Consider the following 461,373-nt stretch of genomic DNA (forward strand, 5'->3'; position numbering starts at 1 on the left):
GGCCACCTGTTCTAGACCTGCCCCGGACTCGACCGAAACCGTGGCGACCCTAAACCTGATTGTAGGAATGCTCGACAGCGTTATTCCACCCTGCGTAAAGGCGTTCACGCTCCTCCGCGCCCATCTGGGGGCTCCACACCTTCTTTTCCGACAGCAACGAAGCGATCTCCTCGGTGCTGTGGAAGAACCCTGAACCCAATCCGGCGGCGAACGCCGCGCCGAGCGCGGTGGTTTCCACATCACCCGGCCGGATGATGTCAATCCCCAGGATGTCAGCCTGCAGCTGCATCAGGAGTTCATTTTCCACCATGGCCCCATCAACCCGGAGCGCATCAAGGGTGCTTCCCGCATCCTTTGCCATGGCATCTACCACCTCGCGGGTCTGATACGCATTGGCCTCCAGAACCGCCCGCGCAATATGGTAGCGGTTGGCAAATCGCGTCAATCCGGTGATCACGCCCCGGGCATCGGGGCGCCATCTGGGAGCAAAAAGACCCGAGAACGCCGGGACCACATACACGCCGCCATTGTCGGGAACCTCCCTCGCCATGTCCTCGATCGCCGGTGCGCTGGGGATCAGGCCGAGTGAATCCCTCAGCCACTGCACCAGTGAGCCGCCCATGGATACGGAGCCCTCCAGGGCGAACACCGGCTCCCGCCCCTGCTGCTGATATGCCACGGTGCTCAGCAGTCCGTGCTCGGAGAAGCGGAGCTCCTCACCTGTATTCATGAGCAGGAACAGTCCGGTGCCATAGGTGTTCTTGATGTCCCCCTCGTGAAAACCACCCTGGCCGAAGAGCGCCGCCTGCTGATCACCGAGGACGCCCCGGATCGGCACGTCGGCGAGAGTGCCCCGGTGGCGGACCGAACGGAAGTCGCCTATGGAAGGTCGGATCTGCGGCAGCATCGACATCGGGATTCCGAGCGCATCGCACAGCTCGGGATCCCATTCCTGGGTCCTGAGATCCATCAGCAGGGTGCGACTGGCGTTGGTGACGTCGGTGACGTGGAGTGCCGGATCGCCGTCGTCGCCAAGCACACCTCCGGTGAGGTTCCACAGCAACCAGGTGTCCACGGTGCCGAAGTAGAGTTCGCCCCTCTCGGCGCGCTCGCGCGCCCCCTCGACGTTGTCCAGGATCCACTTGATTTTCGGCCCCGCCGGGTAGGAGTTGATAAGCAGTCCGGTGCGCCCCAACCATTTCTGTTGGCCCTCCTCTCCGGCGAGCTCCTGGCAGATGTCCGCGGTACGGGTGTCCTGCCAGACGATGGCGTTGTACACCGGCTCCCCGGTGGCCCGATCCCAGACAATGGTGGTTTCACGCTGATTGGTCACACCAACCGATGCGATGGCATAGGCGGTGATGTCGATGGCGACCATCGCCTGGCTGACCACAGATCGAACATTGTCCCAGATTTCATTCGGATCATGCTCCACCCAGCCCTGGGCGGGAAAGATCTGACGGTGCTCCTTCGAGGCCGAGGACACCACGTCACCTTCCGCATTCATGATGATGCACCTGGTCGAGGTCGTTCCCTGATCAATGGCCGCGATGTAGGAGTTTGCCTTCGTCGTTGTCATGGCCCTTATCTTTACATGCTGCGGGGCAAAATTCACCGCAGTTGCAGCAAACCCGCCGATGGCCGCCCATGCCACGATGGCGCCGCATTGCGGAACCCGAAGGATTTCACTTGATGGATTTGTCCCCTTCCCATGGGGTTCACTCTTTGCCGGTACCTTCTGACAGGCGCCCCGCGGGCTTCGCGGTCAAGGTCGCACCCGGATCGTCCGGCACGTACCTGCCGGTGTCCCTTCACCGCCAACACTCAGGAGTATGTCCATGGCTTCAATCAGTTTCGATAGCGTCCAGTGCTACTACCCCGGATCGGATCGTCCTGCGGTCTCGAACCTCAGTCTCGACATCCGGGATGGGGAATTCCTCGTCCTCGTCGGCCCCTCCGGCTGCGGCAAGTCCACCACCCTGCGTATGCTCGCCGGCCTTGAGGAGGTCTCCGAGGGGACCATCAGCATCGCGGGCCGCGACGTCACCGGGGTGTCGCCCAAGGACCGCGACATCGCCATGGTTTTTCAGAACTACGCGCTCTACCCCCATATGACGGTCGCCGAGAACATGGAGTTCGGCCTCAAGATCGCCGGCGTATCAAAGAAGGAGCGGCGACAGAAGGCGGAGCAGGCGGCGTCGCTGCTGGGTCTTCATGAGCTTCTTGATCGCAAGCCCAAGGAGCTGTCCGGCGGCCAGCGCCAGCGCGTCGCAATGGGTCGCGCGGTGGTCCGCGAACCCAAGGCATTCCTGATGGATGAGCCACTTTCCAATCTTGACGCCCGCCTCCGTGTTCAGATGCGCACGGAAGTCTCCCGCCTGACCAAGCAGCTCGGGATCACCACGGTCTACGTCACCCATGACCAGACCGAGGCGATGACCATGGGCGATCGTGTTGCGGTACTCAAGGACGGTGAGCTCCAGCAGGTCGCCACTCCTTCCGAGCTCTACGACAATCCGGCGAACACTTTCGTCGCCGGATTCATCGGATCACCATCAATGAGCCTTTTCGACGCCCCAGTCTACGGGGACGGCCTCTCCATAGGGCGCAGCACCGTGACGCTGCCCCGGGGGCTGCAGGATTCCACCGAACGCGGCCGGCTGCTGGTGGGAATTCGACCCGAGGACATGCAGCTGAGCACCTCCCGCGAAAACACCTGCGTTGAGCTCACCGTCACCGCCGTCGAGGTCCTGGGCTCCGAGGCCTATATCTACGGCACCACCAGAATCTCCCCGAATGCGGACCCGTCCAATTTGACGGTTCGCACCGATGGGCGCCGGCACCCGCAGGTGGGCGACGTCGTCGGAGTGTCCATCAATGAGGAACACCTCCACCTCTTCGACCCCGCCACCGGCAACCGCCTCAACAACAGCGTCGAGTTCGCGATGAACTGATCACCCCGGACTGGAAAAGCGCGTGATAGGCACAGTTTGTTCACGCCGAATCGACTCCACCCCGGCTACCCCCGAAATCAGGGATGAAGGTGAACAGCAGGCAAACCACGGTGAACACAAAGCCCGGAACACGGAGCGAAGGTTAATAATACCAATCCCCTTCCTGTCGCCCCTCAAACCGCAAATGAACAATCAGTAACATACATCGCGGTTTATATTCAGCACCTATATGGTGATTCAGGGCCCCAGACTTATGCTGCCTGACCTGCATTTATCGTGCACAGGTACCCATTTTGCAGCTATCTGGCGCCCTCCTTCCGCGACTGTATCTGACGTCGCGGCATCAATCTTGACCATGAAAAGAGTTTCCTTCATATGTCCATTACCGCACCTCCCGGGGATCTCGTTTCCCCGCTCCGGGAAGCGACGTCACAACCCGGGACCCGGGCACGAAAACGCGGCAAATACACCTGGAAAGAAACTCTTACCTTCTTTCTCTTCATTTTCCCGAATCTCTCCGTGATCCTGGTCTTTTCCTATTGGCCCACCCTCTACAACGCCTTCTTCAGTCTCGTCGAGTGGGATTTCGTCCAACCCACAATGACATGGGTGGGGCTGAAAAATTACACCGATCTGTTCTCGAGCGCCCAGTTCCCCAAGATCATCACCAACACCCTCGTGTTCACCGCAATAACGGTGGTGGGCACGCTCATCGGAGGCCTGGGCATCGGTCTTCTCCTGTCGAAAAGGCTCAGATTCAGCGGCCTCGCCCGCACCCTCACCTTCGCCCCGCACATGATTCCGGGCGCGGTGGTCGGAATCCTGTGGCTGTTCATGTTCGATCCCAACTACGGTCTCAGCCGCTGGCTGTTCGGACTCTTCGGTGAAAACTCACCGCAGTGGACCTCGACATCGGCCTGGTCGCTGTGGGCCATCATCATCGCCTACTCATGGCAACAGATCGGTTTCGTGGCAATCATCTACTACACCGCGATCCTCGACCTTCCCAAGGACCTCTTCGAGGCGGCGGCCGTCGACGGCGCCGAGGGATGGAAGCTGTTTACCAACATGACGATTCCCCTGCTGCGCCCTGTCACCTTCTTTCTGCTCATCACCGGCATTATTTCCAGCGCACAGGCTTTCGACATCATAGCGACCCTGACCGAGGGCGGCCCGGGCATCTCGTCCACGACACTGACCTGGTCCATCTATGAGGAGGCCTTCCACAACTTCGACATCGGGGCATCGGCCGCGCAGTCGATGGTGCTCTTCGTCTTCCTCATGATCGTTACCGCCGTACAAATGCGCTATGTCAAAAGGAGCGTTGACTGATCATGACTCTGAGCACCACCACACCCACGGACCCGACGGCTGATTCCCCCACGGCACCTGATCGCGGCGAAGGCACCCCGCTCCCGGAAATCCCCAGCGGGCGAGGAACGGTCACCACGATTGTCACCAGGGTTGTTCTCTACGGTCTGCTCCTGCTGACCATGCTCGCCTTCTTCATCCCCCTGTACTGGATGTTCAGTTCAGCGGTGAAACCGGAATCAGAGATCTATTCCTGGCCGATCTCCTGGATACCCAGCTCCATCTCGTGGCAGGGGTTCGTCGACGCCTGGACGACGGCACCCTTCGGTCGATTCTTCGTCAACTCAATTATCACGAGCACCGTGGGTACCGTCCTTGAAGTAACCTTCGCCATCTTCTGCGCCTATGCATTCGCCTTCATCCGGGCACCCTTCAAGACCCCCCTGTTCATCCTGCTTCTCGGCTCGATGATGCTCCCCGGTCACGTGACACTGCTGGTCAACTACATCACCATCGCGAACCTGGGTTGGCTCAACACCTACCAGGGGCTGATCCTGCCGGGTGTCGGCACCGCCTTCGCCATGTTTCTGCTTCACCAGCAGATGCAACAGGTGCCACAGGCGCTGATCGATTCCGCCCGGATCGACGGCGCCGGCCATCTCCGCCAACTGTTCTCCATCGTGCTTCCGATGAGCGCGCCCATGGTGATCACCGCATCCCTGATCGTGTTCATGGGCAAGTGGAACAGCTATGTCTGGCCGCTCATCGTGACCAGCACCGTGGAGATGCGCACCCTGCCCATCGGTCTGAAGTTCCTGCAGAGCCAGGAAGGCTACACCAACTGGGGGTCGGTCATGGCAGGTGCCGTGATCGTATCCGCCCCGATGCTCATCGTGTTCTTCCTTGCCCAGAAGCGCATCATCGGCGGCATCAGCGCCGGCGCGCTCAAGGGCTGAGAACCGCCCCCCAAACCCCAAGTCATCACCTCCAAGAAGGAATGTGGAAACACCAATGAACGATCCCAGAAATCTCATCCTCAGCCGTCGCTCAGTTCTTGCCGCCATGGGTATCGGTGCGGCGGGCCTCAGCCTGAGCAGCTGCGTCGGAGTGTCCACCGGCAGCGACACAGGCTCCGATTCTGCCGAGGAAACCACTCTACGCACCGACTTCCATCAGGCCCCGGTCGAGGTTCCCGCCGAGTACCGCGACCGCACGGTGATTCTGTTCTGGGCACCCTTCACGGGCGTCAACTTCGAGGCCCTGACAAAGCTCTTCGATGACTTCAACAAGTCCCAGACCGACATCTACGCCGCGGCCCAGTCCCAGGGCAGTTACAACGACCTCTACCAGAAGTTCACCGCAGCCCTGCAGGCGAGGGAGGTTCCCGATATCGTCTGTTTCCCCGAGCACCGGTGGCTCCAGTACTGGCAGTCCGACGCCCTCGTTCCGCTGGACAGGTACTTCGACGACTCCTGGTCACTCGACGTCTACATGCAGAACTACGTGAAGGAGGGCATGGCCGGCGACAAGACATATGTGGTTCCCTTCGCCCGCTCCACTCCGCTGTTCTACTACAATAAGGACCGTTTCCTCGAGGCCGGCCTCCCGGAGGAGGGCCCCAGGACCTGGTACGAGTACGCCGAGATGGCACCGGAACTCCTGCGGCTGGATGCAGGGGGCAATCCGCTGAAGGCCTTCGCGTTCAGCGGTGATGACCAGTGGTACGGCCAGTCACACATCTGGGCCTGGGGCGGCAACTTCTCCCGTGACACCACCGTCACGGTCGATGAGGGCCCGATGGCGGAATGGCTTGATTGGAAGCGCAAGTTCATCCACACCGACGGATTCGGGTACATGGCCAAGTCCGGATTCACCGATTTCACCACCGGAATCTCCGCCGCCTGCCACGGTTCCACGGCCTCCCTGGCCGGGGCGAAGAAGACCGCCGAGTTCCGGATCGGCACCGCGTTCATGCTCGGCAAGGATTCCGCCGGCCCCAAGGTTCCCACGGGAGGTTCGGGCCTTTCCATCGTCAAGGCCGAATCCCAGGAGCGCCAGGACGCCTGCGCGGAACTCTTCCGCTTTCTCGCACAGCCGGAGAAGTCAGCCCAGTGGCATCAGGACACCGGCTACCTGCCCATCGTGAACGCCGCCCGCGACACCGACATTGTGAAGAGGATCGTGGCGGAGGACCCGAACTACAAGACCGCCCTGAATCAGGTGGTTAATGCCCAGACCGCGGACACCATCACCTGGTGGGAGGCACCCGTGGAAAAGATCGATGAGACCATGGCCTCCGTGTACGGCGACAACGCCGATCCCGCCACCCAGATACCCGCACTGCAGTCGGCCCTCGAAGAGAGCATGAACCGCTACGCTGACACCATCAGGAAGGTCCAGTAATGAACAATCAGCGTCTTCTTCTGATCTCCGTCGATGCGATGGAGGATGTCGATGTCGCATACGCGCGCACCCTCCCCTCCTTCGCACGCCTGATTGATGGCGCCGCCCGCGCCCAGATCCGATCGATCTTCCCCACCCTGACCTACCCGATCCACTCCGCACAGGTGACGGGATGCCCTCCGGCCCAGAGCGGAGTGTTTAACAATGTGCTGATGCAGCCGGGCATCGACCATCCGGACTGGTTCTGGGACTACTCCTGCCTGAAGGTACCCACCTTCCTCGACGCGGCCCACGCCGAAGGCCGGAGCATTGCGGTTGTCCAGTGGCCCGTCACGGCGAGGGCCCCCTTCGAGGTGGTTGTCCCCGAGATCGGAAATGTCGAGGCCACCGGAGGCCTCGTGGAGACAATGCGCGCGGTGACCTCTCCACGTGGCTTCGAGCTCTTCGAGCGACATCGGGATCTCATCATCACCGAGCCCAAAACCAACCACGGCCCCTTCGCTGCCGCCGTGGGCGCCGATGTGCTCCGCGAGGATCAACCGGATGTGATGCTCATTCATCTGGTTGAGCTGGATTCAGCCCGGCATCTGCACGGCCCCAACGGTCCCCATGTCAATGAGGCCCTGGACATCATCGACGAACGGCTCGGTGTCCTCCTCAAAGGCCTCGATGACTCGGGCAACGCCGATGAAACCAATATCATCATGGTGTCCGACCATGGCCAGCTGGAAACGGTGCAGCACACCAATCTCAACATCCTGTTCCGTGACCGTGGGTTTCTCGAAACCGATGCCGAGAACAACCTCTTGAGCTGGGACGTCTATCTCCACAGCTCGGGGCTGTCCGGACAGATCTTCCTGCGTGAAGGCATCGGTGAGCAGCGCCGCCGCGAGATCGAGGAGCTGCTCGAGGACATCGTCGCGGAGCCCCGGTACCGGATACGCGAGATCCTCACCGCCACGGAGGCCCGGGAGGTCTACGGACTTGACGGGCCCTTCACCTGGGTCGTGGAATCCGAACCAGGCGTCATCGTGGGAGGCGCACTCGACCGCCGCGTCGTGGTGCGACGCGAGGATCCGGACTTCCGTGGCTACCTGGGCAACCACGGGCACCATCCGACGCAGGGGGACCAGCCGGTCTTCTTTGCAACCGGACCGGCGTTCATTCCCGATTGCGACGCCGGCCGCCGGGAGATCCTCGATGAGGCCCCGACCTTCGCAAAGGTGCTCGGCGTTTCGCTGCCCACCGCCCGTGGCAGGTCAATCGATGAGCTGCTGATCCCCGGCCTGCGCTAGGGGATCCTGCTCAGAACCACCATTCGAGCACGTCGGCCACCCCGGCATCGTTGTTGCTCGCGGTCACGAAATCCGCCACGCCCTTCACCTCGGGGCGGGCGTTTCCCATGGCCACCCCGCGACCCGCCCACTGCAGCATCTCTATGTCATTGGGCATGTCGCCGAAGCAGATGACGTCCGTCTGCGCCACACCGTGCATCTCGGCGAGCAGAGACACCCCGAGCGCCTTGGTTACTCCTGGCGCCGCCACCTCCAGCAGCCCGCCCGACATGGAGAAGGTGACGTGGGCCATGTTCTCCGGGATGACCGGCCGGATGATGTCGAACATCTGCTTCGATTCAAGGACATCGCTGCGCAGCAGCAGCTTCGTCGCCGGCTGTGCCAGGACCCCGGCCTCCTCGACGACACCGTGCTCCGCGGTGTCCCAGGCATGCACATATTCAGGGGTGACCAGGAAAAGCTCATCGATGCGATCATAGGCCGAGGCACCGGCGCGTTCCACCGCCACGCTGATGCCTCCGTGCGGGGCCATCGCCTCGCGCGCGGCACCGACGATCCACCCCATATCCGCGGCGCTCAGGGTATGCGCTGCGATGATCCGGTCCGAAGCGGAATCATAGAGCACCGCACCATTGGCGCAGACGCACACCGGGCGCACCGACAACTGGTCGAGCACCGTGAAGATCCACCGCGCCGGCCGCCCGGTGGCCAGCGCCATGGCAACGCCGTGCGCATCGAGCCGGGCGATGACCTCGCGCAACCGCCGCGGAACACGTTCCGAGGAGTTGATCAGGGTTCCATCGACGTCGCTGGCCACGAGCCGCGGAGCCGAGCCGGGAACGTGCATGAATTTCAACTACTTTCTGCGTTTGGCTTTCTTTGCTTGTCGACGCTCACGTTCCGCGATCTCCAGCAGTCCGGCGCGCTCCAGGTCCGGTGCGCCGCCGCCCAGCGAAGCTGGGCGCCACGGCTCACCTCCGGCGAAGGGACCGAACTCCCTTTCGTATTCGCTGCGGACGGCGTCGAGAAGCGTCACCATTGCCTCGTGCAGCCGCGCGGTAGCCGCCTCAGGCTCACCCGTCGGATCGACCGGCTTCCCGACCGAGATGATGATCGGGGTCCTGGACCGGCCGAGATTCCTCTCGATATCCTTGGTGATGATGCGCTGCCCACCCCAGATGATCAGTGGGATCAGCGGCACCTCCGCTGCCGCGGCGATGCGCACCGCCCCAGTTTTCAGGCCCTTGATCTCGAAGCTGCGGGAGACGGTGGCCTCGGGGAAGATGCCCACCAGCTGCCCGTTCCGCAGCCTGTTGATGGCATCGTCGAGTGACCCGGCACCGTGGGCGCGGTCGACGCTGGCGTGGTGCATCCCGCGCATCAGGGCCCCGACCACCGGGGTGTCGAAGATCTCCTTCTTCGCCATGAATCGCACCAGGCGTTTGCCACGCAGCAGGGCCGGCACCCCGCCGAGGATGAAATCATAGTAGCCGGTGTGGTTGATTGCGAGAAGTGCTCCGCCCTCGGCCGGAATGTTCTCGGCACCGTGGATGTAGATTCGCAGCCCCTGTGCCTTCAGGACGCCGCGGATCGCATTGATGATGATCCGGTTGTAGAGCAGTTCCTTCGACTCGGTGGGATGCGGCGGCACCTTCGATGTGCTCTCATCGACCCAGAATCCGAATCGCCTGGTCATATTCTCCATGACGGCCTACTTCACGGGCTCGAGGACATCCCTGCCCACGAATGGGCGCAGCGCCTCGGGGACGAGGACGCTGCCGTCGGCCTGCTGGTTGTTCTCCAGAATGGCGACCAGCCAGCGGGTGGTGGCCAGCGTGCCGTTGAGGGTCGCCGCGATCTGGGGCCTGCCGTTGCCATCGCGGTAGCGGGTCTGCAAACGCCGAGCCTGGAAGGTGGTGCAATTCGAGGTCGAGGTCAGCTCGCGGTAGGTCTGCTGGGTGGGCACCCATGCCTCGGTGTCGAATTTGCGGGCCGCGGACGCACCGAGGTCTCCACCTGCGACGTCGATGATGCGGTAGGGGACCTCGACGGCCGCGAGCATGTCACGCTCCATCCCGAGCAGCTGCCGGTGCTGCTCCTCCGCCTCCTCCGGCCTGCAGTAGACGAACATCTCCACCTTGTCGAACTGATGGACACGCAGAATTCCGCGGGTGTCCTTGCCATAGGAGCCGGCCTCACGACGGAAGCAGGAGGACCAGCCCGCGTACTTCACCGGGCCGGCCGAGAGGTCGATGATCTCGTCCTTGTGATAACCGGCCAGCGCCACCTCGGAGGTCCCCACCAGATACATGTCATCGCGCTCGAGATAGTAGATCTCCTCGGAGTGATCACCCAGGAATCCCGTGCCCGCCATGATCTCCGGACGCACGAGCACCGGTGGGATCATCATGGTGAAACCCGCCGCGGTGGCCTTCTGCGCCGCCAGCTGAAGCATTCCAAGCTGCAGCAGCGCGCCGTAACCGGTGAGATAGTAGAAGCGGGCGCCGGAGACCTTCGTGCCACGCTTCATGTCGATCAGGCCGAGCGATTCACCGAGCTCCAGGTGATCCCTTGGCTCGAAATCGAAGATGCGGGGTTCCCCGACCGTCTCCAGGACCACGAAATCCTCTTCACCACCGGCGGGCGCGCCGGTGACCACGTTGGGCAGCTTCATCTGCAGGTCGTGCACCGCCGCCTCCGCTGATTCCTGCGCCGCCTCCGCCTCCCTGACCCTGGCCTTGAGATCATTGGAGCCCTCAAGCAGTGCGGGACGCTCCTCCGGGGAAGCCTGACCGATCTTCTTGCCAAAGGCCTTCTGCTCTGCGCGCAGGTCATCGGCCACCTTGATGGCGTCGCGGCGGGATTCGTCGGCACTGATTAGTTCGTCCACCAGGCCCGGGTCCTCGCCACGCGTGATCTGGGAGGAGCGAACGACGTCGGGATTGTCACGGAGGAATTTCAGATCAATCATGAACTTCAATCTACCGTGGACACGGCACCCCCGGATACTTGAGGCCAAAAGCGGTTTCATCCACGTGGTTATGACCAGATAGACTAGAGTTAAAAACATGTCTGATGCCGAGCGCGCACCCGAGGATGTCCCAGCCGGATCCGCTGCCCTCCCACACCGGATACTCAACGACGGGCCGAAGCCGAAGCATCAACAGCTCCGCGAAATACTCGAGGAGGTGTGCACCACCGTCTTGCAACCCGGGGACATGCTGCCCGGCGAGCGGGTGCTTGAGGAGAAGTACGGTGTCAGCCGCATCACGGTCCGGCGCGCCATCGGGGACCTGGTGGCATCGGGCCGGCTGAAACGGGCCCGGGGAAAGGGCACATTCGTTGCCCACGCCCCGCTGGTCTCCCGGCTCCACCTGGCCTCCTTCTCCGCGGAGATGGCCGCCCAGAACCTGAGCGCCTCGAGCAGGATCCTGTCCTCATCCAGGGGACCCGCCCCCGATGAGATCGCCGACTTCTTCGGCACCGACCGAGGCAACCAGCACATCACCCTTCGTCGGCTCCGGCTGGGCAACGGCCGCCCCTACGCCATCGACAACGGCTGGTACAACGCCAATGTGGCACCGGATCTGCTGGAAAATGATGTCTACAACTCCGTCTACGCGATCCTCGACCGCGTGTACCACGTCCCGGTCACCGAAGCCGAACAAACAGTCACCGCGGTCGCCGCCGATGAGGAATCGGCACAACTGCTCGATGTCCCACCCGGCGCCCCCCTGCTGCGGATTCTTCGCCAGTCCATTTCCGTGGACAAACCGGTTGAATGGTGCGTGTCGCTGTACCGCACCGACCGCTACTCCCTGAAAACCCTTGTTTCCCGCTCGGAGGATCTTTAGCCGCGCACCCTCTGCGTGGCATGATGGTGACAATCATGAGTACAGGCACAGAGAACCCCAACACCGGGCACCCCCGTGGCGCCCGTTCCGCCTTCGCGGTGAGAACAATGCTTGTTGCCGCCCTGGCCGGCACCGCCGCCGTCGGCGCCTACTCCTATTCGATCAATCAGAATTCACCGGAGGGCCGGGTCGCACAGCCCGTCACCCAGGCGTCCTCCCCCACGACCACCCAGGTGGCATCCTTCACCACCGCCGATGTCGGAGCCTGCGCAACCTGGGACGTCAATGACGACGGTCAGGTCTCCGGATTCGATCAGGTCAGCTGCGACCAGGAGCACCGCTTCGAAATCTCCGCGCGCGAGGATCTCGCCGCGTACCCCAGCTCCGAGTTCGGCCCCTCCGCCGCCCCTCCGAACCTGACCAGGCAGGCGCAGCTGCGCGAGGAACTCTGCCAGGCCCCCACCCTCGCCTACCTGGACGGGCGTTTCGACCCTGCCGGCCGCTACACCATAGCCCCGATCCTGCCCTCCGCCGAAGCCTGGGCCGCCGGCGACCGAACCATGCTGTGCGGACTGCAGGCCACCGATTCCAACGGAACCCCGCAATTGACGGTCGGACCGATCTCCGCCAACGATCAGTCACGGGTGTTCGCAATCGGGGCCTGCATCCGGGTGGAATCCTCAGCGGAGTTCCGCGAGGTCGACTGCGCCGGGGACCATCACCTTGAGGCGGTATCCACCGTCAACCTGGCCGTCCCCTTTCCCAACGGCGTGCCGAGCACCGAGGAGCAGAACAGCTTCCTCGGTAACACTTGCACCCAGGCGGCCATTGACTACCTGGGCGGCGAGGAGAACCTCTACCAGTCCACCCTGCAGACCTTCTGGCCCACCCTCACCGCCAACTCCTGGGTCGGAGGCTCGAACAGCGTCAACTGCTATCTGATGTCACCATCCACCGGAGGCAATGCAACCTTCAACAGTCTGCAGGGCTCCGCACGGGGCGCCTTCACCATCAACGGCACACCACCGCCCCCGCAACCGGAGCGTGAGCCTCTACGCAGCAGCGCGGGAGCGACTCCGTGATCGAGGTGAGCGAGGAACGCTTCGAGGAACTTGTGGATCAGGCGCTGGACACGATTCCCGAGGCTTTTCTCCGGCACATGCGCAATGTGGTGATCCTCATCGATGACTACAACGAGGAGTCCCGCAACATCCTCGGCCTCTACCACGGGGTGGCGCTGCCGGAACGTACCTTCGACCACGGCGGCCTCCCCGACACCATCACCTTCTACAAGGGTGCCCTGCAGGATTACTGCCATTCCGAGGAACAGCTCGTCGAGCAGGTGCGGATCACGGTGATGCACGAGGTGGGACACTACTTCGGGCTCAGCGAGGAGGATCTGCACCGGCTGGGCTACGGATAGCTCAATGTGCTCCACGTGTGACGGCGATGAGCCTCACTCGACTGGACACATCAAAGGTACGCATCAACCCAGACATCGTCTTTTTCACCGACACCTCCGACACACCAAGGCAACCAGCGATCTGGCGATTACTCTTACCCTGATGCAACAACCCGAGCACAGACCGTTCACGATCACTTAACTCCACCGACAACGTGCTCAACGGCGACACCAAATACTGACGCAAATTTGATGCAGCCACCGGGGAAATAACCGTACCCCCAGCCGCAACGGCAACAACTGCATCAATAATCTCCCTGCGCCGGGCACTTTTTAACACAAACCCCCACGCACCGGCATGCAGCATCCGCAGCATCGCCTGATCCTCATTAAACGACGTCACCGCAATCACCCTGGCCAAGGCCCCACGAGCCGACAACTCCTCAGTCAGCCCGACGCCATCCATGATCGGCATCCGAACATCGCACAGCACCACCTCCGCTTCATTCGACAGTAGGAAATCCCGTGCCTGCAGGCCATTGTCAGCAACGCCAACTACTGAAATGTCCTCGGAGGCAGCGAGAGCAGCAGACAACGAGTCACGGAAAAACACCTCGTCATCGACCACCAACACCCGAATGGGAGAGCCCTGCCTTTGTGCCATCAGGACCAACTAAGGGCGGCACACCGGCAAGTTCGGAAACGTATCACACAGCCAGCTCTGAGTAGCAACAAGCGGCACAAGCTCAAGCAGGAGAAGCATTTCTAGACTTCCTTCACAGTAGTTTTCACTGGCACCATCAAAGTGACCTGCCAGGTAGTTGACGTAGATGACATTGACGCAGCCCCACCCACATCCCTTAATCTCGCCCGGATATTGCCCAAGCCCATCCCAAAGCCACCAATCGTGTTGGGCGAACTAGACACTGCCATCCGCTGGTTTGAGACACCAACATCGATCCATCCATCACGATCGACCACGTCGATTATCACCGTTGAGCGTTGCGGTGCATGCTTAATGATATTGGCGGTGACCTCATTGAACACCAAAGCGAAGGCGGTTTCCACAGCAGTATCTATCCGCATTCCCGGATCAATGCCGTCACACTCAACGTCAAAGCCTGCGGTGTCAAGAAGATACGCCGACGAAGCGATCGTTTCCCCGATCGATGCCGTATGCCACACACCGATCGACGAGGTGGACGAGAAATCCGTCTCCGCAAGCTGTGCCATGAGTTCATGAAGATCCCGGATCGACGCACGCCCAGCGGTCGCTATCATGCGCGCAGACTGCCGGGTGACTACCGGATCCTCCGGGTCCTCCTCGAGGCTATCGGCCTGGATAGTGATCATCGTCAGCGACCGGGCAAGACTGTCATGGAGATATCGCGACAACCCCACCCGAAGAGCCTCCTGGACTTGTCGCTGAGCCCGTTCTCGACGCACGGATTGAGCTGTCATCTGGAGGCGAAAATAACCGATACCTGCTGCAATACCCAGGAGAGCAAGTTCGAAGACTATGCCTGGGATATCAGAAACTGCTGGGCCAGTGGACAATGCGATTCCATAGGCGATAATCATCCACTGCAGGGAAATGATCGATCCAAGAACCGCTCTACCCGCAGCGATCGCATACTGAACCGCCACGTAGACAATCAACCCCGACAGCAGAAGATGCTCGCCCAAGCTAGTTGTCACCAGCACACCGACGACACACAGTGGGATTACAGCCCATCCACCCCTAACCAGCAACAACGGAATAATGCACGCAGTGAAAAACTCAATGAGGATACCCCACGGCATGGCTGCAGGCGACAACAACGACAAAGCAATGATCACGACAGCGAGAAACGATTCAGCGCGAGCATGGGCTGTGGCGCGAAGAAGTAGTTGGCCTATCGGTTGTCGATCCACCACCACTCCTAAAACATCCCACTGACAGACACCCGTGCGGTGCCTGACAAGCAATAACTCTATTGCCCACTGATCAACTCCCCTAGCGCCTTTTCCCCAGCGCACCGTTTCCCCAGGAAAAGGCCGAAATGTATACCTTTGGTACCCCCTGGGTTCGGGTGAAAAGCCACGAAAATACCGCCTCCAACGACTTCTCAAGGGTTTCTGCGGTTATGTTCAGGGCGTCCACATTGTCATCTCAGAATGGAAGGGATTTGGACGTGAAACTACGACGACGAGCCACCGGTATCCTCACCGCAGCGTTGATGATCGCAGGAATCACCGCGCCTGTAGCCAGTGCACAGGCGGAGCGGGTAATCACCCCAGAGCAGCACGACGCTTATGTCCAGGAGTTCCAACAAGACCCCGTAAGGCCACCGGTTGTTGACGGGGTCGGCGGATACACCGACGACGAGGTCGCAGAAATCCAGGAAGCCATCCGTCAGGCGGAGAACTCCGGGCCACCCAAGGATGAGCTGGTTCCAGGGGAAATGTGGTCAGACAAGGTTGACCTACCAGCACGTGTGGATAAGGCAACAGCAGACGAGTCTGAGATTAAGCTCTCGCAGGAACGCTCTCGCCCGCAGGCCCGTGGTCTGGCTGCGGCAGCGCAATGCCAGAGTTTCTGGCTCTCGCCCTACCAGGTATGTGGGGCTATTCTCGAGCGCTACAACCAACTGGGTGGGGCCACAAGCTGGCTATTGGCACCGATTGAAAACCAGACCTTGAACCCTGACGGGCAGGGGTATCGTCAGCGGTTCATGAACGGGTTCATCTACTACCACCCCACGACCGGTGCGCATGCTGTGACCAACCGCAACGCGCAGGTCTGGGAACGAAACGGATGGGAATCCGGGTGGATGGGCTACCCCACCGGCGGAGAAGTACCTGTCACAGGATCCACTCCCATTGAAGGTGAAGCTAACGGATGGGTGCAAACCTTCCAGGGCGGACGCATCTACCGATCCCAGATAACCAATGGATTCCAGGTCGCTAGTATCAATGGCTTGATCTTGGACAAATGGCTTGAAGAAGGCGGGCCTAGTGGTGCTCTTGGCTTTCCCATCGCAGATGAAGCAGGCACTCCAGATAGTCTCGGTCGTTTCAGTGTCTTTCAATGGGGCTCTTTGTATTGGTCGCCCACTTCAGGCGCGCATGCAGTTTACGGACCGGTCTTGGAGAAATGGGCAGAAAACGGATATGAGAATGGCTCTTACGGGTACCCTATTTCAGACATTACAGGCGAGATTACTGGCGAAGAGCATCAGGAGTTTCAAGGCGGTCGGATCTCGTCAGGTCCCGAGATCACTGGAGTCGCGTACACCGCTGACGGTAAGGAGGTGGGCGAAAACTATGATGATATGTGGGAGTGTGTTGGGGGCTACGATACCGGCCGCCTTACGTTCTTCCATAAAACAGGGCAGAATCTATACTGCAAAGACTTTCGTCACATTTTTGCGAGACACATGCCCAACAACTTAACCATCGGCGTCTGGAGGGATTTTCAGGTTTGCGTTGCGGCGACTCTCGCTTCCTCAGAAAGGTGGGAGCCGAATGAGATTGGGACCTATGGAAGGACTCGCTATAATACCTACACAAAAACGAGAAGCTGGGTTGTAGTTTGGAACAATTCCAATAACGTCCGGACTGCGTATACCAGTGGTGAAGGCGGGAGGGAATGGTCGAAGTGTCGGTACCTCGTAAGACCTTAGAATTGAATCCTGATTATGGATCTCCGTGGGGTCTGTGGTCTAGTTCCCCTGTCATCCCGGCACATCACGGCGCTTTCCTCACACCCGATAGCTTTCTCTTAAGCACATCACTAAAAGAACGGCTGAACAATTGGCTTGATTCGTGGAGAAAGAACTTCGTCAATGCTGGTGAAGGCGAGATGACCACATGGCGATCTGGATTCGACCAGTTCGTTTGGGCGAGAGAAGGAGATGCCATTTCAGATCTAATAGAAAAGGAAGCACCTGACTTTAAAGTTGTCAGAGGTTATCTATCCTACTTGGAGCCGAATTAGAGGGGTCTGCTGGACGGATAGGTGACATCGGATCTGGCTTGACCGAATGGTGGGCATGGAAGGTTGTTGCTGTGTCTAAGCCCTACCTACCGGCGAGGAAAACTGCAGGATCGGATAGAACTGCTAGGTCGAGCTTTTAATGGAAGGGTCGTGACGATGCATTGTGAATCAGAGCAGTCAAACCCTCAACACCTGCAGATTATCTACACAGGCACGCCCGAACGGATTGTTGGAGTTCTTCCATGTACCTACGCCACTTCTCGGATGATCAAGAAACTCGGGCGAAGGTTGTCCATGACTGTGGAGGGAGTTCGGGTCTTTCCAGAAACCGATAGGAACAAGGTGCGATCCGAACAACCGAGTGACCTCTATTTTTTCATCTTTCCGGGTGAAGAACCCACAAGCCCGGGCATCACCATCGCCGAGGAATACTTCCGATGTCTGGGAGCCTTCCCCAGCGCCAGGGCGGCTGATTCTTTCGTCCGCAGCTATGCGGCATGGATTCCCACATTCATCCGTGCTCTCCGCGTCGGATGGCTGGCACCCGAACTCTAGCAGTGTCATTCTCGCAGAACCTGACTGCTGATCCGTCCGGGGTTATCGGCCGTTCACCCTTCCAACCACGGCAACGGCGCGTCGGTCCAGCGCACCACGGTCCACCGGCCGAAACTGCGTCCGCCCGGTTCCAGCACCACGAAGCGCCCATTACCCAGGTAGGTGTTGAAGGCGAAATTCGGATCCACACCGGAGGCGTGGGTGGCCACGATACGGATCGCGGCGCTGTGGCTGACAATCGCCACATCGCGGTCATCGTCGAGATCGTGGCTGTCCATGATCTGCTCCAGCGTGGGCTGGTAGCGATCCAGCACGTCGCGGTAGGTCTCACCGCCGGGCAGCGCGGCGCGTGGGTCACCGTGGAGGCAGCCGTTCAGGGTGGTGGAATAGTCCTGGTGCGCCTGGTCGTCGCCACGCATCTCGTAGTCGCCCGCATCGATCTCATGGATACCGGCCACCACGTCGAGGGGCACGGTGCCCGGCTCCAATGATCTGGCTTTCTCGAAGGTGGCGGCCGCCAGCACCGCGGTCTGCTGCGCACGCAGCACGATCGAGCTGTACATGTGCGCCAGCCGCTCACCGGAGTAGTCGGCCAGTTCCGCGCCGACCCCCAATGCCTGCCGACGCCCGACCTCGGTCAGTTCCGCCCCCGGCGGGCGGGTGTCCAGCAGGTGCCGCACGTTGTTGTGCGTCTGTCCGTGCCGGATGAGAATGATTCTGCCTGCCATGATCTAGTTTCTTACCTCTCCCTCAACAGCGGCACGGACCCAGTCGTCCGCTTCCCTCAATCTGGCCAGGTCCGCGGACAGCGCGTCCTCGCGACTATCGGCCAGCGCAGCCGGCCAGGATCCCAGGAACACCAGATCGTGGGCCTGGAGGTACAACGCACGCAGGGCCTCCGCGACGGGGATGTCGGTGATGTGACCGACGACGTCAACATGGAAACGGTAGGTGCCGAAGGTTTTCCGGGTCGGTCGCGATTCAATGCGCGCCATGTCCACGCCGCGGATCGCGAACTCGTTGAGCGCCCGCATGAGGCTGCCCGGCTCATTCGGCAGGGCGAAGACCACCGAGGTGCGGTCAGTCCCGGTGCGCGGGGGCACAGCCTGAGGGCGGCGTACGGCAACGAAGCGGGTACGGGCGCCGCGGACGTCGGCGACGTCGTCGGCAAGCGGAGTCAGGCCGAACAGCACCGCGGCACGCCCGGGTGCTGCGGCGGCATCCACCTTTCCCTCCGCAACCATCTGGGCGGCGGCGGCGTTGGAGCTCGCGGCCACGAACCGGGCCTGGGGCGCGTGCTGCGCCATCCAGTGCTTGATCTGCTGGTGTGCCACCGGGTGTGTGGCCAGCGTGCGCACCTGATCCAGCGCGACACCGTCTGAGGCCATGATGGTGAAGACCACCTCAAGTTCCTCCTCGGCGAAGATGTTCACGGCCGAGCCCTGGTCGAGGGCGTCGAAGGTGGGCGTCACCGGGCCGTCAACGAAATTCTCGATCGCCACGACGGCAGCTTCGGCGTCCCCGGCGCGAACGGCATCGACGGCCTGTTGCGGGGTGGACACCGGCAATTGGATCACCTCACCGGAGCCGAACACCCCGCGGGCGGCCAGTTTCAGCAATGCCGCCTCGGTGAAGGTTCCCGCAGGACCGAGATAGGACACGGTGATGGGCTCATGTGGCGTGACACTCATGGTTTCACAGCTTAACCGGCAAACGCTATCGTGGAACCTCATGTCACACCCTGGCGTCGCAGCGCTCGCCGAAACTGTCGCGGGCCTCACCCCGGAGGAGCACGGTTTCGCCTGGTTCGATCCCGCCCGTGTCGTCGGTCATGGCCACGGTGACCTGGGCGGGATGATCATCCCCGCCAAGGATCTCCATGATGTGGCGGGCATGCCGACCTCGCACGGATCGTCATCGCGCACGTACACCGCCACCCACACCGACCCCTTCCTGCAGTCATTGATCGACCGAGGGGCGATCATCGCGGGCAAGACCCAGACCAGCGAGCTGGGGATGACCGCCTACTGCGAACCCGTAGGCATGCCCGCTCCCGACAATCCACGCCTTCCCGGCCACACCCCGGGTGGTTCCTCAGGGGGTGCGGCCGTCGCAGTTGCACGCGGGCTTGTCGACGCCGCCCACGCCAGCGACGGTGGCGGCTCCATCCGCGTCCCCGCCGCGGCCTGCGGACTCGTCGGGCTGAAACCGGCGCACGATTCCCGCGGCGGCACACCGGTTGCGCAGGGGTTCCTCACCCGCGACCTGGCCACGCAGGCGCGGCTGCACCGCATCCCACCGACGATCCGGCCATTGCGCATCGGGGTGCTGCTGGAGCCGCTCCACGCCAACGTGCCTGTCGACGCCCGCACCACCGCAACGATCGAGACCGCAGCCGGCCGCCTGGAACCCGCCGGCCACCGGCTGAGCACGCTCACCCGCCCCTACGGGACCTGGGCCTTCGAGGCCTTCACCGAGGTCCTCGCCGCCCGCTCCCGCATCATCGAGGGGCCCGCGAGCCCGATCGTCACCTGGCTCCGCGAACTCGGCCTCTCCATTTCCACACCCGAACTGCGACAGGCGGTGCGGGCCTTCGACTCGGTTGGCGATATCGTCCTGGGGGCCTGGGACGTCGACGTGGTCATCAGCCCCACCCTCGCATTCCCGCCCCCACCCCTGGGCCACTTCTCCACGCTGGGCCCGGAGGCCGATTTCCCCGCACCACCCCGCTGGACCCCCCGGGCCAGCCCGTTCCACATGCTCGCCGGCCCCCCACCGACCCCGCCCCCCGGCATCCCCCCCCGCGCCCTCCCCCCCGCCCCCCCCCCCGCCCTGATCGGCATCCCGGGCCTGGCTCTCTACGTCAGCGCCATCCATCTCGGATTGTCCAAGCAGGTCATCCCCACCACCCTGGACAGTCCCTGGTGGGAGATCCCCGTCCTTCTCATCTACTCCGCGGCCAATGCCTTCGGCGAGGAGATCGTGGTGGTGATGTGGCTGATGACCCGCCTCCGCGGGCTGGGATGGACTGTCCCCGCCACCATTGCCGCCTCGGCGATCCTGCGCGGGTCCTACCACCTCTACCAGGGTGTCTCCGCCGGATTCGGCAACATAGTCATGGGTGTGGTCTTCGCATGGTTCTACCACCGCACCGGAAAGGTGTGGCCTCTCGTGATCGCGCACTTTCTTATCGACGCCGTGGCCTTCGTCGGTTATTCGGCCCTCGGCGGTGACCTGAGCTGGCTTGGGCTCTAGGGGAGAGAGGCTACTGTATAAACATGGATCAACGTGGACACGGGGACTACGCCCGCGACAGTCACGGCCGACCGATCGTCGACCGTTACGGTCGGCCGGTGCGTGCGCGTCGACAGCAGCCGCGTCAGCAGCCACCCCGGCATGAGCAGCCGCGTCAGCAGCCACCCCGGCATGAGCAGCCACGTCAGCAGCCACCCCGGCAGGTTCCTCCACCCATCAATGAGACCCGGATCTACAATCCGCCGGCAGGGCACCAGGCGGGTCACCACACACGACCCCCGGCGCAGCACCCCGCGCACCAACCAAGCCAGATCGGCCGGGTGCCAGCTGCCCAACCGGGTGTCAGGCGCCAACCAGCACCCCGTCCGCACCGTCGCCCCGGTGGCTGCCTGCGATGGCTCGGCCTGATCCTGGCGGCGGTGCTGGTCCTCTCCCTTGCCGGCGCTCTTTGGGCTGATTCCCGGCTGAACCGGGTCGATGCGACACCCGCAACCCGGGTGTCCAACACCGCGGGCACCAACTGGCTGCTCGTGGGATCGGATTCCCGGGAGGGCCTGAGCCAGGAGGACATCGACCGCCTCGGCACCGGTGGGGATATCGGACTCGGACGCACCGATACCATCATGGTCCTGCATATTCCGCGTTCCGGTGAGCCCACCCTGCTGTCGATCCCACGGGATTCCTACATCAATATCCCCGGTTATGGAATGGACAAGGCCAATGCGGCTTTCACGGTCGGCGGGCCGCAGCTGCTCACCCAGACGGTTGAGGAGGCGACCGGCCTGCGCATCGATCACTACGCCGAGATTGGAATGGGTGGACTGGCAAACATGGTCGATGCGGTCGGCGGGGTGCAGCTGTGCCCAGCCGAGCCTATCGACGACCCCCTGGCCAACCTCAACGTACAGGCGGGCTGCCAGGAGTTCGACGGGGCCACCGCACTGGGTTATGTGCGCACCCGCGCCACCGCCATGGGCGATCTGGACAGGGTGGTCAGGCAGCGGGAGTTCTTCGCCGCCCTCCTCGGCACCGTGACCTCGCCGGCCACCCTGCTCAATCCCTTCCGGATGTTCCCACTGCTAGGCGACGCGGTGGGCACCTTCACGGTGGGTAACGGTGACCATATCTGGCATCTCGCCCGCCTGGCGCTGGCGATGCGCGGCGGTATGATCACCGAAACGATCCCCATCGCCGGGTTCGCCGACTATGACGTGGGCAGCGTCGTGCTCTGGGATGACGCCGCCTCCGAACAGCTCTTCACCTCACTGCGATAGCGGTGGTGTCCGCGGGCGATGAGGAGGGAGGGTTCAGCTGATCCTGTCCTCTTCGGTTTCCGCGACCTGCGATCGATGGAGATGGGCATTCTTCTCACGCCGCCGCTGAATCCGCTCGACGTCGAGCTCGGGCACGAACCTGGCGAACACGACCCCGAGTGCGAACACGATCGGTGCGGACACTGCGAGGCACAGCGCCACCACGGAGTCCCCGCCGACCAGATCGGTGAGGTTGGTGCCGAGGAAGAAGGCGACGATTCCCAGGCCGATCACGGACAGCAACGGTGCGACGAACTTCTTCCAGCGGCTTTCCGCCAGCTCCGGTCGCTTATGGAAGTAGACGATCACGGCGATGCTCACCAGCAGCATGAGCAGCACGATGCAGAAGGTTGCCAGACCGGAGAGCCAGGTGAAGATGTGCACGACCGGGTCCATCCCGATGATGCCGGCCACGACGGTGATCAGAGCCACCGTCGCGGTCTGCACGAAGGAGGACAGGTGCGGGGAATTGTAGGTCTGGTGAACCCAGCGGAGCTGCCGCGGCAGGCCGCGTTTGATGGAGATGGCGTGCTGGTAGCGGGTGAGCACGTTATGGAAGGAAAGCACGCAGGCGAAGAGACTGGTCAGCAGGAGGACCTGGACCACAACTCCGGACCACATGCCGAGGTAGTTGACGGCGGTGGTCGCCACCATTCCCTCCGGGTCCGCCACTGCCTCGGCGACGACGTTGTCCGCTCCCCATGCCTCCACGATCGCCCATCCGGAGATCGTGTAGAAGACCCCGATGACGCCCACAGCGATGTAGGTGGCCCTGGGGATCGTTCGATCGGGGTCCTTCGCTTCGCCGCGGAAGACCGTCGTGGCCTCGAATCCGATGAACCCTGCCATGGCGAGCATGAGGCCGACCCCCGGGGACCCGGAGAACACGTGCTCGGGGGTAAAGGAAGCGACACCGAGCCCATCGGAACCACCGCGGTAGATCACGGCGGCGACGATGAGCAGCGTGATCGCGATCTCCCCGATGAGAACGAGTCCGAGAGCCTTCGAGCTCAGCTCGATGTTGCGGTAGCCGAGCAAACCGACGACCGCGATCACCGCCAGCGAACACACCCACCAGGGGATCGGGAGGCCGACCGCGCTGAACAGCAGGGCCAGCTGCGCCCCCAGGAACCCGTACACCGCCATCTGGATGGCGGTGTAGGTCAAAAGCGCGAGGTAGGCGGTGCCCATGCCGATCCTGCGACCGAAGGTCGCCTCGACGTAGGAGTAGAAGGCCCCCGGTTCCGGAATGTGCCGTGACATGGTGGTCAGACCGACGGAGAAGAGGATGAGAATGACGGCGCTGATGGCGTACATCGTCGGATAACCGGCACCGTTGCCGGTGGCTATCCCGATGGGCAGCGCCCCGCCGATGACCGTCAGTGGGGCCGCGGCGGCGATGACCATGAAAACAATGGAGGTGACGGAGAGGGTTCCGCCCTTGATTTCTGTTCCGGTGACCGGGACAGCTGTTTTGGTCGTGGACATGGAGGGTCCTTTCACGAGCGGGGGTTTTAGGATGTGGCCGGTGTGATGTGGTGGGTGACGGTGAAGGAGTCCGGCCGCGCACGCGCCCGGCCGGTCAGCGCGAGTTCCGCGGCCATCCGGCCGTACGCCGGGGCGAACTTCATCCCACGGCCGCTCATACCAGCGACGACCGTGATGGAGGTGCCGGGGAGAACATCGATGATGGGGCTCGAATCGGGGGTGAACCCGTCATGGTGCATGGTTACGCGGACGGGCGAGGCGATGATGCCGGTGACCATCTTCCCGGCCTGTTCCGCGAAGAGCTCCAGTTCCTCCCGCGTAAGGTCGGCGGGAATCTCATCGGGGGTGTCCACCGTGTGGCCGTGGACGCCCGGGCTGATCTTCACGCTGTATCCGTCGAGCGTGGGTGCGCCGTATACGTGGAATCCGGTGTCACCTGTGACGATATCCCTGAGGAACACGGGCAGGTGTTCCGGTGTGAATGCCTCGATGTCGAGAGGAAGGTACCAGGTCAGGGGTATCGGGGTGACGGCTATGTGCTCGCGCAGTTCAGGGATGAGCTGCCCGGTCCAGGAGCCGGTGGCCACGATCACGGAGCGCGCCTCGACGATGCCCGCGGAGCTGTTGATAACCACGGTGTCGCCGATCTGCTCGATGGATGTGACATCGGTGTTGTCCCAGAGCACGGCGCCCGCGTCAATCGCGAGCTGCTGCGCGGTGGCCACCGCGAGCTCGGGCCGGAGACCACCGCCGGCGGGATCGAGGATGCCGATGTCATCGTCATCGACGTCGAACGGCGGGAATTGGGCGCGGAGCCGGCCCGCGTCCAGGATCTCGTGATCAAGGTCGAATGCGGCGATCACCTCGCGGACGGCGAGGATATCGGGCAGGTCCGCCGGCCCGACGTTGAGCGCACCGATCGGGAGGAAGACGTCCCTGCCACTTCGCCGCGAGAGCTCATTCCACAGCTCCCGCGCCTCCATGGCGAGGGGTACGTACTGCCCTCCCTCTTTGAGCGCCACCCTGAACAGCCGCGATTCCCCCGAGTAGGACCCCTTGGTGTGGATGCGGCCGTGCTTCTCGATGCCGAGGATCGAGGTTCCCTCCGCCGCCTGCTCGGTGAGCTGCCACAGCGCCATGGCTCCCATGGATCCCGCGCCGATGACGGCAATGTCGACCTGTGTGCCGTGTTCGGTCATGGCCATCCCCCCTAAACCAGTTCCGGGGCGTCCCAGACATTGAATGTCTGTCCGACCCCCTGCGCCAGCGCCCTGCGATACAGTGCGGTGGCCCAGGCCACGTCCTCCACCGGCATGCCCCCGACGGAGAAGATGACGGTGTCCTCCTCGCTGCGCCGTCCCTGACTCTTGTCCAGGATCACATCGGCGAGATCGATCACGGCGCCGTCCCCGAGCAGGCCGGCCCGCTCGAGCTCCAGGAACTTCGTGCCGATGATGCCCACCGTCTCATATGCCCCGGGGGAGAACTCCTCCAGCCAGCATTCGTAGAGGCCGCGGTTGTCCACCACCAGCCTCGGCGCGCCCGATGTGAGGTACCCGTCCGGCATGTTGGTGCATGCGGGCAGGGAGACGAATGCGCCTGGTGAGAGCCAGGCGGGGTCGATGAGAGGGTAGTTGGCGGCACCGGAGGGGGCGGTGGTGGCGTAGACGACGACATCGGCGCCGCGCACCGCCTGCTCGACGGTGTCCGCGACGACGATTCTGGTGATCTGCGGAAGCGTCTTTCTGACCCAGGCGATGAAACTGTCGAGTCCGGCGACGCTGCGGCCCTTTACCTGGACCGTATCGATGTCAGGCAGCACCGCGACGAGCGCCTCGAGTGCGGTCTTGCCCATGACACCGGGGCCGACGATGCCCGCGATGGTGGATTCGGGACGAGCCAGGTGCCTGGCACCGACCCCGGTGACCGCACCGGTGCGGTAGGCGGACAGGAGGTTGGCGCTCATGATGGCCAGGGGTGCGCCGGTGTCCGCGTCGTTGAGCACGAAGGTGTGGATCGACCGCGGCAACCCCGCCTCGCGGTTGGCGATGTTGGAGCCGTACCACTTGACCCCGGCCGTGTGGAAGCCACCGCCGAGGTAGGCCGGCATCGCCATGAAGCGGCGGTCTGTGGTGTTCTCGGGCATTCGTGGATGGGGCGATTCATCGGGGAACATCACCATGGCACCGTGGGAATTGTTGCCCGCTCCCGCCATCCGGTAGTCGCCGACAGCGAGGAGTTTGAACATCTCCTCCATCGTGTCCACGCACGCCGGCATGTCCCTGACCCCGACCCTGACCATGTCCGGTTCGCTGAGAAGGAGGGTGTCTATGCGTGTCGACGCCGACGCCTGCGCACCCCCCGCCTCTGCCGGGCGGGCGATCACTTCAGTCATTTCTGTCCATCTCCTCAGGTTGTTCTCTCCTGCCGATGAGAAAATGATGATCCGAATCAATTTCTATCGGTTAATAGGTAGAGTAGGCCCGTATGGAAATGGCGGTCAACCCGCACCCCGGTGATAACTATCACTTAATAGAAAGGGGGTGTCGGGGTCAGCCGGGCACCTCCTCGGAGAGTCCGAGATGCTCCCGCAGGGTGGTGCCCGCGTACTCGCGGGGGTAGATTCCGCGGTCCTGCAGCTCGGGCACCAGCAGGTTGACGATCTCATCCAGCCCCACCGGGGTGAGATAGGGGCTGATGTTGAAGCCCGCGACGATTCCGGTCTCCGCGTATCGCTGCAGCGAATCGGCGATCGAGGAGGGTGTGCCCACGAAACCGTTGGTGTCATTGCCGCGGTTGGTGTGGTTGATCACAAACTCCCTGATGCTCCAGCCGCGGTCGCGGGCCTGCCCCCGCCAGGCGTCGATAAGCTTTCGTGTGTTGTTGGCCTGGAAACCGCTGCCCCTGGTGACATCGGCATCCGTGATCACCGGGTCAACATCGGGAAGCGGTCCGTCGGGATCGAAGTCCTGCAGTTCGCGTCCCCAGAACTGCTCCAGGTACGCCACCGCGGTCTGCGGGGTGATCTGGGCCCGCCTGACCTCGTACCACTTGTCCTGTGCTTCCTTCTCACTGTCGGCCACCACAAAAGTCGACCCGGGGAAGGGGCGCACCGACCCGGGCGCGCGCCCCGCCCTGAGCGCGCGCTGTTCGATATCGGCCGCGAAGGCGGTCGCATCGCCGAACTCGGGGTGCGCGGAGAAAATGATGTCGGCGTGCCTGACCGCAAAATCACGACCGGACGGCGAGTCGCCGGCCTGGAAGAGCACCGGGCGCCCGCCCGGAACCAGCGGCAGCGTACGGCGGACATCGAGATCATAGAAGTCATCCCTGTAGCGCAGCCCGGGCTCCCCGCGCTCACCCGCCCGCCAGATCTCCTTGACTGCGGTGACGAAGGAATCCGCGTGCCGGTACCTGTCCTCGTAGCTGACATAGCCCCCGCGGCGGAAGTTCTCCCCCGTCCACGCATTGTGGGTGGTGACGATGTTCCAGGCGTTGCGGCCCTGACTGAGATGGTTGAGACTGGCAAGACGGTAGGCCAGGTCCGCCGGATCGTTGTAGGTGGTGCTCTGCGTGGCCACCAACCCGAGCCGGGTGGTCACCGCTGCCAGCGCCGCCTCCGCAGTCTGGGCGTCGGGCCTCCCGACGACGTCAAGATCATGCAGCCGCCCCAGATGCTCGCGCAGCCGCAGCCCCTCCCCGAGGAAGAACGCCGCGAACTTGCCCCGCTCCGCTGTCTGCGCGAAGCGGCGGAAGGATTCGAAATCGATCTGGTCGCCACTTTCCGGCCAGTGCCAGATGGTGGTGAAGTTGACTCCGTGGAAGAAGATGCCGAACTGGATCTCACCGCTGATCGTGGAGGTCATCGGACCAGCACCCCCTCGTCGGAGAAGATGTTGCGTGCAGCGCCGAGACCGAAGACCTCGCGCAGGGTCGCCCCGGCTGCCGGCGGTGTGAGAACGCCGCGGGCGATGAGCTCCGGCAGCACCACATGGACCAGTTCATCAAGGTCCTCGTTCAGGCTCGCGGGAATCAGCCGCACGCCGTCAGCCACCTGTGCCAGCTCGGTGATCCTGTCCACAAGTTCCGGGGCGGAGCCGGCGAAACGGGCTTTTCCCGTGGCCCAGGGAACAACGGCATCCAGGCGCGCGAGGCGATCCGGAGCGGCCTCGCCGCGGGAATCAACGACAACCTCAAGGTCCGCGATCACCCGGGCCCCGTCGACGGCGGCACGCGCCCGGTCGATCACCGCGGCCTCCGCCGCCACCAGCACCGCGTCCACCCGCGCGCCGGAGGTGGCGTCGGGTGCGGCGTCGAGGTCGGCGATGATCGGGACCTGCCCCTGTGGCGGCCGCGGCGTGATCGCCGGCCCCCTGACCGAGAAGGAGGCACCGACGAAATCCACGGGGTGCAGCTTGTCGCGGTCGATGTAGCGGCCACTGGGAAGATCACGGATGACGGCGTCAACCTCCCAGGAATCCTGCAGGAGGCGGACAACCTCGACGACATCATCGATCTCCCGGCCCAGCTGCTCCTCCGAGAGCTCCACCCGCCCGTACTGCGCGGCGGCCGCGGCGGAGTTCTCAGCGGAGACCAGCCAGCCACCGCGCCCCCGGGTGGCGTAGTCGACGCTGATCAGCTGGGTGGCGATGTGAAAGGGCTCGAGATAGGTCGCGGGGATCTGCGCGATCAGCCCCAGCCGCGAGGTGGAGGGACCGACGAAGGCGCCGAGCTGCACCGAATCGAGACGCGGAGCCGCACCGGGCAGGTGCGACCCCGCGAAGGTGGCGTAGCTGAAGCCCGCGGATTCAATCCGGGAGATGATGCGTTGGATTCGGGCGGCATCAAGCGCGCCGCCCGATCCCGCATCCTCTCCCCCGGCGTCACCGGGATGACTGCCGAGTCCGTCGATGTGGATCCCCAGCGTGAATGGTTGGCTCATTGTTGTTTTCTCCCTGCCTGCACTACAGACCGTGTTGTCTATTGGCTGCTTCCATAGAAACGGATGCGGCACGGGGGAGCCAAGCATTCAAGTTGGGGAGAAAGAAACCGGCTGCGCCGAGCTACCTGATGGTGACCTGGCGGGACTTGATGTTCTCCAGCTGCCTGCGCTCCTCGGGCGTCAACTGGGCGTCGTTGGCCAGCTCGGCGGCGATCGCGGCGTTGAGTGCAAGGATCGCGTCGGCGTAGTCGGTGTGCGGGCGCTCCGGATCGAGATCCCACACCGGCACGGTGATTCCGTGGGTGCGGAAGACCCCGGCGAACCTGGTGTCCGCGCCCAGGTGCAGCTCCCCGCGCGCGGCGATCCGGGCCAGGGCGAGCAGCAGCGCGTTCTCCTCCTCGGTGCGCACCCAGCGGATGTGGGCCTTTCCTCCGGGATTGACCCACCAGATCGCACCAGGCACGTCGACCTCGACGGGGTGGGAGGGCAGGATGGATTCATTCGCGGCCTGCATGTGCTGTGCCACCTGGGGCGACTGGGTGTCCCCCTCGGCCAGCCACCAGTTGAAGTCCTGGTGCGGTGTGATGGTGAGGGTCGCGGAGGCGTCGATAAGCTCGGTCAGTTCCGGCTGAGTCCCGTCGGCCTTCGCGGTGGTCAGGGAGGTGCCCGCGGCGGCGGCGCGGATCCAGTTGAGCGCGAACGCGAGGTCCCGGCCCGGGGTGTTGGAGCGGTTCGCCTGCTGCAGTGCCACGAATGCCTCACTGCCGTGCTCCTCATCGCGGACGAGCGCGGCGACGGCGCCGGGCAGGACGGTGCACACGGTGACGGTGCGGTCGCTGCCCCTGATGTCCAGCGGCGCGGTCGCGGAGGGAATGAACTCCTGCAGGGCCACGAGGTCGGCCTCCATGGCCAGGCCCTCGAAGGGCCGCGGCTCCCGATCCAGCGCCTCCCGCTCAGCGGCACGGGCCGCGAGTTTCGCCTGACGGCGGCTCATGCCCTCGGGCAGCTGCTCACTCTTTTTATTCTTCTTTGCCATGCGCATTAGCGTACATGGCGGGTGCGACACCGGTGTCCAACACTTGCGCCACTTCATCGGGGACGTTGGTGGCCAGCATGTCCACCCCATGGTCCTGCGCCCACAGCACGTCCCTGGGCTTATCGACGGTGAAGAGGTACGTGGGAAGGTTCTTCCGACCGATCAGGGAGGGATTGAGCCTGGCACGCTCAATTGACAGCCCGAGGCCCGTCGGATCACCCAGACGCCGGTCGGTGGGGTTGATCCAGCGTTCCCAGGCGCGGCGCAGGTGGATACGGTCGATGGAGGGCGCGAGCCTGGACATCCAGTGAATGGCGGGCAGCGAGAAGGAGATGACATGGATCCGGGGATCCTCACTTAGCCCCCGGTAGCGCAGCACCCGCACGATCTGCTCCTCGAGCATGATCGAGTAGCGCATGGGATGCTTGGACTCGATGTAGAGGTGCTTGTCGGGATAATCCTCCATGATGTCCAGAAGGTCGTCGAGGGTCAGGACCCGCTCCGGCGCCTGCCTGGTCCCGAAGTTGAAGGTGCGCAGGGTGGTCAGATCCATCGCGGAGACCCGGCCCCGACCGTCGGAGACCCTGCTGATCACCGGATCGTGGATGTTTACCAGTTCCCCACACCTGCTCAGGCGCAGATCCGTCTCGATCCCATGGATGGGTAGTTCAAGTGCGTGGACAAAAGCCGATTCCGTGAGCTCCGGGTACTGCGAGGACAGTCCCCGGTGCGCAATGATCTTCATTCTCGATAATCTCCTACGCTGCTGCGGTGCTACTGTGCGGGGGCGAACATCCCCGTCCCAGTATTCCCCCGACACGGAGTTCTCGCAGCGCGAACGTACTCAGCCGACCTCCTCGCGCAGCACACGGACAAAGGCGCGCAGCTCCGGATCGCCCTCGAGGGCGTCGAGCACCTCGTGGAGCGCCGCTTCGCTGGTGGGGCGGGCGAGGTCGAGAAGCGCGCTCCCCTCCCCGGTGATCTCGGTGTAGATTCCGCGCCTGTCGGTGGCACAGATGAACCGTGAGAGCAGCCCCCGACCCTCCAGCCGGGACACCAGGCGGGTGGTGGCGCTCTGGCTCAGCCCCACCGCATGGGCGACCTCCTTCATCTGGAGGTGCCCGCCGATCCCGTTGTGCTGCCTGGACAGGACCTCCAGCAGGGAGTATTCCCTGACACTGAGGCCGTGAAGTGGTTGAAGGGACCGCTCGATGTGCGTGTCTATCCGGTCGTGGAGCACCTGGAGTGCGCACCAGCGCTGCGCCATTCCGGTGCGTCCGTCGACCACGCGCGCATCCTGGGCCATCCGACACCCCTTTCCGTACCGCTCATGCTATCAGCAGGCACAGGCGGCGAGGAGTACGTACACTTTAAGTTGCACATGAAAGTAACCGTCGTACGCAAGTATGCTGCGACCGCGGACCAGAAGGGCACAACAGATGGATTCATTGCAGAATCAGCGCGTACTCATCGTGGGTGGCGCCCGCGACATCGGCCTGGCGGTGGCCGGTGCCGTTGCGGACGCCGGCGGCACCGCCGTCATCGGGGCGCGCGGCGCCGCGAAGGCGGAATCTGCCGCCGCGTCGATCCCCGGCGCCGAACACGTCCTGATCGACATCACCGATGAGGGGTCCGTCACCGCGGCTCTCGATGCGGCCGCACCCCTCGACCACATCGTGATCACGACCTCGGCCCACCATAACGTCCCCGTGACCGAGCTCGAGCACGACGCCACCGTCACCGCATTCGAGACGAAGGTGATCGGACCTCTGCTGCTGGCCAAGCACGCCGCGGGCCGACTGCCCGCGCACGGCTCGATTCTGTTGTTCTCCGGCCAGGCGGCATGGAAGCCCTCTCCGGGATACTCGATCATGGGCATCACCAACGGCGCGGTTTCCTTCGCCGCCAAGCATCTGGCGGTGGAGCTCGCGCCCGTGCGGGTCAACGCCATCTCCCCCGGTGTCATCGATTCCGGAAGCTGGGACTCCATGGGTGCTGCGGACAAGGAGGCATTCCTGTCCAGCTCCGCCGAGGGGACCCTGGTCAAGCGGGTCGGACGCAACCGCGACATCACCGACGCGGTGCTCTGGCTGCTCACCGCGGGATTTGTGACAGGGGAAACCATTCACGTCGAGGGAGGGGCACCACTGGCATGACAACCAACACCTATGCGGTAGAGGGCAGGACCGTCATCATCACCGGAGCCGGATCGGGCATGGGGCGGGAGATCGCCCGCGGGTTTCTGGACAACGGTGCGAGGGTCGTCGCCGCCGGGCGACGCCTCGAACCACTGGAGGAGACCATCTCCGGTGCGGCCCCGGAACGCGCGGTGGCCATCACCGCCGATGTGTCCGACCGCGGTAGCGTCGACAGGCTCGTTGCGGAGACGGTGGGGCACTTCGGCGGGATCGACGTGATCGTGAGCAACGCCGCCATCTACATCGGCGGCGAACTCGCCGACCTGCCCGAGGATCAATGGCGGTCGGAGTTCGCCGTCAACGTCGACGGCCTCTACCACCTGGTCGCCGCGGCCTCGGATCACCTCGTTGCCTCAAAGGGCAGCGTGACAGCGATCTCCTCGGTGTCCGGGCTCGCCGGGGACTGGGGGCAGGCGGCCTATAACGCCAGCAAGCACGCGGTCAATGGGCTAATCCGCTCGCTGGCCCTGGACTACGGTGACCGCGGCGTGCGTTTCAACGCCGTCGCCCCTGCGTTCACCGCCACGGACATGACCTCCGGCATATGGAAGGATGAGGACAACCTCGGCCCCTTCCTCAACCGCATCGCCCTCGGCAGGGTCGGGCGCCCCGGGGATGTGGTCGGACCCGTGCTCTTCCTCTCCACCGATGACGCGTCCTACATCACCGGCAGCATCCTCACCGTCGACGGTGGTACCAGCGCCTCGACCGGACAGCCGCACGCATGACGGGCACACCGGCGACGGATGGTGACAACCCGGTGGTCCTGGTTGCGGGCTCCGGGGGAGTGATCGGCGGAAACGTGATCAGGCACTTCACCTCCCGTGGCGTGACCACCCGCGGGATCAGCAGGCGACCACCGGAGGGCTCGCCGGGCTGGACTCATCTGGGAACCGATCTGCTCGATGCCGATGCCACCGCCGCGGCGCTGACCGGCGCGGCGGACACCTCCCGCCTCGTCTTTGCCGCCTACATCGAGCAGGAGGAGCCACGGGCGCAGATCGCCACCAATGTAGCACTGCTCAACAACACCCTCGACGCCCTCGCCGCGGCCGGTGCGCCACTCGAGCACGTCACCCTCTACCAGGGGATGAAGTATTACGGCGCCCACCTGGGCCGGTTTGCCACCCCGGCCAGGGAGGACGATCCCCGGCTGATCGTGCCCAACTTCTACTATGACCAGGAGGATCTACTGCGCGCCCGCGCGGACAGGGACGGTTTCGCCTTCACCATCCTCCGCCCCGAGGGCGTGATGGGGTACGCGCGCGGGACGCCGATGAATCTGCTCATGGTGCTCGCTGCCTATGTCACCATCACCCGTGAGCTGGGCATTCCGCTGCGTTTCCCCGGAAGCGGGCACACCTACGACCGGGTGCTCTACCAGGTATCGGATGCCGCACTGCTTGCCGACGCCACCGACTGGGCGGGTGGCACCGCCACCGCCCATGGTGAGGCCTTCAACCTCACCAACGGCGATGTCTTCCGCTGGCGGCAGCTGTTCGAGGCGATCGCCGGGCACTACGGCATCCCGACGGGGGAGCCGCAGGGTTTCCGACTCAGCGAGCACATGCCCGCCTACGCCGGGGTGTGGGAGGGAATCGTCGACAGGCACGGTCTGCGGCGCACCCCCTGGGACACGCTGGTGGACTGGAACTTCGGCGACGCGATACTCAACGCGCCCGGTGACAACGTCTCCTCCACCATCAAGGTGCGCAGGGCCGGATTCACCGGCTGCCACGACAGCATCCCGCGGATCATCGAGCTTCTCGACGACCTCGCCGACCGCCGGATCATTCCGGGCAGGTAGGCGGCGGACCGTCTACTCCCAGCTGCGGACCTTCCGCAGCATCATGCGACTCTTGCGCTGCGAGGCACCGAGCTTCTTGCTCATCTTGCGCAACACCTTGATGGCGTCGTTGATGTGCGGGCCCTTGTTGAGCATCACGCACTCGGCCCGCAGCGCCATGGCTGCGTCGGTGATCTCGGCGCGCGAGGGCAGACCGTTCTTGGCCATGTTCTCCAGGACCTGGGTGGCCAGGATGGTCGGGATGTGGGCGGCCTCGCCCAGCGCCATGATCAGCTGCGGCACCTCCGCCATGCGCTCGAAACCGAGCTCCACCGCCAGGTCCCCGCGGGCGATCATGATGCCGAAATTCTCATGCTGCATACCGGTGAGCAGGATCTGCGCGAGGTTCTCAAAGCCCGGGATGGTCTCGATCTTGAGCACCAGGCCCAGGCGCCGGATGGCCTCCTCATCACCGGTCTCCGCGGCGATATCGCGAAGTGCCTGCAGAACAAACTCAACATCCTCGGTGTTGCGGATGAAGGAGATCGCCGCGATGTCGGCATGGGCGGCGACGAAGCGCAGGTGCTGCAGATCCTCCTCGTTCAGGCTCGGCAGCGGCAGGTTCGAATCCGGGAGGTTGATCCCCTTGTAGGCGCCGAGGTTGACTCCCTGCGGACGCGCCCTGGTGACCTCCAGCTCCAGCTCCGTTCCCCCCTCGGTTTCACGTTTGTCAATGCACACCGCGGCAATCGAGCCGTCATCGAAGAGCACCCTGTGCCCCACCTTCACCGCGTCCACGGCCTGCGGCAGGGTGCAGCTGAGCCGTGGAATCCTGCCCGCGCCCGCCGCGGGATCGTACTCGATCTCCTCGGAGGTGAGAAAGAGTCGGTCGCCGACCCGGAGTTTGACGCGCTGCACCACCGGCGGGATGCCATGGACGCGGGTGCGCTCATAGTCATGTTCAAGGAGCGTGCCGTTGGCGATGTAGGCGTTGCGCTCCCCCTGTGCGAGCACCGCCCCCGCGAAGGTGCGGACCACGGTGAACACCCGCTTTGACCCGCGGTTGTCGTGCAGGGTGATCACGCTGTCCGCCTTCAGCGCTTCGAACCACTCCCGTTTGACCTGGATGGCGAGCGCGGGTCGGCCAGGCAGATTCCCCGGAACCGGCTCGGGGCTTCCCCCCTCGGCGGGAACAGGGGTGATCCACAGCTTGGAGGGTGTGAGCACCTTGCCCGTTTCCATCCTGGTCACCCGTGCGCGGCCGACCTCGGGCCCCGGCGCGATGGCACCGGTACGCACCTTCGGACCGGCAAGGTCCATGGAGACCCGGATTTCCCTTCCCATCTCCCCGGCGACGGTGCGGACATTGTCGATCATCGCCTTCCACACGGTTTCATCGTCGTGCGCACAGTTGATGCGGGCGAGATCCATGCCGCTTTCGGCGAAGCCGCGGACCATTCCGATGTCGTGGGCCGCCTCCGAGGGCAGGGTGACCATGATGCAGGAGGGGGTGTCGGGGACGGGTGCGCCGAGCAGGACCTCCGAGTGCTCATCCAGAATCTCGTCGGCGTCGGAGAAGGCATCGACGACCTCCTTGGTGGTGTAGATCGGACCCTCGCCGAGATAGGCGCCCAGCACATTGCGGGCGGATTTGAGGCGTGCCTTCACACTGGGTTCGGTGGTGCTCAGCCGGGTGGATCCGATGGCGGCCAGGCGGCTCTGCAGACCGCTGAGATCCCGGCTCCTCAGGTGGGCGTAGTGCACGAGATTGATGGCACCGACGTAGTGGGTCGGAGCAACCCTGTCCACCTCGTCCTTATGCTCCTTGGTGACCTCGGCGAGTTCGGTCAGCAGCCGGTCGACGTGGTCCTTGAGCTCAATCAGGTGATCCCTGTCGAACGTGCCCATTACTTCTCCTTGTTTTCACCCCAACACGAGTCTTTTCTGCTCCTCATTGTGCACCGGAATCAGCGAACCGGCACCTCGAAGATTCTTCGGGGTGCCGGTGTGTCCGGTTATCGGATTCTAGGAGGCGGGGAAGATCTTGTCCTGGATCTCCCGCAGGGTGTCCGCGGAGTGCCTGAAGCGCTCCATCTCATGGTCGGTGATCTCCAGCTCGACGACGCGGCGGATGCCACCGCGGTTGATGATCGCCGGGGTACCGATGTAGATGTCATCCTCGCCGTACTCACCGTGCAGCAGGGCGGAGACCGGAAGTGCGACATCCTGGTTCTGCAGGATCGCACGGGTGATCTTGGCCAGGCCCATGCCGATGCCGTAGGAGGTCGATCCCTTGGCGTCGATGATGTGGTAGGCGGCGTCGCGGGTGTCCTCGAAGATCTTCTCCAGGCGTCCCTCCAGCTCGGGGTCCTTCTCCAGCATCTTTCGCATGGACACGCCAGCGATGGTGGTAGAGGAGAGGACGGGGAGCTCGGTGTCGCCGTGCTCGCCGATGATGTAGGCGTGGATCGAGCTGGGCGAAACCTCGTAGAGCTCGCCGAGCATGTAGCGGAAGCGTGCGGAATCGAGAATGGTGCCGGATCCGATGACGCGGTGCCAGTCGAGTCCGGAGATCTTCCACACCGCGTAGGTGAGGATGTCCACCGGGTTGGAGGCGACGAGGAAGATGCCGTCGAAGCCGCTCTTCATCACCTGACCGACGATGGATTCCATGATGTGGACGTTCTTGTCCACCAGCTGCAGGCGGGACTCGCCCGGCTTCTGGGCGGCACCGGCGCAGATGACCACGATCGCGGCATCCGCGCAATCCTCATAGGTTCCCTTGGTGACCCGGGTCCTGGACTGTGCCCAGACGACGCCGTGGTTCAGGTCCATGACATTGCCCTCGAGCTTCTTCTCATCGATATCGATGATCGCGAGGTGATCGCAGGTGCCCTGGTTGACGAGTGCGTAGGCGTACGCCACTCCGACGTCACCCGCACCGATGAGCACAATCTTGTTTCCGACGGTCTCTTTCATCTTGCCCTCCTCCTCAACCCGGGCGGGCCTAGAACGTCAAGGGGATGCCCAGGAGCGTGAATTTGTTTGAACAGTTTTAATTATGCCTGCTTTTGGAGGGAATAGCTGCCCGATCAAACATTTTGGATGAACATCACAGCTTCGCACTCCGCTCGATCCTGCACAACGCCACGGGTTCTGCCACTATTGCGGATTATGGCGTTGAACTTCAGCGTAGTTCCGTTTAGCGCACTCCGCCTCCCCGGGGGGAGGCGGTTGTGGGCGTCGATAAGCAGGTCCTCCCTCCGGGGCGCGGTCGCCGCACTCGACGCCACCGCGGAACTGCTACCTGCGGTGCGCATGGTGCGCCGCCGACACCTGCCCGGAAACATGTCCGCAGGTCTGCTCGGCGCCGAGATGGCCACCTGGTGGGCAATCTCACCATCCCTGCTGCCCCGCCCCTGGTGGGTGACCGCGGCCGATACCGCGGTGTGCCAGGCGCTCGGACACGCGACGGCCACCGCAGTTCACCAGCTGTTAAGGCGGGCCGTGGCCACCGGGCCGGTTCCCGGATTCGCCCTGGCGCACGGCCTGCTCGCCGGCATCACCGTGGTCTGCATCGCGGTGAACGCCCGTCGCCAGAACCAGCAGGCGGCGCTGATGGGGATGCACAACCGCGGTGCCGTCGAGATGGCCGGCGGCATCGCCGCGGGCACTCTCGGCTACGGCGCCCTGCTGCTGCTCGGTGAGCTGTCACAGGCCGGCACCGATCGCATCAGGGACCTGTGCATGCGACTGCTCCCGCCGTGGGTGAGGTGGCTGAGCTGGCCCATCGCCATCGGGATGATCACAGGGTGTGTGCTCATCCTCGGGGACCGCGTGGTACTGCGGCGCATGCTCGGAAACGCCGCCCGCAACGCCGCCCGGCTCAACCAGATGGTCTTTCCCGGCACCACCCAGCCGCGGGAACCCGAGAGATCGGGCAGCCCCTGGTCACTCGAACGCTGGGGGGCCGTCGGGGCGCAGGGCCGCGCGGTGTTATCCGGTGGCCCCAGACGCGCCGACATCGCCAGGGTCACCGGGCTCAGCGACGCACGCGTCCACGAGCCGATCCGGATCTTCGTGGGCAAGGTACCCGGACGCAGCCTTGAGGAACAGATCCGGCTGATCATCGCCGAGGTACACCGCACCGGCGCCCTGCGCCGCGACACCATCGTGATCACCACATCGACCGGGACGGGGTGGATCACCGACTGGTCCACCGCAGCCGTCGAGTTCCTGACCGGCGGCAACTGCGCGACCATCTCCCTGCAGTACTCCTATCTACCCAGTGCTCTGAGTTGGTACCGCGACAACGACGCCCCCATCTCCGCCGCCAGAGAGTTAATCGACGCACTCAACACCGAAATCGCCCGACGCTGCGCCGATGATACGGCGCGTCCGCGGCTCTACCTCTCCGGCGAATCCCTCGGCGCCTACGGCACCGCGGGAGCCTACGGCGAGGTCGGCGAACTGCTCAACCACGGGGACGGCGTCCTGCTTTCCGGCACCCCCAGGTTCAGCTCGGAGATGCGTGCCCTGGTCAGGGGCAGGGACACAGGCAGTCCGGAGCGCCTGCCGCTGATCGACGGCGGCCGGCGTATCCGCTTCGTCGCACACCCCGGGCATCTGGACTGTGACTACCGCGGGCGACCCTATGAAAAGCACTGGCAGCGGCCGCGCATGATCATCGCGGCCCACGCCTCCGACCCCGTGGTCTGGTGGGACACCGAGCTGTTCTACCGTTGCCCTGACTGGCTGCGTGAGCCGGGGAGCAGGGGTGTTGCGGCACCGGATGCGCAGCGGCTCGACGTCTTCCCGCGCCTGCGCTGGATACCCTTTGTCACCGGCTGGCAGATAGCCCTCGATCTGCTTGTCTCCGTCGATGTCCCCGGTGGCCACGGACACAACTACCACGGGGAGTTCTTCGACTACTGGGCCGCCCTCCTCGGCCGACGTGAGGGTGTACCCGCGGTACTGACCCCCGGGCTGCGGACCCGCGGCGAGCAGTGGATCCGGGAGAACTCGGTGAAAAGGTAGCCGCTAGAGTCGTAGGGCATGAAGTCACGGGCGATTCTCTTCGATCTCGACGGCACCCTCATCGACCACGATTCCGCGGCACGCGCCGCGGTTCTCAGCTGGTCGGAGGAGATCGGTGTGGAGGCCGATGTCGAACGCTGGATCGAGCTGGACAAATGGGGCTTCGCCCGCTTCGAACGCGGTGAGACCACCATCCCCGGCCAGCGGCGTGATCGGATCCGGGCCTACACCGGGCAAAAGCTTGACGACGCCGCCTGCGACCGGATCTTTTCCGGCTACCTCCGGGCCTACGAGGCCAACTGGCGCGCCTTCGGCGACGCCCACCGCGCGCTGAAGCGCGCGGTGATAACGGGCCGTCCTGTGGGCATCCTCACCAACGGCGCCGAGGAGCTGCAGCGCAGGAAACTGCTGCGCACCGGACTCGACCTGCCCGGAGTCACGCTGCTGGCGGCCACCACGCTCGACTCCGCCAAGCCACGCCCGGAGATGTATGAACGCGCACTGGCGACCCTGGACGCGACCACCGCCACGATCATCGGCGATGACTGGTCCAATGACGTGGCCACCCCCCGTTCGCTGGGATGGACCGCCTGGTACCTCGACCGCAGCGGACATGATGACCGTGCGGATGTCATCTCCCTCGATGAGCTGGACTTCCTCCGGACCCCCGACGGGCAATGACCACCTTGGCCTAGGCTGGGATGTTATGAAAATTGGAGTAATTCTCGGCAGTATCCGCACCGGCAGGTTCGGAAAGGGGGTGGCCGATTGGATCATGGACCAGGTGGCACTCCGCGAGGATGAGGGTGTGCACTTCGAGCTCATCGACCTCAAGGAGTTCAACGTTCCCCTGCTCGATGTGGAAACCGTCCCCGGCGCCGCAAACAAGCACTACGCGGATAAAAACGTCACCGCATGGTCACACGCAATCGATTCCTGCGATGCCTTCGTTCTCATCACCGCGGAGTACAACCACGGCGTTCCCGGCGCCCTCAAGAATGCCTACGATGTGCTGGGCGGTGAGTGGCGGGGCAAGCCGGTGGGTTTCGTCTCCTACGGTGCCGCCCAGGGCATCCGCGCCGTCGAGCAATGGCGCCAGATCGTAGCCAATTTCAATCAGTTCGATGTACGCGCGCAGCTGAGCTTCTCCACCTTCACCGACGTCCGTGACGGCCGATTCAACCCCAATGAGCGCAGCTCCGCCGAGCTGGACAATCTGCTCGCTGCCCTGATCAGCGCGGCGAAGCGATAGGCGGGTGACACCCTGACCTGTGCCGGGCCGGGGCCCGTCTTTCCGGGCCGCAGGGGACGCGGTCCCGGGTACGGCGCGCCCCGGGACCGCGTTGCCCGGGAAACCCCCAAATGCGGCTCTCCTTCTCCCTGACGAGATCCAGGGTGAACATGGTTCCGATGATCGCCTTTCGAACACTCTCCGTCGCCGCAGAATCGAAAAGGAGCACATAGGTGCCGTGCCCCGGAAGGCCCCGCCGTGCGCCGACCCATGGTGAGGGTCGACTCGAAACCCGGAGAGCGTCCCTCCAGCTCGCTCAGCCCTCCACCCCGCAGGGGATTCCCGTTGAATGCTGGGGGCAGTAACCCTCGGGGTTCTTGTCCAGGTACTGCTGGTGATAGTCCTCGGCGAGGTAATAATCCGAGGGTTCGATCACGGAGACCTCGGTGGTGATCTCCCCGAAACCGTGCCTCCGCAGCGTCTCCCCATAGGAGGCGACGATGCCGCGAACAATGTCGGCGTCCTCCTCGGTCTCCGTATAGAAGGCGGAGCGGTACTGGGTTCCCACGTCATTGCCCTGGCGATAGCCCTGGGTGGGGTCGTGCGCCTCGAGACCGGCGGCGACGAGCTGTCCGAGGCTGACCCTCTCCGGGTCGTAGACCACCTCCACGATCTCGGTGTGACCGGTGCGTCCCGAACAGACCTCACGGTAGGTCGGGTTGGGGGTGTATCCGCCGGCGTAGCCGACCGAGGTGCTTTCCACCCCGTCGATCTGCCAGTACATCTGCTCCACTCCCCAGAAGCAGCCCAGGCCGATCCACACTCTTTTCTGCCCCTGCCTCCAGGGCCCGGTTATCGGTGTTCCCAGGACGGTGTGGGGCTGCGGATTCTCCAGGACGGGGTGGCTTCCGCCCTTGAGTGCGTTCCCGGGTGAGACCATCTCCGGCTGCGGTGTGAAAAACCATGCCATCGTCTCGGATCCTTCCTTGAGCGATTGTCCAACATTGTCACCCTGCACAACCAGCTGGTGGCGTGCGATATTCCGATGGCCGACCCGGGGCCCGGTCCGCCGACCATTCTTAGGCGGTGGATAAAAGTCGTTGCCAAATCAACAAAGGCGCCTATCATGGAGAACCGTGGCACCTGATGACGGTTCGCCGAAATCTGTATATGCTCGGTGCCGAACCCAACGAAAGGACATCACATGGCTGTTTATGAACTTCCGGAACTCGATTACGCATACGACGCTCTCGAGCCCTACATCTCCGCTGAGATCATGGAGCTGCACCACTCCAAGCACCACGCAACCTACGTTGCCGGCGCAAACGCCGCCCTGGAGGCACTGGAGAAGGCACGCGAGGAGGGCACCAACCCGGATCAGATCCGCGCACTGTCCAAGAACCTCGCCTTCAACCTGGGTGGACACACCAACCACTCCATCTTCTGGAAGAACCTCTCCCCCAATGGTGGCGGCGAGCCCACCGGTGAGCTGGCCGAGGCCATCAACCGCGACTTCGGCTCCTTTGAGAAGTTCAAGGATCACTTCTCGTCTGCGGCACTCGGACTGCAGGGCTCCGGCTGGGCCGTCCTGGGATACGACCACATCGCCGGCCGCCTCGTGGTCGAGCAGCTGACCGACCAGCAGGGCAACATCTCGATCAACCTGACCCCGCTGCTGCTTCTCGACCTCTGGGAGCACGCCTTCTACCTGCAGTACAAGAACGTCAAGGCTGATTACGTCAAGGCAGTCTGGAACGTCTTTAACTGGGACGACGTGGCACAGCGTTTCGCCGCCGCCTCCAAGTAGGGCACCCGGTCACAGTTCCGCCCCGTTTCACCGGGGCGGTTTTTCATGCGCTATGGTATTCATTTTCTGGATTATAATCTGCCATTTCTAACATTTTACTAATCACAGTCGCGGGCGCATGATTGTTCCATGGACGTTTATGAAGGCATTCAGCGCGGATCGACCGCATACCGCCGGGCCGTTGTCGCCATGCTCGCGGCCGGCCTGGCCACGTTCAACGCGCTCTACTGCACCCAGGCCATGCTCCCGACACTGACCACGGAACTGGGGATCACCCCGACCCAGTCGGCGCTGACCATATCCGCCACCACCGGCATGCTGGCGGTGTGCATCGTCCCGGCATCCATCCTCTCCGAACGCTTCGGACGCGGGCGGGTGCTCATCATCTCCGCACTGGCCACCGTCATAGTCGGCATGCTCCTCCCCTTCGCCCCGGGTATCGAGGCACTGATCGCCCTCCGCGCCCTGCAGGGCGCGCTGATCGCGGGGGTTCCCGCCGTCGCCATGACCTGGCTCAGTGAGGAGATCCGCCCCCGCGATCTCGGCCGCGCCATGGGCATCTACATCGCCGGCAACGCCGTCGGCGGGTTGACCGGCCGCATCATCCCCGCCGGACTGCTGGAGATCACCGACTGGCGCGGCGCCCTGTTGGGCACCTCCCTGTCCGCCCTCACCTTCGCCGTGGTCATGGCCGTCACGCTGCCCGCACAGAAACGCTTCACACCCAAGCAGATCCGCATCCGCCGGGAGTTCGCCGCGATGGGCGCACACTGGCGGAATCCGCGCCTGGCTCTGCTGTTCATCACCGCGTTCCTGATCATGGGCACATTCGTCTCGCTCTACAACTACCTCGGGTTCCGGATGATCGACACCTTCGGCCTGAGCGAGGCCCTTGTGGGAGCCGTGTTCATCATGTACCTCTCCGGTTCCTGGAGCTCCGCGCGGGTCAGCGTCCTGCGCGAACACATCGGCACCGGCCGCACCATGGTGACCATGGCGGTGATCATGATCATCGGGGCGCTGCTGATCGCCACCGACAGCCTCACCCTGACGATCCTCGGCCTCTTCGCGGTCACCGCGGCGTTCTTCGCGCTGCACTCGACTGCCTCGGGCTGGATCGGGATCATCGCCACCGGGGACCGCGCGGAGGCGTCGAGCATGTACCTGTTCTGCTACTATGTCGGCTCGTCGTTGCTCGGCTGGGTCTCCGGCTTCGTCTTCAGCCACGCCCCCTGGACCCTGTTCATCGGCTGGCTGCTGCTGCTCCTGCTGGTCACCCTGGCCATCTCCGTGGCGCTGGCCCGGCTGGACAGGGGCAGGCGCACCATCGGCAGCACCACATCGCCACCCAGCCACAGCGCCGCCCGGGGCTGAGAAAACCCCGCTCAAAAGGTTTTCCATGGTCTGTTCCGCGGTTACTATCCTGGCTACTGTTGAACCATGAGTCGCAGCGGCCCGCCCCGCCGGGCACCGGCACGAACGCCTCCTTCTCGTCCCTTCCATATCGCGCACCGCGCCCGCCTTCGACCCTTCCCTCTGATCGTCTACGCCGTGGCCTGGCCGCTGCCGGTGGTGGCGTGGGCCGGGGCGTCGATAAGCATGGTGGCGTGGCCCGGACTTCGCCGCGGTCTCCGCCACCAGCGCCCCCGTGTGGCTGCTAGGCAGCCTTATCCACATGATCCTGATCACCTCCGCTGCTCATCGAAGCGCTGAGCTTCCTGCTGCCCACCACGATCGGTGGTGGCACGCACCGGAAAGGAACTCGAGATCACCCTGGTTCAACGTCGATGACACGGTCCACGATCTCGCCTTCGCCAACGGCGCCCGGACCGGCCGCGTGACGCCGGGCGGGGAGACCACCGTCACCGTCGGCATCATCGATGCGCCTATGGAAGGATGGTGCACCATCGCAGTTCAGCGCGCGCAGGGAATGGGCCCGCGTGTCCTTCCTCAGCCCGCACCCGCCTAGCCGAGGACCGGCGCGGAGGCCGCACCACGGCGCAGCCAGTACCTCACCGCCGCGGTGGCGCGGCAGTCATCACCGTTGTAACTGAGCAGCTGCCCACGGGCGGCCTCCGCCTCCGCTGCCTGCGAGGTCGAGGCGATCAGATAGGCGTGGAGGGAATCCTCGCCCGCGAAATCCTTCTCCGCCCAGTGGAAACCGGAGGCCGGCGCCAGTTGCTTAAGTCCCAGCCCGCCGGGGCCGATGAGCTGGGTGCGGGCCACCTTGAACATGTCGATCCACTGATCCGAGGCGATGAAGGCGCGCACCTGCTGCTCGTCCGGGACGCCGGGCACCATCCCGTGGAAGCGCCGCGCGCTGGAGAGCAGCCAGTGGTTCTCGCCACTGCTGGCGTAGCAAAAGGCCCCGAATGTCTGGCCGTGCCGCCTGGCGGCATCTCTGCGCGCCATCAGCCACGCCCAGAAATCCGCGAAGTTCTGCGCCTCCGCCCGGCCACCGAGGCCCTCCCAGATGACGAACGGCAGGTAGTCCCCGCCGTCGTAGGTTCCCCACAGGTAGGCGCCGAGGTCGAGGTAGGCCTCGACATCGATGTCGATCTCGACGTCGAAACGCGGCGCGGTGGTGCGCTCCTGACGGCGCAGCACCGGAATGCCGGCGCGCCAGGCGGTGGCGATGCGGGAGATTTCGCCGAGCGAGGCGTCAATGAGCTGCTGCGTGGTGGTGATACCGCGCCGCCGGTAGGCATCCGCACGGTCCCCGGAGAGAAAGAGGCTGATGTCATCGACGGCGCGCAGCTCCGGCTCGCATACGACCCAGAAACGGCAGCTCGCGCACTCCTTGACGCGGCGCGGCGCGGCCGGCGGCGGGCTCGCCAGCGCCCGCTCAGCCGCGGCCGCGTACCGCGACACATCGACCAGGTACGCCCGGTTTCGGTCCTGCCCGATCACCGCACCGACCTGCGTATCGACGCCCACCTCCGCCAACCCGCGCACCGCGAGGCAGAGGCGGTACCCGTCGACGGTGTGATGCCGCAGCGCGGCGGCGACCTGCAGGGGCTCACCGATTCCCAGCCGTGAGGTGGCAATCGCCAGCATTTGCGCATGCGGGTCTGGTCTGGCCACGCGGTGGTTGCTCACCATCACCGGAAGGTAGTCGCCGTCGGCGCCACGGACGAGTACATCGACGGTGACCACCCAGTCCGCGCCACCGAAGACCGCGTTGGTGATCAGGTCCGCACCGGATGCGATGGCCTCCAGGGTCTCAAACTCCGCCAGTTCGGCCTGCGGATCAAGATCGATGCGCAGGAAGTTACCACGCTTGCGCCCCGATGTCGCAGATGACGGCAGCAGCCGGAACACCTCCGCCAGCCCCGCCTCCCTGCGCACCCTGCGCTGAAGGGACGTCTCCAGCGGGGGGATCTCCGGGAACCGGCGCCGCTGGAGACAGCGGTAGCGGCAGCCGACGAGGTCACTCGCCTCCAGCCGTTCATCCCGCCTCTTGCACACGGACATGAGCTTATTGCACATTCGTGGGTAAAGTTGAATCGAAAGTCGTGATCCGCACCGACAGATTGAGAAAGTGACGAGCACATGGGTATCTTCGAAGCCATCCGTTCCGCCCGGGCGAAGACCAAGGCAGAGATCAGGGCCGCCGAGGCAAAGGCGAAGGCCGATTCCAAGGCCCGAGCGAAGCTGGACCTCAGGCGGGAGAAGCTGCTGGCACAGCAGGAGCGCAACCTCCTCAAGGCCGAGCAGAAGGGGCTGAAGGCCAAGAACAAGCATGAGCTCAAGCTCGCGAAGAACGTCCTGGAGCAGCGCAAACAGGGACGGGTCAACGCGGCGAGGTTAAGGCGCTGGAGCGGGGCGGCGCGTCTGCTGATTCCGCTGCTGCTCCCCCTCGTCTACCAGCTGACCACGCAGGCCCGCGACCAGCTGTTAAAGAACCGCGCCCGGAAGGTAGGCGTCACCACCGAACAGCTCAGCGAGTTCGCCGGCTACGGCGCACCGCTGAAGGCCCGCATCGCGGGCGTGCGGGACAGCGCGAACAGCTCCGGGCTGCCCCGCGGCTTCCTCCTCGACGTGGAGGAGCGTCTCAACGAACTCGATGCGGCCGTGGACAACGCCGAGTACATGTCCCCCCAGCAGCGCACCCGTGCACACCAGACCATCTCCCGCGACCTGAACCAGGTCTCCGATCAGATCCAGGACCGTCTGCTGGATGCGAAATAGATCCGCGGTTGCTGATTCCGGCTAGAGCACACCCTGTTCCCTGGCCGCAGCCACCGCAGAGGTCCGCGAGCGGACCCCGAGCTTGTCATAGATGTGCACCAGGTGGGATTTCACCGTCGCCTCGGACAGGAAGAGGATACGCCCGATCTCCCGGTTCGATGAGCCACCGGCAACCAGTTTCAACACCTCGAGCTCACGGGGGGTCAGTGAGGTTTTCGGGGTGCGCACCCTGGTCATAAGCCGGTTGGCCACCATCGGTGAGAGCGTGGAATCGCCCTCCGCCGCCGAGCGCACGGCGGCCAGCAGTTCATTTGGAGGCGCATCCTTGAGCAGATAACCAAGGGCACCAGCCTCGATGGCACCGAGGATGTCCGCGTCGGTGTCGTAGTTGGTCACCACGAGCACCTTCGGCGGATCATCGATGCTTCTTTTGATCGTGGCGGTGGCATCGGCACCGGTGGACACCTGAGTGCCCTGGACACCGGGGCCGAAGCGCAGGTCCATGAGAATCACATCGATACCACCCCCCAGGGCGGCCTCAACGGCGGCTTCGGCGGTGGAGACCTCCCCGACAACCTCGATGTCATCTGCACTTTCCAGCACGGCGCGGAGACCGAGTCTGACAATCTCATGGTCATCGGCGAGTAGCACGCGAATCATTGTGTGAAAAGGTCCTTCCCAATGGGCGCGTGCGCCTGTCCCTGGCTGCGGCGGCGCGTGCACCCGTCAAGAGTTTGTTTGGCAGATGAGTCGGCCCTTAGTTTAGCGCCTGTTCACCCTCAACCTTGAATTCAACGGGCAGCGCCACGGATACGGCGGTGCCCTGCCCGTGCGCCGACTCGACGACGACCTCCCCGTTGAGTTCGGCCGCGCGCTGCCGGAGGGCATCGAGCCCGATGTGACCCAGGCTGGCGGGACGCTGACGCACGTGCTCCGGATCAAACCCCACCCCGTCATCGACGACATCGAGCCGGACCTGGTTCTCATCGTAGGTCAGCGTGACGTGGCAGTTCTTCGCCTCCGAGTGCTTGGCGACGTTCCCGATCGCACCCTGGGCTATCCGGAGCAGGGTGGCCTCGGTCTTCATCGGAAGTTGCCTCTCATCGCCGTCGACGCTGATGAAGAAGTTGATCCCGAGCAGTGGCTGGGTGACCCTGCCCAGCGCAGCCTCGAGTGAGGTCTTGGCCAGCGCCGCCGGCTGCAGCGCCGCGATCATCGCCCGCGCCTCGCCCAGATTGTCGGAGGCGGTTGAGCGCGCGAGACGGATCTTGTGCAGCGCCGCGTCGGTTCCGGCACCGCCGTCACCGCCCGCAACCAGCTCCTGCTCCGCGACGTGGAGCAGCATCTGGATGCTGGACAGACCCTGGGCGACCGTGTCGTGGATCTCATGGGCGATGCGCTGCCGTTCGGCCGCGATACCCGCGCTCCTCTCTGTGGCGGCCAGCTGGGAGCGGGTCTCGATCAGCTGATCGATCAGCTCCTGCTTCTCGTGGTTGACCCGCCACAGGGTGCGGAATGCGTAGTCGATGGCGATGGTGACCAGCGCGGCCACCGAAGGTCCCATCACCCCGCCGACCGTCAGGCCCACCGGATACTGGCTGACGATTGCCACGGCGGTGGCTCCGACCACCGCCACGATTCCCCGAATGTCCGGCATCACCCGGAGATAGAGGAAGAAGAGGGGAAAGACGATGTAGACGGCGATCGGCACGATCGGGAGCATGATCACCCACACCAGGGTGAGCAGGAACAGCCATGCCAGCTGCCTGCCGTGGCTGACTGTGGCGCCGGTGGAGGAGCCGTAGAAGTACAGTGCGCCCCACACGAATAGCAGCACGCAGGACAGGGCGAAGATGGGTAGGGTCAGCCGCGCGGAGGCGCCGAGTCCGACCACCAGTAGCACCGCGGTGAGGATGTGGATACTGTTGCGGAAGCTGGTTGCCCCCGGCTGGGTGTCCTGGCCCGCGGGCATCTCCACATCAGGCTCGTTGGCGGGCGTGTCACGCCCACCTTCTACACTTGACTGCATGAGTCGTACAATACCCAGCCTCGCGTGGAAAACCAGCACGCTGGCGGTATCGTCCCTGCTGCTGCTCGGTGGCTGCTCGGATAAGCCCGATGCGGGGGACACCGGGGACACCGGGGACACTGTGGCCACCGTGGATACGGTGGAGCAGGCGCCGCCGGCGGTGGACGGCGGTGCGGGCGTCGACAAGCTCCCCCAGGTAGCCAGGGACTCCTGGGTCGAATGCCCCTACCTGGATACCGAGTGGGTGGCCGACACCAACGGCCAGCGCGTCACCGCCGTGGGCGTGGACGGCACCTTCGACATCCCCGCGTGCGTGTTCTGGTCCTACCCGCAGGAGCCACAGCTCAGCGTCATCGTGCGCACCACGGGAAGCTTCAACGAGGCGATGGACGTGGTGGACTGGGCCGCACCCGTCGACTCTACGGAACTTGCGGACAAACCCGAGGGGTGGACCGGCGGACGCCGCGGCGGGGCTGGCACACAGGGTGCGGTCTACGCGGTGGCCAGGGACAACAACGCAGTGGTGGTCTTTACCAATCAGGAACAGTCCCTCAAGGCGCAGCTGGTCGCCGAGGAGGTGATCGCTCGGCTCGGACTCTAGCCCGCGGGAACCGCTAGAAGGCCACGTCGTTGTAGGGCATCAGGGTGGACACCCAGGGAAAGACGACTTCCATAAGCAGAAGGAAGACGGCAACCAGCAGAGCCACCACGATAAGTGCCTTCACCGGCGCCGGACCCGGCAGGTAGTACCACAACAGTGAAAACATCTAGCTCTCCTCCAGGACTGCGGGGCGGGTGTTCCCGCTCTTTTGAATGCTCTCCACCTGCATCGCATGGATGATCATGCGTTCGGCGTTGGAGAACTGCGGATGACAGGTGGTCAGGGTGAGCAACGGTTCCATATCCGGAGTGGCTGCGGTGTCCGCCTGATCGGGAATCGGATGGATGACCTCGATGTGATCGGGTGTGGTGATCTGGCGCCCGGGTACCCGGGAGTAGTCTCCCCCGGCCATACGCTGCACCTGTGCCTCGCTGAAGCAGGGTGCAGCCTCCGCGCGCCTGCCCGCGGCGTCCCCCGCCATCGGCATGACACGGTAGACGTCCCAGCTGGTGGAGGTTTCCACGACGATGGCGTCGCAGGTGTTGAGTTCATCGAGATCATTGAACGGCGCGCCCTTGCCCACCCGGTGCCCCGCGACCGCGAAATTACCCGGTTCACCGGGCATCTGGGAATCCACGTACCGTCCGGGACCGGCGAGGAGATCCTCGTCCTGGGTACCCTCGATGATTGCGAAGTGAAAATCGGATCCGAATGCGGGGATGTACATCCGGGCGAAGGCCTCGCCGAGGTCGGGGGTCAGATGGCCACGGGGATTGATCCGCTGCTCATCCCAACTCTGATCGAGTTTCTCGGCCGCGGCCTCCTGCCTCCGCCCGGACTCCAGATTCGTCCAGTAGGCCTCATAGAAGGCGAAGGACAGGATCAGGGCACCGATGATGACCAGAACCTCACCAAGAACCTGCGATGCCCGGACCCGCGGCCGTTCCCGGCTTTTGGCCGTGGCTGCACCAGCTTTGGCCGTGGCTGCACCGCCGGGTCGGGGATGCGCCCCGCCATTGGCCCGCCCCGACTCCCCAATTTTCGACACCAGCTCCAACTCCGATCAACTATGTACCCTGAGGCGTGGCCACGTACCATGAGCGAGTGAGAATCGGAAGATGCGTCTGCCGAAAGCAGGATACGTAGTCGCTGCGCCGCCGTGGCCGTCGCCGCCCCGTTGATTGTAGACCCCGCAGCTGTGCGCGCAGGCACGGCTTATGGAAGGACGTTGCTCAAGTTGCTGGAATTTCTGATCTACCCGGTGTCCGGTGTGATGAAACTGTGGCATCTCCTGCTCCATAACGGCTTCGGAATCGCCGATGACCTGGCCTGGTTTTACTCACTTTTCGGATTGGTGATCACCGTCCGGGCGATCATCGCGCCGTTCAGCTGGAAGATGTACAAATCCGGGCGTCTGGCGGCGCGGATCCGGCCGCTGCGGGCCGCGATCGAGGAGGAGTACGAGGGCCGCTTCGATGAGGATTCCGTCCGGGAGATGCAGCAGAAGAACAAGGATCTCAACCAGGAGTACGGCATCAATCCGCTGGCCGGCTGTATTCCTATGCTCATCCAACTGCCCACGATCATCGGTCTGTACCAGGTGCTGCTGAGAATGGCACGACCCGAGGGCGGCCTGGAGAACCCGGCTCTGCACCCCATCGGTTTCCTCACTGCCGATGAGGTCCGGTCCTTCCTCAACGGTCGCATCGACAACGTGCCGCTGCCCGCCTACGTCTCCATGTTGCCGGAGCAGCTGGATTTCCTCTCGACCACCCGCTCGGAGGTCCTCGACTTCGTTCTACCATTCCTCATCCTCGCCGCGATCTTCACCGCCGCGAACATGGCGCTGTCGATCTTCAGGAATCTGCAGACCAACGACTGGAACTCCCCCGTCTCCATCGGAATGCTCAAATTCGTCATCGCGATCAGCGTGCTGGCGCCGGTCTTCCCGCTGCTGCTGGGTCTGACCGGCCCGTTCCCCACGGCGATTGCACTGTACTGGTTCGCCAACAACCTGTGGACCACGGCACAGACCTTCGTCATGCATTTTCTTCTCGAGCACAGGTACCCGCTCGACGAGAACTTCAGGCGGTACAACGCCGAGCGACGCGCCGAGTACCGCAGACGTCAGTCGGAGAAACGCCTGCTCAAGCGCAGCAGGCGGAGAAACCGCGGCAGGATGATCCTGGCACCGCACCGCATCCCCCAGCTCCATGCCGAGAATGTGGAGCTGACACGGGCGTACAAGGAGGACAGGGCGGTCGCCAGGGCCGAGAGGAAGGAACTGGCCGCCAAGCGTTCGGAGTCGCGCCGCAGGATCAATCAGGAGAAGATCGAAGGCTCACTCGCGCGCCGCAGGGCGCGCAAGGAGAAAAAACAGCGTAACGACGCCGCCGCCGGCACCCCGGAGGACCCCGACCTAGATTGAGTAGTCGGCCGGAGGCGCCGACAGAAGCTGTTTGGCCAGATCGCGGGCGGTTTCCAGGGGTCCGACATCCTGAAGCAGCCTGGAGCCTGCGAGCCCGCCGTCGAGGAACACGAGCAACTGGTTGGCCTGGGTCGTTCCCGGGTAGCCGTTCTTCTCGGTGAGTAGATCTGTCAGGGTCTGGTGACACCAGCGTCGGTGTTCCATAACCGCCGCGACGATCCCCTTCTCGCTGTCCGATTCCGGCCTCGGGTACTCATTGGCAGCGCTCTGGAAATGCGAACCCCTGAACCCCTTCTTCGGTTCCTCCTCGAGACACTGGTCGAAGAAGGCGAGGATCTTGTCCTCCGGATCGGCATGGGGATCGGCACGGACATGCCAGGCCTCCCGCCAGTTCTGGTCGAGCGCCTCGAGATAGGCGATCACCAGTGCGTCCTTGGAACCGAACAGGGAGTAGAGGCTGGCCTTGGCCACATCCGCCTCGCGGAGGATGCGGTCGATTCCGATGACGCGGATGCCCTCGGCGGTGAACAGGTTGGTGGCGCTGTCGAGAAGACGCTGCCTGGGACTGGGTCGATTCCTTCGGCGGGTTCCCGCACCCGCACCCGCTCCCGTCCTGCTCTTGCTTGACACGCTGGCTGCCACGTTCGGCCACGTCCTTTCGGATTCCTGTTGGGTCTGAGTCTAATATAGACAAACCGGTTCGTTCAGATTTAATTTACCGTGACTTTCCCCCATTTTGCCAACCCGTTATCCGGGCATGAAAAAACGGCCCCGGGTTATGGAACCCGTGGGCCGTGGGTAGCTAGTGTCGGGCCCGGCTACTTCCTGACCAACCTGATCAGGGAGAGCAGGATCACCGCGCCGAGGAGGCAGGTGAGGAAGCTGAAAATCCATCCACCTCCGGCCACATCGACTCCGAAGAGGCCGAGCAGCCAACCTCCGATGAGGCCGCCGACAACACCGACAACGATATTGAGGAGGATGCCCTGCTGGGCATCGGTCCCCTTGATCTTGGAGGCGATCCAGCCTGCAAGTCCGCCGATGATTATCCAGGCAACAAAACTGAGTCCGAGAGTCATGTCATGATCTCCTTCGCTATGACTTCATGTCCCACGCAGAATTTCCTCTGCCGGGTATGAACCCCAAGGTAGGCGCTGAGCCGTCCGCATGGGGTCGCGGAAGGGGGAAAATCATGGATTGTTACCTAAAGGTACTCCAATAGTAACTCCGAGCTTATTATTTGACGATGGATCGCTCCGGGAGTGCGAAACCGGCCCGGTGTTCGCAGCGGAAACCGGGCCGGCTCGGAGAGTCCTACTTGTGGTGCGGACGGACCACCATCATCGGGCACGGTGCGGACTGCAGCAGTGCACGGGAGGTCGATCCGAGGAGCATACCCTTGAAACCGCCGCGTCCATGGGAACCGACGACCAGGAGCTGTGCGCCCTCGGCGGCGTCGGCGAGCGCCCGGACCGGACGGTCACGGGTGATGACCTTCTTCACGGGCACCCCGGGATGCTCGGCGATGAAGGGGGCGAGGTTCTCCTCCAGCAGCGCCGTCTGCTCGCGCTCCACCTCGTCCCACTGCTGCTGGGCTGCGGACAATCCGGCCAGGGACGCCTGGACCTGCATGTCCATCCAGGTGTGGACGGCGATCAGTTCACTGCCGCGTGCCTCCGCCTCGACGAAGGCGTACTCGGTGGCCTGCTTGGAGACATCCGAGCCATCGACACCGACGACCACGGGGCCGTACTTGGTGTTCTCGTTGACCGCGCTGTCCTCGCGGACGACGACCACGGGGCAGTTGGCGTGGCTGACCACTGCGGCGGAGACCGAACCCATCACCATTCCGGAGAGGCCACCGAGACCACGCGAACCCATGACTATCATCGTGACATCGTTGCTGAGCTCCAGGAGCATGTCGATGGGACTGCCCTCAGCGATGGTGTAGCCGATCTTGATGTCCGGGGCGACCTCGTGGGCCACCTTCCGTGCCTCCTCGATCTTTTCCTGGGCCTCGGACTGGAGGTCGTCGAAAAGCTCCTGCGGGGGTACCATCCCTTCCGCGTAGAGGAACTGCGGCATGGTGTAGCTGGACGCCAGCCGCAGCGGGATCCCGCGCTTGTTGGCTGTGTTCGCGGCCCATCGAACGGCCTGCTTCGATGCCTCCGACCCGTCAACCGCAACGACAACAATGTTCTCAGTGGCCATGACTTTGCCGACCTTTCTTCGCAACGAACCGCAGCTCACGCTCCTGTGCGGTTCTCTAACTCTGACACCCCAAGTATAACGCGCATATCCGGTCCCAGTGTCTGGTTACTACCGGTAACGGGGGTGAAAGGGCAGTGACAAAGTTCGCAGCGTGGCGTTCACCCGCTAGGGGCTATGCACCGATGGGGATCCGGACCGGATCAGTCCGTATTGTGGTACCGGATGGCCAACCCTGGTTTCAGCCCTGGATCACGGGGGCGTCGGCATTCGCCGGGTAGATCAGGTCGAAGATCACCCTGGCCCATTGCGCGATGATCTGCCCGACGCCGGTTGAGAAGAATTCGATGATGGGATTAATGATTGCGTTGAAATCCATGAACAACAGAATAGTACAAAAATCCAGGGCCATGGCGCCGCTGCCGATTCGTGACGGCCTGAACCCCTCCAGGGTGAAACTCCCCGTTGAGGAACCCCCCATGAAGGCGATTGACTTCGTACGTTTCCTCATCGACAGGCAGCGCCACCGCGCCCCCGGCGACGATGAGCGCGCCCTCCACCAGCGCTTCGCCGACGGCGAGGTGGTCAATCTCAGGGGTCAGGCCTACGCGCCCGATGATCTGGTGACCCCCGGTGCCGACATCTGGTTCTACCGGATCCCCGCCGCGGAGACACCGGTCCCCTATGAGATCAGGATCATCCACCGGGATGATGATCTACTGGTCATCGACAAACCCCCCTATCTCGCCACCATGCCGCGGGGACGCCACATCACCGAAACCGCATTGGTGAAGATGCGCAAGCTCACCGGCAATCATGACCTCACCCCGGCGCACCGCCTGGATCGACTGACCTCCGGGGTCCTGGTGATGGTTGCCCGGCCGGAGCTGCGCGGGGCCTATCAGACGCTGTTCGCCAGGCGGGAGGCGATGAAGACCTATGAGGCCATCGCGGACTACTCGGAGCAGCTCGCCGCATGCCCGGAGCCGCTCATCTGGGAGTCCCGGATCGAAAAGACACGCGGCGAGGTCCAGGCCTACGTGGTAGACGGTTCCGCCAACGCGCGGACGAGGGTTGTGTCGATCGCGCCGGTAAGCGATGCGGAACAACGGCAGCTCGAGGCCCTCCACGGACCGCTGCCCCCACAGGGTCGCTACGTGCTCGCGCCGGAGACGGGAAAGACCCACCAGCTGCGCATCCACATGAGGGACGCGGGCGTGCCGATTCTGGGTGATCCTCTCTATCCGATCCTGCACTCCGTCGACGACGAGGACATGGCTATTCCCATGCACCTGATCGCCCGCACCCTGACCTTCAGGGATCCGGTGAGTGGCCTGGACCGCCGCTTCCTCTCTACACGGGGCATGGGAATGATGTAAACGGCGTGCCCCCTGAAAGGATCATTCGGAGGCACGCCGTTCGGGCCATAAAAGGCCCGGGGTAAAAAAAGTGTGTGGTCCCTGTGTGGTGACCCTCCCGACCAACAAGCCACGGGGGAATCACCAACACACAGGGACCACACACTACTTCTGCTTTAACAATCTTTTTAAGTTTTAGGTCGGCGGTAACCTACTCTCCCACACCCTCCCGAGTGCAGTACCATCAGCGTAACCAGGCTTAGCTTCCGGGTTCGGAAAGGGACCGGGCGTTTCCCTGCTACTATCACCACCGACACAACCACAACGGCAACCACACACCACCACACAACATGGTAGGCGATCGTGTGTCATGCCAGACACTGCATAGTGGACGCAAACACAACAATTCTTAAGTAAACACGCTTAATGCACACAAACCAACAGTTGTTTAAAATCGGATAATTAGTACCAGTCACCTCCACACCTCACAGTGCTACCAGATCTGGCCTATCAACCCCGTCATCTCCAGGGAACCTCAAAAGAAACCTCATCTCAAAACAGGCTTCCCGCTTAGATGCTTTCAGCGGTTATCCCTCCCGTACGTAGCCAACCAGCCCTGCTCCTGGCGGAACAACTGGCACACCAGAGGTACGTCCGTCCCGGTCCTCTCGTACTAGGGACAGCCTTCTTCAAGTTTCAACGCGCGCGGCGGATAGAGACCGAACTGTCTCACGACGTTCTAAACCCAGCTCGCGTGCCGCTTTAATGGGCGAACAGCCCAACCCTTGGGACCTACTCCAGCCCCAGGATGCGACGAGCCGACATCGAGGTGCCAAACCATCCCGTCGATATGGACTCTTGGGGAAGATCAGCCTGTTATCCCCGGGGTACCTTTTATCCGTTGAGCGACACCACAACCACAAGTAGGTGCCGGATCACTAGTCCCGTCTTTCGACCCTGCTCGAGCTGTCACTCTCACAGTCAAGCTCCCTTGTGCACTTACACTCACCACCTGATTACCAACCAAGCTGAGGAAACCTTTGGGCGCCTCCGTTACATTTTGGGAGGCAACCGCCCCAGTTAAACTACCCACCAGGCACTGTCCCCAACCCAGATCATGGGCCAAGGTTAAGGTATCCAATCCGATCAGAGTGGTATTTCACCAACGACTCACACACAACTAGCGTCACATGATCAACGTCTCCCACCTATCCTACACAAACCGAATCAAACACCAATACCAAGCTATAGTGAAGGTCCCGGGGTCTTTTCGTCCTGCCGCGCGTAACGAGCATCTTTACTCGTACTGCAATTTCACCGGGCCTGTGGTTGAGACAGCAGGGAAGTCGTTACGCCATTCGTGCAGGTCGGAACTTACCCGACAAGGAATTTCGCTACCTTAGGATGGTTATAGTTACCACCGCCGTTTACTGGGGCTTAAATTCTCAGCTTCGCCACCAACGTGACTAACCGGTCCTCTTAACCTTCCAGCACCGGGCAGGCGTCAGTCCGTATACATCAACTTAAACGTCTTCGCACGGACCTGTGTTTTTAGTAAACAGTCGCTTCCCTCTATTCTCTGCGACCACAATCAGCTCCCACCGCACGGTGTTCACCAACCATGGCCCCCCTTCTCCCGAAGTTACGGGGGCATTTTGCCGAGTTCCTTAACCACAGTTCACCCGAACGCCTTAGTATTCTCTACCTGACTACCTGTGTCGGTTTAGGGTACGGGCCAAACATGGACATCGCTAGAGGCTTTTCTCGACAGTACAGGATCACCAACATCACCCACACAGGGCTACGCATCACGCCTCAGACACATGACAGGCGGATTTGACCTACCCATCGTCCCACACGCTTACACCACAATCCAATAAGTGGCCTGGCTACCTCACTGCGTCACCCCATCACTTAGCTACTACCAGATCAGGTCCCACGCACACCACACCACCACATGCATCAAAGACACACACAACAGCGGGCATAGATGGTTAGTATCACTGATTCACCATGGGCGCCCACATTCGGGTACGGGAATATCAACCCGTTATCCATCGACTACGCCTGTCGGCCTCGCCTTAGGCCCCGACTCACCCTGGGAAGATTAACTTGACCCAGGAACCCTTAGTCATCCGGCGGATGAGTTTCCCACTCATCATTCGTTACTCATGCCTGCATTCTCACTCGCGCACACTCCACAACACCGTCACCAGGCTGCTTCACCGCGTACACGACGCTCCCCTACCCAACACACCCACAAGGATGCATTGCCGCGGCTTCGGCGGTGTACTTAAGCCCCACTACATTGTCGGCGCACAATCACTCGACCAGTGAGCTATTACGCACTCTTTCAAGGATGGCTGCTTCTAAGCCAACCTCCTGGCTGTTTTCGCGACTGCACATCCTTTTCCACTTAGCACACCCTTAGGGGCCTTAGCCGGCGATCTGGGCTGTTTCCCTCTCGACTACGAAGCTTATCCCCCGCAGTCTCACTGCCATGCTCTCACTTACCGGCATTCGGAGTTTGGCTGATGTCGCTAAGATTTTAGTCCCGCTAAACCATCCAGTAGCTCTACCTCCGGCAAGAAACACACAACGCTGCACCTAAATGCATTTCGGGGAGAACCAGCTATCACGGAGTTTGATTGGCCTTTCACCCCTACCCACAACTCATCCCCTCAGTTTTCAACCTAAGTGGGTTCGCGCCTCCACGACGTCTTACCATCGCTTCACACTGGCCATGGGTAGATCACCCCGCTTCGGGTCCAAGACATGCCACTAACACACCCTCGTTAGGATTCGGTTTCCCTACGGCTACCCAACACTGGTTAACCTCGCGACATGCCGCTGACTCGCAGGCTCATTCTTCAAAAGGCACGCCATCACACCACAAAGGATGCTCTGACAGTTTGTAAGCACACGGTTTCAGGTACTATTTCACTCCCCTCCCGGGGTACTTTTCACCATTCCCTCACGGTACTAATCCGCTATCGGTCATATCAAGTATTCAGGCTTACCGAGTGGTCCCGGCAGATTCACAGCAGATTTCACGAGCCCGCTGCTACTCGGGTACTAACACAACACCACCATGGTCATCTTCGCGTACAGGACTCTCACCTTCTACGGCAGGCGTTTCCACACCACTTCCACTAACAACCACAACCGATGCCACCGGCCGGCAGACCGGACACGCACTAGCCCCACAACCACCCACATGCAACCCCTGCCGGGTATCACACACATGGGTTTTAGCCATCATCCACGTTCGCTCGCCACTACTAACGGAATCACAATTGTTTTCTTCTCCTACGGGTACTGAGATGTTTCACTTCCCCGTGTTCACCCCCACACCGGCTATATATTCACCGGCAGGTGACCACACATCACTGCGGCCGGGTTTCCCCATTCGGACATCCTCGGATCAACGCTCAGTTGGCAACTCCCCGAGGCATAACGCAGCCTCTCACGTCCTTCATCGGCTCGACATGCCAAGGCATCCACCGTGTGCCCTTAAAAACAAACAACACCACACCACACCACCCACCAACCCGCCACAAGGACGAACCGGCAAAAGGCACGATGCGCGTTCGGATACACAAAACTTACAAAAAAATAAAGATGCTCGCGTCCACTATACAGTTCTCACACAACACAACACCAACACCACCACACCCACCCCACAACAAGGGAACAAGCGCAACAGACATCGATGCCCACAGGAAACAACACAACACACATGTCATCCCAGACACCCAACAGCATGCCACCTACCAACATTTCTCTTCCGCCACCACACAGATGATCATCTCCACCCGATTAATAACACGCCGATGGCAACCACATCCGGGTTCCAACACCGACACCGCACCCACACCACCAACCGGTGGCACCACGGGCACAGCACAAAAATAAAGCTCCTTAGAAAGGAGGTGATCCAGCCGCACCTTCCGGTACGGCTACCTTGTTACGACTTCGTCCCAATCGCCGATCCCACCTTCGACAGCTCCCCCCACAAGGGTTGGGCCACTGGCTTCGGGTGTTACCAACTTTCATGACGTGACGGGCGGTGTGTACAAGGCCCGGGAACGTATTCACCGCAGCGTTGCTGATCTGCGATTACTAGCGACTCCGACTTCATGGGGTCGAGTTGCAGACCCCAATCCGAACTGAGGCCGGCTTTAAGAGATTAGCTCCACCTCACGGTGTGGCAACTCGCTGTACCGACCATTGTAGCATGTGTGAAGCCCTGGGCATAAGGGGCATGATGATTTGACGTCATCCCCACCTTCCTCCGAGTTAACCCCGGCAGTCTCTCATGAGTGCCCACCATCACGTGATGGCAACATAAGACAAGGGTTGCGCTCGTTGCGGGACTTAACCCAACATCTCACGACACGAGCTGACGACAACCATGCACCACCTGTACACCAACCACAAGGGAAGGACTATCTCTAGCCCGATCTGGTGTATGTCAAGCCCAGGTAAGGTTCTTCGCGTTGCATCGAATTAATCCACATGCTCCGCCGCTTGTGCGGGCCCCCGTCAATTCCTTTGAGTTTTAGCCTTGCGGCCGTACTCCCCAGGCGGGGCGCTTAATGCGTTAGCTGCGGCACAGAAGTCGTGGAAGACCCCTACACCTAGCGCCCACCGTTTACGGCATGGACTACCAGGGTATCTAATCCTGTTCGCTACCCATGCTTTCGCTCCTCAGCGTCAGTTACTGCCCAGAGACCTGCCTTCGCCATTGGTGTTCCTCCTGATATCTGCGCATTTCACCGCTACACCAGGAATTCCAGTCTCCCCTACAGCACTCAAGTTATGCCCGTATCGCCTGCACGCCCGGAGTTAAGCCCCGGGATTTCACAGACGACGCGACAAACCACCTACGAGCTCTTTACGCCCAGTAATTCCGGACAACGCTCGCACCCTACGTATTACCGCGGCTGCTGGCACGTAGTTAGCCGGTGCTTCTTCTCCAGGTACCGTCACAAAAGCTTCGTCCCTGGCGAAAGGAGTTTACAACCCGAAGGCCGTCATCCCCCACGCGGCGTCGCTGCATCAGGCTTGCGCCCATTGTGCAATATTCCCCACTGCTGCCTCCCGTAGGAGTCTGGGCCGTATCTCAGTCCCAATGTGGCCGTACACCCTCTCAGGCCGGCTACCCGTCGACGCCTTGGTAGGCCATTACCCCACCAACAAGCTGATAGGCCGCAGGCTCATCCCACACCGAAAAATCTTTCCACCACACCCCAACAGTGCGGTCCTATCCGGTATTAGACCCAGTTTCCCAGGCTTATCCCGAAGTGCGGGGCAGATCACCCACGTGTTACTCACCCGTTCGCCACTAATCCACCCTGCAAGCAGGGCATCATCGTTCGACTTGCATGTGTTAAGCACGCCGCCAGCGTTCGTCCTGAGCCAGGATCAAACTCTCCACAAAATGAAAAAATATCACGGCCGTGAAAAGCCCGATAACCCAGCCAACAACAAAACCAACACCCACAACCACCCACACAAACGCAGATGACCATAAATGCCGACTGGCTGTCAACCAAAAATAAATGATCAAAAAACAACCACCACAACCCACCCAGACGGGGCAAAAAAAGGGCCATGATGAAAACATCGCCATCAATCATGCACAAACAATTCCCACCACCAACCACCCACACCACACGGCACGGACAACCAGCAACAGGCAACAATTTACAGTGCAGGGACATTCATGCAACCCCCACACCCGGCATGACCACCCGGCACCCACCACAACAGCAGGCACCAAAAGCGACAAAAGAAAAAAATAAATGGCACACTATTGAGTTCTCAAACAACACGCACAACCACCACAACCAAAAAGGAACAAGGGAGGAAGTGTCTTCTTTATCCGGCCAACGCCCGTTTTCCTAACCACCACACAACCAGACTCACTGGCGGGGCGCTGTCGGTCGCGCTGACTCACATAAAGTTACACACCCCACCGAGAAACCACAAACCCCCAGCTCACACCGGGTTCGCGGCCACGGGCCGCGGCAGCCTGCACCAACGGTGACCGGAAGGTGGTGGGCGTCGACAAGCGGAGCAGCCAATCATTCATACAGACCGCGGCTCTCCGCGACCCTTTCCGCCAGCGTCGCGAGCTGCTCCCTCGACATTCCCAGCTTCGCGGCCTCATCGACCAGCGGCACTATATAGGTTCCCGCAAATTCCGCCCGGCGCCTCTCCAGAATGATGGCGCGGGCACGATGGGTGACAAACATTCCCATTCCCCTCCGCTTCTCCAGTACCCCGGCATCGAGGAGCAGAGTCAGGCCCCTCCTGGCGGTCGCGGGATTGATCTGATGGAACGCGGAGAGTTCGGTCGTGGAGGGGGCCCGCTCCCCGACATCCAGCGAACCGTCAACAATGGTGTCTTCTATCAATGCCGCAATCTGCCGGAACAATGGCACGGCGGTCTCATCCACCGAGGATCACCTCACCCCTCAACGAACTTCGGTTGGTTACTGGTGTAACTAAGCATAGATCCCCTCAAGCATGGCACACCGGCGGATTGCCACGACGCATAATGAAGTCATTGTCAAAGTCCTACCACCTCTGCCCACCGCGAATGGACGCGTAAATGCTGAATAGGGCATGCTTGGGTACATAGATTTACAACTCAACAGAATCGGAATTAGGAGCCATGCTTGAACGCACCCAGGTATTTGTGGACACGTCCTACCTGCTCGCGAGCTTTTACAACTCGTGGGAAACAGGGGCACGCGCCCAATTAGAAATCGATCTCCCCGAAGTGGTCGGGGTTTTAGGAAGGATGATTGAACAACAACTTAAACAGCCCGTCCAACGGCAGATGTGGTACGACGGAATCCCCGATTCCGGCCCGCACCGCTACCAGCGTGCGCTCCGTACCTGTGACGGGGTCCAGCTTCGCGCAGGTCAGTTGATCGAATGGGGCGAACGCCGCACCCAGAAGGCGGTGGACACCCGCCTGGTGGCGGACATGGTTCTGGCCGGTGTGCGCGGCTACTGCTCCGACCTGGTCCTGGTCTCCGGCGACGCCGACATGATTCCCGGTGTCCAGGAGGCGACCAATGCCGGCCTCCGCGTGCACCTCTACGGTTTCGGCTGGGACTCGATGTCATCCCAGCTGCGCCACTGCTGCGATTCCACAACCATCCTGGATCCGCGCGAGGACTTCGCGGACTGCATGCAGCTGCAGGTGCTCGAGGGCCCGATTCCACCCGTCGTGCGCGTCAAACCCATCGGTGACGCCGAACCCCTCGATGAAAGCGGGCCCACCCCGGTGCCTGCATCGTCCCTCGGCCGGCAGTTCACCTCGCCGCGCCCCGGGGAACCAGCGGAAAATGCCGAGGAACGGGACTGCGAACAGGCGAACTCGCAGGACAGCGGTGCGCCAGGCGATGATGCCGCGTTCCCGGTGCCACAGTCCGGCGACACCTCCGCTCAGGGCGGGGTGGGCACCCGCGAGCCGCACAGCATCCCTACCCCGAACGTGCTCGCGCAGCAGGCGAACACGGCGGCAGATGATGCCTCCTCCGCCGTCGAGAAGGAACTCGATTCGGAATCACAGTCGAAGACCCCCAATCCCTCAATGATGGCACCGCGCCGCAAGCTTCGCTCTCGATATGTTCCTCTGCCCAATGAGGTGTGGGCATCGGCGGGATTCCAGACCCCATTCGACGTGGGGCAGCAGTACGCCTCCTGGTGGTTTGAGAACGCCGCGAGCAGCGATCAGCGCGACCAGGCCCATCTGCTGTCCGGGGGCGGACTACCTCCCGAGATAGACCGTCCGCTCCTGCAGTTCGCCTGCGAGACGCTCCACGAGTACACCCTGACCGAGACCCAGCGGGTGAGCCTGCGTGACGGTTTCCACTCCGGGATCCGTGGGGTCCTGATCAACCTGCGTCTGGAGTAGTAGGGGCACCGGCCGGCTGCGCCACGGTGCCCTTCCCCGGGCGCTGCGGCCTATTTCTTCTCGTCCACCGAACCGGTGGATCCCTGACCCGCGGCGGTACCGTCTTCGACAACCTCGTGCTCCACTACCTCCGCGTCCTCGGCGTCCCCGGAGTCCTCCCCGGTTGCTTCGGTGGTTGCTTCGGTCGGGGCGTCGTCACGCGGGGTCTGCTTCCCCGTCCCGATCTCCCCGGCGGCGTCCGCACCCGCCAGGCCGCGGGTCTCGGCCCGCAGCTCCTCGAGACGCGCCGCCGCGCGCAGGTCCGTTCCCGACTGCTGGATCTCCGCCATCCGGTCACCCACCGAGTTCTGGGTGAGTTCCTGGGCGCCGAGGGCGTCGGCGTAGCGGCGCTCGATCTTCTCCCGCACCGCATCCAGGGTGGGCACCGAATCATCCTGTGTCCCGAACTGGTTGAGGGAATCCATCGATTTGGTGACGGTCTCCTGCATCTTCGCCTGATCGGCCTGGGAACGCAGCGCATCAATCTGCGACAGCTGATCCTTTAGTCGCAGCTCGGACTCTTTGGACTTCTGCACCGCATCGCTGGCGGCCGCCGTGGCTTGCTGATGCAGTGCCGTCGTGCTCTCGAGCTGCTGTTCGACCGCTACGAGCTGGGACGCGAACACCTCAGCCGTGTTGTTGAACTCGTGTGCCTTGACGCTGTCCCCCTCACCGGAGGCCTTGTCTGCCAGGGCGATCGCCTGGCGCGCCTGGCTCTGCAGGGTATCGCGGTCCTTGACCAGGCGGTTCAGCTTCATCTCGAGCTGCTTCTGCTGGCCGATCACCTGGGAGGCCTGCTGGACGATGTTGGCGTGCTGCTGTTTCGCGGCTTCGGTCGCCTGCTGGATCTGCACCTTCGGATCAGCGTTTTCATCTATCTTATTGTCGAAGGACGCCATGAGGTACTTCCAGCCCTTGCTGAATGGATTAGCCATTGCCAGTCACTTCCTGAGAATCGATCCGTGGTCCCGGTAGCAACTGGGCCCCGGATGCCGAAAACGTCGGTCTGTTTTGACTCGCACGCCCGTCCGGGTACCCCGGGTCCGCACCTGCGATGTGTACAACAGACAAGTCTACGGAATCTCACAAGCCTTAACCGCCCGGCGGCACGAAAAAAGACCCCGGGGCCTCCCCCTCAGGGGACGCACCAGGGTCACATGGCGACCAAGGGACCGCTTTCGCCTAGCTGTCGGAGCCCGCCTCGCCGGAATCTTCCCGGCCGGCGTTCTGCTCCGCAACCTGACGGCGGACATCATCCATATCCAGGCCCTTGACCTGCTTGACCAGATCATCGAGCGCCGGGGCCGGCATGGTTCCGGCCTCGCGGTAGAGCATGATCCCATCGCGGAAGACCATCAGGGTGGGAATGGACTGGATCTCCAGCGCAGCCGCGAGACTCTGGTTCGCCTCGGTGTCCAGCTTGGCGAAGGTTGCGTCGGGGTGATCCTCGGAAACCTTCTCATAGGTGGGGGCGAACTGGCGGCAGGGACCGCACCATGAGGCCCAGGCATCAACGAGGACGATTCCCTCGCCGGTGACGGTCGTTTCAAATGTGTCTTCTGTTACATCCACTGTTGCCATGGAATTCTCCTGTTAACTATTTGTATGGTTCTAATAGATGCCAACCCCTAATCGGGTTCGGGTATTCCCGGAACGAAGCAATATTCAGACGCCCCCGGAACATGCATCGGAGTGTGTGCCATTCTACGCCGATGACATCCTCCCGTTCCCGGGGGCCATGCGTGGAAGGACGTGGATGTGAGTACGAAGAATTACAGTGTTGAGGGCATGACCTGCGAACACTGCGTGAGTTCGGTCGTAGAGGAGATCTCGGAGGTGCCGGGCACCCAGGGGGTCGACGTCGATCTCGAGAACGGTCGCGTGGTTGTCACCGGCGAGGGATTCACCGATGAACAGATCGCGGCCGCTGTGGAAACCGCGGGGTACAAGGTGCTATCGGACAACTGACCGCCTCACCCATTACCCACCGTTTTGCCGACGGATTCACCCGGACTCAGGCAGTGCCCCTCCCCCATGTGGGGTTGTTGACTCCCCACCCACACACCGGGCAGGTTCTCATCGCCCGTTTTTCCGGACCGTGCGCTGAAACCCACCCCGGCCGGCGCGCCCGGTGGTGTTCGACCACGACAGACCACGCCAGACCATGCCAGACCATGCCCGACCACCTCGCAGAGCCTGACAACTGCGGTCTGACGTACCGCCGTATGTTCACCGTTGAGTTTTCCTGCTCCGGACCCTCCGGTTTTCGCGGGGTGCGGGGTAGTGTTTTTGAGCATGAATCTAACTCGCAATGAGAGGCTCGATCGTCTCCCGCTCACCTCGAAGCACAAGAGGCTGCTCGGAGGTTCCGGAATCGGTTGGGCCCTCGATGCCATGGACGTCGGCCTGATTTCCTTCGTCATGGCGGCACTGGCCACACACTGGAGCCTGAGCCCCACCGAGGCCTCTCTCCTCGGTTCCATCGGCTTCGTGGGGATGGCGCTCGGCGCGTCCTTCGGCGGACTTCTGGCCGACAGGTTCGGGCGCCGGCATGTTTTCGCCCTGTCCCTCCTGGTGTACGGCCTCGCCACCGGCGCCTCGGCGCTGTCGGTGTCCCTGATCATGCTGATGGCGTTGCGTTTCATCGTCGGGCTGGGCCTCGGTGCGGAGCTGCCCGTGGCATCGACGCTGATCTCCGAATTCTCCCCGCGTCGCATCCGTGGCCGGATGGTCGTGCTGCTTGAGGCCTTCTGGGCGGTGGGCTGGATCCTCGCCGCGGTCATCGGAACCTTCGTTGTCACCACCTCGGACAACGGATGGCGGTGGGCACTCGCGCTGGGCTGTGTTCCCGCAGCATATGCGGTCTACGTCCGCATCGGACTACCGGAATCCGTTCGCTTCCTGGAGAGGAACGGCCGCCACGACGAGGCGGAGAGGATCGTCGCCTCCTTCGAGGACGCCGCCTTGAGGGAGGGAAAACAGCTTGACGACGCCCCCGCCGAAGCTCCCGTCGACGTCCTGCGGGGCGTCGACGGCGACAGGGTGTCGATCTGGTCCGCGCCGCTCCGCAGGAGAACCACCGCGCTGTGGATCGTCTGGTTCTGCATCAACCTCTCCTACTACGGCGCCTTCATCTGGATTCCCTCACTGCTGGTCGCGGACGGTTTCACCCTGGTCAAATCCTTCCAGTTCACCCTGATCATCACCCTGGCGCAGCTGCCGGGCTACGCCGTGGCCGCATGGCTCATTGAAAAATGGGGCAGGCGCATCACCCTGGCCGTCTTCCTCGCGGGTTCCGCCGTCTCCGCGATCTTCTACGGCCTCGCCGGCGTGGAATGGCAGATCCTGGTCGCCGGATGTCTGCTTTCCTTCTTCAACCTCGGCGCCTGGGGCGCGCTCTACGCGATCGGACCCGAGCTCTACCCCACCAATGTGCGTGGTACGGGCACGGGGGCTGCGGCGGGCTTCGGGCGCATCGCCTCCATCATCGCCCCGCTGATCGTGCCTCCGATTGTCTCCCTCGGGGGTCCGATCATGCTTTTCAGCGTGTTCTCCGCCGCGTTCGCCATTGCCGCGATCGCCGCGTTCACCCTGCCCGAGCAGAAGGGAAAGATCCTCGCGGACTGAGTCTCTCAGAGCGCAGAGATATCCTCCGCGGCCCGGCGCAGCACCCGGAGAACCTCCTCCCCCTTCTCCGGCGGCGACCCCTTGACGATCTCATGGAGCCTGTGGAACTCGGACCTGAGGGCGTGCTCGGTCACGGGTCCCTGTTCGGGACTACGGTAGCTGTCAACGATCTCCGCCCACTGGCTGCCGCATCTGGCCACCAGCGCCTCGCCCACCGGGGTGAGCCGGGCCATCTTCCGCCCCTGATCCAGGGAGATGGTGATCAGCCCCTCATCCTCGAGGAGGGACAGGATCGGGTAGACGGCCCCGGGGCTGGGGGTCCAACGCCCCTCCGTGCGTTCACCGATAACCGTGATCAACTGGTATCCGTGCATGGGCTGCTCCGCCAGCAGGGAGAGGATGAGTTTGCGCAGATCACCCCGTCCGGCGCGGCCACCCCTGCCCCTGCCGCGGTGAAAACCCTCGTCGATGTCCATAGCCCGGTCCCGGCTCCGCTTAGCCGCGTGCCATATCCACAAAGCGGGAGTAGTGCAGCTGGTGGGCCACCTGAACGGTATCGATGGGGCCACCACGGTGCTTTGCCAGGATGATATCGGCCTCACCGGCGCGCTCGTTGTCCTTGTCCTGGGAATCCGGACGGTAGAGAAGCATGACGATATCCGCATCCTGCTCCAATGAACCGGATTCACGAAGATCCGCCAACTGCGGCCGCTTGTCCGTACGAGCCTCCGGACCACGGTTGAGCTGGGAAATGGCGATGAGGGGAACATCGAGTTCCTTGGCCAGCAGCTTCAACTGACGGGAGAACTCCGAGACCTCCTGCTGGCGGGACTCCACACGTTTTCCCGAGGACATCAGCTGGAGGTAGTCCACGACGATCAACTTGAGATCGTGCTTCTGCTTGAGTTTCCTCGCCTTGGACCGGATCTCCATCATGGTCAGGTTCGCGGAATCATCGATGAACAGAGGGGCCTTTGCCACCTTGTCCAGGCGTTGAACCATCTTCTCCCACGCCTGTTCATCCATCCGTCCACCACGCATATCGGAGAGCCGGATCTCCGTCTCCGCGGAAAGCAGCCTCATCACGATTTCGGACTTCGACATCTCCAGGGAGAAAATGACCGAGGCGAGATCGTTTCTGATGGAGGCCGAACGCATGAAATCCAGGGCCAACGTCGACTTACCCACACCGGGTCGGGCCGCAACAATGACCATCTGTCCGCCCCGGAGGCCATTTGTGAGATCATCCAGGTCCTTGAAGCCCGTGGGAATGCCCGCGGAGAGACCACCGTCGGTGGAGATCTGCTCCAGCTCCTCCATGGTGTCACCCAGGATATCGGCGAGGACCGCGTAGTCCTCGCTCTGATTCCTCTGGCTGACCGCGAAGACCTCCTGCTGGGCGCGGTCGATGACGGCATCGATCTCCGCTCCCTCATCGCCCTCGTATCCCAGCTGGACCACCCTTGTTCCGGCGTCCACGAGCCTGCGCAGCACGGCCTTCTCAGAAACGATCTCGGCGTAGTAGCGCGCATTGGCGGCGGTGGGCACCGATTGGATGAGGGTGTGCAGATACGGTGCCCCACCCACCCGCTCCAGGTCGTTGGTGCGGTCAAGGCGACCGGAGACGATGACTGGATCTATGTCCTTGTTGTCACTGAAGAGATCAATGACCGCCTGGAAGATCAGCTGGTGGGCGGGCCGGTAGAAATCCTCCGGGCTGAGGAGATCGAGGATATCGATGACGGTGTTGGGGCTGAGCAGCATGGCACCCAGCACGCCCATCTCCGCATTATTGTCATAGGGCGGAGAGCGGAAGTCGCGGTACTCCCGACCGTTGTCGCCGTCCTTCTTCCTGCGCGCCCCGAAACCTTCGCCCGGCTCCGCGGTGTAGCTCTCCATCGGTTCTGACGGCGGAACATAATCATCATCAAAACTGGCTGCTGAAAAATCAGCTGACATCGCTCGGCCCCTCTTCTCTGATCCTGCCAACTCTACTTCGTCCGTGAGCAATCTTCATATCCCCGGCTCCTGATTCCGGCGTGAACCTATCCACAACCTAGCCTGGTTAACAACTGGGGTTGGTTGTGTATCTTTCCCCAGTTTCACCGTTGTGAACAGCTTTGCCCACACCACCTGTGGACAACTTGTGGACAACCCCGCCCATAAGGTCACTTTCAACCGTATTTCCCCAGTTCACACGGCATGTCGACGCTGTGGATAAGTTTCACCGAGCGGTGGATAACTGCTCTCACCTGCACGTTTCCAAAGTTCCGCCACAGCTCCGGCCGCTCTGCCTGTGGTTATACGGCGGGAGAAGGGGAAGTAAACTATCCACAATTGAGTCATGTTATCCACAGGCGGTGAATGGAGTGGGTGGAGATAGTTTTCGGCCCCACTCCTGCTGTGTGGAGTGGGGCCGAAAAATGCTGTTGTCGTTGGGTGCTTCGCAAATTCTTTGCAGGCACCGCCGTCGCGTGCGCGTTGTCTTACGCTGCGACGACCTCAAACTTCACGCGGGATACGGTATCGCCGTGGAGCTTTGCTTCTACCTGGTACTTGCCGGTGGTCTTGACCAGGTTCTTCGGGAGAACAATGGCACGCTTGTCCAGGTTAGGGCCGCCGGCCGCCTTCACGGCTGCGACGATGTCCTCAGCCTTGACGGAACCGAACAGCTTACCGCTCTCAGAGGTGCGCACTGCGACGGAGACACCCTCGAGTGCCTCGAGCTGCGCCTTGATTTCGTGAGCATGGTCGAGGTCGCGGATTGCGCGAGCCTCCTGGGCACGCTTGATGCCCTCGATCTGCTTCTCAGCACCGGGGGTGGCAGGAATTGCCAGGCCACGGGGGAGCAGCAGGTTACGTCCGTAGCCGTTTTTGACCTCGACGATGTCGCCAGCGACACCGAGGTTCTCAACGGCGGCGGTGAGGATCAGCTTCATGATCCCTGCCTTTCGTGGTATTAGGTTTGTGAGTTGTGAAGGAAGAGGAAAAGTTTAGAACGGAGGCTCATCGTCCGCACCGCCGAAACCGCCGGAGCCGGCCGGTGGTGCGGAGTTCCAGGGGTCATTGCTTGGAGCAGGGGATTGATTCCCTCCGCCGAAGCCACCCTGGTTGGAGTTGTTGCCCTGGGGGTTCTGGTTTCCACCGAAACCACCCTGGTTACCCTGGGGCTGGTTGTAGGAAGGGTTGTTCTGTCCACCCGCGAACCCGCCCTGGGCGCTGTTGCCGCCGGGGTTGCCCCCGCCGAAGTTACCGCCGCTTTCTCCGCGCGGAGTGCGGCTGACCTGTGCGGTGGCGAATGCCAGGGAGGGGCCGACCTCGTCGACCTCGACCTCGAAGACGGTCCGCTTCTCACCTTCACGGGTTTCATAGGAACGCTGACGCAGTCGGCCCTGCACAATCACGCGCATGCCCTTGGTCAGTGATTCCGCGACGTTTTCAGCCGCCTGTCGCCAGACGTTGCAGGCAAGGAACAGAGCTTCGCCGTCAACCCACTGATTCGTCTGTGGATCTCGACGCCTCGGGGTTGAGGCAATACGGAAGTTGGCCACCGCCGCACCCGAGGGGGTGAAGCGAAGTTCCGGGTCGGCGACAAGGTTGCCGACCACGGTGATATTGGTATCTCCGATTGCCATGTTCTCCAACTACCTCTCGTAAGCCTGAGTTTCGTTCTTTTACTTATCGATTCGCAGAACCTTGGTGCGCAGGACACCATCGTTGAGGTTCAGAACACGATCGAGCTCGAGCACGGTCGCGGACTCGCACTTGAGATCGACGACGGCGTAGATGCCCTCTTCCTTCTTGTTGATCTGGTAGGCCAGACGGCGCTTGCCCCAGACATCAACCTTCACGACATCGCCCTTGTCCTTGCGGACAACCTCGAGGAATTTATCCAGGGACGGGGCTACGGTGCGCTCATCCTGAGAAGGATCGAGAATGATCATGAGTTCGTATTGACGCACGGACCTCATCACCTCCTATGGTCTAGTATTTTGTGTTTCGGCCACATCGGTCGACGTGGCAGGAGGGTCGTTGCGTCAGCAACCTATTCAAGGTACCCCAACGTCGGACAAAAGTCGATTTCACCAACCGGTGAGCGACCTAGGAATTGTCCGCCACCTCGGCGGATTCCTCCATCCGTTCCGTCACACTGTGACCGGGTGCCGATTGTCCGCTATCTGAAACCGAAGCCAGTGAGAGCGCGGAAACCGCGAGAAGTCCCGCAATCGAAGTCCGTGTCTTCATGTGTGGATCTACCCTTTCGCCAGGCGGGTGCTACTCACTGTGTCCAACGGATACCACCCCCCGGAAGTTCCCGCATCCACCTCGGCCGCGCGCTAATTGATCAGCGTTCCCCACCCCACGGCGATAACCACGGGAATCACCGTGATCAGGACGATCGCGACCGAGAACAGCGTCCAGATCTGAGCCTGCGGCTTCTTGTACATGAAGCTCGCGAAGGCCCCGCCGAAGAACAGGAAGCCGATGAACACGCTCGACATGGTGATGATCATGACCGTGGTGCTCATCGGGTGCCTCCCGTCCCCGCAGGGGTGTGGACACCCGTGGTGCGGGCGTCGACAAGCCGTCGTCGGTCCTGCTCACCGAACACGCCAGAGAGGGGGTCGGTGCCCCCGTGGGCATCCCTGACCCGGTCGGGGCAGCGCCCGAGCATCTGCCGCACCACCAGCACGACCAGGGTGATAATCAGTGCGTCGCGGGCGAGGATGGCGATGTCGAGCACACCGTGGGGGATGCCCATGTTGTCCGCCCCCAGCATGTGCCACATCAGGATCGGCCACACCATCGCGTCCACAGTCATCCAGGTCAGGAGCAGCCTCCACCTGGGTATCGCCAGCACGGCCAGCGGCACCAGCCACAGCGAGTACTGCGGGCTCCACACCTTGTTCAGCAGAATGAAGGACGCGACGATGAGGAAGGCGAGCTCGGCGACCCGGGGACGGCGGCGCACCATCAGGCCGAAAACACCGATCGCGATGCAGGCCCCGAGAAACAGCAGGAAACTGACCGTGTTCAGAGCCTCCACGTTATTCAGGGACAAGGGGATGTTGCGGTCGAGAACCTGGTAGACGGTGGTCCATTCCGCACCCCGGGTGCTGTTGAGGCGAATGAACTCGTACCAGGCATCGGGGTAGGCGATCATCACGGGCAGGTTGACCACTAGCCAGGAAACCGCCGTTCCCCCGACCATGACCAGGAAGGACCTCATCTTCCCGCTCCGGATCGCCAGGACAAGGAATGCGCCCAGGAGATAGAGTGGCCAGAGCTTGAAGGATGTTCCCAGGCCGATGAGCACTCCCGCCCACAGCGGCGAGCCCCTTTTCACCGCGAGGAGCGAACCCACCGCAGCAGCGATCGCCGGGGTGTCCCAGTTGGTGAAGGCATGCACGGCAACCAGGGGGGAGGCCGCGACCAGGACCGTATCCCAGATGCGGTTCCCCGCGAGTTCGGCGACCATGCGAACGACGAGCACCCAGAAGAAGCCCAGGCCGAGAGCGGAAATGATGAAGTACAGGCCCACCTCGGGGATCGAGTGGAAGGGGATGGCCTCCACAACCGGGTAGGTGAAGCGGGTGAGGATCCCCGCGATCCACTGGTACAGACCCCCGAGCACCGGGTACTCCATGTACCTGGTCAGATCGCCCTCCACCCAGGAGTAGGCGTAGGGGAACCCCGGCTGGTCGAGTCCACGTCCACCGTAGAGCGGGACGAGATCGTTGTAGCAGGCGGAGACGTACTGCCGGTTTCCGGACCAGTCCAGGGTGATGGAACCGTCCTCGGCGCGGACACCCTGGATGCAATTGGCCTTGGTCAGGAAACCGATGGCGAGGAACACCAGCGAGGTGAGCACGAGGACGCGCAGGGGAGTCCAGAACTTCTGGGTGCCCACCCGCGCATAGCGGCCGAGTCTGCCGCCAATGGCGTTGATGAATCCCCTGGCGATGGGTTCCGTGGCCGCGGGGGACACCCGCGAAACCGCAACATTGCTCTCCGTCGACATTCGGCTCCTGCCGGTAGTTGGTGCCTGCTCAAGACCTGTGTCGGGTTCTATCCGTTCCCGAACAGATCACCGGGGATCACTATCCCCGGGGCGATCTCGATGTCCTCGACCGGACCCGCGGGAGCCGGGACGGGTTCCTCCACCGGCGGGACCGCACCGCCCTCCGTTCCACCGGCGGGCGTTTCCGGAACCACGTTCTGTGGCTCCTCGGGCGCGACAGTCGAGCTCTGCGGGGCGACCGGGTTCTGCGGTGTCCACACCTGCGACTGTGCCGGGGGGTTGCCGTAGTTGATGTATCCGGCGGTGGGGAATTCCTCGATGGCATCATTTTCCAGTGCGGTGTCCATCGTCTGCTTCCAGATCGACGCGGGCACATTGGATCCGTACATGTTCCCGCCCCACTGGGTGAGCAGCGGGGAGTTGTCCTCGGTGCCGACCCAGACGGCGGTTGCCAGCTGCGGCGTCGCACCGATCATCCATGCGTCCTTGTTGTTGCCGGTGTCCCCGAGCTGCGTGGTGCCCGTCTTCGCAGCGGAGGGCCGCCCACCGGCGAGGTTGTTGCCGTTGGAGTAGGCGGCGATGGGCGCCATCGCATCCAGCAGATTCTCGGTGACCTTGGCCGATGCACGACGTTCGCCCTCGCTCGGTTCCTTTTCATAGAGGACCTCACCGGAGATGGTCTCCACCCGCTGCACGAAGTGCGTTTCGTGCCAGACACCCTCATCGGCGACGGTGGCCAGCGCGGTTGCCATATCGATCACGCGGGACTCGTACTGTCCCAGGATGATCCCGTCGTAGGGCGTGGCCCCGTTCTCGGTGAGCGTGGCCGGGATTCCGGGGAGGGAGCGGGGGATACCCAGGGCGTGCGCCATGTCCGCGGTGTCCTGCGGTCCGTTCTCCAGATCCTGCTGCAGACGGATGAAGCTGGTGTTGTGGGAGTACTTCAGGGCATCGGCAATGGAACACGCACCGCAGTTGAACCCCGGAACATTGTTGATCACCATGTTTCCGACGGTCACCGGCGCCGCGCTGTAGACCTGGGACAGGGGGATACCCTGCTGCAGCGCCGCCGCCAGGCCGAAGATCTTGAATGTTGAACCCGTCTGCAGGGGAGCGTTCGCGAAATCCCATCCCGCCGCGTCCTCGCCGCCGTAGTAGGCGCGCACCGCTCCGGTACCCGGATCCACCGAGACCAGTGCAGCCCGGACATTGTCGGCCTGATTGGCCAGCTGGTCGCGCACCGCATCGACCGCACCCTGCTGGGCCACCGGATCAATGGTGGTGGTGATCTGCAGACCCCGGGTCTCCACATCCTCGCTGGTGATTCCGACATCGGAGAGCTCGGCCATAACATGATTCTTGATCAGTCCGTTGGTACCCGATGCCTCCGTGTAGGCGCGATTGTTCGCAGGGTCAACGGTGTCGGGGTAGGTGGCCTGCGCGCGCTCGGCCTCGGTGATGGCACCGATGTCAACCATGCCGTCGAGCACATAGGCCCACCGACTCTTCGCCTCCTCGGGGTTCGTCCACGGATCTAGCTCACTGGGACGCTGGATGCTGGCCGCGAGAACGGCACCCTCCGCCGGCCCCAGCTCCTCGACCGGTTTGCCGAAATAGGCCTGTGAGGCGGCCTGTACACCATAGGCGTTCCTGCCGAAGTACACCGTATTGAGGTAAGCCTCGAGCACCTCGTCCTTGGACCACTCATTGGCCATCTTCGCGGAGTAGACGAACTCCTTCGCCTTTCGCATGATGGAACGCTCATCGCCCACCACGGCCTTCTTCACGTACTGCTGGGTGATCGTCGAGCCACCTCCCGCGGAGGCATCACCGGTAATCACTCCGAGCGCCGCGCGAGCGTAGCCGGTGATCGAGAAGCCGGGATTTGTGTAGAACTCGCGGTCCTCGGCCGCCAGGACGGCGTTGCTCACCGCATCGGGGACCTTGTCCAGGCTCACCATCTGCCGGTTTCCCTCCGGGGGAACCACCCTGGCCAGCTCGGTCTCGCCGTCCGCGGCGTAGATCTGCGAGACCTGGGGCGAGACGAGTTCCTCCGGTTCGGGGACATCCACGACGATGTAGGCGGTCATAAAGACCAGTGCGGGAATGGCGATCACCGCAACGATCGCCGCGATGATACTGTTGCGCACTGTTTTCTTCTTCGACGCCTGCTTCCGTGCAGGTTTGGAGGAAGTGTTCTTTTTGTTCGTCACCTGTTGTGTCCGTTCAAGCAGATTTGGAGGTTTATCTGAAGTACTAAAAGTAGAGGATACTGTTATTTAGGCATCTCTTCGGAATCTGAGAGTCAACTGGATACCGCGGTGACAGCCTTGAGTAGATGATTCCACCGGCAATCCGGACAAACCTCGACGGTATGCACGGTGCACTCGCGATGGCCGGACACCAGCTTCGCGATCTCCTCCTCGCTCCGGGCCGACCCGGAGGCTCTGCCGATGTCCTCGCCATAAACCCACAGCACGGTACGCAGATCGGTGCCACCGCAGACCGGACAGGGGTGGTCCGAGGGTTGACCGTGATAGCGCCCCGCCGTGACCAGAAGGAAATCGGCATCGCAGATGGCGTCGCGTGACATCAGGCCCTCATGGAAGAGTTGGAGCACATGGCGACGGGTCAACTGGTGACTGATCTCATTTCGGTATTCCACCACACACCACAGTGTAGACCCGCCGCGCCAGCCTCTCCGACCCCTTCATTTTGTGCTTCACCCACAAGGGGTCGGCGTCAGAGAACGGCCAGCAGTTGGGCATGTGCGACCCGTTTTCACTGGTCCGTGCCCTTTCTCGGGAGGCGGATGGGAGAGATCCCAAACCGCAGTTTGTTTTCTTGGCGGAAAATGTTTCCAACAGTGGCTAGAATCAGCCCCATGACCGATGTAACCCCTGAGGATCTTGCCGCTGAGGTCCGCCCGGCGCTGACCAAGCTCTACGTCCTCTATTCTCGTCGTTCCGCGACGTCGGATCTTTCAGGTCCGCAACTGACCATTCTCAGCAGGCTGGCGGAGAACGGCCCCTCGAGAATCAGCCGGATCGCGGAGCTGGAGGACATCCGCATGCCCACCGCCTCCAATGCCCTGCACCAGCTCGAGCAGCTCCGGTTGGTCGAACGCATCCGGGACACCACGGATCGACGCGGTGTCCAGGTCGAGCTCACCGAACATGGCCGCAGGGAACTGGACCGCGTCAACACCGAAAGGGACGCCGAGTTCGCACGACTCCTTGCCACGCTGCCCCCGGAGCAGCTCGGCGAGCTGGAAAAGATGGTGGACATCATCAATGGTTTGGCCGAAGTGTACGGTAACTGGAAGGAACCGAATCCGGATTCCTGATCAATGCACGCCTCTCAATTCGGAATTAGATGAACTCTCCCCTCCGTGTTCTCGTTTCTTGCCGTCCCGAAGACACCACGTCCGGCGGCAAGGCCGCAGCCAATGAAGAAGTATTCGAATTCGCTGCCTGGTTAGCCCGCAGCACCGATATCAGGGTCCGTGGCATCACAACTTTCGTGCGCCCGTGGCCCTCCTCATCGATCTCAAAGCTCGGGGGGAAATACCACAAGTGGTTCAAGAATCTGGATGAGACCTACGCCGAGCGCATGATCAAGGGTCTGCGCCGGGCCGGTGTGGGCAAATCCCACTGGGACGACACCGTCTCCACCTTCGCCGACGGTCCCTCGGAGTCCGTGCTGCTCACCCAGGCCGCCCATGAGTTCAACGCGGATCTGATCCTGATCGGTTCCGACGCCACGGCGCCCAAGGGCCAGTTCCTCGCGGGATCCACGGCCGATGCGCTGCTCCATTCCTCGCCGGTGCCCCTCGGACTTGTCCCCAGAGGTGCAAAGCTCTCCAAGAAGGGAGTAACCCGCGTTAACTACGCCTACACCAGCGAATCGGGCAGCGGGCATGAACAGGGTCTGGCGTATGCCGCAGAGATGGCGAGCATCTGGGGGATTCCCCTGCGCATCCTTTCCTTCAGCTCGACCGGAATCACCAGCTCCCCCGGGAATGGGAAGCTCGATCTGACCTCGGAGCTGTCCTCGGAATGGCGCGAGCACTCCCTGGCGATGCTTGATCGCGCGCGCGACTACGCCCAGGAACTGCACCCCGACCTCTCCGTGAGCAGTGAGGTCGGCTCGGGGTGGGGCTGGGTGGGTGCCATCGATGCGCTCAAATGGAAAAAGGGTGATCTGCTCTGTCTCGGATCCCAGCCGATGGACGCACTGTCCCGGGTCTTTGTCGGTTCCGAAACGATGGAGATCATCCGAAACTCACCCGTTCCGACCATCATCTACCCTGGTCGGTAGAGCAGTGATGGCTTCGCCGCCCGCCACCGACTAACGTCATAGTCCATGGAGTTAGGAGATTGTGGTGAATAAGAAGGATAACCGGCTCAATCCGGATCATCCCGAAAATGATCTGAGCCAGGAAGCCGATTACTCCAACCGTCGTCCTCCCGCCGCCGACAGCTTCGATGATCTAGCGGATCAACCCGATCCACTCGAGCTGCAACGGAAGAACACCCAGTCCACCAGGCAGGCCCTGATCTACATGGTGGCCGTCCCCGTGGTGACCTTCGTCTCCGCCTATCTGCTCGCATGGGTCGCCCGTGCGCAGGGCGGGCCGTTCTGTGACGCAGGCGAGGCGGTGTGGCTGTGTTCCCGTGCGGCTGAGCTGTGGTGGCCGATCAGCACCAGCACCATCGCCTTCGGCGGAATGCTCGGCTGCGCCTGGATCCTCTATGACAAGTACCGGCGCTACCTGCGGTGGCGTGCATGGATGGGCGTGTTGTGGATGCTGATCCCCTTCAGCATGCTGTGGGCCACCTCGGTGCTCACGGTGGCCATTCTCGGCCATTAGTCACGGAGTGGGGCGGGGTTCAGCTGCGCCCGCCACCCGATCCGAGCACGACCTCGAACTCAAGAAGACTCGAGCCGCTGGCCACGGGCCTGGCATCGGAGCCATGGGCACCGTGCGCACCCTGCCCACCGCCCTTCTCGGCCTCACGCCACGCCTCATAGGAGGCCTCATCGCGCCACTGGGTGACCACGAAATAGCGATCCTCGCCGGCGACGGGGCGGAGGAGCTGGAACCCCTCGAATCCGGGGGCGGAGTCGACCGCGTGCTGGCGCGCAGCGAAGCGTTTCTCCAGTTCGGGCCCCGCTGCGGCGGGGACGGACAGGGCGTTGATCTTGACGATGCTCATGAGGGGCAGCGTACCCTCATTTCTTTTCCGGGGTAGCCAGGGGATCGATCCCCCGCGCGGAGAAATCGGCCGCGATGGCCGCGCACCCGTCACGCCCGCAGTGTCTGGTCTCCACGTCGGTGAAGCAGTCCGGACACATGAGGACAAGATCCCGGCATTCATCCTCGTTGAGGCAGTGCTCGAACTTGTTGGTCGGCGTACCGCAGTGGATGCAGTGTCCCAGGCGTTTGTAGTCCTCGCCGAACTCCATGTGCATCCGCTTGTCGAAGACATAGAGTGACCCCTCCCAGAGTCCTTGGTTGCCGAACTCCTCACCGTAGCGGACGATTCCACCGTCGATCTGGTAGACCTCCCTGAAGCCACGGTTGATCATCAGGGAACTCAGGATCTCGCACCTTACACCCCCGGTGCAGTAGGTGACCACCGGTTTGTCCTTGAGGTCGTCATACTTTCCCGACTCTATCTCTGCAATGAAATCGTGGGTCGTCCCGACATCGGGAACGATGGCATCCCTGAACCTGCCGATCTGTGCCTCCATGGCGTTGCGCCCGTCGAAGAAGACGACATCATCGCGCTCCTCAACCAGTTTGTTCACTTCCCCGGGTGCCAGGTGCACGCCACCACCGATGACCCCGTTCTCATCGACCCTGACCTCGTCCGGGGCACCGAAGGCGACGATCTCATCGCGGACCTTCACCGACAGCTTGGGAAAGTCATCGGCTCCGCCCTCGGACCACTTGAACTGCATACGGCGAAAGGCGGGATACTCGCGGGTTTTCCGGATGTAGCGCTTGCACGCATCGATGCTTCCGCCGACCGTCCCGTTGATGCCGTGGTGGGAAACCAGAATGCGGCCCCTGAGGTTGAGGGATTCGCAGAGGTCACGCTGCCAGAGTTGGACGGCCTTCGGATCGGAGAGGGGAGTGAGCGCATAGTAGAGGAGTATTTTGCCGATAGCCACGGCTTAGCAGTCTAATCAGCGGCGGTGCCCACGCGAAAAACACCCTTCGCAACTCGCTGCGCCGCTTGTCGACGCCCCGGTGGCCGCGCATCACGACGCACCCGCCGGGGGCGGTGCCGCCGGCTGCCCCCTGTTCAGGGGTGGCACTTGATCGGTCATGATGCCCGGGGGCATTCAATCGGCACCCCGGTCTCCGTAACGTTGCGGTGAGTGCCGTTTCCCGGGCCCTGAACAAGGAGAAAAACCCACCATGAGTTCAACCACCATCCGAGTCGCCATCGCCGGCGTCGGCAACTGCGCAACCTCCCTGATCCAGGGGGTGGAGTACTACCGCGAGGCCCCCGCACAGGAGCAGGTTCCCGGGCTGATGCACGTGCAGTTCGGCGAGTACCACGTAGGTGACCTGGAGTTCGTCGCGGCCTTTGACGTGGACGACGCCAAGGTCGGCAGGGACCTCGCCGACGCCACCGAGGCCTCGATGAACTGCACCATCAAGATCGCCGACGTGCCCACCACCGGGATCACGGTGCAGCGCGGCCCGACCCTCGACGGTCTGGGCGAGCACTACCGTCAGGTGATCACGGAGTCGCCGGAAGCGCCCGTGGATGTGGCGGAAACCCTGCGCGAGGCCGAGGTCGACGTCCTCGTCTCCTATCTGCCCGTGGGTTCGGAGGAGGCGGACAAGTTCTACGCGCAGGCCGCTCTGGACGCCGGCTGCGCCTTCGTCAACGCACTGCCGGTGTTCATCGCCTCCGACCCGGAGTGGGCGCAGAAGTTCACGGACGCGGGCCTGCCCATCATCGGCGACGACATCAAATCACAGGTGGGCGCCACGATCACCCACCGCGTACTGGCGCGTCTGTTCGAGGAGCGGGGAGTGCGGCTGGACCGCACCATGCAGCTAAACGTGGGCGGCAACATGGACTTCAAGAACATGCTCGACCGCAACCGCCTCGAATCCAAGAAGATCTCCAAGACGCAGGCGGTCACCTCCAACCTCAGCGAGGGGCCGCTGGCGGGCAAGGTCTCCGACCGCAACGTCCACATCGGCCCGTCCGACTATGTGGAGTGGCTCGATGATCGCAAATGGGCGTATGTGCGCCTGGAGGGCACGGCCTTCGGCGGCGTGCCCCTGAACCTCGAGTACAAGCTGGAGGTCTGGGATTCACCGAACTCAGCGGGCATCATCATCGATGCCATTCGTGCGGCCCGGATCGCCCTCGACCGTGGCATCGGCGGGCCCGTGCTCCCCGCCAGCTCCTACCTGATGAAGTCTCCGCCCGAACAGCTGCCCGACGATCAGGCCCGGGCAAGGCTCGAGACCTTCATCTGGGGATGAGTATCTACCGCTTGCGGTAGAGCATCCTGCGCTGGTACTTCGGCTCCGAGGTCACCAGCACACCGAGATTGCGGAAGATGCCCTCATCGACGGAACCGAGGATGGTGGTGGTGTGGACATCGCAGCCCCGGAGATTCCTGAGCTCCCGCAGTGCCAGCCTGGCGTTGTCGGAGGTGGCCGCGGAGACGGACAACGCGATGAGAACCTCGTCGGTGTGCAGCCGCGGGTTGCGGGAGCCCAGGTGTTGCGTCTTCAGCGTTTGAATCGGCTCGATCGACTCGGGGGAGAGCAGGTCCACCGTGGGATCGATCCCGGCGAGCTCCTTGAGTGCGTTGAGCAGCATCGCCGCTGAGCAGCCGAGCAGCGCCGAGGTCTTGCCGGTGACGACGCGGCCGTCGTGAAGCTCGATCGCCGAGGCCGGTGCCTGGGTCCGCTCCTCGACGGCGAGCGCGCTCCCGACCACGACGCGGTCCTCGACCGAACAGCCCGCCTTGCTCATCACGAGGGCGATCCTGGAGGAGACCGTGTCATCGAGGTCATCGCGGCGTTCATCGACAAGTGCCTTGAGGTAGCGGCGCACGATCTCCTGACGCGCGGCCTCGCGGCAGACCTGATCATCGGAGATCGCATAACCGACCATGTTCACGCCCATGTCCGTGGGCGACTGGTAGGGGCATTCACCCGCGAGCATCTGCAGCATCGTTCTCAGCAGCGGAAAGACCTCGACATCGCGGTTGTAGCTGGTGGCCCTTTCCTCGTAGGCGCTCAGATGGTAGGGGTCTATGACATTGATATCGTCCAGATCGGCGGTCGCCGCCTCGTAGGCGAGGTTCACCGGGTGCTCCAGCGGGAGATTCCAGATGGGGAAGGTTTCAAATTTCGCATACCCCGAGGTGACACCGCGTTGGTAGTCGCCGTAGATCTGGCTGAGGCAGGTGGCCAGTTTGCCCGAGCCAGGGCCCGGCGCGGTGACCACGATGAGATTCCGGGTGGTCGCCACATGGTCGTTGAGTCCAAAACCCTCCTCGCTGACGATCCGTCGGGCGTTGGTGGGGTAGCCGGGAATCACCCGGTGGCGGGCGACGCTGATGCCGAGGCGTTCAAGACGCTGCATGAAGGCGAGCGCCTGAGTGTTGGTGTCCTCGAGCTGGGTGAGCACGACGTGCTCGGTGAGGAATCCCGCCTCACGGAAGACATCGATCAGGCGCAGGACATCATCCTCATAGGAGATATCGAGGTCCGCCCTGGTCTTGTTGCGCTGCAGATCCTTGGCGTTGATGGTGACCAGGATCTCCAGCTCATCCCGGAGCTCCTCAAGCATGGCGATCTTGTTGTCCGGGGTGAATCCGGGCAGCACGCGGGAGGCGTGCATGTCATCGAAGAGTTTGCCACCCATCTCCAGGTAGAGTTTGCCACCGATCTGCGCGCGGCGTTCGTTGATGTGCTGCGATTGCATTCTGATGTAGAGGTCGCGGTCGAATCCAGTGCGCATGGGGTCAACTCCCGGCGTGAGCGTGGGCGGGTTTTTCACCGCCCTGACTCTACCCGAGGCGCGGGCTCCTGCTCCCCGTCGGCCGGTCAACGACGGCGTGGCCGTGTGCCACCGCTGCGTGGTGCGTCGATAAGCTTCCTGTTAGTACCCCCGAACCAACAGAAGGGCCCGCCGATCGTGCCCGAAGGTCATGTCATCCATCGCCTGGCCCGCGAGTTCAACTCCCGCCTGCGGGGAAGCGAACTGACGGTGACGTCACCGCAGGGCAGGTTCGCCCCGGAGGCCGCGGAGATCACCTCCCACCCCCTCAGGCTCGCAGAAGCCCATGGAAAGCACCTCTTCATCGACGTCGATGCGCCCACACCCCGCCACATCATCCACATTCACCTCGGGCTGATCGGTACGCTGCGCTTCGAGGGGGAGTCTGAAACCCGCGGCCAGGTCCGGCTGCACATCTCCGATGGTGCCACCGCAGCCAACCTGCGCGGTCCGCAGTGGTGCCGCCTCATCTCGGAGGTGGAACAGGCGGAGGTCATCGCCAGGCTCGGAGCCGATCCCATCCGCGCGGACGCCGATCCGGGGCCGGTCAGGGTGAGGGTGCAGCGTTCGGGTCGGAGCATAGCCTCGCTGCTGATGGACCAGAGCCTCTTCGCGGGAGTGGGAAACATCTACCGTGCCGAGACCCTCTTCCGCCTCGGGATCTCGCCCTTTCTCCCCGGGCGGGGGCTGCGCACCGCGGAGTTCACCTCGATCTGGAACGATCTCGCCGAACTTATGCGGGCGGGTGTCGAGGCAGGTCGCATCGACACCGTCCGCCCCGAGCACACCCCAGGGGCAATGGGACGCGCACCACGCAGGGATGACCACGGCGGCGAGGTGTACGCCTATCGACGCCAGGGACTGCCGTGCCTGATCTGCGGCACGGAGATTCAGCAGCGGGCGATGGAGGGCCGCAATCTCTTCTGGTGTCCCACCTGCCAGGGGTAGGGGAGCCCGACGACAGCACGGTGTGCAGGTCTACCAAGCCGCCAATTATTGCGCATGAACTAGGAAGTTCATTAGTATGAACTTCCTAGTTCAGTCGTCCCCCCAGTCTCCTGTGCGCAGGATATCTGGGGGACGGGGGCGGAACGCCCCTGACCCAGAAAGGAACCCCCATCCATGCGCCCATCAGCTCCTCTCTTGCGCTCCGTCGCCGCACTGGCAGTCGCCCTCGCCGTCCCTCCGCTGTCTGCGTGTGCCGACGGATCCACCCCCTCCGGCGATTCACCCCTGGTGCTGACAACCTTCACGGTCCTCGAGGACATGGCGGAAAACGTCGCCGGTGACCATCTCCGAGTCGAATCCATCACCAAACCGGGGGCGGAGATCCACAACTACGAGCCCACTCCGAGTGATCTGACAGAGGCCGCGAAGGCGGATCTGATTCTCAACAACGGACTCGGTCTGGAACGCTGGTTTGAGAAGTTCACCTCCGATTCCGATGCCACACGCGTTGATCTCTCCGAGGGCGTGGAAGTCATCGATATCCGCGGGGGCGACTACAACGGCACACCGAACCCCCACGCCTGGATGTCCCCGCGCAACGGCCAGATCTACGTGGACAATATGGTCCAGGCCTTCAGCGAGCTGGATCCGGCCAATTCCTCCGACTATGAGAACAACGGTAAGGAATACAAGAAGAAGCTCGCGGACGTCGGATCCACCCTGGACACGGAGCTCTCGGTGCTGCCCCGGGACCAGCGCACGCTGGTCACCTGTGAGGGTGCCTTCTCCTACCTGGCCCGCGACGCCAGCCTGAATGAGCTCTATCTCTGGCCCGTCAATGCCGAGAGTGAGGGCACTCCCCAGCAGATCGCCACGCTGGAGGATGAGGTACGCGCAAGCGGCGTGCCCATGGTCTTCTGCGAATCAACCGTGAACACCAACGCCATGCAGCAGGTCGCCGAAGCGACGGGAGCCAACTTCCGCACCAATGATGAGGGCATGCTCTATGTCGATTCCCTCTCCGCTTCCGATGGTCCCGTCCCCACCTACCTTGATCTGCTCAGGCACGATGCGGACACCATCATCGCCGGGCTCACCGCCTCGAAGCGGGACTGAACCACGATGAAAAGGTCAACAGCACTCTCCGCGATCCCGGGAGCACCCGGAATTCACATCGCGGACCTGAGCGTGTCATATGGAAACGTCCGGGCGCTGCACGACGTGAACCTGGACATCGAGACGGGACATATCTGCGGCCTGGTGGGCATGAACGGTGCGGGAAAGTCCACGCTGTTCAAGTCCCTGATGGGGGTGACCACACATGAGCGGGGCGAGATGGCGTTCCTCGGCCACAGTGCGGCACTCGCGCGCAACGCCGGACTCATCGGCTACGTCCCCCAGCACGATGACATCGACACCTCCTTCCCGCTGAACGTCACCGATGTCGTGATGATGGGGCGCTATGGATTCCAGGGCTGGCTGCGCCACCCCAGTCGCGCCGATCGAACAGCGGTGAAGGAAGCGATCGAGAAAGTGGAACTGACACCCTTAGTCAAACGGCAGATAGGAGAGCTCTCGGGCGGCCAGCGCAAACGTGTCTTCGTTGCCCGCGCACTGGCGCAACACGCCCGTGTGCTGCTTCTCGACGAACCCTTCGCAGGCGTCGACAAGCGCAGTGAGGCCATGATCACCTCCCTGCTGCACGACCTCGTCGCCGACGGTGCCACGGTCCTCGTGGCCACACACGACCTTCACGCACTGCCGAAGCTTTGCCGGGAGTCGGTGCTGATCAACAGGACCCTGATCCTGCACGACTCCACAACCGAGGTACTCAGGCCCGAAAACCTTGCGAGGGCCTTCGACCTCAGTACCGACCACGCCTCGGAGGTAGTCTCATGATGGGTCTGCTCGGGCTTATCACCGAACCCTGGCAGTACGCGTTCATGCAGCGTGCCCTGATCATCGGGCTCACGACCGCCGTCGTCTGCGGGGTGATCAGTTGCTGGCTGGTGCTCATCGGCTGGTCCCTGCTCGGCGATGCGATCTCGCATGCCGTACTGCCCGGCGTCGTCCTGTCCTATATTCTCGGCGTCCCCTTCACCGTCGGCGCGCTCTTCTTCGCCGCAATCGCGGTGGCGCTGATCGGTGGAATGCGTTCTGAACGGCTGATCAAGGAGGATGCCGCGATCGGCATCGTGTTCACCACACTCTTCGCCTTCGGTACGGTACTGATCTCGGTCACTCCGAGCCAGACGGATCTCAACCACATCCTCTTCGGTAATCTCCTCGGAGTCACTCGCGGAGATCTCTGGCAGGTGGTGGTGCTGGGAGCCACGGCGCTTATGGTCATTGTGCTCAAGCGGCGGGATCTCACCCTATTCGCCTTCGACCCCGTCCACGCGCGCTCCATCGGCATCTCCCCGCGCACCCTGAGCGCACTGTTACTGGGCGCCCTCGCAATCACCGTTGTTATCTCCTTCCAGGCGGTCGGCGTGATCCTGGTGGTCGCGATGCTGATCACCCCCGGGGCGACAGCCCGCCTGCTCACCAACAGAATCTGGACGATGCTCTGGCTATCCCCCTTGATCTCCTCCCTGTGTGTGATCACCGGAATCGTGCTCGCCTACGTCTTCGACACCTCCTCGGGTGGAATGGTCGGCGTGGTCCTGGGCATGGTCTTCGCCGTTGTCTACCTTTTCGGACCACACAGTGTGTTCGTGGGAAAATGGAGACGGCACCGCGGAGACATACCCGGGGCCGCGCACCCCGTGTAATCCGCAACGCCGGTGACGGCGGCCGGGGACTTGAGCGTCGGGGCGTCGAGAAGCTCAGTCCCCGAAGACCTGGTGACCCAGGTACTGACCGTCGGAGATTCCGGGAGGCACGAGGAACACCGCCGAGCCGGTGGTCTTGAGGTACTCGATGAACATGTCATCGCGCGCCATGTTCTTGTGCACCCTGGCGAAACGTCCCGGTTCCCTGACGAAGGCGATGAAGAACAGTCCGGCGTCGAGCCGCCCCTGGGCATCGTTGCCGTCGACGAAGTTGTAACCCCGCCGGAGCATGGCGATACCGTCGTTGAAGTCGGGGTGGACGCGGGCCAGATGTGACCTCTTATCAATGAGCAGGGCACCCTTCTCATCCTTCGCCGTGAAATCCGGGGCGGTGAACTCCTCACCACCGGACAGCGGCGCGCCCTCGTCCTTGTTCCGGCCGGTCACCCGTTCCTGCTCGCCGAGTTGCACCCCGTCCCAGACCTCGATGCCCATGCTGATGCGGCGGGCGATCAGATAGGTCCCGCCCGCCAGGGCGGGCGCCGAGGAGGACGGCGGAATCCACACGTGCTCCTCCAACTCCTCGGGTTGCTCGGCCTTGAGGTTGTTGGTGCCGTCCTTCTGGCCGAAGAGGTTGCGCGGGGTCTGCTGCTCCACCGAGGTCGAGGAGCTGCGACCGAATCCCAGCTGCGCCCACTTCAGTGTCGCTCTTCCCATGGCGATGCGGGTCAGGTTGCGGATTGCGTGCACAGCCACCTGCGGATCATGCGCACAGGCCTGGACACACAGATCACCGCCGGAGCGTGCGGGGTCCATGAAGTCGTTGACCATTTTGGGCAGGGACGTGAACTCCTCCGGCATGGCGTGCGCGATGCCGAAGCGATCCCGGTCCCGCTCGTCCCTGAACAGGCTGGGCCCCATCCCGAAGGTGAGCGTGAGTCCGGCGGCACCGAAACCCCGCGCCTCCCCGGTGTCCTCGGGCGGAAGATAGGTACCACCGCCGAAGGCGCCTGCGACGGTCACATCCAGGCCCATGCTCATCCGGTTTGCGGCGTAGGTCCAGTCACGGAGAAGTTCAATCAGCTGATCGCGCCCCGTCTCCTCATTGACGGTGAAGGAGGCGAAATGCATCTGGTTCTGCTGGGGCGTGATGATTCCCGCCTGGTGCTCACCGAAGAAATCAAAGATCTCATCCTCGGATCCGCCGTCCCGCTGTGCACCGGCATCCCGTGCACCGGCATCCTGTGCCCCACGCGCCAGGTATCCCGCCGCGACACCCCCGCCACCGAGCCCGACCAGGCCCAGGAAACCTCGTCTGGACAGGCCGGGGTGCTCGCCGGTCGGTTCCGCTGACCCGGTCATTGCTCGGCGATGTCGATCCCGAGGACCGCATTGGTCAGCTTGGACAGCGGCTCGCGCAGCGCATCGATCTGAGCGACGAGCTCCCGGCGCTGGTCCTCACTGACCTCGTTGTACAGGACAAAGCCCTCGTCCAGATTTCCGTATTTGTTGAGCAGGATCTGGGTGTCATCGAACTGCTTCCGGATCTCCTTGACCAGCGCCCTGCCCTCATCGCTCTTCGCCTCCGCGATGGGTGCCACCAGATCGAAGGCGATCCGGCTGCCCTCCAGATTGGCCTGGAAATCCCAGAGATCATAGTGGCTCCACCAGTTCTCCTCACCGGTGACCTTGGTGATAGCGATCTCCTCCAGCAGCGCGGAGGCACCGTTGGCCACGGTGGCGATGTCCATCTGCGAGGTCTCCACGAAATCATCAGCGTGAACGGCGTCGTAGAGCTTGCCCACATCTGCGATGAGTGCCGTGCCCACCACCCTGCGCTGTGCGTCATCCGAGGGTGCCCAGCCCTCCCACGCGGAGGTCCCGTCTGGCTGCAGCTGGTCCCTGGCCGGCACCCACAGGTCCTTCTCGATCCGGTGGAAACCCAACCACTCGGTGAAGGTTGGATCATCCTCCTTCAGCAGATCCGCCTCGGCGAGATAGTCCACCTCGCGGTAGTCGATGCGGGGATCGAGGATCCCCAGCGCCTCGGCGACCGGTTCGATGCGTTCATAGTGGACACGCACCCTGGGGTAGAGGGCACGGGCGGTGTCATCATCACCCTCCATATACGCTGTCGCGAACTCCTCCACCTTTGGTTCCAGCTCGGCGACCTCGTTCTTGACGAAGTTGACATAATCGGCGACAACCTTGGCGAAGAGTTCCTCGTCCGCACCGCTGATCTCAACCGGATCACCGGTGACGGTGAAGGCGGCTTGGCCGACGTTGGCCCCGCGCATTCCCGGCTTGCAGGCGGTGTAGTACTCCCCGGGCTGCAGCGAGACACTCATTTCCGTGGTCTGACCCGGCGCGATGTTCTCCTTCTCCGAGACGATGCGCAGACCGTCCGCACCCAGCAGATAGAACTCGGTGGTGCGACTGCCCTCGTTGCTGATGGAGAAGACCGTGTTCCCGGACTCGGTGGTATCGGCTGACACCACGCAATCATCATCGGTGGAGGAGACGCTGAGGCTGACGCCATCGGCCTGCACACTGTCAGAGGGTGCGTTCTCCACGCAGGCGCTCAGTGTCAGGGCACCGAGTACGGGAAGTGCCAGAACTAGACGGGAATATTTCATGTGACAATCTCCTTGGGGGTTGACGCCTTCCGGACCGCCCGCTGCGCGCGCACCTTCCGGATGAACAGGGGGACGACGATAGCCAGATACAGCAGCCAGGCACTGACCTCGAGCCAGGACATCTGCGGGGTCCAGCCGATGGTGCCCTTGGCAAAAGCCGCGAGGATTCCGTCGGGGGCGACCGATTCGGAGACATCCCACGCCCAGCCGAATGGATATGCGGCCATCCAGAAGGGCGAGGCATCGAATCCGACGAGCACCTCGCCGGTACGGAAGTTGGTTGGGGTGATCGGCGCACCGGAGAAGGGTCCGGGGAGGACGGCCGCCTCCTGGAGGTCGTGGATTCCATAGGCGAGAATGCCGGCCGCCATGATGATGAGGAACCCTCCGGTCCAGGTGAAGAATGCCCCGAGGTTGAAGCGGAGCACTCCGCGGTAGAGCAGGATTCCCAGTCCGACGGCGGTGAGAATTCCCAGCAGTGCACCGATGAATGCCGGCCAGGTGGATGCCCAGCCCCAGATCATGATGGTTGTCTCAAGTCCCTCCCTGGCCACCGAGATGAAGGCCAGCCAGAAGATGCCCCAGGCCGCACCCCTGACCATGCTGGCGTTGGCGGATGCTTCGAGATCCTTCTTCATGTTCTGACCCGAGGTCATCATCCACATGACCATGCCGGTGACCATGGCCACGGCCAGCAGCGAGAGCGATCCTCCGATGATCTCCTGCCCCTTGAAGGACAGTCCATAGCGCCCGAAGGTCAGGATGGCACCGAGGACGACCGAGATCGACACGGCGAGTCCGACACCCCACCAGATCTTTGAAACCGCACCCGGTTGCCCGACCTTGCGCACGTGGGCGAGGAGAATGCCGATGATCAACGACGCCTCCAGGCCCTCGCGGAGGCCGATCAGAAAGGTCGCAAGCATCATGGCGGGGTTCACCTTCCGGGCAGTTGAGTGGTTTCTGTAGAGTTACCGCACCGGAATCGGCCTGATAACCAGCTACATGATAGCCCCGCCTAACCTAAGTTGAGACGTGAATAGAATCACTATGGAAAGCCAACCCTCACAGCGATTAGGGTGATATAACCTCCGCCACATCATGGCGCGCCCCGATCTCGGGGACCCGGGGGCGTGCCGAGACGGTTGTCATCCGGCGGTCTCAGCCGCCCGGGGTGCTCAGAAACCCACCACGATCTTGCCCGTGGTGTGCCCCTGTTCCACCAGGCGGTGCCCCTCCATAAGCGTGGCGGCGTTGAGTCCCTGCAGCCCGGTCCCCGTCAGCGCGGAGTACTGGCCGCGATCCACCATGTCAGAGACCCTGGAGAGGATTCTTCCCTGCTCAGCCATATCGGCGGTGCCGAATGCGGAGCGGGTGAACATGGATTCCCAGTGCACCGCGATCGATTTCGCCTTGAAGGCGCCGGGATTCGGGTCGACGGGGTCGTCGATGAGAACGAGGGCGGATTGTGGATTCATCACCGAGGCCAGCTCCACCTCCCGGCCGGTGGTCCAGGAGCTGAAAACGAAGTCCACGTCGGAGATCTGCCCGCTCAGCTCCCTGGAATGGTCGATGACCTCGTGGGCGCCCAGCGTGCGCACCCAGGTGGCCGATTCCGGTCTGGAGGCCGTGGCCACCACCGTCAATCCGGTCAGTGCGCGGGCGAGCTGAATCACCGCCGAGGGCACCCCGCCCGATCCTCCGAGTACCAGCAGGGTTCCCGAGTCGGACTGCTTGACACCGAGGCGGTCGAAGAGGGACTCCCAGGCGGTGAGGGAGACCAGGGGCAGTGCCGCAGCGTCCTGTGCCGACAGGTTGTGCGGGGCCGGTCCGACCAGACGCTCATCCACCAGGTGAAACTGTGCGTTGGTGCCCTGCCGCTGATTGGAACCGGCGTAGAAGACCCTGTCCCCGGGTGCGAATCCCGACACCGCGGAACCGATCTCCACGACGGTGCCTGCGGCGGCGAAGCCGAGTATCTTCGGTGTCGCCTGCTTCCCGGCGCGCAGACGGATCTTGGTGTCCACGGGGTTGACAGATACCGCGGAGATCTCGACGAGAAGGTCGCGGGGACCCGGCTCGGGACGCGGAACCCGGACGTCGATGAGGAAATCCGGCTGCGCGGAGGAGTGGGAGTCCATCATGGCAACGGCACGCATCTGATGATCCATATCCGCCGATATTAGCCGCGCCGGGACGTACCCGCCGGAACCTGCATCCGGGTCGGCCCCGGCCCCGGGGCAATCGGCATTCGGATCCGATGGATCCCATCACACTCCACGGCCTCCAGTGAACTTCATCCCGAAGCCGGCGGTTCCACCCTTTTGGGGTGGATGTTGTGCCAGGTTCACAGCTAATCTCAACACGTCCTTCTTGATCGTTTCCGACCAGCTGTTCCAGCCTTAAAACATCAAGCACCTACCCTCTTTGTTCCCCCTGGGATCGGAAGGTCGTACGCCATGAGCACCACCACAGCCCCCACCCGAACCATTGAAAAGAAGTTCCCCGTCGTCCCGCTGACGGCGATGAGTTTCGCCGCCTTTGTCTACGTCACCTTCGAGATGTTCGCGGTCGGGCTCATTCGCCCGATGTCGCTGGACCTCGGTGTCAGCGAATCCGGGATCGGTCTGCTGATGACGGTCTACGCGGGCGTGGTCGCCGTTGTCACCATCCCCGCGATGCTATGGGTATCGCGTTTCAACAAACGCACGATCTTCCTGATCACCCTCGCATTCCTGGCCGCGGGCATCGTGGTCCAGGCGACGGCCACCAGCTACGCCGCCCTGGCGGTGGGCCGCATCATCGCCGCCCTGACCCACGGGGTGTTCTGGGCGCTGGTGGGCCCGATGGCCGCGCGCATGTCCCCGGGGCACACCGGCAAGGCCGTGGGTGTGGTCTCGGCGGGTTCGACCATGGCCCTGGTGGTGGGTTCCCCGCTGGCCACCTGGATCGGGGAGATCATCGGCTGGCGTCCGGCGACCTGGATCCTCGGCGCCCTGGTGATCATCGCCGTCGCGGTTCTGGTTCCCACCCTGCCGTCTCTGGCCCCGACTGCCCCGGAGAACAGGACGAAGGAGAAGAAGTCCTCCGCACTCAGCCTGCTGTCGCTGGTGGTGTTCCTGCTCCTGGCGGTCACCGGAGTCTTCGCCGCCTACACCTATCTGGGCCTGATCATCGCGGAGAATGCCGGCGACAGTCTCGTCTCCACCGGGTTGTTCCTCTTCGGAGCGATGGGGCTGGTCGGTGTCACCGTGGCCACCCGGACCGTGGATCAGCGCATGATCCGCGGCAGTGTGCACACCACCACGATCTTCGTCATCGCCGCCGTCCTCAGCCATATCGCCTTTGACCTCGAGGGAACCGCGGCGATCGTGGTGATCTTCCTCGGTGTCGCGATCTGCGGTGGTGCCTATGGTGCTCTGCCCACCCTCGGCACCACCATTTTCCTGCACGCCGGACGTGAGAACCCCGATGCGGCATCCTCGATTTACGTGGTGACCTTCCAGGTGGGAATCGCCTCCGGTGCCGCTCTCGGTGCGCTGGCGGTGGATTCCGGATGGATCGCCGGAACCCTGTGGATCATGGCCGCGCTGTCCATCGCCTCGACGCTGGTTCTGGCATTCTGGTCGAGGCCGCTGCTGCGCTAGTGCTCAGACCAGCTTCCGGTAGAGCTCGTCGAAGATGCTCCGGGCCCGCCGGTAGTGGGCCACATGAACGGGATCGAAGGCGGTCCCCAGTGGTGGAAGTGCACGCGTGCCACCCGGGTCCAGAGCATCGAGGGCGATGAGCGCGGTGCCGCGCAGGGTGCTGCGCTTCATTGTCAGTGGGATGACGGGGGTATCCAGCGCATCCGCCAGCATCTGCAACCACTCCGGGTGATCAACAACCACACTGCCCGAGGCGATCACCCTTTCCGGGGTGGCGCCGGCCCGCGCCATCTGCTCCCAGACCCGCTGGTAGGACAGGGCGACGGCCTCGAAGACGCCGCGCCAGATGTGTTCGGGGCCGGTCGCCGCACTGATGCCGGTGAACGCGGCCCGCGCACCATTGGCCCAGCCGGTGGCACGCTCACCGGTGAAGAAGGGAAGGACGTCCGGGGACGCCGGCAGGGGTGGCCCGGCCAGTATCCCGGCGAGGTTGTCCACCGGCGCAAGAGTGTGCTCCAACCAGCTCACCGCACGGCCCACATCATTGAGTGCGCCGCCGACAATGCACCGTGAGCGGGAGAGCCGGTAGCACCACAGCCCCTCCGGAATCTCCCCCGGAACCTCCGGCAGCAGCACGCGCATCGCACCCGAGGTCGCCGCAGCCGCCGCGACGGTACGGGAATCCACGGCACCCGGCCCGATGTTCGAGGACCATCCGTCGGGAATGGCATGGAACCAGGGGACCCCGCTTATCGACGCCCACCTTCTGCCCACCTCACCCGCCACGGCGGGTTCGTCGGGTTCAGCAAGGGGGGCGAACAGCTCCGGCGACACACCGACCATCTCACAGGTGGCGGTGTCCAGCTCCGCGGTGTGGGCATTGAGGATTCCGCTCCACGCGGCCATGGAGGTGGAAAGTCCACGGATACCGGCAAGTGCGAGGTAGACGTATTCACCGATGGTCATCACCGTTGCGGTCCGGTTGAACAGATCGGGATACTCCTCCCTGAGCCAGAGGAGCCGGGAGGGGTGGTAGGAGGTGTGCAGCCGCACGCCGGTGCGCAGGTGGTAGTCACGTTCATCAACGCGCTCGCGCAACTGCTCTACATAGGGTGCCGAGCGGGCGTCCGCATAGGTGATGCACGGCGTGAGGGCGCGAGAGTCACCGTCAACGGCAATCATCGATGAGGCGAAGGTATCCAGCGCCACCGCAGCGATTCGGTCCGCGAGGCCGTTGAGCTCGGCGAAGTGAAGGACGCCGTCGATGATCCGCCCGATCTCCGCAACCACCTGATCCGCATCGATCGTCGAGGCACCACAGTCACCGACGGTGAATGAATGCGCAACCCGCTGCTTCGACCCCTTCAGGGGGCGCCCGGAGGCGTCGTAAAGCCCGCCCCTCGAGGCGGTGGAGCCGATATCCATCGCAAGGACGTACGGCCCCCGGGATTCGGACACGGGGATGGACATGGTGGGAATGGCCGGCATTACGCTCCTCAACTGAGTTCTACCTTCCAGGATAGTGCCTCCGGATCCGCCGGGGCCGGCATCCCGCATCGGTACTAGCGGAGGCTGGAGGTGACCATCAGACCCAGGATGGACACGCAGCCGGCGATGAGGGTCCAGCACAGTCCCTTCACCGCATCCCGGGGAGCTTTCAGGGCGATCAGCGCGCCGAGGGCCCCGCCGATGGTGTTCAGGAGGAGATCATCAACATCGGTGTAGCCCACCGCGAACACGAACTGCGCCACCTCGATGATGAGACTGACCAACGCCGAATAGGCGATGACCTCCAACAGCGGAAATCTGCTCCGGCTTCTCAGCACCACGAGGAGGAGAAAACCGAAGGGCAGGAACAGCGCGACATTGCCGATGGTGTTGGCCCACGGGCCCCACCAGATCGGAGCGTCGGAGAAACCGTTGAACAGCACCAGATCCAGGGAACGCTGGTGGTGCGCTCCGGTGTTCCACACCCCGCCCAGTGAAAGGTAGCCCTTGCACAGGGTCAGGGCGACCAGCAGCACCGCGTAGACACCGAATGCGAAGGGGACAACCGCGGGCACGCGGGGACCGATGGATCGTTTCATCTCAATCACGCGCCTCCCGGAGGAGGTGTCGTGCTCGGGTGCATGGGAAATGGACATAACGGCCGAACATAGTCCGTGCTGCTGGCAGTGAACTGTCACAGCACCGAGAAACCGCTAGTGATGATCATCCTCCTCGATGACCTCCTCAGGGTTCAGCCCCTCACTCGCCAACGCCGCGAGATCCTTCTTCTTGGCGCGGGCGGCCCGGAACTCCGGGCGCAGCCCGGCGAGATCTACCCCCTTCTTCACCGCATCCGCGACCGTGGGAAACAGGCTGACCTTGTCCATCAGACCCGATCGCCTGAGCGCCTTCTGCGTTGGCCGGGTTGCCCGGGCAATGAGAACCGGGATCTTCTCATCCTCAAGGTGACTGATCAACGTCCCCATGGCCAGCACACCGGTGTAGTCGAGATCTGAGATCGCGGCCGCATCGAGAACGACCACGGAGTAGTCGCCGTGATCGAGTTCGTTGTGTATCCGCTCCAGGACGAAATCGGCATCCGCGTACCAGATCGGTGCCTCCACCGACCACACCAGCACCTCCGGAACCTGGACGGTATCCACTCCGACGTCAACCGGGACCCAATGGTTGGACTGCGGGATCAGCCCCTTCCGGTACACCGGTGGCCGGGCCTCACGGCGCGTCCGGTCCAGCAGTGTGACCAGGGCGGCAACGGCCACACCCTGCACTATTCCCATGACACAGACCAGCACCACGGTCCCCAGGGCGATCATCAGCTCCATCCGGCTGAAGGCTGCGATCCGGCGCAGCTCCTTCACCCTGATAAGGGAGAAGGCGATCTGAAGCAGGACCGCGGCCAGCGCCGCCACCGGCAGAACCGAGAGCAGACCGGTACCCAGCAGCAGCACCCCCGACACGATGATCGCGGCGCTTATGGAGGAAAGCTGGGTTCTGCCCCCGGCCTCATAGACAAGCCTGGTCCTGGGTGGCGAGCTGTTGACCGCGAAGGCGCCGGCGGCGGCCGCCACGATGGATGCCGCCCCCACGGCGGCGAGATCGCGGTCGAGGGTCCCGTGCCCCTGCCTGGTCGTTTCCTCCGTCGCTCCCGTCTGCACGGTGATCAGCAGCGCGATCACCAGGGCGGAGGGGAGCAGATCCCACGCCGATGCCCATGGAACGACGGAGAAGTCCGGCACCTTCCACACCGAGTCCGGTGCGTCGAGGGTGCGCACACCGTACCGCTCGAAGCCGGACACCGCCGCCACCACGGAGGCCACCACCAGCCCGAGGAGTGCGCCGGGAAAACGACTGGAGAACAACCTCGCCCCGCCACCGATGATCAGCACACCGATGGCCAGCCCCAGGGCACGGACATTGATCTCCTGCCACCTCACCGCCACCTCGTAGAGCTGCTCCGGGACGTTGCCCGAGGTTTTCCCCTCCATCCCCAGCACTGTGGTCAGCTGGGAGGCGATGATGCTGATGCCGATTCCCGCCATGAGACCGATGGTCACCGGCCTGGACAGGAACTGGGTTATCCATCCGCCACGGATGACTCCGATGCCGAGCAGCAGCAACCCGGTCATAAGGGAAATCAGCATGATCGACCCGGGATCGGCGTCAGCGGGTTGATGCGTGGCCGTGACGGCCGTTCCCGCCGCTCCGGCTGCCAGCATCGGGGCGATGGTGGTGTCGGGACCGACAGAGAGTGTGCGGTGCGCGCCGAGCAGCGTGAACACCAGGGTGGCGATGCTGAAACCGAGCAGCCCCAGAGCCGGGGAGACCCCGAGCAGCTGCGCCGCCGCCATCGATCCCGGGATGGCGATGGCCGCCAGGGTGAGACCGGCGAGGATGTCGGCGGACAGGGATGTCCGGACACCGCGAAGGGTGGGCAGAAACCAGGCCCGTGTAGTCATAGGTACAGGTTTACCTGCAAAACGGACACCCGGACAGTTTTCCCGCACCACGGGCGGAGTTTCCGCCCGTGGTGCGGATCCGCAGTGTCCGGGTCTGGCAAAACCGCAACCCGGGGTCGCGTGTCCTCAGGACGGTCCTAGTTGTACTGACCCGCTCGAATACGACGAGGACACCGTCCACGCCACCCGGTCCGATTCTGCCCTTGACATCAACTGAGGTCAGCGACTTGTAGCGCCACCCATCCCTGGCCTCCCTGTTCAGAACCTTCTCCAGCTTGTCGCCGGACATCTTCCCTCCGAGCAGACCCTCGCGCATTTCCACAACCTTGTATTCCATATCCATGGTCACCGAGTGTAGAGAGATCCCCCCACCCTAGCTGCGGTCACGGGCGAGCTCGGGATAGTCGGTGTATCCGTGGGCGCCACCGGAATAGAAGGTGGAGGCATCCGGCGGATTCAGCTCAGCTCCCGTGGCCCACCGTTCGACGAGGTCCGGGTTGGAGATGAACAGCCGTCCGACGGCGACGGCATCTGCGCCGAGGTCATCGACTAGATGGCGGGCATCGTCATAACCGGTTACCGTCGGGAATCCGGTGTTGAGGATCAAAGGGATGCCCAGCTCCCGCTGGATCCCATCACGCAGGAACCGACCCACCCGATCCGCGGGATCAAGTTTGAGCACCGAGATGTACGCAGGGGTGAGGTCCCGAATCCCGGAGAACAGGGCGCCGTAGGTGGCGATCACATCCTGTTCGTCTGGTTCCACGGTCCCCTGGACGTTGTGCTGCGGCGAGATGCGAACGGCCGTGCGCTGCGCACCGATCTCCCCGGCCACGGCGCGAATAACCTCGATCAGCAGCCGGGCCCGGTTCTCCGGCGAGCCACCGTAGGCGTCATCTCGATGATTTGAGGTGGGGGCGAGAAACTCGTGGAGCAGATATCCGTTGGCACCGTGAATCTCCACGCCGTCAAGTCCGGCGTCAACCGCGCGGCGGGCCGCAGCGACAAACTCATCGACGATCCGCGGCAGCTCCGCGGTGTCCAGGGCGCGGGGAACGGGGGCCTGGAACTTCTTACCCTCCCAGCCGTGGACCTCGATGCCCGCCGCAATCGCGCTCGGCGCCTCCGGGATCCCACCGCGGAGCAGATCCGGCGCGGACACGCGTCCGCCGTGCATGATCTGCATGAACACGACCCCGCCCCGACGGTGCACTGCCTCCGCGACACCACTCCATCCCCGTTGTTGTTCTTCGTTCGCGATTCCGGCCTGCCCGGGGAAGGCCCGGTTGCCAAATGCCGGGAAGGTGCCCTCGGTGACAATCAGTCCGGCCCCGGCCCGTTGGCTGTAGTACTCGGCGTGCAGTTCGGTGGGCACGCCGTCCTCGCCCGCGCGCTGCCTGGTCAGGGCTGCCATGGTGATCCGGTTTCCCAGTTGTCGGTTGCCGAGTATGAAGGTGTCAAAGATTCGGGTGCTCATGCCCGGTGCAGCACTCCCGGGCGGAAACGTATTCCCTTTATTTCACCACCAGGTTGACCATCCGCCCGGGAACCACGATCTTCTTGACGATGTTCCTACCCTCGGTGTTGGCGATAACCTTGCCATCGGCGAGTGCGGCGTCGATGATCTCCTCCTGGGAGGCATCGGCGGCAACCGTGATTCGGCTGCGCACCTTGCCATTAATCTGAACCGGCAATTCGATCTCATCGTCCCTGAGCCACTTCTCATCGAAGGTGGGGAAGGGCTCGTAGGTGATGGTGTCCCCGTTTCCGAGCCGTTTCCACAGTTCCTCCGCGATGTGGGGTGCGATGGGCGACACCATCACGAGCAGCGGTGTGACCGCCGCCGCGGGCACCTCGCCCGGGTAGGTCTTGGTGAGATAGTTGACGTACTCGATGAGTTTGGCCACCACCGTGTTCACACGCAGGTTGGCGTAATCCTCACGGACCCCCGCAACCGTACGGTGCAGCGCCTTGTTGTCCTCGTCGCTGAGTGGCAGATCTGTGGTGAGGATGGAACCGCTGTCCTCATCGACGATCAGCCGCCACAGTCGCTGGAGGAAGCGCTGAGCACCGACGACGTCCTTGGTCGCCCAGGGGCGTGAGGTGTCCAGGGGCCCCATGGACATTTCATAGACGCGCAGGGTGTCCGCGCCGTAGTTCTCGCAGATGTCATCCGGTGCGACGGCATTCTTCAGGGACTTGCCCATCTTGCCGTATTCCTGGTTGACCTCCTTGCCGTCAAAGTAGAACCGGCCGTCCTTTTCCTCCACGCTTTCCGCCGGCACGTAGACGCCACGGGAATCGGTGTAGGCGAACGCCTGGATGTAACCCTGGTTGTACAGGCGGCGGTAGGGCTCACTGGAGGTGACATACCCCAGATCAAAGAGCACCTTGTGCCAGAAGCGGGAGTACAGCAGGTGCAGTACCGCATGCTCGACACCGCCGACGTAGAGGTCCACGCCACCCGGGTCATTCGGACCATGAACGTCGGGGCGGGGTCCGGTCCAGTAGCGCTCATTGTCTATGTTGCAGAACTGCTCGGAGTTGGTCGGATCTATGTACCGGAGCTGGTACCAGGATGAACCGGCCCACTGTGGCATGACGTTGGTGTCCCTGGTGTACTTCTTCACCCCGTCGCCGAGATCCAGTTCAACCTCCACCCACTCCCTTGCCTTCGCCAGGGGAGGGGAGGGTTCGGAATCCGCATCCTCCGGGTCGAAGGACACCGGCTTGTAGTCCTCGACCTCGGGCAGCTCGACGGGGAGCATGGACTCGGGCAGTGCATGGGCGACCCCGCTCTCGTCGTAGACAATCGGGAAGGGCTCACCCCAGTAGCGCTGGCGGGCGAAGAGCCAGTCGCGCAACTTGTACTGGATGGTGCCGCGGCCGAGGTGCCTGCTATCCAGCCACTCGATGGTCGCAGCCACGGCTTCGGACTTGGCCAGACCGTTGATATCAAGACCCTGGTCATTGGCCGAGTTCACGGCGGTTCCGGAGTCGGTGAAGGCGGCCTCGGCGATGTTGCCACCTGCCACAACCTCCCTGATGGGAAGGCCGAAAACCTTTGCGAACTCATAGTCGCGCTCATCGTGGGCGGGAACGGCCATGATCGCGCCGGTACCGTATCCGGTGAGCACGTAGTCTGCGATGAACACGGGGATCTTCTCGCCGTTGACCGGGTTCGTGGCGTAGGCGCCGAGGAACACTCCGGTCTTGTCCTTGTTCTCCTGGCGCTCCAGGTCCGATTTGGCTGCGATTCCAGCGCGGTAGGCGGCAACCGCCGACGCCGGATCGTTCCGGTCGTTCGTCCAGTGGGGGTCGACGCCCTCGAAGGATCCCGAGCCGCTTGCCACCAGGGCGTCGACAAGCGGGTGCTCCGGCGCCAGGACCATGTAGGTGACCCCGAAGAGGGTGTCCGGGCGGGTTGTGAACACCGTGATGGTCTCACCCTCACAGGTGAAATCCACCTCGGCGCCACGCGAACGGCCGATCCAGTTGCGCTGCATCGACTTGACCTTCTCCGGCCAGTCGAGCAGTTCCAGATCGTCGATGAGGCGGTCGGAATAGGCGGTGATGCGCATCATCCACTGCGAGAGGTTCTTGCGGAAGACCGGAAAGTTGCCGCGCTCGGAGCGTCCATCCGCGGTGACCTCCTCATTGGCAAGCACGGTACCCAGACCGGGGCACCAGTTCACCGTGGAGTTCGAGCGGTAGACCAGGCGGAAGCCGTCAACGACCTGCTGCTTCTCTGCGGCGGCCAAGGAGTTGTAGTCCGAGCCGTCCCTCGGCGCGAGCTCCCCGGACTCCAGCAGCGGGTAGAGCTCCGCAATCGGCCGTGCCCTCTGCAGCTCCTCATCGAACCAGGAATTGAAGATCTGCAGAAAGATCCACTGGGTCCACCTGTAGAACTCGGGGTCGGTGGTGGCCACCGAACGCCGCGGATCATGCCCCAGGCCCAGCGCGCCGAGCTGGTGCCGCATGTTCTCGATGTTGGCCATGGTGGTGGTACGTGGATGCGTACCCGTCTGGATTGCGTACTGCTCCGCGGGCAGACCGAAGGAATCATATCCGAGCGTATGCAGCACGTTCTTGCCGAGCATCCGGTTGTACCTGGCGAAAACATCGGTGGCGATGTACCCGAGCGGATGCCCGACATGCAGGCCGGCACCGGAGGGGTAGGGGAACATATCCTGAACGAAAAGCTTGTCCTCCGGCAGTGTGTGGCCGTCCTCGGGAGCCAGATCACCTACCGGGTTGGGTGCGTTGAACGTACCTTTGTCCAGCCAGTAGTTCTGCCACTCGCCCTCGATCCTGTTCGCCAGCTCGGGGGTGTAGCGGTGAGCCGGAGTTGAGGTGCCATCACTCGGATTCGTCATGGTTAGACAGTGTAGTAGGTGGGGTGGACATCCACTGTCTCAGGTTCTGCGCCACCGGCACCCCTGCTTGTCGACGCCCCCGCCCGGGGTACGTGCCGGGGCCCGCCGGGACGGCCGGTCTCTAGGCCCGCTCCTCGATCGGGTTGAGATCCCGGTGTCCCAGGCCGGCGTGGGGTTCAATCGCCTCGAGGGTCTCCCTGTGTGCCAGGTAGGCCACGGAGAGATCGTAGTGTGCCTGGAGGGTGAGCCAGAACCGGGGGTCGGGGCCCAGGTAGGCCGCCAGCCGCAGCGCGGTGTCGGCGGTGATCGCACGCTTCCCGTGGATGATCTCATTGATCCGGCGCGGTGGCACGCCGATAGCACGGGCGAGTCCGTTCTGGCTGAGACCGAGCGGCTCCATGAACTCCTGGCTCAGAATCTCCCCCGGCCTCACCGGTCGGGAATCCGACCCCCCCTGCGGTGCGTCAGCGCGTCGCCCCACCATATCGCCCCCTGTCATTGACTGTTGAAAAGATCATTATAACGCACAGCGTTATAGTCCATGACATGGGCCACACTATGGCTCCCATCTGCATCATAACGTGCTGCGTCATAGCGATGGCCGGCAGTGTCAGCCATGACGCGGAGCGCATTGGCGGGGCACGGAACGGCGCCTATGGAACACCCCGATCCCGGTATTCCTACCGCTCGAATACCGTCCGGTTCGCTATGTGGCCCAGCCCCTCGATCTCGATTCTGACCACCTCGCCGTCGCGGATGTAGCGCTTCGGATTTCGGGCGTGACCAACCCCGCCCGGCGTTCCGGTCGCGATGACATCACCCGGGTCCAGCGGGTAGATGTGGCTGATGTATTCGATCAGCTTCTCCGGAGGAAAGACAAGATCGTCGGTGGGAGTCGACTGCATAAGCTCCCCCTCGAGATGGGTCCTCAGCCCGCCACCGGGCTGGAAGGAGTCGGCGGTGGTGAGCCAGGGTCCGAAACCGGCGGTCCTTTCCAGGGACTTGCCCTGGTGCCACTGCAGGGTGGCGTACTGGTAGTCACGGGCCGTGTAGTCATTGATCACCGCGTAGCCGGCGATGTAGTCGGCGGCCTCCGCCTCCCGAACCCGGCGCGCACGCTTTCCAATCACCACCGCCATCTCACCCTCCCAGTCGAGGGCACTTCTCGCCCATTCGGGAACCACAACGTCATCGAAGGGCCCTGTCAGTGCATCGGGAAACTTGATGAACAGAGTGGGGACGCCGGGCAGCTCGCGCCCCATCTCCCTGATGTGGTTGGCGTAGTTCAATCCGACGCAGATGACCTTTCTCGGCGAAGGGAGCGCGGCGTCTAGGTCGGTGGGGGAGAAGGTGAGCGGTGTGCTGTCGGCGTCCTCTGCGACCCGCCGCCATTCAGGGTCGAGGAGGAGCTCGCTCACGCTGCGGTATCCGGTGATGGGTACCGCGGTGTTCTCGCCTTCAACGCGGGCTGCGGTGGTGGTACCTGCGGTGCGGATGGTGGCCAGACGCATGGTGTGAGTCCTTCCGGTACTGGGTGATTGCGGTATCGATGTCCATGATAGGAGCCGGGCACCGAATCATCGCGGGATGAACCGTCCGGATCGGGCCCACTCCACGCTGCAGAGATGAGGATGCCCCACCGCAAGAGCGGTGGGGCATGGGAAAGCCCGGCTGGTGCTATTGCCTGCCCTCCGCCGTGGTTGCGTCCACCAGGACGTCCTCGTCGGGGGACTCCTTGATTTTGCCCTTCGCGTACTTGTTCACGATGATCGCGATCGCCCCGTCGCCGGTGACGTTGGCTGCGGTTCCGAAGGAATCAATGGCGATGTACGCGGCGATCATCAGTGCGACCTGCTCGGTGTCGAATCCCAGCATGGAGGCGAGCAGACCGGTCGCGGCCATGATCGCGCCGCCGGGAACACCGGGGGCTGCGATCATCGTGATGCCGAGCATGAGAAGGAAGCCGATTGCCAGGGGGGTGCTGACCTCGATGTCGTAGATGAACACCACGGCGAAGGCGAAGAGGGTGATTTTCAACATCGATCCGGCCAGGTGAATAGTTGCGCAGAGGGGCACAACGAGTCCCGCCACGTTGGTGTCCACACCATTTTTCAGTGTCTGGGCGTAGGTCACCGGAATCGTGGCCGCGGAGGAGGAGGTTCCCAGTGCCGTGGCATAGGCCGGAAGCATGTTCTTAAACATTGGCCACGGATTCTGCCGGGCCACTATGCCTGCGATAGCGTACTGGATCGCCAGGAGAACGACGGTACCGATGACCGCGAGAATAAGCACCTTGCCGAATGCCGACATGATGTCCAGAAGTCCGCCGTTCATGCCGAGACCGAGGAATATGCCGAAGATGAACAGCGGGAGAAGGGGGATAACGAAGGAGGAGATAACCTTCATCACCACGCGCTCGAGATCCTGCGTGACCTTGAGCAGGGTATCCGACTTGACCGCAGTCATGGCAACGCCCAGGGCGAAGGCGAGCAGCAGCGCGGTCATGGTCTCGAAGGGCGGCGGCATCTCGATATCGAAATAGGGGACCAGGGCATCGGCATCCAGATCCACCCCGGCAACATTGATGCTATCCGCGAGCAGCCACGGATAGAGAAGGTGTGCGGCCCCGTAGGCCAGCAGTCCGGCCATGATGGTGGAGGCATAAGCGATCCCGGTGGTGATTGCCAGCCATTTTCCCGCACCGCGGCCCAATCCGGCAATGGCGGGGGTGATCAGGGAAAAGATCAGAACTGGGATGAAAAAACTGAGGAAGTTTCCGAACAGGCCGTTGAATGTGGTGAAGATCTGCGCGAGCCACACGGGGAAAAAGAGGCTGCACAGAATTCCGAGGATGATCGCCACGATCACCCGGAACAGGAGTGAGGAGCTCAAACGCTTTAGGTCCATTGTTGTTCCTACGTTGGTCAGGGGATTTGGGAATTACTCTCGCCGGAGACCGTGGATGCCACCGGACCGGGGTCCGCCCACGCCTTTCAGGGGATGTGAGAGGGTTGGTGCGACGAGTACAGCCTCACTGATTGGTGGGTGCGCCAGCCAGTTGCGACGAGTGTCAGGGTACTGCAACCTGGGAAATCAACCTATTCTTCCGGGCGGAATGAATCCCTTCGGTGAGAATGCTCACGTACCGCCCCGCTCCGAGGGTTCCTCGCCGATGTGGCACGCGGGCGTGTGCGGTCGAGGAATGCCGCGGGGGATAGAGTGGTTGATATGACGGTGATTGGCATTATCCTGGGTAGCCTTTTCGGCGCCCTCGCATTCTTACTCATTGTGACTGGCGTTCTGGCCTGGACGGCCAAACTGCCCGGCAACCCGGCCGTCGGTATCCGGGTTCCCGAGGTACGGAAATCGCAGGATCTGTGGGAAATGGCGCACCGCGTCGCCGGCCCGCTGTGGACGCTTGCCGGCGTCAGCCTGGGCATCGCCTCGATGATCGCCTTCATAGCCGGAAGCTGGATGTGGATCATCGTTGTTGCGGCCGTGATCGCCTCCCTGGTGTTCATCGGGATGGGCGCGGGAATGGGTGCCCACACGGTGGCCATGGTGGACGCGAAACGTCACAGTGAGGAAATAAGGGCGGCCAGAGATGCCCACCCGGAGTTGCCAGTGGAGCGTCCCGAGCCGGAACCTATGGAGGAGGCACCAAAGCCCCCGGTCGATCTTGATGCACTCAGGCGCGCGATGCGCAATTCCGCCGAGTGATTCAATGGGACGGACGGGCCGGGGGAGAGGGGCGGGAAAAATCCGATCCGCGGGGACAAACCTCCTACTTGGTGATAGGGTGTTATCTCGTGAACAACTTCTGTCAATTCCCCGGCACCCAGTGGTGGTGGCGCGCTAAATGAGCGGGCCTGACACCACGTTGTAATCACACTGAAGGATTTCAAGGCTCGTGCACTTCGTTCGACGAAGAAGCGGGCCTTTTGTGGTTCCGGATCGAGTTCCGGATGCACAGGCGGCAAGCCACGGAGTCGGACGAAGCTCAGTCAATTAAATTGAGTATCGTCCCCGAAGGAAAGGCTCCGCCCCCGATGTCCATCAACACACGATCCACGCAGGTGAGCACCGTATGAGTGCCACCCCCTCCGTCGTTTCCCTGGATGTCCGCTATCACGAGGACGCCGCCAGTCTCTTCGCCCATCTCGGCGGTACGGCGGCCGATGACTCGGCACTGCTCGAGAGCGCTGATATCACCACCAGAAACGGCATTTCCTCCCTGGCACTGCTCAAGGGCTCCGTCCGGGTCACGTGCAGGGGACAGCAGGTGACCGCGGAGTCACTGAGCGCCTCCGGAGAAGCCATTGTCCTCCGGCTCGGCGAGCAGCTGGCACCCTATCTACGGTCGCGGACGACCGGGGGGGCCGTTTTCGAGTTCCCGGTCTCCGATGCGGTGGATGAACGAGAACGCCTCACCGCGGTGAGCACCATCGAGGTCCTCCGCAGGCTGCAACTTGATTCCGGTGTGGAGGATCCCGCCCTGCCACTGGTGATGGGTGGTTTCTCCTTCGATTACCTGGAGACCTTTGAGGAGCTGCCCGCCGTCGGGGAATCAGTGAACACCTACCCCGACTACCAGTTCCTGGTCGCCGAGATCATCCTGGACATCAACCACCAGGAGAAGAGCGCCACCCTCAGGGGCGTCTCCATCGACCCGCAGTCCCTGACCTCGGAGCTGGAGATGCTGGCACGGCGCATCGACCGCGCACTGCCAGGAACCTCGGATGCCTACCGGGGCAGTGCCGGGGACACCGATGTCCTCCGCGTCACCGCCGATATTCCCGATGCGGAGTTCCGCGCGCAGATCACCGGATTGAAGCGAAACATCCACAACGGCGACATCTACCAGGTCGTTCCCGCGCGTACCTTCACCGCGGACTGCCCCGATGCCTTCGCCGCCTATCTGCAGCTGCGCGCAACGAACCCGAGCCCGTATATGTTCTACATCCGCGGCCTCCACGACGGCAGCAGCTATGAGCTCTTCGGGGCCTCGCCCGAGTCCAACCTGAAATTCAGCGCCCACGACCGTGAGCTGCAGCTCTATCCCATCGCCGGGACCAGGCCAAGGGGTTTGAACGCTGACGGGAGCATCAATCACGAGCTGGATATCCGCAATGAACTGGATATGCGCACCGATGCCAAGGAGATCGCCGAGCACACCATGCTGGTGGATCTGGCCCGCAACGACCTCGCCCGGGTGGCCGTTCCGGCATCCCGGCGCGTGGCGGACCTGCTGCAGGTGGACCGCTATTCCCGGGTCATGCACCTGGTCTCCCGGGTGACGGCGACACTGCATCCGGATCTTGATGCGCTCGACGCCTACCGGGCCTGCATGAACATGGGTACTCTCACCGGTGCGCCCAAACTGCGCGCCATGGAGCTGCTCCGTGGCGTCGAGAAGCATCGTCGTGGCTCCTACGGCGGGGCCGTGGGCTACCTGCGGGGCAACGGTGACATGGACAACTGCATCGTCATCCGTTCGGCCTTCGTCCGTGACGGTGTGGCCGCCGTGCAGGCGGGTGCCGGCGTGGTCCGGGATTCGAATCCGCAGTCCGAGGCCGATGAGACCCTGCACAAGGCCTATGCGGTGCTCAACGCGATCGCGCTCGCTTCCTCTTCCACCCTGGAGGTCATCCGATGACTCATGTCGTTCTGATCGACAATCACGATTCCTTCGTCTACAACCTCGTCGACGCCTTCGCCGTCGCAGGGTATGACTGCACGGTTTTCCGCAACACCGTGCCCGTGGAGACGGTTCTCGCAGCTGATCCTGACCTGATCTGCCTCTCACCCGGTCCGGGTTACCCCCACGATTCCGGATTCATGATGGATCTGATCGGGCAAACCCTGGGCAGTGTCCCGCTGCTCGGTATCTGCCTGGGTTACCAGGCGCTGATCGAGTACCACGGGGGCACCGTTGAACCCTGCGGCCCGGTCCACGGCACCACCGACCGGATGCTGCTTAACGACGCCGGCGTCGCACACCCGGTCTTCGCGGGACTGGCCACCGACATCGAACCGGATAGACCGGATGTGCCCGGCCGTCTGGTTCCGGTCGGACGCTACCATTCGCTCGGTTGTGTACGGGCGCCCGCGGGCATCGTTGCGCTGGCGACGTGCGCCTCCGATATCGGCGATGTGATCATGGCCGCGGAGACCGATGACGGAATGGCGATCGGCCTGCAGTTCCATCCCGAATCCGTCCTCAGCCCGACGGGACCGGTGATTCTGAGCAGATGCGTGGATGCACTGTTGGACAAGACGAACAAAGACAAGGACAAGTGAGCGCAATGACCTCCGAAACAACCCTGGCGACCCTGAACAGGTTCCTGGACAACCGCAATCCCTCCCTCGAGGAGGCGATTGAGGTGTTCACCCCGCTGACCATCGGCGACTACGACGATGTCCACATCGCCGCCCTACTGGCGACAATCCGTACCCGCGGCGAGACCTTCGCCGATATCGCCGGTGCCGCGAAGGCGTTCCTGGCCGCCGGGCGCCCCTTCCCGGTCACCGGGAAGGGGCTGATGGATTCCGCGGGCACCGGCGGTGACGGTGCCAACACCATCAACATCACCACCGGCGCCTCCCTGATCGCCGCGGCCGGGGGAGTGCGGATGGTCAAGTGCGGAAACCGCTCCGTCTCATCGAAGTCGGGTTCCGCCGATGTGCTGGAGGCGCTGAACATTCCACTCGACCTGGATGTCGATCGCGCCGTCAAGTGGTTCGAGGCCTCGAACTTCACCTTCCTTTTCGCCCCCGCCTACAACCCGGCGATCGCGCACGTTCAGCCGGTTCGCAAGGCGTTGAAGCTGCCGACGATCTTCAACACCCTTGGACCGCTGCTCAGCCCGGCTCGTCCGGAACTGCAGATCATGGGCGTGGCCCGACCCGAGTCGGGCCAGCTCATCGCCGAGGTCTTCCGTGAGCTCGGACGGAGTCGGGCACTGGTGGTCCATGGTGCCGGCACCGACGAGCTCGCTGTCCATGGCACCTCGCTCATCTGGGAGCTCACCGAGGACGGCAGCATCGAGCACTACACACTCGAGCCCTCGGATCTCGGTGTCCAGGCCAGTTCCCTGGAGGAACTGGCAGGAGGTGATGCCACCCAGAACGCCGCCTTCATGCGCTCAACCTTCGCCGGGGAGGGCCCCCGAGCCCACCTGGATGCCCTGGCGGTCTCGGCCGGCGCAATGTTTTACCTCAATGGTGACGTGAGCAGCTTCGCCGAGGGAACGGAGAAGGCGAAGGCCCTGATTGCCGACGGCACCGTCCGGGACTGGTTGGCACGGCACGAGGAGATTGATTATCGTGCATAAACTACCCACCGTCCTGGAGGGAATCGTCGAGGGCCGGCGTGGGCACCTCGATGATATCCGGGCCCGCATCGCCCACGTTGACGTGGGTGCGCTACCACGATCCGAGCGTTCACTCTATGATTCCCTGAACCGGGGCAGGGGAAGGGCGAGCTTCATCATGGAGTGCAAGTCGGCCTCGCCGTCGCTGGGGCTGATCCGTGATCACTACCACCCCGGTGACATCGCACGAATCTACTCCCGGTATGCCAGTGGCATATCGGTCCTCTGCGAACCTGACCATTTCAACGGCGACTATGATCACCTGAGCACCGTGGCCGCGTCGACCCATCTGCCGGTGCTGTGCAAGGACTTCATCATCGATGAGGTTCAGATCCACGCGGCCCGCTACTTCGGTGCCGACGCCATCCTCCTCATGCTCTCCGTGCTTGACGACGCCCGGTATGCGGAGCTTGCGGCCGAGGCGGAACGTTTCGGCCTGGATGTTCTCACCGAGGTGATAGACGAGGAGGAGGCGGAACGCGCCACGGCGCTGGGGGCCAGGATCTTCGGCGTGAACCACCGTAATCTCCATGATCTCTCGATTGATCTGGACCGTTCGGGTCGCCTCTCCGCCCTGGCCCCACCCGGCGCCCTGGTGATCTCGGAGTCCGGAATCCGGGACAATGAGACGGTCCGCAGGCTCGGCGCCCATTCCCATGGTTTCCTGGTCGGCTCCCAGTTGACCGGCCAGCCCGATGTCGATGCCGCGGCGCGTGAGCTGGTCTACGGCCACAACAAGGTCTGCGGTCTCACGTCCGGATCCGCGGCCCAGGTGGCGCGGGCGGCGGGTGCGGTCTATGGCGGGCTCATCTTCGAAGAGAGCTCTCCACGCAATGTTTCACGTGAAACATCGCATAAAATCATCGCCGCGGAGCCGGGTCTCCGCTACGTCGCCGTCAGTCGGCGAACCTCCGGCTACGCCGACCTCATCCAGGAGGGCATCCATGCGGTTCAGATCCACGCCCCCCTTTGCGACAGTGCCGAGGCCGAGCTGGCTCTGGTGGCAGCCGTCCGCGCAGAACTTCCGGAGGGCATCGAGGTTTGGCGCGCCATCTCCATGACTTCGACCTCCGGTGCCGCCCTTGCCGCAGCCCTGGTCGGGGAGGTTGACAGGCTTGTCCTCGATGCCCACTCCGGCGGCAGCGGCAGCGAGTTCGACTGGTCCACCGTTCCCGACTCGGTGAAGTCGCACTCGCTCCTCGCCGGTGGAATCTCGCCGGAGAACGCTTCCACCGCCCTGGAAGTGGGGTGCCAGGGGCTCGACATCAACTCCGGGGTGGAGTATCCCCGGGGGGCCGGTGCATGGACCGGCCACAAGGATGCAGGCGCCATCATGTCCATATTCACCACGATCCGTACCTTCCACTACCAGAAGGAGATGTCATGACCGACCATGATTCACTGGGGGGACACACCCTCCTCCCCGCCTACTTCGGTGAGTTCGGCGGACAGTACGTCCCCGAATCACTCATCCCCGCACTCGACCAGCTGGAGAAGGCCTTCGTCAACGCCACCTATGATCCGGAGTTCCGGGAGCAGCTCAGCGGATACTTCCGGGACTATCTCGGCCGCCCCACCCCTCTGACGGAATGCTCGAACCTTCCACGCGAGGGCCGGGGGAAGGGTTACGCGCGGATCTTTCTCAAGCGCGAGGACCTGGTCCACGGCGGTGCCCACAAGACCAACCAGGTGATCGGCCAGGCGCTGCTGGCGAAGCGCATGGGAAAGACCCGCATCATCGCGGAGACCGGTGCCGGACAGCACGGTACCGCCACGGCGCTTGCGTGTGCACTCCTCGGCCTTGAGTGCGTGATCTACATGGGTGCCAAGGATGTGGCCCGCCAGCAGCCGAATGTCTACCGGATGCAGCTCCACGGTGCGACGGTGATCCCGGTCGAGTCCGGCTCGGGCACCCTTAAGGACGCGGTCAACGAGGCTCTCCGCGACTGGACCGCGACCTTCCACGAATCCCACTATCTGCTCGGCACCGCCGCCGGACCCCACCCCTTCCCGACGATCGTCCGGGAGTTCCACAAGGTGATTTCGGAGGAAGCCAAGGCGCAGATTCTGGAACGCACCGGTAAGCTTCCCGATGTCGTGGTCGCCTGCGTCGGTGGTGGATCCAACGCCATCGGTATGTTCGCTGATTTCATCGATGATCCACACGTTGAACTGGTCGGTGCCGAGCCCGCCGGTGAGGGTATCGAATCCGGGAAACACGGTGCCACTATCACCAACGGCCAGATCGGCATCCTGCACGGTGCGCGGTCCTATCTGATGCGCAACAGCGACGGCCAGGTGGAGGAGTCCTACTCGATCTCGGCCGGTCTCGACTATCCGGGTGTGGGGCCCCAGCACGCCTACCTGCACTCCACCGGTCGTGCCCGGTATGTCGGAATCACCGACGCAGAGGCACTGGAGGCCTTCCAGTACCTGGCGCGCTTCGAGGGCATCATCCCCGCACTGGAATCATCACATGCCTTCGCCTACGCTCTCAAGCGTGCGAAGCTGGCTGAGGAAACCAACACCAAGATCAACATCCTCGTCTCGCTGTCCGGCCGTGGAGACAAGGATGTGGACCACGTCCGCCACACCCTGGAGGAGCATCCGGAGCTCGTCCTCAAGGAGCAGAACCGATGAGCCGTTACACTGACCTGTTCGCCCGACTCTCCGAGGCAGGGGAGGGGGCCTTCGTTCCCTTCATCATGCTCGGTGACCCGGATCCCGACACCTCCTTCGAGATCATTTCCACGGCCATCGAGTCCGGAGCCGACGCTCTGGAGCTCGGCGTTCCCTTCTCCGATCCCGTCGCCGACGGTCCGACGATCGCTGAATCGCATCTGCGCGCCCTGGACGCCGGCGCGACCGTTGACTCGGCACTGGCCCTGATCGCCCGCATCCGCCGTGCCTACCCGGACATCCCCATGGGAATGCTGATCTACGGCAACGTGCCCTTCACCCGGGGGATAGACCACTTCTACGAGGAATTCGCCGCAGCGGGTGCCGATTCGGTACTGCTGCCTGACGTTCCCGTGCGGGAGGGTCGACCGTTCGCCGAGGCGGCCAGGCGCGCGGGCGTGGATCCCATCTTCATCGCACCGGCCCAGGCGTCGGAGGCGACGCTCGAGGGAGTGGCCGCGGCCTCCTCCGGCTATATCTACGCCATTTCCCGTGATGGCGTCACAGGGACGGAGCGCGCTTCCTCCACCACCGGCCTCAGCGAGGTCGTGGACAACATCAAGCGCTTCGGCGGTGCACCGATTCTTCTCGGTTTCGGTATTTCCTCACCCCGCCATGTGGCCGATGCGATCAGTGCCGGTGCCGCCGGGGCGATCACCGGATCGGCAATCACGAAGATCATCGCCTCGCATTGCGTGGGTGGACATCCCGATTCCTCGACCATCGATGACCTGGAGGCACTGAAGGTTGAACTGCGCGAGTTCATCTCCTCGATGAAGTCCGCAACCCGCGGCTGAGGGCCGCGATAAAACGACAGTGTTTCACGTGAAACACTGTCGTTCCTCCTTCTTTGGGGGTTCAATGAGGGTATGCCCACATCCACAGTTCGTGTTCATCAGGTAACCCGGAGATTCGGCGGTTTCACCGCCGTAAACGATCTGTCCCTCCTCGTCGGCCAGGGAAGTATCCATGGTTTCCTTGGCCCCAATGGTGCCGGAAAGTCAACCACCATCCGCATGCTCATAGGCGTACTCAGACCGAATTCCGGCAGCATCGAGGTCCTGGATCAGAATCCAGCCACTGATCCACGCGTCCTGAGGAGGGTGGGCTACGTCCCCGCGGAGGTCGCCCTGTGGCCCACACTGACGGGACGGGAGGTCCTCCGGGCACTCGCCTCCCTTCGTGGGGCCCCAGTGAGCCAGTCGCGCGAGGAGGAGCTCATCGAAGCCTTCTCCTTCGACCCCGATAAGAAGGTGCGTGACTATTCAACCGGAAATCGGCGGAAGCTGAGCCTCATTGCGGCTCTGGCGCCCGAAACGGAACTGCTCATTCTGGATGAGCCGACCTCCGGTCTCGATCCATTGATGGAGCGGGAGTTCATGCGTCAGATCCGGCAACATCGTGATGGCGGGGGGTCGGTTCTGCTCAGCAGCCACATCCTCAGCGAGGTGGAAAAGCTGTGCGATTATGTCACGGTGATCAAAGATGGTTCTTCGGTGGCCTCCAACTCTATCGACTACCTTCGTTCCATTTCCGCCCACAGGATTTCCGCCCGCATCCGGTCCGTACCACCGGGGCTGAAGGATGTGGACTTCGACCACGGGCATCTGAGCCTGACCACCAACGCGGAGTCCGTCCCGAGTATCCTCCGCATCATCATCGACGCCGGTGGCCAGGATATCATCAGCACCCCGGCCTCCCTCGAGGAGATCTTCCTCCTCCACTACGGGGAGGCGGAGAAGTGATCTCTCTCAACCTCCGCACACACCGCTCCACCATCCTCTGGTGGTGTCTCGGTCTATGGAGTTTCCTGGCGGTCATGCCGGTGGCCTACTTCAACTACTATCCCAGTCTCCAGGAGCGAGGCGCGCTGATCGCCAGCATCCAGGACAACGCCGGGACGACCGCCATGTACGGTCGTTTCGCCCCACCGGGGACCATCGGTCAGTTCACCGCGTGGGAGGGCGGAGCGTGGATGTGCATACTCGCGTCGGTCATGGGCATCCTGCTGCAGACATCCATGCACCTTGGAGCCGAGAACAGGGGAGTGGCGGAGCAGATCATTTCCACCGGCCATTCACGACGCTCCATCCTCGTCGCGGCATACGCGAGCACGGGACTCGTCGCCGTCACACTCGGGCTCGGGAGCACCGCGATCCTGCTGGGAATGGGCATCTACATCCCGGATGAACTCGGTACCGGGGGATCCATCGCCTTCGGCCTCATGCTTACGCTATCCATGCTCGGCTCCACTGCCGTCGCCGGGGTGTTCCAGTTCCTTTTCGGCCGACCCACGACTTTCACCCGCATCGGTCTGGTCACGCTCGCCATCTCCTTCACCATCCGGATGTATGCCGACACCTCCACGCATTCCTGGCTCAACTGGTTCTCCCCCCCTGGGATGGCGTGCTCTGATATCTCCTTTCACCGACGACGATCCGGTTGTCGCGGTGGCCATTGTTCTGATCCTCACCGTCGCACTGGTACTGCTGCTCGCGATAGACGCGCACCGGGACTTCAACACGGGCGTGTTCCGGTTCCACCCACGTTCCAGGGTTCGGCCCCGGATGGTCTCCGGAATCATCGGAATCACCCTTCTCAGCACCAGGGGCTCCGCGATCACCTGGTGCGCAGTATGCGGGTTGATCATCCTGACGATGCTCCCGGTGACCAACTCGCTCATTCCCGCACTCACCGAGGACAATGCGACACTCCAGGTGATCGATGAACTTCTTCCCGAGGGTGATGTCCAGAGCGAGCTGATCATCTACATCTTCCAGTTGGTGTCCATCCTTGTCGCCATAGCCGGAATCCTCCCGATGGTGGCGTACGCGAGGGAGGAGAGGACTCACCTCATCGACTCCGTCCGCGCCACCGGTGTGCCCCGAGGCGCACCGCTGCGGGCCGCGGTGGTTGCGTCGATAGTCACCGTCCTCACCTGCGCGGCGGCCGCGGCGCTCGCCGGCCTGGCGGGCCTGGGGCTCCAGAATTCGAATGGCGGAGATGGTGTGACCGTGGTGCTTCTTGCCAGTCTCTCCATCATTGCCCAGACCGCCCCGCTGGTCGGGTCCGCCGTCTTCTTCGCGGGCCTTGGAAACAGGGCGATCCACCTCACCTGGGGACCTGTGGTGCTGGCATCGACCGTTTCCCTCCTCGGGCCGGTTCTGGGGCTCTCACGGGCGCAGATTGATCTCTCGCCACTCTCGCACACTCTCCGGTCCACCGGGGACGGCACGATGGAACTCGCCGTCTCCCTGGCTGTCGGATCGGCACTCGTGCTGGTGGGCATCTTTCTGGGCTCGCGGAGAGACCTGGTCTAGTTCTCCACTACTCCCTACCGAATTGGTCATGGGAGCCGGAAGGGCGATACTGGAGACATGTCCGATACACAGGAACAGTCATCAGTGTGCTGCAGCCGCCGCACCTTCCTTCTCGGCACCGCCACCACATTTGCGGGCGCCTTTCTGGCCGCCTGCGGCAGTGCCCCCTCGAAGGAGGTCGCCAAGACGGAAGTACCGGTGGGCAGCGCCGTTATTCTCGGCTCAGTGATCATCGCCCAGCCCACCGAAGGGGAGTTTGTGGCCTACTCCTCGGCCTGCCCCCATCAGGGGAACCCCATCACCGAGGTTGATGGATCGACGGTCACGTGCACCAAACACAACTCGACCTTTTCCATTGTTGATGGAAGCTACATCTCGGGGCCGGCACGTTCAGGGCTGCGTGAAGCGACACTCTCGGACAACGGGGACAGTGTGGGCGCTAGTGCGCAGTAGGCAGTGTTTCAGGTAAAACATAAAAAGGGAGAGCGTGAGGAGGAGGAGGGTTGCACGGGCGGATAACGTCACTGTGACCAGTTCATTCTCCGCCATGTTATTGGGCATCACCAATCGTATGATACGACAAGGATTTCCGTCTCCTGCCATCGTGCCAAGGGATCATCGCGGTGGGGAATCATTGCGGCGCTCAACGTCTCCAGCTGCGCATATGCAGGCCCCACGGTAGCAGGATCTTATCCTACACTGCACTCGCGACAGTGAGCACTCGCGACAGTGAGCGCCGCACTCCCGGCGCAGCGGTGGTGTTTGGCCGACACCACCGGTTCAGGCGTTCTACACTAAGCGCATGCTTGAACGCCTGAAACGCCTCGACCCCCTGATACTACTTATTGTCACGGCCGTGATCATCGCGATAGTCTTACCCGCACGTGGCGACTTCGCCGAATGGTTCGACGTAGCCACCAAGTTCGCCATAGCCCTGCTGTTCTATCTTTACGGCGCACGCCTGTCCACCCAGGAGGCCTTGAATGGCCTCAAACACTGGCGGCTCCACCTGACAATCCTTGCGATCACCTTCGTGATATTTCCACTGATCGGCATCGGACTCCAGCCTCTGACGCACATTATCTCACACGATCTGTACATGGGAATTCTCTTTCTCACCCTGGTTCCCTCAACCGTCCAATCCTCCGTGGCGTTCACCTCGATTGCCAAGGGCAATGTTGCCGGCGCGATCGTCGCCGCGTCGCTGTCGAACCTCGCCGGAGTGTTTCTGACTCCGCTGCTAGTCATGCTCCTGATGTCCTCCGGCAGCGGGGTGCACGTTGATCTGCAGGTGTTCCTCAATATTGCGGTACAACTCCTCCTTCCCTTCATCCTCGGCCAGCTGACCCGGAAGTGGGTGAAGGACTTCGCCGCCAACAAGGGGACGAAGATCGTCGACCGCGGATCCATAGCCATGGTGGTGTACTCGGCCTTTTCCGCGGGCATGGTCGCCGGAATCTGGAGCACGGTCAGCATCTTCGAGGTCGCCTTCCTCATCGGTTTCGCCATCATCCTTGTCATCGCGATGCTATGGCTGACCATGTTCATCGCCGTCCAGTTAGGGTTCAACAGGGCCGACTCGATCGCGATCCAATTCTGTGGAACAAAGAAGTCCCTCGCCACCGGACTACCCATGGCCGCCGTCATCTTCGGGGGTGCGAATGTCGGACTTCTGATACTCCCACTGATGATCTTCCATCAGGTTCAGCTGATGATCTGCGCCTGGCTCGCCGCACGTTACGGTAGGCAGGCGGGGGAACAGGCCGCCGTCCGGACATCCTGACCCGTCCCTCGGTACCTGAAATGCCGCCAGGGTACGGGGCGGCACCTGTTCCGTCTCGGTCCAGACATGATGCGGCAGCCACACACCACCCTTACCCACCCGGCCCCTGATCAGCGGGCGACGTCCACCACACAACCTCACGCCACCTCGCCAGGGGAGTGGCATCGCCCCCGCCGACCCTGCAGTCCATCATTACGCCGTGTGGGGACACCGGCGGGGAAGGCTCCGGAGCGGGCGCACCGCATGACTAATGGGGCCGAAGCGGAGCCAGGCAGAAGCCGTACATACGGAGGCAGCTGACGGCCACGGGATTCGACCACGGTCAGACCCGTCCGGACGGAGCACGGAACGGTGTTTCACGTGAAACATCACCCAGGGGAGCGGGGACGACCACACACCCGGGCCACGGTGATCCAGGGACCACCGACAGCGAGGATCACACCTGCACATCCAAGCCCACGGCGACGAGTCTCAGACACACACCTTGGACCTGACCGCGGTGTGGGAGTTCGGCGCGGTCCACTGACCGCGAGCCGACACAAGCGACACGCACCGGCAGCCCCTGGGCCGACATGGTTTCAGCGCTGAATCCAGGAAACACTTTCATTCACCGTGGATGAAAATGTCACCATTTGCGCTACCTGTCTGTAACGTACCAAAAGACAACTACAGACAACTCGGTCTAATAACAATAGACTGACACTTCCATGAAGAGGCCCCATGAGTAACCGCAGAAACACCGTGATCGCATCCGCGATCGCCCTTGCCGTGGTGGGGGTGATCTTCGTGGCTCCGAGCGGTAGTACCGATGAACCGAACGGCGCTGATATCTCCTCGGGCAGCCACCGCTTGAACATCGTCGCCTATGCCGTTCCCAAGGTCGGTTTCGACCACATTATTCCGGCGTTCCGCGATACGGAGCAGGGTAGGGACGTCGGCTTCGCGCAGTCCTACGGCGCATCGGGCGATCAATCCCGCAAGGCTGTCCGGCGGGTACCCGCCGATATCGTCAACTTCTCCGTCGAACCGGACATCACCCGCCTGGTCAATGCCGGGCTGGTCGACGAGGACTGGAAGGATAACGTCCCCGAGGATGAGAGCGGGAAGTCAGTACCCTTCGGCTCCGTCGTCAGCTTTGTCACCAGGGAGGGCAACCCAAAGGGTTTGAACACCTGGGACGATCTGCTTGATTCCGACGTCGAGGTGATCAGTCCGAATCCCGCCAGCTCGGGCTCGGCGAAGTGGAACCTCCTGGCCCCCTACTCGGCCTGGTTCTTCCGGGACATCGCCGAACAGGAGGCCAGGGGAGAGGTGAGTTACGTCCATGCGCACGAGGTCGCGGAAGAGAAGCTCACCCAACTGGTCTCCAGTACCTTCAAGGTTCGCCCGAAGTCCGGGAGGGAGGCCACCTCCACCTTCGAGCAGGGTCAGGGTAATGTGCTGCTTTCCTATGAGAACGAGGCGATCCTCCTGGACCGCACGAGCGGGAACATCGACTATCTCAATCCACCGGAAACCTTTACCATCGAGAACCCGGTGGCGGTGGTCAACACCTCGGAGAGCCTGCAGCAGGCAGAGGACTTCCGCGACTACCTCTTCACCGATGATGCGGAGCGGATCTGGGCATCACAGGGCTTCCGTACGGGTTCCGACCTGTTCAATCAGCAGGGCCAGACCCCGATCATCGATTCCCTGCCTGCGGATGAGCAGGCCGCCTTCAAACCCTACGAGGTCACCTTCTCCATAGATCAGCTGGCGGATGCCTTCGCCAAGCTGGCCGCGGAGGACCCCGCGCTCGATGAGCTCCATGGCCTGTCCAAGGATGGGAAGCCACGCAAGGGGTGGGGCATCGTCGACGCCTTCCTGTTCAAGCGCGCTCAGCCCGGCAGTGGCGACACCGATGGCGTAATCACACAGATCTATCAGGAGGTTTAAGATGAGTACCTCAACTCTCTCCCGCCCCGCTCCGCGCGAGATCGCGGCCGCCGGGGGCGTCGGACGCCTCGGCGTGGGCGTCGTCACGCTGTGGTTGTCCGTCATCGTCCTGCTGCCACTGGCGGCGCTGACCACGGAGGCCTTCTCGGCCGGCGGAATCGGCGGCTTCATCGATGCGGTCACCGCACCGGGTGCCGTCGACGCCCTGCGCATCACGGTCGGCGTCTCCCTGGTCGTCGCCCTGATCAACGTCGTATTCGGAACCCTGATCGCCTGGGTGCTCGTCCGTGACAACTTCCCGGGCAAAGGCTTCATCAACGCCCTGATCGACCTCCCCTTCGCCCTGCCGACCATCGTCGCCTCGCTGGTGCTGCTCTCCCTCTACGGCCCCGACAGTCCGCTGGGCATCACCATCAACGCCACCCAACCGGCCCTGGTGCTGGCACTGACCTTCGTCACCCTGCCCTTCGTGGTCCGCGCGGTCCAACCGGTTCTCATCGAGGTCGACCGTGATGTCGAAGAGGCCGCGGCGAGCCTGGGTGCGAACAACGCCACGATCTTCTTCCGGATCGTTCTTCCCGCATTGCTTCCCGCGCTGCTCTCCGGTGGTGGCCTGGCGTTCGCCCGTGCCATCGGCGAGTACGGCTCCGTGGTTCTGATCGGTGGAAACATCCCTGGTCAGACCCAGGTCGCGTCACAGTACATTCAGGAACAGATCGAATCCGACGTTCCCTCGGCGGCGGCGGCGGTCTCCGTGACGCTGCTTGCCATCACCTTCCTGGTGCTCTTCCTGCTCAGGATCATCTCACACCGCAGCGAATCAAAGGTGGAAAACTAATGAAACTCTCCAGAGGCGCCACCCTCTCCCTGCGCAGCATAGCGCTGGCCTACCTGTTCATCCTGGTCATTATTCCTATCGGCGCCATCCTCTACCGCACATTTGAACACGGCCTTGGCACATTCTGGGAATGGATCACCACTCCCGCCGCCATCGCCGCCCTGCAGGTGTCCCTGATCATCGTGGCCATCACCGTGCCTCTCAATGTGATCTTCGGCATCGTGGTCTCACTCGCCCTGGTCCGCGGCAACTTCCCCGGGAAGGGAATCGTGCAGGCGATCGTGGATCTGCCCTTCGCGGTCTCCCCGGTGATCGTCGGCGTGTCCCTGATCCTGCTGTGGGGCCACGGTGGCTGGTTCTCCGGCGTGGAGAACCTCGGGTTCAAGGTGATCTTCGCACTTCCCGGAATGGTCCTCGCCACCATATTCGTGACCCTTCCCTTCATCGTGCGTGAGGTCGAACCGGTCCTCCGGGAGATCGGCACCGAGCAGGAGCAGGCCGCGGCCACTCTCGGCGCGTCCAACTGGCAGATCTTCTCCCGCATCACCCTCCCGTCGATCCGATGGGGACTGATCTACGGAATCGTGCTCACCGTCGCACGTGCACTCGGTGAGTTCGGCGCGGTGATCATGGTCGCATCGAACTTCGCCGGTGGGGGACAGACACTGACACTGCTGGTTCATTCACGCTACATCGACGACCACAATGAATTCGGCGCCTACGCGGCGGCGACCCTGCTCATGGGTGTGGCCGTGCTCGTGCTCGTGCTCATGACACTCATCCAAAAACGCCACACGGTTAACCCGGTTTAGGGAAAAGGTTTAGAACAATGAAGATCTCCATCCAGAATGTGAACAAGAACTACGGCGATTTCGCCGCCCTCGATGATGTCTCACTCGACATCCGGGAAGGTTCCCTGACCGCGCTCCTCGGCCCCTCGGGCTCCGGAAAGTCCACCCTGCTGCGTTCCATAGCCGGCCTGGACCAGCCCGACACCGGCACCATCATCATCGATGACGCGGATGTCACCAACCTGACCCCGCAGCGTCGCGGTATCGGGTTCGTGTTCCAGCACTATGCCGCCTTCAAGCACCTCACCGTCCGGGAGAACGTGGGCTTCGGGCTGAAGATCCGGAAACGTCCGGCTGCGGAGATCACCGAGAAGGTCGATGAGCTGCTGGAGATCGTTGGTCTCGCCGGCTTCCATGAGCGCTACCCCAGTCAGCTCTCCGGCGGCCAGCGTCAGCGGTTGGCTCTGGCCCGGGCGCTCGCGGTCAATCCCAAGGTGCTGCTACTTGATGAGCCCTTCGGCGCCCTCGACGCCAAGGTCCGCGAGGATCTCCGCTCCTGGCTCAGGCGCCTGCACTCCGAGTTCAACATCACCACCGTCCTGGTCACCCACGATCAGGAGGAGGCCCTCGATGTCGCCGATCAGATCGTGGTCCTCAACAAGGGCCGGATAGAGCAGGTGGGTTCACCCACCGAGCTCTACGACCATCCCGCCAACGACTTCGTCCTCTCCTTCCTCGGCCAGGTCTCCGCACTGGGCGGGAAGGTGGTTCGACCCCACGACATCCGCCTCGGCCGGACCCCGAACCTGGCCGCGCACCATGACGAGGTGGCGGAGACGGAGGTTATCAGCGCCACCGTTGACCGCGTGGTGTTCCTCGGCTTCGAGGTCCGCGTGGAACTCCACGAGACGGAGGCAGGAACCCCCTTCACGGCCGAAATCACCCGCGGAGATGCGCTGGCACTCGGACTGGAACCGGGGGAGCTCATCTACGCCAGGGCGACGCGCCCCGCGGCGCTTGTCGACGCCCAGCCCGACCATACCGCCACCGTCCGCGCATAGGATCACACCACCGATAAGGAGCTCGGCACCACAGGTGGTGCCGAGCTCCTTATCGCATACCCACGACGGAAGAAGGAGTGGTTCCACCGCGAGGACATGCACACGGAAATCCCCCAACGTTGCGCCACTCCAGCCGGAGCGGTGGGACGTTGAAGGATCAGCCGGTTATCGCGCGGTGAAGGTCAGGCATTCAACCCCCGCATCCGAGCGGGCGAACCGGACGCCGGTGGCGGTGCACTCCAGATCCATGTTGTGGGCGCACGAGGCCCGTTGACAGGCACCGACCTGCGCGTTGACCTGGGGCATTCCAGCCTTGATATCGCGCGGGATGTAGGTGCCGCACTCCGAGGCGGTGTTGACGGTTACCGCGTAGGCGCGGCACCCGTCGAGGTTGTAGGCGCAGTCGCTGACGGCGCAAGCGGACACTTTGGGCATGATCGGGGCGGTCATTTTCCTTCTCCTTCTTTTGGGGTCTGACCTCATTCTAAGCCGATCACGCCCGCGAGATAAGGACATGTGACACACTCAATTTTGCTACACTAGCGTCGCAGAAATGGCGCTGACCTGCGTATTCAGGAAGCCCTACCCTAACATGGGCCGCCGTCGGATGACGCGGGGCCGGCGCCGGGACGGCGCGGGAAAGCATGATGTTTCACGTGAAACATCTCAATCTGGATGCCGGCTCGACGTTGCCAGACGGACCCCGGGACCCGGCGTTCCGGCCAGTCCGAGCAGGCGCCGGGCAAGCTGATCCGCCCTCTGGAAGCCCCGGGAGTTGGTGCCGGGCCTGGAGAAGGGGGCTTCACTGCCGCCGCCGGAAACCATGGGCCCGAGAAGATAGCGGGAGGTGTGGACAGTGCCGTCCGCACGCAGCGGCCTGCCCACGGTATCCACCACGAACTTGCCACGCACCGGCCCCCCAGGTGACTCCACCGTGACTTCACCGTCCCCGAGGAGGCGCTGGAGCAGCTCATCGTCAACAGCGGATGCCGCATCATCGGCGAGATAGGCGTCAATGAGGGCCGTTGCGTGGATGACGTCCCCGGGGAGCGCGGGGGAGGAGGCGGTGAACAGACCGTCCTCGATACCGACGCTGAGATCCGGGCCGAGGAAACGGAGCACACCGGCGCGGTGCAGTGCCAGCAACTGCTCGAGGCGAACCGGGGGTGGCCCACTGGCGATATAGGAGAACAGTCGGTGCAGTGAGCGGTCGATGTTCTCGCGAAGATCGATGAGACTGAAGCGCCCCTGCCCGGCCAGTTCATGGACCCGGAAATAGACCCGCAACAGAGTGAAGAACACGGCCTGATCCATGCTGTAGCGCGGATCTGCGGCGCGCTCGATGCGCGAGGAGATCACCGCACCGACACTCTCCTCCAGCGCAGCCCTACCGGAAAACACCAGACCGTCGAGCGGACGGTTGAGCCGATCGAAGCTGAAGCGGTCCGCGGGGTGGGGAACCGCCGCAGCGACGTAATCCGCGATCGATTCGGCACCACCTCCGAGCGGGGCGGGCAGAATCCGATGCAGCTGCGCCGAGAACTCCTCCCACGGAACCCTGATTCGGGACGGATCCGTCCGTGCCAACTGCGAATAGTGGGCGTACTCGAGGTTCCACGTCAACAGCGGCAGCAGGTGCTCATGGTACCCGAGTAGCCCGTCACCGAAGGCGGAAAGCGAATGATCATCGAGGTAGAGCGGAGGATCGGAGAGCACGGGAACCGAATAGGCGATCTTGGGCAGCAGCGGAACACCCCTGCCGGAACCGACCCAGATCTCGGGCTCATCACCGCTTGCCACATACTCCAGCCCCGGTCCGGATCCGATGTAGTATCCACCCCGACCCTCGGTCAGCAGAACCATGGCATCGATGAAGGCGAGGCCGAAGCCGCGCACGATCACCGGCCGGGAGGAGGGCACGACGGAGAGGTCCTGGTCCGCGGTGAAGCCCGGCGGAACATAGGACAGGCCCTCCGTCGCGGCCAGCGAGGCCAGTGCGGAGGACTCCGCGGAGGGAAGGACATCGAGGTGCCCCTGGGCGAGCACCACCTGCGCCGCGGTGACAACGCCACCGTCGGACAAGCGGATCACCTGCTCGGCATCGACATCAATGACCTCGAGCGCACGCGCGGTGAGGATTTGCACGCGGATCGGCTGCGGAAGATGCTCGAGCCGGTTCACCGCCTCGCGGAACGCCCAGTCGAGGTAGAGGGACTGGATCCGTCTGGAAGCGAAGCTCCGTCCGCTGAACCCCTCCAGCTCTGCGCCGAGGCCGGCCCCGAGCACCGTCGTGCGACCCGGACCCAGCACCCATTCCTCGAGTGTCGGCCCGGGGATAACCCGTCCCTCCATCTCCACCGACTCATCGGCGAAGATGGAGACGTCCTGCGCCATCGAGTTCATCCACAGTAGCCCCGACTGCCGCCTGCGCCAGATCCTGCCACTGCCTGCCGGAAAGGGGTCGATCACGTGGATCTCACGCAGGCGCCGATCACTGTCTGCGACACTAGCGGCAAGTCGAAGCAGGATTCCCGTTGTGCGTGGCCCACCGCCCACGAAGGCGATGCTGCTCATGGTGCCGCGAACTGATTGACGGCCTCAGGCAGGCCGAGCCGGGATCGGAGATCGGTGCTTTGGCGGTGTATCCCGTAGCGCCCCGCACTGTCCACGACCTCCGCGACAATTGTGTCCACATCCGTGCGCAGCGCCCCGGGGCGCAGGTGGAGTCCTTCGGTGCCGGCGTCGATAAGCTCCTCCGCGGTGGTCCGCAGCCAGGCCGCGGCACCGGATTCGGGGATCGCTAGACTAGGGATGATCAGGGCGCTCCTGCCCGCCAGCTCCGCGCGGGTGGCGCCGATGGAATCCAGTGCCTCATCGACCGAGGAGGCGGGCAGGATGATCACATCGGCGACGGCCAGCGCCGCGTGCCGGGAATCCGCGTCGGTGACGGTGATGAACACCGGGGGATGCCCCTGCGGGGGACGCGGCACAATCGAGGGCCCCTTGACCGTATAGGGCTGGGCGATACTGTCCGTGAGCACAGCATCGATATAGTGCACCTTCTCCCGGTCGAGGAAGCGACCGCTCCTGGCATCGCGGATCTCCGCATCGTCCTCCCAGGAATCCCAGAGTGCACGGACGAGCCCGGCCACCTGGATGCTCTCTGCCCATGCCAGAGTCGGACTCGCTGCCTCTCGACGCCCGAAGGCCGCCGCCTCCTCCGTCGTCAGGGAGGGCGCCACCGCCCAGCCCGCACGGGCGCGGCCCGAGTAGTCGAGGGTGGCGGTGGCGGTGGCGACATGGAACGGTTCGGTGTGCGTGGTGGTCACGGTGGGCACCAACCCGATCTGACGGGTCCGGGTGGAAATGAAGGATGCGCTGAGCAGCGCATCGAAGGTCGCACCGTGGAAATTATCGTCAAGGGTGACGAAATCGAAGCCACCGGAGTCCAGTGTGCGCGCGGCACCGACCTGGGTTTCCAGAACCTCAGAGACCGGTACCTCAGGGGTCGGATCAAGTGCGACACCGAGGATGAAGGAGGTTGGGGTGCTCATGACAGTGCGCTCACTTTCGAATCGGTGTGCCGGTACCGTGCCCACTGCGCGGCGGGGCGGTGGGGCGGGAGGCCGAGGTTCTCCCGCAGTGTGATGCCCGGGTAGTCGCTGCGGTAGACACCGCGATCCTGCAGTTCCGGAACGACGCGCTCAACAAACTCATCGAGCCCACCCGGGGTGACGGAGGGAACCAGAATGAAACCGTCCGCGGCGCGCTGCTGGACGAACTCACTGAGCTGCCCGGCTACCGCACCATGGGTACCCACGAAACTCGTCCGGGCACTGACCTCGATGACCAGCTCCCTGATGGACAGGTTCCTCTCCTGTGCCAGGCTCCGCCAGTGATCGGCGACAACCCGGGGATCCCTGACGTGGCGCACCCTGCCACGGGTGATGGAGGCGCCGTCGGTGTCCGGCTCCACGGTGGGCAGCGGCCCGTCGGGATCGTAGCCGGTCAGATCCCGGCCCCACACCTGCTCGAGGAAGGCGATCGCACCGGGCCCGCTGACCTGCTGGCGGTGGATCTCCGCGGCCCTTTCGCGCGCATCCGCCTCGGAGTCACCCAGCACCACGGTGACGCCGGGGAAGATCTTCAGATCATCCTCTCCGCGGCCGTAGGCGGCGAGGCGGCGTTTCACATCACGGTAGAAGGCCGTGCCCTCCTCGAGGGAACCGTGTCTGGTGAAGATGACATCGGCGGATCCCGCCGCGAACTCCCTGCCCTGATCCGAATCTCCGGCCTGCAGGACCACGGGATGTCCCTGGGGCGGGGTGGGGACGGGGAAGCGGGTGCCCACCTCGAAGAACGGGGAGATGTGCTCCACGATCTCTGAGGGATCGGCATCCCAGAACCGACGGGAGAGGTGAATGAAATCCTCCGCGCGGTGATAGCGGTCCGCGTACTCGAGATAGCCACCGCGTCGGAAGTTCTCTCCGGTGAAGGCATCGGGAGAGGTGACCACGTTCCACGCGGCCCGCCCCCCGGAGAGATGATCGAGGGTGGCCAACTGTCTGGCGAGCTCGAAGGGTTCGTTGTAGGTGGTGCTCAGGGTGCCAGCCAGACCGATGTTGTCGGTGACACCGGCGAGGGCCGAGAGCACCGCGAGGGTGTTCGGTCGCCCCGCCACGTCCAGATCGAAGATCTTCCCCTTGTGCTCGCGCAGTCGCAGCCCCTCGGCGAGAAAGAAGAAGTCGAAGAACCCCCGCTCGGCGGTTCGTGCCAGATGCTCGAAGGAGGAGAACTCGATATGGCTGCCGGAATCCGGATCGGACCAGATGGTGGTGTTGTTGACACCGGGGAAGTGTGCGGCAAGATGCACCTGCCGGTTGTGCTGAGTCATTGTTGCTCTTCCTTGCTGAATTCTGTGATTTCCTCCAGTGCGTGCAGGTAGCTGACTGCACTCAATCCGCAGAGTGCCCCGAGGAACCGGAAGCACTGGAGCTCGGCGGTGGTCATGAGGTCTTCTGTGCGTCGACAAGCAGATCCAGGCGGGAATCGGCGCCCAGGGCGATGCCCTCGATGTCGTCGGAGACCCCGAAGACCGTGGTCAGCTCGTGGACCGGGATGAAGTATGACTTTGATACGATCTCGCGCTGGATCTCCTCGAGTGCCCTGGTGCGTTCGGACTGGTCACCGATCGCCACCTGCGCGTTGAGTTTCGCTTCCAGGTCCGGATCGGGGATGGGCCAGTTCGAGGCCGATCCGACGTCGGTGAAATCGGCGCGCAGCACGTCCCCGTCGACGCGGGACAGATTGCGCCAGGCGACCTCGTACTCGCCGGAGGCGAGGTTGGACTGGAACTCGGGCACGGTTCCGGAGATCTGCGTGCTTCCGATACCCACCGCACGCAGCTGCTCCTGCAGGAGGGCGATGCTGTCGGGATTGGGACCGAAGTTGTTGATGTAGGTGATCCGGAACTCCAGCCTCTGCCCATCCCTGGTGCGGACACCATCGGGACCCTCAACCCAGCCCGCTTCGTCGAGCAGCCTGCGGGCGGCGTCGGGATCGTGCTTGGCGATGTCGGCGGACACGTCAGCGTAGTCCTTCGTGGTCGAGGACAGCGGGCTGGTGGCCACATTGAACTTGTCGTTGAGCGCTCCATCCCTGATCTCGGTGGCGTCGACGGCCAGGCCGACGGCCTGACGGACCTTCTCATCCTGGATCTCGGGCTGCTTGTAGTTGAAGTAGATACCGAAAACGGTGCCGGGATTGGCACGGGAAACAATGGAATCGCTGGCCTCCACCGAGTCGATGTCGTTGGGGGAGATTCCGCCGGCCACATCGATCTGCCCGCTGCTCAGGCCACCGGTGCGGTTTCCGGATTCGGGAACAATCTTGAACTCGATGGTGTCAAAGTGCGCATCACCGGTGTTCTCGAATGAGGGCGGCGCCCAGCTGTAGCCCTCCCTCCGTTTCAGGCTGACCTGGGAATCCTTGGTGTATCCGGCCAGGGTGAAGGGCCCGGAACCGGCAACGTTGTCCCCTGACGCCCGCTCCGCATAGGGGATCTCGAGGGATTTCTCCGAGACGATGGCCAGTGGCACACCCGCCGCCGAAGTCAGGAAGACCGCATTGGGCTGCGAGAACCGGATCACCACGGTGTGCTCATCCACGGCCTCCGCGCCGGCGTAGTCGCGGAGGTCGGCCACTGAGGATGAGGCGGCACCTGCGGCCTTGATGTCCTCGAAATTGGCCACCACCGTATCGGCGGTCAGTGCGGAACCGTCGGAGAAGGTGACATCATCGCGCAGGGTGAAGGTGAATTCGGTGGCGTTGGGGTTGATCTCCCACCCGGTGGCGAGCCAGGGCTCGAGTTCACCGGTGTCGGCATTGAGGTGAACGAGGGAGTCATAGATCTGGCGGGTAACGTTCCAGGTGTCATTGCCGTTTCCCGTGGCGGAGGGGTTGAACACCAGGGGGTCATTGGCGAGGGCGAAGGTCAGGGTGCCCCCCTGCTCACCACCACCCTCGCCGCCGGCCTGATCACCGGTGGAGGAGGAGCAGGCGGCCAGGGTCAGGGCGGTGGCCAGGGCGGTGGTGGCGAGAATGAGCGAGCGAGAACGGTTCGTCATGGTGATGTTTCCTTGAATGCGATGTGGATCAGATGGCTGTGGACGGGGAAGGAAGCTTCGGGATCGCCTGAAGCAGCTGGCGCGTGTAGGGATTCTGCGGTGCCTCGAAGACCCTGACGGCATCGGCCTCCTCGACGAGATCACCCCGGCGGATGACGCCGACGGTGTGCGCGATATCTCGCACCACCGCGAGGTCGTGGGAGATGAACAGATAGGCGAGTCCGCGCTCACGCTGCAGTTCAACCAGGAGATCGAGGATCTGTGCCTGCACCGTGACGTCGAGCGCGGAGACGGGCTCATCGAGGATGAGCACCTCCGGGTTCAGCGCGAGTGCACGGGCGATGGCGACACGCTGGCGCTGCCCTCCGCTGAGTCCCGCGGGCGTGCGTTCGGCGACGTAGGAGGGCAGCGCAACCTGGTCGAGGAGCTCGTGTGCTCGGCTGTGCCTGCTTGAACGGGTGCCTTCGTGAAAGGCGGAGAGCGGTTCGTGGATGTTTGCCGCGACGCTCATCCTGGGGTTGAGCGAGGCGTAGGGGTTCTGCTGGACAACCTGGATGCGGCGGCGCAGTTCCCGCAGCGCACCACCGCGTACGGTGGTGACATCCTCGCCGTCGATGAGCACCTGCCCGGAGCTGGGTTCCTCGAGGCGGAGGGCGATGCGGCCGAGGGTGGTCTTTCCCGATCCGCTTTCCCCGACCAGTCCGTAGGTGCTTCCGCGATCGATGCTCAGCGAGACATCGTTGAGTGCATTGACCACCTCACCACGGCGTCCGGCCGAGCGCGGCAGCGCGAAGCGCTTGGAGATCCCGCGCAGCTCCAGTGCGGGGGCACCGCTTGCCGACGCCCCGGAGGGCACGGGGGAGGGTCGCGACCGCGGCCCGGCGTCCACGCGGCGGCTGGCGTGCAGGCTCGGGGCATCACTGATCAGCTGTCTGGTGTAGGGATGCTGCGGGGATTCGATGATCTCATCCGGCGCGCCCTCCTCCACGATCCGCCCGCGGTGGAGCACCAGGATGCGGTCCGAACGCTCGGCTGCGACACCGAGATCATGGGTGATAAACAGCGTGGACAGGTTGTTGTCCCTGGTCAACTCATCGAGGTTGTTGAGAATGCGGTGCTGGACCGTGACATCGAGCGCACTGGTCGGCTCGTCGGCGATCAGTAGCGACGGCCCGGCCACGACACCGATCGCAATGAGCACGCGTTGCCTCATGCCGCCGGAAAGCTCATGCGGATACTGACGTGCGCGCAGCTCGGGGCGGTCGATTCCCGCGGCGGCAAGTGCCTCCACCGCCCGCTCCCGCGCCTCCTTCCTCCCGGCCACGCCGTGCAGGCGCAGCACCTCGGCCACCTGATCGCCGATCCGGTGCACCGGGTTGAGCGAGACACTGGGATCCTGGGGCACGAACCCGATGTGCCTGCCACGGTAGCTGTTGAGCAATCGGGGTTTGGCTCCGAGCAGCTCAACCCCGTCGCCGCCGAAGCGGATGTTGCCACCGCCGATGGCGAGGTTCTCCGGTGCAAGTCCGACGATGGTCGAGGCAATGGTGGACTTTCCGGAACCGCTCTCACCGACAAGTGCCAGGCGCTCGCCGCGGTCGACGGTGAAGCTGACGCCTCGGACGGCGTCGACAAGCCCGCCGTGGGTGCGGTAGCTCAGACGAAGATCGGACACGGACAGCAGGGGAGCGGTCACGATGCACCTCCGGAGGTGTTGAGGGCGTTGGACAAACGGTTGACGGAGAGGACCGTCAGGGTGATCACGAGTCCGGGGATGGTGGAGATCCAGCCCTGGGCCGCGAGGTAGTCGCGCCCCTGGGAAACCAGGGCACCCCATTCCGGCGTGGGTGGGGCCGCTCCATAACCGAGGAAGCTCAATGAGGAGATCGCCAGCACCGCCGTGCCGAACTCCAGCACCACCAGCACGATCACGGGGCCGAGCGAGTTCGGCAGCACGTGGCGCCACAGCACCCGCCATCGGGTCGCCCCGGAGGCGACCGCCGCATCGATGTAGAGGTTGGTGCGCACCTTGAGCACCTCCGAACGCATGACGCGGGCGATCGAGGCCACCGCGCCGATACCGACGGCGATGGCGACATTGACCGTGCCGAACCCCAGGGCGACGATCACGGCCAGGGACAGCAGCAGACTCGGGATGGACAAGAGCACATCGGCGAATCTCATGAGCACCGCATCGACCCATCCACCGATGAATCCCGCCGTGGCCCCGAGCGCGCCACCCACGGCGAAACCGAGTCCCACGGCGATGAGCACGGCCTTGACCGTCAGTCCGGTGCCGTGGACCACGCGGGTGAAGATGTCGCGCCCCAGCTGGTCGGTGCCGAACCAGTGCGCGCCCGAGGGCGGCTGCAGCTTGTCGGCCACGGTGCCGCTGATCGGGTCCCCGGAGGTGACCAGCCCCGGTGCGAGGGTCCACACCAGGATCACCGTGAGCCAGGCGAGGGCCAGGATCACCGTCGGCGCCGCGAAGCGGGAACTGCGGAAACGCTGAAGACGGCTGGTGGTGGAGAAGGTGTCCTCATTGGAGCGGTCGTGGGCCGCGCCGTCCGGCTGCTCATTCAACGGGGGCTGAACGAGTATCTGCTCAGACGAAATATTCACTGGTGCTGTCACTGGTCTCATCCTTCCTGTCATCGCCTTGCTGATCATGTGTGCTGTCCGCACCCGCACGGTCCGGGGATGTTCCGGTGCGTACCACCGAATCGAATGTCGAACCGGACACCTTGCGTGCCCCGATGCGCTCACGCTGCCGCGGATCGAACACCGGATAGAGCAGATCGACGATGAGGTTGGTTCCCGAGTACAGAACCGCGCCCACCAGCACAGCACCGAGAACCACCGGGATGTCCTGATTCGACACCGCGGTTGCGATGACCCTTCCCAGACCCGGCCGGGAGAACACTGTTTCAGTGACCACCGTTCCGCTGAGCAACTGACCGACGACGAGGCCGGTGATGGTCAGCGCGGGGAGCAGTGCGTTGCGGGCCGCGTGGTGGATGAGCACGGTGCTTCTCGGCGCGCCCTTGGCGAAGGCGGTATCGGCGTAGGCCTCATGGAAGGAGGTGCTCAGGCTCCTGGTGAACACCTGGGCGATCATGGCGCTGGTGGGCAGCGCCAGGGTCAGCGCCGGCAGAATCAGGCCGGACAGCCCCTCCGCGGAGAAGGCGGGAAACCATTGGAGGCGGAAGGAGAAAACCTGGATGAGGATCAGGCCGAGCCAGAACGCCGGAATGGACACAGCCAGCGATGGCAGCCCGAGAAGAAACTGGCGGATCAGGGGGGTGGTGGAATAGGTCGCGGCGATCGCGATCCCCACGCCGATAACGATGGCGAGGAGGAGACCGAGGGCCCCCAGAATCGCGGTGGGACCCAGCGCGCCGGCGAGGATCCCTCCGACCGCGCCGCCCATCTGCACGGAGAACCCGAGGTCGCCGCGGAGGAGACCGCCCAACGCGTTGAGGTACTGCTGGAAGATCGGCAGATCGAAGCCGTAGCGGGCCGCGAGTTCGGCGCGTTCCGCGGCGGAGACATCCACGGCGTCCGGGCCGAGCAGCAGCGACACGGGGTCGCTGGGCAGTGCGTAGAGGAGAAAGAAGGCTGCGGTGTAGGCCACCCAGGTAACCAGGACGGCCTGCCCGACACGGGCCGCGACGAAACGGGCGACGGAAACGCCCACCGAGCTATCCATGGACGGCCTCCAGCACCTCGGAACTGTCCGCGGTCCAGCCGAGTTCCGGCAGGATCCGCTCGGCGATATCGCCTATGATCTGGGCGTAGTCCTCGGCGGCGAAGGCGTAGGGAAGCGCCACCCGCAGCTCCGTGTGCCCGTCTATCACCGGATCACTGCGCAGCGCTTCGATGATGTCCGCGGAGCTACCGATGAGGTCAGGCTGGATCACGGTGCGGCGCTGCCCCTGTGGTTCGGTGGTGCGCGCGAGCCGGCCACCGGCGAAGTCCCTGTAGTGCGCCTGCTGTTCCGGTGAGGCGGAATCCAGGGGGAGGATGACGCGTTCCACGGCCACCCGCGGGGCGATTGAACCGCGGTACTCCGCCAGGTAGAGATCGATCCGGTCCCTCTGCGATTCCTCGAATCCCTTTTCCCCGACGGCGTTGGTGAGATTGCCCAGCGAGATTCCGAGTCCCTGGCGTGCCGCCCACACCGCGGACCTGTCCGAACCCGCGCCCAGCCACACCTTCTCAATCAGTCCGGGGATGTGGGGGTGGATCGAGGGACGGTGCAGGGTGCCGTAGGGGGTCGGCTGCAGCTGCGTCGACAGCTCCCCGCCCCGCAGCGCCTCCAGAAAGCGCTCGATCAGTTCATAGGGATCGGTGTAGGGGGAGACATCGGTGCGGTTGAGGGAGCCGAGGAGTTCCGCGTGCGGAGCCGAAGTACTGATGCCCACGGTCAACCGGCCACCGGACAGTGCCGCCACGGTGGAGAAATCCTCGGCGAGCCGGAAGGGAACCTCGTAGCCGAGGGGGACAACGTTGGTCTCCAGTTCAATGCGTTCGGTGCGCTGGGTGGCCGCGGCCAGCAGCGTCAACGCCGAGGACGAGCCGTACTCGAGGTGCCGCTGCCGGATCCCCGCCGTTTGAAACCCGAGATCCTCGGCGAGCCGGAATAGCTCCAGGGTCTCATCCAGACCGCGGCGCGGATTCTCCGGCGAGAAGCTGCCTGGGGAGATGATTCCGGCTCGGGCAATGCGTGCCATGGGGGTGCCTCTTTCCTGATCGCTGTAGCTGATATGCACACGATAGACCGATCAGTCTATGAACCCCTATTGTTGAATTCAGTCTGAATGGAAACCGGATTGAGTCCATGGGGAATGATATTTTCCCAGGTAGTTCGGCATGAAACGGGGGAGGTTGGAACCCCTTCCACCGGTGAATACTGAAGCAATCCCTCTGCGTGAAATAAATCCCTTGCCATACTACAGACAGATTGGTCTAGTATGACAGGACACGAGATTCGCAGAAACCAGACCGATGCAGCACCGGCACGAACAGGAGACCACCCCATGAGCACACCCCTGGCCAGGAAGACACACACCACTGAGCCCCTCGACGAGAACGCCTGGCACTCCTGGCACCACCGGCGGGTGGAGCAGGCGTTCCGCGAGGACGCTCCGCCAGCACTGACCGGCACGCACTGGGTCACCGCCACCGACCCAGGTTCTGCGGAGGGCTTCCCCGGCGCGCCGGGGCAGTGGTACAGGACCGGTGACAGCATCATCGGCATCACTCTGGCGCAGCCATACACCACAACCGGCACCATTCAGCTGCACCCGGGGGAGCGGGTCGATGATGGGCGGGTGATCCTCACCGCTATCGGACGGGACGGCGATCTGGCGCTCCGGACCCTCGACAGAAACGCCCCGGCGCGGACGGGATTCCGGACCATCGCCGTCTTTCCGCCGGCGCGCAGGTGGCGGATCTCCGCAACCTTCGAGGAGGAGATCGCCGTAGTCAGCACCACCTCGGCCGATGGGACGGTTCACCCCGCGGAGACCGCGGGGTGGGTGCACTTCCACGTTGATGGACGCGAGCACCGACTGCTTGCCACGGACAACGGAGGCGACCTCAGAGTCGTCTTCTCGGATCTCTCAGTACGGTCCGGGGTGCACCGCTTCCGCCTCCTCGACATTGAACGCCCCAGCTCCGCGGCTGCGGAAACCGTCGTGGACTTCAACCGGGCGTTCCTGCCACCGCTGGCCTTCAGTCCCCACTTCCTCTGCACCTCACCGACCGCGTCGAACCATCTGGAGATCAACATCACCGCCGGTGAGAAGTGGCCCGTGTTCGAATCAGGGAAGTAGTTGCGGGCCGGGTTGCCGGGGATCCCGGCCTTCGCGGCACCCGCCGGTGCACCCACCCCCGCCCACCGTGCGGGAAGAATATGGGAAAGCACCGATTGTTCGTCTCTTATTCACATGAATTTAATAAGTTACTTCTAATGTGTCCCTCAGCACCCGGGCTCACCCGACAGACGACTCTTCTGCCGGGCGTTTCGGCATGCCCACTCCGGCCTCCCGAAACCCCACAGATTCCCACCTCCGGTGGCGCCCGGGGCTGACCTCCATTCCAATTGGAACCGTTGACAATGAAAAAGGGACACACTTTGAATCTCCGCACCAATGGCCTCCGACTGGCCATTGCCGCCACCACGGCGTGCGCAGTCACCACAGGGCATGCCGCTGTCGCCCGGGAGATCGATCTCTCCGCGCTCAATCAGGCCCCCGGCCAGGTGACCACCCCGGCGCAGGGCACCGCCGTCCCGGACGGCCCCTCCGATCTCATCATCACGGAAATTCTCCCGGATAACACCGGCGACGATGAGTTCGAGTACTTCGAGGTCCACAACACCTCCACCCACCCGGTCACTCTGGGCACCGGCGCCTACACCTTCGCCTACTCCTATGATGATTCCGCCGACACCAGCCGCGACAAGCCCCTGCAGCTGGAGCGGGATACCGTTCTAGAGGCGGGGGAGACACTGGTCGTGTGGATGAACTACGCCACGGACAAATACGATACCTCCACCTGCACCGAGGAGGAGTTCCGTGCGGCGCATGCCATGAGCGGTGCCACCCGGATAGTGCGGGCCACCGGCCAGGCCGGACTGGCAAATGGCGGGGACCGTGGCATCAGGATCATGGCCAACGATCAGGTCGCCTCATGGTCGCACTATCCCTCCGGCAGTGCCTCGGCGAACGCGGGCATCGAGTTCTCCATGCCCGCCGCAGGCAAGCGCAGCGCCACCGTGCTGCGGACCCTCGCCACCCCCACCCCGGGCGAGGTTTCCGAGGACCAGCTCATCGCACCAGCCCCGGAGCAGTCGGAGACTACGATCTTCGACGGCCTCACCTCCCCGGACACGGCGGCACCGCTGATTCTCACCGAGCTGCTCGCCGACTCCGCCAATGTGGGCGGTTCCGACGCCTATGAATTCGTTGAGATCACCAACACCACACAGAAGACGATTGATTTCTCCGACTACACCCTCAACTACCTCTATCCCACCGACGAGAACACCAACTCCAACTCCGCTGTATGGGCTGCGAAACCGGGTGACGTCCGGATAGGGCCGGGGGCGTCTCTGGTCCTCTGGATCAAGAACGGGCCCAATGACCAGCTCACCGCCACGGACTTCAACTCGGCCTACGGAACCGATCTCGTCGCCGGTGAGAACCTGGTTGAGATCCACTCGGGCGGTTTCGCCAACGGCTCGGCACGCGGAATCCAGATCCAGACCAACACCGGGCAGGTGATCAACCGTGGCTACTACAACATGGCGGGGGCCAGGGACGTCGAGGCGGACAAGGGCCTGAACTACATCGTCGACACCGCGGACACCACCAAACAGATTCTGCGCGGCAGTGCGCAGCCGACCCCCGGTCGCACCCATCCGGTCCAGCTACCGGATCCGCTGCAGCAGGTCACCCCCGACCTCGTTCCCCCGGAGGTCACCGACGACACCGGGGAGCTGATAACCCCGGGTCAGCCCTTCGCCTTCTCCTTTACCGCAAGGGACAACGTGGGGGTGCGCACCGCCTCGCTCAGGGTTCGCTCGAACGTGGATGAGACAGCCACCGAGATCAATCTCAGTGCCACTGATTCCGACACCTACAGCTGGGTCCTCCCGGCCGCCGATATCACGGGCAAGCAGTGGTTCGAGTACTCGCTCACCGTCTCCGACGGCACCTCCCGCACGACCACCGACACCAGAAGAATCCAGGTGGAGGGCGCCGAGACGCAACCGCTGCGTCTGAACCTCGCACAGGACCAGTGGGTCAACGGCACCACCGACGTCATCGGAGTCGCGGACTCCATGACAAATGTCTCGGTGCTTATCGACGACCGGACCGTGGACACGCGACGCAGCCTGCCGGCCGCGCCGACCTTTGCCATGGAGGTCACACAGACCGACGTCTTCTTCCGCAACGGGATTCTCGCCGACGGCGAGGAACTGCTCATCTTCGATGAGGGCACCTACGAAAGAATAGAGACCGTATCCACCGCCGTTCCGCTGTACCGGATCAACGCCGACGGCACACTGACGGTCAGCGTCTACGCGGGAACCAAGGCCGCCCCGGCCATTGATCCCGATGAGAACAACGATGACTTCCAGATCCGCAACCTCCGCCTCATCCTTCCCGACGGCCGGACCCTCACCCCGGCGGGCGTGGGCAATCAGCAGGATTGGCTGAAGATGGGCGATAGCGCCGGCACCCTGGACTTCTTCGACGCGACCTTCCAGCTCCCCGACGATGCATTCACCGGGGTGGCGCATGCCTGGGACACCACCGTTGCCGAGGATGGCAGGCACACCGTGACCGTTCGCAGGGAGAATGGGCAAAGCATCAGCCGCAGCGTGCAGGTGGACAATACCGGACCGGAACTGACCATCACCGGGGTCGGGGAGGGCCAGGAGCTTCGGGGCACAGTGGAGATCGACGCAACCGCCGACGACTCCGGATCCGGGTTGGACAGTGTGGAGGCCCTCCTCGACGGCGAACGTGTCGATTTCCCCCTCACCACCGGATCCCTCGACCTGGAGAAGGGTGAACACACCCTGGTCGTGCGTGCCCAGGATGCCGTGGGCAACCGCACGGAGCGCACCATCACCTTCACCACGCCGGATGAGAATCCGATCAGCGGTGATTTCGCACCCACCGGGGGAGCGGTGGTCCCGACGGGCGATGTGAAACTGACCGCCCGCGCCAATGATCCCAGTGGAGATCAGCTGGATCTGACCTTCCTGGAGGCGGATTCCCCGACACTTGACAGTGGCAGGGTCCGCACATCCACTGGATCCGTCTCCGATGCCGCCACCACCGAACGCGCACAGCCGGCCACGCTGAGCAGGGAGGAGGTGGAGAAGCTGGGCACCACCGATGGTCTGGGAACAGAGGTCAGCTCCGACTCCGCCTTCCCCTACCAGCTCTTCGACATCGACACACCCGCCGACATGGCGGCCGACACCCGGCTGCGCATCAACTGGGCGGGATCCGCGGACAGCCGCGCACAGGTCATCCTCTACGCGCTCAGCGCCGACCGCTCGACGTGGGTGGAGGTTGATCGTCACCTCACCGGCCGGGAGCAGGAGAACTTCACCCTCGACGGCATGGTCAATGCCGCGGAGTTCGCCGTCGATGGCACCGTCACCGTCCTGGTCCAGCATTCGGAGGGATTCGCCGGCGCAGATCACACCACCCGCGACTCGGCGGTTGTCCCCGCCCACCCGGGTGACGTGCCGCGTTCGGACTATGACTTCACCCTCGCCTGGGAGTCCGATACCCAGTACTACAACGAGCAGTACTTCGAGCACCAGGTCCACATCCACGATTATCTGCTGGAGCAGCGGGAGAACAAGAACATCCAGTTCCTCTTCCACACCGGTGATGTCGTCGATGACTTCGACCAGGCAAACCAGTGGGAGAACGCCAGTCCGCAGTACGCGCGCCTCGATGAGGCCGGCCTGCCCTATTCCGTTCTCGCCGGCAACCACGATGTCGGACACCGCGACAATGACTACACCGAGTTCAGCCGCTACTTCGGCGAGCAGCGCTATGCCGGCAACCCCTGGTACGGCGACAGCTACAAGGACAACCGCGGACACTATGATCTCTTCTCCGCCGGTGGGATCGATTTCATCAACGTCGCCATGGGCTGGGGCCCGGGCGATGAGGAGATCGCATGGATGAACCAGGTACTTGCGGCCCACCCGGAACGGGTTGCGATCCTCAACCTTCACGAGTTCATGCTGACCACCGGAGGGCTGGGCCCGATTCCGCAGCGCATTCTCGATGAGGTCGTTGCCACCAACCCGAATGTGCGCATGGTCTTCTCCGGCCACTACCACGACGCCTTCCAGCGCACCGACTCCTTCGACGATGACGGCGACGGCACCAAGGAACGCACGGTGACCTCCATGCTCTTCGACTACCAGGGGCTGCCCGAGGGCGGCCAGGGGTACCTGCGCATGCTCCACTTCGACAACGAGGGAAGGAAGATGATGGTGCGCACCTACTCCCCATCCCTGCAGGACTACAACTCCGATGAGCCCTCGCTGCTCGGGCCGGCGGAAGATCCCTACAAGTACCAGGAATTTGACCTCTCCTATGATCAGCTGGGTATCGCCCCCGAGGGTCGGGTACTCACCAGCGATTCATTCAGCGCTGATTTCCTGAGCACCACGGAGATCGGGTCCGTCCACGACGTCGCCTCCGGAGATACCGCCTCCGTGGTCTGGCGGGACGTGAAACAGGGCCGCCACAGCTGGTTCGTCCGCACCGAGGATCCCTTCGGTGGCACCGAGATCTCCGCGGTGCAGTCCTTCATCGCCGGAAAGGATGATTCCGGCACGGACACCGGCGGCTCCAGCGGCAGCAGCCACAGCGGATTCTTCGGGAAACTGGCCGCGGTTGTCGCCGGGGCCATCGGTCTGGCCGGAGCGGCCTTCGCGTTCGTTCCCGGCCTCTGGGACCAGATCCAGGGATTGTTCCGGAGGTAGCGACACAATCTCCGGAGGTGTGGATAGGCTGGTTGTGCACCTGTCACAGCACAACCAGCCCGAAGGACGGACATGTCTCGAAGAACACTATCCCTGGTCCTGACCGCCGCCCTCGTGGCGGGCACGCCGGGGGTGATCCACATCCCGCGGGCCGCCGCCAACGCGGTGATCACCGAAAACACGCAGTACGACGGGGACTTCTACGACTGGCAGGGCGAGATCCCCGCACCGGGCACGCTGCTCAGGGTGGCCGACTACGCGGGCTCCGTTCCCGCCGGGGCACGCGCCCTGAGGATCCTTTACGCCACCACCCGCGGCGACGGGTCGCCCGCTGTGGCCAGCGCGGTCGTGGCGGTACCGACGACGCCCCCGAGGTCCGCCACACGCACCGTCATGGCATGGCAGCACGGTACCACCGGGGTCGCCAGGGCCTGCGCACCCAGCCTGACCCCGGATGCCCTGACCGAGGACGCCATCCCGGGTATCTCGCAGGCCATTGAACGCGACTGGGTCGTCGTGGCAACCGACTATCCGGGACAGGGTACTGCCGGGCGCTTCCCGTACCTCATCGGCGAGGGCGAGGGACGATCCACCCTGGACGCCATCCGTGCCAGCCGAGGGCTCGAGGGAGCACAGGCGGGCGCGGATGCCCTGCTCTTCGGTCACTCGCAGGGCGGTCACGCAACCCTGTTCGCCGATCAGATCTCCGCGTCCTATGCACCCGAGCTGAGAATCCGCGGTGTCGCGGCACTCTCCGCCGCGGCTGATCCGCTGTTCATGGCGCGCAGGATCCTGTCCACCACATCACCGTTGGCACCGGTGGTGGGATCCTATGTCCTGGTTCCCTACTCCGAGGAGTACCCCGACGTCAGGCTCGGTGACTACCTGTTCCCCGGTACCGAACCGCTGATCCGTTCCTTCGCATCCACCTGCGTAGGCGATGAAGGGATGACCAACGCGGTTCTCAGCTCGGCGGGGCTGACGAAGGTACTGCCGGCACCGGTGATCAACGTCAATCTGGACACCACCCCCGCGGGCGCCCGTCTCCGCGAGAACATCGCCTCCGGGCAGGGGGACGCGCCCCTGTTCCTCGGACAGGGAACCGAGGATGAGGTGGTTCCGGTGGACAGCCAGCGGGAGATGGCGCAACGGGCGGGCGAAACGCAGCGGAGGGTGGAGGTCCACGAGTACCTGGGAGGAACCCACATGAGCGTCATTGCGGCGGACTCCCCGCTACTGGGTGACCTCTTCGCCTGGGTCGACACCCTGGAACTCCGGTAGTCGACCGCCCCCGGGTGGGCACCGGAGCAGAAACGGTGCCACGAAGGGAACCGAACCCGGCGGACGGTGGTGGGTACATGAACACCCCGCCCCCACCCTCAGGTGCTCTGAAGGCGGGGGCGGGGTGTGATGCGCGGTGGGCGTCGACAGGCGGTCAGCTCTTGGCCGGCTCTATGACCTCGACCTGATCCTCGGTGAAGGGCATGTGCGAGGTATCGATATTGGGGTCGTTGTCCTGGGTGGCCACGATCTCGTGCGCCTCCCGGGTGGTCTCCACGGTGGGGAAGGAGCCCAGCAGCGGCTTCTGGGAGGATTCCGTCATGAACAGCAGGGCGATGCCGGCGATTGCGGAGAAGAACATGATGTACAGCGCCGGTACGATGTCCAGTCCGGTCTTCTGCAGCAGGAACTGGGTGACCAGCGGAGTCGTACCACCGAAGAGTGACACCGAGATGTTGTAGGAGATACCCATTCCGGAGAATCTCGAGGCGGTGGGGAACAGCGCGGGCAGGGCCGAGGCGGAAAGCGCCACGTACAGGCCGGTCGGGATGGCGACCATGGACAGGGCGATCAGGACGGCCCCGATGGAACCGGTGTTCATGATCATGAAGGCGGGCACCATGAGCACCAGCGTCGCACCGACGGCGGTGGCGTAGACGGGCCTGCGGCCCACCCGGTCGCTCCACTTTCCGATGAAGGGAAGCATCAACGACATGGCAACCAGCACCGGAACGGTCACGGCGGCTGCCGATGCGGAGTGCAGACCGATCTGTTCCTCCAGGTAGACGGGCATGTAGCTGGTGAGCGCATAACCCGCGGTATTGGTGGCCGCCACGATCGCGATGCCGATCAGCAGCGGGCGCCAGTGGTGGCGGACAACCCCGGCCAGACCGAGACGGGAGTAGGGATCCTCGGAATCCTTCTCGATGACCGCCTCGTCCTCCGCCTGATTGTTCTCGAAGGCCGGGGTTTCCGGAATCCTGGTGCGCAGGTAGACGGCGATGATACCGAGCGGGATCGCGGTCAGGAAGGGGATTCGCCATCCGAAGTCCGCCATTGCGTTCTCCCCGGCGAAGTGGGTGGTCACCCAGGTGGTGATGGCGACCACGGAGGCACCGGCGGCGAAACCCAGGTAGGAACCCATATCGAGGAATGATCCGAAGAAGCCGCGACGGCGGTCGGGGGAGAACTCGGCCACGTAGGTGGTGGCACCGGCGTACTCACCGCCGGTGGAGAAACCCTGAACCATCTTCAGCAGGTAGAGCAGGATCAGCGCCCACCCACCTATCGACGCCGCCGTCGGCAGCACACCGATGAGGGCGGTGGAGATGGCCATCATGGCCATGGTGACATAAAGGACCTTCTGGCGGCCGACCTTGTCACCGAGCGGGCCGAGAACCAGGCCACCGATCGGACGGACAAGATAGGATACGGCGAAACCGAACATCACCGCGAGCAGCTGCCATTCCTGGGGGAGCCCCTGGGTGAACACCGCGGTCATGGTGACGGTCAGGTAACCGTAGATTCCGAAGTCGTACCACTCCATGAAGTTGCCCACGACGGTTCCCTTGATGGCGGGACGGATCTTCTTCGGCGGGACAACGTTTACATCATCAACAGTCAACCGGGGGGTGCTGTCAATCTTCTTCTTTGAGCGAATTGGGCTCACGAGTTTTAGCCTCTCGTCTGCTTCTCATATGGGCGCCCGTGTACTTTGCGCCCTCTGTCCGTGCTTCCTTCTTCCTGAGTTCCTCCTGAGTTTTTCTCAGCCAATGACAGAGTCGGATCCTGTGTTGGATCCTGTCCGAATTAATTGATGGTCATCGACGTTACTCCCCCCACCATCCCCGAGCACAACTTTTCCAAGGCTCATACCAGCACAAATGCTCTCAAAACTCAGCGAAGCTGCTGGATATCGGGGGTAGGTTACAAAATGGTTAAGGTTTCGCACGCCATGTGCACACTCCGGCAAATCCTTAAATACCGGGGGCCACGGCTGGCACTCAGACAACCCCGCCGTGTGTCGGCCAGATGCCGACAGCCGCCGTCGACCGGGCGCTGTCACCGGTGCGGCGGGACGTCAAAGGCGCGGTGCGGGATCCATCACCGCGTACCGCGCCCTACTCAGTTGTCCAACAGACCCTAGTCCCTGTTGTCCGCGCTCAGCCACACGGAGCTAAACGGTGCATTCGATGTCTGGGCATCGTGGACGGCCCGGGTGACCACGCGTTTAGCGGCGGCCACGGCATCGACCACCCCGGCGCCCTTGGCCAGTTCGGCCGTAATGACGGCGGCGAAGGTGCAGCCCGCGCCACTGACGCGGTCCTGTCCGATCTTGGGTTCGCTGAACACGTGGAAGTCGGATCCGTCGAAAAGCACGTCCACAGCGTCGGGGCCGGGGAAGTCGATGCCGCCCTTGACCACGACGTATTTCGGTCCCTGCTCGTGGATCAGGCGGGCGGCCTGCTTGAGATCCTCGACGGTCTCCAACGAGCTGAGGCCGGAGAGTGTCACGGCCTCGAAGTTGTTGGGGGTGATCACCGTGGCGTGGGGGAGCACCTTCTCACGCAGTGCGGTGTCGGTGTCCAGGGCGGCACCCGGCTCCTGCCCCTTGCAGATCAGCACGGGGTCCAGCACCACATGACCGAATGCGTGCTCCTGAAGCGCCTCCGCAACAACATCGATGGTCCGCGGTGCACCGAGCATACCGATCTTGACCACGTTGAGATCATGGGCGCTGGTGGCCGCCTCGATCTGATCGGCGATGACCCGGGGGTCCACCGGTACAAAGCGGTGGGCCCAGTTGTTGCCGGGGTCGAAGGAGACGATGCACGTTATGGCACCGATTCCATAGACATCCAGATGCTGGAAGGTCTTCAGATCGACCTGGATTCCGGCGCCGCCGGTTGCCTCTGAGCCTGCAATGACAAATGCGTAATTGACCACACAGTCAAACTTAGAACGCCGGCAACCGAAACGGGGCATTTCCCCGGGTGTTTTCATTCACCCCCTCGGAATCAATCGGGGAGATTGTCCGCGGAGTAGGCGTTGAGGTACACGTCGTCCGCGGCCAGGGTGTCGATGATCCCCTGTTGCTGGAGGAACACCGCTGTATCCAGCAGGGTTCGACCGACGGTGGTGCTCAGCAGGTCCTTCTGCTCACCGGCCAGGGGGGTGCTGCTCAACTCGAGGTAGCGCTGCGTGTCCTCGACGTCCATCTGCATCTCACCCGCGATGATCGCGGCGACTCCGGCCGGATCATCATTGATTCTCTGGGCGGCATCCCCGAGCAGCTGGTTGTAGGTGCGGAGGAAGTCCGCGTTGGAATCGACGAAGGAGTCGGTCGCACTGAGCACGGTGTAGGCGGGGTATCCGAGCTCCGCCACATCACCGCTGGTCATGATGACATGGCCGGAGCTCTGGACCTCCGAGAACACCGGATCCCAGATCCAGGTCGCGTCGATTTCATCTCCACCCCAGGCCGCGAGGGTCGCGTCCGCGCCCATGTTGATCACATTGACGTTGCGACCGGGCTCCAGACCGTTCTCCTCCAGTGCCTTGAGCAGCGCGTAGTGCGCCGTGGAGGCGAACGCCACCGCGATGTTCTTACCCTCCAGATCAGCAACCGACCGGATGGCCGGATCCTTGACAACCAGACCCTCACTGCGGTCGGTGGAACCCATCACCCAGGTGACCTCGATGGGGGTCACACTGGGATCGGAGAGGCTCCTGCTGACCGGGGGAGTACCGATTCCCGCGAGGTCGATGGACCCCGCGGCGTACGCCTGCAGCATGTCCGCACCGGTATCGAAGCGGATGTAGGACACATCGGCATTGGGCAGGCAGCTTTCCGTCTGGCCCTCCGCCATGATCACGTGCATGTTCGGCAGACCGCTCTGATAGCCGATGCGCACGGTACCGGTGTAGTCCTCATTCACCTCGACGGGGCATTCCTTCTGCGCACCCGACCCGCCGGCGCCACCACTGCCGGCCGGTCCTCCGACGCAGGCACTCAACATCACACCCACTGCCGCCAGCGCTGCGGCGGCGGCCGTCATCTTCTTAGCTCGCACAATACTGCCTTTCAGTTTGGGGTAATTCATCTGTGTTGTCCCGGCCGGGGTCCCGGCCGTATCCGATCCGTGGGCCGAATCCGGCCACGGTGAGACACTCACCGCGGCACTCCGGCCACCGTGTCCCCGGAGCCGGCCCGGACGCCACGTCGGCGCAGGGCCGGGATGACGCCCTCTCCGATGTGGAAGGTCTCCTCCAGATGCGGATATCCGGAGAGGACAAAGTGTTCCTCACCCGCATCCCGGTACAGCTCGATCAGTTCGGCCACCTCCTCGTAGGAACCCACGAGGGCGGTGCCCGCACCGCCGCGGACCAGCCCGATCCCCGCCCAGACACCCGGCTGGATCTGCAGTGCCCGAACGTCGGTGTCCGCATCGAAGCTGGCCAGCTCAGTGTAGGTTTCATTCATTCGCTGCTGCCCCTGGGACTGGGCGTTGCGCAGGCCCCGCTGAACCCTGGCCACCTGCTCGGGATCGCAGTTCTCGATCAGCCTGGACGCCACCGCCCACGCCTCCTCGGAGGTGGGACGGGCAATGACGTGGAAGCGGATGGCATGCTGCAGGTCACGGCCCCTGTGATGCGCAAGCTCCGACACCCTGGCGGCGAGTGCGGAGACCCGTTCGGAGGTCTCGCCCCAGGTGAGGTAGACATCCGCGTGCTGGGCGGCGATCTCGAGCGCGATGTCCGAGGCACCACTGAAGTACACCGGCGGCAGCACCGCCGGCTGCTGGTCGATGGCGGCCCGTTCCACGTGCACATAGTCGCCCCTGGTGGTGATGGGTTGCTCCGAGGTCCACAGTGAGCGCAGCAGCGCCAGGTACTCACCCGACCGCTGATAGCGCTGGTGCTTGTTCAGGAAATCCCCATAGGCACGCTGCTCTCCGTCCTCGGCGCCGGTGACCACGTTCAGCGCGAGCCGGTTTCCGGAGAGATTCTGGAAGGCCGCCGACATCTGCGCCGTCGTCGTGGCCGAGATCACCCCGGGGCGCACCGCCACCATCAGTTTCAGCGTGGTGGTGGCGGGGATGAGTGCGGAGGCCACCACCCACGGGTCCTGGCACCATGCCCCCGTGGGAACCAGCATGGAGTCCAGGCCGTTGGCCTCCGCGGCCTGTGCGATCTGCGTCAGGTAGGACAGGGTCCCGCGCCGCACCTTTTCCGCAGCACCCCGCGCATCAGGGGTGGTGGAATAGGAATGCGCCGAGTCGATGATGCCTGTGGAATCGCCGTAGGTCGGCAGAAACCAGTGAAGTGACACCGGGGTGCTGTTGACCATGTTCCTCATACCTCCGCTTCCTGCGCCCGGTACACCGAGGCCGTGAACTTCTCCCGCAGCTTCACAAACTCCGGATCCGAACGGTTTCGATCCAGCTCCGCCGGTATGGCGACGTCCTCGATGATCCGGCCGGGGTTCTTGCCCATCACCAGAATCCTGGTGGACAGAAGAACGGCCTCCTCGACCGAGTGGGTGACAAAGATGATGGTCCGCTTGGTCTCCAGCCAGATGCGCCTGAGCTCATCCTGCAGTCTCTCCCTGGTGAGGGCATCGAGCGCGCCGAAGGGCTCATCCATGAGGATCACAGGGGACTCTCCGGCCAGCACCCGCGCGATCTGCGCACGCTGCTGCATACCGCCGGAGAGTTCATATGTCTTCTTGTCCGCGGCATCGGAGAGGTTGACCAGGTCCAGGTAGTGCTGCGCCCGCTCGCGGCGTTCCTTCCGGCTCCTGCCCGCGTAGCGGCCGGCCAGCTCGACGTTTCCCCGGACCGAGAACCAGGGGTAGAGGGTGGGCTGCTGGAACACCAGGCCCCTGGTGGCGGAGGGCCCGGTCACCGGGGCATCGTCATGCTCGATGCTTCCGCTGCTGTAGGGCAGTATTCCGGCGATGATCTTGAGCAGTGTGGTCTTGCCGCATCCGGACGGTCCGATCACGGAGATGAACTCACCGGCCTCTATGTCTATGGAGACGTCATCGAGTACGACGTGCCTCTCATTCCGGTTCTCGTAGGTCTTGCCCACCTCGGTGAGCGTGATTCTGCTGGTCATATAATGAACTCCTTGGTTTTCTTCCGCTAGCCCTTGCCATGCCACGGCACGAAGATGCGCAGGGCCTGGGTGGCGATGAGATCGAGCGCCACGGCGGTGATACCGATGACGATGATGCACACCACGGTCAGTGGCGTCTGCAGCTGCTGGCCCGAGATGTAGGCGAGGCCGCCGATCCCGGGGATGCCGTTGTTCAGCTCGGCTGCGACCACGGCGGCCCATGCGAGTCCGATCGCGAGCCGGAGACCGGTGACGATCTCGGGCAGAACTGCGGGTATCACCACGGTCTGCAGGACCTGCAGACGGCTCGCACCGAGCGTGCGCGCCGCCAGGACCCGGTCGCCCTGCACACCGGTGACGCCGGTGATCGTGGATATGGCGATCGGGGGGAAGGAGGCGATGAACAGCAGCCAGACCTTGGACACGTCACCGACACCGAACCAGACGATCAGCAGTCCGATGTAGCCCAGGGGTGGCAGGGCCCTGAGAAAGTTCACATAGGGCTCCACCGCGGTACGGATGAGCGCGGAGGAACCGGCGGCGAGCCCGAGGACGATGCCGAAGACGGCGCCGGCGCTGACTCCCACGGCTATCCGCTGCAGACTGGCCAGTAGATGCTGCCACAGGAAGTAGTTCTGCTCCCCGCACACGATGCGGTCCGTTCCCGCCGGGCCGGGCCTGCAGGTGTTCGATTCCACGAAAGCGGTCCAGACGGCGCCGGGGCCGGGCAGGAAAACCGGTTTGACCAATCCGAGGGCCGTGACCGCCCACCAAGCCAGCATGAGCGCGGCGAACACCCCCACCTGCAACCGCAGGGAGGACCAACGCGATGAAAGCAGCCGCCTGGATCTGGTGGGAGAAGCCGGCTCCGGACTCCTCGATGTCGTCTCAGCAACCGTTACCATGTGCTGACCTCATTTCGGTTAGTGAAACATTCGGGGTGTAAGAAACACTAATCTAGACAGCTCTGTTCAATAAAAATATACTTCCACTGTGGATATAAGTGGTGCCGTACTCGCGCTCCCGCCCTGGCTCCGATAGGGTCCGGACGTTTATGCTGATCAGAATGAGCAATGAAATCTACGTCCGGACGACCATCGAGATCCCGGGCGCGCCCGCGGTCATTCACCTGGCGGAGATGACTCCGCTTATCGACGCCCCCGACAGCGCACCGGCGATGTGCGCACTGGCGCGCATCATCGAACTGAGCGGCGACGAGAAGGGGGAGACCATCACCGGGGCGGGCCGTATACCGGGCCCCTCACGGGGCCTGGCGGCCGAACCGAATGAGGTGGTGCCGCACCCGGACTCCTACGCGGACTTCCCCGACATCAGCTCGGAAATGATCACCTCCGATGTCTTCGAGGGACTGTGGTTGGAGGCGGCGGCAAAGTTCCCCGAGGTCACCGACTAGACCAGGCACCATACCCCTTGGGGGTATAGGATGGCGGATGCACCCACCTTGAGAAGGGACCTAAAAGATCATGGCCATCAAGAACTACACCGTCGAGGGAATGACCTGTGCGCACTGCAAGGCATCCGTGGAGGAGGAGATCAGCGAACTCCCCGGTGTCGCCTCCGTCGACGCCGATGTTGCCAGCGGGGCGGTCACCGTTTCCGGCGAAGGCTTCACCGATGCGGACATCCACGCCGCCGTCAAGGAGGCCGGATACACCCTCAGAGCATGAGGTGAGCAGGTTGGACAACCAGATTCACCAGCACCATGTAGGCCACGGTGCCTCCGATGATGGACAGCGCGGCCGAACCCCTCCACCAGTGCAGGGCCACGGTCACCGCCACCGCGGCCAGTGAGGCCCACACGCCACCCGGCTCCGAACTGGAGGAGAACAGGGTGTAGATCACGAGCACGCTCATCACACCCACAGGCATCGTGCGACCAAGCATGCTCATCAACTCGCTGCCCTGCATCTTCCGCACGGCAACGAAGGGGATGAAGCGCAGCACCACGGTGATGATCGCGACCGGGATCAACACCGCGGCCACCTGGTACAGGCTCACCCCCTCGGGCAGTCCGTGCTCACCCATGGTCACGCACCTCCATCCGATGGTCCAGGGCCGGGAATCGGTAGCGCAGCAGCAGGATCACAAAGTAGGTGCTCAGTGCGATGATGAGCATCTGTCCGGGGGCGAGCAGACCCGCACAGACAGCCAACAGCCCCGCGGTGAGGGGAAGGGAGTAGTCCCGGTTGCTTTTGAACGTCTCCCAGGCGAGCACGACGAAAAGCGCGGTGAGTGCGAATTCCATCCCCCGCAGGCCGTCGGGAAGCACCTGACCGACCAGCGCACCGATGATGCCCGGGAGAATCCACAGCAGCTGGCAGACCACCTGAATCGTCAGCACCCGGACACCGGAGATCGCCCCGGGCGGACGCGCGGAGACGATCGCATAGGACTCATCGGTGAGGGCATAGGTGGAGTACGCCCGGCCCGCGCGCGATCCCACCCGGTGCCGGGGAAAGGTCAGTCCATAGAAGATGTGCCGGAAGTTCACCATCAATCCGGTGACGGCTGCGGAAAACGGCCCGACCCCGGCGCCGATCAGCCCGATGGCCAGAAACTCCATGGAACCCGCGTAGATCACCACGGAGAACACCGGCGTCCACCACCAGGCGTATCCGGACTGCACCATGAGAAGGCCGAAGGCCAACCCCAGGGGGATGAGTCCGAGACCGACGGTGAGCGTCTCCGCGATCCCGCCGCGAACTTCCTTCAGCGTTTCCCTAGTCACATACACCGGGCTCTCTAGTTGTCGTGCGGGTCGGAGGGATAGGTGGAGTAGAGGGGCAGGGGCATTGGCTGACGGCGCATGACATCTCCCCAGACATCCACACGCCCGGGTGCCAGGACATCCGAGGGCAGGGCCGGTGCGACATACCAGTCACCGGCCTCGATCTCGGCCTCCAGCTGACCGGGCGCCCACTCGGCGTAGCCTGCGAAAAAGCGCATTCCCTCCAGTGATTCCGCGATCTCGGTGGGCGAGGAACGCAGATCGACGTGGACCAGACGGTTGGCCAACCGGTTGAAATGGGTGGTGGCAGCGGGATCCACACCGGCCTTGGTGATCGCCAGTCCCACCACGGCCTGCTGATTCAGCGGTCCACCGATGTAGAGCGCCTGCGGCTTGGCCGCCAGATCCGTCCATTCGGGCAGGACGTTGGCCACGGCCAGGTCACTGCGGGCGGCCAGGTTCACCCCGAAGGTGGTCGACTGGGAATGCTCGATGACCAGCACGACGCTGCGGTTGAACTCCACCGATTCCATATCGGGCGCGGCCACGAGCACCATGCCGGGGGAGACCTCGTTTCGCTCCAGTGCGTTGAACAGCCTGTCAGCGTAAAAATCACTCATTGCCTTGTCCTTCCCACCACGCCTTGAGTTCGGCGACGGCTTCCTCATGCTCGAGCGGTCCGCGTTCCAGCCGGAGTTCCTTGAGAAAGGCCCATGCCCTGCCCACCTCGGGTCCCGCCGGAATATCCAGAATCTCCATGATCTCATTGCCGTCAAGATCCGGGCGCACCCGGGCCAGATCCTCACGTTGGGCAATATCTGCTATCCGCTCCTCCAGGTGATCGTAAGTGGCCTGGAGTCGCTGCGCCTTCCTTTTATTCCGGGTGGTGCAATCGGCGCGCACCAGTTTGTGCAGCCGGGGGAGCAGCTCACCGGCGTCGGCGACATAGCGGCGGACCGCCGAATCGGTCCACTGGCCCTCGCCGAAGCCGTGGAAGCGCATGTGGAGGAAGATCAGCTGGCTGACGTCGGAGATCATGTGCTTGGAGTACTTCAGTGCACGCATCCGTCGGCGAACCAGCTTGGCGCCCACCACCTCATGCTGGTGGAAGCTGACCCGGCCCCCGTCGCTGAAGTCCCGGGTCTCCGGCTTACCCGCATCGTGGAGCAGTGCGGCCCAGCGCAGCACCAGGTCCGGTTCGTCCTCCTGGTCGATGGCCTGCCTGAGCACCTGCAGCGAATGCTGGTAGACATCCTTGTGCTGCATGTGCTCATCCTGGGTCATCTGCATCGCGGGGATCTCCGGAAAGATGATCGCCGCAAGTCCGGTGGAGACCATGAGCTCGATGCCCGCCTCGGGGTGTTTACCCAGCATCATCTTGTCCAACTCGACCTGAACGCGCTCGGCGGTGATCCTGCTGATCTCTCCGGCCATCGCGGTCATCGCGGCAACCACCCGGGGGGCGACGGTAAAACCCAGCTGGGAGACGAACCGCGCGGCGCGCAGCATGCGCAGGGGGTCATCATTGAAGGACTGCTCCGGCGGGGCCGGGGTGTCCAGTACACCGGCGAGGAGATCGTCCAGGCCTCCGACGGGATCGTGGAAGGTCAGCGAGCCGTCACCGGCGATCTCCACGGCCATGGCGTTAACCGTGAAATCACGTCGCACCAGATCGCCCTCGAGGGTGTCCCCGAAGGTCACCTCGGGATTGCGGGAGTGCCCGTCATAGGAATCGGCGCGGAAGGTGGTGATCTCGATCTGCTGGCCCGCCTTCTCCGCCGACACGGTCCCGAAGGCGATACCGGTGTCCCACACCGCATCGGCGTACCCGTCGAGGATCGTGCGGGTCTGCTCCGGACGTGCCGGAGTGGTCAGATCGAGGTCATGGCCGAGATGGCCAAGAAAAGCGTCGCGGACGGAGCCGCCGACCAGGTACAGCTGTTGCCCTTTCGCGGCAAAAGCCGAGGCCAGGGGCTGAAGGATCCCGGAGAGCCCGGCTATTGCCTGGTGGGCCCGTGCCATCAGGGCGAATCGGTCATCGTCGCTTTGATCGTCCAGGGAATTCACGGATCATTAGTCTACCCACTGACTTGGGGTGGTTCGTTAATACCTATTGTCCCGTGCTCACGATACGATTGTTTGAATGAGTGACTTGAAGCCTGAGGGGAGCACCAGCGGGGCGCCGAAACGTCGGCGTCGCCGTCGTTCCCGGCGCTCTTCAGGTCAGAAGCAGAATCCGGAGTCCAGGGCGCAGAACAGTACCGCCGATGTCCCGGGAGAATCCCCGAAGACCGCACAGGGCCCCGACTCAGCACCAACCAGGACCGATGGTGGATCCCCCGGCCCCGACCGGCGCAAGCGTTCCCGGCGGCGCGGCGGGAACGCCGCAACCAGGCAGCAGACGCCGAACCCGGAGAAGAAGGGGGAGGGCGGCCAGAGGAGGCGTCGTAAAGCGAATCCGCGCCGTGTGCACCAGTCCGGCCAGCAGTCCCACATGGAAACCTCCAATGAGACCTCCGCGGGAGGACTCGTTGTATCCGGTCTCGCCGAATCCGTCTCCGCGGATGGTCAGGTGGATCTTTCCAAGGTCTACGTCGCGCTGATCGGACGGTTGGACCGTCGGGGCAGGCTCCTGTGGTCGATGCCGAAGGGGCACGTGGAGCCGGGCGAGGACAAGGCGACCACCGCCGAGCGCGAGGTGTGGGAGGAGACCGGCATCCACGGTGACGTCTTCGCCGATCTGGGTGTGATCGACTATTGGTTCGTCTCCGAGGGCAAACGGATCCACAAGACGGTCCACCACCATCTGCTGCGCTACGTCGATGGCGATCTCAACGATGAGGATCCGGAGGTCACGGAGGTCTCCTGGATCCCGGCCCACCAGCTCATCGAGCATCTCGCCTTCGCCGATGAACGCAAGCTCGCCCGTCGTGCGCATGATCTGCTGCCCGAGCTCGCCCGCAGGGAGAAGGCCGAGGGAAGGGCAACCCCGAGGTGACTGCCGCCGCCCGCGCCCGAACCGCGGCAGGCAGCCCCGGGGGGAGGCGCGGCCTCATCGCAGCTGTGACCGCAACCACAGTTCTGGGTATCAGCAGTTTCGCCGGCGTCGCAGCCATTCCCTTTCCCGTTGATCCCGATGACCCCGTGGTGAGCCAGCAGTGGGCCAATCCGCTCGTGCGCAGCGAGGATCGCTCCACCGAGGTGGAGCTGGAGATCACCGCCCTGCCCACCGGCACAGTCTCCGCGGGTGAAACCCTGCAGGCGCAGATCCGCATCAGCAACGGCTCTGACTTCACCCTCAGCGGCGTGACCCTGAGCGTGCAGCGCCAGCAGGCCGCAGCGGACACCGCGACCGCGCGCACGGCCCTGGCCGCGGCACCCGGGTCCTTTCCCTACTACGGCAGGTCACTGACCCTGGAGGACACCATCGGTCCGGGGGAGTCCGTCGACATGGATCTCCCCGTCGCCACGGGCGCCGAGGGCCTGGCCATTCCGGTCCCCGGTGTCTACCCCACCCGGATCGCACTGTCCGCCGTGGTCGGGGGCGTGGAGACCCACATGGATTCCCAGCGGTTCCTCCTCCCCGTCGACGGTGGGCAGGCTGCCGGCGGGCAGGCTGCGGACCCGGGATCCACTCCGACACCGACCACGATGCTCTATCCCATCAGCGCACCCACCGATGTCCTCGGTGGGGAGACAGGCGAAGCACCGGAAAGCCCGGCGCTGATCCTGCGCTCCGACAGTCTGGCGGCGCAGCTGCGCGAGGGTGGCCGCCTCAACGAGCTTGTCGACGCCTGGACCACGGCCCCACCCACCGCCCGCGCGGCCTCCTGCCTGGCGGTGGATCCGGAACTGCTGTCGGTGGTCACCCGCATGGCCGGTGGCTACAGCGTCAGCGAACAACGGGTGAGCGGCGTGAAGCAGAACCAGCGACTGAGGGATCTGTGGACCGCCTCAGCCCAACCCGAGGAGGGTGCGGACGGCACCGGGGCGGAGGACGCCGCCGCCTTCCTGGCGAAGCTGAGAACCGCGGCATCGGGAAGCTGCACGGTCGCACTGCCCTGGGCGAACACCGACCTCAACGCGGTCTCCAGCACCGGCAACCAGTGGCTGATGCGGGAGGCGCTGCAACGCGGAACCTCGGTGATCGAGGAGGTGCTGGGGGTCAGCGCGACAAAGAACGTGGTCATTCCGGGCGGTGGCTACGTCACCGAACTCACCGCGAAGAACCTCGGATGGGCCGACATTGAGGTTCCGGGGTCTCCTGAGAATGCCTGGGAGTCACAGTCCGGCCCCACCGAGGACTCACCCTCGGGTGTCAACTCCCTCGATGACCCGGCCATCGCCCCCGGCCGCACGGAGGCCCCGGAGCCACCGACACCGGTCTCCGTCCTCATCGCCGACAACACCGTGTGGGGCGCTCCCTCGGCCGACCGCTTCAGCCAGCTCGCACCCGGTATCCGCGGCGTGAGCTACCAGGGTTCCCTCTCGGCCACGCTCGCCACCCTGGGTCAGGCACCGGAAACCGTCGGCTACTCCAATCCCCAGTTCCGCTTCGACTACTCCATGGATTCCCCCGCGGCCAGAAACATGAGCGCCCGCGCCGCGGTGGAACTGACCGTCGGCAACGGAGACGGGGAGACTCCCGTGCTCATCATGCCCCCGACCTCACTGGAGGCCGGGGACGCCGACATGCTCCTGCAGACCACCTCGCAGCTCGTCGATGCCGGCAGGGCGCGACCGTTCACCCTCGGTCAGTACCTGAGCACCAGTACCGGGCAGCTGGATCGACTGGCGGCGACCGCAACCCCCGAGGGTGGCTCCTCCGCCTTCGGGGCACCCTTCGATGATCCCACCTCCGTCACCGAGACCGAGGTACTGCGTGCCACCCAGCAATCCTCCTACACCGATGACCTGACCGGGCTGATGACCAATGATCCGGCGATAGCACTGACCAGGTACGGATTCACCGAGCCGCTGCGCCAGGACCTGCTCAGGGCTCTGAGCATGAACAACCGGAGATCACGCATCCACTACCCGGAGGCCGTCGACGGCGCCGACCGGATCCTCAACGGCAACCGTGACATCCTCCAGCAGCTGCGCAGCTCCGTGGCGCTGCTGCCTCCGGGCAACGTCTACACCAGAACATCATCCTCCTCACCGCTGATCATCGTGGCCCAGAACGGCCTTCCCCTGCCCGCGATCGCACAGATCATGTACTCCGGTCCCGAGAACGCCCAGATAAACACCCCTGGCCTGGTCCGGGTCCCCGCACTCGGATCCATCACCCTGCAGATGACCGCGGATCTGCCCGATGACAGTCAGCGCACCGATCTCACGGTCTGGCTCGCCTCCCCTGACCGTTCGGCGATCAGCGATCCGGTGGACATCACCGTCCAGCCCCGCCCCGGTTTCAGTGGAACCTCGGGAATCATCGCGCTGATCATCGCGGCCCTCGCCGGGCTGCTGGTGATCCGCGTGTTCCGGGTGCGCAGAAGCCGGACGAGGAATCAGCGGGCCCCGGATGACACGTCCGCCCCGCGCCAGGGCCACGGGGCGCACAGGGCCCGACCCGGTGCCTCGCAGTCGCCGAAACCACCCCGGAACAACTAAGGTATCGGTTCAATTAACTCACCCAATCAAGAATGGTCACCAGTGACGTCCACATCTGAGCAAGAGCCGGGAAGACCGGCGGGACAACGATCCCGTATCGTGACCCCGACTCCGCCGGCACCAGTACCTGAAGCACGTCCCAGAACTGCCCCGAGGAGCGATCGGGACCGTTCGAGTCTGAAGAGCGCGCCCGTACCGGTTCCCCCTTCACCGGGGGCAACGGGTGCGGTGCCGGGTGGGGCCGCTGAGGGCGGAACCGGGGGCGCCGGGGGCAGAGCCGTAAGTCAGAAGACCTCCGACGGCGATGTCGTGCGGTCCACCGCCTCAATGGCGGTGGCCACGCTGCTCAGCCGCATCACCGGCTTCCTGCGCACGGTGATGATCGGTTCCATTCTGGGACCGCCGGTGGCCTCGGCGTTCAACATCGCCAACACGCTGCCCAACCTGATTACCGAGATCGTCCTCGGTGCGGTGCTCACCTCCCTGGTGGTGCCCGTTCTGGTACGTGCGGAGAAGGAGGACGCCGATCACGGGGCGGCCTTCTTCAGGCGTCTGCTCACCCTGGCGGTGTCACTGCTTGGCACGGTCACGGTACTCTCCGTCATCGGTGCGCCGTTGCTGGCCCGGATGATGATGCCGGAGGACAGCAAGGTCAATGTGGTCATGTCCACATCCTTCGCCTACCTGGTGCTGCCGCAGATCTTCTTCTACGGCCTGTTCGCACTGTTCATGGCTGTGCTCAACACCAGGGAGGTCTTCCGTCCCGGTGCCTGGGCGCCGGTGGTCAACAACATGATCACCATTACCGTCCTGTGCCTCTACTGGGTGCTTCCGGGGCGGCTCGACCCCCTGGAACCTGCGGGCATCACCGATCCCCATGTGCTGCTGCTGGGACTGGGCATGACCCTCGGCGTGGTTGTGCAGGCCCTGATGATGGTTCCCTATCTGCGGCGCGAGGGTATCGACATGCGCCCGCTGTGGGGCATCGACGCCCGGCTCAAACAGTTCGGCGGAATGGCCGTGGCAATCGTCGTCTACGTCGCCATCTCCCAGTTCGGCTATGTCATCACCACCCGGATCGCATCGGTGGCCGATGCGGCGGCACCGGTGATCTACCAGAATCACTGGCTGCTGCTGCAGGTTCCCTATGGTGTCATCGGTGTCACCCTGCTCACCGCGATCATGCCCCGGCTGTCGCGCAATGCGGCGGACGGCGATGACAAGGCCGTGGTCTCCGACCTGACCCTGGGGACGAAGCTCACCTTCATCGCACTCATCCCGATCGTGGTCTTCTTCACCGTCTTCGGCGTCCCGATCGCCAACGCACTGTTCGCCTACAAGGACTTCGATGCCGAAACAGCGAACATTTTGGGCTGGACGCTGAGCTTCTCCGCATTCACACTCATTCCTTATGCCCTCGTGCTGCTGCACCTCCGTGTGTTCTACGCCCGCGAGGAAGCCTGGACCCCGACCTTCATCATCGCCGGTATCACCGCGACCAAGATCGTACTGTCCATGGCCGCCCCGCTGGTGGCCGCGTCCCCGGAGCGGATCGTGGTACTCCTCGGGGCGGCCAACGGCTTCGGCTTCGTCACCGGCGCGGTGATCGGTATCTACCTGCTGCGGCGCAAGCTCGGCCGGCTCGGCATGCGCTCGGTGATCACAACCTCGCTGTGGGCACTCGGCTCCGCACTGGTCGGTGTGGCCGCGGCCTGGGTTTTCGGCTGGCTGCTCAATGTCACCATCGGAGGGGTGCTGGTGGCGATGGGTTCAATCGGATCCCTGGTTTTTCTCGCGATCGTCGGTGTGGTGTTTCTCATCGTCACCGGTCTGGTGCTCTCCCGTTCCGGACTGCCGGAGGTCCACAACCTCGGCCGTGCGATGGCCCGGGTGCCCGGCATGGGCCGCTTCATCCGACCCGATGTCACCATCTCCCACGACCTGGGCAAGGCCTCGGATCAGGATCTTTCCACACAGCTGCTCTCCCTCGACGAGTTCTCCTCGACCCCGGTGCCGCCACCGATGTCCGCCGGAATCGTCCGCGGCCCGCGACTGGTCCCTGGTGCGCCCGTCTCCGACGGCCGCTTCCGGCTTCTGGCCGACCACGGCGGGGTGCCCGGTGCGCGCTTCTGGCGGGCCCGCGAGGCCGCCACGGGGAGGGAGGTCGCACTGATTTTCGTGGACACCTCGGGCAATGCACCGATGGCGCCGAAGTCCGCGGCCGCAGCCGCCGGAATCGCCTCGGAGGTCAAACGCCGCACAAAGAAGCTGGCCGCCCTGCACTCCGTCGCGATTGCACCCAACATACAGACCGAGGCCTACCGCAACGGCTGTCTCATCGTCGCCGACTGGGTACCCGGGTCCTCCCTCACGGCCGTCGCCGAGGAGGGGGCGGATCCCCGGGCCGCCGCCTATGCCCTGGCCGATCTCACCGACGCCACCGCGGCAGCACACGCCGCCGGCGTGCCCCTGGGGCTCGACAACAAGTGCCGCATCCGCATCAGCACCGACGGCGTCGCGGTCCTCGCCTTCCCGGTACTCCTTCCGGAGTCGAACTTCGGGCGCGACGCGACGTCGATCGCCGCGGCGCTGGAAATGCTTGTCGACGCCGGGACCGCACCCTCCGACGTCCTCAGCCTGCAGGAGGACGCCCGCAGGCTGGCGGCGGAGGAGGACACCGAACCTGCGGAGTACACCGCCCTCGCGGCCTCCATGCGCGATGCCGGCCTGGCGAAAAACGAACAGAACCCCGCCCAACTGGTGGTGGAGAAGGAGACCGCGCCGCGCCCGGCGACCCGCCCCGGATTCGGCGGACGCAGCTACTCGGGGAAGATGATGGCGCTGATCGCCCTCACCGTCTTCCTGCTCGTCTCCCTCGTCGCGGCCCTCAGCGCCGTGCTGACCACCTTCCTCGGTGGGAGCAATGAGGAATCCCCCCTCGGCTCCACGAGCACATCCGTTGAAACGACGGTTCCCACGGGTCCGGCCGTGTATCTGGGGATCTCCGCAATCAACCAGTGGAACGACGGAAGCGGTGCACCTGTCGACGGCGTCGAAGATGGTGACCGCGGTACCTCCTGGAGCACCGGCGGTGGGGAGGGCCTGCTGATCCAGCTGAGCAAGCCCTCACAGATATCGCATGTGGTCGTCCACACCGGCGAGGTGGAGACCTCCGGTCAGGTGCAGGTGATCGCCTTCACCTCGCAGTCACCGACATCCATGAACGAGGGCGAACAGATCGGTTCCATAGATGTCACCGGCAACCGGCAGAACCTGGACATCTCCGATACCGAGAATCCCCTAAAGGATGTGAACTCGGTCCTGGTGTGGGTCGATGAGCTCGACGACTCAGAGACCCTGGACATCGCCGATGTCGATGTGGTGGGCTGGTAACCCCCGAATTCCCCATGAACCGAAGGTGCCGGCCCCGGTTCCACCCCTTTAAGGGTGGAACCGGGGTTTTTCTTCGGCACATATGTACCGCCGGTGCATGCGCAGGGCACACGAGGTGACCACCACATGAACCGGGGCTGCGTGGACCACCTCCGCCAAGATGAACAACAGGCATGTCATTAAAACGCTCTGAACTGCACGGATACAGGGTGCATCGAACCCGGGGCCATCCACCAGAGTGGGCATCACGGCTGCTACAACCCTGTCGAGCGCGATGTAGCATCCCCCTCAGGTCAGGAACTTCAGGCGGGACGAGGTGGGGGAGGGGCATGGGCGAGCATTCTGCGGGCAGCCGGGATCACCGGGATCACCGGAATCACAGTGACCATGGTGACCACAGTGACCAGGAACTGGTCGCCGACTACGTCGCGGGAAATCAAGGTGCCTTCGCAACCATCGTCAACCGGCACCAGAGGCATATGTTCCGCGCGGCCCGGAAGTACGGCAACAATGACGAGGACGCCCATGACATTCTTCAGGAGGCACTGCTGAAGGCGAGCAGGAACATGCACCTCTACCGCGCCGAGGCCGCGCTCGGAACATGGCTGCACAGACTCGTACTGAACTCTGGGTTCGACTGGGCAAAGCACCGTACAAGGCGGGAGCTGGCGGTGCTCGACGACACCGAATCCACCTCCTCCGAGGATCCCCGCCTCGCCCACGACCCCCTGGGATACCTCGATGTGGCCATGACCATCAGAGAGGCGATGAATCAACTGCACCCGGATCAGCGCACCGCCATTATCCTGGTGGATCTGGGCGGGTACCCCATCGAGGAGGTCGCGCACTTCGAGGGTGTGCGACCGGGAACCATCAAATCCAGGAGAGCCCGTGCGAAGGCCGCACTGCGCGAGATCCTCGACACCGACTTCTTCGGTGAGCCCGCACAGTAGGAGCGGAATAATGCGGGACCGTGCAGGTGTTGTGGGATATGCACGCTCCGATGAAATGCCCCCTGAACCCGGGCGCACCGTCGCCCCGGGTGAGTCCGGTTTCCTGGCCGGTCGGTACCACCTAGAATCTACGGGGACGTTCGTGGGATCAACGCACAAACGAAAAACACACTGAGGGAAGTAAATGTCTGAAGCAGAGTCAAGGATTCACGATGTGGCGATCATCGGTTCCGGTCCCGCCGGATACACAGCCGCGGTCTACGCGGCCCGTGCGGACCTCACGCCCATCATGTTCGAGGGCTACGAATACGGCGGATCTCTGATGACCACCACCGAGGTGGAGAATTTCCCCGGCTTCCATAAGGGAATCATGGGTCCTGAACTGATGGAGAACATGCGCGGCCAAGCCGAACGCTTTGGCACCGAGATGCACATGGAGCTCGTCGATCGTGTCGATCTCAGCGGCGACATCAAGAGGATCTGGGTCGGTGAGGACGAGTACAGGGCGCGCTCGGTCATCCTGGCCATGGGTTCTGCCCCCCGCTACCTGGGGGTCCAGGGCGAGCGGGAGCTGCTGGGCCGCGGTGTGTCCGCCTGCGCCACCTGCGACGGCTTCTTCTTCCGCGATCAGGACATCGCGGTCATCGGTGGTGGCGACTCCGCCATGGAGGAGGCGACCTTCCTGACCAAGTTCGCCCGCAGCGTCACCATCATCCACCGGCGCAACGAGTTCCGCGCCAGTGCCATCATGTACGAGCGGGCCAAGGACAACGAGAAGATCCGTTTCCTCACCAACAGGACCGTCGAGCAGGTCCTGGAGGACGGGGGCAAGGTCAACGGCCTGCAGCTCAAGGACACCGTCAGCGGCGAGTCCTCCGTCCTCGATGTCACCGCGATGTTCGTCGCCATCGGCCACGATCCCCGCTCCGAGATGCTCAAGGGACAGGTTGACCTGGATCCCGCCGGCTACGTGCTCGCCGAGCACCCCTCCACGCGCACTAACCTCCCCGGTGTCTTCGCCGCCGGGGACCTGGTGGACAGCCACTATCAGCAGGCGATCACCGCAGCCGGATCGGGATGCCGCGCCGCCATCGATGCCGAGCACTACCTCGCCTCCCTTTCCTGAGCACCGATAGACTGTGTCCAATCTCCATCCGGAGCCATCCCCGCGGTGAGCGGAGAAGACCGTTAGCCTTGTTAGAAACCAAGAGGGAGTAACGCAATGAGCAGTGTCATCGAAGTATCCGAGTCCAACTTCCGCTCCACCGTCGTAGAATCCGAGAAACCGGTGCTCGTCGACTTCTGGGCGGAATGGTGCGGACCGTGCAAGAAACTCGGCCCCATCGTCGAGGAGATCGCGCAGGAGCTCGGTGACAGCGTGGTGGTCGCCAGTGTCGATGTTGATGCCGAGCGCACACTCGGCGCCATGTTCCAGATCATGTCCATCCCCTCCCTCCTCGTTTTTTCCAAGGGGAGCAAGGTGGAGGAGCTGGTCGGTCTGCGCCCCAAGGCCGAGATCGTGGCAAAGCTGGAAAAGTATCTGTAACTGGTAGTCTGACTACATTTAAAGCGCATGAAACCCCGAAAATTGGGGTTGTGAAACTAGTTACGGATTGAGGGGACCAGGGTGGCTCAAGTCCTGAGAGTCGGCGATCGCAGCCCGCGTGTGGCCGAGGTTCGCACAACACTCGCCCGCCTGGGTGTGATCGAGGGTTATACGCGGGATGTGTCGGCGAAGACCGAATCCCAGAAGTTCCACGAGGAGGAGACACTCTTCGATGCCGAGCTCAGCGAGTCCATCAAGGCCTTCCAACAGGTCAGGGGCATCATACCCACCGGCGAGATCGATGAGCTCACCCTCCGGATTCTCCGCGAGGCCTCCTACACCCTCGGCGCCAGGGTTCTCGAGTTCCAACCGGGCAACCAGCTGGTCGGCGACGACGTCGTGGAGGTACAGACCCAACTGCAGGAACTCGGCTTCTACACCGAGCGCATCGACGGCCACTTCGGCGAGCGCACCCACCACGCCGTGATGAACTACCAGCTCAACTACGGTCTCCAGGCCGACGGTATCTGCGGACCCGATACCATCCGCGCTCTTTCCAGACTCGGGCTGCGCATCACCGGTGGCTCCGCCCAGGCGATCAGGGAGCGTGAGCGGGTACGCAAGGCGGGTCCGCGACTGGCCGGAAAACGCGTGGTGATCGACCCCGCCCTGGGTGGCAGGAACAAGGGTCTGACCGTCCGGGGCCCCTATGGGGAGGTCAGTGAGGAGGAGATCCTCTGGGATCTCGCCATGAGGCTGGAGGGTCGCATGATCGCGACCGGAATGGATGCCATTCTCTCACGCCCGCGCATGGATGACCCCTCCTACCGCGACCGCGCCTCCATCGCCAACGCCTTCGGCGCCGATCTCATGCTGGGCCTGCAGTGCGACTCGTACCCCAATGACAAGGCCAACGGTGTGGCCACCTTCTACTTCGGTTCCGAGACCGGGACCAACTCGATGACCGGTGAAACCCTGTCCGCCTACATCCAGCGCGAGATCGTCGCCCGCACCCCCCTGGCCAACTGCGGAAGCCACGCCCGGACCTGGGAGATGCTGCGCTGGACCAGGATGCCCACCGTGGAGATCGCCACCGGCTATCTGAGCAACCCCGGTGACCTCGCCGTGCTCACCGACCCCACCATGCGCGACCGGATCGCGGAGGCGGTGGTGGTCGCGGTCAAACGTCTGTACCTCCTCGATGAGGACGAACAGCCCAAGACGGGAACCTTCAAGTTCAGTGAGCTGCTGGAGTTCGAGCAGCGCTGACCGGCGTTCCCGGTGGCGCGGGCGGAATTACTTCCCGGTGAACGCATTGAAGTCGCGGTGCACCTGCTCGGCATAATGGAACGCCCAGGACGTCACCGCCTTGTCAAAGGTGTCGTTCTTGCCCAGATAGCCCGCGATCCAGTGCACGCCCCGGCTCTGTGCATGCGCCCGCCCGAGCAGCAGACCGCAGGCGGTGACATACTCCTCATAGGTGCGCCGTGACAGGTTGTCCAGGTTGACGCTGCCCTTCATGTCACGGAACTGACGCACGTAGAAGTCATGCCCCTCGGCGCTGCACCATCCGAGGAAGGGGTCGGAGACCGCCTGGAGTATCTGCTGGTGTTCCACCACGCGCTGTCCGTTGTGCTCATCCTCGAGCAGCGTCGCGGGCGTGGAATCGTTGGGTTGGTTGAACTCGGTGATCACCGAGGTGCCGGCCTCCTTGATCTGGAGGATCAGCGGTGAGGCGGTGGCGTCGAGAAGCAGGACCACGTAGCACCGTGTGCCCACGCTGCCCACGCCGACCACACGACGGGCGCCGTCGACCAGACGGTGCTTGTCCACGAGCAGCCGGATGTCGGGGCGCACCGATGCCAGATACTGTTCGAACAGTGACCGCACATCCGACTTGACCAGGCCCTCGAGTCTGGTCAGGACGGGGGGCTTCGATTTGAAGGTGGGCAGGCCGTGGTCATCGGGCTCGGTCATCTTCGACACCGCCTGCACCGAGGTGCGGGTCCGGGCCTTATCCGCGGCCGATTCAAAGGCCTTGAGGGAGGAACTGCGCAGCCGGGAGGCGATCATATCGTCATCGACGGCGAGGTAGTATCCGTCCAGCGCCGACATTCCGGAAATGCTCCGTATGGCTGCCCGATACGACTGCGCCGTCTGGAGCGCGAGGTGCTCAATGGTGTCCGGTGAGAATCCGAGCTCCTCGGCGCCGAGCACGACACTGGTGACCAGCCTGTGCACATCCCATTCCCAGGGACCGGGGGCGGATTCATCGAAATCGTTGAGATCGAAGTGCAGCCGGCGCTCCGGGGAGGCGTAGAGTCCGAAATTGTTGATGTGGGCGTCACCGCAGATGATGATCTGCTGGCCTGACACCTGCTGCTGGGCGAGATCATGGGCCATCAGGCGCGCGGATCCGCGGTAGAAGGTGAAGGGGGAGGCGGACATCCGTTCACGCCGGAGGTTGATCAGGTCGGGGAGCCGCGTGCGATTCTGCTCCTCGAGCACCGCCACCGGATCACGGTCCACCGCGTGGAACTCCCCCAGGGCGCTGCGGGGGACGTTCCTCCTCGCCTCCTTGCCCCGTGCACGTTCAACCTCCACCGGCACCACCGGGTGGGAGGTTCCTTCAAGATCATAAATTCCGATGGCCATGCCGCATCCACTTCTACTCGGGCTCATCCGCTCAGCCGCCGGTAAAATACTGCCACCAGTGTATCGCCGCCGCGGTGGTGGATGGGGATCGCCCACCCTCCGTCGCGCCTACTGCGCCTCGACCCCGGCCAACAGGATCTCGGCGTCCCTGGCGCTGAGGAGACCGTCCACGGGGGGCAGCTCCATCCGGTAACGCGGGAGCAGCGGATGATCCGCGATCAGTCGGAACCCCGCCGATTGCAGCACCGCCTCGTCGATCAGACCGATCTCGCGGCCGTGGGCGAGAATCCATGCTGTCCCCGGCGATCCGGTGTCGGCAGTAACGCCGGTGTCGGCGATGTGGGCGGGATCCCCGGCGGCGCCACCGCGACGGGCGAAGGCCTCGACCGCGGGTACCCGCCACCCGACCAGATCCATCAATGCCGCATCAATGAGCGCCGCCTCCAGCCCGAGGCCACGGAACACCTCGTCGATGAACAGGCTGCTGATCACCGCGGCATCCGGTGACACCGGGCCGCTGGGCATCGTCACCGTCCCGGGGGCCAAGTCGCGGTGACAGTAGAGCACCGTCGACAGTGCCGGGGCATTGGCATAGCCGATGTTGAAACCGCAGCTCCGATATTCCAGGAGGGTCGCGGAGAGCCACGCCTCCTTCTCAAACTCCGGGGACCCGGATCTATGCACCGCCGCGGCCGCCTCCGGGGCCATCTCCCAGAAGATCGACCGAGCGGCCCAGGGGTGGATGAGTGAAAGTTCATCCTGGGTGATCGGAAACAACGCTGCCTGCATGACGTGGCCTGTCAACTCACCGCCAGCTAACGCCCCTGGATCAGGGACATGATGCGCTGAAAATCCTCCCGGTCCCCGAACTCCACGACAAGCTTGCCCTTGCGCTTGCCCATGGTCACCGAGACCTTGGTGTCCAGGTTGTCGGCCAGGGATTCCGCGGCGCGGGTGAACACCTCCGGCGTCGGAGCCTTGGGACGGGCCTGCTTCTTCCCGTCCGACTCTCCACGGTTGTGCAGCAGCACGATCTCCTCGGTGGCACGCACCGACAGTCCCTCCGCGATGATCCGGGTGGCAAGACTCTCCTGGGTCGCCTCATCCGCCTTGAGTCCCAGCAGGGCCCGCGCGTGTCCCGCCGAGAGCACGCCCGCGGCCACCTTGCGCTGCACCGTCACGGGAAGCGCGAGCAGGCGGATCATATTCGTGATCACCGGACGGGAGCGCCCCAGCTTCTCCGCAAGTTCGGACTGGGTGACACCGAACTCCTCGAGCAGCTGTTGATAGGCGGAAGCCTCCTCCAGGGGGTTGAGCTGCACCCGGTGGATGTTCTCCAGCAGCGCATCGCGCAGCATCGACCCGTCATCGGTCTCCCGGATGATCGCGGGAATGACGTCGAGACCGGCGGTGGCCGCCGCACGCCAGCGACGCTCGCCCATGATCAGCTCGAAACCGTCACCGGAACGGCGCACCACGATCGGCTGCATCAGCCCGAACTCGGAGATGGAATGCACCAGCTCGCCAAGGGCCTCCTCATCAAAAACCGTGCGCGGCTGATGGGGGTTGGGCACGATTCTGTCAATCGGAATCTCCAGGTAGGAGGCACCGAACTCGCTTGTCGACGCCTCCGCCGCCGGTTCCACCGCCGACCCACCCAGCGCGGATTCCGCCGTCGGTGCGGCCGGGTCGCCCGTCGCGCCCCTGCTCTGGGGCGCCTGTGGCCGCTGACGGCCGCGCTCGCCGGCGCTGCCGCCGAGAATGATGTCGGCGGCGCTGCCGCCGAGTCCGGGGGAACTGCTGGGTCCGGAAGGAATCAGTGCGGCCAGCCCGCGACCCAGACCGCCCTTGCGCTTTTCCAGCTGGGACTTGTCAGAAGCCTTGTTCTGGGTCATGGCTTATGCTGCACCTTTCACGATCTGTTCCACTAACACTGCCATTCTACGGTCGGACACCGACGGGACCCGACTGCTCAGAGGGCACGAAATCCCCGCGTTTGGCCAGCTCTTTCGCAGCGTCGAGGTATGCCATCGCACCGCGGGATCCCGGGTCGTACTCAATGACGGTCTTACCATAGCCGGGGGCCTCGGAGACCTTGACGGCTCGGGGAATCATGGTCTTTAGCACCACATCGCCGAAGTGCCCACGAACCTCGGAGGCGACCTGCTCGGCCAGCTTCGTGCGGGCGTCATACATGGTGAGCAGAATCGCCGAGATATGGAGTGACTTGTTCAGGTGCTGCCTGATCATGGTGATGTTGTTGAGCAGCTGCCCGACACCCTCCAGCGCGTAGTACTCACACTGGATGGGTATCAACACCTCATTGACCGCGGTCATCGCATTGATGGTCAGCAGCCCCAGGGACGGCGGGCAGTCGATGAAGACATAGTCAAAGCCGTGCGAGGTGATGAAGTCCATCGACAGCGCATCGGAGAGCCGGTACTCCCTGCGCACCAGGCTGACCAATTCGATCTCCGCACCGGCGAGGTCGAGTGTGGCGGGAATGCAGAAAAGGTTCGGATTGGCCGGTGACTGTTGGAGGGCCTCGTCGGCCGTGGTCTCACCGATCAGGAGCTCATAGGTGGACAGGGTGCCCGCGCGGTGTTCGATGCCCAGTGCCGTCGAGGCGTTACCCTGCGGATCCAGGTCGACCACCAGCACCTTGAGTCCGTGGATGGCGAGCGAAGCGGCCAGGTTGACCGAACTCGTGGTTTTACCCACCCCGCCCTTCTGATTTGCGATCGTGACCAACCGGGGCTTCTCCGGTTTGGGAAGGCTCAGGGAGTTGGGTGTCATCACCTGCGCCGCACGACGTGCTGCCGCTGCAATCGGTGTGTCATCCCAAGTATTGTCATCCATCGACGTCTACCGTCCCTTGTCTTCTCAGTGGCATCACATCCACCCTAGTGTGTCCGGCCATATCCATTCCACCACAACGCCGTGACACACGATGGTTTAGTTCGTCCGCTCGATCGAAATCAGCGTGGTGGGCTCGGCGAGGTGCTGCTCACCGACCGTGAACACCTCAATGCGCCCGCCGCCGGCGCGCCGGATGAGAGTACGGTCGCGCTCAATCTCCTCTGTGACGCTCGAGCCCTTCATCGCGATCATTCTGCCACCGACCCTACTCAGCGGCAGGGACCAGCCAGCCAGTTTGCCCAGCGGCGCGACGGCACGGGAGGTGACCACATCCACCGGCCCCGTTTGCTTGCGCACCGCCTTGTCCTCCGCACGTCCGCGGATGACCGTGACGTTGTCGAGCTGGAGCTGGTCGACGACCTCACCCAGGTACACCGACCGTTTCAGCAGGGGTTCGATCAGGGTGATGTCCAGGTCAGGTCGGGCGATGGCCAGCGGTATCCCCGGCAGTCCGGCACCCGAGCCGATGTCCGCGACACGGGCCCCGCGGTCCATGACCTCACCGATGACGGCGCAGTTGAGAATGTGCCGCTCCCACAGACGGGGAATCTCCCGTGGCCCGATGAATCCGCGAACGGTCCCGTCCGTGGCGAGAGACTGGTGATAGGCGATCGCCCTATCCAGGTTCTCCCCGAAGATGTCAGCGGCTGCTGGTGGGTAGGTCAATGAAGGTTCCTCTCGGAGCGACGCGAACGGATGTGCACTAGAACTATAACGCCGACAGCCACCGCCCTGTCGGGAACGGTGGCTGTCGGGGAGGAAGGGCTTCTACTTTCTGCGCTTCTTCGGATTGTTCGGTTTCACACCGGGCTTCGGGGCGGTGGAGCGCTTGGCGGCCTTTTTGATCTCATCCTCCGCCGCCTCCTCGGCATCCATTTTGCCGAAGATGTAGCGCTGCTGGAAGAAGGTCCACACGTTGTTGGACATCATGTAGATCAGCAGACCGATGGTCCAGATGAAGCCGGTGAACAGAATGGTGGCGGGCATGAACCACAGCATCATCTTGTTCATCATCTGCATCTGCATCGCCATCTGGTCGTTCTGCGGCGCGGCCTGCTTACCGGAGGCCTTGCGGGCTTCCTGGCGGTTGACGGAGAGGCGGGCGTTCATGTGGGTGGCGATCACAATGATGATGATCATCGGGGCCGCGACCAGGGCGATGTGCGGCCGGGTGAAATCGACCGGCTGGAAGGCCTGGAACATGTCCTCCGGCATGGTGATGTAGGCGGACAGCGGAACCCCGAAGAGGCGGGCGTCCAGGAAGGACTGGACCTCGCCGACACCGAAGATGTAGTTGGGTGTGTCGCGGTTCTGCTCGATGGTCATCTCGAGCTGGCCGACACCCTCACCGGTCCGGTTGAAGGAACGCAACACATGGAACAGACCGATGAACACCGGAATCTGAACGAGCATGGGCAGGCAGCCTGCGATGGGGTTGACGCCGACTTCCTTCTGAAGCTTGCGCGACTCCTCCATCATCTTCTGCTGGTCATTCTTGTACTTTTCGCGGATCTCCTGCAGACGCGGCGACATGTCCTGCATCTTGCGCTGGGAGCGCATGGTGTTGAGCATGGGCTTGACCAGCACAAGGCGGACCGTGAAGGTCAGGAACATGATCGATAGGGCCCAGGTGATTCCGGAACCGGGATCCAGAACCAAGCTGAAAGCCTTGTGCCAGAACCACAGGATGGCCGAGATCGGCCAGTAGATGAAGTTGAGCACTGTGAGTCGGAACTCCTCGTTTGATAAAAGTAGTGATTCTTACATGCTGAAATGTGCCTATTATTTCACTGTCTGGGTACTCCAGAAACCCGATTCGGGCACCGGATCATACCCACCGGGATGCCAGGGCCCACATTTGGATAACCTGACCGCGGACAAAATAGTTCCTTTGAACGCTCCGTGGACCGAGACCGCCTCCAGGGCATAACTGCTGCAGACCGGGTCGAACCGGCATGTCGATCCCATCTTAAGCCCGGACAGGTACTTTTGGTAGAAGCGCAGTGATCCGACTAGAGCTTTCGCCGCAGGGCCCCTGGCTGCGGGGATCTCATTTTCCCCGGACACGGCGTGCCTTGTTCACCGCAAGGACGAGATCCTTCTCCAGATCCCTCGATGATGCCTCAGCGGATGGAGCCAGGGCCCTGACCACCACAAAGTCGGTGGGGGAGAGCTCGGCCGCGATTTTTGAGCACACATGCCGAAGCCGCCGGGAGGTGCGGTGACGAACCACCGCATTCCCGACGGCCTTGGAAACGATGAGGCCGAACCGTGGACCTCCGGTGGAAGCGATTTCGGTGCTTCCGCCGGAACCATCCAGCGATTCGGCGCTATCCCAGAGGTGAACAACGAGAGTTTTTGACCCCGCGCGCCGGCCATTTCTCATCGTGGTGCGAAATTGCACCGATGAGTTCAGCTTATTCTGCGCAGGAAGCAAAGGTTGTCCACCCGATTGGTTGCTACGCGGTCAGCTTCTCGCGACCCTTGCGGCGACGTGCCGCAACAATTGCGCGACCCGCACGGGTACGCATACGAAGACGGAAGCCGTGAACACGTGCACGACGACGGTTGTTCGGCTGGAACGTCCGCTTTCCCTTTGCCACGTTAAACACTCCTAAAGTTTTATTGCTAAATCACCGGACACACCGGTTCCACGGGTTTAGCTTGCGTAATGCGGCCATGTTCGTGACCTCGCAACAGCCCGTCGCCGGGGAACGATCATCCAACAGATTGAATGATTCGAATGAGATGTGGCACCTACACCAAGCACGCCACTGCCGCGCTTCATGGAAAACGCTGCTCTCAAGGCACAGTCGAAGACTACTCGGGGGTTCCCGACGTCAAACGATGTGACAGACTCGCTCAGCTTACGCAATCCGACCAGCAGGAACAAATCGACACGCCGTCCATGCACGGGTGCCCCTGGAATTACAAACCTGGGATTAAGCACTGGTCGGAGGCACTTCCACACGATGCGCGCCTGTCCAAATCCCGTTTTCGTGCCACTCAGCGACAGAGCGGACCCGGTGAATGATTCTCGTGTAATTCACAGGTGGTGGACATTCGGCCTGACCTGCGAGTAACAATGACTCCAGAGCTTTGTTTCAACAGCTTGTGAATACTTCAGGCTGTGAATAACTCTCACCATTAGGTTGAGGCTATTTGGAAACAACGGAAAAACTGCAGGTAATAGCGCTTTTTGGTGCGATGTTCATTTTCCACAGGCCGTAGGCTATCCTGTGGATAAGCATTTTCCGCAAGGTTATCCACATCTGTGGACAACCTTGTGGAGACAGTGGTTGCGTGCCATTTCGAACTGTGAAAACACTCGGGACGGTTGCGGTGGACAACCTTGTCCCCCTGTTTCCGGCAGCGCAGTCCACCGCACCCGGTGTTTCGGGGGTTCCCGAAACGCCCGTCCCATCCATCCACCGACACCGAGGCCTTCGGAAAAGGAGATACTCAGCGCAGTGAGCCAGAACTCATCTTCTTTGCTCGAAACGTGGCGTCAGGTCATTGCGGACCTTGATGCACTGAGCCAGCAGCCAGACAGTGGGATCACCCCGCTCACCCGTACCCAACGTGCCTACCTCGGCGTCGCAAAGCCGATTGCGCTTGTCGACGGCTACGCCGTCCTCTCCACCCCGCACGAAATGGCGAAAACCGCGATTGAACGGGACCTCGGAGCGGCTCTGACCAGGGTTTTGAGTCAGCGACTTGGTCGCAGCTACAGTCTTGCGGTCAGCGTCGAACCCGATGAGCACCGTGAAGAACCCACACCGGCACCTGCCGTGTACCGCCAGGAGGAGTTCGATTTCCACCAACGCGGACTGCGGGGACAGGGCAGCCACCCCAATCAGGTTGACGTTCCGTCCCCGGACTCCGGATGGCGATCCACCCATGCGCCACTTGCCGAGTACGAGTCCGCCCCGGCCCAGACTGGCGCCCCCGTTGCCCATCCCCCGGTACCGCCGCAGCATCAGCCGCAGCCGCAGGAGATGGAGCAACCACAGCCCCAACGCATTCCCCGTGAGACCCCGGCGCACAACCCGAACAGGGAGGTGTCGCTGAATCCCAAGTACACCTTCGAGAGCTTCGTGATCGGCCAGTTCAACAGGTTCGCCAACGCCGCCGCGGTCGCCGTCGCGGAGAGCCCTGCCAAGGCCTTCAACCCGCTGTTTATCTCGGGTGGCTCAGGGCTGGGCAAGACACACCTGCTGCACGCCGTGGGCAACTACGCCCAGGAACTCCAACCCGGTCTCCGCATCAAGTACGTTTCCAGTGAGGAGTTCACCAACGATTACATCAACTCGGTGCGTGATGACCGACAGGAATCCTTCAAACGCCGCTACCGCAACCTGGACATCCTCATGGTCGATGACATCCAGTTCCTCGCCGGCAAGGAGGGCACCCAGGAGGAGTTCTTCCACACCTTCAACGCACTTCACCAGGCGGAGAAGCAGATCATTCTCTCCTCCGACCGCCCACCCCGACTGCTGACCACGCTCGAGGACCGGTTGCGCACCCGCTTCGAGGGAGGGCTGATCACCGATATCCAACCGCCCGACCTGGAGACCCGCATCGCGATTCTGATGAAGAAGGCGCAGGCCGACGGTACCCGGGTGGACCGCGAGGTACTGGAACTCATCGCCAGCCGATTCGAATCATCCATCCGCGAGCTGGAGGGGGCGCTGATCCGCGTCTCCGCGTACTCCTCGCTGATCAATCAGCCGATTGACAAGGAAATGGCGATTGTTGCGCTGCGCGACATCCTGCCGGAGCCCGAGGACATGGAGATCACCGCCCCGGTGATCATGGAGGTCACCGCGGACTACTTCGAAATCTCCGTGGACACCCTGCGAGGAGCGGGAAAGACCCGCGCGGTGGCTCACGCCCGCCAGTTGGCGATGTACCTCTGCCGGGAGCTCACGGACATGTCACTGCCGAAGATCGGCGATGTCTTCGGCGGCAAGGATCACACCACCGTCATGTACGCCGATCGAAAGATCCGCCAGGAGATGACCGAGAAGCGTGACACCTATGATGAGATCCAGCAGCTGACACAGCTGATCAAGTCACGCGGACGCAACTGACGCCGACTGAACCCGCAGCACACAGACTCGGAAGCACATCAAACGGGGTCCACACCGTGGCCCCCGTTTTGTCATCTCCGGAGGCGGGGCGCGGGGGCGCGCCGAGTTCTCCACAGAGTCCACAAACCTATCCACAACCGTGTAATTACAAACTTGTAATTTGGTGACCTTCGTCATATTTAGCGGAACCCCCGTGATTCCGCGCCCCTGTGGACAACCCTCTCCAGCCTGTGCATGATATGGGGATACTTTGCCCTGATCTGGGGATAAAACGACGGTCCGGAAAGTTATCCACATTTCAGACCGTTTATCCACAGGAACTCCACAACCGGCTTCACAACCCGGAATCCGGTCGCTACCTTTAAAGAGACCCCTTCATCCACAGTCTCCACAGGACCTACTGTTACTACCGCTTTTCTCTCCAGAATCTAAAAAGAAGAAAGAGGGGTTGGGGAGAAGTTGCGGGATTCAAAGCGGACGCTGGCAGGGACTGCAAATGACAAATTCCCGTCAGAGCGGTGTCCCAGGTACGTTGGTGATGTGTAATTCCCGGGATCACAGCAACCGTTGAGGTCGATGGGTTTTTAGTATTTTCGTATTCTCGAGGAGCTTTAGTCAGCATGGAGTCACAGAGCGTGTCCTTCCGTGTGGCCAGGGAGGACCTGGTCACCGCGGTGGCCTGGGTTGCCAGGAACCTGCCCACCAAGCCAACCCAGCCGGTGCTGCGTGCCATGCTGATCACCGCAAGCGATGAGGGTCTGGAACTCGCGGGCTACGATTACGAGGTCTCCACCCGCGTTCGGCTATCCGCTGAGGTCGCGGAACCGGGAAGGATCGCTGTGGCAGGAAAGCTCCTGTCCGAGATCACAGGCACCCTGCCCAACAAGCCGGTTGAGTTCAGGGTGGAGGGTACCAAGATTCTGGTTTCCTGCGGTTCCGCGCGCTTCGAGCTCCCCTCAATCCCGTTGGATGACTACCCCACACTGCCAACTCTTCCCGACGCCACCGGGACCATCGACCCGCGCCTGTTCACCGAGGCCGTCACACAGGTAGCCTCCGCGGCGGGTAGGGATGACTCGCTGCCCATGCTGACCGGCGTCAACATGGAGATCTCCGGCAACCGGATCAACCTCGCCGCCACCGATCGCTTCCGCCTGGCGCAGCGCAGCTTCGAATGGGACCCCGCCTCGGCCGGAGTTGAGGCGAAGCTGCTCATCCCGGCAAAGACGCTGCTGGAAAATGCCCGCAGCCTGGACTCGCATCTCAACGATCCCATCGAAATCGCCGTCGGCTCCGGCGAACAGATCGGACGCGAGGGGCTCTTCGGCATCCGCAGCAATGATCGGGAGACAACAACCCGAATGCTTGATGCGGACTTCCCCAATATCCAGCCACTGCTGCCAAAGGAGCACACCGCCATCGCATCGGTGGAGATTGCGCCACTGCTCGATGCCGTTCGCCGCGTTTCCCTGGTCACCGAGCGAAATGCCCAGGTCATCCTCGAGTTCAGTGAGGGTCAGGTCATCCTGTCCGCCTCCGGATCGGAGATGGGTCACGCGGAGGAGGCCCTGCCCTGCGCCTTCACCGGAAAGGACCTGCGCATCGCGTTCAATCCCGGCTATCTCAAGGACGGGCTTTCCGTCATCCCGACCCCGCGGGTGGTTTTCGGTTTCACCGAACCCTCCCGCCCGGCCATCATGATTCCCGAGCCCGCGGAGCTGCCGGAGGCAGATGAGCGCGGGGTGTTCCCGACGCCGGAGACGTACTTCACCTATCTGCTCATGCCCGTCCGACTTCCGGGGTAACACCTCCGGGCTCACGCGGTGCGTTCGCGGGCCGGGCGCTTCCCCGGTGGGGCCGTGTTCACAGAAGGGAGGGCCCGGATTTTGTATATTCGTAGTCTGGAACTGCGCGATTTTCGTTCCTGGCCCGAGCTGAAGGTGGAGCTGAAACCCGGAATCACCCTGTTCATCGGCAGAAACGGATTCGGGAAAACCAACATCGTCGAGGCCATCGGCTATCTGGCGCACCTGTCCTCCCACCGTGTGTCCACCGACGCACCACTGGTCAGGGCCGATGCACGGGATTCCAGAATCTCCGCGGTGGCGGTCAATCAGGGCCGCGAGCTGGCCACCCATCTTCTGATCCGGCCGCACGCCCCGAACCAGGGGCAGATCAACCGGACCCGGGTGAAGTCACCGCGTGAGCTTCTCGGTGTGATCAGGTCGGTGCTCTTCGCCCCGGAGGACCTGACGCTGGTCCGCGGGGAGCCGGCGGAACGCCGCAGGTACCTCGACGACATCATCGCCACCCGCTCACCCCGGCTGGCCGGGGTGAAAAGTGACTATGACAAGGTGCTCAAACAACGCAACGCGCTGCTGAAGTCGGCGACGATCGCCTTAAGACGCGGATACTCCTCCGAGGAGGGTGCGGCGGCGCTGACCACACTCGACACCTGGGACGGCCAACTGGCGGCACTGGGAGCCCAGCTGATGGCTGCGCGGATCTCGCTGGTCAAGGAGGTTTCGGAGCTGATCGGCGAGGCCTATTCCACCATCGCCCCGGAGTCGAGAGCGGTGTCGGTCGTCTACCGTTCAACCATTGATCAGGCACTGTCGGACCTCTCTGACTCCGCAGACCCCGATACCGGAATCATCGAGGCGACCCTGTTGAGCGAACTCGGTCGGAAGCGGCAGCGCGAGATCGAACGGGGACTCAGCCTGGTCGGGCCACACCGCGATGACCTGGAGCTCCAGCTCGGTACGCAGCCGGCAAAGGGTTTCGCCAGCCACGGCGAGACCTGGTCCTTCGCGCTGGCGATGCGTATCGCGGAGTTCAATCTGCTCCGGTCGGATGGAACGGATCCCATCCTCATCCTCGATGACGTCTTCTCCGAACTCGACGCGGGCAGACGCGAGAAGCTGGTGGCCATAGCGCAGGGGGCGGAACAGGTGATCATCACCGCCGCCGTCAATGAGGACCTGCCCGGAAACCTCGGTGAGGTGATCACTACCTCGCACACGGTGACGGTGGTTGACACCGACAACGGCCGCATCTCGGTCCTGGATGCCACGCCATGACCGATCCCATCGACCAGGCCTTCGAGCGGATCCGGGAGGAGGCGCGCAAGCGCAACGGCAGGCTGCCCGATCTCAACAGGCAGCGCCCGGTGCGGAAGGCACAGGGCGGCGTCGGCAAGCATGTCAGGGGACGCCCCACCGGCCCCGACGGGCGGTACCGGCCGCGTCCACGGGAATTTGAGAGCCTGGGTTCGGTTCTCAACCGGGAGATTCAGACCCGGGGGTGGGGACGGGAGATCGCCGGCGGCTGGGTCAGCGGCAACTGGGAGGAACTGGTGGGGCCGAAGATCGCGCAGCACACCAGGGTGGAGATGATCAAGGATAAGAAACTGTTCATCACCTGTGATTCCACCGCGTGGGCGACGAACCTGCGGATGATGCAGAAGCAGATCCTGCAGGTCATCGCGGAGAAGGTGGGTCCCAACATCATCAGTGAACTGAGGATCTTCGGACCGAAGGCACCCTCCTGGCGGAAAGGTCCGCTCCACGTCAAGGGAAGGGGCCCGAGGGACACCTACGGGTAGTCCGATGATGGTCAGATCGCCGGAAACCGGCCTGATGGGCGATTTCCCGCGTTGTGGCGGCTAGTAGGTGGGGGACCAAGGGTGTAACATGAAAAGGTCTGTATCGGTACTGTAGCGAGGAGTGTTCCTTAAAAGTGGCTAACACTGAACACAATTATGACGCTTCATCGATTACCATCCTTGAAGGTCTGGAGGCGGTTCGCAAGCGCCCCGGCATGTACATCGGTTCCACCGGCTCCCGTGGTCTGCACCACCTCATATGGGAAGTCGTGGACAACTCGGTGGACGAGGCCATGGCTGGCTACGCCTCGAAGGTCGACGTGACCCTCCTCGAGGACGGTGGAGTCCAGGTTGTCGATGACGGCCGAGGGATCCCCGTTGAAATGCACGCCAGCGGCGCCCCCACCGTTCAGGTGGTGATGACCCAGCTGCACGCCGGCGGCAAGTTCGACTCCGACTCCTACGCCGTTTCCGGTGGTCTGCACGGCGTGGGTATCTCCGTGGTCAATGCGCTGTCCACCCGCGTCGAGGCCGATATCAAGGTCGGTGGCAAACACTGGTACCAGAATTTCAACAACTCGGTACCCGAGGAACTGGTGGAGGGTGGAAACGCCCGCGGTACCGGCACCACCATCCGCTTCTGGCCGGACGCGGAGATCTTCGAGACCACTGAGTTCAACTTCGACACCATCGCCCGTCGACTCCAGGAGATGGCCTTCCTCAACAAGGGCCTGACCATCACCCTGACCGACAGCCGCGCCTCGGATGAGGAGCTGGAGCTCGAGGCACTCGCCGAACAGGGCGACACCGCCACCGAACTCTCGCTCGATGAGATCGACGCCGAGGGCAGGACCGAGCTTGTTTCCGAGGAGTTGGACGCCCCGAAGAAGCCGAGGAAGCGGGAAAAGAAGAAGGTCTTCCACTATCCCAATGGCCTCGAGGACTACGTCAACTACCTGAACAGGTCCAAGACCCCGATCCACCCCTCGATCATCTCCTTCGACGCCAAGGGCGAGGATCACGAGGTGGAGATCGCGATGCAGTGGAACTCCTCCTACAAGGAATCCGTCCACACCTTCGCCAATACGATCAATACGGTCGAGGGTGGCACACATGAGGAGGGTTTCCGTTCGGCACTGACCTCCCTGATGAACCGCTACGCACGTGAGCACAAACTGCTCAAGGAGAAGGAGACCAATCTCACCGGCGACGATTGCCGTGAAGGTCTCTCCGCTGTTATCTCCGTCCGCGTCGGCGATCCCCAGTTCGAGGGCCAGACCAAGACGAAGCTGGGCAACACCGAGATCAAGTCCTTTGTGCAGCGTATGGCCAATGAGCATATCGGTCACTGGTTGGAGGCGAACCCCGCAGAGGCGAAGGTCATCATCAACAAGGCCGTCGGCTCGGCGCAGGCCCGCCTGGCCGCACGCAAGGCCAGGGATCTGGTGCGCCGCAAGTCGGCCACCGACCTGGGCGGTCTGCCTGGCAAGCTGGCGGATTGCCGTACCAAGGACCCGAAGGCCTCCGAACTCTACATCGTGGAGGGCGACTCCGCCGGTGGCTCCGCCAAGTCCGGTCGTGACTCGATGTTCCAGGCCATCCTTCCGCTGCGCGGCAAGATCCTGAACGTGGAGAAGGCGCGTCTGGACAAGGTCCTGAAGAACGCCGAGGTCCAGGCCATCATCACGGCTCTGGGAACCGGTATCCATGATGAGTTCGACATCAACAAGCTGCGCTACCACAAGATTGTGCTGATGGCCGACGCCGACGTCGACGGCCAGCACATCGCCACCCTGTTGCTGACCCTGCTCTTCCGCTTCATGCCCGACCTGGTGGACCAGGGGCACGTCTACCTCGCTCAGCCGCCGCTGTACAAACTCAAGTGGCAGCGCGGCGAAGCAGGCTTCGCCTATTCCGATGCGGAGCGCGATGAGCAGCTCGAGGTTGGTCTGGCCGCCGGCAGGAAGATCAACAAGGATGACGGCATCCAGCGGTACAAGGGCCTCGGTGAGATGAACCCGAGCGAGTTGTGGGAGACCACGATGGACCCCAGCGTGCGGATCCTGCGCCGGGTGGACCTCACCGACGCCCAGCGCGCAGATGAGCTCTTCTCCATCCTCATGGGCGATGATGTCGTGGCGCGCCGCAGCTTCATCACCCGCAACGCCAAGGACGTCCGATTCCTCGACGTTTAGACGCTGGACAGCGGAGCCGATGGTGGCGGGATGCGATGAACAAGGGGGCGAAACCCCGGTGTTCATCGGGGTTCCACCACCATCGGCGTTTTCTATGGAAAGGTGGATTCGGTGAACACCGGTGAGGTACATGTCGGCATGCCCGATGGTTCCGTCACCCCCGTGGATCTGTGGCAGGGAGGGGATCGACCCCTGGTGATGATCTGGCCGGGCTTCGGCATGGGCGCCGGCTACTACCGGCCGATGGCGCTGAGCCTTGTCGAGCACGGTTTTCCGGTGGCCATAGGGGAACTGCGTGGCCAGGGACGCTCCTCCGCGCGTGCGGATCGTCGCAACCACTGGGGATACCACGATCTTGCCTCCGTGGATTTCCCTCGCCAGATCCGGGCCGTCAAGGCCGGGCTGGGTGTTGCCGCGGATTATCCGATGGTCTTCCTCTCACATTCGATGGGCGGGCAGATCTCCTGTCTCTTCGCGGCCCGCGAAGACGCACCGGCGCTGGGATTGAGGGGCATCTTCGGTGTTGGTGCCGGTACACCCCACCGACCGGCTTTCGACGCCCGGATGGGCAGGAGGTTGGGCCTCGGTGCACTGCTGCTGGGAGTCGTGGGAGGCGGGGTGCTGGGCTACTGGCCGGGGAAGGTATTCGGCCGGGATCTCGTGGGTTATGGAAGGCAGTCCGGTACGCACATGCGGGAGTGGAGGCGTTTCCATCTGCACAACTCCCTCGATGATCTCAGCGGTTCGGATATCGACTATGTCGAGCGGATGCGCCTAGTTGATCTTCCCGTTCTGCTCACGCGCGGTGAAGATGACAGGGACTGCCCTGAAGCGTCGAGCAGATCGCTGGCGTCATTCCTTCCCCGTGCCGATGTCACCTGCGAGAATCTGCCCGGAGGGCTCGGCCACAACCGGTGGGCGCGGCAACCGGAGGTTGTGACCAGCCGTTTTCTGGATTTTGTTGAGGAGCTCGGGTAATCAGGCTGCGTGCTTCTGCACGAGGGCGCCGATCTCCGGGAGTTCCTCCTCGATGACCTTGGCGGCCTTGCCGCGGACACCCCTGTAGACTTTGGCCAGCCCGGGAACGGAAATACTGTCGGCGTTGCGGTCCGCGACACCGAGGATGGCGTCGAGGGCGCGGTCGCTGTTGCCGCTGAGGTAGGAACCGAAATCGGTACCGTCACCGGCGGAGTACTCCTGCCACAGGCCATCGAGTGAATCGGCCAGTTCCGGGAGGAGGCGACGGGAACCTTTTGTCAGGATGTCGGAATCAACCTTGGTGGCGGCGGCCAGGGCCCCCTTGAGTGCCACCCCGGTCAGACCCGATTGCTTGTTCACGGTGGCTGAGATGAATGCGGCCGTATCTGAGACCGTCTGTTCGAAACCGTCGTTGACAAGAAGTTCTTTGAGTGAAGTCATGGACATCATAGTAACCAAGAAAAGAGTCGGCTTTCCCCGCTGTCGCGAATCAGCCGACCAGTTTCCTGATGCTTCTCATGTTGCAACCCTTCCGCCACAGATGTCACTTGAACCTCTGTAATCACAACAGTAACAAAGACTACCTTTCATCACCCGCTGACGGCAAGCGATCAGACGTGGGAAAGCGGATCCTGGCGCACGGCGTGCAGTGCGACCTGGATGGCCGCGGTCCGCAGAATATGCTGATCCGCCCGCTGGATGCGCAGCTGGCCGCCGACTGAGGAACGCGAACGCAGCCGTTCGACCACGATGCGCAGCCCGGCCGGATCGGTGGTGAACGCATCGCCGGCGAAGACCACGGTGTCCGGGTCGACGACATCGATCGCCGAGGCCACGGCATCACCCAGGGCCGTAGCGCGGTCATCGAGGATTTTCCGTGCGACGGGCCGGGTGGATCCCAGATGGACGAGCTCGGCCAGGCTCCTCGCCCTGATCCCCTGCTCATGGGCCTTCTGCAGTGTCTTGGTGGTGCTCAGGGGGTGTGATCCGGTGGAGTTCTCCGGATGGAAGGCGGCAGGGGAGCGCCCGGTGTGCGGCCGATGGACGGCGCCGTTGAAAATCCACGCGTGGGCGATGACCTCGCGCGCATAGAAGTAGAGGGTCGACGGCGCCGGCTGCTCGGAGGCCTGCAGCGGGGATTCGATGATCTCGGTGCCCGCCATCGCCGCGACACCGGTCCCGATGGACACGGGCCGTCCCAGGACCGCGGAGAGGTCCGCCCCCACATCCGCGTTCTCCCAACCGTAGGAATCCGAGGTGATCAGTCCGTCCCTGTCGACATGTGCGGAGAAGGCGACTCCCACGTTCACCGGTTCCGGCAGACCTGCACCGAGTTGTGTGAGCGCATCACTGACGGTGCCGAGTATCTCCGAGGAGGTTGAACCGGGGACGTGGATGTCCAGGGTCTCATGGCGTATCACCCGCCCGGCCAGGTCGGAGACCACGATCTCGGTGCTGTTGACACCGATGTGGGCGCCCCATGCGGTGAGGTGGCGGCCATCGATGCTCAGGCCTGTTCGGGGACGACCCGCCTTGGTGCCGTCATCGACGGAGGAGCGCACCTCCTCGACGAGGCCGGCGTTGATGAGCGCACCCACGTGGCGGGTGATGCTGGCCTGGGAGTAACCGAGCTGTCGCTGCAGAAGCGTGCGATCGGTCGCGGTTGCTCTAATCTGGTGGAACACTCGGGCCACCGGCAGCAGCGGGGTGGTGAAGTAGACAGGTTGGGTCGGATTTGTCACGGGCATGCCGATTATTCTAGACAGATAAGTCTATATTCCAAGCTTTTCCGGAGGTTCTCCGGGAAAAATGTCCCAACCTGCACAGATATGAGTTCTATTCTGAATGAAAAGAAAGCGTTAATTTCAAAGTGGTTGAAACTATGGCCCGCTTAATAGACTATGTAGTCTAATTTTCTCCATGACCACAGCAGTCCTTTCCTCCGTCGAACTCCGCCAGGCGCTCCGCAGGGTGCCCACCCCCATTACCTTCATCGCCAGTCATTCCGGGGAGGTGCCGGTGGGGATGGTTGTTGGCTCCTTCATCGGGATCAGCCTCGAGCCCGCTCTGGTCGGTGTCTATCTTCAGAAGTCCTCGAGCACCTGGCCGCAGTTGCGGTCCATTGTTGAGCAGGGGGCGGAACTGGGTGTGTCCATTCTCGGTTCGGCACATGCCGATCAGATCCGCCAGCTCTCCGGCCCCGCGGCCGGCCGTTTCGCCGGTCGGTGGTCCCGCGAGAACGGGGGAGCGGTCCATCTCGACGGTGCCGATACCCAGCTGAGCACGCGGGTGGTGGAGATCAGTGAGGTCGGGGACCACGACTTCGCCCTCCTCGAGGTGGTGCACGCGGCCGTGGCCGACGGGGGATCCCACGCGCTGGTCTTCCATGAATCCCAGGTGGGCACGCTCTAACTGTTGAGGCTGAGCAGCACGCGTGCGGTGACCTCGGCGAAAACATCATTTGCACCGCTCAGCGGCCCCAGCCGGGTAATGGTCCGGGCGACGGCGTGTGCCATTTCCTCCACCGAGCCGTGCACATCGACGCCGTGAAGGCTGGCGCCGCTCACTCCCGAGGCGGCGCTGAGGGCCGCGAAACTGACCACGCTCACCTTGTGGACCGCACAGACTTCGTCGGCGATGATGAGGAGCTGTTCGGCGGACAGTCCCCTCATCGCGCCTGCCTGATCCGCTTCTCGACGCCCGCGGCCTCAGCCACGTAGGTCCGTGCGAGGTCGGCGACCTCCGCGTCGGCCACGACGCGGCTTGCAGCCGCGATGATCGCCCGGGTTGCGGCCTCCTGCTTGCTGGAGCCCTGCACCCGGGCGAGAAGGGTGAGTGCGCGGTCCTGGGCGTCGTTAAGCCGGAGGGTCATAGCCATGAGCGCAATGGTATCACTGTGGTATCTGATTGGGGTCTTTATCCTTTCCATGGCGTAAAATCGATTGGGATTGAACCGAGGAAAGGTAAATAGTGAGCGACGACAATCATGACGGCACCCTGTTTGACCGCGTCCACCCCATTGACATCAATGAGGAGATGCAGTCAAGCTACATCGATTACGCGATGTCGGTCATCGTCGGCCGGGCCCTGCCGGAGGTCCGTGACGGTTTGAAGCCGGTGCACCGCCGCGTGCTCTACGCGATGTTCGACAGCGGTTTCCGCCCGGACCGCAGCTACGTGAAGTCCGCGAAGCCGGTTGCGGAGACCATGGGTAACTACCATCCCCACGGCGACACCGCGATCTACGACACCCTGGTGCGCATGGCCCAGCCCTGGTCCATGCGTTATCCGCTTGTCGACGGCCAGGGTAACTTCGGTTCCCGTGGCAACGACGGCCCGGCCGCCATGAGGTACACCGAGTGCCGCATGACCCCGCTGGCCATGGAAATGGTCCGCGACATCCGCGAGAACACCGTCGACTTCTCCCCGAACTACGACGGCAAGACCCTCGAGCCGGATGTGCTGCCCTCCCGTGTTCCCAACCTGCTGATGAACGGCTCCGGCGGCATCGCCGTGGGCATGGCCACCAACATTCCCCCGCACAACCTCAACGAGCTGGCCGACGCGATCTTCTGGCTGCTGGAGAACCCCGAGGCCGAGGACGCCGTCGCACTCGAGGCGTGCATGGGCTTTGTCAAGGGCCCGGATTTCCCGACCGCGGGCCTGATCATCGGTGACAAGGGCATCAAGGACGCCTACACCACCGGCCGCGGCTCCATCCGCATGCGCGGGGTGACCTCGATCGAGGATGACGGTAACCGCACCGTCATCGTGATCACCGAGCTGCCCTTCCAGGTCAACCCCGACAACCTCATCTCCTCCATCGCCGAGCAGGTCCGCGACGGCAAGCTGGTGGGTATCTCCAAGATCGAAGATGAGTCCTCCGACCGCGTGGGAATGCGCATCGTGGTCACCCTCAAGCGCGACGCCGTGGCGCGGGTGGTGCTCAACAACCTGTTCAAGCACTCCCAGCTACAGACCAACTTCGGCGCGAATATGCTCTCCATCGTTGACGGCGTGCCGCGCACCCTCCGCCTCGACCAGATGCTGCGCTACTACGTCGCGCACCAGATCGAGGTGATCGTCCGACGCACCCAGTACCGTCTGGACAAGGCGGAGGAACGCGCCCACATCCTGCGTGGACTGGTCAAGGCCCTGGACATGCTCGACGAGGTCATCGCACTGATCCGCCGCAGTCCCACCGTGGAGGAGGCCCGCACCGGCCTCATGGTGCTTCTGGACGTGGACCAGATCCAGGCCGATGAAATCCTCGCCATGCAGCTGCGCCGCCTGGCGGCCCTGGAGCGCGAGAAGATCATCAACGAGCTCGCCGAGCTGGAGATCACCATCGCCGACCTCAAGGACATTCTGGCCAGCCCGGAGCGTCAGCGCACCATTGTCCGCGATGAGCTCACGGAGATCGTGGACAAGTACGGCGATGAGCGCCGCTCCGAGATCATCGCCGCAACAGGTGATGTCACCGATGAGGATCTCATCGCCCGGGAGAACGTGGTGGTCACCATCACCTCCACCGGTTACGCCAAGCGCACCAAGGTTGATGCCTACAAGTCCCAGAAGCGGGGCGGCAAGGGTGTTCGCGGGGCGGAGCTGAAACAGGATGACATTGTCCGTCACTTCTTTATCAGCTCCACCCATGACTGGATCCTCTTCTTCACCAACTTCGGGCGCGTGTACCGGCTCAAGGCATATGAGCTGCCGGAGACCTCACGCACCGCACGCGGGCAGCACGTGGCCAACCTGCTGGAGTTCCAGCCGGGCGAGCAGATCGCCCAGGTTATTCAGATCCAGAGCTATGAGGACGCCCCCTACCTGGTGCTGGCGACCGCCCACGGCAGGGTGAAGAAGTCCCGCCTCGCGGACTACGAATCCAACCGTTCCGGTGGGCTGATCGCCATCAACCTCAATGAGGATGACCGCCTCATCGGCGCCGCACTGTGCGACAACGATGATGAGCTGCTCCTGGTGTCCGAGGAGGGCCAGTCCATCCGCTTCAGCGCCAACGACGACCAGCTGCGGCCGATGGGTCGCTCCACCGCGGGCGTCAAGGGAATGCGCTTCCGTGGCGATGACCAGCTGTTGTCCATGTGCGTGGTCCGCGACGGGGATTTCCTCCTGGTTGCCACCACCGGCGGTTATGGAAAGCGCACACCCATGGAGGAGTACTCCACCCAGGGTCGCGGTGGGCTCGGCGTGGTCACCTTCAAATACACCCCGAAGCGAGGCAAGCTGGTCAGCGCACTCGCCGTCGATGAGGATGATGAACTGTTCGCCATCACCTCCGCCGGCGGGGTCATCCGTACCGTTGTCAACCAGATCAGGCCATCCTCGCGTGCCACCATGGGCGTACGGCTGGTCAACCTGGAGGATGGTGTCCAGCTGCTCGCCGTGGACAAGAACGTCGAGGGCGAGGGCGAGGAGGCCGCCGAGGCGGTGGCCACGGGCGCCGTCGAGGGACCTGCGTCCAAGGCACCGGCCGATAACGACAACAGCAGCGAGGAGTAACGCATGGCAACCCGAGAAGTCTCCATCACCCGAATCTCTCCGCTCTCCGCGTTCAAGGTGACCCTGGCCATGTCCATCATCGGACTGGTGGCCTGGATCATCTGTGTGTGTGTGCTCTACCTCGGTCTGGGTGCGGCCGGGGTCTGGCAGAACCTCAACGATGTGATCGGCGGGATCGGTGGTGAACAGGCCATCACCTTCGGCCTGATCCTGAGCATGTCAGCCCTCATGGGGGCGATAGCGGCGATCAGCGTCTCGATCCTCGCACCGCTTGCGGCGATCATCTACAACGCCATCGTTGATCTCTTCGGTGGAGTCGCGCTGACTCTTCGTGAGGAAGTGGATTAGCCGACCTCCGGGGGCCTTCCCATACACATTCCCCTGGAACCCACGAAATAGGGTATGGCCAGGGGATTTGTGTTGTAGGATGGTCCTGGGTAAAGTTCTATTTCGTTCCCAAGGGGCCTATAGCTCAGTCGGTTAGAGCGCATCGCTGATAACGATGAGGTCGCAAGTTCGATTCTTGCTAGGCCCACCAGGAACGCGGGGCATTAGCTCAGTTGGTAGAGCACCTGCTTTGCAAGCAGGATGTCAGGAGTTCGATTCTCCTATGCTCCACAAATTAAAGAAGTACCCCGAATCTTGGCACAGGCTGATGCGGGTTCTGGTGTGAGGGTGGCGAGGGGCTCATCGAGTCGGATCGTCGCCTTTTCGTCTTTCCTGGTTCGATTTCGAAGAACTCCACCGTCCCCGTGATGACCGTAACTCGCACACTCACAATCGTCATGCAACGTTAGTACAGTTCCTTCATTTATTTGACATGCGGACTTGTCAGATAGGAGATCTCATAGACAATTACTCGCCGGTAGTATTGCCGGGTTCGATAGGATGAGGGTGAGATCCAAAGCGCGGGCCCAGTAGTTCAGCCCGCACAGAACCGAGGTTCCGATGGCTGTTCCCGCGACCAAGGCTGACCTGCTGGCAGTGATTGACAAGACCTTTGCGCAGCTCGAACGAGACCTCGACAGAGTGCCTCCGGTCGCCGCGCGGGAACCTGTTCTCGATGGGCACGTTAAGAACACAATGATGAGTCCTGCAGACTTGTTGGCGTACCTCATTGGCTGGAATCAGCAGGTTCTCACCTGGCATCGGCGTCGGGCGGAGGGGCTTCCGGACGAGCTGCCCGCGCCCGGCATTAAGTGGAATGAACTGGGCGTGCTCGCACAGTGCTACTACGCCGAACACGAGGCGGAAACCTGGGATGAGCTGCGCGCGCAGTTGCGTGACGCGAAGGACTCCATTGTCGATCTGATCGAGGGCTATTCCGATGCAGAGCTGTACGGACAGCCCTGGTACGGAAAGTGGATGATGGGTCGCATGATCTCCTTCAACACCTCATCGCCCTACACCAACGCACGAGGTCGTATCCGCGCGTGGCTCCGAACCTCGAATCACCCGCGCGTCTAGCGATTCGACCTCCACCTGTCTGAAACCCATGACGTGCAGGTCGCCGCTGCGCGCACCTGAATCCGGAGATCGCTCTTCCCATGACACGGCCTCGGTGCGAACATCGTCGCCGTCCGGAGGGTGGCCAGCTGAGCCGCAAGGCGGAGGTTATCGGAAACTGAAGTTGCGGGGGCACCTCCCATTTCACGGCTAGACTCTGCAGCTAAACGAAACGTCAAAAAGCAGCGAAAGAGGAGTTCAATGACCGGGGAATCCACACCAGCCGTACTTTCTGTTCACAGCACCGTGGGGGCGTGGCTCGCGCATCCCATCGGCTCGCGGATCCTCGCCGATCTGCTCGCGCAGGCGGGAACGGATACGTCGGTGCTGCGCATGATGCGAAACCTCCCCCTCGAGCACCTCCTCCGCTCAGGTGGACCGATCCCGGAAGGGTTGGTGGAGTCGCTGGAACTCAAGGTCAATGGTGGCGTCCTCCCGGATCCGGACAAGGTTGAATCACTTGCCTGGCGTGAGCGGATCACCGGGGGCCGGTTCGCGGGAGAAACGGTGATCGTCACAGGGGCGGCCTCCGGAATTGGCCGTGCCGTTGCTTCGAGGGTGGCCCGTGAAGGCGGCCGGGTCGTCGCTGTGGATCTCTTCGAGGAGAAGCTCGGAGAGTTTGCCGCAGCTCATCCCGGGAGCGAGATCATCACCGTGGCCGCCGATGTCAGCAGTCAGAGCGATGTTGATCGGGTTCTTTCCGCCGCCGGGGACCGCGTGGATGGTCTTGCCAATGTTGCGGGGATCATGGACGATTTCTCGGCGATCCACGAGGTCAGCGATGAGATGCTGGAGCGTGTCTTCAATGTCAATGTTTTCGGACTGATCCGCCTGAGCAGGGCGGTGGTTCCCCTCATGATGGAGGCGCGAAAGGGATCCATCGTCAACATCGCCTCGGAATCGGCCCTGCGCGGCTCCTCAGCGGGATTGGCCTACACCGCCTCAAAGAGTGCTGTTCTGGGGATTACCCGCAGCTCGGCGTACATGTACCAGGAGTTCGGAATTCGCGTGAACGCCGTTGCCCCCGGTGGGACAGTCACCGGAATCCGACCGGGGACCGCGGAGAACTTCGGCCGTGGTCGCGTGTTCGAGCACAACGCGGATGTTCCGCTGGCCACCCCGGAGCAGCTTGCAGCCTCAATCACATTCCTGCTCAGCGCAGATGGTTCGAATGTCAGCGGTGTCCTGCTGCCCTCGGATGGTGGTGAGTCGGTCTTCTAGAACTTCAGCAGGATCTTGCCCACACGGCCCGGCGTGAAGCTGGCGTCAACGGCGTCGACCACATCATCCGCGTCGAAGATTCCGGCGACCGGGAGGGTCAGTTCACCGGCGACGATGCGCTGCATGAGCTCGCCGAAGAGCGCGCCCTTTTTCGCCGCGTCCATCTCCCGACTGATTCGGGATCCCCAGAAGCCCTTCACCGTGATGTTGTTGAAGATGATCGAGCCCGAGGACAGTTCCATTGTTGGTGATCCCATCGCCCCGAAGGCGACGAGGGTTCCATCCTGAGTGAGCAGGGAGAGGACGTCGTTCGAGGATGCTCCGCCGACGGAATCCACACCCGCCTTGATGGGTGCACCGCCTGTGATCCGGGCGACCTTCTCGCGCCAGCCTTCGCTGTCCGTGGACACGACATTCGTGATGCCCTGGGCGGCGAGCTCCTTGATGCCCGCTTCACGACGCACAAGGCCGAGCACGTGGACGCCACGTGCGTCGGCAAGCTGTGCCAGCATCCTGCCGACCGCACCGTTGGCTGAGTTCTGCACCACCCAGTCACCTTTCTCAAGGTCGAGGAAGTCGAGGAGGGTGATCGCGCTGAACGGCATGGACACCAGCTGCGCGGCGGCCTCGTCGGGCAGCGCGTCCGGTACGGGGATCAGGCCGGCGGCGTCGACAAGCGCGTACTGCGCCCATACGCCGAAGGTTGTGCCGCTGACCACGCGGGACCCCACAGAAACACTATCGACGCCCGCACCGAGGGCATCAACGATGCCGAGGGCCTCGGTGCCGGCCGCCGCCGGGAGTTCGGGCTTGAATCCGTAGGTGCCGCGGACCGTCCAGAGATCGTGGTTGTGGATCGGCGAGAGAATGATCCGCAAACGGACCTGGCCGGGGCCGGGTTCGGGGATGGGGCGGTCCTCGACGTGGAGTACATCCCGGGGTTCACCGAATGAATCGTGAATGATGGTGCGCATGAAAACTCCTGAGTGGTTAATCATCTGAAACGGTAACGGTGACGTCGATGTTGCCGCGGGTGGCGTTCGAGTAGGGACAGACGCGGTGGGCGGCGTCGGCAAGCTTTTGTGCCTGCTCATGCGGCATGTCCGGGATGGTGACCTCGAGTTCAACGGCGAGGCCGAAACCGCCGTTGCCGGTGGAACCGATGCTCACCCTGGCGCCGACGGAGGTGTCGGTGAGCTTGATCTTCTCCGACCTGGCTACGGTCTGCAGTGCCGAATGGAAGCAGGCCGCATAGCCCGCGGCGAACAGCTGTTCCGGGTTGGCACCATTGCCGCTGCCTCCGAGCTCCTTCGGGATGGCGAGATCCAGGTCAATGCGTCCGTCGGAGGTGGCGGTGTGGCCGTTGCGGCCTTCGCCGGTGGCCAGTGCTTCTGCTGTGTAGAGGGGTTCCATGGGAGTTTCTCCTTCTTTAGTGGTGTGGTTCCGAGGCGTTGAGCGAGCCGCACATCTTCTGCAACGTGTCGATGAGCTCCGCTGCGTGGGCATCATCGGTGGTGAGCATGAGTTCACGGACCTTGCCCGGGAGATGGGCGAGTTCTGCGCGCAGCGCCGTACCTGCGTCGGTGAGTGTGACAGTGACAACGCGAGCGTCCTGTTCTCGGCGTTCGCGGCGGACATATCCCGCCTGCTCCAGCCGCCGGATCAGCGGTGACAGGGTGCCAGAATCAAGCTGCATGGCCTTGCCGAGAGAATGCACGGACTGGTCGCCGTCATTCCACAGCACCACGAGAACGAGGTACTGCGGGTAGGTGAGGTCCCAGGGTTCGAGCAGGGTCCGATATGCCCGGGTGGTTGCCCGTGCAGCCGAGTACAGGGAGAAGCACACCATTGTGTCTGTCACGCTCATGAGAACAATCATTGCACACAATTAAATTGTGCACAACTAAAATTGGTCGGGAGGTGGTTGATAAGCCGGATTGACCGCCGTAGCCAGCCCAATTGGCTTCCTCACAGCTCTCGTGGAACTGCACAGCAACGATGTTGAGCATCTCTGGTGTGAGTGGGACCCTTTGAGGCCAAGAAAGGTGAACTCGTTAACAAGGCAAATTCAGTGAGTGAGTTCCACAAGATGATTGCCCCTCAGGGTTAACTTGACCTGGCAGGGGTCCCGCTGTCTTCTGGCTACCAGCTTCGGGCTCTGAAGGCCCGAAAATCCGTTGAAGTTGGATGCCCACGACAGATTCTGTCTTCTGCGTCCAACGTCAGTGACCCGCCACGCCTTCAGGACCAGAAGTTGGTAGCCAGACGACAGTAAGGACTCTTTGGAATCAATCATGAGGGAGGAAAGCATGCTGGTTTTTGGGGGCAACGGCTGCTGAAGCGCACAGCTCACACGACGATGGTGTGGAGGATTTCGTCTGCTTTCAGCCTTACATCGGGAGGGCTCGTTTGCGTTCCGGCTTCACTCGCGGATAGCGGAGTAGCGACACCGATGGGAAGAATCCTCTATTGCCACCGCTGTGGACTTGACCTTGGCTGCGGGGGAGCGATGATAACGGTAGTAGACTACTGGCGAAGGGACGGTTTCAGATGAAGAACCACACCATGTCAAAGCACCTATATAGCGCGTTGATCGCACTTGTGATTACTCTCGTGGCCATCCCATTCAATCCCGGTATCCCGTGGTTCGCATGGGTTGGCGCGTTTGCACTGTTGCTTGTGATCGCCGAGCTTGTCTTCGCTGCGGTAAACAATGATGGTCCGAGTGCGAAGGCGAAAAAGTAGCGCACTCCCACATTCTCCGCCAGCCCCTGTTATTATCCTGCTTTTCGCTGTCGTAACCATGGATTGCACTGCTCGTGAGTGGACCTGATCCGTGCTGGTTTCGGGACCGGATTCGCGGTATCGATCATCGGTTGAACATTGTGTCGATTTCACAACTCGACACTTAAAACAGCAGACCCACATGCGTTCTCAGTTAAGTCTCCTGACGCGCTGGCGCTCGCCATTGGCCTCTTGAAAGACCTTTCGGCGGGGTTCGGAGGGATCACAGTGTGCGCAGGTACGCTCGGTTTCTGCTTGATGGTGGTGCGGTTGCGGTGATCAGACCTGTGGAGACGAGATGTCGGATGACCGGCCTTAAAGAAGTGGGGGTTCGTCCGCTGATGTTCGCTAGTTCTTTGATCGTTGTTGGCGTGTCAAAGGAGATGTGATTGAGTACCTCCAACTGAGTCGCGCTCAGATCTGTGAGTGGCCCGGGGAGGACAAAGCGCCCGGAATCGGATTCCGTCAGAATGCTCCGTTCAGCCAGACCCTGAAGCAGTAAGTTCATCTCCCCGCTGTCGTGACCGGTGTGGTTCTTGAGGTTGCTCGCTGTCACGGCTCCCAGATCCTTGGCAAGGACGAGTGCTATTGCCTCCATGCGATCGTAGTTCTCTCCCAGCAGGCCCACGAGCCAGGAATTGATCTCTGCATCTATGAGCCCGAAGCGGTGGAGAATCACTCTCACCTGCGCGATATCGACAGTGAAATCAGGTATCGGGAGCCCCGCCTCGCGCATGGTGCTCTTCATTCTGGGAATGCCACTGCCGTTGCTTTCCGCAAGGACTCCGCCATCGTCTCCCTGCCAGGGAACCTCCATCAGGAGTCTGGCGAGGGTTGGGTTGCGTGGCACTGCCATGCCATCGTCAAGGGAGTCTATGGATTTCCCACCGGGAAGGCCTCCGGGACTGGTAATCTTCAGGCGATCTCTGTAGATATCCACGGCAATGCTCTGATCCTGCGCAAGAGGGGCATAGTCCCTGTGCATCACCGCATTGGCGAGCGCCTCCCTAAGTACTTCAAGTGGGATCTCCAGGACGTCGTAGCCCGCATTATCATGAACGATTCTCCGTGTTCTCAGGTTTTTCCGGATTATTTGTAGGGTATCGCGGACCATATCCAGAAGATTGCCGTCGCAGATTCTCCTGTCCTCGAAGCGCACGCTCGTACCAGGCGAAGACTTTTCCTTGCCTGGGTGGACAGCGACATCGATGAAGAGTCGGGGAAAGAACTGTTGTGGGTACTTTCCAAGTGCCACAAGGCCCGCGACTGTGGGAACGCCGTCAGGGCTTATGATGCCCATTCGGGTAAGCCAGGCGTCGCCATTCCCCTGGATTATCCGGCTGTTGCCATCTTTGAGCCGACGGTGAACGGCAGAGATGAGGTCATCGTCAAGGTCGTCGCGATCTGCCTCGACGACTGGCTCCCGATCTGTCCGCAGATGATCGAACCTGTGCTGGAGTTCATAGATTTCGAGCGAGTTGAGCAGGCGGTCGCCATCATCGACTCTCTTGTAGCTTCCTTTTGCCATTCCCTTGTTTTTCACGAAACAGGGACCATTGATTGACAACGGAGCAATGGTGACAATCACACACTCGGCCCCATTGACCTCAACAGTGCGTAGTGTGTATTCGGGCAGGGGGTGAACCTTCTGTGCCGCTGGATCAGCTGAGTTAAGGCCACTGTGCACTGCCTGGGCAGCTATTATTGCATCGAAACCTTTGGACGGTGTGAAGTCTGGCTCTGTGAGGCCGAGAAAAATATGGCCACCCTTGGTGTTCGCGAAAGCACTGACAGAGTCCCATAGACTTTTTCCGTCGGCCTTTCCCGTGAGGCCGGACCGTGACTTTACTTCTACGTGTTCATCATCGGCTCCGCGTCGGCGAAGTCTCGTGAGATGTACGGTGAATTCTTCCGGCTCCATGTGTCTCCAGACTAGACGTCAGTGAAGTTCAGTGATGCCCTCACTTTATACACTGAGAGCCTCACTTTATACACTGAGAGCCTCACTTTCTACACTGACGGCGATTCACCAGCGGGCGGCGACGTCGGCAAGCAGTTCATCCGATCTCGTCTGCCCCTCCACATCGGACATACCGCAGGTGGCCACAATCTCATCTGCGCGCGTGAATCCCATGAGTTCGCGGAGTTGTTGCTCCACCTCGCGGCCTGTGCCGAAGATTCCACCCGCAAGATTCGCCTCCACCCGTCGTCGCTGCGTCGCGGTCAGGGAATCGAGGTCGATCTCGCCTATGGAGGGCAGCGGTTCGAACGTTCCGGTGGTCCGCGACCTTGCCAGCGCCCACGCCTCCGGGAGCAGCAGTGCCCGTGCCTCCTCAGTGGTATCCGCAACCGCAATGTTCGCTGCGATGATCGCATGGGGCACGCTTGTCGACGCACCCGCCCGGAACTCCCCACGGTAGGCGGTGAGTCCCGCGTGATGGGGTGTGGAACGGTCGAAGAGCGATGGCCCGCCGACGATCACGCCGAGTCCGAGCTCCGCTGCCATCGAGAGTGATCCCCCGCCGGAGAGCACATATACCCCCGGGATCCCGGAAATCTGCGGCCGGGCGGTGACAGGGCCTGTCCCCTTGAGATAGGAGAGGAGCTCGGCCAGATCCCGGGCGTAATGGTCGGCTGCGTCGGGCTGCTGCCGGAGTGCGGCGCGTACGGCGGAGGTGAAGCCAAGGGAGCGGCCGACGCCGGCGTCGATACGCTGCGGGAACAGTGCAGCAAGGGTGAGCAGTTGCTCGGCCACCACCAGTGGTTGGTGGGCGGGCAGCATGATGCCCGCCGTGCCGATTCTGATGAGGTTGGTGGCCGATGCCACTGCCGCTGCGAGAATCGTCGGCGCGGACCCGGCGATACCGGGGACCCCATGATGTTCGGCGACGAGAAAACGCCGGTAGCCCAGGCGTTCGGCCAGACGGGCCCGGTTGACGGTGGCGGCGAGAGCCTCGGCATCGCTGTGACGGGAGCGGATGTGGGCGCGGTCGAGAATGGAAACATGCAGTTCGGTCACGGGGTGACGTTCTCCTCGACCCAGTCGCGCAGGAGTTTCAGCGGTGCCGCGGCGCTGTGGCCGAGTGCGGTGAGCTCGTAGTCGACGCGAGGTGGCACCTCGGCGTAGACGGTGCGGGTGAGCAGTCCGGCTTCCTCCAGGCGTTTCAATGTCTGGGAGAGCACCTTCGGGCTGACCCCCTCCAGGTTGCGTTTTATCTCCCCGAATCTTCTCGGCCCGCTCTCCAGCGTGCCGATGGCCAGGGTGCTCCATTTGTTGGCCAGCAGATCGAGCATCCCGCGGCACGGACACATCGCTTCGTAGACTCCCATAGCTGCAATGGTACCCAAAGGGAAGCAGATGGCCTTGACGGTAACCACGGGTCGCGCGCAACACTGGGAGTCATGACACAGGCATTCATTTCATGCAAGGGTTCCTTTTCCGCAACCGACGTTGAGCTCCCACCGCTGAAGCCTCACGATCTCCGCGTGAAGGTGGAAGCTGTCTCGGTCAACCCGGTGGATGTGAAGGTCGCGGAATCACTGACTGAGCCCAGGATCCTCGGTTTCGATGCCGCGGGCACCGTCACTGACGTCGGCTCCGCCGTCACCCTGTTTGCGCCCGGTGATGAGGTGTTCTACGTCGGAAGCATTGATCGACCGGGAGCGAATCAGCGTCTGCACACTGTCGATGAGCGCATTGCCGGCCCCAGGCCGGAGTCGCTGTCCCACGCGGATGCGGCCAGCCTGCCCCTGACCTCCATCACCGCGTGGGAATGCCTCTTCGATCGTCTGCAGCTGCGCCCGGAATCCACTGGAACCCTGCTGGTCATAGCGCCAGTGGGGGAGTGGGGTCGATGATCCTCCAGCTCGCACAGTCGCTGCTTCCCAAAGTGACCGTCATCGCCACCGCCTCGGACGCCGAGCGTGAACGGTGGGCAGCCGATCTCGGCGCTGAACACACGGTGAATCACCATGGTGATCTCGCTGCCCAGGTGCGAGACATCGCCCCGGGTGGGGTGGACTGGGTCTTCACCGCGCACTCCGCCGGTCAGATTGAGCTCTATGCGCAACTCGTCCGTCCCTTCGGCCATATCGTGGCCATTGATGATGGCCCCCGCGACGTGGAACCGCTCAAACAACGCAGCATCGCCTGGCACTGGGAGCTGATGTTCACCCGTCCGCTGTTCACCACCCCGGACATCACAGGCCAACATGATCTGCTCACCCGGGTATCCGAGCTTGTCGACGCCCACCGCATCCGCCCCACCACCACCGAGGTGCTGCAACCGATCACCGCTGCCACCCTTGAGCGTGCGCACGCGATGGTGCGTGACGGGCACATGGTGGGCAAGGTTGTCGTGGAGGGGTGGGATTAAAGCTATCGTCGAGGCATGACCGACACTCTCAGCGCCGCGGAGGCGAGACGGATTGCGCTGGCGGCGCAGGGATTCACCGGGTCCAGAAAGATCCCAAGGCGGCGCCCCTTCGACCGGGCACTGGAGAAGCTGCACGTGCTCCAGATCGATTCGGTCAACGTCTTCGCCCGTTCGCACTACCTGCCGGTCTTCTCCCGCCACGGTGCCTACGATCAGCGGGCCCTCGATGAGTACCTGTGGGACAGCGGCGAGTTCACCGAGTACTGGGCACATGAGGCGGCGTTCATCCCGGTGGGGGACCGACCGCTGTTCGGTTGGCGCATGCGCGACTTTGAGGGCAGGTACGCCGAAAGGATCATCGAGCTGCGGCCCGAACTCGACCGCGTGCGGGGTCTGCTGGCAGAGGATGGCCCGCAACCGATCCGCGAGCTCGACTCCAATCCGCGCGGCCGGCGGGGTCCGTGGTGGGACTGGAGTGACACCAAGCGTGCGGTGGAGATCCTCTTCGCCACCGGCGAGGTGGTGACGGTGGGGCGTGAGCGCTTCGAGCGTCGATACGCATTGGCGGCCGATGTGCTGCCCGCGGGCGCGCTGGGCACCGTGCCGCGTGCCGACGCCCACCGCAGCCTGGTGGAACGCGCCGCGTGCTGCCTGGGGGTGGGCACCCTTGCCGACCTCGCCGACTACCACCGGCTGAAGAAGGCGGAGGCGCTGATCGCCGTGCATGCGCTGGAGGAGGAGGCAGTTCTTGTTCCCGTGCAGGTGGAGGGGTGGAGCGATGCGGCGTGGATGCACCGCGATGCGGTCCTTCCCTCCAGGGTCACCGCCGACGCACTGCTCACGCCCTTCGATCCGATCGTGTGGTTCCGGCCGCGGGCTGAGCGCATCTTCAATTTTCACTACCGCATCGAGATCTACACACCGAAGGAGAAGCGGCGCTACGGCTATTACTGCCTGCCGTTGATGGTCGGCGGGCGATTGGTCGGGCGGCTCGATCTCAAGGCCGATCGGGCACGGCGGGAATTGATCGTCCAGGCGGCGTGGGAGGAACCGGGAGCTCCGGGGCGAACGGCAGAAGTGGCCGCACGGCTCCTCCATAACGCAGCGGCGTGGCAGGGCCTGGAATCGGTGAGCCTCCGCGGTGCGGGAAACCTCGAGATCCCCGGGTCCGCCCTCACGGACCGGCCCGGACAGGCTCCGGCGTGAGCCCGGGGGCGGGCCCCGCCTCTCGGCGGCTTAAGGTCCGTGCGGAACGGTGCAGGTCCCCTCACTGACAGCGGTGCTTTCGGGGTTCTACACTGCAAGGTGATGCGCTCCCACGATCCCTGTTCCCCGTCCCATCACCACCACACCCACCCCGTCCCCACCGGCCGTGCGCAGCAGATCGTCACGGTCTCCCCACGCAACCTGGAATCCGAGGTTCTAGGCAGGTCCTCGCAGGTACCGGTATTCGTTCTCATCGGCGCACCCCTCATGCCCGGCTATGCGGCCCTGGAGGAGACGCTGCGCGGACTCGCGGGGCGGGCGCGGTTGCGGTGGATCCTGGCGACCGTCAACTCTGATACCGAGAGCGCCGTGGTGGCGAGGTTCCGCCCGACGACGCTTCCGGCTGTCTATGCCGTTGTGGGGGCGGTGAGCGTCGCGGTGTACGGGGAGGGCGATATCGCCACCTGGATTGACGACATCGTGGTGCGCAGCAACCTCGAGGGCCTGCACGCGGAGGTTGAGCGGGAGGATGAGCCGGGAGCCTCCTCCGGTGATCCCCGCCTCCTGGAAGCCGCCACGCTGGTCAATGCGGGGGACTTCGACGCTGCCATCAAGATTTACGACGCCCTCCTCGCCCAGCACCCCGGCGATCCGATCCTGTCACGGGCGAAGGTCGCGGTATCGGTTCTCTCCCGGGTACAGGACAGTGACCGCTCCGTTGATCCCATCGCGGCGTCGCAGGAGGATCCGGACAATATCGACCTCGCGCTGCGGGCCGCGGATGTGCTCGTCCTCTTTGACCGGCCGGGTGAGGCGGTGGCGCATCTCGTGGAGCGCATCGGTGCTTCCATAAGCGGGGAGATGCGCAACCGCATTCTCGAGCTGACCCGCTTGCTGGAGCCGGACGATCCCGTTGTCGGTGCGGCCAGGCTCAGGGTTGCCTCGGCGTTGTTTCGCTGAGGGTCAGACGGTGGCTGCGTGGAGCTTTTCCAGCAGCGTTTGGCCATCGAGGTTCACGCCGATGAGCACCACTTCGCTGCCGGGGGTCAGTTCTGAACTGGACCAGCGCATCGCCGGCCTGATGCTCAGATCTGGACCGGCCTGGTGCCACACCTGGGCGATGTCGGGGTGATCGTCGATCCAGCAATAGCCCTTGGAGCGGACGAGACCGACGGTTGACCGCAGCACCTCGAGCAGTTTCCGCTTATGGAAGGGTCGCCTGGACCGGAAGACCACCGAACTGATCCCGTACTCCTCCGTCTCAGGGGTATGCGGGTTGTCCAATTCCTCGGTGTAGCCCTCATAGGTGCGGGCGGTGTTCTCGTCGTAGAGGTTCGCGCCGAGAAGCTGGTCGATGGCTGCCCCACCCTCGTGCCGGCCGTTGGTGAGGATGTCCACCTCGGCGCGCGGGTTGAGCTTCCGCACCAGGGTGATGGTCCGCTGGACGCGCACGGTGGAGACGAGATCGGTCTTGGTGATGTAGATGCGGTCGGCGAATTCGACCTGGTCGATGAGCAGGTCCGCAACGGTGCGCTCGTCCTCGGGGGTGGCACCGCGGTCGGCGTCGGCAAGCCTGGTGTGGTGGCGCAGCTGGTCGAGGAACTGGACCGCATCGACGAGGGTGACCATCGTATCGATGCGCGCGACGTCCGCCAGCCGGGTTCCGTCCTCCCACTCCCATTCGAAGGTTGCCGCCACCGGCATCGGTTCCGATATGCCCGTGGATTCGATGAGGATATGGTCGAAATCGCCGCGGGTTGCGAGCCCCGCGACGGAATCGACGAGATCCTCGCGCAATGTGCAGCAGATGCAGCCGTTGGACAGTTCAATGAAGCGGTCCTCGCCGCGGGTGAGGTGGCCCTCGCCCGCGATGAGGGCGGCGTCGATATTGATCTCGGAGAAATCATTGACGATGACCGCGATTCTCCGACCTGCGCGGTTGGCCAGAATCTGATTGAGCAGCGTTGTTTTTCCGGAGCCGAGGAAGCCGGAGAGAATGGTGACGGGAGTTGGGTTGGGGGAAACCATTCACTAATGATATCCATTTTCATTAATTTATGGGATCGGACCTCCGGTCGGTGTCCGGCTTGGTGGTGCACCCCCGGAAATGGTGATGATCGGGGTTGAGAAAGCGCAGCGTGAATCATCTGAATCGATCAGGTGACCTGCGAAAAGTTTGACTAAACCCGCAGCTCTGGGCAACAGTGTTCAGGTGAGACTATTCAAATCTGCCATGGCTCTTCTAGCAACCGCACTGTTGATCACCGGATGCTCGGCCACCGGGGGCGCCCCGCGCGCCTCGGACCGGGGGGAGGGGGGCGGCACCGTGGACACCCCGCGGTTGGTTGTCTCGATGATTAGCCACGGCGCTCCCGGCGACACCTTCTGGGATCTGGTGCGCAAGGGAGCGGAGGATGCCGCCCGCAAGGACAACATCGAACTGCGCTACTCCTCAGATCCCGAGGTTCCCAACCAGTCCAACCTCATTCAAACGGCCATCGATTCAGGTGTGGATGGAATCGCCGTGACCCTGCCCAACGCCGATGCCCTCGGTCCCACAGCGAAAAAGGCGGTGGATGCGGGCATCCCGGTCGTCGGGCTCAATGCGGGTATGGACAGCTACCAGACCTACGGTCTCAGCGGCTTCTTCGGTCAGGAGGAGAAGGTGGCCGGAACGAGGGCGGGGGAGCGGCTCGCGACCGACGGGGCGAAGCACGTCCTGTGTGTTATTCACGAGCAGGGGAACTCTTCCCAGGAGTCGCGCTGTGCAGGCGTCGCCGAGGGTGCGGGAGTAAAAGTGGAAACCATCTATGTCAACGGCCGGGATCTGACCGCGGTGCAGTCGACGCTCCAGGCGAAACTCTCCCAGGATCCCGGAATCGACTGGGTGATGGGCCTGGTCGCCCCGGTGGCACTGACCGCCGTGAATTCGGTGCGGGATTCCGGTTCGCAGGCGAGGATCGCCACCTTTGACACCAACGCCGCGCTGGTCACGGCGATCCGCAACGGTGACATCCAGTGGGCGATTGATCAGCAGCCCTATCTCCAGGGTTACATGGCTGTCGACGCCATCTGGTTGGCGCACCGCAACGGCACCACCGTCGGCGGCGGACGCCCCGTCTACACCGGCCCCAGTTTCGTGGACGCCTCCAATGTCGATGTCATCGCCGATGCAGCGACGGCGGGTCTGCGATGAATCTGATCATGCGCGCCATCCGACGCCCCGAGCTGACCAGCCTGCTGGGTGCGGTGGTCATCTTCACCGTCTTCATGCTCGTCGCACCGGCCTTCCGTTCCTGGGATTCCATGGCCACCGTGCTCTACGCCAGCTCCACCATCGGCATCATGGCCGTGGCGGTCGGCCTGCTCATGATCGGTGATGAATTCGACCTCTCCACCGGTGTCGCGGTGACCACCGCGGCTCTGGCGGCGTCGATGCTGTCCTACAATCTGTGGCTCAACACCTGGGTCGGAGCCCTCCTGGCTCTCCTCATTTCCCTGGCCATCGGATTCTTCAACGGATTCCTGGTGGTCAAGACCAGGATCGCCTCATTCCTGATCACCCTCGCCTCATTCCTCATGCTCCAGGGCCTGAACCTGGCGTTGACCAAGCTGATCTCCGGAGCCGTGGCAACCCAGACCATCGCCGACATGGAGGGCTTCCCCTCCGCCCGCGCGGTGTTCGCCAGCTCCGTCCCGATCTTCGGCGTGAATGTCCGGATCACCGTGTTCTGGTGGATCCTCTTCGTGGTCCTCGGCAGTTTCCTGCTGTACAAGACGCGTTTCGGCAACTGGATCTTTGCCGTGGGCGGCGATCAGGAGGCGGCCCGCGCGGTCGGTGTCCCGGTCCGCAGGGTGAAGATAATTCTGTTCATGTTCGTCGGTTTCGCGGCCTGGTTCCTCGGTATGCACAACCTGTTCCTCTTTGATTCGATTCAGGCCGGCCAGGGCGTGGGCAATGAGTTCCTCTACATCATCGCCGCGGTGATCGGTGGCTGCTCCATGACGGGTGGTCGTGGCACCGTGATCGGCACGGCGATCGGTGCGTTGATCTTCGGTATGACCAATCAGGGCATCGTGTATGCGGGGTGGAATCCGGATTGGTTCAAGTTCTTCCTCGGCGCCATGCTGCTGTTCGCGGTGATCAGCAACAACCGCTTTGCCAGGTTCAACGAGGAGCGATCATGAGCGAACTGATTCAACTGCGCGACATCTCCAAAGATTACGGTGCCTTCCGTGCGCTGGAGGGTATCAATCTGCAGGTCAATGCGGGGGAGGTGACCTGCGTGCTCGGCGATAACGGAGCCGGTAAATCCACTCTGATCAAGATCCTCTCCGGGTTGCACCCGGCGTCCTCGGGGGAGATCATCGTCGACGGGGAGTCGGTGGATTTCTCCTCACCACGCGATGCGATCGGCGCCGGAATCGCCACCGTCTACCAGGATCTCGCAGTGGTGGGACAGATGAGCGTGTGGCGCAATTTCTTCCTGGGCCAGGAGCTCACCGGACGCTTCGGCACGCTCCGCGAGCAGGAGATGCGCAGCATCACCGATCAACAGCTGCGCGAAATGGGCATTGAGCTTCACGACGTCGGCGTTGCCGTCGCCTCACTGTCCGGCGGACAGCGGCAGGTTGTGGCGATCGCCCGCGCCATCTACTTCGGCGCCCGCGTGATCATCCTCGACGAGCCGACGGCCGCCCTGGGTGTAAAGCAGTCCGGCATGGTGCTGCGCTTCATCGCGGCGGCCAGGGATCGCGGGATCGGCGTCATCTTCATCACGCACAACCCGCACCACGCCTACCTGGTCGGCGACCACTTCGTGTTGTTGAACCTCGGCCGTCAGGTGCTCGATGTTCCCCGCAGCGAGGTCAGCCTCGAGCAGCTGACCGTCGCCATGGCCGGAGGCGGCGAGCTGGACTCGCTCAGCCACGAACTCGATCGGGGATAGTTCCTACTTGTCGCTCTGGTCGCGCTGCGGTGCATTCCTGGCGTCGAACTCCGCCTGGACCTCTTCACCGATCTCCTCCGCGGCCGTGGTGTCCGGGGTGATGTCAGCGGCGTCCGTTGGCTGCTCCTCGGCCTCCGCGGCCTCATCGGCCTCATCGGCCTCATCGGCCTCATCGGCCTCGTCCACGAGGTCCTCGGGAACCTCCGGGTCGGTCTGTCCGGTCTGGGTCGAGTAGACCAGCTTTGATTCCCGATCGCCCTGCTCCTCGACGCGCGGAGGGACGGTGCCCGGGGTGGATTTGCGGTTGAGCAGTACATAGGCGGCGCCGGCGATACCGGAAACTACCACCGTTGCGATGGAGAGCTTGCTGAAGGTTCCCAGACCCTTCCGCTCCGCCTTCTTTGCAGCCTTTGACGCCTTGACCTCGGCCTTCGCTGCCTTGCGACGCGCCTTCCTGCTCAGCTTCCCGCCGGTGGTTGCCAGTTCCGTGCTCTTCTGCTCGGCAAGATCGCGAGCCTTCTCAAAACGCGCCCGCGCAGCCCTTGTGACGTTGCCGGCTGCCGCAACCGTGTCGTCGTAAAGCTCTTCTGCCTTGGGAACGTACGTTTCAGCAGCCTGCGACAGGGCATCGTAGGTTTCGGAGGCCTTCTTCTCCCGGTACTTCCTGAAGGAATCATATGCTGCGCTCGCTCCGTTGAGGGCGAGCTGGAAGTTGGATAATGCGCTCATGGAGTTCTCCTTGATATGGGAAAGAGGTCTATGGCAAACCACATTAGTGAATCTGGTGGCGCTATGATGGAACGCATGACTTTGAAGACCGCAACCGCGATCCTGCACACCAACCGCGGAGATATTTCCGTTGATCTCTTCGGCAACCATGCTCCCGTGACCGTCGAGAACTTCGTTGGCCTTGCCAACGGAACCAAGGAGTACCGCTCCGAGAACGCCTCCGGAACCACCGAGGGTCCCTTTTACGACGGCAGCATTTTCCACCGCGTCATCGACGGTTTCATGATCCAGGGTGGAGATCCCACCGGCACCGGCCGTGGCGGCCCCGGCTACAAGTTCGCCGATGAGTTCCACCCCGAGCTCCGCTTCGATCGCGCCTACCTGCTGGCGATGGCGAACGCGGGCCCCGGAACCAACGGTTCCCAGTTCTTCATCACCACCACCCCCACCCCGCACCTGAACAACGCCCACACCATCTTCGGTGAGGTCACTGATCCGGAGTCGCAGAAGGTCGTCGACGCCATCGGCACCACCGCCACCGACCGCATGGACCGCCCGACTGAGCCGGTTGTCATCGAATCCATCGAGATCGTGGAATAACTCCTTCTCATCCAGTTGAACAGGTCCCGCCATTGATGGTGGGACCTGTTTTCATATAAAGGCACCTTCTTGAAGCTCTCAGCGATCTACCGTCAGGCACCGGCCAGCACCGCCATCTCTCTTGGGATCATTGCCGTGTACCTGGTCACCGCGTTTCAATCCCATTCGGTCCTGAACAACCTCTGGGACAGTCGGCTCGCGGACGACTGGATCCTCTGGGCACCCGCCATGGGAAGCGGTTTCGGGCCGCTCAGGGCCGTCGGCGCGATGTTCCTCCACATCGGACCCGGGCACATGCTGATGAACCTGCTGCTCCTGTGGTTGCTCGGCCGAGAGATAGAGGGATTCTTCGGCGCCTGGCTGTTCACCCTGATCTACTTCGTCGGTGGGATCGGAGCCTCCGCGGCGGTGGTGTGGTTCGATCCCCTTTCACCGACAGCCGGCGCCTCGGGCGCAATATACGCGATGATGTCGATCCTCGTCGGATTGTTTGCCGTCCGGGGCGGGGATCTGAGGGCGCCTTTGGCACTGATCGCAGTCAACCTCGGCTACACCTTCCTCGCGGTGAATGTCTCACTGTGGGGACACGTGGGTGGACTCATCGCCGGCGCACTGCTCGCCTGGCCACTTGTCCGAGCAAGGACCCGCAGAACTCAGTGGGTGATCGCACTTCTGGGCCTGGTGATCGTGGTCGCCGCACTTTTGCTCGGTATTCCCCAGAAATGACGCGGCATCCTGCTATGGGAAGTGAGGATGCTGGTCGGGCGCGAATTGCCCCTTCTCCGTACTGTCTTCATGGAGCAGGATAGAACTGGAGCGGGCGTGGGCCTGGATCTGGGAGGTGTGGGACCATCCCCGCCTGAGCGGGGAGAACGCGGTGCGCGTCTCAGCGTGAGCGTGCTTCTCCGGACCATCCCCGCCTGAGCGAGGAGAACACGATCGCCGAATCCCTCGACAAGCTGGGGCAGGGACCATCCCCGCCTGAGCGGGGAGAACCCCCCACGTGGGCCACCGGCGTCGTGATAGTGCGGACCATCCCCGCCTGAGCGGGGAGAACCAGTTCCAAAACATGTAGTTCATGTTTGTAACAGGACCATCCCCGCCTGAGCGGGGAGAACGTCGAGCGGATACCCTCGGGGAGTCGTGCCTGGGGACCATCCCCGCCTGAGCGGGGAGAACCCAGGGCTTCTGCTGGTGAGGCGAGGGCTGCTGGGACCATCCCCGCCTGAGCGGGGAGAACTCGACCTCGATGCCTGCCCCGCGCACGTAGTCCGGACCATCCCCGCCTGAGCGGGGAGAACTTGACATGACCCCACCATTTTGAGAAAGGAGAGGGACCATCCCCGCCTGAGCGGGGAGAACTTGACATGACCCCACCATTTTGAGAAAGGAGAGGGACCATCCCCGCCTGAGCGGGGAGAACCCGACGAGAGCGATGAGTTCGTCCTTGGACTTGGGACCATCCCCGCCTGAGCGGGGAGAACGCCGAAGTAATCGACATCGCCGAGCGACTGAGCGGACCATCCCCGCCTGAGCGGGGAGAACCGGGCCGACAGCACCAGCAGCGCCTGTATCACCGGACCATCCCCGCCTGAGCGGGGAGAACACCCGCCGCGTCCACCACGAGCTCACCCACGAGGGACCATCCCCGCCTGAGCGGGGAGAACTCCGCAAATACGGGCAACCCACCAGCCCCAATGGGACCATCCCCGCCTGAGCGGGGAGAACGACTTTGTGGCCTTCTTCGTGGCGTTCTCGATCGGACCATCCCCGCCTGAGCGGGGAGAACCGCATGTGAGGGAGCGCGGTGGCGGTGGGCTGGGGACCATCCCCGCCTGAGCGGGGAGAACTACTCGTATCCGATACCCGGAATGCCATACCAGGGACCATCCCCGCCTGAGCGGGGAGAACCCCCTTTCAGGCTAGTGCTGCTGGTGTTAATAGGGACCATCCCCGCCTGAGCGGGGAGAACTCTTCATGATTCTCTCCTGTCTTGGAGCTGGTGGGACCATCCCCGCCTGAGCGGGGAGAACTTTTGTGCGTGATTCCGGTATGCGCATCCCACCGGACCATCCCCGCCTGAGCGGGGAGAACGTCGGAGAATGTCCCCGCGCCGCCGATCGCCTCGGACCATCCCCGCCTGAGCGGGGAGAACCTAATAGCGAGGAACCCCCCACCCGCGAGGACAGGACCATCCCCGCCTGAGCGGGGAGAACTGCCGGCGCGTGAGGAGCGGGACATCGCGGAGGGGACCATCCCCGCCTGAGCGGGGAGAACAGCCAACCCCCACAGGTGCGTTCTCGCGCCGGGGGACCATCCCCGCCTGAGCGGGGAGAACCCCGACCCCTGGGCGCGCCCGAGCCCACGACAAGGACCATCCCCGCCTGAGCGGGGAGAACTCACCCAGCCCGCGAGCGAGAATGATGCGGGCCGGACCATCCCCGCCTGAGCGGGGAGAACGGTGAGCGTGAGCGATCCTGCGGACGCGGACAGGGACCATCCCCGCCTGAGCGGGGAGAACCAGTTTAAGATCGCCCATTCCGGGGGAAGCTCCGGACCATCCCCGCCTGAGCGGGGAGAACGATTCCGCGCCTGCTCACGATCGGGTGGGCTGGGGACCATCCCCGCCTGAGCGGGGAGAACGAGAGGAACACCGTGATATTCGATAAGCAACCGGGACCATCCCCGCCTGAGCGGGGAGAACCTAATGGCGAGGAAGCCGCCACCGGCGAGGACAGGACCATCCCCGCCTGAGCGGGGAGAACCCGCGGGCTGTACTCATTGATCATCGACCTGACGGACCATCCCCGCCTGAGCGGGGAGAACGGTCGTGGCTACGGATCGCTGGGATGGCGGGGGGGACCATCCCCGCCTGAGCGGGGAGAACACCACATTCTCCAGCGCAGCGAGAAGGCCGGGGGGACCATCCCCGCCTGAGCGGGGAGAACGGCGCGCCCAGGGGTCGGGGCAACGCTGGAGCAGGACCATCCCCGCCTGAGCGGGGAGAACCTCACCCGGGCGGGAAACCAGGGGTGAGGGGCAGGACCATCCCCGCCTGAGCGGGGAGAACTCCTTACCCCCGGCCGCAAGCTCGTCTTGTTGCGGACCATCCCCGCCTGAGCGGGGAGAACCGCATATCTCGAAGAAGTCCGCGACGGGAAAACGGACCATCCCCGCCTGAGCGGGGAGAACATGTCCAGCTGTCGGCGCGTGTCCACCTTTGGTGGACCATCCCCGCCTGAGCGGGGAGAACGAGGGTGGGGGCGATTTTGGCGTTTGCTAGTAGGGACCATCCCCGCCTGAGCGGGGAGAACCACTCCCATCACATGCGCCTGCGCCTGCACACAGGACCATCCCCGCCTGAGCGGGGAGAACGGTCGTGGCTACGCATCGCTGGGATGGCAGGGGGGACCATCCCCGCCTGAGCGGGGAGAACGCGCGCTCCTCGGGGGTCATATCGGCAAGGGTCGGACCATCCCCGCCTGAGCGGGGAGAACGCGGGGCCGTACCACCGAACAACCATCTTCACGGGACCATCCCCGCCTGAGCGGGGAGAACACCTCCCCCGAGCCACTGTTGTAGTTGCCGCCGGGACCATCCCCGCCTGAGCGGGGAGAACCACTCCCATCGCATGCGCCTGCGCCTGCACACAGGACCATCCCCGCCTGAGCGGGGAGAACGCGGGTGATGTGCTCCGCAATCAGCTCCGCGGCGGACCATCCCCGCCTGAGCGGGGAGAACCTCCTCATCGCCACGACACGCCCCTGCATCCGCGGACCATCCCCGCCTGAGCGGGGAGAACCAGAACGGCGGGTTTTCGTCTGCCCCGTGTACAGGACCATCCCCGCCTGAGCGGGGAGAACGAATTGCCTCAATTTGCGCAGCACAACGCAATAGGGACCATCCCCGCCTGAGCGGGGAGAACCCGATGATTAAGGATGCTCAGGTGCAGGTCGCGGGACCATCCCCGCCTGAGCGGGGAGAACTCCGCTACGGACCCGTCAGCCCGGTATCGAACGGGACCATCCCCGCCTGAGCGGGGAGAACAACCTCAGCAAGTTCAGGGCTGGTGGGCAACAGGGACCATCCCCGCCTGAGCGGGGAGAACTCACGGTCTGCATATACGCATCCATCTCCTCAGGGACCATCCCCGCCTGAGCGGGGAGAACCTGTCCTTCCGGGACACTGCCCCTCACCCCTGGGGACCATCCCCGCCTGAGCGGGGAGAACTCACCATCAGGATCATTCGACAAATCTGAGCCCGGACCATCCCCGCCTGAGCGGGGAGAACACCACCGGCCTTGCCTGCATAAATCGCGGCGAGGGACCATCCCCGCCTGAGCGGGGAGAACCATTCGCGTCGTACCCTGAGCCTCGGCCCACGACGGACCATCCCCGCCTGAGCGGGGAGAACGCGACAAGCTGGCCTGCAAGGTAGGTGTCCACCGGACCATCCCCGCCTGAGCGGGGAGAACGTCGCCTTCGTGGGCGCCTGCAGAATCGCCTTCGGACCATCCCCGCCTGAGCGGGGAGAACCCAGGGCCGGATGTCGGTAGTCGGTATCCTCCGGGACCATCCCCGCCTGAGCGGGGAGAACGTGTAGTGATTGAAAAATTATGAGCAGTTCGGGGGACCATCCCCGCCTGAGCGGGGAGAACTTATTGATGAGGTGAATCGGACATCGGCGCGTGGGACCATCCCCGCCTGAGCGGGGAGAACGAGTCCGTGTAGTCGTGGTTCCACACGCGCAGGGGACCATCCCCGCCTGAGCGGGGAGAACGCGGGCCTGAAAGATTCTGTTTGACTACTTGTGGGACCATCCCCGCCTGAGCGGGGAGAACCCGTCATCGACAGTGACCCCGGCTCCGCCCGGGGGACCATCCCCGCCTGAGCGGGGAGAACCGTCGGTAAAGCTGCCGTCGTCGCGAAGACGCGGGACCATCCCCGCCTGAGCGGGGAGAACGCTCCGAGGGTCGGGTGCTGCTCCAAAATGATAGGACCATCCCCGCCTGAGCGGGGAGAACTGGTCGGATGACGGCTCGCGGTTTTCGGTGTCTGGACCATCCCCGCCTGAGCGGGGAGAACGCCTGCGTTTCAGCCAGCGCGTACGCGCCGCCCGGACCATCCCCGCCTGAGCGGGGAGAACGTACATGTACCCGTTGCGACGAGGCTGGGTGGCGGACCATCCCCGCCTGAGCGGGGAGAACGGTATCTCCCTGCGCCATGACTACTCATTCCCAGGACCATCCCCGCCTGAGCGGGGAGAACGGTGCGCATCGGTGCGGGAGCGGGCTGCGGCGGGGACCATCCCCGCCTGAGCGGGGAGAACGGCCTCCCAGATCACAGTGCAGGAGGGGTGCGAGGACCATCCCCGCCTGAGCGGGGAGAACAAACCGCCGCGCTGCTGGTTGCCCTGCTGTGGGGGACCATCCCCGCCTGAGCGGGGAGAACTGAAACACGTGTCACCACTTGCATAACATTTTGGGACCATCCCCGCCTGAGCGGGGAGAACTTCGAGAAGCATCTTGAGCAGCTGTTGTACTCGGGACCATCCCCGCCTGAGCGGGGAGAACCCATATCCGCGCTCGGTTGTTGACTTCCTCGACGGACCATCCCCGCCTGAGCGGGGAGAACTCGACGACCACAGTCACCTGGCCGTCATGCTGCGGACCATCCCCGCCTGAGCGGGGAGAACGGCGGTGTTGCCGGCGGCGAGGGTGTCGCCGTCGGACCATCCCCGCCTGAGCGGGGAGAACCCACAAGGTGTCACCCGTCTGGGGGTGGGCTATTTCCTGATCGAAACATACATGTCACTTTCAACTTTCTAGCAGGTTATAGTCAGAAAAATAATATTAATGCTTTCGCAAGGAGTGCTTTAGGTGTTTCGAAGAAAACTGGTCGGTGCGCTCGCATCGACCCTAATCGCTGTGGGCTTGCTATCCCCGGTGGCTACCGCGCAATCGGAACGGATTATTGCCCCGGAGGACCGTGACACCTATGTCTCAGAGTTCCAATACGATGTGAATAATCCCCCAGTCGTTGATGGTGTCGGCGGTCTCACGGAGGCTGAAATCGCTGAGATCCAGGACAAGATCCAGCAGGCAGAGGCCTCCGGCCCACCGCAAGATGAGATCATCCCCGGTCAGATGTGGTCGGACAAGGTCGGCATCCCCGAGGGTTACGACAAGACAGAAGCCGACCGCTCCGAGGTCGCGATCGCCACAGAGCAGTCCCAGCCGCAAGCACGGACATTCATGGCAACGGCGGAGCGGTGCAAGTCGTTCTGGTTGATCCCGTTCAAGGTGTGCGGGGAGATCCTGGATCGCTACGAGGCTCTGGGCGGAGAAACCAGTTGGCTTCTGCTGCCCATCGAACACCAGTCGATCAACCCCGACGGCCAGGGCCACCGTCAGCGGTTCGTCGGCGGCGTCATCTACCAGCACCCCGATACCGGAGCGCATGCGGTCTCACCGATGACAATGGCTCTGTGGCAGCGTCACGGCTGGGAAGCCGGCTGGCTTGGCTACCCTCTCGGCGGTGAAGTTCCGGTGGAAGGATCCACCACCATTGACGGTGAGATCAGCGGCTGGGTTCAGCAATTCCAGGGTGGGCGCGTCTACCGCACCCCAATCTTGGAAGGCTTTCAGATTGCCAGTATCAACGGAGTCATCCTCGATAAATGGCTCGAATTGGGGGGACCTTCAGGGTATTTAGGATTTCCAATAGCTGATGAGGCCGGGGTCACAGATGGAATGGGACGTTTCAGCATCTTCCAAAGAGGAGAAATCTATTGGGCCCCCGGGCTAGGGGCTCATGCTGTTTCTGGGACGATCCTGGACGACTGGAAAAGTGCAGAGGGGCCAGCTGGAGATTTTGGCTACCCAATTGCCCCGATGGAATGGGTTGATGAGTTCACTTACATCCAGAGTTTCGAAGGTGGAGAAATCCAAGGCGAAGTCTCTCAGGGTTTTGCTCCACGCGGTCTAACCAGTCAGTACATACAGGCTGATTCCCAGGAAGAAGCAGATGCTTATTTTGATGCGATTGAAGATGAGTGGATTGCAGAGAGTCTAGGATCCCCCGGGATTTCCCTTATGCAGAAAGGTGCACCTGTTACGTATGGACCATGCATCCTAAAGCCAAACAATATTCATATAAGGACAAAAAGTGGGGAGAGTGATTTCGGAATTGTAGGGTTTAAGCCATCGACAACTTGCACTAAACCGGTTTCATCAATCCAGCACACAACAAACTTAAGGTATAAATACTATCAGTGGTGGTTGAAGGCAGCTTCTGCAACTGCATATTCAGATCCGGGGCTCACCACAACGCTTGTTCAGAAAAACATAGAACACCATTGTCGTGGACATGTTGATACCTGGTTTTGGGGCACTGCAGCTGGTGTCATTAACTACGGCGGAAAAGAATATTACGCTAGGGTTTATCCGGACATCGCAAGATTTTCCTGCCGGGTATAGGAACAAGAGTGGCAACCTCATACGAGCTGAAGCATTTTCCTCAGAGAATCTATATCTGTTATCTGCAGGAGTCTTTGCAGCTTAGGCAAAGGGTCCTGGCGATCGTTCCCACTCTTGAAGACGCAAGAGCTATTGCGAAACGTCATAATGACTCCATGTTTCATGTCTATTGGAGTGAATGCGCCGTGGATTGTGGCAAGAACTCTAGTTGGCGCCCGGTCCATGGAGAACCGGTCATTGTTGCTTTCAGCCCTGGTTACAGCATGGAGGAGGGGGCTTGCCCAGGCGGTGAGGAGCCGGTTGATGTTCGAACCTTCCTGGATCGAAATACTGCAGTGAACTACCTGAGGTGGTTCGACCGAAATTTGTCTCCCGAATTTTGGGAACACGAATTTTGGGAGGTTGAGCTCGGATGGGAAGCATCAGGACTCAAGGAACTGATGAAGAGTTGGCAAGAATAATAGCTGGCGGCACAATTGGGAAAGCATCCATCTATCAGTCCCAGTCAACATGTCTCCCGTGTAGAGGACTTCTGAAAATGACAGTCCCGCTTGGAAAAGTACCACCCCAGGACCGCAACGTGCCAGTAGTTATCTCTATGTCAGGGCCGGTCAGCTGTCAGCCAGCGTGCGGTATAGGGTGGCCCTACTGATACCAAGGTCTGTGGCGATAGCTACCTTGGGCTCACCTGCTGCTGCTCACCTGCTGCTGCTCACTGCCGTGCTTCTTCGGCCTTTCTGTGGTCAGGGCGCGTTTGCGGCCTTTATATTTGCCGGCCTTTTCGCCAGGGCTATGCCCTCAGCCTGCCGCTCCCGGATAATCGATCGCTCAAACTGAGCGAATGAGCCGAGGATGCCCAGCATGAGGTTGTCTCAGGAGATCTCCCGACCCGTCGCAAAGGTCAGTCCTTCTTTGATGAAGTGCACGCTCGCACCCTTCTCAGCGATCTGGTCGATCAGTCCCTGCAGATCAGTCAGGGAGCGGGCCAGTCGGTCAATCGAGGCGATCAGCAGTTGATCGTGTTCACGCAGGAAGCCGATGCAGTCTTCGAGTCCTGCCCGATCATCTCGCGCTGCCGGGCGAGGTTCTACTCCGCGGTCGAGACCCGGAGATACGAGACGCACGGTCCCCGATGGGTAGCACTATCTTCTCGCTGGTTCGTGGCCACGATCGTGGCAGTCTCGTCTTGGTCGACGTCGTCATTCCTGGACTCGTCGTCACTGACGGCCTCGCTGTCATAATCAATGGTGTTCTGCCAGGCGGATGGGTTCCAGCCGTCGAAGCGCACGTCGCGCGGATGAAAGTGCTGGACCTCGCTCCATTGCTGATCGCCTCGATAGAGACGGGCTTTGATGACGTGTTTATAGACCCGCTGCACCGACAGTCGCCCCACGGGCTCGCCCGAGAGTCCGAGGTAGGTGGCATGACCGGGGTTGCTAGAGTGCTGTTCCAGAGCCTGCCGCCGTCATCGAGAATCAGATCCGTGTCGACCTGCTCGGCCTCATCCACCCAGGAACGACCGTAGGGACCATCCCCGCCTGAGCGGGGAGAACGCACACCTGTCGAGGATTTGGGCGTTGATCAGAGGACCATCCCCGCCTGAGCGGGGAGAACAAATCATCCACCCTGCCGGTCCACACAAACCCGGGACCATCCCCGCCTGAGCGGGGAGAACGCCGCCGCGATGGCCGAGCTGGCTAAGGGCGGGGGACCATCCCCGCCTGAGCGGGGAGAACGTGCCGGAGGTATGCCCACCCCACGGGCCGCCGGGACCATCCCCGCCTGAGCGGGGAGAACCGATGGCCGGACTCGCACGATTTGCGACAGGTCGGACCATCCCCGCCTGAGCGGGGAGAACTTGAGCAGCGCATTCAATGTCGCCACCTCCGACGGACCATCCCCGCCTGAGCGGGGAGAACGACACGCCTACCTGCTTCACGGGCCAGTTGAACGGACCATCCCCGCCTGAGCGGGGAGAACGCCTCCGTCCGCGGCCCATAGCTGACAGTCACCGGACCATCCCCGCCTGAGCGGGGAGAACGCCAGCGCGTACGCGCCGCCCTTACCATCGAGGGGACCATCCCCGCCTGAGCGGGGAGAACCGCATAAATCGTTGCCAGCTTATTGTCCTGACGGGACCATCCCCGCCTGAGCGGGGAGAACTTATTGCGCAGCAGGTCGCGGCGTTGGATTATCGGACCATCCCCGCCTGAGCGGGGAGAACAATTTGGTGAGATTCCGGTTTCGTCCCCTGAACGGACCATCCCCGCCTGAGCGGGGAGAACTAAGCCGGTCGCTCCGCATGCGGGCAGGGTGTCGGACCATCCCCGCCTGAGCGGGGAGAACTCGAGTGTATCAGGTGGTTGTCTGTGTTGGGGGGGACCATCCCCGCCTGAGCGGGGAGAACTCAGTAGTCGACGCCGCCAGGCTCAGAGCATCCGGACCATCCCCGCCTGAGCGGGGAGAACCCGATCTCGGCGCGGGGGATCGTGCCCTTCGGGGGACCATCCCCGCCTGAGCGGGGAGAACATTCTACATGGACAAGTCAGGGCGCAAGTGGGGGGACCATCCCCGCCTGAGCGGGGAGAACTGTTGACCAGGAGTGCGGGCTTAGACGGCTGTGGGACCATCCCCGCCTGAGCGGGGAGAACTGCGCCTTCAAACGCAGATCCCAGCCCCCCCGCGGACCATCCCCGCCTGAGCGGGGAGAACAATGTGACAGGCGACGCAGTGACGATTGATTCAGGACCATCCCCGCCTGAGCGGGGAGAACATGCTCACCGATCTAGGGCAAAGGTTCCAGGCGGGACCATCCCCGCCTGAGCGGGGAGAACATACCAATAAAGCCAGTGACCGCGTTGATTGCCGGACCATCCCCGCCTGAGCGGGGAGAACCGAAATCATCTCCTATCTGCTGGCCGCGACCTTGGACCATCCCCGCCTGAGCGGGGAGAACGAAGTCGAAGCGGAGGAGCCGAAGATCGAAGACGGACCATCCCCGCCTGAGCGGGGAGAACCGGCCCAGGCTGGGGTGTACAGCACCGAGCGAGGGACCATCCCCGCCTGAGCGGGGAGAACAATATTGGGCGGTTGACTGCGCCGGTGCGGGAAGGACCATCCCCGCCTGAGCGGGGAGAACCAGGCCCGGAACCTTGAAGGTGCTGAGAAGGGGGGACCATCCCCGCCTGAGCGGGGAGAACATACCAATGAAGCCAGTGACCGCGTTGATCGCCGGACCATCCCCGCCTGAGCGGGGAGAACCCGCTGGCACATCGAGGAGGCACCGCACGGTTGGGACCATCCCCGCCTGAGCGGGGAGAACTTGCTGGCCGCCGTCCTGAAAACAAACAACACGGGACCATCCCCGCCTGAGCGGGGAGAACACAGAGGCAGCGTGTCAGAGCGGAAACCCGGTGGGACCATCCCCGCCTGAGCGGGGAGAACAGTGCGCCGTGCTTGGCCTGCATGGCCAGCCCCGGACCATCCCCGCCTGAGCGGGGAGAACCGCGCGCCTTCTTCCGGGTGATGAGTACCTCGGGGACCATCCCCGCCTGAGCGGGGAGAACAGCTGCTGGATGCCCTTACGCACCTGATCAACCGGACCATCCCCGCCTGAGCGGGGAGAACAATCTGGACGGGGCATTTGTCGAGGATCTGTTCGGACCATCCCCGCCTGAGCGGGGAGAACTGACTACTAGGGAAGGGTGGTTTTGTGGGCGTCGGACCATCCCCGCCTGAGCGGGGAGAACAAATCCGTGCACACGGTGAGGACAGGCCCGGTCGGACCATCCCCGCCTGAGCGGGGAGAACTAACATGGCTTTGGGAGAGTGTCGTCAGCCCGAGGACCATCCCCGCCTGAGCGGGGAGAACTCACACAGAAAGGGGCCGTAATGACCCAGCTGAGGACCATCCCCGCCTGAGCGGGGAGAACCGCGTGATTGTCCCCGGCCACCGTGGTGCCAGCGGACCATCCCCGCCTGAGCGGGGAGAACAAGGAGTGGTCGCCGGGTGAGGGCGATGATCCGGGACCATCCCCGCCTGAGCGGGGAGAACGGATACTGCTCTGGCCGAGTCGAAGACGCAAAGGGACCATCCCCGCCTGAGCGGGGAGAACCTCACCTTCCTTGAGGAGTGGGATCTCGCAAAGGGACCATCCCCGCCTGAGCGGGGAGAACCTGCTGACGCCGAGGTGGTGCTCGGAGTCGCCCGGACCATCCCCGCCTGAGCGGGGAGAACGGAACCGCCCGCCCCAGATCGGAGACTGTTGCCGGACCATCCCCGCCTGAGCGGGGAGAACAAGCACTGGCCAACCTCGTCAACGCCGGGCTGAGGACCATCCCCGCCTGAGCGGGGAGAACGAGTCCGATAGCGCTGCCATCAACACCACCACCGGACCATCCCCGCCTGAGCGGGGAGAACGTAGAGACTGACTCTTCCGGTATGAGCTCCATGCGGACCATCCCCGCCTGAGCGGGGAGAACGTCGGAGGATAACCGGGCACTCGTGTTTCCGCAGGACCATCCCCGCCTGAGCGGGGAGAACGCATCCAGGTACTCATCGCCATATCCCATGCGCGGACCATCCCCGCCTGAGCGGGGAGAACCTATTTTGCTGCACCCGCAGGCGCTGACGAAGCGGACCATCCCCGCCTGAGCGGGGAGAACATCCCACAGAGATTTGAAAACCTCCCACACGCCGGACCATCCCCGCCTGAGCGGGGAGAACATCACGCGGAGACACCAGCTGCCCTGTCGTACCGGACCATCCCCGCCTGAGCGGGGAGAACTCGACGGACGAATTCATCGCCTCCTCGAGTTCCGGACCATCCCCGCCTGAGCGGGGAGAACCTCACCTTCCTTGAGGAGTGGGATCTCGCAAGGGGACCATCCCCGCCTGAGCGGGGAGAACATGGCACTTCTCATTGAGCTGACCGCCTACCAGGGACCATCCCCGCCTGAGCGGGGAGAACGGAAGGTTCTGGGTCGTCGTCATTCTGGGAAGGGGACCATCCCCGCCTGAGCGGGGAGAACCTGAGTAAAGATTCCGGCGTCGTGGATTTTCTGGGACCATCCCCGCCTGAGCGGGGAGAACCCCCGCGCCGAGATCGGGCATGGCACTTCGGATGGACCATCCCCGCCTGAGCGGGGAGAACACTACCGGGGTTCCACGCACGCCCCAGAGTGACGGACCATCCCCGCCTGAGCGGGGAGAACGTGACCGCGTTGATCGCCTTGAGGAGACCATCAGGACCATCCCCGCCTGAGCGGGGAGAACTGCAGCAGGTACCGGCTGCGATGCAGGATGAAGGGACCATCCCCGCCTGAGCGGGGAGAACTACCCACTACCAGGGCGGAACGCGGAGGTCAACGGACCATCCCCGCCTGAGCGGGGAGAACTCCGCGAACGATCGCCCACGCTTCGCAGCCTCAGGACCATCCCCGCCTGAGCGGGGAGAACGGTCCGGTAAGTACGTAAAAACTGTGCTGGCGCGGACCATCCCCGCCTGAGCGGGGAGAACGCTTTGGCGACTGCTGCGGGTGCAGTGGGGAAGGGACCATCCCCGCCTGAGCGGGGAGAACTACTAAAGGAGAATGAAAATTGTCTAATCCCACGGACCATCCCCGCCTGAGCGGGGAGAACGGTGCTGAAGCCTGCAGCTCAGGCGTGCCCGCCGGACCATCCCCGCCTGAGCGGGGAGAACGCGGTTTCCTCCGCGGACCGCTCAAAAGTCTTGGGACCATCCCCGCCTGAGCGGGGAGAACCTGTCAGCGATTTGCTCGCTGACCCTACGCTCAGGACCATCCCCGCCTGAGCGGGGAGAACTGGATCAGATCGCCGTGTTCAAGGATGCTTTGAGGACCATCCCCGCCTGAGCGGGGAGAACATCCGTCGCTTGTCGATGAGGGACCAGGTGTCCGGACCATCCCCGCCTGAGCGGGGAGAACATGGCATCTCTCATGCCACCGCCACCGGGCCTGGGACCATCCCCGCCTGAGCGGGGAGAACACTACCGGGGTTCCACGCACGCCCCAGAGTGACGGACCATCCCCGCCTGAGCGGGGAGAACGCCAACGCGGATGCGCCGCCGCTGGCGGTGGCGGGACCATCCCCGCCTGAGCGGGGAGAACTAGGCCCCAGCGGACGCGCTGGCTATAAGCAGGGGACCATCCCCGCCTGAGCGGGGAGAACACTTCGAATGCGGTGCCTGCGAACTCCTGGGCCGGACCATCCCCGCCTGAGCGGGGAGAACGTTGCGGGGATGGTGATCCTGTGGGCGTGGGGGGGACCATCCCCGCCTGAGTGGGGAGAACGATCACCGCCGCCGGCACCAGGAGACTCAAGACGGACCATCCCCGCCTGAGCGGGGAGAACCTCGCTGCCACCGAAGCAGCAGCTGTCAGAGGTGGACCATCCCCGCCTGAGCGGGGAGAACCGCATTTGGGCCGGGTGTCTTTCGAGAAGCACCGGACCATCCCCGCCTGAGCGGGGAGAACAATGTTGTCGTCCAGGTCGATGATGCCGGCGCCGGACCATCCCCGCCTGAGCGGGGAGAACTCACGGAATCGCAGCTCGCCGCCGCGATCGGGGGGACCATCCCCGCCTGAGCGGGGAGAACAAGGGCGAGCCTCAGGCATTGGTCGCGGCGACGGGACCATCCCCGCCTGAGCGGGGAGAACCACCGCGATCTGATTCGACGCCAGCGCATCTAGGGACCATCCCCGCCTGAGCGGGGAGAACACAGACCCCAAAGGCCCGGGTAGCGATGAAACCGGACCATCCCCGCCTGAGCGGGGAGAACCCCGTGCTCGTGCCGAGAGCGTCAGCGTACGAGGACCATCCCCGCCTGAGCGGGGAGAACTTGCCGAACGCGACCGCAGAATCAGACGCCACGGGACCATCCCCGCCTGAGCGGGGAGAACGTGGAGATCTCACCGACGACGGGGCGAACTAAGGGACCATCCCCGCCTGAGCGGGGAGAACGGTCGTGGCTACGCATCGCAGGTATGGCAGGGGGGACCATCCCCGCCTGAGCGGGGAGAACTCCCCGGGCGTATGTGATTCAATTGATGTTCCCTGGACCATCCCCGCCTGAGCGGGGAGAACGCGTCGGTGACCTTCTCTGACCCCGCAGTGGCCGGACCATCCCCGCCTGAGCGGGGAGAACCGCTCCTGCATCGCCCACGAGCTCGGCCATGCAGGACCATCCCCGCCTGAGCGGGGAGAACAAGGTCATAGTCGATGCGGATCGCGCCGGGCTTGGACCATCCCCGCCTGAGCGGGGAGAACCCCGCAGCCGTATGCCCCGCACCGCGGCGAACGGGACCATCCCCGCCTGAGCGGGGAGAACTCATCGGTGAATAACCCGCACTGGGAGGTGACCGGACCATCCCCGCCTGAGCGGGGAGAACAGCGTGATCTCGCGATGGCCCGCGTGCAGGCAGGGACCATCCCCGCCTGAGCGGGGAGAACACGAAGGAAAATCTCATCGCCGCGTGGGATGAGGGACCATCCCCGCCTGAGCGGGGAGAACCATCCTGGGCCTGCCAGTCCGTGGCGGCAGCCCGGACCATCCCCGCCTGAGCGGGGAGAACTGGTGGATTCCACGGAGGAGGTCCAGGCCGCTCGGACCACCCCCGCCTGAGCGGGGAGAACGAGGACGGAGAAGATACCTGGATCGGCGTGACCGGACCATCCCCGCCTGAGCGGGGAGAACCGGGGGCACCCGATGTCTCACGGCATCTGTACGGGACCATCCCCGCCTGAGCGGGGAGAACCTGCCTTTCGGCCCGCTCTTCGCCGCGTACTGCGGACCATCCCCGCCTGAGCGGGGAGAACCAGGCGATGAAATACTGGCGGGCCTGCTTACCCGGACCATCCCCGCCTGAGCGGGGAGAACCCAGGGTTTTCCCTTGCCTTGCCTTGCCTCGCCGGACCATCCCCGCCTGAGCGGGGAGAACGATGCATACACGCATTTGAATATGGTGCGCGGGGGACCATCCCCGCCTGAGCGGGGAGAACACGCCCGAGTAAATGACATTAAGCTCACCGGGCGGACCATCCCCGCCTGAGCGGGGAGAACACGGTGCATCTCTTGCTCCTGAAGCAGGGATGGGGACCATCCCCGCCTGAGCGGGGAGAACGCGGGGAGGGGCTCGTCGTCCCAGCCGTCGCGGGGACCATCCCCGCCTGAGCGGGGAGAACACGCTGGCGCGGTGCACGAACTCGGATTCACCGGGACCATCCCCGCCTGAGCGGGGAGAACGTGCCACCGGGTAAGTAGCGGTTGGCAAGGTTGGGACCATCCCCGCCTGAGCGGGGAGAACGCCGGGGTCAGCACCGGCTCCGGGCGCGCGAGCTGGACCATCCCCGCCTGAGCGGGGAGAACCCCACCGTCAGGATCTTCCCGTCGGTGTCCATCGGACCATCCCCGCCTGAGCGGGGAGAACTGCAGCCTGCCGAAGGTCACAACCCGGTCACCCGGACCATCCCCGCCTGAGCGGGGAGAACACCGCTTCGCAGCTGGCGGACGACTTCATGGCGGGACCATCCCCGCCTGAGCGGGGAGAACTGGGCATTCCTCGGCACTATCGGCGCACACCGGGGACCATCCCCGCCTGAGCGGGGAGAACCTGGTCCAGTCGCGGGTGTCGATGCAGAATCAGGGACCATCCCCGCCTGAGCGGGGAGAACGCGTCGGACACCTTCTCCGACCCCGCAGACGCCGGACCATCCCCGCCTGAGCGGGGAGAACTCGGAGCCATCGATGCCTAAGGTCGCGAAGTGCGGACCATCCCCGCCTGAGCGGGGAGAACTCCTCAATCATCTTGTCGTACTTCTCTGTCGCCGGACCATCCCCGCCTGAGCGGGGAGAACTAGTGGGTACCACGGGAAGAACATGGCCGGTGAGGACCATCCCCGCCTGAGCGGGGAGAACAGTGGGTGCAGGACGTGGCGACTCAGCATGTCGGGACCATCCCCGCCTGAGCGGGGAGAACCGTTTTCCCACACGACGAGGCGGGGCCTGATGGGGACCATCCCCGCCTGAGCGGGGAGAACATGTCATCGAACTCGGCGTCCTTGATCGGGCGGGGACCATCCCCGCCTGAGCGGGGAGAACAATCACTACACATTTGCGCAGCTAGCTACCCACGGACCATCCCCGCCTGAGCGGGGAGAACGCAGGGTCGGCCATCAGCTCAGAGACGGTGTACGGACCATCCCCGCCTGAGCGGGGAGAACTCAAGCTCGCCCGGGACAAGGCTGATGTTGCGGGGACCATCCCCGCCTGAGCGGGGAGAACACGCCCTCCTCGCCGCGTCCGCCCCGGAGGCTGGGACCATCCCCGCCTGAGCGGGGAGAACGCGGTGACTCAGTGGTGAGGGGCATTGAGGGCAGGGACCATCCCCGCCTGAGCGGGGAGAACTGAATCGGTGGCAGGTAAGTCGGTGACTTTGGGGGACCATCCCCGCCTGAGCGGGGAGAACCCTGTCGCTGACATTCTGGAAGTGCCGGAGCTGGGACCATCCCCGCCTGAGCGGGGAGAACTAACCCTTGTACAGGGGATTCTCGGAGGCGACGGGACCATCCCCGCCTGAGCGGGGAGAACCGTAAGACGCAGGCACGTGCTGCTGGAGGCTGGGGACCATCCCCGCCTGAGCGGGGAGAACGCGCGGGCCGCGGGTGGTGACCCTGATGCAGCGGGACCATCCCCGCCTGAGCGGGGAGAACTTGAAGCCCTCATCCAGCGGATCACGCAGGACCGGACCATCCCCGCCTGAGCGGGGAGAACAGCGACTTATTGATCTGGGCTTAGCGTCGAATGGGACCATCCCCGCCTGAGCGGGGAGAACTGGATGGTGCGTCGCGACGCACTGAGGGGGAGGGGACCATCCCCGCCTGAGCGGGGAGAACAGCGGGCGCAGGATGCCGGCCTGTCCATGGAGGAGGACCATCCCCGCCTGAGCGGGGAGAACCGGCGCATAAGCATTGGCAGGCGATCGCGGATCGGACCATCCCCGCCTGAGCGGGGAGAACTCAATGGAAATCAGTTCGGTTACCAGCCGAACAGGACCATCCCCGCCTGAGCGGGGAGAACGTCGGTGTAGCTGGGGGGGTGTCGGGGTGGCGCGGACCATCCCCGCCTGAGCGGGGAGAACCGATATGTGAGTTCTGAATAGTGAAATTTGTTGGGACCATCCCCGCCTGAGCGGGGAGAACCGGATCGAAAATTCCTTGATCGCGTCACCGGTCGGACCATCCCCGCCTGAGCGGGGAGAACGACGGGGGCGGGGAGTCGGTCGGCGATGAACCCGGACCATCCCCGCCTGAGCGGGGAGAACACTAGTTAACCAGCGATAAAGCTCGGTCCAACGCTGATTTTACATCACTTTGCTTTATTACGTCGACGTGCTGCTCGCTGCCTGGAGGCGGATGACCAACCGGCTTTCATCGACCCTTTGGCAGTGCTAACCGGGTGTCGCATTAGAGAGATGCCGTCGAAGTCAGCAACTTCCCACTGACTCCGGTGCACCCGGATTTCAAAACCCTGCTCGTTGCTCCTGGTTGGGAAGGTCATAATCGCCCGACCGCTCGTCAGCGTCGAAACGATCAACTCCCAGAGTTCATCCCTCACTCTGGCGGTTGGTCGCCCTACGTAGACTCCCGGGCTTACCTCCAGGAGCCAGCGGGTGAGGTGTCCCCTCAACTTTTCGGGTGGCGAGGACAGAATGACAGTGATCATGGAGTTTCGTGCCCCGTCGTGCCGGAGCCATCGTAGTTGGTGCCGCCTGCGACGCGTTTATCTCCACCGTCCCAGAGCTGGACGACGTCGGCCCAAAATTCTTCGGAGCTGATCTCCTCGTCATCGATGAGCAAAGTTTTCAGGTCTGCGGCAATGCGTTCGGCGAGCCGTAGCTCACGAAACTCGTCACGCATGGCGCGGCGGGTGATAGCGCTGACATCGGAGATCTCAGCGCGACCACTTTCATTGAGATCGGCAATGATCCGGAAGGACACGGGAATGGAAATTTCAGCTTTGTATAGATCTGCAATGTCGTAAACAAAACTCCGATCATGGCCCGTGTGGACAAATCCCAGGCCCGGGCTGCAGCCCAGCGCCGCGATCACTGAATGACAAAGCCCGTACAGGCAGGTGTGTGCCGAGGATAGGGCCTGGTTGATGGGATCGCCGGCGAGGAAATCCTCGGGGTCATAGATCCTTCGATTCCAGTCCACGCCGAACTCCTCCGAGTTCTCACGATAGATTCGACGAACGCGTGCGCCCTCCTTTCCGCGCAGTTGCTGCATCGTCAGTTTGGAGGTGTCCTCGTTCGGAAAACGCATGTCATACATGGCACGGGCGACAGCGAGCCTGGACCGGGTGTTACTGACTTTTTCAGCCTGTTTGAGCAGAAGTCGGTCGGATCGGGCGATCGAACGGCCGTGTGCGTAGTAGCGCACGCCTTCCTCGCCGACCCAAACCAGGCTGCATCCGGAGTCGGAGACGACTGATACGGCCTGATGGGTGAGCCGCGTTCCGGGTCCGAGCAGAAGGACGCTCAAAGCGGCGACAGGGACGTGTACCACGCCGTTATCATCGGTGGCGGTCAGGGCACCACCGTCCCTTCCAAGCGTGCAGTGCTCCAAATATAGAAAGCTTATTCGGTCGGTCGCCCGGCTGAGTTGCTTGGGCGTGGACGGTGGCATTCCTGATTGCATGGTATTACTCCAATGGTGCGAGAGTGAGAAGACCACATCCGTAGCCTCGGGCTTTGCCGATTCCGTTGGTGAGCGCTGAGCGCAGCTGATCGGCCGCGGTTACCTCGAGGCTTCCATCGAATGTGACCTGCTGGATAGTTACCTTGCGGCCTTTCCGGTTGAACACCAGCCGGGAGGATCTGCTAACTGATGCGGTCAGACCATCAGTCTCACTGTTGATTGAAGCTCCGAGTTGATCCTGTCTCTGCTCAAGCCACTCAAGCTGGTGTGCGGAGGAGACATGAGCTTTTCGACGCTTCACCCCCTCCTCGGTCACGGTGCGCACAGGGTTTGCGGTAAGACGAAAGGCATACCTTTGGCCTTTGACGATCCGGTTGAGCATCGGGGTGTAATCACTTGACTGCCAGGATCGCTCCTGCGACCAACCTGCCTGTTCCTGGAGGTGCTCGAGGGAAGGAACGGTAGGGCTGACAACGTACAGGGCCGTTGTCTCCATCGTCTGATCAATGCGCCACAGCACGCGCCCCTCATCGCTGCTTTCAGCTGCGGCATCTGGCGGGAAGGAAGCGAGAACCGCCGCGTGCATCTTCTGGGGACTGGCGAGCAGCTCGCGTGTCTGTCTACGTTGAGGGTTGAGGTACATCCTCGATAGATACACCTAGGCACCTCCTATCAGGTCGAAGGGATCGTGGTCAATGGCCTTGATCCCTAAGTCATTTGAAACGCCGACCCAATCATGCTTGACGGGGCGGAGCTCATAGCTGCGTTCCTTCGGGTCGAAGCTCTCGGGCCGGTCTCGAACGAGTTCATCTGCTGACTCCCCCGAAAGCACATCTCGAGAAATGGGTAGATGAACCCTTGTGGGCTTCTTCCTGCGGTACCACTCAGCTGCCGTCCACTCGGCAACCCGGAGTGCGGTTTCGAGGTCCCCGGTGACAATTCCCAAGGAGATGCGTTCTCCGGGGGGACAGCTGCGCCGGCCCAGATACAGTGGGAACACCGGGTGCTTCAGGGCCTCATCGAGTCCTTCCAAAACGTCGTCAGGACCTTCAACACCTGCGACGAAGCGATAGTCCTGTAGATAGTAGCGGTTGGTGAGAGGTTTGGACTTGTTGGTGCGCCAATCGATCTCAGTCTGGAAATCTCGGAGGACACTACCTACCTGATCGGTTCGAACACCGAAGTGAAGACCCACCAGGTCGGCTACAGATTGTTCACGTGGCCGACCTTCGGCAGCAGCGAGAAGCCCGATAACACCACTCTTCGTCGGGTGGGATGAGGTGGAGCGATTCACAAAGCGGCCACTCACTCCCCACGACTGCAACGGCCCTGACAACCGTAGAAGCAAGGTTGACATTAGTTCTCCTGTGCAGAGGAGCGGGCCGCGTCTCCAGCTCGTTTGATGATCTCCTCAAACTCAACGGAGTCCCATCGAGAGTTCAGCGCACTCTGGAGCTTTTCTGAATCGGCTGCCCTGGTCGCCATGCCGAATGACTGGACTGGCTTGGTGCCGTACTGTGCATCACCATTAACTGCATACTCAGCGAGAGACACTGCCGCCAGCCGAACTGCTTCGCCATTGTTTTGCACCGGTTTTTCAAAGGCGTTGACAAGGCTGACAGGCTGATCGTCCCGTACCTCAACAAGGAGGAAGTCCGGCCTGGTGCGGTTGGCGAAGGTGTTCTGCTTGCCTGTAGGCATGGACAGGGTGAACGACCGTGTGAACGCCTCAATGGCACGTGCCGCAGCCTCCCTGCTTCCGACGTTGCTGGCCAACTTATCCACATTGATTGTGGCATAACGGTACAACGCCGAGGAGACGAACTCCTGGGTGCCGATCATGCCTGCGCCTGCATTGTCCTCGGAGGCGTTGTCGTCCACAGCGGTGTAGTAGTCGAACTCGCGGGTCGCCTTGTGAACCGACAGCGCGTGCTCAACCTGGCAGGAGGCATCAACGTTTGCCTCGGGAGCGTCGGCAAGCATGCGTCCGAACAGAGCGACGTCGATTGCCGCAGGTCCCTGGAGGGCCTCGCGAACCTTCTTCTTGTTCGGCTTGGTATCTCCCTGGCTTTCAATTGCCAGTTCGGCCAGCCGATCAATCTCGGAACGGGAGAGGAAGAGGAGATAGCCTGTCTTGGGAGCAGATTCATCATCCTTTTTCTTCTTGTCCATGGTGATTCCGGCGGTCACGAGAATCTCGGCGGCGGCCTTTTCTGCCGCTTCCTCTGTGAACTCGGCACTGAGCTCCTGGATGCGTTGCGCGATACGCTTTACGGCCTGGAGAGTTCGCTCCCCCAGCTCCGCGGAATCGAGGTAGGTGTTGAAGTCGTTGCGGACGGCGCGCTTCCACGCCTGGCTGGACACGCGGTGACGTTCTACACCACCGAAGAGTGCGGACTTCGGTGAGCCGGTGTCATCACGGTTGATGCAGGACGGCGGAACAAGCTGGATCAGGTGGATATCGACAAACGTGGACATGGAAGTTTCCCTTCAGGGTCTTAGGATTGTGTGTTGGTGGACTTGGACGGGGCGGTGTAGAGCTGACGCCCCCAATTGAGGCGAACTCTGTCTCTGGCTTCCGGAACGTGGAAGTCGTAGATTTGTGATGCGAGCTCTACGAAGTCGAGAGGAATCTTCTCTCCCCGAAGTTGGGTGATCAGACTCCTCAGGTGCCAGAGCAGCTCATCGACGGAATCCGAGGTGGAAAGAGCGTTGAAACGTCGGAGAATTGGAGATTCCTCATTGAATCCGTTGGCGGCATCCTTGAGGATGATGTAGCGGCGGACCCCAGTTCCGAGGCCCTGCCCCTTCTGGTGCATAAACTCGCCTCTTCCCTGCTGCTGGATGGCGAAAAGCGCGAGAGCGTTGTGCACCGCTGTTTCACCCCAGCTCGGGGTGTCTGTAACCCCGACCAGCTGCTGGGGGAGATCGCCCAGAGTGATTCCCCAGACATCGGGGATCGAACCGGGAGACTGGTTGACTGCACGGCGAAGCCTGGCAAGGGTGGCCTTGGATGATGAGGTCTCAGCCCTGATTCCCGCTTCGAGTTCATGGAGTTTGCGGGCCGTATGGTTGGCTACCGCCTGACGCTTAGATATCGTCTGGTTCACTGTGTGCTCCTTCCTTTTCGTTTGATGGGGATCCGAGAATCTTCTTCAAGGAGCCGTCGAGGCGGTTCATGGCAACCGGACCGGTAATACGCGTGGATTCCCGGACCCTTCCTGCCCAGACACTTGGTGGTTGACTCGCGAGAATCTGCTCGGCCTTTTCTTTGGCCGTCGAACGCAGCCTTTGGTTCCAGTCAGCCAACAACTCATCGGGATTCTCCGCCCTGGACAGATCCGCAATCCACTCTCGGAAAGGCAGATCAATTGAGAAGTAGAATGCGCGTTGCACCTCATCGGAGTCGACGGCGCCATCTCCTGAAACCGCAAAGGCGATATTGTTGTTGAACTGCCGGAGGGCATAGTCGACCTCCTCGGTTCTGCGAATTGCCACGCGGGCGATCGATCTGAGTGTCTCGCCCTCAGGGGAAAGCAGGAAAGCAGAGACGTGGAGAGAATCGGCGAGGACGTCAGCATAGCTGGAGCTTTTTGCACCGTAGAGCATCGAGACCATACGCAGGCGAATCGGGAATGATGGTTCCAGGTATCCCTGTGCAGACAGCGTTCCCACCCATTCGACGTTCAGGGCAGGCTTCGAGGTCGGTGCGCCATCGGCGTATTTGGATTTGGCCTTTGCAAAGTCCTGGTTGGGGAGGAGGTTGGGCAGTGAGCGCCATACCGCGCGACCGGGCTGGAGTGTTGCAGGCATATACCGGATGGCCTTGGCCTTGGTGGACTGCGGATCACTAAATCGCCAGGGGGTCATTGTTTCAATCGAGTCCTGGATCGTGTATCCAATGGCATCGCCATTCGTAATCAGCACCGCTGTCACTCTGTCGCCATCCCATCGAAGTCGCAAACGGCGTTGGGGCCAGGTGAGCAGCTCGACGGGACCTGCAGCCGCATTCTCCGCGGTGGTTTCGTATCCCGACCGTGCTCCGCTGGTCAGCTGCTCCTCCAACTCCCACACGGGAACATCGAACTCGGAACCAGCCTGTTCCCGTGCAGGAACATAATTCAGTAACAGAGTCTCGCGGAGATTGTGGCCCTCCAGGATGGTGCCGCCGAGCCACCCCGCCCATCCGATTCCGAGAGGGTAGCCACGCCCCCCCTTGACCCGGGAATCACCTACGGCACCGGACTTGATACCGGAGTAGTCATAGGCATTGGCGTGAATCAGGAACTGTGCGGCCTGTGCCGGACTGAGCGACTCGATATCGGTGCGCATGGTGAAGAGATCGCCCACCTCACCGGAATCGGGAATGAAGATGTCCAGCGATTTCCACTCGTTTTTCGATGTATGGAGATCGGCTACCTGAAGGAACGGCCTTTCCGGATGGCGTAGATCGAAGCGGTCATGGACCTCGGTGAGGTACTCCTGCACATCGTCGTCAAAGACAGTCTCTTCATCCCATTTCTGCTGCCAGTGACGAAGGGCCCTCATCTTGTTGCGAAGCACCGGGCTATCCCAGGAGCGATAGAGAATGGCAAGGAGAACCCTGAGAATCGCGAAGTTCACTGTTTCCAGTGAAGCTGCGAGTCGCTGGTATCGATCTGCGTTTTCGAGTAGTTGCCTGATTGAAACCGTGGACGGCGTGGAGTCGACGCTGAGGACCTCGATCCAGGGCTCATCGAGAAGATTGAAACTCTGATGTTCACTCATTTCCTCCTCCTTTCCGCTTTGATGTCCGTGGTGTCATGTTTGGTTCTCCTTTCTTTCCATGAGCAGCCCGAGCTGCTCGTCGTAGGTGAAGATGTACCTCTCAACTTCCCGGGTGAGGTTTTCATCCAGAACCAGGGGGAGAGTTCCTTTCAACCACCTTGATTTCTGCCAGGATTCTTGGCCGTCCGCTTCCAGATTGCTAAGGTCAGAATCCGAGAGAGACCATTGCGGAAGACGAACCGTGCATGTAGCGAGGGTCCTGGCATGGGAGTACTCCAGTTCCATCATTCCGTCCACAGGAACGCCTTCAAGGGCATTGATATGGGGCAGGGCAAACAGCCGGCCACCGATGTTCTGTACCACCACAACCTCGAAGGATTCATCGGCATCCCTGACTTGAGCGACGGTTGCCTGTTCATCGGCCAGGGAAGGCTGTCGGCTCCAACCCGCGAGGTTTCCGTTGAGGGGGACCGGGATCCGGCAGTGTTTGGCCCGTGCAATCTGATCCTGTTCGAATCTTCGTTCATCGGCACGTGCGGCGTCCCACTCCTCCTTCCACCCGGCGGGTGGGAACTGGTTGGTGTCATATGAGGCTGACACCAGACTTTCCACATCCGTAGGGGTGGTAATCCTTCCACCCGAGGCAAGCGAATGATCTGCAAGCACACGGATCGATCTGAGCAAAGGTGCATCACGATAAACCAGCCTGCTCCCGATCTGGATGTCGGGAGCCTGGCCTGAAGTGTCTGGAACACCAGCACCGAAGATGGTCAGGGTTGGTTTCTTCAGAGCATCGGGGCGGGAATCGTTGAGCATCTGGTGCCTATGGAGGCGACCGATTCTCTGGATGATGAGGTCGGTGGGCGCAATATCGGTGATCATTGCATCAAAGTCGAGGTCAAGGCCCTGCTCAATGATCTGGGTGGATACGACAATGAGCTTCCTCGGGCGTTCTGAACCGGCCTTGCGTCCCAGTTGGCGTACCAGCTCGGATTCCATGTCCACCCGGTCGGTTGTAAGGAAGCGCGAATGCAACAGCACCGTGGCGTCTTCTCGGGCCACGATCAGCTGAAAAAGAGACTGGGCGCGGGACACCGTCGAGCAAATGATTGCGATGCAGCCGCCATCGGAGGACAGATCGAGCGCACGTTCCGCCATCTCCTCAAGATCTCCCTCGGCAAAGGAAAAGTAGGTGGTGCGGGTCAGCCCGTCGTGATCTGGTGCCACCGTGCCGGTCTTGTAGCCATCGGTCCAGGTAACCCGTGGGTAGATCGGGCTCTTGTCAATGCGTGCGGCGGCTCCGCTGTAATGGGAGGCACCTTGGTGGTAGGCGTCGATAAGTTCCTTTCTGGTAGCGGGTGGCAGAGTGGCCGACAGTGCGATTACCGGTACGCCGTAGAAGCCGAGCCATTCGAGTAGACATGTGGTGTAGACCCGCATGTATGCATCGGCGGCGTGGATCTCGTCGATGATGACAACTTTGCCGGCGAGACCCAGATGGCGGAGAACATTGTGCTTCGACTGGAGGACCGCAAAGAGAATCTGATCAATGGTTCCCACGGCCACGGAAGCGAGGAGGCCGGTCTTGCGTCCCTGGAACCATTGCGTTGCCTCCAGGGATGTTCGGTCGTTCGAGTCCTCATCGTCATAAACCCCGGAAATCGTCCCTGAGGTGATCGTACGGAACTCTTCGTTGAACTCGGATTTGCCGTGCGCCAGGACTGTGGAGACCGAGCCGGTGGTGCCCGAGTTAGAAAGCCATTCAGCAACGCGGCTGAAAATGGCATCTGAGGTCACGCGGGTTGGTTGGGCAAAGAAGAGTCCGTTGAAACCGAGCTTGTCTGCCGTGATGTCGGCGAGAGCCAAAGCCGCCTCGGTTTTTCCGGAACCTGTCTCGTTCTCAATAATGGTCAGTGACGGTCGGGTCTGGACATTTCCGAGCTCGATGACTGCTTTCTGGACGTTCCGCAAGGTGGCCGACGGGGGCAGGGCGAAACGGTGCATGAAGCTCTCGGCGCTGACCGGGGATGGCCTCCAGTGTTCTCCCAGGTTGATTCGCGCCCACGCATCCTCGACGCGGTATTCCTGCACCTGCGGTTCACCGTTGGTGAGTGGAAAATTGTCCTCCGATGAGGCGATCCAGTCTGCGGAAATGAGAATCCCGGTGATCAGCGCCGCGGTCGCGGTGGATGCGATGTTGTCTTCCGAGTCCTCGCTGAAGACCGTGGCCAGATCCCCTATTGTTTGTTCATCGAGGTCGAGTTCCGCTGCAAGCGCATCAAGCAGGGTGAAACGCGCATTCTGCCATTCCGGCCAGTTCCGGATTTCGCGCTTAAGGTCATCCGATGCAACGGATATTTCGCTGAAGGTGCCGTGGTGTCCGGCAATCACGGAGAACCAGAATTCACGATTAATCGGTGTGAGTGGTTTTCCGGTGCGGTTCTCCAACCACGCGAGGAGCGTATGGGCGCTGATGATGGAGTGAGGATTTGCGGACATCTCCTTTGACGTCACGTCTGAACGATAGCCGGCGTTGGAGACCCTGTAAGAGAGGGCGGGGACCTTCTGCTGGAAGTAGGGTGATGCCTTCCCCACATCGTGGGAGAGGGCTGCGAGCGTGAGAACTGCTTCCAGGGGTGCACCTTCCAGGACATCATCCAGAAAATCCCGGGTCGCTGGAGAAAGCAGAGAGTCAGCTACATCACAAATGACCGCGCTGATGTCACGGCTGTGCTGGAGTAGAGACATGAACTCGGAACTCTTCTTGTTGTGCTTCGCCCAGAACAGTTGTAGATCTACTGGCAATTGACACCTCCCAAAGAAACTTTGAATATTGAACTTCCTAGACAGTAGATCATTGTATATCGAACCCCGCTGATTCGCGGTTGATCTTCTCAACTGCGGTGGACATGTTTAGAACATCTCCTAAGAGTTGAAGTGGGAAGTCGGCCATTGTCCATGGAAAACACCCCCGTCTGCTCGAATTCTTTCGAACAGACGGGGGTGTTTAATGTAGCCCCACCTGAGTGGGGAGAAGATCCACCTTGGAAGTTCAATGGGATCATCCCCGGTGTCTGCGGGGAGGGAAGGGTAACCCACCCCCAAACTTAGTACATCGAAGGTCCAATAAAGTGGGCGCAACAAGGTTGGCAGGGGTGTCCTGAGGTCACCTCCGAATAGACGGAGCGCCCATTTGTGTGGCCAACCTGTTTCCTTCCCCGGCACAGCTGCAGGGGAATCCAGGGGAGACCGACCGTTGACACGGCCACCAACCTTCTTCGGTCCTTCCACACCCTGTGGTCAAGAGAAGTCGGGTTCCTCACATATAGATGAAGTGCTGAATCACAGTGTTGTTCACAGGGGCGCGACCGGCAACGGGCAATCCACACGAGCCGGAGTTGTCCACAGAGGTTATCCCCAATGTGGATAGTCACATTCTTGTAATTTCCACTCCTCACTTTCTAACAGCGGATTCGAACATGGATATGGGGTGCAAAAACTACCCTGAGCCGGGGATCTTATCGAACACAGACTTACAGTGGTGGAAACTGTTCACAGAGTTATCCACAGGCTGTGGAAAGGTAGTCCACTCCTCGGTTGCCCCGGGCCCATGAATTCATGCACAGTTTTATGCACAAGGTGTGGATAACTTTCATTCAGTTCTCCACCCCTTGTTATCCACAGTTGTATGTGGATGGATCCCCGAGTTTGTGGATAACTGCCATCCGGCAGACGGCCTGGTATCGCATTTTCTATGGTCGCAGCGATAGCGGAGCCCCTTCCGATGGGAGCAAAGGCGCCTATGGAAGGAGTTGCCCGGGCAGCCCCCACCCGGATCACCCCATTCTCATGCGCACCCCACACATTTCAGCCCGGGCGCCGCAGCAACCTAAGAGAATGACCGAAAGGGCGAGGACCCGTGAATGCACCCCATTGAAGGGCACCCCATTAGCCAGAGAACCGTCGCTGAATCAGGACATGACCGGTCCCGGAATCTGTCTGTTGGCGCTCTGAAAGTCGGTGGGGGAGAGTCCGTGGGTGGCGGAGAAGGCGCGGGAGAATGCGGAGAGGTGGGAGTATCCGAGATTTCTGGCCACCACGCTGGGTTGAAGGCCCCGACTGAGTTGAATCCGGGCGAGGGTCATCCTTCGGATCACGCTCCAGCGCTGGAAGTCAGTGCCGGTGGAGGCGGTGAATGCGTCGGCGCGAACTCGGCTGGACATGGATTTATCCACTTGACGTCTCTGTGCGATGCGCACCGCAATGGTGAGAGCTTCCCTGGCGTCGGTGGCCATTCCCGACGGTGTGCCCTGCCGGTTCAGCAGCAGGAAGGCCCGATCCGTCGGATGGTGCGCGGGTTTGAGCGGGGTGTAGGTAAAGACCGCACAATTGATCAGTGATTCCACCGATTCTGTGCAGTGGATGACCCTCAGCTGTTCTGCGGTGATTGCCTCGGCGGTGGGTGTCCTGAAACCCACAGGCAGAAGAAGTGAACCGCCTGGGGAGCGGACGTCCAGACGCAGACCCGCCGGGAGTATCAGTGCATCGCCCTGTTCGAGGAGTATCTCCCGTCCCGCCACCTGCGCGGTGGAGGTGCCCCGGTAGGCCCAGACCATGATGTGGGAGCCGTTGATGCGCGTCCAGGTGGTACTGGCCGGGATCTCTCCCACCTCGAGCTGTGAGATGTCCCGCCACAGACCACGATTCCGACGTCTGACCTGACCCGGGCTCATTCCCGCATGGGTTTTCAGCGCCCTGGACAAGCTGCTCGCACCTGAGAATCCGACGTGGTGAGCGGCCCATTCGGCCGAGTGCCCGTCGGAGAGATAGGACAGCGCCAGGCTCAGTCTCGTCCGGGTACGCCACACGCTGATGCTCATTCCGGTTTCCTCGTGGAATCTCCGTTGCAGCGTCCGCTCGCTGATCCCGATCCGTCTGGCCATGTCAGCGATGGCGTCGTTGTCCACGGGGTGGGTGATGATCCTGCGCGCAGCCTTGAGGGCGTATTCATCCCGCGGCAGGGGTGGTGACAGTGGCGTTCCGGCGGAAACCGCGGTCAAAAGTGAGTCCAGGAACTCCCGGCGGTCCGGATCGGTCTTGAGATAGCCGAGGCACTGGGCGAATTCATACATCAGTCGTTCCCCCAGCCGGGCGGACACCTCGATGAGTGCGAAGGTGACGTTCCGCTCCGCCGGGAGCGGAACGGGGATCACCACGGAGCTGTCGTCCGCACGCAGATGCAGTTCCTCCCCGGCCGGGCATAGTGCCGCCTGTCCGGTGGAGAGCCTGATGGATGTGCGCCCGATCCGCAGATCGGCCGTCCCCCGGCGGATCCACATCAGCATCGGGGTGTTAAGAATCTGGCGGTTGAGGAACACCCTTCTAAATTAGGTGAGCCTATGGTAATTCACAAGAGTTCACCCTTGAAAGGAAACACATGGCGAAAACACTGAAGCTGCTGGCCGCGGCGCTGGTGGCACTCCTGGCCGCGGGCTGCGGCCAGGCTGCAACCGATACCCCGGTAGCAACAGCGGGAAATGATGGCTCCTGGCCGCGAACCATCACCCACGCTGTGGGTGAGACGACGATCCCGGAGAAGCCGTTACGGATCGTGTCCACCTCGCCGTCGATCACCGGCACACTGCTCGCTGTCGACGCCCCGGTGGTGGGCACCGCGTCAGCCCTGGTAACCGCGCTGACGGATGAGAAGGGATTTTTCACCCAGTGGGCCGGGGTCGCCGATGAACGCGGGGTGGAGGTGGTCTACCCCAACCTTGAGGTCGATCTCGATGCCATCGACGCTTTCGCACCTGATCTGATCATCGGCTCGATTTCCGGGGGCGACGCCGTGGCCAACGAGTATGAGCAGCTCAGTGATATCGCCCCCACGATTCTACTGAACTACGCGGAGCCTTCCTGGAGGGAGTTGACCCGCACCATAGCGGGGATCACCGGTACTGAGGAGAACGCCGAACAGGTGTTCGCTGACTATGAGGCCTTTGTCGATGAAAAGGCGCAGGAGATCCACCTCCCCGAGCAGCCGGTCTCCGCACTGGCCTACCTGGGGGCGGACGGCGGATGGGTGTTCGATCCCGACAGTCAGCAGGCGGACCTGCTCGCCAGCATCGGATTCGACTACGTGGGTGTCAGTGACCGGTACACGACACAGAGCAACAACGGCGTGTCCGTGGTTACCCCGGAGAACCTGCCCGCGGCCCTGGAGCAGGCCCGGACGCTCTTCCTGGTTCCCACCGGTGGGCCGGCCCCCACCGGTGAGTTCACCGCGAACCCCCTTCTGGGAAATCTTCCCGCTGTGACCGGAGAACGCGTGTTCTCCCTCGGCGGGCAGTCCTTCCGACTCGACTACTACAGCGCCAGGGCAACCATTGAGCATTTGGTCGAACAGTTCAGTTAAGAGAACCCTCCTCCTGATCACGGGAGCGGTCGGTGTGATCACCGTATCGGCGATCTCAAGCCTGCTGTGGGGCTCCGCCGGAGTGGAACCGGGCGCGGTGGCATCGGCGTTCACCGATTTCGACGCCTCCAACAACGACCACCTGATCATCCGCCATTCCCGCCTCCCCCGTCTCATACTCGGTCTCATCGTCGGCGTGGCCCTGGGTCTGTCCGGTGCGCTGATGCAGTCGCTGACCAGGAACCCGCTGGCTGATCCGGGGATACTCGGGATCAATGCCGGGGCATCGGCCGCGGTTGTGATCGCCATCGCATACTTCGGCGTCACCGATGTCGGGGGCTATCTGTGGTACGCACTCTTCGGTGCGGCCGCGGCCACGGTGCTGGTGTATCTGCTCGGTGGCACCTCGCCGGCGCGGATGGCACTCGCGGGTGCCGCACTATCCATGGCGGTCGGAGCCGCGACCTCGATGGTCCTTGTGAGCAATGAACACGCATTCAACCAGTTCCGGTACTGGACCGTGGGGACGCTGCAGGGCAGGGGAATGGAGATCATCGTGGCGGTCTCGCCCTTCATCGCCGTGGGAACCCTCATCGCCCTGCTGCTCGCACGCGCGCTGAACGCCATGGCGCTCGGCGAGGAATCGGCAAAGGGACTCGGCGTCAATGTCGCCGTGATCCGCGCCGGGTGTTTCGGGGCGGTGGTCCTGCTGGCGGGGGCGGCGACGGCTGCCGCCGGCCCCATCGGCTTCATCGGTCTGGCGGCACCGCACATTGTCAGGCTCATCGTCGGTCCGGATAACCGGCTTGTGCTGCTCGGCGTGCTGTTCACTGCGCCTGCGCTGTTGATCATGGCCGATGCCGTAGCCAAGGCCGCCGCGGCCCCGGCCGAGCTGCAGACCGGAATCGCCGCGGCGGTGCTCGGTGGGCCGGTGTTCATCGCACTGGTGCGTTCCAGGAAGGTGGTGGCCCTGTGATCACCAGACTTCGCGCCGGGGAGCTGTCCCTGCGCTATCATCGCCGCACGATGGTTGTCATTGCGCTCAGTGGCGCGGCGCTTGTGATTCTGGTTCACCTGACTCTCAGTGCGGGTCAGCTGAGTGGCAGGGAGGTCTGGGATGGAATCATCGGCCGGGGGGACGTTTCCGTGGTTCGCTCGGTTCAGTCCCGTAGGCTTCCGCGCGTGCTCACCGCCATTGGCGTCGGTGCCGCCCTGGGGGTCTCGGGTGCGGTGTTCCAGTCGGTATCGCGCAATGTGCTCGCCTCGCCGGACATCATCGGTTTCACCACCGGGGCGGCCACGGCGGCGGCGGTGCAGATCATCTATTTCAATGGCGGGGTGGTGGAAACCGGACTGGCCGCCATACTCGGTGGACTGTTCACGGCGGTGTTCGTCTACACCATGGCCAGGCAGGGAGGCAGTACCGGTGGTCTGCGGTTGATTCTGGTCGGCATCGGTACCGGTGCCTTCGTGGGGGCCGTGCGCGATTTCCTCATGGTGCGCGCCGATATCACCGATGCCTCCGTCGTGCAGCTGTGGTCGGCGGGTTCGCTGAGCGGCCGGGGCTGGGAACACGCAGCGCTGATTCTCGGCGTGTGCCTGCTCCTTGTGCCGGTGCTCGGCCTGATGGCCGGGAAGCTGTTCCTCATTGAAATGGGCGATGATGTCGCCGGTGGTCTGGGAGTCGCCGTAGAGATGACACGATTCGCGGCGATCATCCTCGCGGTGCTGCTGGTGGGAGTGGCCACCGCGGTGGCCGGGCCAATCTCCTTCATCGCGTTGGCCGCCCCGCAGATCGCGCGGCGGCTCACGCGGGCGCCCGGGGTGCCGGTGGGGGCGTCGGCAAGCATCGGTGCGATTGTGCTGACCGCCGCCGACCACCTGGCGCAGCACGTTGACATTGGTCTGCGCACGCCGGTGGGGCTGGTCACCAGCCTGCTGGGCGGACTGTATCTGTTGTGGCTTCTGAGAAGGGAGAAATGATGCTGCAGACTGAATCCGTGAGGATGGGCTACGGCGAGCGGACGGTCGTCCGCGAGCTCACGCTCGAGATCCCGCAGGGGGGATTCAGCGTGATCGTCGGCCCCAACGGCTGCGGGAAGTCGACGGTGCTGCGCACCCTCGGTCGCATGCTGCGCCCACAGGCGGGGCGGGTGCTTATCGACGCCCGGGACATCCGTTCATTGCGCACCAGGGAGGTTGCACGCAGGATCGGACTGCTGCCGCAGTCCCCGCACGCCCCCGACGGCGTGACCGTGGCGGACCTGGTGGGCAGGGGACGTTATCCACACCAGCGGATCTGGAGGCAATGGTCGCGCGAGGATGAGAGGATCGTCGCGCAATCCCTCGAAGAGGTGGGCCTGCTCGATTGCGCAGACAGGGCGGTCTCCGAACTCTCCGGTGGCCAGCGCCAACGGGCGTGGATTGCCATGGCACTCGCCCAGCAGACCCCCATTCTGCTACTCGACGAACCGACCACCTACCTCGACATCGCCCACCAGATCTCCGTGCTCGACCTGTGCTCAACGCTGCACGAACAGGGCCGGACCCTGGTCATGGTCCTCCATGACCTGAACATGGCCGCCCGCTACGCCACGCACGTCATCGCTATGCGTGACGGCGGCATCATCAGGCAGGGGCGGCCCGAGGACGTATTCACCGAAACGATGCTCAGAGATGTTTTCGATCTGGACGCATCGATACTCAAGGATCCCAACAACGGACGACCCCTCATCGTCCCCAAAGACAGGAGAAATCAATGACCAACCCCGATGGACTACTGCGCGAAAACGCCCACGACCGTGACATCTCCGAGATCAGGGCAACGATCACGGCGGTGGACAGGCCCTCTTTCTCCCTGCTCCGCGTCACCGCGCACCTGCCCGGTGCGGCACAGAATCCGGTGTGGGGCATCCCCAACGTGGCTGTCCGCTTCTATCTCGACGATGCCACACGGGTGTACACCGTCCGCTCATTCGACCGTGCCTGCGAATCGATGGTGGTCGATGTGGTCCAGCACGGCCACCCCAGCCCCATGATGAGCTGGTCGGAGACAGTGGCACCGGGAGATGAGCTGACCCTGACCGGACCCCGCCCGCACTTCCCCCTGCCCCCGGGTGGGAAGGTGGCACTCTTTCTCGATGACACCGCCATTCCCGCGCTCGCCGCGATCATGGACCAGTGGCCGGCAGGGGTCGGCGGTGTGGGATGGGTGGTCACCGAGGATGTCGCCGCCTTCGAGGAGCTCCCGCACATCGAGGGATTGGAGCTGCATCTGCTCGCGCCGGGGGATCAGCCCCTCGCGGATAAGGCCCGCGAACTTCCGAACCCGTCAACCCATGTCGTGTGGGCGGCCGGTGAACGCGATGAGATGAAGAGCATCCGCGGGTACTTCCGCAGGGACATCGGGTTGGAGAAGGAGTCGGTCGCGGTGTTCGGATACTGGAAGAAGGGAACCACGAACACCCGGATCGACCAGGTCCGTAGGGATCATTACATGAGGTTGCTGGCGGAGGGCGGCGATCTCGAGGGCTTTGATGATCTGTCTCTGGAGATCTGACGCCGGAGCAAGGTGGAATCAATCCTCCGGTGTTACCCGGGCCACTGCTCCGGCTCCCACCGCAGGAGATCCCCCGGCTGGCAGTCGAGGGCCCTGCAGAGACCGGAAAGGGTGGAGAATCGGATCGCCTTCGCATGACCGTTCTTGAGCACCGAGAGGTTCGCCGGGGTGATGCCGACCTTCTCGGCGAGGGAAGCCACCGTCATTTTCCGGCGGGCGAGCATGACATCGAGGTCAACGACGACGGACATCAGATGACCGCCTCCAGCTCGGTGGAGAACCCAACCGCCTGGACCAGCAGCATGCGCTGGACATAGACGAGCATCGCGACACCGGCCACCAGAAGGGCGGGCACCGCTCCGATGAGGATGACCCCCGGGGCATCATCGATCTCGCCGACGATGTAACCCAGAATCAGCACGAGGATCGCTGCGATTCCAATAGTCCTGATGATGTGATCAACCCAGCGGAATGCGGCAGGGGAGAACACGGTCCCTCGGCCCACCAGGATGAGCAGTTGCCATACGCACACCATGGCCACCTCCACGCAGATCAGCCCGATCACGAGAATGGCCACAACCGCGGTCTCGGCCGCCCCGGCTGAATCTGTCGGGTCCAGGAAAACCGAGGCAATCAACAATGCCTGGATACCCAGGCAGCCCATGAATCCAACGGCGAGCACGACCCGCAGCAGGATGACGATTCGTGTAGTCATGGCAACGCCTTTCATATCGAAAATCAATACTATAATATCGTTAATCGATATAGAACGTCAAGATTCCCGGAGGCGGGACCCTCGACCAACGGCGAGGCGCGGGTGCGGCACACATCTTTGTGCCGCACCCGCGCCCCGGGGAGGAAGTCGGTGTCTAACGCCAACCCATGGTCATCAGCAGCCCGATGACGAGGAGACCGAATCCGATGCCGTAGTTCCAGGCTCCGAGTTCGGCCATGAACCCGATCTCCTGGCCGGCGAGATAGTTGGTGATCAGCCAGGCAAGGCCGACGATCATGAAGGCGAACATCAGCACCTTGTACCACATCGGCGTTCCGGAGGAATTGATCTTCACCGGAGTGCGGTTTGCGCCCGGGGCACTAGACACCGGTGCCACTGAGTTCTTTGTAACCTTTGCCTTGGGCATTGTTCACACCTTCATCTTCTCGTTGTTTGCGCAGAGGCAATCATAGATAGTTAGAGCTTAACGTACCAGCCGGTCCGGTGACATCTACCCAGCGGGCCCGGAGGGGACCAGAGCCCCCAGATCGAATTGATAGAGTCTCACTGTCACCGTGGCGTCCTTTCTGAACACCGAACCTGGGGCGGGGCTCTGGAAGCCGATCTTGTTCTGATCGACCAGGGCGGCGGTGGGGATCGGATCCGCGGTCACCATCGCGGAATCGGGCCCGGTCCATCCTGCCGAGCGCAGGGCGGCCAGGGCCTCCTGCGTGGTCAGCCTGGCCAGATCTGGAGCGTTGACCAGCATCCCATTGGAGATCTGCACGCTCACGGTCGAACCGCGGTTGATCTGGTTTCCCTCGTCGCTGACACTGAGCACCTGGCCCTCCGGTTCCTGGCTGTCCACGTACTGCAGGCGTGGCACGAAGCCGAGGGAGGTGAGGTTGCCCTCCGCCTGGGTCCACCGCATTCCGGTGATGACGGGCACCCTCACCTGGGTAGCCCCGGTGGATACCGTCAGTGAGACCGAGGTGCCCGCGCTGACCTGCTCACCGGGCGCCGGTGACTGCGAGATCACGGCACCGGAGCTGACCTGGTCGGAGTTCTCCTGCCGAACGGTCTGGTTCAGGCTGAGGCCCACCGCCTCCAGTGCGCTGGCTGCCTCCTCCAGCGACATCCCCGTGACATCCGGGACCTGAACCATTTCGCGGCCACTCGAGACGGTGAGGGTGATGGTGGCGCCGCTGCGCACCTCAGAACCGACATTCGGTGAGGTGCGTAGAACCAGGCCGTCGGCCACGTCCGGGCTCGGTTCCTCGGTGAGGCTGACATCAAAGCCTAGCTCCTGGAGCTGGGCTATCGCCTCGTCCTGCCGGAGACCGACCACGTCGGGGATCTGCTGGGTGACGGTGGTTGAGCGGTTGGAGGAGAGATCGTAGGTGAAGGCACCGGCGATCCCGATGACCGCGAGGGTGAGGATGACTGCCAGCGCCCCCAGCCAGCGGCGACGCCGACCTGCGGTGTTCCTGGGTGCGGGCGGGGGCGTCGATACGCTCTTGGTCAGGTTCTGCGTCGGTTCCTCCGCGATGTGCGTCCGGGCGGCGTGCGAGACCGCGTTCCGGGACAGCAGTTCCAGGTCCGCGGCCATCTCCGCGGCCGTCTGATAACGATCGGCCGGGTGCTTGGCCATCGCGGTGAGCACCACGGCATCGACGTTCAGCGCCGCCGTCGGCGTGAGATCGGCGATATAGGCGGAGGGCGGTGTCGGTTCCTCCTGGACATGCTGATAGGCCACCGCGAAGGGGGACTCCCCCTCGAAGGGCGGCCTGCCGGTGAGGATCTCGTAGAGGACGCATCCGGTGGCGTAGACATCGGAGCGCGCATCGGCGGGCTTGCCGCGTGCCTGCTCGGGGGAGAGGTACTGTGCCGTGCCGATCACGGCGGAGGTCTGCGTCATGGCCGAGGTCGAGTCATCGAGGGCGCGAGCGATGCCGAAGTCCATCACCTTCACACCGCCGGTGTTGGTGATCATGATATTCGCGGGTTTGACGTCGCGGTGGATGATGCCGGCGTCATGGGAGGCCTGAAGAGCCTGGCACACCGGGATCATCACCTCCGCGGCCCTGCTCGGTGTCATCACACCATCCTCACGGACGATGTCGCGCAGATTCCGGCCATTGACCAGTTCCATGACGATATAGGGAATGGACACCCCGTCCCGCTCCACCTCGCCGGTATCGAAGACGGCCACGATGCACGGATGGCTCAGCTTCCCGGAGTTCTGTGCCTCCCTGCGAAAACGCTCACGGAAGGTGGCATCCTTGGCCAGATCGATGCGGAGCATCTTCACCGCCACCTGCCGGCCGATGAGGGTATCGGTGGCCACGAAGACCTCGCTCATGCCGCCGGAGCCGATATTGGCACCCAGCTCATAGCGATCAGCAATCACGAAGGTCACTGGTTTCCTCCAACATCAAGTAGTCGGTCGAGCGAGTCCATCAGTTCCTCCTCGGGGGCGGCCGAGGTCGCCGGGACCGAGGTCTGGGTGGGGGTGGACGGCTGCAGGTGCGAAGAGGTCTGCGACTGCGGCGTGCTCGGCTGAGAGGGGGGCGTTGTTTAAGAGGTCTGCGACTGCGGCGTGCTCGGCTGAGAGGGGGGCGTTGTTTCGTTCCTCGTCGTTGTCCGCTCGGATGTCGTGGGCGCCGTGGTCGGGGGCGGGGGCTGATAGGACGTCGTCGGCGCGGGCCGGTAGGAGGTCGTCGATGACTGGGTCGGGGTGTAGGTCTCGGTGATCGTTTCCGGGGTGGTGGTCTCCCCGGTTTCGGTGTTGAACAAAATTCCCGTCGCCCCGGCGTAGATAACCGCCCCGATGATGATGGCCAACAGGGCCGCGATGAACAGCCCGATTCCGATCCCCGAACTGCTGCGCGCGGGGGCCGGACTGACCGCGGTGGTCGGGCGTGCAACCTTGCCCAGCATCGCGGTTGATGCGCTTGGCGACGGCGCCACCGCCACGGTCTCCATCGCCGCGGTGCGCGGCTGCGGCGGGCGCTGGCCCGCACGGACGGCGGCGACGGCCAGAGCCATGGCGTTGCCGTCCGGGAAGCGCCTGGCGGGATCCTTGCGCAGCGCGATACCGATGAGTTCACGCGACTGCGCGGTGATGGAGGTCGGCATCTGCGGGGGCGCCTGGTTGATGTGCGCGATGGCCACGGAGACCGAAGAGTCACCGTTGAAGGGCCGGTGGCCCGCCATCATCTCATAGCCGACAACACCGAGTGAATAGATGTCGCTGGCGGCGGTGACGGGCTTGCCCTGTGCCTGCTCGGGGGAGACGTACTGGGCGGTGCCCACGACCATGCCGGTGCGGGTCAGCGGCACCGCCGCCGCGGCCTTGGCGATACCGAAGTCGGTGATCTTGACGGTGCCGTTTGCAGTGATGAGCATGTTTCCGGGCTTGATGTCACGGTGGACCATACCCATGCGGTGAATCACAGACAGACCGTGTGCCGCCTGTTCCAGCACATCCAGAGCCAGGGACTCGGGCAGGGTGCCCTCCCTTTCGAGCATGTCGGCCAGGGACTCGCCACGGACGTACTCCATAACGATGAAACAGAAGGTGTGACCCGCCGGATCGGGGACCTCCCGGTAGTCATAGGTGTGCACCACGTAGTCGGACTGGATCTCCTCGGCGGCACTGGCCTCGTTGCGGAACCGGTTGAGAAACTCCACGTTGTCGGAGAACTCGGGGCGCAGGACCTTGATGGCCACCTCGCGGTCATGGACCACGTCATCGGCCAGCCACACGGTGGACATGCCACCGTGGCCGACGATCCACTGCAACCGGTAGTCCTCTCCGATCAGTGCCTGGAGGCGATCTTTTCCGGAGTCGTCATTCATATCGTCTACCCTCCCGCCGCGTGCAGCACGGTGCGTCCGATGGGGGCGGAGACACGGCCACCGGTTGCACCGGTGCCGTAGCCTCCGCCGTTCTTGACCAGAACAGCGACGGCGACATCATTGGAGAAGGCAACATACCAGTTGTGGGGCGGGGTGCCCTCATCGCCGTGCTCCGCTGTGCCTGTCTTGGAGGCGATCTGCACCCCGGAGTAGCCGTAGGTGCTGCGCTCGGAGGATTCCATCAGCTCGGTGATCTGTCCGGCGATCTCCGGGGCGATGCCCCCGGCCGACTCGGGTTTGGTGGAGCTGAGCTCCTTGAGATCCTGTCCGGTGACGCGGGACACCAGGTAGGGCTTCATGCGCACGCCACCGTTGGACACGGTGGCCGCCATGATCGCCGCCTGCAGGGCGGTCATCTCCACATCGCGCTGTCCGATGCTCGACTGCCCGAGCGCGGCGTCATCGGGAATGGTCCCGAGACCACCGGGGACATTGTCGATCCCCAGATCGTAGGTCTGCCCGACGCCGAAATCGGCTGCGGACTTGCGCAGCGCATCGACGCCGACATCGATTCCGGTCTCCACGAAGGCGGTGTTGCACGACAGTGAGAAGGCCGTCAGGAACGTGGTCGTGCCACCACCCGCACAGGCCTGACCTCCGTAGTTGGTCAGGGTGGTGTTGGTGTTCGGCAGCGTCACCTCGGAGGCGGCTGTCACGGTGGTGCTGGCGGAGTATCCGTGCTCCAGGGCAGCGGCGGTGGTGATGATCTTGAAGATCGACCCCGGTGGCAGTGATTCCTGGGTTGCATGGTTGAGCAGTGGTGACTCCGGGTTGGAGGTGTAGTCCCCCCACGCGGAATCCGCTGTCTGCGGATCGACGATCCCGTTCGGGTCAAAGCCGGGGGAGGACGCCATGGCCAGCACCTCTCCGGTGCTCGGACGAAGCGCCACCACGGCACCCTCGTAGCCGTTCTGCGTCAACTGGTCGTAGGCGGTCTGCTGCAGCTCGGGGTTCAGCGTCAACTCAATGTTCGCCCCGCGGGCGGGCTGGCCGGAGATGACATCGAGCCACCGCGAGGTGAACAGGGAGGAGTCGGTGCCGTTGAGAACGGAGTTGAATCCGGACTCGAGACCCGCGGCGCCGTAGATATCGGAGAGATAGCCGACCACGGGGCCGAAGGCCTCGGGACTGCTGATGTACCTGCGCTGGTAGAGGCCGTCGTCGTCCTGGAATGATTCGGCGAGGACCTGCCCACCGGCGGAGATCTGTCCGCGCGGGGTGGACTTCATCTCCAGGAAGGCGCGCCCGTTGAGGGGGTTGTTGGCCAGGTCGTCCTCGCGGAATCCCTGGATCCAGGTGAGGTTGGCCAGCAGGACCATCACCAGGAGAAGTGCGAAGCTGGATGCGAATTTGATTGACTTGTTCATGCCTCCACCTGCGCTTTCGTTATTACGGGCCGTCGTGCACTGTTGGATATCCGCAGGATGATGCCGAGCAGAATGTAGTTGGCCATCAGGGAGGACCCGCCCTGGGACATGAAAGGCGTGGTCAGGCCGGTCATCGGCATGAGCGCTGAGATGCCGGCGACCACCACGAATACCTGGATCATGATGGTGATGGACAACCCCGACGCCACGAGCTTTCCATAGCTGTCGCGGGTATCCATGGCGGTCCGCATGCCCCGGGTGACAAACACCGCGAACAGGACGATGATCGCGGCCAGTCCGATCAGTCCGAGCTCCTCGCCGATGGCGGCGAGAATGAAATCGGAATGAGCGACGGGCACCATATTCGGGTAGCCCTGGCCCAGGCCGGTGCCGGTGATTCCTCCCCAGCTCATCCCGAACAAGGCCTGGGAGAGCTGGTAACCGGTGGAATCATAGTGCGCCACCGGGTCGAGGAAGTTCTGCACGCGCTCCTGGATCTTGTCGGAGACCTGATAGACCGCGACCGCCCCGACCGACACCAGAATGGCTCCGATGAACAGCCAGGATCCCTTCCCTGTGGCCAGATAGAGCATGACCAGAACCGTGGTGAACAGCAGGAGGGCGGGACCGAAGTCATTCTCACCGGCCATGATCAGGATGGCCAGGATCCACACCACCAGTATCGGGGCGAGGTCGCGCAGACGTGGCAGATCCATGCCGAGGAAGCGGTAGCCGGCGACGGTGAACAGTGCCCGTTTGCTGGCCAGTAGCTGCGCGAAGAACAGTAGCAGCAGGATCTTGGAGAACTCGCCCGGCTGCACTGAGAAGGGGCCGAGGGTGATCCAGATGCGGGCGTCGGCATTGACACCCGAGGCGGGCCAGACCAGCGGCAGCGCCAGCAGCACCAGGCCGACGAGGCCGAGCAGGTAGGAATAGCGCGAGAGCGCGGTGTGATCAGGCAGGAGCACAAGCACCGCCACCATCAGGCACACTCCCACCAGGGTCCACATCAATTGGCTGTTGACGGTGGAGTAACCCGTGGCCAGGTCGAGACGGTAGATCATGATCAATCCGATGCCATTGAGCGTGGCGGCCACCGGAAGCATGATCTGATCGGCGTAGGGAGCGAAAATGCACATGGACACATGGGCGATGGTGAAAACCGCCATGAAGCCACCAATCAGGATGACGATGTTGATGTCGAGCTCATTGCCCTGCGCCAACTCGAGGTTGACCAGCATCACCGCGACGACGATGGTCGCCAGGACCAGCAGCCACATTTCCTTTCTGCGCAATGACAGCTTCTGAAGAAAACTCATGACACCTCCCTGCAGTTGACTCCTGGTTCACTTCTGTCTCCGCCCGTCGGTTCCGCGTCGCCGACACGGGTGACACAGACCGGCAGGGCCTGCGCAGCCAGACGCTGCATCTGCGCCTGCACCTCGTCATAGGACCCCGAGGGCAGGCCATCGACGCTGCTGCGCACGGATGCGGGGAGGTCACCGAGGGTGAACTCCGGGATATCGCCGCACTGCTCGTGCAGTGACAGCGCACCCTCCCGGTTCAGGCAGGCCACCTGGTAGGAGGAGTGGAGATCGCGTCCGAAGATGCGGACATCCACGCCCTGTTCCACCGTCAGCACATCCCTGTCACCCGAGGCCACGAAGAACGTGCCGTTAATACGGGAATAGCCCCACCATCCTGCGGTGACGAGACCGATGAGGAGGATCAGGGCTACTATCAGGACCGCAAGTCTGCCCGATTTCTGCGGAGGCGGTGGATCCTGAACCTGGGGTTCAATCTTCTTCGGCTCGCGGGAGATGGCCGCGGCACGTCCGGCGGAGGTGTCGGGGCGGGGATCCTCGGGCTGTTCGCCGTTGAGCGCTCCCGCGGTGAGGGGGCCGGTGGTTGGTGAATCATCCGCACCGGCCTCGACGACATCGGCGATGACGACGGTGACGTTGTCCGGTCCGCCCGAACGCAGCGCCAGATCAACCAGTCTCTTCGCCGCCTCGGCCGGGGTGCCCACCTTCAGGGTCTCCTCGATCGTGGAGTGGGTGACCGGATCGGACAGTCCGTCCGAGCACAGCAGCAGCCGGTCGCCGGGGTGGGCGTCGAAAAGCGTGAGCGTGGGGTCGACCGGGTGGCCGGTGTAGGCCTTGAGGATCAGCGAGCGCTGGGGGTGGGTGGAGACCTCCTCCGGATCGAGCTCACCCTTGTCCACCAGCGACTGCACGAAGGTATCGTCCACGGTGACCTGCGTGAGGGTGCCCTCGCGCAGCAGGTAGCCGCGGGAATCACCGACGTGGCACAGGCCGAGTTCACGGCCGTTGAACATGAAGGCGGTCAGGGTCGTTCCCATGCCGTCGCGGGCGGCATCCTCGCGGATGCCCTCGGCGATCGCGGCATTGGCCTCGGCGGCCACCATACCCATCAGGGCGAGCATGTCATTGTCGCCCGGATTCACATCCAGGTCACGCATGTGGGTGATCATCAGCTGGGACGCAATTTCACCCGCCGCGTGACCGCCCATCCCGTCGGCCAGGGCGAGAAGGTGGGGACCCGCGTAAGCGGAATCCTCATTGTTCCCGCGCACCAGACCGCGGTCGGATGCCACCGCATATTTAAGTTTCAGCATCAGGGAACAAGCCTCACTGTCGTTCGACCAATCCGGATGTCGGTGCCCACTCCGACCGCCTCGGGCTGATCGATCCGGACACCACCGACGAAGGTGCCGTTGCGGGAATCGAGATCCTCCACGAACCACTCGGAGCCACGCTTGAACACGCGCGCGTGCCTGCCGGAGGCGTAGTCGTCGCCGACGACGAAGGTGCAGTCGGGGCTGCGGCCGAGCACCATCTCGTCCTGGACCTCAATCGAGGAGCCCTTGGCGGGACCCTCCACGACGGTCAGAAGACGCGGCTGGGTGCCGCGGTTGAGGGCACGCGCCAGACCCTGGGGCGCAGCGACCGAGCTTGTCGACGCCACACCCGCGCCGACCCTGAGGTCCGCACGCATGGCACGCAGTGCCAGCAGCACGAAAAACCACAACACCACGAGCACCACGACCCGCAAACCCAGGAGTACGAGGGAATCCATATCTAGCTCCTCGGGTTGACGATACGAACTTCAATGTTGGAATGGCCCACCGTGATCACATCACCATCAGCGAGCAGCCAGTTCTCCACCGGGGTGTCATTGACCGTCGTGCCATTGGTCGACTTCAGATCAACCAGGATCGCATCCCTGCCATCCCAGGTGATCTCACAGTGCTGACGCGACACCCCCGTGTCCGGCAGCCGCAGATCCGCATCATTGGAACGGCCGATGATATTGGATCCCTCCTGGACCACGTAGGAACGGCTGGAACCGTCCTGCAGAAGCAGAGTCACGGTCGGGCCGGCATGGGTGGTGGTGGCCCCCCTCACCGCATCCACCTGGGACTGCGGAACACCCTGCGCCAGCGGGCGCGAGGCCGTCTGCGCGGGTAGGAACTCGGTGCCGGAGTAATCGGACATGTTTCTCGACTCACTTTCTGCAACAGCCACAACGCCATCGCCTTCCAAAGGCAGGAAGCCACTGTTCAACTCAGGGTCCGGATCCTTCTCCGACACCGACTTCAACTGACCCGTGTGCCGTGCCGAATCCTCGGCGATCAGCACAATAACCGGGCCGGCCAGGGACCAGTCACTATTCCTGCAAAATCTCGTCATCTGATCTGCGAAACCACTCGCCAAAGCCGGATGTTTATCCAGGAGATTGGAAAAATCCTTCGGGCTCACCGAGATCTTGAACACGTTTGGCGCCTCTACATAGCCATCCGCGGTGTGCACCACATTGTCCTCCGCCTCCTGCTTGAGCAGTTCCTCAAGCTCGGCCGGGACAAGTCGGCCACCGAAAACGAAGGCCAGTGCATTGTCGAGGCCGCGCTGCAGGGAACTGTCCAGCTTCGCCAGACTGTTCAGCGCATTGGCCACACGACCGGAACCAGCCATTTGGACGCGACCTCCTTTAGAAATTCATTGGTGTTCCATAAGCGAAAACGCCCAGGGGCATGCCTTTGTCCCGCCATGTGACTAAAAAAAGTCACGCGGTCAGCTGCGGACTCAGCGCACGATAGGGTCATTATAGGGGTGCATGCAGCATTACCGAACTGACACAGCCAAACTTTACCCGTTCGTTGTGCATGGCAAAAGGATGGTTAGCCTGCGAATTTGGAGCTCACCGGGGTGTGCGTGTTATCTTTAACAAGTCGCACATGCGTACAGCCCGGGTGGCGGAATGGCAGACGCGCTGGCTTCAGGTGCCAGTGTCCGCAAGGGCGTGGGGGTTCAAGTCCCCCCCCGGGCACCACAGTTTTTTTTAAAAGCATTACTGGCCGGAGACTCCACATTATAAGAAATGTGGGCTCTCCGGTTTTCTCGCGTGGTTGCGTCCTTTGGTGTGGTGTATCTGTAACTGCGGGTGAGGACCTCATGAATCACGTGGGCGATCACCTCAGCCTCCTTGGATTCCTGGAGGAATCTTTCCCAGAAGCTCTCGAGATCTGGGTCATCGATAGGCGGTACCGCGCCGATCTCAAACTCTGCCTCCATGCTCAGATTCTCGCACGCGGCTGGCAAGCGCTTGGACTTGGAGCGGTGCCATGGCAACAGCTCCACAAGCCAAGAAGTACTTCGCTCCCGATCTTCGTGAGGGATAGATGAAGAGCTGTACGGGACCGGCGATAAAGAGTAGGATTGAGTCCTACTGGAAGTGAGGACTCATCATGCGGACCACGAAGCAACTCAGCATCACTCTCCCGAACAACATGGCCGAGGCGTTGAAGGAGCGCGTCGCCTCTGGCGCGTATGCGAGTGAGAGTGAGGTCGTCCGCGATGGCCTGCGCGCTCTGTTCGCTCGCGAGGACGCGGTAGAGACCTGGCTGCGCTCCGAGGTCGTCGCCTCCTTTGACGAGCTGAGAGCTGACCCCTCGCAGGCGATCAGCTCGGAGGACATGCTGGCGTATCTTGCCCGTGTGCATCGGGAGCGGCTGGCTGAAAGCGGATCGTGACCCGCACTGTCGTCTACCCGCCCCGCGCCAGCGGGCAACTCACCGATCTGTATCTCTGGATAGCGGAGCAGTCCGGCTTCCCAGATCGGGCCGAGGGATATGTGACGGCGATCTTCGACTACTGCGACAGCCTTGCGATGCTCCCGCTGGTGGGTGTGGTGCGGGATGATCTGCGGCCAGGGTTGCGGACGATCGGATTTCGCCACCGCGTGGTCATCGCCTTCGCCGTGACCGAGGAGACGGTCGAGATTCACGGGTCTTCTATGGCGGTCGCGACTACGAAACCCTCCTCCGCGACGACACCGACTGACACCGCTCACAAGCACAGCGCCGAGCCACCGCATTGCGGGCCGGAGCGTCGGCGCTCCGCCTTCCTTTGCGCGAACCCCTCCCGCATCTGCTCGGCACGGACCGCCAGTGCTTGCTCTTGCGCCGTACGTGCGGCGGCTGCTTCGGTGCGCTGCCTACCGGATACGGGCTGCTGCCTGCTCGGGCGGGAGCGCTTGGAATTCGGCAATCTCCGCCCGAGCACCCTGCGCGGTGCGCGCCCACTGTAGGGCCTCGCCTTCCGGCCTGGCGAGTTCGTAATCGAGCGGGATACGACGTATCTGCCCCGCTTTCCGGGTTGGTTACGGCCTCTGCTGCCTGCGCATTCCGTCTCCCGGCTCGATGGTGTGAGCTGGTGCAACACACTGTCCATCGCGCTATCGCTCACTCCTGCATACGACATCGATGATGCCCGTGTGCGCTGGGACGTGAGGGCTGACGGGTTCCGGCTTCCGACCGAAGCGGAGTGGGAATGGGCATGCCACGCAGGAACAAGCGGTCCGCACTACGCCCCACTCCCGGATATCGCCTGGACTGACGACGACGCGGTGAGCGGTCCGCAGCTGACTGGACGCAAACAGCCCAATGCCTTTGGCTTATACGACATGCTCAGCAACGTCTGGGAGTGGTTCTGGGACTTTGCCGACCCCGCTAGCTGTACTGACCGGGGAGGTTGGTTAACCGGGTTACCGGTGGCTGGGCTGATAAACACTGGAGCGTTCGCGCTTTTATGCGGCGCGGGAGCATGGCCGGTGCGGGAGCATGGCCGGTGCGCGGTTGGACGACGTCGGCTTCCGACTCGCTCAAGGTTCAGCGGGAGAAACTGCCGACGATGCCGGACGAGGGTGGTCGCAACAGGCAGACGAGAAGCGGTCGAGAGTGGGCGGCCCCATACCGGTCGGCTGGACACCGCTTCGCATCGACCCCGACTCTGAGGCGGACCATTAATCGCCAATCAAACCGGGTGCGTACGGCGTTTCATGTGCTAAGTCATGTGCTACCGACCGCGCAGGTGCGAGTATCGCCGTGGAGTCATCCACAGGCTGGCCTCTCTGCAACCGCGGAATCATGCGGCAGAACGCCGATTCGCGATCCTATGCGCGTGGAGGAACCAGTCAGTTCACATCCCCCCGGGCACCAATTCTGAAATAGTCGTGGGTAGCAAATCGATACTAGTACTAGCCTCGGCTTTTTTATCGCGGGGGCTGAATTATCGTGCCACATGCCGGGGGAGGTGGGTGCAATGATCGATTGGTCTCCTATTTTCGTGACAGGTTTCGCTTTTCCCGATCGGGGCGCGTGGGTGAGATGGCACAAATGTACCGCCCTACCTCGGTGATCAGAGCCGAGATTGAGGAAGTGTTCACCCCACCTCCACTACAGAGTTGATCCTCTCCAACCTGCTCTTGAGGTCAATCACGACGGCGGCGTTGTTATGGAAGACCTCAGTGACCCTGCCATAGCGGGAGAATGAATCATTGAAGGCCTCCTGCAAAGAGACCCCTCCGTTGCGCGCGAGAACCTTGACCAGGTGGCGAATGTAGCCGATTTGGTTGGCGGTGAGTGTGGAGCCTTCAAGGAGGTCCGCGAATTCGGAGCGCATCGCATCTTCATCCAGTCCGACAAGGCGACGGATGAAGGCGGGGATCGTGTCGCCGCCGAGGCTGAGACGCACTTCATCAACTCCTTCGAGGCCTACCTGCGCGATCATGGTTTCGAGGGCTTCGACATCGACATTCGTGAGGGGTCGGGCGGTGCGTAGTTTCTGCATGGCCAGGGAATCATGGTGAAGGGCCAATGCGGTGCGCAGCTGCTCTTCGACGCGGCTGAGATTGATTCCGACGGCGGCGTGTGCGGTGGGGAGGTCAATTTCGGCGATTTCGCTGAACTCGTCCTCGACGTCGAGAACAACCACCTGGCGTTTGTTGCGCGGGATGAAATCGACGAGGTCGCGGATACTACGGCGAACTTTTTCCAGGTCATTGAGGGTGACGCCGTCCCACCATGCGGGGTCCAAAAGCGCCTCGAAGGTCGATGCTGCAGCGGCGACGTCGGGAAGCGTATCGACGACCTGCAGTAGCTCATCGGCGATCTGCTCGACGCGCCGGCGGTGCTGCTCCCAGGAGCCATCGGGGCTCAAAAGTCCTAATTGGAGCTGGAGGATGAGGAGATCGAAACGCTTGGCTGATTCTTGCTCCTTGATCGTGCCCAGGGGGAGGTGTGCAATGTGGTCGGTGAGTGCCTCGGCATCATTGTCGGAGAGGTGAGCCCAGGCTTCGGCGCGCTGGAATTGTTCGAGGACGGGACGGTCGATGGGGCGAACCTGTATATGGAAGGGTGAGATTTGGCTGACCAGCTCATGCAGGTTCGTCGAGAGGGTTTCGCGAAGCTCCTCATCGCCGTCTTCTGCTTGATCGAGCTGTGCGATAAGGGCAACGCGGCTGGTGAAGAGCTTTTCTGAGAGGGAAAGTTGGCGTCCGGCTCCCGCGTCTTCGGGTTGTCCGTCGAGGAAGACGCGCGCATTTCCGCAGAAATCAAGGACATGAAAATCCTTCTTGTGTAGCCCCTGGCCGAGAAGGTTTTTGCACAGGCGGGTACCGCGTCCCATCATCTGCCAGAATTTTGTGGCGGAATAGACGGGTTTGAAGAAGACAAGGTTGACCACTTCGGGGACGTCGACACCGGTGTCGAGCATATCGACGCTGATGGCTATGTTGAGTCCGCTGGTGGGGTTCTTGAATAGTCTGAGCGCCTCATCGGCATAGCGCGTGGAGTGGGTGATCACTGAGGCGGCTTTGCCGGAGTAGAGGGGGAAATGCTGGTCAAACTCCTCTTTGATCAGCGCGGCATGCTTTTGGGTGCGGGCGAAGATGATGGTCTTGCCCAGGAGGTCCCCGCCCTCCACTTTGGTCCCCTTTTCGATGAGGGTATTCAAGACCTTGCGGATGGTGTCGCGGTTGTAGAGGCGGGAGTTGATTTCCGCGGGGGAGACTCCGTCTGGTGGGTCGAGGGGGTTGCCGTCTTCGTCGGAGCCCCAGTCGAGATCGTCCCAGGTCTGCTGGTCATCGGGGTCGAGGTCCTCGTAGCGCATTCCGCTGCGCAGGAAGAGGGAGTCCTGTTCGAAGATGCGGTAGGGCACGAGGAATTTGTCCTCGGTGGCCTGTTGGAGGGTGTAAGAGCCGGTGGGTTCGCGGCCGTCGATGTCGAAAAGCTGGTAGGTGTTGCGGTGGACGTCGTCTTTCGGGGTAGCGGTGAGGCCGAGGACGTAGGCGTCGAAGTAGTCGAGGATGCGCTTGAAGCGGTGGTAGATCGAGCGGTGGGCTTCGTCGATGATGATGAGGTCAACGTCGAAAGGCCGGAACTTTGCCGGATGCACTCCGTCGTCGTTGATCAGGCTCATCATGGTCTGATACGTGGACACGTAGACCTCGCCGACACCGTCGGGATCTTTGAGTAGGTTGACCGGCGCTGATTCGGGGTAGTGGACGGTGAAGTTGTCGTGCGCTTGATCGACGAGCGCGGTGCGGTCCGCGAGGAAGAGCACACGGCCCACCCACCGCGATTCGCGCAGGAGCTTGGCGGTGGCGATGGCCACACGGGTCTTTCCGGTGCCGGTGGCCATGACGAGCAGTGCACGGCGCTTGAGCTGTGTCTCGAAGGCTTCGGTGACCCTGCGGATCATTTCTTGCTGGTAATCACGTCCGGCTATCGACGGATCGACGGTGGCGGTAGCCAGCGGCACCCTGGTGGATCGGCGGTTGATCATTGCCCGCAGGTTCTCTGCGGTGGGATAGCCTTCTACCTGGCGTGGAGGGTATCCGCGTCCGGTTCCGGGGAGATTAGCGGCGTCATCGGTGAGTTCGATGAGGTAGCCGTTGGTGCAGAAGATGATCGGGCGTTGGCCGCATGCAGCCTCGATGGCGTCCGCGTAGAGCCGGGCTTGGACGGCACCGTCGCTGAGGTTCGCACTGGATTTCTTGGCTTCGACGACGGCTAATGGCTTTCCATCATCGTCCCACAGCACATAGTCCACGTAGCCGGTACCGCTGCGGGTGCTTGCGGAAATGGGCATGCCCTGGACTCGGTATTCAGCCGTGACATTGCGGCCGAGGTGGAAACTTGCGGCGGCGAGCATCGGGTCGATGAGATCGCGCCGGGTGTCCGCTTCACTGATAGTCGGAGGCAGCGCCGGTTTGGTACCAGCGCCGGTACGGGCGGCTAGTTCGTCGCGGAGTTGAGTGCGGAGGCGGTCGATTTCAGCGTCGCGCTCCGCGCTGATGCGTCGAAGTTCCTCCTGCGCTGCGAGCAGTTCGGCCTCGGTGGCGGCCTTTTCCTCTTCGGCCTGTGCGTTGCGGGCGGCGAAGGCGGCGCGTTCCTTGGCGTGCTTCTCGGCTTGGTCGAGGTGTTGCTGTTCGACGTCGCTGAGCAGCAGTGCGGTCTTGTTTAGCTCTGCATCCTTGGCTTCAAGGTCGGCGGCGAGCTTTTTCACCTGCACTCGGGTGATGGGCGTTGATGTGGGCGTGGCCCAGCTGAGGACGTCGAAAAGCTGCATGAGCACCCGCACCGACACCTGCCGCGAAATCGGTTCGGTGCCATGGACGGCGGCGTTGCCGCGCAGCCGGATGAAGTGCATTTTGTCCAGTTGCATTGTCGTTGCGATGGCCGTGAAGCGGCGGTCCTGGAGGAGGGCGAACAGGCTGGTGTCGCTTGCCTCATCGAGGTTGCGGAACTCGCAGATGTGGCGGACAACCCGTTCGAGGACGCGCCGGGAGAAGAAGCAGGACGCCACCGGGTTCGACAGCGCATTGCGCTCGGCCTCGCGGCAATCGTAGAGCAGTGCCGGCCATACCCGGCCCACGAACGCGAAGTTGGTCTGCGGTGTCGCTGTGGTCATGGGTGCTCCGGTGCTGGTGGCGAGGGTATCTGAGTTGATTGTAGCGGGGTTGCTCGGAGGCGTTTGAGTGATCGCTGCTTATCGACGCCCCTGGCACGCCGAGTTACAGCTTTCAGGATGTATTCGAGAGAACTGGGATCGCTAGCGGGCAATTGGCTCACGCAACCGAAGCTGGAGACGAACTTAAGAATCCCGAAAGAGATCCTTGAAACGCACGTGCCTTTAGCGATGTTGAAAGCTCAAGACAAAGGGCTTGTTTCTTGGATAATTCCTGCCTCAGGACTTCTATTGATCTTAGTGAGTTGACCCACTCTAACTGCCTAGACATTTCGGGAGCTGGCAAGGGAAGTTTCTTGATGATCCCCATGTTCAGCCCAGCCATCACTGCTCCTTTGGTCTGTTGCATGAGGCTCTGGCGAACCGAAGGATGCCAGAGGAAGGAAGCTCGAAGGAACTCGGGAAGAATGCGGCAATGATCTGTTGTAATGGCACAAATATGCTTGGTATTGATCGTTGTCGGGATGTTGTCAGGGACGATCGCGCAACGTCCGGTGGTACCCATTATTGAAACTAGGACGTCTCCAGGAGTCACCTTGTATCGCCTGAGTTCGTCGTATTTCTCAGGAGTTATGAATCGTTGTTTAACCCACTGGAATCTATTGGCAACGACATTGTCTAAGCCCAGCACGGCGATCCCCTCCGAGACGAATTCATCGTGCCTAAGCTGACTTCCAAACGGACCAGTGCGAATCGAGCCCTTGCCTTGAGCAGCAACTTCCTGAGTCGTTGTTGTAGTCGGGTCGTTACCGAAAGACTTCAAGTACGAAAATTTCTCAAGCTCATCGAGCCTAGATATTTCCTGGTCGAGACTACTTGAAATTCGATGGTTGAGATCTAAGATCTCCGCGATCCGCCGCTGCTCGGCGAGTGGGGGGAGTGCGGGGATACTAAGGTTTAAGAAGTTCTGTACTGAACTTCTCCGCCTTCGTGGTACAGAGCCAAACGCAATGGAGTCGTACTTGGCGATCATTTGGGGGCTCAGCAAGAAATGCTGTGCGAAAGCGGGATCTAGCCCTGATTTAACTCTAAAAGTTGGATAAAGCGGAGAAATCACACCTTCAATGAACTCGCAGTTTCTTGCAATTGCTCCAGCCCAAAGAAGATAGGGATTAAAGGCAAACTCGTCTTGATGGATGAGTTTATATTTGCTTGTGTCTTCTGTAGCCAACCGCTTATTGAAACGGTCAGATTGTCTAACAAATCCATTCCTTTCAGTCAGTGTGAGTACTTCCGGTGAGGACCCCAGCCTTGGGTTTTCTTTGAACTCTACGAGTATGTCTTTAACCTTCATTTCAACATATCCTCCAACGCGCTCAACCCTTCAGCGATCTCGCGGTCGAGTGCTTTGATCTCGGCGAGGATGTCGAGGGGGTCGCGGGTTTCCTCGACGTCGAGAATGATCTCTTTGTAGCGGTTCATCGAGAAGTCGTAGTCGGCGGCCCTGATCTCCTCGGCAGGTACGGTGAAGGACTGCTCGGTGCGGGCTCGGGCGCGTTCGCTGGTGGTGCGCTGGTTCCAACGGGCGAGGACATCGGGAAGGTTGTTGGCCTTGTGCTGTTCCTCGGTAAGAGTGGCCGGATCGGGGTGATCGTCAGGATCTTCTGGATTTTTGTCTTGGACGGTGGGGGTGGGGCCGAGGAGGTGGGTGCCAAGAAGCGGAGTGCGCTTGTCATCGAGGGAGAAGCCGTCGGCGGTGATTTCGTAGAACCACACATCATCGGTGGCTCCGCGGTCGGTGCGGGTGAAGCAGAGGATGGCAGTGGATACGCCGGAGTACGGCTTGAAGGTGCCGGAGGGAAGTTTGATCACGGCGTCGAGGCGTTGATCATCAAGCAGGTGCTTTCGCAGCTGCTTATGGGCCTTGGTGGAACCGAAAAGCACACCCTCTGGGACGATAACCGCAGGTCGACCACCGGGTTTGAGCAGGGTGAGGAAACGGGTGAGGAACAGCAGTTCCGTCTTCTTGGAAGTGATCAGACCAGCGAGGCTGGGATCGAGATTGGTCTCATCGATGCTGCCTGCGAACGGTGGATTGGCTAGCACCAGATCGAATGCTTCGCGGTCCTCGTCGGGGATTTGCTGGAGGGAATCGCGGTAGCTGATATTCGGGTTCTCGAATCCGTGCATGAACATGTTCATGGCCGCGATGCGGACCATGGTGGAGTCAAAGTCGAATCCGGTGAGGCCGGAAGCTTCGTAGAGTGCGCGGAGGCGGGCGTCGTAAAGCTCGTCCTCGTGCCGTGTGCGGGTCCATTCCGCCGCAGCCACGAGGAACCCGGCGGTACCTGCCGCCGGATCGATGACGCGCTGGGTGGGGGAGGGGCGCATCAGTTCGACCATGAGATCGATGATGTGGCTGGGTGTTCGGAATTGTCCGTTCGTGCCCGACGTGGCGATTTTGGAGAGCATGTACTCGTAGAGATCGCCGGTGATGTCCTTGTTGGCGAAGGACAGATCGTTGACCTGACGCATCACGCTAATCAGGGTCGCGGGGCTTTCTACGCCGAAGTTGGCATTGCTCATGTGCTGACCGAAACCCGTGCCGCCGAGCGTTCGGAGGAAGGGGAAGACCTCGGAGACGATCAGCTCGCGGCGCTGCGTTCCATCGGAAACTTCCATAAGGTTGCGCCAGCGAAGGCGCTGGTGATCGGTGTCGAAGATATCGGCGGTGGAGGGTTCGACGCCGATGGAGCGCTGGAAATCATTGTTGGCCTGGCGGTCATCGAGCTGCTTCATAAACAGCAGATAGGTGAACTGCTCAATCACCGTGATCGGGTTTGATATTCCGCCCGACCAGAAGGTATCCCAGATTTTGTCCACCTGGGACTTTAATGCGCCTGTGATCATGGAGTACAGGGTAACGGTTGAGGTGGACGCCGATTCTATGGGGCGCGCGGGAGTGTTCGAAAAGGCGCAATTGGGGGGTGTAAACATGGCGAAATAGTGAAAGTTGGAAAGTGCGAAAGTGTGAAATTGGGACTCAAAGTTGGAAACAAATAGTCAAAGTTGGAATGAAGAATGTAAATTGTAACCATGACCTGGAATGCGAAGTCTCTAGCCCGGATTCTCCGTGACCTTCGGAGGTTCGGAAGCGATAACACCGCGATTGAATGCAAACGCGCAGGTAATGGGGCTAAAGACGATACTTTTGAGACTATTGCGGCATTCGCGAATATGCCAGAGGGTGGCACTCTTCTTTTGGGAATTGAGGAGAACGCGAATTTTCGAGTTTCCGGTGTCAGTGATGCTCATAATGTGGAAAGTCGTATTGCCAATACGACGCGGCAGGCTATCGTGCCGGCTCCTCTTCTCACTTTTGTGCATATTGAGATCGAGGGGAAGACCGTTCTGGTCATTGACGTCACGGCCCTGTCTCCTGAGTTTAAACCTGCGCGGTTTAAGAATAAGGCGTATCTTCGCCAGTCCGACGGAGACTACGTCATGAACGAAAATGACCTTCGAATGATCGAAATCGCGGCACTGCATGCCCACGACCATGTGCACTACGACATGGAGATTCAGGCTGGTACCAGCGCAGCAGAACTGGATTCGACTCTGCTGAAGCAGTATCTGAACAGTGCCCGCCGCAAGAACGACCGCGTCGCCAAAATTGCTGATGACGGCCAGCTTCTCCAGATCACTGGTGTGACGGACAGTAATGGGCAGCTCCGCATGTGCGGGCTTTACACCATGGGATATCTGCCGGAGGAAAAATTCCCTTCACTCGCGGCAACGGCTGCGGTGAGGGTTCCCCACAATGATCTCGGGGTGCGCACCAGGAATCTGAGGGACTTCGGAGGCCCGGTTCCTCTCCTGTTGGAGGAGACAATGGATTGGGTTCGGGACAATATATCTGAGGAACGTGCGTACAGCGCGGACGGGCATATGGAATCCCGCCCTGAATTCCCGATGTCGGCGGTACGCGAGATATTGGCCAACGCATTCGTGCACCGAGATTTGGGCCCAAACACTGTCGATGCAGGTAAGCGAGTGGAAATCCGAGTACTTCATGATCGGCTCATCATCAAGAGTCCGGGTGGATTGAAAGGATTATCCATTGCCCAGCTGGAGTCATCTGACCTGGCCAAAGTGGCTGTAAACCAGCGGGTTTATGAGATCGCAAAGCGACTTGAAACATCGGACGGTCGCCCCATTATTGAGGGTGAGGGCGGTGGCATCCAGGAGGTTTATCACGCGATGCGCATGGCTGGAAAGCCGGATCCGCTGTTCTTTGATAATGGTGTGGCGTTCACTGTGAATCTCCTTCGCGCGAACCGATACGATGGGGAAGAACAGGAGTGGCTGCGTACGATTCCCGGTCCACTGTCATGGATTAAGAAGGAAATCCTCGTGGGGCTGTTTCGAGGCGAAACCTGGGCGAGATCCAAGGCGGTGAAGGAGTTCATCCGCGTTGCACCTCAGGATGTATTTCGAGACATTGAAGAAATGATCCGGGCGGGGCTTGTTGATGAAACTGACGGAGAATTGCGGTTAGTCTCCGATCGCGAACCACCGCGGGAAACTGAGCCGACAGTGGAAGCACTCACGATGGCGGATGTCCGTGCGCTGGGTCCGAACACGGAGGCTGTTTATCGGTCGATCACGGCGGGAAATGACACTGTTCTACGTATGACAAACAACACCGAACTCTCCGAGGGGCAGGTGCGTTACGCACTCGGACAGCTTATCGACGCCAACCTTGTATCCATGATGGGAGGACGAGGGAGGCGCGGCACCCGGTACGAAGTGAATGGTGAAGGCATCTGAGCTGTCCTCACTGAAGACGAGATCGGCTTGGGATTTCTCGGATTCGCTGCGACTCCTCCATCCACAGCTCCTTCACTATGCGCTCGGCCTCGTAGCTGATCTGGAAGTCCTGTGGTCGTTCCCTCCATCCGTTCTCTGTCGAGATTGCCTGATAGTGAGGGCTGTCCAATTCCTCGTCCTCCAGTTCTTCCTGAAGAAGCTGCTTAGTCACGACCCCGAGGTATTCCTCCCGGCTCTCTTCTTCCGTTGTCAGTCGCGTTAGATCGAGAATCTGCCTCAACTCAACCCGTCCGGCTCCTGGCGCACGCTGAGATTTCGCTGTCGGGGGTCTCTGGGGTGTGCCGTCCGCAACGTGTGAGCGACGTCGTTGATCGTTATCATTACAGTCCTTTTCGTTTGGGGAACTAAGCCTGTTGGTGTGATGTGAGTTCAGCGACTACGTCGGGTACCGCCACAACAACTCTTCAACAACTTCGCGCCAGGTGGGGGCTTCTCTAACAAACTACATTGTCGTTTGCGATCCCGTCCTGTGGAAATGTCGGAACGATGTGGCTGGTGTAAGGCAAGTGAGAAGGTGCCTTCGGCAGAACGAGACCGCAGAATACGCATAGTTATAAAAAGTTGTTTGAAACAACTCTTCAACAACTCGCGGCCGAGGGCGGGGTGTCGACAGGATTTTTTACAGAAACTACCCGGAAACACCAACCGCACGGTACGGTATTTCTAGACATCTTGGTCTAGCAACTGCTCGGTCCATCTCAGGGCACAGAGCATCACCATGAACCCAGGGAGAATCACCCATGAGCCTTTTCGGAACCCACCGCGCATCCTGGAAGAAGCGCAGCACCATGATCGCGGGCGTTCTCGCCGCCGTATCGCTGGCGGTTGCGGGCTGCTCCTCCAGCGATACCGCGAGCTCCGGCACCTCCTCGGAGACCACGGCGGCCTCCGAGGTCGGCCGCACCGTCGATGAGATCAAGGAATCCGGCACCGTCCGCATCGGTGTCTTCGCGGACAAGGCACCCTTCGGGTCCATCGACAGCAGCGGCGACTACACCGGATACGACATCGTCTACGGCGACCGCATCGGCGAGGACCTCGGCGTCGAGGTCGAGTACGTTCCCGTCGAGGCCGCCTCGCGCGTGGAATTCCTCGAATCCGGCAAGGTGGACATCATCCTTGCCAACTTCACCGTCACCCCGGAGAGGAAGGAGAAGGTCGACTTCGTCAACCCGTACATGAAGGTTTCCCTCGGCGTGGCATCACCGAGTGACAGGGAGATCACCGACCCGGAGCAGTTGAAGGACGCCAGCATCGTCGTGGTCAAGGGCACCACCGCCGACACCTTCATCGAGGCGAACTACCCCGATGCGAAGGTGCAGAAGTTCGAGCAGTACACCGAGGTCACCAACTCGCTTCTCGACGGCCGCGCCGACGCCTGGGTCACCGACAACACCGAGGCACTCGCCTGGACCGGCGCCCAGGAGGGCTTCTCCACCGGGATCACCTCCCTCGGCGACCAGGACACCATCGCCGCCGCCGTGGCCAAGGGCAACTCCACCCTCCTGGAATGGCTCAACAACCAGCTGACCGACCTGGCCGGTGAGCAGTTCTTCCATAAGGACTTCGAGCAGACGCTCGAGCCCGTCTATGGCACCGACATCTCCGCCGATGAACTCGTGGTTGAGGGCGGCAAGCTGTAGACCTGCGGATACGGCGCCCGCCTATGGATGCTTCCATAAGCGGGCGCGTTTCCCTTTCCACCCCAGGACAAAAGGAGTCTCATGGACTATGCGGTGATTGTGGAATCGCTGCCGGTCTACGGCGAAGCGGCCCTGCTGACGCTGCGCATCGGGGCGGTGGGCATCGTGCTCGCGCTTACGGTCGGTCTGACCTGCGCGATCATTCAGGTCTTCCATATCCCGGTGCTGCGTCAGGTGGTCGCCGCCTACATCGAGTTGTCGCGCAACACCCCGCTGCTGGTGCAGCTGTTCTTCCTCTACTTCGGCCTGCCGAAACTGGGGGTGGTGCTCAGCGCGGAAGCCTGTGCCTATATCGGACTCGCCTTTCTCGGCGGTTCCTACATGTCGGAGGCGTTCCGCTCCGGGTTCGAGCAGATCGCACCGATCCAGTCCCAGAGTGCGCAGGCGCTCGGCTTCAACCGCGGTCAGATCATGCGCCATGTGCTGTTCCCGCAGGCCTTCTCCTACGCCATCCCCGCGCTGACCGCGAACGTGATCTTCCTGATCAAGGAAACATCCGTGTTCTCAATTCTCGCGCTTCCGGATCTCGTCTATGTGGCCAAGGAACAGATCGGAAATGACTACACCACCTCGGAGGCTCTCGTGGTGCTCGTCCTCTTCTACCTGGTGATTCTCCTGCCCATCTCGCTGCTCGCGGCGCTGGCCGAAAAGAAGGTGCGCAATGTCTATCTTGGACAGTAGTCAGTTCCTTCTCGCCGCCGCGGAACCCGGGTACGCCGTCCTCTTTCAGGGCTCGAACTTCATCCGCCTGCTCGCGGGACTGTGGGTGAGCGTGCGGATCGCGCTCATCGCGATGGCGTTCTCCGTGGTTCTCGGCCTGGCCCTGGGCGTGATCATGACGAGCCGGAGCATCGTGGTCAGGGTGATCACCAGGATCTACCTCGACTTCATCCGTGTGATGCCTCCCCTGGTGCTGCTGTTCGTGGTGTTCTTCGATTCCGCCACGCTGCTCGGGGTCAATCTCTCCGGTGAGATGGCTGCGGTGATCGTGTTCACGCTGTGGGGTACCGCGGAGATGGGTGATCTCACCCGCGGAGCCCTCCAGGCCGTCCCGCAGCACCAGTACCAGTCGGCCATGGCGATCGGCATGAACAAACTCCAAATAGCCCGCTATGTGGTGGTGCCGCAGGCCGTGCGCTCACTGGTACCCAATGTGGTCAACCTGAGCACCCGCATGATCAAAACCACCTCCCTGGTGGTGCTCATCGGGGTCATTGAGGTGCTCAAGGTGGGGCAGAGCATTATCGACGCCAACCGCTTCGACTACCCCGACGCCGCCCTCTGGGTCTACGGTGCCGTGTTCGCGCTGTACTTCATCGTGTGCTTCCCCATCTCCTGGTTCTCCAGGCAACTCGAAAGGAAATGGAAACTGGCATGAGTGAGCCGATTCTGACGCTTGAGAGCGTGGAGAAGATCTACCCGACCGGGGTGAAGGCACTCAAGGATGTCTCGCTGAGCGTGCAACGCTCCGAGGTCATCGCCGTGATCGGACCCTCCGGCTGTGGCAAATCCACCCTGCTGCGCACCGTCAACGGGCTCGAGGATATCCAGGGCGGGTCGATTACCTTCCACGGCGACAAGCTCAACGTCCGCGGCACGAAGTGGGAGCAGGTGCGCCAGCGCATCGGCATGGTGTTCCAGTCCTACGAGCTGTTCCCGCACCTGAGTGTGATGGGTAACCTGCTGCTGGGGCCGACCGTCGTTACGCATAGGGACAAGGCAACTGCGCGGGCGCAGGCGGAGAAACTCCTCACCCGTGTCGGCCTGCTCGACCGCGCAGATTCCAAACCCCACCAGCTCTCCGGCGGGCAGAAGCAGCGCATCGCCATCGTGCGCGCGCTGATGATGAACCCCGAGGTCCTGCTTCTCGACGAAATCACCGCCTCCCTCGACCCCGAGATGGTCCGCGAGGTCCTCGACGTGGTGCTGGAGCTGGCGCGCGAGGGCATGACCATGCTCATTGTCACCCACGAGATGGGCTTCGCCCGCGCCATCGCCGACCGCGTGGTATTCATGGATGCCGGGAGGATCGTGGAGATCGACACACCCGAGCGCTTCTTCACCGCCCCCTCCTCGCAGCGCGCCGCGACGTTTCTGGATACCTTCGTCTTCCAGGACCCCGGGACGGGTGCCCCGTAACAAACTGCGTGCCCTGCTCCCGCGTCCTGGGAAAAGGCGGAGCCGAAACGGGTGTTGTACGGACTTTGTGACAAGGCGGTGCCACGACCACCCGAATGAGTCGAGACCCGGAAGGTGCTGTGGCGGGGCGTCGAAAGGCGGGGATCGTCGGGGTGCCCCTATGCTGGGGCCACACTCTGAAAGGAATCCTCACCATGGCTGATAGAACGATCGTCATTTCCGGGGCGTCCGGCCTCATCGGTACCGCGCTGGTCAAATCCTTCGCCGCGGACGGTGTGGCGGTGAAAACACTGGTAAGGCACACTCCTGAAACCCGGGGCGAGGTGTATTGGAATCCGGCGGAGGGACAGCTGGACGCCGAGGAACTGGTCGGTGCGCAGGCGGTGATCAACCTCAACGGTGCCTCCATTTCCCGGCTTCCGTGGATACCGTCGTACCGGAAAACCCTGCTATCGTCGCGACTTCAACCCACGAACACACTGGTCAACGCCCTGAAGAAGCTGGGAGCCGACGCACCCCGGCTCGTTTCCGCCTCCGCGGTCGGCTTCTACGGGAGCCTCCCGGGGGAGACCATCTCGGAGTCCACCGTCGCCGGTGACACCTTCCTCGCCGACGTGTGCATCGCGTGGGAACGCGCGGCACAGGGCGCGCCGGGCCCGGTGTCCCTGCTGCGCACCGCTCCGCTGCTCCACAGGCGGGCGCTGCTCAAACCGTTGATACCGCTGACGAGGTTCGGACTCGCCGGGCCGCTCGGCTCCGGTCAGCAGTACTGGCCGTGGATCTCGCTCACCGATGAGGTCCGCGCCATCCGGCATATCATCGATGAGGGAATCGACGGCCCCGTCAACCTCGTCGGCCCGGAGGCGGTGACCGCCAATGAGACGGGACGCTACCTCGCGCACAGGCTCCACCGGCCGTTTCTGCTCCCGGTGCCGGCCTGGGCCCTGCGGGCGGTGCTGAGCAGGCAGGCCGCGGACTCCCTGCTGCTTGCCGACGCCCACGTCCTACCCACCGCCCTCACCGACTCCGGCTTCACTTTCATCCACCGCACCGCGGCGGAAGCGATCGATGCTGCGTTGTCGGGACGCTGACTCCGCCTCGATGTAACAAACGACGTGCTCTGCGGATAACTGGCTCTTCACGATTTAGAGTGCGTTGATCTTTCCCTGCAGCTGTCCGGAGTGGATCAGGCACCGCAATATGTAGTGGTTGATGTTCCTGAACCCGAGTGCGATCCCGCGCAGGTGCTCCAGCCGACCATTGATCGCTTCGACCGGGCCGTTGGACGCGCCGATGTCGAAATAGGCGAGCACGTCTTCGCGTCGGCGCCACAGGGTCCGCCCCAGTTGGGCGAGTTCCTCCAGCCCTGCGGGTAGCCCCTTGCGGATGCTGTTGATCACCCTGCTCATCAGCTTCTTGCCCTCCGACTTCTTCGGATGCCCGTAGGCTGCGATCAGATCCTGGTAGAACAACCACGTCACTTCCAGGGCGACGTAGTCATCGTCGGTGGCCCACAACATGTCGAGTCGTTGTTTCTGCCGGTCGGTGAGATAGTTCGTCCTGGTCAACAGGGTCCTCCGGTACTTGTACAACGGATCATCCTTGCGCCCACGCCGCCCGGTCGTCTCACGTTGGAGGCGTTGCCGGCACCCGGTGAGCTTGTCGGCAGCCAGATGCACCACATGGAACGGGTCCATCACCTTGCGGGCATCCGGGAGCACCTGGTCCACGGCTGAGGCATAGCCGGTGAACCCGTCCATCGTCACCACCTGCACGTTTTCCCGGAAATCAGGGTCGCGTTCCTGCAGCCACGTGCGCAGCACCTGCGCGCTACGACCGGGACGGATGTCCAGCAGGCGGGCATGCCCACGGCCATCCACCAGCGGGGTGAGGTCGACGAGGATGGTCACCAGATTGGACGGCTCAGTCGGTCGTCGGGTGTGCTTCCAGACGTGCTCATCGACGCCGAGGATGCGCACGCCGTCCAGATGTCCGGGGTCGTCGTAGACGAGGCTCCGGCAGGCATCGAGTGCGACCTGGTTGACCAGTTCCCAGCCCACGCCGAGTGCTTTGGCGGTGGCGGACACGCTCATCCGGTCGATCGCCAGGCGCTGGAGAATCCAGCGGGTGACCCGGTGGGTGATCTTGGCCCCGTCATCAGCGCAGTTGAGTGAAGCCTGGAAAATCTTCCTGGCACAGGACAGATTGCTGCAGGTGAAACGGGGGACGCGGACGTGCAGGCGGGTGGGGGACCCGACGACCGGCAGGGCGACGAGCCGGCGGAGAGTGTGGTCGCGCAGCTTCCCGGACTGTCCGCAGTCCGGGCAGAGGTTGTTCACGGTCACGGGGGTGGCGTCGATGATGGTGATGTTTCCGGCGTCGGCGGCACCGGTGATCGTCAGGCCGATTTCCGCGGTGCGGCAGATGGTGTCGGCGACGAGGTTGCCACTAGGCTGCACAGTAGGGTCCTGGTTCGGTCAGATGATGGTGTGGTAACTCTCATCTTGTACCGGCCAGGGCCCCTCTATGTTGTGCCACCCCGAACCCCACCTCGTGGTCAGCTACGCACTCCGAAACGCGAAGAGCCGGATAACTCCTGGGCAAATGCGGGGACATAATGCCCATTGCACGGAGTTTGTTACGCGGGTGGACCTAACGCCAGGTGGTGCCTCGAGAGGCGAGCCTGCGGTGGGGCGGCTGCGCGCGCCATGAGGCAAACACCGTGTGCAAACCGCGGGCGAAGCGGGTCCACAGCTGGGCCGCGCCGCGGAGCGCCCGGGAGTCCATCGAGACCACGAGATCCTCCTGGAACCACACCGTCTCATCGGCGCGGACCGCGAAGGAGAGCTGCATGTCATCGTGGACGAAGGTGTCCGCAATGTCCACCTCCGAGCGCACGGATTCCCACCAGTCGCGCCGGATGCAGCAGTTGGAGCCGAACAAGGGATAGTGTCCGAGCGCCAGGCCGGTGCAGAAACGGTAGGCACCGAGATAGAGTCCGCCGGCCAGCTCACCGCGGGCGGAGGTGAAGACACCGGCACCGGTGATGGCCACCACCCTGCGGGGTCCGGACCGCTCCGCCGCATCCCAGGTGCGGTGGAGGTGCTCGATGAAGGGGGGAGGGAGGGTGACGTCGGCGTCGATACGCAGGAGCACGTCGCCGGAGGCGGCGGTGAGACCCGCGGCATTCGCCCAGGTGATGCCACGCCGGGGTTCGGTGATCACGGTGGCGCCCATGGCGCGGGCGACCGCCGCGGAGTCGTCGGTGCTGCCGTTATCCACCACGATGACCTCGTCGGGGGCGGTGGTCTGCTCGCTTATGGAAGTCAGGCATGTCCGCAGCAGATCCGCGTCGTTGAGGCAGGGTATAACCACGGAGAGGGTCCGGTTGCGGTGTGACATGACATCCTTCTGTCTGGCGGGCGTTGGTGCCAAGTTATCAGTCGGGGTTCGGATGTGCGCCCCCGGAGTACGTTGAATATTGTCCGGTAGTCACCGGGAAAGTCCACCTTCGGGAAGAGAGAATCCAATGTCACGTCCCACCCCCACCGCACTCAAACGCCGGTTGCCCTCGTATTCGGAGCTTCGCCCGCTGATGAACTTCGCCACGCCGACGCTGAATTTCAAGCAGCGTCGCCTGGCGAAGGCCGCCAGTGTCTGGGACCTGCGGGACATCGCCAGGCGACTCACCCCGAAGGCTCCCTTCGACTATGTCGATGGCGCAGCCGAGGCGGAGATCTCGCTGCACCGCGCCCGCACAGCCTACCGCGATGTGCAGTTTCACCCCGGCGTGCTCCGCGATGTCTCCGATGCCGATCTGAGCACCACTGTGTTCGGGGAGCGCTGGTCCATGCCCGTCGGTCTGGCACCCACGGGCTTCACCCGGATGATGCACTCGGAGGGCGAGTACGCGGGCTCGGCCGCCGCCGCTGACGCCGGCGTCGCGTTCTGCTTGTCGACGATGGGGACCGCATCGATCGAGGATGTGGCCGGGCACGCCCCGGACGGGACTAACTGGTTCCAGCTCTACCTGTGGCGCGACCGTGAGCGTTCCAGGGAACTCATCCAGAGGGCCTGGGACAACGGCTTCAAGACTCTGCTGGTCACCGTCGACACCGCCATCGCCGGCGCCCGGCTCCGCGATGTCCACAACGGCATGACCATTCCCCCGCAGCTGACGCTGAAGACGGTGGTAGATGCCGCCTACCGGCCCGAATGGTGGTTCAACTTCCTCACCCACGAACCGTTGAGCTTTGCCTCGATCTCCCGGCACAGCGGCACCGTTGCGAGCCTGGTGGACACGATGTTCGATCCCTCGCTGACCTTTGATGACCTGGACTGGATCCGTGAGGCCTGGCCCGGCAACCTCATGTGCAAGGGCCTGCAGACCGTCGAGGATGCCCGCCGCTGCATCGACCACGGTGCCGACGGCGTGATCGTGTCCAACCACGGCGGACGCCAGCTCGACCGCGCCCCCGTCCCCCTGCATCTGCTGCCGAAGGTCCGCGAGGCGCTCGGTGATCAGGTGACCATCGGCCTGGACACCGGCATCATGAGCGGTGCCGATGTGCTCGCCGCGGTGGCGCAGGGTGCGGACTTCACCCTGGTGGGACGGGCCTATATGTACGGACTCATGGCCGGTGGCACCGCCGGCGTGGCCCGGATGCTGGAGATCATGCGGGCGGAGATGACTAGGACCATCCGGCTGCTCGGGGTGAACCGGCTGGATGAGCTCGGTCCGGAGCATGTTTCGCTGAGCACCGACGTTCCCGCCACAGGCACATGGGTGTAGCGGTATCTAGAGCCGCAGGCGGCGCAGCAGCTGGGCGTTGAGTGCGACCACCACCGTGGATGCGGACATGAGGATCGCCCCCACACTCATCGGCAGGACGAACCCCACCGGTGCGAGCACGCCGGCTGCCAGGGGTACCGCGACGAGGTTGTATCCCGCCGCCCACCACAGGTTCTGCTTCATCTTCCGGTAGGCAGCCTCCGACAGCGTGATCACCGAGAGCACCGAACGCGGATCGGAGGAGGCGAGGATCACGCCGGCCGAGGCGATCGCCACGTCGGTCCCGGCGCCGATGGCGATTCCGACATCGGCGCGGGCCAGGGCCGGGGCGTCATTGACGCCGTCGCCGACCATGGCCACGGTACGGCCCTCGGCCTGCAGCTCGGCGATGGCCTTCTCCTTATCCTCCGGGCGAACCCCGGCGAAGACACGGTCGATGCCGAGCTCGGAGGCGACACGGTTCGCCACGGCGGGTGCGTCACCGGTGATCATCACCACCTCGGTGCCCCGTGCGTGCAGGGCGTCGACGGTGGGGCGGGACTGCGGGCGCACGGCGTCGTCGAGAAGCAGGGTGCCGGCGACGGTGCCGTCGACGAGCACATGCAACACCGTGGCATCGTCGTCGGTGGTGGCGGTGATCCCGTGGAGTTCGAGCAGATGCGGACCGCCGACCTCAACGACCTGCCCCGCGACGGTGGCGCGGACACCGACGGCGGGGGAGGACTGGAAGTCATCGGCGGCGGGGACGGTGAGTCCGCGATCCCGTGCCGCACGGACAATGGCCCTGGCCAGGGGATGCTCGCTACCGGCCTCCACGGCGGCCGCTAAGGAGAGAACCCGCTTCGAATCCTCACCCCTGATCTCGGTCACGGTCGGCTCGCCCAGGGTCAGCGTCCCGGTCTTGTCGAAGAACACGGTGTTGACGGTGCGCATTGATTCCAGCGCCAGTCGGTCCTTGATCAGGATTCCGTTGCGGGCTGCGAGCTCGGTGGCGATAGAGACGACCAGCGGTATCGCCAGACCGAGGGCGTGGGGGCAGGCGATGACGAGAACGGTGATCGCACGTACGACCGCGGCATCCGGGCGTCCCAGGGAGAACCACACGATCGCGGTGACCACCGCCGAGCCGAGTGCGAACCAGAAGAACAGGGCGGCCGCACGGTCGGCGAGACGCTGGGCCCGCGAGGAGGAGTGCTGGGCCTGCTCGACCAGCGACCGGATACCGGCCAGGGCGGTGTTGTCTCCCGTGGCCGTGACCTGCACCCGGAGTCCGGAATCGGTGGACACGGTACCCGCGACGACGGTGTCGCCGAGACCACGGTGCACCGGGCGGGACTCGCCGGTGATCATCGACTCATCCACCGAGGCGGCACCGTCGATGATGCGGCCATCGGCGGGCACCGTGGAACCGGGGCGCACGATGACCACATCACCGACCTTCAGCTCATCGGGGGCGAGGCTGATCACCTTCTCCCCATCGAGTTTCTCGGCGCGGTCGGGTAGGAGTGAGGCCAGCGAATCGAGCGCGGAGGTGGTCCTGGCCAGGGAACGCATCTCGATCCAGTGGCCCAGCAGCATGATGAGGACCAGTAGCGCCAATTCCCACCAGAAGTCCAGCTCATGGCTGAAGAATCCCAGCGTCGACGCCCAGGAGGAGACGAAGGCCACGGTGATGGCCAGTCCGATGAGCAGCATCATTCCCGGTTTGTGTCCGCGGATCTCGCTGACCGCCCCGCTGAGGAAGGGGCGTCCGCCCCAGATGAAGATGACCGTACCAAGCAGGGGGGACACGCTGTGCAGCAGCACCGAATCGGGCAGTGAATATCCGATCAGCGCGGCGAACATCGGGGACAGGGCGACCGCGGGCACCGCCAGGATGAGAGTGATCCAGAACAGGCGGCGAAACATTGCCACATGGTCCATGTGGTGATGGTGTTCAGCGTGGCTCATGTCCATTGAATCCATATTCTCCATGGTTACCATGATGCCCCTGAAGCCCATGCGGCGCTGGCCGAAGATTCCGCGCGGCTGTCGGGTCGCGGTCAGTACAGCTAGGACAGCGGTTCGATCTCGCTTTCCACCACCCACATGTGGTTGTGCATGGTCATACCGTCCATGTCGTAGTCGACGACGTAGACCGTCTCATCCGTGGAGCCGACCACCGTCGCCCGCGCCCGCTCCATGCCGTCCATATGGTCGGCGAGCAGTGTCACCTCCGTGCCGTCGGGAATGCGGTCGGGCTCGGCATCCAGGATCTCCTCCTGCACCACCCATTTGTGGTCCCGCACCTCCTCGCCCCCGGTGGTCGGAATGTAGTCCACGGCATAGGCGTAGGTTCGGTAGGCCCCGACAATCCGCGCCTCCGCGCCCTGCATTCCTTCCATATGCGCGGTGTTCAGCCGGACCGTCGATCCCACCGGATAGGTCGGGTTGTCTGCCGGTACCATCGCTTCGGGGACCGCTGCTCCGTCGGTGTCGTGATTGTGGTGGCCGTGCGCATCCGGGCTCCCGGTCGTTGCCGTTTCCGTTTGTGCGGTGTCCGGGGTCGGGGTCTCATCGGTGGTGGAGCAACCACCGAGAATTACGGCGCCGCCGAGGATCACTGCGCTCATGTACCTTTTCATCTTCTCCTCCTTCTTCCTTTTCCTGGTTTTCAGCCGAGTGTAGGGCAGACGGCGTGCCTGTCCGCCCGGGCGGGGAGACCACTTAGCGGTCAGTGATTCACCTCACAGGAAAACCGTATAGGCTGGCGTGACACGCACGATGTCGACCAGGACCCACGCTTTGAGGATTGGGAAGGGAAGAGTTGCTGTGACCTTTCGAGACAAGGTGATCTACCAGATCTACCCGAAGTCCTTCCAGGATTCGGATGGCAACGGAGTGGGTGATCTCCGCGGAATCATCGAGAGGATTCCCCATCTGGTCAACCTCGGAGTGGGCATGGTGTGGATCAGCCCCTTCTTCGTGTCGCCGCAGCATGACAACGGCTATGACATCGCGGACTATCTCAACGTCGATCCCTCCATGGGAACGATGGAGGATGTGGAGAAGCTCATCAGCCAGCTTCGGGACCACAATATCGGCGTGATGTTCGACATGGTGTTCAACCACACCTCCACCAGCCATGAGTGGTTTCAACGGGCGCTGGCCGGGGAGCGACGCTACCGTGACTACTACATCATCCGGCCACCACACCCCGACGGCGGACTGCCGAACAACTGGGAATCCAAATTCGGTGGTGCAGCGTGGGCACCCTTCGGGGATTCCGGTGAGTACTATCTCCACCTCTTCGATCCCACCCAGGCCGATCTCGACTGGCGCAATCCCGAGGTCAGGCGCGAGATGGCGGACGTGGTCAACTTCTGGATCGCAAAGGGGGTGACGGGGTTCCGTTTCGACGTGGTCAACCTGATCGGGAAGCTGCCCGAGCTGGCATCGTCCGCCGAGGGCGTGGATCCCAGGGTCATGTACACCGACGGACCCGATGTGATCCCCTATCTCCGGGAGCTGAACTCCAGTTCATACGGCAGATTGCCGGACCCGGTGACGGTGGGCGAGATGTCCTCCACCAGCATCGAACGCTGCGTGGCCTACACCAACCCCGACGCCGGGGTCCTGGATATGGTCTTCAGCTTCATCCATCTCAAGATCGACTACCTGGATGGAAACAAATGGGCGCTGGCCCCCTATGTCCCCGCCGACCTGAAGAGGGTGCTCAACGAATGGGCGGAGGGGATGGAGGAGGGTGGCGGATGGAACGCGCTGTTCCTGAACAATCACGATCAACCCCGGGCCCTCGACCGATTCGGTGATCCGGAGGCCCTGCGTGTGGAATCGGCGACGATGCTGGCCACAATGATCCATCTGCTCCGCGGCACCCCCTTCATCTACATGGGCGAGGAGATCGGCATGACCGATCCCGAGTACACCTCGATTGATGACTACGTTGATATCGAGAGCCTCAACGCCTATCAGGCACTGCTCGAGGCCGATGTCGATCCGGAGAAGGCGTTCGCGATCGTCCACGCCCGATCCCGCGACAACGGGCGCACCCCGATGCAGTGGGACGGTGGGAAGAACGCCGGCTTCACCGAGGGCACACCATGGTTGGCTCCGACGAACCAGGAGCGGATCAACGTCGCGGATGAACTGGCCACCGGCCGGATCTTCCAGCATTACCGGGACCTGATCGCACTGCGCAAACACCGGCGGGCCATATCCCACGGCAGCTACCGGATATGGGACGCGGACCATGAAGGCGTCTACGCCTATCTCCGCAGACAGGACGACTCCGAGATCCTGGTGCTGTGCAACCTCACCGGTGAGGCGACGAGCATCCCGATCCCGCACCGCTTCCTCGGCGGCGAAATCCTCATTGACAACTATCCCGGGTCCGGCACGGTCATCGTGCCGGACCTTTCCCTTGCGCCCTATCAGGCGCTCGCACTACACCAAGGAGTAAAAAATGACGACTGAACAGGTGGTTTCCCCGATTACGGGCACCATCATCGATATCACCGAGGTACCGGATCCGGTCTTCTCCCGGAAGACGATGGGGGAGGGATTCGGCATCACCGACACCCCGGGCGGGGAGGTCCGCTCACCGGTCACCGGAACGATCATGATGGTGGCCAAGACCGGACACGCAGTGGGGATCAAAACCGCATCGGGTCTGCAGTTCCTGGTCCACCTGGGCATCGACACCGTCGAACTGGAGGGCCGTCCCTTCACCATCGATGTGGAGAAGGGCGATGAGGTCACCGCGGGGCAGAAGATCGCCACCATGGATGTCGATGAGATTACCGCCGCGGGCAAATCCACCACCACGGTGGTGATAGTCACGAATTCGAAGAAGAAGGTCGAGTCCATTGACATCATCCCTGGTGAGGCCGCAGCCGGTGATGAGGTGGCCACAGTGCACCTGAAGGATCCGGGTGCCACCGCTTCCGGTCGCGGGGCGCAGGCCGAATCGGCCGGCGGGGCGACCGATTCCGCATCCGACCCGCCCGGTGATGTGGCCGGTGCCGTGGCCCTGGCCGAACGCCCCGGCGATCTCAGTGGTTTCGATGCCACCGCCTGGGACATCATCCACAACATCGGTGGTGCCGAGAACGTCCGCAGTGTCACCCACTGCATCACCAGGGTGCGCTTCTACCTGAAGGATGAGGGCAGGGCTGATGACGAGGTGGTCGCCGACCTCGACGGTGTCATCGATGTGGTCAAGGCCGGTGGCCAGTATCAGGTGGTCATCGGCGCCGATGTCGAGGATGTCTACGAGGCGATCACCGCACAACTTGGCGACGGTGCCACCGACGACGGTGCCGAGGAGGTACCGCGGGAGCGGCCCACCACCGCCGTGGGATGGGTGAAGTACGGATTCTCGGAGCTCATCGGGGTGATCACCGGTTCAATGATTCCGGTCATCGGCCTGCTCGCCGCCTCCGGCATCATCAAGGGAATCCTCTCCCTGCTGTTGACCTTCAACGTGATCACCGATGTGTCGAACACCTATCAGATCATCAACGCGATGAGCGACGCGGTGTTCTTCTTCCTGCCGATCTTCGTCGGATTCACCGCGGCGAGACGACTGGGGGCGGACCCGATCATCGTCTCGATCATCGGTGGCGTGCTGTGCTATCCGAACCTCGTGGCCATATCAGAGACCGAGGGGGAGAACGCCATTCTCGGGATGTCACTGAACTCGGACTTCTTTGGCATACCGTTCCACATGGCCAGCTACTCCTACTCCATCTTCCCGATCATCGTCGCGGCCTGGTTGGCCTCGAAGATTGAGCCCTGGCTGAAAAAGGTCATCCCGAACATGGTGCGCATGATCTTCGTTCCCCTGTTTGAGGTGGTCATCGTCTCCGTCGCCATCCTGCTGATCCTCGGTCCCGTGGTCACCTTCATCTCCACCGGAATCGCCGCGGGCATCCAGGGACTCTACGATCTCTCCCCGACGATCTCGGGCACCATTATCGGCGGACTGTACCAGTCACTGGTGATCTTCGGCCTGCACTGGGCGGTCATTCCTCTGGTCGCCCAGGACATCGCGGCGAACGGAAACTCCTATCTCAACGCCATCATTTCCGCGACGATGGTCGCCCAGGGCGGAGCGGTGCTCGCCGTGTTCATCAAGACCAGGATCGAGAAGATCAAGACACTTTCCGGGCCCGCGGCCATCTCCGCGTTCTGCGGTATCACCGAGCCCGCCATGTACGGTGTCAACCTCAAGTACGGCAGGGTGTTCATCATGGCTTCCATAGGCGGAGCGGTCGGTGGCCTGCTCACCGGGTTGTTCAATGTCAACATGTGGGGATTCACCGGATCGCTCATCGGATTCACCTCCTTCATCAACCCGGAGGGCATGGACTTCAGTTTCTGGGGCTTCCTCATCGCCTCGAGTGCCGCGCTGACGGTGGCGTTCACACTGACCTGGTTCTTCGGCTTCAAGGATGCCGATGTGGAGAAGGTGCGTGAGGTGAAGAAGGTGCGCCTTGGACGCAGGGAACCGAACTAGGATCATCCGACCGGAACGCCGCATCCGTCGCCGCTAGTGAGCGTGATTACACCGGCGTTCCATTCCATTGCGCATATATCGGCGATAAGTTGATCGTAGAGTGAATCCGGCCCGCCATCCTCACAACAGTACAATGGAGTACAGCGATGAGTATCTTTCGTTCGGCGGGGAGCTTCCCCGGAAGAGCAGGTTCCAGGGTGGTCGCGGTAGTCGTCGCCATCATGGTGCTGGCGGTTTCCGGCTGCGCGTCGAGCGAGAGCTCCGATCCCGCGGTGGCGTTCAACAGTGGCCGCGGTGTCGATGAGATCAGGGAGTCCGGGACGGTACGCATCGGCGTCTACCCGGATCGTCCGCCATTCGGTGTCGTTGATGACCACGGCGTGTACTCCGGCTTCGACATCGACTACGCCAACCGCATCGGTGAGGACCTCGGCGTCGATGTCGAGTTCGTGCCCGTCTCTGCCGATACCCGTGTGCCGACGGTCGAGTCCGGCGAGGCGGACATCATCCTGGCCACGTTCACGGTCAACTCCGCGCGCCTCGGGGTGGTCGATTTCGCCGATCCCTATATGAAGGTGTCGCTGGGGGTTGTCTCGCCGGACAGCGCCGGGATCACCGATCCGGTTCAGCTCAATGGCGCGAGGGTTGCGGTGGTCAGGGGCACCACCGCCGAGACTTACATTTCCTCGCGGTATCCCGACGTCCGCGCGGTGAAGGTTGACAAGAATTCGGAGGCGACGGCCGCGCTTCTCGACGGCCGCGCCACCGCCTGGCTGGTGGACAATTCCGCGGCACTGGCCTGGACCGGCACCCAGGCGGGTTTCAGCACCGGTATCACCTCGCTCGGAGATCAGGAGGTTATCGCAGCAGCCGTCGCCAAGGGCAATTCATCGCTGCTTGAGTGGCTCAACAGCCAGATGCCGGAACTCAACGGCGAGCAGTTTTTCCACGACAGCTACGAGCGGAACCTGGCTCCGGTCCTGGGCGCGCAGCTTCCCGCCGACCAGCTCCTGGTTGAGAGCGCCGCCGGATAGCAGCCCCCACTGGCGCGTCCGCGGTGTCTCCCGGGCGTCGACAGGCAAAAGCCCCGGTGGAAACCACCGGGGCGGGATGCAGGGGTGCGCTCCTAGCTGCTCAGCCAGGCGAAGGCGCTGCTACCGGAGGAGAGGTTGTCAGCGGGGGCGTTGACAACGGTGGCCCGGCCACCGGTTGTGGTGACCTTGACGCTGCCGTCCGCATTGAGCTGTACGGTTGCACTGGTCGCGGCGGCCAGATCCAGTCGCTGCCAGCTCGCCTCCGCGGAATCCAGCGGGTAGCCGGAGGCGATGGCGGTCTGCTCAAGAACCTGACGACGCTGATCGTTGTTCAACGTGGGGAAGGCGGTGATCAGCAGGGCGGGCGCGGACTCAGGAACGGAGACTGGGCGGTCGGTGGCTCCGGTCTGCGTGAAACCATAGGTCATGCGCTCACGGTAGACACTGACGGCGGAACCGCGGTCGGTGACCTGCTGGGAGGTACCGCCGGGAAGCGCCTTGCCGGCGAAGGAGTCGTTGGAGTAGGACTTTCCGCTGGCGGCACACTTGACGATCGTGTCACCGCACTCCTGCTCGAGGTAGGACACGAGTTCCTGACGGGCGGGTTCGATGACCTCGGTGCGGTAGCGCTCGTCATTCCAGCGTGCGGCCACGGTGGCCTCGCCGGAGATGCGACCACCCATGATGTCCATCGGGTAGTGGACACCGAGGACGATCCGGTTGTTTCCGGCCTCTGAGGCGCGGCTCAGCAGTTCGGGGGCCAGCTCGGGGACCAGCGTGGCCAGGGTGATTCCCATCTGGTAGGCATCGGTGGTGTGGCCGGAGGGGAAGGATCCGCCGGTGCAGATGCCGGGCTCGCCGTAGGCGGGATCGAGCGTGCCGCCGTCGTTGCCGTAGGTGGCGTCATCGGTTGCCGGGGCGACACGGGTGATCTTCAGATTGCCCTCCGCATCGGTGTAGGTCCTGCCTGCGCGGATGTCCTTGAGCGAGGAGCCGTTGACCTTCGAGGGCGCGCAATCGGACTGGTCACCCTCGACCGGTGCGGCCGCGGGATCAACGTTGAGGTAGGGACGCGGGTAGCTGAACGCGTTCTTTGCCGCGCCTGTGCCCAGGTAACCCGGTCCGATGCCGTTGTCGCCATTGAGCAGTGCCTCGAGCTTGGGAAGCTTGCCTTCGAGGTGGCCCTGGACAAAGATCTTGCCCAGCACCTCGCCGAGTCCGTCATGCCCGACGGTGACCCACTGGTTGCTGAAGTTGGAATCCTGCAGCGCCTTGTACCTCTGGTCATCGGTGGCGTTCTGGTTGATCCACGAGGTCAGCTCGTCATTGCGTTGGAGAACCGGGGTGCCGGCCTCCGTGATCTTGCCGTGAAGGTTGTTCGATCCCTCGGAGATCCAATAGGTGTTGTAGTCGGAGAGGATCGCGGCGAGGTCCGGCTTGGCGGAGTCACTGGGGTAGCCCTCCGCCGCCTGGGCCACCGCCGCCTGGAGAACGGGGCCGGTGGGTGCGACCGCCACCCCCAGTGCTGAGGCAATGGCAATGGTTCCGAGAATCCTGCGTGTGCTGTGGAGAGTGAACGCCTTCACTAGGGCGTGTCTTGCAAATGAATTCTGTGGGAGCTGAGATCGTGGAGGTATGTCTCGATTCCAGCTCCTCTCAGACGACCAATGGACACTGATTGCTGATTTGTTGCCTGGTCCCACGGGCAAGAAGGGCCGCCCGTTCGCCGACGCCCTGGTTCGCCCCGGGTTTAATGGAGGGTAGGAAATTGGAAAAGGAAACCCTTACATGCCCACCAAATACACTGTCGAGCTCAAGCAGCGCGCTGTAGAACTCGTGCTCCACGCTCAAGCTGATCCCGTCACCGCCCGGGGCGCGGTCACCCGCATCGCCGACGAACTCGGCGTGAGCAAGGAAACTCTGCGCGTCTGGGTCCGCACCCACAAGCAATCCGGAACCGACACACCGGCCGAATCGATGGACCTGGAAACAGAAAACCGCAGGCTGCGGGCCGAGCTCGCCGAAGCCAAACGCGCCAACGAGATCCTCAAGAAAGCCTCGGCTTTTTTCGCGGCGGAGCTCGACCGCCCACACAAGTAATCGTCACCTTCATCGACGACAACCGTGCTCAGTTCGGGGTCGAGCCCATCATCCGCGTCCTGGCCACCACCAGCGCGAAGATAGCCCTGAGCACGTATTACGCCCACAAATCACGGCCTGAATCAGCCCGGTCCATCCGGGACAAGCAGATCACCCGGGCACTGCGCCGGATCTTCGAAGACAACTACTCATGTTACGGCGCCCGGAAGCTGTGGGCGGAGATCAACCGCGAGGCCACCTTCGGTCACGTCGCCCGCTGCACCGTCGAGCGTCTCATGGCGACCGACGGGCTGAAGGGGATCCGGCGGCGGAAGAAAAGACCGTCAACTCGCAGCGCCGACGCCGGCGAGTGTCCTGTCGACCTGGTGGAGCGCAACTTCGCCGTGACCGCGCCGAATATGCTGTGGGTCGCCGATATCACCTATATCCCCACCCGGGCCGGGTGGGTGTATGCGGCGTTTGTGTTGGACGCCTACACCCGTGAGATCATCGGTTGGCAAGTGACGAACCACATGCGGGTCTCGTTGGCCCGCGATGCCTTGGATATGGCCCTGTCGGCTCGTCTTCGCGCTGGTGAGGACGTCTCTGGGCTGATCCACCACAGCGACCGTGGAGTGCAATACCGCTCTATTACCTACGGCGAGTCATTGGCGGAGTCGAAGGTCGTGGCCTCGGTCGGATCCCGCGGCGACTCCTATGACAACGCGATGGCCGAGGCGTTGAATTCGATGTTCAAGGCCGAGCTGATCGACCGCAGGACGTGGCCGGCGCTGACCGATGTGATCGTGGCGACCTCGAAGTGGATCGGGTGGTACAACAACCGCCGGTTGCACTCCGCACTGGCTCATCGCCCGCCGAAGGAAGTTCACCAGGAATGGCAGAAGTATCAGGCCTACGCGGCCTGATCGACAAGTAAATCACCCTCTACAAAACCCGGGGCTTGACACCCGACTGATGGTCGAGGGGATCATTTACCGGTATCGATGCGGGATCGCGTGGCGAGACCTTCCTGATGCTTTCGGGCCTTGGCAAACGGTCTGGGCGTGGCATAGGCGCATGGCCGACGATGGTGTCTGGGATCGGGCGCAAGCGCGTCTGCACGAGTACGCAGACCGCGAGGGCCTGCTCGACTGGTCGGTATCGGTGGATTCCACGATCGCTCGTGCGCATCAGCACGCGACCAACACCAAACGCGTAAAAAAGGGCTATATCGAATTACAAGAATCCGCTGACCGAGCCGCCTGACCACGCAGTCGGCCGTTCTCGGGGCGGCTTGTCAACGAAAACACATCAGCTCGTCGATGGGCGCGGCCTGCCGCTGGTGACGATTTGCTCAGCGGGACAAGATGGTGACTCGCCGATGTTCATCCCGCTCATGGAACAAGTGCGGGTCGGCCGTCGCACCAGGCCCGATGCCGCGCTCTGCGACAAGGCGTACTCCTCGCGGGCGAACCGGGCGTACTTGCGCAGGCGTGGCATCGAAGCGGTGATCCCCGAACCTCGTGATCAGCAGGGGCATCGGAAGCGGCGCGGCATGCAGGGTGGCAGGCCTGCGAAGTTTGATGCGGAGAAGTATCGGGGAAGGAACGTGATCGAGCGTGGCTATTGCCGGTTGAAACAGTGGCGAGGACTCGCGACTCGGTATGACAAGCTCGCGATCGTGTACCGGGCCGCAGTTGTCCTCAACGGAGTGATCGCGTGGCTCAACCTTTTACAAGACACGCCCTAGCTGCCTTTCATGTGCTTCATGTCAGCGGGCTCGGCTGGGCTCGCGGGTGAGACGCTACGACGGGTTCTTGACCAGTGGTGGTCACGTCCGTGAACTTGTGGGAAACCTTCACTGAACTACAGGATGCCCTCGGCCTCCCGATTTCCCGAGTAGCATCTACAGGTGAAGAGATTTTCCAAGGAGGACGACACGATGGCGAATGCGGGATCCGAGCAGAGTGGAACGTCTGTTCAGGCGGTCGATGCACCACTGACACGATCGGCATGTTTCCTGGTGTTGGAGGTTGCGCAGGAAGAGCAGGCACTGGACTCGGTGCGCGAAGTACTCAGCGGGATCGAGGATCTGGTGAAAACGGTGGCCTTCCGCGATGTCGGCAACACCCTGTCGTGCACGGTCGGTATCGGTAGCGAGATCTGGCCGGGGCTGACCCGAATGGAGCGTCCCGCCGAGCTGCACCCTTTCAGGGAGTTCGTGGGCCAGACGCACACGGCCATCGGCACGCCCGGCGACCTGCTCTTCCATATACGCGCCGATCGCCCGGACATCTGTTTCGAGATGGAGCGTCTGCTGCTGGATTCCCTGGGTGCTGCGGTGAGCACCGTCGACGAGGTCACCGGGTTCCGCTACTTCGACGCCCGCGACCTGCTCGGCTTCGTCGACGGCACCGCCAACCCGGTCGGCCCGGCGCTTCCCGATTCCACGCTCGTCGGTGCGGAGGACCCACGGTTTACCGGGGGCAGCTACGTGGTGGTGCAGAAATACCTTCACCCCCTGGCGGCGTGGAACGCCCTGAGCACCGAGGAGCAGGAGGCCATCATCGGGCGTCGAAAAGCGGACAACGTCGAGCTTGCCGACGCCGAGGTCGGGCAGAAGTCCCACAAGACGTTGAACACCATCACCGAAAACGGTGAGGAGCTCGACATTCTCCGCGACAACATGCCCTTCGGCAGCCCCGGGCAGGGCGAGTTCGGGACCTTTTTCATCGGCTACTCACGCAGGTTGTGGGTGATTGAGAGGATGCTGGAGCGCATGTTCATCGGTGATCCGCCCGGTCTGCACGATCGCATCCTCGACTTCTCGGTCCCGGAGACCGGAACGACCTTCTTCGCGCCCTCCGCGGAGCTCCTGGCCTCCCTCGACGACCCCGGGGTCGATGAGGGTGCGGAGGGATCACTCGGCATCGGCGGACTCAAGGAAACAGAAAACGAAAGGAACTGACATGAACCATCTACTACGCGAGCGTGCACCGATCACTCCGGAGATGTGGAAGCAGATCGATGAGGAGGCGACCTCCCACGTGTCCGTCGCCCTCGGAGCCAGGAAACTGGTGGATTTCGCCGGTCCCTTCGGCTGGGAGTACTCCGCAACCTCCCTCGGTCGGGTGGGGGCGGGTGTCGCCTCACCGGTCGCTGATGTCACCGCGCGTTCCCGCCAGGTGCTGCCGCTGGCCGAACTCCGCGCCGATTTTCCGCTGTCCCGCGAGGAGCTGGAAACCGGCACCCGCGGTGCGGAGGACGTTGATTACGATGCCCTCGACGCCGCCGCGCTCAATATCGCGAGGGTGGAAAACGCCGCCATCATCGACGGCTGGTCCGAGGTGGGTATCACCGGTATCCTACAGGCCACACCGCATGAGCCCATCGTCCTCGGTGAGGATCCCCGCGATTTCGCACTGCGGGTCGCCGCGGCGGTTGCAGCGCTTCGCGACGCCGGCATCGGCGGGCCCTACGGCATCGCACTCGGCGAGGACGCCTGGATCAACGTCCAGGGTGGCAGTGACCGCGGCGGAGCCCCGCTGCTCACCCACCTGGGCCGTATTCTCGACGGTCCCATCGTCTGGGCGCCGGGCATCTCCTCGGCGGTGGTGCTGAGCACCCGCGGCGGTGATTTCCTCATGGAGAGCGGTCAGGACCTCGCCATCGGCTACGCCCAGCACGACGCCAGCGTGGTGGATCTCTACCTGCAGGAGACCTTCAGTTTCCGCGTGGTAACACCGGAGGCCGCCATCGCCATTGTGTGATGATCGCTTATGGAGGTGCGAACAGCCGCACGTCGTGGGCCCTTTCAGCGCTCACAACACCCGGTCCTCCTTCGTGATCTGCATCTGCTCGCACCAGTCGGGGTACCTCCCTGCCTATCGACGACCCCGGCGAACCCCCATGAACAGACCCGCCCACTGCTCAACGGTCAACTCCGACGGTAGGGCGGCCCGGTGGATACCGAGACTTTCCACTACGGCAGTGGATTCGCTGCGTGGGGCGATGCGCCGCCGCTCCAGAATGTCCTGGAGGCCGCGACCCCGACCTGTGTACACGGAGTGAACCAGTTCGTGGAAACTTTTCCGCTGCTGCACGGGGAGGATCGGTGAGGTGCGGCGCCTGATTATGAGGACTCCCCCGTCAACCGCGGGCCGGGGTGTGAAGGAACGTGCGGGAATACGCTCGCCGAGAGTGAATTCAAACCAGGGGGACCATTGCGCAGTCATCATCGTGGATGCACCCACACCGGCACGGCGCCGTGCGACCTCCCACTGCATGAGAAGCACCGAGTCGGTCCATGCGGGCGCACGGAGCAGCCTCCGCAGTATGGCGGTGGTCAGGTGGAAGGGGATGTTGCCGATCACCACATGGGGATCGCCGGGTAGGCGGTAACGCAGGAAATCGGCGTTGATGATGTGGACGTGATCATTCGCAACCGTCGATTTGAGACGGAGCGAGAGCTGCTCATCGATCTCGAGGACGGTCAGTGGGCGGTCGAGGTGCGCCATCGGGTGGGTGAGGGCACCGTCGCCACCGCCGATTTCGACGATGGGGCCGGAGGTGGAATGAACATGGGCGAGCAGTAGATCCACGGCGCGCGGATCGGTGAGGAAATTCTGGCCGTGCTCGTGACGACCCGAGGAATATGCTGACATGAGGTAACTCCATACGGTGTGAATGGAGCCGGGCAGGGAAGAACCACCGCCCGGCTGAATTGGCCGACGGCAGCGTCACTTTTTCTCCGGGGAGTGGGTGATCGCCTTAGCGGGTGCGGCGCATCCGCAGGAAAGCGGTTCCCTTCATCAACATGGCATTCATCATAGATGAGGGTTTCGTGGCCAGCCAACCTCATCCTCCGTACGCAGTGCCAGACTCCGGGGCATGTGTAGTGCTCCAGGGTTCTTCAGATCCTGAAAATGCATCTCTGAGAGTCCTGGTGCTGCTTCCTTGGCCGTCATCTGGGAGCATGGGCCCTTAGTTCACGGCGGACCCCTACGCGATGGGGCTGATGTGCACTGTCAGCGTGGTGCCGCTCCAGCCTGACGAGGAGGGGTCGGGCCCGCATCCCCCAGAAGGAAGTGCCATTCCATATGCGAAAAGTCAACAGCATTCATTTCCTGGTAGCCGAATGAGTAAAAGTATGTCTCCGCAATTAGAAAGCGGCATCACCCACGATATGGTCAGAGCTATCGGCAAGCGTGCCAAATACTCCAGAGACCATAGGAGGGATGAGACACGAAATGAACCGCAGCTGCATTGCTTGCGGGCGTTCTGGGTTTGACGTTGCTTCCAGCGGTGGCTACCGCGGTACAAGCGGACGAGACACAGAATTGTTCAGTTGAGTTCATACTTCGAGGAGGTGGCTTTATCGTTGCACTCACATACGGTGGTGGAATCCTTGCTGCGCATCCTTCATGATGGCCACCGAAAAGAAATCGATACCGCGAAGACACGATGGTGCCTTCGAAAAAATGGAAGATAGCAACAGTCAATCCACTCAGACCAAGAGGTACTTCGGTGGTCCGGGGATCATTGCGATGCCCCTTGCCGCAATCGTCATCATCGGAACCATCATCGTTGATGCAACGGCGGGCGTTGAATCTTCGCGGTATGTTTCCGGGGGTGCAGCTTTGTTCCTTCTGAGCTCCTTGATGTGGAGAGCGTTTCACCGGGCTCGGAAGGTTGACCATGGCTGCCCTGTTTGAGGCTTGCCCAGAAAGAACAGAAGACAGGGTAAACGCCGGGGAACACAGCCCCGGGGCACTTCAGCTGAGTTTGAGAGATTCTTCGTCTCGTCAACGTTTGCCTACCGGATCGGATGGAAGACCGTAGCCCGTGTCTCGAGAGTGCTGAATCAACACGAGATTTCATCCGATTGAGGGTCCTGGGCGGCTCAGGGCCATTTCCCTGCGCCGACTTCGGATTGACCGTGCCGTGAACGCCCCCCGGAAACCGAATCGAACGTATGGTTGCTCCACTTGGTCGCGGGGGATGTGCCCCGGTGTTTCCGCCTCGCGCCTCCCGCTTCGGGTTAGTATCGGGACTGGAAAAGATATCAAGGCTTTCAGCTGATCACAAGGAGTGTATGACCATGAGCGACGGCGAGATCTACGACGACGTCTTCGATCCGGACGATGCATTGGAAAACGACGGGCCGGTGCGGCAGCAGCTGGTCGCCGACCAGATCCGTCCGGCCAAGGCCGAGTGGTCCCTGGAAACCGCGGACGGTCCCGATGAGACGGGATTCTCATCCTGGTTGAACATCGAGATCGACTGCGAACCGGTGGTTGTCGCCAGCGATGAGGCGGACTACGCGCCGGAGGCGGATGAGGACAACTACGGTGATGACGATGAGGATGAGGAGTTCGGCGAAACCCTGACCATCAGCGCCGAGACCATCCCCGGCACCGCCACCGACTGGCGTGAACTCAGCGGTCACCACCTGGTGAGTTCCTCCTTCGGTGAACCCGGCGAGGCGGTCGTTGTCTACGGCGATCACTACCGCTTTGACCAGGTGACCATCGACGTCATTGAGCAGCGCGACAGGACCGCCGATTTCGCCATCACGCTGTCGGGGGATCTGGACGGGCTGGGAATCGATGAGATCAGTTTCAACGTCAGCGGCGAGTACATTCCCACGCCCTAGTCGGTGAAGTCGCTGATGTCTCCGCGGCCACCGAAAATCCAGGCGACGAGGATCGCGCCGGGATCCACCACACCCCGGGAGGCTGCGCCGAGATAGCTGGCGCGCCCCTTCCTGGCGATCATCTCCCGCGTCGTGGCCGCACCCTCCGCGGCCGCGGTGTAGCAGTCGGCGAGGACCCCGGAAAAATCCTTCGTGGTAGCGGCTGCGGCGGCTTGAGCTGCGGGTATGAGGGCGTCGATTAGCGTGTTGTCGCCCTGTTTGGCACCTCCCAGCTCGGTGATGGCGCGGTGTGCGCTGTCGAGTCCGGCGGCGAGCCCGGCGACGCGGTCATCCGTGGCCCGCATCGCGGTGCCCAGTTCCCGGAAGAGCGTGCCCAGTACCGCGCCCGAGGTGCCGCCGGCGCGGGTGAACAGCCGGAGGGAGAGGGCCTGGAGGACATCGGCATCGGTACCGCGCAGCGGGAGATCGATTTCGCCGAGGGCGGCATCCATGTTCTGTCCGAAATCGCCGTCACCGGCCAGGCGGTCCAGCTCGGTGAGATCATCGGTGGAGCCCTGCACGCGCGCGATAAAGCCCGTCAACCAGACGTTCTCCTCCCCCGAATCCGGCAGGTCATCGTGATGGAAGATACGCGCGGGGGTGGCAGCTGCGGCGTCCGCGGGGCCGCCGAGCACCCGGGGCCAGGCGGGGGCGGTGGTCGGGGCGTCGAGAAGCTCCACGATCTCGTCGGTGGCCCTGGTCAGGGTCAGGGAGACGCCCGCCATGTTCACCGCGGTGACGTAGGTTCCGACCATCGCCCTGCGCACCCGCAGCCCCCTGCCGGCGAGCACCCGCAGGACCGAGCCGTAGATCAGGTGGAGCTCGAGTTCTGTGGTTCCGCCGAGACCGTTGACCAGGCACACGACCTCATCGCCCTCGTCGAGGCCGAGGGCGGCGTCGATGCGCTCCAGGAGTCTGGCGACGATGGAGTCGGCCTCCTCGACGTTGAGCCTTTCCACTCCGCGTTCGCCGTGAATGCCGACACCGAGTTCCATCTTCCCCACGGGAAGATCAAAGGTGTCGCGTCCGCTGGTGGGCAGGTGCCCAGGTGCCAGTGCAACGGACATGCTCCGGGAATTGTCCGCCACCCACTGACCCAGCTCCGCGACCCTGCTCAGGTTGTACCCGCGGTGGGCCGCGGCGCCGGTGACCTTTTCCACCAGAATCGTCGCGGCGGTGCCACGTCGCCCCGGCCCATCGGAATCGGCGAAGTCCTGCGTCGCGATGTCATCATCGACCAGCACCACCCTCGTGTCCACTTCATCGAGCGCCTGCCGTGCGACCTGGAAGTTCATCACATCCCCGGTGTAGTTCTTGACCACGTGCAGTACTCCCGCGCCCCGGTCCGCCCAGCGGGTCGCCTCGGTGATCTGGACGGCATTCGGGGAGGTGAACAGCAGCCCGGGGCAGACCGCGGCGAGCATGCCCGCCCCGAGGAAGCCGGCGTGCATCGGTTCATGGCCGGTACCGCCACCGGAGATCACCGCCACCGCCGGAATACCGGAGTCCGTGCTCAGCTCGGAGGCGCGGCCGATGAAACCACTGTCGTGCCATTGCGCGTCGGGATGGGAGGCGATGAAACCACCGAGGGACTCGGCGAGGAAGTCTGCGGGATTGTTGCGGAAGGATCTGATCGAGCTTCGGTGCGGGTCGGAGTGTGGGTCGGAGTGCGGGTCGGAGTGTGCCATGGGCCCGAGGATAACCACGGGACCGCAGTGCCGGCAGCGCGGTGGACGTCCCGCGATGCCGCGGTGACCCGTCGCGCCTAGGGTGGCGGGTGTACCTCAGAGATTGTCAAGGGCAACCGCTTATGGAAGGAATTGATCGTGTCCGAGCAAATTGAATCAACCGTGACCGTCATCGACAAGGTGTTCACCAGCCCCGCACGCTATGTGCAGGGAATCGATCTCATTGACCGGGCCGCCGTCTACCTGCGGCCGCTGGGCTCCTCCGCCCTGATCATTGCGGATGAGATCGTGTGGGGCATCGCCGGGGAGAAGCTCCAGGAATCGCTGATCGGTGACGGCCTCGCCGCCGACCATGAGGTGTTCGGGGGCGAGGCCTCGCTCAGGGAGATCGAGCGGATCACCGAAAGGGCCAGGACCGGCGGGCACGAGGTGATCATCGGGCTCGGCGGTGGAAAGACCATCGACACCGCCAGAGCCGTGGCCGATCACGCGAAGCTGCCGGTCGCAGTGTTCCCGACCGCCGTCTCCGCCGATGCCCCCACTGCGCGCGTCTCGGTGATCTACACCGATGAGGGGGTCTTCGATTCCTACCTTTTCTACGACCGCAACCCTGACCTGGTCGCCGTGGACACGCGGATCATCGCCAACGCACCGGTGCGCACGCTGCGCTCCGGCATCGGTGATGCGCTGGCGACGGCCATCGAGGCCCGCGCAGTCAACCGCGCGAACTCCCGCCGCATGGATGACACCGCCCGACCCACGCTCGCCGGTCTCGCCCTGGCGGAGAAGTGTGAGGAGACCATCCTCGCCTTTGCGCACCAGGCGCTCCGTGACAACGAGGCGCATGTGGTCAGCCGCGCCCTGGAGAACATCTGCGAGGCCAACACGCTGCTGTCCGGCCTCGGTTTTGAAAACGGCGGGCTGGCCGCGGTCCATGCCATTCACAACGGGTTCACCGCCATAGGTGGGGACATCCACCACATGACGCACGGGGAGAAGGTCGCCTTCGGGATCGGGGTGCAGCTGATGCTGGAGGGCGCGGGGGAGGAGGAGGCGGACCGCTACATCGGATTCCTCCAGTCCGTCGGCCTGCCCACCACACTCGAGGAGATCCACCTCGGGGACGCCACCGATGAGGATCTCCACCGCATCGCCGAACTGGCCTGCTCCGAGGGTGAGACGCTCAAGCAGATGCCGGGCTCCTACACCCCTACCGATGTCGTCGAGGCGATAAAGGCCGCCGATCTCTATGCCCGCAGCCTCCGTGATTCCGCCTAGGAAACGACCACCCGCATGAGACGCCCCCGGCGATCCCGCGGTGGCCTCGCCTACACTCGATCCACATGAGTTCTCCGACGCTGATGTGGTTCCGCGATGATCTCCGGATCCGCGACAACCCCGCGCTGGCCTGGGCTGCGCAGCGTGGACCCTTGGTGGCCCTGCTTATCGACGAATCCAGCGCAGCAACCGGCACCCGGCCGCTCGGTGCGGCGGCGCGGTGGTGGTGGGGGCGGAGCGTCGAGAAGCTCTCTGAATCCCTGGCCGTCCTCGGCGTGCCGCTGCTCCACCGCAGCGGTGACCCGGCGCGCATCGTGCCCGAGGTGGCGGGCGCCGTCGGTGCCGCGGCGGTGACGTGGAACCGCAGGTACCACGCGCCTCTACGTGAGATGGATGCGAGAATGAAGGCGGACCTGCGGGAACGGGGGCTCGAGGTGCACAGCCACCCCGGATTCCTGCTCACCGAACCCTGGGAGGTGGCCACCGCCTCCGGCACGCCATACAAGGTCTACACCCCCTTCGCCCGCGCCGCCTTCGGGCTGGCCGCGGAACACGCCGACGCCCTCGGTGACCCCGAACCCGCCGCTCTGCACGGCGATGGCGCGGTCGCGGAGGTGCCCGAGGCGGCGGAACCGGGGTGGGCCGGTGGACTGGCCGAGCTCTGGACGCCGGGGGAGCAGGGAGCTCGGGAACGGCTGGATTCTTTTATGGAGGGGATCGACGGCTACGCCTCCGGTCGCGACAACATCGCCGCGCACGCCACCAGCGGGCTGTCGCCGCACCTGCGCTTCGGCGAGATCAGTGTGCTGCGGGTGTGGGCTTCCATAAGCGGGGCGGGGGAGGATGCGGGGGTATTTCTCGGAGAGTTGCTGTGGCGCGATTTCGCCTGGCACCGGCTCTATGAACTACCCGATATGGCAACTCGCAATGTCCGGCCCCAGTTCGACCGCTTCGGCTGGGCCTGGGACGCGTCGGAGATCGGGAAGCTGTGTGACGGACGCAACCCGCTGAACGCCACCGGCGACGATTCCTTCCATAGAGATTTCGCGGCGTGGCGCGCCGGGCGCACCGGCATCCCGCTTGTCGACGCCGGCATGCGCGAATTATGGGCCACCGGCACCATGCACAACCGCGTGCGCATGGTGGTGGCCAGCTTCCTCACCAAGAACCTGCAGATCCATTGGCGTCACGGTGAGCAGTGGTTCTGGGAGACGCTTGTCGACGCCGACCCCGCCTCCAACCCCTTCAACTGGCAGTGGGCCGCGGGAAGCGGAGATGATGCCGCGCCGTACTTCCGCATCTTCAATCCCGAGACGCAGGCCAAGAAGTTCGACCCGGAGGGGATCTATGTCCGCCGGTGGATCCCCGAGTACGGAACCGATGGGTACCCGGAGCCGATCGTGGACTTGAAGGAATCCCGGCGGGCGGCATTGGATGCCTATGAGGCGGTGAAGCAGGGGTGACTCAGGGAATCGGGAAGGTCTGGCGTTCGAGCTCCGTTTTTCCGAAGCCCTTGGTCGCCACGAGCTCAACCGGCGTCACCTCATCATCGAGGGTGTACTCCACAGCACCCTGAAGCGTGCCTCCCTGCTTGATCTCTGCGGACTGCGTTCCCACGAGCGTTGAATCGGGATGCGGGGAGACCTTCAGCTCCTTGATAAAGTTGGGGTCATTGTCCTGGTAGGCGTTAAAGGAATAGATCGAGCTGCTCGGGGTCAGGCTCTTCCCCGACTTGTTGTTGATGTCGTAGCAGAATGCGATCGCAGGCTGATCCTTGTATTGGTTGCCCGGCTGCCCGGGGGCGATCTTGCGAACATCCGTGACCCTGATGGTCATGTCGGGGGTGTCCAGGACACCGTTGGCGAAGGACCCCGCGGATGTCGACGCCGATGATGCGGTGGAGCTGGGGGTGGCGGTGGTTGACGCACTCTGTGCCACATTCTCGGTCGATTCCGAGCTGGTCGTGGTGCTTTCCGTGGTGCCCGCATCCGTTCCGCAGACAGCCAGCGCAGCGGTGAGTGTGGCGATCGTGAGAGCGGACAGCGTGTATAACTACTCCATATTTTCAAGGAGCTTTCAGGCTCATGCCGGAAAGAGCAGTGGTTACCATACCGCAGAAGGCACATTATATTGTTTCCCTCCATCAGGGATCGGACACTGCCCGGACCCGCCACCACGACCCGGTTTCCGCCCCGTGCGGTGGCCGGGGCACCGGGGTGGCGGAGTTCACACTAGTATGGGGCGTCGACAGGGGTTGGCAGAACCGAAGGACGCCGCTGCGCGTCCATTGTGCCGGTGACAGAGAGGAACGCCCTGATGCATCTGAGGTTGGGTGATACGGATCGCTCCCTCGCCCGTGGCGGGTGCGCGGCATCCGCGTTCCTGGTCGGGGTTCTGCTCACCGCCTGCACGGACAGCAGGGCGATCAGCGAGAGCCCGCCGACCGCGACCGCGGGGGTTTCTTATACACAACCTCCCGCACCCCCGACCGGCCTAGATATACCTTGGCGCCTTCTGCTTGAAAAAAAAAAACATCCGTTTTCACGTTAACTTCGTCATGATATATATTACCGTCAATGATCCGACCGCGACCGTGGACGCCATCCCCACGCCCTCCCTCCCGGTGATCAGGGAGGGGGCCGCGCCGGTGATCTCGGTTCCGGGTGGGAATCTGGGCGAGCACTTCGTGGAGAGAATCCAGTACCCGGTGCGGCAGGGTGAACCCGATCCCGGCCAGAACTGGGGGGATCTCTACCTTCCGGGCGGTGGCGGTGTCGCCGGCAGCGTGCCCCTGGTCGTCTTTGTCCACGGGGGTGCGTGGCACAAGGGTGCAACCGGTACGGCGCGCCTGGCCGACAGGCTCGCCGAGCGGGGCGTGGCCGTGTTCAACGTGGAGTACCGGGACATCGATCTCGGCGGTGGCTGGCCCACCACATTCACCGATGTCGCCGATGCCGTTGATCTGATCCCTTACCTGGGACGGCGGCATCCGGAGATTGCTCTCGACGATGTCACCGTGGCGGGGCACAGCGCCGGTGCGCAACTGGCTACCTGGGCCGGCACCCGCGGGGACCTGAACACCCACGGGCTCGGGAGAAACCCCAGGTTCGTCCCCGACCGTGTTGTCTCCCTGTCCGGTCCCCTGGATCTTGTGTGGGCGGCCGACAACGGCGACCGCAACATCGTCAGGGCCATGAAGGGAACTCCCTCGGAGAAACCAGCCCAGTACAAAAGTGTGGATCCGATCCAGAACATCAACCGCGGAGTTCCGGTTATCGCTGTCCATGGAAGGGATGACGGACTTGTTCCTCCCGCGAACTCGGAGCACTACGTTGAGGCGGTGAAAAACCTGCACGGGCGGGCCGAGCTCATCCTTCTCGACGGCGAGGATCATGTGTCCTTCCTGCAGGAATCCTCCGCGCATTTTGACACGGTGCTCGGCATCATCGACGGGACGGCGGTGCCGGTCCCGCGGTGAACCACCGGCCCGCCCGGTGGTGTCGCGGTGGTGGCGTCGACAAGCGGGTGGCTGGCTTATGGAAGCAACCGGGCTGAATGATTCGATTGAGTGTTCGCGCCGGCTGAGTAGCATCCACTTCAACCGCATTCGTGCAGCGACGTTGATCAGAATAGGAAGTGGCATGACCTTCGAAGTGGCAGCAGTTGACCCCGGGCTCCTAGAGGACTGGGAATCCTGGCGCAGGGACAAGGAAGCCGGTAGGCGTTCGCCGACGGGATTCTTCGCCGTCACCGGCCTGTACTGGCTCAGTGATTTACCGGTGGAGGTGCCCGGGCTGCCCGGGACGTGGAGTGCCACCGCTGACGTGGTGAGCGCCGACCTGGGGACGGCGGAACTGGTGGACGGTGAGGGACACACGCTCAGCGGGGTCACCGAACTGACCGGGATCGGTGAGCGCGGAAGCATCCTGCTGTCGGTGCGCGGCGACGATTCCCGCGGCCACGACGTGACCACCGTGGAGGTGGCCAGGCGTGGCGGACGGTTCATCCTCCGGCCCAAGGCGGAATCCCACCCCTTCCTGAGTGAGTACCTGGGAACAGACACCTTCGCCCATGATCCGCGCTGGCGGATCACCGCAAGCTTCACGCCCTTCGGCGTTCCCCGGCCGGTCACCGTGAACGCCGCGGTGGAGGGCATTGAACATGTCTACCGGGCGCCGGGGCAGGTTGTCTTCAGCATTGACGGCGTCGAGCACACCCTCCTGGCCTTCGACGGCCACGCCCCCGGTGAGCTGCTGGTGCTCTTCCGCGACGGCACCTCCGGACACAGCACCTACCAGGCGCTGCGGGCCCTCGGCCTTCACGGAGGTCCGGACGCGGGGGAGATCGTGCTCGATTTCAACTACGCCGCGAATCTGCCCTGCGCCTACACCGACCTGGCCACCTGCCCCCTCCCACCGGCGGGAAACGAGGTCTCGGTGGATATCACCGCGGGAGAAAAGACACCGCGGCAGCGTGTGCACGCACGCGCCGATGGTCCGGGTACAACCTGGGATCAGATAGTCAGTTCCTAGAATGCCGGCGCATCCATCCCGCACGGCGGCGTGTGCGGACCAGGGATCCGGTTCCAACCGCATCGTTTCCTGGTGCGCGGTCGGCGCCGGCTTCACCACCTTGTTCGATAGTGCCACCGTCTCGTATGTCGCCCCGGCTGCCGCAGAGAGCCTCGCCGCGCCGACCTCCGGCCTCCAGTGGTTTCTCGCATCCTATTCGCTGACCTTCGGACTCGGACTGGTTCCCGGTGGCAGGCTCGGTGACGCATGGGGCAGGCGCCCGTTCTTTCTCGTCGGGCTCTCGATCTTCCTTCTCGGCGGGCTGGTAACGGCACTGGCTCCGGATACCCTGCTGCTCGTGTCCGCGCGTTTTCTACAGGGCTTCGGAGCCGGGGTGCTCAGCGCACAGGTCATGGGGTTGATCCAGGATCATTTCACCGGCTCCGCGCGGATGAGGGCGTTCGCCGCGTATACCGCGGCCGGTGCCGCGGCGGCCCTGGTGGGACCGTTGATCGCCGCGTCCCTGTTGAGTGTGGGCGGCGGGCACGGATGGCGGGTCGTGCTCCTCGTGCCGTGGATCTCCGGGGCGGTCACCCTCGGTCTTGCCTTCAGGGGACTGCAGCGCACCGCCCGGTCGGATCGGGTGAGCCTTGATACTCCAGGGTTGTGCATGTTGGGGATGCTGGTCATCCTGGCACTGCTGCCCGTTCTGGATATCGGGCTCAGCGGCGTGGCCAACGCCGCGGTGCTCGGCGCCGCCCTCACCCTGTCGGTGGTGCTCTATACCTGGGAGCGGCACTATGCCCGAAGCGGGCGCCTGCCGCTGTTCGCACCGGCCCTCATGGGATCTCCGCGTTTCCTGCTCGGCAACGCCTCCGCCCTCTTGTGGTTCGGGGCCAATCTGGCGCTGGGCTCCTCGGTGGTGATGTACCTGTTGGCCGAGGCGGAGATCTCTCCGCTGCTCATTGCGTTGAGTGCCGTGGCCGCCGCACTGGGGCGCCTGGTGGGGGCGCGTCTGAGCACCGTCGCCCACAGTCGTTTCGGGGCGGCGGTGCTGGTGGTATCCTTGGCGTTTCAGTTCATGGTCGTGGCCGCCGTCATCACCGCCACCCACTTCTTCTCCGGAACGGCGTTTCTGGTGGTGCTGTGCGCACTCTTTGTCATTCACGGCATGGCCTCGGGCTTTTACGAGCCCGTGGTCCGCTCCGAGACGCTCGAGGATGTGGATGAGGGGCTGCGCGGCATCGCGGCCAGCTTCCTCCAGCTGACCCAGCGCATGGCAGCCTCCATAATGACCGCGGTCACGGCCGGGCTGATCTTCTCCGGGGCGGGGGTTCCCACCATCGGTGATCTCCGCGCCGCCCTGCTGGTGTGCGTCGTGGTCACCTTCGCTTCCCTGGTCAGCTCCATGGCGCTGGCGTTCCATATACGTGCACATTCCGCGGGTGCTTCGCACCGCACCGTCACCTACAAGGCCTCGGGCGTTATGGAAGCCGGGGAGGACCCGGCCCCCGGCGAACTCGTGGGAAAGCGGTGTCGGGGGCAGACCTCGGGCGACATGAGCGACGCGGGTCGCGGCGGGATCTGATTAATTCAGCGGTGGTCGTATTACTCGTCTCCGAGGGGCATCAACCCTACTGTGTTTCTCAAGGTTGATCCGCCGTGTTCGGCACCGAGGTCCCGGACCCGCCACCGAGGGAACGTGGGACCTGAACAACCGTGACCCGGGATGGAGAAAGCCGTGACAACAACTGCAACCGAAACCGAGACAACCGCGCCGGGCGTTGGGAACTCCGGGACGCCTGGAGCCGGGCTCAGGTACTCCCTAGTGACCCCGGAGGAGTACGGAGAACTCGGCGGCAACCTCGTGGCCTGGTACGAAGCAACCTACCCGATCACGGACTCCTACCGTGAGAGGATCCTGGACGTGTCCACCCGTGCCACCGAGAATCAGGTGTGGGTGGTCAGGGACGGGCACACCCGAAGGATGGTGGGCACATTCGTCGTGGCCAGGGGTGGGGAAAGGCTCCTTGATCACGCACTTGACGGTGAGTTCAGCTTCAAACTCCTGGGTGTTGATCCGCAGTTTCGCCGACGGGGTATCGCCTCCCACCTGATCGGAAGGATAGAGGAGATCGCGGCGGACAGGGGCTTTTCGCGAGTGGTGCTCAACAGTGTGGACTACATGGTTCCGGCGCACCGTCTCTACGAGAAGCTGGGGTACCGGAGGATCCGGGAGCGCTCCCGCACGAATCCCGACGGCAATGATGTGTTCGTTTTCGGAAAGTACCTCCGGCCGCAGTCCCGGTAGCGGTAGGCGTGGAGAAACAACAGAAAGAGGAATCGACCATGACCAGAGTTTCGCCGTCGCACACCTATGACAGCATTCTTGAACTTGTTGGCAACACCCCCTTGGTGCGGCTGAACAGGATAGCCGGGGACATCCCCGCCTCGATCTACGTCAAGCTCGATCACTACAACATTGGCGGTTCTTCCAAGGACCGCATCGGACTGAGGATCGTCGACGGTGCGGTTGCCCGCGGTGATCTGCATCCCGGTGGAAGGATCGTGGATTCCGGGCAGGGCAATACCGCGCTCGGCTATGCCCTCGCCGCGGTGAACAGGGGCTATCGGGTCAGCACCGTTGTCACACCCGCGGTGCAGGACAACAAGGTCAATCTCCTCAGATTTCTGGGAGCCAGACTGCTGGACGGCGACTATGAGGTGGACCAGGATGATCCGCGCAATCCCGACAACGTGGCACTCGGGGAGGCGGGTGGGCAGCCCAACTCCTGGTACGCGCACCAGAAGGAAAACGGCGACAACCCCGCAGCGCACTATGACACCACCGGGCCGGAACTGTGGGATCAGACCGAGGGACGGATCACCCATTTCATTGCTGCACTGGCCACCGGTGGCACGGCGAGCGGAACCGGTACCTATCTCAAGGAGCGGAATAGTCGGGTCCGGGTGATCGGGAGTCTCTTCGATGATTCCCAGCACGCCTCCGGGAAAACCAACCTGCTCCCGGTCTTCCGGCGTGACCCGGGATGGGAGTCGCTGGAACACAACTGGCCGCGGAACATCAACTTCGACGTGATCGATGACATTGTGGTGGGTCAGCGCGCGGAGATCATCGACCTCGCCTGGCGGGTGGCACGGACCGAGGGGCTGGTGGTCGGGATCTCGACCATCCTGAGCCTGAAGGTGGCGCTGGACATCGGGGCACGGTCCTCGCCCGACGATGTGATCGTGGTGTTCTCCGCGGACAGCGGACGCGACTACCTCGACCGCGAGTACAACCTGGGCTGGCTGCGGGGCAACGGCTACGGGGACATCGCCGAGAAGTACTCCTAGTTGTACTGACCCGGAGCGTTGTTGACGTAGGAGAGACCTCCGTAGTCGAGTTGGAGCTGTCTAGGTTCTCAACTCGATCCCACGGAGGTCTCTCGTGTCCCACGTTAATGCCCGGCTGACTCCGGCCGGCAGGTTGATCATGATCCAGCGCATCCAGTCGGGTCGTGCGGTCGCGCATGTCGCGGCGGAAATGGGTATCTCGCGCACGACGGCGTGGCGGTGGTGGCGCCGGTTCCGGGAACACGGCCCGGCAGGTTTGCAGGATCGTTCGAGCGTGGCCCGCTCGCACCCGCATCGCACGGGCGTGTGTGTGGAGACGCGGGTGCGGATCATGCGTCACCTCACACGTCGCGGTCCGGTGTTCATCGCGGGCAAGCTCGGCCTGCATGCCTCAACGGTGGGGCGTGTGCTGCGCCGCCACCACGTCCCGCTGCTACGGGAGCTGGACCCAGTCACCGGGGCCGTGATCCGCGCGACCCGCCGATCCGCGCGACGCTACGAGCACGACCATCCAGGCTTACTGATCCACATCGATGTGAAGAAACTCGGCCGCATCCCTGATGGCGGCGGGTGGCGTCTGCACGGCCGCGGCGAACGCCCAAAACGCAAGCGCGGCCTCGGCTACGACTACGTCCACACCGTCATCGACGACCACTCCCGTCTCGCCTACGCGGAGATCCATGACGACGAGAAAGGCACGACAGCGGCCGGGGTTCTCGAACGCGCGATCGCGTTCTACGCAGCCCTTGGGGTCACGGTCGAACGGGTGATCAGTGACAACGCGTTCGCCTACCGCCACTCGACCGCATTCCGGGACGTGATCAACGCGCACGGCATCGGGCAGAAGTTCATCAAACCCCACTGCCCCTGGACGAACGGGAAAGTCGAGAGACTAAAACCGCACCATCGCGACCGAGTGGGCCTATGCGAGACCCTGGACCTCCAACGAGGACCGAACCGCCGGCTTGACGACCTGGCTCGACTACTACAATCTAGACAGAGCCCACCTCGGCATCGGAGGCAAGACCCCCATCGACCGAATCAACAACGGTCGAGGTCAGTACACCTAGAAGACCGGCAGCAGACCCTCCCGGCCACCGGAGGTGGCTGCGGTGTCGGCGGAGCGCAGGCCGGCGACGCCGCCGGCCAGACCGTCGAGACGCTGTACCTCGGCGGGGGCAAGTTCAACGCCGAGTGCTGCGAGATTTTCGTCGACACGCGCGGCGAAGCGGGAACCGGGGATGGAGGCGATCGGCACGCCGATTCCCCGGGCTTTCGCCTCCAGCCACGCCAGTGCCACCTGCGCCACCGTGACCGCCTGGCCCGTGCGGGCGGAAACCTGCGTCGCGACGTCGGCGACGACATCCACCAGCGCGATGTTGTGCGCCAGGTTCACCTCGCTGAAGCGCGGGATCACACTGCGGATCGAGCTGTCCGCAGTGTCCAGGGTGCGGTAGGCGCCGGTGAGCAGGCCACGTGCGAGCGGGGAGTAGGGCACGAAACCGGAGTCGATCTCGCGGATGGCGGGCAGCACATTGACCTCCACATCCCGGCTGAAAATGGACCATTCACTCTGCACCGCCGCGATCGGATGTACGGCGGCGGCGCGGCGGATCTCATCACCGGTGGGCTCGCTGAGTCCGATGTGGCGGACCTTGCCCTCTGTGATGAGTTCAGCGATCGCCCCCACGGTCTCCTCGATGGGCACCTGCGGATCCACGCGGTGCTGATAGTAGATATCGACATGATCGGTGCCCAACCTCGCCAGCGACAGATCGATCTGTTCCCGGATATGCGCGCGGTCACCCCTGATCGCGCGCTGCCCCGGCGCACCACCGCGGACGAAACCGAACTTGGTGGCCAGCTGGATCTCATCGCGCCGGGTCTTCAGCACCTTCGCGATGGTCGACTCACTCCGCCCATCACCGTAGATATTCGCCGTATCGATGAAGGTGATCCCGAGGTCAAGCGCGTGCTCGAGCGTGGCCAGCGCCTGCTCGTCGCTGACTTCTCCATATACATCGGTCAGACTCATCGCGCCGTAGCCCTGGCGCGAAACCTCGAAACCATCGCCGAGGGTGATGCGTGGTGCACTCATGTTGGGGGGAATCCTCTCTGGGAGATGGTGGCAGTAACTCACCAAAATAGGGCACAACGGGCGCGGGCGGTATCAATCGGTTCGGGGTGGGTGAATTGGTGGCCGCCCGCACCCGTGGCTTGTCGACGCCCATGCCACACTGCGGCGCCGGGGAGCCGGGGCGGTGACGGCGTGCTGACGGCCCGTGACCGTGGTGAAAGGTCATATGTTCAAAGCGGGGCGAGGAATCGACATACTGATGCGAAATGTCGATCGCTTCATCCCATGGACGATCCGAGATGCCGGCTTTTAGTCAAAACGGTCAAACCAAGTCTCGCTTACCGTGGGCTGGAGGCTGACACCGGATTCGCCGTCATCCCGGATCAGCTCGGCGAGACGATCGCCGTTAATCAGATCCACCGTCGGCGTTGCAGCGTTGGTGACCTTGTCAAGCCCCGAGTTTTGTGGAGGCGTATTTCCGCGGTGTTGTGCTTCATGATCTCAACACAGGTGACGTGAGTTTCCGGGCAGGGTTGAGGGCTGCTGCAAGAGCGAAGGTTGCGTCGGTTGCATCAGGGCGGCATGGATGTGAGATAGATTCGTGGATCCGGGAGAGGTTCGAGTTGCCTGCCGTTGACGTTCCGCGCCTGGAGGGGCTCACGCCGGAGATGGCTGCTCGGACGCTCCGTGGTGAATGGGGTCTGGGCACGAGGCCGTTGCCCAGCTTTGTTCAGCTCCTTGAGTCTAAGCGAGTCCGTGTATTCGGCGCGCCGACGAACGCCTGAGGGAACGAGATTTGATCTCGCTCATGAGCTTGGGCACCTGGTTATGCATTCGTCGGCGTCGTCAAGCTCCACCATGAGTGTCGTCAAGCTCCACCATGAGTACTGAAGAGGAACGTGAAGCAGACAGATTCGCCGCCGAATTCCTCATCCCCGAACTGAGTGCACTGGAGTATCTGCCGGCGCACACCTCGTTGGAGCACATCCTGCGCGTGAAGATGGCTTTCCAGGTATCCGCGATGGCCACCGCACGTAAAGCTTTCGCCGTCGGTCGCCTCACCGAGTGGAACTACCGGCAGATATGCGCGGAGCTCACCCACAGAGGATTCGAGACGGGGGAGCCCGGAGGTGTGTCGCACTATGAGCGATCGCGGGTGTTCTCGTTTGCGTTTTCACGGGATCGGGCTCACAACCACACGCCAAGGTCAATCGCGCGGGAACTCGCATTGCCGGAGGAGGACGTTCACTTCCTCACCTTCCAGACAGGGACATTCGGACTTGAGGGCCAAGGCAAGATCGCTGCTCCCAGTCGTCTACGTGCGAGGTTGCGGTTGGTCTAGGCGTCGGCAAGCGCATTATCGATGCCCAGGTGCTTTAAGCCGGCCGTGCTGAGAATGAACCGTAGTGGTCTTTTGGAGGTTGTCCCGATAAGGCCCCGACTTTCCAGCTCGCCCAGGTGTCTTCGGGCGGTGGCCTCCGTGCACTCCATGTGGGTGGATACGTCGCGAAGCAGCATCGTGTGATCGAAGCCGAACAGGTGTGCCTGGCCCAGTAGGTATAGCGCCTTATATAACTGCTGTTCAGAAGCCGAATGTACGCCTGATGATAGCTCTGAGATTCGCTTGCTCAACGCATGCAGTGCTTCCTGGCGCTGACGCAGATCCAGGTATGTCGCCTCCTGTGCCTGGATGATCAAGGGGAGAAATGATGTGAGGAAGGGTGTTCCATCTCCTCGGTTGAGAGGATGTTCGACCTCTGAGAATGACTTGTAGTAAGTGGTCTTCTCCTCCTGAATCGTTCGTGACAGTGACAAAGCAGTGGTGGTGGAGAGCGTGCGTTGCAGAGCGAGGGCGAGGAAGTACCGTCCGGTGCGCCCGTTGCCGTCATAAAAGGGATGCACGGACTCGAACATGAAGTGGCTGATCAATGTGTCGATGAGACCATCACTGTGAAGCGTTGAGAGCATCGTGTTCAGTCCATGGACTATTGCTGATTCGGGTGTGAACCCCCGGTGCATCACCTTCTGGCTGGCATTGACAATATCCACCGGGCCTGCACGGAAAAGACTGCCGTCGAGAGCATCCCCGTCTGCGATCTCCCCGGCGGTCACCCGGTCATATGCGGTCCGAATGTCTTCGACCGTGTGCGGCAATGATGCTTCTTCCTCGCTGAGTGTGAGGTAGAGCTGTGCCACTTCCTTGAATCTCGTCTTCTTTCCAGCGTCCCTGAGGGCGTGGGCAATCTGCTTGCGTGTGGAATGAACTCCTTCGATGGCATTGGTTGCCACTACCTCATCCATGAGGAGGGATCGCACGTAGTGGCTCCGAGCAGCGCCCGGGAGTTGAGCCCACAGCGCGAAGGTGCGCTTTTCTTCCTGGTAGATTCGCTCCACATTGCGAACAACCTCGGGGACGAGAAGACAGAAGAGCTGGTCGTTTCCCACAGGGAAATCCCAGTGTAGAGCGGATTCCGATGCCCGCCGTACTTCCCACAAACGCGCAGCCGTGGTTTCCCCTTGGGAGTAGTGGAGTTTCTTCAGCGTCGAATAAGCCATTGTGTCGGACCTTTTAATTGGGTCAGTGCGCAATATTTGTGCATTTGATGTAATCCTACATCATCTAATTTGCAAAATTCGGAAATTTTAACAAATAGACCAATTGCCATGCCCCGTATTTCTAGCTGCCGGTGCTCTTTCGAAGGAATTCCCACATCTCCTTAAAACAGGGAACCTACGATGGCTGTTAGCCCGACCCAACCACCTACCTCGTCAAGGGCATCATCAACCGGTGGCGGAGCTGCTGGTAAAGCGCATCAAGTACAACGAACACAATGAGGCTTATCCCGAACAGCGGCGCAAGGATGGAGTACGCGACGAGCAGAATCACGATCATGCCGCGTGCTACGGGGGAGGCTTTACGCCACTGACCGGCGGCGGGTAGTCGACCTGGTTTGTACCCCCGGCCGCGTCGCCACCACATCACGTATCCCCAGCAGATCATGATGATCAAACCGAAAGCAATCACTGCGAGGATCAGCTGGTTGATCCACCCGAACAGTGTCCCCATATGTAACTGAATGAGCCAGACCGAAAGCTTCGCAGCCAGTGGCCACTGGGAGAACTCAACGGTATCGATGACGGCGCTGGTCTCCCCATTTACTGAAACAGCGTCGTTGGCGAGCTTCCACGCTTCGCGGGACTCCTTGACCACCCAGCCACTGTCGGTATCCGGTGGAACGTTGACGTCGATCATCCCGGTGAGGCCTGCCTCTCGCGCCGCAGCTATCACGGTGTCTGCCTGCGCAGGATCGCTTATCGACGCCCCCGAAACCGCCTCATGATGTGTGTGAACACTGTGGTCCGCTGTAGCGTCGTGAAGCTCAGTGTTGGTGATGGATACCGCAGGTTTTGGTTCGACCCAATTAAGCTGCGACCGAAATGCACTGATATTAGTCCCCGCCACCAGTGACCATGTAAGCCCGGTGATGGTGAGGAATACGAAGCCGGGCAGCAACCACAATCCCAGCGTGGTGTGCTTCCGGCTCAAACGCTGGCGAGATGATGATGTAGCTGATCGGTGGCTTCGCCGCGACCACCACACCACCGCACCGGCGATGCTGATCGCCCCCAGCCATGACGCGGCGGTCTCTGAGTAGATTCGACCAACGTCGCCGAGCCACAGTCGACGGTGTCCCTCGGCTATCCATGACCGCAGGGGAAGAGAGCGTGATGAACCATATTGGACCATGTCGCCCTTGACCTCGAGAGAGCCGGGGTCAATGAACACCGCCCGGCGGTAGCTGCTGCTGGTCAGCGAGGGATCCGAGAAGAGCACCCGGGTGGTCGCCCTCGGATCCTCTGACACCTGCACTGCGCTGAGGTCCATGTCGGGGTGAACCTCCTTCGCGCGGGTGATCTGATCCGCCACCGGCTGAGGTGGAAGTCCGGATTCTGCGGTCAGGGCATCGCGATATATCCAGGTTTCCAAGGTGGGGGCCACGGCGTACAACAGGCCGGTGAGGGCTGCCACTAATAGCAATGGCGCAACGAACACACCGGCGACGGAGTGCAGTCGGTGCACCACGCCCTGAGCTCTGTAGGAGCGGGGTGTGCTTTTAGGGGCCGCGGAAGGTGGAGAATCGCGGATTGAGCGGATCATGAAGAAGGAGTCGTTTCTGCCGCGAAGTAGTTCCCATCGGAGGGACATCGACAAGGCGCGCTGGATCGGCTGGAATTTGTCGAAAAATTAGCCCCAAAAGGCCGTTTCCCCGTCAATTTTTCGACATTTTCCGGGCTACGGGGACATCATTGTCGAAATGCGCTGAACGCCGGCAGCGCACCATCAATCTACGAAGCCGCCCCGAGGATATTGCGCGCCATATATGGAAAGATCACCGCGTGGAAGGGTTTGACGGCCCACCAGTAGGCGCGCCCCGCGAGGCCGGTCGGTTCAAAAAGGGCGCTCTGCCTGTACACGGATCCGCCGTGACCGTCGTCGGTGACCTCCAGCACCAGCCAGGCGTTGCCGTCGACACGCATTTCCGCGGTGAGCACGAGGCGGTGCGGCGGGTCGAGTTCGGTGACGCGCCACCAGTCGATGCGGTCGCCGAGCGCCAGGTGGACAGGATCGCGTCGTCCGCCGAGGCCGGGTCCGCCGATCAGACGGTCGGCGATGCCCCGGAGCTTCCATAGGCGGGGCGCGGAGTACCAGCCGTTCGGTCCGCCAAGTCCCTCGATCACCGGCCAGATCCTTTCCGCGGGCAGGTCACTGTGACTTTCCCGGACATCCGAGTAGATGTCGCGCCCCGACCAGTCGGGGTCGGTGGGTTGGCTGGCCCATGCCTTCACCGGCGCCGGTGTGGTCCAGCTGCGGTCCCAGGAGGTGGGCACGCCGCGCCCGTGTTCGGCCTCGAGCGCGAGCCGTACCGCGGTGGGGTAGTCGATGAACCCGTCCGGTGGGTCGGGGATGATCCCGGCGATGTCGTGCTCCTCGGTCACCGCGTCCTCGGCCATGGATTGCGCCAGCGGGAACGCCAGGGAGAAGGGCACCGGCGTGACCAGACTGATCCACCACCCGGAGAGGGTATCCATGGGCAGGTTCAGAGGCACCGCGGAGATGCGGCGTTTCAGACCGCGTATCGACGCATAGATCCGCAGCAGGTCGGCGAATGCGTAGGAGGTTCCGCAGCCGATGTCGAAGGCCCGGTTGACCGGGCCGCCCAGGTCGGCGGCATTCACGAGGTAGTGCAGGGCGTCGCGGATGGCCAGGGGCTCAATGGAGTTGTTGATCCACTGTGGGGCGGTCATGACCGGCAGCCGTTCGGTGAGGTGCCGGATGATCTCGAAGGACGCCGAGCCGGATCCGATGAGGGTTGCCGCGCGCAGTATGAGGGCGGGGGTGGGGGAGTCAAGGAGGATCCGGGCGACCTGTTCGCGCGAGCGCATGTGCTTGGACAGATCCTCCAGCCGGCGTCCCCCGGGGTGCAGGCCGGAAAGGTAGACCATCTGGGACACCCCCGCCCGGGCCGAGGCTTCGGCGACGTTGCCGGCCGTCTTCTTCTCCACCTCCTCGAAATCCTCACCCCTCCCGCCCATGGAGTGCACGAGGTAGAACACCACGTCGACATCGGCGAACAACTCTGCCAGGTCATCCGGGGAGGAGAGGTCGGCCTCAACGAGTTCCACGTCCCCGTGCCAGTCGAAGCGCATCAGGCTCCCGCGGTGCCTGGAGGTCGCGCGGACGGTGAAACCGGCGGCGAGGAGCTCGGTGATCAGGCGCCCGCCGACGTAGCCGGTGGCTCCGGTGACCAGTGCGCGTCGAGAAGCATGGGTGGCGTGGTAGTTCAGGGTGGGCGCGGTCCGGGTGTTCATGTCCGCCAGTATAGGGATTAATTAAACCCAAGGATAATAAATCCGTGGTTGAGTGGTGTCAACGGGCAGGGTTTGTTCACTAGGCTGAGGGTGTGAGCATTCTGCCAACTTTCCGATGAGAATGGACCTTCACGTGGCGCGCGAGATTGATCCGACCGGCCCCGGCGATTCGTCGACACGCGCCTCGGGCCTGCGCAAGGTCTGGGCGCGTCCCCGGCTGAGCGCCGCAGTCTTTGAGAATCTGATCTTCGCCCTGTCCACGGTGCTGTTCTTCGGCTTCGGTGTGGTTATCGCCGAGCAGATCAACTGGTCCTGGACCCTTATCTTCTACGTCATCGTCCTGTGGGCCGTGATCGCCTATCTCGCCCTGCCCCGGCTCCACCGCATACTCACGGCGCTGTACGTGCCCAACTATTTCATCGGCAGGACCCGCACCGCGAATGGAATACTGGGCGATCCGGTCAATCTCGCATTCGATGGTGATGTCGAGCAGGTGCACGCGGCCATGACCGGGGCGGGATGGACACAGGCGGATCCGGTGACGCTGAAATCGAGCCTGAGAATCATCTTCAGTTCCATCGCCCGCAGGAGCTATGACCGGGCTCCCGTGAGTCCACTCCTGCTTTTCGGACAGACCCAGGAATTCGCCTATCAGCAGGAGGTTGAGGGAAATCCCGCGCAGCGCCACCATGTGCGCTTCTGGAAATGTCCGGAGGATTGGCTTCTTCCCGGCGGCAGCCGGGTCGAGTGGCTGGCCGCCGCAACCTTTGACAGGTCCGTGGGAATCTCACTGTTCACCCTGCAGGTCACCCACAAAATCGACTCCGACATTGATGTCGAGCGGGATTATGTCACCGGCTCCATCGTGGAGAATGTGCCTGGGGTCCACGTTCACCGCCTGGAGAATTTTTCCACCGGCTATCACTCCAGAAATGGCGGAGGAGACATGATTTCCACCGATGGTGCACTTCCCGTGATAAATGTCTCCCACGTTCCGGCACCGACCCCCGCGGCGGCGGTCGCAGACGATCGCAGCGACAGCGCCGTCGACAGCGTCGCACGCCGCCCCTTCTCGATCACGGCGGCCCTGCTTCTTTCCATCCTGATGGTCGTTCTCTCAGTGACCGGGCAGATCCAGCAGATCGAATCGGCGCGGACGGAGATAGCCGAGGACTTCTCCTCGCCCGAGGTTGTCGAGGCGATGACGTGGGCGACCATCGCCGTGGTCGCCGTGGTGCATCTGCTCATTGTCGTCCTGGCGTGGCGTGTGTTCTCGGGCTCGCGTTTGGCCCGGTGGTTGGCGCTCCTGCTGATCACCACTTCCCAGATGAGCCAGGTCGGACAGTACATCGGGGGAGTGCGCCCGAGCTTCTTCGCGATGGTATCCATGATGACCGGACTCCTGATCATCTATGCCATGACCAGCCAGACGGCACGGGACTGGACCTCGCGGCCCCGTGGGCGACGTCGGCCGGGGTCCCGGCACGCAGCCGCGGCGGGCTAGTTGCTCACCCTGGTTGCCCGCCCTAGTTTTTCACCGGATCCTCGAAGGCCCAGTCGGCGTTGTCCAGGGAGAGTTCCTCGGCCATGTCGTAGAGGAACCTGATCACGGCCTCCCTTTCATCCGGTGTCAGGCGGGCCGCGGCATGGAACCGCCTGGCCTGGTGCTTGCCCAGGGTGCGGGTGGCGGTCGCGCGGGTTTCGGGGGTTACCTCCAGGGAGAAGGCCCTGCGGTCCACCGGATGCACGGAGCGGATGATGTGTCCGCCCTTCTCCAGGCGGTTGAGCATCTTGGTCACCGAGGCGGGGGAGATCTTCAGGTGGCTGCCGAGGATGCCCGGGGTGACGATGTCACCGTGATTGTTGGCCACCATGATGAAGTGCAGCGCCCGCATGTCCTGCGTGCTCAGCTTCATGTACTTCGCCGAGGCTATCCCAAGTGCGCGCTCGGTGTCCCGGAGGGCCACGAGTGCCTTCATCACCCGCCCGATCTGGGCGACATCGGCCGGATCCATGTCGGAGCGGTCAATCAGTTCGCTCGCGGGGTCGCTGGAATCCACGTCATAGAGATTCCGCTGAAGAGCGTCCGCTTCCTGGGTGTCCGGAGAGTTCTGTTCATCCCGCATAAACGGATCCTAACCCTAAAACGGCAAAAAGTAGATATATTAGCTTGTGGTAAATCTTAAACTGATAGATAATAAGATCCTGTCACAGAGGCACACGGCAACTGAAGGAGGTGGCGATGCCCACGTCACCAGCCAATAGGACGGTATGCACGATGGCGGAATCCGCACCCGGACGGCGGGAGCGTGCGATGCAGGTTGGCACCGATGACGGCATCAGGGATGCGCTGGAAGGAGCATTTCGTTCCATAAGCGAACGAGCCGCCGGCTACGGGCCGGAGTTCTCCCTTTTCGTCGACGCAGCCTTCGATTCCCTGTGCGGTGGAAAGCTGCTCCGACCCACCGTGCTTATGGAAGCCCGGGACGCGCTTATGGGCAACACCGCCCACGGCCGTGCCGCCGCCCTTGAGATCGCGGCCGCGATCGAGTTTCTCCATTTCTCCTTCCTCCTTCACGATGATGTCATCGACGGTGACCTCTTTCGTCGCGGACGGTTGAACTTCATCGGTTCCGCATACGCCAGTCGACGCCCCGGCGCGCGGATTCTCGCCGCTGAAACCGGAAACCTGGACCCCGGACTGCTCCACTGGGCACGTTCCGGCGGCATTCTCATGGGGGATCTGCTGCTGTCCAGAGCCCATCAGATCATTGCCCGCCAGGATCTCCCGCACCCCGTGAGGCTGCGGCTGCTCGAGGTCCTCGAGCACAGCGTGACCGAATCGGTCGCCGGCGAGTTCCTCGACGTGGGTCTCGGCGACGCCGTCATAGCACCCGATCTGGACACGGCGATGGCGATGAGCCGCCTCAAGACCGCCGCCTACACCTTTGAACTGCCCCTGCGCGCAGCCTGCATCCTGGCCGGACTGCCGCGGGAGGTGGAGGGAGACGTCGGCAATGTCGGCAGGCAGCTGGGCACCGTCTTCCAGTTGCAGGACGATTACCTGTCCACTTTCGGCGATGCCGGGGAGCACGGCAAGGACACCTATTCCGATCTGCGGGAGGGGAAGGAGACCACGATCATCGCCTTCGCCAGGACCACCGACGCCTGGCCCGCGATCAGTGAGCATTTCGGTGACAAGCAACTGAGCATGGACACCGCGGGGAGGATCCGCGAACTGTTGATCAGGTGCGGCGCCGAGACCTACTCCCGTTCGCTTATCGACCACCGCCTCGACCTGTGCGCAGCGCAGATCGATGAACTCGAGGATTCACTCCCCGCGCCGATGACCGCGCTGCTGGTCCGGCTCACCGAGTCACTGGCGGGACGGCGATCATGAGGGTCACCACAAGGACTTGGCCCCGTTTCCTGCTCGCCGGAGTGCTCATCCTGATCTGGTTGATCGGGGCGGGGGTTGGCGGACCCTATTTCGGCAGGGTGTCGGAGGTGTCCTCCAACGAAAGGACCGCCTACCTACCCGAGTCCGCCGATGCCACCCGCGTGCAGGAGCTTCTCGGAGAGTTCACCGATTCCGAGGACATCCCGGCGGTGGTCGTGGTGGCCGGGGACTCCGAGCTGACCCCTGAACAGATCGCTGCGGTCGGCACCGCGCTGGGCAACCTACCCGGCTCCTCGCCCCCGATTCCCTCCGCCGACGGACGCGCCGTCGAGGCTTTCGTTCCCCTCAGCGCCTCCGGGGACGTGGGCGCGGCCGTCACCCAGCTCTCAACCACGCTTGACGACGCCACCGCCGCCTGGCCCGGGGTAAGCACCTGGGTCACCGGACCCGCCGGTTTCAGCGCCGACCTCGGCGCCGCCTTCTCCGGTATCGACGGGCTGCTCCTGCTCGTTGCGGTCGGCGCGGTGTTCATAATCCTCATCGCCGTCTACCGCTCCCTCCTGCTCCCGGTTGCGGTGCTGGCCACCAGCCTCTTCGCCCTGACCGTCGCACTGCTGAGCGTGTGGTGGCTGGCCAGGGCGGGGGTGGTGCTGCTCAGCGGCCAGACGCAGGGCATCCTGTTCATCCTGGTCATCGGCGCAGCCACCGACTACTCGCTGCTCTACGTCTCGCGTTTCCGCGAGGAGCTGCGGGTGCACACCGATCGCTGGGCCGCGACCACCGGCGCGATCCGCGGGTCCATCGAGCCGATCCTGGCCTCGGGCGCCACCGTGATAGCCGGGCTGCTGTGCCTGCTGCTGTCCGATCTGAAATCCAACAGCACCCTGGGGCCGGTGGCGTCGATAGGCATCGTTTTCGCCATGGCCTCCGCACTCACGCTGCTGCCCTCCCTGCTCTTCCTCTTCGGTCGGGCGGCGTTCTGGCCGCGGCGGCCGAAGTATGAACCGGACGTCGTCAGGCGGGAGGGCGGGGTGCCCACCCACGGTGTGTGGGCACGGGTCGCCGGGCTTGTGCACCGTCGCCCGCGCGCGATCTGGGTGTCCACCCTGCTGCTTCTGCTCGGGGCCGCGGCCTTCGTGCCGCAGCTGCAGGCCTCGGGGGTGTCGCAGTCCGATCTGGTGCTCGGATCCTCCGAGGCCAGGGAGGGCCAGGAGGTCCTCGGCCGGCACTTCCCCGGCGGGTCGGGAAGCCCCGTCTATGTCATTGTCGGGGCGCAGGACGCCCCGGCCGCCACAGCCGTGATCGGGGGAAATGACAGCTTCGGTGACCTCGGCACGGCACAGGGGCAGGTGGACGGGCAGGTGCTGGTGCAGGCCACGCTCACCGACGCCGCCGATTCCCCTGCCGCGGAGAACGCCGTGCGCGGGCTGCGGCAGGGTTTCGCCGATGAGGGAATTGATGCGATGGTCGGCGGTGTCACCGCGACCGCCATCGACACCGACGACGCCTCCACCCATGACCGCACCCTGATCATCCCGGTGGTGCTGCTGGTCATCCTCGGAATCCTCATGCTGCTGCTGCGCTCGGTTCTCGCACCCCTGCTGCTGGTCGCCACCACGGTGGTGTCCTTCGCCGCGGCGCTCGGGGTGTCCGCGCTGATGTTCAACCATGTCTTCGGCTTCCCCGGGGCCGATCCGGCGGTGCCGCTCTACGGATTCGTCTTCCTCGTCGCCCTGGGAATCGATTACAACATCTTCCTGGCCACCCGGATCCGCGAGGAATCACTACGACACGGCACCCGCACCGGTATCATCCGCGGGCTGACCGTCACCGGCGGCGTGATCACCTCGGCGGGGATCGTGCTCGCCGCGACCTTCGCCGCCCTGTCGGTGATCCCGCTTCTCTTCCTCGTGCAGATCGCCTTCATCGTCGCCTTCGGCGTGCTCGTGGACACCTTCCTGGTCAGGGCCTTCCTCGTGCCCGCGCTCTTCCATGACATAGGCCCCGGAATATGGTGGCCCTCGCGCCTATGGAAGGAGCGGAAGTGAATCCGGATATCCGCGCCTTCCTCGAGGCCGCCCTCAACCGCTACCACCGCGCCTCGCTGGGTGCCTCCCGCACCGTGATCGCCACCTACTCCACCAGCTTCAGCCTGGCCACACGGCTGCTGTCCGCGCAGATGCGCGCCGATATCCGCAACCTCTACGCGGTGGTGCGCATCGCCGACGAGATCGTCGACGGAACCGCGGCCGCGGCGGGCTGCGCCACCGACTCGATCGCCCAGCTTCTCGACGACTACGAACACGCCGTGCTCACCGCGCCCGGACGGCGCTTCCACACCGACCTCATCCTGCAGGCCTATGCGGACACCGCACGCCGCTGCGGATTCCGGGAGGACCATGTCCGTGCCTTCTTCGCCTCCATGCGCAGGGACCTGAGCGCCAAGGACCACGACAGCGGCAGCTTCGACGACTACGTCCACGGTTCCGCCGAGGTCATCGGCCTGCTGTGCCTGAGCGTCTTCCTGAACGGACGGATCGTCGGCGTCAGCCGTAGACGCGAACTGGAGGAGGGTGCGCGCAGTCTCGGCGCGGCCTTCCAGAAGATCAACTTCCTCCGTGATCTGGCCGAGGACCAGACCCAGCTCGGACGGACCTACTTTCCCGGACTGCGCGCCGGCGAACTGACCGAGGAGCACAAGAACATGCTTATCGACGACATCCGCCTGGACCTTGACCGGGCCCGCGGCGTCATGGGCTGGCTGCCCCTGCAGGCACGCGCCGGGGTGCTCGCCGCCCTGGATCTCTTCTCCAGCCTCACCGACACCATCGCCGCCACCCCGGCACCGGAGCTGCTGAACACACGGATCAGGGTCCGACCCCTGCGCAAGGCGGGTATCGCCGCCGCCGCGGTGGTCAGGGCACCGATCATGGGCATCAGGGGCGCTGCGTCATGAGCAGCCGAGGGCAGAAGCCTAGAAAGGCCGTGATCATCGGAGCGGGCATCGCCGGACTGGCCACCGCGACCCTGCTGGCCAGGGACGGATGGTCGGTGGAGATCGTGGAGAAGAACTCCCGGGTCGGCGGGCGCGCCGGCAGCCTGGAGGTCGCCGGGCATCCCGGTTTCCGCTGGGACACCGGCCCCTCCTGGTACCTCATGCCCGAGGCCTTCGACCACTTCTTCGCCCTGTGCGGCACCACCACCGCGGAGCAGCTCGACCTGGTGGACCTGCAGCCCGGCTACCGCGTCTACTCCGGATCCCGCGCGCCCGTCGACGTGCCGAGCGGAGGACCGGCGGCCGCCGACCTCTTCGAGAGCATCGAACCGGGCGCCGGCGCGGCGCTTATGGAATATCTCGACGCCGCCGGCGACGCCTACGGCATCTCCGTGGACAGGTTCCTCTACAACAACTTCCTCCGGCCGGGCCCCCTGCTACACCGCGATGTGCTCAGCCGCGCACGACGCCTCGCGGTGCTGCTGTCCACCTCGCTCCAGTCCTACGTCAACGCACGCTTCACCGACCCGCTGCTGCGCCAGATCCTCTGCTACCCGGCGGTTTTCCTCTCCTCATCCCCGGACACCACGCCCGCGATGTACCACCTGATGAGCCATACCGACCTCGTCGAGGGCGTGCGTTATCCCCGCGGCGGGTTCGACGCGGTGGTCCGGGCGATCCACCGCCTCGCCGTGGACAACGGGGTCTCGATCCGCCTGTCCACGGAAGCGACTTCCATAAGCGCGGCGAATGGTCGCACCAACGGGGTCACCGTCAGGCACGACGGGACGCAGATGCTTATCGACGCCGACGTCGTCGTCTCCGCCGCCGACCTGCACCACACCGAGAACCACCTGCTCCCGAAAACCGAACGCACCTACCCGGAACGCTACTGGGCGCGCCGGAACCCGGGTATCGGCTGCGTGCTGGTCATGCTCGGCGTGAAGGGCAGACTTCCCCAGTTCATCCACCACAACCTGCTGTTCAGCAAGGACTGGGACGACGACTTCGCCGCCGTTTTCGACGGGCCGCGCGAGACCCGGCCGGAGAACGCCTCCCGTTCCATATACGTTTCCATGCCCTCGGCCAGCGACCCGGATGTGGCGCCGGAGGGATACGAGAACCTCTTCGTCCTTGTCCCCACCGCGGCGTCGGCGCACCTGGGCCACGGCAACGCCTACGGGGCACGCGAGTCACCGGCGGTGCGCGCCATTGCGGATCACGTGATCGAGCAGATCTCCGGCCAGGCGGGCATCGCCGACCTGAAGGAGCGGATCGTGGTCTCACGCACCGTCGGCCCCGGCGATTTCGAGGATCTCTATCACTCCTGGCGCGGTGGCGCACTGGGGCCGGCGCACACTCTGCGCCAGTCGGCGTTCCTGCGCGGCAGCAACAGATCCGGGAAGGTGGATTCCCTGTACTACGCCGGAGCGACGACGGTCCCCGGCGTGGGAGTGCCGATGTGCCTGATCTCCGCCGAGAACGTGCTCAAGCGGCTCCGCGGGGACACCACTCCGGGACCCATCGGCGGTGACGCGCAGTGAGCGCATTCCTCTACCTGACACTCCTTCTGGTGTTCACCGCATGCATGGTCCTGTGCGACTGGCGGTGGAGGCTCGCCTTCTTCCGCAGCGCACGACGATCCGCCGCGGTGATCGCCGTGACCCTCACCGTCTTCCTCGCCTGGGATGCGCTGGGCATCGCGACCGGAACCTTCCATAAGGGAGGGTCACCCTACATGACCGGTCTGGACCTCGCCCCCCACATGCCGGTCGAGGAGCCGGTCTTCCTGTTCTTCCTGTGCTACCTCACACTCAACCTCACCTCCGCGGTCGGACTGCGGCTGGGTGCGCCCGTACCGGACAGGCGGTGCGACGCATGACCTACCTGCTGCTCAGCCTGCCCTTTCTCGTTCTCGGACTCGTGGCCTTCTCGCTGCGGGTGGCGCACACCCGCCGGTATGCGGCACTCACCGGCATCGTGGCGGTCATCCTCATCGTGCTGACGATCATCTTCGACAACCTCATGGTGCGCGCCGGGCTCTTCGGATACCGCGAGGCCAACCACCTCGGCATCTGGATCGGTGCGATTCCGATTGAGGATCTGTTCTATCCGGTGGTCGCCGTGCTGCTCATTCCCGCCCTGTGGCTGACGGGCCGCCCCCGCGGACTCGGGGTCATCGCGGTGGTGTTGTCCTCCTCGCGGCCGATCAGCTGGGTCAACACCGCCTTCCCCTTCGGCCTGGCCTACCTGCTCAGCGGCCGGGGCGTGGACTGGTTGTTCATTCTCGGGGTCCTCTTCTTCCTCATTCCCTACAACATTGCGATGTACGGAATCAACGATGTCTTCGATTATGAATCCGACATCCGCAATCCGCGCAAGGGAGGGGTGGAGGGCGCGGTGGTGGACAGGCGCCACCATTCGGCGCTGCTTTGGGCCTCGGCCCTGACCACCATCCCCTTCCTCGTCGTTCTCTTCGCCGCGGGAACATGGGCCTCGGCCGCGTGGTTGGCGCTTTCCGTGGCCGCGGTGGTCGCGTACTCCGCCCCGGGACTTCGGTTCAAGGAACGGCCCGGGCTGGACGCGGTGACCTCATCGATCCATTTCAGCTCACCCGCGCTGGTCGGTGCCACCATCGCCGGCCACAGCCCCACGGCCGAATTCTGGGTCGGCGTCTGTGCCTTCTTGCTGTGGGGGATGGCCAGTCAGATCCTCGGTGCCGTCCAGGACGTGCGGGCCGACCGCGAGGCGGACCTGGACTCCATCGCCACGGTCCTGGGTGCGCGCCGGGCGACGCGTCTGGCCACGGTCCTCTACGCTGCCGCCGCCGCCCTGGTGTTCGTTCTTCCCGCCCCTGCCTGGATCGTCGGGACGGTTTCGCTGGCCTATGTGGTCAACGCCGCCCGCTTATGGAAGGTGACCGATGCGACCTGCGAGAAGGCGCATTCCGCGTGGGTTGGTTTCCTCGTGCTCAACTACATCACGGGTGCGGTGGTGAGCATGACGCTGATCAGCGTCTTCCTTCTTCCACGGTGATCGAGACCCATACCCGGGTGACGGGGACCGCCAGGATCAGGGCCACCTCGGCCGTGATGCGCTGGAGGAGGGCGTCGCGGAACTCCTCCGTGGCGGGGTTGTCGGCGCGGATCCACACCTGATTATCCGGGGCCGCGACCCCGCCAATGAAGTGGGAGTCCGGTTCGACCTCGGCGAAGAGCACCTGGATAAGGTGGTGCGGCGTCCCGGCGAGCTCATGGTGGGCGTCCGTGATGGATTCGGCGATGCGTTCCTTGGATTCACGCGAGATTCCAATCCTGCGTGACCAGCAGGTGTAGGTGGGCATGGGCTATCCCTCAAACTGTCTGATCTCGATGGATTGTCCGCAGGCGACGGCGGCGCGCTGCGCCACCTCGGCCGCCTCCTCGAAGGTGTCTGTGTCAATCACCCAGAATCCACCGAGGACCGCGCCGGAGCCACCTGCCGGACCATCGGACTCCAGGCCCGAGGGATCAACGGTGACCGCGAGTGCGGGTGCGTTCAACCCGCCCACGTAGACGAGGACCCCCTCATCCTCCAGAGCATCGTTTAACTCCGCGGTGCGCGCGAAGGCGGCCTCCATCTCGGCGGCGCTGTCATAGGTTCCAAACTCCCGGTCATAGGAATCGGCCGGATTGTATACGGAGAGCATGAAGCTGGTCATGTCCCCATCCTAGGGTGCCACAGGTATCTTGGAAAGTGACCGGGGTCACTAAGGGGGGCGATGGTGCAGGTAAATCCATGCCATCTACCGGCTCGTGTAACTTTATTCCTAAACAGTGCCGGGCCGACTGTGACGTCCACTGGATGCACCTGCGGTTGTGCCCCGGCATCAATGTCAAACCAACCGTATCAGGAGTCCGATAAGAATGACGGAATCTACTCAGGCAGTGAAACCGAAGGGACGGGAGAGCTGGTCTGGGCGGCCCGCGTTCATCGTCGCCGCGATCAGCTCGGCCATCGGACTGGGCAACATCTGGCGTTTTCCGGGTGTGGCCTACGAAAACGGCGGCGGAGCCTTCCTTCTGCCCTATCTCGCAGCCCTGCTCACCGCGGGCCTGCCGATCCTCTTCCTGGACTTCGCGGTCGGGCACCGTTTCCGTGCGGCACCGCCACTGACGTTCCGGAGGATCAGCCGGAAACTGGAGCCCCTCGGTTGGTGGCAGACCATCATCTGTTTTGTCATCTCCACCTACTACGCGGTGATCCTGGCGTGGGCCCTGTGCTACATCGGATTCTCGGTGAAGCGGTCCTGGGGGGATGATGCCGCGACCTTCTTCGCGGTGGATTTCCTTCGGGCCACGGACCCGGGTGTCACCCCGGAGCCGGTGCCGCTGATCATGTGGTCACTGATTGCGATCTGGATCGGAATCATCATCGTGGCCGCACTCGGCCTGCGGAAGGGACTGCAACTGGCCAACCGCATCACGCTGCCCACACTGGTGATTCTGTTCCTGGCCATCGTGATCTACGCACTCACGCTGCCCGGGGCGGTCGACGGACTGAACACCTTCTTCACACCGAGCTGGTCCGCACTGGCCGACCCCAAGGTGTGGATCGCGGCCTACGGGCACATCTTCTTCTCCTTCTCCATCGCCTTCGGCATCATGCTGTCCTACTCCTCCTATCTGAAGAGGCGGAGCGACCTCACCGGCTCCGGCCTGGTGGTGGCCTTCGCCAACACCAGCTTCGAACTCCTCGCGGGAATCGGCGTCTTCGCGGCGCTGGGTTTCCTGGCCTACAACCAGTCGGTCGCCGTGGCCGATCTCGAGGGGATCAGCGGGGTGGGACTGGCCTTCATCACCTTCCCGACGCTGCTCTCGCAGATGCCCGGCGGCCAGATCGTCGGAGTGCTGTTCTTCCTCAGCCTGCTCTTCGCGGGTTTCACCTCACTGCTGTCGCTGATGCAGGTGGTCATCGGTTCCGTCGCCGACAAGACGGGCTGGACGGGACGACGCAGTGCCATCTTCTCCGGAGCCGTCACCGGTATCGCCTCACTGCTGCTGTACTCCTCGACCGCCGGGCTGAGCATCCTCGATGTCATCGACGCGTTCATCAACAACATCGGGGTGGTCTCCTCCGCCATCGTCATGGTCATCGCCTTGGGCTGGGGGGTCAGGCTGCTGCCCGAGCTGCGTGACCACATCAACGCGGTGAGTTCGCTGCGCGTCGGAAAGCTCTGGATGGTGATGATCAGGTTCATCACCCCCGCCATCCTCATCGCCATTCTCATCACCGGGGCCTGGAGCTACGTGGTCGAGGGTTATGGGGGCTATCCCACCTGGTTCCTGCTCATCGCCGGCTGGCTGATGCTCGTGGCCGTCGGCGCACTCTCCCTCCTGCTCAGCTTCTCCGGGTACGGTCGCGCCTACGCAGACGACTACGATCCCACCACGTCCGTCGACCTGAATAATCCCAGCTACCCCCAGACCCAAAAGGAACAATCATGACCCCGAGCGCCATCGCACTGTTCATTTTCTCCGCCACCATGCTCTGGGGCGGCCTTGCCTGGAGCATCATCCGGCTGCGCCGGTTCCCGGAACTCGATCAGGACTGAACCGGACCCGGGCGCACGGGTGATCCGGAAACGAGACCCAGCGCCCGGAGAATCTCGGGGATCCGCCGGGGAAGCGCATTGTGCCGGACGCCGTGGACCTCGATGACGCGACCGAGCCTAGAGGACCATGCGGGCACGACCGAGTCGGCATCGGAGACTATGGAGACGATCTCCACGTCCGGCGGGATGTCGTCGGGAAAAGGGGTGCGCGTCTGGACCTGCACGAAGGACTCCCCGAGAATGTGGCGGCGCAGCAGGCGGTGCCTCGTCCACGGGGTTCCCCGCCAGGCCGCACCCAACCCGACGATAGTGGTTATGGACCCTGGCGGCAGGACCCTGGCCAGTCGCAGCGCCATCAGCCCGCCGAGGGAGTGTCCGACGATGTCGATTCGGCGACCTCCTTCCATAAGCGGAAGCAGCCGCTGCTCGAGCTCCCTCAGGCACTCATCGAGATCCCGCGTCGCCCGCCTTCCATAGGTGAGCGCCAGGGCGGGGACGCCGTACCCGTTCAGGGCGTGCGCCAGGTGGCGGAACACTCCCGGCTCGGAACCCGTGCCGTGCAGCATGACCACTATGCGGGGCTCTCCGGCCAGGGTCTGGGGCTTCGGATTCTCCAGCAGTGGTGGAATCCACGAAATCCAGGACATAATCATTGATAGTAGGCCGGTCCCGGAGAAGGGGAGCTGGGAGAAATCTGTGAGCTTTCCATAAAGTGGATGCCACACCTGAATCTGTCTAATCGATGGGAGGACACTGGTCGCATGGATAATCTGCGGGCGGTATCAATGACTGATACCACGGCGATAATTGTGATTTGCTGCGTTGGTGCCGTCACCACCCTATTCGCCCTCTGGGGACTTCGTTCGGGGCGTTCGCGCCGGGGTGCGCTGATCGGACTGATCGCCGGGATCATTCTCACGGCGATCGTGTGGTTTCTGCTCCAGGTCGCATGGCGGCCCTTCCCCGACGGGATTCCGTGGTCGCTCTACCTCGCGGGCGGGGGCGCCGCGGTGGTCGTCCTCGGTGCGGTGTTCCAGCGGGGGCGTCGAAAAGCACTGGCGGTGGTGGCCGTGGTGGCCGTGATCAACGCCTGGGCCACCGCCAACCTGACCTATCAGCAGTATCCGACCCTGGGGTCCCTGGACCCCAGGCCGTCGTCGGTGGCGATGAGCTTCGACGAGTTCCAGGCAGCCACCGAGGTGCCGCAGCTCGACGGCCGCGACGTCGGTGCGCTGGTGACCGTCCCGATGAAGGGCACCGACTCCCAGTTTCCCGCCCGCGATGCGGTCGCCTACGTCCCGCCAGCCTATTGGAGTGAGCCGACCAGGCAGCTGCCGGTGCTCGTGCTGATGGCCGGGAACCCCGGGGAACCGATGCAGTGGTTCACCGTCGGTGACGGCGCCGCGACTGCGGATGACTTCCAGGCGGCGCATAATGGGGAGAGTCCGATCCTGATCAGTATCGACGCCACCGGCTCGCTTTCGGGGAATCCCGTGTGCGTGGACGGCCCGGATCTCAATGTGATGACCTACGTTTCCCAGGACGTCCCGCAGCTGATCAAGGAGAAGTTCCGGGTGAACCCGGACCAGCGGACCTGGACGATCGGAGGGCTCAGCTATGGCGGAACCTGTGCACTCCAGGTGATCACCAACCACCCCACCGCTTATGGAAACTTTCTGAACTTCTCCGGCCAGGCCGAACCGACAGTAGGAACGAGGCAGGACACAGTGAACCAGTTCTTCAGCGGTGACGAGGATGCCTTCCTCGCCGTCAATCCAGAGACTCTGCTCAGTGATTCCCCGGCCGGAACCTATACGGGGATCGGGGGCCTGTTCATGGCCGGCGAAAAGGACCAGTCCGCGGTCCAGGCACTGACCCATCTCAACGATCTGGCGTTGAAGCAGGGAATGGAGACGAGCTTTGATACCGTGCCCGGCGGTCACTCCTTCCAGGTGTGGCGTGTCGCCCTCGCGGATTCCCTGGAGTGGGTAGCAAACCGAGGAGGTCTGTCATGATGCCGGATAAGGCGAAAATTGCCAGGTACGCGCGGGTGGCGGTGGGTTTCGCACCACTGAGTGCCATCGCGATCGTGATCATCTGGGTGCTGCGTGAGGTTCTGGGGCCGGACACGGAAACTCTATGGAGGGACCTCGGTGTGGAGATGCCCTGGCATCTGGCCGACCTCCATTTGCTGACGGCCAGCCTGACCACCGGCACCAGGGGAGGAGCGGTGGTGGCCACCATCGCCGTTGTGCTGTTCGCCGTCCCGGCGGAGCGGGTACTCGGTCGCCTTCATTTCCTGATCGCCGCGGTGGTGTTCGCGCTCGTTGTCACCCCCGCCGGTTTCCTCGTGGCGCGTGCGCTGGCCGAAACCGGCTTATGGAAGGCCGGGGTGCTCGATGACACATTCCTCTCGCCCTCCGGCTGGATCATGGGTGTCGCGGCGCTGGCCACGGGGTCGATGCGGGTGCTGTGGCGCCGCAGACTCCGGCTGGTGATCTTCGCGGTCACGCTGACCCTGCTGTTCTACACCGGAACCGTCTCCGATGTGGTTGCCGTGACCTGCGCGCTCGCCGGTCTTCTGGTGGGGGAGTGGCGCAACAGGGGCGTCGAGAAGCACTCCGCCTCGCTGCGGGAGGGCCGGATCCTGGTGGCAACGCTGGCCACGGCCGTGGCGGCCGGGCCGGTGATAGCCGGGCTCGACCCCTATGCCGAGGGGCCGTTCTCGGCCGTGACCAGGCTGATCTGGCAGCCCGCGGTGTCGATGGAGCACATGCGGGCGCTGTGTGCCCTCGATCATGGCAGCGAGGCCTGCCAGGATGCGATCCTGCTGCTGCAGCAGAACGGTGTCGGGCCGATGGTGGCCAACCTCGTGCCGCTGTTCGTGCAGGTCGTCATCGCACTAGGGCTCATGCGTGGTCGTCGTCTGGCCTGGTGGCTGGCGGTGGCGGCGCAGCTGGTCACGATCGCCGTGATCGCGCAGCCGGGAATCGTGCTGCTGCCGTGGATCATTGTGCTGGTGGTGCTGGTGGCGATGCGCAGGCGTTTCCTCGTGCTCATCGACGCCTCCCTCATCGGCCGCGCGGCCGCCTACGTCGGCGCCACCTTCCTGGCCACCGCGGCGATATGGATCATCGGGGCGTTGCTGCTCTTCCCGCACGCCACACTGGTCAAGGCTCTGGCGGAGCTGCCGAACAGGTACCTGCCTCCGGTGGTCGCCCAGATGTTCCCCCGCCACCTATTCCCGCACTCCACCCCCGCATGGGCCCTCTATGAGTGGACCGGCACCATCTTCTGGCTGGTGGTCTGCTTCGTGCTCTACCGTCTCCTGATGAGCGTGCCGAGCCGCAGCCACGAGGCCGATCGCGAGCGGGCGCGGGAGATCCTGCGCTCCGGTACCGGCGAGCACCTGTCCTGGATGGCGCTGTGGGACGGCAACAGCTACTGGTTCGGTGAGGGCGGATTCGTCGCCTACCGGCTGCAGAAGGGCGTCGCGGTGACCGTCGGCGGCCCCGTCACCGGCCCCGGTGCGGACAGGGACGCCGTGGCCGACGGTTTTGAAAAGTACGCGATCGCGCAGGGATGGGTCACCGCCTGGTACTCGGTGGCCGATGACTTCTCCAGGTCACGGCTCGCCGTCGGTTTCCAGCGCGTGCACGTCGCCGAGGAATCCGTCCTGTCCACCGAGGATCTCTCCTTCAAGGGCAAGAAGTTCCAGAACATCAGAACCGCGCGGAACCGGGCGGAGAAGGAGGGCGTGCACGCGGTATGGACCTCCTGGGCCGAACTCGAGCGCACCCAGCGCGAGCAGATCATCTCACTGTCGGAACAGTGGGTCTCGGAGAAGGCGCTGCCGGAAATGGGATTCACCCTCGGCAGCGTCAACGAGATGAAGGATCCCGACACCAAGCTGCTGCTGGCCATCGACGATGACGGGCGCCTGCACGGAATGACCAGCTGGTTGCCCGTCTACGAGCAGGGCCACCTGGTCGGCTACTCCCTCGACGTGATGCGCAGGGACGACACCGGCTTCAAACCCGTCATCGAGTTCCTGCTCGCCGAGGCCGCGCTCAAGGCGAAGGACCTCGGTCTGCAGTGGGTCTCCCTCTCCGGTGCGCCCCTGGCCACCTCCGAGGTGATGAGCAAGCCCGGCTTCCTCGACGTCACCCTCGACGCGGTGGGCCGGACCATGGAACCGCTCTACGGATTCCGCTCCCTGGCCGCCTCCAAGCACAAGTTCCACCCCACCCACCACGGTTGGTACCTGTGCTACCGCGACGAGCTGACGCTGCCCACCATCGGCCTGGCCGTGGCCAGCTGCTACCTGCCGCAGATCAAGACGTCAGATGCCGTGGCCGCGATGAAGATCTGGGTGTCTGATCTGGAGCACGCTGAATCCGCCACCAAGTGACAAAACCCCACAGCACGAAACCCGCGTACACCAGATAAAGGACGGCCGAGGGATAGTAGCCGGCGCTCAGCAGCAGCGGAACGCCGACCACATCCACGCCGATCCAGATAAGCCAGAACTCCGTCCAGCCCCGCGCCATTCCATAGGTGGCCAGCACCGAACCGACGAAGATCCACGCCTCCGCCCACGGACCCCAGGAACCCAGCGCGGAGAAGACCCACGCGAACACGATGGTGCCCACCACCGCGGCCACCACCAGGCCGGCGCGCTCGCGTGTCGACGCCCACCGCGGCTGCACCGCCACGTTGTCGGCCGGCTCACTGACAATCGACCTCGAGGGATCCGTCTGCGTCGACTCCCTCAGCCCGGCGCGCCGCGCCGCGGACCACCGGTACCAGCCGTAGACACTGACGATGATGAACATCACCTGGCGTCCCGCCTGCCCATAGAGATCGAGATTCTGCGGCGTATGGAAAAGTCCCCCCATAAACACCGTGAACAACAACGCATTGCCGACAATACCCACCGGCCACGCCCACACCAGGCGCTTCATCCCGCCCCACGCACAGGCCAGGCCGAAGAGATTTCCGATGATCTCCCGCCACAGAATGGGCACGCCACCGATGTAGAGGGTGGCATTGAGAAGCTCGGTTATAGGATTCATTTCCATTTCCCCTTCAAGGATCCAGAGATGTAATCCTCGGGGCTACGAATTCCGGGTCGCCGACAAAACACCGGCAACCCGTGGTTCTCTCTCATCCGGACTATCACCGTCGGCCCCGGATTCACACCGGATCTGCTGGCCTGCCCACAAGAGCAGCGCTCGCGGGCTCGGCCCCCCACATCCGGTGAGCGACCATACCGCCGGTGGGGAATTTCACCCCGCCCTGAGAACAGCATCAAGTCTAGTGCCAATGTCAAGCAAGGTGAACAATCCATGACGCGCGGATGAAACGTTTCCAGCCGGGGCACCCTTCCCGCGATCCGGCGCTACCGTTGCCTTAAAGCCACCCTAGGAGGAGCAGTGACAACGACCTACCCGGATTTCCTCGACAACAACCCCCTCCCTTCCATAAGCGGATCGGGGCGGCGGGAACCGGAGGGGGGTGAGACGGGGTCGGTTGGACAACGGACCACCACCTACGTTCTGGATACCTCGGTGCTGCTCTCGGATCCGCTGTCACTAACCCGCTTCGCGGAGCACGATGTTGTCCTGCCGATCGTGGTGATCACCGAATTGGAAGCCAAGCGCCATCATCCGGAGCTTGGCTTCTTCGCCCGACAGGCCCTGCGCATGCTCGATGAGCTGCGCGAGATACACGGCGATCTGTCCCGGCCCCTGCCGATCGGTGACGCCGGTGGGCACCTCCACGTCGAGCTCAACCATCAGAACCTCGAGTCGCTGCCGGCCGGTTTCCGCCTCGGTGACAATGACACCCGCATTCTGGCCGTCGCAAAGAATCTTCAGGGCGAGGGGCGGGAGGTGGTGCTGGTCAGCAAGGACCTGCCGATGCGGATCAAGGCGTCGGCGAGCGGGGTTCCCGCCCAGGAGTACCGCGCTGAGCTGGCGCGCGATCGCGGCTACACCGGCATGACCGAGGCCTCCATAAGCGACGAGCAGCTCCAGTCGCTTTATGACGGCCGGGAGATTGACGTCCCCGCCCTCGAGCACCTGCCCGTCAATCACGGATTCACCCTCCGTTCACCCTCCGGCGGATCCGCGCTGGGCCGGTTGACCACCGTCAAGACGATTGAGCTCGTCCCGGGCGACCAGACGGTTTTCGGAGTTGCGGGACGCTCGGCCGAGCAGCGGATCGCCATCGATCTGCTTCTCGACGAATCCGTCGGCATCGTGTCACTGGGCGGTGCCGCGGGCACCGGAAAGAGCGCCCTGGCGCTGTGCGCCGCGCTCGATGCGGTTATGGAACGACGTGAACAGCGCAGGATCATCGTCTTCCGCCCTCTCTACGCCGTGGGGGGACAGGAACTCGGCTACCTGCCCGGCGACCAGGAGGAGAAGATGGGGCCCTGGGCGCAGGCGGTCTTCGACACCCTGGGTTCGATGGTCAGCCAGAACATCGTCGACGAGGCGCTGTCCCGCGGCCTGCTCGAGGTCCTCCCCCTGACCCACATCCGGGGCCGCTCACTCCACGACGCCTTCGTCATCGTCGACGAGGCCCAGTCCCTGGAACGCAACGTTCTGCTGACCATGCTCTCCCGGATCGGCCAGAACTCCAGGGTGGTGCTCACCCACGACGTCGCACAGCGCGACAACCTCCGCGTCGGGCGCTACGACGGCATCGTCTCCGTCATCGAGGCGCTCAAGGAACACGAGCTCTTCGCCCACATCACCCTCCAGCGTTCCGAGCGATCGCGCATTGCCGAGCTGGTGACGAAGGTACTGGACGCCCCGACGTTGTAGGCTTCTCGCCATGACCTTCCATAAGCGAAAAATCCGCGACATCATCGCAGTGGTAGCCGCGCTTATTGGTATCAATCTGATTGCACACTTCACCTCCCTCAATCCCTGGGTGACAGTCCCGGCGGGCGCGCTCATCGTTTTCGCTCTGGCCCGCGTCCTTGGGTTGAGCTGGGATGACCTCGGGGTGTCTAGCCCTTCCATAAGCAAGGGCATCCGCTACGGCGGGGTGTGCATCCTCGCCACGGCGGTGGTGGTGATGATCGCCGTGGCGGTGCCCTTCCTCCGCGAATTCTTTCTCAATGATGCCTATTCGAGCATCCGGACGGCATTGCTCGCCGCTTTTGTGATCATTCCCCTGTGCACCGTACTTCCCGAGGAGCTTCTGTTCCGGGGAGTTCTCCATGGCGCACTGGAACGGTTCGGTGGCATGAAAGCCGCGTTCCTCGGGGGTTCAGTGCTTTTCGGCTTCTGGCACGTGGCGAGTTCACTCAATCTAACGGCCGGCAATGCGGGACTGGTGGCTGTTCTGGGATCGGGTTCCTTTGGGAAATGGGTGGGTGTGGGGCTGGCAGTCGTGGCGACATCACTGGCTGGCGCCGGATTCATCTGGCTGCGGCACCGCACCAACTCCGTCATCGCGCCCATAGGAATGCACTGGGCACTGAACTCCGTGGGCGCGCTCGCCGCGGCGATGGCCTTCCAGCTTCAGTAACCCTTGTCCACGTCGACCTCGGTGAGCATCCGCCCGCCTTCCATAAGCAGGCGATAGTTCTCCGCGACGACCGGAGCCAGCATTGAGTCCATGGATGCGATGGTATTGGCAGAATGCGGTGTGATCAGCACGTTCTCACGTCCCCACAGGGGGTGATCATCCGGGAGCGGCTCGGGATCTGTGACGTCGAGGCCGGCGCCGGCGATGAGGTGGGCGTCGAGGGCGTCGCAAAGCGCGGCAGTGTCGATCACCTCGCCGCGAGCGACGTTGATGATGTTGGCCGTGGGTTTCATCGCCGCGAATTCGCGCTCGCCGACCAAGCCGCGGGTGTCCCTGGTCAGCGGCACACATACGATGACGTGGTCCGCCTCCGCGAGCACCGTCTGGAGTTCGCTTATGGAAGCGACGGAATCAAAATCCCCATCGGGCAGGCCCGTGCGGGTCACAGCGATCGACCGTGCACCGAAGGGGCGCAGCATCGCTGCCACGTGGCGACCTATGCCACCCGCTCCGATGATGGCGACGTGGGCGCCGTTGAGCCAGGTGGTGGAGGCGTCGACACGTGGTTGCGGTGACCAGCTGTCCGCCCGCACCATCACGGGGTGCTTATGGAGAAGTCCGAGGAGCAGCGCGATCGCTGCCTCCGCGACCTGCCTTCCATAGACGCCCGAAGCGTTGGACCAGCGTCGGTTCGCGGTGATCACCCCGGATTCGAAGTAGGCGTTGATGCCCGCGTTGGGTAGCTGCACCCAGCGGACGCTGTCGGGCAGCTCTGGGAAGTCGGTCCCCGGCGTCTGGGTGAACACGAAACCCTCGGCCTCGCCTATGGAGGAAACGATGGTTGCACCGGCTTCCATAAGCGCCCGGGTCACTTCCGGGTAGTCGCCGTTTCCCACGAAAACTCGCATCTGTCCTCCTGTGTTCTCACCAGCTCCCCACCACACTATGCGCGGGGCTTTTCGAGCAGTCGGTCAGGGGTCCGCACGGCGGGTGTGGTTTCAGGAGGCGCGGGATCTCAGGGGGTGCCGCACCCCGGTGCCCGCTTATGGAGGGCGGCTACTGCCTGCGGATCTTGGCGCCGGCCGAGCGGTTCTGTGCGACGGTTTCATTGAGCTGGACCGAGGGGTCGGGGGTGTAGCTGTTGGTCGGTGGTCGGTATCCGGTGCGGCCGGTGGCGGGATCGTGCTCGGCCTGGCCGCGTCGGCCATGGCTCCGGTTGGCGGTGTCGTTGTTGAGGGTGTGGTGGCTGCGGCAGAAGGGGCACAGGTTCTCGATGTCCGTGAAACCCCCGTCTGCCCACGCCGTGATGTGGTGGATGTCGCAGTTGCACAGCGGTTGTTCACAGCCGGGGAAAATGCACACGCCCTGCGCCGCCATGAGGGCGATGCGTTGTTCCAGTGAGGCGCTGCGCGCCGTGCGCCCCAGGTGCAGGGGCGAGCCGGAGTCGGGGTCGTGGACGACCCCGAAGTCGAACTCCGCGGCCCCGAGCATCAGGATGTCCAGTGCGTTCAACTGGGAGTGGGTGTTGGTGGGGAAGCGGGTGTGCGGGGTGATGTCCCGGAGATCCTTTATGGAAAGGGACACGACGATGGAGCCGACGCCGCCGTTCCGCTCGGTTTTGTCCTGGTGGTACCTGCGTAGCAGGTGGTGTAGCGCATCCACGCGGCGGTGCTGAAGCCCGCGGGTATCCTCCTCGGCGGGAACGGAGGAGAGGTGGCCGGGGTTGCGGGCGGGGGCCAGCGCCGCCTCGAGGAGCGCCGTGGTCGCCGCGGGCAGGTACCCGCGGATGAAGCTGCCCCCGTCGGCGTCGGGTGCGCCGATGACGAGGTGGCGCCGGCGGGCGCCGGCGCTGGGATCCCTGCCGGTGTGTGCGTCGTTAAGCATTGCGACCTGCTCACGGATCCAGGTGCGCAGGTCCGCGAAAGAGCGTGTCGACGCCTCCTCCGCCGCCCTCACCCTCAACCCGTGGAGTTCCGGCCGATTCTGCAGCTTCTTGAGTTCCCTTTCGAGAAGCTTCTGCTTCTCGGCACTGATGGCGTGCCGGTGCAGGACATCCCTTCCATAGGCGCGGGCATCCTCATCGGTGTGTTCATCCATCTGGCCGAAGTCCCTCAATCCGAGGCGGAGCCGGGAGAGCGCCTCGGGCCGGGAGATGTCGAGGTGCTGCGCCAGGAAGTCGACGGGCCGCGTGGATCCGACAAGGTTGCCGGCCCTGGCTTCCCGGACGGACTGTGCGAAGGCGGAATCGATCAGCGTTTTCTGATTGAATGCCCGCTCGAGCTCGATGACCGCATCAAGGTTCTCCCTGGTTGCTTTGGTGGCGCCGATGTCCTCGATGAACAGGGCGGCGAGGGCGGTTATGGAACGACTGATTGCCTGGGTCAATTCGCTTATGGAAGCCATGGTCGACATGAAAGCAGAGGTGCCCCGGTTCTGGAAAGCAGCAGGTCCGGGAAACTGTGGATATCCGGAGCCTGTCCACAGGATGGGGCGATCGCGGGAACTGGGGGGAACCGGAAGACCCTTCCGGGAGTCCAACCATTCCTCGGGGTGGGCGCATACCCGGTGGATTCCCGCCCGCGGCTTCCATAGGCGTCCGCGGTGACATCCACCGTCCGGCTCCGCCGCTTATGGAAGGACATGGTTTCCTTGCGCCGGTGCCGCTCTGTGCTATATTTGCAAAGCTTACTGAAAACAGTTTCCACTTGAATGTGTGATACATCGGGAACTCCGGGGAAGGAGGATGGCATGGCCGGTGCACTGCTGCGTGCAACGGACGTCACGATGAGACGTCACGGGGCACGCCGTGACGGGCCCGCATCCCCACTGATCGACAACGTCAGTCTGGACATCGGCGAAGGGGAGCGGGTGGCCGTCATCGGGCGTTCGGGTTCGGGGAAGTCGCTGCTCGCCGGCGCACTCAGCGGCACCGTGCCGGCGACACTTTCCATAAGCGGAACGGTCACCTTCGATGGTCGTGCTGTGACCGCACGAACGGTGGGGGACCGTGGCATCGTCGTCGTGCGCCAGGACAGCGCCGACGCCCTGAACCCACTGGTCATGGTCGCTGAACAGATGGGGATTCCGCTCCGGGTACGGGGAGTGGACAGCACGAACGCCGCTGAGTTTCTCCGCCGCGTCGGGATGGATGATCCGGAGCGGATCCTGCATTCCTACCCCGGGGAACTCTCCGGAGGACAGCGTCAGCGGGTGTGCGTGGCACTCGGTCTGGCCTGCGCACCCAGGCTGCTGATCACCGATGAATCCACAACCGCCCTGGATGTGATCAATCAGGCGGTCGTGGTTGAGGCGCTGGGCGGTGTGGAAACCCTGGTGTTCATCACCCACGACCTGGCGCTGGCGGCACAGCTGTGCACCCGCGTTCTGGTTATGGAAGCCGGACGCATCGTGGAGGACGCGTCGCTCACCGAGGTCCTGGGCAATCCGGTTCGGGACATCACCAGGTCTCTGGTCGAGCAGGCGAAGCGGCGGGGCGGGTGGGTGGCGTGAGCGTGGCACTGACCCTCAGGGGCGACAGTCTCAGCCGTGTCCACACCCGGCCCGGAAGGCGGGGACGCGGTGGGACGGTCGCCGCGGTCTCCGATGTCAGCCTGTCCCTGGAACCGGGGCAGCGGATGGCCATAGTCGGGCGTTCCGGGTCGGGAAAGTCCACCCTGCTGCGGATGCTCCTGGCGCTGGACCTCCCGGATTCCGGTGGTGTGAGCTACGGGGGTCGGAAGGTGGAACCGGGGTCGCTGCGGAGTCTGCGGTGGTACCGCCGCAGTGTCCAGTACATCCCCCAGGATCCGGCGCTGAGTCTGAGTCCGCGGATGTCTGTCGGCGCGCTGGTCTCCGACCCCCTGCGCAGACTTGGGATCGAAGGCGATCACCGGGGGATGACCAGAAGGGCCCTGGCGCAGGTGGATCTGGGGCCGCGGTTCGAGTCCCGCCGTCGCAACGAGCTCTCGGGTGGTCAGGCGCAGCGGGTGGCTATCGCCAGGGCATTGGCGATCGGTGCCGGGACCCTGCTTGCCGATGAACCGGTCAGCGGCCTAGACCTCCCCCTCAGGGATGAGACGCTGGAACTGCTGCACCGATTGTCCGTCGAGGGGGGAATGTCGATTCTCATGGTCACCCACGACCTGGAGGCCGCCGCCCGGTTGTGCACCGACGCCATGGTGATGTCGGCGGGTGAGGTGGTCGAGCGCGCGCCGATCTCCCAGCTGCTGAGTTCACCGGCGCACCCGGAAACCCGGCTGCTGCTGAGATCGGTGCCCCGCTTACCGACGCCCCTCTCCCCATAGAACATCCGGGCGTTCCCCCCAGACCGCCCACGACCCCATAAGGAAACCCCATGTCTGTCACCCCCATGAGAAAACCCCTCATTGCCGTCCTCGCCTCCATAGGCGTGTTCGCCCTGTCCGGCTGCTTCAGCGGTACCGGCACCTCGGCTCCCTCTGAGGGAACCGGCGATGGTCGCATCTCCGTCGCCATGCTTCTTCCTCCGCGCAGCGGCTTGTCCCCCTTCAGCGATGATGCCTTCAAACTGTCGCGCTGGAGCACCGCCGAAACCCTCGTCGTACTCGATGATGAGGGGGAGGCCCAGCCGGCCCTGGCGACCGGGTGGACCAGGGAGGGCCCCGACACGTGGCGCTTCAGAATCCGGGAGGCAGTCACATTCCATGACGGCAGCGAACTGACGGCGGAGACCGTGGCCCGGGCGCTGAGCAGCGCAACCGAGGCGGTCCCGAAGCCGCGCATCCTCGACGGCGTGGACATGACCGTCACGGCCGATGACGGCGACGTCGTCGTGCGCACCGCCGATGAGGATCCGCTGGTGCCGCAGCGACTGTCGAGCCCGCAGCTGTCCATACTCTCCGCCGCCGCTTATGGAAGCGACGGGGTCGTCGATCCCGTCGGGCACGGCACCGGCGCCTTCGAACTCACCGCCGTCGACGGGACATCATCGGCAACCCTCGACCGCTATGAGAATTACTGGGGGCACAAAGCCATCGCCGAGGGAATCGATGTCTCCTTCGTTCCCGATGGTACCGCGCGCGCGGCAGCTCTGCGCACCGGAGATGCGCAGGTCGTGGAGGCCATCCCGGTGGGTCAGGCCGCCCAGATCGATCAGGACATGATCATCGAGGTGCCCATGCCCCGTACCAACACCCTCTATCTCAACACCAGTCGGGGGCCGTTCGCCGACCCGGCGGTGCGAGCCGCCGCCAATGCGGCGATCGACCGGGCAACGCTTGTCGACGGCGTCTATGAGGGCCGGGCCGACGAAGCGGTCGGACTCCTGGGACCTGCGTTGCCGTGGGCGGCGGAGTACCGCGACCGAGAGGGCTACCGCGCCACCATCGGGCAGCGGGCGGAGCCGGCGACCGTTGACGGCGTGGAGATCTCCCTGGGAACCTTCACCGACCGTGCTGAGCTTCCCGAGGTGGCGGTCCGCCTCGAGCAGCAGCTCGAGGCGGTCGGATTCATCGTCAACCAGGATGTCCGCGAATACCAGTACATCGAGTCCGATGCCATCGACGGGGCCTTCGACGCCTTCATCCTCTCCAGGGCGACCGTCCTGGACTCCGGGGACCCGGTGGCCTACATGTACAGCGACTTCGCGTGCGAGGGCTCCTTCAACATCTCCCAGTTCTGCGATCCGGACGTTGATCGCGCACTCGAGCAAGCCGCGGCCCTGGAGCAGGGGACCGCACGCAAGGAGGCCATCATGGGCGCCGAGGCGCTCATCCTGAAGAACACCGCAGCAATCCCGTTGCTGCACGAGCGCGTCATCCAGGGGGAGGCCGTGGGCGTGAGCGGAGTCGCCCGCGATTCCCGCGAACGCGAGCTGATCACCCCGGAGTCGAAGGTTGAACTCGGCTAGTGTCTTCTCTCCGACGCTCCTCCTCCCGCACAGATACGCTGATCATCGCCGCTTCGCGCGTGGCTTCCATAAGCGCGGTCGTGCTTCTGATCGGCATGCTCCCGTGGTTGTCCGGCAACCGCCCCGAGTACACGATTCTGCGCGCACGTTATGCGGATCTGGAGGTCACGGAGGAAAACCTCGCCGCCGTCCGTGAACAGCTGGGTCTCGATCGCGGACCGTGGGGAGTGTTCGCCGATTGGCTCGGCGGACTCGCCCATGGCAACGCCGGGCAATCCTGGATCAGCGGCAGGCCGGTGCTCCCCGGAATCATCAACGCCTTGGGAGTCTCGGTCACGCTTATGGGGTGCGCGATGATGGTCGCCTGCGTTGCGACGGCGGCGATCGCGGTGCCACCGATGGTGCGGGGCCTGAGGGGCCGACCGTCCCGGGGTTCGGGTCTGCTCGCCGTGGCCTTCACCGCGCTGCCGGAGTTTCTCCTCGCGGCCGTGCTCCTGGTTATCGGTGCGGTGTGGCTGGGCTGGTTTCCGCCCTATGGATGGAAGAGCCTGCACTATGCCGTTTTGCCGGCGCTCGCCCTCGGCATTCCGGCAGGCGGGTTGATCGGTCGGTTGATCTCGGATTCCATCACCGCGGTGTTCAGCGAGAAATGGGTGCTGACCTGGCAGATGGCGGGTGCAACGACGGTTAGGCTCGCCGGGGCGGTGTTCAGGCGTGCTCTGACGCCGGTGCTTCCCCAGGTCGGACTCGTGCTCATCGGACTGACCGGCGGCGCGGTGACCGTGGAGCAGGTCTTCGCGATCCCGGGACTGGGCCGGACCACCCTGGGCGCCGCCAGCTCCCAGGACATTCCCACCCTGCAGGCCGGGGTGCTGGCACTGGTGCTGCTCGCTGTGATCGTGGGCGCCCTCACCGGGTTGGCCCGCCGGATTCTTCTGGGTCCGGCGCTGCACCAGGATTCCATGCCCGTCCAGATTGAGCAGCGGCACCTGCGGAGGCGTGACCTCGTTGTTCCGGTGGTCATCGCCGTTGTGCTGGCACTGATTATCATCACCGGGCTTCTCCGTGACCCCTTCACCTCAGCCCACGGCAGGCTGGAGGGCCCGTCCCCGGCACTGCCGTTCGGGGCTGATGCGAGTGGGCGCGACCTGCTCGCCCGCGTCGGACACGGCGCGGTGACCACGCTCGGCTCAGCCGTCGTGGTGGTGCTGATCTGCCTGGTGCTCGGCCTGGTGCTCGGGTGCTTTCCGCGGCTCCCCGTCGGCGTCTTCGAGATCACCAACGCGGCTCCCCCGATCATCGCCGGATTAATCGTCGCCGCCATCGCCGGACCGAGCACGGGCGGGGCCGCGCTGGCGGTCGCCGCCGTCAGCTGGGCGCCACTGGCTGCGCACACCGGATCGCTGGTCACCGAGGCCAGGGCGCAACCGCATATCGCCATGCTGCCTGTCCTCGGCGTGGGGCGCGCCCGGATCCTGCTCGTCCATGTGCTGCCCACCGTGATACCCCCGGTGGCAAGGCACGCGGCTCTGCGTCTTCCCGGAATCGCCCTCGCCCTGGCAGCACTGGGTTTCCTCGGCCTCGGCCCGCATCCGCCGACCCCGGAGTGGGGTCTGATTCTCTCGGAGGGCATCGACTACGTGGAGCGCGCCCCGTGGGCGGTGCTGGCACCGGCCACGGCGCTGGTTCTGTCCTCCATGCTCGCGGTGTCACTGTCCGCGCTGCCTCCGCGCCGCCGCTGAAGTTGACCCCCGCTTCTCGACGCCCGCACCCACTCAACCCGGGACGGCCACGGGGCGCGGCCTATGGGCGGCCGGTCGCCGCGCCGACCCTGCGGCAGAGGGCAACCAGGACGAGGGCGGAGGAGGCACTGATCAGGGAGAGCAGGAACCAGGGCAGCGCCGCCTGCGGTTGGGGGGTGGTGGCGGCATCCAGGAGGTGGCCCAGAAACAATGAGCTCCCGAGGACCGCCAGACCCCCGAAAGTGTTGAGGAAACCGAAGTACGCACCGAGGTTTCGCTCCCCGGCCAGAATGCCGACGAAGTCCCGGGCGACGGGTACGGCGAGCATCTGGCCGAGATGCATCAGGGTCAGCATCGTCACCGCGGGGGCCAGGGACCACAGGCCGGGCGGGGGTGGGAACACCGCCGCGACCGCGAGGAGGAGGAATCCCGCGGCAGTCAGGGCGAAACCGGCCCCGAGGCTTCGCTGTCGTGGCATCCGCTGGGCCCTCCTCCCGAGCGGAATCTGGAGCAGCAGGATGAGCACACTGGAGTAGACGAACATCCAGCCGAGGTCTTCCTGGTGCCCCCGGGCGCGGGTGAGCTCGGTGGGCAGCGCAAGGTACTGCTGATTGTAGGAGACCAGGTAGGTGCTGTAAGCCAGCGCGAAGATGAGGAACACCCTGTTGCGCAGCACCGTTGACCAGCCCCGCAGCAGGGGGGTGGCAGTCCCGGTCCGGACCGCGGGAATCAGAAGGAGATGGGCGAGAAAGAGCAGGGAGAAGATCCCGGCGGCCACCCAGCAGGTGACGTCGAATCCGATGTCGATCAACAGGGCGCCGAGCACAGGGCCGAGGAGGGCACCGGTGCGGGAGAAGAATGTGTCAAAAGCGAAGACCTCCGCACGTGTTGTCGACCCTGCGCGCTCGGTGTCGCGCCCCGTCGTCGCCAGTGCGGCCTCCGCGGCGGGAGAAAACAACGCCGCCGCGAAACCGATGAGGATCACGCCGATCATCAGGTGCACCGTGGAGTCCGCCGACGCAGCGATGAGGAACCCCAGGACACGGATCGCGATTCCGGTCAGCAGCACGGGTCTGACACCGAAGCGATCGGTCAGCCCACCGCCGAGAAAGAACAGGCCCTGCTGGCTGAAGGTGCGCAGTCCCAGGACGAGTCCGACCATGGCGCCGCTGGCACCCAGAGACTGCGTCATGAACGTGGCCAGGAAGGGCACAACCAGGTAGAAGCCCACGTTGAACATCAGCTGGGTCCACAACAGGAGCTGGACTGCCGTGGACAAGCCCCGAAAACGTCGGTACGCACCGCCGGGGGCAGCGGTTGTGGCGAGCTCCGTGGGCATTGTTGAGCCTGCCTCCTTTCAGTGACCACCTACTGCGGTGAGGGATCGATGCCCAAGTGAGTTTAGCCGTTCACCCATCTGCGGCCGCTGTGCCCGCTTATGGAAGCCAGGGGCAAAACATATATAGGATGATTTGCATGACCTCCGGCCGTGGAAAACCAGTTGCCGGGATCACCGGTGCGGTGGGCAACACCCCGCTCGTGCGCCTGGCGCGCCTCAGTGACCGTGACGATATCCTCATCTGGGCGAAACTGGAGGAGTTCAATCCCGGCGGCAGTGCGAAGGATCGCACCGCACTGGCGATGATCGACGCGGCGCTCAGCGACGGAAGCATGACGGCTAAGACCAGCATCGTCGAATCCAGCTCCGGCAATCTCGGGGTCGCGCTCGCGCGTGAGTGTCTCCTCCATGGCTGGGCGTTCCACTGTGTCGTCGACCCCCGGGTGAACCGGCGCACTGTGGCACTGATGTCGGCGTTCGGGGCGACCATCCACCGCGTCACCGCGCCGGATCCGAAAACCGGCGACTGGCTCATCGCCCGACGCGCCATGGTCCGGGAGCTGCTCATGGAGATCCCGGATTCCGTGAGCTTCGATCAGTACTCCAATCCCGCGGCGTTCACCGCGCACGCGGCCGGGACGATGAGCGAGATCGTCTCGGACCTCGGTCACGCCCCCGATCTGCTGTTCGTGGCCATGAGCACCACGGGCACCATCGGCGGGTGTGCCAGGCACCTCGCTTCCATAGGCGCGCGCACCCTGGCCATCGGTGTCGATGCGGAGGGTTCCGTTCTTTTCGGAGGCAGCAGGGGGACGCGGGTCCTCCCGGGTTTCGGTGCGGGCGTAGCGCCGGAACTGGAGAAGAACGCCCATCCGCACGAGGTGGTCCGCGTCGCCGACACCGCATCGGTGGTCGGCGCCCGCGCACTCGTCCACCGCGAGGGTGTCCTCGCAGGCGCCTCGGGAGGGGCGGTCGTCGCCGCGCTTATGGAAAGGATCGGCGATTTCGCACCCGGCACCGAGGTCGTGCTTGTCCTCCACGATTCCGGGGCCTCCTACCTGGAGACGATCTACGACGATGCCTGGGTCGAGGAGAACCTGGGAATGTGTGCCGGGGAGCTGCGGCGCCGCGAGGAGCTGATGACATGAGGGTGGCCATCATCGGTGCCGGGCCGCGGGGACTCTGGGCCGTCGAGGAGCTTCTCGACGCCTCCGACACCAACTGGGTCGACCTTGACATCGATGTCTACGAGCAGGGCGTTCCGGGTGCGGGTTCGGCCTACTCCACCGATCAGCCGGATTATTGGCGACTCAACGTCGCCTCCTCCATCGTGACCACGGCATGGACCTCCTTCGATCGGTGGCGCAGGGACGGCGGAGAGGACCTGCCACTGGATCCCTTCCCGCCGCGGGCGCTGGTGGGCGCGTTCCTCGCGCAGGCCTGGGAGCGCTGCGCACGCCGCGGGGTCACCACCTTCCATAGGCGCGTCGAGTCCGTGGAGCAGCTGGCCTCGGGTTGGCGTGTCGAGGGCCGCGTCTACGACGAGCTCCTGGTGACCACCGGCCACGCCACGGGCCGCAGGGGTACGTTGTCCGGCATCTATCCGCACGGGCAGCTGGACGCGGTCGCGCCCGGAGCGGTGGTGGCGGTGCGGGGCATGGCGCTGACCTTCATCGATGCCGCGCTGGCGCTGAGCCTTGGTCGCGGTGGCCGGGTGGAGAACGGGGTCTATGTGCGCGGTGGCGGTGAACCGTCGCTGATCATTCCGACAAGTCGCAGCGGACGGCTTATGGAAGTTAAGCCGGACCCCGCCGGTGACCTGGCGAAACTGGATCTGGACGCGATTGTGCACAGGGGATCCCTGGCGGTGCGCGCGGCGGTCGACCTTCACGGGATCCGTACCGCCCTGCTCGCGGCGGCGCGGGGGATACTCGGGCGCGCCGAATCCGTTGCCGATCTCGGTGATTTCCCCGCGGTGCTCGACGGGACGGATGCGAGCGGGGATCCCGTGGCGGAGTTCCGGCTCTCCCGCGATGTCGCCGTCGGTCGCGTGCGCCCGGGTGCGCGCTGGGCGGTGGGCGAGGCGTGGCGACGCCTCTACCCCGCGATCGTGCACCGCGTCTCCTACCGCGATCCGCTGCCCGGCTTCGCCGAACTGGCGCGGCGGATGGAGCGCGTCGCCTTTGGGCCGCCGCCGGTCAACGCCGATATCATTCTCGCGCTCATCGACGCCGGGCTCATCGACACCTCCGCCGACCCCTCGGTAGCCGACCTGCTTGTCGACGCCACCACCGCACCCCCCGGCGTTGCCGCCGGTGGAGTCGTCGACAAGCTCGGTGTGCGGCGCGGCGGCCGGGCCGCGATCGTCGACCGTGACGGTTCGGTCCCGGGGTTCGCGCACCTGGCGATCGTCGGCCGCGACGCCGCGGATCGCGTCCTGGGCCCCGACACGCTTTCGCGTACCCTCCACGATGTGATCCCGCGGTGGGCGCGGAGGGTCGTCGCCGCGGCCGGGACGCCGCCCCTCGATCGCGGCATGGGGGCCACCGTACCGCTGAGCGCCCGCCTGGAGCCGTGGATGGTGGCGGTGGCCGCGGACCCGCGGCGCTGCGACCGCCTACTTGAGAGCCATGGATCGCCGGTGAACCTCCTGCGCCCGCCGCTTATGGAAGGACGGGTCCGCGAACTCATCGACGCGGGTCGGGACGCCGGGGTGGACACGCGCATCTTCTTCGCCCGCAAGGCCAACAAGGCGCTGTCCCTCGTCGACGCCGTCCGGAACGGCGGGCACGGGGTGGACGTGGCAAGTGAGCGGGAGCTGCGCCAGGTGCTGTCGCGGTCGGTACCGGGGAGGCGGATCATCCTCAGCGCGGCCATCAAGCCGGATTCCCTGCTCGAGCTGGCTATCACCAGTGATGTGTGCATCTCGGTCGATTCCCTGGCGGAGCTGGCGAGGGTGGGGGAGCTGGCATCCTTCCATAAGCGGATCGCCAGGGTGGCCCCCCGACTGGCGCCGGATCCGCGCACACTGCCGCCGACGCGTTTCGGTGAGCTCCTCGATGTGTGGCTGGGGGCGGAGACGGGGGCGTCGATAGGCGTCGTCGGTGTGCATCTGCACCTGCACGGCTATGCCGCCGCGGACCGGCGGGCCGCGCTGACCGAGGCGTTTGCGCTTGCCGACGCCCACCCGGGCTGTGAATTCATCGACCTCGGTGGAGGAGTGCCGATGAGCTATCTCGACGATCCCGCGCAATGGCGCGCCTTCCGCGCCGCACTCCGCGCGGGCGCGGATTTCACCTGGAAGAATGATCCCTTGACCGCGACCTACCCCTTCCACCAGTCGCCGACCCGTGGCCGCTGGTTGTCCGAGGTGCTCGCAGAACCCATCGCGCGGGGCTTCGTCTCCCGCGGGCTGCGCCTTCATCTTGAACCGGGGCGCTCGATTCTCGACGGCTGCGGAATGACCCTCGCCCGCGTCGCCTTCCTGAAGAGGCGCAGCGACGGTGTCCCGCTCATCGGCCTCGAGATGAACCGGACCCAGTGCCGGACGACCTCCGATGACATCCTCCTTGATCCCATCCTCATCCCCACCGGCCGGCCCGCCGCGAACGGGTGGGGGCCCGGTGCCGAGGGGTACCTCGTCGGTGCCTACTGCATCGAGGATGAGGTCATCGTCCGCCGCCGCATGCGTTTCCCGAGGGGTGTCGCGCCGGGCGATATCGTGGCCATTCCCAACACCGCCGGATATTTTATGCACATTCTCGAAAGCGCCTCGCATCAGATTCCGCTGGCGCGCAACGTGGTGATGACCGGCCCGGAGCCCGGGGCCGAGATGCTCGACGACATCGACCTGCCCGGCTGATCCACCCTGGTCGGCCGTGGTTGACCGATCTCCGCGATGGGCCCGGGCGTGCCGGCCCCGGCGGTTCTGTAGGGTTGGTGGCGAATCAACAACTTTTCTCTATGGAGGCAGCACATGAGTTTGTCCAACGCAATTCTGCGGGGCGTGTCCGGGGCCTATCTACTGCAATCCGGTTATGGAAAGCTCGGCCTGCCACCGGAGGCGGCCGAGGGACTCAAGGGATTCGCCTCGACGGGTGTGCCGCAGCTTGGGGGCCTCGACGCCGACACCTTCGGCAAACTGCTGGCCTATTCCGAGCTCGGTATCGGCGGCGCGCTCGTCGCACCGGTGGTGCCCAACCGTCTCGCGGGACTCGCCCTCGGTGCCTTCTCCGCCGGCCTGCTCGCTATCTACTTCCGTAATCCCGCCATGACCAGGGAGGACGGCATCCGACCCTCCGAGGCGGGAACCGGCCTGTCCAAGGACCTCTTCCTGGCCGCGATCGCCGGTGCGCTGGTTTTCGCTCCGCGCCGGAAGGGGCGGAAGTAACGTCCTTCCATAAGCGCGCGGTCGCCCGGGGACCCGGGACCCGCGTGCGCGTCTCCTGACCCGAATTGAACACTGTTCAATCGGTGGTTAAGCTATCTCCCTACACATCCATTTGCGTGAGGAGTAGGCGTGACGATCCTTGAAACAGCCCGAGTAAAGGTTCTCGAGAACGGAACAGGTCTGGACCAGGCCGAGGTGCTGGAGGTGCTCAACCTCCCGGAATCGGAGATTCCCGCGCTTATGGAGATGGCGCACCAGGTCCGGTTGAAGTGGTGCGGGGAAGAGGTCGAGGTCGAGGGCATCATCTCGCTTAAGACCGGCGGCTGCCCCGAGGACTGCCATTTCTGTTCCCAGTCCGGCCTCTTTGAATCACCCGTGCGTTCGGTCTGGCTCGATATCGCACAGCTTGTCGAGGCCGCCAAGCAGACCGCCAAGTCCGGGGCCACCGAGTTCTGCATCGTCGCGGCGGTCAAGGGGCCGGATGAGAAGCTGGTGGAGCAGATGGAGCAGGCGGTCGCCGCGATCCACGCCGAGGTTGACATCGAGGTCGCGGCTTCCATAGGCACGCTGGATGCGCAGCAGGTCGAGCGGCTGGCGAGGGCGGGGGTGCACCGTTACAACCACAATCTCGAGACCGCGCGGTCGTATTTCCCGGAGGTCGTCTCCACGCACACCTGGGAGGAGCGCCGCGACACCCTTCATCTTGTTGCCGACGCAGGGCTCGAGGTGTGCTCGGGAGGAATTCTGGGCATGGGCGAGACGCTCGAACAGCGCGCCGAGTTCGCGGTGCAGCTCGCCGAGCTGAATCCCACCGAGGTTCCAATGAACTTCCTCGATCCCCGCCCCGGCACCCCCTTCGCAGACCTTCCGCTTATGGAAGCTCCGGATGCACTCCGTGCCATCGGTGCCTTCCGCCTGGCGATGCCGCACACCACGCTGCGCTTCGCGGGCGGCCGGGAACTGACCCTCGGTGATCAGGGCGCGGAGCAGGGGCTGCTGGGTGGGATCAATGCGTTGATCGTCGGCAACTATCTCACCACGATGGGAAGGCCCATGGAACGCGATCTCGATATGATGGACAGGCTCCAGCTTCCCATCAAGGTACTGAACAAGGTGATTTAAATGTCGGAGCTGCTGTCCGCCGTGCTTGCGGGGGAACAACCCCTGTTTCATCCCAACACCGGTCTCCGGGGTGATGAGCAGCACCTTTCACCGTCCGCGCGTGCCGGTCTGGAGGCGCCGCGCTACTGCCAGATCTGTGGCCGGCGAATGAAGGTGCAGGTCCGTCCCGACGGCTGGTTGGCGCAGTGCTCGCGTCACGGCGAGCTGGACTCGGTGTATCTGGAGCGGCGCTGATGGGCTGCCGCCACTACAACAGCGAGTACGACGTGGTGCTCAACAGGTGCTCCACCTGCGGGGAGTTCTGGGCCTGTCATCTCTGCCACGCGGAGGCCACGGAGCACCCCTTCGGAAGGATGCCTCTCGACGCCCCCGACTCCACCCGGTGCGGCGCCTGCGGGCTCCTGATGGGCTACGCCGAGTACTCGGCGCAGCCCCGGTGCCCGGGGTGCGGCCACCCTTTCAACCCCGGTTGCTCCCTGCACGCGGGGATCTACTTCGACCTGTAGTGGGTGGGTGAGGGGGTGCGGTCCGGGCGTCGAGAAGCGCGGCCGCGGCCAGCCGCCCACCTGGACGGCGGTGCCTTCCCGGTGCGGGGAAACACGATGTCGCTGATGTGTACAGTCGGTGTGACCGGTCTACGGACGACGAGTCGCACCCAAGGAAAGGACTGAAGTCCGATGAGCACTGCTTCGACCTATGTACCCGATCCGGGCGGACACCATCAGCTGGAGGAGGAGTTCATCTCTTCCATAAGCGGAGCGCTCACCCTCTCGAGCCCTGACGGGGGCGGAACACTCGAGCTCACCGGGGAGCTCTCCGACGCCATCCGCGAGATCGTCGGAGTTTTCGCGCGCGGGCGCGGCGTGCGGATCGAGGCTCTTGGCTAGGCGAGCGCGGCTGTGGTCGGCGCCCCAGCCGGGGCGGAAGGGGTGCGTCGTGGACGATTACAATGGCGTCGGTGTTCAACCCCGACATCGCCCGCGCGCACCGGGCGGCTCTGCGTTCGATCAACCGTGTGGTCACCGACACCGCCACGCCTATGGAGGACGGGGCGGCGAGGGCGGGTGTCGTGGGGCTGTTCCGCTCCGGAGGCGTCCTCGTCCTCACCGGCGCCGGGGTGTCCACCGACTCGGGCATCCCCGACTACCGCGGACCCGGTGGCCGTCATGGACGCCACCGGCCGATGACCTACCAGGAGTTCCGCCACGACATACGCGCCTCGCACCGCTACTGGGCGCGTTCCTTCGTCGGGTGGCGGGTGATGGCCTCGGCCGCGCCTAACCGCGCCCACTTCAGCCTCGCGGAACTGGAGCGTGCAGGGCTTGTCGACGCCCTGATCACACAAAACGTCGATGGCCTCCACCTTGCCGCGGGCAGCACCAGGGTGCTGCCCCTGCACGGGGATCTCTCCAGGGTGCTGTGTCTGAACTGCGGATTCGTGGAGGACCGCCGGGAGTTCGACCGACGCCTGGAGTCCGCGAATCCGGGGTTTGTGGATGCGGTGCGCCTGGATCCCCGCGTGCTCAACCCGGACGGTGATGTCTTCCTGGATCCGGAGCAGGTGGCGCGGTTCCGGATGGTCGGTTGTGTCAGGTGCGCGTCGACGCTGCTCAAACCTGATGTCACCTACTTCGGTGAGCCTGTATCCTCCATAAGCAGGGCGCGGTCCCTGGAGCTGCTGGGGAGGGCCTCATCGCTGGTGGTCATCGGCTCGTCGCTGGCGGTGATGAGCGGCTACCGGCTCGTTATCGAGGCACAGCGCGCGGGAAAGCCCGTGGCGGTGGTAAACGGCGGGCCCGGTCGCGCCGATGCCCGGGCCGAGATCGTCTGGCGAACACGGATCGGACCTGCGATGGATGCCATCCTCGATGGCCTGGACCTCTAGTTTCTGACCTCCCCGGTGATCTCGGGTTTGGGAGCCGCGGCGCCCTCCGCTGTGATGAAGCGGTAGGTTGCCCCGGCGATTATCGCGCCGATGATCGGTGCGAGCCAGAACAACCAGAGCTGTCCGGGGGCGCCGTTGCCGTTGAAGAAGGCGACCGCCGTGGAACGCGCCGGGTTGACCGAGGTGTTGGTCACAGGGATGGAAACCAGATGGATCAGGGTGAGGGTGAGGCCGATGGCGATACCCGCGAAACCCTTGGGGGCGCGGCCGTCGGTGGCACCGAGGATGACGTAGAGAAAGATTGCGGTGAGGATGATCTCGATGAGCAGTGCCGCACCGAGCCCGTAACCGCCCGGTGAATGCTCGCCGAAACCATTGGCCGCCATGCTGCCCACGGCCTCGAACCCCGGCTTGCCGGAGGCGATCGCGTAGATGGCGGCGCCGGCGATCAGACCACCGATGACCTGGGCGATGATGTAGGGGATGACATCCTTCCAGGCAAAGCGCCTGCCGACGGCCAGACCGACGGTGACCGCCGGGTTGAAGTGCCCACCGGAGACGTGGCCGAAGGCGTAGATGCCCGTGAGGACCGTCAAACCGAAGGCGAGGGCGACGCCGAGGAATCCGATGCCGAGCTGGATTCCATCGTCGTTGAGGAATATGGCGGCGAACACGGCTGAGCCGCAACCACCGAAGACGAGCCAGAATGTACCGATTGCCTCAGCACCGAGGCGTGAGATGAGCGGGGGAGTATTCATTCTTATCAGTCCCATTGCGGATGGAGTCCGGTCGTGCCGGATGCCGACCGGTGATCCAGAGTCTAGGACAGTGGGTGGACATGGGCCAGAGTTTCATCTACTCCGCGGAAAGCAACCTGTTGAGGTCGGCCCTGACCAGTGCCCTGACGTTGATGTCATAGGGCATGGTTTCATGGAGGACCACGGCGTTCGGTGAGAGGTTTTCCACCCAGAGATTGCGCACGCGGTCGGCATCCGCCGGGTCATCGGCCTGGAGGAAACAGGTCTCGGGGGGCTGGATCACGGTGTCGAAATGGGTGGAGATGCACGTGTAGGTCACCCCCGGGTCGAGGTCGCCTCCGGCGTTGATGGCCTCGATCGTGGGATGTCCGCGGATGATCTCCACGCAGGCCTCGCCGAACCACGACTGCGCCACGCTGTAGGCGATCGCCTCCCCGCGGTTGCTGCGCAGCAGCGGACTGACGATGCCGCCCATGGTGGTCCCGTGGTTGGGCACCGCGAGGCAGACCAGATGCTTGACCCTCGGCGCACCCCCGAGCAGCCGCATCCAGTAGCGGATGAGCACCCCACCCTGGGAATGGCCGACCAGGATCGCCTGCTCCGCCCCGGTCACCGATAGGACGACCTCGATATAGGCCTTGATCTGTTCCGCAGACTCCCTGACCGGACCGGTGGCGCGCCTGCCGAAGTCGGGTGCGAAGACCGCCCAGCCGTCGTGACGCAGGTCCGCCCCCATCTGCTGCCAGTAACCCTTCGTGTCACCGGTGCCATGGATGAGAATGACGGGCCAGGGGCGTTCCGCGGTGGGCCGGGCACGCCAGTCATCCTCGAAGACGCCCTGCGGCTTCCGGCGTGCCATCAGCGGCAGGGAACCGGTGCTGTCATCATCGAAACCGTCGCGGTGATCGGGGTTGGCCAGATAGTTGGTGACGATTTCCTGAACCAGGTCATCATCGAGGGAATCGACCTTCGGGCTCTGATCGTCAGGGACGTTGCGCCACAGGGACCTGATCGCGGAACTCAGCTCCAGACGAAGTTCACCAAGGGGATCGACGTGCATGCACCCAACTTAACCGAGTCGTGCGACGCGGTCGAGTTCAGCACGCACGATCTCGATGACCCGCGGATCACGGACCATGTCGTTGTGCCTGATCATCGCACGCGGATTGTCGTCCTCGACCCAGATGTTTCGTACCCGGTCCGGATCGTCATCCTCACCCACCTCCAGGAAGGCCACCTCGGGTGGCTGGATGAAGGGGTCGAGGTGCGTCGCAACGCAGCTGTAGCTGACCCCGGGATCGAGGTCCCCGCCCTCCGCCAGGAAGGTGATGATGTCATGTCCGCGCAGCTGCTCGAACCCGGTCGGCCCGAACAGGGAATCCATCACCGACTCCAGGAAACCCTCACCGCGGCGCAGCTTGGTCATGGGATTGAGGATCCCGCCCATCAGCGTTCCGTGATTGGGCACGGACAGCGAGACCATGTGGCGGACCTTCATGTAGCCGCCGTAGGTGCGCATCCAGTAGCGTGCAACGACCCCACCCTGGGAATGGCCAACCAGCACCACCTGCGCCGCGCCGGTGATGAGGAGCACGGCATCGATGTACGCACCGACCTGGCTCGCGGACTCTGCGATGGGATCGGTGGCCCGGGTGCCGAAATCCGGCGCGAACACCGCCCATCCCGCCTTCCGCAGCTCCGCACCCAGCTCCTGCCAGGACCCCTTGCTCGCCCCCGAACCATGGATGAGAACGACGGGCCACGGGCGCGCCGCAGTCGGACGGGCACGCCAGTCGTCCTGGAAGAAACCCTTGGGCTTCAGCCGCGCTGTCAGCGGCAGCGTGATATTGGTTGCATGGTCGTAGAACTCCTGCGTGAGTTCCTCCGTGATGTCTCCGCGCGGGTTCCGACGCAGCTTGGCCACGCCACGATCGAGAGCACGCCGGAGCAGACCCGGCTCTTCCTGGGACATGGCCACACCATATCTTCCATAAGCGGATGGCGCGCGGTGAGCAACCGTCACACCGCGAACCCCGGACCACTCCGCTGCGCGGCCTATGGAAGCAGTGAGCACCGGAGTCAGTCGGCGAAGTCGGAGACCACGAGCACCGGCGTCAACGGTATGGTTCTCCTCCAGCGCTCCGGGAGCAGGTCGTAATTGTCGAGTAGTAGAGAGACGATATCCTCGCCGGACAACAGTCGCAGCCCAGGTCGCTGACGCTCAATGGCCAGTGCATCACGACTGTAGGCGCCCAGGCTGAAGAACAGACAGAGCTCGTCGTGTCCCCGCGTACCCACCAGCTGCTGCACCTCGGGTGCGCCAACCGTCGAAACCTTCTGTTTGCACTGTGCCTTGATCTGTGGGGGTTCGACCCCCAGCGGATCCCTGTGCGCGATGATATCCACCCCACCATCTGATGAATATCGAGTTACGCGTGCCTGATATCCGATTACCCGAAGCAGATCCGCACAGATCTCCTCGAACTCCCATGGCGTGATTCGGCTGGACAGGGCATCGAGGACGAAATCTCGGATGTGCCTGTCGATCCTGGACGCCCGGGGCTGCTCCGGTTCATCCTCGACCGGATCCGTATCGGTGGATCCTCGGTCGGGAAGCTCATCCACCGATTCGGCGAGTGTATCCGCGTCCTCGGTATCTGCGTTCATCACCGTCAACACCTCATCGGTGTGTCGACTGATCTTGAACAGCGTCAGCGAAGAACCCAGCTCGTAAAGCGCGGATTGGCTGAAAACCGCTCGCGGCAGACCGGTCTTGATCCATCTCACCGCCCGTCTGTTGGGATGGGACGCAGCGTCGGCCTGAAAATAGTAGGGGCCGTCCACGATGCCGATGCTGATGGTGCTGTCGGGCTTGTACGGAGCGACAATCACATCCCCGATGGCCATTTCATGGACGAATCTTTAGGCCACTCCCGCCCTACCGGCGATCCGGTTCGGCGAGTCCCTCGGATGGAGTTCATGCAGCGCATCCTTTTTGCCGGCCCGCCCATTGGGGATCGTGGAAAGATCACCGAGCTCATCCCAGCCGATGCTGACAAATCCCTCGTCGACAAGCTCGTGGGTCAGTGTGTCATTGTGGATTCCCCACATCGTCGCCATCGCGTCATCCTTGTCAACGTCGTTCGTACTGGTCAAAAGGGGAAATGGTGCAGATCGCACAGGGTTGCGCGGCGGTATCGGCGGACAGCCTAGTGTCGCGTTTCTGAAGTTGGTTGACGGTTCGCTTTGGTGAGGATCTCGTCGGCGGTCTTGGTCCACATGAAGGCGTGTTTGCGGACATTCCAACCGGTGATGAATTGCCGGATCTTCGCATTGAGGTCCTTCACACTCGTGAACACGCCGCGGCGGATCGCGTGGCGATCAATGATCCCGAACCAGACCTCAACGAGGTTCAGCCACGACCCCGAGGTCGGGGTGAAATGCACGTGAAACCGCGGGTGCTTCTCAAGCAAGTCCTTCACCTCGAGCGTCTTATGGGTGGCGTAGTTATCCATCACCAGGTGCAACTCCCGCTCCGGGTGGGCGCGGTCAAGCTGGCGTAGGAATGCCAGGAACTCCTGACGGCGGTGCTTGGGCTTGACCGCACCGGTGACGTGCCCTGTCGCGATCTCCAACGCCGCGAACAAGGTCGTCGTGTCATGCCGCTTGTAGTCATGGGTGCGTTTCTCTGTGTCCCCGATGCGCATCGGCAGCATCGGCGCGGTCCGCTCCAACGCCTGGATCTGGCTCTTCTCTTCCACGCACAACACGATCGCGTTCTCCGGCGGTGCCAGAAATAACCCCACAACATCGGTGACCTTGCCGACCAGCTCCGGGTCAGTGGAGAACTTAAACGTCTCACACCGCCACGGCAGCACGCCATACGTGCGCCACGCTCGAGCAACGGTCGCGTTCCCGATCTTCAAATGGGTCACAAGCAGCCTCGAAGACCAATGCGTCACCCCGTACTTCTTCGGTGGCGGCCCAAGAGTTGCCGCGATGATTCGTTCATCATCAACACGCTTCGGCCTCCCTGAACGAGACGCATCACCCAGCCCCGGTAAACCGGCCTCGACATACCGCTTCCGCCACTTCCAGACCGATGTCGTCGTCCCGACTTCAGCCGCGTGAACCGGCCCGGGTTCTGTGCCGCTTCTATGCGGGGAGCGACTCCTCGGTGAGGGCCGCGTAGTAGGTCGCCTCGAACTCGTCGGGGCTGACCATTCCAAGGCTACCGTGAAGCCTTCGGTTGTTGTACCAGTCGACCCATCCGGCGGTCGCGAACTCGACGTCTGCGATTGTCTTGTAGGGGCCGTCGTGGAAGATCGTCGTACGCACGCATTCGGCCTTGTAGAGCCCGTTGATCGTCTCCATAAGCGCGTTGTCGTACGCATCGCCGACGGTCCCGATCGAGGCGGCGATACCCTCGAGCGCGAGATGCTCGGTGAGCATCACGGAGGTGTATTGGGCCCCCGCATCCGAGTGGTGCCGCAGTTGTCCGGGGCCGACTCGGTGGCCTTGCCGGTCACGTTCCCAGAGCGCCATGCGCAGCGGGATCATGACGAGGTCGACATGCTTGGTGGTCTGGACGTGCCAAGACACGATGCGTTGCGAGAACACGTCGAGGATGAACGCGACATACACCCATCCCGCCCAAGTGCGGACATAGGTGAAATCGGTGACCCACGTGTGATCGGGCCGCGGGGCGGTGAAGTCCCGGTTCAGCAGATCCCCGGCCCGGATCCCGTCCTTCACACGGATCGTCGTACGGATCGCTTTCGCCCGCGTGACGCCCGAAAGCCCCAATGCCCGCATGGCACGGTCGACTGCCCCGCGGGAGGCCTCCGGGAGCGCGGTGCGGCGGATCAGGGCGGTCATTTTCTTCCGCCCGTACAACCCCTCCGGAGTCATCCGACGACGTTGCTCACCGGCCTGATCCTCGACGGTCGTCCAGGCGGCGTCACGGACCGCGTCCACGACCATCGCGTCGGCTACTGTACGGGCCGAAATCCGGGGGCGTTTCCAGGACCGGTAGGTGCGTGCCGCGATCTTCATGCCCTGCTCACGCAGGACGCGAACGATCGACTCGACGGCGAAGCCCTCCGAACGCATCTGGTCGATGAAGCCCATCATCAACGGTTGCGGGGGTCGAGCTCCCCCGCGAAGAAAGTCGTCGCCGCGCGCAGGATCGCTACGTCCTCACGGAGCCGACGGTTCTCGGCTTTGAGCCGCTTGATCTCAGCGTGCTCTTCGCTGGTTTGACCTTCTCTGGTGCCGGCATCGATCTCAGCTTGGATCACCCACCGGCGCAGCGACTCCACGCCGACGCCCTCCTGACGCGCAACGGCTGCGATCGCCTTCGCGTTCGATGGGTACTCCGATCGGTGCTCGCGCACCAGCCTGACCGCTCGTTCACGGACCTGCGCATCAATCTTCTTTGGCATGAAGCCATCCTCTCAACTCGAAAAGATGCGGCATCAAACCTGGGCCGGTTCAGCGATCCGCGCGTTCGCCACCCCCTCCGACGCGAGCAACACGATCCTCGCCCGCATCGCCAGCCCGGCACCGATCGCCGTCGACCGCGTCCACGACAACAACTCATCCCGGTCACCATCACGAAGTACTAACGCCGGAGCAGGAGAATTCGCCATAGGCAATTCGCCCACACCACGAACCATTAACGCGACACTAGGATACGAACCCCCTCCCGATCTCCCACCGCTTATGGAAGGACTCGACCACAGCCGAGCCGGGGTCGCCCAAATCGCTCACCCTGAGCCAGCTCATCTCCGCGCTATCCCTGCCGAGCCTCACGATCGAGTAGCCGTGGGCGTCCAGGTCGACGTGCCGGATGTGCGGATTCGCGTTGGCGATCACGGTCTCGGCGAGGAGGGAGACGGGGTTGTCCACCGGGAGGTTGAGCTGCTCGTCGATGTTCGGTGCGCTTATGGAAGCACAGACCACCTCCAACCCGAGTGGCACGCCCTCCAGAGTGATCCAGCTGGCCCATTCGGTGTGGATGTCGCCGGTGAGGAAGAGGGTGTCGCATCCGCGGGCGAGCTGCTGCCGGCGGAGGAGGTGGAGGAGGCGGGTGCGGTCGGCGCCGAAGCCGTCCCACTGGTCGAGGTTGAGGGGGATTCCCTCCGCGGAGCGGACGCCCAGGAATTCGGCGACCGGGTTGAGCTGTTCGTGCTGGTTGAGTGTGGCTGCGTTCAACGGTGCCATCATCACTGAATTGCCCATGATGTTCCAGCGGGCGTGTGCGCCGTCGAGGTCCTCCTCGAGCCAGCGATACTGCTGTTCGCCGAGCATGGTCCGTGTGGTGGGGGCACCGGTGAGCCAGTGCATGTGGTCGATCGCCTCGTCGCGGTGGGTGCGCAGGTCCATCATCGACAGATGCGCCAGGTCGCCGAAGTCGAAGGAGCGGTAGATGCGGTCCCTGTCCGTTTCGGCGACGCGGCGGATGGGCTGCCATTCGAAGTAGGCGCGGCGGGCCGCGTCCGAGCGTTCGGCCCAGGGGCCCTCGGCGGTGGCGTCGTGGTTGGTCGCTCCCCCGCGCCAGGAGTTGTCGGCTGTCTCGTGGTCGTCCCACACCATGATCCAGGGGGCGCAGGCGTGCGCCGACTGCAGGGCCGGATCGGTGCGATAGTGGCCGTATCGTGCCCGGTAGTCGCCGAGGGTGGTGGTTTCCCAGGGTGGTTCGTGGGCGCGTGTGGCCCCGGCTTTTCCGGTGTATTCTCCGCGCGCGTACTCGTAGATGTAGTCCCCGAGGAAGACCACCAGGTCCAGGTCACCGTTCCATCCGCGTGCGGCGAGGTCGGCGTAGGCGGCGAAGAAGCCGGATTCCCAGTTCGCGCAGGACGCCAGGGCGATGCGGAGGCTGTCGGTGCGTGCCCCCGCCGGCGGCGCTGTCTGTGTGCGGCCGGTGGGTGAGACCGCGCCGGTGTGCGGGCCGTCGGTGACGGTGAACCGGTAGTGGTAGACGGTGGCCGGAGTGAGGTTGCGGGCGTCGATACGCAGGGTGTGGTCCGAGCCGGCGTGGGTGCGCACGGTACCGGAGGCGGTGACCCCGGCCGCGGTGAAGATCTCCCAGCGCACGCCGGTGTCGGCGCCGAGTCCGGATCCCGGTGTCGCCTCGGGGGAGGGGGTCAGGCGTGTCCAGAGGATGACCGCGTCCGGCAGCGGGTCGCCGGAGGCCACGCCGTGCCGGAATGGGGAGGCGGCCAGCGCGTCGGCGGGTGCGGCACCGAGGCCGATTGCACCGAGGCCGAGTGCACCGAGCAGAGCCTGTCGACGCGAGAGCTGCCGCGGAGGTGTGGCGTGGGTGCCCATGGAAGGTCATTGTCACCGGCATCGCGCAACCCGGCAACCGGAGGAAGGTGCGATACCTGGTGTTCGTTTCCGGGACATTTGGATATCACCCTGTGGCGCTATCGTCCCGCCTAGCCCGCACCCACCTTCCATAAAGGATTCGGCCCGTGAAACCTCTCCAGTCGACCACCGTCATGGCGGCCGCCCTCGCCTTGATCGTCCTTGCCTGGGCACCCGCCCCGGCCGCTGCGCAGCCCGCTGTTGACGGGAACCCGTTGTTTCCCCCCGCGGCGGTGCAGTACCGGGGCGCCCCGGTACCCGGCGCCTTCCCACCGGAGGCCATGCTGAGCGGATACCGGTCGGATCTCTCCGGTGACGGCGGCGACTATCACCGCATCATCGACCAGTTCCCGCTGCTGCGCGCCAACGCCCCACAGGTGATGAGGGCGAACATGGAGACGGTGAGGGGGATCAATAACGCGGCCGGTGCCACCACCGTCGAACGCGCCCTTGCCGATGACCACGACGACCTCCTGCTGACCATGTCCGATGCCTGGGGGCCGACTCTGTCGGAGCATTTCAGGCGGGCCGTCGGGCAGGGGCGCCTGCCCAAGACCACCCAGCTGCTCTCGGGTTCGCTGGCGCGTGCCGGGGGACCGGCATCCTCAACCTTCACGGAGAAGTACCTGTACAACCAGGACCGACCCTTCGTCGTCCATCCCGCGGCGGTCGTCCGCCACCACCGTGAGGGCGCCGGGGACGAGTACTCCACCTCGCCCTCCTTCCCCTCCGGGCACACCAGTCAGGCCACCTGGAAGTCGATCCTTTTGGCGACGATGCTCCCCGAGTTCGGTCCCCAGATGCTCGCCCGCGGATCCGAGGTCGGATACAACCGCATCGTGCTCGGGGTGCACTACCCCCTCGATGTGATCGGCGGGAGGATGACCGGGATGGCCGCGGCCGCCGACCGCCTCGGTGACCCACGGTTCCGAACGCTTATCGACGCCGCCGCCACGGAACTGCGCGCCGAGCTGGAGTGGCGGTGCGGCACCACCGTGGCGGACTGCGCCGCCACCGACACCCCCTACCTCAGCGACGAGCGGGCCGTGGCGGTGTACGGGGGGAGAATGGACTACGGACTGCCGAAGGTGGGCCCGACTGACCTGGGAATAATTGTGCCGGACACGGCACAGATTCTGATCTCCGGCGCGCACCCACAGCTCGGGCCGGAGCAGCGTGCGGAGCTCCTTGGGCGGACGGCGGCCTCGTCAGGCTCCCCGCTCGACCGCCCCGGAGCTGACGGTTCCTGGCAGCGGCTCAACCTGGCCGCGGCGTGGACCGAGCTTCCATAAGCGGAGGGAGTGTGCGGGAGCGCACAGGGTGAGTGCGAAACTTCCGGCGGGGAAAGTGTTACCTGAAACACGTTTTGAGATCAGAATGAGGTGCACCACGAACTTTGTTGAAATGCCCGACCACAGGGCACCGACCGGAAGGTGTAGACATGTCTGATCAAGGTATCCAGGAAACGGCGGGTGCGGTGCGGGACCGCGCCGGCGACGGGGAGTCCGCAGGGGGTGGAACGACGAAGGGGCTCCGCCGGGTGGTTGTGGCCTCGATGGCCGGCACCGTCGTCGAGTGGTACGAGTTCTTCCTCTACGCCACCGCCGCCACACTGGTGTTCAACGTCGTCTTCTTCCCGCCCAATGACAATCCCTACCACGGCATCATCGCGGCCTTCGGCACCTATGCGGTCGGTTTCGTCGCCCGCCCGCTCGGTGGCATCGTGTTCGCCCATTTCGGGGATCGTTATGGAAGAAAGCATCTGCTCCAGGTGGCGATCATCATGGTGGGCGCCTCGACCTTCCTGATGGGCTGCCTGCCCACCTACGACAGCATCGGCTATCTTGCGCCGACGCTGCTGGTGGTGCTGCGCTTCATTCAGGGGATCGCGGTCGGTGGCGAATGGGGCGGGGCGGTGCTGCTCGTCGGCGAGCACGCCCCGGCGAAGAGTCGTGGATTCTGGTCGAGCTGGCCGCAGGCGGCGCTGCCGCTGGGCAACCTCCTCGCGACGGTCGTGCTGCTGGTGCTGTCCTCGACTCTGACCGAGGAGGCGTTCCTGAGCTGGGGTTGGCGCATTGGATTCTGGCTGTCTGTGGTGATCGTGGCGGTTGGCTACTATGTGCGCACCAAGGTCGAGGACGCCAAGATCTTCCAGGAGTCCAAACAGCGCATCGAGTCCTCGGATGAGGTTCAGTTCGGTGTGTTCGAGGTGGTGCGCAAATATCCCCGCGGCGTGCTCAATGCGATGGGCCTGAAGTTCGGGGAGAACGTGTTGTACTACATGGTTGTCACCTTCTCCATAACGTATCTGTCGGTGTGGGTGGGCATGGACACCGGAAGGATCCTGTTCCTGATCATGTTCGCCCATGCGAGCCAGTTCGTGATGATCCCGCTCATCGGGAGGCTGAACGACGTCGTCGGCAGGCGACCGGTGCAGATCCTCGGGGCTCTGGCCACGATGTGCTGGCCCTTCATCGCGTTCCCTATGCTCAACACCGCGCAGCCGCTGGTCATCTTCGTGGCCATCGTCCTCGGCCTGGGTGCCCAGAGCCTGCTTTACGCCGGTCAGCCCTCGGTGATGGCGGAGATGTTCCCCACCCGCATGCGCTACGCCGGGGTCTCGCTCGGATACCAGGTGACGGCGATTCTCGCGGGTTCGCTGGCACCGATCATCGCCACGATGCTGCTCGACCGTTTCGATTCGTGGGTGCCGGTCGCGGTCTACATCGCCTTCGCCGGCGGGGTGTCCCTGATCTCGGCGCTGGTGATGCGTGAGACCAGGGGAGTTACCCTCGAGGAGATCGACGCCAGGGACCGCCAGCTGCATCTGGTCTCCACCTAGCCCCGGCCGCGCCGCCGGAACTCGGCGCTGTGGGCGAAGGCGTTGATGGCCGACAGGCACGCCAGCACGGCGGGGTTGCGGATGTTCTCCTCCCTGACCACCGACCAGTAGGACAGGCGGTGGGCGAACCGGTCGCCGAGCACCGGGATGAGGGCGGGGTCCTTGGCGGCGTACTCGGGAAGCAGTCCTATCCCGGCGCCGCTGAGGGTTGAGGCCACATGGGCGAACACGCTGGTTGAACTGATCCCGAGCTGATAGCTCGGGATCTTTCGCGCGCCGAGATCGAGATCATCAACCTGGAGGGCGGATTCGATGTAGTAGTTCAGGCGGTGCTGCGCCAGTTCGCTTATGGAAGTCGGGGTGCCCGCGCGCTCGAGATAGTCCGCTGATGCGTACAGCTTCAACTCATAGGAGAGGATCTCATGGGTGACGGCCTTGTTCACGATGGGCTTTCCCAGCACGATCTCGATATCGACGCCGGATCGACGCTGCCGGACCTGCTGGGTGGCGGTGGTGATCTCGATGCCGAGCCCGGGTTCCCTGATCTGCAGTTCCGCGAGGGCCGGGATGGCCACATAGGTGGTGAAGGCGTCGGGGGCGGCGATCCGGATCATGCCCCCCAGCCTCCTGGTGCTCCGTCCCTCGGCGCAGGACTCGAGGTCGCGCAGCGCCCGTTCGGCGGTTTCCGCGGCGGGGATCACCCGTGTTCCCAGTTCGGTGAGCTCCCATCCGTGTGCGCCCCGGGTCAGCACCGCGCCGCCGAGGGCCTTCTCCAGATCGGCGATCCTGCGCGAGACCGTGGAATGGTTGATGCCCAGGCTCTTGGCGGTGGCGGTGTAGCGGCCGAGGCGGGCCACGGAAAGGAAGGTGATCAGGCTCTCGAGGTGTGCGGTGTCAATGCGGGCGACCATGGTGCCCATTGTGCATTCATGCACAGAGTAATTGCAATAATCGAGGGTCAAATACATTGAAGCGCACACCCGGTGCCCCTATCATGAGTTGCAGATCACAATGACACGTCGAGTGTGAGGCACACTCGATCCGCTTATGGAAGGAATGGGCAATGAGCACAATCGGATGGATCGGTCTCGGAAACATGGGCTCGCGGATGACGGCGAACCTCGTGCGTGCGGGACACACGGTGCAGGGTTTCGATCTCAGTGAAAGGGCGCGGGAACAGGCCGCATCCGTGGGGGTACGAAGCGTCAACTCCGTGGCGGAGGCGGTGGCCGGTGCGGATGCGGTGTTCACCATGCTGCCCAAGGGTGCGCACGTGCTCAGTGTCTTCGAGGGGGAGTCGGGCATCTGGGCCAATGCAGACAGGCGCACCCTGCTGATCGACAGTTCCACCATTGACATCGAAACCTCCACCCTCCTCCATGCGCGATCGGGCGAGGCCGGCTTCTCCTTCGTTGACGCACCGGTCAGCGGTGGCGTCAGCGGTGCCGCCGATGGAACCCTCGCGTTCATGCTGGGTGGTGATCCCGCGGACTGCGATCGGGCGGCGGAGTTCATCGGGCCGATGTCGGGGCGGATCTTCAAGGCGGGTGGACCCGCGATGGGGATCTCCGCGAAGATCGCCAACAACATGATGCTCATGATCAATGTGGTGGCCAACTCGGAGGGCGCCCAGCTCGCCGAGCGGATGGGCCTGGACCCGAAGGTGTTCTGGGACATCGTCTCCGCATCATCGGGACGGTCCTGGGCGCAGCAGACCTGGTACCCGCAGCCGGGTGTCAGTGCCTCCAGCCCCGCCAACAACAACTATGAACCCGGTTTCGCCGCGGAACTGGCAGCCAAGGACGTCGGGCTGGCGCTCGCCGCGGGTGCCGCCGCCGGTATCGAACTGCCCGCCGCGGAGATCGTCGGGGCGCAGCTGGACCGACTCATCGCCGAGGGATACGGGGGCAGGGACTGCACCCTGATCGCGAAGTATGTCGACCCGGCCGGGCGGGTGGCCGGCTGGGACGGCGAGGACGCCGGCCGGTCCGTCGCCTGAACCCGCAACCTTCCATAGACCGCTGAAATTAAGGAGTGAAACATGACTACTTCCGTGGCAACGGAGATTATCGCCCACGTCATCGGCACGGAGCGGGTGACCGAGTCCGCGCGCTATGCCGATGTCTACAACCCGGCGACCGCCCGGGTGATCCGCCGCGTCCCGCTGGCCGACGCCGCACTCGTCGATGAGGCCGTCGAGGTCGCGGCCGCCGCGCAGCGTACGTGGGGCGCGCTGGGACTGGCAAAGCGCAGCCAGGTGTTCTTCGCGCTCTCCTCGATCCTGCGCGCCGAGGGCGAGGAGCTGGCCGCGATCATCTCGCTCGAGCACGGAAAGACCGTTCCCGATGCTATGGGTGAGATTGCCCGCGGCCTGGAAAACGTCGAGTTCTGCGCCGGTCTCATGCACCATCTCAAGGGGGAGGGGGCGCAGCAGGTGGCCGGCGGGGTGGATGTGCAGCAGCTCAAGCAGCCGCTGGGCGTCGTCGCGTGCATCACGCCCTTCAATTTTCCCGCGATGGTCCCGCTCTGGATGATCGCCACCGCGATCGCCGCGGGGAACGCGGTGATCCTCAAACCATCCGAGCGCGACCCCTCCGCGGCGGTGTGGATAGCCGACGCCTTCGCGCGCGCCGGTCTGCCGGAAGGCGTGCTCAACGTCGTCCACGGCGACAGGGACACCGTCACCGCCCTGATCGAGCATCCGGCGGTGAGGGCGCTGTCCTTCGTTGGCTCCACGCCGATCGCGCGGCACATCTACGCGGCCTCCGCGGAGCGCGGCAAACGGGTCCAGGCGCTCGGCGGGGCGAAGAACCACATGGTGGTCATGCCGGATGCGGATCTCGATTCCGCTGCCGATGCCGCAATCTCGGCGGCCTTCGGTTCGGCCGGGCAGCGGTGCATGGCGGTGTCCGTGCTCGTCGCGGTGGGAGAAATAGCCGATGACCTGGTGGATCGGATCACCCGCCGGATGGCCGGGCTCACCCTCGGTGACGGGGCGGATCCGGGTACCGATATCGGGCCGTTGATCTCGGCCGCGGCCAGGGAACGCGCGGACCGCATCCTGGCCACCGCTCCGGAGGAGGGGGCCAGCATCGTCGTCGACGGTCGCACCGCAGCGCGGGATCTGGAGGGCTTCTTCGTCGGGGCCAGCCTGGTGGACAATGTCCGCCCCGGCATGCAGGTCTACGAGGAGGAGATCTTCGCCCCCGTGCTCTCCGTGGTGCGGGTGGACACCTATGGGGAGGCGGTCGGGCTGATCAACGCCAACAACTTCGCCAACGGGGTGGCGCTGTTCACCCGCGACGGGCGCACCGCCCGCGAGTTCCAGGCCGATATAGAGGTAGGGATGGTTGGTATCAACGTTCCGATTCCCGTGCCCGTCGGCGTCTTCTCCTTCGGGGGCTGGAAGGATTCGCTGTTCGGTGACACCCACATGTACGGTCCGGAGTCCTTCAACTTCTATACCCGCCGCAAGGTGGTGACCACGCGCTGGCCGCTGCCCAGTGAATCCCAGATCGAGTTGGGGTTCCCGGTGAACTGACCGCCCACCGCTTGCCGACGCCCACCGTGGGCGTCGGCAAGCGGGCGCGCGGCGGCGGGAAACCACATAAGGTGTGGGCCATGGGAAGAATGCACGAGGTGGCCACCATCGATGGGGCCGTCACCACATTGATCGAGATCTACCGGGAATCCACCGAGCTGGCCAGGCGCTCCCTGGAAACCGAGAACTATGCGCTGTACCGCGAGGTTGTCTACCCCAAGCTCGTGGTCGAGGTCCTCGAGTGGAAACCGATCGACCGGACCGAACCCTTCGGTTACGTCGACAGGGCCGGGCGCTACGCCGCCGTGCTGTCCAAGCCGCACATCATGGAATGGTACCTGCGCGAGCAGCTCGAACGCCTGACAGACAACTACCCCTGCCGCATCGAGGTCGGCACCTCCGACATCCGCATCCCGCCGGAGTACATCCGCGGCGCTCCGTCGGCGAACGAGGCCCGCAGGGCCGGCGACGTCGCCGACATCATCCCCCGGCCCACCCTCGACGAGGTTCACGATGACATCATCGACGGCGAGTGGGAGGCCTTCAACGGCGATGAACTGCCACTGTTCCATTTCCGCCCCCAGCGTTTCGATATCGCCTGCGCCCGCATCCAGCACTACACCGGAATCGACGTCGACAGCCTGCAGCGCTACATCCTGTTCACCAACTACGCCATGCACACCACGGAATTCGTCGGCCACGGCATCGACGCGCTCACCGGGCCCGGCACCAGGTACGACGCGGTGGTGCTGCCGAGCGGGCAGCGTATCGACGCCGCCACCGCCGCTTCCATAAGCGCCGAGGGCGGGGTGCACAGTCTGGACCTGGGCAGCCGCTTCCAGATGCCACGCTATGACCTGACCACACCCGACGGTGACGGCATCTCGATCATCAACATCGGCGTCGGCCCGAGCAACGCCAAGACCATCACCGACTGCCTCGCCGTGCTGCGACCCGAGGCGTGGGTGATGATCGGTCACTGCGCCGGAATGGATGCCCGCATGCGGATCGGCGACCTCATTCTCGGCAACGCCTACCAGCGCGAGGACCACATTCTGGACAAGCGCATCCCCCTTGGCAACCCCATCCCGGCGATTCCGGAGATCCAGCGCGCACTCGAGGCCAGCGTCGATGAGATCTACGGCAGGGACAATGATCTCATGCGCACCGGTACGGTGATGTCCACCGATGACCGCAACTGGGAATGGCACACCCCGCGGAAGCTGTGGGAGTGGCTGAGCAACTCCACGGCGGTCGCGGTGGATATGGAATCCTCCACCCTGGCCACCAACGGCTACCGCTACCGGATCCCCTATGGAACCCTGCTGTCGGTCTCCGACCTGCCCCTGCACGCCGTGCCCAAACTGCCCGCCCAGGCGCAGGCCTTCTACTCCAATTCCAAGGAAGCCCATGTCATGTGCGCGGTGCGTGCGATGGAGTACCTCGCACTGGATCCGGAACGCCTGCGTACCCGGAAGCTGCGCCGGACCCTCGGCGAGGTTCCGTTCCGCTAGGGGCGGGGTGCAACCGCCGGGATGCTGAGTTCGACCAGGTCGGTGCGCTCGCGGGTGTCCAGATCGATCTCCCAGATCAACCGGCCGTCATCCTCCTCGAGCTCGAGATCGTCAGCAAGCGCGTCCGGGTGCAGATCCAGTGCCTGTCGGAGCGCCTCCGCGACGGTGACCGTCGCATCGGCGGCCGCACGCACATCCTCATCATCGTCGCCTTCGCGCTCCGCGACGCTGATCCGGCCCGCGTCATCCACCTCAAGTTTGATCACCGCGGCGTCGATCACCACATCCACATCATAGGATCCGGTGCGCAGGTCATGGTCGACTACGGTGATCACCCCGCCGGGATGCTGCGCGAGGACGGCGTCGATGACCGCGAAGGCGGGGTCGATGCCGGTGGGTGCGGCCTGCGCCGTTGTCGCCGGGGTGGTGGCGGGGGCGTCGTCAGGCGAGTCGGTGGCGGCACAGCCCGAGAGCAGGAGGGCGGTACCGGCCAGCGCGGCGGGAAGGGGACGTCGGGGCATTCGGCTCTCCCGTTGGGGTCGGGTGCGGGTCCGTCCCGATGCTAACCGAACTCCGTGAAACGCGAATGACGCTATGTTGGGGGTCACAGTTGAAGCCTCGTGTCTTGCAAGGAGCGTGAATTGCCGTGAACCTGGAAACACTTGCCGATGATGCCGTAGCGAAGGTCCGGACCTGGCTGAAGTACAGCAGCGAGGAAAGCGACGGTGACGCCGCGGCCAGGAGACTGGCCGCCGTGCTCTCCGACCGAAACGGACTGGCCTTCACCGTCGGTTTCGTGGACAGGGTGATCCGCACCGAGGACGTCGACGCCGCCGCCCACGCCCTCCACGAACTGCGCCCGATCATGCCCGAATCGATGTCCCTGCTGGACCGCGCCCAGATCAGCGCCGGCTCGCTGCTTGGGCGTCGCCTGCCGAGGGTGGTGGTTCCGGCGGCACGCGCGCGCATCAGACAGATGGTCGGCCACATGATTGTCGACGCCAGGGATAAGCCCTTCACCCGGGCCGTCGCGGAGCTCACCGCAGACGGTCACCGGCTCAACATCAACCTGCTCGGTGAGGCCGTGCTGGGGGAGGACGAGGCACTCAAACACCTCGGGGACACCCGTGACCTGCTGCGCCGCCCGGATGTGGACTATGTTTCCGTCAAGGTCTCTTCCGTGGCCTCCCAGATCTCCATGTGGGGTTTCGACACCACCGTCGAGGAGGTCGTGGACCGCCTGACACCACTGTTCCTGGAGGTGGCCGCGGCACCTGCGGGCTCGAAGTTCATCAACCTCGACATGGAGGAGTACCGCGACCTCCGCCTGACCATCGAGGTGTTCAAGCGGCTGCTCTCGCTGCCCGGGACCACCGAACTCGAGGCGGGCATCGTCCTCCAGGCCTACCTCCCCGATGCGCTGGCCTCGCTTATGGAACTGCGGGACTTCGCCGCACACCGCGTGGCCGGGGGCGGCGCTGGAATCAAGATCCGCCTGGTCAAGGGTGCGAACCTGGCCATGGAACGCGTCCACGCCGAGATCGCTGGTTGGCCGCTTGCGACGCTTCCCAGTAAGCAGGCCACCGATGCCAACTACAAGCGGGTCCTTCTCCACGCACTCGACCCCGAGCAAATGAGGGGACTGCGGCTGGGGATAGCCGGGCACAACCTCTTCGACATCGCCTTCGCCCACCTTCTGTCAGTGGAACGTGGAGTCTCCGATCGCGTCGAGTTCGAGATGCTGCAGGGGATGGCCTCCGACCATGCCAAGGCTGTCAGCCACGATGTCGGCGAGCTGCTTCTCTACGTGCCCGCTGTCAGGCCCAGCGAATTCGACGCCGCCATCTCCTATCTCGTGCGCCGGCTCGAGGAGAATTCCGCGAGCGAGAACTTCATGTCCGGCATCGTTGAGCTCCGCGCGCAGGGCACGATTTTCGACAGGGAGGAGGAGCGGTTCCGGGCTTCCATAAGCGAGCTGGTGGCGCTTATGGAAGAACCGGTCCCGGGGCCCAATGACTCCCAGGACCGAAGCACGGCCCAGGAACCGGGGAGCCCCACCACCTTCTACAACGAGCCCGACACCAATCCGGCGCTGCCAGCCAATCAGCGGTGGGCCGGGGCGGCACTGGAGCAGGCGGTGGAGCCGGGCTGGTTGGAGGGGAGGGTGGCGCCGGCGTCGATAGGCAGTGCCGACGTTGAGGAACTGGTGACCTCGACCAGGGAGGCCGCGCTGGGATGGGCGGCGCGACCCGCACGTGAGCGCGCTGAGATTCTGCTGCGGGCCGCGGACATCCTCGGCCGGCGGCGCGGCCACCTCGTATCGGTGGCGGCAGCGGAGGTGGGCAAGTCGGTGGCGCAAACCGATCCTGAGATCTCCGAGGCCATTGACTTTGCGCGTTTCTACGCACATCTGGCGCTGGAACTCGACGAGGTGGACAATGCGCGGTTCACCCCCGACCGCGTCGTTGTGGTGACCCCGCCGTGGAACTTCCCGATCGCCATTCCCGCAGGTTCGACGCTCGCAGCGCTGGCGGCGGGGGCGGCGGTTATCCATAAGCCGTCCGGGCCCAGCCGACGTTGCTCGGCGGCGGTCGTCTCGTGCCTGTGGGAGGCCGGGGTGCCCCGCGAGGTGCTGCGCTGCGTCTACCCCGCCGACCGTGACACCGGCCGTCAGCTGATCGCCCACCCGGGGGTGGATCGGGTGATCCTGACCGGTTCCTCCGAGACCGCGGCCATGTTCGCCTCCTGGCGGCCGTCACTGAAGATCAGCGCCGAGACCTCCGGCAAGAACGCCATCGTGATCACGCCCTCCGCCGATCGTGATCTGGCGGTGGCGGATCTGGTGAACTCCGCCTTCGGGCACGCTGGACAGAAGTGCTCCGCGGCGTCGCTGGGGATTCTCGTCGGGTCGGTGCATGACTCGGAGAGATTCCGCAGACAGCTCATCGATGCGGCGTCATCGATCGTGGTCGACTGGCCGCAGAACGCCTCGGCGACCATGGGTCCACTGACCGAGGAACCCACTGGAAAACTTCGGTACGCACTGACCACCCTGGAGCCCGGCGAGCGCTGGCTGCTCGAACCGCGCCAGCTCGATGACACGGGACGGCTGTGGACGCCGGGGATCAAGGACGGGGTGCGGGAGGGGTCCTACTTCCACCTCACCGAAGTCTTCGGGCCGGTGCTCGGGTTGATGAGGGCGGAGACGCTCGAGGAGGCGATCGACCTGCAGAACGCCACGGAGTTCGGTCTCACCGGCGGGTTGCAGAGCCTGGACCCGGTCGAGGTGCGGCAGTGGATCGACGAGGTGGAGGTGGGGAACGCCTATGTCAACCGTGGCATCACCGGGGCCATTGTCCGGCGCCAACCCTTCGGTGGCTGGAAGAAATCCTCGGTGGGGCTGGGATCGAAAGCGGGCGGGCCCAACTATGTCATGCTCATGGGACGCTGGTCCGATGAGCCGGGGGAGTTCGCACCGACCACGCCCTCGCCGCTGATCAACCGCTTTGCGGGGGTGCTCGACGCGGGTGAGGTGGAATGGCTGGAGATCGCCAACGCCAGCGACCGCGATGCGTGGGAGGTGGAATTCTCACGGCCCCGCGACCCCTCGGGGCTGACCGCCGAGGCGAATATCTTCCGCTACCTGCCCACGGAGATGGTGCTGCGGGTCGCGGATGACGCGGCGGCCAGGGATGTGGCCAGGGCGCTGTTGGCCATCGAGACGACGGGGGCCCGGGTGCGGATCCTGCGCAGCGTGGGGGTATCGGCGAGGGTACGGACGATTCTGGAGCGATCCGGCGCTGACGTGGAGGTCGTCGACGAGTCCGTGTTCATCACCAACCTCACCCGCGGCAGCTACGACGAGGCATTTTCGGCACGGGTGCGGGTGATCGGAACCGTCAGCGAGTTTCTCCGGGAGCGACTCTCCTCGCGCCCTGAGGTTGCCCTCCTTGATGATGCCGTGACCTCCTCCGGCCGGGTCGAGCTGCGGTACTGGCTCAGGGAACAGTCCTTGGCGATCACGCTGCACCGCTTCGGCAATCCCTCCGCGGACTTCCATAAGCTGGCGGAGGACCTGAAAAAAGAACGTGACCCGAAATTCGCTTATGGAAGGAGGTGATTTCAATGCCTGAGTTCATCACAAATTTCCTGTGGAACTTCTCCACCTGGGCGGTGCTCGGAGTATTCGGCGGCTTTGTCACTGGCCAGATTCTGAATCCGGAGTATCTCGGACTGCTGTCGAGTGCGTGGACGACGATGTCGAGCAACCCCTACTCCTAGGAGGCTGCTGAATAATTCGGTGGATTCAATGTGGCCGAGTCCATGCGCGGCCGGGACATCACCTGACAAGAAAGGGGGACGCAGACACGAGAAGACCTCGAGTCCACCTCAGTCTCTGGCGCGGATCCGGCCCGGAGGCACCCCCTCGGGGCCGGGTCTTACCCAGTGATCGCCCACCCTCCCTGACCGCGCTCCAAACCCGGGGTCAGCAGCCGCTGCAGGGTAATTCCCGCGCCCGGATGTATATAGCCATGCGTCATTCTTGCGCACCCCGATGTTCCGCAGACGCCGCGATCCACGGGTCATCCACGCGATGGTCCTTACCACCATCGGCCGATGCGCCCGAAACGTCTCGCCAAAACAGTCCAGCCAGTGGATCCACCGCTGCCGACGCAGCAGAATGTCATGATCAGTCAAACGCATCCTCCGCCCGGACGTTGACGTCGTGCACTGCTGACGCAAAGGAAACGACGTGCAGATCTTGCCGAAAGCCACCTGCCCCGACTCGCTGATGAACCGAGTGTGTCCAGCCGGGCACGTTAGGGTTGCGGCTATGTCATCGTGGTGGAAATCATCGACGGTAAAACCACCGTCGACCGCAGCTCGCAACCGCATCGGTTTAAACACCGGCCCGAACGCGTGTTGCTGCAGCGTATTCGGCATCGACCCGGAGGCGTAGGCTGAATCGCCGAGTACCATGATCGGCTCGTCACCAGCGGATTCCTCCAGCGTGGAAGCACGGGCGGGTAGCTCGGCCCCTGCCGTCGGGTCGGTCGCCTCCGGGCCCGTGGCCGTGGTCATCGACACCTGGGTGGTCAGACCCGTGTCCGGCTCGACAACCGGATGGCCGACAACCGGATGGCCTTTGTAGCCGTCATGGCCACGCTCACAAGACTTGTGCACATGCCGCGACTTAGGGATTCACGGTCGATATCACCCGATCCTCAGCAGGGTCCACGTCCTGGCCGGCCACCGAAGCCAGCGGGGCGACGGCTTCTGCCCCCGCCCGCCGGCGACAGGGATCGCCGCGACATCCAGCGCATCGAGCAGGGCGAGTGCGTCGTTGACCAGCGCGCTGACCAGTTCCTGCTGATCGTGAGTGTCGTACCAGTCAATCGCTGGTTTCTTCACCTGGATGTAAGTCCTGGCCCGTCAACGCCGGGTAGCGGTGGCAGACGCGGGTGAGCAGTGCCCCGGCGCCGTCAGCGACGGTGCAGACCCGCCGGATTTGGCTGATCAGCTGTCCGTCGCCGGGAGCCGTATGGTCAGCCGGTGCACCGGGGATTGAACCCCCTTCCCGGTGTCCCGGCCCCTCCCATGTTCCCCGGCGCCCGCACTCCTGCCAAAAGGCGCGGCCGCGGGCAGTTTCATCCGAGGTGGTCGCATCGCCGGTGATGCAGCAACCGGGCGTATCCCCCACTGATTGCTGCAGGTGGAGGAGGTTTCCAGGGTCCGGATCGGCTCCTGCGGGCTCCGTGGTGCCGTTCCCGGACGGCGCCGGGACCGCCCTCGGCGGAGGTCGATTTCGAGTACGGTGGTTCAGCGAAAGCAGCCCGACCATCATCTCGACACAGGAGAAAACCATGACTTTGATCAAGGGAACCGAATTCGATGTCTTCCCACTCAACCTCGGCGGAAACACCTTCGGGTGGACAACCGACAGGGAACAGTCCTTCGCCGTCCTCGATGCGTTTGTGGAGGGGGGTGGCAATTTCGTCGATACCGCGGATGCCTACTCGGCGTGGGCGGAGGGGAACAGCGGCGGTGAGTCCGAAACGATTCTCGGAAGCTACATTGCCTCCCGCGGTGCGGACAAGCTGATCATCGCAACCAAGTCCGGCGCGCTCGAGTCGCTCAAGGGGCGCTCCCGTGAGGCGACCTTCACGGCCGTCGACGGTTCCAGGGGGCGCCTGGGGGTGGAGAGCATCGACATCTTCTACTACCACTATGACGATGAGTCCGTTTCCATCGACGAGCAGATCGAGATCGCCACCGACCTGATCGACGGCGGAAAGATCAAGCATCTCGCACTGTCCAACTACTCACCCGAGCGGCTCCGGGAGTTCTTCGAGAAGGCCGCGGGGACCACGGCGGCGCCCGTGGCGGTCCAGCCCGCCTACAACCTGCTTACCCGCCGCGACTTTGAAACCGGCGTGCGTCCCATCGTCGATGAGTTCGGACCCGCCGTGTTCAGCTACTTCTCGCTCGCATCCGGCCTGCTCACCGGAAAGTACCATTCCCGGGAGGACCTCCGGGGCCACGCCCGTCAGGGTTTCGCGGAGGCGCAGGCCACCGAGAAGGCCTTCGTGGTTGTCGATGCCCTGCGGGAAATCGCCGAGGAGTCCGACTCCGCCCCGGCCACCGTCGCCCTGGCCTGGCTGCTTGCCAAGGGGGTCACCGCGCCGATCGCGTCGGCGACCTCCGTCGAACAGCTGCCACAGCTGCTGGCCGCACCGCAGCTCTCGCTTGATGACGCCCAGATTTCACGCCTCGACGAGGCATCCGCCCCCTTCGCCTAAATGGCGGGGCCGCAACCTTCCATAAGCGGTGGGGGCGGCACGACGCAGTGTTAACACTGCGGAGCGAAGGAAGCCATCCCGGGGATGGGCCGTGTGCCTGCCCCCGGGATCTGTCATGTTTCCGGCCGTTCCGGTGTCATAGGTTTCACACAGATTAGGCGGTGTTTATCATGTGAACTGCGCCACATCGAGCTGCTAGAATGGTTCGTGCTGGAACGTGGCACCCCGTCCGGGGGCACCGCCCCACGAGGATGGGTCCGGCCCAATCTGCTGGCTGAAGGGTTTTTATGGGAAAGAGGGGAGGTGGTCGAGACCAGTATCTTTTGACCTATAGAAAAGCGGAGTGTTATGTTTTCTAGTGCTCGACAGTTAACGAAAAAGGCAAGAATACTGAATTTTTAGTTAAAAATTGACAGATTCCGCCAGGGGCGAAGCGCTTCAATGACCCGTGCCGCGACGGATGCGGCGTTGAGCACGCATTCGATGACAAGGATCGATACAACTATGACCTCAAAAACAAAAGACGATGATCACGGTGCGGATCCGGCGGTGCCGGACGCACCGAGCAGTACCCTCGGAAAGCTGGGCGACAGGTTCCTCACCGGCGTCGAGAAGCTAGGCAACAAGCTGCCCACCCCCTTCACCCTCTTCCTGGGTCTGTTCCTCATCACGGCCCTGGCCTCGTCGATCATGGCGTGGATGGGCGTTTCCGTGCAGGTGCCGGGTTCCAGTGAGCAGCTCGATATCAAGGGCCTGTTCACCGGGGAAGGACTGACCTGGCTCACCATCAATCTCGGCGAGAACTACATCGGTTTCCCACCGTTGGTCACCGTATTGCCCATCCTGCTGGCTGTGGGTGTGGCCGAGCGCTCGGGGATGCTGTCCGCGCTGATCAGGAAGCTCTTCGGCTCGGCGAGAAAAGCCGTGCTCCCTTACGCGGTCGGCGTGATCGGCATTTCGGCATCGGTGATGGCCGATGCCGCATTCGTGGTGGTGCCACCACTGGCCGCGATGGTGTTCAAGGCGGCGGGACGGCATCCGGTTGCCGGACTCCTGGGTGGTTTCGCCGCCGTCGGGGCCGGATACTCCACGTCCCCGGTCCCCACGAGCCTCGACGCGCTTTTCGCCGGTATCACCAATGCGGTTATGGAAACCCTTCCGGGGATCGAGACCACCGAGGTCAATCCGGTTTCCAACTACTACTTCAACATCGCCTCCTCGGTGGTGCTCGGACTGCTCGCGGGGTTCCTCATCGACAAGGTGCTGGAACCACGCCTGTGGCGACAGAAGGTGGCGGTCGACTACGCCGCGGCCGAGGACGGTGGCCAGCATACGGAGGAGGAGATTTCACCGACCCTCAGCGCCCAGGAATCCACCGCGCTGAAGGTCTCCATGTGGGTCACCCTCCTGACCACGATCATCGTCCTGATCGCGGTACTGATCCCCGGTTCGCCCTGGAGAAATGAGGACGGCGGATTCCTGCCGAAGTCCCCGCTGCTCAGCTCCGTTGTGTTTATCGTCTTCCTTCTCTTCATGGTGATGGGAATCGCTTATGGAATGGTGCTCGGCACGATCAAGTCCATGGATGATGTGGTCCGGATGATGGGTGATTCCATCAAGGACATGATCAGCTTCCTGGTGCTGGCATTCATCCTCGGGCAATTCGTGGCGCTGTTCAACTGGACCGGAATCGGAACCTGGACGGCGGTGCAGGGTGCCGCGGGCCTGGAGAAGATCGGTCTCACCGGATTCCCCGCGATCATCGCCTTCATCATCCTGGCATCCTGCCTGAATCTGCTCATCATCTCGGGCTCGGCGATGTGGACCCTGATGGCCGCGGTCTTCGTCCCGATGTTCGCGCTGCTCGGCTATGAGCCCTCCTTCACCCAGGCCGCCTTCCGCGTCGGTGATTCCGCAACCCAGGTGATCACCCCGCTCAATCCCTACATGATTGTGATCCTGGGACTACTGCGGCGCTATGAACCGAACGCGGGGCTGGGCACGCTCATGTCCAGGATGATCCCCTTCGTCATTCCCTTCTGGCTGGCATGGGCCGGAGTTCTGGCAATCTGGTTCTATGCGGATCTGCCCCTGGGGCCGGGTTCCCAGATATTCCTCAACTGATAATCATCAACACGAGTAGAAAGTTGTCATGAGCAATTCTGCACAACCCACGACACCCTCGACCGTCTACCTGGACTACATGGAGGCAGGGATCTCGGCGCGCAAGGACGCCGTCCGGCCGGCGGAGGAGGTGACCTGGGACTATCCGAACCAGTCCCTCCTCTGGCGTGAGGCGCAGGAAGTCGGCGAGGGGCTGCGCGACGATCTCCGGGACCTCGCCTTCGATCTCCACGACCATCCCGAGGAGGCCTTCGAGGAGTTCCACGCCCGCGATGCGATCGTCTCCCTGCTCGCGCGACACGGCGTCACGGCGAGCACCGGGGTGTACGGATTGCAGACCTCACTCGAGGCGCGGTTCAGCACACCTGGGTTCAATCCCGACACCGACCCCACGATTGCGATCCTGGCGGAATATGATGCGCTTCCGGAGATTGGGCACGCCTGTGGGCACAACATCATCGCCGCCGCCGGTGTCGGTGCCTTCCTCACTTCCATAAGCGCGCTGAGTATCGAAGGGGCACCGCAGGGACGGATCGTGCTGCTCGGAACCCCTGCGGAGGAGGGTCATTCCGGCAAGCAGTACATGATCGCGGAGGGTGCATTCGAGGGCATCGACGCCGCCATCATGATCCACCCCTTCGGCTTCGATGTCGCCGAGCACGCCTGGGTGGGTCGCCGCACCATGACGGCGACCTTCCGCGGAGTTTCCGCGCACGCCTCGGCGCAACCGTTCATGGGGAGAAACGCCCTTGATGCGGCGAGCCTCGCCTACCAGGGGTTCGGACTGATGCGTCAGCAGATGCCACCGAGCGACCGCTTCCACGCGGTGATCACCGAAGGGGGCAACCGCCCGAGTGTGATCCCCGACGAGGCGACCCTCTCCATATACGTCCGCTCGCTGCTCCCCGAGGCACTGCTGGATCTGTCGCGCCGCGTCGATGACATCCTCGACGGTGCCGCCCTGATGGCGGGGGTGGGCGTCGAGAAGCAGTGGGACATCCACCCGGCCAGCCTCCCGGTTCGCAACAACCACGCGCTGGCCGTGCGGTGGGCGCGCACGCAAAGCGGTCGCGGGCGCACCGCGCTGCCGGCCGGTGTGCTGCCGGATACCGTTGCGGCCAGCACCGATTTCGGCAACGTCTCCCACCTGGTTCCCGGAATTCACCCGATGGTGAAGATCTCACCGGAGAACGTCGCGCTGCACACCCGCGCCTTCGCCGAGTTCACCCGCACCGAGGAGGCTGTCGACGGCGCAGTCGACGCCGCGATCGGCCTGGCACAGGTGGCTATCGACGCCCTGGCCGACCCCTTGTTACTGCAGGCAGCGACAGCCGAGTTCGAGGCCGCCGGCGGCCAGCTCAGGGTGGAGGAGTACCTGGATTCCTGACCCCGTATAACAAACTGCGTACTATGCGAGCTCTTCCAGGGGAAATGCGGGGCCCTTCCGGCTGTTGTACGGAGTTTGTGACATCGGGATCTGCGGCCCTGCCCAACCGGTGATCTAATAGCAGAATGGATACGGTCGGGGGGCCGCTGATTCGCACGGCGGGTATGTCCCAGAAGGAACGCGCGGCGATGTCGCGGGCGGCGAAGGTGGGCGAGTTTCGCAGGCTGGCGCGCGGTGCATGGGTGCCTGTCGACGAGTGGGCCAAGCTCACAACCGATGAACGACGCCTGCTGCAGACCGTGGCCTCGGTGGGTGCCTGCAACAGGGCCGTCGCCAAAGCCGAGTCCGCCCAGCTGCTTCACCAGTTGCCCAGCGAGTATCCGCGCACCGCGTACCTACCCCACCTCGGAGTTCCCGGTACGTGGACGAAGAGGGAGGGGGTGAAGATCACCCAGCTTCCGGTATGCGTGCACCCGCATGTGCGCCGATACATCACACCCTTCGGCGCTGTGTGGGGCACGACCCCCCCTCCAGACGGGGTTGGATCTCGCGCGATTGTGCAGCATGGAGGAGGCAGTGATGGCACTCGACGAAGGATTGCGCTGCGGGCATTTCGGTCTGGATTCGCTTATGGAAGGTGTCGGGGCCATGCGCGGAACCACGGGTGTGGAGAAGATTCGTTCCGCGGCGGAGCTGGCGACGCCCTGGTCCGAGAGCCCGCGGGAATCATCGCTGAAGGTGAAGCTGCGGCGCGCCGGTCTGCCATCCCCCTACCAGCAGGTCGACCTCTTCGACGGGAGGGGCAGGTTCGTCGGTCGCGCCGATTTCTATTTTCCCGAGGCCAGACTGGCCGTGGAGTATGACGGCGTTACAAAGACCCGGGGGAACTTCGGGGTGGAACCGGAAGCGGCCGCGCTGGCGGAGATGCGGAGGGCGAGGGCGCTGCTCAATGCCGGTCATCACCTCAGACGCGTCGACAGGCACAACTATGGAAACGGTGAGGGGGTCGCCTCCATAGTGGCGGTGTACCGGGAACTTGTGGGCGGGATCGCCCCCGCGGGCCGAACACTATGGGTGGTTCGTGGAGGCCCCGCCTGGGTCGGCCTCAGGCATTGACCCCGGCGCGGGCGCCGAGGTTCACACCATCGTTCTCCGCTGCGTCCCAGATCTCCTGGTTCAGGATCCCCTCGCGTTTGGCCACCACGGCGGTGACCAGGGCCTGACCGGTGACGTTGACAGCGGTGCGTCCCATGTCGATTATCGGCTCGATCGCCAGTAGCAGGCCGACGCCGGCCAGGGGCAGTCCGAGGGTGGACAGGGTCAGGGTGAGCATGACGGTGGCGCCGGTGGTGCCCGCGGTTGCCGCCGACCCGAGGACGGAGACTATGACGATGAGCACGTAGTCCATCAGGCTGAGATCAATACCGTAGAACTGGGCTACGAAGATCGCCGCGATGGCCGGGTATATGGATGCGCAGCCGTCCATCTTGGTCGTCGCGCCCAGTGGCACGGCGAAGGAGGCGTAGGAGCTCGGTACGCCGAGGGATTGCTCGCTGACCCGCTGGGTGACGGGCATGACCCCCATGGAGGAGCGGGTGACAAAACCGAGGCTGGTCACCGGCCACACGCGGCGGAAGAATCCGAGCACGGGCAGGCCGTTGAACCTGAGCACCAGGGGATAGATCACGGCGATGACGATGAGCAGACCCACGTAGATGGCGATGACGAACTTGCCCAGCGACCCCAGCGCGGACCAGCCGTAGGAGGCCACGGCGTTGCCGATCAGCGCCGCGGTGCCGACGGGTGCCAGTCTGATGATCCACCACAGCACGGTCTGGATGATGCTGAGGAAGGATTCGGTGAAGGCAAGGAACGGCTCGGCGGCCCTGCCCGCCCTGAGTGCGGCGACCCCGATGGCGATCGAGATGACCAGGATCTGCAACACGTTGAAGGACATGGTCACCGCTCCGCTGCTGTCGCTGTAGGACGCGGAGAGGCCGAGGATGTTGCTCGGCACGATCGATTGGATGAAGGCGAGCCAGCTGCCGGTCCGGGACGGCTCAGCGGCGGTCGCGGCGTCTATGGAGGTTCCGACGCCCGGCTGCATGATCACGCCCACGGCGATGCCCGCGAGTACGGAGAAAAAGGCGGTGATGGCGAACCATACGAGTGTGGACACCGCGAGCCTGGCTGCGTTTGCCACCTGGCGGAGTTTGGCCACGCTGGTGACCACGGCAGCGAAGACCAGCGGCGGGACCATAACCTTCAACAGCGAGACGTAGGCGGAGCCGACTCCGGAGAGCAGCCCGCCGAGCCAGTTCGATTCACCGAGTCCGCGGGCGATGAAGCCCAGGACGAGGCCGATGAGCAGGCCGGCGATCACCTGGGCGCCGAAGCCCGTCATCCAGCCGGGTAGGCCGAGTTTGCCTGTTTTGGCCATTGGTGGTGGCTCCTTTTCTTGGGTTGACAAGGTGTGGCGTTCCTCAACCCCAGCGTTGTGGGCCTTCGGAAAAGTCCATGGTGTGACTAATCTAACGAATCGCCCCTCACCGCTTGTCGACGCCCACCCCGGGCACCAGCTCGACGTTGTCGATCAGCCTAACGGCACCCACGTGGATCGCGGCCACCGCCAGGGCGGGCCGCGAGATGACGCCGGTGGTCACCGGTTCGAGGGTGGCGGGATCGACGACCTGAAGATGGTCCAGCCGGACCCCGGGTGCGGAGCGCAGGGTCTCGCGCACCGACTCCACCTCCAGGTCCCGGCCGTCGGCGGCCCGGTCGCGCAGCACCGTCAACGCCTGCGGCAGGGCGAGGGCGTGTGCCCGGTCCTCGGTGGACAGTCGCTGGTTGCGGCTGGATTCGGCGAGTCCGTCGGCGGCGCGGATGATCGGCACCGCGCGAACCTCGACAGGGAAATCCAGATCGGCGACAAGGCGGCGGATCACCGCGACCTGCTGGGCGTCCTTCTGCCCGAAATATGCGCGGGTGGGTCCGATCAGATTGAAGAGTTTGCTCACCACGGTGGCCACCCCGTCGAAGTGGCCGGGCCGGCTGGCGCCCTCCAGCCTCCCGCCCATCGAGGAGGTGTGGACCCGGACGATCGGGGCGCCGGTGGGATACATCTCCTCGACGGAGGGGGCGAAAACGATATCGACGCCCGCCCCCTCCAGCAGGTCGAGGTCGGCGGGAAGCTGACGCGGGTAGCGGCGGTAGTCCTCGCAGTCGCCCTGGTTCTCAAACTGCAGGGGGTTGACGAAGATGGTGCCGACCACGAGGTCATTGTCCGCGCGCGCCGCGGCGACCAGGGCGAGGTGCCCCTGGTGCAGTGCCCCCATGGTCGGAACAAGGCCGGTGGTCCCGTGGGGTGCTCCCAGGGCGTCGACAAGTTCGTTTCTGGTGCGAAGAACCTTCATCGGTAGGACTCCGCCTCGCCCGGGAACTCGCCGGATGCCACGTCCGCGTCGTAGGCGCGGGCGGCTGCGAGCAGCGTTTCGCCGAGATCGGCGTACTCGCGGACGAAGCGGGCCCTGCGTCCGCGGTTGAGGCCGAAGGCATCCTGCCAGACCAGGACCTGGCCGTCGGTGGCGCTGCCCGCGCCGATTCCGATGGTTGCGATCTCCACGGACCGTGTCACCTGTGCGGCGACCTCGGCGGGCACCATCTCGAGCACCACCGCGAAGGCCCCGGCCTCCTGCACCGCCTCTGCGTCGGCGAGCACCTTGCCGGCGCCCGCGCCACGACCCTGGATGACATGACCGCCGAGGGCATGTTCGGACTGAGGGGTGAAACCGATGTGGGCGCACACGGGGATCCCCGCATCGACGATGCGCCGCAGGGTCGGGGCGATCTCGGCCCCACCCTCGATCTTGACCGCCGATGCCCCGGTCTCCTTCATGATCCGCACCGCGGTGGTCACCGCCTGCTCCTCGCTGACCTCGTAACTGCCGAAGGGCAGATCGACGACCACGAGTGCGCGCCTGGCGGCGAGTGTGACGGCCCTGGCCAGGATGATCATCTCATCGACGGTTGCGGACAGGGTGGTATCGCGACCGAGGACGACATTCGCCGCCGAATCCCCGACCAGGAGCATATCGATCCCCGCCTCGTCGAAGATGCCTGCGGTCAGGGCATCATAGCTGGTCAGGACGGATATTTTGCGGCCCGCGGCCTTGGCCTGGGCGAAATGGCGGGTACGGACCCGTTGTGCGTCGATTCCGGACATGGCCTGAGTATAGAGTTTCACCGCACCCCGGAGAACTTTTGCTCACGATAGGGGGAGGGGCGGCCGCTGTGCCCCGGCCTCCCGCAGCGCGGCGCTAAGGGTCCGGTGCGCCTGATCAGCGGAGATATCGCCCTGGAATACCCCGAGGGTCAGTCCCTCGCTGAGGGCCTGCAGCTGGAGCGCCGCGGCCGGATTCGCGCCGAGGCGGGTGAGCAGTTCCTGGATCTCGCGTCGGGCTCCACGGCGTGACTCGGTGAGTATTCTGCTGATCTCGGGATCGGTGACCGCCAGGGCGAGGTAGGAGTAGTACACCGCCACACCGCGTCTGGCGGCGGGGCTCTCGGCGAGGGGCTGGGCGAGGATGTTGCGCAGTTCGGCCTCCACCGTGGAGTCCTCGGTCAGCTGCGCGTGCCGCTGGGCGGCCCGGAGGATCAGATCCTGGAAACTGCCGTGGATCAGCGCCTCCTTGGTGGGGAAGTGGTACTGGACCCTGCCCGCGGAGACGCCCGCCTCGGTGGCGACGGATCTGAAGCTGACCGCTCCCACTCCGCGCGTGTACATGACCTGCCAGACGGCGTGGATGATCTCTGAACGGGAAATCTCAGTTTTTCGCTTGGGGGTGGTCATGCCTCCGATTCTACGATACAGTTGTATTGAGATAAAAATACAGCCGTATCGCGAAAGGGGATAGTAATGGACGTGCCGCAAAGGGGCCGCCGCGGGTGGCGCGTTCTCGCGTACATGTCCGTGGCCCTGGGTGCACTGCTGGCGGTGGTCGGAGTGTGGAGCCTGATCCCATCCGCTCCGGGCGTGGGCTCCTGGAGCTCACGGGAAACGATGCAGCGGTATGGGCGCGCCTATTTCTCCCTCCTTGACGGGGTACCGACTCCGCAACGCCGATGGGTGGAAACCGAGCACGGCAGCGTTCACGCGCTGGTGTGGGAGGCGGACAATGACCGGACCCCCGTGCTGCTGCTGCCGGGCCGCAGTTCGGGGGCTCCGATGTGGGTGGAGAATCTCGAGGGGTGGATCGGCGAGCGCACCATTATCGCTGCCGATCCGATCGGTGATGCGGGCTTCTCAGCCCAGCGCCTGGCACTCACCTCCTTCGAGGAGCAGGCGCAGTGGGTGGACCCGCTCCTCGGTGGGCTCGGGGTGGACCGCGCCCATGTGGTCGGGCACAGCTTCGGTGGCGCCACCGCGACGGTGTTCGCGGAAAGGCATCCGGAGAGGACCGCCTCACTGACCCTCCTCGAACCCGTGATGGTCATCAGGGGTCTGTCGCTGTCCACCTATTTCTGGGCCACCATCTCCCAGCTTCCAGCGCCCCAGTCCTGGAAGGACCGGGCACTCGCCGAAATTGGTGGGACCACGGTGGAGGAGGTCCAAAAGCGCACCCCCATGTCGGAGATGATCGATGCGGCGGCCTCCGGATACGCCGCGGCGGTACCGATGCCGGCCACCTTGAGTGATGAACAGTGGCGCGGGATGACGGTGCCGCTGCGGGTGGACATCGCCGGGACCTCCTCCCTGGCGGGCGGTGAGGCGGCCGCGGCGCGGATCCGGGAACTGCTGCCCTCTGCACAGGTGCACTTGTGGCCGGATGCGACCCACAGCCTGCCCATGGATGAGAAGGAGGAGCTCGGCCCACAGTTGAGCATGTTCTGGGACGACGGTGACCCACCGTGATCGTGTCCAGCACGGCTACGGGGCGGGCCGCCCTTTCCTGCGTGAGACGGTGACATCGCCGGGGATCCAGAAGCGGAGCTTCGCCTCCACATTCCTCGAGATCCCAACTCGCGGCCCGCGCACCCATTCCGGCATGTTCCCGGGTTCGACCAGCTGGAAGTCATCGCCGCCGAGCTCCGCATGGTTATCGGAAATCTGCAGGTCCAGGGCGCGGCCCAAATTGCCGGGGCCCTGGGCGAGGCGGTGCGGGGGCACCGGGCCGCGGCGTCGAGAAGCCAGCTCCTCCCCGGCGACGACCTCACCCGCGCGCAGCAGAACGCCCTGGCCCGTGCCGGCGGGGCCACAGACAATGTTGCCTGCGCGATGGATTCCATAGGAGAGGTAGACGTACATGTGGCCGCCGGGGCCGAACATCGCCGCGTTCCGGGGCGTCTGCCCGCGGAAGGTGTGCGCCGCCTCGTCCCCTGCCCCCAGATAGGCCTCCACCTCGGTCAGCCGAATGGAGACTCCCGCATGGGTGAGCACACAGCCGAGCAGCTGCGGGGCGACGGTGTCGGCGGCCTGGAGAAAATCAATGGGCATGGCCGCGAGTGTAGGTCGTTCCGGGGAGTATGCTGCCGCGGCCCGGGGGAATGAAACCCGCCACTAAATCTTGCATTCAGTTGACATGGCAACTTATTGTCTATGGAGGAAGAACACACCCCCGAACTCAGGAGAATCATGACCCTGTCCGTAGCAGAAGCAATCAGCTCCCGTCGCGCCACCCGCAAGTACACCGATGAAGTTCCCAGCCCGGAGCTTCTTGACCGCGTAGTCTCACTCGCACTCGAGGCACCGAGCGCCTTCAATGCGCAGCAGCGGGATCTGGTCGTGGTCACCGACCAGGATGTCAAGCAGAAGCTCTTCGAGGCGTCCGGACAGCATCAGTTCCTTGATGCACCGGTCGTCTTCGTCACCGTCGCCCGCGTTGAGAATGAACCGCAGGACCTGGCGGACCTGATCGGGCCCGAGCGCGCCCAGCATATCGGTGGATTCCTGATCACCAGGAGCGTGGAGAAGGCCCGCGAGGCCACCATCAAGGACGCCACCCTCCTCGCGGCGTTCGTGCTCATCGCGGCGCAGGGCGAGGGCCTGGCCACCAGCCCGACCACCGGCTGGGACGAGGAGAAGGTCAAGGAGGCCATTGGGCTCGGCGGACGCGAGGACCGCGCCATCGCCCTGGTGATCGCAGCGGGTTTCCCCGCGGAAAAGCCCGCGCATCCGGGCCGCAGCCTTGATCGTCGTGTGAACAACCACTACTGATTCCACCCAACACATCCCCGCGATCGGTGGGAAAGCAATAGGGTTGAGGGTGACAAACCCCGAATCGGCCCCACATTGAAAGGCTTTCCACGATGCCGGAACCCTCCATAACCCCACCGGACCGGGCGGCCCCGGCATTCCTTTTCGATGTCTTCGGCGTGCTCATCCGGACCCAGGGTCGGGCGCATCTCGAGCGCATCGACCGTGAGCTGGGGGAACCGGGTCGGTCGCAGCGGCTTATGGAGGTCTACGCCGAGCTTCGGCCCGCATTGGATGCGGGTCGGGTCAGTGAGACCAACTACTGGAACCAGATCCGCCTGCGTGCGGGGCTGGAGTTCCTCGACCCCGCGGAAGCCATCGAGGTGGACTACCGCGGAGTGGTCGAGGAGGAGAACCGGGATGTCGTTGACCTCGTCCTCGATCTCAGGGCCCGCGGCTACAGGGTGGGAATCCTCTCCAATATCCCCGAAGGACTGGCCAGGGATCTCCGGAACGCCCATTCCACCTGGCTGGACAAGGTGGACTCGGTGACCTTCTCCTACGAGATCGGGGCGGCGAAACCGGAGCCGGAGGCCTTCCACGCAGCGCTGGAATCCCTGGGTGTTCCCGCTGAACGCGTCATATTCATCGACGATACCGAGCGCAATGTCGCAGCGGCCCGCGAAGAGGGGCTGCAGGCGATCCACTTCCGGGGCATCGATTCCCTGCTCGCAGATCCGCTTATGGAAGGACTGCTGTGACCGGCCCGCTGATCCTGCCCTTCAACGGTCGGCTGCCGCGCATCCATGAGTCCGCCTGGATAGCCCCGACCGCCACCATCATCGGCGATGTGGAGATCGGCCCCGACGCCTCGGTGTTCTATGGAAGTGTCCTGCGCGGCGATGTCAACGCCATCCGAATCGGTGCCCGCACCAACATCCAGGACAACTGCGTCATCCATGTCGATGGTGACGCGCCCTGCACGCTCGGTGAGGATGTCACCGTCGGGCATCTCGCGCTGGTCCACGGCTCCACGGTGGGACCGGGGACGCTGGTCGGGATGAAGGTGGCATTGCTCTCGCACAGCGTCATCGGCCCCGGATCCCTCATCGCGGCCGGCGCCATCGTGCTCGAGGGTCAGGAGATCCCGCCTAAGTCACTGGCCGCAGGTGTTCCCGCCAAGGTCAAAAGAACACTTGACGACGCCCAGTCCGCATCCTTCATCCCACACGCCGGACGCTATGTGGCCACGTCGAAGGCCCAGGCCGCGCCCGGGCAGGCGTTGTCGCTGGAGAGTGTCCGTTACTCCTAGAGCGCCAATGACAACGGTTCGTTGAGCAGCCGGTCGAGCGCCACGGACCGGGCCGCCGCCCGCGTGTTCTCGCGGTGGGTGGGGATCAGGCGCAGTTCGACATCGTGGGTGTAGTTCTCCTTCAGTTCGGCGGCGAAGACCTGGCGGCCGTCGGGGTCCTCGGAGAATGCCGAGCCGGAGAGCACCACGGTGCCGGGGTTGACCGACTGTGCCGCGGTCGCGGCGGACCGTGCGAGGAGGCGGGCGCGGTCGTCGAGAAGCTCCCTGATCCTGGGATTGTCCGCGGCGAGTTTGACGAGCTCGTCCAGGGAGTCGGAGAAGATTCCCTGGTCGGAGACGCGGTTGAGGAATCCCTGGGTGCTCAGTGCGTCCTCGGGTGCCATGCCGCCGGTGTCCAGGGTGGAGTCGCCGCTGGCCTCCAGGGCGCCGATGACATGGACGCCCTCGTCATCGCTGTAGGCGGCGCCGACGGAGTCGTCGGCGTAGAAGGTCAGCGTGACCGGGGCGGTGTCGCCCGGGCGGGTGAGGGGTGCGGCCTGCAGCTCGGAGGCCGCGATGGCGGGGATCGCCGAGGCGATGGTCGCGGGGACGCTGAACTGGTATTTCAGTCTGCTCGCGATATCCACCGCGTCCCAGCCGAGGTTGTGCGCGGTGACCACTCCGTCGGCGGTCACGCGGCCCGAGGTGGCCACTCCGATCCCCACCAGCGGCAGCGTGATGCCCGTGGTCAGCCGGTTGACGCCGGCGATCAGGTGCTCGATGAAGGTGTCGGGGTCCAGGTCTATGGAGGATTTCTCCAGCACGGATTCGCGCAGGGTCCGTCCCTTGGTGTCAAAGAGCGCGATATAGGAGGACCGTGTGCCGATGGCCACTCCGGCGTGGATCCAGGGGCTCGGCGCCAGTTCCAGCGGGATGTTCGGCCGTCCGGGGCCCGATGACTGCATGAGGTCCGGGCGTTCACGGACCAGCTCGGCCTTCATCAGTGCCGTCACGGCGCGGGTGACCGTGGGTTGTGACAGACCGGTCGCCTCGACCAGCTCGTTGCGTATGAGCTGCTGGCCGAGGCGGATATGGTGCATGCACTTCGCCGCCGGGGTGCTCGGGCGGGCGAAGGTTGCGGTGGAGTTGGCCGGATTGGGCATGAATGAAATTATAGCGTCTTGTAGACAACACTGTCTAATCTGGTAGACTGCATAGTCTATAAAGGTGTCAGGGTTCACCGGATCCAACAGTCGGGGCGGGCCTGCGGTAGCGCCAGAATTTCGGAACCGCCACCATGCACACCAGGGTCAGAACCACCACCGCGACACCGCCGGCAAGGATCGTCCATCCCGCCCCCCAGGGCTCGGCGAGCCAGCCGTGGAGCACATCGGCCAGCCGGGGCCCGCCGACGACCACGATGATCCAGACGCCCTGGATGCGGCCCTGGACATGCTCCGCGGCCGACTGCTGCAGAATCGCGTTGCGCACCGCCGAGGAGAACATGTCCGCCATGCCGCCGATGATCATCATGAGGATGAACATCCACGCCCACACCGTCACGGCGCCCGGACTGAGCAGCACGGCCACGCCACCCAGCGCCACGGCGACACCCCATGCGATGATGCACCAGTACACAGCCACCCCCTGCCGACGGACCCTGGAGACCCACCCGGAGAACAGCCCGCCGAGTACGGCGCCCAGTGCCATGGAGGAGTAGAGGAAGGCCAGCATTGTCGCCCCGGCGTCGCCACCTCCGAAGTCATGATCGGCAATCTCGGGGTAGAGCGCCCGTGGCATGCCGAAGACCATGGCGATCAGATCCAGAAGCATCACCATCATCAGAACGGGCTGCCCCCCGAGGTAGCGCAGCCCGTCCACCACGCTGGCGAAACCGGCCTTCACCACCTCGCCGAGGGGTTTCATCGAGGGCAGCGCCCACACCGCCCACAGTGTGGGCACGATGGAGATGACATCCAGGAAGTACAGCCAGCCGAAACCGATCAGGGGAATCAGCGCGCCGGCGATCAACGGGCCGACGATGGCGCCGGTCTGCATGAGCATCATGTTCAATGAGGTCGCCGAGGCCAGTTGGTCGATGGGCAGAAGCCGCCGCAGCACCGATGTCCGCGTGGGCTGGTTGACCGCGAAGAAGGCCTGCTGCAGCGCGAAGTTGAGCAGCAGCAGCCAGACGTTCTGATTCTGCATGAGGGTGAGAACCCAGAAACCCGCCGTGGTGGCGATCATCCCGATGGTGGTGCAGATCAGCACGATCCGCTTGTCAAAGGCATCGGCGATCGAGCCTCCATAGAGGCCGAAGATCACCAGGGGCACCAGCCCGAAGACACCGGTCAGCCCCACATAGGCACTGGATCCTGTCATCTGGTAGATCTGCACGGGGACGGCGACCACGGTCAGTTGGGCGCCGATGACGGTGGCGACATTGCCCAGCCACAGGTTTCGGAAGGCCGGGACCCGGAACGGGCGGGTGTCGGCGAAGATATCTCTCAGGCTCACGCGCATAGACATTAGCCCAGCACCGTGGATCCGCAGTGGATCCTCCGCCATTTGGTCGCGCTCCCGGGCCCGGGACTTCCGTGCCGGATGAAACCCTGTCGCCTGCACGCGGTGCCGTGATAGCGCCCCGCACCGCATAACCCGGGATGGACCCCCTCCGGGGTTGGTTGTGCCGACGCCGTGCCCCGAGCCTATCCTGATTGATTGTGATTACCATTGCACTGGTCCTTCTCGCCTCCGTCTTTGTCGGCGCCATTCTCCAACGCATCACCGGACTCGGCGTCGGTCTGGTCGCGGGTCCCGTGCTCACCGCGCTGCTCGGCCCCCTCGCCGGTGTGACCATGGTCAACGGACTCTCGGTGATCAACGCCGTGAACAACGCCTGGTCCGTGCGCAGGAGAACGGACTGGAAACGCTTCCGCATCCTCGCGGGCGCCCTGGTCATCGGCTCGCTGCCCGCGGTGTGGGTGGTCCACACCCTGAACGGACCGTGGCTGCTGATCGCCGTCGGCCTGCTGGTTCTCCTGGCACTGGGGATCTCGCTTTTCCCGACGGAGAAATTCCGAATCGACGAGCACGCGAGGGTGCCGATGATCCTCTTCGGTATCGCCGGCGGCTTCATGTCCACCATCGCGGGCATCGCCGGCCCCGCGCTGACCGTCTACGCCCGTCTGGCCAGGTGGGACTACCGCGACTTCGTGGCCACCCTGCATCCAATCCTGGTCGTGGCCAACTCCGTGTCCTTCCTGCTCAAGGTCTTCCTCATCGGTGGCCTGGACTTCGGTGGCACCCCGGCCTGGCTGTGGGTCGCCGCGGTGGCGATGATCTTCGTCGGTGCCTGGTTCGGCGAGCGCATCAACGCGCGCATTTCCACGCCGATGGCCAGACGGATCGCCACGCTGCTGGCGGCCGCGGGCGCGGCCGTGGTGCTCGTCCGCGGCGTCACGGGGTTTTAAAACCCCGCCTGTCGACGCAACCACCGCGGGCGCGGGCGTCGACACGCTAGTTCGGCGTACGTGAGGAGATCATCTGCGTCGAACCCGGAACCGGCTCCGCCGGATCACTGCCCAGCGCCACGATCCGGTTCCCGGCGTCCACGTGCACGATCCGTGGAACGTGCACGGCCGCCTCCTCCGACGTCGCCTGCAGGTAGGACATGATGATCACCAGGTCGCCGGGATTGACAAGGTGGGCCGCCGCCCCGTTGATGCAGATCGACCCGGTGCCCGTGGCACCGGTGATGATGTAGGTCTCCAGACGTGCCCCGTTGGTGATGTCGACCACCGAGACCTTCTCGCCTTCCATAAGCCCCGCGGCCCGAACCAGATCGCCGTCGATGGTGATGGAACCGACGTAGTTGAGATCGGCCTGGGTGACGGTGGCGCGGTGGATCTTGCTTCCGAGGATGGTGCGCAGCATGATGGCGGGCGGTCCTTTCCTGCACTGAAACGTTAATTGAGTCTAGACAGTAGAGCCTCCGCTGCCCCTGGGTCAAAGGCCGAACGCCGTGCCTCGGGGTTGCGGGCCGCTCATTAGAGTGGAAACCATGATCTCCAGAGTTGCCGTCTACTGCGGCTCCGTCCCCGGTACCAGGCCCGGCTACGCCGCTGCGGCCCGCGAGCTCGGGCAGGAGCTCGCGCACCGCGGTATCGAACTTGTCTACGGTGGCGGCAACGTCGGGCTGATGGGCGAGCTTGCCGACGCCTGCCTGGACATCGGCGGCGAGGTCACGGGGGTGATCCCCCGTGCGCTGGTCGACCGCGAGATGGCGCACCCGCACCTGAGCCGGCTCGAGGTGGTGGCGTCGATGGCGCAGCGCAAGGCGCTTATGGAAGAACTCAGCGACGCCTTCATCGTGCTGCCGGGCGGAATCGGCACCCTCGAGGAGTTCTTCCAGGTGGCCACCCGGCAGCAACTGGGTCCGGAGCCCGGTCCGGTGGGCTTTTATAACGTCGACGGTTTCTGGACACCACTGCTGGAGATGCTCCGCCACCTGGTCGCGGAGGGCTTCTATCCGCAGAAGTACGTCGACGCCTTCGTCGTCGCGCAGTCGGGCGGCGCACTGCTCGACGGGTTGGAGAACTGGGTGAGTCCGGGCAGGAAATGGGAGTGAGGTCGGCTCCCGGGGGCACCCCGGCACGCTTAGATGGTTGCGAAATGACAACAAGGTCCTACTCAGGTGGTGTATCGGCATGGGGAATGGCTACGATAGCGACCTATGACTCCTGAGAGTTCTGTACAACGATCTCCATCTCTTCTCGACGCCTCGTGTGAAGTGTTCGTCCACGACCTGGCGGCGCTCTCGCCGACCTCCGCCACCGACTGGGGCATCCCGGGCTACGAGGGCGAGTTGCAGGACTTCTCGCCCGATTACTGGAATGCGCTCGCCGAGCGCAACCGTGACATGGTCGCGGATGTTGACGCCTTCGACGACGGCACCGACGACAACGATGATGATGAGGATTTCGACGACGTCGACAGGGTCACCGCCGAGGCGCTCCGTGACCGCGTCTGCCTCGATCTCTCCCTGCACCACCAGGGCGAGACGTTGCGAATGCTCAACAACATCGACTCCCCGGTGCAGACCATCCGCGATACCTTCCTGATGATGCCAGGTGAATCCGACGAGGAACGGGAGAACATCAGGGAGCGGCTCTCCCGCGTACCGGACGCCCTGCACGGATACTGCGAATCCCTCGCCCTGGCGGCCAGCCAGGGACGCGTCGCCGCGGCACGTCAGGTCGATGAGGTCATCTCGCAGTGCGAGGACCTGGGGGACACGGGATCGGTGCTGGAGAACCTCGGTCTCGAGGAAAATGATCCGGTGGTGCTCGAGGCGCAGAGTGCCTTCCAGCGCGTCGCCGGCTGGCTCGGTGAGCAACTTGCCCCGCACGCTCCGCACGAGGATGCGGTCGGGCGTGAGCGTTATGAGCAGTTCTCCCACCTCTTCGTCGGTGAGTTCGTCGATCTCGACGAGGCCTATCTGTGGTCACTCGATCAGCTCAGGGCCATCGACGCCGAACAGCAGGAGCTCGCCGTCCAGCTCTACGGAGCGGGAACCACGGTGCGCGAATCCATGAAGAAGCTCAACGCCGATGAGCGCTACATCATCCACGGCAGGGATGCGCTGGTTGAGTGGATGCAGACCACCGCTGACAGGGCCGTCAGCGACCTCGCTGGCACCTACTTCACCATCCCGGAACCCGTGCGCACCATCGAGTGCAGAATCGATCCCGCCGGAACCGGCGGAATCTTCTACACCCCGCCCTCCGACGACTTCTCCCGCCCGGGGCGCATGTGGTGGTCCGTCCCGAAATCCCAGGAGATCTTCCACACCTGGCAGGAACTGACCACGGTGTTCCACGAGGGGGTGCCCGGCCACCACCTTCAGATCGGTCAGACGATGACGAACACCGAGGAGCTCAACCTCTGGCGCCGGGCCGTCTGCTGGAACTCCGGACACGGCGAGGGGTGGGCCCTGTACGCGGAGACCCTGATGAAGGAACTCGGCTATCACGAGGACCCGGGAACCCGCATGGGCTACCTCGACGCCCAGCGGCTCCGGGCCGCCCGGGTGGCCATTGACATCGGGCTGCATCTTGGCAAGAAGAATCCCGAGGGTACCGGACCGTGGGACGCCTCCTACGCCCGTAGTTTCCTGCGGGAGAATACCTTCATGGCGGAGGCCAACCTCACCTTCGAGCTCACCCGCTACCTCGGCTGGCCCGGCCAGGCCGCCTCCTACGCCATCGGTCAGCGCTTATGGAAGGATCTCCGCGATGACGCGGTCTCCCAGGGCATGGATCTTGCGGAATTCCACTCCAGGGCGCTGAGCTACGGCAGCATTCCCATGGCCATCCTGCGCGACCAGCTGCTGGACTGAACGCCCCCACCCCGCTGATCCCGCAGCTACCGCCGCGGCAGAATGAGGCGGAGAATACCCGGCAGCCAGCCCGCGATGGCGAGGATGGACAACAGGCGGATGATCTGGATGGTCACCACCACCGGACCCGCCGCACCCTCCGAGCTCAGCGCCAGGACCGTTTCCAGCGCGCCGGGACTGGTGGCGAGATAGGCCTCGAAATAGGAGATGCCCAGCCACCGGCTCAGCACCGCCGCCGTCGCCGCGCACAGCCCCAGAAGCACGAAGATGAAGGCGAAGGTGGCCGGTAGCTGCCGGGAGAACACCCGCAGCGCAGGCATGTTCAGCGCCCCGCCGCACATCCAGCCGATGGACAGGAAGGCGATGATGACAAAGGGTGTCGGCGGTTCGAGATCAACCGGGAACAGGGCACCCACCACCACGGTGCACAGCAGTGGCCCCAGCACAGCCGGGGCGGGCAGCCGGAGCAGCCGGCCCAGGGGTTCGCCTACCACCACGATGCCCAGAATCACCACGATGCCTATCGACGCCTCCACCTCACCCAGCCCGAACACCTCCAGGCCCTCCGGCCGCACCCGCCCGGCACCTCCGGTGCCCGGCACGAACAGGTGCGTGACCAGGGGTAGCGAGATGGAGACGACGAGCAGGCGCAGGTACTGGGAGAGGGTGACATAGCGGTAGTCGGCGCCGAGCTGCTGGGCGAGCACCGTCATCACCGACGCGCCACCCGCGAGCATGGACAGCACGCCGGTCTCCGGGCTGATCGCCTTCTGCGAGCGCGACAACATGATCCCGCCCGCCACGCCGATGCCCACCGTGATCAGGGAAACCAGCAGGCCGGGCAGGAGGTACCTGAGGAGCTGGGCCACGGGGGCGTCGAGAAGCGGCAGGGCGGCGAGAATGGCGATCATGCTGCGACCGAAGACGTTGACACCCTTGTTCAGGGGTAGATCCTCACCGGTGATCAGCGCACAGGCACCGGCGACGACGATCGCCGCCAGGATCCACGAGGCGGGAAGGTGCCACAGGGTGAACAACCAGCCGAGGCCGAGTGAGGCGGGTATGACGATCGCCCATCGAAGCGCGACCGCGGATACGTGCCTGCCCACTCGTTCCGGCCTCCCAACTACTGCGTCATGTGGCACTCACACTAGCAGTCAGCTCCAGCACATCGTATGAGTCGGGGGTTATAAGTGCGACGGTGCCACCGGCATCCCCGATCGAGACGTGGCCGGGTTTGACGGTGACATCGAGGCCCTCGAGGCGGGTGGATCCATTCACCGGCCGTGGCTGCGCCACCGGGGCCGTGGGCCATTGCACGTCGGTGCCGATTCCGGTGATGTGGGCATCGGCAAGCGAGATGACCACCGTGTTCGCCTGCCTTCCCGTCGCGTCCTTCCAGGTCACCGGGAAATCGGGATGACAGGTGATGGTCACGCTGGTGAAGGTACACAGCAGCGACTGCCGGGGTGTCATGGTCATCCGGTAGCTCGGCGCGGGGTGCTGATCCACCGCGGGGACGACGGGGGCGGCCAATGCCGTGGACACCGCGGAGCCCAGGAGGACGGGGGTGAGCAGGACGGCGGCTATGCTTCGAAGGAGTTTCATGATGGATTCCCTTTCGTGGATGGCCCGTGGGACTTCAGTGTATTCCCAGCGCAGGATATAATCGCCGGGTTTATACTTTGGTGACCCTATCTTGATGAAAGGCATATGAATGGGTGTTGAACTGGCTGCCGGCGGTTGGGCGGTCCTGATCGCCGGAGCCGCCATCGCCGGGTGGATCGACGCGGTCATCGGCGGTGGGGGACTGGTGCTGATCCCGCTGATCATGGCGGTGATTCCGCAGCTGGCACCGGTCACCGCGCTGGCCTCGAACAAGCTCGCCGCCGTAACGGGCACCGCATCCGCGGCCTTCACGCTGGTCCGCACGGTGCGGCCACCCGCGAAGCTGCTGGCGCTCTACGTGCCGGTGGCGCTGACCTGTTCCGGACTGGGAGCACTGGTTGCCAGTGCCATAGATAAGGATGTCATGCGGCCACTGATCATCGTCCTCATGCTCCTGGTCGGAGTGTTCGTGGTGTTCAAACCGGGTTTCGGTACCGGGAGCAGCGCCGAGCTTCCGGCGGGCTGGCGCCGGTGGGCTTCCATAGGCGCGGTGGCGGTGATCGCGGGCTATGACGGCATCTTCGGCCCCGGCACCGGCATGTTCCTGATCATGGCCTTCACCGCGGTACTCTCGCAGAACTTCCTCACCTCGGCGGCCATGGCGAAGGTCGTGAACACCGCAACAAATCTCGGGGCGCTTATTGTATTCATTCTCGGAGGTCACATGTGGTGGACCCTGGGTATCGTGCTAGGTGTCGCAAACGTCCTCGGCGCGCAGATCGGCGCCAGGACCGTGCTCGGCGGCGGGACCAGGCTCATCAGGTATGCGCTGCTCACACTGGTTGTCGTGATGAGCCTCTACCTCACCTGGCAACAGCTTGGGTCAGCCTAGACTTCTTAGTCTATTCAGCAGTGGACTGGCAGCCTCAATCCTGGTTGATCCCAGACAATCTTCCTAGACTGGTCGGCATGACGAGTACACAGCTGGACACGCAATCCGGTACGCCGCAGGAAGAGCCCCTCAGTCTTCCGGGACATCCCGAGGTCATCACGGAGAGCACGGTCACGGTGGTGGTCGAGGACTCAACGAATCCCGACAGCTTCCCCTCGCTCATCGGAGGTGCCGCGGCGACATCCCGCCTCCTCGGTGCAACAAGGCTCCATATCGTCGCCCCGGCCCAGCATCTGCCCGCGCTGGCCGTCGCGGCCGGCGAAATGGTGGCGGAGCTGCCGGAGGGCTTTCTCTTCTGCGAGGCCGGCTGCGCCGAGCATGACCACTCGCACAATCCCTCCGGTGGCGCGATGGTGCTCTCTGCCGAATCGGTGATCCAGATGGGGCGCGCGGCGTAGGGGTCCGTTGGTGCCACGAACCGATCGCGGTACATCAGATACTTGTGGTGCGATCGTGCACCTTCGATATGCACGTCTACGGCGAACCTACGGGCTCCGGTTTCACCGTTACCGCAAGGACCAGCATGTCCAGAGGGCAAGACCCGCCCGGCGTTTAGGGGTTCCCGTCCAGGTGGAGGGCACAACGTCGTTGTCGGGGTAGGTATCCAGCAGAGACAGTGGACGCTCTGCCGGAGATAGGTCGAGTTGACGGTGCAGGTACTGGATCAGCCTGAGTTGGCCGAAAGCTCATTTCATTTCTCCAACCATCGGCACTAACCGCTGGTCATTATTCAGCTTGGGTCCGAGGCCGTGGGCGCGGTTGAACATCCGGGCATGATGTAATGCGAAGTTGCGCACAGTACTCAACGATTTAGCCAAAACTCGAGTTGAGCAGCGCTCTGCGTGCGGTTGCGTCCTTTTGTGTGGTTTATCTGTAAACGCCGGATATGGCCCCACGAATGCCATGGACGACCACCGCAGTAACCTTTAGAATCAACCCACATCTCCTTGAAAGGGAACCCACGATGGCAACTGGGTCCTATTTTATCGATCCGATCAGGACGGGCCTGAACCCCGGATGGTGGACACTGGGATTTAATCAGGATGCGATAGTAGGTGTAGCTGATCCTGCGGCTTCGAAGGTGTTCGGCGAGCGGTGTCCGCACCATGAGTGCGAGCGCCTGGAGTTGTAGCGCGTGCACCACCGGAACACGTCGTGGCGACATGGCAGCTGGCTTTGGGAAACGGACTCGTCCTTCAGGACTTCCCGCTTCAGTGTGGTGTTGAACGACTCCGCCAACGAGTTGCTCCCATCGATTGGGTTGCACCGAGCCGTTCACACAGTCTCCGGTAGTGCTCCAAGGCATAGACGGCGGATTCAATCGGTGGTCGCAACACCAGGTTCTTGGGCCGATGGTAGCTGCTCTGTGAATACCTCGGCTGGGGTTTTCCAGTTGAGCACTTTCCTCGGCCGGTTATTTAACGTGTACGCGACCGCGGCGAGATCGTCAGCACCCCATCTCGACAGGTCGGTGCCCTTGGGGAAGTACTGTCGCAGCAGCCCATTGGTGTTTTCGTTCGTGGGCCGCTGCCAAGGCGAGTGCGGATCAGCGAAAAACACCGTGGTGCCGGTCTCGAACGCGAATCTGGCATGCTCTGCCAACTCCTTGCCTCGATCCCAGGTCAACGTCTTACGCAGTTGCTGCGGTAGATCCGTGATTGCTCGGGTGAGCGCATCAGCCATCGCGGTCGCGCCGTGGCCGGCCAAGGCCGGCCCGTTTTTCACTCGCGGCTGCTGCCCGTAGCCTGCAAGTCGTGGCAGGTGCACCAGCAGCACAGAGCGGCTCTTGCGCTCGACGAGCGTGCCGATCGCGGACTGGTGTGTGCCGATGATCAGATCCCCCTCCCAATGTCCAGGCACCGCGCGGTCCGCCGCTTCGGCGGGACGCTCGGAGATGACGACATCGTCTGTGACATGGCCTTGTGGCTTGTTCCGTGAACGCCGTCGTGGTTTCCGCAGCGCTCGACCAGTGCGTAGACACGTGACGAGCTCGCGCTTGAGTGCGCCGCGCCCCTGGATGAACAGTGACTGGTAAATCGCTTCGTGGCTGATCCGCATGGCACCATCATCAGGGAAATCAACTTTCAGCCGGTGCGAGATTTGTTCCGGGCTCCAACCCGTGACCCATTGACGGTCCTCTCGGTGTGGCTTGTTTCGTCCCTTCCAACGCGGTGCATCGGGCCCCTGAGCTACCGTCCCGTCCGGCAGACTGACGCTGCCCTCAAGGCGCTGTTGCACATAGTCACGCAGCGCGGTGTTGGTCACCAGTTTCGCTTGTTTGGGCCGCTTGGCCGCAGACTCGGCCTTCCACTGCGCAACGGAAGCCCGGTACTCCACTTCCCCGGCACGGGTCGCGGCGTTTCGCCGCAGTTCCCGGGAGACTGTCCCGGGATCGCGTCCGAGTCGTCGGGCGATCTCACGGACGCCGACATTTTGAACGTGTAACAGCGCGATCTCTTCACGCTCAGCAAAGCAGAGATAACGGCCAGCAGCTGGAGCAAGATCTAGTGGAGGCATACCTCCAGCATGGCGAAACCACCGCGTACCCACCGGTGCTGACACACCAACAGCAACCGCGGCATCCTCGCTCGTAAGCCCATCAGCGATCTGTACCCAGAATGCCCGCTCGACCTCACGTCGCGGGGGCGGGCGCCCCGGAGAGCGCATCGGTTGTCGCACCGCTCGATCCGCATCCGCCTGACGACGTAGCATCACACACCTCCATGTCATCGAGGTGTTGCGACGACCAGTTGAATCCGCCGACGCTACCGTGGTCGGAATGGAAAATCGCCACGTCAAGGCTGCCTCGGATCCCGTGGGCCATCGTGAGGGCTTCTTCGACCAACTCCGTGTGCATGTGCTCGGCGATTGCGAATCCGGTCAACTGCCGCGAATAGTAGTCAATGACCGTGGCCAGGTACATATTCGACACCTCCGCGATCGGCAGATACGTGATGTCGTTAACGTAGACCCTGTTTGGTTTCACCAAAGTGAACCGGCGCCGCAGCAGGTCGGAGAACCTCGGAGTCCGTTTCGCAGGGACAGTGGTCGTCACCCGGCGTTTTTTGGTGTAGCCGAACAGCCTCATCTGGCGCATCAGCCTCGCGGTGCGCTTGTGATTGAGACGGCCGTCGTTGGTTGGATTGGAGTTGATCGCCGCAGGCACGCGTTTCGCCCCCTAACAGCCGTTCTCGGCCGTGAACACGGCCCTGATCCTCGCTGTCAGCACCGCGTCGTCGATAAGGCGTCGCCGGCGCCGGGGAGCAGCAGATTTTCCATGAGTTGTACGAGGACCGGTTGATCTTCAAGACCTTACATAACCGCTTGACCTCGTAGAGGCCTCGGTGGTCATCAATGAACTGAAAGCGGTTCACCCGTTCGTCTGCTTGCCGCGAAAAACTTGGCCGCCGTGCGCAGGATCTCTCGTTCTTCCCGGAGCGTGGCGTTCTCGCGTTCGAGCATGCGGATGCGCTCGGCATCAAAGAGCCCTTCAGCGGGCGTGCGTTGGCTGTTGGCCGCGGCGGTGGGGCTGGCGACTTTCTCGCCGTTGGCGTTGGTTGTGGTGCCGGTGCCGAAGGCGTCGAGCCAGGTGCGCAGGGAGTTGCGGTTGACCCCGAGATCGGAGGCGATAGCGTTGATCGTGGCTGCGGGGTTTGACTCGGAGAATGAGACTGCGTCACGCTTGAACTGCTCGGTGTCGGTCTTGCGTGGCATGGTGGAAAGGTACCTCACTTCTCCAATGTGATGCTGGTTTCAGCGTGTCCACCACCGAGGGGTCAAGTCCGATGTAGTAGGCACGGGCTTCTGCAGTCTGCACCGGCAACAACATGTGGAAGTGACTCCGGCTCAATTGTTGCGAGAGCGTTGCGACAATCTGCGCGTCGGCGAAGAGCTGAGCGAACTGGAGCATGTGGTACAGGCTCGCCCTGCTGAAGCTACGACCGTATTTCTTGGCAAATTGTCGCGACAGCGCCGCCACAATCTCCTGATCGTAACCAGCGCGTTGTTTCTTGAGTACCTTGACGTCGATCATCCGCCCGATGTACCAGTTCCGCAGCGTCAAAGTGGTGTTCACCTGTGAGGCCATGAGTGCCTGTCCCTGCTCGATCAGGGTCGACACCTGTTCAAGGAGCTCACCATCATAGGCACTGACAGCTCCGCGATAGCCCGAAACGGAGTCAGGTCAGCGCCAGAGTGACATGCGGGTGAGCTGTCACTCGGGGCTTGATCTGGCTCTTCACGATTTAGAGTGCGTTGATCTTTCCCTGCAGCTGTCCGGAGTGGATCAGGCACCGCAATATGTAGTGGTTGATGTTCCTGAACCCGAGTGCGATCCCGCGCAGGTGCTCCAGCCGACCATTGATCGCTTCGACCGGGCCGTTGGACGCGCCGATGTCGAAATAGGCGAGCACGTCTTCGCGTCGGCGCCACAGGGTCCGCCCCAGTTGGGCGAGTTCCTCCAGCCCTGCGGGTAGCCCCTTGCGGATGCTGTTGATCACCCTGCTCATCAGCTTCTTGCCCTCCGACTTCTTCGGATGCCCGTAGGCTGCGATCAGATCCTGGTAGAACAACCACGTCACTTCCAGGGCGACGTAGTCATCGTCGGTGGCCCACAACATGTCGAGTCGTTGTTTCTGCCGGTCGGTGAGATAGTTCGTCCTGGTCAACAGGGTCCTCCGGTACTTGTACAACGGATCATCCTTGCGCCCACGCCGCCCGGTCGTCTCACGTTGGAGGCGTTGCCGGCACCCGGTGAGCTTGTCGGCAGCCAGATGCACCACATGGAACGGGTCCATCACCTTGCGGGCATCCGGGAGCACCTGGTCCACGGCTGAGGCATAGCCGGTGAACCCGTCCATCGTCACCACCTGCACGTTTTCCCGGAAATCAGGGTCGCGTTCCTGCAGCCACGTGCGCAGCACCTGCGCGCTACGACCGGGACGGATGTCCAGCAGGCGGGCATGCCCACGGCCATCCACCAGCGGGGTGAGGTCGACAAGGATGGTCACCAGATTCGACGGCTCAGTCGGTCGTCGGGTGTGCTTCCAGACGTGCTCATCGACGCCGAGGATGCGCACGCCGTCCAGATGTCCGGGGTCGTCGTAGACGAGGCTCCGGCAGGCATCGAGTGCGACCTGGTTGACCAGTTCCCAGCCCACGCCGAGTGCTTTGGCGGTGGCGGACACGCTCATCCGGTCGATCGCCAGGCGCTGGAGAATCTAGCGGGTGACCCGGTGGGTGATCTTGGCCCCGTCATCAGCGCAGTTGAGTGAAGCCTGGAAAATCTTCCTGGCACAGGACAGATTGCTGCAGGTGAAACGGGGGACGCGGACGTGCAGGCGGGTGGGGAACCCGACGACCGGCAGGTCGACGAGCCGGCGGGGAGTGTGGTCGCGCAGCTTCCCGGACTGTCCGCAGTCCGGGCAGAGGTTGTTCACGGTCACGGGGGTGGCGTCGATGATGGTGATGTTTCCGGCGTCGGCGGCACCGGTGATCGTCAGGCCGATTTCCGCGGTGCGGCAGATGGTGTCGGCGACGAGGTTGCCACTAGGCTGCACAGTAGGGTCCTGGTTCGGTCAGATGATGGTGTGGTAACTCTCATCTTGTACCGGCCAGGGCCCCTCTATGTTGTGCCACCCCGAACCCCACCTCGTGGTCAGCTACGCACTCCGAAACGCGAAGAGCCCTTGATCTCGCTGCCGGACATGATCTAAGCTTCGTCGCCCCACGCGATCAAGAGACCGTTCAAGAGGCTCGCGTCCTTCGTGTCCTTCTTCTTGACCTCATGAAATGGCAGGAAGCTCAATTCCTTACCCAGTGTCCGGGTTTGCGCGTGTCTGCCCCGGCGCCAAGCCACGGAGGTGCAGCCGGCACGAGGTGTCGCGAGCGTCGACGTTGCGTTAGTTATCGCTTTTGCCACAAAGTGCTTCCCTCCGGTTCTGGGCAGTGAATCAGGATCAGGAAACCACCGACAAATATCGACGGCCTGAGGTAAGCGGATCGTTCATTTAAGTGATGCGAGTTCGGAGTCAGTGGCAAAACAGCTTCGCGCACCTACCAGTGGATCTCAGCTTGGCCGACGCCTTCGCTACCCTAGGACTACAAACGTCTCTTGGTCCGCGCCGTCGCCTGTGCGCTCCACGGATCCTCTGGCCAGGGGTGCTTCGGGTAGCGCCCCCGCATCTCCGCCCGCACCTGTGAGTAGGGCCCCGACCAGAAGCTCGCAAGATCGTCGGTAACCGCCAATGGTCGTCCGGCGGGGGAGAGGAGATGGAACTGCACCCTCTCACCGCAGAACTCAGGCGAGGCGGCGAGTCCGAAGCATTCCTGTAGTTTCACCCGGACGATCGCATGCCCCGTCGAATAGTCGATGCGGTGCTTGTGCCCGCTGGGCACGTGCAGTGATCCCGGCGCGAGCTCATCCATATGCGCGGCGTCGGGCCACGGGAGTAGGCGTTGGAGTGCCTGGGCCATGTTGATTCCGCTTATGGAAGCCCCGTGGGCGATCGTGTCCAGTTCGGGCCCGAGCCAGGTGTACACATCGGCGGCGTCGACATCCGGCCACGGGTCCCCGAGGTGGGCGTGGAGGAACCGGAGGCGATCCAGCAGCGAGCGCGCGGCCTCTGAGAAGGTGAACAGGGAGAGTCCGTCGCGGGCGATCGCTTCCGCCACTGCCGTCGCCGCATCCTCGACAGTGGGGGTGGTCGGGGTGGAGCTCAGTTCGATGGCCCAGGCGTGGCGGATGGTTCGGGCACGGATGCGGCCGTTGGCAAGCTCTGCGTGGGTGGTGTCGCGGACACCGAGGAGCCCAAGAGCCTGCTCCTCGCTTATGGAAGCGGCGGCGCGGATGAGGGCGCGGTCGCCGGAGCGGGAGATGTTGCCGATGGCGAGCCAGGGGGAGCCTTGAAGCTCGGTGTCCTTCAGGAGTGCACGTGTGCCGCTGGCCAGCAGGTATTCACCGCGGGTGACCCGTTTTGCGATGAGTGCAGGGAAGGCCGCGCCGGTTACCTCACCCGCCGACGGCCGGCCGGCAACACGTGGTGCGAGTCGGCGTAGGCGGGCGACCTCGCGGTCGAAGCGCGCGCTTCCGCGCAGCCGGGTGGCCTGGGTACTGATGTTGCCGGAGGGGGCGTCGGCAAGCACGGCGAGCGTCTCGGCGGCACCTGCGCCGAACCGCAGCAGCGACGCCCCGAGCTGCGGCGCCAACGGCAGCAGCGCCAGGCGACGTCCCAGGTCGGTGATGCCATGCTTATCGACGGCCCCCAGCGCCTGCAGCGTGGACGTCGCCGCCTGCATCGCCGGCACGGGAGGAGGTGTTGGCAGCTCCGGTGTGCCCCAGCCCGCCATCCAGAGCGCCGTCTGGGTAAGATCCGCCGACTGGATCTCCGGTGTGGTGAACGGCTGGAAATGCGCGTAATCCTCCTGTGAGTAGCAACGGATCACCGTTCCCGGCCCCTCACGCCCGGCGCGGCCCGCCCGCTGATCGGCCGAGGACTGCGCGCAACTCACCGTGACCAGGCCCGTCATGCCGCGTGCGGCATCGCGACGCGGCACCCGGGAAAGCCCTGAATCCACCACCACGCGCACACCGGGGACCGTCAGTGAACTCTCCGCCAGTGGCGTGCTCACCACAATCCGCGGATCCGTGCTCGGGGTCAGGGCCCTGTCCTGCTCTGCGGCGGTGAGCCGGCCGTGCAGCGGCAGCACACTCCTCTCGCCCCGGGAGCGCAGCGTTGCGATGACCTGCTCGATCTCCCACACGCCGGGCACGAACACGAGCACCGAACCATCATGGCCAGCCGCCTGCCGTGCCACATGCTCCAGGAATCTTCTCTCCACACCCCGCTGCCCCATCCGCGGGCCGGGGGGCGGGGCGTAGATGGTGTCCACGGGGAAGATCGGGGACTGCGCTTCCAGAACCTGTGCTTCCATAAGCGCGGCGAAATGCTGCGCATCCACGGTGGCGGACATGGCGATCACGGAGAAATCATCACGCAATTGGCTCAGCTCCGTGGTCATGCCCAGCACGAGATCGGTGTCGAGCTGGCGCTCGTGTACCTCATCGATGATCACCGCCGACACACCGCGCAACTCCGGATCGCTCAGCAGCTTCCGCACCAGCACCCCAGGGGTGAGGAACTCCACCCGCGAGCCGGGGTGATGCTCACCGCGCACTGAGAATCCGACGGTTGTTCCGATCGGGGTCCCAGCCAACTGAGCTAATCGACGCGCCGCCGCCCGCACCGCCACCCTCCGCGGCGCGGTGACCAGGATCTTCCCCTCCGTGAGCGTGTTGGCGACGCTCGGCGGGACCACCGTTGTCTTACCCGTTCCGGGAGGGGCGACGATGACGAGATTCGCCGGCGAGGTGCTGAGCGTCGTCTCCAGGCGCGGGATCAGGGTTGCCGCGGGTAGGTCGCCGGCGATGGTTGCGAGGTCGAAGGGGGTGGTGTTCATCGGAGATGCTAGGACCCCAGCCCTCCGAACACCGCGTAGGAGATCAGAAGATCCAGGCGACGGATGTCCACGCCCCTGCCAAGCTTGATCTTGATGTGTCCGGCTCGGGTCCAGAGTTCCAGCTCTGAGGTGAAGTCGAGCGTTCCCGCATTCTCAGAGGACCACATGTTGATGGAAGAGTAGGGCAGAGAGTACATCTCCACCTTTTTGCCGCGGATGCCCTGCGAATCGCGAACGATGAGGCGACGGTCGGTGAAGATCGCGGAGTCGCGGAAGGTCTTGTACGCGGTGACGGGGGTTTCTCCGGGAACCAGGACCTCCTGGATGTCGGCTGGAACTGGGATCTCCTGGTTGAAGATCCATTCGGTGATGCTGCCTAACTCGCTGGACATAGTGTTGGAATCCCTATCGTCTGTTGATTGTTTGAGCTTCATCGTATCCAGTGGTGTGCCGAGGTTGTCCGGGGGTGTTGGAAAAGAGCGTTGTGGCTCGTCTTCCCGTCATGACATTGACGTCTAGCGTTACAAACGCTCCCCATCACGTGACGGTACCGTGACCAGGCCTTTAGGAAAGAAGGGTACCGGACGGATCCGGTATGAACAGCGCATAAGGCGCACTGACCCTACTTCACAGCTCTCAAAAGCAGTCAATCCTTGGGAAAACTGAAAAGATCCACGCCGCCAACACCATCGAAGACCTGCGTATCCCACCTGGAAGTCGATTGGAGCAACTCGGGGGTGATCGTCGTGGACAACACGGAGTCCGGGTGGATCCGCGGTGGAGGGTCCGTCCTCTATGGAGGATTGGAGGGATGGGAGGTATCGAACTTGTCGATTGCCACTGATCCCGACATGTTTGAGCCGATCCCTCCCGGAGGAATGCTGGTGGAGGGCTGCATCTTCATCAATGGCTTCGGGATAAGGCGGCACAGGGTGGCCGTGGATACTGGAGCTCCACCGCGTCGGATCAATGAGATCGCTCACGGCTAGCGTGGAATCTCCGCTGACACGGCCATCCGTTTCGCGCGGTGTGACGGGAGGTAGGAAGAATTCTGAATGCATCTGCAGTCAACGAGGAGCTGCGGGTCGAGTGGCGAGTGCTGCGCAAAAGGACAGGTGCTAGCCACGAAGAGCGGGCTTCGACGGTGGGGTTCACCATGGCAGTGCCCCCCACGCGTCCACCGGCACCCCTTCGGGGAGCTCCGTGCGCTCCTGGTGGGCGTCGTCACGCATGCGGATCACCCGCGCCGGATTGCCCACGGCGATGGCATCGGCGGGAATGTCCCTGGTTACCACCGCGCCGGCGCCGATGACCGCGCGGTCGCCGATGGTGACGCCGCCGACAACGATAACACCGCCGCCGAACCACACGTCCTCGCCGATGGTGATCGGCGCGCCGTTCTCCCAGCCGCCACGGCGCATCTCCACGTCGTTGACGGGATGGCCCGCTGTGAGCAGCTGGCAGTTTGGCCCGAGCATGGAGCGTGCACCGATGGTGACCGGACAGATGTCCAGGATCGTCAGCCCGAAGTTGATGAACACCCCCTCGCCGATGGTGGTGTTGAGCCCGTATTCGATGATCGCGGGTGCCTTGATAACGCAGTGTCCACTGTCCGGGTTGATCCATTCGCGCAGGATCACCCCCGACCGCTCGGGATCCGTCGGCCCGATCTGGTTGTACTCGTGGCCGAGCTCAGCGGCACGGCCGGCGATCCGCCGCAGTTCCGCGGACCCCGGAATGTACCACTGCCCGCTGCTCATGTGGGAAAACGTTGAGTAGGGTCTAGGGTCGAAGGAAGACATGCCTGCCATTGTGCACGAGAGGGAGGACGCGCACGTGCCCACGCTTTTCGACGCCCCCGGCGCCGACCTCCCGCGCCCGCCGCGGGAGGTCACCGACGGTGTTGTCCACCTCCCGGGCTTTCTGGACCTGCCCACCCAGCGATCGCTGGTAGCTGAGGCCCGTCGGATCGCACGCAGCGCCGCGGGCACGCCCTTTGCGATGGTCCGACCCCGCCTGCGCAGCGGACAGATGAGCGTGTACATGCTTTCGCTCGGCCGCTACTGGAAATCCCATCCCTACCGCTATGTGGAGGAGCTCGAGGGAATGCGGGTGCCGCCGATTCCGGAATCCTTCCATAAGCGAACGCGGGAGGCCCTTGAGGCGGCGGGACGTTTGAGCGGATCGCTGGCCGCCTGGTCGGGGAGCTTCCGTGCGGAGGCCGCGTTGGTGAACTACTACCCGCCCGGCTCGACGATGGGGATGCACCAGGACGCCAATGAGCTTTCCGAGGCCCCGGTGATCTCCCTGTCCATCGGTGACACGGCGTTGTTCCGCCTTGGTGGAACCGAGAACCGCAACCGGCCCTGGAATGAGATTCCGCTGCTCAGCGGTGATCTGATTGTTTTCGGGGGAGCACACAGACGCGCCTTCCACGGTGTGCCCAAGGTGGAGGAGGGCACCGCCCCGGACGGTTGCGGTCTGGCTGAGGGTCGGATCAACATCACCATTCGCCAGGTGGATCTCTAAGCCGGGGGTGGGCAGGGGGATGAGATGTCACGTGCCCGGTTTATCGTGCAGCCATGACGACGATAACAACTCATACATCCAATGACCCTGTCCGCTGCGCCGATGGCCGCACCCGGCCCCGCTGGGCCTCCAGGGGGGAACTGAGCTGGATCTACTTCGATGAGGAGTGGGGGAGAGCCCCGGATTCAGACTCGGGCCTGCTGGAGATCCTCAGCATGATCGTGTTCCAGCTCGGAATCACATGGCAGGCGGTGCTGGCTAAGCGCAATACCCTGCGCAGTGCCTTCGCCGGGTTCGATCCCGCCGCCGTGGCCCGGTTCGGCCCGGAGGAGGTCGAATTCCTCCTCGCGGATCCCGGCGTCTTCCGCAACCGGCGCAAGATCGAGGCGGTGATCAACAATGCCAAGGCGATGCTCCGCCTCCCGGAACCTGTGCCGGTGCTGTTGGAAAGATACGCCGGTCACCATGTCCACCGCCCCGGGGACCCCGTGCCGCTCCGCACCGATGGCTCCTCGGAGGCGGCTGCTGCATTAAAGGAGGCCGGCTTCAGCCATATAGGTCCCACCGGGGCGTTCATCCTGATGCAGGCGACAGGAGTGGTGAACGGGAGGGCCTATATGATGTGACCTGATGAATGCCGCTACCGTTGTCTCACTGCTGCTCGTCTGGTTCGCCGCGATCGCCTCCCCCGGCCCCGACCTCCTTCAGATCATCCGCCTCGGTTCAAGGAGCAGATCGGACGGGATCTGGACGGCGGTGGGAATCATGATCGGAAACTCCCTGTGGATCATCGCGAGCCTCCTCGGGCTGTCCGCCCTGATCTCCGCGACGCCTTCTGTGCTCCACGTTCTGCAGCTGCTCGGTGGTGGCTACCTCGTGTGGATGGGATTCGGGGCGGTGCGTTCGGCTTGGCGCCAGCGTGGAAACCGGAGAGCAACGGCGTCGATTCCGGTGGTCGAAAGCGCCGGGGAGGGTGCCGGGGACACCGCGGCGGGCCACGGCCATGGTGCTGCGTCAAGCCTGCGATTGGGAATCGCGACGAATCTCTCCAACCCCAAGGCCGTTCTCTTCTTCGGTGCGGTCTTCGCCCAGTTCGTCCGCCCCGACATGGGACTGGGATGGAGCGCGTTCATCGCGGTGTTCCTCATCTTGACCGGCTTCGTCTGGTTCGTGGGGGTGGCTCTGGTGGTGCGTGGTTTCGCTGCGCAGATCACCGGAAACGCCGCACTCATCGATGTGGTGACGGGGGCGATCTTCATCTCCCTGGGAATGTTCATGGTGTGGCAGGCGGTTGCGGGATTCGGGGGTCGGATCCCGTTTTAGCCCGATACCTCAGTCACCGATAGACTCAGGAACCATGCAGCCGGAAGAAGTGCACATCAGGGATGAGTCCATAAAACTTGGCCAGTTCATCAAATTGGCCAACCTCGTTGCAACAGGCGGGGAAGCCAAGGACGCGATCTCCACGGGCGAGGTCACGGTCAACGGCGAGGTGGACACCCGACGTGGGAGAACCCTGCGTGACGGAGACGTGGTGTGCATTGCCGCCAGCTGTGCACGGGTGGTCAGCGGCGGCAGCGATGAAGACTATTTTGATGAAGCCACCGCCAATGATGGCTTCGACCCCGAAAAGTGGAGGAACATGTAATGCCAGCTTTTGAAGCCATGCCCGGAATGCCCTACTGGATTGATTTGAGCACCTCGGATATCGCGAAGTCCTCCCACTTCTATCAGCAGGTCCTCGGGTGGGAGATCAGCGAGGTGAGCGCGGGGTACCGCATGGCACGGGTGCAGGGACTGCCGGTGGCCGGTTTCATTGAACAGCCGGAGGACGCCAGCCTGCCCGATACCTGGATCACCTACTTCCTCTCCTACAATCTCGAGGAGGTCGCGGCGAAGGTGGTCGAGCTCGGTGGTCGCGTCCTCGCCGAGCCCACTCAGGTCCACCTGGGCCGGATGGTGCTGGCGGTGGATACCGCCGGCGCGCTCTTCGGGCTCATCGAACCGGACAGCGAGGAGTCCTTCGTCGCAGCCGGTGAACCGGGCACACCGGTCTGGCATGAGCTGACCACCGTGAGCAGGTACCCCGCGGCCGTGGAGTTCTACGGTGAGCTTTTCAACTGGACCACCTCGGAGATGGCCGCTGCGCAGAATGACTCCTCCTTCCGGTACACCACGGCGCTGGTTGACGGGGCGGCCTTCGCCGGAATCTTTGATGCCGAGGGCCAGTTCCCACCCCAGGTCCCCAGCTTCTGGCAGTCCTATCTGGGTGTCGCCAGCGTCGATGAGGCGGTAGCCAGGACACGCGAGGCCGGCGGGGAGGTCATCCGGGAACCGTGGGACTCCGAGTTCGGTCGTATGGCACTGGTTTCGGATTCCACCGGGGCGACCGTCACCCTGTGCGATGTGGATGAACCGGTTGAGGAGGGAACGGAATCGGAGGATCTGCTCGGCATCGATCTCTCGGCCCTCGAGGAGCAGGCGCTGCAGCACCGGGGTGAATAGTTGCGCGCCGGGGAGCTGGAGCTGGGGGAGCGGGCCACCCTTGTACTCGACTGCGTCGACCTGATTCCGGAGGGCGTCGTGGCCAGCTACGGTGATATCGCCGCGCTGGTGGGCACGGGACCGCGTCAGGTCGGGCGCATCATGTCCACCCACGGGCATCTGACCTTCTGGTGGCGGGTGGTGTGTGCCGATGGAGGCTCGCAGGTTGCAGGGCGTGCGCTGGAGCACTGGGATCGCGAGGAGATCTCCTATCGTGACGCGGACAATCCCCGCGTGGACATGGCATCCCATCGCATCAGCGACGAGCGGTGCTCCGAGATCGCCGCCGCGCTCGCTGACAGGTACGCGGAAAACACCTGCGGAAAACACTTGAGGTAGACACCAGAGCTGAACACCTCAGGTCATCCCACCCGAGGTGGTCGGTCTGTGAGTATCAACGGAGCTTGATGTGGATTGCTCCGCAACGCCCACCCGGACGCGGGTGCCATGGAAGTCTCGGACTAAAGTCTGGCGCATGAGAATTACACGTCCGGTGCCCCTCGTGTGCGCTGTGGTCCTCGCACCCGTGGCACCGGTGGCGGCGACGGCACCCGCGGGGGCGGTGGCGCTGGACCGTGGTGCCACCGATCACGCGGAGATCGCGATCGTCGAGGACGATGGAACCATCGAGGAGACGGAGGGCGCCCGCGAGTCCTTCCCGGCGCTGTCGCTGGCCAAGCTCTTTCTCGGATACTACGTCCTGGAGAACGGTGAGGATGAGGACCGGGCGCTGGTTGAGGATATGATCCGCTATTCCGAGGACGCCACCGCAATGTATATGGAAGCACGCTACCCGGAGGCCATCCCCGCGGTGGTCGAGGCCTTCTCGCTCAACGACACCGATCCGGCGGACTACTGGGGCAACTCCACAACCACGGCGGCGGATGTGGCGAAGTTCGTTGCGGCGATCCGCAGGGACCCCGTCGCGGCGCCCATCATTGACGGAATGGGCAGCGTCGCCGACTACGCCGCCGATGGCTATCCGCAGAACTTCGGAACCTCGACCCTGTCCGGGATCAGTGGTACGAAGTTCGGCTGGTCGGACAACCTCGATGTCCATTCCACGGTCAGCCTCGGTCCGGGCTATGTTGTGGCGGCGATGGTCGAGGGCTCGGCCGAGGAGCTCACCGCTGACGTGCAGGAAGCCGTGAGGGATCCGGAGAAGGCGAATACCGCGGCGGCGGAGGACGCCGAATCCGGTGCCGCTGCCACCTTCGCACATCCGCGGCAGGGCAGGGCGATCAATCCCACGGCCGCGATCCGGAAAAGGTTGCGCTCGACGCTGCTGGCACCGATGGCGGACCTGCTCCCGGATTCCGTGGTGGTTCCGTCCTTCATGGCCAGACTCCTGCCGAAGGACTCCCTGTGCACCTAGATTCAGTGGGATTGGACGCGCACTAGACGGACCTGAGGTACTCCGCCACGTCGACGATCCTCTGGCGCGCGATCTTCGGGGTGGAGATCCGGTGGTGGGAGACATATTCGCCGATGGTGATGTCGGTGGCCCGATCGAGACCGGTCGGGGCGGAGGCAACCTCGTCCTGCAGTGCGATCTGGACGAAGGTGGGCGGCCACTGCTCCGGCGGTGTGAGCGCGGCATCGCCGCGGATCTCCGTGGGCAGCTTGGCCACGCTGCCGAGGTCGGGGAAGGTGAGAACCTGGGCGTCGAAAAGCGGGGTGTTCAGGACCACGAGTGCCGCACCCGAGGAGTACCCCCACCCCGTGACCGAGCTGGCGCCGTGGCTGCGTGCGTACTCCACCGCGGCCGCCACCGCGGAGTTCATCTCGGCGATGGTGTGCTCGGGTGCGAGCGGGTAGTCCAGGTCGAGGATGGTGGTGCCGGAGAGCTCGGCCACCGCGGCGACCTCCGGGCGCCACTGGTATTCCAGGGAGTCCCCGGACCCGCGCCACCAGCCACCACTGTGAAAGGACGCCGCCCAGCGTCCGCTCGGTTCGGAGGGGATGAACCTTTCCGCCGCAAGCTGCGGGATTGATTCAGTGGAGATCCCGCCGAGGTAGGCGACACCGGGCATGGAGTGATCCACCGCGGAACCGAGCATGAGCATCGCGGTGTGGGTGATGCGGTCCGGCAGGTGCGCACTGTAGCGGTCGGCCGGACCCGGGTCACCCTTGCCGCCGGCCCAGGGCGGGGTGAAATCGGGCAGCGGGTAGTGCGCATCGAAATAGGAGGTGAGCTGCTCCAACTGCTGCTCATCGGAGAGCTCCCGGTCGATCCCCCCGACCTGGAACTCCTCGCGGAAACGCTGTTCCCTGGCCTCGGGGGTCTCTGGTGTGGGCCCGCTGCTGTGATCGTGTTCTGTCATGCCCACCACCTTAGTTCCCGCCCAGGGGTATGCACACCCCTCTAGACCCCTGCCATCAGCCGGTATCGGGAGTAATGTGGGCGCCACATCCCTAATTGAGGAGACCCCAGCATGAGTGGCATCGCGAAGATCTACAAGACCACCCTCGACCCCACCAAGGAAGCCGTCGCCCGCGCGTGGGTGGGCGACGTGAAGCTGGTGGGCAGCTATCGGCTCGTTGACACCGTTGATGATGCAACCGGCATCGAGGTGCTGATCGCCTCCGATCCCGATGGCCGACTCGTGCAGATCCCCTTCACCTACCGCTCGCAGGAGATCAACCCGGAGCAGACACTGACCACCATCGAACACGGGGTCCTGGGTACGCGGTGGGTCACCAATGCGCTCGGGGATCCGGTGGCCGTCCGCGAATTCATCCGTACGATCCTCACCGGCGACCACGGCGCCACCCGCGATGACGGTGTCGAGGCCTATCTCGACGTTCACGGCACCGGTAGTGAAAAGGACCTGCAGCTTAACGACGTCCGCCTCAGCGAGATCACCCGTCAACGTGCCGTGGGCACCGTGGACATCAACGGACACCGCCGGCAGTTCATGCTGCGGCTGCCGCACGTTCTGGCGGGTTTCAAGAACACCGGCCGCGGGCACAACGCCACCGCGCTGCGCCTGGTCGCACCCAGCCCGCAGCACAGGGACCGGGAGCTGCTGGTCGCGGAGTTCAACTGGCTGGAGTAGCTTCCGCGGCAGGACCCCGGCGCCGAGGTGTACACCCGGGCCGGTAGGTACGCGATGAGGAGGTCCGTGCCGTCCGGAGGCCGTAACTGAGCGTGGTCGGTGCCACGGTGGCGCACCATCGACTCCGGAGGGGTGGCTCAGTTGACGCCGGGGTGGTGTAGACTCACTTATGGTCAAACTGACCATAACTAAAACCGCACCAAAACAGGCACCGAAGGGGCACCCCCGTGGACTACTTCAGCTTCAGCGCCACGGAACGGCGCACGCTCCCTCCCGCAGTGGCCGTGTCGGCCGTGGCCTTCGCGCTGCGCCCACCCGCGGGTGCCGTCACCGCACCGGGTACGGTCACAGGGGGAGACCAGACGACGCTCTGGATTCCCCTGGTCCGGCGCGTGCGCCCGCCGTTCAAGGGAGTGTGGGCGCTCCCAGGTGGCCCGTTGCGCTTTGACCAGACCCTCACCCAGGCTGCGGAGAACACCCTGTGGGAAACGGTCCGTCACGCTCCCGCCTACCTCGAGCAGCTCTACTCCTTCGGCGGGCTCGACCGCTCCGGTCACGCCCAGCGCCTGGTCACCATCGCCTACTGGGCGCTGTACGCCGAGCCGGAACTCGCAGCGGCACAGCAGGAGGATGTCGACAATGTTGCCTGGTTCTCCGCGGACACCCTGCCCGAATTGGCCTTCGACCACGCCGACATCGTCGATTACGCCCTGTGGCGCCTGCGCACGAAAACCGGCTATGCCGCCGTCGCCCACCGCTTTCTCGGTGAAACCTTCACGCTGACCCAGTTGCGCGGTGTCCATGAGGCGATCCTCGGGGCCCGCGTGGATCCCGCGAACTTCCGCAGGCAGGCGCTTTCCCAGGGAAACCTCATCGATACCGGGAAGGTGGAGTCGGGCGCCAAGCACCGCCCGGCCAGTCTCTACCGGCTGCGCAGCACATCTTGAGAACCCCCAGCACACTCACAAGCTCAGAAAGGCCGCACCATGTTCAGTGTCGCCGAACTCATCCGATCCGCCGCCGCACGCGAGGGCTCCTGCGATGACGCCCTCGACAGTCCACCGTGGACCGTCGATCACGATCCGCGTGCGGGGTACGGCCCGGGGGCGTCGTCAGCCGACCCCCTGCCCTTTCCGGTGCCGCGGCAGCAGCCGCTGCCGGAGAGGTATACCTCGGCAGGCGTGGAGGAGCTGCACGGGCGGATCATCGCCGCCAGGGAGCAACTCGGTGACCGCGTCCGCATCCTCGGGCACTTCTACCAGCGCGACGAGGTCATCGTCCATGCAGACGCCGTCGGCGACTCCTTCATGCTCGCCCGCGCCGCCCGGGAGTATCCGCAGGCCGAGGCCTTCATCTTCTGCGGTGTCCACTTCATGGCGGAAACCGCGGATATTCTCTCACGCCCCGACCAGGCGGTGCTGCTGCCCAACCTGGCCGCGGGCTGCTCCATGGCGGACATGGCCACGATCGGCCAGGTCGAGGACTGCTGGGCGCAGCTGACCGGTGTTCTTGACCAGCCGCCGATCCCGGTGACATACATGAACTCCTCCGCCGAGATCAAGGCCTTCTGCGGCCGCAACGGCGGCATCGTGTGCACCTCCTCCAATGCCCGCACGGTGCTCGACTGGGCATTCACCCGGGGGCGTCGGGTGGTGTTCTTCCCCGACCAGCACCTCGGACGCAACACCGCCGCCACCATGGGTGTCACCCGTGAACAGATGCCGCTGTGGCGCCCGGGCCGGGTCCTCGGCGGCAACACGGCGCAGCAGCTTATCGACGCCCGCGTCATCCTCTGGAACGGTTTCTGCTCCGTCCACCGCCGCTTCACCGTCGACCAGATCGTCAAGGCACGCGCCGATCATCCGGGTGTGCGCGTGATCGTCCACCCCGAATGCCCGGCTGCTGTGGTCCGGGCGGCGGACGGCGCCGGTTCCACCGACTACATCCGAAAGCAGATCGAGGCCGCCGCACCCGGTGACGTCATCGCCGTGGGTACCGAGATCAACCTGGTCAACCGCCTGCAGGCGCAGCATCCCGAGCTCACCGTCTACTGCCTCGACCCCGTGGTCTGCCCGTGCTCGACGATGTACCGCATCCACCCCGCCTACCTGGCGTGGACGCTGGAGTCGCTCATCGACGGCCGCACCCCGAACCGCATCAGCGTCGACACGCGGGTTGCGGAACAGGCGCGGGTCGCGCTCGAGCGCATGCTGGCGGCGAAGCCATGATCCTTGTCATCGGGGCCGGTGTTGCGGGCCTGAGCTGCGCACTTGGCGTCGCCGACGCGGGCGGGGAGGTCACCCTGATCCGACCCGATTCCGCTTATGGAAGCACGCGCCTGGCCCAGGGCGGCATCGCCTCGGCGATAGCCACTGGCGACAGCCCCGCCGCACACCTGGCGGATACTGTCGCCGCAGGCCACGGACTTGTCGATGCGGTGGCTGCGCGCCAGTTGGTGGAGGATGGCGTGCAGGCCGTGCGTGCTCTCATCCGGGCAGGTATGCCCGTCGACCGCGATACCGCCGGCCACCCGCTACTCGGCCTGGAGGCCGCGCACGGTCGGCCCCGGATCATCCACTGCGGCGGCGACCGAAGCGGCGCGGTCCTCCACGACCATCTTCTCGCGCAGATCGATGACGGAATCACGGTGCGCGAGGGTGTGTCCGCCGACTCGCTGCTGCTTCGAGGTGGCCGCGTCACCGGCGTCCGGCTCACGGACGGCACCACCCTGAGCGCGACTGCGGTGGTCCTGGCCACGGGCGGCTACGCGGCCCTCTATCCGTCCAGCTCCAATGATCCCACCACCCGTGGGCAGGGCATCGCCCTGGCGGCACGGGCAGGCGCGGTGATCGCCGACATGGAGTTCGTGCAGTTCCACCCCACGGTGATTGACGCCCCCACCCCCGGTCACCGTGGTTATCTCGTCTCAGAGGCGGTGCGCGGCGCGGGAGCGGTGCTCCTCGATTCCTCCGGCCACCGTTTCATGTCCGATCATGATCCACGTGCCGAACTTGCCCCCCGTGATGTGGTGTCCGCCTCCATAGACGCGGTGCTGCGTGAGCGTGGCGACGCCCACGTATTTCTTGATGCCACGCGTGTGCCGGACCTGGCGACCAGGTTCCCGCAGATCACCTCGGCCACCCGCGCGCTCGGGCTGGACTGGACCGTTGATGCGATCCCCGTTGCGCCGGCCGCGCACTACACCATGGGCGGAGTGGCCACGGACCTCGATGGCCGTACCAGCGTCCCTGGGCTGTTCGCGGTGGGGGAAGTGGCGTCGACAGGCGTGCACGGCTCCAACCGACTCGCCTCGAACTCGCTGCTGGAGGGCCTGGTCTTCGGTCGGCGCGCGGGACGTGCCGCTTGTGGAACGTGGACCTACCGCGGCGCGGCTCTGCCCGAGCTGATCCGCACAGCGGACACACTGACCGTTTCCCCTCAACTGACCACGGATGAACGGGCCATCTCCTCCGCGATCGGCGAGCACCTGGGCATTGTCCGTGACGCCTCGGGCATTGCGAGCGCGGCGCGGACCTGCTCCTTCCATAAGGGAAATTCGGCGCTGGTGGGTACGCTCATCGCCGCTGCCGCCGCGGCCCGCACCGAATCCCGCGGCGCCCACCGGCGCAGCGACCACCCCGGAACCGATCCGAAACAGGCCAGGCGCACCGCGCTGACCGTCAAGGAGATCACGGCATGCTGACACCCGCCCACACCCAATCCGCCGTCCGCGCGGCGCTTATGGAAGACGCGCCCTGGGGCGATGTCACCGCCCGCCTGGTGATCAGCGACACCGCCACCATGACAGCTGCGATCCGTGCCAGGGAACCCGGCGTCTTCGCCGGTGGCGCGGTGCTCACCGAGGCTTTCCGCCAGGTGGACCCGCGTATCACCGTGTCCGCACTGCGTGCCGACGCCACCGCCTTCGCCCCCGGCGACGTTCTCGCCGAGGTCACCGGACCCGCCCGCGGCATCCTCACCGCCGAGCGGGTGGCGCTGAACTTTGTGCAGCGGATGAGCGGGATCGCGACACTGACCTCGCAGTACGTCGCCGAGGTGGAGCGGGTGGGCGCACATGCTCGCATTGCCGATACCCGGAAGACCGTTCCGGGATTGCGCGTCTTCGACAAGTACTCGGTGACTGCCGGTGGTGGCAGCAACCACCGCTTCGGACTCTCGGATGCGATCATGGTCAAGGACAACCACCTCGCCGTGCTCGGCGGGGACATCACCGCGGCGCTGATCGAGCTCAAGCGGCGCGCCGGGCACACCACCTCCATCATCGTTGAGGTCGATCGCCTTGAGCAGATTGACGCGGTGCGCGCAGCCCGGCCGACCGGGATTCTGCTGGACAATTTCTCCATAAGCGATCTGCGCGCGGCCGTGGCACTGATTGACGGGGCGATGACCGTGGAGGCCAGTGGCGGCGTCACCCTGGGCACCGTCGCCGAGATCGCCTCCACTGGCGTTGATGTGATATCCGTCGGTGCGCTCACCCACTCGGTGCGCGCACTGGACCTGGGGTTGGATGCGCGGTGAGTGGATACCTGGATGCGTCGGCAAGCATGCCCCTGTGCGCCGAGGCCCGGGCCGCCATGTTAGAGGTCTATGACTCATTCCCAGGCAATCCCTCCAGCGTGCACTCCTACGGGCACCGCGCGCGCTCAGTGGTGGAGCATGCGCGCACCCAGCTTGCCGACGCCTTCCACACCTCCCCCGACGCCGTCGTGTTCACCTCCGGCGGGACCGAGGCGAACAACCTCGCCGTGTCGGGCATCGCCCTGGCCAGTCCGCGCGGCAGGCGACTGATCACCACCGCAATCGAACATCCGTCGATGCTGGAAACCTGCCGTTATCTGGAGCGTGTGCATGGATTCGCGCTCAAGGTGTGGGGTGTGGACGGGTTCGGCCGCGTCGTGCCTCAGGCGGTGGACGTCGAGACGACGCTCGTGGCGATGTCGCTGGCCAACGCGGAGATAGGCACGGTACAGGACCTGCCCGATGCTGCCGTACCGCTGGTCGTCGACGCGGTGCAGGCCGCACCCGTCCTTCCGGCGAGCCTATTGACGGACCACTGGCCCGGCCCACGAGTTGCGGCGATGACGGTGGCCGCGCATAAGTTCGGCGGTCCGCAGGGGGTGGGTGCGGTGATTTTTCGCCCCGGCGTGGCAGTGGAACCGCAGATGCACGGCGGCGGCCAGGAACGTGGCCTGCGATCGGGCACACTCAACGTGGCGGGTATCGCCGGTTTCGGAGCGGCGGTGGAGGCCGTGCACCGCGCGGGAATCGGGCGCCGGGCGGTGGCGCTGATGGAGAGTCGCGATGAGCTGATTGCCGGAATCCTGGGCGCCGTACCCGGTGTGCGCCTGACCGGGCATCCCACCGAGCGGCTGCCGGGCCATGCATCCTTCGTGTTCGAGCAGGTCAGTGGGGAAGCGATCCTCGTTGCCCTCGATGTGGCGGGTTTTGCCGTGTCCTCCGGATCGGCGTGTGCCGCCGGGTCCGCGGAACCTTCCCCGGTACTCCTGGCCTGCGGTATTGATGCGGACACCGCACGGACCGCAGTGCGCTTCACGCTGCCATCGCCACTGGATTCCCGGACCGTGGATCGGGTGGTGGAGATTGTGGCGGCGGAGTGTGCGCGGGTGGAGTAATAGCTGTACTTCCCTGTGACGTTGTGATTCAGGGAGTCCGGCGTGCGCCTTGGGAAGGCATGAAACCTCAACGTTTCACTCGCGGCGATCAGAGCGGAGATAGTGAAAGTGCCGCCTCCCTGCTCTTTGGAAACCGGAACCGCCTCCCCGCTTGTCATGGCCAATCGGTTCGCTTGTTGTGGTGCTCCGAGTTCGATCATAGCCATTGGGAGCGAGCAGATAATCAACCCAACCGGCGCACCCTCCACTCGGCGTATGGTGTCCGATTCTGCCCCAAGTTCGGGATAGCAATCGGCTCCTTGTTGGCAGTTTGTTTGCCGAAAGGGCAGATACACCACTCCAGTGGGCTTGACCCTTTCGACGCGCCGGTTGCCGCCCCGGAAAGGGTCGATGCGACAGCGGTGCTGGCCGTATTTGCGGGTCGGGGATAGGCAATTGAGCTTTTCCAGTCAACCGGGGGATCTGGGGTAGTTGGCTGGTAAGGCCGCCGGTGAACGTTTCCGACCAACTATGTGCTCCCGGGGCGTGAATTCGGGGGGTAGTTGGCTGGTAAGGCCGCCGGTGAACGTTTCCGACCAATTATGTGCTCCCGGGGCGTGAATTCGGGGGGTAGTTGGCTGGTAACGCCGGTGCGGGAACGCCCCAACGCCAACCACCACATCGCTCAGCTACCAGATCACCACGCGGTCCGGGGGTGCGATGTACATGGGCGCATCCGCGGGAACGTCGAAGGCCTCATAGAGCTCCGCGATGTTGCCCGCGATGAGATTGCAGCGGAACTCGGCGGGAGAGTGTGGGTCGATGGCCAGGTACTGCACGGCCATTTCGGGCCGGATCTTGGTGCGCCACACCCTGGCCCAGGACAGGAAAAGGCGCTGGAGACCGTTGTACTCGTGTTCCGCCAGTTCCGGTGACCCACCATCCGCGGTGAACGAGGCCACGGGGGAGGTCTCGAAGGTCAGTGAGCGGTCGGCGAGATAGCGGCGGTAGGCCACCACCGCGATTCCGAGCCCGCCGAGGTCACCGATGTTCTCCCCGAGGGTGAAGGCGCCGTTGACCCCCGAGGTTTCTATGCCGCCGGTTTTTAGCACCGAGGGCACCAGTCCGTTGAACTGTTCCACCAGTCGGTCGGTCAGTGCGGTGAAGGCGGCGCGGTCCTCATCGGTCCACCAGGAGTTGAGGTTGCCATCGCCGTCGTACTGGCTGCCCTGGTCATCGAAGCCGTGGCCGATCTCGTGGCCGATGACCGCGCCGATGGCACCGAAGTTCTCCGCCGCCTCCGCCCCTGGATCGAAGAAGGGGGCGCGCAGGATGGCGGCGGGAAAGGTGATGTCGTTGACCACGGGGTTGTAGAAGGCGTTGACGGTCTGTGGGGTGGTCACCCATTCTTCACGGTCGGCTGGCCTGCCGATCTTGGACAGTTCATAGTCGTGCAGGAAGGCGGAGCCATGGCGCACATTGTCCAGCAGGTCCGCCCCGCCCGCCCCGAATTCAAGGCCCTCGTAGGAGCGCCATTTGTCCGGATATCCGATCTTGGCGTTGAACCTGTCCAGCTTCTCCAGTGCCCGCTGCCTGGTCTGCGGGGTCATCCATGCGAGCTCACTGATCCGCTCCCGGTAGGCCGCGACCAGGTAGTCGACCAGGGTGAGCATCTCCTCCTTGGAGCTGGCGGGAAAGTGCTCGGCGACGAAGATCCTTCCGATCTCCTCACCGACCATCCGCTCAGCCAGACCCACGGCCCGCTTCCACCGATCCTTCTGCTCGGTGGCTCCGGACAGTTTCGTTCCATAGAAATCGAAGTTGGCCTGGGCGATCTCCTCGTTGAGCAGGCCGGCGCGTGAGCGCAGAATGTGCCAAGTGGCCCACAGCTGCCAGTCCGCGAGGCGGTCATCGCTGAGCATCCCAGCCAGATGAACGATGTAGGAGGGCATCATGTTCACCAGCCGGTGGTCAGGCAGCTGTGACCCCTCGAGCAGTGCACGGATCCGCGTCGGCAGCTCCTCGAACTGCACGGGATTGTAGGTGGCCACGGCGTCACGGGTTTTCACCACGTCCCAGTGCCCCCGGGCGATCTCCGTCTCCAGGGCGAGAATGCGTGTCGACGCCTCCTCCGGCGTCAGCCCAAGCAGGCGTGCGGGTTCGAGGAACCCGAGCATCCGGGTGATGTGGCTTCCATAAGCGGCGCGGACCTCCTCATGGGACGGCTCCCGATAGTAGGCCTCATCGGGCAGGCCGAGACCTGCCTGGAAGAGATAGGCGATCGCCTCGTCGGAGGAGGAGTCTTTCTCCACCCAGAATGCGATGGGTGCCGCCGCACCCTCACGGTCGAGTTCCCCCAGCACCCTGGCGAAGCTGTCGGCGTCGCTGACGCCGAGTTTGTCCAGGTCGGGATCCAGTACCGCGATTCCGGCGGCGTTGATGCCCTCGGTGTCCATGAAGGATGCGTAGAGGGTGCCGGCGCGGCCGTCGTCAGCATTGACGATGTCGTGGACGTCCTCCTCCGCATCGTCGCGAAGCTTATGGAAGGTACCGTCCACAGCGCGGTCGTCGGGGATGATGTGGGTGTCCAGCCACGGGCCGTTGACAAAACGATAGAGATCTTTCATGCAGACCACTCTAGGTTAACTCCGGGTGGGGCGGTACGGGCGTGGCGGCGGAGAAGGTAGCCTTGTCGGGTGGGAATCAATCAGGGTGCATACCAGCTCAAACCGGCGGGGAGGCCGGGGGTCTGGTGGTCGGTGATGGCGGTGGCGACCGTAATGCTGCTGCTGCCGACCGTCATCAACCTCGCCATCCCGGACAGGGGCGGGGACTATCGGCAGCTGAGCGTTGACGCCTTCGGGGTCGATTGGCGGATACCGGTGACCACCGCCGATGGCGCGGAGGTCCGGTGTGAAGTGTCGACGGATGATTTCGTATCTAGGACATGGATCTGCACCGAGGGGACCACCATCACCACCCAGTTCGTCGAGGGCGTGCGGGATGCCGAGAACACCCTGCGCCGGATGATCAGGGCGAACAGTGGTTTCGCACCCGGTTCGGATGCGCGGGTGGCGCACAGCGCGGACGGACGCGCGCACATGCTCAGTGAGCAGCCCTCCGACTACCCCGGTGCGCCGCTGGTGGCACTGAGCATGGATGGCGCCGGCGATGAGGAGGGCACCACCGCGATCGCGGTCATCAGTGGTGATGCGGCGCAGTACTACGCCTCGGCGATTTGGGCGTCGATGGCGCAGGCGCGCGGTCTGCCTTATGACGCCGATCTGCCACTGGAGATCGGGGCGGATGGGCAGGATCCCGGGCAGTGGCACCTGCCGCAGGTGCCCGGACAGGGACGGATGGGATTTCGGGGGAATGAGGACGTATGAGCAGGATGTTCAAGATCACGCTGTGGGTGCTGGTTCTGCTGACCGCACCGGCGGGGATCTTCACCGTGGCCGGGTCGGTGTTCATTTCACCCGTCTCCGGGCTGCTCGGCATGGTGTTCGGGGCGGTCTACCTCGTGCTGATCCCGTGGCTGCTCAGTCGCACGCCGCTGTGGCCGGATTTCCGCAGCGGCCGCCGGATGCCGGACGGTTCGCGCCGCAAGGGCGACGGCGCCACGTGGACCTGGATGCTCGCCTGTCTGATGTGGGGTGGCTCGGCATCCTTCGCGGTGGTAATGGTCACGGCACTGCCGATCATGGGGATCACGGACAAGCTCGGGTGGGTCTTCGTTAGCGCCAGCCTCGGCGGAGCCTACCCGGAGGAGATCGTGAAATCCCTGGGCATACTCCTCATCCTCTACAGCTTCCGGCAGCTCAACCGGCCGTGGCACGGGCTGGTCACCGGCGCGATCGTGGGTCTCGGCTTTGAGGTCAACGAGAACATCCTCTATGGGGCGACCGGCGCACTGATGGATCCGAACTCCGATTTCGCCGGTCTGATCAGCATGTGGCAGCTGCGTACCTTCGTCGGTCCGCTGCTGCACACCGTCTTCAGCGCGATCGCCGGCTACGGCATCGCCCTGGCGCTCTTCCGTGCGGGGAAGTCGGCCGGCTGGCGTTGGGCGGTCGGCTGCGGCTGGGTGTTCATCGCCTTCACCCTGCATTTCGCGTGGAACCTGCTGTGGGAGAACACGGTGATCGCCTACGTGAACATCGTCGTGGTGTGCCTGGTGATGTATCCGCTTATCGGCTACCTGATCTGGACCTGCTGGAGGCAGGCACGGGTGGACGCCAGCTACGCGTGGGCCCCGGGGGCGATCACCTCGACGCGGGAGCTGTCGCTTATCGACGCCCACGCCGTAGAAAACAGGCGCACCTAACGGGCGACCAGGGTGGTCTCGAAGTTGTACATGTCGGGACGGTAGCAGTGGTTGCCCACCTCGATGACCTGACCGGCATTGTCCAGGACGATGCGCTCCACGGTCAGCAGCGGGCCGCCCTCATCGACGTCGAGAAGCTCGCTTTCATCGCCCACCGCCCTGCGGGCGCCGATGGTCTGGTTGGCGATCTTGAGTACGACACCGCGGGCACGCAGCGCGTCGTAGAGGCCTCCGGTCTCAAGCTCCTCGCGGGTGACGTCCGCCAGGGAGGGCGGGAGGTGGTTCTCCAGGATCGATACCGGAACGTCTCCGGTGGACCGCAATCTGCGGATGAGCAGGATTTCATCGCCAGGGTCGACGCCGAGCTTCTCGGCGATGGCGGAGTTCGCCGCCAGCAGGCGGTGCTCGATGACGCGTGTGCGCGGTTCGAGGTTGGCGTTTTTCAGATCATTGTAGAAACTGGTCAGCTCGACGTTCCGGGTGACATGGCTCTGCACCACCTGGGTGCCCACACCGCGGCGGCGCACCAGCAGCCCCTTGTCCACCACCTCCTGGATGGCGCGGCGGATGGTGGGGCGCGAGACGCTGAGGTTCTTGGCTATGGAGATCTCATTCTCCAGCCGGGAGCCGGGTTGGAGGATGCCGCTGCGGATTCCCTCCTCGAGGCGCTGGGCCACCTGGAAGTAGAGCGGGATCGGGCCGTTCCTGTCGAGATCGGTGAACAATTCACTGGGCCAGACCGGTGCTTCGGCTGCCATGGTGTCTCCTTTCACACTTCGAAGCATCACATCCGCTAAATGTGTAAAGACATTCGGACAATGTGATGACGTCCTGCCGAGAGCTGAGCTCCGAAGTGACAGCGTGGTGGGGGAAACTCAGCCATTAAGGGTGCGCATCCTGCGATTATGTGCATGAAACTGTGGGAATCCTGATGGGGCGAATGGAATTCTCTTTGCTGACATTATCACTTGTCGTGACATTTGCGCCATGCATCGCGGGGGTAAGTAAGAAACTTTGTCTGGTGACATTTCACTTTCCCCAGCTAGATGGATATTTTTCCAACACTCACCCGAATCGGGGGTGGTGTACTTCCGCAGGTCGCGACCCTCGGGTCGGTGGTTGCTGAACAGGCTCTTTAGAGATAGGGGGTGGAGGGGTGGGGAAAAAGCGGAAAGAGAGATTGTCATGACTGGACAATGTGCTATTGTCATGACATGCGATCGTGAGGATCGCCACATTCCACCTCGAATGAGTGAAGGGTTGCACTCCCCATCATGAGTAACTTGACTAGCCCCCACGAAGTTTTGTCCATTGGTCGCCTGGGCACCGACATCTACCCGCTGCAGAGCGGCGTTGGTCTTGAGGATGTCTCGACATTCGGCAAGTACCTCGGCGGCAGCGCGGCCAACGTGGCCGTCGCCGCGGCCAGGTACGGACACAGCTCCGCTCTGCTGTCCCGGGTGGGAGACGATCCCTTCGGCCGCTACCTCCTCGGCGAGCTCGAGCGGCTGGGCGTCGACAATGACTATGTCGCCGTCGATCCCACCTACAAGACCCCGATCACCTTTTGTGAAATTTTCCCCCCGGATGATTTCCCGTTGTACTTCTACCGTGAGCCCAAAGCTCCAGACCTCAACATCGAGGCCTCCGATGTCAGCCTGGATGACGTCCGGGAGTCCGACATCCTCTGGTTCACCCTGACCGGTCTCAGTGAGGAGCCCAGCAGGGGTGCGCACCATGAGATCCTCAACACCAGAGGACGCCGCTCCCACACGATCTTCGACCTGGATTACCGCCCGATGTTCTGGCAGGATCCAGCGGAGGCCGCCGCGCAGGCGGAGTGGGCACTGTCGCTGTCCACCGTCGCGGTGGGCAACAAGGAGGAGTGCCAGATCGCGGTCGGGGAAACCGAACCCGAGCGCGCGGCCCGCGCACTGCTCGACCGTGGTGTCGAGCTGGCCATCGTCAAGCAGGGGCCCAAGGGTGTCATGGCGATGACCAGCGAGGAAACCGTCGAGGTTCCGCCCTTCTTCGTCGACGTGGTCAACGGCCTCGGCGCCGGCGACGCCTTCGGCGGCGCACTGTGCCACGGCCTTCTCTCCGGCTGGCCTCTCGAGCAGATTCTCCGCTTCGCCAACACCGCGGGCGCGATCGTGGCCTCCAGGCTTGAATGCTCCACCGCCATGCCGACCCAGGACGAGGTCGAAGCCCTCCTCAACCAGAAAGCCTGACATGACACATCCCATCATTTCCGCAGAGGACTTCGACTCCCTGCGCCAGCTCCGGGCCACCAGGCCCGAGGCCGTCGGCCAGAAGCTGAAGGATCGCCGCCGCCGGGATCTGCTCGGTGGTGACGGCCGCCTGTTCATCGTCGCGGCCGACCACCCCGCACGCGGGGCCCTCGGGGTCGGGGACAACGGCACGGCCATGGCCAACCGCTATGAGCTGCTCGAGCGGATGGCCACTGCACTCTCGCGCCCCGGCGTCGACGGCGTGCTCGGCACCCCGGACATCATCGATGATCTCGCAGCCCTGGGCCTTCTCGACGACAAGATCGTCGTCGGTTCCATGAACCGTGGCGGACTGCGTGGCGCCAGCTTCGAGATGGATGACCGCTACACCGGTTACAGCATCGGTGCCATGGTCGACAGCGGCCTCGACTTCGCCAAGACGCTCGTGCGCATCAACCTCGAGGACGCGGGCACCGCACCCACTCTCGAAGCCACCGCCAGGGCGGTCAACGAGGCAGCTGCTGCCCACCTGCCGATCATGCTGGAGCCTTTCATGAGCAACTGGGTGGAGGGAAAGATCGTCAACGATCTCTCCACCGACGCGGTGATCCTCTCCGTGGCCATCGCAGCAGGTCTCGGCAACGACTCCTCCCACACCTGGATGAAGCTCCCGGTGGTCCAGGACATGGAACGGGTTATGGAGGCCACCACCATGCCGACGCTTCTGCTCGGCGGCGACAACGGCGACGATCCCGACACCACCTTCGCATCCTGGGCGGACGCCCTGAGACTGCCCGGTGTCCGTGGACTGACCGTGGGCCGCACGCTGCTCTATCCGCCGGACGGGGATGTCGCGGCCGCCGTGGACACCGCCGCACGCCTGGTACACACCGACCTGTAATCACAACGACCAAGAGGGAAGACAATGTCTGACACCACCATCATCAACCACTGGATCGACGGCGCGATCGCCCCGTCCGAATCCGGTCGTACCGCCCCCGTGTACAACCCCGCCACCGGTGAGGTCACCGGCAGGGTCGTCCTGGCCAACCAGGAGGAGATCGACGCCGCCATTGCATCCGCGACACGTGGGGCGGAGGTCTGGGGCGGGCTGTCCATCGCCAAGCGCCAGAGCGTGATTTTCAACTTCCGTGAACTGCTCAACGCCCGCAAGGGCGAGCTCGCGGAGATCATCACCGCCGAGCACGGCAAGGTGATCTCCGACGCTCTCGGTGAGATCCTCCGAGGACAGGAGGTGGTCGAACTGGCCACCGGGTTCCCGCACCTGCTCAAGGGCGCCTTCAATGAGAACGCCTCCACCGGGGTGGACGTGTTCTCCTTCAAGCAGCCGCTCGGCGTCGTGGGCATCATCAGCCCCTTCAACTTCCCGGCCATGGTCCCCATGTGGTTCTTCCCCATCGCGATCGCCGCGGGCAACGCCGTGATCCTCAAGCCCTCGGAGAAGGATCCCTCCGCAGCACTGTGGATGGCCCGCCTATGGAAGGAAGCCGGTCTGCCCGACGGTGTCTTCACCGTGCTTCAGGGCGACAAGCTCGCTGTCGACGGACTGCTCAACAGCCCCGAGGTTTCCGCGATTTCCTTCGTCGGATCCACCCCGATCGCGCAGTACATCTACGAGACCTCCGCCCGCAACGGCAAGCGCGTCCAGGCACTCGGCGGCGCGAAGAACCACATGCTCGTCCTCCCCGACGCCGACCTCGATCTGGTCGCGGACCAGGCGATCAACGCGGGCTACGGCGCTGCGGGTGAGCGCTGCATGGCGGTCTCCGTCGTGCTGGCCATCGATTCCGTGGCCGATGAGCTGATCGAGAAGATCAAGGAGCGCATCGAGACCCTGCGCATCGGCAACGGCGCCGGGGACGACCAGGGCGAGCCCCACATGGGACCGCTGATCACCGACGTCCATCGCGACAAGGTCTCCGGCTATGTCGACATCGCCGAGGCCGACGGCGCCAGGATCGTCGTCGACGGCCGCGGGTTCACCGTCGACGGACTCGAGGACGGCTTCTTCTTCGGCCCCACCCTCATCGACGATCTCCCGCTGACCTCCCGTGCCTACACCGAGGAGATCTTCGGCCCGGTGCTCTCCGTGGTCCGGGTCGCCTCCTTCGACGAGGCCATCGACCTGATCAACTCCGGCGAGTTCGGCAACGGAACCGCGATCTTCACCAATGACGGCGGCGCGGCACGTCGTTTCCAGAACGAGGTGCAGGTGGGCATGATCGGCATCAACGTCCCGATCCCCGTCCCGGTGGCCTACCACTCCTTCGGTGGCTGGAAGAACTCCCTCTTCGGTGATGCCAAGGCCTACGGCACCCAGGGATTCGACTTTTTCACCCGCGAGAAGGCCGTGACCAGCCGCTGGCTCGATCCCGCCACCCACGGCGGCATCAACCTCGGATTCCCGCAGAACGACTAGAACACAACAACTTAGGAGGAGGCACCATGGCTGATCGCTGGTTCCATAAGAAAAACACCCTCGCGAGGGGAGAGTGGCAGAGCGTCGTCGATGCCTCCCTCCCGGGCTGGGAGTACACCGGGATTCGCATCGCGGAGCTCGAGGACGGATCCGTCGAACTCGGGGACACCGGCGTCGAGCGGATCATCATTCCACTCGCGGGATCCTTCGATGTCGCCCATCACGGACAGAGCACGCATCTCTATGGAAGGGCGTCGGTTTTCGACGGCCCCACCGACGTGCTCTACCTGCCGACGGGCAGCACCGCCGAAATCTCCGGCACCGGCCGCGTCGCGGTCGCCGAGGCCCCGACCTCGGAGCCGAAGGAATGGCGGTACATCGCCCCGGCCGAGACGCCGGTGGAACTGCGCGGCGCGGGTCGTTCGAGCAGGCAGGTGCACAACTTCGGAACCCCCGAGTCCCTGGACGCCGCCCGCCTGATCGTGTGCGAGGTGATCACCCCGGGCGAGAACTGGTCCTCCTACCCGCCGCACAAGCACGATGAGCACAAGCCGGGCCATGAATCCAAACTCGAGGAGATCTACTACTTCGAGAGTGCCCCCTCCCGGGTCGGTGGGATTCCCGAGGCCGCCGACGGCGCCTTCGGAATGTTCTCCACCTATTCCTCCCCGGCCGGCGAGATCGATATCAACGCCATGGTCCACACCGGCGACATCGCACTGGTGCCCTACGGCTATCATGGGCCGGCCGTCGCGGCACCCGGATACGACCTCTACTACCTCAACGTGATGGCGGGGCCGGATCCCGAGCGCATCTGGTTGATCAATGATGATCCGGCCCACGCCTGGGTCCGGGACACGTGGAATGGGCAGGCCTTCGATGAGCGCCTGCCGTACGACAACAAGAAGGAAGGCTAGACGCTCATGGCAGCGACGAAAAGGATGACGGTCAGCCAGGCACTGGTGGAGTTCCTCGGACACCAGTGGACCGTCGATGGTGACATCCGTGAACGCACGGTTGCCGGCATGTTCGGCATCTTCGGGCACGGCAACGTCGCCGGCATCGGCCAGGCGCTCAAGCAGTACAACGTTGAGCAGCCCGACCTCATGCCCTATCACCAGGCCCGCAATGAGCAGGCCATGGTCCACCAGTCGGTGGGATACGCAAGAATGCACCGCCGCCGCGGAACCTACGCCTCCGCGGCGTCTGTGGGACCCGGTGCAACCAACCTCATCACCGGTGCCGCCCTGGCCACCACCAACCGGCTGCCCGCCCTGCTGCTGCCCAGCGACACCTTCGCCACCCGGGTGGCAGATCCGGTGCTGCAGCAGCTGGAGCAGCCCTGGGACACCGGACTGACCGTCAATGACGCCTTCCGTCCGGTATCGAAGTTCTTCGACCGGGTCCAGCGCCCCGAGCAGCTGTTCTCCATCGCGCTCTCGGCCATCCGTGTGCTCACCGATCCGGCCGAAACCGGGGCCGTGACCATCGCGGTGCCCGAGGACGTCCAGGCGGAAACCCTCGAGGTTCCGCTGGAGTTTCTTCAGGACCGCGAATGGCACATCCGCCGACCGCTCCCCGAGCGTGCCGCCCTGGCACGCGCGGTGGAGGTAATCAGGAACGCGAAGAACCCCCTCATCATCGCCGGCGGGGGCGTGCTCTACTCCGATGCCGAGACGCAGCTGCAGGCCCTGGTGGAGCAGACGGGCATTCCCGTCGGCACCTCCCAGGCCGGCGGCGGAGTTCTGGCCTGGGACCATCCGCAGAACCTCGGTGGAATCGGTGCGACGGGCACACTGGCCGCCAACCGGATCGCCGCCGACGCCGACGTGATCATCGGTATCGGCACCCGGTACAGCGATTTCACCACCTCCTCCCGCACCGCGTTCCAGAACCCCGACGTCACCTTCATCAACATCAACGTCGCCTCCTTCGACGCCTATAAGCACGGTTCCCAGTTGCCGGTGATCGCCGACGCCAGGGAGGCCATCGTTGAACTCAGCGCGGCCCTTCAGGGCCACCGCATCGACGCCGACTACGCCGCCCGCATCGCGCGGGAGAAGGCCGAATGGGACGCCCTGGTCGATGAGGCCTTCGCCCCCTCCGGTCTGGACCTGCCCGGTCAGCCTGAGATCATCGGTGCGGTGCAGTCGTCGACAAGCAAGAAGGACGTCATCGTCCAGGCGGCCGGTTCACTGCCCGGTGACCTGCACAAACTGTGGCGGGTGCGGGATGCGCTCGGCTACCACGTCGAATACGCCTTCTCCTGCATGGGCTATGAGATCGCCGGGGGAATCGGGGCCAAGCGCGGACTCGACGCCGCCGGGGATGACCGCGATGTGGTGATCATGGTCGGCGACGGCTCCTACCTCATGCTCAATACGGAGCTGGTCACCGCCGTGGCCGAGGGCATCAAGGTCATCGTGGTCCTGATCCAGAACCACGGCTACGCCTCCATCGGCCACCTGTCCGAAACGGTCGGGTCCCAGCGTTTCGGAACCTGGTACCGCGAGTACGATCCCGCGGCGCGCAACTTCCAGGGTGAGGAGATCCTCCCCGTGGATCTGGCGATGAACGCCCGGAGCTACGGACTCGACGTCATCGAGGTCGAGCCGAGTGAGAACGCGATCAACGATCTCAAGGCGGCGATGGCCACCGCCAAGGCATCCCCGCGCTCTACCTTCATCCACATCAACAGCGATCCGCTGATCTACGCACCGGACGGCGCGGGTTGGTGGGATGTACCGGTCGCGGAGACCTCCACCCTGGAGAGCACCACCACCGCCTACGCGGAATACACCGAACAGCAGTCCCTGCAGCGTCCGCTGCTGGGCTAATAGCAAGAAGACACAAGGAGAATCAATCACCATGACAAGCACCGCACCCGCAGGCAGCAAGGCCGCAACTGTCGCCGGAGAGAACCCCGGTCTGCGCATCGGCACCGCACCCGACTCCTGGGGCGTATGGTTCCCCGACGATCCCAAGCAGGTCCCGTGGGAGCGCTTCCTCGATGAGGTGGTCAAGGCCGGCTACTCCTGGATCGAACTCGGCCCCTACGGCTACCTGCCCACCGATCCCAAGCAGCTCGAGGACGAGCTGGGCAAGCGCTGCCTGAAGCTCTCCGCGGGCACCGTGTTCACCGGCTTCCATAAGGGAGACGAGCAGTGGAAGCGCGCCTGGGACCAGGCCATCGACATCGCGGGTCTGGCCTCCAAACTCGGCGCCGAGCACCTGGTTGTCATCCCCGACCTCTGGCGCTCCGACGCCACCAGCGAGGTCCTGGAGGCACGCACCCTCGACGATGCGCAGTGGAAGAAGCTCGCGGCGGGCCATGACCGCCTCGGCAAGGCCCTGCTCGAGGAGTTCGGCATGAAGCAGCAGTTCCACTCCCATGCCGACAGCCACATCGGCACCACCCGTGAGGTTGTCCGCTTCCTTGACGAGACCGATCCCCTCTACACCAACCTCTGCCTGGACACCGGTCACTTCGCCTACTACGGCGGCGACAACGTCAAGCTGATCGAGGAGCGTCCGGAGCGCATCGGCTACCTGCACCTCAAGCAGGTCGATCCGAACCTGCTCTTCGACATCCTCAAGAACGACACCCCCTTCGCCGAGGCCGTGTCCCAGGGCATCATGGTAGAGCCGCCCTACGGCGTCCCGGACCTCGCGCCGATCATCGAGGCCTGCGCGAAGATCGATTCCGATATCTTCGCCATCGTCGAACAGGACATGTACGGCTGCGACGTCGACTACCCCTTCCCGATCGCCGACCGCACCCGCAAGCACATCTTCGGCTGCACCCACTTCGCCCGCGTCCACTAGAACCCCCACCAACCCCCTTTTCTGAAAGGCCAGTCACAACCAATGAACAACAGTCTGCGAATCGGCGTCGTCGGCGCCGGTGCCATGGGTGCCGATCACATCGACCGCATCAACAACCGCACCAGCGGCGCGGTGGTCTCCGCGATCATCGAACCCGATGCCGGCCGCGCGGCACAGGCCGCCGAGTCCGCCCCTGGCGCGGCGACCTACACCAGGATCGAGGACGCCATCGCCGACAACGCTGTGGATGCCGTGCTCATCGCGGTCCCGGGTCAGTTCCACGAGCCGGTGCTCATCCCCGCCCTCGAGGCCAAGCTGCCGATCCTCTGCGAGAAGCCGCTGACCCCGGACTCCGAGTCCTCGCTGCGCATCGTCGAACTCGAGCAGAAGCTCGACCGCCCGCACATCCAGGTCGGTTTCATGCGTCGCTTCGACCCGGAGTACAACAACCTGCGCAGGCTCGTCGAGTCCGGCGACGCCGGTGAGCTGGTCATGATCCGCGGCGTGCACCGCAACCCCTCCGTCGGTGAGAGCTATGCGGAGTCGATGCTGATCACGGATTCGGTGGTCCACGAATTTGATGTAATTCCGTGGCTGGCCGGCTCCCGCGTCGTCTCCGTCGAGGTCAAGTACCCCAGGACCAGCTCACTGGCACACGCCGGTCTGCGTGAGCCGATCCTGGTGATCATGGAGCTGGAGAACGGCGTGCTCGTCGACGTGGAGATGAACGTCAACATCCAGTTCGGCTACCAGGTCGCCACCGAAGCGGTTTTTGAGAAGGGTCTGGCGCGCATCGGCCAGCCCTCCGGTATCCAGCAGTGGAGCGAGGGACGCTTCTTCCTCAATGAGCACACCGATTTCACCACCCGCTTCGCAGTGGCCTACGATCGCCAGATCCAGGCCTGGGTCGACGCGATCCACGACGGCAGCCTCGTCGCCGGCCCGAACGCCTGGGACGGCTATCAGGTGGCGCTGGCCTGCGAGGCCGGTGTCAAGGCCCTTGACGGCGGTATCATCCCCGTCGAGTCCGCTCCGCGCCCGGCCTTCTACGCATAGTCAGTTCCACCTCCAACCCGCACTAGTGACAAGGGAGTATCGCCATGGTGCGCATTGCACTTGACCCCACCCCGTACCACCATGACTTCGATCTGCTGGAGTTCCCGGACGTCGCGGCACGGCTCGGCTACGAGTACATGCAGCTGACCCCGCATGTGGATTTCGGCCCGTTCTTCCGGCATCCCAAGGCTGATGATGAGCTGGTGGCCAAGCTGAAGAAGCGCGCCGCCGACGCCGGGGTGACCATCCCGGCCCTGCTGCCCGTGCAGCGGATCTCCTGGCCGGATGAGGTGCAGCGGGTTGCCGCGGTGCGGAACTTCCGGAGGATCATTGAGATCGCAGTGGATCTGGGTGTGGATACCCTCAACACCGAGTTCTCCGGGCGCCCGGAGCGGCAGGAGGATTCCGAGGACGCCTTCTACCGCTCCATGGAGGAACTGCTCCCGGTTCTTGAGACCGAGGGCGTGCGGCTGAACATTGATCCCCATCCGGATGATTTTGTCGAGGACGGGCTGGAGGCGCTGCGGGTGATCCGTGGACTGAACAGCCGTCAGGTCGGGTTCGTCTACGTTGCACCGCACACCTTCCATATGGGGGATCAGGGTCGTTCGCTGCTGCCGCAGATCGGTGAGCGTCTCGGCGCGGTGTACGCCTCGGACACCTTCGATCACCACCGTTCGCACGGCCTGCGCTACATCTCCAACCCCCCGGGCAACGCCGTGCGTGTCCATCAGCACCTCCGGATCGGTGACGGTGACGTCAACTGGGAGGAGCTCTTCTCCACGCTGCGCGGAATCGGCTACCTCGACCGTGAGGACGCGCTGATCGTCTCCAACGTCTTCGCCGAGGATGAGAACGCGGATGAGGTCTCCCGCTTCCAGCTGGCAAAGATCCGCGAGCTGATCGGCTAGTTTCCCGCATTCACCCGCCATACCGGGTACCCCGCTCTTTTCTCACACACCATCGGAGGAAGGGCGGGGCGTTGTGCTTTTCCCGAGGGGAGTTATCTGAAGTGAGTTCGAGGAGTTCCTTCTCCACTCCGATCGCGCTGCTGGCCGCGGGGGCCCTGTTCCTGGAGATCCTGGACGGGTCGATCCTGACCACGGCGGTGCCCGCCATCGCCGCGGATTTCGGGGTGCGGCCGACGGACGTCGGAATTGTCCTGGTGGCCTACCTGATCGCCGCCGCCGCGGGTATCCCGGCCGCGGGATGGCTGGCCGACCGCTTCGGCGTGCGAAGGGTGCTGCTCGGGGCCCTGGTCGTGTTCACGCTTGCATCCGGACTCTGCGCCCTGGCTCCGGATCTCACGGTTCTCAGCGCCGCCCGGGTTCTGCAGGGACTCGGCGGTGCCCTGATCGTCCCGGTGGGCCGGCTGGCGGTGATCAGGGGGATCAGACCGGAGGATCTCCTCGACGCCATCGCCTACCTGACCTGGCCGGCACTTGTCGCCCCGGTGATCGCGCCGGCGCTGGGCGGGGTCATCGCCGATACCATCGGTTGGCGATGGATATTTCTGATCAATGTTCCCCTGGGCGTGATCGCGGTGGTGGTCGGCCTCCTCGTGCTGCCCCACGGCACGCAGAGAAGGCCAGGGCCCTTCGACTGGACCGGGTTCATCGGAGTGATGGTGGTGATGGTGTGCATCACCGCCAGCGCCGAGATGCTATCGGCCGGTGCCCCACGGTCGGGGGCGTGGGCGCTGTGCCTGCTGGGGTGTGCGCTGGTGGCCGGGATGCTGGTCATCCGGTGGCTGCGGGTGCCGGGACGGTTGTTCGACCTGTCGGTCTTTCGTCTCGCCTCCTTCCGCGTCGGCAATGTCTCGGGAAGCGTCTACCGCCTGGTGATCACCGCTGCGCCCTTCCTTTTCACCCTGTTGTTCCAGATCAGCTTCGGGTGGTCCGCAACGGCGGCCGGTACGATGGTGGTGGCGCTGTTCCTGGGCAATGTCGCTGTCAAACCACTGACCACCCCGATCATCCGGCGGTGGGGTTTCCGCGCCGTGCTGGTGTTCTCCAACGCGGCCGGGGCGGCGACCCTGGCCGCCTTCGTCCTCGTCGGTCCGGGCACACCGCTGGTCTTGATCGGTGTGCTGCTCTTCCTCTCCGGGGTGTTCCGGTCCCTGGGGTTCAGCGCCTACAACACTCTGCAGTTCGCCGATTTGGACGCGGAGTCCCTTCCACACGCCAATGTTCTCTCCGCGACGCTGCACCAGCTCGGAATGTCACTGGGCATTGCCGTGGCGGTGCTGTGCACGCAGCTCGCTCCGAGCATGAACATCGCGTTTCTGCTCGCCGCGGCGCTTTTCCTGTTTCCTCTCATCGGCTCCCTCCTGCTCGACAGTGATGCAGGCGGGCGCGCCCTCACCAAGATTTCGAAAGGTTAGATCATCATGACAATCCGTATCGGTCTCGTCGGCTACGGCACGGGCGGACGCTGGTTCCACGCCCCTTACATTCGCGCCTCGCGCAACTGCGAACTCGTCGGCGTGGTCGCCCGTTCGCAGGCATCCAAGGATGCCGTCCGCCAGGATGACCCCACGCTGACCGCGGTGGATTCCCTCGCCGAGCTGATTGCGCTCGGCGTCGACGCCGTGGTCATCTCCACGCCGCCGGAGACCCGCCAGGCCCTGGTACTTGAGGCCCTGGACGCGGGCGTCGCCGTGGTGGCCGACAAGCCCTTCGCGCCGAGCGCGGACAAGGCGCAGGAGCTTGTCGACGCCGCCCGCAGCCGCGGGCTGCTGTTGAACGTCTTCCATAACCGCCGCCAGGACGCGGACCTTGTCACCGCCCGCACACTGCGGGACAGTGGCCGGCTCGGCGAACTCCGTGGCCTTGATCTCCGGCTGGACCTCGACGCCCCCGACACCCTCGAGCCGGGCCCGGGTGGCGGACTGCTGCGTGACCTCGGTTCCCACGTGGTCGACCAGGCCCTGGTGCTCATGGGCCCGGCCCGGGCGGTCACGGCGCAGCTGGGTTCGATCGAGCTGCCCGAGGGTGTGACCAACGCCCGCTTCGCCATCGAGATCGAGCATGTCTCCGGTGCCTTCTCCCGGATCTCCGCGAGCAAGGTCGATCACCTGGTATCCCGCGAGATGCGCCTCTATGGAACGCTGGGCTCCTATGTTTCCGACTACGCCGACGTCCAGGTGCTCGCGGTCTTTGATGGCCACATGCCCGCGGACAACCGCGAGACCTGGGGGATCGAAGCGGAGGAACGGTGGGGCGTGCTGCGTACCGACGCCGGCGTGGAGAAGGTGCCCTCCGAGCGCGGGGACTACACCCGGTTCTACGACGAGCTCGCCGAGGCCGTGGAACACGGCGGCCCCGGCCCCGTGCCCGCGGAGCAGGGCGTTGAGGTGCTGCGGGTGCTCGACGCGGTCGTCGTCAGTGACAGCCAGGCTCGTACCGTGGTGCTCACCGGCCCGACCGCCTGAGCATTCAGCAACCCCATGGAGGAAAAATGAGCGGCATCTTCGATATCTCGGACCGGCTGGCGCTGGTTACCGGATCCTCGCGCGGACTCGGCCGTTCGCTGGCGCTCGCGCTCGCGGACGCCGGGGCGCGCGTGATCGTCCACGGCAGGGACGCCGCGGCGGTCGAGGATACGAGGGCACAGGTGGAGCAGCGGTCGGGGCGTCCCGCCCACGCGCTGACCTTCGATGTCACCAGTCCCGATGAGGTCATGGAGTTCCTCGGGGCCGCGGTGGGGAAGTACGGTGTCCCGGACATCCTGGTCAACAACGCCGGGATCCAGCGCAGGGCGCCGATCCAGGACTTCTCCGTCGATGACTGGGACGGCATCGTGGCGGCCAATCTCAGCAGTGCCTTCTATGTCTCCCGCGCGCTGCTGCCGCACATGGTCGGGCGGGAGTCGGGGAAGATCATCAACATCGCCTCCGTGCAGTCACTGCTGGCGCGGCAGACCATCGCCCCCTACTCGGCAACCAAGGGGGGGCGTGGTCCAGCTCACCAAGGGAATGGCCGCCGATGTCGCCCGTTTCAACATCCAGGTCAATGCGCTCTCGCCGGGCTATTTCGCCACGGACATGAACCGTGCACTCGTTGAGGATGAGGATTTCACCTCCTGGCTGGTCCAGCGGACCCCGGCTAGGCGGTGGGGCCGCTTCGAGGAGCTGCACGGCACACTGCTCTTCCTCGCCTCGGATGCCTCGAGTTTCGTCTCCGGCCAGAACCTCTTCGTCGACGGGGGCATGACCGCCGTGGTGTGAGGCGGCGCCACCCGTCAGCGGCGCCGCCGGTAGCTGCGGTTGCGCACCGAGAGGTACAGCGATCCGATCACCGCGGCGATCAGCGAGGCGGTGAGGACACCGACCTTGACATGCTCATTCCGATCGCTGCCCGCACCGAAGGTGAGTTCGCCGATGAGCAGGGAGACGGTGAAGCCGATGCCCGCGAGGATGGACATGCCCAGCAGATCCCGCCACAGCAGCGTGGAATCCAGAGACATCGATGGCAGCCGTGAGACCGTGAAGGTGGTCAGCAGGATTCCGATCGGTTTACCCAGCACCAGGCCCGCAATGATCCCCAGGGTCACCGGGTCACGGAATGCGGCCTGCAGACCGGCGGTACCACCGAGCGCCACCCCGGCGGCGAAGAAGGCGAAGACGGGCACGGCCAGCGCCGATGACCACGGTTCCAGACGCCACGCCAGGCGCTGGCTCAGGCTCCTTCCGGGGGTCTCCGGGTTGAGCACCGGCACCGTCATGGCCAGAAGCACCCCGGCCACCGTTGCGTGGATGCCGGAGATGTGGACCAGGGCCCACACCGAGACGGCCAGGGGAATCAGAATCCACCAGATGGTCATTCCGCGCTGGACGAGCACACCGAAGAGCACCAGCAGCGCGAAGGCGCAGACCAGGGCGAGCACCGAGATGCTGTCGGTGTAGGCGAGCGCGATGATGACGATGGCGATCAGATCATCCACCACCGCCAGGGTCAGCAGGAATGCCCGGAGTGCGGCGGGAAGCGCGGAACCCACCACGGCGAGGATGGAGACCGCGAAGGCGATGTCGGTGGCGGTGGGTATGGCCCACCCGTGGGGGACCCCGTCGCCGGAGACGGTGTTGATCAGCAAAAAGATCAGCGCCGGAACCAGGACACCGCCCGCGGCGGCGGCGACGGGGATCGCGGCCGCCCGCGGATCGCGCAGGGAGCCGACCAGGAACTCCTGTTTGAGCTCGAGCCCGACGACGAAGAAGAAGATCGCGAGGAGCCCGTCCGCGGCCCACTGTCCGAGCGTGAGGTGCAGATGCAGGGCGGAGGGGCCGAAGGTGAAATCGCGGAGTGCGGCATAGGAGCCGTGGGCGGGGCTGTTCGCCCAGATCAGGGCGATGGCGGTGGCGAGCAGAAGGAGCAGACCGCCCGTCTTCTCACTGCGGGCAAAGCTGCCGAGGGTTGCTAGCGTCGATCGTAATGGGGGCATGAGTGGACCGGACCTCTTTAGGGGGCGTGGGACGTGGAGTCTTGATCAGGTGTCCGGAAGATCCGCGGCGGGCACCCCGACATCAGCGCGCCCCAGGTCGATATGTACCCGTTGGTTCCCGGATGGGGGATCTCGAAGCGGTGCTGCAGGGGGGTCACAGGAATCAATCTACCCAACCCCTGGCACGTGGGGTGACTACGGTGCGGGCGTCGATTAGCTACCGTGCCCGCGGGGCGGTGGTGCCACGCACCACCAGCGAGGGCTCCAGGGAGCGCCGGATCCCGCGGGGCTGTCGGCCGTCGATCAGTGCCAGCAGCAGTGCACCGGAGTTGCGGCCGACGCCCAGGCTGTCATCGTCGATGGTGCTGAGATTGATCAGTCTGGTCTGGGCGAGGGCGGTGTTGTCATATCCGATGATCGAGAGATCGCCGGGCACCTCCAGTCCCAGCTCCCTCGCGGCGCCGAGCGCCCCGATGGCCATCACGTCATTGGCCGCGAAAACAGCCGTGATGCCGGGATGTGCCCGCAGCAGTTCGAGGGTGTTGACATAGCCCGCCGCCTCCGTGGCCGGTCCGCGGTAGCTGCTGACTATTCCCTGACCCGCGCCGTCCATGGTGGCCGCGAAGCTGCTCCTGCGGATCTCGCCGGCACCGCCGGCCATGCTCAGGTGGCCGATGGCGGTGTGGCCGAGATCCAGCAGGTGTTCGGTTGCGAGGCGGGCGCCGAGCGCGTCATCGTTGGTGATCGTGTCCGCCGCGGTCGGGGAGTCGATGCGGGTACCGGCGATGACGTAGGGGACCGGGGTGTCGGCGATTCCCAGGCTGTCGATGTCCTGGGCGATGACGATGCCATCAGGACGCATGGACAGCGCATTGGCGAGGGGGTCACCCCCGCGGTTGACCGTCGAGGAGTCGATGACGCTGAGGCGGTACCCCTTCGGGCTGAACACCTCATCCAGTCCGCGCAGCAGATCGACGAACCACGGGTTGGAGTAGTCATCGATGAGGATCGTGATCAGCTGGGTGTGCTTGGCCGCAAGATCGGATGCGGCACGATTGGGCTGGTAGTTCAGCTTTCTGATGGCCTCCTCCACCGCCGCCTGGGACTGTGCGCTGACGTTCGGAGCACCCCGGATCACGAGTGAGACGAGTGATTTGGACACCCCCGCCTCGCGGGCGACATCGTAGATCGTGGGCCGTGACGTGCTCATTGTGATTTTCTCTCTTCGTTTTATTGACAGGACATATCTGCGAGTATAGCTTGTTCTTGGAGCGCTCCAAAAGCGTCCCAACTCACATCGTGGATTTCTGACAATCCAGTTCACATCAAGGAGGATCCCATGTCCCTGCAGGAAATCCGGGTCGCCGTCATCGGCGCCGGCATGGCTGGCAAGGCCCACGCCGCCGGCTACAAAACCGCACCCACCGTGTTCAGCGGAGAGCTTCCGCCGGTCCGCCTGGTCAGCATTGCCGATGCATACGAGCCCCTGGCGCGGGAGACCGCCCGACGTTTCGGCTTTGAGCGCTTTGACACCTCCTGGCAGGCCATTGTCGACGCCGATGACATCGACGTGGTCAGCGTCGTGGTGGCCAACGCGCTGCACCGCGAGATCGTCGAGGCCCTGCTGGCCTCCGGCAAGCACGTCCTGTGTGAAAAGCCCCTCTCGGACACCATCGCCGACGCCGAGGCGATGGTGTCGGCCGCGGAGGCCTCCGACCGTGTGGCCCGGATCGGTCTGACCTACCGCAGGTCACCCGGCATCGCCCACATCCGGAATCTGGTGCGGTCCGGCGAACTCGGTGCGGTCCTGCACATCAACGGCTTCTACTGGACCGATTACGGCTCCAACCCGAATGCACCGATGAGCTGGCGCTACAAGGGCCCCAACGGCTCCGGAGCACTGGCCGACGTGGGCAGCCACCTGACCTATCTGGCGGAGTTCATCGCCGGCTCGGAATTCTCCGAGGTCCGCGGTGGACAGCTCAGCACCGTGATCGGCGAACGGCCCAGGCCCGTGGGCAACGTCGTCGGCCACGAGGGTGGTGCCGTCTCCGATGAGTACGAGGCTGTGGAAAATGATGACATCGCCTCCTTCTCCGGCAGCTTCGCCGGTGGCGGCACCGCGACCCTACAGGTCAGCCGTGTCTCCCAGGGCCACCCCAACTCCCTCGGATTCGAGGTCTTCTGCGAGCGCGGCTCGGCGATCTTCGATTTCCGCAGCCCGGGCCAGTTCCAGATCTTCACCCCGCAGGACAGCGATGCAGGCTACCGCACCGTCACCCTGGGACCTCACCACCCCTACTGGCGCGGCGGCCTGGCGATGGACGCCCCCGGCGTCGGTGTCGGACAAAACGAGCAGTTCGTCTACCAGGCACGGGCCTTCCTCGAGGAGGTCGCCGGTGTTCCCGAGTCCGAGAGCCTGCCCCGCAACGCCAGCTTCGCCGAGGGACTGCACAACATGCAGCTTATCGACGCGGTCGCCGAATCCGCGGCCGAAGGCGGCCGCACGGTCGATGTTCCCGCACTCGAGAACGCACTCCTCTGATACTCGCCACCAAGGACAAGAAGATGAAACTGGGTCTGTACAACGCGATCTTCCATGATCGTCCCCTCCCCGAGGCACTCCGGGCCATCGCCGAGGCCGGTCTGACCGGCATCGAACTCAACAGCGGTGGATTCCTGCCGGCGGTGCACATTCCCACCATGGACGACATCCTCGTCAGCGACGACGCACGTGACGAGTTTCTCGGCACCTTCGAGGGCACCGGCGTCGAGATCTACGGGTTGAACTGCAATGGAAACCCCCTCCACCCTGATTCCGTGATCGGCGACGCCCATGCCCGGGATCTGCGCCGATCCATCCGGCTCGCGCACCGCCTCGGGCAGACCCGCGTGGTCACCATGTCCGGGCTGCCCGGGGGTGAACCCGGATCCCGGCGTGTGAACTGGGTAGTCAACGCCTGGAACTCCGCCGGTCTGGACGTCCTTGATTACCAGTGGGACATCGCGGCGCCGTTCTGGCGCGACATTGACCGCTTCGCCGCCGACCACGGCGTCAAGGTCGCCCTCGAGCTCCACCCGCAGAACCTCGTGTTCAACTCCGCCGATGTGCACAAGCTCATGGATGTCACCGGGGCCACCCACCTCGGTGTCGAACTCGATGCCTCCCATCTGTTCTGGCAGCAGATGGATCCGGTGGCCGTGATCGATCACCTGGGGGAGCTGGTCGTGCACGCCGCGGCGAAGGATGTTCGCATCAACCCGCAGTGGGCACGTCTCAACGGCGTCCTGGACAACAGCTTCCGCCGGCTGCGCCCGGATGAGCAGCGCACGAATCTCGGCGGCGATGAGTGGGTCAACGAGTGGCCGAAGAACTCCTCCTGGGACTTCGTGGCGCTGGGCAGGGGACACGACACCGCCTACTGGACCGAGTTCCTGCGGGCTCTGCACCGCGTTGATCCGGACATGCTGGTCAACATCGAACACGAGGACACCTCGCTGGGCCGCGAGGAGGGCGTGAGAGTCGCCGCCGAGGTGCTCATCGCCGCAAACAGGGCCCTGTGACTAAAGAAACCAGGGGTGCCGTCCCCGGCACCCCACCTATGGGAAAGCCAGGAATGAAGAAGTGAAGAATCTCAATATCGGTATCATCTCCCTGGGTTGGATGGGGGGTCTGCATGCGCGCTCCTATCTGTCCGCACCGCGGCGCTACCCGGAGCTCAATGTCGAGCCGGTGCTACACACGGCGGCGGACCCGGATGCCACCGCACGCGATCTCGCCGTGAACACGCTGGGTTTTGCCCGGGCGGTCGCCGACTACCGCGAACTGCTCTCCGATCCCGAGATCGACGCGGTGTCCATCTGCTCCCCGAACTTCCTGCACCGCGAGATCGCACTGGCCGCGGTGGAGGCGGGAAAGCCCTTCTGGATCGAAAAGCCGATGGGGCGGAGCGCACAGGAGTCACGCGAAATCGCCGAGGCGGCAGAGCGGGCAGGTCTGGTCACCGCCGTCGGTTTCAACTACCGCAACGTTCCGGCCATCGCGGAGGCGCGCCGGCTGGTGCGCTCCGGCGGGATCGGGGAGGTGACCAATGTCCGGGTCAGTTTCCTCGCGGACTATTCCTCCGATCCCGCCAGCACCCTGACCTGGAGGTTCAAGCGGGAGCTCGCTGGCACCGGTGTGCTGGGGGACCTGCTTTCGCACGGTTTCGACCTGGCGCAGTTCATCGTCGGGCGCATCGACAGCGTCACTGCCGCCGACAGCCTGGTGATAAGGCAGCGCCCCCTGCCCACGGCGGGTGCCACCAGCCACCTCTCCGCCTCCGCGGGTGGGGGGCCGGTGGGGCCGGTGGAGAATGAGGACTACGCGGCCGTCATCGCACGGTTTGATTCCGGAGCGATCGGGGTCTTCGAGTCCAGCCGGATCGCCGTCGGACCGCGGGCCGAGTACATCATCGATGTCTATGGAACAAAGGGATCACTGCGGTGGAACTTCCACCGGCTCAATGAGCTCCAGATCGCCGATTCCAGGGACGGATACCGCACCGTCATGGCCGGACCCGGATTCGGTGATTTCGCCCGCTTCCAGCCGGGGCCGGGACTGAGCATGGGCTTCGATGACCTCAAGACCATCGAGGCCGCACTGTTCCTGCGTTCACTGGCCGAAGGCGAGCAGTTCGCACCCTCTGCGGCCGATGGCTGGGCGGCGGCGGAGATCGCCGACGCCGCGCTGGAAAGCGCCGCCTCCGGCGCCTGGGTGACGGTGCCCGAGGTCTCCGGCGAGACCACCTACAACCGGTAGAACACAGATCAGCAACGACCGCACCCCCCTCCCGCCGGAAGTGGCGGTAGGGGGGTGCGGCGGAGAATTCTTCAAGTGTCTTACCTGTGCGCTATCCGGATGCTCAGACCACCTTTCCCCGACGGATCTGGGAGTCGAAGATGACGCCGTTGGTGACGTCGCGGTCGATCTCCTCGAGGGTGCGTCCGCGGGTCTCCGGAACCTGGGTCCAGATGAACAGCAGTGCCAGGACTCCGATACCCGCGAAGAGGAAGAAGGTGCCGGTCAGTCCGACGGCCGCGATCAGGGTCGGGAAGAACAGTCCGAGGAATGCGTTGGAGACCCAGAGGAAGAACACCGAGATGCCGATCGCGATGCCGCGGATGGCCAGCGGGAAGATCTCGGAGAGCATGACCCAGATGGCCACGTTGAGGAAGGTCTGCATGGAGCCCACGAACACGACCACCAGGGTGAGGATGACGAAGGGGCGCAGCGGGTCGCCGACGGGGAAGGCCACGGAGGCGATACCGATGAGGACATGGGAGATGGTGGTCAGGGTGAAACCGATGAGCAGGGTGGTGCGGCGGTTGACCCGGTCCATCATCCACAGGGCGATCACGGCACCGACGACGGCGATGACACCGGGGGCGACGTTGGCGATCAGGGCCGCCGATTCCGAGAAGCCCGCCTCGATGAGCACGATCTGGCCGTAGTACATGATCGAGTTGATTCCGGTCAGCTGCTGGGCGACACCCAGGCCGATACCCACCAGTACGATGCGCACGAACCACTTGTTCTTCAGGATGTCTCCGAAGCTCATGGCCTTTTCGGCCTGGTTGGCGCTCGCCTTTGCCATTGCCTCGACCTCGAGGACCTCGGCCCTGGCGCGATCGACCGGGCGGACCCTCTCCAGAACCTGGCGTGCCTCGTCGATGCGTCCGCGGTCGACCAGCCAGCGCGGTGACTCGGGGACGCGCAGCATACCGACGAACAGGGCGATGGCGGGAATCGCGGCGATGGAGAGCATGATGCGCCAGATACCGGTGGTGTCGGACCAGATGTTGCCGATGATCGCATTGATGATGAAGGCCGCCAGCTGGCCGACGACGATCATGAGCTCGTTGCGGCCCGCGAGTGAGCCACGCGTTTCAAAGGGTGCGATCTCCGCGAGGTAGACCGGAACCACCGTGGAGGCGCCGCCGACCGCGAGGCCGAGGATGATCCGGCCCACGACCATGATCTCCATGCTGGGGGTGAACACACAGACCAGGGTGCCGATGAAGAAGGCCACGGCGAGGAGGATGATCGTCTTCCTCCGGCCCCAGAAATCGGAGACACGGCCGAAGATCATGGCACCGATTGCGGCGCCGAAGAGCAGTGAGGAGGTCACGACGCCTTCGGTGAAGGCGGTGAGGCCGAGCTCGATGGACATCGGGTGGAGGGCGCCGTTGATGACGCCGGTGTCGTAGCCGAAGAGCAGTCCGCCGAAGGTGGCCACCAGTGCGACGTAGAACAGTCGCTGCTGATGCGGCCCCGGTGTCAGCGGGGGAAGCTTGCCACTCTGTTCGGGAACATCAGCTTGGATGAACGTACTTGCCATCTTGTCTCCTAGAGTCGGGCGCGGATTGAGATCCGCGAAACACCTTGTGATAAACGGTGACTCACATCACCAATTTGATTAATGGTGGCAGAAGTACATATGTCACGTCAATCAGTCATAACAACTTTTATTCTCGACGCCCGCGGGTCACTGTCGTCGGGCCCGTCACTTTAGGTTGTCTAACCTGCGCTTTTTGCGTGACGACGCCCCCGGGGACATCCCGACTGCCGCCGCCGGGCGCCCATAAATACGGGGGCAATACGGGGGAAAATAACTCGCATATGCAGAATGAATTGTCCTTACATTGCTGCGTGAGTTCGCGCGGGAGGCCCGCATATCGGCGACTCCGGTCACACTGTGGCCGGGAGTGGTGAATTCTGGCCGAAATGTGAATTGCACCACAGAGGCGTCACGTGACCTCCTCTTTTCCTATAGGTTGATCGAAAGGAGTCGCATGCGCGCTTGCATTGCGGGCCATCCGCCTGATTCTCTGTAAATCGAACGATCGATAGTTGCCCATTTGGGGGTACACAGATTGAAGGTGAGCACAGTGAAGAGAGAAGGCCTCTACAACCCGGCATTCGAGCATGACGCCTGTGGAGTGGCATTCGTCGCCGATATCCACGGTCGCGCGAGCCGCAGCATTGTGGACAAGGCGATCCGCGCACTGGTCAACATTGATCACCGCGGTGCGGCAGGAGCAGAGAAGAACACCGGTGACGGTGCCGGCATCCTCCTGCAGATCCCCGACGGCTTCTACCGCGCCGTGGCCGCCGAGGAGGGCATCACCCTGCCCGGGGCGGGGCACTATGCCACCGGTATCGCATTCCTTCCCTCGGCCCGTATGGCCATGCTCGACGCCCGGCGTGGCATCGAGAGGATCGCTGAGCAGGAGGGCGCCACCGTTCTCGGTTGGCGCGCCGTCCCGGTGGACGCCCGCGAACTCGGTTCGATGGCCAAGGAGGCCATGCCGAGCTTCCACCAGATCTTCCTTTCGGTGGAGGGCAAGGAGGGCATTGAACTCGACCGCGTGATGTTCTTCATCCGCAAGCGCTGCGAGCGGGAACTGGGCACCACCAACGGTGTGGAAACGGCCTATTTCCCATCCCTGTCGGCCCGCACCATCGTCTACAAGGGAATGCTCACCACATTGCAGCTGGAGGGCTTCTTCCGCGATCTGCAGAATCCGCTTATGGAAACCGCGATCGCCCTGGTGCACTCACGGTTCTCCACCAACACCTTCCCCAGCTGGCCGCTCGCCCACCCCTACCGGCTCGTGGCGCACAACGGTGAGATCAACACCGTCCGCGGCAATGAGAACTGGATGCGCGCCCGGGAGGCGCTCATCGAGTCCAGTCACCTCGGTCCACTGAACAAGGTCCTGCCTATCTGTACGCCGGAGGCCTCGGATACCGCCCGCTTCGATGAGGCGCTAGAGTTGCTGCACCTTGGTGGCTACTCCCTGCCGCACGCGGTGGCCATGATGATCCCGCAGGCGTGGGAGCACAATGGAACCATCGACCCGAAGCTCAGGGACTTCTACGAGTACCACTCCTGCCTTATGGAGCCGTGGGACGGGCCGGCGGCGCTGGCATTCACCGACGGTCGCTTCGTCGGCGCGGTGCTGGACCGCAACGGTCTCCGCCCCGGCCGAATCTGGATCACCGACGACGGCCTGGTGGTCATGGCCTCCGAGTCCGGCGTGCTCGATCTGGACCCCGCCCACGTGATCAAGCGGACCAGGGTGCAGCCTGGCCGGATGTTCCTGGTGGATACCCAGGAGGGGCGCATCATCGAGGATGAGGAGATCAAGGAGAACCTGGCCACCGCCAACCCCTACGGTGAATGGATCAACGACAACTTCGTCCACCTTGACGGGCTGCCACAGACCCGCTACGAGTACATGCCCCATGACCGAGTGGTGCTGCGCCAGCGCGTCTTCGGCATCACCGAGGAGGATGTGGATCTCCTGATTCAGCCGATGGCCCTCTCCGGCACGGAGGCCATCGGTTCCATGGGATCGGACACCCCCATCGCCGCGATCTCCCAGCGGCCGCGGATGCTCTATGATTTCTTCGCCCAGCGCTTCGCCCAGGTGACCAACCCGCCGCTGGACTCCATCCGGGAGAAGCCGGTGACCAGCATGTACACCCTGCTGGGTGCACAGTCCGATGTGCTCACCCCTTCGGCGGACGCCGCACGGAGGATCCGTCTGGATTCACCGATCATTGACAACCACGAGCTGGCCACCCTCATCCATGCCGATGACCACGGTGAATGGGATTCCTTCGGTGCAGCGGTGATCTCCGGTCTCTACCCCGTCGCCCACCACGGTGCGGGCATGAAGGCGGCCATCGCCAGGGTTCGCCGTGAGGTTTCCGAGGCGATCCGCCAGGGCAGGTCCCTGATCGTGCTCTCCGACCGTGAATCCGATGAGCGCCTGGCGCCCATTCCCGCCCTGCTGCTGACATCCGCGGTCCACCAGTACCTGGTCCAGCAGCGCACCCGAACTAGATGCTCGCTGGTCGTGGAGTCCGGTGATGCCCGCGAGGTGCACCACCTGTCCATGCTGATCAGCTTCGGTGCCGACGCAATCAACCCCTACATGGCCTTCGAGACCATCGATGAGCTGCGGATCAAGGGTCAGCTGGGAGACCTCGACCTTGACGGCGCCTCCCGCAACTATGTTCGCGCGGCCACCACCGGTGTGCTCAAGGTGATGTCGAAGATGGGTATCGCCACAGTCTCCTCCTACCGAGGCGCACAGCTTGCCGACGTCACCGGTCTGCACCAGGAACTCCTGGACTCCTACTTCGGCGGCATCGACTCCCCGATCTCCGGCATCGGTCTCGAGGAGATCGCCGCCGACGTCGAGTCCCGCCACCGCAGCGCCTTCCTCCCGCGCCCCGAGGAGCACGCCCACCGTGAGCTCGACCTGGGCGGGGAGTACAAGTGGCGGCGCGAGGGTGAGTACCACCTGTTCAACCCGGAGACCATCTTCAAGCTGCAGCACGCGACGAAGACGGGCAGCTACGAGATCTTCAAGGACTACACCCGAAAGGTCGATGACCAGTCGCAGCGACTGGGCACCATCCGTGGCCTGTTCGAGTTCAGCACGGACCGTCAGCCGATTCCCCTGGATGAGGTGGAGCCTATCGAATCGATCGTCAGGCGTTTCTCCACCGGCGCGATGTCCTATGGAAGCATTTCCGCCGAGGCCCACGAGGTGCTGGCGATCGCCATGAACCGCCTGGGCGGAATGTCGAACTCCGGCGAGGGCGGCGAGGATGCGCGCCGCTTCGACGTCGAGCCCAACGGTGACTGGAGGCGTTCCTCCATCAAGCAGGTCGCCTCGGGACGATTCGGTGTGACCAGCAACTACCTCAACAACTGCACCGACATCCAGATCAAGATGGCACAGGGCGCCAAGCCTGGTGAGGGCGGTCAGCTTCCGCCGAACAAGGTCTACCCCTGGATCGCGGAGGTCCGGATCACCACCCCGGGTGTCGGCCTGATCTCCCCGCCCCCTCACCACGATATCTATTCCATCGAGGACCTGGCTCAGCTGATCCACGATCTCAAGAACGCCAACAAGGATGCCCGCATCCACGTCAAGCTGGTTGCCGAGCAGGGTGTGGGAACTGTCGCCGCGGGAGTGTCCAAGGCGCACGCCGATGTGGTGCTGATCTCCGGCCATGACGGCGGCACCGGCGCCTCGCCGCTGACCTCCCTCAAGCACGCCGGCGGCCCCTGGGAGCTCGGTCTGGCCGAGACCCAGCAGACGCTGCTGCTCAACGGTCTGCGCGACCGTATCCGGGTGCAGTGTGACGGCCAGCTCAAGACCGGCCGTGACGTCGTCATCGCCGCGCTGCTCGGCGCGGAGGAGTTCGGTTTCGCCACCGCGCCACTGGTCGTCGAGGGCTGCATCATGATGCGTGTGTGCCACCTCGACACCTGCCCCGTGGGCGTCGCAACGCAGAATCCGGAACTTCGTAAGAAGTTCACCGGAAAGGCCGAGCATGTGGTCAACTTCTTCACCTTCATCGCCGAGGAGGTGCGCGAGTACCTGGCGCAGCTGGGCTTCCGCACCGTCGACGAGGCCGTCGGACAGGCGCAGGTCCTGCGCAAGCGCGCCAATGCGGCACCCCATCTCGATCTCAGCCCGATCTTCCACCGCCCCGCGACCCCGCACTTTCCGGAGCAGGACGTCCGCTGCACCACCACGCAGGAACACGCCCTGGACAAGGCCCTGGACAATCAGATCATCTCCGCGGCAGCGGACACCATCACCAGGGCGGCGGCCGGTGTGAACGCACGGATCACCCTTGACTACCGCGTCAGCAACGTCAACCGTTCGGTGGGGACCATGCTCGGTTCCGAGCTGACCCGCGCCGCCGGTGCGGCCGGGCTGCCCGATGACACCATCACCCTCAACCTCACCGGCTGTGCGGGCAACTCCTTCGGCGCCTTCCTGCCCGCGGGAATCACCATCAACCTGACCGGTGACGCCAATGACTTCGTGGCCAAGGGCCTCTCGGGTGGACGGATAATCATCCGCCCGGACTCCCGTGCGCCCAAGCAGCTCAAGACCAACCCGGACATCATCGCCGGCAACGTCCTGGGCTACGGAGCCACCAGTGGTGAGATGTTCATCGCGGGTCAGGTCGGCGAACGCTTCTGCGTCCGCAACTCCGGTGCCACGGCGGTGGTCGAGGGAATCGGCAACCACGGCTGCGAGTACATGACCGGTGGCCGGGCCATCGTCCTCGGACCGATCGGGGAGAACTTCGGCGCAGGTATGTCCGGCGGAGTCGCCTTCGTTGTCAACGGACCGGGTCTGCGGGAGAAGATCAACCCGGAGCTCGTGGAGCTCGAGGACCTCGCCGCAGACGAGATGCTCGAGGTCGATGAACTGATCTCCCGCCACATCGCACTGACCGGCAGCCCCACGCAGTACCGCGCCTCGGACCTGATCAAGGTCATGCCCCGGGACTACAAGAAGGTGCTCGGAATCATCGAAACCGCAACAGCACAGGGTGAGGACCCTGCTGTCAAGATCATGGAGGCAGTGAGCTAATGGCCGATCCACACGGATTCCAGAAATACACCCGCGCCGAGCCCGCGCACCGACCGGTGCCACTGCGTCTGCTCGACTACCGCGAGGTCTACGAGAAGGCCCCGGCGGGGCAGATCGAAGAACAGGCAGCACGCTGCATGGACTGCGGAGTGCCCTTCTGCCACGAGGGCTGTCCCCTGGGCAACATCATCCCGGAGTGGAACGACCTGGTACGTCAGGGCAGGTGGAAAGAGGCCTACGACAGGCTCCACGCCACCAACAACTTCCCCGAGTTCACCGGTCGGCTGTGCCCCGCGCCCTGCGAGGGTTCCTGTGTCCTGGCCATCAACGATGATGCCGTGACCATCAAGAACGTTGAGCTCGCCATCGTCGAGCACGCTTTCGAGAAGGGCTGGGTGGAGCCGGTGAAGCCCACCTTCGACACCGGCCTGACCGTCGCCGTCGTGGGATCGGGTCCCGCCGGGATGGCAGCGGCCCAGCAGCTCACCCGTGCCGGGCACCGCGTCGTGGTATTCGAGCGCGACGACCGTATCGGCGGTCTGATGCGCTACGGGGTGCCCGAGTACAAGATGGAGAACCGCTGGATCGACCGTCGCATCGCACAGATGGAGGCGGAGGGCACGCAGTTCCGCGTCAATTCCTCACCGCGGGCCGCGGAACTCGCACTCTATGACGCCATCGTCCTGGCCACCGGCACCCCCGTCCCGCGACCGCTGAAGGTCGAGGGGGCCGATCTTGACGGCATCTACCCCGCCATGGAGTTCCTCACCGCACAGAACCACGTCAACGAGGGCGACATCAACACCACGCCCATCGACGCCCGCGGCAAGAAGGTGGTCATCATCGGCGGCGGCGACACCGGCACCGACTGCTTCGGCACCGCACTGCGCCAGGGCGCGGCGTCGGTCACCCAGTTTGACATCCGGCCACGCTCACCCTTCACCCGTGCCGAGACCACCCCCTGGCCGATGTACCCCAACCTGTTCCGTACCGCCACCGCCCACGAGGAGGGCGACTACCTGATCACCGGGGACGAGTCCGCCGACGAGATCGCGGCCCTGGGGCTGGCGTCCCGGAACCCCGCATCCTCCATGGGTGAGCGGAGGTTCGCGGTGAATACCGTGTCATTCCAGGGGGAACAGGGCCATGTGACCGGGCTGATCGCCAACCAGATCCGCATCGTGGCGGGAAAGCGCGAACCCATCGAAGGCACGGAGTTTCCCTTCGAGGCCGACCTCGTCCTCATCGCCCTCGGCTTCAGCGGTGCCGAACAGGGCGGCCTGGCGCACGATCTGGGCGTCACCTTCGATGAGCGTGGCCGCATGATCCGCGACAACGAATACCGCAGTCCCACCAATTCCCGCGTCTACGTCGCCGGTGACAACGGCCGCGGACAATCCCTCATCGTCTGGGCGATTGCGGAGGGCCGCGCCTGCGCCGCCGCCGTCGACGCCGACCTCATGGGAGAGACCGCCCTGCCGATCGCCGTCACTCCGCAGGACGCGCCGTTGTCGGTCTAGGCTTCCATAAGCGGATCGGCTGCCCGCGCGCTTATGGAACGTCCCAGGTGTGCACCGGATCGCCGGTGGCCTGGTTGGCCAGGTAGAGCCTGAGCATCGTGGCCAGCGCCTCCGCGCGGCCGGCTGAACCCGGGGTGCTCCCGGGTGCCTCCACCCGGCCCAGGGTCCGCAACTGCCAGGTGGCCCCGTTCTGGCGGCTGCGTGCGCGGGCGTCGATAATGCCCAGATAGAGGTCGATCAGGTCGGAATCCACCTCCAGTCTTTCCAGTCCCTCCCGCGCCTGCGGCAGAAGGTGGTCACAGACCAGGTCCGCCACGTTGACCTGACCCAGGGTCGGCCAGGTCATCCGCGCGAACAATCCGGAACGGGCCCCGGAGAGGAAGTTCTTCTCCGCGTCGGCGAAGGTGAGCCGCGACCACACCGGCCGGTTCTGCTCCGCAAGGTACTTGACCAGACCGTAGTAGAACGCGGCGTCGGCAACGATGTCCGTTGGGGTTGGGCCCGCGGGGAGCAGGCGGTTTTCCAGACGCAGGTGGGATCGCTGCTCGCCGGGGGCGTAGATGGGCCGGTTCCACCTCCAGACCGTTCCGTTATGGAGGTTGAGGTAGTGCAGGGCGGGGGAGCGGCCCCTCATCATCGGCGTGCCCGACAGGGCCCGCGACTCGGCGATAAGGGGGGAGAAGTAGCGGACGTTCTCCTCAAAGAGGTCAAAGACGCTGGTGATCCACCGTTCACCGAACCAGACCCGGGGCCGGACCCCCTGGGTGACCAGCTCGGGGGTGCGGGTGTCGATCGACTGCTGGAACACGGGAATGCGGCTTTCGTGCCAGACGCGTCGTCCCAGGAACAACGGTGAGTTCGCGCTGAGAGCCGCCTGCACACCCGCGATCGCCTGTGAGGCGTTCCAGGCGTCGGCGAAACGGTTGGGGGCCAGTTGCAGATGGAGCTGGATCGAGGTGCAGGTGGATTCGGGAGAGATGTCGGCGAAGTCCTGCACCACGTGCTCGCGGTCGGCGATGTCGATGTGGACAAGTTCGCCACGGCTTTCCATAACCGCGTTGTTGAGCGCGTTGTACCGGTTCTCCTGGGTCATCCACAGGCCGTCGCCCAGGAACTCGGGGGTGATGGTGGGCAGCGTGCCGATCATCGCCACTCCGGCCCCCTGTGTCGCCGCGGACGCCCGCACCTGATTCAGGCGCGAGACCAGCCCCGCCTCCAGTCGTTTCAATCCGTCCCCCTGCACCGACAGGGGAGGATGGTTCATCTCGACGTTGAAGCTTCCGATCTCGGACTGGAACTCCTCGTCGAGTCCGGCGAGCACCTCCCGGTTCAGACGCGCCGGTTGCATGTCGGAGTCGATGAGGTTGAGTTCGAGCTCCAACCCGATGGATCCGTGGTCATCGAAATCGGACCTCTGCAGATGCCGGTCGAAGATCTCGAGATCCTCTGCGAGCAGCTGCCGGTACTGGGTGCGCTGGCGCGGGGTGTACCTGTCCGAGGAAACTGATTCGCCCATGCCACTGAGCAAACCACACTTTCCGCTTCCCGGGAATGTTTTGGCGGGCGCCTTCCAAAGCCGGATACCGGAGCCGGGGATCACTCCCGCGCGCCGACGCCGACCCGCCTGTTCGTCCTGGCGGGGGCGAGGGCCTCGATGATCACTCTCATCAGCGCCTCCAGTGGTCCGCGGGTGAAGAAGTGCTTCCAGATCACGGCGAACACGAGGAGGGCGATGATGCTGCCCCACGCGAAGGCGACGAAATCGAAGACCGGGTTCTCGCCACTGGGCAGGACGATGAAGTCACCGGCGACGGCGACGGAGACCGCCAGGATATGGGCCACGTATGAGGTCAGGGACATCGACCCCATCGCGCGCAGCGGGTAAAGGAGCTTGTCGACGGTGGCGTTCCTGCACAGCAGGAGGCAGGCACAGATGACGAAGATGGACGCCGCGGCGGAGAAGGCGATGTCGAGGAGCCCGCCGCTGTGGGGAACCGGCGAGAGAACACCCATCAGGAAGGAACCGTCGGCGATGTTGACGTAGACCAGGGGACCGGCGTGGATGAGCAGGCCGATCGCGGCAACCGCGAGGGATTCGCCGAGAACGATCCGTTGGCGCCCGGCGGAGTGCAGCAGATACCTTCTGATGAGCAGGCCGACGATGCCGTAGATGATCCACGCGTTCACCGGATAGACGCCTGTGACCAGCGGAATGTCATAGTTCTCACCGAGCCACATCTGCGCCGGGACACCGAGGAGGATCAGTGCGAAAAGTATCCACAGGAGCGTCTGGGTTCTCAACCGGTACAACAATCCGATGGAGATGACGATCACGCCCATGGACGCGAGCACCACCGGAATGAAGTGCGGCAGTGGTTCAAGCGCCACACCGATGATGATGAGCAGGACACCGCGGATGATCAGGCGGGCGCGATCGGCGATGATGCCGGAGGACACTCCGGCGAGCACCGCGAACAACACGGCCGGGTAGCCCTCGGTGACAATGGTCGTGCCGGCGAGATGGGCGGCGATCATCCCGATGATCGCCAGCGCACGCGCGACATCGAGACCGGTAATCCTATTCATGTGGCACACATCCTACGTCTGGGTCGTTTGCTGGAACTGGGCGGGGCCGCGGTCGCGGGTCCGCCCGCGTACCCGCTTGCTGCGGTGGAGGCGTCGAAACGCGTTCGTACGGACACCGGTTACTCCACGCCCTGGAGGTACTCGGTGACGCCCCACTTCCGGCGGACGCGGGTCAGGGAGTCCGCGGTGCGCACATAGACCTCCGGTTGGTACTCAATGAACATCGACTGATAGCACATCGTGTAAGCGCCAACCTTGTTGAAGATGATGCGATCGCCCCGGTGGAGGGCGGGGGCATCACTGAGAGTCATGAGGCGGTCATCCTCCATGCAGGTGAAACCGCTGAGAATCTGTTTGGGGACGGTTTCGGTGGAGGAGGCGTGGAGTTCGATGTCGAAGGGGCGCCGGCGGCGGAAGAGGGGATCGATGTTGGTTCGACTGGCGTCGGTGACCACGAAGGTGGCGGGACCGACCTTCTTGACATCGATCACCCCGGCGTGGAACTCCACCGGAACCGCGATCAGGGAACCCCCCGGCTCGACGATGAGCCGGGTCCGGGTGATGTCGACCACGGGGGAGAGCACCTCCAGGATCGTGGAGACGTAGTCGTCGAAGGTCGGCTGTGCGTCCACTCCGCCGAAGAATCCCCCTCCGATGTCTATCCACTCCGGCGTCAGGTTCCGGGAGGTGATCAGCGCGGCGGCCACCCCGGCGGCGGCACGGTACACCCCCAGACCCTGGGAGCGGGAATTGCGGTGCATGTGCAGACCCGCTATCGCCACCCCGGATGAGCTCAGCTCGGAAATCGCCTCATCCAGCTCACCGTTGTCGGCATTGAAGCCGAAGCGGCTACCGTCCTCGCCGGTGGTGCTCTCCCCCGGGCAGTGGGCCTCGAGATCCCAGTTGACCCGCAGCCCCACCTTCAGTTCGAGTTCGGGGTGCTCGCGCGCAAGCTCAGCCGTCCACTCCACCTCACGTTTCGCATCCAGGTTGATGATCGAGCCCTCCAATAGCGCTGAGCGCAGCCGCTGCCGGCTCTTGATCGGCCCGTTGTAGACGATGCGCGCCGGCTCGTAGCCCAGAGTCAGGGCCAGCTCGTATTCGGTATCGGAGACGACCTCCGCCCACGCGCCGTGCTCACGCATGAAGGTCACGAGCCAGGGCAGGGAGTTGGTCTTGAAGGAGTAGGACAGGATCGAGTTCGGCCAGTGCGTGAGCAGGGCCCGCTGGAAACTGTGGAGGAAGGACTCGAGAAGGGGCACATCAATGACAAAGGACGGGGTCGGCGGTGTCAGATCGGGTGCGGGTCCGGAACGCTGCATGGTGGGTCTCTTCTCCTGGAGGGTCTTCACAGTTGCGGGGATGACGGGGCGTTCGCACACCCGGGTACGCGACCGGAGGACCGGTCGGGCACCTCCGCTTCGGAGGGGCGCAGATTGCTGTAGAGGATGGGCAGGGTGATGACGAAAACCGTGAACACCGTTCCCACAAGGCCGATGCTGAACAGTGAGGCGCTCTCGGCCAGGGAGTACACGGCCACGGCCACGCCGGAGGCGTAGAGGACGTGGCGGCGGTAGCTGTCCAGAGGGCTGCGGGCGAGTCGGGACCAGGCAATCGACACAATGACCAGCAGCACCAGCATCTCGACCAGTCCGCCGCCGACCAGTGTCTCAACGAAGAAGCTGTGGAACTCCGCGGTGGTCATACCGAGCTGCTGGGCCATGTCGATGCCGTTGAAGGCACCGACCCCGAAGAGGATATTGTGGTCGTACCAGATGCCCAGACCCAGTTGCCAGAGGTCATCCCGACCGGCGAGGCCCGAGCTGGGGCGGACGAGGACCTTTCTCAGGGTGTCCATCAGGCCCAGGTAGTTGGCCAGCAGCACGGCGAATCCCCCGAGGACGATGAAGGAAATCAGGAACGTCGGCCTGCTCCTCAGATGCAGCACCGCGAAGACAAGGGCGAAGATGAGCACCGCGATCAGCGAGGTCCGGGACATGGTCAGAATTAGCGAACCGAACTGGGCGGCGAACAGCAGGATGCTCACCGGGCCGGGCCTCCTGCCGTGGAGAAACAGCGCGTGCGCGACGATGCTGAGGAACAGGAAGAACCCGTACTGGTTGCGGTTGGCGAAGAAGCTGGAGAAGTCCAGCTCGTAGCTGGAGGTGACGGTGGAGATGCTGGAGAAATCCCCAGCGTTGAGCGCAACGTTGACGATGACGGTGAGGACCGTGAGCCACAGGAAGCCCCGGAGGAAATCCCCCATCTGCCTCTCGCTCGGCGTCATCGCCTGTGCCACACCCGCGTAGATCACCACGCCGAGGAGCTTGCCGACGACGCCGAGCAGGTCCATCAGGTCGGTGTCCAGGCCGGCGAGCCAGGCACTGACCAGGGTCACCACCTGCAGGCAGGCGTAGAGCACCGCGATCCAGATCCAGGGGTCCTGCGGCTGGATCCGCAGGCGGAGCAGTGCAACGCACACCACCACCAGCTGCAGCAGGTAAGCCGCTCCGACACCGGCGGTCAGGGGTACCGGCAGATCCAGGGTGGTGATCAACGCCACGGGCAGGATCGCGATGATGATGAGCAGGACCCAGAGTCTCCCCGAGCCCACGCCCGTTGCGGGGGTGTCAGGTCTTCTCATGGAAGTATCCGATCTGCTAAACATTCATAGGTTTCGGCGCGGTTGAACAGTTCCTCGGCCATCCTCCGAGACTCCCGCCCCATGCTCCGGCGCAGGACAGGATCGGAGGCGAGCTCCGCGATTGCGGTGGCGACATCGCTGGATGACGGCCGGCAGTTGATTCCGGCACCGTAGTCGTCCAGCAGTTGGCGGTACTCCTCGCATTCCTGCGTGCTCACCACCGCCAAGCCCGCGGCGGCGTAATCACAGACCTTGTTGATGATGCTCTGCGCGGCCCCGGGCACGATTGGATTGACCGCGATATCGCAGGAGCGCAGCCGGGCGACCATCTCCGGATAACCGAGCCGCCCATGAAAGCGCACGGAATCGCCCAGGTCCCGGGCATCGTCACGCCACCGGCTCTCGAGCGGGCCGGAACCGATGATGTGCAGGATGACGTCGCGATCCCGCCCCTTCAGCTCGCGGAGCGCCTCGAAAACCAGCGGCAGATCGTAGCTGTGGCCGAGGGTGCCGATATAAGCGAGCGCAAGCGCGTCACCGGTGTCGTCGAAGGGTTCGGCCCCGAACTGATCGAACTCACCGAGGTTGGTGCCCAGATAGGTCGTGGACACCCCGCCCGTCGACCCCCGCGCCTCGCGGACCCTGCGCGAGTAGGTCTCGGAGACGGTGACGCACTCATCGGCCGCACGGTAGATGCGCTCCGCGCGACGCCTGAGCGGGGTCAGCAGCTGATGGGACAGCCATCGGGGTTTGAGTACCAGCTCAAAGGCCTCCGGCCACAGATCCTGGACATCCAGGATCAGCCGCACACCCTTGTCGCCGGCGTACCTCGCCGCCGCCTCCGCCACGTCGGTGGAGGGCATGGCGCAGAAGATCACATCGGGCACGGCACGCGAATCAAGGTAGTCCATAAGGTTCCTGCCCAGAATCCGGTGGCTGCGCAGTCGAGCGAAGGAGACGTTCGAGGAGTAGGCGGGTTCGGTGACACGGGTGATCCGGTAGTCGGCGACCTGGGAATCCTGAGCGTCCCGATCCCGCTTATGGGTGTGCAGGAAGGAGGAGGTGACAAGCTCCACGTCGGCTCCGCGCCGGGCCAGGATCCCGGCGAGCTCATGAAAGCGGCAGTTGGCTGAATCCCGCTCCTCGGCGAAGTGGGAGATGATCAGAATGTCGGGGTTCCTCATGGGTTTCTCCTGGTTCTGTTCACGCTGATCAATGCGAAGGCCGCGGCCACCGCACAGGCGCTGTACCCGATGATGGAACCGTAGGCGGCTCCCAGCATCCCATAGCCGGGGATCAGTGCAACATATGCGAGCAATGAAACCGCGGTGCCGAGGATCTCCACGGCCGAAACCCGACCCTCTGCACCGAGGGCTATGAGAATACCCTGTTGAACACGGGTGAGGCCGAAGATCACCGATGCGATGGCCAGGGGCAGGATGACGGTGGTCGCGGCACGGTAGGTATCCGGGAGAACGAACAGGATCATCAGATAGGCCGCGACTCCCATGATCGCCGACATCGCAACCAGGAGCAGGAACGACTGCAGCAGCAGGGGGCCCATGGACAGGGAACGGTCCCGCATCGTCTGGGACCAGCGGCGAAGGGAGGCGTCGACCCACTGCTGCACGGGCCAGGTCGCCATCTGGAGCACCGTGGCGACGGTGACATAGAGCCCCAGCTCCGCGGAGCTGCTCAGGATCGGCAGGAGCAGACGGTCCGAGTGCATCATCGCGGTGTTGCTGAACGCAGACGGCAGGAGCACCCATCCGCGGCGTCGTAAAGCCCGTCTCTGCTCATCCGTGGGCCACTCCGGCTCCGGGCCCCGCCGGACCGCCAGCCACAGGAGCACCACGGCCGGGATTCCCGAGGCCGCATAAATGCCCATCCACGCCACCGGATCCGAGACCCCGAGGATGACGAGCAGCCCCGCCCCGGCGATGATGATCAACTGCGCGGCGATCGCATTGAAACCGAAGCGCCTCCAGTCCATGCTCGTGACATATGCGACACGAACCGACATGGTCAGCGAGTTCAGCGCGACATAGACGGCGATGACCCCCGCACCGACCCACAGCCAGGAGGTACTGAATGGAGAGAAGGCGGTGGCGATGACCACGCAGGGAATCACTGCGATCGTCCCGGGCGTGATCAGCCGGACGAAGACACGGTACTCCGGGTTGAAGGCGCCCGTGCGCGAGGCCATGAAGGGTCGCTCCAGACCCATCACCGCGAACACCGAAACGAAATAGGAGAGCTGGAGCGCATAGGCGAGATCGCCTCGCGCCGAGGGATCCAGCACACGCGCAGCCAGCAGGTTGACGGCCAGCGCCCCCACCGCGGCGAGAAGTTGACCGCCCACCAGGACCACCGCCGCCGCACGGGCGCGCCCGGTCTCACTACCGACGCTCATCGCTGACATCCCATCCGGGGCCCGACGCCACCCTTCTTCAACTTCTTCGGGGAGAGGGTGCTCACGGGCGCAGCTCCAACCGGAGCATGGCGGCCGCCGGATCAGTAATCGAGAAACCCATCTCACTGTGCACCCTGATCGATTCACTGTTCCTCCCGGGGATCAGCGCGGCGGCGCCAGTGAACCCACCCTGATCCCTCATGAACTCCAGCAGCAGCGCCAGCGAGACCGCCTCGGCGTCCGGAGCAGCCCTGTCCGGGTCCACCCGCACCTGAACCAGCGGCACCCCGTCGCCCGGGCTCCTCTCGAAGCCGACGATCCCGATGGGACGGTCCGTCCCCTCGGCGATGACCGCCAGGACGGTGTAGGCAGCCGGATCCATCCCACCTTCCATAAGCGGATCCGGCGCAGAGGGATCGCCCGCGGTGATCCTGCGCAGTGAGTGCGAACCGGTTCCGGGGCGGCTGCGGTGGACATCCAGATCCTCGATCACCGTGGACTCGTCCTCGACCACGCCCTCGCTGCGGATCACCCCCTCGACCGTACGGATGATGATGCCCAGATCATCGCGCAGCGTGCCGTGCCGGGCGTACTCCGCGTCGATCGCAAGTCGTTCATCCCAGCCGAGAAGGTTGCGTCCCCCGACCTGTGCGGCACCGGTGATCCCGGGCCTGACCTCGTGGCGCCTGCGTTCAAGGTCGGTATAGAAGGGCAGGTAGTGCACGAGCAGGGGGCGGGGACCGACCAGCGACATCTCCCCCCGAAGCACATTGATCAACTGCGGAATCTCGTCCAGGCTCGATTTCCTCAGCAGTCTGCCGAAGGCGGTCAGGCGCTCACCGTCGGTCAGGATCGCGCCGGAGGCGGTGGTTTCGGGCAGCATCGAGCGGAACTTCAGCAACTCGAAGGGCTGCTCATCACGTCCGATCCTGTTCTGCCGGTAGAGGACGGGGCTGCCCATGAAGATCCGGACCAGGACGGCGGTCACCGCCCCGGCCGCAAGCGTCAGCGGAGCCGTCGCGAGGATCAGGGCCGTGTCGATCACCCTTTTCGCACGCAGACGCCCCCGCCCGGCGGACACGGTGCCTCTCATGACACCCTCACCGCCTCTACGTACTTCCCGCTGATGATCCCCGGCCTGGACGCCAGCCATTCATTCCCGGGAGTCAGTCCCGCGGCCCAGGCCACATATGCGCCCGGGACGTCGGCCCCGGCCAGATGGGAGAAGGGGTAGCCACCGCCGAAGCGTGGATTGATGTCAATGACGAAGGCCTCACCGGTGGAATCGACGATGATGTCGAGGTCGATGGTGCCCGGATGCGGAACCGCCTCGGCGATCCGCTCCGCGATCGGGGTGAATGCGTCGGCATCGACCGACTCCGCACGGTCCGTCTCCCCGGCCCGCATGCTGATCTTCCGGCGCGCCAGGGCACAGGCGAAGCCGCCCTCGAGGTCACAGACGACATCGAGTCCATACTCCACGCCCGCGATGTGTTCCTGGACGATCACCAGGGACTCCGGTGGCACCGCGGACTGCCCGAGGGCGGGGTTTCCCTGCCGTGTGGTCACCTCGAGGGTCGCGGATGCGATGGCGTCTTCCAGGTTTCCGCCGTCGGTGAAGCGCAGGCCCCTGGATGCGCTTCCATAACGCCCCTTGGTGATGAATCGACCCGCCGGTTCGAGGTCCGCAGGTACACCGTTACCGAGCCAGGTCGCCGGGGTGGTGATGCCGGCGTCCTCGAGGGCGCCGCACATGACCAGCTTGTCCTCCACCAGTGCCTGGGTTGCGGGGGAGACCCGGACCAGCGGCTGCCACTGCGCGGTATATGGAAGGTGCGCCCACTCGGAGAGCTCGAAATCATTGATCGACACGGCGAGGCTGATCTCGTTGTCCTTCAGGACCTCCCCCAGCCAGTCCCGGTAGGAGGGATCATCGACGCGCGGTGCCACCAGGAACTCATCCGAGAAGGCCTGTGCGGGGGAGAGATGGTCCAGATCCGCCGCGATGACGCGGCCGGTGAGTCCGTTTGCGGCAAGCGCCTCCCGGAACCAGCGAACCAGATAGGGGCGCCGGCCCACCGAGGACAGCAGGATGTTCATCATCGCTCCTCCAGGAACTCCGTGATGCGGGTGTCCACGCGCTGCTGCTCGGCGGCGCTGAGTGCGGATCCGCTGGGCAGGGAGATGCCGGTGCGGAACAGATGCTCACTGGTGCCGTCGATCACCGCCCTCCGGTTGGCGTGCACGGGTTGCAGGTGCATCGGTTTCCACAGCGGGCGTGCCTCGATGTTCGCCCCACCCAGCGCAACCCGGAGGTCCTCGGCGGTGAAACCGGAGGTGGGGGCGTCGACAAGTATGCTGGTGAGCCAGAAATTATCCCGGGTGTCGCCGCCGTCGGCTCCGGAGGGTTCGCCGAAGATGCGCACCCCCGCGACATCCCTGAACAGACGGCGGTACCGCAGGCGGTGGGCGCGCCGCTTCTCCAGCATCTCATCCAACCGGGAGAGCTGGGCGCGGCCGAGACCGGCCAGAAGGTTGGACAACCGGTAGTTGTAGCCGATGTCGGTGTGCTCGTAGTGGACCACCGGTTGCCGCGCCTGGGTTGCCAGGTACCGCACGTGATCGGCCATCGACGGATCATCGGTGAGGAGGGCGCCGCCCCCCGAGGTGGTCATGATCTTGTTGCCGTTGAAGGACACTGCGGTGGCAACCCCGAATGAACCGGCGGACCGTCCGGCCCGCCTGGCACCGAGGGATTCCGCGGCGTCGGAGACCACAACCGCGCCGTGACGATCGGCGATCATACGGATGCGGTCGTGGTCGGCGATCTTCCCCAGCAGATCCACCGGCACCACCGCCTTGACCTCACGCCCCTGCTCCTCGAGGGCGAGGAAGGCGTCCTCCAGGAGATCGGGGTTGATGTTGCCGCTTTCATCACTATCGACGAACACCGGTTCGGCACCTGTGTAGATGATCGCATTCACCGTGGCGGTGAAGGTCATCGTGGAGGTGAGCACGAGGTCGCGCGGTCCGATACCCAGGGTTAGAAGTGCCAGGTGCAGTGCGGCGGTGCCCGAGGACAGCGCGACCGCGTGCGCCCGGCCGCAGTACTGCGCGAGCTCAACCTCGAATGCATCCACCTCCGGTCCGAGGGGTGCGATCCAACCGGAGCGGAAGGCGCGGACGAGGGCGTCCTCCTCCAGCTGCGTCACATCGGGGGAGGACAGATGAATTCGGGTTGAGGTCATTTCGAGAGCTCCCTTCTGCCCGCGGAGGCGTGGGGTGCTTTTCCGAGCAGGAGGCTGAAATCATCATGGTTGAGCTGTTCGGGGCCGAGCACCTCGGCGTGTGCATGGGAGATCAGCGGATGGAAGGGGCGGAACTCGGTTTCTCCGTCACCGACCAGTTCCTCGTGCATCTTCTCGCCGGCCCGCAGACCGGTGAACACGATCTGGATTTCCTTTCCGGAGATCTCGATCATCTTCTTGGCGATCTCGAGGATGTTGACGGGCTCACCCATGTCCAGGATCAGCACCTCGCCGGATTGGCCGATCCCGCCGGCCTGCAGGACCAGCTGACAGGCCTCCGGAATCGTCATGAAGTAGCGCGTGACATCCGGGTGGGTCACCGTCAGTGGCTTGTCCTCCTCTATCAGCCGCATGAACGTCGGCAGCATCGAGCCCCTGCTGCCGATGACGTTTCCGAATCGGACCGACAGGTAGGGCCTGCCGGTGTTCACACCGAACCAGGCGGTGAGCCTCTCGGCGTAGCGCTTCGAGTAGCCGAGCACGCTGGTCGGATTGGCGGCCTTGTCGGTGGAGATGTTGATGAAGGTCTCCACGTTCGCGGCCTCCGAGGCGCGCAGGACGTTGAGGGTGCCCAGGACGTTGGTTTTCCACGCCTCCTCGGGATACTGCTCGAGCATCGGCAGATGCTTCAGCGCCGCCGCATGGAAGACCACCTGCGGCCTGCGGTTGATGAACAGTTCCGTCAGGGTCTCGGAATCCCGGATATCGGCGAGCACGACCGCCTCGGTATCGAGCAGTCCGTTACCCGCCACATTGATCAGTGCCCCCTGCAGGCCCGTCTCGTCGCGGTCCAGCATGATCAGTTCCGAAGGTGCGAACCTGCTGATCTCGGTGCACAGCTGGGAGCCGATGGAGCCGCCCGCGCCGGTGACCAGCACCCGCTTGCCCGTGAGGTAGGAGGCGATCTCCGCAACATCGGTTTCCACCTGCTTGCGTCCGAGCAGGTCCTCGATCGCGAGGTCGCGCAGATCGTGGCCGCGGATCCGGTTGTCCATGATGTTTTCCAGAGATGCCATGACCTTGACCGTGACACCCAGCTGGTGGGCCCGGTCCTGCGCCCGGCTCAACAGCGCGGCATCGGCCCTGGCGATGGCGATGATCAGGACCTGTGCCCCGGTGGACTCCGCGGCGAATTGCAGATCGTCGAGTGAGCCGAGCACCGGGACCCCGCGGATACGTCGGTGCTTCAACCCCGGGGCGTCGTCAAGCAATCCGACCGGCAGGTACCTCGATGAGGAATCCGACATCATCCAGTGGATGAGAATGCCTCCGACGTGGCCGGCACCGTAGATGAGGGCGGGGGTTGAGCCCTCACCGGGGCGCATGGAACGTTCCCGCCACACCCTGGCGATGTACCTGGCACCGAACATGACCAATAGGGCGAGGGGGGTTGCGATCAGCATCATCCCCCGCGAGATCCCCCACTGGCCACCGAAGATGAGGGAGACGACCCAGAGGGCGAACCCCACCGTCAGGCCGATGGAAGCTATGGTCAGCGCCTCCTCGAAATCGCCGGTGTCCGAACGCTTGCGGTGGCCGTAGAGATGAAATGCCGTTCCCACGGCGAACTGGAGCAGCATGGCGAAGACCACGAAAGCCAGGCAGCCGACCCAGTTGATCTCGTCCAGTTGGAAGTCATAGCGAATGATTGCGGCGGACGGGATGGCGTACAACCATGCCAGTGCGTCCAGGATGTAGAAGGATGCGCCCGGTGGCATGCGTCTTCGGGGATACGGTGCGGAGCCGCTGGTGCTCCCGCGCCGGGAGTTCAGAACCATGATGTTCCTCCATCTAGTGAAGTGGTGAGTCGGTTATCGGACCAGATGAGGATCGAATCCCCGGTCCGTGAGAGGGCCAGATTCGCTGCATCCAGGGAGGTGGTGGCCCCGTTGATCGCGGCACATCCCGTGTCCACGACGTCGCCTGTCGCATCGAGGGTGGTGAGGCTCAGACCCGCACAGGTCTCGCCCCCTGGCTGGGCAAGGATGAATCCGGTGTCCGACAGGCCCACCGCAAGGGTGGCTGAGGGCTGCGTCAACCGTGTCCAGGAAGCTCCGGAGTCCGGACTCAGCTCGAGCGAGCCGTCACTGCACAGTGCGAGAGCCCTGGCGCCGGCCGCCGAAACCGAGGTGCTTTCGCATCCAGGGGTCTGTGGTCCCAGGGGTGTGTTGATCAGCTCCGGGTCGGAGGGATCGAGATACCAGGTGGCTTCCGCAGGCGACGGCCCGGTCCAGGTACCGCCCAGGTTGACGGTTGAATAAAGACGCGGTTGGCAGTCGGCGTCGAGCGCCACCATGAGTACCTGCGAGCGGTTCTCGGCGAGGATGCCCAGGATCCTTGTGGGACCTGAGGCGGTGGCGGTTTCGGAGGGGATCCAGCTCCGTCCGGAGTCACCGGAGAACTCCACGACGCCGGGAACCTGGCAGGAACCGGTGGACGCGCGCACCACCACGGAGCCATCGACATGGGTGAGTATTTTCTGAACGGGACCGTTGTTGGCCGTGGCGCCGGTGGCACCACCGGGCCTCGCCCCCGGATTCGCCCCCGGATTCGCCCCGGGATTCGCCCCGGCGGCGACGCGATCCTGCACCGATGCGTTCATCCCTGCCTGATTTCCACTGACCACGGGCAGCGCCTTGTGGGTGCCACTGTGCACGCTGACATAGGCGATGAAGGCCAGCGCCAGTGCGAAGATGCTCAGGAAAACCAGAGAGGAGACCTGGATCCACAGTGAGGTCGGTGCTCCGCTGATGCGTGAGCCACGCGTGCTTCTGTTTCCCTTTCGCATCAGTTCTCCCCCTCCACGGGTAGCGTGAGTGACTTCCGCAGCAGTTCCACGGTCCGTTCCACGGCGGGCAGCAGATCTTCGGCTGTCTGGGCATAGACCTTCGGACCCTGACGATAGGGGTCGGTGACATCGTCATCGCCCGGATTGCGCAGGGGCTGGAAGATGTCGCGGCTGAGGGTGACGGCGCGCACCGCGGCCCTGAGGCGTTCGATGCCCCCGGCCTCACCCGCGCCTATCTCAGCGGCGAGATCAAGGTCGGTGGTGGCCTCGGCCAGTCGAGCGAAACCCCGGATGGTGAAGACCTTCCGCGTCGCACGCGGGGTCAGTTCCACCACGGCGCGCCGGTGCTCTCGTGCCATCACGAGAATCAGGTCGGCGGATTCCACAAGATCCCTGTCAATCTGTCGGCCCAGGTGTCCGCCCGGGTTGCGGACGCCGAGTGAACGGGCCAGTTCCTGTGCGGGTTCGGGCATCGGTTCATCCACCAGTGCCTGAACTCCGGCCGAGGTCACGGTGATCACGGGGGTGTCGCGGAGCCGGTCATTGATCAGTTGGGCGGCGAGGGGTGATCTGCACACATTTCCCGTGCAGATCGTCAGAATCCTAAAGTGGCCTGGATTGCTTTCCATGTCTTTCCTTATGCTCTGAAACGCGGTCGTCGGTGATCTCGGCCCCGGGCGTTGCCGCAGCTGTGGATTCGGTGGGGGACTGCTTGCCGTAGCCGTAGTACTTGATGCTGCCCGGGCCCTTTTCCGGGACCATCGTCAGGATGATCCCGAGGACGGCCGCACCGGCGGTGCACAGGGTCTGCAGTGTCGATTCCAGGTCCTGTCTCGCCGTTGATTGTGCGGCGGCGACGACGAGGATCCCGGTTGCCCTTTTTCCCACCACGGCTGCGTCGGTGACGGCGAGAGCCGGGGGAGCGTCGATGATCACGTAATCGAAGCGTTGCTCGAGTGTGGCCAGGGCGGACTCCATCTGGGGTGAGCCCAGCAGTTCACTCGGATTCGGCGGGATCTGGCCGGCGGGGAGAACATAGAGTTCGCTTCTGCCCCAGCGTTGGAGGACATCGTCCAGTTTCGCGCTGCCGATCAGCACATCCGTCAGTCCGGCACCCCCCTCCACGCCGAGGTAGCCGCTGATCCCCGGTTTGCGGAGATCGCCCTCGACAACGGCGACGCTGGAACCCGCCTGCGCCAGGGTGATGGCGAGGTTGAGGGAGGTGGTGGTTTTTCCCTCGTTCGGATTTGGTGAGGTGACCACGAAAACGCGGTTGCCGGAGTTGATACTGAGGAACTCAAGGTTGGTGCGCAGGGTGCGGTAGGCCTCGGCGCGGGGACTGCGCAGCTGCTCATTGAGCAGGAGCGGGTTCTTCTCGGCGTTCGAGCTGTCCGCTATGCGCCCGAGGACCGGCTTTTCGGTGATCTTCTCGATGTCCTGGACCGTGTGGATCTTGTTGTCGAGCAGATTGCGGAGAATCGCGACCGCGTATCCGAGAACGAATCCGGCGAACAGGCCCAGCGCCAGGCTGTTGACAAGGTTCGGGGTGGTGGGGTTCTTCGGCACCCTCGCCGGTTGCGTGGTGGTCAGGCTCAGGCTGGAATCCCCCGCCGCGCCCTCGGGTTCGAGCTGGGTTCTCACCACCTCCTTGAAGCTCTCCCCGACGGCCCCCGCGATCAGCGCCGACTGTTCCGCGGAGGGACTGGAGGCGCTGATGTTGATCAGCACCGACTCCGTCGTGCTGCTCGCCTTGACGCGTTTTGCCAGGTCCTCGGCGCTCATGTCGAGGCCGAGTTCCTCAATCACGGGATCGAGAACCGCCGCGGTGCCCACCACCTGGACAAAACTGCCGATGATTTCCCGGGCGAACGCCGCCCCCTGGACGAGATCATCAGTGGTTCCCGTACCGGACCTGACCGAGACATAGACCTGCGTCTGGGACACGTACTTGGGTGTGACAATGAGGCAGTAGGCGGCACCTGCCGAGAAACCGAGGATGGTCATTGTCATGATCAGCGCCCAGTACCTGCGCAGAATGCCTAGGTAGTCGCTTAGTTCCATGGCGTTCGAGGGTTTCCTGTCAATGAGTGGTCGGGTTGCGGGTGTTTTGCGGGGAAATCTCTATCTGATTTACTAATGGGGTATAGGATTTTTCCAGAACATCGTTACACGAAAATTGCTACCTGTTGCTAATCCTACAAATCAGGTGTGAATCGACTCCGTTTTGCCTGAAATCATGCAAATATGGGGGTAGTGAGTACGCTAAGTGGCTGCATGGAGGGGGTGGCTGGTGTCCGGCCACCCCCATCCCGGGCTGATCCCGGAGCCAATCGGGCTGAAGAACCCGCTTGTCGACGCCCACCGAAGTGGGAAACGATGGTGAAGGAGGAGTAGATGAACAGTGACCGCGGGTCCGCATCAACCGCGGACGGGAGCCGCACGGGCCGATGGCTGCTGCGCCTGCTGGCTGTGATTCTCCTGGCAACCTGGGCACTGGCTTTCTTCTCCACCGTCAACAGCGCACTGATACCACCGATGTACCTCTACGTTTTTTCCGCGGTCTACACCGTGGTCGTGCTCATCGTGGTCTGGTGGTTGTTGAGGATCGGGAACTCGCCACGGCTCTGGAAGAAGACGCTGGCGGTGATCCTCGTGCTCGCACTGGTGGTGTTCCACATCGCGCTTGTCCGCAGCGCCTCCAGAACCGGGGAGCTGCTGCAGGGACTGGAGCAGCCGGCCAGCTCCAGGACCGGGTACGTCATCGTGGGACAGGAGGGGGAGCGGATCAACCTGGAGGACGCGGACAACATCGGCATCCTCGGCGATGATCTCGCCCAACCGGGACTGGTGGAGGCGCTCCGGCAGCGGACACCGGCGAAGCCCCGCACCGTGGGAAGTCTCGCGGAGCTGGTCCGCGAGGTCAAAAAGGGGGAGATCCCACTCGCGGTTCTCCGTGCCTCCGCATTCGAGGTCCTCGGTGATTCCCTTCCGGAGACGGATCGCGGTCTCGGCGTGATCGAGTCCGTTTCGGTGGAGTCGGCGGCCCCACCGATGGTCGAGGCGGAGTCGTCGGAGCCCTTCGTCCTCTACCTCAGTGGCCTGGACACCTACGGTGAGATCCAGGATTCCGGGCGAAGCGATGTGAACATGCTCGCGGTGGTCAACCCGAAAACCAAGAAGCTGCTGCTGGTGAACACCCCGAGGGACTACTTCGTCCAACTCGACGGGACCTCAGGTGCGCGGGACAAGCTGACCCACGCCGGGATCTACGGCATTGATGTTGCACGCCGGACCATGGAGGACCTCTACGGGGTCGAGGTGCCCTACTATGCCCGCGTCAATTTCACCTCCCTGCTGGAGCTGATCGACATCATCGGCCCGATCAATGTGTACGCGGAGCAGTCATTCGGTGACTTCAAGGAGGGAATGAACGTCCTCGACGGTGAGGCGGCGCTGGAGTTCTCCAGAACCCGTTATGACTTCGAGGACGGAGACCGGGAACGCGGACGCAACCAGCAACGCGTCATCGCCGCCATCGTGATGAACCTGAGCAGTCCGAGGAACGCCCTCAAACTGACAAGGGCCCTGGATCATATGCAGGGATCCTTTGAGACGAACCTCAGTGAGTCATCAATGCGGGAGCTGTTCCGGGAACAGGCGAACAGCGGCGGTTCCTGGGAGATCGAGAACTTCGCGGTCGAGGGCACCGATGCCGAGGATTACACCTACAGCATGCCCGACGTACCCCTGTACGTTATGATCCCCGATCAGGAGTCGGTCGATGATGCCAGGGGACGCATTCTCCGGGATCTCAACCGGCAGGGGGAACCCGGAAGGACAGCGCGAGCTCAATGAGCAGACGGGCTCCGAAGCCCGTCGGACCGCGGTTGATCCACCGGCGCGTCGACGATGCCTGTGCGGTGCCCGCGATATCGAGGTGCGCCCACGGAACCCCGTCGACGAATTCCCTGAGGAACAGACCGGCGGTGATGGAGCCGGCGTTGATGCCCCCGATATTCTTCAGATCCGCGATATCGGAGTCCAGCTCCTCCCGGTACCGCTCAATCAGCGGCAGACGCCAGACCGGCTCATCCGCATCGACGGCGGCCGCGGTGACCTGCTGCGCGAGATCCTCCGAATTCGACATCAACCCGGCGACATCCTCACCGAGGGTCCGCAGACACTGTCCGGTCAGGGTTGCGATATCAACGATGGCGTCCGCGCCGTCCTCGACGGCCAGCACGATCGCATCGGCCATCACCAGCCTGCCCTCCGCATCGGTGTTGAGCACCTCCACGGTCCTGCCGCCACGCATCGTCAGGACGTCGCCAAGCTGCATCGCCGAACCTGACGGCATGTTGTCCGTGCACATCAGGTACCCCGTGACCGCGGAGGTCACACCCAGTTGTTCCAGTGCGCCCATCGCCGCGAGGATGCTTCCCGCCCCCGTCATGTCATTTTTCATCTGGGAGTGCGAGATATCGCCGGGCTTGAGGCTGATTCCGCCGGAATCGTACATGATTCCCTTGCCCACCAGTGCCAGATGACCCGTGGGCTCGGCCGGCCGGTACCGCAGCACGATCATCCGCGGCTCCTCCACGGATCCACGGTTGACACCGAGAAGACCCCCGAGTCCGAGTTCCCTCACGGCCTCAAGGTCGAACACCTCGACCTCCAGTGAAGCCCCGGCGCCCACCTGCTCCGCGATGTCGGCGAACCTGGACGCGGTGAGCACACCCGCCGGGCAGGTGGCCAGATCACGCGCCAGTACCGCGGCGCCGGCGGTGGCACGGCCCCTCCGGGCCCCTGCGGAAACCGCGTCCTCCGCACCCGGGGGTGCCACCAGCACCAGGGAGGTGAGCGGAACCTGTTCCGGGGCGATGCTGCGCATGGAAAACTCGTGCCGTGCGAGAACCGTGCCCTCGACGATGGCCGCCGCCATCGCCGCGGGGTCACCGACCGCGGGAACCTCCGCGGCCAGGGCGGCATCGAAGGGCACCGACCTGGCGAATGCGGCGGCCGCATCACGCATCCGTGCAGGATTCAGGTCACTGAGCGTATCGACGCCCACGGCAACCGGCAGCGGCCGCCGCACGGTGGGCAAGGGCAGTGCCCTGCCGACACGGGGAAGGAAACCCGCACGGCGCAGCGCGGCGGCGTCAACGCCCGGGATGCCGGGGACGGTTCCGGAGGAGTCGACGGGGACGGCCACCGCGTCCGCCACGACCTCCTCTCCCGCCCGGACGACGGTGAGGGTGATGTCATTTCTCAGTTCAATGGTCATGTCCTTGTCCTTTCAACAGGTGTGGGGGTCAGTTCAGTGAAACCGGGGATCCGGGTCCCCAGGGGATGCCGAGAAGGAACCACCCGACATAGAGCAGCGTCCACGCCGCGAGCACCGCGAGTGCGTAGGGGAGCATGAGGGCGATGATGGTTCCAATACCCGCGTCCTTCCGGTACCGCTGGGCGATGGTGACGATGAACGGGAGATACACCATCAGCGGGGTGATGACGTTGAAGGGGGAATCCCCCACGCGGTACCCGGCGAGCAGGGTCTGCGGTGCGATTCCCAGCGATGCGAAGATGGGAATGAACACCGGTGCGAAGATCACCCATTTGGGGACCAGGCCGGGAAGGATGATGTCCAGTACGACGATGACCAGAATGAATGCGATCAGCAGGACCACGGCAGGCACATTGGCCCGCTCCAGTGCCTCCGCGGCGGACACGGCGGCCACGGTGGGAAGATTGCTCCAATTGAACAGCGCGATGAACTGGGAGATCATCAGCAACATCACGATCAGTCCGGACAGGCTGGAGAAGGTCTTCGCCACCGCCGCCACCGTCGCCTCGCCGCCCCGGAGGGTGTTGGCCCCGGCTCCGTAGGCGAGGCCGCACACGAGGAAGGCCAGGGAGATGATGAAGATCAGGCTCGACATGAACGGCGTCGTGCCGATGATCCCACCGGTCTCCGGATCCCGCAGCGGGGCGTTGGGCGGGAAGGTCAGCAGCGCGATCACGGCGACGTACGCCAGCAGCGCCCAACCGGATAAGCGCAGACCACGGGACTCGTGTTCGGTGTCCACGGCGTCCCCGGCCTCGCCGGGATCGGTCCCGGCGGACTGGGAGGGATCATAGGGGCCCAGCCGCTTCTCCGTGACCAGCACCGTCACCAGCAGCACCACCACCGTGAGCACGAGCGCGGCCACGGATGCGAAGTAGAAGTTGTGGGTCACCTCGATGGGTGCCATACCCGAGGTCTGGAGTACCTCATTGGTGATCTCCGTCATCATGCTGTCGGAGGGAGTGATCAGGACATTGGCGCCGAACACCGCGCCGACACCGGCGAAGGCCGCCGCGAGACCGGCCAGCGGATTTCTTCCGACTGTTTTGAACGCCATCGCAGCCAGGGGAACGAGGATGAGGTACCCGGCGTCGGTGGCCACCGAGGAGAGCACACCGATGAAGATGAGGATCGTGGCGATGAGCTTCGGTGGTGCGACGGCCACCGTCTTGCGGATCAGGGCGGCCATGAGTCCCGCGGCCTCCGCAACGCCGACACCGGCCATCGCGACGAGGGTGACCGCCACCACCCCGAAGCCCGCGAAATTGTCCACGAAGCTGCTGAAGAAGAAGCGCACGCCCTCCGCGGAGAGAAGGTTTCGCACGGCGAAGGTTTCCTCGGAAACCACGAACTCTGGTACCTCCGCGGGTTCACCTGTCGTGGAATCATAGATTGACCAGGTTCCACCGAGGTGCTCGTTGATCTGGCTGAACTCATCCTTCGGAACGGGCATGACCACGTCATCGGTGACCGAGATCTGCAGCCAGGACAGAACCGCGGACAGCGCGGCGATGAACAGGATGAGGTAGACGAAGAGGATGGTCGGGTTGGGTACCGCGTTGCCCACCCTTTCGATCCGGTTCAACAGGCCCTTCTTCGGGGCCTGCGGTGTGTTTGCCTCGGAGGTAGAAGTCATGGCTTCCTCGCACTCTGCAACCGATGGGGTTGCATGGATTCTCGAACAGCGGTTACGTGCGATATCCTATGAGCGGCCCAGGCGCGGCGGCTATCCCCAGTTCCAGGGGTTCTGGTGCGACGGCGGTCAGTGGAACGGCCAGATGAACGGCACCCAGAACACCGCGACCACCAGGTACATGATCATCAGTGGCAGCCCCAGCCTCCAGTAGTCGCCGAAGCGGTAGCCCCCGGGCTCCATCACCATGGTGTTCGCCGGGGTGGCGATCGGGGTCAGGAAGGCCGCGGCGCCGGACACCGCGAGCGCCATCATGAACGGTAGTGCGGAGACGTCGAGGGCCTCGGCGAAAGCCAGTGCCACCGGGGCTACGATGAGCACGGTGGCGGTGTTGGAGATCAGCTGCCCGAGGAGCATGGTGACCACGCAGATCACCAGCAGTGCGGTCACCGGACTGCCGCCGTCGAGCAGATCCAACAGGGTTGTCGCGATCAGATCCGCGGCGCCGGTGCTGATAAAGGCCGTCGACAGCGGGATCATGCCTGCGATGAGCACGACCGTGGTCCAGGAGATGCTCCGGTAGGCGCGCGCCGGGGAGACCACACCGAGGGCGATCAGGGCGCCGGCGGCCAGGAGGCCGGCGATGGCGGGGGGAACCAACCCGCTGATGAGCAGGGCGATCATCAGGATGAGCACCGTGATTGTGCGTGTGGATCCCCGGCTAAGGGGAATCGATCTGCGGATGCTCTCCGCGGAGCTGACGGGCAGGAGTTCAGGTGATTCCGTGGTGTGCTCGGTGAGGTTCTCCCAGGTGCCGCTGAGCAGGAGAATATCCCCCGCGCGCAGGGTCGGATCCTCCTCCTCCCTGAGTGCCCGCCCCCCGCGTTGCGCCGCGATGACCACGATGTCGGAATCCGGTGTCAGCATTCCGGGGAAGAGTCGCTGTCCGATGAGCTCGGAACGCGGGGGAACCATCACCTCGACGATTCCCGAACCGTTGCTGATCAAGGTGGCCGAATCCCCGAGATCATATTCATCACGCAGCGCCAGCGTAAAGGCGGCGAGATCCTGCGGTGCCCTCCGGGAACTCCTGGTGGGAAGCAGTTTCCGACCGAAGACAAGGATGAAGATCACCGAACCGATCAGCAGCGGCAATCCGGCGAGGGCGAACTCGAGGAAATTGAAACTCCTGCCCCCGGCCTCCTCGGCGAGATCGCTGACGATGACGTTGACGGGCGAGCCGGTGAGGGTGAGCAGCGACCCGGCGTGGGCGACGAAGGCGAGGGGAAGCAGCATCTGGGATGCCGGAATCCTGGCCCTGGCCGCGATCACGACAACCAGGGGCAGGAGCGCGGCCACCGCGCCGTTGACACTGATCAGTGCGGTGGTGAGCGCGGCAAAGAGGCTGATGGTGATCAGGAGCGGTGCACGTCTGGTCCCGGCCCTGCGCATGATGAGGTTGCCGGCCCACACCGTTATTCCCGTGGACTCGAGCGCCTCACTGACAATGAACAGCGAGGCGATGAACAAGACGATGGGATCGCCGAATCCCCCGAGCGCCTGGTCCAGATCGAGGACGCCGGTGGCCCAGAGACTGACCGCGACCCCTCCCGCGATCAGTCCCAGCGGAATGCGGTTGGAGATGAAGCCGAGGATGGCCAGTGCGAGGATGATGAAGGTGGCGATCATGATATCCCCCGTTCTCTGGGTCGTTGAATCCGGATTGTCTGCACCAACCCGGGTGGGAGGGGTTCACCACCGTTATCCTATCGGCGTCCCGAACCACGGGGCGGCTCAACCGGGGATCACAGCGGTGCCGCGTCCTCGATGGCCGGACGCGTGGTGGCCCTGTGCCCGTGTGCCCGATCATGAGCAGTTGCGGGGCGTCGATAAGCGGGCACCGCACCCGTTGGTGCACACGGGATTCCCCTGTGGCTCGTCAGCTGGCGAAACGCAGGATTCCCGCGGCCACCACGCCCTCGGGAAGGTCGGCGGAGCGGACCGCGAGAACCCGGGCACCGGTCGCGAGTGCACGCCGGGCGATCTCCTCCAGGGCGTCGAAGTCGGTATCGCCGAGATCGAGGTTTCCCGCGTCATCGACTGAGCCCGCAACCTCCGCCTCGAAGTTGACGACGAGGGTCGCGATCGCCCCGGATGCGGTGCTCCGTGCCAGATCACTGAGGTCGGTGACGGCCCGACCGCTGTTCCGCCTCTGGGAGAACAACTCCTTCAGCTCCGCCAGTTCCCTGTCGTAGATGCGATCGAGAATCCCCCTGGCCGAATCGGCGAGTTCGGCATCGCTGATCTCATCGGAATTGCCGCGGATGCTCTCCTCCGTCAGTCCCCGATATCCGGCGAGATTGCGGTAGATGCTCAGGATCGGCTCCGTGGCCGCGACGATCAGGGGCAATGAGGTTCCGTTGAGAATGGGACGGAGTGCGTGGTCGACGGCACGTGCGTACTGCGTGAGTCGCACCTTCCGTCCCTCTCCACCCTGCAATCGCCCATAGGGGGCCCGCCCGCTTATGGAAGGTAGGCCGACCGCCTCCTCGGCGCTGCCGGGAAGATCCGGCACCGAGACTTCGGTGGCGGGCTCGTCGGCGGTAACCTCCACTAGGCGGGCACCGTTCTGGGAGAGCGCGAGCACGAGTGCGGAGTGCGGGAAGGTGACCGCCCGCAGCAGCGGGGTGATGCTGAAACGGTCGCTGACCGCGACATGCTCACCCAGCTCATTGGGCAGGCGGTACTCGGTGATGCCGGTCGGGGTGAGGAAGACCGCGAGGCTGCGTCCGGGGCGTGACCAGAAGTCCCGGTCATCGAGAAGCTCGTTGAGGGCTTCCCGCACCGGCAGTGCGCTCCGCCTGTCGGTGCGCTTTTCAACCTCCTCCATCGCGGCGTCGAAAAGCTTCCGTGCCGTCAGCTGCGTCTTCTCGGCCCCGGTGTGCCGGAGGCTGGTGGGCAGGTAGATGCTGACGCAGAAGCTCTCGCGGGTGGCGGCGAGCTCCTCGATATCGGTTCTGGTTGGTATGTCGGTGTGCACTGAAGGGATCTCCCGTTGGATTCGGATGCGTAGCAGCTAAACCTAGTAGTCCTCGGTGTCCGTTGGCCATCCCCGGAAGCGGGGGTTTTATCCCCTGAAACGGTGCGGGAGATCACTGCAGTGCGGAGGTCAATCGCGCCAGTGCGTCGAGAATTCGTCCTCCCATGGGCCTGCCGGACCATTCCTCGGGATCGAGCCGGAGGCTGTTGTCGCGGTAGTTGTCCTCCACCTCCCGCATGTGGTCGGTAAATCCCCGGCTGCGCACGAGGACCGAGACCTCCATGTTGAGACTGAAGGAGCGGATATCCATGTTGCTCGAGCCGATGACCGCGACTTCGTCGTCGATGGTGAAGTGCTTCGAGTGCAGGACGGTGGGGGACCGGTAGAGATAAATCGCCACACCGGCGTCGAGCAGGTCCGAGTAGTAGGACCGCTGTGCGTGGTGGACCAGGAGCTGGTCCGCGACCTCGGAGACGAACAGCTCCACCTCAACTCCGCGGGAGGCGGCGGTGACCAGTGCGAGCAGTGTGGATTCATCCGGCACGAAGTAGGGGCTGGTGATGCTCACCCGTCGTCTCGCATTCTGGATGAGCATGACGAAGAGCTTGAGGTTGTTGTCATTTTCAAAGCTCGGGCCGCTGGGTACCACCTGGGCGTCCAATCCCGCGATGGTCTGCGGCGACCGGTCCGCGGCCCCGGCCACGGTGTGGACGGACACGGGGAGCAGCTCATCGGTCTCGCTGTACCAGTCGGTGACGAACACCGCGTTCAGTTCGCCGACGGTCGGCCCCTCCATCCGGACCATCAGTTCCAACCAGTGCAGTCCCCGGCGCACATTCTTCGGTTTGAGGTAGGAATCATCAATGAGGTTCTGCGAGCCGGTGTACCCCACCCGGCCGTCGATGACCAGGAGTTTCCTGTGGTTGCGCAGGTCGGGCCGCTGCCACTGACCACGCCACGGACGCAGTGGCAGCATCGGGTGCCACTGTGCGCCGATACGGTCCAGGGCATCCACGGTCGCCCGCCGATTCGGGAACATGTATCCGGAGATGAAGTCGGAGAGGACCCTGACTTTCACCCCGCGTGCCGTGGCGCGTGCCAGCGCATCGAAGATGGGGCCGGTGGTGTCATCGAGGACCAGAATGTAGAACTCCACATGCACAAACTCCTCCGCTGCGTCGATGTCACCGATCATCATCTCGATGGACCGCCCGTAATCCTCAATGAGAATCGCGTCGTTTCCGCCCAGCATCGGTAGCGAACCGAGTCGCTCATTCAGGATCAGGGCCGTGTCCAACCAGTCCGGGTTTCCGTGACCCGCGCGGTGCCTGTCGAGTTCGGGGCGGCGCAGCATGATCCCGCAGACTTCGCGCTGCTTGAGTCTTCTGCTTCCGGGCAGCCGACCGACACCGATGATCAGGAAGATGATGGCCCCGGTGAAGGGGATGAACACGATGGTGAGGATCCAGGCGATCGCCGTCGCGGGTTTCCGCCTCAGTGATATCGCGACCGCCGCGGCGAACCCGATGACGATGTGCAGCAGGATCAGGGCGACGCCCAGGGATTCAAACATGATTTCCTCTCATCTGACCGTTCATCGATACGGTCAGCTCCGTGATACTTCCGAGCCGTCGGCCGCGAGCAGGATCTGCTCCGAATTATCCCGTTGCTGGATCACCACGCTGAGCGCGGCACGCCTCCCCGGGGGGGAGGCTGCGCACGGTGATCCGCCCGGAGTCCACCTCCGAAAGAACCTCGATCAGCCGTGTGATCAGCGCATCATCAACCTCACTGCGGTCCATGGACGGCTCTCCCAGCACAACCACCGTTACCTCCTTCTCCCGGAGATCGGCCACGACCCTGACCAGCTCGGAATCCTGGAGGTGCGGCACCGTGATCCGATCCCTGATGGCCGCCTCAGTCCGGATCAGCTGCACCCGCAGCGGATTGTCGATTTCGGTGCCGTCGATGATCCCTTCCATAAGCGCGGCAATCTCGGCCCTGATGGTTGCGCTCTCCTGTTGTGCCGTGGCCACGGCAACCATGGATGCGGCCGTGCGCTGCGCGGCCCGTCCCTCCTCGCTGCGGTGGTGGCGTTCCTGCCCGACGATCCAGCGCAGGGTGAGGGCCCAGACGATTCCGGCGATCAGGCATCCGATGGGAACGCCGAGGAGTTCGGCGATCTCGGGCGCCGCCGCACCGTTGATCATCGCCCACAGGGACGCGTAGCCGATGACCAGGACACTTCCGACAACACCGGCAACCGGGTTGCCACGGGGGATGGCGAAGGCCACGAGATATGTGGCGAAGTAGACGGTCTCGAAACCGGACACCCGGTCCGCATGCGCCAGCACCACCGCAACCATGGTCAGTGAGATCAGCGGGAGGCAGGTCGCGTGGCTGCGGGACAACGGTGCTGCACCGGGGGTGGTGAGCAGCAAACCGCCGACGAGCCCGAGTGCATACGCCAAGGCGAGCAGCGGGGTGAGCGGAGGGGAGTTCTCGGTGACGCAGTCCGCCCAGACGCTGCAGACCCAGACTAGGACGAAGACCCAGCGTGCCAACGGTGTCCCGAGGCCGCCCGCCCCGGTCAGGGAGACGCTCATGCTTTCCATGTCAGGGTCACCGTCGTTCCTGCTCCCGGGCTGGAATGCACCGTCGCGCCGCCACCGACCTCGGTCATCCGCCGGTGGATGCTCTCACGGATACCCAACCGCCCACCGCCTGCGAGATTCTCAAAGCCGACACCGTCATCCTCGACTGAGACCAGGGCGTACCCGGGCTCAATCCTCCCGCTCACCCTACGGTTCGCGCCGCCGCCGGCATGCCGGACGCTGTTGCGCAGCGCCTCCGCAGCCGCCAGCTCCAGTGCCTCGGCGACCGGGGAGGGGAACATGCCCGGCGCGACGCTCAGGTCGCGGGAAAACTGCGTATCGACGCCACGGAGTCTGGCGATCAGACCGTCCGCGGCCGCCCGGGTTGGCACGTGGAAGTCCTCCGGCGAGGACGGGGTTTCTGCATGTGCGTCCAGCGCCGCCAGGGCATCGGCGGCCGCGACCCTGAGTACAGCGGGTGGTGTTCCTTCGGTCTGGATCGCCGCGGCGAGGACGGAGAGCACCTCGTCGTGGACAATCCGGGAGAACCTCGAGTGCTCGGTGGCGAGGGCGGCGGCCATCGCCTCGCGTTCCCGCTGCCTGCGGGCCGCCTGCTCGCGGTCGTGCAATGTCCTGAGCCGCGCATGGACGCCTATGAAGATCGCCACGTAGAGGATGCTGCCCAGCTGGACCGGAATCTCGCGCTGAACCGCGTCGCTGACGCCGCCCAGAAACAGCAGGCTCGCAAGCGCCGGGATAAGGGAGATCGCCAGGGAGGAGACTAGCACCGGCACCGGTTTCATGGAGAGGAGGAGAAGCACAACCACCGGCGGCTCCAGCGTCCATATCCACGGGACCGCACCGGCATCTTCCCCCCGGGCTCCGAGCGGCCAGAGAAACTGCAGCATGATGAAGAGAAGCGGTGTCGCGATCCATAGAGCGCGCAGCACCCCCAAGGGGAGCACCAGCCCAAGGACGGCCAGGAGGACAAAGCTCGTGACAACCGCCCAGGCTCCGACATTCCACCAGGTGGACCACTGATTCTCCTCCGGGATCGCGAACACCGTCTGGTCCAGGAGGATGATGCACCCGCCGACGGCGAAGAGCCAGCCCAGCTTTCTCTCGATTCCTGCTTCCCGATTCGGATCAGAAAACGGCATTATCTGTCCACGATATGACGCCGTCCTCCACCGCACGCTGGTGCAGACTCACCTTCGTCGGTGCTCGTCGGCCGGCCTCGGCATACTTGATGCGGATGTGCCGGATGTGATCCAGTACCGTCTCCCGCGAGATGAACAGCAGTTTGGCCACGCGGTCGGCGGTCTCCCCGGAGGCGTAGTGGCCAAGTACCTCGGCCTCCCTCGGGGTCAGGTGGACGCGAGTGAACTCCGGATCGACATCGAGTGCGGCCGCCCAGTCTGCGGAGGCGACCACCTCACCACCGAGCATCGACCGCACGGCGGTGACGATCTCCGACGGCAGTTCTGATTTGCGGATCATTCCCGCGGCCCCCGCGCCAGCGGCCTCTCTGATCAGGGCGGGGCGGTCACCGGAGGTGTAGACGAGAATCGGGATGCCGAGCGTGGAGATCCTGTCGATGTTGGCGGTCGGTGTGCTGTCGTCGGCGAGCTTGAGATCGAGGAGCACACCGTCCAGGGCATCCCCGAGTGCCAGCAATTCGTCCACGGTGGACGCGGTGGCCGTGACGATCATGTCGGGCTGGGCGTTGAGGATGGAGACCACCCCGAGCATCACCGCAGGATGATCATCGACGATTCCGATTCGAGCTCGCATTGCCAGTGGCCTGCTTTCAGTAGCGTCACCGTGCCGCGCACCCGCCTCCGGTGAAAACGTCTCCTGTGGATGCAGAAAACTATAGCAGTCACCCCGCGCGTGACGGGCTCGCTTATGGAAGCACGGGTGGATCCCCCACTTCCGGGGATTCCGGTGGCGGGCAAAAACGTCTAGAATCTTGGTTGACCTGCAAGGGCCGGAGGCCATACGCGGTTGATGGCCCAGGCCTCATTCGAGTATTCAAGGAGCAATTATGTCTTTTTGGTCATCAATCTGGGACACCCTCTGGTGGTTCATCACGATTTTTATCTTCATCGCCTATCTGATGGCGCTGTTTTCCATCATCACGGATCTGTTCAGGGACCGTAAGCTCAATGGTTGGGCGAAGGCCGTGTGGCTGATATTCCTGATGTTCGTCCCCTTCCTCACCGCGCTGGCCTATCTGATCACCAGGGGCGGGGGAATGGCGGAACGCAGTGCCGCGGCGCAGCAGAACGCGGAGAAGGCGACCGATGACTACATCAGATCGGTTGCCGGTGCCTCCCCGGCGAGTGAGATCGCACAGGCCAGGCAGCTTCTTGATTCAGGTGCCCTGACACAGGGTGAGTACGAGCAGTTGAAGCAGAAGATCCTGGCCGCGCCCTACCCGAACCAGTAGTTGGCCGAACACCACAACCCCCGTCCCACAGTGTGCTGCTGGACGGGGGTTGTGCGTTGGTGCCGGCCAGAGCCTAATCCACCTTCATGTGGCCGGGGTCCCAGAGTCCGGAACGCTGGATGGTCTCCAGATCGATGTCGGCCACCTCCGGGGACTGCCCCTCGGAGTTGGTCCGCAGCTGGTAGCGCTCGATGGAGCCCCAGTCGCGTCCCCAGTCGCCCTTGAGGTAGGAGGGGATCTCGAAGGAGCTGTTGACGGCCTCGGCCGTGCCCATCGCTCCGCCGCCGGCCCAGTCCTGGAAGGGGCTGAGTGTGGCTTTGCCACCACTGTCGGGTGAGATGCGGAACTCCGGAATCTCCGTGACGCCCGCGAAGTGGTCGAAGGTGCGCTGGCAGGTGAACTGCAGGCCGACCGCCCAGTCCAGAAGTCCCGGGGTCTCGGAGCCGATGACGCTGTTCAGTGACTCCAGTTCGGGAACCCGGGGGGGAGTGAAGGCCAGCCACTGGTCCGAATCGAGGTTGACGTCGGTGGCGACGATACGCACCACGTTCGCGCCCTCGGGCAGGGCGTCGAGAGGCAGGCGCAGGTTGCGCCAGGAGGGCTCGGGACCGATGTCGTACATCATCTGCTCGCCGGTATCGCTGACGGAGCCGTCCGCGCCGAGGGTGCCGTACTCCAGGAGCAGGGACTGGCCGGACTGGTGCACGCCGTTGATATCAACATGTTCGATCCGGCCCGCCGCCGAGACGACGATGATCGGGGTCTGCTCCCCGGCCTCGGGCAGCTGGTACCAGTCGGTGGTCACCGATGCCGGTGACTGGGTGCCAGGTGCCCAGGACCCGAGGACCGGAACCTCGGTGTAGTCGAGGTCGAAGGGCAGACGTGCGGTCGAACCGTTGATGCCGACATCCGAG

At 63.7% G+C, this 461,373-nt stretch carries 396 protein-coding genes, 3 tRNA genes, 3 rRNA genes, 11 pseudogenes, 2 CRISPR repeat arrays, 1 riboswitch and 1 other annotated feature (2 of these 417 running past the window's edge); of the genes and pseudogenes, 209 read left to right on the plus strand and 204 right to left on the minus strand.

Translation table 11 applies throughout. The features are described from left to right. Nucleotides 1–15 carry the 3' end of an HNH endonuclease signature motif containing protein gene (locus B7E02_RS00745; RefSeq protein WP_245802111.1) on the plus strand. It extends 1,203 nt beyond the left edge of the window, so 15 of the gene's 1,218 nt are visible here — the last part of the coding sequence; the start codon falls outside the window, past its left edge; the stop codon is at nt 13–15. A gap of 34 nt (nt 16–49) precedes the next feature. Here B7E02_RS00745 and glpK read toward each other — a convergent pair whose 3' ends face one another. Continuing rightward, complete coding sequence (gene glpK, locus B7E02_RS00750) at nt 50–1,579, minus strand: glycerol kinase GlpK (RefSeq protein ID WP_080791846.1); 1,530 nt, start codon at nt 1,577–1,579, stop codon at nt 50–52. 259 nt (nt 1,580–1,838) lie between these two features. Here glpK and B7E02_RS00755 point away from each other — a divergent pair, with 259 nt between their 5' ends. The 5 genes from B7E02_RS00755 to B7E02_RS00775 all read left to right on the plus strand — a co-directional run bounded on the left by B7E02_RS00755 (nt 1,839) and on the right by B7E02_RS00775 (nt 7,963). Continuing rightward, complete coding sequence (locus B7E02_RS00755) at nt 1,839–2,954, plus strand: ABC transporter ATP-binding protein (RefSeq protein WP_080791848.1); 1,116 nt, start codon at nt 1,839–1,841, stop codon at nt 2,952–2,954. Nucleotides 2,955–3,473: 519 nt separating this feature from the next. Next, nucleotides 3,474–4,286 carry a carbohydrate ABC transporter permease gene (locus B7E02_RS00760; protein WP_218672364.1) on the plus strand — a complete coding sequence of 271 codons (813 nt, stop codon included), beginning with the start codon at nt 3,474–3,476 and terminating at the stop codon, nt 4,284–4,286. Nucleotides 4,287–4,288: 2 nt separating this feature from the next. Beyond that, a complete protein-coding gene (locus B7E02_RS00765) occupies nt 4,289–5,221 on the plus strand; it encodes a carbohydrate ABC transporter permease (RefSeq protein ID WP_080791853.1) in 933 nt (310 codons plus the stop codon). A gap of 55 nt (nt 5,222–5,276) precedes the next feature. Further along, complete coding sequence (locus tag B7E02_RS00770; protein WP_080791856.1) at nt 5,277–6,668, plus strand: ABC transporter substrate-binding protein; 1,392 nt, start codon at nt 5,277–5,279, stop codon at nt 6,666–6,668. Then, nucleotides 6,668–7,963: an alkaline phosphatase family protein gene (locus B7E02_RS00775; protein WP_080791858.1), complete on the plus strand. Its 1,296-nt coding sequence runs from the start codon at nt 6,668–6,670 to the stop codon at nt 7,961–7,963. The genes B7E02_RS00770 and B7E02_RS00775 overlap by 1 nt, the downstream gene beginning before the upstream one ends. Nucleotides 7,964–7,973: 10 nt before the next feature. Here B7E02_RS00775 and B7E02_RS00780 read toward each other — a convergent pair whose 3' ends face one another. From B7E02_RS00780 to serS, 3 genes are read right to left on the minus strand one after another with little or no spacing between them, the layout of a single operon-like run. After that, a complete protein-coding gene (locus tag B7E02_RS00780) occupies nt 7,974–8,810 on the minus strand; it encodes a Cof-type HAD-IIB family hydrolase (RefSeq protein WP_080794327.1) in 837 nt (278 codons plus the stop codon). Nucleotides 8,811–8,819: 9 nt separating this feature from the next. Further along, entirely contained in the window at nt 8,820–9,659 is an 840-nt protein-coding gene (locus B7E02_RS00785) for a lysophospholipid acyltransferase family protein (protein WP_080791861.1), read from the minus strand. 15 nt (nt 9,660–9,674) lie between these two features. Further along, nucleotides 9,675–10,934, minus strand: a complete 1,260-nt coding sequence (gene serS / locus B7E02_RS00790) for a serine--tRNA ligase (protein ID WP_080791864.1) — start codon at nt 10,932–10,934, stop codon at nt 9,675–9,677. Between the two features lie 97 nt (nt 10,935–11,031). Between serS and B7E02_RS00795 the strand changes: the two genes are divergently transcribed. From B7E02_RS00795 to B7E02_RS00805, 3 genes are read left to right on the plus strand one after another with little or no spacing between them, the layout of a single operon-like run. Next, complete coding sequence (locus B7E02_RS00795) at nt 11,032–11,817, plus strand: GntR family transcriptional regulator (RefSeq protein ID WP_080791867.1); 786 nt, start codon at nt 11,032–11,034, stop codon at nt 11,815–11,817. 35 nt (nt 11,818–11,852) lie between these two features. Then, entirely contained in the window at nt 11,853–12,899 is a 1,047-nt protein-coding gene (locus B7E02_RS00800) for a septum formation family protein (RefSeq protein WP_245802112.1), read from the plus strand. After that, entirely contained in the window at nt 12,896–13,240 is a 345-nt protein-coding gene (locus B7E02_RS00805; RefSeq protein WP_080791873.1) for a metallopeptidase family protein, read from the plus strand. The genes B7E02_RS00800 and B7E02_RS00805 overlap by 4 nt, the downstream gene beginning before the upstream one ends. Before the next feature lies 1 nt (nt 13,241). Here B7E02_RS00805 and B7E02_RS00810 read toward each other — a convergent pair whose 3' ends face one another. Continuing rightward, nucleotides 13,242–13,883 (minus strand): response regulator transcription factor, encoded by a 642-nt coding sequence (locus B7E02_RS00810; protein WP_080794330.1) that lies wholly within the window; start codon nt 13,881–13,883, stop codon nt 13,242–13,244. Between the two features lie 101 nt (nt 13,884–13,984). Then, nucleotides 13,985–15,133, minus strand: coding sequence for a sensor histidine kinase (locus B7E02_RS00815; RefSeq protein WP_143336584.1), 1,149 nt, complete (start codon nt 15,131–15,133; stop codon nt 13,985–13,987). Nucleotides 15,134–15,393: 260 nt separating this feature from the next. Between B7E02_RS00815 and B7E02_RS00820 the strand changes: the two genes are divergently transcribed. Further along, nucleotides 15,394–16,884, plus strand: coding sequence for an LGFP repeat-containing protein (locus B7E02_RS00820; RefSeq protein WP_143336673.1), 1,491 nt, complete (start codon nt 15,394–15,396; stop codon nt 16,882–16,884). A 656-nt stretch (nt 16,885–17,540) separates the two neighbouring features. Next, a complete protein-coding gene (locus tag B7E02_RS00830) occupies nt 17,541–17,753 on the plus strand; it encodes a hypothetical protein (RefSeq protein ID WP_143336585.1) in 213 nt (70 codons plus the stop codon). Nucleotides 17,754–17,806: 53 nt separating this feature from the next. Here B7E02_RS00830 and B7E02_RS00835 read toward each other — a convergent pair whose 3' ends face one another. Together B7E02_RS00835 and pheA are read right to left on the minus strand one after the other, a co-directional pair. Then, a complete protein-coding gene (locus B7E02_RS00835) occupies nt 17,807–18,481 on the minus strand; it encodes a histidine phosphatase family protein (RefSeq protein ID WP_080791888.1) in 675 nt (224 codons plus the stop codon). Nucleotides 18,482–18,484: 3 nt separating this feature from the next. Next, on the minus strand, nt 18,485–19,444 hold the full coding sequence (gene pheA, locus B7E02_RS00840) for a prephenate dehydratase (RefSeq protein WP_080791890.1): 960 nt from the start codon (nt 19,442–19,444) through the stop codon (nt 18,485–18,487). Between the two features lie 40 nt (nt 19,445–19,484). Between pheA and B7E02_RS14835 the strand changes: the two are divergent. From B7E02_RS14835 to B7E02_RS00850, 3 genes and pseudogenes are all read left to right on the plus strand, one after another. Further along, nucleotides 19,485–19,961: pseudogene (locus tag B7E02_RS14835) on the plus strand (amidase family protein); the annotation flags it as partial. A gap of 621 nt (nt 19,962–20,582) precedes the next feature. Next, nucleotides 20,583–21,008, plus strand: a pseudogene (locus B7E02_RS14465) (CPBP family intramembrane glutamic endopeptidase); the annotation flags it as partial. Nucleotides 21,009–21,031: 23 nt separating this feature from the next. Next, nucleotides 21,032–22,282: an LCP family protein gene (locus B7E02_RS00850; protein ID WP_179129621.1), complete on the plus strand. Its 1,251-nt coding sequence runs from the start codon at nt 21,032–21,034 to the stop codon at nt 22,280–22,282. A gap of 33 nt (nt 22,283–22,315) precedes the next feature. Here the strand turns inward: B7E02_RS00850 and B7E02_RS00855 are convergent, their stop codons facing one another. From B7E02_RS00855 to B7E02_RS00890, 8 genes are all read right to left on the minus strand, one after another. Continuing rightward, nucleotides 22,316–23,809 carry an APC family permease gene (locus B7E02_RS00855; protein ID WP_080791899.1) on the minus strand — a complete coding sequence of 498 codons (1,494 nt, stop codon included), beginning with the start codon at nt 23,807–23,809 and terminating at the stop codon, nt 22,316–22,318. 26 nt (nt 23,810–23,835) lie between these two features. After that, nucleotides 23,836–25,008 carry an N-methyl-L-tryptophan oxidase gene (gene solA / locus B7E02_RS00860; protein WP_245802113.1) on the minus strand — a complete coding sequence of 391 codons (1,173 nt, stop codon included), beginning with the start codon at nt 25,006–25,008 and terminating at the stop codon, nt 23,836–23,838. 11 nt (nt 25,009–25,019) lie between these two features. Further along, nucleotides 25,020–26,204, minus strand: a complete 1,185-nt coding sequence (locus B7E02_RS00865; RefSeq protein WP_080791905.1) for a tyramine oxidase subunit B — start codon at nt 26,202–26,204, stop codon at nt 25,020–25,022. Nucleotides 26,205–26,361: 157 nt separating this feature from the next. Then, nucleotides 26,362–27,675, minus strand: a complete 1,314-nt coding sequence (locus tag B7E02_RS00870; RefSeq protein WP_080791906.1) for an LLM class flavin-dependent oxidoreductase — start codon at nt 27,673–27,675, stop codon at nt 26,362–26,364. Beyond that, complete coding sequence (locus B7E02_RS00875; protein ID WP_179129622.1) at nt 27,672–28,751, minus strand: LLM class flavin-dependent oxidoreductase; 1,080 nt, start codon at nt 28,749–28,751, stop codon at nt 27,672–27,674. The genes B7E02_RS00870 and B7E02_RS00875 overlap by 4 nt, the downstream gene beginning before the upstream one ends. 121 nt (nt 28,752–28,872) lie before the next feature. Further along, nucleotides 28,873–29,787, minus strand: a complete 915-nt coding sequence (locus tag B7E02_RS00880; RefSeq protein ID WP_080794331.1) for a DUF5926 family protein — start codon at nt 29,785–29,787, stop codon at nt 28,873–28,875. Beyond that, on the minus strand, nt 29,771–30,532 hold the full coding sequence (locus B7E02_RS00885; RefSeq protein WP_080791911.1) for a glycerophosphodiester phosphodiesterase family protein: 762 nt from the start codon (nt 30,530–30,532) through the stop codon (nt 29,771–29,773). The genes B7E02_RS00880 and B7E02_RS00885 overlap by 17 nt, the downstream gene beginning before the upstream one ends. Nucleotides 30,533–30,631: 99 nt before the next feature. After that, nucleotides 30,632–31,093, minus strand: a complete 462-nt coding sequence (locus B7E02_RS00890; RefSeq protein WP_080791914.1) for a MarR family winged helix-turn-helix transcriptional regulator — start codon at nt 31,091–31,093, stop codon at nt 30,632–30,634. A 133-nt stretch (nt 31,094–31,226) separates the two neighbouring features. On the opposite strand from B7E02_RS00890, the gene B7E02_RS00895 reads away from it, so the two are divergent. Genes B7E02_RS00895 through B7E02_RS00905 form a run of 3 tightly spaced genes read left to right on the plus strand, consistent with a single transcriptional unit; the run spans nt 31,227 to nt 33,792 of the window. Further along, on the plus strand, nt 31,227–31,943 hold the full coding sequence (locus tag B7E02_RS00895) for an SDR family oxidoreductase (protein ID WP_080791917.1): 717 nt from the start codon (nt 31,227–31,229) through the stop codon (nt 31,941–31,943). Then, nucleotides 31,940–32,713 (plus strand): meso-2,3-butanediol dehydrogenase, encoded by a 774-nt coding sequence (gene budC, locus B7E02_RS00900; protein WP_080791919.1) that lies wholly within the window; start codon nt 31,940–31,942, stop codon nt 32,711–32,713. Before B7E02_RS00895 ends, budC begins: the two co-directional genes overlap by 4 nt. Beyond that, nucleotides 32,710–33,792, plus strand: coding sequence for an SDR family oxidoreductase (locus B7E02_RS00905; RefSeq protein WP_080791921.1), 1,083 nt, complete (start codon nt 32,710–32,712; stop codon nt 33,790–33,792). The genes budC and B7E02_RS00905 overlap by 4 nt, the downstream gene beginning before the upstream one ends. A gap of 12 nt (nt 33,793–33,804) precedes the next feature. Here B7E02_RS00905 and B7E02_RS00910 read toward each other — a convergent pair whose 3' ends face one another. Together B7E02_RS00910 and B7E02_RS00915 are read right to left on the minus strand one after the other, a co-directional pair. Then, a complete protein-coding gene (locus B7E02_RS00910) occupies nt 33,805–35,679 on the minus strand; it encodes a pyruvate kinase (protein WP_080791924.1) in 1,875 nt (624 codons plus the stop codon). Between the two features lie 117 nt (nt 35,680–35,796). Then, on the minus strand, nt 35,797–36,750 hold the full coding sequence (locus tag B7E02_RS00915) for an L-lactate dehydrogenase (protein WP_080791927.1): 954 nt from the start codon (nt 36,748–36,750) through the stop codon (nt 35,797–35,799). A gap of 195 nt (nt 36,751–36,945) precedes the next feature. Between B7E02_RS00915 and B7E02_RS00920 the strand changes: the two genes are divergently transcribed. Genes B7E02_RS00920 through B7E02_RS00930 form a run of 3 tightly spaced genes read left to right on the plus strand, consistent with a single transcriptional unit; the run spans nt 36,946 to nt 40,060 of the window. Next, nucleotides 36,946–38,808 (plus strand): alpha/beta-hydrolase family protein, encoded by a 1,863-nt coding sequence (locus tag B7E02_RS00920; protein WP_080791929.1) that lies wholly within the window; start codon nt 36,946–36,948, stop codon nt 38,806–38,808. 18 nt (nt 38,809–38,826) lie between these two features. Further along, on the plus strand, nt 38,827–39,489 hold the full coding sequence (locus tag B7E02_RS00925; protein ID WP_080791931.1) for an HAD family hydrolase: 663 nt from the start codon (nt 38,827–38,829) through the stop codon (nt 39,487–39,489). Between the two features lie 25 nt (nt 39,490–39,514). Continuing rightward, nucleotides 39,515–40,060, plus strand: a complete 546-nt coding sequence (locus tag B7E02_RS00930) for an NADPH-dependent FMN reductase (protein WP_080791933.1) — start codon at nt 39,515–39,517, stop codon at nt 40,058–40,060. 295 nt (nt 40,061–40,355) lie between these two features. Here B7E02_RS00930 and msrA read toward each other — a convergent pair whose 3' ends face one another. Further along, nucleotides 40,356–41,009 carry a peptide-methionine (S)-S-oxide reductase MsrA gene (gene msrA, locus B7E02_RS00935; protein ID WP_080791935.1) on the minus strand — a complete coding sequence of 218 codons (654 nt, stop codon included), beginning with the start codon at nt 41,007–41,009 and terminating at the stop codon, nt 40,356–40,358. 234 nt (nt 41,010–41,243) lie between these two features. On the opposite strand from msrA, the gene B7E02_RS00940 reads away from it, so the two are divergent. The 3 genes from B7E02_RS00940 to B7E02_RS13890 all read left to right on the plus strand — a co-directional run bounded on the left by B7E02_RS00940 (nt 41,244) and on the right by B7E02_RS13890 (nt 43,815). After that, on the plus strand, nt 41,244–41,846 hold the full coding sequence (locus tag B7E02_RS00940; protein WP_080791939.1) for a superoxide dismutase: 603 nt from the start codon (nt 41,244–41,246) through the stop codon (nt 41,844–41,846). A gap of 129 nt (nt 41,847–41,975) precedes the next feature. Next, entirely contained in the window at nt 41,976–43,220 is a 1,245-nt protein-coding gene (locus B7E02_RS00945; protein WP_080791942.1) for an MFS transporter, read from the plus strand. Nucleotides 43,221–43,521: 301 nt separating this feature from the next. Next, nucleotides 43,522–43,815 carry a hypothetical protein gene (locus B7E02_RS13890; RefSeq protein WP_080791945.1) on the plus strand — a complete coding sequence of 98 codons (294 nt, stop codon included), beginning with the start codon at nt 43,522–43,524 and terminating at the stop codon, nt 43,813–43,815. Here the strand turns inward: B7E02_RS13890 and B7E02_RS00955 are convergent. Then, the gene (locus B7E02_RS00955; protein WP_425429770.1) at nt 43,812–45,314 is read right to left on the minus strand and encodes a TM0106 family RecB-like putative nuclease; all 1,503 of its coding nucleotides are present in this window, start codon (nt 45,312–45,314) and stop codon (nt 43,812–43,814) included. The genes B7E02_RS13890 and B7E02_RS00955 overlap by 4 nt on opposite strands. A gap of 84 nt (nt 45,315–45,398) precedes the next feature. Between B7E02_RS00955 and B7E02_RS00960 the strand changes: the two genes are divergently transcribed. After that, nucleotides 45,399–46,037, plus strand: coding sequence for a DUF6474 family protein (locus tag B7E02_RS00960; protein WP_080791951.1), 639 nt, complete (start codon nt 45,399–45,401; stop codon nt 46,035–46,037). Between the two features lie 21 nt (nt 46,038–46,058). On the opposite strand, the gene B7E02_RS00965 is transcribed toward B7E02_RS00960, so the two are convergent. Together B7E02_RS00965 and B7E02_RS00970 are read right to left on the minus strand one after the other, a co-directional pair. Next, nucleotides 46,059–46,697: a LuxR C-terminal-related transcriptional regulator gene (locus B7E02_RS00965; protein WP_080791955.1), complete on the minus strand. Its 639-nt coding sequence runs from the start codon at nt 46,695–46,697 to the stop codon at nt 46,059–46,061. Nucleotides 46,698–46,794: 97 nt separating this feature from the next. Further along, the gene (locus B7E02_RS00970) at nt 46,795–48,066 is read right to left on the minus strand and encodes a sensor histidine kinase (protein ID WP_080791962.1); all 1,272 of its coding nucleotides are present in this window, start codon (nt 48,064–48,066) and stop codon (nt 46,795–46,797) included. Between B7E02_RS00970 and B7E02_RS00975 the strand changes: the two genes are divergently transcribed. Next, nucleotides 48,065–48,667, plus strand: coding sequence for a DUF2020 domain-containing protein (locus B7E02_RS00975; protein WP_080791969.1), 603 nt, complete (start codon nt 48,065–48,067; stop codon nt 48,665–48,667). The genes B7E02_RS00970 and B7E02_RS00975 overlap by 2 nt on opposite strands. A gap of 13 nt (nt 48,668–48,680) precedes the next feature. On the opposite strand, the gene B7E02_RS13895 is transcribed toward B7E02_RS00975, so the two are convergent. Both B7E02_RS13895 and B7E02_RS00980 read right to left on the minus strand, forming a co-directional pair. Beyond that, nucleotides 48,681–48,833 (minus strand): hypothetical protein, encoded by a 153-nt coding sequence (locus tag B7E02_RS13895; protein ID WP_143336586.1) that lies wholly within the window; start codon nt 48,831–48,833, stop codon nt 48,681–48,683. Further along, nucleotides 48,834–49,718 (minus strand): class E sortase, encoded by an 885-nt coding sequence (locus B7E02_RS00980; RefSeq protein WP_425429779.1) that lies wholly within the window; start codon nt 49,716–49,718, stop codon nt 48,834–48,836. A gap of 186 nt (nt 49,719–49,904) precedes the next feature. Here B7E02_RS00980 and yidC (B7E02_RS00985) point away from each other — a divergent pair, with 186 nt between their 5' ends. Beyond that, nucleotides 49,905–51,095 (plus strand): membrane protein insertase YidC, encoded by a 1,191-nt coding sequence (gene yidC / locus B7E02_RS00985; protein WP_080794334.1) that lies wholly within the window; start codon nt 49,905–49,907, stop codon nt 51,093–51,095. Here the strand turns inward: yidC (B7E02_RS00985) and B7E02_RS00990 are convergent. From B7E02_RS00990 to B7E02_RS14260, 4 genes are all read right to left on the minus strand, one after another. Beyond that, nucleotides 51,087–51,725: a TetR/AcrR family transcriptional regulator gene (locus B7E02_RS00990; protein WP_425429780.1), complete on the minus strand. Its 639-nt coding sequence runs from the start codon at nt 51,723–51,725 to the stop codon at nt 51,087–51,089. The genes yidC (B7E02_RS00985) and B7E02_RS00990 overlap by 9 nt on opposite strands. Before the next feature lie 188 nt (nt 51,726–51,913). Beyond that, the gene (locus tag B7E02_RS00995) at nt 51,914–52,174 is read right to left on the minus strand and encodes a GlsB/YeaQ/YmgE family stress response membrane protein (RefSeq protein ID WP_080791975.1); all 261 of its coding nucleotides are present in this window, start codon (nt 52,172–52,174) and stop codon (nt 51,914–51,916) included. A gap of 235 nt (nt 52,175–52,409) precedes the next feature. Continuing rightward, a complete protein-coding gene (locus tag B7E02_RS01000; protein ID WP_080791978.1) occupies nt 52,410–53,306 on the minus strand; it encodes a universal stress protein in 897 nt (298 codons plus the stop codon). A gap of 238 nt (nt 53,307–53,544) precedes the next feature. Beyond that, nucleotides 53,545–53,682: a hypothetical protein gene (locus B7E02_RS14260; protein ID WP_179129623.1), complete on the minus strand. Its 138-nt coding sequence runs from the start codon at nt 53,680–53,682 to the stop codon at nt 53,545–53,547. On the opposite strand from B7E02_RS14260, the gene B7E02_RS01005 reads away from it, so the two are divergent. Further along, on the plus strand, nt 53,681–54,682 hold the full coding sequence (locus B7E02_RS01005) for a pseudouridine synthase (RefSeq protein ID WP_080791982.1): 1,002 nt from the start codon (nt 53,681–53,683) through the stop codon (nt 54,680–54,682). The genes B7E02_RS14260 and B7E02_RS01005 overlap by 2 nt on opposite strands. Before the next feature lie 177 nt (nt 54,683–54,859). Here B7E02_RS01005 and rrf read toward each other — a convergent pair. The 4 genes from rrf to B7E02_RS01025 form a co-directional block, all read right to left on the minus strand. Continuing rightward, a 5S ribosomal RNA gene (rrf, locus tag B7E02_RS01010) occupies nt 54,860–54,976 on the minus strand. Nucleotides 54,977–55,103: 127 nt separating this feature from the next. Continuing rightward, nucleotides 55,104–58,188: ribosomal RNA gene (locus tag B7E02_RS01015) — 23S ribosomal RNA — on the minus strand. 398 nt (nt 58,189–58,586) lie between these two features. Continuing rightward, a 16S ribosomal RNA gene (locus B7E02_RS01020) occupies nt 58,587–60,104 on the minus strand. The 16S, 23S and 5S rRNA genes sit together here, the layout of an rRNA operon. A 646-nt stretch (nt 60,105–60,750) precedes the next feature. After that, complete coding sequence (locus B7E02_RS01025) at nt 60,751–61,125, minus strand: GntR family transcriptional regulator (RefSeq protein ID WP_080791984.1); 375 nt, start codon at nt 61,123–61,125, stop codon at nt 60,751–60,753. A 218-nt stretch (nt 61,126–61,343) separates the two neighbouring features. Here B7E02_RS01025 and B7E02_RS01030 point away from each other — a divergent pair, with 218 nt between their 5' ends. Continuing rightward, nucleotides 61,344–62,597, plus strand: a complete 1,254-nt coding sequence (locus B7E02_RS01030) for an NYN domain-containing protein (RefSeq protein ID WP_080791987.1) — start codon at nt 61,344–61,346, stop codon at nt 62,595–62,597. Between the two features lie 50 nt (nt 62,598–62,647). Here B7E02_RS01030 and B7E02_RS01035 read toward each other — a convergent pair whose 3' ends face one another. Together B7E02_RS01035 and B7E02_RS01040 are read right to left on the minus strand one after the other, a co-directional pair. Beyond that, a complete protein-coding gene (locus B7E02_RS01035; protein WP_080791990.1) occupies nt 62,648–63,571 on the minus strand; it encodes a PspA/IM30 family protein in 924 nt (307 codons plus the stop codon). A gap of 247 nt (nt 63,572–63,818) precedes the next feature. Beyond that, entirely contained in the window at nt 63,819–64,217 is a 399-nt protein-coding gene (locus B7E02_RS01040) for a thioredoxin family protein (RefSeq protein ID WP_080791993.1), read from the minus strand. Between the two features lie 177 nt (nt 64,218–64,394). On the opposite strand from B7E02_RS01040, the gene B7E02_RS01045 reads away from it, so the two are divergent. Then, nucleotides 64,395–64,604 carry a heavy-metal-associated domain-containing protein gene (locus B7E02_RS01045; RefSeq protein ID WP_143336587.1) on the plus strand — a complete coding sequence of 70 codons (210 nt, stop codon included), beginning with the start codon at nt 64,395–64,397 and terminating at the stop codon, nt 64,602–64,604. 327 nt (nt 64,605–64,931) lie between these two features. Next, entirely contained in the window at nt 64,932–66,263 is a 1,332-nt protein-coding gene (locus B7E02_RS01050; protein WP_080791996.1) for an MFS transporter, read from the plus strand. Nucleotides 66,264–66,268: 5 nt separating this feature from the next. Here B7E02_RS01050 and B7E02_RS01055 read toward each other — a convergent pair whose 3' ends face one another. The 9 genes from B7E02_RS01055 to B7E02_RS01095 all read right to left on the minus strand — a co-directional run bounded on the left by B7E02_RS01055 (nt 66,269) and on the right by B7E02_RS01095 (nt 74,953). Further along, nucleotides 66,269–66,739 (minus strand): PadR family transcriptional regulator, encoded by a 471-nt coding sequence (locus B7E02_RS01055; protein WP_080792000.1) that lies wholly within the window; start codon nt 66,737–66,739, stop codon nt 66,269–66,271. Nucleotides 66,740–66,758: 19 nt separating this feature from the next. After that, the gene (dnaB, locus tag B7E02_RS01060; protein WP_080792002.1) at nt 66,759–68,222 is read right to left on the minus strand and encodes a replicative DNA helicase; all 1,464 of its coding nucleotides are present in this window, start codon (nt 68,220–68,222) and stop codon (nt 66,759–66,761) included. A 527-nt stretch (nt 68,223–68,749) separates the two neighbouring features. After that, nucleotides 68,750–69,202: a 50S ribosomal protein L9 gene (rplI, locus tag B7E02_RS01065; protein WP_080792005.1), complete on the minus strand. Its 453-nt coding sequence runs from the start codon at nt 69,200–69,202 to the stop codon at nt 68,750–68,752. 54 nt (nt 69,203–69,256) lie between these two features. Beyond that, entirely contained in the window at nt 69,257–69,898 is a 642-nt protein-coding gene (locus B7E02_RS01070) for a single-stranded DNA-binding protein (RefSeq protein WP_080792008.1), read from the minus strand. A 39-nt stretch (nt 69,899–69,937) separates the two neighbouring features. Beyond that, nucleotides 69,938–70,225, minus strand: coding sequence for a 30S ribosomal protein S6 (rpsF, locus tag B7E02_RS01075; RefSeq protein ID WP_143336588.1), 288 nt, complete (start codon nt 70,223–70,225; stop codon nt 69,938–69,940). A 375-nt stretch (nt 70,226–70,600) separates the two neighbouring features. Beyond that, on the minus strand, nt 70,601–70,792 hold the full coding sequence (locus B7E02_RS01080) for a hypothetical protein (protein WP_080792016.1): 192 nt from the start codon (nt 70,790–70,792) through the stop codon (nt 70,601–70,603). Beyond that, nucleotides 70,789–72,285 carry a glycosyltransferase family 87 protein gene (locus B7E02_RS01085; protein WP_080792019.1) on the minus strand — a complete coding sequence of 499 codons (1,497 nt, stop codon included), beginning with the start codon at nt 72,283–72,285 and terminating at the stop codon, nt 70,789–70,791. Before B7E02_RS01085 ends, B7E02_RS01080 begins: the two co-directional genes overlap by 4 nt. A gap of 47 nt (nt 72,286–72,332) precedes the next feature. Beyond that, the gene (locus tag B7E02_RS01090) at nt 72,333–74,498 is read right to left on the minus strand and encodes a transglycosylase domain-containing protein (protein WP_080792020.1); all 2,166 of its coding nucleotides are present in this window, start codon (nt 74,496–74,498) and stop codon (nt 72,333–72,335) included. 92 nt (nt 74,499–74,590) lie between these two features. Continuing rightward, nucleotides 74,591–74,953, minus strand: coding sequence for a DUF5318 family protein (locus B7E02_RS01095; RefSeq protein WP_080792023.1), 363 nt, complete (start codon nt 74,951–74,953; stop codon nt 74,591–74,593). 216 nt (nt 74,954–75,169) lie between these two features. On the opposite strand from B7E02_RS01095, the gene B7E02_RS01100 reads away from it, so the two are divergent. From B7E02_RS01100 to B7E02_RS01110, 3 genes are all read left to right on the plus strand, one after another. Next, nucleotides 75,170–75,631, plus strand: coding sequence for a MarR family winged helix-turn-helix transcriptional regulator (locus B7E02_RS01100; RefSeq protein WP_080792026.1), 462 nt, complete (start codon nt 75,170–75,172; stop codon nt 75,629–75,631). A 29-nt stretch (nt 75,632–75,660) separates the two neighbouring features. Continuing rightward, the gene (locus B7E02_RS01105) at nt 75,661–76,605 is read left to right on the plus strand and encodes a universal stress protein (protein ID WP_080792029.1); all 945 of its coding nucleotides are present in this window, start codon (nt 75,661–75,663) and stop codon (nt 76,603–76,605) included. Between the two features lie 61 nt (nt 76,606–76,666). Continuing rightward, nucleotides 76,667–77,158 (plus strand): hypothetical protein, encoded by a 492-nt coding sequence (locus B7E02_RS01110; RefSeq protein ID WP_143336589.1) that lies wholly within the window; start codon nt 76,667–76,669, stop codon nt 77,156–77,158. 19 nt (nt 77,159–77,177) lie between these two features. Here the strand turns inward: B7E02_RS01110 and B7E02_RS01115 are convergent, their stop codons facing one another. Together B7E02_RS01115 and trhO are read right to left on the minus strand one after the other, a co-directional pair. Next, a complete protein-coding gene (locus B7E02_RS01115) occupies nt 77,178–77,504 on the minus strand; it encodes an antibiotic biosynthesis monooxygenase family protein (RefSeq protein WP_080792032.1) in 327 nt (108 codons plus the stop codon). A 16-nt stretch (nt 77,505–77,520) separates the two neighbouring features. Further along, on the minus strand, nt 77,521–78,465 hold the full coding sequence (gene trhO / locus B7E02_RS01120) for an oxygen-dependent tRNA uridine(34) hydroxylase TrhO (protein WP_080792036.1): 945 nt from the start codon (nt 78,463–78,465) through the stop codon (nt 77,521–77,523). 250 nt (nt 78,466–78,715) lie between these two features. On the opposite strand from trhO, the gene B7E02_RS01125 reads away from it, so the two are divergent. Beyond that, nucleotides 78,716–79,804 carry an inositol-3-phosphate synthase gene (locus tag B7E02_RS01125; protein ID WP_080792039.1) on the plus strand — a complete coding sequence of 363 codons (1,089 nt, stop codon included), beginning with the start codon at nt 78,716–78,718 and terminating at the stop codon, nt 79,802–79,804. A 4-nt stretch (nt 79,805–79,808) separates the two neighbouring features. Here the strand turns inward: B7E02_RS01125 and B7E02_RS01130 are convergent, their stop codons facing one another. Next, nucleotides 79,809–81,296: a DUF1846 domain-containing protein gene (locus B7E02_RS01130; protein ID WP_080792042.1), complete on the minus strand. Its 1,488-nt coding sequence runs from the start codon at nt 81,294–81,296 to the stop codon at nt 79,809–79,811. A 177-nt stretch (nt 81,297–81,473) separates the two neighbouring features. Here B7E02_RS01130 and B7E02_RS01135 point away from each other — a divergent pair, with 177 nt between their 5' ends. From B7E02_RS01135 to B7E02_RS01150, 4 genes are all read left to right on the plus strand, one after another. Continuing rightward, nucleotides 81,474–82,283, plus strand: coding sequence for an Fpg/Nei family DNA glycosylase (locus B7E02_RS01135; RefSeq protein WP_080792045.1), 810 nt, complete (start codon nt 81,474–81,476; stop codon nt 82,281–82,283). Between the two features lie 174 nt (nt 82,284–82,457). Further along, the gene (locus B7E02_RS01140) at nt 82,458–83,399 is read left to right on the plus strand and encodes a metal ABC transporter substrate-binding protein (protein ID WP_080792048.1); all 942 of its coding nucleotides are present in this window, start codon (nt 82,458–82,460) and stop codon (nt 83,397–83,399) included. Between the two features lie 6 nt (nt 83,400–83,405). Then, nucleotides 83,406–84,182 (plus strand): metal ABC transporter ATP-binding protein, encoded by a 777-nt coding sequence (locus B7E02_RS01145; protein ID WP_080792050.1) that lies wholly within the window; start codon nt 83,406–83,408, stop codon nt 84,180–84,182. After that, nucleotides 84,182–85,057 carry a metal ABC transporter permease gene (locus B7E02_RS01150; protein ID WP_080792051.1) on the plus strand — a complete coding sequence of 292 codons (876 nt, stop codon included), beginning with the start codon at nt 84,182–84,184 and terminating at the stop codon, nt 85,055–85,057. The genes B7E02_RS01145 and B7E02_RS01150 overlap by 1 nt, the downstream gene beginning before the upstream one ends. A 54-nt stretch (nt 85,058–85,111) precedes the next feature. Here the strand turns inward: B7E02_RS01150 and B7E02_RS01155 are convergent, their stop codons facing one another. The 4 genes from B7E02_RS01155 to B7E02_RS01170 all read right to left on the minus strand — a co-directional run bounded on the left by B7E02_RS01155 (nt 85,112) and on the right by B7E02_RS01170 (nt 89,864). Continuing rightward, nucleotides 85,112–86,419, minus strand: coding sequence for a Dyp-type peroxidase (locus B7E02_RS01155; RefSeq protein ID WP_080792055.1), 1,308 nt, complete (start codon nt 86,417–86,419; stop codon nt 85,112–85,114). After that, nucleotides 86,416–87,693, minus strand: coding sequence for an iron uptake system protein EfeO (efeO, locus tag B7E02_RS01160; RefSeq protein WP_080792057.1), 1,278 nt, complete (start codon nt 87,691–87,693; stop codon nt 86,416–86,418). Before efeO ends, B7E02_RS01155 begins: the two co-directional genes overlap by 4 nt. Beyond that, nucleotides 87,690–88,622, minus strand: a complete 933-nt coding sequence (efeU, locus tag B7E02_RS01165) for an iron uptake transporter permease EfeU (RefSeq protein ID WP_143336590.1) — start codon at nt 88,620–88,622, stop codon at nt 87,690–87,692. Before efeU ends, efeO begins: the two co-directional genes overlap by 4 nt. Nucleotides 88,623–88,871: 249 nt before the next feature. Further along, nucleotides 88,872–89,864: a zinc-binding alcohol dehydrogenase family protein gene (locus B7E02_RS01170; RefSeq protein WP_245802115.1), complete on the minus strand. Its 993-nt coding sequence runs from the start codon at nt 89,862–89,864 to the stop codon at nt 88,872–88,874. A gap of 288 nt (nt 89,865–90,152) precedes the next feature. Here B7E02_RS01170 and B7E02_RS01175 point away from each other — a divergent pair, with 288 nt between their 5' ends. Further along, complete coding sequence (locus B7E02_RS01175; RefSeq protein WP_080792062.1) at nt 90,153–91,340, plus strand: MFS transporter; 1,188 nt, start codon at nt 90,153–90,155, stop codon at nt 91,338–91,340. Between the two features lie 3 nt (nt 91,341–91,343). Here the strand turns inward: B7E02_RS01175 and B7E02_RS01180 are convergent, their stop codons facing one another. The 9 genes and pseudogenes from B7E02_RS01180 to B7E02_RS01220 form a co-directional block, all read right to left on the minus strand. After that, on the minus strand, nt 91,344–92,828 hold the full coding sequence (locus tag B7E02_RS01180) for a gluconokinase (protein WP_080792064.1): 1,485 nt from the start codon (nt 92,826–92,828) through the stop codon (nt 91,344–91,346). A 74-nt stretch (nt 92,829–92,902) separates the two neighbouring features. Next, a complete protein-coding gene (locus B7E02_RS01185) occupies nt 92,903–93,484 on the minus strand; it encodes a VanZ family protein (protein ID WP_080792067.1) in 582 nt (193 codons plus the stop codon). 57 nt (nt 93,485–93,541) lie between these two features. After that, nucleotides 93,542–95,305, minus strand: coding sequence for a SulP family inorganic anion transporter (locus B7E02_RS01190; RefSeq protein WP_080792069.1), 1,764 nt, complete (start codon nt 95,303–95,305; stop codon nt 93,542–93,544). Nucleotides 95,306–95,456: 151 nt separating this feature from the next. Beyond that, a pseudogene (locus B7E02_RS14565) lies at nt 95,457–95,642 on the minus strand (DUF4177 domain-containing protein); the annotation flags it as partial. A gap of 36 nt (nt 95,643–95,678) precedes the next feature. Continuing rightward, nucleotides 95,679–96,782, minus strand: coding sequence for an alkene reductase (locus B7E02_RS01200; RefSeq protein WP_080792074.1), 1,104 nt, complete (start codon nt 96,780–96,782; stop codon nt 95,679–95,681). A 37-nt stretch (nt 96,783–96,819) separates the two neighbouring features. Further along, complete coding sequence (gene leuS / locus B7E02_RS01205; RefSeq protein WP_080792075.1) at nt 96,820–99,681, minus strand: leucine--tRNA ligase; 2,862 nt, start codon at nt 99,679–99,681, stop codon at nt 96,820–96,822. Between the two features lie 121 nt (nt 99,682–99,802). Next, nucleotides 99,803–100,180: a HigA family addiction module antitoxin gene (locus B7E02_RS01210; protein ID WP_080792078.1), complete on the minus strand. Its 378-nt coding sequence runs from the start codon at nt 100,178–100,180 to the stop codon at nt 99,803–99,805. Nucleotides 100,181–100,361: 181 nt separating this feature from the next. Then, entirely contained in the window at nt 100,362–101,192 is an 831-nt protein-coding gene (locus B7E02_RS01215) for a fumarylacetoacetate hydrolase family protein (RefSeq protein WP_080792083.1), read from the minus strand. A 166-nt stretch (nt 101,193–101,358) separates the two neighbouring features. Beyond that, complete coding sequence (locus tag B7E02_RS01220) at nt 101,359–102,588, minus strand: dicarboxylate/amino acid:cation symporter (protein ID WP_080792086.1); 1,230 nt, start codon at nt 102,586–102,588, stop codon at nt 101,359–101,361. 321 nt (nt 102,589–102,909) lie between these two features. Here B7E02_RS01220 and B7E02_RS01225 point away from each other — a divergent pair, with 321 nt between their 5' ends. The 8 genes from B7E02_RS01225 (at nt 102,910) to B7E02_RS01260 (ending at nt 111,478) form a co-directional block, all read left to right on the plus strand. Further along, nucleotides 102,910–103,401, plus strand: coding sequence for an SdpI family protein (locus tag B7E02_RS01225; protein ID WP_080792089.1), 492 nt, complete (start codon nt 102,910–102,912; stop codon nt 103,399–103,401). A gap of 367 nt (nt 103,402–103,768) precedes the next feature. Further along, complete coding sequence (locus B7E02_RS01230) at nt 103,769–105,337, plus strand: anthranilate synthase component 1 (RefSeq protein ID WP_080792093.1); 1,569 nt, start codon at nt 103,769–103,771, stop codon at nt 105,335–105,337. Beyond that, nucleotides 105,334–105,981: an anthranilate synthase component II gene (locus tag B7E02_RS01235; RefSeq protein ID WP_080792096.1), complete on the plus strand. Its 648-nt coding sequence runs from the start codon at nt 105,334–105,336 to the stop codon at nt 105,979–105,981. Before B7E02_RS01230 ends, B7E02_RS01235 begins: the two co-directional genes overlap by 4 nt. A 5-nt stretch (nt 105,982–105,986) precedes the next feature. Continuing rightward, a complete protein-coding gene (trpD, locus tag B7E02_RS01240; RefSeq protein ID WP_080792099.1) occupies nt 105,987–107,015 on the plus strand; it encodes an anthranilate phosphoribosyltransferase in 1,029 nt (342 codons plus the stop codon). Continuing rightward, nucleotides 107,002–108,441, plus strand: a complete 1,440-nt coding sequence (gene trpCF, locus B7E02_RS01245) for a bifunctional indole-3-glycerol-phosphate synthase TrpC/phosphoribosylanthranilate isomerase TrpF (RefSeq protein WP_143336678.1) — start codon at nt 107,002–107,004, stop codon at nt 108,439–108,441. The genes trpD and trpCF overlap by 14 nt, the downstream gene beginning before the upstream one ends. Continuing rightward, nucleotides 108,438–109,694 (plus strand): tryptophan synthase subunit beta, encoded by a 1,257-nt coding sequence (gene trpB / locus B7E02_RS01250; RefSeq protein WP_080792106.1) that lies wholly within the window; start codon nt 108,438–108,440, stop codon nt 109,692–109,694. Before trpCF ends, trpB begins: the two co-directional genes overlap by 4 nt. Then, the gene (gene trpA, locus B7E02_RS01255) at nt 109,691–110,530 is read left to right on the plus strand and encodes a tryptophan synthase subunit alpha (RefSeq protein ID WP_080792109.1); all 840 of its coding nucleotides are present in this window, start codon (nt 109,691–109,693) and stop codon (nt 110,528–110,530) included. The genes trpB and trpA overlap by 4 nt, the downstream gene beginning before the upstream one ends. A gap of 72 nt (nt 110,531–110,602) precedes the next feature. Further along, nucleotides 110,603–111,478 (plus strand): ABC transporter ATP-binding protein, encoded by an 876-nt coding sequence (locus B7E02_RS01260; RefSeq protein WP_080792111.1) that lies wholly within the window; start codon nt 110,603–110,605, stop codon nt 111,476–111,478. Nucleotides 111,479–111,677: 199 nt separating this feature from the next. Here the strand turns inward: B7E02_RS01260 and B7E02_RS01265 are convergent, their stop codons facing one another. Then, nucleotides 111,678–111,908, minus strand: coding sequence for a hypothetical protein (locus B7E02_RS01265; RefSeq protein ID WP_080792114.1), 231 nt, complete (start codon nt 111,906–111,908; stop codon nt 111,678–111,680). 275 nt (nt 111,909–112,183) lie between these two features. Between B7E02_RS01265 and B7E02_RS01275 the strand changes: the two genes are divergently transcribed. From B7E02_RS01275 to B7E02_RS01305, 7 genes are all read left to right on the plus strand, one after another. Further along, nucleotides 112,184–113,053 (plus strand): hypothetical protein, encoded by an 870-nt coding sequence (locus B7E02_RS01275; protein ID WP_080792119.1) that lies wholly within the window; start codon nt 112,184–112,186, stop codon nt 113,051–113,053. A 57-nt stretch (nt 113,054–113,110) separates the two neighbouring features. Then, the gene (locus B7E02_RS01280; protein ID WP_080792123.1) at nt 113,111–113,506 is read left to right on the plus strand and encodes a Rieske (2Fe-2S) protein; all 396 of its coding nucleotides are present in this window, start codon (nt 113,111–113,113) and stop codon (nt 113,504–113,506) included. A 349-nt stretch (nt 113,507–113,855) separates the two neighbouring features. Beyond that, complete coding sequence (locus B7E02_RS01285; protein ID WP_080792126.1) at nt 113,856–114,836, plus strand: bile acid:sodium symporter family protein; 981 nt, start codon at nt 113,856–113,858, stop codon at nt 114,834–114,836. Nucleotides 114,837–115,556: 720 nt separating this feature from the next. Further along, nucleotides 115,557–116,771, plus strand: coding sequence for an extracellular solute-binding protein (locus B7E02_RS01290; protein WP_080792129.1), 1,215 nt, complete (start codon nt 115,557–115,559; stop codon nt 116,769–116,771). A gap of 1 nt (nt 116,772) precedes the next feature. After that, nucleotides 116,773–117,609 carry a sulfate ABC transporter permease subunit CysT gene (gene cysT / locus B7E02_RS01295; protein WP_080792133.1) on the plus strand — a complete coding sequence of 279 codons (837 nt, stop codon included), beginning with the start codon at nt 116,773–116,775 and terminating at the stop codon, nt 117,607–117,609. After that, nucleotides 117,609–118,421, plus strand: a complete 813-nt coding sequence (locus tag B7E02_RS01300) for a sulfate ABC transporter permease (RefSeq protein WP_080792136.1) — start codon at nt 117,609–117,611, stop codon at nt 118,419–118,421. Before cysT ends, B7E02_RS01300 begins: the two co-directional genes overlap by 1 nt. Before the next feature lie 17 nt (nt 118,422–118,438). Further along, nucleotides 118,439–119,461 carry a sulfate/molybdate ABC transporter ATP-binding protein gene (locus tag B7E02_RS01305; RefSeq protein ID WP_080792140.1) on the plus strand — a complete coding sequence of 341 codons (1,023 nt, stop codon included), beginning with the start codon at nt 118,439–118,441 and terminating at the stop codon, nt 119,459–119,461. Nucleotides 119,462–119,626: 165 nt separating this feature from the next. On the opposite strand, the gene B7E02_RS01310 is transcribed toward B7E02_RS01305, so the two are convergent. The 9 genes from B7E02_RS01310 to B7E02_RS01350 all read right to left on the minus strand — a co-directional run bounded on the left by B7E02_RS01310 (nt 119,627) and on the right by B7E02_RS01350 (nt 130,820). Continuing rightward, a complete protein-coding gene (locus tag B7E02_RS01310) occupies nt 119,627–119,911 on the minus strand; it encodes a DUF1540 domain-containing protein (RefSeq protein WP_080792143.1) in 285 nt (94 codons plus the stop codon). 216 nt (nt 119,912–120,127) lie between these two features. Beyond that, nucleotides 120,128–122,035 (minus strand): FAD/NAD(P)-binding protein, encoded by a 1,908-nt coding sequence (locus tag B7E02_RS01315; RefSeq protein WP_080792148.1) that lies wholly within the window; start codon nt 122,033–122,035, stop codon nt 120,128–120,130. Further along, the gene (locus B7E02_RS01320; protein ID WP_080792150.1) at nt 122,032–123,015 is read right to left on the minus strand and encodes an LLM class flavin-dependent oxidoreductase; all 984 of its coding nucleotides are present in this window, start codon (nt 123,013–123,015) and stop codon (nt 122,032–122,034) included. The genes B7E02_RS01315 and B7E02_RS01320 overlap by 4 nt, the downstream gene beginning before the upstream one ends. Next, nucleotides 123,012–124,355, minus strand: a complete 1,344-nt coding sequence (locus B7E02_RS01325) for an NtaA/DmoA family FMN-dependent monooxygenase (RefSeq protein WP_080792153.1) — start codon at nt 124,353–124,355, stop codon at nt 123,012–123,014. Before B7E02_RS01325 ends, B7E02_RS01320 begins: the two co-directional genes overlap by 4 nt. 112 nt (nt 124,356–124,467) lie before the next feature. Continuing rightward, a complete protein-coding gene (locus B7E02_RS01330) occupies nt 124,468–126,087 on the minus strand; it encodes an ABC transporter substrate-binding protein (RefSeq protein WP_080792156.1) in 1,620 nt (539 codons plus the stop codon). 28 nt (nt 126,088–126,115) lie between these two features. Then, on the minus strand, nt 126,116–127,783 hold the full coding sequence (locus B7E02_RS01335) for a dipeptide ABC transporter ATP-binding protein (protein WP_218672365.1): 1,668 nt from the start codon (nt 127,781–127,783) through the stop codon (nt 126,116–126,118). Then, nucleotides 127,780–128,562: an ABC transporter permease gene (locus tag B7E02_RS01340; protein ID WP_425429781.1), complete on the minus strand. Its 783-nt coding sequence runs from the start codon at nt 128,560–128,562 to the stop codon at nt 127,780–127,782. Before B7E02_RS01340 ends, B7E02_RS01335 begins: the two co-directional genes overlap by 4 nt. Nucleotides 128,563–128,692: 130 nt before the next feature. Then, entirely contained in the window at nt 128,693–129,796 is a 1,104-nt protein-coding gene (locus tag B7E02_RS01345) for an ABC transporter permease (protein ID WP_080792165.1), read from the minus strand. Beyond that, a complete protein-coding gene (locus tag B7E02_RS01350) occupies nt 129,789–130,820 on the minus strand; it encodes an LLM class flavin-dependent oxidoreductase (RefSeq protein WP_080792167.1) in 1,032 nt (343 codons plus the stop codon). Before B7E02_RS01350 ends, B7E02_RS01345 begins: the two co-directional genes overlap by 8 nt. A 306-nt stretch (nt 130,821–131,126) precedes the next feature. On the opposite strand from B7E02_RS01350, the gene B7E02_RS01355 reads away from it, so the two are divergent. The 3 genes from B7E02_RS01355 to B7E02_RS01365 all read left to right on the plus strand — a co-directional run bounded on the left by B7E02_RS01355 (nt 131,127) and on the right by B7E02_RS01365 (nt 137,902). After that, nucleotides 131,127–131,924, plus strand: a complete 798-nt coding sequence (locus B7E02_RS01355; protein WP_179129624.1) for a DUF1684 domain-containing protein — start codon at nt 131,127–131,129, stop codon at nt 131,922–131,924. Between the two features lie 284 nt (nt 131,925–132,208). Continuing rightward, nucleotides 132,209–136,621: a lamin tail domain-containing metallophosphoesterase family protein gene (locus B7E02_RS01360; RefSeq protein ID WP_080792172.1), complete on the plus strand. Its 4,413-nt coding sequence runs from the start codon at nt 132,209–132,211 to the stop codon at nt 136,619–136,621. Between the two features lie 72 nt (nt 136,622–136,693). Next, nucleotides 136,694–137,902, plus strand: coding sequence for an alpha/beta fold hydrolase (locus B7E02_RS01365; protein WP_080792174.1), 1,209 nt, complete (start codon nt 136,694–136,696; stop codon nt 137,900–137,902). Nucleotides 137,903–138,056: 154 nt separating this feature from the next. Here the strand turns inward: B7E02_RS01365 and B7E02_RS01370 are convergent, their stop codons facing one another. The 6 genes from B7E02_RS01370 to B7E02_RS01395 all read right to left on the minus strand — a co-directional run bounded on the left by B7E02_RS01370 (nt 138,057) and on the right by B7E02_RS01395 (nt 144,927). Then, nucleotides 138,057–139,571 carry an MFS transporter gene (locus B7E02_RS01370; RefSeq protein ID WP_080792177.1) on the minus strand — a complete coding sequence of 505 codons (1,515 nt, stop codon included), beginning with the start codon at nt 139,569–139,571 and terminating at the stop codon, nt 138,057–138,059. A 473-nt stretch (nt 139,572–140,044) separates the two neighbouring features. After that, a complete protein-coding gene (thiD, locus tag B7E02_RS01375; protein ID WP_080794340.1) occupies nt 140,045–140,848 on the minus strand; it encodes a bifunctional hydroxymethylpyrimidine kinase/phosphomethylpyrimidine kinase in 804 nt (267 codons plus the stop codon). Between the two features lie 71 nt (nt 140,849–140,919). Next, entirely contained in the window at nt 140,920–141,975 is a 1,056-nt protein-coding gene (locus B7E02_RS01380; RefSeq protein WP_179129625.1) for a taurine ABC transporter substrate-binding protein, read from the minus strand. A 98-nt stretch (nt 141,976–142,073) separates the two neighbouring features. After that, a complete protein-coding gene (locus B7E02_RS01385; RefSeq protein ID WP_245802116.1) occupies nt 142,074–143,261 on the minus strand; it encodes an LLM class flavin-dependent oxidoreductase in 1,188 nt (395 codons plus the stop codon). Further along, on the minus strand, nt 143,258–144,022 hold the full coding sequence (locus B7E02_RS01390) for an ABC transporter ATP-binding protein (RefSeq protein ID WP_080792183.1): 765 nt from the start codon (nt 144,020–144,022) through the stop codon (nt 143,258–143,260). Before B7E02_RS01390 ends, B7E02_RS01385 begins: the two co-directional genes overlap by 4 nt. A 26-nt stretch (nt 144,023–144,048) precedes the next feature. Then, nucleotides 144,049–144,927 (minus strand): ABC transporter permease, encoded by an 879-nt coding sequence (locus B7E02_RS01395; protein ID WP_080792188.1) that lies wholly within the window; start codon nt 144,925–144,927, stop codon nt 144,049–144,051. Between the two features lie 161 nt (nt 144,928–145,088). On the opposite strand from B7E02_RS01395, the gene B7E02_RS01400 reads away from it, so the two are divergent. Next, a complete protein-coding gene (locus tag B7E02_RS01400; RefSeq protein WP_080794344.1) occupies nt 145,089–145,436 on the plus strand; it encodes a hypothetical protein in 348 nt (115 codons plus the stop codon). Nucleotides 145,437–145,506: 70 nt separating this feature from the next. Next, nucleotides 145,507–145,710 carry a heavy-metal-associated domain-containing protein gene (locus B7E02_RS01405; RefSeq protein ID WP_080792191.1) on the plus strand — a complete coding sequence of 68 codons (204 nt, stop codon included), beginning with the start codon at nt 145,507–145,509 and terminating at the stop codon, nt 145,708–145,710. Here the strand turns inward: B7E02_RS01405 and B7E02_RS01410 are convergent. Genes B7E02_RS01410 through B7E02_RS01425 form a run of 4 tightly spaced genes read right to left on the minus strand, consistent with a single transcriptional unit; the run spans nt 145,700 to nt 148,793 of the window. Next, complete coding sequence (locus B7E02_RS01410; protein WP_080792193.1) at nt 145,700–146,068, minus strand: branched-chain amino acid transporter permease; 369 nt, start codon at nt 146,066–146,068, stop codon at nt 145,700–145,702. The two genes, B7E02_RS01405 and B7E02_RS01410, sit on opposite strands and share 11 nt — an antisense overlap. Continuing rightward, the gene (locus tag B7E02_RS01415) at nt 146,061–146,771 is read right to left on the minus strand and encodes an AzlC family ABC transporter permease (RefSeq protein ID WP_080792195.1); all 711 of its coding nucleotides are present in this window, start codon (nt 146,769–146,771) and stop codon (nt 146,061–146,063) included. Before B7E02_RS01415 ends, B7E02_RS01410 begins: the two co-directional genes overlap by 8 nt. Before the next feature lie 14 nt (nt 146,772–146,785). Beyond that, complete coding sequence (locus tag B7E02_RS01420; protein ID WP_080792198.1) at nt 146,786–147,391, minus strand: YqgE/AlgH family protein; 606 nt, start codon at nt 147,389–147,391, stop codon at nt 146,786–146,788. Next, on the minus strand, nt 147,384–148,793 hold the full coding sequence (locus B7E02_RS01425) for a CCA tRNA nucleotidyltransferase (RefSeq protein WP_080794346.1): 1,410 nt from the start codon (nt 148,791–148,793) through the stop codon (nt 147,384–147,386). Before B7E02_RS01425 ends, B7E02_RS01420 begins: the two co-directional genes overlap by 8 nt. 121 nt (nt 148,794–148,914) lie before the next feature. Between B7E02_RS01425 and B7E02_RS01430 the strand changes: the two genes are divergently transcribed. From B7E02_RS01430 to B7E02_RS01460, 7 genes are all read left to right on the plus strand, one after another. Next, the gene (locus B7E02_RS01430) at nt 148,915–149,769 is read left to right on the plus strand and encodes an NUDIX hydrolase (protein WP_080792201.1); all 855 of its coding nucleotides are present in this window, start codon (nt 148,915–148,917) and stop codon (nt 149,767–149,769) included. 65 nt (nt 149,770–149,834) lie between these two features. Next, nucleotides 149,835–152,384, plus strand: a complete 2,550-nt coding sequence (locus B7E02_RS01435) for a DUF6049 family protein (protein WP_143336593.1) — start codon at nt 149,835–149,837, stop codon at nt 152,382–152,384. A 12-nt stretch (nt 152,385–152,396) separates the two neighbouring features. Beyond that, nucleotides 152,397–155,777, plus strand: coding sequence for a murein biosynthesis integral membrane protein MurJ (murJ, locus tag B7E02_RS01440; protein ID WP_425429782.1), 3,381 nt, complete (start codon nt 152,397–152,399; stop codon nt 155,775–155,777). A 329-nt stretch (nt 155,778–156,106) separates the two neighbouring features. Beyond that, nucleotides 156,107–156,730 carry a sigma-70 family RNA polymerase sigma factor gene (locus tag B7E02_RS01445; protein WP_080792207.1) on the plus strand — a complete coding sequence of 208 codons (624 nt, stop codon included), beginning with the start codon at nt 156,107–156,109 and terminating at the stop codon, nt 156,728–156,730. Nucleotides 156,731–156,914: 184 nt separating this feature from the next. Continuing rightward, nucleotides 156,915–157,856: a thioredoxin-disulfide reductase gene (trxB, locus tag B7E02_RS01450; protein WP_080792209.1), complete on the plus strand. Its 942-nt coding sequence runs from the start codon at nt 156,915–156,917 to the stop codon at nt 157,854–157,856. Between the two features lie 96 nt (nt 157,857–157,952). After that, nucleotides 157,953–158,276 (plus strand): thioredoxin, encoded by a 324-nt coding sequence (trxA, locus tag B7E02_RS01455; protein WP_080792210.1) that lies wholly within the window; start codon nt 157,953–157,955, stop codon nt 158,274–158,276. A gap of 81 nt (nt 158,277–158,357) precedes the next feature. After that, nucleotides 158,358–159,545 (plus strand): N-acetylmuramoyl-L-alanine amidase, encoded by a 1,188-nt coding sequence (locus B7E02_RS01460; RefSeq protein WP_080792211.1) that lies wholly within the window; start codon nt 158,358–158,360, stop codon nt 159,543–159,545. A gap of 27 nt (nt 159,546–159,572) precedes the next feature. Here the strand turns inward: B7E02_RS01460 and B7E02_RS01465 are convergent, their stop codons facing one another. From B7E02_RS01465 to rpmH, 9 genes are all read right to left on the minus strand, one after another. Beyond that, a complete protein-coding gene (locus B7E02_RS01465) occupies nt 159,573–160,931 on the minus strand; it encodes a DUF2252 domain-containing protein (protein WP_179129626.1) in 1,359 nt (452 codons plus the stop codon). Nucleotides 160,932–161,039: 108 nt separating this feature from the next. Beyond that, nucleotides 161,040–161,720: a hypothetical protein gene (locus tag B7E02_RS01470; protein WP_080792217.1), complete on the minus strand. Its 681-nt coding sequence runs from the start codon at nt 161,718–161,720 to the stop codon at nt 161,040–161,042. Between the two features lie 26 nt (nt 161,721–161,746). Beyond that, nucleotides 161,747–162,826: a ParB/RepB/Spo0J family partition protein gene (locus B7E02_RS01475; protein ID WP_080792219.1), complete on the minus strand. Its 1,080-nt coding sequence runs from the start codon at nt 162,824–162,826 to the stop codon at nt 161,747–161,749. Nucleotides 162,827–162,872: 46 nt separating this feature from the next. After that, nucleotides 162,873–163,790 carry a ParA family protein gene (locus B7E02_RS01480; protein ID WP_080792223.1) on the minus strand — a complete coding sequence of 306 codons (918 nt, stop codon included), beginning with the start codon at nt 163,788–163,790 and terminating at the stop codon, nt 162,873–162,875. A 96-nt stretch (nt 163,791–163,886) separates the two neighbouring features. After that, nucleotides 163,887–164,516 carry a 16S rRNA (guanine(527)-N(7))-methyltransferase RsmG gene (rsmG, locus tag B7E02_RS01485; protein WP_080792225.1) on the minus strand — a complete coding sequence of 210 codons (630 nt, stop codon included), beginning with the start codon at nt 164,514–164,516 and terminating at the stop codon, nt 163,887–163,889. A gap of 102 nt (nt 164,517–164,618) precedes the next feature. Beyond that, nucleotides 164,619–165,572: a membrane protein insertase YidC gene (yidC, locus tag B7E02_RS01490; RefSeq protein WP_080792228.1), complete on the minus strand. Its 954-nt coding sequence runs from the start codon at nt 165,570–165,572 to the stop codon at nt 164,619–164,621. Nucleotides 165,573–165,632: 60 nt separating this feature from the next. Then, complete coding sequence (gene yidD, locus B7E02_RS01495) at nt 165,633–165,899, minus strand: membrane protein insertion efficiency factor YidD (RefSeq protein WP_425429783.1); 267 nt, start codon at nt 165,897–165,899, stop codon at nt 165,633–165,635. Nucleotide 165,900: 1 nt separating this feature from the next. Then, nucleotides 165,901–166,287, minus strand: coding sequence for a ribonuclease P protein component (rnpA, locus tag B7E02_RS01500; protein ID WP_080792235.1), 387 nt, complete (start codon nt 166,285–166,287; stop codon nt 165,901–165,903). Nucleotides 166,288–166,309: 22 nt separating this feature from the next. Continuing rightward, nucleotides 166,310–166,453 carry a 50S ribosomal protein L34 gene (rpmH, locus tag B7E02_RS01505; RefSeq protein WP_066569265.1) on the minus strand — a complete coding sequence of 48 codons (144 nt, stop codon included), beginning with the start codon at nt 166,451–166,453 and terminating at the stop codon, nt 166,310–166,312. Nucleotides 166,454–167,320: 867 nt separating this feature from the next. Between rpmH and dnaA the strand changes: the two genes are divergently transcribed. The 6 genes from dnaA (at nt 167,321) to B7E02_RS01535 (ending at nt 175,720) form a co-directional block, all read left to right on the plus strand. Beyond that, nucleotides 167,321–168,943, plus strand: a complete 1,623-nt coding sequence (dnaA, locus tag B7E02_RS01510) for a chromosomal replication initiator protein DnaA (protein WP_080792239.1) — start codon at nt 167,321–167,323, stop codon at nt 168,941–168,943. A 620-nt stretch (nt 168,944–169,563) separates the two neighbouring features. Further along, nucleotides 169,564–170,748: a DNA polymerase III subunit beta gene (gene dnaN / locus B7E02_RS01515; RefSeq protein ID WP_080792241.1), complete on the plus strand. Its 1,185-nt coding sequence runs from the start codon at nt 169,564–169,566 to the stop codon at nt 170,746–170,748. Between the two features lie 81 nt (nt 170,749–170,829). Then, nucleotides 170,830–172,023 carry a DNA replication/repair protein RecF gene (gene recF, locus B7E02_RS01520; RefSeq protein ID WP_080792244.1) on the plus strand — a complete coding sequence of 398 codons (1,194 nt, stop codon included), beginning with the start codon at nt 170,830–170,832 and terminating at the stop codon, nt 172,021–172,023. Then, on the plus strand, nt 172,020–172,547 hold the full coding sequence (locus B7E02_RS01525; protein ID WP_080792247.1) for a DciA family protein: 528 nt from the start codon (nt 172,020–172,022) through the stop codon (nt 172,545–172,547). Before recF ends, B7E02_RS01525 begins: the two co-directional genes overlap by 4 nt. Before the next feature lie 134 nt (nt 172,548–172,681). Continuing rightward, nucleotides 172,682–174,742 (plus strand): DNA topoisomerase (ATP-hydrolyzing) subunit B, encoded by a 2,061-nt coding sequence (gene gyrB, locus B7E02_RS01530; RefSeq protein WP_080792251.1) that lies wholly within the window; start codon nt 172,682–172,684, stop codon nt 174,740–174,742. A gap of 138 nt (nt 174,743–174,880) precedes the next feature. Further along, complete coding sequence (locus tag B7E02_RS01535; protein WP_080794348.1) at nt 174,881–175,720, plus strand: alpha/beta fold hydrolase; 840 nt, start codon at nt 174,881–174,883, stop codon at nt 175,718–175,720. Here B7E02_RS01535 and B7E02_RS01540 read toward each other — a convergent pair whose 3' ends face one another. Then, complete coding sequence (locus tag B7E02_RS01540) at nt 175,721–176,161, minus strand: DUF6918 family protein (protein WP_143336594.1); 441 nt, start codon at nt 176,159–176,161, stop codon at nt 175,721–175,723. A gap of 170 nt (nt 176,162–176,331) precedes the next feature. After that, a complete protein-coding gene (locus B7E02_RS01545) occupies nt 176,332–177,468 on the minus strand; it encodes an ROK family protein (RefSeq protein WP_080792259.1) in 1,137 nt (378 codons plus the stop codon). A 172-nt stretch (nt 177,469–177,640) separates the two neighbouring features. On the opposite strand from B7E02_RS01545, the gene B7E02_RS01550 reads away from it, so the two are divergent. Beyond that, nucleotides 177,641–178,132 (plus strand): flavin reductase family protein, encoded by a 492-nt coding sequence (locus B7E02_RS01550; protein WP_080792264.1) that lies wholly within the window; start codon nt 177,641–177,643, stop codon nt 178,130–178,132. Here the strand turns inward: B7E02_RS01550 and B7E02_RS01555 are convergent. Both B7E02_RS01555 and B7E02_RS01560 read right to left on the minus strand, forming a co-directional pair. Further along, on the minus strand, nt 178,129–178,392 hold the full coding sequence (locus tag B7E02_RS01555) for a TetR family transcriptional regulator (RefSeq protein ID WP_080792266.1): 264 nt from the start codon (nt 178,390–178,392) through the stop codon (nt 178,129–178,131). The two genes, B7E02_RS01550 and B7E02_RS01555, sit on opposite strands and share 4 nt — an antisense overlap. Beyond that, nucleotides 178,389–178,598, minus strand: a complete 210-nt coding sequence (locus tag B7E02_RS01560; protein WP_080794349.1) for a CopG family transcriptional regulator — start codon at nt 178,596–178,598, stop codon at nt 178,389–178,391. The genes B7E02_RS01555 and B7E02_RS01560 overlap by 4 nt, the downstream gene beginning before the upstream one ends. A gap of 92 nt (nt 178,599–178,690) precedes the next feature. On the opposite strand from B7E02_RS01560, the gene gyrA reads away from it, so the two are divergent. From gyrA to B7E02_RS01590, 6 genes are all read left to right on the plus strand, one after another. Then, nucleotides 178,691–181,243, plus strand: a complete 2,553-nt coding sequence (gene gyrA / locus B7E02_RS01565) for a DNA gyrase subunit A (RefSeq protein WP_080792268.1) — start codon at nt 178,691–178,693, stop codon at nt 181,241–181,243. A gap of 3 nt (nt 181,244–181,246) precedes the next feature. Next, a complete protein-coding gene (locus B7E02_RS01570) occupies nt 181,247–181,591 on the plus strand; it encodes a DUF3566 domain-containing protein (protein WP_080792273.1) in 345 nt (114 codons plus the stop codon). A gap of 113 nt (nt 181,592–181,704) precedes the next feature. Then, nucleotides 181,705–181,781 (plus strand) — tRNA-Ile (locus tag B7E02_RS01575). Nucleotides 181,782–181,788: 7 nt separating this feature from the next. Next, nucleotides 181,789–181,861: transfer RNA gene (locus B7E02_RS01580), tRNA-Ala, on the plus strand. 330 nt (nt 181,862–182,191) lie between these two features. After that, the gene (locus tag B7E02_RS01585; RefSeq protein ID WP_080792276.1) at nt 182,192–182,710 is read left to right on the plus strand and encodes a ClbS/DfsB family four-helix bundle protein; all 519 of its coding nucleotides are present in this window, start codon (nt 182,192–182,194) and stop codon (nt 182,708–182,710) included. A gap of 240 nt (nt 182,711–182,950) precedes the next feature. Continuing rightward, a complete protein-coding gene (locus B7E02_RS01590) occupies nt 182,951–183,970 on the plus strand; it encodes an SDR family NAD(P)-dependent oxidoreductase (RefSeq protein WP_080792279.1) in 1,020 nt (339 codons plus the stop codon). On the opposite strand, the gene B7E02_RS01595 is transcribed toward B7E02_RS01590, so the two are convergent. From B7E02_RS01595 to B7E02_RS01605, 3 genes are read right to left on the minus strand one after another with little or no spacing between them, the layout of a single operon-like run. After that, nucleotides 183,967–184,944 carry a zinc-binding dehydrogenase gene (locus tag B7E02_RS01595; protein ID WP_080792282.1) on the minus strand — a complete coding sequence of 326 codons (978 nt, stop codon included), beginning with the start codon at nt 184,942–184,944 and terminating at the stop codon, nt 183,967–183,969. The genes B7E02_RS01590 and B7E02_RS01595 overlap by 4 nt on opposite strands. Nucleotides 184,945–184,960: 16 nt before the next feature. Further along, nucleotides 184,961–185,383 carry an organic hydroperoxide resistance protein gene (locus B7E02_RS01600; protein WP_080792285.1) on the minus strand — a complete coding sequence of 141 codons (423 nt, stop codon included), beginning with the start codon at nt 185,381–185,383 and terminating at the stop codon, nt 184,961–184,963. A gap of 16 nt (nt 185,384–185,399) precedes the next feature. Next, a complete protein-coding gene (locus tag B7E02_RS01605; RefSeq protein ID WP_179129627.1) occupies nt 185,400–185,837 on the minus strand; it encodes a MarR family winged helix-turn-helix transcriptional regulator in 438 nt (145 codons plus the stop codon). Nucleotides 185,838–186,520: 683 nt separating this feature from the next. On the opposite strand from B7E02_RS01605, the gene B7E02_RS01610 reads away from it, so the two are divergent. Beyond that, on the plus strand, nt 186,521–186,715 hold the full coding sequence (locus B7E02_RS01610; RefSeq protein WP_080792289.1) for a hypothetical protein: 195 nt from the start codon (nt 186,521–186,523) through the stop codon (nt 186,713–186,715). Between the two features lie 262 nt (nt 186,716–186,977). Here the strand turns inward: B7E02_RS01610 and B7E02_RS01615 are convergent, their stop codons facing one another. From B7E02_RS01615 to B7E02_RS13900, 3 genes are all read right to left on the minus strand, one after another. Next, the gene (locus B7E02_RS01615; RefSeq protein WP_080792295.1) at nt 186,978–188,675 is read right to left on the minus strand and encodes an ATP-binding protein; all 1,698 of its coding nucleotides are present in this window, start codon (nt 188,673–188,675) and stop codon (nt 186,978–186,980) included. 105 nt (nt 188,676–188,780) lie between these two features. Further along, the gene (locus B7E02_RS01620) at nt 188,781–189,773 is read right to left on the minus strand and encodes an MsnO8 family LLM class oxidoreductase (protein ID WP_245802117.1); all 993 of its coding nucleotides are present in this window, start codon (nt 189,771–189,773) and stop codon (nt 188,781–188,783) included. After that, entirely contained in the window at nt 189,770–190,084 is a 315-nt protein-coding gene (locus B7E02_RS13900; protein WP_143336595.1) for a winged helix-turn-helix transcriptional regulator, read from the minus strand. The genes B7E02_RS01620 and B7E02_RS13900 overlap by 4 nt, the downstream gene beginning before the upstream one ends. 156 nt (nt 190,085–190,240) lie before the next feature. On the opposite strand from B7E02_RS13900, the gene B7E02_RS14570 reads away from it, so the two are divergent. From B7E02_RS14570 to B7E02_RS01635, 4 genes are all read left to right on the plus strand, one after another. Beyond that, nucleotides 190,241–190,612, plus strand: coding sequence for an alcohol dehydrogenase catalytic domain-containing protein (locus B7E02_RS14570; protein WP_245802118.1), 372 nt, complete (start codon nt 190,241–190,243; stop codon nt 190,610–190,612). Continuing rightward, complete coding sequence (locus B7E02_RS14575; RefSeq protein ID WP_245802119.1) at nt 190,609–191,130, plus strand: zinc-binding dehydrogenase; 522 nt, start codon at nt 190,609–190,611, stop codon at nt 191,128–191,130. Before B7E02_RS14570 ends, B7E02_RS14575 begins: the two co-directional genes overlap by 4 nt. A gap of 15 nt (nt 191,131–191,145) precedes the next feature. Beyond that, a complete protein-coding gene (locus tag B7E02_RS01630) occupies nt 191,146–192,336 on the plus strand; it encodes a winged helix-turn-helix domain-containing protein (protein WP_080792302.1) in 1,191 nt (396 codons plus the stop codon). Nucleotides 192,337–192,438: 102 nt separating this feature from the next. Beyond that, the gene (locus tag B7E02_RS01635; protein ID WP_080792305.1) at nt 192,439–193,296 is read left to right on the plus strand and encodes a tetratricopeptide repeat protein; all 858 of its coding nucleotides are present in this window, start codon (nt 192,439–192,441) and stop codon (nt 193,294–193,296) included. 3 nt (nt 193,297–193,299) lie between these two features. Here the strand turns inward: B7E02_RS01635 and B7E02_RS01640 are convergent, their stop codons facing one another. Then, on the minus strand, nt 193,300–194,364 hold the full coding sequence (locus B7E02_RS01640; RefSeq protein WP_080792308.1) for a GTP-binding protein: 1,065 nt from the start codon (nt 194,362–194,364) through the stop codon (nt 193,300–193,302). Nucleotides 194,365–194,569: 205 nt separating this feature from the next. Between B7E02_RS01640 and B7E02_RS01645 the strand changes: the two genes are divergently transcribed. From B7E02_RS01645 to B7E02_RS01655, 3 genes are read left to right on the plus strand one after another with little or no spacing between them, the layout of a single operon-like run. Next, nucleotides 194,570–195,532 (plus strand): substrate-binding domain-containing protein, encoded by a 963-nt coding sequence (locus B7E02_RS01645; protein WP_080792311.1) that lies wholly within the window; start codon nt 194,570–194,572, stop codon nt 195,530–195,532. Beyond that, a complete protein-coding gene (locus B7E02_RS01650) occupies nt 195,529–196,524 on the plus strand; it encodes an ABC transporter permease (protein WP_080792316.1) in 996 nt (331 codons plus the stop codon). The genes B7E02_RS01645 and B7E02_RS01650 overlap by 4 nt, the downstream gene beginning before the upstream one ends. Next, nucleotides 196,521–197,285, plus strand: a complete 765-nt coding sequence (locus B7E02_RS01655; protein ID WP_080792319.1) for an ATP-binding cassette domain-containing protein — start codon at nt 196,521–196,523, stop codon at nt 197,283–197,285. The genes B7E02_RS01650 and B7E02_RS01655 overlap by 4 nt, the downstream gene beginning before the upstream one ends. Before the next feature lie 3 nt (nt 197,286–197,288). On the opposite strand, the gene B7E02_RS14265 is transcribed toward B7E02_RS01655, so the two are convergent. Continuing rightward, entirely contained in the window at nt 197,289–198,014 is a 726-nt protein-coding gene (locus tag B7E02_RS14265) for a hypothetical protein (protein WP_080792321.1), read from the minus strand. A gap of 63 nt (nt 198,015–198,077) precedes the next feature. On the opposite strand from B7E02_RS14265, the gene B7E02_RS01665 reads away from it, so the two are divergent. From B7E02_RS01665 to B7E02_RS13910, 4 genes are all read left to right on the plus strand, one after another. Beyond that, nucleotides 198,078–198,614, plus strand: a complete 537-nt coding sequence (locus tag B7E02_RS01665) for a peptidylprolyl isomerase (RefSeq protein ID WP_080792323.1) — start codon at nt 198,078–198,080, stop codon at nt 198,612–198,614. A 69-nt stretch (nt 198,615–198,683) separates the two neighbouring features. Continuing rightward, nucleotides 198,684–199,340, plus strand: a complete 657-nt coding sequence (locus tag B7E02_RS01670; protein WP_080792326.1) for a rhomboid family intramembrane serine protease — start codon at nt 198,684–198,686, stop codon at nt 199,338–199,340. A 120-nt stretch (nt 199,341–199,460) separates the two neighbouring features. Beyond that, nucleotides 199,461–204,370: a CRISPR direct-repeat array (repeat unit 28 nt; unit sequence GGACCATCCCCGCCTGAGCGGGGAGAAC). 123 nt (nt 204,371–204,493) lie between these two features. Further along, complete coding sequence (locus B7E02_RS01675) at nt 204,494–206,092, plus strand: LGFP repeat-containing protein (RefSeq protein WP_080792329.1); 1,599 nt, start codon at nt 204,494–204,496, stop codon at nt 206,090–206,092. Between the two features lie 8 nt (nt 206,093–206,100). After that, complete coding sequence (locus B7E02_RS13910; RefSeq protein ID WP_143336596.1) at nt 206,101–206,553, plus strand: hypothetical protein; 453 nt, start codon at nt 206,101–206,103, stop codon at nt 206,551–206,553. A gap of 150 nt (nt 206,554–206,703) precedes the next feature. Here the strand turns inward: B7E02_RS13910 and B7E02_RS14870 are convergent, their stop codons facing one another. Next, nucleotides 206,704–206,763: a hypothetical protein gene (locus tag B7E02_RS14870; protein ID WP_080506467.1), complete on the minus strand. Its 60-nt coding sequence runs from the start codon at nt 206,761–206,763 to the stop codon at nt 206,704–206,706. Nucleotides 206,764–206,835: 72 nt separating this feature from the next. Continuing rightward, nucleotides 206,836–207,216 (minus strand): annotated as a pseudogene (locus B7E02_RS13915) (recombinase family protein). Nucleotides 207,217–207,278: 62 nt separating this feature from the next. Here B7E02_RS13915 and B7E02_RS14270 point away from each other — a divergent pair. Next, complete coding sequence (locus B7E02_RS14270; RefSeq protein ID WP_179129615.1) at nt 207,279–207,617, plus strand: hypothetical protein; 339 nt, start codon at nt 207,279–207,281, stop codon at nt 207,615–207,617. Beyond that, nucleotides 207,618–216,433: direct repeats of the CRISPR family, unit length 28 nt; unit sequence GGACCATCCCCGCCTGAGCGGGGAGAAC. Between the two features lie 44 nt (nt 216,434–216,477). On the opposite strand, the gene cas2e is transcribed toward B7E02_RS14270, so the two are convergent. From cas2e to B7E02_RS01735, 9 genes are all read right to left on the minus strand, one after another. Next, complete coding sequence (gene cas2e, locus B7E02_RS01695) at nt 216,478–216,834, minus strand: type I-E CRISPR-associated endoribonuclease Cas2e (RefSeq protein WP_080792335.1); 357 nt, start codon at nt 216,832–216,834, stop codon at nt 216,478–216,480. Continuing rightward, complete coding sequence (gene cas1e, locus B7E02_RS01700) at nt 216,831–217,811, minus strand: type I-E CRISPR-associated endonuclease Cas1e (protein WP_080792337.1); 981 nt, start codon at nt 217,809–217,811, stop codon at nt 216,831–216,833. Before cas1e ends, cas2e begins: the two co-directional genes overlap by 4 nt. Before the next feature lie 4 nt (nt 217,812–217,815). Further along, nucleotides 217,816–218,454 (minus strand): type I-E CRISPR-associated protein Cas6/Cse3/CasE, encoded by a 639-nt coding sequence (gene cas6e, locus B7E02_RS01705; protein WP_245802120.1) that lies wholly within the window; start codon nt 218,452–218,454, stop codon nt 217,816–217,818. Nucleotides 218,455–218,469: 15 nt separating this feature from the next. Next, on the minus strand, nt 218,470–219,168 hold the full coding sequence (gene cas5e / locus B7E02_RS01710; RefSeq protein WP_080792341.1) for a type I-E CRISPR-associated protein Cas5/CasD: 699 nt from the start codon (nt 219,166–219,168) through the stop codon (nt 218,470–218,472). Next, nucleotides 219,168–220,289 carry a type I-E CRISPR-associated protein Cas7/Cse4/CasC gene (cas7e, locus tag B7E02_RS01715; protein ID WP_080792344.1) on the minus strand — a complete coding sequence of 374 codons (1,122 nt, stop codon included), beginning with the start codon at nt 220,287–220,289 and terminating at the stop codon, nt 219,168–219,170. The genes cas5e and cas7e overlap by 1 nt, the downstream gene beginning before the upstream one ends. A 20-nt stretch (nt 220,290–220,309) precedes the next feature. Further along, nucleotides 220,310–220,921 carry a type I-E CRISPR-associated protein Cse2/CasB gene (gene casB, locus B7E02_RS01720; RefSeq protein WP_080792346.1) on the minus strand — a complete coding sequence of 204 codons (612 nt, stop codon included), beginning with the start codon at nt 220,919–220,921 and terminating at the stop codon, nt 220,310–220,312. Continuing rightward, a complete protein-coding gene (casA, locus tag B7E02_RS01725; RefSeq protein ID WP_080792349.1) occupies nt 220,902–222,578 on the minus strand; it encodes a type I-E CRISPR-associated protein Cse1/CasA in 1,677 nt (558 codons plus the stop codon). Before casA ends, casB begins: the two co-directional genes overlap by 20 nt. A 33-nt stretch (nt 222,579–222,611) precedes the next feature. Then, on the minus strand, nt 222,612–225,476 hold the full coding sequence (gene cas3 / locus B7E02_RS01730) for a CRISPR-associated helicase Cas3' (RefSeq protein WP_245802121.1): 2,865 nt from the start codon (nt 225,474–225,476) through the stop codon (nt 222,612–222,614). A 1,073-nt stretch (nt 225,477–226,549) separates the two neighbouring features. Next, a complete protein-coding gene (locus B7E02_RS01735; RefSeq protein ID WP_143336597.1) occupies nt 226,550–227,956 on the minus strand; it encodes a helix-turn-helix domain-containing protein in 1,407 nt (468 codons plus the stop codon). A 59-nt stretch (nt 227,957–228,015) separates the two neighbouring features. Between B7E02_RS01735 and fepB the strand changes: the two genes are divergently transcribed. From fepB to B7E02_RS01760, 5 genes are read left to right on the plus strand one after another with little or no spacing between them, the layout of a single operon-like run. Beyond that, complete coding sequence (gene fepB, locus B7E02_RS01740; protein WP_080792353.1) at nt 228,016–228,993, plus strand: Fe2+-enterobactin ABC transporter substrate-binding protein; 978 nt, start codon at nt 228,016–228,018, stop codon at nt 228,991–228,993. 34 nt (nt 228,994–229,027) lie between these two features. Next, nucleotides 229,028–229,969 (plus strand): FecCD family ABC transporter permease, encoded by a 942-nt coding sequence (locus tag B7E02_RS01745; RefSeq protein ID WP_245802122.1) that lies wholly within the window; start codon nt 229,028–229,030, stop codon nt 229,967–229,969. Next, nucleotides 229,966–230,976, plus strand: a complete 1,011-nt coding sequence (locus tag B7E02_RS01750; protein WP_245802123.1) for a FecCD family ABC transporter permease — start codon at nt 229,966–229,968, stop codon at nt 230,974–230,976. Before B7E02_RS01745 ends, B7E02_RS01750 begins: the two co-directional genes overlap by 4 nt. Next, nucleotides 230,976–231,755, plus strand: coding sequence for an ABC transporter ATP-binding protein (locus B7E02_RS01755; RefSeq protein WP_080792358.1), 780 nt, complete (start codon nt 230,976–230,978; stop codon nt 231,753–231,755). The genes B7E02_RS01750 and B7E02_RS01755 overlap by 1 nt, the downstream gene beginning before the upstream one ends. Beyond that, nucleotides 231,752–232,552, plus strand: coding sequence for a siderophore-interacting protein (locus B7E02_RS01760; protein ID WP_080792360.1), 801 nt, complete (start codon nt 231,752–231,754; stop codon nt 232,550–232,552). Before B7E02_RS01755 ends, B7E02_RS01760 begins: the two co-directional genes overlap by 4 nt. A 32-nt stretch (nt 232,553–232,584) precedes the next feature. Here B7E02_RS01760 and B7E02_RS01765 read toward each other — a convergent pair whose 3' ends face one another. The 10 genes from B7E02_RS01765 to B7E02_RS01810 form a co-directional block, all read right to left on the minus strand. After that, the gene (locus tag B7E02_RS01765; RefSeq protein ID WP_080792363.1) at nt 232,585–232,803 is read right to left on the minus strand and encodes a helix-turn-helix domain-containing protein; all 219 of its coding nucleotides are present in this window, start codon (nt 232,801–232,803) and stop codon (nt 232,585–232,587) included. After that, nucleotides 232,803–233,267: a DUF2975 domain-containing protein gene (locus tag B7E02_RS01770; RefSeq protein WP_179129628.1), complete on the minus strand. Its 465-nt coding sequence runs from the start codon at nt 233,265–233,267 to the stop codon at nt 232,803–232,805. Before B7E02_RS01770 ends, B7E02_RS01765 begins: the two co-directional genes overlap by 1 nt. A gap of 154 nt (nt 233,268–233,421) precedes the next feature. Beyond that, on the minus strand, nt 233,422–233,694 hold the full coding sequence (crgA, locus tag B7E02_RS01775; RefSeq protein ID WP_080792371.1) for a cell division protein CrgA: 273 nt from the start codon (nt 233,692–233,694) through the stop codon (nt 233,422–233,424). An 84-nt stretch (nt 233,695–233,778) separates the two neighbouring features. Then, on the minus strand, nt 233,779–235,686 hold the full coding sequence (gene pknB, locus B7E02_RS01780; RefSeq protein ID WP_080792375.1) for a Stk1 family PASTA domain-containing Ser/Thr kinase: 1,908 nt from the start codon (nt 235,684–235,686) through the stop codon (nt 233,779–233,781). Between the two features lie 158 nt (nt 235,687–235,844). Further along, on the minus strand, nt 235,845–237,128 hold the full coding sequence (locus B7E02_RS01785; protein ID WP_245802124.1) for a serine/threonine-protein kinase: 1,284 nt from the start codon (nt 237,126–237,128) through the stop codon (nt 235,845–235,847). A gap of 5 nt (nt 237,129–237,133) precedes the next feature. Continuing rightward, a complete protein-coding gene (locus B7E02_RS01790; protein ID WP_080792381.1) occupies nt 237,134–238,555 on the minus strand; it encodes a penicillin-binding transpeptidase domain-containing protein in 1,422 nt (473 codons plus the stop codon). After that, nucleotides 238,552–239,874, minus strand: coding sequence for an FtsW/RodA/SpoVE family cell cycle protein (locus B7E02_RS01795; protein ID WP_080792384.1), 1,323 nt, complete (start codon nt 239,872–239,874; stop codon nt 238,552–238,554). Before B7E02_RS01795 ends, B7E02_RS01790 begins: the two co-directional genes overlap by 4 nt. Next, nucleotides 239,871–241,193 carry a PP2C family protein-serine/threonine phosphatase gene (locus B7E02_RS01800; protein WP_080792386.1) on the minus strand — a complete coding sequence of 441 codons (1,323 nt, stop codon included), beginning with the start codon at nt 241,191–241,193 and terminating at the stop codon, nt 239,871–239,873. The genes B7E02_RS01795 and B7E02_RS01800 overlap by 4 nt, the downstream gene beginning before the upstream one ends. After that, nucleotides 241,193–241,654 carry an FHA domain-containing protein FhaB/FipA gene (locus tag B7E02_RS01805; protein WP_080792390.1) on the minus strand — a complete coding sequence of 154 codons (462 nt, stop codon included), beginning with the start codon at nt 241,652–241,654 and terminating at the stop codon, nt 241,193–241,195. Before B7E02_RS01805 ends, B7E02_RS01800 begins: the two co-directional genes overlap by 1 nt. A gap of 2 nt (nt 241,655–241,656) precedes the next feature. Continuing rightward, the gene (locus B7E02_RS01810) at nt 241,657–242,550 is read right to left on the minus strand and encodes an FHA domain-containing protein (RefSeq protein ID WP_080792393.1); all 894 of its coding nucleotides are present in this window, start codon (nt 242,548–242,550) and stop codon (nt 241,657–241,659) included. 272 nt (nt 242,551–242,822) lie between these two features. Between B7E02_RS01810 and B7E02_RS01815 the strand changes: the two genes are divergently transcribed. The 4 genes from B7E02_RS01815 to B7E02_RS14875 all read left to right on the plus strand — a co-directional run bounded on the left by B7E02_RS01815 (nt 242,823) and on the right by B7E02_RS14875 (nt 244,870). After that, nucleotides 242,823–242,908, plus strand: a tRNA-Leu gene (locus B7E02_RS01815). A 415-nt stretch (nt 242,909–243,323) separates the two neighbouring features. Further along, nucleotides 243,324–243,608, plus strand: coding sequence for a ribbon-helix-helix domain-containing protein (locus B7E02_RS01825; protein WP_080792399.1), 285 nt, complete (start codon nt 243,324–243,326; stop codon nt 243,606–243,608). Then, nucleotides 243,605–244,165: a type II toxin-antitoxin system RelE/ParE family toxin gene (locus tag B7E02_RS14470; RefSeq protein WP_218672366.1), complete on the plus strand. Its 561-nt coding sequence runs from the start codon at nt 243,605–243,607 to the stop codon at nt 244,163–244,165. Before B7E02_RS01825 ends, B7E02_RS14470 begins: the two co-directional genes overlap by 4 nt. Nucleotides 244,166–244,249: 84 nt before the next feature. Beyond that, the gene (locus B7E02_RS14875) at nt 244,250–244,870 is read left to right on the plus strand and encodes a formylglycine-generating enzyme family protein (protein WP_425429784.1); all 621 of its coding nucleotides are present in this window, start codon (nt 244,250–244,252) and stop codon (nt 244,868–244,870) included. A 428-nt stretch (nt 244,871–245,298) separates the two neighbouring features. Here the strand turns inward: B7E02_RS14875 and B7E02_RS01840 are convergent, their stop codons facing one another. From B7E02_RS01840 to B7E02_RS01850, 3 genes are all read right to left on the minus strand, one after another. Beyond that, entirely contained in the window at nt 245,299–248,829 is a 3,531-nt protein-coding gene (locus B7E02_RS01840) for a DEAD/DEAH box helicase family protein (RefSeq protein WP_080792404.1), read from the minus strand. Between the two features lie 157 nt (nt 248,830–248,986). Continuing rightward, on the minus strand, nt 248,987–250,180 hold the full coding sequence (locus tag B7E02_RS01845; protein WP_218672368.1) for a restriction endonuclease subunit S domain-containing protein: 1,194 nt from the start codon (nt 250,178–250,180) through the stop codon (nt 248,987–248,989). Further along, on the minus strand, nt 250,177–251,736 hold the full coding sequence (locus B7E02_RS01850) for a type I restriction-modification system subunit M (protein WP_080792407.1): 1,560 nt from the start codon (nt 251,734–251,736) through the stop codon (nt 250,177–250,179). Before B7E02_RS01850 ends, B7E02_RS01845 begins: the two co-directional genes overlap by 4 nt. A 186-nt stretch (nt 251,737–251,922) precedes the next feature. Between B7E02_RS01850 and B7E02_RS01855 the strand changes: the two genes are divergently transcribed. After that, on the plus strand, nt 251,923–253,656 hold the full coding sequence (locus B7E02_RS01855) for an ATP-binding protein (protein ID WP_080792409.1): 1,734 nt from the start codon (nt 251,923–251,925) through the stop codon (nt 253,654–253,656). 7 nt (nt 253,657–253,663) lie between these two features. On the opposite strand, the gene B7E02_RS01860 is transcribed toward B7E02_RS01855, so the two are convergent. After that, on the minus strand, nt 253,664–253,936 hold the full coding sequence (locus tag B7E02_RS01860) for a hypothetical protein (protein WP_080792412.1): 273 nt from the start codon (nt 253,934–253,936) through the stop codon (nt 253,664–253,666). Between the two features lie 520 nt (nt 253,937–254,456). On the opposite strand from B7E02_RS01860, the gene B7E02_RS01865 reads away from it, so the two are divergent. From B7E02_RS01865 to B7E02_RS01885, 5 genes are all read left to right on the plus strand, one after another. Next, nucleotides 254,457–255,359 carry a transporter substrate-binding domain-containing protein gene (locus tag B7E02_RS01865; protein WP_080792415.1) on the plus strand — a complete coding sequence of 301 codons (903 nt, stop codon included), beginning with the start codon at nt 254,457–254,459 and terminating at the stop codon, nt 255,357–255,359. An 81-nt stretch (nt 255,360–255,440) separates the two neighbouring features. After that, nucleotides 255,441–256,100 (plus strand): amino acid ABC transporter permease, encoded by a 660-nt coding sequence (locus B7E02_RS01870; protein WP_080792419.1) that lies wholly within the window; start codon nt 255,441–255,443, stop codon nt 256,098–256,100. Further along, nucleotides 256,081–256,797, plus strand: coding sequence for an amino acid ABC transporter permease (locus B7E02_RS01875; protein ID WP_080792423.1), 717 nt, complete (start codon nt 256,081–256,083; stop codon nt 256,795–256,797). The genes B7E02_RS01870 and B7E02_RS01875 overlap by 20 nt, the downstream gene beginning before the upstream one ends. Continuing rightward, nucleotides 256,794–257,558 carry an amino acid ABC transporter ATP-binding protein gene (locus tag B7E02_RS01880; RefSeq protein ID WP_143336598.1) on the plus strand — a complete coding sequence of 255 codons (765 nt, stop codon included), beginning with the start codon at nt 256,794–256,796 and terminating at the stop codon, nt 257,556–257,558. The genes B7E02_RS01875 and B7E02_RS01880 overlap by 4 nt, the downstream gene beginning before the upstream one ends. Before the next feature lie 194 nt (nt 257,559–257,752). After that, nucleotides 257,753–258,649 carry a TIGR01777 family oxidoreductase gene (locus B7E02_RS01885; RefSeq protein ID WP_080792428.1) on the plus strand — a complete coding sequence of 299 codons (897 nt, stop codon included), beginning with the start codon at nt 257,753–257,755 and terminating at the stop codon, nt 258,647–258,649. Nucleotides 258,650–258,703: 54 nt separating this feature from the next. Here B7E02_RS01885 and B7E02_RS01890 read toward each other — a convergent pair whose 3' ends face one another. Both B7E02_RS01890 and B7E02_RS01895 read right to left on the minus strand, forming a co-directional pair. After that, nucleotides 258,704–260,017 carry an ISL3 family transposase gene (locus tag B7E02_RS01890; protein WP_080792432.1) on the minus strand — a complete coding sequence of 438 codons (1,314 nt, stop codon included), beginning with the start codon at nt 260,015–260,017 and terminating at the stop codon, nt 258,704–258,706. 193 nt (nt 260,018–260,210) lie between these two features. After that, entirely contained in the window at nt 260,211–260,960 is a 750-nt protein-coding gene (locus tag B7E02_RS01895; protein ID WP_080792436.1) for a glycosyltransferase family 2 protein, read from the minus strand. A gap of 127 nt (nt 260,961–261,087) precedes the next feature. Here B7E02_RS01895 and B7E02_RS01900 point away from each other — a divergent pair, with 127 nt between their 5' ends. Beyond that, nucleotides 261,088–262,350, plus strand: a complete 1,263-nt coding sequence (locus tag B7E02_RS01900; RefSeq protein ID WP_080792439.1) for an alpha-hydroxy acid oxidase — start codon at nt 261,088–261,090, stop codon at nt 262,348–262,350. Nucleotides 262,351–262,356: 6 nt separating this feature from the next. On the opposite strand, the pseudogene B7E02_RS01905 reads toward B7E02_RS01900, so the two are convergent. Continuing rightward, nucleotides 262,357–264,337, minus strand: a pseudogene (locus B7E02_RS01905) (copper-translocating P-type ATPase); the annotation flags it as partial. Nucleotides 264,338–264,401: 64 nt separating this feature from the next. Beyond that, a complete protein-coding gene (locus B7E02_RS01910; RefSeq protein WP_080792442.1) occupies nt 264,402–264,974 on the minus strand; it encodes a YdhK family protein in 573 nt (190 codons plus the stop codon). Between the two features lie 187 nt (nt 264,975–265,161). On the opposite strand from B7E02_RS01910, the gene B7E02_RS01915 reads away from it, so the two are divergent. The 3 genes from B7E02_RS01915 (at nt 265,162) to B7E02_RS01925 (ending at nt 269,904) form a co-directional block, all read left to right on the plus strand. Next, the gene (locus B7E02_RS01915; protein WP_143336599.1) at nt 265,162–266,826 is read left to right on the plus strand and encodes an alpha,alpha-phosphotrehalase; all 1,665 of its coding nucleotides are present in this window, start codon (nt 265,162–265,164) and stop codon (nt 266,824–266,826) included. Beyond that, a complete protein-coding gene (locus tag B7E02_RS01920; RefSeq protein WP_080792450.1) occupies nt 266,816–268,870 on the plus strand; it encodes a PTS sugar transporter subunit IIABC in 2,055 nt (684 codons plus the stop codon). The genes B7E02_RS01915 and B7E02_RS01920 overlap by 11 nt, the downstream gene beginning before the upstream one ends. 146 nt (nt 268,871–269,016) lie before the next feature. Continuing rightward, nucleotides 269,017–269,904 carry a transporter substrate-binding domain-containing protein gene (locus tag B7E02_RS01925; protein ID WP_080792454.1) on the plus strand — a complete coding sequence of 296 codons (888 nt, stop codon included), beginning with the start codon at nt 269,017–269,019 and terminating at the stop codon, nt 269,902–269,904. Between the two features lie 92 nt (nt 269,905–269,996). Here the strand turns inward: B7E02_RS01925 and B7E02_RS01930 are convergent, their stop codons facing one another. Continuing rightward, a complete protein-coding gene (locus tag B7E02_RS01930; protein ID WP_080792457.1) occupies nt 269,997–271,490 on the minus strand; it encodes a phosphatase PAP2 family protein in 1,494 nt (497 codons plus the stop codon). 202 nt (nt 271,491–271,692) lie between these two features. Between B7E02_RS01930 and B7E02_RS01935 the strand changes: the two genes are divergently transcribed. The 7 genes and pseudogenes from B7E02_RS01935 (at nt 271,693) to B7E02_RS01960 (ending at nt 275,753) form a co-directional block, all read left to right on the plus strand. Further along, nucleotides 271,693–272,004 carry a transposase gene (locus B7E02_RS01935; protein ID WP_080792459.1) on the plus strand — a complete coding sequence of 104 codons (312 nt, stop codon included), beginning with the start codon at nt 271,693–271,695 and terminating at the stop codon, nt 272,002–272,004. Beyond that, nucleotides 271,965–272,093, plus strand: a sequence feature (AL1L pseudoknot). (Overlaps the previous gene by 40 nt.) Continuing rightward, on the plus strand, nt 272,016–272,909 hold the full coding sequence (locus tag B7E02_RS14275; RefSeq protein WP_245802197.1) for an IS3 family transposase: 894 nt from the start codon (nt 272,016–272,018) through the stop codon (nt 272,907–272,909). It overlaps the preceding feature by 78 nt. After that, nucleotides 272,890–273,027: pseudogene (locus B7E02_RS14880) on the plus strand (transposase); the annotation flags it as partial. The gene B7E02_RS14275 and the pseudogene B7E02_RS14880, both read left to right, overlap by 20 nt. Before the next feature lie 33 nt (nt 273,028–273,060). Continuing rightward, a complete protein-coding gene (locus B7E02_RS14840; protein ID WP_245802125.1) occupies nt 273,061–273,249 on the plus strand; it encodes a hypothetical protein in 189 nt (62 codons plus the stop codon). Next, nucleotides 273,233–273,733: an IS5 family transposase gene (locus B7E02_RS14480; protein WP_218672379.1), complete on the plus strand. Its 501-nt coding sequence runs from the start codon at nt 273,233–273,235 to the stop codon at nt 273,731–273,733. Before B7E02_RS14840 ends, B7E02_RS14480 begins: the two co-directional genes overlap by 17 nt. A 192-nt stretch (nt 273,734–273,925) precedes the next feature. Next, the gene (locus tag B7E02_RS01955; protein WP_080792468.1) at nt 273,926–274,951 is read left to right on the plus strand and encodes a Dyp-type peroxidase; all 1,026 of its coding nucleotides are present in this window, start codon (nt 273,926–273,928) and stop codon (nt 274,949–274,951) included. 1 nt (nt 274,952) lies between these two features. Next, nucleotides 274,953–275,753 carry a family 1 encapsulin nanocompartment shell protein gene (locus B7E02_RS01960; RefSeq protein ID WP_080792471.1) on the plus strand — a complete coding sequence of 267 codons (801 nt, stop codon included), beginning with the start codon at nt 274,953–274,955 and terminating at the stop codon, nt 275,751–275,753. Nucleotides 275,754–275,867: 114 nt separating this feature from the next. On the opposite strand, the gene erm is transcribed toward B7E02_RS01960, so the two are convergent. Then, nucleotides 275,868–276,647 carry a 23S ribosomal RNA methyltransferase Erm gene (erm, locus tag B7E02_RS01965; protein ID WP_143336602.1) on the minus strand — a complete coding sequence of 260 codons (780 nt, stop codon included), beginning with the start codon at nt 276,645–276,647 and terminating at the stop codon, nt 275,868–275,870. 1,436 nt (nt 276,648–278,083) lie between these two features. On the opposite strand from erm, the gene B7E02_RS01975 reads away from it, so the two are divergent. Next, nucleotides 278,084–278,638: a hypothetical protein gene (locus B7E02_RS01975; protein WP_143336603.1), complete on the plus strand. Its 555-nt coding sequence runs from the start codon at nt 278,084–278,086 to the stop codon at nt 278,636–278,638. On the opposite strand, the gene B7E02_RS01980 is transcribed toward B7E02_RS01975, so the two are convergent. Then, nucleotides 278,635–280,365 carry a dihydroxyacetone kinase family protein gene (locus B7E02_RS01980; RefSeq protein WP_080792476.1) on the minus strand — a complete coding sequence of 577 codons (1,731 nt, stop codon included), beginning with the start codon at nt 280,363–280,365 and terminating at the stop codon, nt 278,635–278,637. The two genes, B7E02_RS01975 and B7E02_RS01980, sit on opposite strands and share 4 nt — an antisense overlap. A gap of 138 nt (nt 280,366–280,503) precedes the next feature. Here B7E02_RS01980 and B7E02_RS01985 point away from each other — a divergent pair, with 138 nt between their 5' ends. Together B7E02_RS01985 and B7E02_RS01990 are read left to right on the plus strand one after the other, a co-directional pair. Beyond that, the gene (locus B7E02_RS01985) at nt 280,504–281,643 is read left to right on the plus strand and encodes a glycerol dehydrogenase (RefSeq protein ID WP_245802128.1); all 1,140 of its coding nucleotides are present in this window, start codon (nt 280,504–280,506) and stop codon (nt 281,641–281,643) included. Nucleotides 281,644–281,708: 65 nt separating this feature from the next. Then, on the plus strand, nt 281,709–283,106 hold the full coding sequence (locus tag B7E02_RS01990) for a cryptochrome/photolyase family protein (RefSeq protein WP_080792479.1): 1,398 nt from the start codon (nt 281,709–281,711) through the stop codon (nt 283,104–283,106). Between the two features lies 1 nt (nt 283,107). Here the strand turns inward: B7E02_RS01990 and B7E02_RS01995 are convergent, their stop codons facing one another. Then, nucleotides 283,108–283,581 (minus strand): DUF5067 domain-containing protein, encoded by a 474-nt coding sequence (locus B7E02_RS01995; RefSeq protein WP_179129629.1) that lies wholly within the window; start codon nt 283,579–283,581, stop codon nt 283,108–283,110. 619 nt (nt 283,582–284,200) lie between these two features. On the opposite strand from B7E02_RS01995, the gene B7E02_RS02000 reads away from it, so the two are divergent. From B7E02_RS02000 to B7E02_RS02025, 6 genes and pseudogenes are all read left to right on the plus strand, one after another. Beyond that, nucleotides 284,201–285,121, plus strand: coding sequence for an alpha/beta hydrolase family protein (locus B7E02_RS02000; protein WP_080792485.1), 921 nt, complete (start codon nt 284,201–284,203; stop codon nt 285,119–285,121). A gap of 163 nt (nt 285,122–285,284) precedes the next feature. Further along, nucleotides 285,285–286,175 carry a DUF1684 domain-containing protein gene (locus B7E02_RS02005; protein ID WP_080792489.1) on the plus strand — a complete coding sequence of 297 codons (891 nt, stop codon included), beginning with the start codon at nt 285,285–285,287 and terminating at the stop codon, nt 286,173–286,175. 1 nt (nt 286,176) lies between these two features. After that, nucleotides 286,177–287,742 carry an MFS transporter gene (locus B7E02_RS02010; RefSeq protein WP_080792493.1) on the plus strand — a complete coding sequence of 522 codons (1,566 nt, stop codon included), beginning with the start codon at nt 286,177–286,179 and terminating at the stop codon, nt 287,740–287,742. Between the two features lie 153 nt (nt 287,743–287,895). After that, nucleotides 287,896–288,465 carry a GNAT family N-acetyltransferase gene (locus tag B7E02_RS02015; RefSeq protein WP_218672370.1) on the plus strand — a complete coding sequence of 190 codons (570 nt, stop codon included), beginning with the start codon at nt 287,896–287,898 and terminating at the stop codon, nt 288,463–288,465. A gap of 38 nt (nt 288,466–288,503) precedes the next feature. Then, the gene (locus B7E02_RS02020; RefSeq protein WP_080792502.1) at nt 288,504–289,511 is read left to right on the plus strand and encodes a PLP-dependent cysteine synthase family protein; all 1,008 of its coding nucleotides are present in this window, start codon (nt 288,504–288,506) and stop codon (nt 289,509–289,511) included. Between the two features lie 94 nt (nt 289,512–289,605). Beyond that, nucleotides 289,606–290,581, plus strand: a pseudogene (locus B7E02_RS02025) (IS481 family transposase). Here B7E02_RS02025 and B7E02_RS02030 read toward each other — a convergent pair. Further along, the gene (locus tag B7E02_RS02030; RefSeq protein ID WP_080792506.1) at nt 290,578–291,609 is read right to left on the minus strand and encodes an aldo/keto reductase; all 1,032 of its coding nucleotides are present in this window, start codon (nt 291,607–291,609) and stop codon (nt 290,578–290,580) included. The pseudogene B7E02_RS02025 and the gene B7E02_RS02030 sit on opposite strands and share 4 nt — an antisense overlap. 735 nt (nt 291,610–292,344) lie before the next feature. Between B7E02_RS02030 and B7E02_RS14885 the strand changes: the two genes are divergently transcribed. Together B7E02_RS14885 and B7E02_RS02035 are read left to right on the plus strand one after the other, a co-directional pair. Beyond that, nucleotides 292,345–292,479: an ImmA/IrrE family metallo-endopeptidase gene (locus B7E02_RS14885; protein ID WP_425429785.1), complete on the plus strand. Its 135-nt coding sequence runs from the start codon at nt 292,345–292,347 to the stop codon at nt 292,477–292,479. Continuing rightward, entirely contained in the window at nt 292,469–292,930 is a 462-nt protein-coding gene (locus B7E02_RS02035; protein ID WP_080792508.1) for an ImmA/IrrE family metallo-endopeptidase, read from the plus strand. Before B7E02_RS14885 ends, B7E02_RS02035 begins: the two co-directional genes overlap by 11 nt. Here B7E02_RS02035 and B7E02_RS02040 read toward each other — a convergent pair. The 3 genes from B7E02_RS02040 to B7E02_RS02050 form a co-directional block, all read right to left on the minus strand. Beyond that, nucleotides 292,927–294,144 carry a Fic family protein gene (locus B7E02_RS02040; protein ID WP_080792512.1) on the minus strand — a complete coding sequence of 406 codons (1,218 nt, stop codon included), beginning with the start codon at nt 294,142–294,144 and terminating at the stop codon, nt 292,927–292,929. The genes B7E02_RS02035 and B7E02_RS02040 overlap by 4 nt on opposite strands. Before the next feature lie 205 nt (nt 294,145–294,349). After that, nucleotides 294,350–295,747: a PepSY-associated TM helix domain-containing protein gene (locus tag B7E02_RS02045; RefSeq protein WP_245802129.1), complete on the minus strand. Its 1,398-nt coding sequence runs from the start codon at nt 295,745–295,747 to the stop codon at nt 294,350–294,352. A gap of 188 nt (nt 295,748–295,935) precedes the next feature. Continuing rightward, a complete protein-coding gene (locus B7E02_RS02050) occupies nt 295,936–297,459 on the minus strand; it encodes an SDR family oxidoreductase (RefSeq protein WP_080792518.1) in 1,524 nt (507 codons plus the stop codon). Nucleotides 297,460–297,580: 121 nt separating this feature from the next. Here B7E02_RS02050 and B7E02_RS02055 point away from each other — a divergent pair, with 121 nt between their 5' ends. Continuing rightward, on the plus strand, nt 297,581–298,963 hold the full coding sequence (locus tag B7E02_RS02055; protein ID WP_218672371.1) for an LssY C-terminal domain-containing protein: 1,383 nt from the start codon (nt 297,581–297,583) through the stop codon (nt 298,961–298,963). Between the two features lie 22 nt (nt 298,964–298,985). On the opposite strand, the gene B7E02_RS02060 is transcribed toward B7E02_RS02055, so the two are convergent. After that, nucleotides 298,986–299,585 (minus strand): MarR family winged helix-turn-helix transcriptional regulator, encoded by a 600-nt coding sequence (locus tag B7E02_RS02060; protein ID WP_080792524.1) that lies wholly within the window; start codon nt 299,583–299,585, stop codon nt 298,986–298,988. Between the two features lie 116 nt (nt 299,586–299,701). Here B7E02_RS02060 and B7E02_RS02065 point away from each other — a divergent pair, with 116 nt between their 5' ends. From B7E02_RS02065 to B7E02_RS02090, 7 genes and pseudogenes are all read left to right on the plus strand, one after another. Beyond that, nucleotides 299,702–300,859 carry a polyprenyl synthetase family protein gene (locus B7E02_RS02065; RefSeq protein ID WP_245802130.1) on the plus strand — a complete coding sequence of 386 codons (1,158 nt, stop codon included), beginning with the start codon at nt 299,702–299,704 and terminating at the stop codon, nt 300,857–300,859. After that, nucleotides 300,856–302,907 carry an MMPL family transporter gene (locus tag B7E02_RS02070; RefSeq protein WP_080792528.1) on the plus strand — a complete coding sequence of 684 codons (2,052 nt, stop codon included), beginning with the start codon at nt 300,856–300,858 and terminating at the stop codon, nt 302,905–302,907. Before B7E02_RS02065 ends, B7E02_RS02070 begins: the two co-directional genes overlap by 4 nt. Further along, nucleotides 302,889–303,815 (plus strand): phytoene/squalene synthase family protein, encoded by a 927-nt coding sequence (locus B7E02_RS02075; protein WP_080792532.1) that lies wholly within the window; start codon nt 302,889–302,891, stop codon nt 303,813–303,815. The genes B7E02_RS02070 and B7E02_RS02075 overlap by 19 nt, the downstream gene beginning before the upstream one ends. Continuing rightward, nucleotides 303,812–305,398: a phytoene desaturase family protein gene (gene crtI / locus B7E02_RS02080; protein ID WP_080792535.1), complete on the plus strand. Its 1,587-nt coding sequence runs from the start codon at nt 303,812–303,814 to the stop codon at nt 305,396–305,398. Before B7E02_RS02075 ends, crtI begins: the two co-directional genes overlap by 4 nt. Continuing rightward, nucleotides 305,395–305,736 (plus strand): lycopene cyclase domain-containing protein, encoded by a 342-nt coding sequence (locus B7E02_RS02085; protein WP_080792538.1) that lies wholly within the window; start codon nt 305,395–305,397, stop codon nt 305,734–305,736. Before crtI ends, B7E02_RS02085 begins: the two co-directional genes overlap by 4 nt. Then, a pseudogene (locus tag B7E02_RS14585) lies at nt 305,733–305,993 on the plus strand (lycopene cyclase domain-containing protein); the annotation flags it as partial. The gene B7E02_RS02085 and the pseudogene B7E02_RS14585, both read left to right, overlap by 4 nt. Before the next feature lie 39 nt (nt 305,994–306,032). Beyond that, nucleotides 306,033–306,890, plus strand: a complete 858-nt coding sequence (locus B7E02_RS02090; protein ID WP_245802198.1) for a prenyltransferase — start codon at nt 306,033–306,035, stop codon at nt 306,888–306,890. On the opposite strand, the gene B7E02_RS02095 is transcribed toward B7E02_RS02090, so the two are convergent. Together B7E02_RS02095 and B7E02_RS02100 are read right to left on the minus strand one after the other, a co-directional pair. After that, nucleotides 306,865–307,197 carry a tautomerase family protein gene (locus tag B7E02_RS02095; RefSeq protein ID WP_080792544.1) on the minus strand — a complete coding sequence of 111 codons (333 nt, stop codon included), beginning with the start codon at nt 307,195–307,197 and terminating at the stop codon, nt 306,865–306,867. The genes B7E02_RS02090 and B7E02_RS02095 overlap by 26 nt on opposite strands. A gap of 3 nt (nt 307,198–307,200) precedes the next feature. Then, the gene (locus B7E02_RS02100) at nt 307,201–307,554 is read right to left on the minus strand and encodes a YciI family protein (protein ID WP_080792548.1); all 354 of its coding nucleotides are present in this window, start codon (nt 307,552–307,554) and stop codon (nt 307,201–307,203) included. A 205-nt stretch (nt 307,555–307,759) separates the two neighbouring features. Between B7E02_RS02100 and B7E02_RS02105 the strand changes: the two genes are divergently transcribed. Both B7E02_RS02105 and B7E02_RS13930 read left to right on the plus strand, forming a co-directional pair. Continuing rightward, the gene (locus B7E02_RS02105) at nt 307,760–309,340 is read left to right on the plus strand and encodes a sodium-dependent transporter (RefSeq protein WP_080792550.1); all 1,581 of its coding nucleotides are present in this window, start codon (nt 307,760–307,762) and stop codon (nt 309,338–309,340) included. Then, nucleotides 309,337–309,447, plus strand: a complete 111-nt coding sequence (locus tag B7E02_RS13930) for a MetS family NSS transporter small subunit (protein ID WP_143336605.1) — start codon at nt 309,337–309,339, stop codon at nt 309,445–309,447. Before B7E02_RS02105 ends, B7E02_RS13930 begins: the two co-directional genes overlap by 4 nt. Here the strand turns inward: B7E02_RS13930 and B7E02_RS02110 are convergent. Then, the gene (locus B7E02_RS02110) at nt 309,438–310,094 is read right to left on the minus strand and encodes an esterase/lipase family protein (protein ID WP_179129631.1); all 657 of its coding nucleotides are present in this window, start codon (nt 310,092–310,094) and stop codon (nt 309,438–309,440) included. The genes B7E02_RS13930 and B7E02_RS02110 overlap by 10 nt on opposite strands. Nucleotides 310,095–310,208: 114 nt before the next feature. On the opposite strand from B7E02_RS02110, the gene B7E02_RS02115 reads away from it, so the two are divergent. Beyond that, nucleotides 310,209–311,462, plus strand: coding sequence for an alpha/beta hydrolase-fold protein (locus tag B7E02_RS02115; protein ID WP_080792554.1), 1,254 nt, complete (start codon nt 310,209–310,211; stop codon nt 311,460–311,462). Beyond that, entirely contained in the window at nt 311,459–313,858 is a 2,400-nt protein-coding gene (locus B7E02_RS02120) for a bifunctional lysylphosphatidylglycerol flippase/synthetase MprF (protein ID WP_143336606.1), read from the plus strand. The genes B7E02_RS02115 and B7E02_RS02120 overlap by 4 nt, the downstream gene beginning before the upstream one ends. Here the strand turns inward: B7E02_RS02120 and B7E02_RS02125 are convergent. After that, nucleotides 313,782–314,522 carry a nicotinamide mononucleotide transporter family protein gene (locus tag B7E02_RS02125; RefSeq protein WP_080794363.1) on the minus strand — a complete coding sequence of 247 codons (741 nt, stop codon included), beginning with the start codon at nt 314,520–314,522 and terminating at the stop codon, nt 313,782–313,784. The two genes, B7E02_RS02120 and B7E02_RS02125, sit on opposite strands and share 77 nt — an antisense overlap. Nucleotides 314,523–314,601: 79 nt before the next feature. Next, nucleotides 314,602–314,757: riboswitch (FMN riboswitch) on the minus strand. A gap of 248 nt (nt 314,758–315,005) precedes the next feature. Between B7E02_RS02125 and phoH2 the strand changes: the two genes are divergently transcribed. Further along, nucleotides 315,006–316,280 (plus strand): RNA 5'-3' helicase PhoH2, encoded by a 1,275-nt coding sequence (gene phoH2, locus B7E02_RS02130; RefSeq protein ID WP_425429786.1) that lies wholly within the window; start codon nt 315,006–315,008, stop codon nt 316,278–316,280. 10 nt (nt 316,281–316,290) lie between these two features. After that, entirely contained in the window at nt 316,291–316,992 is a 702-nt protein-coding gene (locus B7E02_RS02135) for a CPBP family intramembrane glutamic endopeptidase (protein WP_080792560.1), read from the plus strand. On the opposite strand, the gene B7E02_RS02140 is transcribed toward B7E02_RS02135, so the two are convergent. Further along, on the minus strand, nt 316,986–317,900 hold the full coding sequence (locus B7E02_RS02140) for a D-isomer specific 2-hydroxyacid dehydrogenase family protein (protein ID WP_080792563.1): 915 nt from the start codon (nt 317,898–317,900) through the stop codon (nt 316,986–316,988). The genes B7E02_RS02135 and B7E02_RS02140 overlap by 7 nt on opposite strands. Nucleotides 317,901–318,048: 148 nt before the next feature. Continuing rightward, nucleotides 318,049–319,404 carry an HNH endonuclease signature motif containing protein gene (locus B7E02_RS02145; RefSeq protein ID WP_245802132.1) on the minus strand — a complete coding sequence of 452 codons (1,356 nt, stop codon included), beginning with the start codon at nt 319,402–319,404 and terminating at the stop codon, nt 318,049–318,051. A 336-nt stretch (nt 319,405–319,740) separates the two neighbouring features. On the opposite strand from B7E02_RS02145, the gene B7E02_RS02150 reads away from it, so the two are divergent. From B7E02_RS02150 to B7E02_RS02165, 4 genes are read left to right on the plus strand one after another with little or no spacing between them, the layout of a single operon-like run. After that, nucleotides 319,741–320,502: an ATP-binding cassette domain-containing protein gene (locus tag B7E02_RS02150; protein WP_179129632.1), complete on the plus strand. Its 762-nt coding sequence runs from the start codon at nt 319,741–319,743 to the stop codon at nt 320,500–320,502. Further along, nucleotides 320,499–321,296, plus strand: a complete 798-nt coding sequence (locus B7E02_RS02155; protein WP_245802133.1) for an ATP-binding cassette domain-containing protein — start codon at nt 320,499–320,501, stop codon at nt 321,294–321,296. Before B7E02_RS02150 ends, B7E02_RS02155 begins: the two co-directional genes overlap by 4 nt. 50 nt (nt 321,297–321,346) lie before the next feature. After that, nucleotides 321,347–322,879, plus strand: a complete 1,533-nt coding sequence (locus B7E02_RS02160; protein WP_080792571.1) for an ABC transporter substrate-binding protein — start codon at nt 321,347–321,349, stop codon at nt 322,877–322,879. Then, entirely contained in the window at nt 322,879–324,621 is a 1,743-nt protein-coding gene (locus B7E02_RS02165) for an ABC transporter permease subunit (protein WP_245802134.1), read from the plus strand. Before B7E02_RS02160 ends, B7E02_RS02165 begins: the two co-directional genes overlap by 1 nt. 61 nt (nt 324,622–324,682) lie before the next feature. Here B7E02_RS02165 and B7E02_RS02170 read toward each other — a convergent pair whose 3' ends face one another. Further along, nucleotides 324,683–325,960: an MFS transporter gene (locus tag B7E02_RS02170; RefSeq protein WP_080792574.1), complete on the minus strand. Its 1,278-nt coding sequence runs from the start codon at nt 325,958–325,960 to the stop codon at nt 324,683–324,685. A 137-nt stretch (nt 325,961–326,097) separates the two neighbouring features. Between B7E02_RS02170 and B7E02_RS02175 the strand changes: the two genes are divergently transcribed. From B7E02_RS02175 to B7E02_RS02210, 8 genes are all read left to right on the plus strand, one after another. Next, nucleotides 326,098–327,108, plus strand: a complete 1,011-nt coding sequence (locus tag B7E02_RS02175) for a pyridoxal-phosphate dependent enzyme (protein WP_080792577.1) — start codon at nt 326,098–326,100, stop codon at nt 327,106–327,108. Continuing rightward, nucleotides 327,105–329,822 carry an FAD/NAD(P)-binding protein gene (locus B7E02_RS02180; RefSeq protein ID WP_080792580.1) on the plus strand — a complete coding sequence of 906 codons (2,718 nt, stop codon included), beginning with the start codon at nt 327,105–327,107 and terminating at the stop codon, nt 329,820–329,822. Before B7E02_RS02175 ends, B7E02_RS02180 begins: the two co-directional genes overlap by 4 nt. A 114-nt stretch (nt 329,823–329,936) precedes the next feature. Next, complete coding sequence (locus tag B7E02_RS02185; protein ID WP_080792583.1) at nt 329,937–330,350, plus strand: hypothetical protein; 414 nt, start codon at nt 329,937–329,939, stop codon at nt 330,348–330,350. A gap of 129 nt (nt 330,351–330,479) precedes the next feature. Next, nucleotides 330,480–331,472: a biotin synthase BioB gene (gene bioB / locus B7E02_RS02190; RefSeq protein WP_080792585.1), complete on the plus strand. Its 993-nt coding sequence runs from the start codon at nt 330,480–330,482 to the stop codon at nt 331,470–331,472. Then, nucleotides 331,473–331,706 carry a biotin synthase auxiliary protein BsaP gene (bsaP, locus tag B7E02_RS02195; RefSeq protein ID WP_080792588.1) on the plus strand — a complete coding sequence of 78 codons (234 nt, stop codon included), beginning with the start codon at nt 331,473–331,475 and terminating at the stop codon, nt 331,704–331,706. Continuing rightward, nucleotides 331,706–331,978: a CHY zinc finger protein gene (locus B7E02_RS02200; protein ID WP_080792591.1), complete on the plus strand. Its 273-nt coding sequence runs from the start codon at nt 331,706–331,708 to the stop codon at nt 331,976–331,978. Before bsaP ends, B7E02_RS02200 begins: the two co-directional genes overlap by 1 nt. 171 nt (nt 331,979–332,149) lie before the next feature. Continuing rightward, on the plus strand, nt 332,150–332,359 hold the full coding sequence (locus B7E02_RS02205) for a hypothetical protein (protein ID WP_080792593.1): 210 nt from the start codon (nt 332,150–332,152) through the stop codon (nt 332,357–332,359). Between the two features lie 62 nt (nt 332,360–332,421). Continuing rightward, nucleotides 332,422–333,357 (plus strand): Sir2 family NAD-dependent protein deacetylase, encoded by a 936-nt coding sequence (locus B7E02_RS02210; RefSeq protein WP_080792596.1) that lies wholly within the window; start codon nt 332,422–332,424, stop codon nt 333,355–333,357. On the opposite strand, the gene aqpZ is transcribed toward B7E02_RS02210, so the two are convergent. The 8 genes and pseudogenes from aqpZ to B7E02_RS02245 form a co-directional block, all read right to left on the minus strand. Then, nucleotides 333,354–334,115, minus strand: a complete 762-nt coding sequence (gene aqpZ / locus B7E02_RS02215) for an aquaporin Z (RefSeq protein WP_080792599.1) — start codon at nt 334,113–334,115, stop codon at nt 333,354–333,356. The two genes, B7E02_RS02210 and aqpZ, sit on opposite strands and share 4 nt — an antisense overlap. Nucleotides 334,116–334,212: 97 nt before the next feature. Then, on the minus strand, nt 334,213–335,175 hold the full coding sequence (locus B7E02_RS02220) for an esterase/lipase family protein (protein WP_080792602.1): 963 nt from the start codon (nt 335,173–335,175) through the stop codon (nt 334,213–334,215). Nucleotides 335,176–335,184: 9 nt separating this feature from the next. Next, on the minus strand, nt 335,185–336,087 hold the full coding sequence (locus B7E02_RS02225; RefSeq protein ID WP_080792606.1) for an esterase/lipase family protein: 903 nt from the start codon (nt 336,085–336,087) through the stop codon (nt 335,185–335,187). Between the two features lie 107 nt (nt 336,088–336,194). After that, nucleotides 336,195–337,022, minus strand: a complete 828-nt coding sequence (locus B7E02_RS02230; protein ID WP_245802135.1) for a restriction endonuclease — start codon at nt 337,020–337,022, stop codon at nt 336,195–336,197. Between the two features lie 15 nt (nt 337,023–337,037). Beyond that, nucleotides 337,038–337,271 (minus strand): hypothetical protein, encoded by a 234-nt coding sequence (locus tag B7E02_RS14590; protein ID WP_245802136.1) that lies wholly within the window; start codon nt 337,269–337,271, stop codon nt 337,038–337,040. A gap of 53 nt (nt 337,272–337,324) precedes the next feature. Then, nucleotides 337,325–338,242 (minus strand): annotated as a pseudogene (locus B7E02_RS02235) (IS630 family transposase); the annotation flags it as partial. Nucleotides 338,243–338,270: 28 nt separating this feature from the next. After that, nucleotides 338,271–339,559 (minus strand): IS3 family transposase gene (locus tag B7E02_RS02240; RefSeq protein ID WP_143336607.1). Its coding sequence is split into 2 segments (ribosomal slippage): nt 338,271–339,286 and nt 339,286–339,559, totalling 1,290 coding nucleotides; the frame shifts between segments, so codons are not numbered across the junction. Nucleotides 339,560–339,803: 244 nt separating this feature from the next. Further along, nucleotides 339,804–341,447 carry an alkaline phosphatase D family protein gene (locus tag B7E02_RS02245; protein WP_080792612.1) on the minus strand — a complete coding sequence of 548 codons (1,644 nt, stop codon included), beginning with the start codon at nt 341,445–341,447 and terminating at the stop codon, nt 339,804–339,806. Nucleotides 341,448–341,593: 146 nt separating this feature from the next. Between B7E02_RS02245 and B7E02_RS02250 the strand changes: the two genes are divergently transcribed. Beyond that, nucleotides 341,594–342,778, plus strand: coding sequence for an acid phosphatase (locus tag B7E02_RS02250; RefSeq protein ID WP_245802137.1), 1,185 nt, complete (start codon nt 341,594–341,596; stop codon nt 342,776–342,778). Between the two features lie 263 nt (nt 342,779–343,041). After that, on the plus strand, nt 343,042–344,328 hold the full coding sequence (locus B7E02_RS02255; protein ID WP_080794372.1) for an MFS transporter: 1,287 nt from the start codon (nt 343,042–343,044) through the stop codon (nt 344,326–344,328). On the opposite strand, the gene B7E02_RS02260 is transcribed toward B7E02_RS02255, so the two are convergent. Next, complete coding sequence (locus B7E02_RS02260) at nt 344,325–345,239, minus strand: LysR family transcriptional regulator (protein WP_179129633.1); 915 nt, start codon at nt 345,237–345,239, stop codon at nt 344,325–344,327. The genes B7E02_RS02255 and B7E02_RS02260 overlap by 4 nt on opposite strands. A gap of 128 nt (nt 345,240–345,367) precedes the next feature. Here B7E02_RS02260 and B7E02_RS02265 point away from each other — a divergent pair, with 128 nt between their 5' ends. The 3 genes from B7E02_RS02265 to amn all read left to right on the plus strand — a co-directional run bounded on the left by B7E02_RS02265 (nt 345,368) and on the right by amn (nt 349,383). Further along, complete coding sequence (locus tag B7E02_RS02265) at nt 345,368–346,327, plus strand: NAD(P)-dependent oxidoreductase (protein WP_281248235.1); 960 nt, start codon at nt 345,368–345,370, stop codon at nt 346,325–346,327. Between the two features lie 42 nt (nt 346,328–346,369). Continuing rightward, nucleotides 346,370–347,869, plus strand: coding sequence for a CoA-acylating methylmalonate-semialdehyde dehydrogenase (locus tag B7E02_RS02270; RefSeq protein WP_080792620.1), 1,500 nt, complete (start codon nt 346,370–346,372; stop codon nt 347,867–347,869). Between the two features lie 80 nt (nt 347,870–347,949). Then, nucleotides 347,950–349,383, plus strand: a complete 1,434-nt coding sequence (gene amn, locus B7E02_RS02275; RefSeq protein ID WP_080792625.1) for an AMP nucleosidase — start codon at nt 347,950–347,952, stop codon at nt 349,381–349,383. On the opposite strand, the gene B7E02_RS02280 is transcribed toward amn, so the two are convergent. Beyond that, on the minus strand, nt 349,380–349,904 hold the full coding sequence (locus tag B7E02_RS02280; RefSeq protein WP_080792628.1) for a PepSY domain-containing protein: 525 nt from the start codon (nt 349,902–349,904) through the stop codon (nt 349,380–349,382). The genes amn and B7E02_RS02280 overlap by 4 nt on opposite strands. Before the next feature lie 119 nt (nt 349,905–350,023). On the opposite strand from B7E02_RS02280, the gene B7E02_RS02285 reads away from it, so the two are divergent. Beyond that, the gene (locus B7E02_RS02285; protein ID WP_080792632.1) at nt 350,024–353,503 is read left to right on the plus strand and encodes a proline dehydrogenase family protein; all 3,480 of its coding nucleotides are present in this window, start codon (nt 350,024–350,026) and stop codon (nt 353,501–353,503) included. 5 nt (nt 353,504–353,508) lie between these two features. After that, nucleotides 353,509–353,664 (plus strand): hypothetical protein, encoded by a 156-nt coding sequence (locus B7E02_RS14280; protein ID WP_179129634.1) that lies wholly within the window; start codon nt 353,509–353,511, stop codon nt 353,662–353,664. 108 nt (nt 353,665–353,772) lie between these two features. Here the strand turns inward: B7E02_RS14280 and B7E02_RS14975 are convergent, their stop codons facing one another. After that, a complete protein-coding gene (locus B7E02_RS14975; protein WP_080792635.1) occupies nt 353,773–354,465 on the minus strand; it encodes a transposase in 693 nt (230 codons plus the stop codon). 132 nt (nt 354,466–354,597) lie between these two features. Continuing rightward, nucleotides 354,598–354,795, minus strand: a complete 198-nt coding sequence (locus B7E02_RS02295) for a hypothetical protein (RefSeq protein ID WP_080792638.1) — start codon at nt 354,793–354,795, stop codon at nt 354,598–354,600. A gap of 452 nt (nt 354,796–355,247) precedes the next feature. On the opposite strand from B7E02_RS02295, the gene B7E02_RS02300 reads away from it, so the two are divergent. The 4 genes from B7E02_RS02300 to B7E02_RS02315 all read left to right on the plus strand — a co-directional run bounded on the left by B7E02_RS02300 (nt 355,248) and on the right by B7E02_RS02315 (nt 360,810). Then, nucleotides 355,248–356,183 (plus strand): aldo/keto reductase, encoded by a 936-nt coding sequence (locus B7E02_RS02300; RefSeq protein ID WP_080792643.1) that lies wholly within the window; start codon nt 355,248–355,250, stop codon nt 356,181–356,183. 504 nt (nt 356,184–356,687) lie between these two features. Beyond that, nucleotides 356,688–358,307 carry an AbgT family transporter gene (locus B7E02_RS02305; RefSeq protein ID WP_245802138.1) on the plus strand — a complete coding sequence of 540 codons (1,620 nt, stop codon included), beginning with the start codon at nt 356,688–356,690 and terminating at the stop codon, nt 358,305–358,307. Nucleotides 358,308–358,335: 28 nt separating this feature from the next. Next, nucleotides 358,336–359,694, plus strand: a complete 1,359-nt coding sequence (locus B7E02_RS02310; protein WP_080792650.1) for a M20 family metallopeptidase — start codon at nt 358,336–358,338, stop codon at nt 359,692–359,694. Between the two features lie 579 nt (nt 359,695–360,273). Then, complete coding sequence (locus B7E02_RS02315) at nt 360,274–360,810, plus strand: hypothetical protein (RefSeq protein WP_080792653.1); 537 nt, start codon at nt 360,274–360,276, stop codon at nt 360,808–360,810. Here B7E02_RS02315 and B7E02_RS02320 read toward each other — a convergent pair. From B7E02_RS02320 to B7E02_RS02335, 4 genes are all read right to left on the minus strand, one after another. Beyond that, nucleotides 360,800–362,134: a dicarboxylate/amino acid:cation symporter gene (locus B7E02_RS02320; RefSeq protein ID WP_080792658.1), complete on the minus strand. Its 1,335-nt coding sequence runs from the start codon at nt 362,132–362,134 to the stop codon at nt 360,800–360,802. The genes B7E02_RS02315 and B7E02_RS02320 overlap by 11 nt on opposite strands. A 106-nt stretch (nt 362,135–362,240) precedes the next feature. Next, entirely contained in the window at nt 362,241–363,107 is an 867-nt protein-coding gene (panC, locus tag B7E02_RS02325; protein WP_080792661.1) for a pantoate--beta-alanine ligase, read from the minus strand. Continuing rightward, nucleotides 363,104–363,916, minus strand: coding sequence for a 3-methyl-2-oxobutanoate hydroxymethyltransferase (gene panB / locus B7E02_RS02330; protein WP_080792664.1), 813 nt, complete (start codon nt 363,914–363,916; stop codon nt 363,104–363,106). The genes panC and panB overlap by 4 nt, the downstream gene beginning before the upstream one ends. Before the next feature lie 42 nt (nt 363,917–363,958). Further along, nucleotides 363,959–364,543: a TetR/AcrR family transcriptional regulator gene (locus B7E02_RS02335; RefSeq protein ID WP_080792666.1), complete on the minus strand. Its 585-nt coding sequence runs from the start codon at nt 364,541–364,543 to the stop codon at nt 363,959–363,961. Nucleotides 364,544–364,609: 66 nt separating this feature from the next. Between B7E02_RS02335 and B7E02_RS02340 the strand changes: the two genes are divergently transcribed. After that, nucleotides 364,610–365,605, plus strand: coding sequence for an alpha/beta fold hydrolase (locus B7E02_RS02340; protein WP_080792669.1), 996 nt, complete (start codon nt 364,610–364,612; stop codon nt 365,603–365,605). A 15-nt stretch (nt 365,606–365,620) separates the two neighbouring features. Here B7E02_RS02340 and B7E02_RS02345 read toward each other — a convergent pair whose 3' ends face one another. Beyond that, nucleotides 365,621–366,187 carry a DNA-3-methyladenine glycosylase gene (locus tag B7E02_RS02345; RefSeq protein WP_080792671.1) on the minus strand — a complete coding sequence of 189 codons (567 nt, stop codon included), beginning with the start codon at nt 366,185–366,187 and terminating at the stop codon, nt 365,621–365,623. A gap of 138 nt (nt 366,188–366,325) precedes the next feature. Between B7E02_RS02345 and B7E02_RS02350 the strand changes: the two genes are divergently transcribed. From B7E02_RS02350 to B7E02_RS02360, 3 genes are all read left to right on the plus strand, one after another. Continuing rightward, complete coding sequence (locus tag B7E02_RS02350) at nt 366,326–366,907, plus strand: nitroreductase family protein (RefSeq protein ID WP_080792673.1); 582 nt, start codon at nt 366,326–366,328, stop codon at nt 366,905–366,907. A 92-nt stretch (nt 366,908–366,999) separates the two neighbouring features. Next, a complete protein-coding gene (locus B7E02_RS02355) occupies nt 367,000–367,647 on the plus strand; it encodes an HAD family hydrolase (RefSeq protein ID WP_080792675.1) in 648 nt (215 codons plus the stop codon). Next, a complete protein-coding gene (locus B7E02_RS02360) occupies nt 367,644–368,198 on the plus strand; it encodes a gamma carbonic anhydrase family protein (RefSeq protein WP_080792678.1) in 555 nt (184 codons plus the stop codon). The genes B7E02_RS02355 and B7E02_RS02360 overlap by 4 nt, the downstream gene beginning before the upstream one ends. On the opposite strand, the gene B7E02_RS02365 is transcribed toward B7E02_RS02360, so the two are convergent. Both B7E02_RS02365 and B7E02_RS02370 read right to left on the minus strand, forming a co-directional pair. Continuing rightward, entirely contained in the window at nt 368,195–369,340 is a 1,146-nt protein-coding gene (locus B7E02_RS02365; RefSeq protein WP_080792680.1) for an ROK family transcriptional regulator, read from the minus strand. The genes B7E02_RS02360 and B7E02_RS02365 overlap by 4 nt on opposite strands. Nucleotides 369,341–369,407: 67 nt before the next feature. Continuing rightward, nucleotides 369,408–370,694 carry an MFS transporter gene (locus tag B7E02_RS02370; protein ID WP_080794377.1) on the minus strand — a complete coding sequence of 429 codons (1,287 nt, stop codon included), beginning with the start codon at nt 370,692–370,694 and terminating at the stop codon, nt 369,408–369,410. Between the two features lie 200 nt (nt 370,695–370,894). On the opposite strand from B7E02_RS02370, the gene B7E02_RS02375 reads away from it, so the two are divergent. Next, nucleotides 370,895–371,650, plus strand: coding sequence for a sulfite exporter TauE/SafE family protein (locus tag B7E02_RS02375; RefSeq protein WP_143336609.1), 756 nt, complete (start codon nt 370,895–370,897; stop codon nt 371,648–371,650). A gap of 46 nt (nt 371,651–371,696) precedes the next feature. Here B7E02_RS02375 and panD read toward each other — a convergent pair whose 3' ends face one another. Further along, nucleotides 371,697–372,113: an aspartate 1-decarboxylase gene (gene panD / locus B7E02_RS02380; RefSeq protein WP_080792683.1), complete on the minus strand. Its 417-nt coding sequence runs from the start codon at nt 372,111–372,113 to the stop codon at nt 371,697–371,699. A gap of 127 nt (nt 372,114–372,240) precedes the next feature. Between panD and B7E02_RS02385 the strand changes: the two genes are divergently transcribed. Then, complete coding sequence (locus B7E02_RS02385; RefSeq protein WP_080792686.1) at nt 372,241–372,807, plus strand: LOG family protein; 567 nt, start codon at nt 372,241–372,243, stop codon at nt 372,805–372,807. A gap of 105 nt (nt 372,808–372,912) precedes the next feature. Continuing rightward, entirely contained in the window at nt 372,913–374,577 is a 1,665-nt protein-coding gene (locus tag B7E02_RS02390) for a DUF885 domain-containing protein (RefSeq protein WP_080792688.1), read from the plus strand. A gap of 26 nt (nt 374,578–374,603) precedes the next feature. On the opposite strand, the gene B7E02_RS02395 is transcribed toward B7E02_RS02390, so the two are convergent. Both B7E02_RS02395 and B7E02_RS02400 read right to left on the minus strand, forming a co-directional pair. After that, entirely contained in the window at nt 374,604–375,686 is a 1,083-nt protein-coding gene (locus B7E02_RS02395; RefSeq protein ID WP_080792691.1) for an AbrB family transcriptional regulator, read from the minus strand. 25 nt (nt 375,687–375,711) lie between these two features. Continuing rightward, nucleotides 375,712–376,185 (minus strand): hypothetical protein, encoded by a 474-nt coding sequence (locus tag B7E02_RS02400; protein WP_080792693.1) that lies wholly within the window; start codon nt 376,183–376,185, stop codon nt 375,712–375,714. A gap of 109 nt (nt 376,186–376,294) precedes the next feature. Here B7E02_RS02400 and B7E02_RS02405 point away from each other — a divergent pair, with 109 nt between their 5' ends. Together B7E02_RS02405 and B7E02_RS02410 are read left to right on the plus strand one after the other, a co-directional pair. Continuing rightward, nucleotides 376,295–377,077 carry a TSUP family transporter gene (locus tag B7E02_RS02405; protein ID WP_080792695.1) on the plus strand — a complete coding sequence of 261 codons (783 nt, stop codon included), beginning with the start codon at nt 376,295–376,297 and terminating at the stop codon, nt 377,075–377,077. Between the two features lie 77 nt (nt 377,078–377,154). Continuing rightward, a complete protein-coding gene (locus B7E02_RS02410; protein WP_080792697.1) occupies nt 377,155–377,535 on the plus strand; it encodes a hypothetical protein in 381 nt (126 codons plus the stop codon). A gap of 640 nt (nt 377,536–378,175) precedes the next feature. On the opposite strand, the gene B7E02_RS02420 is transcribed toward B7E02_RS02410, so the two are convergent. The 8 genes and pseudogenes from B7E02_RS02420 to B7E02_RS02455 all read right to left on the minus strand — a co-directional run bounded on the left by B7E02_RS02420 (nt 378,176) and on the right by B7E02_RS02455 (nt 385,986). Next, nucleotides 378,176–378,376 carry an integrase core domain-containing protein gene (locus B7E02_RS02420; protein WP_143336610.1) on the minus strand — a complete coding sequence of 67 codons (201 nt, stop codon included), beginning with the start codon at nt 378,374–378,376 and terminating at the stop codon, nt 378,176–378,178. A gap of 78 nt (nt 378,377–378,454) precedes the next feature. Then, nucleotides 378,455–379,849, minus strand: coding sequence for an IS30 family transposase (locus B7E02_RS02425; protein WP_218672372.1), 1,395 nt, complete (start codon nt 379,847–379,849; stop codon nt 378,455–378,457). After that, the gene (locus tag B7E02_RS14890) at nt 379,770–380,303 is read right to left on the minus strand and encodes a DDE-type integrase/transposase/recombinase (protein WP_080792702.1); all 534 of its coding nucleotides are present in this window, start codon (nt 380,301–380,303) and stop codon (nt 379,770–379,772) included. Before B7E02_RS14890 ends, B7E02_RS02425 begins: the two co-directional genes overlap by 80 nt. Nucleotides 380,304–380,488: 185 nt before the next feature. Next, entirely contained in the window at nt 380,489–380,851 is a 363-nt protein-coding gene (locus tag B7E02_RS14895; protein WP_080792705.1) for a transposase, read from the minus strand. Next, nucleotides 380,814–381,257: a DUF1016 N-terminal domain-containing protein gene (locus B7E02_RS02440; RefSeq protein ID WP_080792708.1), complete on the minus strand. Its 444-nt coding sequence runs from the start codon at nt 381,255–381,257 to the stop codon at nt 380,814–380,816. The genes B7E02_RS14895 and B7E02_RS02440 overlap by 38 nt, the downstream gene beginning before the upstream one ends. Nucleotides 381,258–381,381: 124 nt before the next feature. Then, a pseudogene (locus B7E02_RS02445) lies at nt 381,382–382,695 on the minus strand (ISL3 family transposase). Nucleotides 382,696–383,236: 541 nt separating this feature from the next. Next, a complete protein-coding gene (gene hrpB, locus B7E02_RS02450) occupies nt 383,237–385,594 on the minus strand; it encodes an ATP-dependent helicase HrpB (protein ID WP_080792711.1) in 2,358 nt (785 codons plus the stop codon). Between the two features lie 8 nt (nt 385,595–385,602). Continuing rightward, entirely contained in the window at nt 385,603–385,986 is a 384-nt protein-coding gene (locus B7E02_RS02455; protein ID WP_080792714.1) for a PH domain-containing protein, read from the minus strand. A gap of 224 nt (nt 385,987–386,210) precedes the next feature. On the opposite strand from B7E02_RS02455, the gene B7E02_RS14900 reads away from it, so the two are divergent. Continuing rightward, nucleotides 386,211–386,438 (plus strand): type II toxin-antitoxin system RelE/ParE family toxin, encoded by a 228-nt coding sequence (locus B7E02_RS14900; protein ID WP_080792717.1) that lies wholly within the window; start codon nt 386,211–386,213, stop codon nt 386,436–386,438. 307 nt (nt 386,439–386,745) lie between these two features. Here B7E02_RS14900 and B7E02_RS02465 read toward each other — a convergent pair whose 3' ends face one another. After that, a complete protein-coding gene (locus tag B7E02_RS02465) occupies nt 386,746–387,396 on the minus strand; it encodes a sugar O-acetyltransferase (protein WP_080792720.1) in 651 nt (216 codons plus the stop codon). A 34-nt stretch (nt 387,397–387,430) separates the two neighbouring features. Here B7E02_RS02465 and B7E02_RS02470 point away from each other — a divergent pair, with 34 nt between their 5' ends. The 7 genes from B7E02_RS02470 (at nt 387,431) to B7E02_RS02500 (ending at nt 392,042) form a co-directional block, all read left to right on the plus strand. Further along, on the plus strand, nt 387,431–388,123 hold the full coding sequence (locus tag B7E02_RS02470) for an alpha-ketoglutarate-dependent dioxygenase AlkB family protein (protein ID WP_143336685.1): 693 nt from the start codon (nt 387,431–387,433) through the stop codon (nt 388,121–388,123). A gap of 53 nt (nt 388,124–388,176) precedes the next feature. Further along, entirely contained in the window at nt 388,177–388,749 is a 573-nt protein-coding gene (locus B7E02_RS02475) for a DNA-3-methyladenine glycosylase I (protein WP_080792726.1), read from the plus strand. Nucleotides 388,750–388,753: 4 nt separating this feature from the next. Then, a complete protein-coding gene (locus B7E02_RS02480; RefSeq protein WP_080792728.1) occupies nt 388,754–389,446 on the plus strand; it encodes a LysE family translocator in 693 nt (230 codons plus the stop codon). A 34-nt stretch (nt 389,447–389,480) separates the two neighbouring features. Beyond that, nucleotides 389,481–389,771: an RNA-binding S4 domain-containing protein gene (locus B7E02_RS02485; protein WP_080792731.1), complete on the plus strand. Its 291-nt coding sequence runs from the start codon at nt 389,481–389,483 to the stop codon at nt 389,769–389,771. Beyond that, on the plus strand, nt 389,771–390,628 hold the full coding sequence (locus B7E02_RS02490) for a VOC family protein (protein WP_080792734.1): 858 nt from the start codon (nt 389,771–389,773) through the stop codon (nt 390,626–390,628). Before B7E02_RS02485 ends, B7E02_RS02490 begins: the two co-directional genes overlap by 1 nt. Continuing rightward, nucleotides 390,629–391,006, plus strand: coding sequence for an MGMT family protein (locus tag B7E02_RS02495; RefSeq protein WP_080792736.1), 378 nt, complete (start codon nt 390,629–390,631; stop codon nt 391,004–391,006). 136 nt (nt 391,007–391,142) lie between these two features. Further along, nucleotides 391,143–392,042 carry a hypothetical protein gene (locus tag B7E02_RS02500; RefSeq protein WP_245802140.1) on the plus strand — a complete coding sequence of 300 codons (900 nt, stop codon included), beginning with the start codon at nt 391,143–391,145 and terminating at the stop codon, nt 392,040–392,042. A 22-nt stretch (nt 392,043–392,064) separates the two neighbouring features. On the opposite strand, the gene B7E02_RS02505 is transcribed toward B7E02_RS02500, so the two are convergent. Continuing rightward, complete coding sequence (locus B7E02_RS02505; protein WP_080792738.1) at nt 392,065–392,991, minus strand: alpha/beta hydrolase; 927 nt, start codon at nt 392,989–392,991, stop codon at nt 392,065–392,067. A gap of 111 nt (nt 392,992–393,102) precedes the next feature. Between B7E02_RS02505 and B7E02_RS02510 the strand changes: the two genes are divergently transcribed. From B7E02_RS02510 to B7E02_RS02535, 6 genes are all read left to right on the plus strand, one after another. After that, nucleotides 393,103–393,726, plus strand: a complete 624-nt coding sequence (locus B7E02_RS02510; RefSeq protein ID WP_080792741.1) for a CG0192 family protein — start codon at nt 393,103–393,105, stop codon at nt 393,724–393,726. 227 nt (nt 393,727–393,953) lie between these two features. Then, nucleotides 393,954–394,673, plus strand: a complete 720-nt coding sequence (locus tag B7E02_RS02515; RefSeq protein ID WP_080792743.1) for an NUDIX hydrolase — start codon at nt 393,954–393,956, stop codon at nt 394,671–394,673. A gap of 39 nt (nt 394,674–394,712) precedes the next feature. Then, complete coding sequence (gene nadA, locus B7E02_RS02520; protein ID WP_080792745.1) at nt 394,713–395,954, plus strand: quinolinate synthase NadA; 1,242 nt, start codon at nt 394,713–394,715, stop codon at nt 395,952–395,954. Continuing rightward, nucleotides 395,951–397,429: an L-aspartate oxidase gene (locus tag B7E02_RS02525; protein WP_080792748.1), complete on the plus strand. Its 1,479-nt coding sequence runs from the start codon at nt 395,951–395,953 to the stop codon at nt 397,427–397,429. Before nadA ends, B7E02_RS02525 begins: the two co-directional genes overlap by 4 nt. Further along, on the plus strand, nt 397,423–398,265 hold the full coding sequence (gene nadC / locus B7E02_RS02530; RefSeq protein WP_080792752.1) for a carboxylating nicotinate-nucleotide diphosphorylase: 843 nt from the start codon (nt 397,423–397,425) through the stop codon (nt 398,263–398,265). Before B7E02_RS02525 ends, nadC begins: the two co-directional genes overlap by 7 nt. After that, nucleotides 398,262–399,380: a cysteine desulfurase family protein gene (locus B7E02_RS02535; protein ID WP_080792754.1), complete on the plus strand. Its 1,119-nt coding sequence runs from the start codon at nt 398,262–398,264 to the stop codon at nt 399,378–399,380. Before nadC ends, B7E02_RS02535 begins: the two co-directional genes overlap by 4 nt. A 668-nt stretch (nt 399,381–400,048) precedes the next feature. Here the strand turns inward: B7E02_RS02535 and B7E02_RS02540 are convergent. Then, on the minus strand, nt 400,049–401,986 hold the full coding sequence (locus tag B7E02_RS02540; RefSeq protein WP_080792756.1) for a M13 family metallopeptidase: 1,938 nt from the start codon (nt 401,984–401,986) through the stop codon (nt 400,049–400,051). A gap of 69 nt (nt 401,987–402,055) precedes the next feature. On the opposite strand from B7E02_RS02540, the gene B7E02_RS02545 reads away from it, so the two are divergent. Beyond that, complete coding sequence (locus B7E02_RS02545; protein WP_080792760.1) at nt 402,056–402,748, plus strand: hypothetical protein; 693 nt, start codon at nt 402,056–402,058, stop codon at nt 402,746–402,748. Next, the gene (locus B7E02_RS02550; RefSeq protein ID WP_080792763.1) at nt 402,745–403,686 is read left to right on the plus strand and encodes a PrsW family intramembrane metalloprotease; all 942 of its coding nucleotides are present in this window, start codon (nt 402,745–402,747) and stop codon (nt 403,684–403,686) included. Before B7E02_RS02545 ends, B7E02_RS02550 begins: the two co-directional genes overlap by 4 nt. Here B7E02_RS02550 and B7E02_RS02555 read toward each other — a convergent pair. After that, nucleotides 403,683–404,444, minus strand: a complete 762-nt coding sequence (locus tag B7E02_RS02555) for a GntR family transcriptional regulator (RefSeq protein ID WP_080792765.1) — start codon at nt 404,442–404,444, stop codon at nt 403,683–403,685. The two genes, B7E02_RS02550 and B7E02_RS02555, sit on opposite strands and share 4 nt — an antisense overlap. A gap of 516 nt (nt 404,445–404,960) precedes the next feature. On the opposite strand from B7E02_RS02555, the gene iolC reads away from it, so the two are divergent. The 11 genes and pseudogenes from iolC (at nt 404,961) to B7E02_RS02610 (ending at nt 417,466) form a co-directional block, all read left to right on the plus strand. Beyond that, nucleotides 404,961–405,917 carry a 5-dehydro-2-deoxygluconokinase gene (gene iolC, locus B7E02_RS02560; RefSeq protein WP_080792768.1) on the plus strand — a complete coding sequence of 319 codons (957 nt, stop codon included), beginning with the start codon at nt 404,961–404,963 and terminating at the stop codon, nt 405,915–405,917. A gap of 1 nt (nt 405,918) precedes the next feature. Next, nucleotides 405,919–406,818 (plus strand): class I fructose-bisphosphate aldolase, encoded by a 900-nt coding sequence (locus B7E02_RS02565; protein ID WP_080792771.1) that lies wholly within the window; start codon nt 405,919–405,921, stop codon nt 406,816–406,818. 24 nt (nt 406,819–406,842) lie between these two features. Further along, nucleotides 406,843–408,357 (plus strand): CoA-acylating methylmalonate-semialdehyde dehydrogenase, encoded by a 1,515-nt coding sequence (locus tag B7E02_RS02570; protein ID WP_080792774.1) that lies wholly within the window; start codon nt 406,843–406,845, stop codon nt 408,355–408,357. Nucleotides 408,358–408,383: 26 nt separating this feature from the next. After that, nucleotides 408,384–409,274: a 5-deoxy-glucuronate isomerase gene (gene iolB / locus B7E02_RS02575; protein ID WP_080792781.1), complete on the plus strand. Its 891-nt coding sequence runs from the start codon at nt 408,384–408,386 to the stop codon at nt 409,272–409,274. A gap of 6 nt (nt 409,275–409,280) precedes the next feature. Continuing rightward, nucleotides 409,281–411,194, plus strand: a complete 1,914-nt coding sequence (gene iolD / locus B7E02_RS02580) for a 3D-(3,5/4)-trihydroxycyclohexane-1,2-dione acylhydrolase (decyclizing) (protein WP_080792784.1) — start codon at nt 409,281–409,283, stop codon at nt 411,192–411,194. A 31-nt stretch (nt 411,195–411,225) separates the two neighbouring features. Next, nucleotides 411,226–412,182 carry a sugar phosphate isomerase/epimerase family protein gene (locus B7E02_RS02585; RefSeq protein ID WP_080792787.1) on the plus strand — a complete coding sequence of 319 codons (957 nt, stop codon included), beginning with the start codon at nt 411,226–411,228 and terminating at the stop codon, nt 412,180–412,182. Nucleotides 412,183–412,224: 42 nt separating this feature from the next. Beyond that, complete coding sequence (locus tag B7E02_RS02590; RefSeq protein ID WP_080792791.1) at nt 412,225–413,238, plus strand: Gfo/Idh/MocA family protein; 1,014 nt, start codon at nt 412,225–412,227, stop codon at nt 413,236–413,238. 44 nt (nt 413,239–413,282) lie between these two features. Further along, on the plus strand, nt 413,283–414,149 hold the full coding sequence (locus B7E02_RS02595; protein WP_080792794.1) for a sugar phosphate isomerase/epimerase family protein: 867 nt from the start codon (nt 413,283–413,285) through the stop codon (nt 414,147–414,149). 101 nt (nt 414,150–414,250) lie between these two features. After that, complete coding sequence (locus B7E02_RS02600) at nt 414,251–415,621, plus strand: MFS transporter (protein ID WP_080792796.1); 1,371 nt, start codon at nt 414,251–414,253, stop codon at nt 415,619–415,621. 6 nt (nt 415,622–415,627) lie between these two features. Then, complete coding sequence (locus B7E02_RS02605; RefSeq protein ID WP_080792798.1) at nt 415,628–416,671, plus strand: Gfo/Idh/MocA family oxidoreductase; 1,044 nt, start codon at nt 415,628–415,630, stop codon at nt 416,669–416,671. Nucleotides 416,672–416,697: 26 nt separating this feature from the next. Continuing rightward, a pseudogene (locus B7E02_RS02610) lies at nt 416,698–417,466 on the plus strand (glucose 1-dehydrogenase). Between the two features lie 14 nt (nt 417,467–417,480). Here the strand turns inward: B7E02_RS02610 and nhaA are convergent. Together nhaA and B7E02_RS02620 are read right to left on the minus strand one after the other, a co-directional pair. Further along, complete coding sequence (nhaA, locus tag B7E02_RS02615) at nt 417,481–418,680, minus strand: Na+/H+ antiporter NhaA (RefSeq protein ID WP_080792801.1); 1,200 nt, start codon at nt 418,678–418,680, stop codon at nt 417,481–417,483. 217 nt (nt 418,681–418,897) lie between these two features. Continuing rightward, a complete protein-coding gene (locus B7E02_RS02620; RefSeq protein ID WP_080792805.1) occupies nt 418,898–419,890 on the minus strand; it encodes a LacI family DNA-binding transcriptional regulator in 993 nt (330 codons plus the stop codon). Between the two features lie 129 nt (nt 419,891–420,019). Here B7E02_RS02620 and B7E02_RS02625 point away from each other — a divergent pair, with 129 nt between their 5' ends. The 3 genes from B7E02_RS02625 to B7E02_RS02635 all read left to right on the plus strand — a co-directional run bounded on the left by B7E02_RS02625 (nt 420,020) and on the right by B7E02_RS02635 (nt 423,481). Next, nucleotides 420,020–421,225, plus strand: a complete 1,206-nt coding sequence (locus tag B7E02_RS02625; RefSeq protein WP_080792808.1) for a Gfo/Idh/MocA family protein — start codon at nt 420,020–420,022, stop codon at nt 421,223–421,225. Between the two features lie 23 nt (nt 421,226–421,248). Then, nucleotides 421,249–422,244, plus strand: a complete 996-nt coding sequence (locus tag B7E02_RS02630; RefSeq protein ID WP_080792810.1) for a sugar phosphate isomerase/epimerase family protein — start codon at nt 421,249–421,251, stop codon at nt 422,242–422,244. Nucleotides 422,245–422,305: 61 nt separating this feature from the next. Next, nucleotides 422,306–423,481: a Gfo/Idh/MocA family protein gene (locus B7E02_RS02635; RefSeq protein WP_245802141.1), complete on the plus strand. Its 1,176-nt coding sequence runs from the start codon at nt 422,306–422,308 to the stop codon at nt 423,479–423,481. Between the two features lie 103 nt (nt 423,482–423,584). On the opposite strand, the gene B7E02_RS02640 is transcribed toward B7E02_RS02635, so the two are convergent. Next, nucleotides 423,585–425,060, minus strand: a complete 1,476-nt coding sequence (locus B7E02_RS02640) for a sugar porter family MFS transporter (protein ID WP_080792813.1) — start codon at nt 425,058–425,060, stop codon at nt 423,585–423,587. A gap of 550 nt (nt 425,061–425,610) precedes the next feature. On the opposite strand from B7E02_RS02640, the gene gltB reads away from it, so the two are divergent. Together gltB and B7E02_RS02650 are read left to right on the plus strand one after the other, a co-directional pair. Next, nucleotides 425,611–430,137 (plus strand): glutamate synthase large subunit, encoded by a 4,527-nt coding sequence (gene gltB, locus B7E02_RS02645; protein WP_080792816.1) that lies wholly within the window; start codon nt 425,611–425,613, stop codon nt 430,135–430,137. After that, nucleotides 430,137–431,657: a glutamate synthase subunit beta gene (locus B7E02_RS02650; protein ID WP_080792820.1), complete on the plus strand. Its 1,521-nt coding sequence runs from the start codon at nt 430,137–430,139 to the stop codon at nt 431,655–431,657. The genes gltB and B7E02_RS02650 overlap by 1 nt, the downstream gene beginning before the upstream one ends. A 31-nt stretch (nt 431,658–431,688) precedes the next feature. Here B7E02_RS02650 and B7E02_RS02655 read toward each other — a convergent pair whose 3' ends face one another. The 13 genes from B7E02_RS02655 to B7E02_RS02715 all read right to left on the minus strand — a co-directional run bounded on the left by B7E02_RS02655 (nt 431,689) and on the right by B7E02_RS02715 (nt 447,457). After that, nucleotides 431,689–433,173, minus strand: a complete 1,485-nt coding sequence (locus tag B7E02_RS02655) for a glutamate-cysteine ligase family protein (protein WP_080792823.1) — start codon at nt 433,171–433,173, stop codon at nt 431,689–431,691. 80 nt (nt 433,174–433,253) lie between these two features. Further along, nucleotides 433,254–434,243 carry a DUF418 domain-containing protein gene (locus B7E02_RS02660; RefSeq protein ID WP_080792826.1) on the minus strand — a complete coding sequence of 330 codons (990 nt, stop codon included), beginning with the start codon at nt 434,241–434,243 and terminating at the stop codon, nt 433,254–433,256. Nucleotides 434,244–434,362: 119 nt separating this feature from the next. After that, nucleotides 434,363–435,565: a type III PLP-dependent enzyme domain-containing protein gene (locus B7E02_RS02665; protein WP_080792829.1), complete on the minus strand. Its 1,203-nt coding sequence runs from the start codon at nt 435,563–435,565 to the stop codon at nt 434,363–434,365. A 26-nt stretch (nt 435,566–435,591) separates the two neighbouring features. Then, nucleotides 435,592–436,887 (minus strand): O-antigen ligase family protein, encoded by a 1,296-nt coding sequence (locus B7E02_RS02670; RefSeq protein WP_179129635.1) that lies wholly within the window; start codon nt 436,885–436,887, stop codon nt 435,592–435,594. Next, complete coding sequence (locus B7E02_RS14285) at nt 436,884–438,071, minus strand: glycosyltransferase family 4 protein (protein WP_179129636.1); 1,188 nt, start codon at nt 438,069–438,071, stop codon at nt 436,884–436,886. The genes B7E02_RS02670 and B7E02_RS14285 overlap by 4 nt, the downstream gene beginning before the upstream one ends. Continuing rightward, nucleotides 438,068–439,300: a lipopolysaccharide biosynthesis protein gene (locus B7E02_RS13940; RefSeq protein ID WP_143336613.1), complete on the minus strand. Its 1,233-nt coding sequence runs from the start codon at nt 439,298–439,300 to the stop codon at nt 438,068–438,070. Before B7E02_RS13940 ends, B7E02_RS14285 begins: the two co-directional genes overlap by 4 nt. Before the next feature lie 61 nt (nt 439,301–439,361). Beyond that, entirely contained in the window at nt 439,362–440,393 is a 1,032-nt protein-coding gene (locus B7E02_RS14290) for a sugar transferase (RefSeq protein ID WP_179129637.1), read from the minus strand. Beyond that, nucleotides 440,390–441,403, minus strand: coding sequence for an ATP-grasp domain-containing protein (locus B7E02_RS02690; RefSeq protein WP_080792838.1), 1,014 nt, complete (start codon nt 441,401–441,403; stop codon nt 440,390–440,392). Before B7E02_RS02690 ends, B7E02_RS14290 begins: the two co-directional genes overlap by 4 nt. After that, nucleotides 441,400–442,548, minus strand: a complete 1,149-nt coding sequence (locus B7E02_RS02695; protein ID WP_080792842.1) for a DegT/DnrJ/EryC1/StrS family aminotransferase — start codon at nt 442,546–442,548, stop codon at nt 441,400–441,402. Before B7E02_RS02695 ends, B7E02_RS02690 begins: the two co-directional genes overlap by 4 nt. Beyond that, nucleotides 442,545–444,386, minus strand: a complete 1,842-nt coding sequence (locus B7E02_RS02700) for a polysaccharide biosynthesis protein (RefSeq protein ID WP_425429771.1) — start codon at nt 444,384–444,386, stop codon at nt 442,545–442,547. The genes B7E02_RS02695 and B7E02_RS02700 overlap by 4 nt, the downstream gene beginning before the upstream one ends. After that, nucleotides 444,377–445,396 carry a hypothetical protein gene (locus B7E02_RS02705; RefSeq protein ID WP_080792844.1) on the minus strand — a complete coding sequence of 340 codons (1,020 nt, stop codon included), beginning with the start codon at nt 445,394–445,396 and terminating at the stop codon, nt 444,377–444,379. The genes B7E02_RS02700 and B7E02_RS02705 overlap by 10 nt, the downstream gene beginning before the upstream one ends. After that, nucleotides 445,396–446,025, minus strand: coding sequence for an arsenate reductase/protein-tyrosine-phosphatase family protein (locus B7E02_RS02710; protein WP_080792847.1), 630 nt, complete (start codon nt 446,023–446,025; stop codon nt 445,396–445,398). Before B7E02_RS02710 ends, B7E02_RS02705 begins: the two co-directional genes overlap by 1 nt. After that, nucleotides 446,000–447,457, minus strand: a complete 1,458-nt coding sequence (locus B7E02_RS02715) for a tyrosine-protein kinase domain-containing protein (protein WP_080792854.1) — start codon at nt 447,455–447,457, stop codon at nt 446,000–446,002. Before B7E02_RS02715 ends, B7E02_RS02710 begins: the two co-directional genes overlap by 26 nt. A gap of 333 nt (nt 447,458–447,790) precedes the next feature. Between B7E02_RS02715 and B7E02_RS02720 the strand changes: the two genes are divergently transcribed. Then, entirely contained in the window at nt 447,791–449,251 is a 1,461-nt protein-coding gene (locus B7E02_RS02720) for an LCP family protein (protein WP_080792856.1), read from the plus strand. Here the strand turns inward: B7E02_RS02720 and B7E02_RS02725 are convergent. The 8 genes from B7E02_RS02725 to B7E02_RS02760 form a co-directional block, all read right to left on the minus strand. Continuing rightward, complete coding sequence (locus B7E02_RS02725; protein ID WP_080792860.1) at nt 449,208–450,680, minus strand: leucyl aminopeptidase family protein; 1,473 nt, start codon at nt 450,678–450,680, stop codon at nt 449,208–449,210. The genes B7E02_RS02720 and B7E02_RS02725 overlap by 44 nt on opposite strands. Before the next feature lie 28 nt (nt 450,681–450,708). Continuing rightward, nucleotides 450,709–452,376: an AbgT family transporter gene (locus tag B7E02_RS02730; RefSeq protein ID WP_080792863.1), complete on the minus strand. Its 1,668-nt coding sequence runs from the start codon at nt 452,374–452,376 to the stop codon at nt 450,709–450,711. A gap of 126 nt (nt 452,377–452,502) precedes the next feature. Continuing rightward, nucleotides 452,503–454,062 carry an SLC13 family permease gene (locus B7E02_RS02735; protein WP_080792866.1) on the minus strand — a complete coding sequence of 520 codons (1,560 nt, stop codon included), beginning with the start codon at nt 454,060–454,062 and terminating at the stop codon, nt 452,503–452,505. Nucleotides 454,063–454,312: 250 nt separating this feature from the next. Continuing rightward, the gene (locus B7E02_RS02740) at nt 454,313–455,413 is read right to left on the minus strand and encodes a baeRF11 domain-containing protein (protein ID WP_080792869.1); all 1,101 of its coding nucleotides are present in this window, start codon (nt 455,411–455,413) and stop codon (nt 454,313–454,315) included. Nucleotides 455,414–455,525: 112 nt separating this feature from the next. Further along, nucleotides 455,526–456,986, minus strand: a complete 1,461-nt coding sequence (cls, locus tag B7E02_RS02745) for a cardiolipin synthase (RefSeq protein ID WP_080792872.1) — start codon at nt 456,984–456,986, stop codon at nt 455,526–455,528. 85 nt (nt 456,987–457,071) lie between these two features. Then, complete coding sequence (locus B7E02_RS02750; RefSeq protein WP_080792875.1) at nt 457,072–458,019, minus strand: hypothetical protein; 948 nt, start codon at nt 458,017–458,019, stop codon at nt 457,072–457,074. Then, nucleotides 458,016–459,167 (minus strand): sensor histidine kinase, encoded by a 1,152-nt coding sequence (locus B7E02_RS02755; protein WP_080792876.1) that lies wholly within the window; start codon nt 459,165–459,167, stop codon nt 458,016–458,018. The genes B7E02_RS02750 and B7E02_RS02755 overlap by 4 nt, the downstream gene beginning before the upstream one ends. Continuing rightward, the gene (locus B7E02_RS02760) at nt 459,154–459,801 is read right to left on the minus strand and encodes a response regulator transcription factor (protein WP_080792878.1); all 648 of its coding nucleotides are present in this window, start codon (nt 459,799–459,801) and stop codon (nt 459,154–459,156) included. The genes B7E02_RS02755 and B7E02_RS02760 overlap by 14 nt, the downstream gene beginning before the upstream one ends. Nucleotides 459,802–460,054: 253 nt before the next feature. On the opposite strand from B7E02_RS02760, the gene B7E02_RS02765 reads away from it, so the two are divergent. Then, the gene (locus B7E02_RS02765; RefSeq protein WP_080792881.1) at nt 460,055–460,459 is read left to right on the plus strand and encodes an SHOCT domain-containing protein; all 405 of its coding nucleotides are present in this window, start codon (nt 460,055–460,057) and stop codon (nt 460,457–460,459) included. Nucleotides 460,460–460,532: 73 nt separating this feature from the next. Here the strand turns inward: B7E02_RS02765 and B7E02_RS02770 are convergent, their stop codons facing one another. Next, nucleotides 460,533–461,373: the final stretch of an arabinosyltransferase domain-containing protein gene (locus B7E02_RS02770; RefSeq protein WP_245802200.1), read on the minus strand. The gene runs 2,435 nt beyond the window's last position; the window shows 841 of its 3,276 coding nt (coding positions 2,436–3,276); its start codon lies off the right edge, out of view; the stop codon is at nt 460,533–460,535.

Origin of the sequence: Corynebacterium pacaense, from assembly GCF_900169525.1 — a bacterium.
Lineage (GTDB): Bacteria > Actinomycetota > Actinomycetes > Mycobacteriales > Mycobacteriaceae > Corynebacterium > Corynebacterium pacaense.

Bases quoted from the DNA above. Each gene is read 5' to 3' on its own strand.
- B7E02_RS01885 (WP_080792428.1), top strand. From the start codon at position 257,753: ATGGCTGATAGAACGATCGTCATTTCCGGGGCGTCCGGCCTCATCGGT.
- B7E02_RS00770 (WP_080791856.1), top strand. From the start codon at position 5,277: ATGAACGATCCCAGAAATCTCATCCTCAGCCGTCGCTCAGTTCTTGCC.
- B7E02_RS02390 (WP_080792688.1), top strand. From the start codon at position 372,913: ATGACTCCTGAGAGTTCTGTACAACGATCTCCATCTCTTCTCGACGCC.
- B7E02_RS01475 (WP_080792219.1), bottom strand. From the start codon at position 162,826: ATGACCCAGAACAAGGCTTCTGACAAGTCCCAGCTGGAAAAGCGCAAG.
- B7E02_RS02410 (WP_080792697.1), top strand. From the start codon at position 377,155: ATGACGAGTACACAGCTGGACACGCAATCCGGTACGCCGCAGGAAGAG.
- B7E02_RS02630 (WP_080792810.1), top strand. From the start codon at position 421,249: ATGAAACTGGGTCTGTACAACGCGATCTTCCATGATCGTCCCCTCCCC.
- B7E02_RS01365 (WP_080792174.1), top strand. From the start codon at position 136,694: ATGTCTCGAAGAACACTATCCCTGGTCCTGACCGCCGCCCTCGTGGCG.
- B7E02_RS01785 (WP_245802124.1), bottom strand. From the start codon at position 237,128: ATGAATGACGACTCCGGAAAAGATCGCCTCCAGGCACTGATCGGAGAG.
- B7E02_RS01385 (WP_245802116.1), bottom strand. From the start codon at position 143,261: ATGAGGAACATGGTCAACAGCACCCCGGTGTCACTTCACTGGTTTCTG.
- B7E02_RS01600 (WP_080792285.1), bottom strand. From the start codon at position 185,383: ATGGAACCCCTCTACACAGCAGAAGCACTGGCCACCGGCGAAGGCCGC.
- B7E02_RS02500 (WP_245802140.1), top strand. From the start codon at position 391,143: ATGAGAATTACACGTCCGGTGCCCCTCGTGTGCGCTGTGGTCCTCGCA.
- B7E02_RS02590 (WP_080792791.1), top strand. From the start codon at position 412,225: ATGAACAACAGTCTGCGAATCGGCGTCGTCGGCGCCGGTGCCATGGGT.
- B7E02_RS01800 (WP_080792386.1), bottom strand. From the start codon at position 241,193: ATGCTGAAACTTAAATATGCGGTGGCATCCGACCGCGGTCTGGTGCGC.
- B7E02_RS01140 (WP_080792048.1), top strand. From the start codon at position 82,458: ATGCGCCCATCAGCTCCTCTCTTGCGCTCCGTCGCCGCACTGGCAGTC.
- B7E02_RS01755 (WP_080792358.1), top strand. From the start codon at position 230,976: ATGCTGCAGACTGAATCCGTGAGGATGGGCTACGGCGAGCGGACGGTC.
- B7E02_RS02750 (WP_080792875.1), bottom strand. From the start codon at position 458,019: ATGAGCGTCTCCCTGACCGGGGCGGGCGGCCTCGGGACACCGTTGGCA.
- cas6e (WP_245802120.1), bottom strand. From the start codon at position 218,454: ATGTACCTCAACCCTCAACGTAGACAGACACGCGAGCTGCTCGCCAGT.
- B7E02_RS02035 (WP_080792508.1), top strand. From the start codon at position 292,469: ATGAGTACTGAAGAGGAACGTGAAGCAGACAGATTCGCCGCCGAATTC.
- B7E02_RS02490 (WP_080792734.1), top strand. From the start codon at position 389,771: ATGCCAGCTTTTGAAGCCATGCCCGGAATGCCCTACTGGATTGATTTG.
- B7E02_RS00755 (WP_080791848.1), top strand. From the start codon at position 1,839: ATGGCTTCAATCAGTTTCGATAGCGTCCAGTGCTACTACCCCGGATCG.
- B7E02_RS01935 (WP_080792459.1), top strand. From the start codon at position 271,693: ATGCCCACCAAATACACTGTCGAGCTCAAGCAGCGCGCTGTAGAACTC.
- B7E02_RS01610 (WP_080792289.1), top strand. From the start codon at position 186,521: ATGAAGAACCACACCATGTCAAAGCACCTATATAGCGCGTTGATCGCA.
- B7E02_RS02110 (WP_179129631.1), bottom strand. From the start codon at position 310,094: ATGTCCTGGATTTCGTGGATTCCACCACTGCTGGAGAATCCGAAGCCC.
- B7E02_RS01585 (WP_080792276.1), top strand. From the start codon at position 182,192: ATGGCTGTTCCCGCGACCAAGGCTGACCTGCTGGCAGTGATTGACAAG.
- iolD (WP_080792784.1), top strand. From the start codon at position 409,281: ATGGCAGCGACGAAAAGGATGACGGTCAGCCAGGCACTGGTGGAGTTC.
- B7E02_RS02070 (WP_080792528.1), top strand. From the start codon at position 300,856: ATGAGGGTCACCACAAGGACTTGGCCCCGTTTCCTGCTCGCCGGAGTG.
- B7E02_RS14975 (WP_080792635.1), bottom strand. From the start codon at position 354,465: ATGACCACGGCCACGGGCCCGGAGGCGACCGACCCGACGGCAGGGGCC.
- B7E02_RS01225 (WP_080792089.1), top strand. From the start codon at position 102,910: ATGACGGTGATTGGCATTATCCTGGGTAGCCTTTTCGGCGCCCTCGCA.
- B7E02_RS02125 (WP_080794363.1), bottom strand. From the start codon at position 314,522: ATGAATCCTATAACCGAGCTTCTCAATGCCACCCTCTACATCGGTGGC.
- B7E02_RS13890 (WP_080791945.1), top strand. From the start codon at position 43,522: ATGATCCTGATCACCTCCGCTGCTCATCGAAGCGCTGAGCTTCCTGCT.
- B7E02_RS02425 (WP_218672372.1), bottom strand. From the start codon at position 379,849: ATGCTACGTCGTCAGGCGGATGCGGATCGAGCGGTGCGACAACCGATG.
- B7E02_RS02305 (WP_245802138.1), top strand. From the start codon at position 356,688: ATGACCTCAAAAACAAAAGACGATGATCACGGTGCGGATCCGGCGGTG.
- B7E02_RS01150 (WP_080792051.1), top strand. From the start codon at position 84,182: ATGGGTCTGCTCGGGCTTATCACCGAACCCTGGCAGTACGCGTTCATG.
- B7E02_RS01105 (WP_080792029.1), top strand. From the start codon at position 75,661: ATGAACTCTCCCCTCCGTGTTCTCGTTTCTTGCCGTCCCGAAGACACC.
- B7E02_RS01200 (WP_080792074.1), bottom strand. From the start codon at position 96,782: ATGAGCACCCGAATCTTTGACACCTTCATACTCGGCAACCGACAACTG.
- B7E02_RS01975 (WP_143336603.1), top strand. From the start codon at position 278,084: ATGAGCGACGGCGAGATCTACGACGACGTCTTCGATCCGGACGATGCA.
- leuS (WP_080792075.1), bottom strand. From the start codon at position 99,681: ATGACGAATCCGAGTGATGGCACCTCAACTCCGGCTCACCGCTACACC.
- B7E02_RS01445 (WP_080792207.1), top strand. From the start codon at position 156,107: ATGGGCGAGCATTCTGCGGGCAGCCGGGATCACCGGGATCACCGGAAT.
- B7E02_RS01175 (WP_080792062.1), top strand. From the start codon at position 90,153: ATGAGCACCACCACAGCCCCCACCCGAACCATTGAAAAGAAGTTCCCC.
- B7E02_RS01345 (WP_080792165.1), bottom strand. From the start codon at position 129,796: ATGGATAGCTCGGTGGGCGTTTCCGTCGCCCGTTTCGTCGCGGCCCGT.
- B7E02_RS02570 (WP_080792774.1), top strand. From the start codon at position 406,843: ATGTCTGACACCACCATCATCAACCACTGGATCGACGGCGCGATCGCC.
- B7E02_RS01630 (WP_080792302.1), top strand. From the start codon at position 191,146: ATGACCGACACTCTCAGCGCCGCGGAGGCGAGACGGATTGCGCTGGCG.
- B7E02_RS02385 (WP_080792686.1), top strand. From the start codon at position 372,241: ATGATCTCCAGAGTTGCCGTCTACTGCGGCTCCGTCCCCGGTACCAGG.
- B7E02_RS01980 (WP_080792476.1), bottom strand. From the start codon at position 280,365: ATGGCACACTCCGACCCGCACTCCGACCCACACTCCGACCCGCACCGA.
- B7E02_RS01000 (WP_080791978.1), bottom strand. From the start codon at position 53,306: ATGGCCACTGAGAACATTGTTGTCGTTGCGGTTGACGGGTCGGAGGCA.
- B7E02_RS01155 (WP_080792055.1), bottom strand. From the start codon at position 86,419: ATGACCGGGTCAGCGGAACCGACCGGCGAGCACCCCGGCCTGTCCAGA.
- B7E02_RS01130 (WP_080792042.1), bottom strand. From the start codon at position 81,296: ATGCGCACTGGATTCGACCGCGACCTCTACATCAGAATGCAATCGCAG.
- B7E02_RS00810 (WP_080794330.1), bottom strand. From the start codon at position 13,883: ATGGCACAAAGGCAGGGCTCTCCCATTCGGGTGTTGGTGGTCGATGAC.
- B7E02_RS14260 (WP_179129623.1), bottom strand. From the start codon at position 53,682: ATGGATTTCAACGCAATCATTAATCCCATCATCGAATTCTTCTCAACC.
- B7E02_RS02300 (WP_080792643.1), top strand. From the start codon at position 355,248: ATGACTTTGATCAAGGGAACCGAATTCGATGTCTTCCCACTCAACCTC.
- B7E02_RS02670 (WP_179129635.1), bottom strand. From the start codon at position 436,887: ATGAGAAGACCTGACACCCCCGCAACGGGCGTGGGCTCGGGGAGACTC.
- B7E02_RS01035 (WP_080791990.1), bottom strand. From the start codon at position 63,571: ATGGCTAATCCATTCAGCAAGGGCTGGAAGTACCTCATGGCGTCCTTC.
- B7E02_RS01895 (WP_080792436.1), bottom strand. From the start codon at position 260,960: ATGTCACACCGCAACCGGACCCTCTCCGTGGTTATACCCTGCCTCAAC.
- B7E02_RS01055 (WP_080792000.1), bottom strand. From the start codon at position 66,739: ATGGACATCGACGAGGGTTTTCACCGCGGCAGGGGCAGGGGTGGCCGC.
- B7E02_RS01285 (WP_080792126.1), top strand. From the start codon at position 113,856: ATGCTTGAACGCCTGAAACGCCTCGACCCCCTGATACTACTTATTGTC.
- B7E02_RS02505 (WP_080792738.1), bottom strand. From the start codon at position 392,991: ATGACAGAACACGATCACAGCAGCGGGCCCACACCAGAGACCCCCGAG.
- B7E02_RS00920 (WP_080791929.1), top strand. From the start codon at position 36,946: ATGGCGTTGAACTTCAGCGTAGTTCCGTTTAGCGCACTCCGCCTCCCC.
- B7E02_RS02550 (WP_080792763.1), top strand. From the start codon at position 402,745: ATGAGCAGGATGTTCAAGATCACGCTGTGGGTGCTGGTTCTGCTGACC.
- serS (WP_080791864.1), bottom strand. From the start codon at position 10,934: ATGATTGATCTGAAATTCCTCCGTGACAATCCCGACGTCGTTCGCTCC.
- B7E02_RS01085 (WP_080792019.1), bottom strand. From the start codon at position 72,285: ATGTCGACGGAGAGCAATGTTGCGGTTTCGCGGGTGTCCCCCGCGGCC.
- erm (WP_143336602.1), bottom strand. From the start codon at position 276,647: ATGTCAGCATATTCCTCGGGTCGTCACGAGCACGGCCAGAATTTCCTC.
- B7E02_RS01605 (WP_179129627.1), bottom strand. From the start codon at position 185,837: ATGAGCGTGACAGACACAATGGTGTGCTTCTCCCTGTACTCGGCTGCA.
- B7E02_RS01555 (WP_080792266.1), bottom strand. From the start codon at position 178,392: ATGAGGGGACTGTCCGCCGAACAGCTCCTCATCATCGCCGACGAAGTC.
- efeO (WP_080792057.1), bottom strand. From the start codon at position 87,693: ATGAAATATTCCCGTCTAGTTCTGGCACTTCCCGTACTCGGTGCCCTG.
- nadC (WP_080792752.1), top strand. From the start codon at position 397,423: ATGCTGACACCCGCCCACACCCAATCCGCCGTCCGCGCGGCGCTTATG.
- cas7e (WP_080792344.1), bottom strand. From the start codon at position 220,289: ATGTCCACGTTTGTCGATATCCACCTGATCCAGCTTGTTCCGCCGTCC.
- B7E02_RS01230 (WP_080792093.1), top strand. From the start codon at position 103,769: ATGAGTGCCACCCCCTCCGTCGTTTCCCTGGATGTCCGCTATCACGAG.
- B7E02_RS01650 (WP_080792316.1), top strand. From the start codon at position 195,529: ATGAATCTGATCATGCGCGCCATCCGACGCCCCGAGCTGACCAGCCTG.
- B7E02_RS00910 (WP_080791924.1), bottom strand. From the start codon at position 35,679: ATGGGCACGTTCGACAGGGATCACCTGATTGAGCTCAAGGACCACGTC.
- B7E02_RS01080 (WP_080792016.1), bottom strand. From the start codon at position 70,792: ATGAGCACCACGGTCATGATCATCACCATGTCGAGCGTGTTCATCGGC.
- dnaB (WP_080792002.1), bottom strand. From the start codon at position 68,222: ATGTCAGCTGATTTTTCAGCAGCCAGTTTTGATGATGATTATGTTCCG.
- B7E02_RS01875 (WP_080792423.1), top strand. From the start codon at position 256,081: ATGTCTATCTTGGACAGTAGTCAGTTCCTTCTCGCCGCCGCGGAACCC.
- cysT (WP_080792133.1), top strand. From the start codon at position 116,773: ATGAGTACCTCAACTCTCTCCCGCCCCGCTCCGCGCGAGATCGCGGCC.
- B7E02_RS13900 (WP_143336595.1), bottom strand. From the start codon at position 190,084: ATGGGAGTCTACGAAGCGATGTGTCCGTGCCGCGGGATGCTCGATCTG.
- B7E02_RS02180 (WP_080792580.1), top strand. From the start codon at position 327,105: ATGAGGGTGGCCATCATCGGTGCCGGGCCGCGGGGACTCTGGGCCGTC.
- B7E02_RS01185 (WP_080792067.1), bottom strand. From the start codon at position 93,484: ATGTCCATTTCCCATGCACCCGAGCACGACACCTCCTCCGGGAGGCGC.
- B7E02_RS02705 (WP_080792844.1), bottom strand. From the start codon at position 445,396: ATGCGAAAGGGAAACAGAAGCACGCGTGGCTCACGCATCAGCGGAGCA.
- B7E02_RS01405 (WP_080792191.1), top strand. From the start codon at position 145,507: ATGGCCATCAAGAACTACACCGTCGAGGGAATGACCTGTGCGCACTGC.
- B7E02_RS02510 (WP_080792741.1), top strand. From the start codon at position 393,103: ATGAGTGGCATCGCGAAGATCTACAAGACCACCCTCGACCCCACCAAG.
- B7E02_RS02625 (WP_080792808.1), top strand. From the start codon at position 420,020: ATGTCCCTGCAGGAAATCCGGGTCGCCGTCATCGGCGCCGGCATGGCT.
- B7E02_RS02660 (WP_080792826.1), bottom strand. From the start codon at position 434,243: ATGAATAGGATTACCGGTCTCGATGTCGCGCGTGCGCTGGCGATCATC.
- B7E02_RS02540 (WP_080792756.1), bottom strand. From the start codon at position 401,986: ATGAAAGATCTCTATCGTTTTGTCAACGGCCCGTGGCTGGACACCCAC.
- B7E02_RS01220 (WP_080792086.1), bottom strand. From the start codon at position 102,588: ATGGACCTAAAGCGTTTGAGCTCCTCACTCCTGTTCCGGGTGATCGTG.
- B7E02_RS00880 (WP_080794331.1), bottom strand. From the start codon at position 29,787: ATGGCAAAGAAGAATAAAAAGAGTGAGCAGCTGCCCGAGGGCATGAGC.
- B7E02_RS02145 (WP_245802132.1), bottom strand. From the start codon at position 319,404: ATGTCGACCATGGCTTCCATAAGCGAATTGACCCAGGCAATCAGTCGT.
- B7E02_RS01560 (WP_080794349.1), bottom strand. From the start codon at position 178,598: ATGGCTATGACCCTCCGGCTTAACGACGCCCAGGACCGCGCACTCACC.
- B7E02_RS02355 (WP_080792675.1), top strand. From the start codon at position 367,000: ATGCCGGAACCCTCCATAACCCCACCGGACCGGGCGGCCCCGGCATTC.
- B7E02_RS01290 (WP_080792129.1), top strand. From the start codon at position 115,557: ATGAGTAACCGCAGAAACACCGTGATCGCATCCGCGATCGCCCTTGCC.
- B7E02_RS01615 (WP_080792295.1), bottom strand. From the start codon at position 188,675: ATGGAGCCGGAAGAATTCACCGTACATCTCACGAGACTTCGCCGACGC.
- iolC (WP_080792768.1), top strand. From the start codon at position 404,961: ATGAGTAACTTGACTAGCCCCCACGAAGTTTTGTCCATTGGTCGCCTG.
- B7E02_RS01920 (WP_080792450.1), top strand. From the start codon at position 266,816: ATGACGACTGAACAGGTGGTTTCCCCGATTACGGGCACCATCATCGAT.
- B7E02_RS01955 (WP_080792468.1), top strand. From the start codon at position 273,926: ATGGCGAATGCGGGATCCGAGCAGAGTGGAACGTCTGTTCAGGCGGTC.
- B7E02_RS02010 (WP_080792493.1), top strand. From the start codon at position 286,177: ATGCCGGCGCATCCATCCCGCACGGCGGCGTGTGCGGACCAGGGATCC.
- B7E02_RS13930 (WP_143336605.1), top strand. From the start codon at position 309,337: ATGACCCCGAGCGCCATCGCACTGTTCATTTTCTCCGCCACCATGCTC.
- B7E02_RS02595 (WP_080792794.1), top strand. From the start codon at position 413,283: ATGGTGCGCATTGCACTTGACCCCACCCCGTACCACCATGACTTCGAT.
- B7E02_RS01125 (WP_080792039.1), top strand. From the start codon at position 78,716: ATGAGTTCAACCACCATCCGAGTCGCCATCGCCGGCGTCGGCAACTGC.
- B7E02_RS02755 (WP_080792876.1), bottom strand. From the start codon at position 459,167: ATGCCGTTTTCTGATCCGAATCGGGAAGCAGGAATCGAGAGAAAGCTG.
- B7E02_RS02455 (WP_080792714.1), bottom strand. From the start codon at position 385,986: ATGTCCAGCGAGTTAGGCAGCATCACCGAATGGATCTTCAACCAGGAG.
- trxA (WP_080792210.1), top strand. From the start codon at position 157,953: ATGAGCAGTGTCATCGAAGTATCCGAGTCCAACTTCCGCTCCACCGTC.
- B7E02_RS02260 (WP_179129633.1), bottom strand. From the start codon at position 345,239: ATGGTCGCCCGCATTGACACCGCACACCTCGAGAGCCTGATCACCTTC.
- B7E02_RS00930 (WP_080791933.1), top strand. From the start codon at position 39,515: ATGAAAATTGGAGTAATTCTCGGCAGTATCCGCACCGGCAGGTTCGGA.
- B7E02_RS02485 (WP_080792731.1), top strand. From the start codon at position 389,481: ATGCAGCCGGAAGAAGTGCACATCAGGGATGAGTCCATAAAACTTGGC.
- B7E02_RS01215 (WP_080792083.1), bottom strand. From the start codon at position 101,192: ATGCGTCTGGCCACCATCCGCACCGCAGGTACCACCACCGCAGCCCGC.
- B7E02_RS00965 (WP_080791955.1), bottom strand. From the start codon at position 46,697: ATGATTCGCGTGCTACTCGCCGATGACCATGAGATTGTCAGACTCGGT.
- crgA (WP_080792371.1), bottom strand. From the start codon at position 233,694: ATGCCCAAGGCAAAGGTTACAAAGAACTCAGTGGCACCGGTGTCTAGT.
- B7E02_RS02115 (WP_080792554.1), top strand. From the start codon at position 310,209: ATGGATAATCTGCGGGCGGTATCAATGACTGATACCACGGCGATAATT.
- B7E02_RS01665 (WP_080792323.1), top strand. From the start codon at position 198,078: ATGATGGAACGCATGACTTTGAAGACCGCAACCGCGATCCTGCACACC.
- B7E02_RS01320 (WP_080792150.1), bottom strand. From the start codon at position 123,015: ATGAGCACCCCAACCTCCTTCATCCTCGGTGTCGCACTTGATCCGACC.
- B7E02_RS01480 (WP_080792223.1), bottom strand. From the start codon at position 163,790: ATGGATGACAATACTTGGGATGACACACCGATTGCAGCGGCAGCACGT.
- B7E02_RS00795 (WP_080791867.1), top strand. From the start codon at position 11,032: ATGTCTGATGCCGAGCGCGCACCCGAGGATGTCCCAGCCGGATCCGCT.
- B7E02_RS00850 (WP_179129621.1), top strand. From the start codon at position 21,032: ATGGATCAACGTGGACACGGGGACTACGCCCGCGACAGTCACGGCCGA.
- B7E02_RS02585 (WP_080792787.1), top strand. From the start codon at position 411,226: ATGACAAGCACCGCACCCGCAGGCAGCAAGGCCGCAACTGTCGCCGGA.
- B7E02_RS01260 (WP_080792111.1), top strand. From the start codon at position 110,603: ATGCCCACATCCACAGTTCGTGTTCATCAGGTAACCCGGAGATTCGGC.
- B7E02_RS00855 (WP_080791899.1), bottom strand. From the start codon at position 23,809: ATGTCCACGACCAAAACAGCTGTCCCGGTCACCGGAACAGAAATCAAG.
- B7E02_RS00765 (WP_080791853.1), top strand. From the start codon at position 4,289: ATGACTCTGAGCACCACCACACCCACGGACCCGACGGCTGATTCCCCC.
- B7E02_RS01805 (WP_080792390.1), bottom strand. From the start codon at position 241,654: ATGGATTCCCTCGTACTCCTGGGTTTGCGGGTCGTGGTGCTCGTGGTG.
- B7E02_RS00960 (WP_080791951.1), top strand. From the start codon at position 45,399: ATGGGTATCTTCGAAGCCATCCGTTCCGCCCGGGCGAAGACCAAGGCA.
- trpA (WP_080792109.1), top strand. From the start codon at position 109,691: ATGAGCCGTTACACTGACCTGTTCGCCCGACTCTCCGAGGCAGGGGAG.
- B7E02_RS02640 (WP_080792813.1), bottom strand. From the start codon at position 425,060: ATGGCAAGTACGTTCATCCAAGCTGATGTTCCCGAACAGAGTGGCAAG.
- B7E02_RS01855 (WP_080792409.1), top strand. From the start codon at position 251,923: ATGACCTGGAATGCGAAGTCTCTAGCCCGGATTCTCCGTGACCTTCGG.
- B7E02_RS01795 (WP_080792384.1), bottom strand. From the start codon at position 239,874: ATGAGTTTTCTTCAGAAGCTGTCATTGCGCAGAAAGGAAATGTGGCTG.
- B7E02_RS01050 (WP_080791996.1), top strand. From the start codon at position 64,932: ATGAATCTAACTCGCAATGAGAGGCTCGATCGTCTCCCGCTCACCTCG.
- B7E02_RS01330 (WP_080792156.1), bottom strand. From the start codon at position 126,087: ATGACGAACCGTTCTCGCTCGCTCATTCTCGCCACCACCGCCCTGGCC.
- B7E02_RS02185 (WP_080792583.1), top strand. From the start codon at position 329,937: ATGAGTTTGTCCAACGCAATTCTGCGGGGCGTGTCCGGGGCCTATCTA.
- B7E02_RS14895 (WP_080792705.1), bottom strand. From the start codon at position 380,851: ATGCCACGCAAGACCGACACCGAGCAGTTCAAGCGTGACGCAGTCTCA.
- B7E02_RS01550 (WP_080792264.1), top strand. From the start codon at position 177,641: ATGACCACAGCAGTCCTTTCCTCCGTCGAACTCCGCCAGGCGCTCCGC.
- cas5e (WP_080792341.1), bottom strand. From the start codon at position 219,168: ATGTCAACCTTGCTTCTACGGTTGTCAGGGCCGTTGCAGTCGTGGGGA.
- hrpB (WP_080792711.1), bottom strand. From the start codon at position 385,594: ATGAACACCACCCCCTTCGACCTCGCAACCATCGCCGGCGACCTACCC.
- B7E02_RS01545 (WP_080792259.1), bottom strand. From the start codon at position 177,468: ATGCCCGTGACAAATCCGACCCAACCTGTCTACTTCACCACCCCGCTG.
- B7E02_RS02480 (WP_080792728.1), top strand. From the start codon at position 388,754: ATGAATGCCGCTACCGTTGTCTCACTGCTGCTCGTCTGGTTCGCCGCG.
- B7E02_RS00780 (WP_080794327.1), bottom strand. From the start codon at position 8,810: ATGCACGTTCCCGGCTCGGCTCCGCGGCTCGTGGCCAGCGACGTCGAT.
- B7E02_RS02280 (WP_080792628.1), bottom strand. From the start codon at position 349,904: ATGCCCCGACGTCCCCTTCCCGCCGCGCTGGCCGGTACCGCCCTCCTG.
- B7E02_RS01840 (WP_080792404.1), bottom strand. From the start codon at position 248,829: ATGACCACAGCGACACCGCAGACCAACTTCGCGTTCGTGGGCCGGGTA.
- B7E02_RS01100 (WP_080792026.1), top strand. From the start codon at position 75,170: ATGACCGATGTAACCCCTGAGGATCTTGCCGCTGAGGTCCGCCCGGCG.
- B7E02_RS01990 (WP_080792479.1), top strand. From the start codon at position 281,709: ATGAGTTCTCCGACGCTGATGTGGTTCCGCGATGATCTCCGGATCCGC.
- B7E02_RS00995 (WP_080791975.1), bottom strand. From the start codon at position 52,174: ATGACTCTCGGACTCAGTTTTGTTGCCTGGATAATCATCGGCGGACTT.
- B7E02_RS02720 (WP_080792856.1), top strand. From the start codon at position 447,791: ATGAACAGTGACCGCGGGTCCGCATCAACCGCGGACGGGAGCCGCACG.
- B7E02_RS01265 (WP_080792114.1), bottom strand. From the start codon at position 111,908: ATGCCCATTCCCAGCAGGATCGCGGTGCTCCCGAGCCCGAGTGTGACG.
- B7E02_RS01850 (WP_080792407.1), bottom strand. From the start codon at position 251,736: ATGATCACAGGCGCATTAAAGTCCCAGGTGGACAAAATCTGGGATACC.
- B7E02_RS01115 (WP_080792032.1), bottom strand. From the start codon at position 77,504: ATGAGCATCGTCAAGATCAACGCCCTGTCCGTCCCCGCCGCAGCGGGG.
- B7E02_RS01280 (WP_080792123.1), top strand. From the start codon at position 113,111: ATGTCCGATACACAGGAACAGTCATCAGTGTGCTGCAGCCGCCGCACC.
- cas1e (WP_080792337.1), bottom strand. From the start codon at position 217,811: ATGCAATCAGGAATGCCACCGTCCACGCCCAAGCAACTCAGCCGGGCG.
- nhaA (WP_080792801.1), bottom strand. From the start codon at position 418,680: ATGCCCCCATTACGATCGACGCTAGCAACCCTCGGCAGCTTTGCCCGC.
- B7E02_RS01810 (WP_080792393.1), bottom strand. From the start codon at position 242,550: ATGGCTGGTTCCGGTCGTGTGGCCAATGCGCTGAACAGTCTGGCGAAG.
- crtI (WP_080792535.1), top strand. From the start codon at position 303,812: ATGAGCAGCCGAGGGCAGAAGCCTAGAAAGGCCGTGATCATCGGAGCG.
- B7E02_RS00945 (WP_080791942.1), top strand. From the start codon at position 41,976: ATGGACGTTTATGAAGGCATTCAGCGCGGATCGACCGCATACCGCCGG.
- B7E02_RS01040 (WP_080791993.1), bottom strand. From the start codon at position 64,217: ATGGCAACAGTGGATGTAACAGAAGACACATTTGAAACGACCGTCACC.
- B7E02_RS01310 (WP_080792143.1), bottom strand. From the start codon at position 119,911: ATGACCGCCCCGATCATGCCCAAAGTGTCCGCTTGCGCCGTCAGCGAC.
- B7E02_RS01535 (WP_080794348.1), top strand. From the start codon at position 174,881: ATGCCCGATGGTTCCGTCACCCCCGTGGATCTGTGGCAGGGAGGGGAT.
- B7E02_RS02040 (WP_080792512.1), bottom strand. From the start codon at position 294,144: ATGGCTTATTCGACGCTGAAGAAACTCCACTACTCCCAAGGGGAAACC.
- B7E02_RS01145 (WP_080792050.1), top strand. From the start codon at position 83,406: ATGAAAAGGTCAACAGCACTCTCCGCGATCCCGGGAGCACCCGGAATT.
- B7E02_RS02005 (WP_080792489.1), top strand. From the start codon at position 285,285: ATGACCTTCGAAGTGGCAGCAGTTGACCCCGGGCTCCTAGAGGACTGG.
- B7E02_RS01235 (WP_080792096.1), top strand. From the start codon at position 105,334: ATGACTCATGTCGTTCTGATCGACAATCACGATTCCTTCGTCTACAAC.
- B7E02_RS02225 (WP_080792606.1), bottom strand. From the start codon at position 336,087: ATGTCCCAGGAAGAGCCGGGTCTGCTCCGGCGTGCTCTCGATCGTGGC.
- fepB (WP_080792353.1), top strand. From the start codon at position 228,016: ATGGCGAAAACACTGAAGCTGCTGGCCGCGGCGCTGGTGGCACTCCTG.
- iolB (WP_080792781.1), top strand. From the start codon at position 408,384: ATGGCTGATCGCTGGTTCCATAAGAAAAACACCCTCGCGAGGGGAGAG.
- B7E02_RS01030 (WP_080791987.1), top strand. From the start codon at position 61,344: ATGCTTGAACGCACCCAGGTATTTGTGGACACGTCCTACCTGCTCGCG.
- cas2e (WP_080792335.1), bottom strand. From the start codon at position 216,834: ATGATCACTGTCATTCTGTCCTCGCCACCCGAAAAGTTGAGGGGACAC.
- nadA (WP_080792745.1), top strand. From the start codon at position 394,713: ATGTTCAGTGTCGCCGAACTCATCCGATCCGCCGCCGCACGCGAGGGC.
- B7E02_RS01070 (WP_080792008.1), bottom strand. From the start codon at position 69,898: ATGGCAATCGGAGATACCAATATCACCGTGGTCGGCAACCTTGTCGCC.
- B7E02_RS02315 (WP_080792653.1), top strand. From the start codon at position 360,274: ATGGCACTCGACGAAGGATTGCGCTGCGGGCATTTCGGTCTGGATTCG.
- B7E02_RS02170 (WP_080792574.1), bottom strand. From the start codon at position 325,960: ATGCCCACGGAGCTCGCCACAACCGCTGCCCCCGGCGGTGCGTACCGA.
- B7E02_RS01470 (WP_080792217.1), bottom strand. From the start codon at position 161,720: ATGCAGGCAGCGTTGTTTCCGATCACCCAGGATGAACTTTCACTCATC.
- B7E02_RS01655 (WP_080792319.1), top strand. From the start codon at position 196,521: ATGAGCGAACTGATTCAACTGCGCGACATCTCCAAAGATTACGGTGCC.
- B7E02_RS00915 (WP_080791927.1), bottom strand. From the start codon at position 36,750: ATGAAAGAGACCGTCGGAAACAAGATTGTGCTCATCGGTGCGGGTGAC.
- B7E02_RS02465 (WP_080792720.1), bottom strand. From the start codon at position 387,396: ATGTCTTCCTTCGACCCTAGACCCTACTCAACGTTTTCCCACATGAGC.
- B7E02_RS01390 (WP_080792183.1), bottom strand. From the start codon at position 144,022: ATGACCAGCAGAATCACGCTCACCGAGGTGGGCAAGACCTACGAGAAC.
- trpD (WP_080792099.1), top strand. From the start codon at position 105,987: ATGACCTCCGAAACAACCCTGGCGACCCTGAACAGGTTCCTGGACAAC.
- B7E02_RS01005 (WP_080791982.1), top strand. From the start codon at position 53,681: ATGAACAACAGAATAGTACAAAAATCCAGGGCCATGGCGCCGCTGCCG.
- B7E02_RS00800 (WP_245802112.1), top strand. From the start codon at position 11,853: ATGAGTACAGGCACAGAGAACCCCAACACCGGGCACCCCCGTGGCGCC.
- B7E02_RS00870 (WP_080791906.1), bottom strand. From the start codon at position 27,675: ATGACCTCCACGATCAGCGGTGAGATCCAGTTCGGCATCTTCTTCCAC.
- B7E02_RS00925 (WP_080791931.1), top strand. From the start codon at position 38,827: ATGAAGTCACGGGCGATTCTCTTCGATCTCGACGGCACCCTCATCGAC.
- B7E02_RS01360 (WP_080792172.1), top strand. From the start codon at position 132,209: ATGAAAAAGGGACACACTTTGAATCTCCGCACCAATGGCCTCCGACTG.
- dnaN (WP_080792241.1), top strand. From the start codon at position 169,564: ATGGAGTCACAGAGCGTGTCCTTCCGTGTGGCCAGGGAGGACCTGGTC.
- B7E02_RS14840 (WP_245802125.1), top strand. From the start codon at position 273,061: ATGGCCGACGATGGTGTCTGGGATCGGGCGCAAGCGCGTCTGCACGAG.
- panB (WP_080792664.1), bottom strand. From the start codon at position 363,916: ATGTCCGGAATCGACGCACAACGGGTCCGTACCCGCCATTTCGCCCAG.
- B7E02_RS02270 (WP_080792620.1), top strand. From the start codon at position 346,370: ATGACTACTTCCGTGGCAACGGAGATTATCGCCCACGTCATCGGCACG.
- B7E02_RS02205 (WP_080792593.1), top strand. From the start codon at position 332,150: ATGAGCACTGCTTCGACCTATGTACCCGATCCGGGCGGACACCATCAG.
- rplI (WP_080792005.1), bottom strand. From the start codon at position 69,202: ATGAAGCTGATCCTCACCGCCGCCGTTGAGAACCTCGGTGTCGCTGGC.
- B7E02_RS02695 (WP_080792842.1), bottom strand. From the start codon at position 442,548: ATGACCTCAACCCGAATTCATCTGTCCTCCCCCGATGTGACGCAGCTG.
- B7E02_RS02700 (WP_425429771.1), bottom strand. From the start codon at position 444,386: ATGGTTCTGAACTCCCGGCGCGGGAGCACCAGCGGCTCCGCACCGTAT.
- B7E02_RS01540 (WP_143336594.1), bottom strand. From the start codon at position 176,161: ATGACTTCACTCAAAGAACTTCTTGTCAACGACGGTTTCGAACAGACG.
- B7E02_RS14290 (WP_179129637.1), bottom strand. From the start codon at position 440,393: ATGAGAGGCACCGTGTCCGCCGGGCGGGGGCGTCTGCGTGCGAAAAGG.
- B7E02_RS02725 (WP_080792860.1), bottom strand. From the start codon at position 450,680: ATGACCATTGAACTGAGAAATGACATCACCCTCACCGTCGTCCGGGCG.
- B7E02_RS02140 (WP_080792563.1), bottom strand. From the start codon at position 317,900: ATGCGAGTTTTCGTGGGAAACGGCGACTACCCGGAAGTGACCCGGGCG.
- B7E02_RS01425 (WP_080794346.1), bottom strand. From the start codon at position 148,793: ATGGCACGGGCCCACCAGGCAATAGCCGGGCTCTCCGGGATCCTTCAG.
- B7E02_RS00835 (WP_080791888.1), bottom strand. From the start codon at position 18,481: ATGGCAGGCAGAATCATTCTCATCCGGCACGGACAGACGCACAACAAC.
- B7E02_RS01410 (WP_080792193.1), bottom strand. From the start codon at position 146,068: ATGGGTGAGCACGGACTGCCCGAGGGGGTGAGCCTGTACCAGGTGGCC.
- B7E02_RS02100 (WP_080792548.1), bottom strand. From the start codon at position 307,554: ATGACCAGCTTCATGCTCTCCGTATACAATCCGGCCGATTCCTATGAC.
- B7E02_RS02310 (WP_080792650.1), top strand. From the start codon at position 358,336: ATGAGCAATTCTGCACAACCCACGACACCCTCGACCGTCTACCTGGAC.
- B7E02_RS01790 (WP_080792381.1), bottom strand. From the start codon at position 238,555: ATGAACAAGTCAATCAAATTCGCATCCAGCTTCGCACTTCTCCTGGTG.
- B7E02_RS02105 (WP_080792550.1), top strand. From the start codon at position 307,760: ATGACGGAATCTACTCAGGCAGTGAAACCGAAGGGACGGGAGAGCTGG.
- B7E02_RS02555 (WP_080792765.1), bottom strand. From the start codon at position 404,444: ATGGCAGCCGAAGCACCGGTCTGGCCCAGTGAATTGTTCACCGATCTC.
- efeU (WP_143336590.1), bottom strand. From the start codon at position 88,622: ATGATGCTTGCGACCTTTCTGATCGGCCTCCGCGAGGGCCTGGAGGCG.
- B7E02_RS02620 (WP_080792805.1), bottom strand. From the start codon at position 419,890: ATGAGCACGTCACGGCCCACGATCTACGATGTCGCCCGCGAGGCGGGG.
- panD (WP_080792683.1), bottom strand. From the start codon at position 372,113: ATGCTGCGCACCATCCTCGGAAGCAAGATCCACCGCGCCACCGTCACC.
- panC (WP_080792661.1), bottom strand. From the start codon at position 363,107: ATGAAGGTTCTTCGCACCAGAAACGAACTTGTCGACGCCCTGGGAGCA.
- B7E02_RS13895 (WP_143336586.1), bottom strand. From the start codon at position 48,833: ATGTTTTCACTGTTGTGGTACTACCTGCCGGGTCCGGCGCCGGTGAAG.
- B7E02_RS02405 (WP_080792695.1), top strand. From the start codon at position 376,295: ATGGGTGTTGAACTGGCTGCCGGCGGTTGGGCGGTCCTGATCGCCGGA.
- B7E02_RS02650 (WP_080792820.1), top strand. From the start codon at position 430,137: ATGGCCGATCCACACGGATTCCAGAAATACACCCGCGCCGAGCCCGCG.
- B7E02_RS01865 (WP_080792415.1), top strand. From the start codon at position 254,457: ATGAGCCTTTTCGGAACCCACCGCGCATCCTGGAAGAAGCGCAGCACC.
- B7E02_RS02735 (WP_080792866.1), bottom strand. From the start codon at position 454,062: ATGATCGCCACCTTCATCATCCTCGCACTGGCCATCCTCGGCTTCATC.
- B7E02_RS02345 (WP_080792671.1), bottom strand. From the start codon at position 366,187: ATGCCCATTGATTTTCTCCAGGCCGCCGACACCGTCGCCCCGCAGCTG.
- B7E02_RS01845 (WP_218672368.1), bottom strand. From the start codon at position 250,180: ATGAAGGTTAAAGACATACTCGTAGAGTTCAAAGAAAACCCAAGGCTG.
- B7E02_RS01870 (WP_080792419.1), top strand. From the start codon at position 255,441: ATGGACTATGCGGTGATTGTGGAATCGCTGCCGGTCTACGGCGAAGCG.
- B7E02_RS01430 (WP_080792201.1), top strand. From the start codon at position 148,915: ATGAGTGACTTGAAGCCTGAGGGGAGCACCAGCGGGGCGCCGAAACGT.
- msrA (WP_080791935.1), bottom strand. From the start codon at position 41,009: ATGGCATGGTTTTTCACACCGCAGCCGGAGATGGTCTCACCCGGGAAC.
- B7E02_RS01635 (WP_080792305.1), top strand. From the start codon at position 192,439: ATGCGCTCCCACGATCCCTGTTCCCCGTCCCATCACCACCACACCCAC.
- B7E02_RS01770 (WP_179129628.1), bottom strand. From the start codon at position 233,267: ATGACTACACGAATCGTCATCCTGCTGCGGGTCGTGCTCGCCGTTGGA.
- B7E02_RS02565 (WP_080792771.1), top strand. From the start codon at position 405,919: ATGACACATCCCATCATTTCCGCAGAGGACTTCGACTCCCTGCGCCAG.
- B7E02_RS02160 (WP_080792571.1), top strand. From the start codon at position 321,347: ATGTCTGTCACCCCCATGAGAAAACCCCTCATTGCCGTCCTCGCCTCC.
- pheA (WP_080791890.1), bottom strand. From the start codon at position 19,444: ATGAGTGTCACGCCACATGAGCCCATCACCGTGTCCTATCTCGGTCCT.
- B7E02_RS00975 (WP_080791969.1), top strand. From the start codon at position 48,065: ATGAGTCGTACAATACCCAGCCTCGCGTGGAAAACCAGCACGCTGGCG.
- B7E02_RS01960 (WP_080792471.1), top strand. From the start codon at position 274,953: ATGAACCATCTACTACGCGAGCGTGCACCGATCACTCCGGAGATGTGG.
- B7E02_RS02060 (WP_080792524.1), bottom strand. From the start codon at position 299,585: ATGCGGGATGAACAGAACTCTCCGGACACCCAGGAAGCGGACGCTCTT.
- B7E02_RS01910 (WP_080792442.1), bottom strand. From the start codon at position 264,974: ATGAAAAGGTACATGAGCGCAGTGATCCTCGGCGGCGCCGTAATTCTC.
- B7E02_RS00905 (WP_080791921.1), top strand. From the start codon at position 32,710: ATGACGGGCACACCGGCGACGGATGGTGACAACCCGGTGGTCCTGGTT.
- solA (WP_245802113.1), bottom strand. From the start codon at position 25,008: ATGACCGAACACGGCACACAGGTCGACATTGCCGTCATCGGCGCGGGA.
- B7E02_RS02605 (WP_080792798.1), top strand. From the start codon at position 415,628: ATGACAATCCGTATCGGTCTCGTCGGCTACGGCACGGGCGGACGCTGG.
- B7E02_RS01400 (WP_080794344.1), top strand. From the start codon at position 145,089: ATGAGCAATGAAATCTACGTCCGGACGACCATCGAGATCCCGGGCGCG.
- B7E02_RS02710 (WP_080792847.1), bottom strand. From the start codon at position 446,025: ATGGAAAGCAATCCAGGCCACTTTAGGATTCTGACGATCTGCACGGGA.
- B7E02_RS02350 (WP_080792673.1), top strand. From the start codon at position 366,326: ATGACCCTGTCCGTAGCAGAAGCAATCAGCTCCCGTCGCGCCACCCGC.
- B7E02_RS01645 (WP_080792311.1), top strand. From the start codon at position 194,570: ATGGCTCTTCTAGCAACCGCACTGTTGATCACCGGATGCTCGGCCACC.
- B7E02_RS02000 (WP_080792485.1), top strand. From the start codon at position 284,201: ATGATATATATTACCGTCAATGATCCGACCGCGACCGTGGACGCCATC.
- B7E02_RS02020 (WP_080792502.1), top strand. From the start codon at position 288,504: ATGACCAGAGTTTCGCCGTCGCACACCTATGACAGCATTCTTGAACTT.
- B7E02_RS02765 (WP_080792881.1), top strand. From the start codon at position 460,055: ATGTCTTTTTGGTCATCAATCTGGGACACCCTCTGGTGGTTCATCACG.
- B7E02_RS02400 (WP_080792693.1), bottom strand. From the start codon at position 376,185: ATGAAACTCCTTCGAAGCATAGCCGCCGTCCTGCTCACCCCCGTCCTC.
- B7E02_RS01465 (WP_179129626.1), bottom strand. From the start codon at position 160,931: ATGGCCATCGGAATTTATGATCTTGAAGGAACCTCCCACCCGGTGGTG.
- B7E02_RS02135 (WP_080792560.1), top strand. From the start codon at position 316,291: ATGACCTTCCATAAGCGAAAAATCCGCGACATCATCGCAGTGGTAGCC.
- aqpZ (WP_080792599.1), bottom strand. From the start codon at position 334,115: ATGAATACTCCCCCGCTCATCTCACGCCTCGGTGCTGAGGCAATCGGT.
- B7E02_RS02120 (WP_143336606.1), top strand. From the start codon at position 311,459: ATGATGCCGGATAAGGCGAAAATTGCCAGGTACGCGCGGGTGGCGGTG.
- B7E02_RS00940 (WP_080791939.1), top strand. From the start codon at position 41,244: ATGGCTGTTTATGAACTTCCGGAACTCGATTACGCATACGACGCTCTC.
- B7E02_RS00885 (WP_080791911.1), bottom strand. From the start codon at position 30,532: ATGAAGATCATTGCGCACCGGGGACTGTCCTCGCAGTACCCGGAGCTC.
- B7E02_RS01825 (WP_080792399.1), top strand. From the start codon at position 243,324: ATGCGGACCACGAAGCAACTCAGCATCACTCTCCCGAACAACATGGCC.
- B7E02_RS02715 (WP_080792854.1), bottom strand. From the start codon at position 447,457: ATGGAACTAAGCGACTACCTAGGCATTCTGCGCAGGTACTGGGCGCTG.
- amn (WP_080792625.1), top strand. From the start codon at position 347,950: ATGGGAAGAATGCACGAGGTGGCCACCATCGATGGGGCCGTCACCACA.
- cls (WP_080792872.1), bottom strand. From the start codon at position 456,986: ATGTTTGAATCCCTGGGCGTCGCCCTGATCCTGCTGCACATCGTCATC.
- B7E02_RS01315 (WP_080792148.1), bottom strand. From the start codon at position 122,035: ATGAGCAGCATCGCCTTCGTGGGCGGTGGGCCACGCACAACGGGAATC.
- B7E02_RS02655 (WP_080792823.1), bottom strand. From the start codon at position 433,173: ATGGGCGAATCAGTTTCCTCGGACAGGTACACCCCGCGCCAGCGCACC.
- B7E02_RS14285 (WP_179129636.1), bottom strand. From the start codon at position 438,071: ATGAGGAACCCCGACATTCTGATCATCTCCCACTTCGCCGAGGAGCGG.
- B7E02_RS01900 (WP_080792439.1), top strand. From the start codon at position 261,088: ATGTCACGTCCCACCCCCACCGCACTCAAACGCCGGTTGCCCTCGTAT.
- B7E02_RS02045 (WP_245802129.1), bottom strand. From the start codon at position 295,747: ATGATCCGCTCAATCCGCGATTCTCCACCTTCCGCGGCCCCTAAAAGC.
- B7E02_RS01640 (WP_080792308.1), bottom strand. From the start codon at position 194,364: ATGGTTTCCCCCAACCCAACTCCCGTCACCATTCTCTCCGGCTTCCTC.
- B7E02_RS02760 (WP_080792878.1), bottom strand. From the start codon at position 459,801: ATGCGAGCTCGAATCGGAATCGTCGATGATCATCCTGCGGTGATGCTC.
- B7E02_RS02665 (WP_080792829.1), bottom strand. From the start codon at position 435,565: ATGCAGCGTTCCGGACCCGCACCCGATCTGACACCGCCGACCCCGTCC.
- B7E02_RS01420 (WP_080792198.1), bottom strand. From the start codon at position 147,391: ATGAGTGATTTTTACGCTGACAGGCTGTTCAACGCACTGGAGCGAAAC.
- B7E02_RS02335 (WP_080792666.1), bottom strand. From the start codon at position 364,543: ATGACCACCCCCAAGCGAAAAACTGAGATTTCCCGTTCAGAGATCATC.
- B7E02_RS01180 (WP_080792064.1), bottom strand. From the start codon at position 92,828: ATGCCGGCCATTCCCACCATGTCCATCCCCGTGTCCGAATCCCGGGGG.
- B7E02_RS02340 (WP_080792669.1), top strand. From the start codon at position 364,610: ATGGACGTGCCGCAAAGGGGCCGCCGCGGGTGGCGCGTTCTCGCGTAC.
- B7E02_RS02475 (WP_080792726.1), top strand. From the start codon at position 388,177: ATGACGACGATAACAACTCATACATCCAATGACCCTGTCCGCTGCGCC.
- B7E02_RS01570 (WP_080792273.1), top strand. From the start codon at position 181,247: ATGGCAACCCGAGAAGTCTCCATCACCCGAATCTCTCCGCTCTCCGCG.
- B7E02_RS01300 (WP_080792136.1), top strand. From the start codon at position 117,609: ATGAAACTCTCCAGAGGCGCCACCCTCTCCCTGCGCAGCATAGCGCTG.
- bsaP (WP_080792588.1), top strand. From the start codon at position 331,473: ATGTCGGAGCTGCTGTCCGCCGTGCTTGCGGGGGAACAACCCCTGTTT.
- B7E02_RS02030 (WP_080792506.1), bottom strand. From the start codon at position 291,609: ATGAGTGCACCACGCATCACCCTCGGCGATGGTTTCGAGGTTTCGCGC.
- budC (WP_080791919.1), top strand. From the start codon at position 31,940: ATGACAACCAACACCTATGCGGTAGAGGGCAGGACCGTCATCATCACC.
- trpB (WP_080792106.1), top strand. From the start codon at position 108,438: ATGACCGACCATGATTCACTGGGGGGACACACCCTCCTCCCCGCCTAC.
- B7E02_RS02055 (WP_218672371.1), top strand. From the start codon at position 297,581: ATGGACCTTCACGTGGCGCGCGAGATTGATCCGACCGGCCCCGGCGAT.
- B7E02_RS02230 (WP_245802135.1), bottom strand. From the start codon at position 337,022: ATGGCCATCGGGGATGTGATTGTCGCTCCGTACAAGCCCGACAGCACC.
- B7E02_RS01765 (WP_080792363.1), bottom strand. From the start codon at position 232,803: ATGTCCGTCGTCGTTGACCTCGATGTCATGCTCGCCCGCCGGAAAATG.
- B7E02_RS00785 (WP_080791861.1), bottom strand. From the start codon at position 9,659: ATGACCAGGCGATTCGGATTCTGGGTCGATGAGAGCACATCGAAGGTG.
- B7E02_RS00890 (WP_080791914.1), bottom strand. From the start codon at position 31,093: ATGGCCCAGGATGCGCGCGTGGTCGACGGACGCACCGGAATGGCGCAG.
- B7E02_RS02365 (WP_080792680.1), bottom strand. From the start codon at position 369,340: ATGCCCAATCCGGCCAACTCCACCGCAACCTTCGCCCGCCCGAGCACC.
- B7E02_RS02210 (WP_080792596.1), top strand. From the start codon at position 332,422: ATGGCGTCGGTGTTCAACCCCGACATCGCCCGCGCGCACCGGGCGGCT.
- B7E02_RS01170 (WP_245802115.1), bottom strand. From the start codon at position 89,864: ATGGATCATCAGATGCGTGCCGTTGCCATGATGGACTCCCACTCCTCC.
- B7E02_RS02245 (WP_080792612.1), bottom strand. From the start codon at position 341,447: ATGGGCACCCACGCCACACCTCCGCGGCAGCTCTCGCGTCGACAGGCT.
- B7E02_RS01325 (WP_080792153.1), bottom strand. From the start codon at position 124,355: ATGACTCAGCACAACCGGCAGGTGCATCTTGCCGCACACTTCCCCGGT.
- B7E02_RS01925 (WP_080792454.1), top strand. From the start codon at position 269,017: ATGAGTATCTTTCGTTCGGCGGGGAGCTTCCCCGGAAGAGCAGGTTCC.
- B7E02_RS01590 (WP_080792279.1), top strand. From the start codon at position 182,951: ATGACCGGGGAATCCACACCAGCCGTACTTTCTGTTCACAGCACCGTG.
- B7E02_RS01760 (WP_080792360.1), top strand. From the start codon at position 231,752: ATGACCAACCCCGATGGACTACTGCGCGAAAACGCCCACGACCGTGAC.
- B7E02_RS02320 (WP_080792658.1), bottom strand. From the start codon at position 362,134: ATGGCCAAAACAGGCAAACTCGGCCTACCCGGCTGGATGACGGGCTTC.
- B7E02_RS01880 (WP_143336598.1), top strand. From the start codon at position 256,794: ATGAGTGAGCCGATTCTGACGCTTGAGAGCGTGGAGAAGATCTACCCG.
- B7E02_RS02050 (WP_080792518.1), bottom strand. From the start codon at position 297,459: ATGAACACCCGGACCGCGCCCACCCTGAACTACCACGCCACCCATGCT.
- B7E02_RS02220 (WP_080792602.1), bottom strand. From the start codon at position 335,175: ATGCACGTCGATCCCCTTGGTGAACTTCGTCTGGAGCTGAGTTCCGCG.
- B7E02_RS00775 (WP_080791858.1), top strand. From the start codon at position 6,668: ATGAACAATCAGCGTCTTCTTCTGATCTCCGTCGATGCGATGGAGGAT.
- B7E02_RS00970 (WP_080791962.1), bottom strand. From the start codon at position 48,066: ATGCAGTCAAGTGTAGAAGGTGGGCGTGACACGCCCGCCAACGAGCCT.
- trxB (WP_080792209.1), top strand. From the start codon at position 156,915: ATGTCTGAAGCAGAGTCAAGGATTCACGATGTGGCGATCATCGGTTCC.
- B7E02_RS00895 (WP_080791917.1), top strand. From the start codon at position 31,227: ATGGATTCATTGCAGAATCAGCGCGTACTCATCGTGGGTGGCGCCCGC.
- glpK (WP_080791846.1), bottom strand. From the start codon at position 1,579: ATGACAACGACGAAGGCAAACTCCTACATCGCGGCCATTGATCAGGGA.
- B7E02_RS02730 (WP_080792863.1), bottom strand. From the start codon at position 452,376: ATGACTTCTACCTCCGAGGCAAACACACCGCAGGCCCCGAAGAAGGGC.
- B7E02_RS02175 (WP_080792577.1), top strand. From the start codon at position 326,098: ATGACCTCCGGCCGTGGAAAACCAGTTGCCGGGATCACCGGTGCGGTG.
- B7E02_RS13940 (WP_143336613.1), bottom strand. From the start codon at position 439,300: ATGAGCGTCGGTAGTGAGACCGGGCGCGCCCGTGCGGCGGCGGTGGTC.
- casA (WP_080792349.1), bottom strand. From the start codon at position 222,578: ATGAGTGAACATCAGAGTTTCAATCTTCTCGATGAGCCCTGGATCGAG.
- B7E02_RS01210 (WP_080792078.1), bottom strand. From the start codon at position 100,180: ATGACAGGGGGCGATATGGTGGGGCGACGCGCTGACGCACCGCAGGGG.
- B7E02_RS01350 (WP_080792167.1), bottom strand. From the start codon at position 130,820: ATGGCACGCATTGCCCGAGCCGGAATCATCTCCCCAGGCAGCTTCTCG.
- B7E02_RS01355 (WP_179129624.1), top strand. From the start codon at position 131,127: ATGAGCACACCCCTGGCCAGGAAGACACACACCACTGAGCCCCTCGAC.
- B7E02_RS02690 (WP_080792838.1), bottom strand. From the start codon at position 441,403: ATGATGAACATCCTGCTGTCCTCGGTGGGCCGGCGCCCCTATCTGGTT.
- B7E02_RS01395 (WP_080792188.1), bottom strand. From the start codon at position 144,927: ATGGTAACGGTTGCTGAGACGACATCGAGGAGTCCGGAGCCGGCTTCT.
- B7E02_RS02150 (WP_179129632.1), top strand. From the start codon at position 319,741: ATGGCCGGTGCACTGCTGCGTGCAACGGACGTCACGATGAGACGTCAC.
- B7E02_RS01595 (WP_080792282.1), bottom strand. From the start codon at position 184,944: ATGCGCACCATCATTCACGATTCATTCGGTGAACCCCGGGATGTACTC.
- B7E02_RS00875 (WP_179129622.1), bottom strand. From the start codon at position 28,751: ATGAGCCAACCATTCACGCTGGGGATCCACATCGACGGACTCGGCAGT.
- B7E02_RS02065 (WP_245802130.1), top strand. From the start codon at position 299,702: ATGCCCACGTCACCAGCCAATAGGACGGTATGCACGATGGCGGAATCC.
- B7E02_RS01190 (WP_080792069.1), bottom strand. From the start codon at position 95,305: ATGACTACACGGGCCTGGTTTCTGCCCACCCTTCGCGGTGTCCGGACA.
- B7E02_RS01525 (WP_080792247.1), top strand. From the start codon at position 172,020: ATGACCGATCCCATCGACCAGGCCTTCGAGCGGATCCGGGAGGAGGCG.
- B7E02_RS02255 (WP_080794372.1), top strand. From the start codon at position 343,042: ATGGCCGGCACCGTCGTCGAGTGGTACGAGTTCTTCCTCTACGCCACC.
- B7E02_RS14575 (WP_245802119.1), top strand. From the start codon at position 190,609: ATGATCCTCCAGCTCGCACAGTCGCTGCTTCCCAAAGTGACCGTCATC.
- B7E02_RS02525 (WP_080792748.1), top strand. From the start codon at position 395,951: ATGATCCTTGTCATCGGGGCCGGTGTTGCGGGCCTGAGCTGCGCACTT.
- B7E02_RS02200 (WP_080792591.1), top strand. From the start codon at position 331,706: ATGGGCTGCCGCCACTACAACAGCGAGTACGACGTGGTGCTCAACAGG.
- B7E02_RS14265 (WP_080792321.1), bottom strand. From the start codon at position 198,014: ATGAGCGCATTATCCAACTTCCAGCTCGCCCTCAACGGAGCGAGCGCA.
- B7E02_RS02075 (WP_080792532.1), top strand. From the start codon at position 302,889: ATGGAAGGAGCGGAAGTGAATCCGGATATCCGCGCCTTCCTCGAGGCC.
- B7E02_RS01305 (WP_080792140.1), top strand. From the start codon at position 118,439: ATGAAGATCTCCATCCAGAATGTGAACAAGAACTACGGCGATTTCGCC.
- B7E02_RS14280 (WP_179129634.1), top strand. From the start codon at position 353,509: ATGCCTGAGTTCATCACAAATTTCCTGTGGAACTTCTCCACCTGGGCG.
- B7E02_RS00865 (WP_080791905.1), bottom strand. From the start codon at position 26,204: ATGACTGAAGTGATCGCCCGCCCGGCAGAGGCGGGGGGTGCGCAGGCG.
- B7E02_RS02095 (WP_080792544.1), bottom strand. From the start codon at position 307,197: ATGCCCACCTACACCTGCTGGTCACGCAGGATTGGAATCTCGCGTGAA.